The sequence below is a fragment of the Pseudoalteromonas sp. T1lg22 genome (genome assembly GCF_002964645.1).
Classification (GTDB): domain Bacteria; phylum Pseudomonadota; class Gammaproteobacteria; order Enterobacterales; family Alteromonadaceae; genus Pseudoalteromonas.
Genome location: NZ_PQBY01000013.1, coordinates 196,460 through 584,047, shown reverse-complemented (window position 1 = coordinate 584,047; position 387,588 = coordinate 196,460). Strand labels below are relative to the sequence as shown.

At 49.6% G+C, this 387,588-nt stretch carries 332 protein-coding genes, 3 tRNA genes, 9 pseudogenes and 1 riboswitch; of the genes and pseudogenes, 199 read left to right on the top strand and 145 right to left on the bottom strand.

What is annotated here, in order from left to right; all coding sequences use genetic code 11:
• The 6 genes from C2M24_RS09610 to C2M24_RS09585 form a co-directional block, all read left to right on the top strand.
• The coding region (locus C2M24_RS09610) for a beta strand repeat-containing protein (RefSeq protein ID WP_199775704.1) at positions 1–4,393 on the top strand (4,393 nt) is incomplete at its 5' end.
• On the top strand, positions 4,380–5,675 hold the full coding sequence (locus C2M24_RS09605; protein WP_233999530.1) for a TolC family protein: 1,296 nt from the start codon (positions 4,380–4,382) through the stop codon (positions 5,673–5,675). The genes C2M24_RS09610 and C2M24_RS09605, both read left to right, overlap by 14 nt.
• A complete protein-coding gene (locus tag C2M24_RS09600; protein WP_105214538.1) occupies positions 5,672–7,798 on the top strand; it encodes a type I secretion system permease/ATPase in 2,127 nt (708 codons plus the stop codon). Before C2M24_RS09605 ends, C2M24_RS09600 begins: the two co-directional genes overlap by 4 nt.
• Positions 7,788–8,945 (top strand): HlyD family efflux transporter periplasmic adaptor subunit, encoded by a 1,158-nt coding sequence (locus C2M24_RS09595; RefSeq protein WP_105214537.1) that lies wholly within the window; start codon positions 7,788–7,790, stop codon positions 8,943–8,945. Before C2M24_RS09600 ends, C2M24_RS09595 begins: the two co-directional genes overlap by 11 nt.
• 153 nt (positions 8,946–9,098) lie before the next feature.
• Complete coding sequence (locus C2M24_RS09590) at positions 9,099–10,073, top strand: transposase (protein WP_105214536.1); 975 nt, start codon at positions 9,099–9,101, stop codon at positions 10,071–10,073.
• A gap of 578 nt (positions 10,074–10,651) precedes the next feature.
• Entirely contained in the window at positions 10,652–13,192 is a 2,541-nt protein-coding gene (locus C2M24_RS09585) for a TonB-dependent receptor plug domain-containing protein (RefSeq protein WP_105214526.1), read from the top strand.
• 109 nt (positions 13,193–13,301) lie between these two features.
• On the opposite strand, the gene C2M24_RS09580 is transcribed toward C2M24_RS09585, so the two are convergent.
• The 6 genes from C2M24_RS09580 to C2M24_RS09555 form a co-directional block, all read right to left on the bottom strand.
• Positions 13,302–15,173, bottom strand: a complete 1,872-nt coding sequence (locus tag C2M24_RS09580; RefSeq protein ID WP_105214524.1) for a S8 family serine peptidase — start codon at positions 15,171–15,173, stop codon at positions 13,302–13,304.
• Positions 15,174–15,470: 297 nt separating this feature from the next.
• The gene (locus C2M24_RS09575) at positions 15,471–16,166 is read right to left on the bottom strand and encodes a tellurite resistance TerB family protein (RefSeq protein ID WP_105214522.1); all 696 of its coding nucleotides are present in this window, start codon (positions 16,164–16,166) and stop codon (positions 15,471–15,473) included.
• 154 nt (positions 16,167–16,320) lie between these two features.
• The gene (locus C2M24_RS09570) at positions 16,321–17,433 is read right to left on the bottom strand and encodes an ABC transporter permease (protein WP_105189255.1); all 1,113 of its coding nucleotides are present in this window, start codon (positions 17,431–17,433) and stop codon (positions 16,321–16,323) included.
• Positions 17,430–18,356 (bottom strand): ABC transporter ATP-binding protein, encoded by a 927-nt coding sequence (locus C2M24_RS09565; RefSeq protein WP_105214519.1) that lies wholly within the window; start codon positions 18,354–18,356, stop codon positions 17,430–17,432. Before C2M24_RS09565 ends, C2M24_RS09570 begins: the two co-directional genes overlap by 4 nt.
• Complete coding sequence (locus C2M24_RS09560; protein WP_105214517.1) at positions 18,353–19,309, bottom strand: HlyD family secretion protein; 957 nt, start codon at positions 19,307–19,309, stop codon at positions 18,353–18,355. Before C2M24_RS09560 ends, C2M24_RS09565 begins: the two co-directional genes overlap by 4 nt.
• A 280-nt stretch (positions 19,310–19,589) precedes the next feature.
• Positions 19,590–21,455 carry a serine hydrolase gene (locus C2M24_RS09555; protein ID WP_105214515.1) on the bottom strand — a complete coding sequence of 622 codons (1,866 nt, stop codon included), beginning with the start codon at positions 21,453–21,455 and terminating at the stop codon, positions 19,590–19,592.
• 307 nt (positions 21,456–21,762) lie between these two features.
• Between C2M24_RS09555 and C2M24_RS09550 the strand changes: the two genes are divergently transcribed.
• The 7 genes from C2M24_RS09550 to C2M24_RS09520 all read left to right on the top strand — a co-directional run bounded on the left by C2M24_RS09550 (position 21,763) and on the right by C2M24_RS09520 (position 35,712).
• On the top strand, positions 21,763–22,377 hold the full coding sequence (locus C2M24_RS09550) for a response regulator transcription factor (RefSeq protein ID WP_105201654.1): 615 nt from the start codon (positions 21,763–21,765) through the stop codon (positions 22,375–22,377).
• Positions 22,378–22,662: 285 nt separating this feature from the next.
• Positions 22,663–27,222: a carboxypeptidase regulatory-like domain-containing protein gene (locus C2M24_RS09545; protein WP_158683750.1), complete on the top strand. Its 4,560-nt coding sequence runs from the start codon at positions 22,663–22,665 to the stop codon at positions 27,220–27,222.
• Positions 27,223–27,345: 123 nt separating this feature from the next.
• A complete protein-coding gene (locus C2M24_RS09540) occupies positions 27,346–27,948 on the top strand; it encodes a hypothetical protein (RefSeq protein ID WP_105214511.1) in 603 nt (200 codons plus the stop codon).
• A gap of 303 nt (positions 27,949–28,251) precedes the next feature.
• A complete protein-coding gene (locus tag C2M24_RS09535; RefSeq protein ID WP_105214509.1) occupies positions 28,252–32,760 on the top strand; it encodes a carboxypeptidase regulatory-like domain-containing protein in 4,509 nt (1,502 codons plus the stop codon).
• Between the two features lie 56 nt (positions 32,761–32,816).
• Positions 32,817–33,299, top strand: coding sequence for a hypothetical protein (locus C2M24_RS09530; protein ID WP_105214507.1), 483 nt, complete (start codon positions 32,817–32,819; stop codon positions 33,297–33,299).
• Positions 33,300–33,407: 108 nt separating this feature from the next.
• Positions 33,408–34,865 carry a sensor histidine kinase gene (locus C2M24_RS09525; protein ID WP_105214505.1) on the top strand — a complete coding sequence of 486 codons (1,458 nt, stop codon included), beginning with the start codon at positions 33,408–33,410 and terminating at the stop codon, positions 34,863–34,865.
• Positions 34,855–35,712, top strand: a complete 858-nt coding sequence (locus tag C2M24_RS09520; protein ID WP_105214503.1) for a LamG domain-containing protein — start codon at positions 34,855–34,857, stop codon at positions 35,710–35,712. The genes C2M24_RS09525 and C2M24_RS09520 overlap by 11 nt, the downstream gene beginning before the upstream one ends.
• Positions 35,713–35,734: 22 nt before the next feature.
• Here the strand turns inward: C2M24_RS09520 and C2M24_RS09515 are convergent, their stop codons facing one another.
• Entirely contained in the window at positions 35,735–37,609 is a 1,875-nt protein-coding gene (locus C2M24_RS09515; RefSeq protein WP_105214501.1) for a TonB-dependent receptor, read from the bottom strand.
• A gap of 227 nt (positions 37,610–37,836) precedes the next feature.
• Here C2M24_RS09515 and C2M24_RS09510 point away from each other — a divergent pair, with 227 nt between their 5' ends.
• Complete coding sequence (locus tag C2M24_RS09510) at positions 37,837–38,535, top strand: Crp/Fnr family transcriptional regulator (RefSeq protein WP_158677882.1); 699 nt, start codon at positions 37,837–37,839, stop codon at positions 38,533–38,535.
• A gap of 12 nt (positions 38,536–38,547) precedes the next feature.
• Here the strand turns inward: C2M24_RS09510 and C2M24_RS09505 are convergent, their stop codons facing one another.
• The 3 genes from C2M24_RS09505 to C2M24_RS09495 form a co-directional block, all read right to left on the bottom strand.
• The gene (locus C2M24_RS09505; protein ID WP_158683749.1) at positions 38,548–39,630 is read right to left on the bottom strand and encodes a leucine-rich repeat domain-containing protein; all 1,083 of its coding nucleotides are present in this window, start codon (positions 39,628–39,630) and stop codon (positions 38,548–38,550) included.
• A 116-nt stretch (positions 39,631–39,746) separates the two neighbouring features.
• On the bottom strand, positions 39,747–40,043 hold the full coding sequence (locus C2M24_RS09500; RefSeq protein ID WP_105214495.1) for a hypothetical protein: 297 nt from the start codon (positions 40,041–40,043) through the stop codon (positions 39,747–39,749).
• Between the two features lie 21 nt (positions 40,044–40,064).
• On the bottom strand, positions 40,065–42,293 hold the full coding sequence (locus C2M24_RS09495; RefSeq protein ID WP_158683748.1) for a bifunctional diguanylate cyclase/phosphodiesterase: 2,229 nt from the start codon (positions 42,291–42,293) through the stop codon (positions 40,065–40,067).
• Positions 42,294–43,089: 796 nt separating this feature from the next.
• On the opposite strand from C2M24_RS09495, the gene C2M24_RS09490 reads away from it, so the two are divergent.
• Positions 43,090–44,016: a tetratricopeptide repeat protein gene (locus C2M24_RS09490; protein ID WP_105201642.1), complete on the top strand. Its 927-nt coding sequence runs from the start codon at positions 43,090–43,092 to the stop codon at positions 44,014–44,016.
• 76 nt (positions 44,017–44,092) lie between these two features.
• Here the strand turns inward: C2M24_RS09490 and C2M24_RS09485 are convergent, their stop codons facing one another.
• The gene (locus C2M24_RS09485) at positions 44,093–44,596 is read right to left on the bottom strand and encodes a nuclear transport factor 2 family protein (protein WP_158681438.1); all 504 of its coding nucleotides are present in this window, start codon (positions 44,594–44,596) and stop codon (positions 44,093–44,095) included.
• Positions 44,597–44,619: 23 nt separating this feature from the next.
• Entirely contained in the window at positions 44,620–45,360 is a 741-nt protein-coding gene (locus C2M24_RS09480) for a ferredoxin--NADP reductase (RefSeq protein WP_105201640.1), read from the bottom strand.
• Between the two features lie 362 nt (positions 45,361–45,722).
• Here C2M24_RS09480 and C2M24_RS09475 point away from each other — a divergent pair, with 362 nt between their 5' ends.
• From C2M24_RS09475 to cyoE, 6 genes are all read left to right on the top strand, one after another.
• A complete protein-coding gene (locus C2M24_RS09475) occupies positions 45,723–46,019 on the top strand; it encodes a hypothetical protein (protein ID WP_158677878.1) in 297 nt (98 codons plus the stop codon).
• Between the two features lie 308 nt (positions 46,020–46,327).
• Positions 46,328–47,233 (top strand): ubiquinol oxidase subunit II, encoded by a 906-nt coding sequence (gene cyoA, locus C2M24_RS09470; RefSeq protein ID WP_105214489.1) that lies wholly within the window; start codon positions 46,328–46,330, stop codon positions 47,231–47,233.
• Positions 47,234–47,235: 2 nt separating this feature from the next.
• Positions 47,236–49,224: a cytochrome o ubiquinol oxidase subunit I gene (gene cyoB, locus C2M24_RS09465; protein WP_105214487.1), complete on the top strand. Its 1,989-nt coding sequence runs from the start codon at positions 47,236–47,238 to the stop codon at positions 49,222–49,224.
• On the top strand, positions 49,221–49,853 hold the full coding sequence (cyoC, locus tag C2M24_RS09460) for a cytochrome o ubiquinol oxidase subunit III (protein WP_105214485.1): 633 nt from the start codon (positions 49,221–49,223) through the stop codon (positions 49,851–49,853). The genes cyoB and cyoC overlap by 4 nt, the downstream gene beginning before the upstream one ends.
• Positions 49,853–50,209 (top strand): cytochrome o ubiquinol oxidase subunit IV, encoded by a 357-nt coding sequence (gene cyoD, locus C2M24_RS09455; protein WP_105214483.1) that lies wholly within the window; start codon positions 49,853–49,855, stop codon positions 50,207–50,209. Before cyoC ends, cyoD begins: the two co-directional genes overlap by 1 nt.
• Before the next feature lie 16 nt (positions 50,210–50,225).
• Positions 50,226–51,110, top strand: coding sequence for a heme o synthase (gene cyoE / locus C2M24_RS09450; protein WP_105214481.1), 885 nt, complete (start codon positions 50,226–50,228; stop codon positions 51,108–51,110).
• A gap of 73 nt (positions 51,111–51,183) precedes the next feature.
• Here the strand turns inward: cyoE and C2M24_RS09445 are convergent, their stop codons facing one another.
• A complete protein-coding gene (locus C2M24_RS09445; RefSeq protein ID WP_105214479.1) occupies positions 51,184–52,092 on the bottom strand; it encodes a histone deacetylase family protein in 909 nt (302 codons plus the stop codon).
• Between the two features lie 206 nt (positions 52,093–52,298).
• Here C2M24_RS09445 and C2M24_RS09440 point away from each other — a divergent pair, with 206 nt between their 5' ends.
• Positions 52,299–53,327, top strand: a complete 1,029-nt coding sequence (locus C2M24_RS09440; RefSeq protein ID WP_105214477.1) for an NADP-dependent oxidoreductase — start codon at positions 52,299–52,301, stop codon at positions 53,325–53,327.
• Positions 53,328–53,371: 44 nt separating this feature from the next.
• Here C2M24_RS09440 and C2M24_RS09435 read toward each other — a convergent pair whose 3' ends face one another.
• Positions 53,372–55,252: a hypothetical protein gene (locus tag C2M24_RS09435; RefSeq protein WP_105214475.1), complete on the bottom strand. Its 1,881-nt coding sequence runs from the start codon at positions 55,250–55,252 to the stop codon at positions 53,372–53,374.
• Between the two features lie 317 nt (positions 55,253–55,569).
• On the opposite strand from C2M24_RS09435, the gene C2M24_RS09430 reads away from it, so the two are divergent.
• Entirely contained in the window at positions 55,570–57,048 is a 1,479-nt protein-coding gene (locus C2M24_RS09430) for a cytochrome-c peroxidase (protein WP_105214473.1), read from the top strand.
• A 15-nt stretch (positions 57,049–57,063) separates the two neighbouring features.
• Here the strand turns inward: C2M24_RS09430 and C2M24_RS09425 are convergent, their stop codons facing one another.
• Positions 57,064–59,019 carry a GGDEF domain-containing protein gene (locus C2M24_RS09425; protein WP_105214471.1) on the bottom strand — a complete coding sequence of 652 codons (1,956 nt, stop codon included), beginning with the start codon at positions 59,017–59,019 and terminating at the stop codon, positions 57,064–57,066.
• 259 nt (positions 59,020–59,278) lie between these two features.
• Here C2M24_RS09425 and C2M24_RS16005 point away from each other — a divergent pair, with 259 nt between their 5' ends.
• The 7 genes and pseudogenes from C2M24_RS16005 (at position 59,279) to C2M24_RS09400 (ending at position 72,326) form a co-directional block, all read left to right on the top strand.
• Positions 59,279–59,776, top strand: a complete 498-nt coding sequence (locus C2M24_RS16005) for a hypothetical protein (RefSeq protein ID WP_158683747.1) — start codon at positions 59,279–59,281, stop codon at positions 59,774–59,776.
• Between the two features lie 127 nt (positions 59,777–59,903).
• The gene (locus tag C2M24_RS09415) at positions 59,904–61,631 is read left to right on the top strand and encodes a class I SAM-dependent methyltransferase (protein WP_105214467.1); all 1,728 of its coding nucleotides are present in this window, start codon (positions 59,904–59,906) and stop codon (positions 61,629–61,631) included.
• A gap of 343 nt (positions 61,632–61,974) precedes the next feature.
• A pseudogene (locus C2M24_RS09410) lies at positions 61,975–62,369 on the top strand (ISAs1 family transposase); the annotation flags it as partial.
• Positions 62,370–62,783: 414 nt separating this feature from the next.
• On the top strand, positions 62,784–64,001 hold the full coding sequence (locus C2M24_RS16235; RefSeq protein WP_267894374.1) for an STY4851/ECs_5259 family protein: 1,218 nt from the start codon (positions 62,784–62,786) through the stop codon (positions 63,999–64,001).
• Positions 63,998–66,052 (top strand): STY4851/ECs_5259 family protein, encoded by a 2,055-nt coding sequence (locus tag C2M24_RS16230; protein WP_267894373.1) that lies wholly within the window; start codon positions 63,998–64,000, stop codon positions 66,050–66,052. The genes C2M24_RS16235 and C2M24_RS16230 overlap by 4 nt, the downstream gene beginning before the upstream one ends.
• A gap of 6 nt (positions 66,053–66,058) precedes the next feature.
• Positions 66,059–66,400: a hypothetical protein gene (locus tag C2M24_RS16090; RefSeq protein WP_199775703.1), complete on the top strand. Its 342-nt coding sequence runs from the start codon at positions 66,059–66,061 to the stop codon at positions 66,398–66,400.
• Positions 66,401–66,455: 55 nt separating this feature from the next.
• Entirely contained in the window at positions 66,456–72,326 is a 5,871-nt protein-coding gene (locus C2M24_RS09400) for a helicase-related protein (protein WP_199775702.1), read from the top strand.
• 220 nt (positions 72,327–72,546) lie between these two features.
• On the opposite strand, the gene C2M24_RS09395 is transcribed toward C2M24_RS09400, so the two are convergent.
• A complete protein-coding gene (locus tag C2M24_RS09395) occupies positions 72,547–74,919 on the bottom strand; it encodes a nuclease-related domain-containing protein (protein WP_158683746.1) in 2,373 nt (790 codons plus the stop codon).
• Positions 74,920–75,165: 246 nt separating this feature from the next.
• On the opposite strand from C2M24_RS09395, the gene C2M24_RS09390 reads away from it, so the two are divergent.
• The 3 genes from C2M24_RS09390 (at position 75,166) to C2M24_RS09380 (ending at position 80,256) form a co-directional block, all read left to right on the top strand.
• Complete coding sequence (locus C2M24_RS09390) at positions 75,166–76,728, top strand: sensor domain-containing diguanylate cyclase (RefSeq protein WP_105214463.1); 1,563 nt, start codon at positions 75,166–75,168, stop codon at positions 76,726–76,728.
• Between the two features lie 228 nt (positions 76,729–76,956).
• Positions 76,957–79,125 carry a bifunctional diguanylate cyclase/phosphodiesterase gene (locus tag C2M24_RS09385; RefSeq protein ID WP_105214461.1) on the top strand — a complete coding sequence of 723 codons (2,169 nt, stop codon included), beginning with the start codon at positions 76,957–76,959 and terminating at the stop codon, positions 79,123–79,125.
• A 147-nt stretch (positions 79,126–79,272) separates the two neighbouring features.
• Complete coding sequence (locus C2M24_RS09380; protein WP_105214459.1) at positions 79,273–80,256, top strand: ATP-grasp domain-containing protein; 984 nt, start codon at positions 79,273–79,275, stop codon at positions 80,254–80,256.
• Here the strand turns inward: C2M24_RS09380 and glsB are convergent.
• Positions 80,242–81,162, bottom strand: a complete 921-nt coding sequence (gene glsB, locus C2M24_RS09375) for a glutaminase B (RefSeq protein ID WP_105201623.1) — start codon at positions 81,160–81,162, stop codon at positions 80,242–80,244. The genes C2M24_RS09380 and glsB overlap by 15 nt on opposite strands.
• Before the next feature lie 557 nt (positions 81,163–81,719).
• Between glsB and C2M24_RS09370 the strand changes: the two genes are divergently transcribed.
• Positions 81,720–82,922, top strand: a complete 1,203-nt coding sequence (locus tag C2M24_RS09370) for an anhydro-N-acetylmuramic acid kinase (RefSeq protein ID WP_105214457.1) — start codon at positions 81,720–81,722, stop codon at positions 82,920–82,922.
• Between the two features lie 142 nt (positions 82,923–83,064).
• Here the strand turns inward: C2M24_RS09370 and C2M24_RS09365 are convergent, their stop codons facing one another.
• The 4 genes from C2M24_RS09365 to soxR all read right to left on the bottom strand — a co-directional run bounded on the left by C2M24_RS09365 (position 83,065) and on the right by soxR (position 86,263).
• Positions 83,065–83,559: a hypothetical protein gene (locus C2M24_RS09365; protein WP_105214455.1), complete on the bottom strand. Its 495-nt coding sequence runs from the start codon at positions 83,557–83,559 to the stop codon at positions 83,065–83,067.
• Positions 83,560–83,858: 299 nt separating this feature from the next.
• Positions 83,859–84,374, bottom strand: a complete 516-nt coding sequence (locus tag C2M24_RS09360; RefSeq protein ID WP_105214453.1) for a hypothetical protein — start codon at positions 84,372–84,374, stop codon at positions 83,859–83,861.
• A gap of 137 nt (positions 84,375–84,511) precedes the next feature.
• Entirely contained in the window at positions 84,512–85,711 is a 1,200-nt protein-coding gene (locus tag C2M24_RS09355) for an Nramp family divalent metal transporter (RefSeq protein WP_105214451.1), read from the bottom strand.
• A gap of 87 nt (positions 85,712–85,798) precedes the next feature.
• Positions 85,799–86,263, bottom strand: a complete 465-nt coding sequence (soxR, locus tag C2M24_RS09350; RefSeq protein ID WP_105201618.1) for a redox-sensitive transcriptional activator SoxR — start codon at positions 86,261–86,263, stop codon at positions 85,799–85,801.
• Between the two features lie 66 nt (positions 86,264–86,329).
• Between soxR and C2M24_RS09345 the strand changes: the two genes are divergently transcribed.
• Together C2M24_RS09345 and C2M24_RS09340 are read left to right on the top strand one after the other, a co-directional pair.
• Entirely contained in the window at positions 86,330–86,881 is a 552-nt protein-coding gene (locus tag C2M24_RS09345) for a flavodoxin family protein (RefSeq protein WP_105214449.1), read from the top strand.
• Positions 86,882–87,275: 394 nt separating this feature from the next.
• The gene (locus tag C2M24_RS09340) at positions 87,276–90,128 is read left to right on the top strand and encodes a TonB-dependent receptor domain-containing protein (RefSeq protein ID WP_105201616.1); all 2,853 of its coding nucleotides are present in this window, start codon (positions 87,276–87,278) and stop codon (positions 90,126–90,128) included.
• A 368-nt stretch (positions 90,129–90,496) separates the two neighbouring features.
• Here C2M24_RS09340 and C2M24_RS09335 read toward each other — a convergent pair whose 3' ends face one another.
• The 3 genes from C2M24_RS09335 to C2M24_RS09325 form a co-directional block, all read right to left on the bottom strand.
• Complete coding sequence (locus tag C2M24_RS09335; RefSeq protein WP_105201615.1) at positions 90,497–92,560, bottom strand: S9 family peptidase; 2,064 nt, start codon at positions 92,558–92,560, stop codon at positions 90,497–90,499.
• A gap of 360 nt (positions 92,561–92,920) precedes the next feature.
• Positions 92,921–94,315 carry a hypothetical protein gene (locus C2M24_RS09330; protein ID WP_105214447.1) on the bottom strand — a complete coding sequence of 465 codons (1,395 nt, stop codon included), beginning with the start codon at positions 94,313–94,315 and terminating at the stop codon, positions 92,921–92,923.
• Positions 94,316–94,501: 186 nt separating this feature from the next.
• The gene (locus tag C2M24_RS09325; protein WP_105201613.1) at positions 94,502–95,449 is read right to left on the bottom strand and encodes a LysR family transcriptional regulator; all 948 of its coding nucleotides are present in this window, start codon (positions 95,447–95,449) and stop codon (positions 94,502–94,504) included.
• A gap of 214 nt (positions 95,450–95,663) precedes the next feature.
• On the opposite strand from C2M24_RS09325, the gene C2M24_RS09320 reads away from it, so the two are divergent.
• Entirely contained in the window at positions 95,664–96,671 is a 1,008-nt protein-coding gene (locus tag C2M24_RS09320) for a zinc-binding dehydrogenase (protein ID WP_105214445.1), read from the top strand.
• 41 nt (positions 96,672–96,712) lie between these two features.
• Here the strand turns inward: C2M24_RS09320 and C2M24_RS09315 are convergent, their stop codons facing one another.
• On the bottom strand, positions 96,713–97,252 hold the full coding sequence (locus C2M24_RS09315) for an acyloxyacyl hydrolase (RefSeq protein WP_105214443.1): 540 nt from the start codon (positions 97,250–97,252) through the stop codon (positions 96,713–96,715).
• Positions 97,253–97,485: 233 nt separating this feature from the next.
• Here C2M24_RS09315 and C2M24_RS09310 point away from each other — a divergent pair, with 233 nt between their 5' ends.
• The gene (locus tag C2M24_RS09310) at positions 97,486–98,097 is read left to right on the top strand and encodes an MlaC/ttg2D family ABC transporter substrate-binding protein (protein WP_105214441.1); all 612 of its coding nucleotides are present in this window, start codon (positions 97,486–97,488) and stop codon (positions 98,095–98,097) included.
• A 369-nt stretch (positions 98,098–98,466) separates the two neighbouring features.
• Here the strand turns inward: C2M24_RS09310 and C2M24_RS09305 are convergent, their stop codons facing one another.
• From C2M24_RS09305 to C2M24_RS09295, 3 genes are all read right to left on the bottom strand, one after another.
• Complete coding sequence (locus tag C2M24_RS09305; RefSeq protein WP_105201610.1) at positions 98,467–99,693, bottom strand: threonine/serine ThrE exporter family protein; 1,227 nt, start codon at positions 99,691–99,693, stop codon at positions 98,467–98,469.
• Between the two features lie 80 nt (positions 99,694–99,773).
• Positions 99,774–101,003: a glycosyltransferase gene (locus C2M24_RS09300; RefSeq protein ID WP_105214439.1), complete on the bottom strand. Its 1,230-nt coding sequence runs from the start codon at positions 101,001–101,003 to the stop codon at positions 99,774–99,776.
• Entirely contained in the window at positions 101,000–102,040 is a 1,041-nt protein-coding gene (locus tag C2M24_RS09295; RefSeq protein ID WP_105214437.1) for a LacI family DNA-binding transcriptional regulator, read from the bottom strand. The genes C2M24_RS09300 and C2M24_RS09295 overlap by 4 nt, the downstream gene beginning before the upstream one ends.
• Before the next feature lie 171 nt (positions 102,041–102,211).
• Here C2M24_RS09295 and C2M24_RS09290 point away from each other — a divergent pair, with 171 nt between their 5' ends.
• Positions 102,212–104,671, top strand: coding sequence for a S9 family peptidase (locus tag C2M24_RS09290; RefSeq protein ID WP_105214415.1), 2,460 nt, complete (start codon positions 102,212–102,214; stop codon positions 104,669–104,671).
• Positions 104,672–104,757: 86 nt separating this feature from the next.
• Here C2M24_RS09290 and C2M24_RS09285 read toward each other — a convergent pair whose 3' ends face one another.
• Complete coding sequence (locus C2M24_RS09285; protein ID WP_105214413.1) at positions 104,758–105,351, bottom strand: glutathione S-transferase family protein; 594 nt, start codon at positions 105,349–105,351, stop codon at positions 104,758–104,760.
• Positions 105,352–105,564: 213 nt separating this feature from the next.
• On the opposite strand from C2M24_RS09285, the gene C2M24_RS09280 reads away from it, so the two are divergent.
• On the top strand, positions 105,565–106,887 hold the full coding sequence (locus tag C2M24_RS09280; protein ID WP_105214567.1) for an ATP-binding protein: 1,323 nt from the start codon (positions 105,565–105,567) through the stop codon (positions 106,885–106,887).
• 51 nt (positions 106,888–106,938) lie between these two features.
• Here C2M24_RS09280 and C2M24_RS09275 read toward each other — a convergent pair whose 3' ends face one another.
• The 4 genes from C2M24_RS09275 to C2M24_RS09260 form a co-directional block, all read right to left on the bottom strand.
• A complete protein-coding gene (locus C2M24_RS09275) occupies positions 106,939–107,160 on the bottom strand; it encodes a hypothetical protein (protein ID WP_105214411.1) in 222 nt (73 codons plus the stop codon).
• A gap of 268 nt (positions 107,161–107,428) precedes the next feature.
• Positions 107,429–108,640 (bottom strand): M24 family metallopeptidase, encoded by a 1,212-nt coding sequence (locus C2M24_RS09270; protein ID WP_105214409.1) that lies wholly within the window; start codon positions 108,638–108,640, stop codon positions 107,429–107,431.
• 548 nt (positions 108,641–109,188) lie between these two features.
• Positions 109,189–110,733 carry a S8 family serine peptidase gene (locus tag C2M24_RS09265; protein WP_158683745.1) on the bottom strand — a complete coding sequence of 515 codons (1,545 nt, stop codon included), beginning with the start codon at positions 110,731–110,733 and terminating at the stop codon, positions 109,189–109,191.
• A 16-nt stretch (positions 110,734–110,749) separates the two neighbouring features.
• On the bottom strand, positions 110,750–111,319 hold the full coding sequence (locus C2M24_RS09260) for a hypothetical protein (protein WP_158677874.1): 570 nt from the start codon (positions 111,317–111,319) through the stop codon (positions 110,750–110,752).
• 691 nt (positions 111,320–112,010) lie between these two features.
• Here C2M24_RS09260 and C2M24_RS09255 point away from each other — a divergent pair.
• The 3 genes from C2M24_RS09255 (at position 112,011) to C2M24_RS09245 (ending at position 115,178) form a co-directional block, all read left to right on the top strand.
• Positions 112,011–113,096, top strand: coding sequence for a M24 family metallopeptidase (locus C2M24_RS09255; protein WP_105214405.1), 1,086 nt, complete (start codon positions 112,011–112,013; stop codon positions 113,094–113,096).
• A gap of 92 nt (positions 113,097–113,188) precedes the next feature.
• Complete coding sequence (locus C2M24_RS09250) at positions 113,189–113,581, top strand: hypothetical protein (RefSeq protein ID WP_105201601.1); 393 nt, start codon at positions 113,189–113,191, stop codon at positions 113,579–113,581.
• A gap of 190 nt (positions 113,582–113,771) precedes the next feature.
• Positions 113,772–115,178, top strand: a complete 1,407-nt coding sequence (locus C2M24_RS09245) for an InlB B-repeat-containing protein (protein WP_105214403.1) — start codon at positions 113,772–113,774, stop codon at positions 115,176–115,178.
• Positions 115,179–115,230: 52 nt separating this feature from the next.
• Here C2M24_RS09245 and C2M24_RS09240 read toward each other — a convergent pair whose 3' ends face one another.
• Positions 115,231–115,929 (bottom strand): cation transporter, encoded by a 699-nt coding sequence (locus C2M24_RS09240; RefSeq protein WP_105214401.1) that lies wholly within the window; start codon positions 115,927–115,929, stop codon positions 115,231–115,233.
• A 198-nt stretch (positions 115,930–116,127) separates the two neighbouring features.
• Here C2M24_RS09240 and C2M24_RS09235 point away from each other — a divergent pair, with 198 nt between their 5' ends.
• Complete coding sequence (locus C2M24_RS09235; RefSeq protein WP_105214399.1) at positions 116,128–117,006, top strand: LysR family transcriptional regulator; 879 nt, start codon at positions 116,128–116,130, stop codon at positions 117,004–117,006.
• Between the two features lie 5 nt (positions 117,007–117,011).
• Here C2M24_RS09235 and C2M24_RS09230 read toward each other — a convergent pair whose 3' ends face one another.
• Both C2M24_RS09230 and C2M24_RS09225 read right to left on the bottom strand, forming a co-directional pair.
• Positions 117,012–118,205 (bottom strand): iron-containing alcohol dehydrogenase, encoded by a 1,194-nt coding sequence (locus C2M24_RS09230; protein WP_105214397.1) that lies wholly within the window; start codon positions 118,203–118,205, stop codon positions 117,012–117,014.
• Positions 118,206–118,325: 120 nt separating this feature from the next.
• Positions 118,326–118,826 carry a GNAT family N-acetyltransferase gene (locus C2M24_RS09225; RefSeq protein WP_105201596.1) on the bottom strand — a complete coding sequence of 167 codons (501 nt, stop codon included), beginning with the start codon at positions 118,824–118,826 and terminating at the stop codon, positions 118,326–118,328.
• A 156-nt stretch (positions 118,827–118,982) separates the two neighbouring features.
• Between C2M24_RS09225 and C2M24_RS09220 the strand changes: the two genes are divergently transcribed.
• The 5 genes from C2M24_RS09220 to C2M24_RS09200 all read left to right on the top strand — a co-directional run bounded on the left by C2M24_RS09220 (position 118,983) and on the right by C2M24_RS09200 (position 121,915).
• The gene (locus C2M24_RS09220; RefSeq protein WP_105214395.1) at positions 118,983–119,465 is read left to right on the top strand and encodes a glutathione peroxidase; all 483 of its coding nucleotides are present in this window, start codon (positions 118,983–118,985) and stop codon (positions 119,463–119,465) included.
• A 2-nt stretch (positions 119,466–119,467) separates the two neighbouring features.
• The gene (locus C2M24_RS09215) at positions 119,468–119,941 is read left to right on the top strand and encodes a MarR family winged helix-turn-helix transcriptional regulator (protein ID WP_105214393.1); all 474 of its coding nucleotides are present in this window, start codon (positions 119,468–119,470) and stop codon (positions 119,939–119,941) included.
• Positions 119,942–119,992: 51 nt separating this feature from the next.
• Positions 119,993–120,439, top strand: coding sequence for a hypothetical protein (locus C2M24_RS09210; protein ID WP_105214391.1), 447 nt, complete (start codon positions 119,993–119,995; stop codon positions 120,437–120,439).
• 78 nt (positions 120,440–120,517) lie between these two features.
• The gene (locus tag C2M24_RS09205; RefSeq protein ID WP_105214389.1) at positions 120,518–120,913 is read left to right on the top strand and encodes a DUF4019 domain-containing protein; all 396 of its coding nucleotides are present in this window, start codon (positions 120,518–120,520) and stop codon (positions 120,911–120,913) included.
• Between the two features lie 60 nt (positions 120,914–120,973).
• The gene (locus tag C2M24_RS09200) at positions 120,974–121,915 is read left to right on the top strand and encodes a patatin-like phospholipase family protein (RefSeq protein ID WP_105201590.1); all 942 of its coding nucleotides are present in this window, start codon (positions 120,974–120,976) and stop codon (positions 121,913–121,915) included.
• Positions 121,916–121,945: 30 nt separating this feature from the next.
• Here the strand turns inward: C2M24_RS09200 and C2M24_RS09195 are convergent, their stop codons facing one another.
• Positions 121,946–122,836, bottom strand: coding sequence for an EamA family transporter (locus C2M24_RS09195; protein ID WP_105201589.1), 891 nt, complete (start codon positions 122,834–122,836; stop codon positions 121,946–121,948).
• Positions 122,837–123,044: 208 nt separating this feature from the next.
• On the opposite strand from C2M24_RS09195, the gene C2M24_RS09190 reads away from it, so the two are divergent.
• The 4 genes and pseudogenes from C2M24_RS09190 to C2M24_RS09175 all read left to right on the top strand — a co-directional run bounded on the left by C2M24_RS09190 (position 123,045) and on the right by C2M24_RS09175 (position 128,688).
• Positions 123,045–124,778, top strand: coding sequence for a sensor histidine kinase (locus tag C2M24_RS09190; protein WP_158683744.1), 1,734 nt, complete (start codon positions 123,045–123,047; stop codon positions 124,776–124,778).
• Positions 124,775–126,114 (top strand): annotated as a pseudogene (locus C2M24_RS09185) (sigma-54-dependent transcriptional regulator). Before C2M24_RS09190 ends, C2M24_RS09185 begins: the two are co-directional and overlap by 4 nt.
• A 165-nt stretch (positions 126,115–126,279) precedes the next feature.
• A complete protein-coding gene (locus C2M24_RS09180) occupies positions 126,280–127,227 on the top strand; it encodes a porin (RefSeq protein ID WP_105214385.1) in 948 nt (315 codons plus the stop codon).
• Positions 127,228–127,239: 12 nt separating this feature from the next.
• The gene (locus tag C2M24_RS09175) at positions 127,240–128,688 is read left to right on the top strand and encodes an SLC13 family permease (protein WP_105214383.1); all 1,449 of its coding nucleotides are present in this window, start codon (positions 127,240–127,242) and stop codon (positions 128,686–128,688) included.
• Positions 128,689–128,778: 90 nt separating this feature from the next.
• On the opposite strand, the gene C2M24_RS09170 is transcribed toward C2M24_RS09175, so the two are convergent.
• Positions 128,779–129,762, bottom strand: coding sequence for a GlxA family transcriptional regulator (locus C2M24_RS09170; RefSeq protein ID WP_105214381.1), 984 nt, complete (start codon positions 129,760–129,762; stop codon positions 128,779–128,781).
• 35 nt (positions 129,763–129,797) lie between these two features.
• On the opposite strand from C2M24_RS09170, the gene C2M24_RS09165 reads away from it, so the two are divergent.
• Positions 129,798–130,613: an MBL fold metallo-hydrolase gene (locus tag C2M24_RS09165; RefSeq protein ID WP_199775701.1), complete on the top strand. Its 816-nt coding sequence runs from the start codon at positions 129,798–129,800 to the stop codon at positions 130,611–130,613.
• A 39-nt stretch (positions 130,614–130,652) separates the two neighbouring features.
• The gene (locus tag C2M24_RS09160) at positions 130,653–131,333 is read left to right on the top strand and encodes an SGNH/GDSL hydrolase family protein (protein WP_158683743.1); all 681 of its coding nucleotides are present in this window, start codon (positions 130,653–130,655) and stop codon (positions 131,331–131,333) included.
• On the opposite strand, the gene C2M24_RS09155 is transcribed toward C2M24_RS09160, so the two are convergent.
• The 5 genes from C2M24_RS09155 to C2M24_RS09135 form a co-directional block, all read right to left on the bottom strand.
• The gene (locus tag C2M24_RS09155) at positions 131,313–131,879 is read right to left on the bottom strand and encodes a DUF2799 domain-containing protein (RefSeq protein WP_105201583.1); all 567 of its coding nucleotides are present in this window, start codon (positions 131,877–131,879) and stop codon (positions 131,313–131,315) included. The genes C2M24_RS09160 and C2M24_RS09155 overlap by 21 nt on opposite strands.
• A 191-nt stretch (positions 131,880–132,070) precedes the next feature.
• On the bottom strand, positions 132,071–133,579 hold the full coding sequence (locus C2M24_RS09150) for an FG-GAP repeat domain-containing protein (protein ID WP_105214375.1): 1,509 nt from the start codon (positions 133,577–133,579) through the stop codon (positions 132,071–132,073).
• Between the two features lie 152 nt (positions 133,580–133,731).
• A complete protein-coding gene (locus C2M24_RS09145; RefSeq protein ID WP_105214373.1) occupies positions 133,732–134,541 on the bottom strand; it encodes a Rossmann-like fold-containing protein in 810 nt (269 codons plus the stop codon).
• 6 nt (positions 134,542–134,547) lie between these two features.
• Positions 134,548–134,919 (bottom strand): hypothetical protein, encoded by a 372-nt coding sequence (locus tag C2M24_RS09140; protein ID WP_105214371.1) that lies wholly within the window; start codon positions 134,917–134,919, stop codon positions 134,548–134,550.
• 64 nt (positions 134,920–134,983) lie between these two features.
• Positions 134,984–135,397 (bottom strand): DUF3429 domain-containing protein, encoded by a 414-nt coding sequence (locus C2M24_RS09135; protein ID WP_105214566.1) that lies wholly within the window; start codon positions 135,395–135,397, stop codon positions 134,984–134,986.
• Between the two features lie 159 nt (positions 135,398–135,556).
• Between C2M24_RS09135 and C2M24_RS09130 the strand changes: the two genes are divergently transcribed.
• From C2M24_RS09130 to C2M24_RS09095, 8 genes are all read left to right on the top strand, one after another.
• Entirely contained in the window at positions 135,557–135,991 is a 435-nt protein-coding gene (locus C2M24_RS09130) for a GNAT family N-acetyltransferase (protein ID WP_105214369.1), read from the top strand.
• Positions 135,992–136,002: 11 nt separating this feature from the next.
• Positions 136,003–136,512, top strand: a complete 510-nt coding sequence (locus C2M24_RS09125; RefSeq protein WP_105214367.1) for a GNAT family N-acetyltransferase — start codon at positions 136,003–136,005, stop codon at positions 136,510–136,512.
• 12 nt (positions 136,513–136,524) lie between these two features.
• Entirely contained in the window at positions 136,525–136,842 is a 318-nt protein-coding gene (locus tag C2M24_RS09120; RefSeq protein WP_105214365.1) for a hypothetical protein, read from the top strand.
• 149 nt (positions 136,843–136,991) lie between these two features.
• Positions 136,992–137,480 (top strand): DUF523 domain-containing protein, encoded by a 489-nt coding sequence (locus C2M24_RS09115; protein ID WP_105214363.1) that lies wholly within the window; start codon positions 136,992–136,994, stop codon positions 137,478–137,480.
• A gap of 15 nt (positions 137,481–137,495) precedes the next feature.
• Positions 137,496–137,786, top strand: a complete 291-nt coding sequence (locus tag C2M24_RS09110) for a DUF6966 domain-containing protein (protein ID WP_105189144.1) — start codon at positions 137,496–137,498, stop codon at positions 137,784–137,786.
• 109 nt (positions 137,787–137,895) lie between these two features.
• Positions 137,896–138,141: a DUF6868 family protein gene (locus C2M24_RS16290; RefSeq protein ID WP_105214361.1), complete on the top strand. Its 246-nt coding sequence runs from the start codon at positions 137,896–137,898 to the stop codon at positions 138,139–138,141.
• A gap of 68 nt (positions 138,142–138,209) precedes the next feature.
• Complete coding sequence (locus C2M24_RS09100; RefSeq protein ID WP_105214359.1) at positions 138,210–138,665, top strand: macro domain-containing protein; 456 nt, start codon at positions 138,210–138,212, stop codon at positions 138,663–138,665.
• Positions 138,666–138,808: 143 nt separating this feature from the next.
• The gene (locus C2M24_RS09095; RefSeq protein ID WP_105214357.1) at positions 138,809–139,171 is read left to right on the top strand and encodes a hypothetical protein; all 363 of its coding nucleotides are present in this window, start codon (positions 138,809–138,811) and stop codon (positions 139,169–139,171) included.
• Between the two features lie 248 nt (positions 139,172–139,419).
• On the opposite strand, the gene C2M24_RS09090 is transcribed toward C2M24_RS09095, so the two are convergent.
• On the bottom strand, positions 139,420–140,439 hold the full coding sequence (locus C2M24_RS09090; protein WP_158683742.1) for a PliI family lysozyme inhibitor of I-type lysozyme: 1,020 nt from the start codon (positions 140,437–140,439) through the stop codon (positions 139,420–139,422).
• A 316-nt stretch (positions 140,440–140,755) separates the two neighbouring features.
• Between C2M24_RS09090 and ahpC the strand changes: the two genes are divergently transcribed.
• Entirely contained in the window at positions 140,756–141,325 is a 570-nt protein-coding gene (ahpC, locus tag C2M24_RS09085; protein ID WP_105201571.1) for an alkyl hydroperoxide reductase subunit C, read from the top strand.
• Positions 141,326–141,399: 74 nt separating this feature from the next.
• Entirely contained in the window at positions 141,400–142,953 is a 1,554-nt protein-coding gene (gene ahpF / locus C2M24_RS09080) for an alkyl hydroperoxide reductase subunit F (protein WP_105214353.1), read from the top strand.
• Positions 142,954–143,203: 250 nt separating this feature from the next.
• Here ahpF and C2M24_RS09075 read toward each other — a convergent pair whose 3' ends face one another.
• Entirely contained in the window at positions 143,204–144,499 is a 1,296-nt protein-coding gene (locus C2M24_RS09075) for a hypothetical protein (protein WP_158683741.1), read from the bottom strand.
• A 55-nt stretch (positions 144,500–144,554) separates the two neighbouring features.
• Positions 144,555–145,397, bottom strand: coding sequence for a patatin-like phospholipase family protein (locus C2M24_RS09070; protein WP_105214349.1), 843 nt, complete (start codon positions 145,395–145,397; stop codon positions 144,555–144,557).
• 262 nt (positions 145,398–145,659) lie between these two features.
• On the opposite strand from C2M24_RS09070, the gene C2M24_RS09060 reads away from it, so the two are divergent.
• A complete protein-coding gene (locus C2M24_RS09060) occupies positions 145,660–146,583 on the top strand; it encodes a cation diffusion facilitator family transporter (RefSeq protein WP_105214565.1) in 924 nt (307 codons plus the stop codon).
• 79 nt (positions 146,584–146,662) lie between these two features.
• Here C2M24_RS09060 and C2M24_RS09055 read toward each other — a convergent pair whose 3' ends face one another.
• Positions 146,663–151,216 carry an EAL domain-containing protein gene (locus tag C2M24_RS09055; protein WP_158683740.1) on the bottom strand — a complete coding sequence of 1,518 codons (4,554 nt, stop codon included), beginning with the start codon at positions 151,214–151,216 and terminating at the stop codon, positions 146,663–146,665.
• A 203-nt stretch (positions 151,217–151,419) separates the two neighbouring features.
• On the opposite strand from C2M24_RS09055, the gene C2M24_RS09050 reads away from it, so the two are divergent.
• From C2M24_RS09050 to C2M24_RS09040, 3 genes are all read left to right on the top strand, one after another.
• Positions 151,420–151,968, top strand: a complete 549-nt coding sequence (locus C2M24_RS09050; protein ID WP_105214343.1) for an isochorismatase family protein — start codon at positions 151,420–151,422, stop codon at positions 151,966–151,968.
• A gap of 146 nt (positions 151,969–152,114) precedes the next feature.
• On the top strand, positions 152,115–152,309 hold the full coding sequence (locus tag C2M24_RS09045; protein ID WP_105189134.1) for a (2Fe-2S)-binding protein: 195 nt from the start codon (positions 152,115–152,117) through the stop codon (positions 152,307–152,309).
• 175 nt (positions 152,310–152,484) lie between these two features.
• Positions 152,485–153,951 carry a phospholipase D family protein gene (locus C2M24_RS09040; protein ID WP_158684047.1) on the top strand — a complete coding sequence of 489 codons (1,467 nt, stop codon included), beginning with the start codon at positions 152,485–152,487 and terminating at the stop codon, positions 153,949–153,951.
• A gap of 70 nt (positions 153,952–154,021) precedes the next feature.
• Here the strand turns inward: C2M24_RS09040 and bfr (C2M24_RS09035) are convergent, their stop codons facing one another.
• From bfr (C2M24_RS09035) to C2M24_RS09000, 8 genes are all read right to left on the bottom strand, one after another.
• Complete coding sequence (gene bfr / locus C2M24_RS09035) at positions 154,022–154,486, bottom strand: bacterioferritin (RefSeq protein WP_105214341.1); 465 nt, start codon at positions 154,484–154,486, stop codon at positions 154,022–154,024.
• The gene (gene bfr, locus C2M24_RS09030; protein WP_105201562.1) at positions 154,486–154,971 is read right to left on the bottom strand and encodes a bacterioferritin; all 486 of its coding nucleotides are present in this window, start codon (positions 154,969–154,971) and stop codon (positions 154,486–154,488) included. Before bfr (C2M24_RS09030) ends, bfr (C2M24_RS09035) begins: the two co-directional genes overlap by 1 nt.
• A 219-nt stretch (positions 154,972–155,190) precedes the next feature.
• A complete protein-coding gene (locus tag C2M24_RS09025) occupies positions 155,191–157,305 on the bottom strand; it encodes a TonB-dependent receptor (RefSeq protein ID WP_105214339.1) in 2,115 nt (704 codons plus the stop codon).
• Between the two features lie 263 nt (positions 157,306–157,568).
• The gene (locus C2M24_RS09020) at positions 157,569–158,135 is read right to left on the bottom strand and encodes an EAL domain-containing protein (protein ID WP_105214337.1); all 567 of its coding nucleotides are present in this window, start codon (positions 158,133–158,135) and stop codon (positions 157,569–157,571) included.
• The gene (locus C2M24_RS09015) at positions 158,087–159,517 is read right to left on the bottom strand and encodes a GGDEF domain-containing protein (protein ID WP_158683739.1); all 1,431 of its coding nucleotides are present in this window, start codon (positions 159,515–159,517) and stop codon (positions 158,087–158,089) included. Before C2M24_RS09015 ends, C2M24_RS09020 begins: the two co-directional genes overlap by 49 nt.
• 529 nt (positions 159,518–160,046) lie before the next feature.
• Positions 160,047–160,123 (bottom strand) — tRNA-Asn (locus C2M24_RS09010).
• Between the two features lie 19 nt (positions 160,124–160,142).
• A tRNA-Asn gene (locus tag C2M24_RS09005) sits at positions 160,143–160,219 on the bottom strand.
• 22 nt (positions 160,220–160,241) lie between these two features.
• Positions 160,242–160,318: transfer RNA gene (locus C2M24_RS09000), tRNA-Asn, on the bottom strand.
• 719 nt (positions 160,319–161,037) lie between these two features.
• Here C2M24_RS09000 and C2M24_RS08995 point away from each other — a divergent pair.
• Both C2M24_RS08995 and uvrB read left to right on the top strand, forming a co-directional pair.
• Complete coding sequence (locus C2M24_RS08995; protein ID WP_105214333.1) at positions 161,038–162,381, top strand: MATE family efflux transporter; 1,344 nt, start codon at positions 161,038–161,040, stop codon at positions 162,379–162,381.
• 15 nt (positions 162,382–162,396) lie between these two features.
• Entirely contained in the window at positions 162,397–164,412 is a 2,016-nt protein-coding gene (gene uvrB, locus C2M24_RS08990) for an excinuclease ABC subunit UvrB (RefSeq protein WP_105214331.1), read from the top strand.
• Between the two features lie 24 nt (positions 164,413–164,436).
• Here uvrB and C2M24_RS08985 read toward each other — a convergent pair whose 3' ends face one another.
• The 3 genes from C2M24_RS08985 to queC form a co-directional block, all read right to left on the bottom strand.
• A complete protein-coding gene (locus tag C2M24_RS08985) occupies positions 164,437–165,780 on the bottom strand; it encodes a diguanylate cyclase (RefSeq protein ID WP_105214329.1) in 1,344 nt (447 codons plus the stop codon).
• Positions 165,781–165,805: 25 nt separating this feature from the next.
• Positions 165,806–166,045 (bottom strand): hypothetical protein, encoded by a 240-nt coding sequence (locus tag C2M24_RS08980; protein WP_105201557.1) that lies wholly within the window; start codon positions 166,043–166,045, stop codon positions 165,806–165,808.
• 101 nt (positions 166,046–166,146) lie between these two features.
• A complete protein-coding gene (queC, locus tag C2M24_RS08975; protein WP_105189125.1) occupies positions 166,147–166,806 on the bottom strand; it encodes a 7-cyano-7-deazaguanine synthase QueC in 660 nt (219 codons plus the stop codon).
• A 152-nt stretch (positions 166,807–166,958) separates the two neighbouring features.
• Between queC and queE the strand changes: the two genes are divergently transcribed.
• A complete protein-coding gene (gene queE, locus C2M24_RS08970) occupies positions 166,959–167,624 on the top strand; it encodes a 7-carboxy-7-deazaguanine synthase QueE (protein WP_105214327.1) in 666 nt (221 codons plus the stop codon).
• 56 nt (positions 167,625–167,680) lie between these two features.
• Here queE and bcp read toward each other — a convergent pair whose 3' ends face one another.
• Both bcp and C2M24_RS08960 read right to left on the bottom strand, forming a co-directional pair.
• A complete protein-coding gene (bcp, locus tag C2M24_RS08965) occupies positions 167,681–168,154 on the bottom strand; it encodes a thioredoxin-dependent thiol peroxidase (protein WP_105214325.1) in 474 nt (157 codons plus the stop codon).
• A gap of 12 nt (positions 168,155–168,166) precedes the next feature.
• Entirely contained in the window at positions 168,167–168,700 is a 534-nt protein-coding gene (locus tag C2M24_RS08960; protein WP_105214323.1) for a glycine cleavage system protein R, read from the bottom strand.
• A gap of 339 nt (positions 168,701–169,039) precedes the next feature.
• Here C2M24_RS08960 and bamC point away from each other — a divergent pair, with 339 nt between their 5' ends.
• Positions 169,040–170,092, top strand: a complete 1,053-nt coding sequence (bamC, locus tag C2M24_RS08955) for an outer membrane protein assembly factor BamC (protein ID WP_105201552.1) — start codon at positions 169,040–169,042, stop codon at positions 170,090–170,092.
• Positions 170,093–170,227: 135 nt separating this feature from the next.
• A complete protein-coding gene (locus C2M24_RS08950) occupies positions 170,228–171,568 on the top strand; it encodes a YjiH family protein (protein ID WP_442792508.1) in 1,341 nt (446 codons plus the stop codon).
• Between the two features lie 28 nt (positions 171,569–171,596).
• On the opposite strand, the gene C2M24_RS08945 is transcribed toward C2M24_RS08950, so the two are convergent.
• A complete protein-coding gene (locus C2M24_RS08945) occupies positions 171,597–171,788 on the bottom strand; it encodes a DUF2897 family protein (protein WP_105214321.1) in 192 nt (63 codons plus the stop codon).
• Positions 171,789–171,893: 105 nt separating this feature from the next.
• On the opposite strand from C2M24_RS08945, the gene C2M24_RS08940 reads away from it, so the two are divergent.
• Entirely contained in the window at positions 171,894–173,231 is a 1,338-nt protein-coding gene (locus C2M24_RS08940) for an ankyrin repeat domain-containing protein (protein ID WP_105201549.1), read from the top strand.
• Between the two features lie 225 nt (positions 173,232–173,456).
• Here C2M24_RS08940 and C2M24_RS08935 read toward each other — a convergent pair whose 3' ends face one another.
• The 4 genes from C2M24_RS08935 to C2M24_RS08920 all read right to left on the bottom strand — a co-directional run bounded on the left by C2M24_RS08935 (position 173,457) and on the right by C2M24_RS08920 (position 176,447).
• The gene (locus C2M24_RS08935) at positions 173,457–173,909 is read right to left on the bottom strand and encodes a DUF2069 domain-containing protein (RefSeq protein WP_105201548.1); all 453 of its coding nucleotides are present in this window, start codon (positions 173,907–173,909) and stop codon (positions 173,457–173,459) included.
• Complete coding sequence (wrbA, locus tag C2M24_RS08930) at positions 173,902–174,453, bottom strand: NAD(P)H:quinone oxidoreductase (protein ID WP_105214319.1); 552 nt, start codon at positions 174,451–174,453, stop codon at positions 173,902–173,904. The genes C2M24_RS08935 and wrbA overlap by 8 nt, the downstream gene beginning before the upstream one ends.
• A complete protein-coding gene (gene arsC, locus C2M24_RS08925) occupies positions 174,453–174,800 on the bottom strand; it encodes an arsenate reductase (glutaredoxin) (protein WP_105201546.1) in 348 nt (115 codons plus the stop codon). Before arsC ends, wrbA begins: the two co-directional genes overlap by 1 nt.
• A gap of 201 nt (positions 174,801–175,001) precedes the next feature.
• Positions 175,002–176,447 (bottom strand): M48 family metalloprotease, encoded by a 1,446-nt coding sequence (locus tag C2M24_RS08920; protein ID WP_105214317.1) that lies wholly within the window; start codon positions 176,445–176,447, stop codon positions 175,002–175,004.
• Between the two features lie 622 nt (positions 176,448–177,069).
• On the opposite strand from C2M24_RS08920, the gene C2M24_RS08915 reads away from it, so the two are divergent.
• The 7 genes from C2M24_RS08915 (at position 177,070) to C2M24_RS08885 (ending at position 183,877) form a co-directional block, all read left to right on the top strand.
• Positions 177,070–177,303, top strand: a complete 234-nt coding sequence (locus C2M24_RS08915) for a hypothetical protein (protein ID WP_105214315.1) — start codon at positions 177,070–177,072, stop codon at positions 177,301–177,303.
• Positions 177,296–178,375 (top strand): AI-2E family transporter, encoded by a 1,080-nt coding sequence (locus tag C2M24_RS08910; protein ID WP_105214313.1) that lies wholly within the window; start codon positions 177,296–177,298, stop codon positions 178,373–178,375. The genes C2M24_RS08915 and C2M24_RS08910 overlap by 8 nt, the downstream gene beginning before the upstream one ends.
• Before the next feature lie 131 nt (positions 178,376–178,506).
• Positions 178,507–180,750, top strand: coding sequence for an aminotransferase class V-fold PLP-dependent enzyme (locus C2M24_RS08905; RefSeq protein ID WP_105214564.1), 2,244 nt, complete (start codon positions 178,507–178,509; stop codon positions 180,748–180,750).
• A 30-nt stretch (positions 180,751–180,780) separates the two neighbouring features.
• Entirely contained in the window at positions 180,781–181,275 is a 495-nt protein-coding gene (locus tag C2M24_RS08900) for a GNAT family N-acetyltransferase (protein ID WP_105201541.1), read from the top strand.
• 115 nt (positions 181,276–181,390) lie between these two features.
• Positions 181,391–182,740, top strand: a complete 1,350-nt coding sequence (locus C2M24_RS08895; RefSeq protein ID WP_105214311.1) for a DNA-3-methyladenine glycosylase 2 family protein — start codon at positions 181,391–181,393, stop codon at positions 182,738–182,740.
• Positions 182,737–183,210 (top strand): methylated-DNA--[protein]-cysteine S-methyltransferase, encoded by a 474-nt coding sequence (locus C2M24_RS08890; protein ID WP_105214309.1) that lies wholly within the window; start codon positions 182,737–182,739, stop codon positions 183,208–183,210. The genes C2M24_RS08895 and C2M24_RS08890 overlap by 4 nt, the downstream gene beginning before the upstream one ends.
• Before the next feature lie 79 nt (positions 183,211–183,289).
• Positions 183,290–183,877: a thymidine kinase gene (locus tag C2M24_RS08885; RefSeq protein WP_105214307.1), complete on the top strand. Its 588-nt coding sequence runs from the start codon at positions 183,290–183,292 to the stop codon at positions 183,875–183,877.
• A gap of 3 nt (positions 183,878–183,880) precedes the next feature.
• On the opposite strand, the gene rlmF is transcribed toward C2M24_RS08885, so the two are convergent.
• Positions 183,881–184,804, bottom strand: a complete 924-nt coding sequence (rlmF, locus tag C2M24_RS08880; RefSeq protein WP_233999529.1) for a 23S rRNA (adenine(1618)-N(6))-methyltransferase RlmF — start codon at positions 184,802–184,804, stop codon at positions 183,881–183,883.
• A 249-nt stretch (positions 184,805–185,053) separates the two neighbouring features.
• Between rlmF and C2M24_RS08875 the strand changes: the two genes are divergently transcribed.
• Entirely contained in the window at positions 185,054–185,317 is a 264-nt protein-coding gene (locus tag C2M24_RS08875; RefSeq protein WP_105201536.1) for a hypothetical protein, read from the top strand.
• Between the two features lie 203 nt (positions 185,318–185,520).
• On the opposite strand, the gene C2M24_RS16000 is transcribed toward C2M24_RS08875, so the two are convergent.
• Entirely contained in the window at positions 185,521–185,883 is a 363-nt protein-coding gene (locus C2M24_RS16000) for a hypothetical protein (RefSeq protein ID WP_158677910.1), read from the bottom strand.
• A gap of 149 nt (positions 185,884–186,032) precedes the next feature.
• Here C2M24_RS16000 and C2M24_RS08865 point away from each other — a divergent pair, with 149 nt between their 5' ends.
• Both C2M24_RS08865 and C2M24_RS08860 read left to right on the top strand, forming a co-directional pair.
• Positions 186,033–186,944, top strand: a complete 912-nt coding sequence (locus tag C2M24_RS08865) for an alpha/beta fold hydrolase (RefSeq protein ID WP_105214305.1) — start codon at positions 186,033–186,035, stop codon at positions 186,942–186,944.
• A 138-nt stretch (positions 186,945–187,082) separates the two neighbouring features.
• A complete protein-coding gene (locus tag C2M24_RS08860) occupies positions 187,083–187,472 on the top strand; it encodes a hypothetical protein (protein WP_105214303.1) in 390 nt (129 codons plus the stop codon).
• Positions 187,473–187,500: 28 nt separating this feature from the next.
• On the opposite strand, the gene thpR is transcribed toward C2M24_RS08860, so the two are convergent.
• Entirely contained in the window at positions 187,501–188,034 is a 534-nt protein-coding gene (gene thpR, locus C2M24_RS08855) for an RNA 2',3'-cyclic phosphodiesterase (protein WP_105214301.1), read from the bottom strand.
• 71 nt (positions 188,035–188,105) lie between these two features.
• On the opposite strand from thpR, the gene C2M24_RS08850 reads away from it, so the two are divergent.
• The gene (locus C2M24_RS08850; protein ID WP_105214299.1) at positions 188,106–189,476 is read left to right on the top strand and encodes a leucyl aminopeptidase family protein; all 1,371 of its coding nucleotides are present in this window, start codon (positions 188,106–188,108) and stop codon (positions 189,474–189,476) included.
• A 51-nt stretch (positions 189,477–189,527) separates the two neighbouring features.
• On the opposite strand, the gene C2M24_RS08845 is transcribed toward C2M24_RS08850, so the two are convergent.
• Together C2M24_RS08845 and C2M24_RS08840 are read right to left on the bottom strand one after the other, a co-directional pair.
• The gene (locus C2M24_RS08845; protein ID WP_105214297.1) at positions 189,528–189,926 is read right to left on the bottom strand and encodes an STAS/SEC14 domain-containing protein; all 399 of its coding nucleotides are present in this window, start codon (positions 189,924–189,926) and stop codon (positions 189,528–189,530) included.
• 142 nt (positions 189,927–190,068) lie between these two features.
• Positions 190,069–191,135: pseudogene (locus tag C2M24_RS08840) on the bottom strand (ketoacyl-ACP synthase III).
• A gap of 397 nt (positions 191,136–191,532) precedes the next feature.
• Between C2M24_RS08840 and C2M24_RS08835 the strand changes: the two are divergent.
• The 3 genes from C2M24_RS08835 to C2M24_RS08825 all read left to right on the top strand — a co-directional run bounded on the left by C2M24_RS08835 (position 191,533) and on the right by C2M24_RS08825 (position 193,820).
• Positions 191,533–191,937, top strand: coding sequence for a nuclear transport factor 2 family protein (locus C2M24_RS08835; protein WP_233999528.1), 405 nt, complete (start codon positions 191,533–191,535; stop codon positions 191,935–191,937).
• 96 nt (positions 191,938–192,033) lie between these two features.
• Positions 192,034–193,302 carry a sensor histidine kinase gene (locus tag C2M24_RS08830; RefSeq protein WP_105214293.1) on the top strand — a complete coding sequence of 423 codons (1,269 nt, stop codon included), beginning with the start codon at positions 192,034–192,036 and terminating at the stop codon, positions 193,300–193,302.
• Positions 193,299–193,820 carry a response regulator transcription factor gene (locus tag C2M24_RS08825; RefSeq protein ID WP_105214291.1) on the top strand — a complete coding sequence of 174 codons (522 nt, stop codon included), beginning with the start codon at positions 193,299–193,301 and terminating at the stop codon, positions 193,818–193,820. Before C2M24_RS08830 ends, C2M24_RS08825 begins: the two co-directional genes overlap by 4 nt.
• Positions 193,821–193,865: 45 nt before the next feature.
• Here the strand turns inward: C2M24_RS08825 and C2M24_RS08820 are convergent, their stop codons facing one another.
• Positions 193,866–195,893, bottom strand: a complete 2,028-nt coding sequence (locus C2M24_RS08820) for a TonB-dependent receptor domain-containing protein (protein WP_105214289.1) — start codon at positions 195,891–195,893, stop codon at positions 193,866–193,868.
• A 172-nt stretch (positions 195,894–196,065) separates the two neighbouring features.
• Here C2M24_RS08820 and C2M24_RS08815 point away from each other — a divergent pair, with 172 nt between their 5' ends.
• The 4 genes from C2M24_RS08815 (at position 196,066) to C2M24_RS08800 (ending at position 198,406) form a co-directional block, all read left to right on the top strand.
• On the top strand, positions 196,066–196,470 hold the full coding sequence (locus tag C2M24_RS08815; RefSeq protein ID WP_105201690.1) for a DUF1761 domain-containing protein: 405 nt from the start codon (positions 196,066–196,068) through the stop codon (positions 196,468–196,470).
• 133 nt (positions 196,471–196,603) lie between these two features.
• The gene (locus C2M24_RS08810; protein ID WP_105214287.1) at positions 196,604–197,647 is read left to right on the top strand and encodes a DUF2804 domain-containing protein; all 1,044 of its coding nucleotides are present in this window, start codon (positions 196,604–196,606) and stop codon (positions 197,645–197,647) included.
• A gap of 93 nt (positions 197,648–197,740) precedes the next feature.
• Entirely contained in the window at positions 197,741–197,992 is a 252-nt protein-coding gene (locus C2M24_RS08805) for a hypothetical protein (protein ID WP_105214285.1), read from the top strand.
• 144 nt (positions 197,993–198,136) lie between these two features.
• Positions 198,137–198,406: a CBU_0592 family membrane protein gene (locus C2M24_RS08800; RefSeq protein WP_105214283.1), complete on the top strand. Its 270-nt coding sequence runs from the start codon at positions 198,137–198,139 to the stop codon at positions 198,404–198,406.
• 66 nt (positions 198,407–198,472) lie between these two features.
• Here C2M24_RS08800 and C2M24_RS08795 read toward each other — a convergent pair whose 3' ends face one another.
• From C2M24_RS08795 to C2M24_RS08785, 3 genes are all read right to left on the bottom strand, one after another.
• The gene (locus C2M24_RS08795) at positions 198,473–199,093 is read right to left on the bottom strand and encodes a hypothetical protein (RefSeq protein ID WP_105201516.1); all 621 of its coding nucleotides are present in this window, start codon (positions 199,091–199,093) and stop codon (positions 198,473–198,475) included.
• Between the two features lie 182 nt (positions 199,094–199,275).
• Positions 199,276–199,995 (bottom strand): PP2C family protein-serine/threonine phosphatase, encoded by a 720-nt coding sequence (locus C2M24_RS08790; RefSeq protein ID WP_105201515.1) that lies wholly within the window; start codon positions 199,993–199,995, stop codon positions 199,276–199,278.
• Between the two features lie 250 nt (positions 199,996–200,245).
• A complete protein-coding gene (locus C2M24_RS08785) occupies positions 200,246–200,971 on the bottom strand; it encodes a tetratricopeptide repeat protein (RefSeq protein WP_105201514.1) in 726 nt (241 codons plus the stop codon).
• 290 nt (positions 200,972–201,261) lie between these two features.
• Here C2M24_RS08785 and ppc point away from each other — a divergent pair, with 290 nt between their 5' ends.
• Both ppc and cdd read left to right on the top strand, forming a co-directional pair.
• The gene (ppc, locus tag C2M24_RS08780; protein WP_105214281.1) at positions 201,262–203,886 is read left to right on the top strand and encodes a phosphoenolpyruvate carboxylase; all 2,625 of its coding nucleotides are present in this window, start codon (positions 201,262–201,264) and stop codon (positions 203,884–203,886) included.
• A 92-nt stretch (positions 203,887–203,978) separates the two neighbouring features.
• On the top strand, positions 203,979–204,866 hold the full coding sequence (gene cdd, locus C2M24_RS08775) for a cytidine deaminase (RefSeq protein WP_158683737.1): 888 nt from the start codon (positions 203,979–203,981) through the stop codon (positions 204,864–204,866).
• Here cdd and udp read toward each other — a convergent pair.
• Entirely contained in the window at positions 204,827–205,585 is a 759-nt protein-coding gene (udp, locus tag C2M24_RS08770) for a uridine phosphorylase (RefSeq protein ID WP_105214277.1), read from the bottom strand. The two genes, cdd and udp, sit on opposite strands and share 40 nt — an antisense overlap.
• A 164-nt stretch (positions 205,586–205,749) precedes the next feature.
• Here udp and C2M24_RS08765 point away from each other — a divergent pair, with 164 nt between their 5' ends.
• From C2M24_RS08765 to C2M24_RS08750, 4 genes are all read left to right on the top strand, one after another.
• The gene (locus C2M24_RS08765; protein WP_105201510.1) at positions 205,750–206,529 is read left to right on the top strand and encodes a DUF2189 domain-containing protein; all 780 of its coding nucleotides are present in this window, start codon (positions 205,750–205,752) and stop codon (positions 206,527–206,529) included.
• Positions 206,530–206,817: 288 nt separating this feature from the next.
• Complete coding sequence (locus C2M24_RS08760; RefSeq protein ID WP_105214274.1) at positions 206,818–207,927, top strand: arginase family protein; 1,110 nt, start codon at positions 206,818–206,820, stop codon at positions 207,925–207,927.
• A gap of 111 nt (positions 207,928–208,038) precedes the next feature.
• Complete coding sequence (locus tag C2M24_RS08755; RefSeq protein ID WP_105214272.1) at positions 208,039–209,700, top strand: hypothetical protein; 1,662 nt, start codon at positions 208,039–208,041, stop codon at positions 209,698–209,700.
• 88 nt (positions 209,701–209,788) lie between these two features.
• Complete coding sequence (locus tag C2M24_RS08750) at positions 209,789–211,411, top strand: diacylglycerol kinase family protein (RefSeq protein ID WP_105214270.1); 1,623 nt, start codon at positions 209,789–209,791, stop codon at positions 211,409–211,411.
• A 167-nt stretch (positions 211,412–211,578) separates the two neighbouring features.
• Here the strand turns inward: C2M24_RS08750 and maiA are convergent, their stop codons facing one another.
• Both maiA and hmgA read right to left on the bottom strand, forming a co-directional pair.
• Positions 211,579–212,205, bottom strand: coding sequence for a maleylacetoacetate isomerase (maiA, locus tag C2M24_RS08745; protein ID WP_105214268.1), 627 nt, complete (start codon positions 212,203–212,205; stop codon positions 211,579–211,581).
• Positions 212,205–213,506 carry a homogentisate 1,2-dioxygenase gene (hmgA, locus tag C2M24_RS08740; RefSeq protein WP_105214266.1) on the bottom strand — a complete coding sequence of 434 codons (1,302 nt, stop codon included), beginning with the start codon at positions 213,504–213,506 and terminating at the stop codon, positions 212,205–212,207. The genes maiA and hmgA overlap by 1 nt, the downstream gene beginning before the upstream one ends.
• Before the next feature lie 114 nt (positions 213,507–213,620).
• Here hmgA and C2M24_RS08735 point away from each other — a divergent pair, with 114 nt between their 5' ends.
• Complete coding sequence (locus C2M24_RS08735) at positions 213,621–214,067, top strand: MarR family winged helix-turn-helix transcriptional regulator (protein ID WP_105214264.1); 447 nt, start codon at positions 213,621–213,623, stop codon at positions 214,065–214,067.
• Positions 214,068–214,119: 52 nt separating this feature from the next.
• On the opposite strand, the gene C2M24_RS08730 is transcribed toward C2M24_RS08735, so the two are convergent.
• On the bottom strand, positions 214,120–217,263 hold the full coding sequence (locus tag C2M24_RS08730) for a TonB-dependent receptor (protein ID WP_105214262.1): 3,144 nt from the start codon (positions 217,261–217,263) through the stop codon (positions 214,120–214,122).
• A gap of 87 nt (positions 217,264–217,350) precedes the next feature.
• On the bottom strand, positions 217,351–218,139 hold the full coding sequence (locus C2M24_RS08725) for a S1/P1 nuclease (RefSeq protein WP_158683736.1): 789 nt from the start codon (positions 218,137–218,139) through the stop codon (positions 217,351–217,353).
• Positions 218,140–218,401: 262 nt separating this feature from the next.
• On the opposite strand from C2M24_RS08725, the gene C2M24_RS08720 reads away from it, so the two are divergent.
• Both C2M24_RS08720 and C2M24_RS08715 read left to right on the top strand, forming a co-directional pair.
• Positions 218,402–219,292 carry a PhnD/SsuA/transferrin family substrate-binding protein gene (locus C2M24_RS08720; RefSeq protein ID WP_105201502.1) on the top strand — a complete coding sequence of 297 codons (891 nt, stop codon included), beginning with the start codon at positions 218,402–218,404 and terminating at the stop codon, positions 219,290–219,292.
• The gene (locus C2M24_RS08715) at positions 219,289–220,278 is read left to right on the top strand and encodes a hypothetical protein (protein ID WP_105214258.1); all 990 of its coding nucleotides are present in this window, start codon (positions 219,289–219,291) and stop codon (positions 220,276–220,278) included. Before C2M24_RS08720 ends, C2M24_RS08715 begins: the two co-directional genes overlap by 4 nt.
• On the opposite strand, the gene ushA is transcribed toward C2M24_RS08715, so the two are convergent.
• Both ushA and C2M24_RS08705 read right to left on the bottom strand, forming a co-directional pair.
• A complete protein-coding gene (gene ushA, locus C2M24_RS08710) occupies positions 220,265–221,884 on the bottom strand; it encodes a bifunctional UDP-sugar hydrolase/5'-nucleotidase UshA (RefSeq protein ID WP_105214245.1) in 1,620 nt (539 codons plus the stop codon). The two genes, C2M24_RS08715 and ushA, sit on opposite strands and share 14 nt — an antisense overlap.
• 133 nt (positions 221,885–222,017) lie before the next feature.
• Positions 222,018–222,203, bottom strand: coding sequence for a hypothetical protein (locus C2M24_RS08705; protein WP_105214243.1), 186 nt, complete (start codon positions 222,201–222,203; stop codon positions 222,018–222,020).
• A 236-nt stretch (positions 222,204–222,439) separates the two neighbouring features.
• Here C2M24_RS08705 and C2M24_RS08700 point away from each other — a divergent pair, with 236 nt between their 5' ends.
• Positions 222,440–223,207: a peptidylprolyl isomerase gene (locus C2M24_RS08700; RefSeq protein WP_105214562.1), complete on the top strand. Its 768-nt coding sequence runs from the start codon at positions 222,440–222,442 to the stop codon at positions 223,205–223,207.
• An 18-nt stretch (positions 223,208–223,225) separates the two neighbouring features.
• Here C2M24_RS08700 and C2M24_RS08695 read toward each other — a convergent pair whose 3' ends face one another.
• Positions 223,226–223,639, bottom strand: coding sequence for an MAPEG family protein (locus tag C2M24_RS08695; RefSeq protein WP_105214241.1), 414 nt, complete (start codon positions 223,637–223,639; stop codon positions 223,226–223,228).
• Between the two features lie 346 nt (positions 223,640–223,985).
• On the opposite strand from C2M24_RS08695, the gene C2M24_RS08690 reads away from it, so the two are divergent.
• A complete protein-coding gene (locus C2M24_RS08690) occupies positions 223,986–226,862 on the top strand; it encodes an insulinase family protein (protein ID WP_105214239.1) in 2,877 nt (958 codons plus the stop codon).
• A 151-nt stretch (positions 226,863–227,013) separates the two neighbouring features.
• Here C2M24_RS08690 and C2M24_RS08685 read toward each other — a convergent pair whose 3' ends face one another.
• The 4 genes from C2M24_RS08685 to C2M24_RS08670 all read right to left on the bottom strand — a co-directional run bounded on the left by C2M24_RS08685 (position 227,014) and on the right by C2M24_RS08670 (position 231,553).
• Entirely contained in the window at positions 227,014–227,643 is a 630-nt protein-coding gene (locus C2M24_RS08685; protein ID WP_105214237.1) for a PqiC family protein, read from the bottom strand.
• The gene (gene pqiB / locus C2M24_RS08680; RefSeq protein ID WP_105201495.1) at positions 227,643–229,301 is read right to left on the bottom strand and encodes an intermembrane transport protein PqiB; all 1,659 of its coding nucleotides are present in this window, start codon (positions 229,299–229,301) and stop codon (positions 227,643–227,645) included. Before pqiB ends, C2M24_RS08685 begins: the two co-directional genes overlap by 1 nt.
• Positions 229,294–230,520: a paraquat-inducible protein A gene (locus C2M24_RS08675; protein ID WP_105201494.1), complete on the bottom strand. Its 1,227-nt coding sequence runs from the start codon at positions 230,518–230,520 to the stop codon at positions 229,294–229,296. Before C2M24_RS08675 ends, pqiB begins: the two co-directional genes overlap by 8 nt.
• A gap of 241 nt (positions 230,521–230,761) precedes the next feature.
• Positions 230,762–231,553: an acyl-CoA thioesterase gene (locus tag C2M24_RS08670; RefSeq protein WP_105214235.1), complete on the bottom strand. Its 792-nt coding sequence runs from the start codon at positions 231,551–231,553 to the stop codon at positions 230,762–230,764.
• A 186-nt stretch (positions 231,554–231,739) separates the two neighbouring features.
• Here C2M24_RS08670 and dnaK point away from each other — a divergent pair, with 186 nt between their 5' ends.
• Together dnaK and dnaJ are read left to right on the top strand one after the other, a co-directional pair.
• Positions 231,740–233,656: a molecular chaperone DnaK gene (dnaK, locus tag C2M24_RS08665; RefSeq protein ID WP_105201492.1), complete on the top strand. Its 1,917-nt coding sequence runs from the start codon at positions 231,740–231,742 to the stop codon at positions 233,654–233,656.
• Positions 233,657–233,740: 84 nt separating this feature from the next.
• A complete protein-coding gene (gene dnaJ / locus C2M24_RS08660) occupies positions 233,741–234,871 on the top strand; it encodes a molecular chaperone DnaJ (protein WP_105201491.1) in 1,131 nt (376 codons plus the stop codon).
• A gap of 220 nt (positions 234,872–235,091) precedes the next feature.
• Here the strand turns inward: dnaJ and C2M24_RS08655 are convergent, their stop codons facing one another.
• From C2M24_RS08655 to C2M24_RS08610, 10 genes are all read right to left on the bottom strand, one after another.
• Positions 235,092–235,319 carry a hypothetical protein gene (locus C2M24_RS08655; RefSeq protein ID WP_158677907.1) on the bottom strand — a complete coding sequence of 76 codons (228 nt, stop codon included), beginning with the start codon at positions 235,317–235,319 and terminating at the stop codon, positions 235,092–235,094.
• A gap of 184 nt (positions 235,320–235,503) precedes the next feature.
• Positions 235,504–235,791, bottom strand: coding sequence for a hypothetical protein (locus C2M24_RS08650; protein ID WP_105201688.1), 288 nt, complete (start codon positions 235,789–235,791; stop codon positions 235,504–235,506).
• A 182-nt stretch (positions 235,792–235,973) separates the two neighbouring features.
• Positions 235,974–236,390, bottom strand: a complete 417-nt coding sequence (locus C2M24_RS08645; RefSeq protein ID WP_105201489.1) for a hypothetical protein — start codon at positions 236,388–236,390, stop codon at positions 235,974–235,976.
• A gap of 339 nt (positions 236,391–236,729) precedes the next feature.
• Complete coding sequence (locus tag C2M24_RS08640) at positions 236,730–237,164, bottom strand: hypothetical protein (RefSeq protein WP_105214233.1); 435 nt, start codon at positions 237,162–237,164, stop codon at positions 236,730–236,732.
• 117 nt (positions 237,165–237,281) lie between these two features.
• The gene (locus C2M24_RS08635) at positions 237,282–237,647 is read right to left on the bottom strand and encodes a hypothetical protein (protein WP_105214231.1); all 366 of its coding nucleotides are present in this window, start codon (positions 237,645–237,647) and stop codon (positions 237,282–237,284) included.
• 13 nt (positions 237,648–237,660) lie between these two features.
• Positions 237,661–238,635, bottom strand: a complete 975-nt coding sequence (locus tag C2M24_RS08630) for a hypothetical protein (RefSeq protein WP_105214229.1) — start codon at positions 238,633–238,635, stop codon at positions 237,661–237,663.
• Between the two features lie 189 nt (positions 238,636–238,824).
• Positions 238,825–239,841 carry an ABC transporter ATP-binding protein gene (locus C2M24_RS08625; RefSeq protein ID WP_105214227.1) on the bottom strand — a complete coding sequence of 339 codons (1,017 nt, stop codon included), beginning with the start codon at positions 239,839–239,841 and terminating at the stop codon, positions 238,825–238,827.
• Between the two features lie 198 nt (positions 239,842–240,039).
• A complete protein-coding gene (locus tag C2M24_RS08620) occupies positions 240,040–241,530 on the bottom strand; it encodes an ABC transporter permease (protein ID WP_105214225.1) in 1,491 nt (496 codons plus the stop codon).
• On the bottom strand, positions 241,530–242,570 hold the full coding sequence (locus C2M24_RS08615; protein ID WP_105214223.1) for a substrate-binding domain-containing protein: 1,041 nt from the start codon (positions 242,568–242,570) through the stop codon (positions 241,530–241,532). Before C2M24_RS08615 ends, C2M24_RS08620 begins: the two co-directional genes overlap by 1 nt.
• Positions 242,571–243,383: a hypothetical protein gene (locus tag C2M24_RS08610; protein WP_105214221.1), complete on the bottom strand. Its 813-nt coding sequence runs from the start codon at positions 243,381–243,383 to the stop codon at positions 242,571–242,573. It abuts the gene before it with no gap.
• Positions 243,384–243,597: 214 nt separating this feature from the next.
• Here C2M24_RS08610 and ybaK point away from each other — a divergent pair, with 214 nt between their 5' ends.
• From ybaK to C2M24_RS08580, 6 genes are all read left to right on the top strand, one after another.
• Positions 243,598–244,059 (top strand): Cys-tRNA(Pro) deacylase, encoded by a 462-nt coding sequence (gene ybaK / locus C2M24_RS08605; RefSeq protein WP_105201481.1) that lies wholly within the window; start codon positions 243,598–243,600, stop codon positions 244,057–244,059.
• 330 nt (positions 244,060–244,389) lie between these two features.
• Positions 244,390–246,651: an acyl-CoA dehydrogenase gene (locus C2M24_RS08600; protein ID WP_105214561.1), complete on the top strand. Its 2,262-nt coding sequence runs from the start codon at positions 244,390–244,392 to the stop codon at positions 246,649–246,651.
• Positions 246,652–246,762: 111 nt separating this feature from the next.
• Complete coding sequence (locus tag C2M24_RS08595; protein WP_105214219.1) at positions 246,763–247,155, top strand: thiol-disulfide oxidoreductase DCC family protein; 393 nt, start codon at positions 246,763–246,765, stop codon at positions 247,153–247,155.
• Positions 247,148–247,846, top strand: a complete 699-nt coding sequence (locus tag C2M24_RS08590; protein ID WP_105214217.1) for an SDR family NAD(P)-dependent oxidoreductase — start codon at positions 247,148–247,150, stop codon at positions 247,844–247,846. The genes C2M24_RS08595 and C2M24_RS08590 overlap by 8 nt, the downstream gene beginning before the upstream one ends.
• A gap of 20 nt (positions 247,847–247,866) precedes the next feature.
• Entirely contained in the window at positions 247,867–248,502 is a 636-nt protein-coding gene (locus tag C2M24_RS08585) for a flavin reductase family protein (protein ID WP_105214215.1), read from the top strand.
• Between the two features lie 81 nt (positions 248,503–248,583).
• A complete protein-coding gene (locus C2M24_RS08580) occupies positions 248,584–248,985 on the top strand; it encodes a cytochrome b562 (RefSeq protein ID WP_233999526.1) in 402 nt (133 codons plus the stop codon).
• 190 nt (positions 248,986–249,175) lie between these two features.
• Here the strand turns inward: C2M24_RS08580 and C2M24_RS08575 are convergent, their stop codons facing one another.
• The 3 genes from C2M24_RS08575 to C2M24_RS08565 all read right to left on the bottom strand — a co-directional run bounded on the left by C2M24_RS08575 (position 249,176) and on the right by C2M24_RS08565 (position 252,013).
• Positions 249,176–249,847, bottom strand: a complete 672-nt coding sequence (locus C2M24_RS08575; RefSeq protein WP_199775700.1) for a glycine-rich domain-containing protein — start codon at positions 249,845–249,847, stop codon at positions 249,176–249,178.
• Between the two features lie 78 nt (positions 249,848–249,925).
• The gene (locus tag C2M24_RS08570; RefSeq protein WP_105214211.1) at positions 249,926–251,008 is read right to left on the bottom strand and encodes a substrate-binding domain-containing protein; all 1,083 of its coding nucleotides are present in this window, start codon (positions 251,006–251,008) and stop codon (positions 249,926–249,928) included.
• Between the two features lie 351 nt (positions 251,009–251,359).
• Positions 251,360–252,013 (bottom strand): DUF6058 family natural product biosynthesis protein, encoded by a 654-nt coding sequence (locus tag C2M24_RS08565; protein WP_105201475.1) that lies wholly within the window; start codon positions 252,011–252,013, stop codon positions 251,360–251,362.
• 165 nt (positions 252,014–252,178) lie between these two features.
• On the opposite strand from C2M24_RS08565, the gene dapA reads away from it, so the two are divergent.
• The 23 genes from dapA to C2M24_RS08450 all read left to right on the top strand — a co-directional run bounded on the left by dapA (position 252,179) and on the right by C2M24_RS08450 (position 270,689).
• The gene (gene dapA, locus C2M24_RS08560) at positions 252,179–253,096 is read left to right on the top strand and encodes a 4-hydroxy-tetrahydrodipicolinate synthase (RefSeq protein ID WP_105214209.1); all 918 of its coding nucleotides are present in this window, start codon (positions 252,179–252,181) and stop codon (positions 253,094–253,096) included.
• A gap of 116 nt (positions 253,097–253,212) precedes the next feature.
• Positions 253,213–253,923 carry a beta-ketoacyl synthase chain length factor gene (locus C2M24_RS08555; protein WP_105214207.1) on the top strand — a complete coding sequence of 237 codons (711 nt, stop codon included), beginning with the start codon at positions 253,213–253,215 and terminating at the stop codon, positions 253,921–253,923.
• Positions 253,916–254,701: a lysophospholipid acyltransferase family protein gene (locus tag C2M24_RS08550; RefSeq protein ID WP_199774383.1), complete on the top strand. Its 786-nt coding sequence runs from the start codon at positions 253,916–253,918 to the stop codon at positions 254,699–254,701. The genes C2M24_RS08555 and C2M24_RS08550 overlap by 8 nt, the downstream gene beginning before the upstream one ends.
• On the top strand, positions 254,698–254,961 hold the full coding sequence (locus C2M24_RS08545) for a phosphopantetheine-binding protein (RefSeq protein WP_105189045.1): 264 nt from the start codon (positions 254,698–254,700) through the stop codon (positions 254,959–254,961). Before C2M24_RS08550 ends, C2M24_RS08545 begins: the two co-directional genes overlap by 4 nt.
• A 14-nt stretch (positions 254,962–254,975) precedes the next feature.
• Positions 254,976–255,221: an acyl carrier protein gene (locus C2M24_RS08540; protein WP_105201472.1), complete on the top strand. Its 246-nt coding sequence runs from the start codon at positions 254,976–254,978 to the stop codon at positions 255,219–255,221.
• 2 nt (positions 255,222–255,223) lie between these two features.
• A complete protein-coding gene (locus tag C2M24_RS08535; protein ID WP_105201471.1) occupies positions 255,224–255,793 on the top strand; it encodes a hypothetical protein in 570 nt (189 codons plus the stop codon).
• On the top strand, positions 255,786–256,523 hold the full coding sequence (locus C2M24_RS08530) for a hypothetical protein (protein WP_105214205.1): 738 nt from the start codon (positions 255,786–255,788) through the stop codon (positions 256,521–256,523). The genes C2M24_RS08535 and C2M24_RS08530 overlap by 8 nt, the downstream gene beginning before the upstream one ends.
• Positions 256,502–257,128, top strand: a complete 627-nt coding sequence (locus C2M24_RS08525; RefSeq protein WP_158683735.1) for a hypothetical protein — start codon at positions 256,502–256,504, stop codon at positions 257,126–257,128. The genes C2M24_RS08530 and C2M24_RS08525 overlap by 22 nt, the downstream gene beginning before the upstream one ends.
• Positions 257,121–257,474: an ApeI family dehydratase gene (locus C2M24_RS08520; RefSeq protein ID WP_105214201.1), complete on the top strand. Its 354-nt coding sequence runs from the start codon at positions 257,121–257,123 to the stop codon at positions 257,472–257,474. Before C2M24_RS08525 ends, C2M24_RS08520 begins: the two co-directional genes overlap by 8 nt.
• Positions 257,475–257,477: 3 nt before the next feature.
• Positions 257,478–258,218 (top strand): glycosyltransferase family 2 protein, encoded by a 741-nt coding sequence (locus C2M24_RS08515; RefSeq protein WP_105214199.1) that lies wholly within the window; start codon positions 257,478–257,480, stop codon positions 258,216–258,218.
• Between the two features lie 10 nt (positions 258,219–258,228).
• A complete protein-coding gene (locus C2M24_RS08510) occupies positions 258,229–259,176 on the top strand; it encodes an LpxL/LpxP family acyltransferase (RefSeq protein ID WP_105214186.1) in 948 nt (315 codons plus the stop codon).
• Positions 259,177–259,179: 3 nt separating this feature from the next.
• On the top strand, positions 259,180–260,724 hold the full coding sequence (locus C2M24_RS08505; RefSeq protein ID WP_105214184.1) for an HAL/PAL/TAL family ammonia-lyase: 1,545 nt from the start codon (positions 259,180–259,182) through the stop codon (positions 260,722–260,724).
• Positions 260,717–261,142: an acyl-CoA thioesterase gene (locus tag C2M24_RS08500; protein ID WP_105214182.1), complete on the top strand. Its 426-nt coding sequence runs from the start codon at positions 260,717–260,719 to the stop codon at positions 261,140–261,142. Before C2M24_RS08505 ends, C2M24_RS08500 begins: the two co-directional genes overlap by 8 nt.
• Positions 261,142–261,699 carry a LolA family protein gene (locus tag C2M24_RS08495; protein ID WP_105214180.1) on the top strand — a complete coding sequence of 186 codons (558 nt, stop codon included), beginning with the start codon at positions 261,142–261,144 and terminating at the stop codon, positions 261,697–261,699. The genes C2M24_RS08500 and C2M24_RS08495 overlap by 1 nt, the downstream gene beginning before the upstream one ends.
• Before the next feature lie 2 nt (positions 261,700–261,701).
• Entirely contained in the window at positions 261,702–263,963 is a 2,262-nt protein-coding gene (locus tag C2M24_RS08490; RefSeq protein WP_105214178.1) for a hypothetical protein, read from the top strand.
• Positions 263,950–265,200: an NAD(P)/FAD-dependent oxidoreductase gene (locus C2M24_RS08485; RefSeq protein WP_105214176.1), complete on the top strand. Its 1,251-nt coding sequence runs from the start codon at positions 263,950–263,952 to the stop codon at positions 265,198–265,200. The genes C2M24_RS08490 and C2M24_RS08485 overlap by 14 nt, the downstream gene beginning before the upstream one ends.
• On the top strand, positions 265,200–265,769 hold the full coding sequence (locus C2M24_RS08480; protein ID WP_105201461.1) for a DUF3261 domain-containing protein: 570 nt from the start codon (positions 265,200–265,202) through the stop codon (positions 265,767–265,769). Before C2M24_RS08485 ends, C2M24_RS08480 begins: the two co-directional genes overlap by 1 nt.
• Positions 265,766–266,986, top strand: a complete 1,221-nt coding sequence (locus tag C2M24_RS08475; RefSeq protein WP_105214174.1) for a beta-ketoacyl-ACP synthase — start codon at positions 265,766–265,768, stop codon at positions 266,984–266,986. Before C2M24_RS08480 ends, C2M24_RS08475 begins: the two co-directional genes overlap by 4 nt.
• A complete protein-coding gene (locus tag C2M24_RS08470; RefSeq protein WP_105214172.1) occupies positions 266,979–267,434 on the top strand; it encodes an ApeP family dehydratase in 456 nt (151 codons plus the stop codon). The genes C2M24_RS08475 and C2M24_RS08470 overlap by 8 nt, the downstream gene beginning before the upstream one ends.
• Positions 267,431–268,156, top strand: a complete 726-nt coding sequence (gene fabG / locus C2M24_RS08465; RefSeq protein WP_105214170.1) for a 3-oxoacyl-ACP reductase FabG — start codon at positions 267,431–267,433, stop codon at positions 268,154–268,156. The genes C2M24_RS08470 and fabG overlap by 4 nt, the downstream gene beginning before the upstream one ends.
• The gene (locus C2M24_RS08460; RefSeq protein ID WP_105214168.1) at positions 268,156–269,373 is read left to right on the top strand and encodes a beta-ketoacyl-ACP synthase; all 1,218 of its coding nucleotides are present in this window, start codon (positions 268,156–268,158) and stop codon (positions 269,371–269,373) included. Before fabG ends, C2M24_RS08460 begins: the two co-directional genes overlap by 1 nt.
• 3 nt (positions 269,374–269,376) lie before the next feature.
• The gene (locus tag C2M24_RS08455; RefSeq protein ID WP_105214166.1) at positions 269,377–270,258 is read left to right on the top strand and encodes a MipA/OmpV family protein; all 882 of its coding nucleotides are present in this window, start codon (positions 269,377–269,379) and stop codon (positions 270,256–270,258) included.
• Between the two features lie 2 nt (positions 270,259–270,260).
• Positions 270,261–270,689, top strand: a complete 429-nt coding sequence (locus tag C2M24_RS08450; protein ID WP_105201455.1) for an excinuclease ABC subunit A — start codon at positions 270,261–270,263, stop codon at positions 270,687–270,689.
• Between the two features lie 171 nt (positions 270,690–270,860).
• On the opposite strand, the gene C2M24_RS08445 is transcribed toward C2M24_RS08450, so the two are convergent.
• The 4 genes and pseudogenes from C2M24_RS08445 to C2M24_RS08425 all read right to left on the bottom strand — a co-directional run bounded on the left by C2M24_RS08445 (position 270,861) and on the right by C2M24_RS08425 (position 275,295).
• On the bottom strand, positions 270,861–272,240 hold the full coding sequence (locus C2M24_RS08445; RefSeq protein WP_105214164.1) for a DUF2254 domain-containing protein: 1,380 nt from the start codon (positions 272,238–272,240) through the stop codon (positions 270,861–270,863).
• 34 nt (positions 272,241–272,274) lie between these two features.
• A pseudogene (locus C2M24_RS08435) lies at positions 272,275–273,224 on the bottom strand (Solitary outer membrane autotransporter beta-barrel domain).
• Between the two features lie 80 nt (positions 273,225–273,304).
• The gene (locus tag C2M24_RS08430; protein ID WP_105214158.1) at positions 273,305–274,903 is read right to left on the bottom strand and encodes an AbgT family transporter; all 1,599 of its coding nucleotides are present in this window, start codon (positions 274,901–274,903) and stop codon (positions 273,305–273,307) included.
• Positions 274,904–275,037: 134 nt separating this feature from the next.
• Positions 275,038–275,295 carry a DUF3081 domain-containing protein gene (locus tag C2M24_RS08425; RefSeq protein WP_105214156.1) on the bottom strand — a complete coding sequence of 86 codons (258 nt, stop codon included), beginning with the start codon at positions 275,293–275,295 and terminating at the stop codon, positions 275,038–275,040.
• A gap of 77 nt (positions 275,296–275,372) precedes the next feature.
• Between C2M24_RS08425 and C2M24_RS08420 the strand changes: the two genes are divergently transcribed.
• On the top strand, positions 275,373–276,338 hold the full coding sequence (locus C2M24_RS08420; RefSeq protein WP_199775699.1) for a ribonuclease Z: 966 nt from the start codon (positions 275,373–275,375) through the stop codon (positions 276,336–276,338).
• A 545-nt stretch (positions 276,339–276,883) separates the two neighbouring features.
• Positions 276,884–276,970, top strand: a riboswitch (cyclic di-GMP riboswitch).
• Positions 276,971–277,058: 88 nt separating this feature from the next.
• Positions 277,059–280,154, top strand: a complete 3,096-nt coding sequence (locus C2M24_RS08415; RefSeq protein ID WP_233999525.1) for an NEW3 domain-containing protein — start codon at positions 277,059–277,061, stop codon at positions 280,152–280,154.
• A 76-nt stretch (positions 280,155–280,230) separates the two neighbouring features.
• On the opposite strand, the gene C2M24_RS08410 is transcribed toward C2M24_RS08415, so the two are convergent.
• The 7 genes and pseudogenes from C2M24_RS08410 to C2M24_RS08380 form a co-directional block, all read right to left on the bottom strand.
• On the bottom strand, positions 280,231–282,963 hold the full coding sequence (locus tag C2M24_RS08410; protein ID WP_105214150.1) for a hypothetical protein: 2,733 nt from the start codon (positions 282,961–282,963) through the stop codon (positions 280,231–280,233).
• Between the two features lie 618 nt (positions 282,964–283,581).
• Positions 283,582–284,391 carry a DsbA family protein gene (locus C2M24_RS08405; protein WP_105214148.1) on the bottom strand — a complete coding sequence of 270 codons (810 nt, stop codon included), beginning with the start codon at positions 284,389–284,391 and terminating at the stop codon, positions 283,582–283,584.
• A 33-nt stretch (positions 284,392–284,424) separates the two neighbouring features.
• A complete protein-coding gene (locus C2M24_RS08400; protein WP_233999524.1) occupies positions 284,425–285,795 on the bottom strand; it encodes a sigma-54 dependent transcriptional regulator in 1,371 nt (456 codons plus the stop codon).
• 301 nt (positions 285,796–286,096) lie between these two features.
• Positions 286,097–286,900, bottom strand: coding sequence for a DUF1338 domain-containing protein (locus C2M24_RS08395; protein WP_105201444.1), 804 nt, complete (start codon positions 286,898–286,900; stop codon positions 286,097–286,099).
• Between the two features lie 39 nt (positions 286,901–286,939).
• A complete protein-coding gene (astD, locus tag C2M24_RS08390; RefSeq protein WP_105214144.1) occupies positions 286,940–288,400 on the bottom strand; it encodes a succinylglutamate-semialdehyde dehydrogenase in 1,461 nt (486 codons plus the stop codon).
• A 9-nt stretch (positions 288,401–288,409) separates the two neighbouring features.
• Positions 288,410–289,443, bottom strand: a pseudogene (gene astA, locus C2M24_RS08385) (arginine N-succinyltransferase).
• A gap of 24 nt (positions 289,444–289,467) precedes the next feature.
• Entirely contained in the window at positions 289,468–290,676 is a 1,209-nt protein-coding gene (locus tag C2M24_RS08380) for an aspartate aminotransferase family protein (RefSeq protein ID WP_105214142.1), read from the bottom strand.
• A gap of 160 nt (positions 290,677–290,836) precedes the next feature.
• Between C2M24_RS08380 and C2M24_RS08375 the strand changes: the two genes are divergently transcribed.
• Positions 290,837–291,265, top strand: a complete 429-nt coding sequence (locus tag C2M24_RS08375; RefSeq protein ID WP_105201440.1) for an Lrp/AsnC family transcriptional regulator — start codon at positions 290,837–290,839, stop codon at positions 291,263–291,265.
• Here the strand turns inward: C2M24_RS08375 and C2M24_RS08370 are convergent.
• The 3 genes from C2M24_RS08370 to C2M24_RS08360 form a co-directional block, all read right to left on the bottom strand.
• On the bottom strand, positions 291,262–292,134 hold the full coding sequence (locus C2M24_RS08370) for a mechanosensitive ion channel family protein (RefSeq protein ID WP_105201439.1): 873 nt from the start codon (positions 292,132–292,134) through the stop codon (positions 291,262–291,264). The two genes, C2M24_RS08375 and C2M24_RS08370, sit on opposite strands and share 4 nt — an antisense overlap.
• Positions 292,135–292,187: 53 nt before the next feature.
• Positions 292,188–293,096 (bottom strand): hypothetical protein, encoded by a 909-nt coding sequence (locus C2M24_RS08365; RefSeq protein ID WP_105214140.1) that lies wholly within the window; start codon positions 293,094–293,096, stop codon positions 292,188–292,190.
• 144 nt (positions 293,097–293,240) lie between these two features.
• Positions 293,241–295,394: a M3 family metallopeptidase gene (locus C2M24_RS08360; RefSeq protein WP_105214138.1), complete on the bottom strand. Its 2,154-nt coding sequence runs from the start codon at positions 295,392–295,394 to the stop codon at positions 293,241–293,243.
• A 451-nt stretch (positions 295,395–295,845) separates the two neighbouring features.
• On the opposite strand from C2M24_RS08360, the gene C2M24_RS08355 reads away from it, so the two are divergent.
• The 5 genes from C2M24_RS08355 (at position 295,846) to C2M24_RS08335 (ending at position 300,334) form a co-directional block, all read left to right on the top strand.
• On the top strand, positions 295,846–297,021 hold the full coding sequence (locus tag C2M24_RS08355) for a DUF418 domain-containing protein (RefSeq protein ID WP_158683733.1): 1,176 nt from the start codon (positions 295,846–295,848) through the stop codon (positions 297,019–297,021).
• A 50-nt stretch (positions 297,022–297,071) separates the two neighbouring features.
• Positions 297,072–298,226 carry an ABC transporter substrate-binding protein gene (locus C2M24_RS08350; protein WP_158683732.1) on the top strand — a complete coding sequence of 385 codons (1,155 nt, stop codon included), beginning with the start codon at positions 297,072–297,074 and terminating at the stop codon, positions 298,224–298,226.
• Between the two features lie 42 nt (positions 298,227–298,268).
• The gene (rluF, locus tag C2M24_RS08345) at positions 298,269–299,324 is read left to right on the top strand and encodes a 23S rRNA pseudouridine(2604) synthase RluF (protein ID WP_105214132.1); all 1,056 of its coding nucleotides are present in this window, start codon (positions 298,269–298,271) and stop codon (positions 299,322–299,324) included.
• Positions 299,325–299,334: 10 nt separating this feature from the next.
• Positions 299,335–299,922, top strand: coding sequence for a GDSL-type esterase/lipase family protein (locus tag C2M24_RS08340; RefSeq protein WP_105214130.1), 588 nt, complete (start codon positions 299,335–299,337; stop codon positions 299,920–299,922).
• Between the two features lie 76 nt (positions 299,923–299,998).
• Positions 299,999–300,334 (top strand): 5-carboxymethyl-2-hydroxymuconate Delta-isomerase, encoded by a 336-nt coding sequence (locus C2M24_RS08335; protein ID WP_105214128.1) that lies wholly within the window; start codon positions 299,999–300,001, stop codon positions 300,332–300,334.
• Positions 300,335–300,473: 139 nt separating this feature from the next.
• On the opposite strand, the gene C2M24_RS08330 is transcribed toward C2M24_RS08335, so the two are convergent.
• The 3 genes from C2M24_RS08330 to C2M24_RS08320 all read right to left on the bottom strand — a co-directional run bounded on the left by C2M24_RS08330 (position 300,474) and on the right by C2M24_RS08320 (position 305,986).
• Positions 300,474–301,577: a glycosyltransferase gene (locus C2M24_RS08330; RefSeq protein WP_105214126.1), complete on the bottom strand. Its 1,104-nt coding sequence runs from the start codon at positions 301,575–301,577 to the stop codon at positions 300,474–300,476.
• 266 nt (positions 301,578–301,843) lie between these two features.
• Positions 301,844–304,900 carry an efflux RND transporter permease subunit gene (locus C2M24_RS08325; RefSeq protein WP_105214124.1) on the bottom strand — a complete coding sequence of 1,019 codons (3,057 nt, stop codon included), beginning with the start codon at positions 304,898–304,900 and terminating at the stop codon, positions 301,844–301,846.
• A complete protein-coding gene (locus C2M24_RS08320; protein ID WP_105201429.1) occupies positions 304,901–305,986 on the bottom strand; it encodes an efflux RND transporter periplasmic adaptor subunit in 1,086 nt (361 codons plus the stop codon).
• Between the two features lie 122 nt (positions 305,987–306,108).
• On the opposite strand from C2M24_RS08320, the gene C2M24_RS08315 reads away from it, so the two are divergent.
• Positions 306,109–306,993: a LysR family transcriptional regulator gene (locus C2M24_RS08315; RefSeq protein ID WP_105214122.1), complete on the top strand. Its 885-nt coding sequence runs from the start codon at positions 306,109–306,111 to the stop codon at positions 306,991–306,993.
• Positions 306,980–307,288, top strand: a complete 309-nt coding sequence (locus C2M24_RS08310; RefSeq protein ID WP_325034812.1) for an MGMT family protein — start codon at positions 306,980–306,982, stop codon at positions 307,286–307,288. The genes C2M24_RS08315 and C2M24_RS08310 overlap by 14 nt, the downstream gene beginning before the upstream one ends.
• A 3-nt stretch (positions 307,289–307,291) precedes the next feature.
• On the opposite strand, the gene trhA is transcribed toward C2M24_RS08310, so the two are convergent.
• Complete coding sequence (trhA, locus tag C2M24_RS08305) at positions 307,292–307,918, bottom strand: PAQR family membrane homeostasis protein TrhA (protein WP_105201427.1); 627 nt, start codon at positions 307,916–307,918, stop codon at positions 307,292–307,294.
• Positions 307,919–308,223: 305 nt separating this feature from the next.
• Between trhA and C2M24_RS08300 the strand changes: the two genes are divergently transcribed.
• The 16 genes from C2M24_RS08300 (at position 308,224) to C2M24_RS08225 (ending at position 321,264) form a co-directional block, all read left to right on the top strand.
• On the top strand, positions 308,224–308,496 hold the full coding sequence (locus tag C2M24_RS08300; protein WP_105214120.1) for a hypothetical protein: 273 nt from the start codon (positions 308,224–308,226) through the stop codon (positions 308,494–308,496).
• 472 nt (positions 308,497–308,968) lie between these two features.
• Positions 308,969–309,526, top strand: coding sequence for a sigma-70 family RNA polymerase sigma factor (locus C2M24_RS08295; RefSeq protein WP_233998019.1), 558 nt, complete (start codon positions 308,969–308,971; stop codon positions 309,524–309,526).
• Positions 309,519–310,208, top strand: coding sequence for a ChrR family anti-sigma-E factor (locus tag C2M24_RS08290; protein ID WP_105201424.1), 690 nt, complete (start codon positions 309,519–309,521; stop codon positions 310,206–310,208). Before C2M24_RS08295 ends, C2M24_RS08290 begins: the two co-directional genes overlap by 8 nt.
• Positions 310,208–311,158, top strand: a complete 951-nt coding sequence (locus C2M24_RS08285) for a YbgA family protein (RefSeq protein WP_105214118.1) — start codon at positions 310,208–310,210, stop codon at positions 311,156–311,158. The genes C2M24_RS08290 and C2M24_RS08285 overlap by 1 nt, the downstream gene beginning before the upstream one ends.
• Positions 311,158–312,555, top strand: coding sequence for a deoxyribodipyrimidine photo-lyase (phrB, locus tag C2M24_RS08280; protein WP_105214116.1), 1,398 nt, complete (start codon positions 311,158–311,160; stop codon positions 312,553–312,555). Before C2M24_RS08285 ends, phrB begins: the two co-directional genes overlap by 1 nt.
• Positions 312,548–312,976, top strand: a complete 429-nt coding sequence (locus C2M24_RS08275; protein ID WP_105214114.1) for a nuclear transport factor 2 family protein — start codon at positions 312,548–312,550, stop codon at positions 312,974–312,976. Before phrB ends, C2M24_RS08275 begins: the two co-directional genes overlap by 8 nt.
• A complete protein-coding gene (locus C2M24_RS08270) occupies positions 312,973–313,680 on the top strand; it encodes an SDR family NAD(P)-dependent oxidoreductase (RefSeq protein WP_105214112.1) in 708 nt (235 codons plus the stop codon). Before C2M24_RS08275 ends, C2M24_RS08270 begins: the two co-directional genes overlap by 4 nt.
• Entirely contained in the window at positions 313,677–314,933 is a 1,257-nt protein-coding gene (locus tag C2M24_RS08265) for an NAD(P)/FAD-dependent oxidoreductase (protein ID WP_105214110.1), read from the top strand. Before C2M24_RS08270 ends, C2M24_RS08265 begins: the two co-directional genes overlap by 4 nt.
• Before the next feature lie 58 nt (positions 314,934–314,991).
• On the top strand, positions 314,992–315,705 hold the full coding sequence (locus C2M24_RS08260) for a DUF1365 domain-containing protein (RefSeq protein WP_105214558.1): 714 nt from the start codon (positions 314,992–314,994) through the stop codon (positions 315,703–315,705).
• Positions 315,705–316,970 carry an SAM-dependent methyltransferase gene (locus C2M24_RS08255; RefSeq protein ID WP_105214107.1) on the top strand — a complete coding sequence of 422 codons (1,266 nt, stop codon included), beginning with the start codon at positions 315,705–315,707 and terminating at the stop codon, positions 316,968–316,970. The genes C2M24_RS08260 and C2M24_RS08255 overlap by 1 nt, the downstream gene beginning before the upstream one ends.
• Positions 316,942–317,451, top strand: coding sequence for a DUF2878 domain-containing protein (locus C2M24_RS08250; RefSeq protein ID WP_105214105.1), 510 nt, complete (start codon positions 316,942–316,944; stop codon positions 317,449–317,451). Before C2M24_RS08255 ends, C2M24_RS08250 begins: the two co-directional genes overlap by 29 nt.
• Before the next feature lie 14 nt (positions 317,452–317,465).
• Positions 317,466–317,966 (top strand): chalcone isomerase family protein, encoded by a 501-nt coding sequence (locus tag C2M24_RS08245; RefSeq protein WP_105214103.1) that lies wholly within the window; start codon positions 317,466–317,468, stop codon positions 317,964–317,966.
• Positions 317,963–318,481 (top strand): DUF3833 domain-containing protein, encoded by a 519-nt coding sequence (locus C2M24_RS08240; RefSeq protein ID WP_105214101.1) that lies wholly within the window; start codon positions 317,963–317,965, stop codon positions 318,479–318,481. The genes C2M24_RS08245 and C2M24_RS08240 overlap by 4 nt, the downstream gene beginning before the upstream one ends.
• Before the next feature lie 122 nt (positions 318,482–318,603).
• Positions 318,604–318,879 carry an HU family DNA-binding protein gene (locus C2M24_RS08235; protein ID WP_105201414.1) on the top strand — a complete coding sequence of 92 codons (276 nt, stop codon included), beginning with the start codon at positions 318,604–318,606 and terminating at the stop codon, positions 318,877–318,879.
• 255 nt (positions 318,880–319,134) lie between these two features.
• Positions 319,135–320,109 carry a transposase gene (locus C2M24_RS08230; RefSeq protein ID WP_105214098.1) on the top strand — a complete coding sequence of 325 codons (975 nt, stop codon included), beginning with the start codon at positions 319,135–319,137 and terminating at the stop codon, positions 320,107–320,109.
• A gap of 474 nt (positions 320,110–320,583) precedes the next feature.
• A complete protein-coding gene (locus tag C2M24_RS08225; protein WP_158683731.1) occupies positions 320,584–321,264 on the top strand; it encodes a hypothetical protein in 681 nt (226 codons plus the stop codon).
• Between the two features lie 230 nt (positions 321,265–321,494).
• Here the strand turns inward: C2M24_RS08225 and ilvN are convergent.
• The 7 genes and pseudogenes from ilvN to C2M24_RS08190 all read right to left on the bottom strand — a co-directional run bounded on the left by ilvN (position 321,495) and on the right by C2M24_RS08190 (position 328,293).
• Positions 321,495–321,991 (bottom strand): annotated as a pseudogene (gene ilvN / locus C2M24_RS08220) (acetolactate synthase small subunit).
• Positions 321,991–323,715: an acetolactate synthase 3 large subunit gene (locus C2M24_RS08215; RefSeq protein ID WP_105214092.1), complete on the bottom strand. Its 1,725-nt coding sequence runs from the start codon at positions 323,713–323,715 to the stop codon at positions 321,991–321,993. The pseudogene ilvN and the gene C2M24_RS08215 overlap by 1 nt, the downstream one beginning before the upstream one ends.
• A 340-nt stretch (positions 323,716–324,055) precedes the next feature.
• Positions 324,056–325,063, bottom strand: a complete 1,008-nt coding sequence (locus tag C2M24_RS08210; RefSeq protein WP_105214090.1) for an isocitrate dehydrogenase — start codon at positions 325,061–325,063, stop codon at positions 324,056–324,058.
• A gap of 308 nt (positions 325,064–325,371) precedes the next feature.
• On the bottom strand, positions 325,372–325,764 hold the full coding sequence (locus C2M24_RS08205; protein ID WP_105214087.1) for a DUF3192 domain-containing protein: 393 nt from the start codon (positions 325,762–325,764) through the stop codon (positions 325,372–325,374).
• 60 nt (positions 325,765–325,824) lie between these two features.
• A complete protein-coding gene (locus C2M24_RS08200; RefSeq protein ID WP_233999523.1) occupies positions 325,825–326,628 on the bottom strand; it encodes a 5'-3' exonuclease H3TH domain-containing protein in 804 nt (267 codons plus the stop codon).
• A gap of 14 nt (positions 326,629–326,642) precedes the next feature.
• Positions 326,643–327,986, bottom strand: coding sequence for a nucleotide 5'-monophosphate nucleosidase PpnN (gene ppnN, locus C2M24_RS08195; RefSeq protein WP_105201405.1), 1,344 nt, complete (start codon positions 327,984–327,986; stop codon positions 326,643–326,645).
• Positions 327,987–328,011: 25 nt separating this feature from the next.
• Positions 328,012–328,293, bottom strand: coding sequence for a hypothetical protein (locus C2M24_RS08190; protein ID WP_158683730.1), 282 nt, complete (start codon positions 328,291–328,293; stop codon positions 328,012–328,014).
• A 238-nt stretch (positions 328,294–328,531) separates the two neighbouring features.
• Between C2M24_RS08190 and C2M24_RS08185 the strand changes: the two genes are divergently transcribed.
• The 3 genes and pseudogenes from C2M24_RS08185 to C2M24_RS15995 all read left to right on the top strand — a co-directional run bounded on the left by C2M24_RS08185 (position 328,532) and on the right by C2M24_RS15995 (position 330,835).
• Positions 328,532–330,304, top strand: coding sequence for a M61 family metallopeptidase (locus C2M24_RS08185; protein WP_105214081.1), 1,773 nt, complete (start codon positions 328,532–328,534; stop codon positions 330,302–330,304).
• An 86-nt stretch (positions 330,305–330,390) separates the two neighbouring features.
• Positions 330,391–330,615: pseudogene (locus tag C2M24_RS08180) on the top strand (IS1595 family transposase); the annotation flags it as partial.
• A gap of 55 nt (positions 330,616–330,670) precedes the next feature.
• The gene (locus C2M24_RS15995) at positions 330,671–330,835 is read left to right on the top strand and encodes a hypothetical protein (protein WP_158683729.1); all 165 of its coding nucleotides are present in this window, start codon (positions 330,671–330,673) and stop codon (positions 330,833–330,835) included.
• A gap of 210 nt (positions 330,836–331,045) precedes the next feature.
• Here the strand turns inward: C2M24_RS15995 and C2M24_RS08175 are convergent, their stop codons facing one another.
• The gene (locus tag C2M24_RS08175; RefSeq protein ID WP_105201402.1) at positions 331,046–331,882 is read right to left on the bottom strand and encodes a glycosyltransferase family 25 protein; all 837 of its coding nucleotides are present in this window, start codon (positions 331,880–331,882) and stop codon (positions 331,046–331,048) included.
• Positions 331,883–332,055: 173 nt separating this feature from the next.
• Between C2M24_RS08175 and C2M24_RS08170 the strand changes: the two genes are divergently transcribed.
• Complete coding sequence (locus tag C2M24_RS08170) at positions 332,056–332,616, top strand: fasciclin domain-containing protein (protein ID WP_105201401.1); 561 nt, start codon at positions 332,056–332,058, stop codon at positions 332,614–332,616.
• Between the two features lie 111 nt (positions 332,617–332,727).
• Here C2M24_RS08170 and C2M24_RS08165 read toward each other — a convergent pair whose 3' ends face one another.
• Positions 332,728–333,708, bottom strand: a complete 981-nt coding sequence (locus tag C2M24_RS08165) for a TDT family transporter (protein ID WP_105214079.1) — start codon at positions 333,706–333,708, stop codon at positions 332,728–332,730.
• Between the two features lie 128 nt (positions 333,709–333,836).
• Here C2M24_RS08165 and C2M24_RS08160 point away from each other — a divergent pair, with 128 nt between their 5' ends.
• Both C2M24_RS08160 and C2M24_RS08155 read left to right on the top strand, forming a co-directional pair.
• Positions 333,837–334,724 (top strand): LysR substrate-binding domain-containing protein, encoded by an 888-nt coding sequence (locus C2M24_RS08160; protein ID WP_105214077.1) that lies wholly within the window; start codon positions 333,837–333,839, stop codon positions 334,722–334,724.
• A gap of 71 nt (positions 334,725–334,795) precedes the next feature.
• Complete coding sequence (locus tag C2M24_RS08155; protein ID WP_105214075.1) at positions 334,796–335,572, top strand: class I SAM-dependent methyltransferase; 777 nt, start codon at positions 334,796–334,798, stop codon at positions 335,570–335,572.
• A 3-nt stretch (positions 335,573–335,575) separates the two neighbouring features.
• Here C2M24_RS08155 and C2M24_RS08150 read toward each other — a convergent pair whose 3' ends face one another.
• From C2M24_RS08150 to C2M24_RS08100, 11 genes are all read right to left on the bottom strand, one after another.
• Positions 335,576–335,773 carry a hypothetical protein gene (locus C2M24_RS08150; protein WP_105214073.1) on the bottom strand — a complete coding sequence of 66 codons (198 nt, stop codon included), beginning with the start codon at positions 335,771–335,773 and terminating at the stop codon, positions 335,576–335,578.
• Positions 335,774–335,846: 73 nt separating this feature from the next.
• Positions 335,847–336,353 (bottom strand): hypothetical protein, encoded by a 507-nt coding sequence (locus C2M24_RS08145; RefSeq protein ID WP_105188961.1) that lies wholly within the window; start codon positions 336,351–336,353, stop codon positions 335,847–335,849.
• Positions 336,354–336,496: 143 nt separating this feature from the next.
• Positions 336,497–337,105: a bifunctional phosphoribosyl-AMP cyclohydrolase/phosphoribosyl-ATP diphosphatase HisIE gene (hisIE, locus tag C2M24_RS08140; protein WP_105201395.1), complete on the bottom strand. Its 609-nt coding sequence runs from the start codon at positions 337,103–337,105 to the stop codon at positions 336,497–336,499.
• Positions 337,096–337,875, bottom strand: coding sequence for an imidazole glycerol phosphate synthase subunit HisF (gene hisF, locus C2M24_RS08135; protein WP_105214071.1), 780 nt, complete (start codon positions 337,873–337,875; stop codon positions 337,096–337,098). The genes hisIE and hisF overlap by 10 nt, the downstream gene beginning before the upstream one ends.
• The gene (locus C2M24_RS08130; RefSeq protein WP_105214068.1) at positions 337,857–338,591 is read right to left on the bottom strand and encodes a 1-(5-phosphoribosyl)-5-[(5-phosphoribosylamino)methylideneamino] imidazole-4-carboxamide isomerase; all 735 of its coding nucleotides are present in this window, start codon (positions 338,589–338,591) and stop codon (positions 337,857–337,859) included. Before C2M24_RS08130 ends, hisF begins: the two co-directional genes overlap by 19 nt.
• A 9-nt stretch (positions 338,592–338,600) precedes the next feature.
• Positions 338,601–339,191 (bottom strand): imidazole glycerol phosphate synthase subunit HisH, encoded by a 591-nt coding sequence (hisH, locus tag C2M24_RS08125; RefSeq protein ID WP_105214066.1) that lies wholly within the window; start codon positions 339,189–339,191, stop codon positions 338,601–338,603.
• Positions 339,188–340,249 carry a bifunctional histidinol-phosphatase/imidazoleglycerol-phosphate dehydratase HisB gene (gene hisB, locus C2M24_RS08120; protein WP_105188956.1) on the bottom strand — a complete coding sequence of 354 codons (1,062 nt, stop codon included), beginning with the start codon at positions 340,247–340,249 and terminating at the stop codon, positions 339,188–339,190. Before hisB ends, hisH begins: the two co-directional genes overlap by 4 nt.
• A gap of 26 nt (positions 340,250–340,275) precedes the next feature.
• Positions 340,276–341,346 carry a histidinol-phosphate transaminase gene (hisC, locus tag C2M24_RS08115; protein WP_105214557.1) on the bottom strand — a complete coding sequence of 357 codons (1,071 nt, stop codon included), beginning with the start codon at positions 341,344–341,346 and terminating at the stop codon, positions 340,276–340,278.
• A 26-nt stretch (positions 341,347–341,372) separates the two neighbouring features.
• Positions 341,373–342,668, bottom strand: coding sequence for a histidinol dehydrogenase (hisD, locus tag C2M24_RS08110; protein ID WP_442792507.1), 1,296 nt, complete (start codon positions 342,666–342,668; stop codon positions 341,373–341,375).
• Between the two features lie 6 nt (positions 342,669–342,674).
• The gene (hisG, locus tag C2M24_RS08105; protein WP_105201391.1) at positions 342,675–343,574 is read right to left on the bottom strand and encodes an ATP phosphoribosyltransferase; all 900 of its coding nucleotides are present in this window, start codon (positions 343,572–343,574) and stop codon (positions 342,675–342,677) included.
• Positions 343,575–344,061: 487 nt separating this feature from the next.
• Complete coding sequence (locus C2M24_RS08100) at positions 344,062–344,463, bottom strand: hypothetical protein (RefSeq protein WP_105201390.1); 402 nt, start codon at positions 344,461–344,463, stop codon at positions 344,062–344,064.
• A 168-nt stretch (positions 344,464–344,631) separates the two neighbouring features.
• Here C2M24_RS08100 and C2M24_RS08095 point away from each other — a divergent pair, with 168 nt between their 5' ends.
• From C2M24_RS08095 to C2M24_RS08085, 3 genes are all read left to right on the top strand, one after another.
• The gene (locus C2M24_RS08095) at positions 344,632–346,542 is read left to right on the top strand and encodes an ATP-dependent DNA helicase (protein WP_105201389.1); all 1,911 of its coding nucleotides are present in this window, start codon (positions 344,632–344,634) and stop codon (positions 346,540–346,542) included.
• A 2-nt stretch (positions 346,543–346,544) separates the two neighbouring features.
• A complete protein-coding gene (tsaB, locus tag C2M24_RS08090) occupies positions 346,545–347,231 on the top strand; it encodes a tRNA (adenosine(37)-N6)-threonylcarbamoyltransferase complex dimerization subunit type 1 TsaB (RefSeq protein WP_105214062.1) in 687 nt (228 codons plus the stop codon).
• 394 nt (positions 347,232–347,625) lie between these two features.
• Complete coding sequence (locus C2M24_RS08085) at positions 347,626–349,710, top strand: EAL domain-containing protein (RefSeq protein WP_233999522.1); 2,085 nt, start codon at positions 347,626–347,628, stop codon at positions 349,708–349,710.
• 94 nt (positions 349,711–349,804) lie between these two features.
• On the opposite strand, the gene C2M24_RS08080 is transcribed toward C2M24_RS08085, so the two are convergent.
• The gene (locus C2M24_RS08080) at positions 349,805–351,097 is read right to left on the bottom strand and encodes an alkaline phosphatase (protein WP_105214060.1); all 1,293 of its coding nucleotides are present in this window, start codon (positions 351,095–351,097) and stop codon (positions 349,805–349,807) included.
• 81 nt (positions 351,098–351,178) lie between these two features.
• Here C2M24_RS08080 and C2M24_RS08075 point away from each other — a divergent pair, with 81 nt between their 5' ends.
• The 4 genes and pseudogenes from C2M24_RS08075 to C2M24_RS08060 all read left to right on the top strand — a co-directional run bounded on the left by C2M24_RS08075 (position 351,179) and on the right by C2M24_RS08060 (position 355,743).
• Positions 351,179–352,045 (top strand): alpha/beta fold hydrolase, encoded by an 867-nt coding sequence (locus C2M24_RS08075; protein ID WP_158683728.1) that lies wholly within the window; start codon positions 351,179–351,181, stop codon positions 352,043–352,045.
• Positions 352,046–352,258: 213 nt separating this feature from the next.
• Positions 352,259–353,923 carry a long-chain-fatty-acid--CoA ligase FadD gene (gene fadD, locus C2M24_RS08070; RefSeq protein WP_105201383.1) on the top strand — a complete coding sequence of 555 codons (1,665 nt, stop codon included), beginning with the start codon at positions 352,259–352,261 and terminating at the stop codon, positions 353,921–353,923.
• Positions 353,924–353,970: 47 nt separating this feature from the next.
• Positions 353,971–355,112, top strand: a pseudogene (gene rnd / locus C2M24_RS08065) (ribonuclease D).
• 13 nt (positions 355,113–355,125) lie between these two features.
• Entirely contained in the window at positions 355,126–355,743 is a 618-nt protein-coding gene (locus C2M24_RS08060) for a DUF1294 domain-containing protein (protein WP_105214046.1), read from the top strand.
• A 65-nt stretch (positions 355,744–355,808) separates the two neighbouring features.
• On the opposite strand, the gene C2M24_RS08055 is transcribed toward C2M24_RS08060, so the two are convergent.
• Complete coding sequence (locus C2M24_RS08055) at positions 355,809–356,288, bottom strand: acyloxyacyl hydrolase (RefSeq protein WP_105201380.1); 480 nt, start codon at positions 356,286–356,288, stop codon at positions 355,809–355,811.
• 249 nt (positions 356,289–356,537) lie between these two features.
• On the opposite strand from C2M24_RS08055, the gene C2M24_RS08050 reads away from it, so the two are divergent.
• Positions 356,538–357,713, top strand: coding sequence for a tetratricopeptide repeat protein (locus C2M24_RS08050; RefSeq protein ID WP_158683727.1), 1,176 nt, complete (start codon positions 356,538–356,540; stop codon positions 357,711–357,713).
• Between the two features lie 70 nt (positions 357,714–357,783).
• Here C2M24_RS08050 and minE read toward each other — a convergent pair whose 3' ends face one another.
• The 3 genes from minE to minC are packed head-to-tail and all read right to left on the bottom strand — an operon-like array spanning position 357,784 to position 359,571.
• Positions 357,784–358,044, bottom strand: a complete 261-nt coding sequence (minE, locus tag C2M24_RS08045) for a cell division topological specificity factor MinE (protein ID WP_105201378.1) — start codon at positions 358,042–358,044, stop codon at positions 357,784–357,786.
• 1 nt (position 358,045) lies between these two features.
• Positions 358,046–358,855: a septum site-determining protein MinD gene (gene minD, locus C2M24_RS08040; RefSeq protein ID WP_105201377.1), complete on the bottom strand. Its 810-nt coding sequence runs from the start codon at positions 358,853–358,855 to the stop codon at positions 358,046–358,048.
• A gap of 5 nt (positions 358,856–358,860) precedes the next feature.
• On the bottom strand, positions 358,861–359,571 hold the full coding sequence (minC, locus tag C2M24_RS08035; protein ID WP_105214044.1) for a septum site-determining protein MinC: 711 nt from the start codon (positions 359,569–359,571) through the stop codon (positions 358,861–358,863).
• 181 nt (positions 359,572–359,752) lie between these two features.
• Between minC and C2M24_RS08030 the strand changes: the two genes are divergently transcribed.
• From C2M24_RS08030 to C2M24_RS08020, 3 genes are all read left to right on the top strand, one after another.
• Positions 359,753–360,034, top strand: coding sequence for a YcgL domain-containing protein (locus C2M24_RS08030; RefSeq protein WP_105214042.1), 282 nt, complete (start codon positions 359,753–359,755; stop codon positions 360,032–360,034).
• 91 nt (positions 360,035–360,125) lie between these two features.
• Positions 360,126–361,115: a lytic murein transglycosylase gene (locus tag C2M24_RS08025; protein ID WP_233999532.1), complete on the top strand. Its 990-nt coding sequence runs from the start codon at positions 360,126–360,128 to the stop codon at positions 361,113–361,115.
• A 48-nt stretch (positions 361,116–361,163) separates the two neighbouring features.
• The gene (locus tag C2M24_RS08020) at positions 361,164–361,661 is read left to right on the top strand and encodes a YcgN family cysteine cluster protein (RefSeq protein ID WP_105201374.1); all 498 of its coding nucleotides are present in this window, start codon (positions 361,164–361,166) and stop codon (positions 361,659–361,661) included.
• Between the two features lie 75 nt (positions 361,662–361,736).
• Here C2M24_RS08020 and C2M24_RS08015 read toward each other — a convergent pair whose 3' ends face one another.
• The gene (locus C2M24_RS08015) at positions 361,737–362,186 is read right to left on the bottom strand and encodes a hypothetical protein (protein ID WP_105214040.1); all 450 of its coding nucleotides are present in this window, start codon (positions 362,184–362,186) and stop codon (positions 361,737–361,739) included.
• 234 nt (positions 362,187–362,420) lie between these two features.
• Here C2M24_RS08015 and C2M24_RS08010 point away from each other — a divergent pair, with 234 nt between their 5' ends.
• The 21 genes and pseudogenes from C2M24_RS08010 to C2M24_RS07910 all read left to right on the top strand — a co-directional run bounded on the left by C2M24_RS08010 (position 362,421) and on the right by C2M24_RS07910 (position 386,603).
• Positions 362,421–363,692, top strand: a complete 1,272-nt coding sequence (locus C2M24_RS08010) for a sugar MFS transporter (RefSeq protein WP_105214038.1) — start codon at positions 362,421–362,423, stop codon at positions 363,690–363,692.
• Positions 363,693–364,093: 401 nt separating this feature from the next.
• Complete coding sequence (locus C2M24_RS08005) at positions 364,094–364,801, top strand: RHS repeat-associated core domain-containing protein (protein ID WP_105214036.1); 708 nt, start codon at positions 364,094–364,096, stop codon at positions 364,799–364,801.
• On the top strand, positions 364,801–365,325 hold the full coding sequence (locus tag C2M24_RS08000; RefSeq protein ID WP_105214034.1) for an ankyrin repeat domain-containing protein: 525 nt from the start codon (positions 364,801–364,803) through the stop codon (positions 365,323–365,325). The genes C2M24_RS08005 and C2M24_RS08000 overlap by 1 nt, the downstream gene beginning before the upstream one ends.
• A gap of 22 nt (positions 365,326–365,347) precedes the next feature.
• A complete protein-coding gene (locus tag C2M24_RS07995; RefSeq protein WP_442792511.1) occupies positions 365,348–366,919 on the top strand; it encodes an RHS repeat domain-containing protein in 1,572 nt (523 codons plus the stop codon).
• Between the two features lie 9 nt (positions 366,920–366,928).
• Positions 366,929–367,381, top strand: coding sequence for a hypothetical protein (locus C2M24_RS07990; protein ID WP_105214029.1), 453 nt, complete (start codon positions 366,929–366,931; stop codon positions 367,379–367,381).
• 113 nt (positions 367,382–367,494) lie between these two features.
• The gene (locus C2M24_RS07985; RefSeq protein WP_442792506.1) at positions 367,495–368,487 is read left to right on the top strand and encodes an RHS repeat-associated core domain-containing protein; all 993 of its coding nucleotides are present in this window, start codon (positions 367,495–367,497) and stop codon (positions 368,485–368,487) included.
• A gap of 10 nt (positions 368,488–368,497) precedes the next feature.
• Positions 368,498–368,914: a hypothetical protein gene (locus tag C2M24_RS07980; protein WP_105214027.1), complete on the top strand. Its 417-nt coding sequence runs from the start codon at positions 368,498–368,500 to the stop codon at positions 368,912–368,914.
• Positions 368,915–369,648: 734 nt separating this feature from the next.
• On the top strand, positions 369,649–370,086 hold the full coding sequence (locus tag C2M24_RS07970) for a hypothetical protein (RefSeq protein WP_158683724.1): 438 nt from the start codon (positions 369,649–369,651) through the stop codon (positions 370,084–370,086).
• Between the two features lie 403 nt (positions 370,087–370,489).
• A complete protein-coding gene (locus C2M24_RS16285; RefSeq protein ID WP_325034811.1) occupies positions 370,490–370,630 on the top strand; it encodes a hypothetical protein in 141 nt (46 codons plus the stop codon).
• 15 nt (positions 370,631–370,645) lie between these two features.
• Positions 370,646–370,864 (top strand): annotated as a pseudogene (locus C2M24_RS16280) (transposase); the annotation flags it as partial.
• Between the two features lie 345 nt (positions 370,865–371,209).
• Entirely contained in the window at positions 371,210–371,965 is a 756-nt protein-coding gene (locus tag C2M24_RS07960; protein ID WP_105214021.1) for a DUF3450 domain-containing protein, read from the top strand.
• A 12-nt stretch (positions 371,966–371,977) separates the two neighbouring features.
• On the top strand, positions 371,978–373,345 hold the full coding sequence (locus C2M24_RS07955; RefSeq protein ID WP_105214019.1) for a MotA/TolQ/ExbB proton channel family protein: 1,368 nt from the start codon (positions 371,978–371,980) through the stop codon (positions 373,343–373,345).
• A 3-nt stretch (positions 373,346–373,348) separates the two neighbouring features.
• A complete protein-coding gene (locus tag C2M24_RS07950; RefSeq protein ID WP_105188934.1) occupies positions 373,349–373,876 on the top strand; it encodes a MotA/TolQ/ExbB proton channel family protein in 528 nt (175 codons plus the stop codon).
• Positions 373,877–373,924: 48 nt separating this feature from the next.
• Positions 373,925–374,335, top strand: coding sequence for an ExbD/TolR family protein (locus tag C2M24_RS07945; RefSeq protein WP_105214017.1), 411 nt, complete (start codon positions 373,925–373,927; stop codon positions 374,333–374,335).
• A gap of 10 nt (positions 374,336–374,345) precedes the next feature.
• Entirely contained in the window at positions 374,346–374,951 is a 606-nt protein-coding gene (locus C2M24_RS07940; protein ID WP_105188932.1) for an energy transducer TonB, read from the top strand.
• 46 nt (positions 374,952–374,997) lie between these two features.
• Positions 374,998–376,311, top strand: coding sequence for a tetratricopeptide repeat protein (locus tag C2M24_RS07935; RefSeq protein WP_105214015.1), 1,314 nt, complete (start codon positions 374,998–375,000; stop codon positions 376,309–376,311).
• A 253-nt stretch (positions 376,312–376,564) separates the two neighbouring features.
• Positions 376,565–378,166, top strand: a complete 1,602-nt coding sequence (locus C2M24_RS07930; RefSeq protein WP_105214013.1) for a hypothetical protein — start codon at positions 376,565–376,567, stop codon at positions 378,164–378,166.
• Between the two features lie 96 nt (positions 378,167–378,262).
• Entirely contained in the window at positions 378,263–380,962 is a 2,700-nt protein-coding gene (locus tag C2M24_RS07925) for a TonB-dependent receptor plug domain-containing protein (protein WP_105214011.1), read from the top strand.
• Between the two features lie 243 nt (positions 380,963–381,205).
• The gene (gene asd, locus C2M24_RS07920) at positions 381,206–382,315 is read left to right on the top strand and encodes an aspartate-semialdehyde dehydrogenase (protein WP_105214009.1); all 1,110 of its coding nucleotides are present in this window, start codon (positions 381,206–381,208) and stop codon (positions 382,313–382,315) included.
• A gap of 136 nt (positions 382,316–382,451) precedes the next feature.
• Entirely contained in the window at positions 382,452–383,288 is an 837-nt protein-coding gene (locus C2M24_RS07915; RefSeq protein WP_105214007.1) for a substrate-binding periplasmic protein, read from the top strand.
• Between the two features lie 117 nt (positions 383,289–383,405).
• On the top strand, positions 383,406–386,603 hold the full coding sequence (locus C2M24_RS07910; RefSeq protein ID WP_105214005.1) for an HD domain-containing phosphohydrolase: 3,198 nt from the start codon (positions 383,406–383,408) through the stop codon (positions 386,601–386,603).
• Here C2M24_RS07910 and C2M24_RS07905 read toward each other — a convergent pair.
• A complete protein-coding gene (locus tag C2M24_RS07905; RefSeq protein ID WP_105214003.1) occupies positions 386,600–387,121 on the bottom strand; it encodes a proprotein convertase P-domain-containing protein in 522 nt (173 codons plus the stop codon). The two genes, C2M24_RS07910 and C2M24_RS07905, sit on opposite strands and share 4 nt — an antisense overlap.
• The gene (locus C2M24_RS15990; protein WP_158683723.1) at positions 387,031–387,417 is read right to left on the bottom strand and encodes a hypothetical protein; all 387 of its coding nucleotides are present in this window, start codon (positions 387,415–387,417) and stop codon (positions 387,031–387,033) included. Before C2M24_RS15990 ends, C2M24_RS07905 begins: the two co-directional genes overlap by 91 nt.
• Between the last annotated feature and the right edge of the window lie 171 nt (positions 387,418–387,588).

Here is a 387,588-nt window from a genome sequence, read left to right as displayed (position 1 = left end):
CAATGTGACCCTTTCTGGCGTTGTCGAAGCCGGTGCCACCGTCGACAGCATCACCATCAGTGATGGTGTGACCACGATCACGGTACCGAGCTCGGCGATCAGCACGGATAGCAACGGCAACGTGACCGTCGTAGGGCAAGACCTGTCAGGTCTCGCTGACGGCGAATTGACCGTCACCATGACAGTGACCGACGCTGCCGGGAACACAGGCACGGTCACCGATACCACCACCCTAGATACGGGCGCACCTTCGGTGACCATCAACGATAACACCACCAATGACAGCACCCCAGCCTTGACCGGCACCATAGATGATCCAGAGGCGAGCATAGTAGTAACCGTTGAGGGTGTGGATTATGTTGCCACCAACAATGGCGACGGCACCTGGACCTTGGTGGACGACACCTTGCCTGCGCTTATGGACGGTAGCTACCAGGTCACCGTGACCGCCACCGACGCGGCGGGTAACAGCAGCATGGCCACGGGCAACTTAGTCATTGACACCAGCGCACCAACCACGGGCGATGGTGCGAACAGCATTGCGTTCAACGACGGCGGCGATGAGCTGGTTAGCGCAAGTGAGGCGACCAATGTGACCCTTTCTGGCGTTGTCGAAGCCGGTGCCACCGTCGACAGCATCACCATCAGTGATGGTGTGACCACGATCACGGTACCGAGCTCGGCGATCAGCACGGATAGCAACGGCAACGTGACCGTCGTTGGGCAAGACCTTTCAGCTCTCGTCGATGGTGAATTGACCGTCACCATGACAGTGACAGACGTCGCAGGGAATACAGGTACTGTAACAGATACCACCACCCTAGATACGGGCGCACCTTCGGTGACCATCAACGACAACACCACTAATGATACAACCCCAGCCTTGACCGGCACCATAGATGATCCAGAGGCGAGCATAGTGGTAACCGTTGAGGGTGTGGATTATGTTGCCACCAACAATGGCGACGGCACCTGGACCTTGGTGGACGACACCTTACCAGCGCTTATGGACGGTAGCTACCAGGTCACCGTGACCGCCACCGACGCAGCGGGTAACAGCAGCATGGCCACGGGCAACTTAGTCATTGACACCAGCGCGCCAACCACGGGCGATGGTGCGAACAGCATCATGTTCAACGACGGCGGCGATGAGCAGTTAAGCGCGAGCGAAGCCACGAACGTCAGCTTCACCGGCAGCGTTGAAGCCGGTGCCACAGTGAACAGCATCACCATCAGTGATGGCGTGACCACGGTCACGGTGCCGAGCTCGGCGATCAGCACGGATAGCAACGGCAACCTGACAGTCACCGGGCAAGACCTTTCAGGTCTCGCCGACGGTGAATTGACCGTCACCATGACAGTGACTGACGTCGCAGGGAATACAGGTACTGTAACCGATACCACCACCCTAGATACGGGCGCACCTTCGGTGACCATCAACGACAACACCACCAATGACAGCACCCCAGCCTTGACCGGCACCATAGATGATCCAGATGCGAGCATAGTAGTGACTGTCGAAGGGGTGGATTATGTTGCCACTAACAATGGCGACGGCACCTGGACCTTGGTGGACGACACCTTGCCAGCGCTTATGGACGGTAGCTACCAGGTCACAGTGACCGCCACCGACGCGGCGGGTAACAGCAGCATGGCCACGGGCAATTTAGTCATTGATACCAGCGCGCCAACCACGGGCGATGGTGCGAACAGCATCATGTTCAACGACGGCGGCGATGAGCAGTTAAGCGCGAGCGAAGCCACGAACGTCAGCTTCACCGGCAGCGTTGAAGCCGGTGCCACCGTCGACAGCATCACCATCAGTGATGGCGTGACTACCATCACGGTACCGAGCTCGGCGATCAGCACGGATAGCAACGGCAACCTGACAGTCACTGGGCAAGCTCTGTCAAGCCTCGCCGACGGCGAATTGACCGTGACCATGACGGTGACAGACGCCGCAGGGAACACAGGTACGGTAACAGATACCACCACCCTGGATACGGCCACACCTTCGGTGACCATCAACGATGACGTTACCAATGACAGCACCCCGGCCTTGACCGGTACCATAGATGATCCAGAGGCGAGCATAGTAGTGACTGTCGAGGGTGTGGATTACACCGCCACCAACAATGGCGACGGCACCTGGACCTTGGTGGATAACACCTTGCCAGCGCTTATGGACGGAAGCTACCAGGTCACCGTGACCGCCACCGACGCGGCGGGTAACAGCGGCACGGCCACGGGCAACTTAGTCATTGATACCAGCGCGCCAACCACGGGCGATGGTGCGAACAGCATCGCGTTCAATGACGGTGGCGATGAGTTGGTAAACGCGAGCGAAGCGACCAACGTGACCCTTTCTGGCGTTGTCGAAGCCGATGCCACCGTCGACAGCATCACCATCAGCGATGGCGTGACCACGATCACGGTACCGAGCTCGGCGATCACTTTGGATAGCAACGGCAACCTGTCAATCACTGGGCAAGATCTGTCAAGCCTCACCGACGGTGAATTGACCGTAACCATGACGGTGACCGATGCTGCGGGCAATACCGGCACGGTAACCGATACCACTACGCTTGATACCGCTGTTGATGGGAATGGCAATGGTCAAACCGTCACCTTTGACAGTATTTCCAATGATTCTGGTACTGACGGAGACTTCATCACGAGCGATACCTCGTTGATCTTCAACGGCACCATAGATCTTGACGATGCCACTACCTTGACTGTGTCTGTTGCTGGCACCGAGTACACCTTTGGAACTGCGCCAGAGCTCACCATTGATAGCAATGGCAACTGGAGCCTCGACTTATCGGGGACCCCATTAGCTGCTGGCACCTACCCAGTCATTGCGACGGTTACCGATGCAGCAGGTAATTCACTTAGCACCGCCAGCCAAGATGTTGTCATTCAAGCGCTTGACGCCGTAAATGATGTGAGTGCTATCGACCTTGAGCCCGTTGTTACCGTTAACCCGCCACAAACAACTGACGATGTAGAAGTGCTTGGTTTGGCGGACGCAACTGGCGGCGCTAATGCCAGCGCGACCTTCACTGTTGCACCAGACAATATCGGTGACGTGGAAATTGAAGTTAGCCAAACCTCACTTGCAGCGGTTGCTGATGCCTTTATGGTTGAGGTGTACGATGAAAATGGTGTGCTGGTGTATCAAGGGGTCAGTGCAAACTCACAACTTGCCAATGTTGGTGGTTTGGATATTTTCAACATCACCGGGGATGAGACTATCTCTATCTCGATTCCAGACTTAGCAGCGGGTAACTACAGTGTGGTTGTGCGCAACGATGCAAGTCTGCTGGAGAATCAGGTAGGCAGTGTGCTGGACGCTGACGGTGATGGAGAGGTCAGCCTTAGCGAACTCGGCTTCGCAGGCGTGGAGCTTGGTCCAGATAACCGAGACTATGTGCTGCAGTACGTCGAAGATACGATAAATGCCATGCAGAATGGCGGCTCATTGCTGACCGGTGACGGGACTTTGATTCGCGAAACTCTGGAAGAGATGCTTGCTATCACTCCAATCATAGGTGCTGGTGAAATAGAAGACCGACTGACTGATGCGCTCGACGCCAAAGGCGTAAACCGAGACCTCAAAAAGTTCTATCAAGTTATCGCCGATGCTCTGTTTAATGACACCGTAACCCTGTTAGAAAGTACGGACATTACCACCACAGTAACTGAGTACAGCTACTTCGGTGAGGCGCAAGGTAACTTGATTGAGGGAGATACAGGTGGTGCTGGTGCAGATACCATTATCGATGGCGCACAAGTCACTATGGTCACAAACAGTGCTGGTGAAAGCGTCGTTGTGCCAGATACAGGCACGGTGACGATTCAAGGTGCATATGGTGTCTTGGAAATTGCAGCTGACGGCACTTATACCTATACCGCAAATGGTGATCGCAGTTCGTTCGGTCAAGACGAAGTGTTCAACTACACCCTGTCAGACGGTGAAACTTCTGACTCGGCATCACTGACCATCAGCATTACGGGTAGTGACTCCCCGGCTGGGCAAGCACAAACCGACATAGCTACAGACGAAGGTGCACCAGTAACCGAGTTAAGCGCTGACCTGTTGTTCAGTATGGTCGATGACGGTGAACTGATGATGCAATATGACGTTCTTGCCTCGAGTGAACCAAGGTTCAACGACAAGAGTGAAGAGTTGATGCGTCAAGCTGTGCTTGAACACACAGTCGAAGAAGACATCGAATTACTGCTCAACGATGTAGATGCTGAACCAGAGACGCAAGCACTGTCGGTTTCGGGTGATTACGGTACCTTCAGTATCGACGGCGTTATGTTTAATGACGTGAGTCTCCTTCAGCAGTCGCCGTGGGCGGATGAGGATACTAATGTCGTCATTTAATCGACATTTCCGGTATGCGGTTATGCTTGGCTTGAGCTGTTGCTCAAGTCAAGCTTTTGCCACATCTTTTGATCCGGCAGAAAGTCCGTCAATCTCACAAATGGTGCATTATGGCTTAACCTTGAATCCTCGTGTTCGCTCCGCGGTGGCTGAGATCCAGCAAGCTGAAAAAACCATAGACGTTAACGAGGGCCGCTTTTGGCCTTCACTTGACCTTACCGCAGGGCCTGCGGATGGCATCAGCGGCGCCTTTGCTTACAATATCACCCTGAGCTACACCTTATACGATTGGGGGGCATTGGACAGCGAACTGGAAGGCATGAACGCCGAGGCGCGTAAAGCGTTACATAAATTACGCCAAGTACGTGCAGAAGTCGGCATCGAAATCATCGAAGCTTACCTCGATATTATGCTTGCTCAGCAACGACAAGCGATTATTCAAGAACACCAGCGACGTATTGCTCGTGTTGAGCGCATGGCTGAAATTCGCGCTGCAGGAGGTTATAGCGACCGCGCCGAATTAAATCGAGTGCTGCAAGCGCGCTATTATAATGAACAACAAAGGCAAATGACCGACGGTGACCAGCAGCAAGCGCGCTTGCGTTTACGCATGTTGATGCAACGCCCGGTTACGGCCCTGCCACCATTGCCTGCCAATTACGTGCAGCTACAAAACCTGTTGCCGAGTACCCAACAACAAACACAATTGATCCCGCGCTCACCGCAATATATGCAGGCCCAAGAAGAAGTTCATATTGCCCACAGTCAAGCTGAGCGCGTCAAAGCTGCGCAACTGCCTCGTGTGGTCTTAGAAGCCTCATCGCAACGCCGCGATATCGGTGGTGAATTAACTCGCGACTCTGCGGTCGCGGTGCGTTTTAAAGCGAGCTTCAATCAAGGTTTAGCCAGCTTCGATATGGATGACATTGAGCGTCTGCGCGCTGAAGCCGCACAGTGGGATCTGCAATTTACACAACTCGATATTGAACGTAATTTGAATATGCAACGTGAATCACTGCGCAACTTAAGTCAACAACGACAATCACTTGAACAACAAGTAAATGCGGCAACCGCACTGCTGAGCGCCTACCAAGATCAATTCCGCGCAGGCCTCACCACGGTAGAGGAAATTTTAACGACAGAGCGCGAACGCTTTGAATTGCTCAGCCAACATCTGAACGTATCCATTGAGCTATTGCGCATTCCCTACCGGATGAGCTCAGAACTTGGGATCCTAGAATCTGTCCTTGCCGCGCAGAGCAATGAGGCGCATAACCTATGACGCACTTCAATCCAGTGACGCCACCCACAGTTGATCCCTTGCAACTTGCATTAACAACCTATTGTCAGTTGCTGGGTAAACCGACACGCGAAGAGGTCATTTGCGAAGGTCTGCCTTTAAAAAACGGCCGTTTAACTATCGAGTTAATTCCACGCGCCTTGGATAATCAGGGCATTAATGCCGTTGTGGTGGAGAAATCACTCCAGCAATTGCAAGACTACCATTTACCTGCCTTATTGCTTACCCGGCACAACTCTGGATTGGTATTAATCAGTAAAGATGAAGAGCACTGCACTGTTGTCGTGCCGGAAACCGCTGGACAAAAAACCTATACCTATGCCGAACTTGAAGCTTTGATCTCCTCGCACCTGGTTCTTGCTGACATCGCCTACCAAGCGGATGACCGAGCGAAGGACTATGCACAGCCCTACAAAAAGCATTGGCTCAAAGAGCAGTTGATGAAGTGTTGGTCGACCTATATTGACGTCGGTGTCGCTTCGATGTTTGCCAATATACTGGCCGTTGGTACCTCGTTATTTGCCTTACAGGTGTACGACCGGGTCGTTCCTAATGATGCCTTTGATACCTTGTTTATTCTTACCACAGGGGTTGTCATTGCCATTGTTTTTGACTTTATCTTACGGGTTCTACGCGCCTATTTGCTTGATGTGACTGGTAAAAAGTTAGATTTAGAGCTGTCATCGCGACTCTTTTCACAAGTGTTGTTTATGCGGCTTAAAGCGAAACCGCAATCCACCGGCGCGTTTTCCAGTCAATTGAAAGAGTTTGACAGTGTGCGCGAGTTTTTCACCTCGTCTACCGCGGCCACCATCAGTGACTTTCCATTTATCCTCTTATTCTTACTGCTGATCTGGTATCTAGGCGGCCCCGTGGTGTGGGTGCCGATCATCGCTATTTTATTGATGTTATTACCCAGCTTACTGATGCAGGGAAAACTGGCTGCATTGTCTCGTGAAGGGTTACGCGAAGGCGCTGTAAAACAAGGGCTGATGATCGAGGTGATCGAAAACCTCGAAACGGTTAAAGCTAGCCACGCTGAGTCTCGCAATTTGTTTTTATGGGAAACCCTTACCAAGAAGCAAGCAGCCGACAGTGTCACTTTTAAAAGCCTCTCGAACAGATTGAGTCAAGGCGCTGCAATGGTGCAGCAACTCGGATTTATTTTCGTGGTGGTGGTTGGGGTTTACCAAATCAGTGCCAGCGAAATGACGATTGGTGCACTCATCGCCTGTACCATGTTAACTTCACGCACCATAGCACCGGTAAATCAAATCACTGGGGTGCTGGTGCGATGGCAGCATGTTAAGGTTGCCCTTGAAGGACTTGACCAGATTATGCAGGCGCCTACAGAGCGCCCGCCAGGCCGCCAGTTTGCTCATAAACCTAGGCTCGATGGCGATTACAGCCTCGAAAATGTCAAACTTAGTTATGGCAATGAGGGGCCGCCAGCGTTGAGCATTAATAAACTGCAGATTAAAGCAGGAAGTCACACCGTGTTACTTGGCAGCAACGGCGCTGGTAAATCGAGTTTGTTGCGGATCTTAGCGGGCTTAGAAGACGTCGATAGCGGCCAAGTGCTGCTTGATGATATTGCCATGACACAACTCGATCCCGCGGACCGTCAGCGTGATATTGGCTATTTGCCACAAGATTCTTGTTTGTTTTACGGGACGTTACGCGAAAACCTTCAGTTGGCAGGCAATAATCACACGGATGAGGCCATTTTCAACGTCCTTGATAGCATTGGTTTTGGTGTTGCTGTGCGTGCGCATCCGCTGGGCTTAGATATGCCTATTCTTGGCAGCAGAAGCCTCTCCGGTGGTCAACGTCAAGCCGTTGCATTGGCACGGTTAATCTTACAAAACCCGCGAATTGTGTTACTGGACGAGCCAACCTCGGCGTTTGACCAAGTCAACGAAGAGAAAGTCATACAATTTATGCAAACCTGGTTACAAGGTAAAACCTTGGTCATGTCGACCCATAAACGCCGGATGTTGGCACTAGGTACCCGAGGAGTCGTTCTTAAACAAGGACATGTGGCTAACGAAGGTGATTTCGATAGTATTTTAGCCCCTCAAGGGCAGGTGAAACATGAAGCCTAGTAACCCCTGGTCGGATGAAAGCCGTCTATTTTCTGCGCGTCCTGCGCTGTGGTTGTGCATCTTAATCGTGGCCATTTTTATTGGCTGGGCGGCATTTGCTGAGATTGACGAAGTCACCCGCGGTGAAGGTAAAGTTATTCCCTCCAGCCGTTTGCAGACAATCCAAAGCCTTGAAGGGGGGATTGTCGAAGAATTATTGGTCTCAGAGGGGCAACTAGTAGAGCAGGGCGATCCCTTACTTCGGCTCGATAGAACCCGCTTTTTAGCCGCGTTTCGCGAAGGTGAAAGCCAAGCTTCGTCCTTGTTAGCTTCAATCACCCGTTTGGAGGCCGAGGTACGTGATAGCGCTACATTAACCTTTCCAAACGAACTGAAAATCGATGAGAAAGATCGCATCTTTGAGCAAGCGTTATTTGCTTCTCGACGGACCAATAAACAAGAAAAAGTAGTTGGTTTACAACGCCGCATGCACATTGTTGAAGAGCAGCTCGGCATCTTACGCCCCATGGTGGCGTCCGAGTCGGTCAGTCAAATGGAGCTGCTCCGGTTAGAAAAGGAGCTTGAAGATCTAAAAGGACAGATCATCGAAGTCAGCAACAATTACATGCAGGACGCCTACACCGAATTGACTCAAAAGAAAGCAGAGCTCAATGCCCTGAACGAGTCTTTAGTGCAGCGGCAAGATCAGTTGACTCGCACCCAAATCACATCGCCTGTCAAAGGCATGGTGAATGACATTTTGGTTACCACACGCGGTGGTGTGGTGCAGCCGGGGGAGCCTATCATGTATGTCTTACCGATTGATGAGCAATTACTGATAGAAGCGAAAATAGCCCCTGAAGACATCGCATTTTTAGCACCTGGAATGTCAGCGAAAGTGAAAATCACGGCGTATGACTTTTCGATTTACGGCGATCTAGAAGGCGAAGTAATTCAAATCAGTCCGGATACGATTGAAGAGGAAACGGCACAAGGCAAAGCGTATTTTTATCAGATCCTGATTACCACCGAAGGGAATCAGTTAGTTAAAGGTGATAAGAGCTACCCCATCCGCCCCGGCATGATTGCACAAGTGGATGTGTTAGGAGGTAAACGCACAGTTCTCAGTTACCTCTTAAATCCGCTTCTGAAAGCTAAACTCAACTAAGTAACACAAACAAGAAGTACCCCCGCTTGGTGGTACTTCTTGATATCGAATTAGCCAGACACCTATCGAATTAGCCAGACACCCACTCCAAAATTTCACACTTCCGGACTCCTTGACTACACTTTGAGGGTTCTACTCAAGGAGGAGTGAATCATGGCAACACCTCGGAAAAGCCAAATCAGTCTGGCTGACACCCCTTACTATCACTGTATTTCTCGCTGTGTACGGCGCGCCTTTTTATGTGGCAAAGATGCACTGACCGGCCGCTCTTATGAACATCGCCGTGATTGGGTTGAAAGTAAGCTGCTGCAGCTGGCCCGTATTTTCTGCATAGATGTGTGTGCCTACGCGGTAATGAGCAACCATACCCATGTGGTGCTGCATGTGGATAAGTGCAAAGCCCAGCGCTTAACGGACAAAGCCATTGTGCTGCGTTGGCATAAACTATTTAAAGGCACTTTGCTCAGTCAACGTTTTGTGCAAGGGGAGCCGTTAGATGTGGCCGAATTGGCTGCCCTACAAGGTCGAATCTTGATTTATCGGAAGCGCCTTAGTGATATCAGCTGGTTTATGCGAGTGCTCAATGAAGGGATTGCCCGTCAAGCTAATCGCGAAGATGAATGTACCGGCAGATTCTGGGAGGGGCGATTTAAATCTCAAGCGCTTCTTGATGAAGCAGCCCTTGTTGCCTGCTTAGCCTATGTGGATTTAAACCCGATTCGAGCAAAGGCTGCCGACTTACCCGAACAATCCGATTATACGAGCGTGAAAGCCCGAATCGAAGCTGCAAAGAAGGGTAAGCAACCCTCTACCTTAATGCGTTTTGTTGGACACCCTCGTAAGCCTATGCCGAAAGGCCTGCCTTTTGAGCTACGCAGTTACTTAGAGCTGGTTGAGTGGACGGGGCGCTGTATGCGAGAAGATAAACTAGGCCATATTGCATCTGACGCAACCCCCATACTTGAACGACTCGATATTAGCCCAGTAAATTGGCTGTCCCTGACCACCTCGTTCACTAAGGTTTTTCACTGCGCGGTGGGGAAGGAGCAAGCATTAACAACCTACTGCCAACATCAACACCGAAAACGACGTGTGGATTTAAGCAACAGCCAAGCGCTGTTTGCTTAGGCAACGCTTCTTTCCTCTCTATTCTTGACCAAGCTCGCGAGAGGCAGGCTTCGCACGTCCAAAATTCACGAAAATGATAATAACGAAAGGTAAATCGTCGAAAAACGTTCAAACTGGGCGATACTCACTTTAAAATTCATCTCCCCTCATTCCGTTGCAAAAACTCTATCTTTAAGATGGGTGTCTTTGTTATTTATATGGGTGTCTTTATTATTTTTTTTTTAAAGTGGGTGTCTTGTTTACTCCCGGTGTCTTGTTTACTCCCGAGTTTTACCGCTGCGAGCGCTTTTTCATCTCCTAAAATAGCGCCAACTGGTCGTAGCAGTGCATAAAATAGTCTATAACTATTTCAAATAACTGAATAATTGTATTTTCACACTTAAGTCGTAGCTATTTTTTCTTTCAATCTTTGTTTTTGTTGATAGGATGTTTCCTAAAGGTTAAATCGGCTGGCCTGAGTTAGCCGCGATAACCATCATAGAAATTATAATAAGTGCTTTAGCTTACTCTTCTTCCTCTCCACCCTCAGGTGCGTCAATTGAGCAAGAAGAGCAGGCAGGATAATCAACAGGACATATATGACAACACATCGATTAAATATGCTGGCAGTTGCCGTCGGCTTAGCCGTTTCTACGGTCTCAGTGCAGGCTGAAGAGTCACAACAAGTCAAAGCAGATGAAAAAATTGAAGTAATTTCGGTACTGGGCTCGCGCATGGCCAATCGCACGGCCACAGAGTCTACATCGCCGGTTGATTTGATTGACTCGGACGACCTAAATAAGGGCGGCTTTACCGAACTGGGTCAAAGCTTACAGGCTACTGCGCCTTCGTTTAACTTTTCTCGTACCCAGGTGTCGGACGGCTCTGACTTGTTCCGTCCCGCGACTCTTCGTGGTTTACAGCCGGACCAAACCCTGGTGCTGATCAATGGTAAGCGTCGTCATAACCAGTCTATCTTTGGCCTAAATGGTACGGTCGGCGCGGGTGCGGCGGGTACCGACATGAACGCTATTCCATTGATTGCGCTAAAAGGCGTTGAAGTTTTGCGTGATGGTGCCGCTGCGCAATATGGCTCAGATGCCATTGCCGGTGTTATTAACCTTTCTTTAAACAATTCAACTGGTGTTACAACAGGTTACGTTCAAGCTGGCAGCACAGGCGAGGGTGATGGTGATACCATTTCCATCGGCCTAAACCGTGGCTTTGATATCGGCGATGACGGTGGATTTATCAACTTCTCAGTTGAATATCGTGATGCTGATGGCACCAACCGTGCCGAGCGCGACATTGGTGGCTCGGTCGATGTGCCGTATGGCACCTTATCCGACGAAGTGCGTTGGGGACAGGGTAATGCCGATAGCGAATTTACCTCACTGTTTTACAATATGGTCCTGCCTATGGACGACATCGAGCTGTATTCGTTCGGTGGCTACTCAAACCGTACTGCCTTGGGTAATGGCTTTTATCGAAACTTCGATCAGGCCGCCAAAAACGTGGTGCAGGTTTACGGCGATGGTTTCTTACCGCGCATTGATAACGAGGCGGAAGATATTTCCTTCGCTCTTGGTCTTCGCGGCGAGATAAACCCGGATTGGGGCTATGATGTTTCAGCGGTTTATGGTGAAAACACCTATGATTTCCACTCGAAAAACACCATCAACGCCTCATATGCGGCCGAGTATGTGTTTAATAACCCGGATGCATCGGATGCGGATATCATAGCCAATGCAGGCCCTCGCGGTGGTTATTCCGGTGGTTTCCGTTTTGATCAAACCACGGTTAATGCGGATCTAAATGGTACGCTTGATATCGGCCGCGCAGATCCTGTGTATCTGTCTGTTGGTGCCGAATACCGTAAAGAGAATTATGAAATCGTCCCAGGTGAAGAAGCCTCTTATGCTTGTGGTTTGGCCAATATGGATACCTCTTACCCGTCGGTAAACGATCCTGATCAGTTTGCCGAGTGCGGTTTCCAGGCCTATAACGGCTTGCGTCCTGAAGCCTCAAACGATGAAAGTCGACACAGCTATGCCTTGTATGCGGATGCCGAAACCTTGATCACCGACGCTTGGCAGGTGAGTGCGGCGCTGCGTTATGAAGATTTCTCCGATGCCGGCGACGACATCATAGGTAAACTTGCGACTCGCTATGAAGTAAATGATGACTTCGCCATTCGAGGTGCAATTTCGTCGGGCTTTAGAGCGCCGTCACTACAACAAAGTGCTTACACTGCCTACACCACTAACCTGGGTGCCAGTGGTGAATTAGAGCAGTCGTTTACGGCAACGGCTGGCTCGGATTTCCCTTCTGCTCTGGGTGTGGATAGCCTGGAGCTTGAGAGTTCAGAAAACCTGAGTTTTGGCTTTGTTTGGGATTTCAGCAGCGAGTTGTCGCTTACCGTTGATTTCTATCACGTTGAGATTAAAGACCGCATTACTCTAGGTAGCTTGATGTCTGCCGAAGATGTGGCCTTCAGCCCAGAAGCTGTGGCAGCCCTTAACGCCACAGGTGCTGCGCAGGCAAACTACTTCTCTAACTCGGTAGACTCAACCACCAAAGGGGTGGATATCATCGCCGCGTATAACACAGATTTATACGATGGTGCTTTCTCAGCGACCTTCGCCGGTAACTTAAATGAGACCGAAATCGACGATGTAAACGCGCCGCAGGGCATCCCTGATAACATTGCCCTAGATGATCTACAACGTAGCTTCTTAACCGATGGCCAACCGGGCGAGCGTGCAACTTTAACGTTCGAATATGAGCGTGGCGATTACAACAGCATGTTGCGTTTTAACTATTATGGTGAAACCGATGTGAGTTACTTCGGTCAGGATCACATTCCTCTACCGGATGAGTTGTCACCTACGGGTTCATTTAAAGACACCAGTACCGTTGAATCGGCCGTGCTAGTGGACGTAAATGTGGGTTATCACCTGTCTGATGAGGTTATGCTGTCTGTGGGTATCGACAACCTGTTTGACGAAACGCCGGATGAGCTAGGTGAAGATGAAGTGCTTGATTTTATTTCAAATCAGGCATTTAAATACCCGCTTCGCGCAGTGCCTTATGGCTTTGATGGTATGACCTACTACGCCAAAGTAAGTTTTAGCTTCTAAACGCTAACGAATTAAAAAAGCACGCGAAAGCGTGCTTTTTTGTGCCTGTTACTTCTGCGCGTAACGCCTAGCGTTTATCGCCTATTGCGTAGCAACTAGCGTTTATCGCCTAGTTACTGCAGTTTTTCCCGCGGCAGGGCTTATCGCCGCCGCCACCGCTGCCCCCGCCGCTTTCGGTAACATCCACACCTATCCAGTTCGACCAGCTTGATGCGCCGCTGTTATTAAATGCACGTAGACGATAGCGGAAGGTGCCTGTGCCGCTGGCATCCACCAAGGCGGTTTGGTCTGCACTGACAGGGCCGATAGAAGTGGTGGATTGCCACACACCCGCTAGTTTTTTATGGGCCTTTTCTCGTTGCAGCTCATAGCCGCTTTCGTCGCTTACATCATTCCAACTTAAGACTGCTGTGCCATCGCCACCATCAAGAACCGCAAAATTTCCCGGCGTCAGAGGTGGCAGTGGATTGCTGCTGGCATTGAGGGCACCGGCCAGATTCAAGCGTCCATTTAGCGACCAGGCCTGCATATTCTGGCCTCCGGCTCCACTGACATCGGCACCTTGCTCTAGGCGCTCACGCACCGCCTGGTTACAGGGCACACCGGGAGCCGCTTCGCAGCTAGCAGGGTCGGCCAGGCCATCGCTATAAAAGTGCGCCCAAACCACAGCCGCCGCGCCGGCAACAAAGGGGCTGGCCATGGATGTGCCGGAATACCAATCCAGGCAGGCATCGTTATCGGGGTCAAAAATCGTTCCCAGTATTTCCGCGTAGAAAACACAGAGCTCATTGGGAACAGTGGAGATAATATGGTCGCCGGGCGCCATCATGGATATCCAGTTACCGAAATTAGAAAATGAAGCCCTGTCATCATTTCGCTCCGTGGCACCTACGGCTAACACAGGGTCATAGGCCGCCGGATAGGTGAGGGTGTTAACACCATCATTACCCGCTGCAGCGATCAGCACTGCGCCTTTGCTCCAGGCATAGTCGACGGCATCGGACTCTGTTTGTGTCCAGCCGCCTAAGCCGGCAGGCTCACCGTTTTCATCTACGGCATCGCTGGCATAGCTCATATTGATCACATGATAGCCGTTATCGGCGGCGTAGGTGATCGCCGCTGCAGACGAAGACACAGGGCAGATACCGACTATCACATAAATGCCCAATGGCGGCATTAGATCTATGGTGTATTCAAAACAGGTTTTCAGGTTACCCACGGCGCTGTTCCAGCCAACCCCGGCAATGCCTATGTCATTGTTGGTGGCCGCTGCGGCTATGCCCGCCACATGGCTGCCGTGAGCGGCGACATCATCGAGTGTGGTGCTGTAGTCGGTGACAAAACTGACTTCTTCGACGCATTTTCCTGGGGCAATAAATTCAAGGCTGCCACCGGGGCGAGCGGCGGTGCGGCAGTCGACGCCGGTATCGAGAATGGCAATTTTCACCTGGCTGGAGCCGGTGCTGATATCCCAGCCTTCTGGCGCATCTATATCCGCGTCCACCCGACCGATAAATTCTTGCAACCCAGTTTGCGGGTTCATCAGCAATTGCCCGGTATTATTCAGACCCCATTGCTCTTTAAACCATTGGTTGTCGGTGCCGGTGGGCGGTGGATCCTGTCCTTCATCCGGGATCAATAAGACTCGATAGTGATCTGGCTCGGCGTAAAGGACATTGGGGTTATTGCTGAACATCTTGATGCTTTTGCCGACACTGCCAGCGGGCACTTTAATGATATGCACGCTGAGCGGGGATATGACTCTTTGTGGTGAGCCGCCGGCCATGGCCGCCAGCTGGCGAACCTCTTCAGCCTTGGTACCCGGTTTGAATTTCACCAGCACCCGATCCGGGGCGTAAGCGGGAATGTCATAGCGGCCTGGAACCTCGACGGCACCCTCTATGGTGCTAGGAGCTGCATGGGCATGGCTATAACTCAGGACAAACAGTAGCGATAACAAAAGACGATGAAAACTTTGCACTTTTTCTCTCCTTTGAACTTTTTAAATGTTTCCTGTCGGCGTTACCGCAAGGTCATCTCCTGACCTTAGGCCCGTTACTGTGCACTTAGTTACCAAATGGGATGCAAATATTGGCTGCCAATTTTGGATGTTAAGAACAGCCGCACAGACCAGCTTAACTTCCTAAGTCTAGAAGCCTTTTGCGTCATGGCAATGTTCAATGTTGTGATTGGTACTTTAGGGTTAAGGATGAATAGGGACAAAAAAGCCCCGCATGCAGGCGAGGCTCGATTTACTAGTTTCATTTCGCTTGGCGTATTACTTATGTTCCAACTGATTATGAATACTGGCGACCAATTCCCTAGGAATGCAAAGCTGATTTGCCAGCGCCTCCAGGTAATGAGTAGAGGCGGCTTGTTGCAAGTCGATAGCAGTGACGCTGGCGGCATACACCTCGATACCGGTTTGTGCATCCGGCACTGTGTTTACTAGTTCGGACAAGGTCATGGGCTTTCGCAGCTCATCGAAGAGCATGGCTTTTTCCGTGACCGTAAGGGCCATATTTTCCACGCTGGCAAAAATCTTTTGACGCTCCGCTTCGTCGATATGGCCATCGGCATAGGCGGCGGCTATCATCGCCCGCATAAGCAGTAATTGCCCCGACTCATTGTGATCATCGACCACCTCGGTAAAGGCCTGCTCTGGCATGCGTGCCGGGGTGTAATCAAAGGTGCGGCCACTGTTATTAGCCGAGTGCGTGTCCTGAGCCGATTGCGGCGGGTATTCTCTGTGTACCTGGCTCGATTGGCCGGTCTCGCTTTTTTGCGAATATTGCTGGTAGGCCTTCCACGCCAGCCCACCCACGGCGGCCAGTGCTCCGTATTTGAGCGCCTTCTTGCCCATTTTTTTGCCCGTGGCCAGGCTGGTTAATCCGCCGCCGGCTACACCGCCTAAAAAGCCACTGAGCGCCCCTGATTTATTCAGGCTGCCCACTAATTTTTGTAATTCTTTCATCACTGCATCCTTTTCTCTATGCTGGTCACACCTTATGCCAATTATTTTGAAATGAAAACGCTGGTTTTGTTACAAAGCGCTACAGAGTCGGCGCTAAGTCTACATGGTGCCGACTAACAGCACTTTTTAAACCTGGATTTGGGACAAGTGGCTATCAATCCAGCGTTTTAGTGAAACGCCTGGCGGCAAAGAAAACGCCAAAAAGGGTAAAAGCGCCAAGCCACAGCGAGTCTTGCCATAAACTGGAGAGCTCAGCGCTGCGCAGCACTAGCCCCCTGATAATACGCATAAAATGGGTGGCGGGCAGGGCTTCGGCAATCCATTGAGCGGCGACGGGCATGCCTTCGTAGGGAAACATAAACCCCGACAGTAAAATGGAGGGCAGCAACACGAACAGGGTCATCTGCATTGCCTGCAACTGACTGCGTGCCAGGGTCGAAATCAAAAGCCCTAACGCCAGGCTTGCGGAGATAAATAACAGTGAACCGAGCAAGATCTCATGGGGCTTGCCATGGATAGGCACATCAAACATCAGGTAGCCCAAGCCTAAGACTATCACCACCTGAATTAAACCAACGAAAATATAGGGGACAATCTTGGCTATCATTAGCTCCAAGGGGCGCACCGGCGTTGTGATTAAAAGCTCCAGATTGCCTCTTTCGCGTTCACGGACAATGGCAATGCTGGTGAACAACACCATGGTCATACTCAAGATCACCGCAAGTAATCCGGGCACTATGTTCACCGCCGTTCTGCGGCTCGGGTTGTAATAAAGCGCCACTTCGAAGGTATTGTTGGCATCGAGTAATGTCTGCCCGGCATTGGCAGATTTGGGGTCCAGGGTAAACGGCATATTCTGCAAGCCGGAGATGGCGCCGCCAATCACGCTGTCGGTGCCATCCACCAGCCAGTGGGCAAGGGCGCGTTGCTGCGCCAGGCGCTGGTTTATATCATGAGGAATGACGAGCACGGCCCGTACTTCGCCCGTCCCAATAGCGGCCTTTGCCGCTTCCGGGGTGTCAAAGGTCTTGGTGAAATTCACTATTTGGGTCGCCCGCACTGTTTCAAGCAGTAAACGACCGGTTTGATTATGGCTTTGATCAACCAGCGCAACGGGGATATGACGCACATCGGTATTGATGGCGTAACCAAATAGCGTCAGTTGTATTAAGGGGATCATTACTATCATGGCAAAGGTGAGCCTATCCCGTGCCAGTTGCTTTACTTCTTTGAACATCACCGCACGAATACGGGCAAAGGAAATCATTCTCTGCTATCTCCCGTAACGCTCACAAACACATCTTCCAATGTTGGGCGAGCCTGGGTGAGCTCTGCATTGTGTAGCTCTGGGTACTGGGACTTAAGCCAGTCGATTGGGTTGGGTATTTGCTCATAAACGAGGACGCGCAGGCGCACACCCAATTGGGCGGCGGAGCGCACCTGCTCATTGGCGATCAGTTTAGATTTTAATGAGCGTAAACCGGAGGTTTTGACCTCAACAATGTTCACCCCCATATTCTGCATCAATTCATCCGGCGAGCCATCGGCGCGGATTGCCCCAGACTCCATAATCGCCAAGCGGTGGCATCGTTCCGCTTCGTCCATATAATGGGTGGTGACCAAGATGGTGGTGCCTTGCTCGGATAAGTCGAATAGCTTCTCCCAAAAATCCCGTCGATTTTCCGGGTCCACGGCGGAGGTGGGCTCATCGAGAAACAGCAGCTCGGGATTATTGATGGTGGCGCAGGCCAGAGACAAACGTTGTTTTTCTCCGCCACTCATGCCGCCGACCATTTGCTTTTGTAAGGCATGCAGCCCGTAGGTGTTGATTTGCTCTTGGCATCGAGTTTTGAGCTCTGTGCCAGCTAAACCGTAAATCTGCCCCATAAAAAACAGGTTTTCTTCCACCGTTAAATCTTCATACAAGGAGAACTTCTGGGTCATATAGCCGATCCTTAGCCTCAATGCGTCTGCTTGGCGAGGAATGGCCAGCCCCAATACCTCAACTTGGCCCGTGGTTGGCGTAAGTAACCCGGTAAGCACCCGAATGGTGGTCGACTTGCCGCAGCCATTGGGCCCTAAAAAGCCATAGATATTGCCTTTTTCCACCTTCAGCGAAATGTTGTCCACGGCTTTTAAGGTGCCAAACTGTTTGCTGAGATTGTGCGCTTGAATCACCAGTTCGGTCATAATGAGTCCAACTTGATCTGCACTGGAATGCCCGCAGGCAGGACCTGGGTGCTTGCAGGTAGGTCAATTTCGGTCAAATAGACCAGACGCGAGCGATCGCCTTCGCTCATGCTGCGATAGGGCGTAAAGGCGGGCTCCACAGACACCCAACGTATGATGCCCGCGACCTCTTTTTCCACCCCATCAATACGCACCATGACTTCTTTACCGGCGATTATGTTCGCCTTGTAAGGCTCGGGCACATAGACTCGGGCATAGGGGGTGCTGTTAGCCTGTAAAATGGCGACCACACTGTGTTCATCCACCCGCTCACCTACATTGTATGGCAGTGAGTCTAAAATACCGTCGCGGGATGCCCTTACCGTAAGCTCTGCCAAGACGGTTTGTTCATATTCCACATCCGCTTGAGCCGCTGCTAGCGTCGCTCTGGCCAGTTGAATGTCTTCAATGCGCGCCCCGTTAAGGAGTTTTTTGAGGTTTTGCTGGGCCACCTCGACCGCCGCTTTGGCCAAATCCCGGGCGGCAATGGCGTTGTCCAACTCTCTTTGTGAGGCTAGGGATTTGGCTACCAGCTCTTGTGTGCGACTGAGCTGCAACTCGGCTTCATGGGCTGTGGCGTTTGCCGAGGCCAAGTTCGCTTCGCCAGCGAGAATGTCTTCCTCGCGCTCGCCATTGAGTAATTTTGTCAGTTGCATTTGCGCTTGCTGCTCAACTGCCTTGGCCTTGTTTAAGGCCGCTAATTGCTTGGTGTGATTAAATTCAACGAGAATATCGCCCGCCTTGACCTGCGATCCTTCTGCTATCGGTTGGGCGGTAATGACCTCATTAGCGGTGGCCAGCAAGGTCACCCTGTCACGCTCCAGAATACCGAACGCGGTATTTGAGTCGTTGTCGGTGCATGCCATTAAGCTGGTTAGCAAAACGAACCAAAGTGGGATGTATCTCAATTTCATGTAGCTCGCCCAAGGTTAGGAGCAAATTAGTAAATAACGTCCTGTTAGATATAAGTTTAATTTAAATCTGTGAAATGTTTGGTCGTAATGAAGATATTTAGTGGGAAAACATAAATTGATAATTAGTGGCAAAGCCGACCGTTTGGACGGCTTTGCGCGACGTAGACGTTAAGTAGAGCATTGGGTGCCGAACGGCACTAGCGGCCACTCGGACTAACGCTATTTTTAAGTTTTAATCGCGATATGATTAGGGGGCTGCGTTTGCATAAGAATCAACCTACTATTTAGCCAAGTTGGCGATTTGCTTTGCCAGCTCGGTGGGGTCACCCGCATTTCTATTGGCTAGCACGATGACGACCAGCTCATTGCCAAAGTCTAAGCGCCAATAGGTCTTGGCACCGTTTTGTGCGCCTGAATGTCCAAAGACGTTATTTTTCCAGAAGGATTTTCGTGTACTGTCCTTGGTTACTTGACCTGCGAATAGCTTAAGTCCAAGACGTGCCATATCGGTGGCCGAAGACTCCAGGCCTCCACCGGCATACTTCCAGCTGATATTGTCTCTCTTCGCTTCAGACGTCGTACTCTTGTAGATCATTGCCCGCTCTTTCACGGATTTTTTCATATTCTCAGCCCGCAATGTGGGTAAACCAAGCGCCTGTCCGAAGTGTTGCTCAATCAGTTTTGGGAAACTGGATTTAGCCGCCCCTTCAAGCGCCGCTCCGGCAACGGTATAGGCATGGGTGCTGTAGCATTGCTTGCTACCCGGAGAAAACCTCAGGGCGTCATCGATAAACAGTGACATGGCCTGGTTTTGCGTCGAAAATTGGCTAGAACTCTTGTCTTTTCCGGCAAGGTTGTTAGGCACCCAACAACACTTGGGATCTGTGTTTTTACAATCTTTAGGTCTTCTGGAACCCTTATAGTGTCGAATGCCCGAACGGTGTTCCAGTAATTGGCGTACCGTATGCGTGTGGGCGGCGGGCAAATCGGACACGTAATCAAGGGTGGGCTTATCCACAGATAATTTATTTTCATCGATCAAACGCATTGCCAATAACGCCGTTACCGGCTTGCTGACCGAAGCGAGACGGTAAATCGTCCCTGCATGGGCTGCGCTATTTTCCTTCACATTGGCCAATCCAAAGCCGCGTTCATAGACAATTTTGCCTTTCTTACCAATGGCTACACTGACACCCGGGATATTGTTGTCTATACGGTATTTTTCTACGAGTTTATCGATACTTTTACGTGGACCCCAACTGAGGCGCTCGCCATTTTGCCGCCAAACACCCGCATATCGAGTACCCTTGTTAGTGTCATAGGCCTCAAAATCCTCTAGTCGATAACCTTGATCCCGCGCTGTCTTCCAGGCGTTAGCATAGCCTTGGGCTGACATGTCACGGAGGGCTTTCCAACCGCGTTTATTGGTATTTTTCACCCAGATTGCGGCATACTGATGTTTGCCATCGAGACGATATGATTCCAGATCAAGTACCCGATAGCCTTGGTCTCTAAAACTTTTGAACTTTGCGGCATACTCAGATGCGGACATATTTCTAAACTCGGCCCAGGCAGTGTTGCCTGAATTTTTCACCCAGATAGCAGAATAAGCCGTTTTTCCCCCATTTTTATAGGCTTCAATATCAACCATTCGATAACCGTTGGCTTTGTTTTTATTAAAATTTTCTTTGAACTGGGCCTCGTTTAAATTGCGGTACGACAGCCACTTTATGTTTTCCTTGTTTTCCACCCACACACCGGCATAGCGCATGCTATTGCCGACTTTATAGGCCTCTTGATCGATCAAACGATAGTTATCTTTGAGGGAGTTCCAGGTATCAGAAAACTGCTCATGGGTTTGATCTCTGAGGCTTCGCCATTTTCGATTGTCTGTGTTGTGCTGCCAAATTGCAGAATACAGACGTTTGCCGTTAACTTTATCGACCTCGATATCGACTACGCGATAGCCTTGGTTTGATTTCTTTTTAAAATATTCTCCGAACTTTTCACTTGTATAACCACGAATACTGGACCAACCAACCTGATCGGGGTCATCGATTGATTGCGCCGCTGCGGTATTAAAGAGCAGGATACAGATAAGCAACAAAGCCGCCGATATGCTTTGTAAGGTATTAGCTCGATTCATCTTAATCTCCTTTTGGGATTTCCCGGGTGAACGTAGGTGATATTTAAACTCCCGTACCTGGGCATGAAGGAAGCCAAACCGCTTATTATCGAGACCTTGCTAGGTCACCTACCATACAAGAAAGCCTAATTCATGGAGGTTAAAAGTCCAACGACAGCTCCTCGTTCATCCGTATTACCTGCTTTGTCATAGACCCAGAGCAGAAGTATGTGCAGGCTAAAGCCGCCCACAAGGTGGATATTCACGGCAAAATATGCACTAATAAAATAATCACAAAAACTAAATAAATATTCACGGTGTAAGGCTTATGAGTGGTAGCGAAACCCAAAGTGTGTATGTAGTTGATGACGATCCTGTGGTGCTTGATGCCATTGCCGAGCTGCTGCAATCCGTCGAGTTAAACACCCATACCTATGCTTCGGCGCAGCAGTTTTTCGATGCCTACAACGATGACATGAGCGGCTGCCTGCTGCTTGATATTCGTATGCCCGAGATGAACGGCATGGAGTTGCAAAAGCGCTTAAGCGACATTAATGCCAAGCTTCCCATTATTTTTATCAGCGGCCATGCCGATGTTTCGCTGGCGGTGCGGGCGATGCGCGAGGGTGCCTTTGATCTCATTGAAAAGCCATTTAGAGACAATGACTTGCTTGAATGCATTTATGGCGCCTTGAAAAAAGACAAGGAGGCCAGGGCGGGGCAAGCGGGACAGGCCGAGATTAAGGAACGGCTGGCAACCCTAACTAACCGGGAGCGCGAAATTTATGATCTGGTGGTCGCCGGCAAGGCTAACAAGGTGATGGCTATCGAGCTGGGTGTGAGCCAGCGCACGGTGGAAATTCACCGCGCCCGGGTGTTTAAAAAAATGGCCGTGCGTTCGTTGGCCGAGCTGGTACGAATGAACACCCTGCTAGACTCTTAGCGCTCATCTATCCCAGCCCTGAGGTCCCAGCCCTTAGGTCCCTGCCCTTAGGTGCCGACGCTGGCCGGTCAGGGCGTCATTTATCTTTCCATAACACATCTTTTTTACATAAATATAACGCCAACTGACTTTTGTCAGTTGGCGCTCGTGTGTTTTCTGTAAATTGAACTGGCCAAGTATACAAAACCAAACTCAATAAGCGCTCGCGTGTGCATCTGCCGCGTCGGGCAAATGCGTTTCCCCCGCCTTAGGGAAACCGACAAACACATGTTGAGGAGGCTTTTGATGAATTTCAAAAAGTCACAAATTAGCTTATGCATCTCCTTGGGTGCAGCAACGTTGGTTGCTGGCCCGGTCAGTTATGCAAAATCGGCACAGCCGATCGTCAATGAAGCTGTGGTACACACCACAACTCGCCCTTTAATTCAGTTGGCCGCAGCGGTCAATAAAGACGCTAAAGCACGTCTGCAGATCGGTAAAATGGATGCCATCAGCGGTGAAGTGTCGCATAAAACCAGCGAAGTGATTCAAAACTTCGAGCTGCCGTTTGTAACCAGCGAATCGCAAAAACATGCATCCACATTAGACGCATACAGCAATCTATCCATGCTTGAGCCGTTTATGGCGGCGAAAAACGTGCAAACCGACTTTGCCGGCGATACCATGCCGGCGCCGCTGTTAAGCTTTGACGGCGTCGATAACGTCAACCGCGTAGCACCGCCCGACACTGTAGGTGATGTCGGCCCGAATCACTATGTGCAAATGGTGAACGTGTCGTTTGCGGTATGGGATAAGCAAGGCAATATGCTGATTGAGCCAACCCCGACCAATGCCCTGTGGAATGAACTCGGTGGTATCTGTGCAGCGAACAACGATGGCGACCCCATTGTGCTGTACGATCAATTTGCCGAGCGTTGGATGGTGAGTCAGTTTGCCATCAACCCAAGCGATTATCATGAATGTATCGCCATCTCCAAAACCTCGGATCCGACCGGCGAGTGGCACTTATATGACTTCAAAATCAGTGAAGTCAAAATGAACGACTATCCGCACTTCGGGGTTTGGCCCGATGGCTATTATATGTCGGTCAACCAATTCTACCTTGATGGTCGTGAAGATCAGTGGGGTGGTGCCGGTGTCGTTGCCTTTGAGCGTGATAAAATGTTGCGCGGCGAATCGGCGCGAATGATCTATTTCGACGATCCGCACCCAGTACTCGGTGGTATGTTACCGTCCGATCTCGATGGTATGACGCCGCCGCCAGAGGGCGCGCCGAACTACTTCTTGCAACCCATCGATGAGTCGCAAGGTTACGACAGCGACGAAATGCATGTCTGGGCCTTTAAAGCAGACTGGGAAAACCCAGAAAACTCAACCTTTGAGCAGGTGGCCGCGGTGCCGGTGACCGGTATGGATTTCAGCAGCTGCAGCGGCGGCTGTATTCCGCAGCCGGGTGTATCAGCCGAAAACTACCTGGATAAAATCCCTTACCGTCTTATGAACCGCCTGGCGTATCGTAACTTTGGCGAGCATGAATCTTTGGTGGTGAACCACACGGTTTATACACCAACGGAAACCGGTGCCGCTCGTTGGAGCCCGCGCTGGTATGAAATTCGTAATCCGAGCACCGAAGCCGTACTGCATCAGCAGGGCAGTTATGCGCCAGATGGCGACTCGCGCTGGATGGGCAGTGTGGCCATGGATGCCATGGGCAATATGGCCCTAGGTTATACCGTAAGCGGCGAAAACACTTATCCGTCGGTACGTTACACCGGTCGTTTAGCCTCGGACCCTCTTAATATGATGGCTCAGGGTGAGCAGGAAATAGTTGCTGGTGGCAGCTCACAGCTCGGTGCCAATGGCCGTTGGGGTGACTACAGCTCTATGAACATCGACCCGGTTGATGACTGTACCTTCTGGTATACCCAGGAATATTACGGCGACACCAACCCGGGCGGCATTGACTGGCGTACCCGTATCGGCTCGTTCAAATTCCCTAACTGTACCGCAGGCCCAACAGGTACCCTAAAGGGTCACTTGTATGGCAGTACCGGGGAACCTTTAGCGCAAGCGCAGATCAGCGTAGGTGCCATGACTACCTTTACCGATGAGTCTGGTTACTATGAAATTCTGGCCCCGGTAGGCGAATATGATGTCGCCATGGTGGCTTACGGTTATGCGCAGGTCGACTTCAGCGCCATCAATGTGGTCAAAGATGGCACAAAAGTGGTTGATGCCACCTTGTCAGAGCTACCGAAAACCACACTAGTGGGTCGTGTTGTCGATGGTTCAGGTCATGCCTGGCCAATTCCAGCATCTTTAACCCTGATGGGCGATCTAACCAAAGATGTGAACTTCAGCAACGACTCCAGCACCGGCGAATTCAGCATTGAAGTATATCAAGGCTGGCCTTATGCCATTAAGGTTGCTTCACTGGGCGAGGGCTATGTTGCTCAAGAGGTGAAAGTCGATACTTTGCAAACCAATGATCTGGGTGAAATTGCCCTGATGGTTGACAGCAAAGCCTGTGTAGCTCCGGGCTATCAGTCTTTGGGTATTGTTGAAGATTTCGATGGCACGGCCTTCCCGCCGGCCGGTTGGAACGTGGTAAATAATGCCAGCAGCGATGAAATTATCTGGAAAACCAGCACCGACTGGGCACGCCCTAACTATACCGGTGGCAGCGGTCATGCCGCGGCTATCGACAACGACCGTTATGGTTGGGGTCGTTACGACTCGGATCTGATCACGCCTGAGATTGCGGTTAGCGATCTGAACGGTGTAACCAGCTTGCAGTTCAAAATGGACTTCGTTGGTGGCATCTACGGTGGTTCCATGCTGGATATGGACATCAGTCTTGACGGCGGTGCCTGGAATACGGTGCTGAGCTATGGCAATACCATGCGTGAATTCCGCGTCGATTATGACCTGGCCGAACACCTGGTAGGCGCACAGAGTTTCCGTTTACGTTGGCGTTATCACACAATCTGGGACGGCGAACAGTTCGATAACTGGGCCCAAGTCGATGATGTGACCATAGCCCAAAGCTGTGCCAGTGTTGAAGGCGGTCTGGTATCGGGGCACGTGCTAGATGCCAATACCGGCGAGCCGGTGGCCAATGCGATCGTCAGTACGGACAAAGGTCGCAGCACATCAACCAAAGCCGATGGTAGCTATCTTCTGTTCACCGATCTGGGTGACGTAGAATTGGCGGTAAAACAGGCCGGTTATACGCTACAAAGTGAGACGTTGAGCGTGGCGGTCAATGAAGTGCTAGAGCAGGGCTTCACGCTTAATGCCGGTAAATTGGATGTGGATACGCAAACTCTAGAGCTGTCTGTGACCAGTGGCCGTAGCCTGTCAACGGCGTTGAATCTCGCCAATAAGGGTTCGGACGTATTGAACTTCAATATCGAAGAAATCAATGCGGCGCCGCGCCAAGACATGGTAGGTCCTGCGTTTGCTATCGGTGGCCGTAAGTTTGGCCCTAAAGACCTATGGGACTTAAACACTCGTGATATTCGTGTGCCATTTATCTTCCCTGATGCACCGAAAATGAATGCCGAGCTGGTACAAAGCTGGCCGATCGACCTGGTTGCCACCAATGGTGTTGCCTTTGACCAAAGCACCGGCGATCTATGGCTCAATAACCTGGGTGTATTCGGTGGTGACGATAAAATCTATCGCTTTAAAACCGACGGTACGAAAACGGATCAAACCATGGATGTGAGCCCCTTGCTAAGCACCCGTGGTGCCCATGCCGGCATGGCGTTTAATAAGCGTACCGGTAAGCTCTGGCAGATCATCGTTGGCGGCGACCGTTGTATCTATGAATTCGATATCAACAGCCTAAGCGCTACCGGTAACCGTATTTGTCCAGATCTGCCTAGCTCACAACGTGGCCTGGCGTATGATCCCAATGGCGACCAATTCTTCTCTGGTTCGTTTATTGATGGTCTGGTACACCGTTTTGCCAGCGACGGTACTTTGTTAGAGTCGACCGATGTGGGTCTGCCTGTGGCCGGTCTAGCCTTTAACCCGGCAACCAATCACTTGTTTGTCGCCGCTAACAGCTTTGCGCCTATGGATATCGATATCTATGTGCTGGATGTAAGCGACGAATACCGTGTGGTCGGTGGTTATTCAGTGCCTGGCCGTGCCGATGGCGGTGGCTCTGGTATCAGCCTGGATTGCGACGGCAACCTGTGGGTGTTGGATATCGAAAGCCAGCAGATGATCCAGATTAAATCTGGTGAAACCGGGGTCTGCGAATTCAAAGAAGTGGACTGGTTAAGCTCGACGCCAAGCAAGGGTCAACTTGCTCTGGAACAGATGCAGCAAGTACAAATCGATGTTGATGCCAAAGACATGGAGCCTGGCTTCTATCAGGCACAATTGTTGATGGCCAATGATTCGCCTTACCTAGCGCAAAATGTATTGGTTAACCTCAACGTACTTGAGCGCACCCCCGGTGAGTTGGGCTTTACCGTGAGCCAATATCGCGTGAACGAAAACCAAGGTTCGGTGACCTTGACCGTATCTCGTCAAGGCGGCAGCGATAATGCCCTAAGCGTAAGCTATGAAACTTTGGATGCTACGGCGGTTGCCGGTAGCGATTACCAAAGCGCCAGCGGCCAATTACATTGGCAAGACCTAGACGACGGCGACAAGGAAATCACCATTGCCGTGATGAACGACGGCGAGAAAGAACAGAGTGAGTCCTTCTCCGTGCGTTTGCACCAGGTTGACGGCGGCGCAGCGCTTTCAGCCAGGTATTGGCAACGGTTGAGATCGAAGACGCCAAGTCTAAGAGCAGCGGCGGTAGCAGCCACCCATTTGTACTAATGCTACTGGCCACGTTAGCCTTGTTTAGACGCGGCCACGGTCGTGCGCTAAAGACTAACGCGTAAAGTAGTACCCTGTAACTAAGGAGCTCCTAGAGCTCCTTATTTCCCTTAGGAGTTAACCATGAATAAATTACTTCTTATCGGTGTTTTTTGCCTAGCTGCCGGCGCTCTTTCCGCACCGGTTGAGGCGCAAAGTTGGCAAGCGATGAAGCAGGAGAAAAAAAGCAAGATCAATAAGTTACACGCTTTTAATGGCGAGCAGGAGCGCCTGGTTGCGCGCTTTTTAGATTTAAACGCTCAGGTGCAGCAATTAGCGCTGCAGGTGAGTGATGCACAGCAAACATCCCCGGCGCTGGAGCCAAGCGGTCAACATAACCTGGATTTCGACAAAGGCAGTTATTATTTTGTCGACCACTTAAGTACACAGCTAACCCAATTAGCCGATGCCAATAATGCGCTGCTGGCGAACTTCGGCACCGCCGCCGCAGGAGGGAATACTTCCCTACAGGCTCGTTACCTGGCTCTACGTAAGCAGCTGCAGGATCTGACGGTGCAACTGAATGAATTTGAACATCGCAGTGAAAAGCTGCTGGTGTCGGCCTCGCCATTGTTAAAGCGAAAAATCCATGCTTCCCTGTCCAGTGGCTTGTTGTTGGCGGCGCAACTGCCGGCGCAACTTAAGGACAACACCACCTTGACCCTTTCCTTGGAGGCCTATCGTTAATTGATGGCCGAGCGTTAAACATCCTCTTTCCATGTTCTCCGGGCTCTTCAATTGCTGATGTGGCCCGGAATTTTCCCCCGCAAATTCATACCCCTAAGTTAAAAACAACAAGTAAACAAAAATAACATCCTGTTAACTGATAATTGTCAGTTACAGCCCGACGATAGTTTCGTACTTTGGCATGAGTATACAAAAGGCACAAATGTAACGGCTATTTACACGTATCTAGATCGCATAATTTCGAGTTTGGTTACCGGCAGTGCGAATACGTGAGTCATAAAAGTAAATAACAGGAGACTTTTGATGAACTTCAACAAGTCAAAATTGCAAAGCTGTGTGCTTATTGGCTTGCTCGGGCTAATAGGCAGTAATCATGCCTTTGCCGAGATGCCGCAGGCTCCAGTGGTTGGTGAGTCAGTCAAGAATGTAACAAGCCAGAGTACTAGCAATGCAGCCATGGCGTTAAAACCGGTGAGTCCAACCTTGGCCACCGCGGGTAAGGCGCCGCTTTCAAAGTCAGTAACAGGCCAGTTCGAGGATCAGCTCGAATTGTATAACGCACAACAACAAAGCCTGGTTTCAATGGCTTTAGATGGATTTTCCGATCCCCTGGTACAAACTACGCTGGGTGAGCGAGCCATCCCCGAACCCAGTCTTAACCTGGATGGCCAGGGCGCCGATTGGGGCGATGCCGCCGTACCGGATACCAGTTTAGATGTAGGCGCCAACCACGTAGTGCAAGTGGTCAACATGTCCTATGCGGTATGGGATAAGAACGGCCAATTAGTTCAAGGGCGTACGCCAACTACACAGCTTTGGCAGGAGCTTGGTGGCGTGTGTGCCGATCCAGATGCCAAGCCACCGGCTATTGTCGGTTGGACAGCGCAACAAGACCGCGATGGCGCGGTCCTGTATGACGTTTTAGCGGATCGCTGGTTACTAAGCCAAACTGCGTTTGACGGCGCCAAGATGCACCAATGTGTGGCGGTGTCGAAAAGTGGCGATCCTACCGGCGAGTGGCATCTTTACGATTTTATTGCCACCGACTCGAAATGGTATGACAAGGCGCAATTCGGTGTCTGGGGTGATGGCTATTATATGGCCGCGCCACAATATTCTCCTGTCGACAAGTCTAAGCAAGGGATGGCGGTTGTGGCCTTTGAGCGTGAAAAAATGCTCCATGGTCTAGCGGCACAAACCTTGTATTTCGACCAAGCCGATATGCACAACGCCTTACCGGCGGATATGGATGGCATGCGCGCACCACAGGCAGGCTCGCCTAACTACTTTATGCAAATGCTCGATGATCAGGTTCATGGCGTTGCCGCGGACGCTTTGCAGCTGTGGGGCTTAGAGGCCGATTGGCAAAACCCGGAGCAAAGTAACTTTGCCTTGTTAGCGACCTTGGCTACCGAGCCTTTCGATATCGATCAAAGCTGCGGTAAAACCTGTGTTGCTCAGGACTCCTGGGGTGGCGACAGCTATAACGCCCTAGACGCTCATCAGCAAGCGCTGATGTACCGTTTGGCTTACCGCAATTTTGGCGATCATGACAGCCTGGTGGTAAACCACACGGTGGCAACCGGTGATAAGCATTTTGGTGTGCGCTGGTATGAAGTGCGTAACCTAGGTAGTGAAGCCACTATTCATCAGCAAGGCACCTATGCGCCCGATGCGGCCAGCCGTTGGCTAGGCAGTATGGCCATGGATGCGGTGGGCAACATCGCCTTGGGCTATAGCGTTTCCAGTGCCGATATGTTGCCGGCGATGCGTTATAGTGGCCGTTTAGCCAGTGATCCTCTTGGCCAACTTGGCTATGGCGAAGGCAGCGTCACCGAAGGTTTAGCACCTCAGGTTAACTCGTTCGACGGCAGCTGGGGCGAGCGTGCGCAAATGACCATCGACCCAAGCGATGACTGCACCTTCTGGTTTTCCAGTGAGTACGGTGCTGACACCGATTTCGAAACCCTTTGGGGAACACGCATCGCGAAATTCCAGCTCGATCAATGTCAGGCCGAGCCGCAAGGCGTGGTCACAGGTGTGATACGTGACAGCGAGACAAATGCAGCACTGGCAGGTGCCGAAGTACGTTTTGGCGACTACAGCACCATAGCCGATGCACAAGGCGTCTATACACTGTCTTTACCTCTGGGCAGCTATGAATTTAAGGCACGTGCTTATGGTCACCCGATGACCAACTTGGGTTCGGTGCAGGTGGCCAGCGAAGGTGAGTTAACTAAGGACGTGTCTTTGGTTTCCCTACCCAAGGCAACCATTAGCGGTAAGGTGGTTGATGGTTCAGGTCACGGTTGGGGATTACCGGCAAGCTTGCAGCTAAGCGGCGAGTTGGTGCCTTATACGGTGATCAACACCGACCCCATCAGTGGTGAATTTACCCTGGATGGTTACGCCGGATGGCCGGTAAACCTGATGGCATCGTCCGTCAGTTATAATCCGCAAAATGTGGCGACTCAGGCCAATGGCGATACCGAGCTAGGTAACATTGCCCTGCAGGTGAACAAGGATGTGTGTGTTGCTCCCGGTTACAATAAGGCCGATAGCAGCACCTCCTCTGTGGTCGAATTTGAAGATGTGAACTTCCCACCTACGGATTGGACCGTTGTCGATAATGCCGGTACTGGCGTGGTGTGGAAAACCAGTGAGCAATGGAGTCGTCCTAACTTAACCGCTGGCAGCGGTATGTCGGCGGCGGCGGACAGCGACCGCGGCGGTCGTAACCTTTACGATACCGAGTTGATCACTCCTGTTATCTCTGTTGCTTCGTTGCAAGGCTTTGAAACCGTGAGTTATGAGCAGGCCTTTAAGGCGTATGCCCAGTCGGTATTCGATTTTGATATCAGCGTTGACGGTGGTCAATGGCTGAACATTCATAATCTGATCACAGACAGCATCGGCAAGGTCGTTGTTGACTTGGGCACTTACCTAGATGGCGCTGAGAGTTTCAGACTAAGATGGCGTTATTACACCCTGAGTGTTGATAATGCCTATGACTGGTATGTGCAAATCGATAATGTTGAGTTCGGTTTAGGCTGTGGCTTTGCCGAAGGTGGCTTGCTGGCAGGGATGATCACCGATGCCAACACCCAGGCTCCGTTAGCGCAAGCTCAGGTACAAAACCAGCAGGGTAAGGTTACATTAACCGCTCAGGATGGCTTCTATCGTCAGTTTAATGCCGCCGGTGAGCAGAGCATGAGCATCGCCCTTAGCGGCTATGCGCAGGCCGAGCAAAGCGTAAGCATTGCCAACGATCAGGTCAGCGAGCTTAATGTTGCCCTTAATGCCGGTCTGCTAACCAGCTCGGCGCAGGCGCTCGAACTGGATGTGGTTGCCGGACGCAAAGTTGCCAGCGATATCACCTTGGCTAACGAAGGCAGTTATGGGCTTAGCTACAAGGTTACTGAAGTCGCACCACCCAGTGGTGATAACCCGAGTGAGGCAAGCCTGGGCGATAACCAGCAAGCACAGGCTTTGAACATTGCCCGCCCGTATGGCATGGTGGTTGATAAGGTGACCAACAGCGTTTGGGTTAACAGTGCCAAAGCCTTCGGCGGTGACAACAAGCTCTATCGTTTAGACGAACAGGGCCAGAAAACCGGCGATGTAATCGACCTGAATCCGCTAGCGGCAGGCGATGATCTGGTTGCGGATCTTGCGTTTAACACCCGCACCAACACCGCTTGGCAGGCCATTTTCAGTGATGCAAACTGTATCCATGAGCTTGACCTTAACGCCATGCAGTTGACGGGCAAGCGCGTGTGTCCAGACCTGGACGGTAATGGGGTTGGCGGCTTGGCCTATGATCCGCATGCCGATCAGTTACTGGTCAGTAGCTACAATGCACAGAAATTGTATCGCGTGAACTTCGATGGCAGCGTCAGCGCCGAATACGACCTTGGTCTACCTGCCTTTGGTTTGGCCTACAACCCGAATGTTGGTCATCTGTATGTCAGCGCCAATGGCGAGAATGGGGTAGGCAGTGACAAGGCCGATCAGATCTTAGATCTGTACGTTGTTGATTTGCACAACGAACTAAGCCTGGTTGGGGCAACGCGTGTAGATGGTATGAATAGCTTTTCGCAAGCGGGTCTAGACCTCGATTGTGATGGCACCTTGCATGCCATGGACCTGGTAATGTCGCGCACCTTTAGCCTTGCCTCGGGGCAGCAACAGGTGTGTGCACAGCCGCAAGCAAGCTGGTTCACCTACTCCGAAGATGGTGGAGCGTTAAATGTCGGCGAGCAACAGGCCCTGACCTTGGGTGCCGATGCGGCCGCCTTGGCTCCGGGTGTCTACCAGACCACCTTGTTACTGCAAGACGATACCGCCTACGCGGCCCACGAAATTGCCGTAACCCTGAATGTGAACGAACCCGTGTTGGGCGAGTTTGGCTTTGCGGTGAGCGCCTATGACGTTAATGAAGGTGACAATCAAGTCGTGGTGACGGTACAACGTACCGGCGGCAGCGATGGCGCCGTGGCACTGAACTATCAAAGTCTTGATGGCACAGCTAAAGCGCTGGCGGATTATCAACCTGCGTCGGGCATGCTGTACTGGGATGACCAAGATGGGGAGGCGAAGTCCTTCACCGTTAAGCTGGTGGATGACGCCGAGGTAGAAACCATGGAGTCGTTTAATATCCTGCTCAGTGCCGACGATGAGACGTTATTGAACGCCGAGGTGGTTACCACGGTCAAAATAACCGATAACGACAAGCAGAAGGGCAGCAGTGGTTCACTGTTCCACCTACTGTTCATGCTAGCAGCGTTAACTCTGGTTCGCAGAAAAGCGTAAAACTAACCCTAAGGCGCCGAGTTTCGGCGCCTTATTTGCTTTAGGAGACAGTTATTATGAAAACCTTTAAGCCCGGACTATTAATTGGCATGACTGCGTTCATGATTCTGAATGTAAGCGCACCCGTTTTTGCCCATAACGGCGAAGTTGACACCAACCAAAGCAAGCCTCCTAAGGTGACAACTAATGTCAAACCTGAAAAGGAAGCACAGCCTGAACAAGTGGCTTCTAAACCGGAGTGTGAGGGCGAAACCAGGGTGATCCCTTTGCATCAATTGCCCGTGGAGCGCAAACTCAATGAACAGAAAACGTCTATGACTGAGCAACAAAAGCCGAACCAAACACAGCCTGCCAAGGCTAAAGTAGCTGCTAATGCGGCCAAGGGCGAATCAAAATCGCTACGTGATATCAGCGCCGAGGAGCGTCACCAAGAGTGCGCAAACGCCAAGCCCGTTAAGGTGATGCCCATTGGCCGACTGCCGGTAGAAAACGCCATCAGCAAGCAGAAAAAGGACCAAAAGGATAAAGGAAACAATTAATTGTCGCTGTGTTTATAGTGGCTGTTTGCGCCATTTAAGGTATGGTAAAGAGAGTAATACACCGCCTTGGCGCAGGCCAAGGGGGGTAGTCAGTTGAGGACTCATACCATGCGTACCTTTTCTTCTCGGCATAGAACGGTCAGACGGCTGATCCTCTATATCATCCTGTTTAGCTCGGCGATCACTCTAATATCGTCGGCGCTGCAACTGTACTTGGAATACACTCAGGGGGTGGCGGAGATAAATGCAGAGATCCATCAAATCAAAGACAGCCAGCTTGAAAGCATTGCCCTCAATGTGCAAGACCGCAATATACAGTTGCTCCAGCTGCAACTTGATGGACTGGTTAAACTGCCAGGGATCGAGCGTATCAGTATTGTTACCACCGACAGGGTGAAATGGCGTGCCGGTGAGGTGATGTCCAATGAAATTATCGATGAACGTTTTGTCTTGTATCAGCATGGCAGGGAGCAGGAGCCGCCCCTGGGGATTTTGCAAATCGTGGTGGGTCTGGATGAGTTATATAGCCGCCTCACCGACCGAGTGTATTTTATTGTTATCAGTAATGGTATTAAAACCTTTTTGGTGGCCGGTTTTATCCTCTATCTGTTTCAATACCTGGTCACTCGTCATCTCAGTAAAATCAGTGACTTTGCACAAAACCTGACCTTTGATAAGCCTATACCACCCTTAGTTCTGGATAGAGATGCGAAGGAAAGAAACGCTCCGGATGAGCTGCAAACCGTGGTGAGCGCCCTCAACGGCATGCAATTACGTCTTGGCGATGAGCTGCAAAGACGCCAAGAAGCAGAGCAAAAACTATTGGCCAGTCGCGACCAAATCGCCCACCTCGACAGGCTCAACAGCATGGGTGAGATGGTCAGCACCATCACCCATGAAATCAATCAGCCTCTAACCGCCATTGCCAGTTATGCCCAAAGTGCCACCCGCCGTATCGACAGCGCCCGGCCCGAGCAGCAGGCCGAGCTGCAGCAATGGTTAGCGACTACCTTAAAGAAAATTTCCGAGCAGGCGCTGCGCAGTGGCAAGGTGCTGCAACGGATCCGCAACTTTGTGAAATTGCGGGCCATGGATATGCAGCGGCTGGATGTGAATACCATGCTTCGCGAAGTGGGCGATATGGTGGAGACCACGGCCAACAGTAACCAGGTGAGCCTGGTACTCAAATTCAATCCGTCGCCCTTGTATGTAGAGGGCGATCCGGTTCAGTTGCAACAGGTGAGCATTAACCTGATTAAAAACGCCATTGAGGCCAGTCACCCGGGCGCTCAGGTGGTTATTTCTACCTGCCTTAACAGCGAGAATAATGAGGTGGAGTTGTGCATTCACGACGAAGGCGTGGGGGTGAGTGGCGAGGCCGTCGAGCATCTTTTTGAACCCTTTTATACCAGTAAGAAGCAAGGCATGGGTGTGGGACTGTCAATCAGCTTGGCGATTGCCAAGGCGCACAATGGTACCTTGAAGTATCAGGCCAATGCTCAGGGCGGATGCGACTTTACCCTGACCTTACCTGCCGTTGGCGAGGAGGTGGCTTATGACGTTTAAAATGAGCTTTGCGCTGCGAGTGACCCTGCTGCTGTGCGCCATTTTTATCATCATAGCGGCCTTGGCGTTTTCTCAGCTGCAGCGAGTTGAACAAACACAGGTTGAAGACGAATTATCCAAGGTGTTGCAGGTCAATTTACACGGTCACTCCAGCTATTATTCCTTTGAGGGCGAGGGCGACCAAGTACTGGATGACTTTGCCAGCTTTTGGCCAGGGACCTTGCACGGGGCCGTGCGCAGTGCCGGTAAAACCGGCAAGGGTCTAGACTTCTCGGTGCATCAGGACGCTCATATGGGCGTGGATATTTGCTGTAAAATCGGTAAGCCTCTGTCGACTACGCGTTGGCGTGAGGTGACCTTTGAAAATGGTGGCATCAGTATCGCCATGTGGCTCAAGCCCCTGGCCCTGGAAGACAAGCAAATTTATCCCTTGTATGGTGGCTGGTATGGCGATGTACAAAGTAACAAGCTCAGGGTGGTGGATAGGCGTGTAGAACTGTTGATCTACTCAAGCTCCGGATACCAGCCAAAATCAGTGGTTAAAAGCAACACTCGCCTGGTAAACGGCCAGTGGACGCACGTTGCTGTGGTGCATAATGGTAAACAAGCGCGGCTGTTTATTAACGGCGAGCTTGATGCCGCCCAAGACGCCAACATTAGCGTTAGCTCTATCGTCAATGATGTGTTTTTAGGGGGGATCCCCAAGCAACATGCCACCCAAGGCAAGCATGCCTTTGCTGGCGTTATCGACGACTTTTTTATGTCGGAACTAATTTTAACGGATAAAGAAGTCAACGCATTGTTTAATAAAGACAAGCTGGCGGCACAGCAGTTGGGCGAAAACTAGCACCCAACTGCTTCAATAGCGCTCAAAACTGGTAGCTGATGGCAATGCCCACGTTTCGCCCCGGCGCGTAGGGTGCACTGTCATCGGCGCTGACGCGATAGAGGCGATCACCAGCATTGTCGAGCCACAGACGTACCTTGGTTCGTTCATTGAGCTGATAGGTCAGCTTGGTCGAAAGCAAGGTATGGCTGGGCAGGGGTAACTCGGAGGGCCCCACCTCGTCCTTGGCACTGCGTAATGTTGCACCCAGATCCCATTGCCAACGGTCGCCCTGGTAGGTCGAAGTGAGTTTATGTTCGCCGGCACCAATGTCGGCAAGGGGGCGCCCCTGTTCATCCTCGCCGTTAAGCCACTGACCACCGAGGCCGAGGGAGAAGTTGTCGGTTACCTGAAATGCCGCCTTGTATGCCAGTCCTTTAATTTTCCCGGAGCCCACATTGATATAGCGACGTGTATCGGCATCGATATCGATGCGCTCGATATAGTCGTCAATATGCTGGGAAAAGGCGCTAAGGCTCCAGTTAAAATCCGATTTCTGGTAGGAGAGCTTGGCTTCAAAGCCCAGGCTTTGCTCCGGCTCGAGCTCCAGATTGCCCTCCACGCGGCCGCGGGGGGTTTCACCAAAAAAGTAGCTTTCCGTCAGCGCCGGCTGGCGAAAGGCCGTACTGGTGATAAACTTCGCCGCTAATTCGGGCGTGAGTGCCCAGCTAATACCGGCAAAGCCACTGACATTGGTGTCGTTGCGGCTCCCTTGTTGTGCCTTGGTTTTACTGTAATCGAGGCGGGCACCAAGCAATAGGTCGATGTTATCCAGGCTACGGGTCGCATCGTACACCAGGGCGCTCTGGTACTGGCTGGCGTCCAGCACGGTGTCGCTGCTGGTTAGGCCCGAGGCTAAATCAAGTTCATCCTCTTGTGCCTTTACCTTGGTTCTGGCATCAAAGGATAGGCGCCATTTGCCCTGCCAATCGCCAAAATACTGATAGCCATAGAGCGCCGCACCATAATCCAAGGATGAATTACTCAGGGTATTGATGCGCTTGTTGGGGCGTTCAATATAGGTATCGAGATGAGCATTGTGCACATAGACATCGGCATAAATCTGGTCAAAATCAAACTCCGCCTTGGCTAAGAGATGATCATTGCGTGGGTAGAGGGTGCGTTTCTTGCTCAGTGGCTCGGCACTGGCCTTACCCAGGTTGTTGCCTTCGCTATAGAGCACCCAGGCACGCGTGAGGTAGGGAAGCTCAAGGTCGGCACTTAAAAACACATTGTGATTTTCGTAGCCGTTGTAGATGCTGTTGCCGTCGGCGCTTTCTCCTTCACTAGCGGTGCGGGTCGACAGTCCCCAGGAGATGCCTTCCTTGCTCCCTTGCCAGGCCAGATGTTGCGCCTGGTTATTGCTTTGCCATTGGGCATCCAATTGTTGACCCTTGAGGCGGTTCAGTTTGATATCCACGGCGCCGCCCATGGCTCCGGAGCCATAGTAGGTTGAAGCGGCGCCAGGAATTACCTGCACCTGGCCGATTAACGCCGGGTCGATAAACTCTGCGGCGCTGCCGGCGCGGCGATCGCTGTAAATGGGAATGCCCTCTATCAGGGTTTGCACCCGCCAGCGGGAAAAGCCGCGCATACTGTACATCTGCATCATGCCGCCTTGACCGTTGAGGGAAATGGTCGGCTCCTGCGCCAGCAATTCCGACAATTGCAATGGCGAGCCCTGGGCTTGCTGCGGGTCGATGCGCTGGACCTCGATTAATTGCAGACTGGATTGATAAAAGTTCGAGGTGCTGCTGAGCACCTCAATATGCTCCATGCCATCGGCGTGGGCAGCCACAGTGACAAATCCTGGAGCGGATAAAACTAACGGGGTGAGTGCGGTGCGTATTAACTTCATGGGCAAGGCCTCGACCTAAAAAACAACTGATAAGGCACGCTACCATGTTCACTTTTACGTCAATATAAGTAGTTTCCGATCCCCCATAGGTACATCTACGCATAGCGAGCGCCCCATTGAATTGGCTAAATTAGCAGCATGCAAGACACGAACAGCGAATTGAATGTAGCGAGGCACCCATGATTGATCACAACATGCCATTGAACACTGTGAATTTGGAGCTGGCTATGCAAGGAAGTATTTTTAACCTGTTGGCACCTAAGCTGGGCTTAGGCAAGCAGGCCAAGGCCGCTCAGAAGACACCTCAGGTGCGCCTAAGCGAGCTGGTAAAGGGCAGCAAATCCCTTGACGCCGAGCAGCACTTGTTCCGCCAAGAGGATGAATTTAAAGCGCTTTACCTGGTGCAATCCGGTGCATTCAAAAGTTATCGACTAACGGCCTCGGGCAAAGAAGTGCTCACCGGGCTGTATTTTCCCGGCGATGTTATTGGCGTTGGCGGTTTGGCACAGCAGCAACACTTTTATTCGGTGTCGGCGTTGCAGGACTCGCGAGTGTGCGAAATTCCTTTTGCTCGTCTGCTACAGGACTCGGTTGCCAACTCCGATGTATTGCTGACCATGCTAAGTCTGATCAGCCAGGAGTTTTCCGCCGATCAGCACCTGCGTCAACTGCCGACCAAAAGCATTAAGTCGGCCGTCGCTTCCTTATTGCTGAACCTTTCCTCGCGCCTAGGCAGCTCAAGGGTGCCGACCCTGTGTTTTGAGTTACCCATGAGTCGTGCCGATATTGCTAATTTACTGGGTGTGTCCTCTGAGGCGGTCTGCCGCGAGTTCACCCGCTTAAAGCAAGAGGGCGTACTCGAGGTTAAGCGTAAAAAGATCTACATCAGCGATATCGATGAGTTATACGCCCTGGCCAATGAGTAAAGGGCGTATTGGTTAGGCTGGCTCATCAACTATGCATAGACTTCTTCTGAGCTCATCCATATAGTCCCAACTTGGGTGCAGGCGCGTTTTTAACGCGTCGGTGCCCATACTTTTCAGCGCTGCCGGAGCAGTTATCTCGGCCGTTGGATTACCCCAAAACGCATAACTGCCAATCGAGGTAACTGAGTCGGGCAGGATCACCTCGGTGAGCTCGTTACTATCAAAGGCGCTGGTGCCTATATGGATCAGCGAGTCTGGCAGGGTGACGGCCGTTAGGTGTTGGCAATCAAAGACATGAGGCGCAATGCTGGTGACCGAATCGGCCAGGGTAATGGCCTTACGCTCGCCGCCATAGGCAATCAAGGTGCGGTTAGACTCTTCCCCATAAATAAAACCATGTGTGATCTTGCCGTTTACCTTTTCAATTCGGTTATAGCGAAACGCGGAATAGTGAATATGCTCCAGTGTTTTTGGCAGGGTGATGGCCGTGAGGGTATTGTGCTCAAAGGTGCCTTCATCAATTCGTGTCACCGCCGCGGGAATAGCGACCGAAGTGAGCTTGTTGACCCGAAAGGCATCCGCCCCCAAATGACTCAGCGAGTCGGGCAGATTAACCTGGGTCAGCAGGTTGTACTCGAACGCCCCGGCGTCAATCCTGCTCAGCGTGTCCGGTAAATCTACGCTTACTAACTCATTAAATCTAAAGGCATCTTCGCCAATGTGTGTCAGGGCTGCGGGCAGGCGAACGCCGCTGAGTGTGCTATCCCAAAAGGCGCGCTTGCCGATGTGGGTGACCGAATCGGCAATAATGACCTTGGATAGCCGGATACGCTCAAACGCCGACGGCGCGATGCGGGTGATACTCACCCCATCGAGATTACTGGGAATACGTACTGCAACATAATCCGACCAGGGGGTGCGTGGGCCGTATTTGCCCTGGTATTTGACCAGGGTGCCACTGGTGCGATCTAGGATGATATCCTTGATTGTTAGCGTGTAAGGGGTATAGGTGTAGGTGACAAGGCCAGGTAAAACAATGGCCAATAAGGGCACTAACACAAACACCAGGGGTTTACTTAATCGGCGTGATTTCATTTTTTCATCCATGATTTGTGTGGCTTAACTCGGTTCCTTGCGTCATAGCCCTTGGGGCGCGCCGCCGGCCCATTGTAGCGCATCTGGGCCGAGCAAGTTAGCGTTTGCAACGTTTTTTAAATCAGGTGGTTATGTAGCTTGGCGTTGCTCTCTGGGTCAATAAATTCAATCTGGGTAAGGTGAAAGGGGGTGCCCCACTGCTGTATGGTCATTATCTCGCGCTGCTCGTGACCGCGCAGTTTGACCTTGGCGCCTGGTTTGCAGAATGCCTTGGGCAGGTTTAATGGCAGCAGGCGTTTACCGTCGTTGGTGAGCAGGCCAAAAAAGCCACCTTCCAATTCGATGTAGCAGACTTCGGCATCCAGCCAGTTATCGTCTGCGTTGTGCTGCCTTGCTGCTGATAATTCGGTCATGGCATAAGTTCCGTTTGTTTATTAGTCTGTTGTTATCGCCGAACCCAGCTGTGAGCTGTTACCTTGCTCAACCTTGGCATCAGAGGTGATAAACAAGCGTTCAAGCTCAGTTGCAGATATCGGCTTACTGAAATAGTAACCCTGGTAAGAGTCGACCTGGTAGCTTTTCAGTAAATTAAAATGTTCTTGCGTTTCAACACCTTCAGCGACCACGGTGAGATTAAAGTTATTCGCCAAATCGATAATGGATTTCACCACCAGGTGGGCATGTTCATCTGTGACCATGTCTTGCACAAAGGAGCGGTCGATTTTAATTTCATCTATGGGCAGCGAGCGCAAATAACTCAATGATGAGTAGCCGGTGCCAAAGTCATCAAGGGCGATGGAGACACCAAACTTTCTGAGTTTATTGAGCTTGTCTGTGGCATCATTGATATCACGAATAAGCACGGACTCGGTCACTTCAACGATCAGCTTGCTGTGGTCAATCTGGTATTGCTGCACCACCTTAATAAAGTCTTCGACAAAGTGGGCGCGCCAGATCTCTTTAGCGCTAAGATTGACCGCTATATGCAGGTGTTTGCTGTGGTCATGACGCTGCCATTGCTCAAGTTGTTGGCAGGCGCGCTCGAGCACTATGGCGCCCATGGGCACGATCAGATTGCTTTCTTCGGCCATGTGCATAAATACATCAGGAGAGAGCAAACCCAGGGTAGGGTGCTGCCAGCGAATTAGGGCTTCGGCGCCAATCAGGGTGGCTTTCATATCGAACTTGGGCTGCAGATAAATGCAAAAATCACGATTGGCGATGGAGTCATGCATGGCTTTTTGCAATTCACTGATCTGGCGCAGTTCATCCTGCATATTGGTATCGAAGATCATCGCCTTTTGACCACCGCTGGCCTTGGTGCGATACAAGGCCATATCTGCCAGCTGCAGCAATTTCATGGTGCACAGATCATCGGCGGTAAACACCACACCGCCAATGCTGCCGGTGATCGAGTAGTCGATATCTATATTCTGTATGTCGCTGGCCAAGGATATTGATTTGGAAATTTCTTTAAGTACTAGTTCGGCATAATGTTCTGCGATGCGCAATGCTTCACCTTGAACCTTGTTGAGCTGGGGAAGGACAATCACAAATTCATCGCCACCAAAGCGGGAAATGATCCCCTGGCCCTGATTGATATGCTTTAGACGCTCGGCCACTACCTTGAGTAGCTGATCACCGATATGGTGGCCAAAACTGTCGTTTAATAATTTAAAACGATCCAGATCGAGAAACAGTAATGCACTATAACTGTCTGTTTCCTGGTTTGATTTTATTGCTTTTTCTAACTCTGTTTCCAATCGTGTGCGATTGAGTAAGCCGGTGAGCTGATCATAATAGGCGAGGTTGACTATCTTATCCTGATTTCTTTTCTCTTCGGTAATATCAAGTGCCAGGCCTACCAGCCACAGTGGCTCGTTATTGTCGTCGAATTCGGCCACACGTCCTCGATCCCATATCCAGATCACCTCGCCGTTGGGCTTTCTCATGCGAAATTCGATGCTGTAGGACTTGTGGTTGCGCATCAGAGTTTTCAGCACCTTGGCAACCATGGGACGGTCTTCAGGGACGATACATTGCTCAAATTCCTTAAATGAACTGTCGCTATGTTCAATGCCGGTGATCAGTTCCCACTGGCGATTATGCAGCACCTGATTGGTCTGTACGTTCCATTCCCACAGCCCTTCTTCGGAAACGTCCAACACATGCTCTAAGCGCTTTTTGTTGCGATCCGCTTCTTCTTTTAAGCGGGTGATCTCTGTGATGTCTTTGGCGATAACGGCAATATGAAGTCGGTCACGAACGTCGCGAAATGGCACCTTTATGGAGTGAAAGTGCCGGATTTCGCCGGTATTTGCATCTGTGGTCGACTCGTACACTTCTTCTATTTCAAAGCGGCGCATAATGGCCTGGACATTTTCTTTGAAGAAGTCGGCCTGCTCTTTATTGTTTATAAAGTAAAAGTCGTCTTTGCCAAGCATTTGCTCCGGCGAGCTGTTGTACAGCTTGGCCATGGTGTCGTTGCAAAACTGGAAGTTGCCCTGATAGTCCTTGATCAGCACTACATCGTTAATGGAGTTGAGTAGTTGCTTGATAACGCCTGCATGCTTGTTAACCTTCTTGAACACCAGCAGCAACAAGGCGAAGGTAACCAGCAGTTGTGAGCTGAGCAAAAAAAGCACCTTGGCGGTGTTGTTCATATTTTGTGCAAAAAGCTTATAAAACAGTATCATAGATAAGGTTGATAAAGCCGATATGGCCACTGCAAACAAAAAAATCTTACCTTTGTAAATTTTGCTTATATCAAACATTTATAATCCTAAATCAGCATGATCTGGCAAGTCCTTACCCTTATCAATACCCTATAAGCTAGGTGAATTTCGCGTTTATATACACTTCCTGTTGGTAACCGCGTTATTATTATTTGTGTTCTTGTGTACCGTGCTGAAAACGGCCTTATTAGGAAGTAAAGCCCACATTTTCCCAGTTGCAAACCGATTATCCAATAAAGCCACATAATTGTGTCTGGTGTCGATCCTGCCAGATTTGCTCTAATCCAAAAGGTTAAGGAGGCTTTCCCTGTATATCAGAGTCTTGCCTCACCAGGATAAAGTTTACTCACGCTCGGGCTCGTCCCCATGTATTTTTAACTTTTGTCTTGAAAGCCGCTCAATCCGAGGGAGCGGCAATTGTCGCGTTAACCAAATCTTATAAGTTGACGAGAACACTGCTTTAAAGTTACACAAGTGTTACCTATTATGCCTAAAAATACTGACGAATCTAGCAGCAAAAAAAATATAACTAACAATAAGATAAATTAAGTATGGGTTCAGTGTGTGGGGAATACTATGGCCATTCACTCCTGTTAATGTTCCTTGAACCTTTATTGTTGTTAAGCAGGTTAGCCAGCTACATTTGTAGCTGGCTTTTTTTTGCCTAGGCGTTGCCAAGCTGGCATCATAGGGGCTGCAAAAATAAGAGAAAAAGGATCTAAGCATGCTGAAATGGGCGAGTTACCTGCTATTTGGTGTTATTTTGAGTGTTTCAACGGCGCAAAATGCGTGGGCACAGGCCGAGCAGGAGCCGGTTACGCTCCCCGAGCAACAAGCGAAAGGACTTTCTCAAGAGCAACAAGCTCAGGCGCAGCAATCGGTTTCACAGTTGGATGGGCCCATGTACCGCCCCTTGATCGAACGTTATATTCTCGATGAACTGCAGGCGGTTCGCAAAGATCAGCAGGCGTTGCGCGCCGAATATGTGGAAAAAATAGCTCATGCTCAGTTGGACACCGCCGACCGCGCCCTTGGCTACACCACAGATACAATGAATAACCTCTTTATTCTTATTACCGCCACAGTATCCATCCTGGTATTGGTGGGCTGGAATTCATTGCGTGATGTGAAAAACAAGGTAGAAGATATAGTTAACACCCGGGTAAAAGCGATTACGGAAGAGTATGAATCGCGACTGGCCGGGTTAGAAAGTCAGTTGCGTGAACGCTCTGAAGCCATACTCAATAATCAGAAAAAGATCACCATTACCAATGAAATCCACTCCTTGTGGATGCGCGCCAATCTTGAAAGTGATTACGGCACTAAGGTGGAAATCTATGACGAAATCCTTTCCCGTAAGCCCGAAGACGTTGAAGCCATCGCCTACAAGGCGGATGCTTTATTGGAGTTAGGCGATACTCAGCAGGCCATTATGTTGTGTAATCTGGCTTTGGATATCGACTCAGACTATGGTTACGCCTATTGGCAGCGCGCCTGTGCATACTCTTTGCTGCATAAGCACAGCGATGCCCTGGCGGATATACGTATGGCCCTGGAATATTCGCCAAATCTGCGCAATGAGCTGCTTCACGAAAGCGCTTTTGCCAGCCTGCACGATAATGCCAGCTTTAACGACATAGTTAACGGCTAATCGAAATAGATTTAAATATAAAAACGGCGGCCAATGGCCGCCTTTTTTTTCTGTAAGAGTGCTTGCTGAGCGGTAGTTATTTACCTCTAAAAAACAAGACCTTGGTTACCTTGGCATTATTGATTTCATAGCTGGCAACCACTTCGCCACGCTTATCCACCACCTCGGGGTCTTTGGAGCATGACTCGGAAAGCTCCTGATCTATCACGTATTTACCATGAACTATGCGTTTAATGGGTGTGCTTTTTACGCATTGCAGGCTTTTAAACATGGCGCCATAGCGGGCGATTAACTGTTCCTTGCCACTAAACATCAGCTGATCCGGGAACATATAAAAGGAAATGTCTTCGGCAAAATAGCTAATAAAGGTATCGATATCCTTGTCGTTGTAAGCGCTCAGCAGGGCATCGACCACGGCAACGGCCTGTTGTTGTGCCTTGCTTAATTGCTTTGCGGTTTGCTGCTCGAGTTGATTCTCAACCAGCTCGCTTGCTTGGGCGCTCAGCGGTTCTGCGCTGTCATTGGCCAGTGCCGGTTGCCAAAGCAGGGCTGCCAAGATAGCGACAATATGGGTTTTCATAGTGGGTGTTAGTCCTTTGGTTACTACCAGTATTGCTCTACGGTTATTTGCCCCGGGCTTCGGCGGCGGTTGCGATTGTAGCCTAAATCCATTAAACATTGACTGGTTTCTTTAACCATGTCGGGATTACCGCAAATCATAAACTGTGCCACATCCGGGGTGGCTTCAAGCTGAACGTGCGCAAAAAGTTCGCCACTTGTAATCAGTTGCGGAATGCGCTGTTTCAGTGGCGTGGCTTCGCTCTCGCGGGTGACCACGGGCACATAGTGTAATTGCGGGTATTGCTCCTGTAATTCTAGGATCATCTCTTTATAGCTGAGATCCTTGCTGTGACGAACACAGTGTACCAGTACCAGATGTTGAAATTGTTGCCATACCCGTTGCTCTTGCAGCATAGATAAAAACGGGCCGATGGCGGTGCCCGTGCTTAACATCCATAGCTGCTCGGCGCTTGGCACCTCATCCAGGGTGAAAAAGCCATTGCTCTTGGCGGCAATTTGCACGCTGTCACCGGGCTCTAAGCGTGCCAGGGCTGCGGAAAGGGCGCCATCATCCAGCTTGATCAGGTAAAACTCCAGGTTCTTTGAGCTCGGTGGATTAACAAAGGAATAAGCTCTTGCTACGCGCTCATCGCCGATTTGCAGCGCCAGCTTGGTGTATTGTCCGGCCGTAAATGGTTCAATATCCGCTGTGACCACTAAACTAAATAGCTTTTCATTCCACCAGATCAGCCGTTTTACTTTTGCCTCTAACCAATTCGCCATACTGTGCTCCAAAGCCTTTAGCCTCAATAAGTTAAATCTGGCAATGGAATGACTTAAAGTCAATTACTAAGGTTACAAAGCGCGCCCTTGGTTACATTAAATAGCAGTTTATGACTCATCGATAACCAGGAAAACTTTCTCGACTATTGAAACCCAGCTGGCCTTTGATATACTCGCGCTCGAAGTTTCAGTAAGTAGTGAAACTTCGGAATAAACTTACGTTACCCGAACCAATCTGGAAACACCGAGTGCCAAAGCCAAGCCTACACAAGTTAAACTGTCTGCCCCAGTCGCTACTTGCGAATGTGGAGCAAAGTCGTGTGTATGGGCGGGCAGTCACCATGGCGTTGGTGTTTGTGTGCATGAACCTCATACTGTTATTTAGCGGGGTGCTGGGTGATGCAGCTGAACTGGAGGCCGCGCTTGGCAATGGCCTACAGCATGAATCTGTGCTGGTGACCTTGGCGCAATTCCTTGCCCATCCGGTGCTCAGTGCGCAGTTGCTGATTGGTCTGTGTTGGTTGTTATTTCATGTCTTTGTGGCCAAACGCGCGGGTATTTTTCTGCGTAAAGCGGCCTTTGCCTTTGTTGCGCCCACGCGCAGCCAACCGGTGCACGATGCCCACGGTTGTCGCGCGCCACCCCTCATTGCCGGTTGATTGTCAGCACCGTTACACCTTGTTGTGCACAAGTAGGAATATGCGTCTTTCCAAGTAACGGCCTCAGTGCGTCTGCTTAATACCTGTCACTGAACACAGTCAACCCACCGCAGTATTGTTCGCGGTGCGTCGGGCACCTCTGGTTTGCATTCATTTCCGTGTGCTGCCAACCAAAAAATACCTTACTACCGCGAATTAATGCGCTTTGAGCATAGCTATGCCGTGCTTAAACATCTCAGGCCCCGTGCGTCGGATATACACTCGCGCGCCGGTGGCGAGGTTTAACCTTTAGGTTGTAGGGTAGTGTTTTGTTAACTCGCAAACTCTTTTCAATAGCTCTGGCCCTGATGGTGCTGGCGCTCAGCGGCTGTAGCGGCGGAGTGCTGGACCCCAAGGGGCAAATTGGCGTGGATGAGAAAAACCTCATCATTATCGCCACTCTTCTTATGTTACTTGTGGTGATCCCCGTGATTGTCATGACCTTATATTTTGCCTGGAAATACCGTGATGGCCGTGACCACGAAATTTATGCACCCAAGTGGGCCCACTCCACCAAGATAGAAGCGGCGGTATGGACCATTCCGATTGTCATCATCATAGTGCTGGGGGTGATCACCTGGCGTTCGACCCAGTCGCTGGACCCCTATAAGCCGCTTGAAGGCAAGGGCGAGCACCTCAAGGTGCAAGTGGTGTCGTTAAACTGGAAGTGGCTGTTTATCTATCCCGAGCAGGGCATAGCCACGGTGAATGAACTGGTGTTCCCAGCCAATGTACCGGTGGAATATAAGATCACCTCGGAAAGCACCATGAACTCTTTCTTTATCCCGCAATTGGGCAGCCAAATTTATTCCATGGCCGGCATGGAAACCCAATTACACCTGATAGCCGATGAAGCCGGCACCTTTAATGGATTTTCCGCCAACTACAGCGGCGCCGGTTTCACCGGAATGCAGTTTGATGCCATTGCCACGCCAACCCAGGCGGATTTCGATAACTGGGTGGCCGAGGTGAAGGCAAAGGGGCAGACATTGGACAAGGCCACTTACGAGCAACTTGCCAAGCCCAGTGAATACCACCCGGTTACCTACTATGGCGCCGTGGAAAACGGCTTATTCCACAGCATTGTTATGAAGTATATGCAGGGTCATGGCGAGATGAACTATTACGCTAAACCCGATCATTCGGCGCACATCCAGCACGGCGTCGAGGAGTGAATATGAGTTTATTTGGAAAGCTATCAATCGATGCCATCCCCTACCATGAGCCCATTATTATGGTGACCTTGGCGGTGGTGGCCGTGGTCGGCTTGCTACTGGCGGCCGCGCTTACAAAATACAAAAAGTGGGGAGTGCTCTGGTATGAGTGGATCACTTCCATCGACCATAAACGCCTGGGAGTGATGTATATCACCTTGGCGCTGATCATGCTGTTTCGCGGTTTTGCCGACGCCATTATGATGCGTACGCAACTGGCCATGGCCACCAGCGGCGCGGCGGGATATTTGCCGCCGGAGCATTATGACCAAATCTTTACCGCCCATGGGGTGATCATGATCATCTTTATGGCCATGCCCTTTATGATTGGCTTGATGAACATCATAGTGCCTTTGCAAATTGGTGCTCGTGATGTGGCCTTTCCGTTTTTGAACAACCTCAGCTTTTGGTTGACCGCCGGCGGTGCCGTGTTGATCAACCTGTCTCTTGGACTGGGGGAATTTGCTAAAACCGGTTGGGTGGCGTATCCGCCTTTATCCGAGCTCTCCTTTAGCCCGGGCGTGGGGGTCGACTACTATATCTGGGCGCTGCAAATATCCGGGCTTGGCACCTTGCTGACCGCGGTGAACTTCCTGGTCACCGTATTTAAGATGCGTGCGCCGGGTATGAGCCTGATGAAAATGCCCATCTTTACCTGGACCTGTACCTGGGCCAACATCCTGATCGCCGCCTCTTTCCCTATTTTGACGGCAGTATTGGCGATGTTAACGCTTGATCGTTACCTGGACTTCCACTTCTTCACCAATGAAGCCGGTGGTAATGCCATGATGTATATCAACCTGTTTTGGGCCTGGGGTCACCCCGAGGTCTATATCCTGATCTTGCCTGCTTTCGGCATTTTCTCCGAGGTGATCTCCACCTTTACCGGCAAACGCCTGTTCGGTTATAAGTCAATGGTCTATGCCAGCGGCGCCATTTCTATCCTCGGCTTTATCGTCTGGCTGCACCACTTCTTTACCATGGGCTCAAGTGCCAACGTCAACGCCTTCTTTGGGGTCATGACCATGGTGATAGCCGTGCCCACCGGGGTGAAGCTGTTTAACTGGCTGTTCACCATGTATCGCGGGCGCCTGCGCATTACCGTGCCGGTGCTGTGGACCATCGGCTTTATGCTGACCTTTACCGTTGGCGGTATGACCGGCGTGTTACTGGCCATCCCGGGTGCCGACTATGTGCTGCACAACAGCCTGTTCCTGATTGCCCACTTCCATAACACCATTATCGGTGGTGCGGTGTTCGGCTACCTGGCCGGGTTTGCTTACTGGTTCCCTAAAGCCATGGGCTATAAGCTCGATGAGCGTTGGGGCAAGGCGTCTTTCTGGTGCTGGCTGGTGGGCTTCTTCGTGGCCTTTATGCCGCTGTACGTGCTGGGCTTTTTGGGTATGACCCGCCGTCTTAACCACACCAATAACCCGGATTGGAATATCTGGCTGTACATTGCCTTTGTCGGTGCGGTGATCATCATGGTTGGCATTGTCTGCCAGGTGATCCAACTCTATGTGAGCTACAAAAACCGCGAGCAGCTTAAAGACACCAGTGGCGATCCTTGGAATGGTCACACCCTGGAGTGGTCAACGGCATCACCGCCGCAATATTACAACTTTGCCAAAACTCCGGTGGTTTCGGATATCGATGCCTGGACCGAGGTGAAAGAGCAGGGCAAGGCCTATCAGCCAGGATTAAGTTACGCGCCTATCCATATGCCGAAGAACACCTCGGCGGGTGTACTGATGAGTGCCGGGATCACGCTATTTTGCTTCGCCATGATCTGGCATATCTGGTGGTTGGCCATGGTAGGCCTAGCCGGTGCCATCGCCATGTTTATTAAGCGTTGTTACACCAGGGATGTCGATTACTACGTGCCGGTTGATGAAATTGAACGCATCGAAGGCGCCCATATTCAGCAAGCTACAGCGGGAGGGTCGCTATGAGTGCCACAACTTCAGCCTCAATCAATGCCTTAGCGGGCGTGCACGCGCATGAGCACCACCATGAGCATCATGACAGCGGCGGCAACACGGTATTCGGTTTTTGGTTATACCTGATGACCGACTGTTTGTTGTTTGCGTCCTTTTTTGCCACCTATGCGGTGCTCTATATGAATACCGCCGGCGGCGTGTCCGGCAAGGATATCTTTGAACTCGACTTTGTCGCAGTGGAAACGGCGGCGCTGCTGCTCAGCAGTATTACCTTTGGTTTTGCCATGATAGCCGCCAACGGCCAGAAAAAAGCACAGACTCTGGGTTGGCTGGCGGTCACCTTTGCCTTTGGCGCCGTCTTTATCGGCATGGAAGTGTATGAATTCCATCATTTGATTGCCCATGGTAACGGGCCACAGCAGAGTGCGTTTTTAACCTCCTTCTTCTCCTTGGTGGGCCTGCACGGTATGCACGTTACTGCCGGTTTGATTTGGATGACGGTGATGATGATTGAAGTGCTGCGCCGTGGTTTGGGCAAGCAAACGGTGACCCGTTTAAGCTGCCTGAGTTTGTTTTGGCATTTCTTAGACATCGTCTGGATCTGTGTGTTTACCGTAGTGTACTTGATGGGAGCCATGTAATGAGTCATAGCGAAATTCAACAAATTGAAATAGTTGAAGAAATAAGCCATCAGCAGGCGTCTAGTCAGGTTAAAGACTATGTTATCGGCTTTGTGCTCTCGGTGTTGTTAACCGCCATCCCTTTTTGGGCGGTGATGACGGGGGCGCTGTCGCAAGGCAGTACTATGGCCACCGTGGTGGTGGCGGCCATAGTGCAAATCTGGGTGCACTTGAAATACTTCTTACACCTTAACTTTGTCACCGATGAGGGCAAGGCCAACAGTGTGTCGTTTATTTTTAGTGCCCTGATCATCGTTATGGTGGTCGGCCTGTCGGTGTGGATCATCTATGAATCCAACGCCATGATGATGTACTAAGAAAAGGGTCGTGCTTATGTTTCGTCGTTACTTTACGGTAACCAAACCCGGCATCATTATGGGGAATCTTATTTCCGTCGCGGGGGGCTTCTTGCTAGCCGCTCGCGGGGAAGTGGACCTTGTCTTGATGCTGACAACCCTGGTCGGATTGTCTTTGGTGGTGGCCTCGGGCTGTGCCATCAATAATGTCATTGACCGCGATATCGATGCCAAGATGGCGCGCACCAAACGCCGAGTGACGGTAACGGGCGAAATGTCGGCAACGGCGGCATTGTTCCACGCCTTGGTGTTGGCGGTATTAGGTTTTGGCGCATTGTACTGGTACACCAATACCTTGGCGTTGGGCTTTGCAGCCTTTGGTTTTGTTATTTATGTAGGCGTCTATAGCCTCTATATGAAGCGCAATTCGGTGTATGGCACCCTGGTGGGCAGCTTGTCGGGGGCGGTACCGCCGGTGGTGGGCTATTGTGCGGTAAGCGGCCAGTTCGATGCCGGTGCCGCCGTCTTGCTGCTGATGTTCTGCGTCTGGCAAATGCCACACTCCTACGCCATCGCTATCTTTCGCTATCAAGACTATCAAGACGCCAACATTCCTGTGCTCCCCGTGGCACAGGGAGTGGAGCGGGCCAAGCGGCAAATTGTCTTGTACATCGCCTTATATGCCTTAGTGGTGATCTTGCTGCCCCTTGGTGGATACACCGGCTTGGCCTTTACGGCGGTGGCCTGCACCACCAGTTTCTGGTGGTTGCTGATGGCGCTGCGCGGTTATCGTCGCAATATCGATGTTGCCGGTTGGGCAAGGCAGGTGTTTGCCTTTTCCATCGTTAATATCACCATTTTAAGCATTACCATGGCTGTGGATTATCATGTCGCGGGTTCACAGCTCATAGCGCTGACCTAGTTTAGGTGAGCGCGCAATAGCGGCATATTCCCAATAGTAAATGATAAGCAAAGGCTCCTCGGAGCCTTTTTTCTTACAGGCGTGCGGCCTGCTCTACGACGATTGCGTGACGCGCCGCTAAGCGGGCATGATCTCTGTCATAACCGCCGCCAATCACGGTCGCCACCGGCGTATTGTGTTGCTGACAACGGGTGAGTACCAGGTGATCCCGACGTGCTATACCCTGCCAACTGATATCCAACTTGCCCAGGCCATCCTCTTGCCAGATATCGACGCCGGCATCGTAGAGCACTAAATCCGGGTTTAAGCTGTGCAATAAATGGCTGAGGGTGTCATCGACTATGCCCAAATATTCATCATCGCCCATATTATTGGCCAGGCCTATGTCGAGATCGCTGGCACATTTCCGAAACGGGAAGTTCTTCTCACAGTGGATTGAACAGGTGTAGGCATAGGGCTGATGTTGCAAAAGCGCTGCGGTGCCATCGCCCTGATGTACATCCAGGTCAAAGATAAGCACATTGGTCACCTCGCCCGATTGGATCAGGGTTTGGGCGGTGAAGGCCAGGTCGTTGACCATGCAGTAGCCGGAGCCGAAATCATAATGCGCATGATGGGTACCCCCGGCGAGATGACAGGCAAGCCCATTTTTAAGTGCCAGGCGGGCGGTTTTCAGTGTTCCCAGCGGGGCGGTAAAGGTGCGGGCCATTAAGCTGGGTGACCAGGGCAAACCGATGCGCCGCATGGCCTTGGCATCGAGACGATTATGCCACAGGTCGTCGACATAGGTGTCGCAGTGCACCAGGGCGAGATCTTCCGGATAGCCTATTTCCGGCTGATGCAGGTTGTTCCGCACTAAGCCCAACTCCTTCACATGCTTATACAGGCGCGCAAATTTGCTCATTACGAACCTGTGGTTGGGATCAAAGCTGAATGAGTAATTTGGGTGATAAACCAGGGGCAAATGCGGGTTAAAGCTCATGAGATTCGACAACGGGACTTTTGTAAAGAGTCTACCGAATGATGAACGCCTTTGCCCAGGTTTCTTCACTGGCGCGCCTCGACTTGTTAGGGCTAATAACGCTTTATTACCTAGAATTACACTTTGCAACGCTTTGCCGTCTTGAAAGCCGAGTGACGATCCCAATTATACTTGAGTAACCATTCAAAAATGTTTAGGAATTAATAATGAATACAGTTAATCGTCAAATCCTGTTGAACTCACGCCCGGTCGGGGAACCCACAGCCGAAAACTTTCGTTTGCACCAGGGGGAGATCCCAAGCCCAAAACAAGGGGAAATGCTGCTGCGTACCGTTTATCTTTCCCTCGACCCTTATATGCGTGGGCGCATGAGTGACGCCAAGTCTTACGCCGAGCCGGTTGCTCTTGGCGGGGTGATGTTCGGTGGCACGGTGGCGCAAGTAGTGGAGTCTAACCTGGATGGTTATGCCGTCGGTGACTGGGTGCTGTCGATTAACGGCTGGCAGGACTATGCCATCAGCACAGGCGAGATGGCGATTAACCTGGGTAAAAATCCCAGTAAGCCATCCTGGGCCTTGGGTGTCTTGGGTATGCCCGGCTTTACCGCCTATATGGGCTTGCTGGATATCGGCAATGCTCAGCCAGGCGAAACCGTGGTGGTCGCCGCGGCCAGCGGTGCGGTGGGCTCGAACGTGGGTCAGATTGCAAAAATTAAAGGCGCCAAGGTGGTGGGCATTGCCGGTGGCGAAGAAAAATGTCGTTACGTGGTTGAAGAGCTTGGCTTTGATGCCTGTATCGACCATAAGGCGGATGATTTTGCTGAGCAATTAGCCGCCGTCTGTGACAAGGGCATAGATGTCTATTTTGAAAACGTTGGCGGTAAGGTGTTCGATGCGGTATTACCGTTATTAAACCCCTGCGCCCGCATTCCTTTGTGCGGCAATATTTCCCAGTACAATAGTGACGAGCTGCCGGCAGGGCCGGACCGCTCATACCAGTTGATGTCATTTTTGCAGGTAACGCGCGTGACGGTAAAAGGCTTTATCATTTACGATGATTACGGCCACCGTTATGACGAGTTCGCCAAGGATATGCAACAGTGGGTGAGCGAGGGCAAGATCAAGTACAAAGAACATATGATTGAAGGCCTTGAAAATGCACCGGCGGGATTGAACGACGTACTCAATGGGCGCAACTTCGGTAAAATGGTCGTTAAAGTTAACGAACCGCTTTAATCAGAAAAGAAAAGCCGAGCTTCTGCTCGGCTTTTTTATTCTATTTACTCAACTTTATTGAGCAGTCTTAGGCTCTGATATGAGTAGTCACTTGCACCACTTTTTACGGCAAAGCTGTAACTAAAGAGGATCTGACCACCTTCGCTGTGCAGCGGACGTAGCGAACGCATAAAATACACTGCCTCCGGAGTCGCCAGCGTCTCGGTATAACATTCATCATAGTTTGTAGCAGTAGGGCAATAATAGTTTGAGATAAACTGAATTCTGCCTTCTTCATCAAGCTTCCATAGGTCTCGTCCACTGTAGAGCTCATTCAGGTTTGGCTGATAATTAAAGAGCTCGCTATAATTGCCAAAGCCGTCGCTGTGCAACCACATATAATTAGTGGTGTCTTTGCTATCCAAGCTGGTGAATGCATCCTGATGCTGGTATATGCCGATAACATCGCTCAGCGTGTTAGCCGATGCCAGGTTGGTATCCACTTCCATAAAGGGGTAGGCAAGATAACTTTCTGACTCTGCAAAATACCGAGCTGCCCAGGTTCTCTCTCCATTACTAAAGAAGCTGTATTCCGTGGTCGTTGTTCCATCATTTACAGCCAGGATATCCGCGCCCTGAGTCAGTGTGACAGTGCGTTCCTCACTTTGCTTGGTTTTAGGGCTGTAAATTTTCGTTTTAGCCTTGCTCGCCGACTCCAATGTCAGGACCGTACCACCAATCAAATACTCTTCTTCACCAATTGTGGTCGCCTCCGTAATAAAGCGTCCCGAGTAACTAGCACCGGTCGCCAGCGCCGGCGCAGAGATCTTATCTACCTTGCTATAAATGAGCACATCCGCCTGCGGCATGAGCGCGTCTTCTAACTCACTCGGATTAAGCAAGCTGATACCTTGAGATTCTGCCTTTAAATCATTGTAGTGCAGTAACTCAATGGCTAAGCCTTGCTCCGTTTGCGCCAGTACTTTAATGCCGTCTATATGATGGGTAAAAAATAATTCCACATAGTTATAATCGATATCATAGAATGACCTCGAAAAATCCTCTGAAAGAGTAGGAATAACCAGCCGATTACCTTCTATTTGGGTATTGATAGTCGTGCTATTGAAGTCTTTCCCTTTTATTCTTGCAAAGAATACAGGCAGGCTGGCTTTGTTGGTGCTTGGCGCAAGCTGGCCGACCCCATAATAGCTTGATGGCTCGTCGATGAAGAAATAGCTCGGTTGTAACTCAGGGTGAACCGTTTTATTTAAATTCATAACGGTTTCTGTTTCACCCGTGCTCAGCACCACACGAATCTTATCCTGCTCTTGAGCAACAACTTCGAATTCCAGCGAGTCATATTCTGTGCATGATAGACAGGCATATTTTTTGATATCTGTAGTAAAACCTGTGTCACTCACTTCATAGGAAAAATGATGGATATCACCATTGGCATCGGTCATAACCCCGTTGTTGCTTTCGGTGAATGCTAAAGAATTGCCGTTAGCAGGGTTAGTCCATAAACCTTCAAGTACCCCATCTCCAAGCGCAATGTCTTGCCATTTATCTGGGTTATCCCCTACGGTTAATGTCAGTTGATAATCGACACTGGCCTTGCCATCGCTTACTTGTAAAGTAACTGCGTGTTCGCCAATATCAAAAAAGCCTGGAGCTAAGGTTAAGGTGAGCTGCGAATTTGCTACCTCTGTGTTTAACCACGCAGGTTTATCTGCGACCGAAACCGAGATGGTGTCGCCATCGGCATCGGCTAGATTTAATACTGCTTGGTATTCTGCGGCGGCTTTTACATCGTAAGTGAGGGGGCCGCTAAGCGTCGGGGAAGTGTTTTTGTTTATCGGAGTCGGGGTCGAATCGTCATTATTGTCCGAGCCCCCACAACCTACGAGCGTGGCAGAGATCAGGGCAGCTAAGGTGAGCTTTTTCATGGATAATTCCCTTATTGTTGTTATTTATTTGTAATAATCATGTAATTATGTCATTTTTTTAGGGACGAATTCTAGTCATTTATTCCGCTTTTTCCCCTTACATAGTGCATAGCCTAGTTATATTTTAACTAGGTATAGGTATAAACCCTCCCTCAAATGCCAATATAGCGCCTTGTGTAATGTTAAGTAATGTTAATAGAGGTGCACTTGGGATATCATGCCCGCATTCTGAACGCCTGCTATCTAGCTTGCAGCATGCTTGATGTGTAGCCTGGCGTAGCGAAGCAATAATAAATCCAATTAATGAGAATAACGCAATGACAACAAAAACAGCGCTGCCTCTGGCCGTGTGCTTTATGCTGAGTGCCTGTGATTCCAGCGATACTCAAACCCAGGAGCCACCCGCCGTTGAGGTCTCTGCGGTAGAAGTCGAGCTGCAAAGCCTGATCGCCACAGACAAGATTGCCCCCTTAGCACCACCGCAAGAGGCCGTCGCCATTGACAGCCCGATGGCACAACTCGGCAAGCAGCTATTTTTTACCAAGGCGCTCAGTGGCAATTTAGACACCGCCTGTGCCAGCTGCCATCACCCCAATTTAGGCGGTGGCGATGCCTTAAGCTTGCCGGTGGGCGTGGAAGCGCTGCAGCCCGACCTGCTTGGGCCGGGTCGTCTTCATGATGCCAACGGTTATCACCATGATGGCGGGCCCACCGTTCCCCGTAACTCCCCCAGCACCTTTAACCTGGCATTTTATCAACGCACCTTGTTCCATGATGGGCGTATCGAAGTGCTAGATGAACAGGGCGATATGCGCACTCCAGACTCTTTGTTCGGCGAGCGTGATGATAAGGCCGGTGTTTCCCTGGCGCAGGCACAAGCGCGATTCCCGGTGACCTCAAAAGAGGAGATGCGTGGCTTTGACTTTGTTATTGATGGTAATAACGACGATTTACGTGCCGCTCTGCAAGCGCGTTTTCAGGGCAACACCGACGAGCTGGCCATCAACAATTGGCTGGAAGCCTTTCGTCAAGGCCTGGAGCAACCCGAAGGCAGTGCTGTTTCATTGCTGACCTTTGATAACATCACCCTGGCCATTGCCGCGTATGAAAACTCCCAGGTGCTTATAGACAACCCCTGGGCCGCGTATCTAAACGGCGAGCAAAATGCCATCAGCGAGCAAGCCAAGCGTGGGGCACTGCTATTTTACAAAACAAGCGAGCGGGGCGGCTTTGCCTGTGCCAGTTGCCATCAGGGTGGCTTTTTCACCGACGAGTCTTTCCATGTGCTGGCGGTGCCGCAAATAGGTCGTGGTAAAGGTGATGGCGAGTGGGGAGACGATGACTTTGGCCGTTATCGTGAAACCAAGGCGGCGGATGATAAGTATGCGTTTAGAACGCCGACCCTGCTGAACGTCACGCAAACCGGACCCTGGGGACACAGCGGCGCCTTTACCGAGCTCAGCGATATGCTTGTGCATCACCTGCAACCTCATCAAAGCATTGGCGATTATGTGCCCGATGACACTCAGCCGGGAATACAAATAGCGCATTGGCGAGACAACACCGAGCTGGCCTTGGCGCAACTCGACCGACTTCAAAGTGAGGGTAAGTCACAGTTGCAGCCACAGAGTTATGAGCCACAGCAAATCGAAGATTTATTGGCATTCTTGGCAACCTTAACCGATCCCTGCACACAAACACCCAGCTGCATGAACAAATGGGTCCCGAGCGAGAATGAACAAGACGCCGATGGTTTGCGCTTAAAGGCCTATGCTGACGACGGCAACTTGCTGTAATAGGGAGCGGCGGCGTTACAGCGAACTACTAATGACGCAGTTGCGCCGCAAGCGTTTGCCCTGATACAAACACAAGTCCGCCTGTTTAAACAAGGCATTAACCTGAGACTTGGTATACTCGGTGCTGGCTACCCCTAAGGTGGCGGTGATCTCGACCATCTCCTGATTAATGCAAATGCTGGCCTGAGCAATTTTCTCGCGGATTTTTTCCGCCACACTCACCCCTTGCTCCTGTGTGGTATTGGGCAGAATAATGGCAAACTCTTCGCCGCCAATGCGGGCCACGATATCGTATTTACGGATCACCGTATTGAGCAGCTGGGCCACGGTTTGCAGCACCAAATCGCCGCCATGATGACCGAAGTTGTCGTTAATTTGTTTAAACAGGTCAAGATCGAGAATGATCAACGCCAATGGCTGCTCTTCTCGCACCGCCTGGTCGAGGCGCAGTTGCAATTGCGCGAAGAAAAAGCGGCGATTATAAAGCCCGGTTAGGGGATCTGTGGTCGACTCTTTACGCAACCTCAGTTCCAGCAGCTTGCGCTCGGTTATATCTATCACCATGCCGGTCCACATAATGCCGCCGTCGCTTTGGCGCTGCGGAATAGCGTGGGCAAACAGCCACTTGTAGCCAACGCTCAGGGTGACTTTAAATTCACATTCGAAGTCTTCCAGCTTGGCCGCCGAGTGGACGATTTCCTCAAGCATATTCTCTCTGTCGCTGTGGGCCACCTTGCTCAACATGCGTGCCGGGTTTTGCAGCGCCTGCTCGGGTGTCACCTCGAAAATACGTTTTACTCCCTCACTGGCATAAAGAAAGTGCCAGGAGCGCGAGGCCGTCAGCACAAATTGATAGATCATACCCGGGATGATCTGTGCCAGGGCATCCATGCGCGTATGCAGGCTCATGTTCTCGGTTTTATCGAACAGTGAGCCAACCAGGGCATCCTCAGCGCCATTATTGCCTTTTGGCGCTTTAATGCGTTGGCTATGTTCGCACAGCCACACATAATGGCCCTGACTATGGCGAAAGCGGTAATCGCATTTACACACGCCTAGCGCTCCCTGGGCAAGCCAGTGATTATACTCCGCCTGCAGCGCTTCTCTGTCTTCCGGATGTATTTGCGCCAGCCACCAATGACTGTTGCGTTGTATGTCGGCGACCTTATAGCCGGTGATGCGCTCTACTTCGACCGACATATAGGTAAAGTAGCCAAGTCGATTGAGCGGGCTTTTAAACACCGCTGCCGGCAGGCTGTCGATAATGGAGTTAAGCTCGTTACGTACCTGCTGCAGCTCGTTAATGGTGTTGATGCGGTTGCTGATATCTATATGGGTGCCGGTGATCCACTCCGGCTGATTATTGGCTGTACGGGTGGCTACCCGGCCGCAATCCCGAACCCAAACCCAGTGGCCATCCTTGTGTTTTAAGCGCACCTCGCACAGGTAAACCTCGTCGTCACCGCAAAAGTGGCGCTCCAGGGCACTGTTGGAACGCTTGATATCATCTGGGTGGGCAAATTCCAGCCAAGTATCTATGGAGATGGGGGAGAGTTCTTCCAGGGTATAGCCGAGAATTTGCGCCCAGCGCTCGTTTAAGATCACTTCCCCGGTTTGATAGTTCCACTCCCAGGTCCCGGCTCGGGTGCTGTTGATAATGTTTTGCAGACGTTCGGCATTACTCAGTTGGTGGTAGCCGGACAGGCGTCTTTGCAGGGAAACCATAATATACGCCTGCTCACCGCTGCACACATGCAAGTCACCTTGATACTCACCGTTCTCGAATTCGGTCTTCACCCAATAATGCTCATCTAAAAGCAGGGCGCTAAAGTTCAGAGTTTCGACACTGGTACGAAACGCAAACTCGTCTATATGCAGGCCCAGGTAGCGCTGCAAATGACGAGGGAAGACAGCATTGCAAAGCCCGCCACAATCGAAAAGCAAGATGATGGTATTTTCATTGTTGCTCAAATTGGTTCCTACAACTGTTTAGCTAAGAGTTATCGAGCCGGATTCTTTAGTGTTAGTTGTTGGTAGTAGAGCTCGCGGTAGTAAGAAAAAAGTATAGTGTAGGGATTGATATCTGCGTAACTTTGTTCAGTTTTCATTAAGGAATTTTTGGCGTGTGTAAATAAATGTAAAGGACACGTTGGTTTATCTGGGGTTCATGGAATTGCCACTAGAGTAAAGATATTACAAAGAGGTCAACAGACCGAAAAAGGAGGTCCTTATGCGACTCACTACATTTGTTATCGGTGCGGCACTATTTTGTTTGGCACCCCTGGATGCAGCTCTGGCGAAACCCGATCACTTCGTACCGCCGGGCCAAGAGAAAAAACTGGTGAATCACGACGACCGTGATCACAAATATCGCCATGAAGGTGACAGAAAGCGGTATGACCGCCACGAGCGGGACAGAAAACGCCATGATAAACATCATAGTAAGCATAAAAGGGACCGCCACTATGACGGTCACCATGATCGCCGCTACTATGGCTATCATAAAAAGCATAAACGTAATCGTCACTACTACTGCGACCATTACAGCCATCGCCGCCATGACCGCTACTGGCGTGTAGGTCACCATATTGATTACGACCTATACCGTCACGGCAGAATACTGCGCCGCGACCGCCACGGCCATGTGATTGTTGATATGCACGGCGACATTTTCCGGGTACTGGAAAACAGCCTGGAGATAGTCGAAATCCTCAGCCGTCGCCATTAATTCATATATGCACCAGAACGCCCCTTGCGGGGCGTTTTTTTGTGCCAAGAAAAGTTTGCCGGCCTTTGTTATTGCTATTTGGTGTGTTACTTTTCCTTCATAACTATAAGTAGTAGAAAGGATTCTTTTGAGCGCTCAGTTTTATAACCAGCATGCTTCGCAATTGGCCGAGCAATACCTAAGCACCGATTTTGAAAAGGTACATGCGTCCTGGTTGCATCTGCTTAAACCGCTACTAAATAGACCACAATGTCGCATGCTGGATATTGGTGCGGGAGCCGGTCGGGATGCCTTATATCTGGCTCAGCACGGACGAGATGTTGAGGTATATGCGGTTGAGCCGGCGCAAATGCTTGCCGAGCTAGGCGCCAGACATACCAAAGACTATGCGGTTCATTGGCTAGAAGATTCCTTGCCGGAATTAGAAAGTATTACCAGCAAAGAAATCAGTTTTGACCTTATTTTGCTCAGTGCCGTTTGGATGCATATTCCCGAAGGGCAACGTCCGCGAGCGATCCGCAAGCTGGCAAACTTACTGAAACCGGGCGGCCGACTGGTTATCTCCCTGCGCCATGGGCAAGGAGAGGTGGAACGCAAAGAGCGTGGTATGTATCAGGTATGCGCCGATACGTTAAAGCAATTAGCAACGCAAGTTGGCTTACAGTGTATTTTGTGTACCGAGCTCCAAACTGACGAGCTCAATCGCGCAGATGTACATTGGCAAACAGTGGTACTGCGCTTGCCGGATGATGGGAGTGGCTCTTTTAGTTTAATTCGTCATGTAGCCCTCAATGATGGTAAATCTGCGACTCATAAATTGGCACTGATGCGGGTGCTGTTGCGCATTGCCGATGGTCACCCAGGAGCCGTGATACGCAGGGAGGACAATCGCGTCATTTTGCCCGCGGGTTTGGTCGCCTTGTATTGGTGTCATCAGTATAAGGATTTGATCGATCACTACGATCTGTATCAAACGCCCAACGCCAGTCCAAACATGGGGTTTATGAAAGACGATGGCTGGCATCTGTTGACGCACCTGAATGCGACCGACTACCGCGTTGGTAACCTTTTTGTTGGCGATGATGCGCTTGCCTTGCACAAAACCCTTTCTCATGCGGTGCAGAACATTCGCAATATGCCCTGCAAATATATTACCTTTCCCAACACCGAACAGTGCGTATTCGAGCTTGCGAGCCAAGTGGTTCGTGCCAAGGACACCCTGTTTTTAGACTTTGAGAGCCTGTGCCAATGGGGCGAGTTTTCCCTGCCCGAGCATGTTTGGACAGCTCTGAATCGCTACGCTTGCTGGATTGAACCCGTTTTGGTCAGCGAATGGGCGAAAACCATGGCCAGTTATCGCGGTAATGCGATTCACTTGGAGCAGCAGCCATATATCTTCTCCCAGGCATTAAACTGGCTTGACCCTAAACGCACGACCACAGAAGTGCGCCAGCGAGTGACCGATATGGCCGAAGAGGGGGATGCTATTCATTGTGTCTGGACGCAGCGTTCGCTGCAACAAGGCTTTGATGTTGATCACTGCATGCCTTTTTCACGCTGGCCAAACAACGATTTATGGAATTTATTACCGAGCACACCCAAAGCGAACAATGAAAAGCGCGACCGCCTGCCCAGTAATATCCGCTTGCATCATGCAGGAGAGCATATACGCCACTGGTGGCAACAAGCCTGGGAAACCGAGCAAGAGAGCGTACTTTCGCAGCGCTTTTTCGCCGAGGCCAACCTAGCGCTACCTGGCTTAGGAGTGGGCAATCGCTCGATAGACGACTTGTTTGCCGCTTTGCTATTGCAACGCGGGCGTTTACGTGAGTTGCAGCAGTTGCAGGAGTGGTAGTGCATTGAGCTAGTTGCGCCAGTTAGGGCAATAAGGTCACAATATAAACAGGCCATCAGGCTGTTTGTAAAATGCCCATTTATACAAAGGGTTGCTCTTTCTGCCAAAGGGGAGCTGTGATGGAGTGAGCTGATTTTGAGATTACCTGATGGAATTTACCCGCTGAGAGCATCGAATTCCTTTGGCACTTCAAGTGATAGACATTCTGAAAAACTTACACTTATATCAGCTCATGTAGAACACCTATTTCCTGGGGGTTGAAACCCTTGAACTCATAGGGCGGGATCGCACTTTGCGCAGATTTATGATCAAATAGTACTTTTCTAATTACTGGGCATTGCCAATGAGCTTGATCGAGCACCTGACTGTTGTTGAAGAAACGCATTCAGATATAACAAAAAGCATGATTTAGTCGATGTCAATTTCCTCGTGATTAGCGCTATCATGGCGGGTGCTGAGGGCTGGCATGGTATTCAGCTTTATGGTGAGTCAAGGCAAGTTTGATTACGGCAATATCGCCCGTTCAAACACGGTATTCCAAAGCGCCATACCATTGCTCTGATCCTCAAGTCCGTGGTGGCAGGGTCCCTGCTTGAGGCTCTGCTCAATTGGGTCAACAAACAGCGAAAAGCATCGGGTAAACAAATCATTGCGCTTGATGGTAAAGTACCGCGCGGGTCATATCGAGGCGATAGAAAGACAGCGTTACAACTTGTGACCGCATACGATACCGAAAACTGCTGGCTGGAGTCCAACGTTTAGAACCGAACTACTTTTTGGTTGAAATACAGGCAAAGTTAAATCCCGCCCTAGCGTGTAATAAAGTGAGATTGTTTTTATTGTTGGTTTTAATTTTTAAGCTGTTTATTTTTTGTACCTAGCATTAATTGTATGCTTTGTTAAACTAATGAAAATTTAGAGTGTAAATATTGTGTTGAAAGGGATTTTCAACAGCAAATTAGATGGACTTACCCACATAGTTTGCAAGCTTGTAACCTCCCTTTTTTGAACAAACTCTTTAACCTAACATCATTAAATTTGGTCAGTATCAAATACTGCGCAGCTATTTAATATATTTAGCTTTTATTAAGGCGAAATAACCACGATAGCGCGCATAAAAACTCAATTGCTCAGCCTAGAAAAGGATAAATAATGACCGTTTCAGATGAAGCCTTTGCAAGTAAAAATAAAGTAGAAAGTAGTAGTAACTTCATTAGAGAATTTTTAACTCAGCGTAATTATTTGGAAGCTAAGGGTTTACCTTTATTTAGCTATCATGCAACTGAAGTTGAGTACAAGCGTAATAAGGATCTTTTACGATTTAGAGCCCCTACAAGCTTGACTTTAAATGATCGAGATTGGTGTGCATGTTTTTGTTTGTTTAGTGCAGAGTGGTATCGAAGAGAATACCAAACAGGTTTTTCTTGGGCAGGCATTTTTGAGCAATTAGGCTACGAGCTCGATGCGAACCAAAGATCAAAAGTGATAGTGAAAGGATTAACGTTTTGGAAACGCCCTATAAATAAACACAGTGCCTATAGAAACGATTATTTAGGTTCGGTTTTTGCGGAAGGTGGCTTGCCATTTGCTCTTCTTGCAGCAGAAGGGAGTCGTTTTCAAAGTTTATTTAAAAGGTTGCTAAATGAATTTGACAGAGCAAAATCGTTTGGTCAGTCACCACTTCCATTTATTGAGCAACAACTCATCAAGTTGCCTGATGCTTTTCAAGCGCAAAGTACAGTTACACTTTTGCATGACATGGTGAGTAATTTGTATGGGTTAATTGATACCTACGAGTTGGAGAAGCAGTCCAATCCTGCCAAACATCTAGATAATCTTTTGCCCAAGTGGCGTAATAGTTTTCCTATCCCCTTGGATACACAATTGGGAGACGAGTTCCTATCTGTTTTATTAAGTTCTGCGACCCAGCAACGTAAAGTATCAAAGCTTGTAAGTGAGCGTTTGAGATTGACTCAATGGGTTAAAGGCACTGAAAGGCTAGCATTTAATTCAGAAATTACTGTGAGTAAGAAATTATCAGTTGATCTCAATAAACAAGACTTAACTGCACCAATTGTAGAAGTTTTGATATATGAGGGTGACAAGCAGATTGCTGACTTAGGCATGGCTAGAGCAGAACTAGTTAAGGAGCAAATAATACTGCACTTGCGTAAAACTAAAGTGACGTTTACGCGTGATGTTTATGAAGCGCCTTTAAAGTTAGTTGTAATGCAGGCTGGTAGAATACGCTTGAGTGAAGAAATCCCAAGATCTTGGTTGCCTTGTGATGAGATGCCACTATTACTTAATCAACAGGAACAACTGTCTGTCATTGGCTTAGGCAGCCATAGCAAAAAGCGGAATCCTTGACCGCTATAGTTGCAGACTCAGCCAAGGTTTTCGATGGCAATGCTCACATCATTAATGATTTTAGCGTTGAAAATTATCGTCTAATAACCTTTAGCGGTGAATTAAGCGTTAATTACTTTTCAGGTTCAAAAACAGATAGTTATGAGTTATCAACAAAGCTTGATAGCTTTCACAAAGAAGCGGTTCATATTTCTGGTGATATCTTTGAATTTGAAACTCTTACTGGTTACCCAGTGTATAAAGGGGTACCAAAAATCGCATGTGATTACCCCCATACCCAAATCTTAATCGGTGAAAATGATATAGCGCAATTGGGCAGTAGCAGTAATTTTTTCGGTAGACAAGTACTTAGAATAAAAGACGGTCAAAAAACTTTGTATCGTCGAAAACTGGCGATTTTACCAAAAGAATTCGAATTAGGTTTACATGCTGGCAAGAAATCGAATTTAGGATGTCTAACTATCCACAGTGATAAGCCATTTGTATATTCAATTTCTAAGGAGATAAAAAATAAAGCCGTTTTGATAAATGGAGGTAAACGAATTGAACTCGAAGCTGATGGAGCGCCACCGCCTTATTTTGACATGCATATTCAAGCCAATTTATTGTCTGAACCTATTACTCTAAAACTACCTTTTCCAAGTAAAGGCGCTTTGTTATTTGATGGTGCGGGACGTGAGCTCCCATACCTTATTTCTGTCGATAGTTTACTTGGAGCAAGGATTAATTTATTTAAAGAAGCTCATAAACCAAGTTCATTGTTTGAAATTGAGCTAAAAGCACCAACAAGTGCACCAGGTAATACTTCATATATCTTTCAATACAAGGTAGATAAGTTCGTTGAAGAAGTTAATCTTTTTGATTTACGTGAGAAAATAAAATCTCTTTTAGCAACGGCACAATCATCAGAATTAGATGAAGTAGTTCGTATGGTTATTAGTGGTGACGGGGTTCAAACTAAACAATATACAATTGGGAGGTATGCACTTTATGGCTCTAAAGAAAATAACTTATTAAGTTTTGAAGCAGATAAACAAGTCGATTTCTCAGGGCTTAAAGTTGAGCTTCTGAACTTAGCTAATCCTGAGCAGAATTGTGAAGCATTGACACAAAGGTCATCAGGGGAAGTGCATATAGGTAAGTTTGAACTTCCTTTGGTTGTTAAAACTCCTCATCTAGCGATCCCTTCACAAAATTCGACTTATCAATTCAGGCCTGTTTTCATTCCTGCATCACACAGTATTGATGCGCCACTACTGATTAAGTCATTAGGAAAAGCAGCTGAGCTTTATCATCCAGTACATAACAAATCAGCGTTTGATGCAGTGTTAGATCAAATGACTAATGACTTTGAGCATTCTGGTTGGGACTATTTTGATTGTCTTTTAGATAAATATGCCCATCTCCCAGCACCTACTTTTGAAGCATTTAAAGCGCTAGTTAAGCACCCTAAGTGTTTAACACTATTGCCTTTCGTGACTAAGTTAAACACTGAGCAAGTTATGCAGACAATACAAACAGAGTTTAATATTGTTTGGGAATTATTACCAATAGGCCAATGGAAGAGTGCTTTAAATAAATATGAGAACTACTTGGCTGAGTTAGGTATACCACAAATACTGGTTGATAAATACAAAAGTGAAAAGTCAAGTTCTATTTGCAGTTTTTTGGGGTTGCCTGAGTTTTTCACTTTAAAAAGCAGTAGTAAAAATATGTATTCGTTTTTGATTGATATTATGCGCGATGAGCTATTAAGAGATAACTCTGATTTAGGTATTCGTTGGCCTCAGCATTATCAATTACCACTGCAAGAGTTGGTTAATCATAATTATCCGCATTTAGTCCGGTTTAAAGTTCCAAATAAATTCCAGGCTGCTGTTATCTATTTCCCCATTGCAGCTGCAGTGGTTGCTGCAACAGATACAACATGGGAAGAAGTTCTTAGTACTGATTCCGTCAATTACTTCCTTTTAAGACAGTTGATGGAGTTTGACCGTAACTGGTTCGACTCAATTTATCAATGCGCTTTGTGCTTTTTTATTCAGGAGTAAACAAAATTGAATAAATACTTTTCAACACTAAAAAAACGAGCAAATGATCGAGCAAAAGAAGCAACCCTTAGCGTATTGGGAATTAATAACCCTAGTTTAAGAAGTCATCTAAACCAAAAAATGGAAACGGACGAGAAGTTTATTAATGGTCCTGTTTTTGAGCAAATGTTTAGTTGGGAAAGAGATACTAACTATCAGATGCAAGATCTGGTATCTGAAGGTTTATTGTCACAAGCTGTCGTTGATGCTTTGGATTCTGATAAAAATAAACGGTATGCGTTTAAAAAAACATGGCACCCATTTGCGCACCAATATAAAGCTTGGAATGATTTATTAAAAAAAAGATGAAGTTAACTCTCTTATTATAACGAGTGGTACAGGTTCAGGTAAAACTGAGTGTTTTATGGTGCCAGTTTTACAGGACTTGTATAAAGAGCTAAGTGAATATAAACAAAGAATCGAAGGTGTTCGAGCAATATTTTTATACCCTCTTAATGCATTAATTAACTCACAGAGAGAGCGTTTAAATGCTTGGACTCAACATTTCGAAGGGGATATCCGTTTTTGTTTGTTTAACGGTAAAACACCTGAGCATCTAAAAAGTAAAGAACTTCAAATTCAAAAGAAGACGCCTCAAGAAGTGATGTGTAGAGATGCTCTAAGAGAAAGTCCAGCACCAATTTTGGTAACTAACGGTACTATGCTTGAGTATATGTTGGTTAGACAAACTGATGCGCCAATTATAGAAAAGTCTAAAGGAAAGCTACGCTGGATAATACTTGATGAAGCGCATACATATGTTGGTTCGCAAGCGGCAGAGCTAGCACTGCAACTAAGACGAGTAATGCAGGCGTTTGAGGTAAAACCAGAAGATATCCGGTTTGTAGCAACATCTGCAACCATTGCGGGAGCGGAAGCTGAAGAGAGTCTTAAAAAATACTTAGCTAACTTAGCAAATATCTCAACAGAACAAGTAGCCGTTATAGGTGGACAACGCATTGTGCCGCCATTAACCGAAAGGCATTTGGATAATTTGTGTATCGAAGAAATTTCTAAGATAGAACCAGAAGGACAAGCGCCAAAAAATAGAAAAGAGAAGCAAGATCCAGATGTTTCGTTGCTTCGTTATCAGGCGTTAGAATCAAATGAAATTGCAATTTCATTACGTGATTTATTAACACAGCCAAATACACCACCAAAAACAATAAATGAAATTAAGAAAGCTTTATCGCATTTTAATCTCAGTGAAAAAGAAATTTATCAGTGGATTGATTTATGCACAGTGACAAAACCAAGTAGTGACGATGAAGCGTTTTTAAAACTGAGAGCACATTACTTTCAAAGAACATTAAATGGGTTATGGGCTTGTATAGATAAAAATTGTAGTCATAAACAAAGCTCAACGCTTAAAGACGGGTGGGCATTTGGTAACGTGTACTCTCAGCATCGAATGCGTTGTGAGTGTGGGGCGCCTGTTCTTGAATTGTCATTCTGTGAAAAATGTAACGAACCTCACTTGCTTGGTGTATATGACAATCAGTCAATTATTCACCAATGGGTAGATCGCAATATTGATGAGTTTGCGCTATCTGAGGGTGACAGAGAAGATGAAGGTTTTGATGATACAAACCCTCAGAGAAAATCAGACTATAAAACGTCTCAAGCAGTTGTGTTTAGCCAAAATGAAAATGAAGAATATGGATATGATAAAATTGGTATAAGTAGAGAGGGAAAACTTGTTTTTGACGATGGTGAAATTGTTTTAGCGGAAAGAGTACAAGATTTACAAGGGTGCTCAAGTTGTGGGTTCTCAGGCAAAGGTAAATACGGTAAAGCATTTAGGCGTGCAATGCTTGGCGCACCTTTTTATACAACTAATGCTGTCCCAACGATATTGGAGTACTGTCCTGACTTTGAGCCTGATAAAGACAGTGATGCTAAACAATTAGGTCCCAATGAATTACCAGCTAGGGGGCGAAGGTTAATTACATTTACGGACAGTCGCCAAGGCACAGCAAAAATATCGGTTAGTATGCAGCAAGAAGCTGAACGTTCATATTTCAGAGGTGCTTTAATTCGTGAGCTAAAAAATCACATTGAACAAAAAGTAAATGCTGATCCAACGATACTAAAAAAATATAGTAGTTGGGATGATGAGGAAATAAGCGAAGAAATAGAGGATCTTCGAGATAGAAAGCCTGAACTTTCTAAAGCACTAAAACAATATCTAAATGATAAAACAAATGGTACTAACACTAGTGTAATGCCAACTTCATTTTCATGGCGAGAGTTAGTTGATGTACTGAGACGAGATCCTAATATATCTACCTCAATGACATATGAGAATCATTACTTTTCTCCAGAAGTCTTTGAGAAAAATGATGCCACTAAATTGTCTGAAATGATTCTAACCCGTGAAGTTGCACGCAGGCCCAAATACAGGAATAACGTTGAGACGCAAGGTTTAGTCAAATTAGTCTACCCAGGTATTGAAAAAATTAAGAATATACCTGAGTTTTGGCAAGAGTTTGGCTTTACTCTACAAGACTGGAAAGACTACCTAAAAGTCTGTATGGATTTCTTCGTCAGAGAAAATACCTATGTCGAAATTCCTGCTGAAATATCTCAGTGGGCAGGAATGCACTTTTATCCTAAATTTTTGATAAATCCTGAGTCAAAAGACGAGAATGAAAAAAGAGTAAAATGTTGGCCTTTAGTCAAAACTGGTAAAAAGCGTCAACAGCGAATTGTTAATCTATTGGCACAAGCAGCAGGCTTTAAGGCTATCGGAAAAAATGAAGAAGATAGGCTTAATACTTGGCTAAAAACTGCTTGGAATGATTTAGTTAAAAGTAAAGCGCTTACTGAGTATGCAGGAAAACAATATCAACTTAATTTAAAAACAGTTGAGTTTAGCTTACTAACCGAAGCCTATATTTGTCCTGTTACTAATAAGCTAATTGATACCGTCTTTGCAGACATGTCACCTTATATGCCTTGGAACAAAGGTGTAGAGAATTACCTTTGTAAATCAATACAATTACCATCAATTTGGGAATTTGATACAAGTACAGACAATTCAACATTCATTGAAGAAATTCGTGAAAATGTAGCTAAAGACGAGAAAGTTAACTTATTACGCGAACAAAACTTATGGACTGATATTAACGACAGTGCTGTTGAAGGGGGATTTTACTATACAACTGCTGAGCACTCCGCCCAACAATCTTCGGATAATTTAGAACGTTACGAAGAGCGTTTTAAAAATGGTCAAAAAAATGTATTAAATTGCTCAACGACCATGGAAATGGGGGTAGATATTGGAGGGATCTCGGCTGTTGTAATGAATAATGTGCCACCACATCCTGCAAACTACCTGCAGAGGGCGGGTCGTGCAGGTCGTTCTAGTGAGTCACGCGCAATAGGTTTCACAATTTGTAAAAATAATCCACATGATCAATTTGTGTTTAGCGAACCAAGTTGGCCCTTTACAACCGTAATTGCCGCTCCCAGAGTTACTTTTAGCTCTAAAAAAATAGTACAACGCCATGTTAACTCATTTTTATTAGGCTCTTTTTTACGAGAGCAAATAGGCACCACAACTAAAGAAAAGCTATTTCTAAATTTACAGTGGTTTTATTTAAAAAATGAGGGAACTAAAGCAATATATGAGGATTTTATTGATTGGGTGAATGGATTAAGTTCAGAATGGTCAGAAGATATTAATTTATTGGTAAAAGGTACAGTACTAGCCGATTGTTCTGAAAAGACATTGCGTAATGACACTGTATTGAAAATTAAAGAACTTGCTGAACGTTGGTTAAATGAATACCACTATATTGAGACTGAACTATCTAAGACAGAACTTGAGAGTCCCTATGGCTACAAGTTATCGAATGACCTTAATCGATTAGTAAAAGAGTATTTATTAAGGGACTTGGCGACGCGAGGTTTTTTACCTGGCTACGGTTTTCCAACAGATGTCGTAAACCTTTCTGTTAACTCTTTGACCGATTATATTCGCCAGAAAGAAGATAAAGAACGTTATAAAAATAAAGAAGAGCGTGAAGACAATGTGTCACTGAGCCGAGGGATGCCTAGCCGTAATCTCGCTGTTGCAATTCGTGAGTTTGCTCCAGGTACTGAATTGGTACTTGATGGTCGAGTACATAGGTCTGCAGGTATTTCACTAAATTGGCAAAATATACATGTGGAAGGTGGTAAAGACTCTCAAAAGTTTGATGTGGCATGGCGCTGTAGTAGTTGTGGCCAAACAGGATATGAGGAAGAGTTAAGCAAGCAAAGCGAAATTGTATGCTCGAATGCCAAATGCGCGGAATCTATCCCGTTAAAAAACCAACGGAAAGTGATCCAACCGACAGGTTTTGTGGTTGATTTTTATCACGAACCTACCAACAATATTGCAAGTACCCACTATGTCCCAGTAGAGCAACCTTGGGTTATAGGAAAAGGCGAACACAGAGCGTTACCTAACCCTGAGATAGGGTTTATGGTAAGTGATACTACAGGACAAGTGTTCCACCATTGCTCAGGGTTATATGGAACTGGTTATGGCATTTGTTTAAGTTGTGGTAAAGCAGAGTCTATGACGCCTTTATCTGAGTTACCTCAAGTACTTTCCTTAGACAAGCCCCATAGACCGCCAATGCCTAATAAGTTTCAACGTGACGAAAAAGGTAAGGCTGAATGTAATGCCAATGGCAAAATATTAGAAAATATCCACTTGGGTTATCAAACGACAACCGATGTGTTTGAGTTGATATTAAGAAGCCCAATTACAAATGAATTCTTAAATGATACGTCTATTGCAACAACGATTTCAGTAGCTCTTAGAAAAGCACTGGTGAATGAGCTAGGTATCTCTGTAAATGAAGTTGGTTATGGCACCAGAGCTACACTAATTGAAAAAAGTGTACAAGCTCAAGCCATACAGCTATTTGATATGGTAAGCGGTGGCGCAGGTTTTGCTACTTCTGCAAAAGATAATATTCAAAGTTTGATTGAAAAAGTACTAGATATTTTAGACTGCAGTGAAAGTTGTGAACGCTTTTGCCATAAATGTCTACTGGAGTCGGACTCTCGACATGACATAGATAAACTGGATCGTAAACAAGCGCTAGCTTGGTTGACAAGTAATGTTCAAAGTTACATTCAGTTACCGGTCGAATGCAAGCAAATGCTTGGTATTGGGGTGCCTGTTAAATATGTTGCAAATACGCTCAAAGAAAAACTAAATGAACTAATACGAAGTCAGCCTAAAACAGTTAAATTTGTTTTATCTAATAATGTAGATGATTGGGACACATCAATTGGTCACTTCAAATCACTTTTCCATAGTTTATTAGCCGAAAACATTTCTGTTCACGTCATTGTTCCTGATGTTCAGTTTAATGAAGATATTGAAACATTCTTAAGTAGCTTGGAAAAAATAGGCGTGGGAATTTATGCTGCTGAAATCCAACATCCTGTTGTTTTTCAGGTTATCACCAAAGAAGGTTGCATTTCTGTAGCAAACAAATCCGGTAAAGCGACCTTACCAGGTATTGATTGGCTGACAAGTGATGAAATTGCGATTGAAGCTAATGAGTTTAGAGAGCTAAATGGGACGCTACTCACTTTCGAACCTGTCAAAGATGCTGGTACAGTTGAGATACCAATTTTAGATAAACTTAATGGGCCGCTAAATGAGTTTGGCTCCAACTTCCTTAAGCAATTAACTGACTCTAATAAAAATTTAGAGCAGCTAATTCTTTCTGATACATTGAAAACTATAACTTACATTGATCGTTATCTACAAAGCCCATCAAGTATGATGATGGTGTCGGAGTTACTGAAGTCAATAACTAATGGAAAAGACATCTTAACTACTGTAAAAACCTGCTTTAAGACGAGAGGTAATGGTCAGGCTTATGCAATTCAGCATGATTGGGACTATGACGAAGATTATAAATCCATTTTTAGTGCTTGGCTGCAATTTAAGGTTTCTCCCTCTGCAAATCTGATACTGACAGAAAAATACAAGGTACCTCACCGAAGAACCTTCTTACTTGAATTTGAGTCAGGTGAGAAAGTAACAATCACGCTTGACCAAGGTGTAGGTTATTGGAAGTTACGAGTTGGGCAAGGGCTTCATAAAATGGATTTTATGTTGACCGCTGAAGAGCAATTAAAGCATTTGTTAGAAGTAGAGAAAAATGCGTATGTAAAAAATAGTGCGGATTGGGAAACCTGGTTTACCGTTAGCGTGAATTAGATAATTGTCATAGCGGGCCTGAAAAGGCCCTCAAAGTAATATTGATTTTTAAAATAGCTTTAATTGAATTAGGTATGCACGAATTCAACTCTGAAGTGCATCACTCGCCAAATTAGGCAGCCTTGCGCAATTCATGAGGGCGTTCAGAATTCAGTGTTTGATCTGGACTAATACAACTTACTAACACAATAAAATGGCGCCCATAGGGCGCCATTTCTCATTAGGACTTTTCGCTTTCCAGCGGGCCGGCGCCTATATCTATCTTTTCTTCCTGAGGAGTGAAGTCGGGATCGAGCGACAGGTTGGCGAAGGGGTTGGCCTTGGCTTTTTTGTTCTGCTCTTTGTCTTCTTCAACCTCGGTTTCTGGAGCCAGTTCTTGCTCTTGAACAGGCGTTTGTTGTGCCAGGGCCGACTCCAATTCCATCAGGGCGTCGTCCAGTGACTGTGTTTCGGGCTCGTTGAGTTCCAGATTGAGCTCTGGCTCAGGCTCGATTTCGCTCGGCTCGTCAGTAATGGCCTGGGTGTTGAGAGGTTGCACTTCGGCTTGCTCCACTTCGCCTTGCTCGTCTTCAAGCATTGGCGTGGCGAGAGGCTCAACTATCTCAGTCTGAGCTTCAGTAGGTTGGACCGCACTCGGTTGGGCCGCATTCGGTTGGGCCTCAATAGATTGGGCCGCATTCGGTTGCTCTAGAACCTGCTCATTAAAGGCTTCTTCGAGATCTTGCTGTGGTTCGGGCGGTTGCTCGATCTCCTCAGCGTGAGTCGGATTTTCCATGCTGGGTTCGTCCTCAGCAGGAAGCTGTGACTCTTCGCTGTTTGGTTCAACTTGGTGGCTACCTTGGTGACTTTGGGGCTCTTGCTCAGCTGGCGTACTGTCAGTCGTTTGCGTGGTGTTTGAGCCGCTTGCCTGGTTTAAATAGGCCTGAAATTCTTCATCTGACATGCTCGACCAATCTTTACTGGTCGGTTGCGATGTGGCTGCACGCGTATCTTCTTGCGGCTGTGCGTTTGTCTCGGCCTCTGGGGTAGCCGTGGGCTCGGTTGCAGGTGTCGGGCTCGGCTGCTCAGCATTGGCTTGCGCTTTTTTACGCACAAAGGGGTGGATTTCGGCGCAATGTTGGGGCTCGCTATGGCTGGCCGCTTTGCTGGTAGCCGCAGTACGGCGCAGCGGCGCAACATTCTGCGGCTGTGGCTCGTCGTTGCCATCGGCTTGCGGTGCTTGCTCGGTCGAGGACTCGGCTGAAGCTTCAGCTGACGGTGTTCCCAACAGGGCATCCGCTTTTTCGTTCAACAGTGTTCTGGTCAGTTCGGGGCTGAGCGCTGCGTGGGCACCATAGGTCTGCAGATGTTTAATCATGTCTTTATGGATGGAGCTTTGCTTTTCGCCATAGTCAGATGTACTAATGCTCAGCACATGGTCAACAAACTCTTTCTCATGAATAACGAAACTCGGCATTGGAGACTTAAATACCGCCTCGTTGTTAAACACGATAAGACAGTGGATCTCTTCCATTGGCAGAGCCAGTAGCTCAGCCAATGGCTGCGCTTGTTCACGCAAGGCGGTAAGAGGGTTAGCAAACTTGTCGTCTTCGCCATGGTGGCGGTTGGTCCAGTCCTGGGCCTTTTCGCCGCCATAAATATCACCGACTGCATCGATATGGGCGACCATAAAGACACCAAAGGGGCTTAGCAAAAGATGCTCTATGTTAGTGCTTTTTCCTTCCTCACCCGTGGCGATGGGCACATTGGTAAACTTGCTGTAGAGCTGCGGATCTAGGGTGGCTTTTTGATTGCCAAGCAACTTCTTCAGCGCCTTTTTAAATTCTGAAGGCTTACCCATGACTTGCGGTTTGCCTTCGGAAGAGAGTTTCGGTTTGGCGACTTTAATTGAGCTCTGGCGTTTTTTACGCACCATGATGAGTGCGCCGATGCCGACTATGAGCACGAGTAAACCAATTAGCGCTGGGAGCATCACGTCCATCAGGCCAGATGTTTCGGTTTGTGCAACTGGCTGTGGTTTCGGGCTTACCTTGGCCGCTGCAAGCTGAGTTTTGGCGGCTTCAGCGGGAGTGCCCTTAGCTGCCAGCTTAGTTTCGAGCGGCGTGTTATCTGCTGGCGTGGTTAACTCACTGGCCTGCGCCGCAACAGCGCTTTTGGTTTCGGTTACTAGGTCGCCAGTGGCTTGTTGTGGCTCAGTCAGGGGATCGCTGGTTTCGAGCTTGGTGTTTTCGCTAGCGATACCTTCGCTCAGCTCGCTTTGCACCTGTGCCGAGGCCAGCGCTAGGTCGGCACCGCTGGTGCTTTTAACCTGCTCTGTAAAAGGCTCTGGTTTTACCAAGGCCGTGCGCTCGGGCGCGGTTGAGGTAACCTGAGTTCTTGTCTGTTGCTGTGCTTGTGCCTTATCAATTTGCTGGCAGTTGTTGCTGTCGTAATCCCGTCGCGCCTTACGGTAACTGGGGTGCGTACGCGCATGATCGAACTGCGCCATTTGCTGTTTTAATAGAATACACATAGCGCGGTTATATTCTCGCGCCTCGGTCTCGCTAGCTTGCAACAGGGCTAGGGTGAAAAGTAGTAGAAAAGCTAATCTCATTTCCGAAACATAAGTAAAATTTCTGTTATCTATCCCTAGTCTAACAGCTAATCCATAAATTATGCCATACCCTTGTAGAGTCATTTTAAAATTCAATAGGTTAATTGCCTGTTCTGTGAGATATTAGTGCTTTAGAGAGTAAGGTAATGGTGCTTATTTTGTGCGATTACATTGACTAATAACAAATTATTAGCATGACTTTTTGTTACTCTCGCTTAATGAATAAGTATTAGTGGTGAATGGTTAATGCGTCTTCCGCGATTGTTTATACTCGATCTGCGCCAAGTAATTTTAGGTTTTACTCTGCTCTTGGTGCTTATTACCCTGGCTAACCAGTTTGTGATTAGCGACCGGGTTTATACCCAACAGGCCATGACGCAAAGCCTTGAGGCAAACCGTGCCTATGCCGGTAAACTGGCCGATATTACCAGCCAGTTTATTCAATCATTGCAAATGCAACTGTCTTATAGCGCTAAGTCGCTGAGCGGTGATCTGGATAACGCCGCCCGCCGTGCGCAAGAAGTACAGCGTTTACTATCACAAACCCAGTCTTTTAATTCGGTGGTGATTGTCGACCGCCGCGGCGAGGTGATCAGTGCCGCACCTGAGCAATTGGGTGCCGTGGGTATTATTTTGCACGCCTCTGCCACCAAGCAGTCATTAATGGTGCCGCAAGCCATGATGCCTCAGCCCTATGTATCGCCCTTGGGTAACCTGGTGGTCAGCCCCTCGCATCCGATCATGTCAGACACAGAGCCCCAGCGTTATCTGGGCTATATTTCCGGCAATATTTATTTGCATGGCAATAATATCTTGTCGCGCCTGCTGGGCACCCATTTTCATGGTGCGGAAGCGCGTATTATGGTGCTCAGTGAGAATGGCGCCGTGGTTTACGACAGTCAGAGCCGGCAGATTGGTATGACAGTGGGTGAAATGCACCCGTTGTGGGACGCGTTTATGCAAGCGCAAGCCGGGCAAAGCGGTGCCATGGTCAGCACGCAGGGCAGCGCCCAGTTAATAGGTTATGCACCGGTTAAGGACATGCGCTGGGTGGTGTTGGTTTCGAGTGCACAGCAGCATGTGGTCAACAGTGTTGGCAATACCATAGGCAACCTGATGGAAAAAGGTGCACCGGTGACCTTAATCACGCTTTTGGCCATTTGGTTGCTTGCCGGCACCATCAGTGCGCCATTGCAAATCCTGGCCCAACGGGTGCGCGATAACGACAAAACCTTTAACGATATTCCCGCCTGGTATGCCGAGGCGAAAACCCTGAAGCGGGCCATTGCAGCCTATAGCCATGAACAGTTGCAACGTATCAGTGCCCTTAATCTGGCGAGTAATACCGATCCCCTGACCGGCATAGGTAATCGTCGCTACCTGCAAACCTGTCTGGACTCGATGCGAGAGCAGGGACAAACGTTTGCCGTACTGGCCCTGGATATCGACCATTTTAAGTGTATCAATGATCGCTTTGGTCATGATGTTGGTGATCAGGTGATCAAAACCCTGGCCCGATTGCTTAAGCTGGGATGTCGCGAGTATGACTATGTGTGTCGCAGTGGTGGTGAGGAGTTTATGCTGTTGTTGCCTGGGCTTGATATCGACAGGGCACAAGAACTGGCCGATCGCTTGCGCCAGCAGGTTGCCGAGCATAGTTTTAAGCCAGTGACGCAGGTTACAGTGTCTGTGGGTGTGAGTCTGTGGCAGGGCGGTGTAGAACTAAAGGCGGCATTAAAAGCCGCTGACAATGCGCTGTACAAGGCAAAAAACAATGGCCGTAATCGCACCGAAGTTGCAGAGCTTTAGGACAAGCTCCTGCGTTATCTCTAATCACCTAATTAACAGAATTTGGTATGATTGCTCTTTGTATTTATAAGTGGTACAAATAAAAAGCTGACTTTTTGTCACAGTGATAAAGCTGTCATCTTGAAGTCGTTGTTTTATATCGCTTTCATATATCGCAATACACTCAGGTTCAGCGGCGATATTGTGCTAAGCTACAAGAAAATAATACAAAAAGATTAACACTATTTCATGACCCAGTCCTTCAACGCACTGTACCAAACAAGCAGCAGTGAGCAAGCTTATGAGCTGGCCTTGTCAATGATTGACGAAGTGTTTGCCGCTAAATACTGTTTTGTTGGTCGCCTTAGTGACGATGGCTTACAGGTGCGCACCTTGGCCTTTCACTCTCAAGGTCAGGTGCTGGACAACATAGAATATGAGCTTGAATCGACTCCCTGTGCCGATGCTATCTGCAGCGTCGATGTCTGTATTTATCAGGATCAAGTCGCGGCCCTATTTCCTCACGATGCCATGCTCAATGAGCTGGGTATTAAGGCCTACTTAGGCATGACGATGCGCGATGTGTCCCGTCGGCCCATAGGTATTCTGGTGGCCATGTTTGAGCAACCGCAAAACTTCAGCGCGCAAAGCCTGCAGTGGTTTCAAGACCTGGCCTTTATTGTAGCCGCGCAAGCCCGCCACGAGATAGACATAGAAAGAAAAAATGCCATGCTGGCGGAGCTGTCGCTGCGAAATATAGTATTTGAGCAAAGCAAAGAAGCCATTATGATCACCGACGCTGAGAATAAAATCCTGCGCGTGAATCCGGCCTTTGAATTCTACACGGGTTATCATGAAAGCGAATTGTTAGGGCGCTCTCCCGCGCTCTTGGCCTCAGGTCGTCATGATCAGCAGTTTTACGCCAATATGTGGCAGCAGTTGCACACCCATGGGCACTGGCGTGGTGAGGTTTATAATCGCCGCAAAACCGGTGAGGTGTATCCGGAGGAATTATCGATCACCGTCAACCGCGATGAACAGGGCGAGATCTCTCATTATATCGGTCTGTTTCGCGATATCAGCGATTGGAAAGAAAGCGAGCGACAACTGCGTTTTTATGCCTCTCAGGAGCCGCTCACCGGGTTACACAACAGGCGCAGCTTTTTAGAGCGGGTAGAGCAGCATATTAGCCTGCATCATGAGCAAAACACCCCCAGCTCTTTGTTGTTTTTAAATCTCGACCGTTTTAAAGATATTAACGACCTCTATGGCCCGGAGGTTGGAGATAAGGTGTTGGTGGCGGTGGCCCTACGACTGCAGCACTGCGTTGTCAGCTCGGATGTGCTTAGCCGTTATGGTGGCGATGAGTTTACCCTGCTGCTGGCCAACAGCACAAAGCAGCAGGCCTATGCCTGTGCGCAGCGTATTTTAACCCATGTATGTCAGCCCGTTCGCCTGGGCGAGCTGAATATCGAGCTCAGCTGTAGCCTGGGTATCGCCCATATCGACGAGCAGATAGATAGCGCCACTGTGTTTGTACGCAATGCCAATCATGCCATGCTCAGCGCTAAACGAACTCAGTCGCAGAGCATTGCCATCTACAGCGACGAAATTGAAGGTCAGTATCTACGTAAAATTCAATTGCGCGATAAACTCGCTAAGGCCCTCAAAGCCAATGAATTGACCGTCGCCTATCAGCCCATTGTCAATTTTCGCAGTGGTAAAATCATCAAGTTTGAGGCCCTGGCCCGTTGGCATGATGCCGAGCTTGGCGCCATCGATCCCGAAGAATTTATTGTCATTGCTGAGGAGTTTGGGCTGATTTCCCAGCTCGGGCAATTTGTGCTGCAGCGGGCCTTGGCAGACTTATCCACCCTGCACAAACGCGGTTATCCTCATATCTGTCTGTCGGTCAATCGTTCGGTATCAGAATTCAATCAGTTATTGCAGCCGGTCGAAGCCATTTTAGCGGCGTTGCACGAACATCAGATCGCCACCCATCAGCTCACCATAGAGGTGACCGAGTCTGTGGCCATAGGCGTGCAACAGGTGCAGGATCAACTCAATATTTTGCGCGAGCAGGGCGTTAAGGTAGCCCTGGACGATTTCTGTACCGGCTATTCTTCACTTAGTCATCTTATTGATTTACGTGCCGATTACCTGAAAATTGATAAATCTTTTACTCATAAACTGCTGAGTGAACATAAGCATCAGGTGGTGATCGCCAGCCTGATCAACATAGCCTCAGAGCTGGATATGGAAGTGATCGCCGAGGGCGTCGACTGCGCTGATCAGCACCAACAGCTGCATGATTATGGCTGCCATTTCAGCCAGGGCTATTATTATTCCAAGCCGGTCAGCCTACCCCAGGCACTGGCCTTGCTAGAGCAAGCCGACTCTTTTGCCGACACCTTGTAGGTCGGAATTTGCCACCAGGGATGCAAATTAATATGGGGAAAGAGTAAGTTTTCAGTGTGATATTTTATCGCCACGATAAAATATTCTTGTTTTACCCATGTTGACGCTCAAAGCATAATGCCGCCTTTTGCTTGTCGAGAGGGCACTATGCGCGGCTGGATTATCTACACTGATGGCGCCAATCTATTAAAACCAGAGCGGTATGAAATTGAACGGTTAGTGGCCGTTGCCAAAGAAGAGAATATCGAGCTGGAGGTCTATGCTCCGGATCAATTCGACCTGCTGGTGACCCGTGAAGACGAAAAAAGTATCCTGATTGACGGTAAACCCGTGCCCTTACCGGATTTTGTTATGCCGCGCATGGGTGCCGGAACCACCTATTTCGCCCTTGCCATTATCCGCCATTTGGAGCGCCTTGGGGTGTACTGCGTTAATGGTGCCCACGCCATCGAAACGGTCAAAGACAAGCTTTATGCCCAGCAAATCTTAGCCAAGCAAAATCTGCCGACGCCGACAACCATGTTGGTTAAGTTCCCGGTAAATATCGCCCTGGTTGAACAGCAAATTGGTTTTCCCGTGGTGGTGAAAACCCTTTCCGGCTCGCAGGGCAGCGGCGTGTTCCTGAGCAAAACCCGCAATGAATTTGACGATTTGATGCAGCTTATTGAGGCGACCAGCCCTCAGGCCAATATTATTTTGCAGCAGTTTGTTAAAAGCAGCCATGGTCGTGATTTAAGGGTTCTGACCATAGGTGGCAGAGCGGTTGCCTGCATGGAGCGCAACAGTGGTGGCGATAACTTTAAGGCCAATGTCAGCGCCGGCGGCACAGGCTCCTTGTATGCCATTACCCCGGAAATCGAATGGTTGGCAACGCAAACCGCCAATGCCCTGGACTTGGATGTGGCTGGTATCGATCTCTTGTTCGATGAGCAGCACTTTAAAATTTGTGAAGCCAACTCCAGCCCGGGTTTTGAAGGCCTGGAGCAGGCCACTGCCATAGATGTGGCGCGAGAGATCTTCCACTTTATTCGCATTCGTCTGGGTATTTTTGATAAGCCGCAGTCGGCGTCAAAAGCAGAGTCGAAAAAAACGACCGCACAAGCCGCTCAGGAAGCACTAGAAGAGCTGTAGTTTAAGCCTGTCGGCAAACTGCTCCAGCGCATAAATACCGGCGCTGGAGTTGCCGTATTCATTGAGCTTAGGCGACCAGACCGCGACCGTAAACTTCCCCGGCACCACGGCAATAATGGCGCCGCCCACCCCGGATTTACCCGGCATACCAACGCGGTAGGCAAAATCCCCTGCGGCATCATACAAACCACTGGTAAAGAGCAGGGAATTGAGCTGGGAGTTTTGCTTGGCGGCAAGAATACGCCGCTTTGAGGCCACATCAACGCCCCTGTTTGCCAGATAGGAAAAGGTGCGCGCCAATTCGGCACAATTCATTTCAATGGCACAAAAGCCAAAATACACCTTCAACACTTCTTCCACTTCATTTTCAAAGTTATTGAACGACGCCATCAAATAGGCCATAGCCGCATTGCGGTGACGATGCTGATACTCGGAGCGCGATACCCGCTGATTGATATTGATACGCGGGTTGCCGCTGAGCTGACGCACCGTTGCCAGCATATGATGGGTGGGCGCACTGAGACGCGAATAAAGCGCATCGCAGGTGACTATAGCGCCGGCGTTGATAAAGGGATTGCGGGGAATGCCCTGCTCAAATTCGAGCTGGGTCAGGGAGTTAAAGGCCGTGCCCGAGGGCTCCTTGCCTACCCGTTGCCACAGGGTATCGCCATAGCGCTGCAGCGCCAGGGTGAGGGTCAAAACCTTGGAAACTGACTGAATGCTAAAGCACTGTTCGCTGTCGCCGCTGAAATAGCTCTGTCCATCAACTGTATGCACCGCCATGGCAAACTGCTCACCTTTTACCTCGGCGAGCGCCGGAATATAACTGGCTACCTCGCCTGCCATCTCAGGCAAACGGGCCCGAACGTCCGCGCTAATGTCGTCAATTACCTGTTGGATATTCATAGCACCCCATTTACTACCTGGCGAAAACGCAATAATACGCAATACCGTGGGCGCTAAAAAGAGGCGCGCAGAAATTTACCCGCCTCCTGATAACCGGGGCTTGGAGCAGCATATATAATGGCCAAGTTGCAAAAACATGATCTAGAATTTTTGCTTTAAGGCGTTGTAGTGTATTGAATAGGGCAAAAATGCGCACAAATATCCATCTCTACGGGAATAAGATGCGGACGGGATTTGAGTTCTGCCGGTCATTCGCTTAGATTGGCGGTAATTAATTTTTAGGTTTCCCTTAGGGTCTGTTTATCTTTGCGGTTTACTTTATGTTCAATCTAAACGCATTCTGATCACGACGCTCGTTATGCTGCATAGTTATTCTATGTACATAGCGAGCAACACAGAGCAGGAGGCGTTTAGATGAACCCGTAGGGCAGCGCTTGTAGCGCATTTCTACTGTGTTGTTACATGTTCATGTAGAATAACTACACCACACATGTGCCGCCTTGTACAAATCCGCTACAAACCGCTGCAGAAACAAACAACAAAGGCCAACAGACCCTATGCACGCACATATTGAACGCCTATATGGTATCGCCGCCAAGTCTGAGCGACTTATTATCGGATTAATGAGTGGCACGTCCATGGATGGCCTTGATGTGGCTCTGTGCCGTATTCGCGGCGCCGGCTCGAATACTCAGGTGGATGTGCTGCAATTTACCACTTGCCCCTACCCCGAAAGCTATCAGCAGCGGGTGCGCCAGATTTTTGCTAGGCGCGATATAGATCTGCAGCACCTCACCTTGCTCAATCCCTGGATAGGACAGTTGCACGGGCAATTGGTCAATGCGTGTTTGGCAAGTTGGCATATAGACCCACAGAGTGTTGATATCATCGCCAGTCACGGGCAAACCGTTTATCATTGCCCGCAAAGTCAGCATGGGCTTAGCGATTATGGCAATGCCACTTTGCAACTTGGCGATGGCTGTCACCTGGCGCGAGAAACTGGAATTATTACCCTGAGTGATTTTCGCCAAAAACACATAGCCGCAGGAGGTGAAGGGGCGCCCTTGGCCGCCTATGGTGATTACTGGTATTTCGCCAGCGGTGATGAGCATAGGGTGCTGTTGAATATGGGCGGTATTGCCAATCTGACTGTGCTGGCGAAAGATGCGCCGTTAGAGCAGACTTTATGCGCCGATATTGGCCCAGGCAATACCATGCTAGATGCCTATGTGCAGCGCTACTTTGCTCCCCTTGAATATGATAAAGAGAGTGCTTTGGCAAAGCAGGGCAAGGTTGCACCGGCATTGCTGGAAGCGCTCACGGCCCACCCCTTTCTTGCCAAGGCGATGCCCAAGACCACGGGACCGGAAGTGTTTAACCTCACCTATTTGGCACAATGCCAAACGCAGAGTCACACTCAGGAGTTGGGCCATTACGATGTGCTGGCGACCTTGTGCGAGTTTGCGGCGCTGGAAATTGCCAGGCAGCTGAATAGCTTGGCGGAAAAACTCGGTGACATTAAGGTGTATGCCAGTGGTGGTGGTATTCATAACCCCTTACTGATGGCCCGCATTAGGGCGCATTGCAGTGCAGGTATAGAGCTAAATTCATTGCAGCAACTGGGCATCAATCCGGATGCTAAGGAAGCCGTATTGTTTGCCCTGCTGGCCAATGACACCTTGGCGGGCAGCGCAACCAGCGATACCGGCCACCCGGGCATGCCGGGCGTTACCATGGGTAAAGTCAGCTTTCCTGATTAATACCAATTCTGTTAAGTATGTGAGCAGATATAGCGCTGGATAAATGATGTGATAACAAGGCGGAATTTTTCTTATGTAGTTATTCTACATAAGGAAAGTTCCAACGCAGTTAGCACGCTATTTAGCCCGCTAGAATGATTAGCTATTTAAATGAATTGGTATCACCCCAAATACGTTGGCAGTAGTCAACCAAACGGCGTGCTTTGGATTTACTTTGCAGGCCAGGGGTTAGGCTTTGGTACAGGCATTGCGGGTGCAAATGAACGCTGAACTGAGCGCTTTCTTTGATGATCTCATGGCGACCATGAAGGCTCAGCTGTAACAGGCCTTGTCCCTGAACTTGCTGTTGCATCGACTCAGCGCCTGGGCTTAGGGTCAGCACCACCATGGTGCTTAGAAGATCGCGCTCATGGACGCTATGGCGCGCCTGCAACAAGGCATGGCGCTGTTCGGCAAAACTCACGCTGGCATGTAAGCAGTCCCCAGGCTGGGTGTTGCTGGGCAGACGGCAAAGCAGTTGCGGCGGCTGCCCCGGCGCACCTAAAAGCACGGGCTGCTGCGTTAAACTATCAAAGTCTGCTAAAGCATTGTCGTTACGCAGTGAAAATACTGCCAACGCGGAGCGAAACTGGGTCATATCCTGTCTATTATTGCCGATTTGTGGACAATTATGCGCTATAAATATGACGGTTTTATGACTTAGTTTGAAATTTATACTGTAGGTCGGGGTTTACCGCCATGGATGGAGGTAGTAGAACAATGCAGGAGCACATTGTCGAAAACCCCGACAAGAGAGTACATTAGCCAAGCTAAAGCCTCGCCCACAGATAATCGCAGCTATTCTCGTGTAGGTAACAATGCAAGAGCAATTGCCGATCGCCCCGACAACGATGCATACTATTCTCTTTTTGTCGGTGCGAAGCACCGACCTTCAGGCTATTTAAACACCACTTCTTTTTGTGAGCGGCTGTAGTGACGCTTTTGTTCTGGGGTCCATTCACCATTTTTTAGATATTGAGTAGTGACCACAAACTGGCCGTCCACATAAGAGCTGGTGGACTTCACCTGGGTGATCCCCTCACTGCTGCCGGTAACATCTTCATAGGCAACGAAGGAGCCATCCTTAGTGACTTCCAATGTACCCTGAGTATAAAAGTCGGCGGTGGTGAAGTAGTAGAACACTAGGGATTCTTTACTTTTATCCCAAAAAATCAGGGACTCGCCGCCATAGGCACCGTCATTAATACTGTGCACAGTGCGTATACCTTTGCCGTTAAGTGCTCGTTCCCACTTGCCAACGTCGGTGACACTCGGTTGCTCGGGGCCCATGCTAAAGGTGGACTCCCAGGTGCCGAGGTAGGGCTCAAACACTTGCAGCTCGCTGGCAAGTTTGCCGTTGGCATTTGCTAGATGGGTACAAAGGAGCAAGAGGGTGCTGATCAGGTATTTCATCGGTATCTCTAATTGTGAATGTTTTGTTGCACTAAGAGTGAGCGAAATTTGCTGATGGATCAAGAAAGAAGCAATGAATACAGCAAATTAGTATGTACACCCTAGGCCCTTTGCGGACAATAAAGGAGCTTCAGGCATTAGAGCAGTGAAACTAGCTTATAAGCACTTAAACCTACCACGGTAATAATGACAGGCAGGCTCAAGAGGTTCACGAGCCAGCCATTTTTATACTGACCCATAACGGCTTTGTTATTGAGAAGCCACAATAAATAGATACAAACTATGGGCAGCAGCAAGGCATTGCTGGCTTGGGCAAAGATGATCACGGCGACGGGGTCGAGTCCGAGGCTCGCCACCACAGTGCCAAATACCAAGATGGCAATGGCCACCAGTTTAAAGCGGGTGTCTTCTACCTTGTCTTTACCGCCGAGCATGCCACAAACGGCATAGGCACCGGCTAATGGAGCGGTAATGGCACTGGTGAGGCCGGCGGCAAACAAGCCGATGGCAAAGAAGTACTGAGCATAGGTGCCGAGCAGGGGCTCAAGCTGTTTAGCCATGGTGGCGGCATTGAGAGTACCCGTTTGTTGGCCAAAGAAGGCAACACTGGCGGTGGCGACTATGGCCAGGGTGATCAGGCCGCCAAGACCAACCGACAGTCCGGTATCCCAATTATGAACACGAATGGCCTGGTCTACCTCCTGTTGCCGGGTATCTTCCCTGGCAATGACTCCCGAGTGTAAAAACAAGTTATAAGGCACTATGGTGGTGCCTATCAGCGCCAGCACTGTGGTTAATGAGTTAGTTGGCAGGCTGGGCTTAAAACCGGCAAAGAGATCGCTAAGGGATGGTTGGGCAAGCACCATGGTAGCGACAAACACCACACTCATAACGCCAACCAGAAGTATCAAGGTGCGCTCAATCAGCTTGTATTTGCCGCTATAAAGAAGCAGGGCGCTGACCAGGGCTATGACGGGTGTCCAGATGCTTCCGGTGTGCTGGCCGAACAGACCTTGTAAGCCGAGACTGGCGCCGCTGAGGTTACCTGCCTCGTAAGCGGCGCTGCCGATACCTATGGCGCTGATCACTAAAAAGATCGCCAGATACTTTAATAAGGGTTGATTAATATTGGCGCGCAGGGCCGGTGCTAGGCCTTGCCCGCTTACCAGAGCTAGGCGGGCGGCCATAGTTTGCAACAAAATGGTGGCAACGACCGAAAATAACAGCGCCCATAGCAGGGTAAATCCGAAATTGGCACCGGCTACCGATGCGGTGGTAATGGTGCCTGGACCGATAAAAGCGGCGGCAACGAGCAGGCCGGGACCGAACTTCTTCATATTGTTAACCCTGTTATTTTTGCGCCAATTTAGCTGGGCGCTATTTATTATTTTTTTTCGCAGTTAATAAGATATAGAAAAGCGGGTCTAATCTCCACTTCGTTCTAGTTCTGGATGTTCGAGTAACACGGCGCCACTGTCTTGCTCGCCCAGGTAGTCGTCGGAATTGTAAATGGGACAATTTTCCATGGACAGGCAGCCGCAGCCAATGCAGCCGTCGACCCTGTCTCTAAGTCTTTGCATATAGGCAATTTTCTCATCCAATTGCCGCTGCCAATGCTGCGCCAACTGTTGCCAGTCGGCTTTTGTTGGGGTGCGCTTGTCCGGTAGGGTACTGAGTGTTTCTTTTATTTCTTCAAGGGTGATGCCCATTTTCTGCGCAGCTTTGATCACCGCAATGCGCCTGAGCACATCACGTTTATAACGGCGCTGGTTACCCTGGTTGCGCCAGCTGCGAATAAGCCCTTTTTTTTCGTAAAAGTGTAATGCTGAAATGCTCACGCCGGCGCGGTTGGCCACCAGTCCCACGGACAAGTTCGCTTCTAGTGTCATGTTTCTTGACCTAAACTTAAGTTGAGCTTTTAGCCTATTGCTAAACTTCAAATAAGGCAATTAGTTATGACTCAACACATTATTATTTTCAGCAGTGCCAGACGCCACGGTAACACTTATAAAGCGGCACAAACGCTGGCGCGGCGCTTAAATACCTACATCGTGTTTTTAGACGATTTTAGAATAAAACCTTATCGCTATGAAATAAATAAGTATAACAATGATGGCGAGGATGATTTCCAAGCACTAATGGCTAAATTACTAACGTTTGAGCATTGGGTTTTTGCCTCACCAATGTACTGGTATAACACCACACCTCAGCTAAAGAACTTCTTTGATCGCCTCACCGAATATATGACTGAACACGAGTTGCGTCCGCAATTGAGACTATTGCGTAAAAAGCAAATGTCGCTGCTGTCTACCAGCAATGTAGAACTAGGCCTAGACGCATTTGCCGCGCCATTTAAGTTAAGTGCTGAATATTTGGGGATGAGATTTATGTCCCATTACCATGCAGCTGCTAACACACCTGAAGAAATAGCAATTTGTTCACAAGGAAAGCCTTTGAAAGCAAACTTATGGCATCGTTTATTCGTTGGGGTAATGGAAAAAAAGTAGCAGCCAAATAAAACCTTGTTAGGACATTTAGCAAAGGAAATAAATTATAACTATATGAATTTAAACTGCTTTATTTAAATTCACGTTGTTGCTATTTTCAAACCAAACTGTTTTTTATTTTCATTTCTACTCTTTTTTGTCAAGTGAAAAAATGAATTAAAGGGTGTTAAATTGTATTATTTTGTACGGTTTAAGGCGGTATAAGCTTGATTGTTTCTTTAAGGTAAATTAAATACTTCACCCTAATGAGAAAGTGTGTATTTTTTTGTCTATTTTTGTTGTAAAAAGTTAGTAGAGTAGGTAAAACAAAACAGGGCCCAATCTCAACAAAGCTATTCAGCTCAATTTTTAAGGTACTTTGGGCAGTTCATAATAATAATGTTAGGGAATAAAAATGTTTAACAAATCTAAAATCGGCAGAGCGATTCAATACTCTTTGCTATTAGGCCTTAGTGCTACAGTTTCTAACAACGTATATGCGGAAGAAAATGAAGGCGCAGAAGACGTCGAACGCATTGAAGTAACAGGTTCTCGTATTTTACGTGAAGGCGCTATCGCACCATCTCCTGTCACAGTAATTACCGGTGACGCACTACAAAATTCTGGTGCTATCAACATCGGTGAAGCGTTGAACGAGCTTCCGTCTCTTGCACCAACGTTCTCATTGGCAAACTCGGGTCGCTTCATTGGTACCGCTGGTTTGAACATACTCGACCTGCGTAATATGGGTACTGATCGTACGCTTGTACTTGTAAACGGTAAACGACATGTTTCGAGCTCTGCCGGTAGTGCCTCTGTTGATACGAATACTATTCCTAGTGCTTGGGTAGAGCGTGTAGAAATCATCACAGGTGGTGCCTCAGCTGTATACGGTGCTGACGCTGTAACTGGTGTTGTAAACTTTATTCTTAAAGATAAAATCGAAGGGTTTTCGATCAATGGAACCCGTGGTTTTTCTGATTTAAGCGATTATAACAATGAAAAGGTAAGTCTTTCGTATGGTATGAACTTTGACGATGACAGAGGTAATATTGCCTTTGCCGCAGAGTACTCAGCACAAGACTCTCTTAATGCTTTGGACCACCCTTGGACATCTACGTCTTATCGTAGTTTGAGAAACCCAAATCAGACAGAAGCAAACAAAGACGATCCGAATGTTCCTGATTTTATTTACACTCCAAATGCAGGTTACTACGCTATCAACAATGCCGGTGTTTGGGATTTCTATGATTTCTCTCTAAACAACACGTTCAACCCTGATGGCTCTAACCGCGATATCTATATCGGTGATAAGGTAGACGGTATTGGTTGTGCTGACTGTGATTTCTTCAACCTTAATCAATTCAACGAAATTCAGCCTGAATTTGAGCGTTTTAACATAAACTTCAAAACCAGTTACGATTTTACCGATAACATGAATGGTTACTTTGAAGCTAAGTACGTTAAGAGTGAAGGCCAAAACATCGGTCAACCGGCATTCTTCTTCTACAACTTCAATAACGTTATTCAACGTGATAACCCATACCTAAGCAGTGACGTTGCAGGCATGATGGACGACGTTGGTGCTTCTGAGATTTTTGTTAACCGAATGATGACTGACTTAGGTCGTCGTATTGAAGATAATACCCGTGAAACTACTCGCTTCGTTGCTGGACTAGAAGGTGTAATCGCAGATGTTTGGGATTACGACTTTTCACTTGTTCACGGTGTAACTGATCTTGAGCGTGTCAACGGCAATAACATGATCATGGCAAACTACTTTAATGCGTTAGATGCAGTTCGTGATAATAGCGGAAATATCGTTTGTCGTAGTGAAGAAGCCCGTGCGGAAGGTTGTGTACCGGTAAACATTATGGGCTTCGGTGCGCCTACCCAAGAAGCAATTGATTATATTAATACAGTATCTAAAGGTACCAGCGAAATTAAGCAAACCGTTGTTTCTGCTTCAATTGCGAACGGTGCTATTTATGAGCTTCCTGCTGGTATGATTGGTTTTGCTGCTGGTGCTGAATACCGTAAAGAAGAAAGTGAAACCAAAGAGCCAGACAACGCAGTTGGTACTTTCTTTAACGTTCTTGGTGAAGACAAAGGTGACTTTGACGTAACTGAATTTTACACCGAGGTTTCAGTACCGTTAGTTTCTGATGTGACAGGTATCCAAGATCTAGTACTAGATGGTGCAATTCGTTTCTCAGACTACAGTACAATCGGCAACACAACGAGCTGGAAGTTAGGCCTAGACTGGACGGTAAATGATCAGTTACGTTTCCGTGCAACACAGTCAGAAGCTATTCGTGCTCCAAACATCGGTGAAATCTTCGGTGCTGCAAGTCAAACCTTCTATAATGTTGACGATCCGTGCCGCGCAGAAAACTTAAATGATCTTGCAAATAGTGACACGCGTCGCGCAAACTGTAGCGCTCTTGGTGTTCCTGCAGACTTCAATTCAGAGTATGACTCAGCGTCAATTGAAGGTTTAATCAGTGGTAACGAAAATGTCGATGCTGAAGAGTCGACAAGTACAACTGTAGGTCTGGTATATCAACCTGACTTCATTGAAAACTTCGTTGTTACTGTGGACTATTGGGAGATTGATCTTGAAGATGCAATCTCGGCGATTGGTGCTCAAGATATCCTAGATCGCTGTGTTGATAGTGAGTCCGGTATCAACAACCAATACTGTGCTTTGATTTCACGTGACGCTGGCTCGTCAGAAATCACTTTGATTCAAAACTCAGTACTAAACGTTGCTGGTCAAGAAGCTTCAGGTATTGACTTTGAGTTCGGATACGATTTCGATGCACTAGATGGTTCATTCAAAACTAAGTTAATCGGTACATACCTAATTGAGCGTAATGAGTTCCCGTTCCAGGACAACCCTGACGACGTTACAGAGTACGCAGGCACTACCGGTGAAGCAGAATGGCAAGCTAATATGAGCATTGACTATAGCCGAGATGGTTTCTTCACTACGTGGAGCACTCGCTATTTAGACGAAGTCAGCTTATATACTCCTCAGTCACTTGCTGACAATCCAAACCCTAATAGCTTAACCAAGTTCGGTTCTTACTTCATCTCTGATATGACAGTAGGTTATAACTTTGAATCTGGTTTGGGTGTTAAAGTGGGTGTAGACAACATCTTTAACCGTCGCTTACCAATTGGTACAAGTGGTACAGGTTCTGGTTCAGCATCTTATGACAACATCGGTCGATTTGGATATGTAAACGTATCTTACAAGTTCTAAAATATGAACCTGTGAGCTAAGATCTTTATTCAATTGATCCTAAAAAGATAGTTGAAATAAGCCCCACTTATTGGGGCTTTTTTATGCCTATCGTTAGGGAAATTATTGGCAAACAAAGAGGCATCAACTTTTTCAAGAGATGTTTTGTTATGCTGAGACTCAGTTAAAACAAAGTTTATGTTTTGAAAGCCTTAAAAACTAATGCACGGTGTAAAGCCTGCTTTTGAGTTGTTATCTATTAGATAGCATGCAAGCAACACTCTTCGCAGCGTGAGAATTTGAGGCTAATTATTGATCGCTTTTCTGGTCAGGGAAGAGGTAAATAAAAAAGCCACCTTGTGGTAAAGGTGGCTTAATGTAACAAAGCCTTAATCTTCTTTTTGTGCGTCTTTTACCGCTTTTAGTTTGGCGGCATGGTCAATCTCAAATTCAGGCATCTCTTTGTTGCCAGCCATCAAGTAGTTGTCCATCCAGCGCATTAACCGCAGGCTGTAGTCGTATTGCGCTGCAACCTTACGGTTACCATGGCCTTCACCCGGGTAGTACACCAGGCGTACGTCTTTACCTTGCACCTTCATATAGCGATATAGCTCCATGGATTGTGCCGGGTGAACGCGCGGGTCGTCTTTACCATGCATAATAAGCAAAGGTGTTTTTGACTGGCCGGCCCAGTAGATTGGGCTGCGCTCCAGGTACCACTGCCACTTATCCCAAGGGTAAGAGCGGGCGTGTACCAGGTGCATTTCGTTGGAAATATCCGTGGTACCAAACTTGGAAAGCTGGTTGGTTACACCCACAAACATCACGCTGGCGGCAAAGTGCTCGGTCAGTTTAGTTGCACCCCAGGCCGAGGCATAACCACCGTATGAACCACCGGTAATACCCACGCGCTTGCTGTCAACCAAACCCATATCTACTAGGTATTGCTTCATATCGACTAGGTCGTCGAACTCTTTACCTGCATAGTCGTTTTGACCCAGCTTAGAGTACTCAACGCCTTTACCCGTTGAACCACGGTAGTTAGGATAGAAAACTGCATAGCCGCGTGCTGCACCCATTTGGCCTGGATCTGAGTAACTTGTTACCCAGCCGTTTTTATCGTGGCTTTCAGGACCGCCGTGTACCGCCATGATCAGTGGGTAGGTTTTACCTTCTTCATAATCGAGCGGGTAAACCAGCACACCACCGATCTCAACGCCATCGCGGGCCTTGAAGGTCAGGGCTTCTTGTTTGGCGAAGCGCTTGTCGTTTAACCAAGGGTTTGAATCGCTTAAACGGGTCGCCTTAGAGCCGCGCACCATATACACCTCGTTCGGGTGCTTGGCGCTGTTGGCGCTCAGGGCCAGGGTTTTGTCTGAGTCGGAAATGCTCAATGAGCCGGCGATAAACTTACCTTCTTTAACCAGCTTCTTGTATGTGTTTGAGCCAACCTTGATCTGACCGATAAAGCTCTCAGGGCTGACCTGGGCCACAAAGTTCAGGGTGTTGCGCTTGTTTGACCATTCAAAATCGCTGATATGGCCCATAAAGTCAGGCAGCCATTCGTTGATCTCACCGGTTTCGGTGTCCGCAAGGTATAAGCGGCCCGTGGCTGGATCGTGCTTGTCATCGGCACCGAGAATCGCCACGTAGCGACCATCGTGCGACAGCTCGGCGGCGCCTAGCTTGCCTTCGGTTTTAAACGACAGGGTTACTTGCTTGGAGGCCAGATCGAACAGGTGCCATTGAGACTTCATGTACTTGTCGTCAATCAGCGCCGTTGGCTGGGTCTTAACCAATAGCTTTTTGCCATCGGCAGAGTAGTTCATATCGCTGACATAGCCGTCGATGCTGATGGCTTCTGGGTCAAGAGGCTTATCAGAGGCGGCAAGGTCAACCAGGTGCAGCTGTTTGTTATCCAGACCTAGCTCATACACTTCGGCCATAAAGCCAAGCTTTTTAAGCTCTTTTTCAGACTTGTCTTTGGCTGGCATGGCCAGTAGCGCTACCTGTTCACCATTGGGGCTTAGCTGATAGCTGGCAATGGCGCGGCCTTTAAGGGCCATGACTTTTTGTGCCTGACCACCATCGACAGGGATCTGGTACAGGGCAGTGAATTTATCGTCGCCCAGCTTGGCCAGGAAATAAACATGCTTGGCATCGGCAGACCAGCTGATGCTCTTAATATTGACCTTGCCGGTTATAAACGGACGTTCAACGCCTTCGTCATCAATAACATACAATTCGCTGTAGTTAAGACCGTTTTCGTCCTTGTAGAGCTCACGTGGCAGGGAGCGGGTAAAAGCAACCTGCTCGCCATCCGGGCTGATAGCGGTTTGTAAAACGCTTTTTATTTTTGGAATGTCTTCAACCGTGATGGTGTCATTGGCAAATGCTGGAGCGCTTACACCCACGGCCATGGCCAGGGCTAGCGTCGATTTCAATAATTTCATCTCTGTCCTTCGCTTGTTGTTATGCCAATTCTGTTAAGTATGTGATCAGATATAGCGCTGGATAAATGATGTGATAACAAGGCGGAATTTTTCCTATGTAGTATTCTACATATTAAAATTCCAACACCGTTAGCACGATATTTAGCCCGCTAGAATGATTAGCTATTTAAGTGAATTGGTATTCGTGGTCGCTATTCTACAAAAGCGCACTGCGAAAGCCAGTGTTTGCGATTAAGCTCGGAATCGGTGGGTTAAACAACGGGTAGCAGTAAGATGTCGGTGGGAACTGGGGAGCAGCTACCCACCAACAGGGTTGGGATCTGGGTAAGGATCTCAGGCGCTAGGAGCTTATCCTGTCCGTTACTGAGCCAGCTCTTCGCCTTGCGCCGCCACCGTATGCAGGCTAGTAAGCTTGTAACCGGAAGCTGTACTGGCATCGGCCTCTAGGAGCATTATGTAGTTACCATCGGCGGTCACATCTACCGCACCTTGTTGATGCAGCACTATCTCCTGACCATTATCCTCTAAAATGGCGTAAAATCCGTACGTCTTATCGAGTAGGGTTAAAGACTTGGCGCCATAGCTGTTTAGGCTGTCGAGATGATGTTCGGTTTGCGAAATGGGCTGACCATCCAGGGTAAAATAAATGTCCAGTTTATTAACCGGCAAACCGGCGTACTCATCGACCAGATTCACCACAGTCACCTGATGGCTGACGCTGTTAGGCACCAGGTTTTGCGCCACACTCATCAGTCTTGGGCCGTGTTCGGCATCCTTATAAAAAACGCCCAGAGCGCTTTGCTCCTGCTCCAGGGTTAGCAGGTAATTATCTACCAGGGTATTGCCTTGTTCATCAAGCATGGAAATGGAATAGCTGTTCGGTGCCAGTTGCAGTGTCTGCGACAGGGTATCAGCGTCGGTACTCGCCGTACTTAGCTGGAAATCCCCCTTACTGGCTGTGAATTGGGCGCTTGGATACTCGTCCATGCTGTTGTAAAACTGCACCTGAGCCTGGGCATCCTTGTTTTTCAGGCTATAGGGAGTATTGCCATTAGTGATAATGTCCACCGTCAGATAGTCGCTGCTATTGTCATAACTGGGGCGAATGGCCATGACCAGGGCATCATCGACATTGATGCGGGTTTCATCGGATTGCCAAATCGGCGTCGTGCCGCCGGCCTCGGTCAGGTAAAAGGTATAATCATCTATCTTATGCTCTGTGCTTGCGCTCAGGGTTTCAAACATTGCCGAGCCAACCAGCTCTGCTTGCTCGAATACACCATCATCCGCGGCCATATAAAGATCGAAATTACGTTCTGCATTGGTCACATTGAGCATTTTCAGTGAGAACATATCGCTGGTTTCACGATAGGGCAAGTCGACACTTAGCAGCTTCTGCTCTTCGATATTGCCATACATCATGAGTAAGGTCTTAGTGTCGTTACGAATACTTAAGGTGTCGCTGATTATATCGACCAGGTTACCCTGATCGTTACGGTATTGAATGGCAAAATCATAGTCATCCGTGGTGTAGCTGTGCGTTGACGTGACATTGCCAAGCTCCGCCGTGGTGCGCGCTACATCGGCGATGCTCAGGGTCATGGTCGGGCCATTGATGGTGCCGTTGTACAGCTGAATGCTGCCGGAGTCGCTGCTGCCGTCGGAGCTGCCGCCGCAACCGCTGAGGCTGACTATGGCGGTGCCAACGAGTGCCGCCAGGGTTGGCTTAAGACCTTTATTATTGTTGTGTTTCATACTTGATTCCATCGTGAACTAGATGCTCAGTATGACCGATAAAAAACAAAAAAATCCCATGTTTTACATAGTATTACTCCGCTTAACAGATGTTTACACAAGTGTTAAAAAGTGTGCGATTTTACGCCGGATAATTACATATGTAGCGCCGCAGAAACCCGAGCGCTGTGCATCAACATAAGGCGCTTATTTAGGGCGATACAGGGAGTCCAGATCGGGGATATTCAACTCCCAGCGGGGCACGGTCTCGCCGATATAATGTCGCACCGCATCCAACAATAAGCGGGTGCGCACAGGTAGATCGCGATGGGGGTAGAGGGCGTACATGGCGCTGTAGTCCGGCAGGTTTATCTCGCTCAGCAGCGGCTGCAATTGGCCAGAGGTGATCTCATCCTGGATCAGCAGCGCCGGCACCAGGCAATAGGCGGTGCCGGAAAGCACCTTGTCTATCAGCACCTCGCCATCATTGGAGGTATAGACGGCGTTAATCACCTGCTCGCAATGCTCACCTTCGGCATTGATATAGCTTATTGAGTCTAAGCGCTTATGGGAGCTGGTATAGGTGGCCGCGGGCAATGCGCCTAGCTCCTCCATGGTCCTGGGCTCGCCATAGGTGGCGATAAATTCCGGGCTGGCCAACAAGAGCATGCGGTTGCGGGCAATTTTACGGGCAATCAATGACGAATCTCTGGGCTCGCCGATGCGAAACGCCAGATCAAAGCCTTCGGAGATCATATCCACCGGGCGGTCGTCCAGACGCATATCCACATTGACCTGAGGAAAGCGTTTTTGGAAGTCGTTAATCACCGGCTGAATATAGCGTCGCCCCAGGGTGTGAGAGGTGGCGATGCGCAACAGACCGCGCGGCTCCTGATGGTAGTTTTCCGCCAGTTGCACTGTGTCGGCCAGCAGCATGCGTAAGTCTCGGGCCTTTTTGACCATTTCGGCTCCGGCGGCGGTCAATGAAAACGAGCGGGTGGTGCGATTAAGTAAGCGTACGCCGAGCTCGTCTTCCAGTTTACTGATCTGTTTAGATATCACCGACCTGTCTATATTGCGCATGGCCGCAGCCTTGGAAAAAGAACCCTGTTCCACTACCTCAAGTAGCATAATAAGTCGGCTGGTGGTATCCATAGCTGGCGTCTCGGTGGGGCAAGAATTTATTGATGCCATTCTGGCATTAATGTTTTTATAAAACCAGTGTATCTGATGACGCGGCGGTTATTTACCATGGTAAGGTTGAATCTTGGCGCCTATTTGCTCAGTATGAGTATTGCAGCGGCGTCAATCGCGATAATGATATTCGCCATCAGGCGTTGAAACCACTTTTTGATCATAGGAAATAGCTATGTCCGGCCCCAACCCCACCATGCAGGCTCTTGTACTACATGAAGCTTCACCAAGTCTGGCGCTGCAGTTGCAAGAATTGCCGGTGCCGTCCATTGGTGCCAGCGAGGTGCTGGTGGAAGTCGAATATGTGGGTCTGAACCATATAGATGCGCGCCTTGGTGCGGAGGGCTTTTGTCGTTGGCAATATCCTCATGTGCTTGGCATTGATGCGGTAGGCACTGTTGTTGAGGCGCCGGTCGGCGTGTTTCCTAAGCGTGGCACCCGGGTGATCTTTACTACCAGTTTGGCGGATCAAGGGGTACTTAAGCGCTATACCAAGGTGGCCAATTATGCGGTTGCTGAAGTGCCCGAGTCCATCCCCAGTGCTGTGGCCGCCACCTTGCCCAATGCCGGGATGACGGCGCTGGCGGCGCTGGACAAAATTCAGCTGCAGGCCGGCGAGAGTATTTATATTAATTCCGGCTGTGGGGCGGTGGCTCACTTTGCCATTCAATATGCGCGTCAGCGCGGTGCCAAGGTGTTTGTCAGTGCTCCTGAGCGTGAGCACGAGCGCATTAAGGCGTTGGGCGCCGATGTAGTCTTTGCCAGCACTGAAGAGCAACTGGCGCGGGATATTAAGCATGAACTCGGCCCCGATGGTTTTGACACCATACTCAATAGTTGTGGTGGTGACACCTTTGTTACCGATTTGGCGCATCTGCGCTTTGGCGGCCGTATTGCCTGCCTAAATGGTTTTGCCGAAATTCCTCAAGAGCTGTTATTTAGCCGCGCGCCCATTATCGCCGCCGTGTCTTTAGGCGGTGCCTGGCTGGCTAATAGCTTGTGTGCGCAGCAAAAATTAAGCTTTATGGGGCAACAGCTATTGCAGGATGTGGGCTCGGGTAAGATTCAGGCACCCGGCCATCGTATTTTGCCTTTTGATACCGAATTGGTAGGCGAAGCGCTGCGTCAACTCTATCAACAAAGTACCGCCGTGCGCCCCGTGGTAGCGGTTAAGCCACGCTGAGGCTCACCGCATGAATAAAATTAGCCCTTATCTGGGCCACACTAAAATGAACGTGAGTAGGACAAGGAAATAAAGTCCAGCCCCGGGTTAGGGCTTTCAAAACCGGCATTGGAATAATGCAGGTAGCGCAGTCCAAACTCGGCATTATCCAGTTTGTAGACTACGCCTATTCTGTCTTCAAACTGGTAGTGGGTGCTTACGTCCTTGCCTGCGAACTGGGTGTCATCTAAGAGCGACAACCCTATGCCAAATTCAAACAGCACCGGGTGGCCCCGATATTGGGTGATGGGGTATTGAAATACCGGGGTTAGTGCCACAACAAAGTTGCGATCATAGTCATTGTTGTCGCCATAGCGCCAGAAGTTCACACTGCTTTCAAAAAACACCTCAAAATTATTGAAGCGCTCCGGCAGGTATTCGCTGAGATAATACTGATAACCTAATTTGATCCCTTGTACATCCCCTTCACCCTGAATGTAATGCAGGGTGTAGCCATGTCGTGGCGTTTCCTGTGCTTGGCTGGCAGCTAGGGGAGCCAGGCTTAAGGCCCCGGCCAAGGTGGCTAACATTAGTGATTTCATACGCTTAACCTCACAACAAAAAGGGCGCGTACTATTCATTGTGAGGGGCTAGGGATCAATGGAGGAAAATGCACAGTGGTGGTGCGGCCTTGGCACCAATAATCTAACTATATGAATACTAAGAATAAATTTATATGTGCATAAATGGAATCAATAATGTGCGTATTTGTTGCTTATATTTCAAAATACGTTCCGCTACCATGGCTGCCAATTCGATGTGAGGAGAGTAGCCAATGCGCGCACCTAAGCTGTTTTTACTGTTTATTACCACCGCCATGCTGAGCTTGTCGGCCGCCAAGGCTCAGGCAGCCAATGCTGAAGAGCCTTATACTATGCTTAAGCAGGTCGGCGAACAGCTATTTGTAGATATCGGCAATATAGAGGCCGATGAACAACAGAAAAAGGCCGAGCTACGCACCCTGGTTAAGACGCAGTTGATCCCGCATATCGACACCAAATTCGTGTCCTTTAAACTCCTTGGTAAGCATGTACGCGAAATCAATAAGCAGCAGGCAGTCGCCTTTATTGATGCCGTTGAGTCGTATTTGGCTCATACCTATGCCAATGCTTTGATGAGCTACAAGGGCCAGGAAGTACACTTTATTAAGCCTAATGCGGCGCCAAGCAATGGTTATACGGCGGTGAAAACCGAGATAGTTGAGGCGGGCAAACCGACCATAGATATCGTCTTTAAACTGCGCCAAGACAAGGCCGGAAGCTGGCGCGTCTATGACCTGGTCGCCGAGGGTATTTCACTACTCGATGCCAAGCAAAAAGAAATTATTGCCCGTATCTCTGAGGTGGGTATCGACCAGGTGAATCAAGAGTTGTTAGCCAAGGGCTAATGTTGAGTTCTGTCCTGCAGTGTTTTGGGGTGAACTTGTAGCCTTAACCCATGAGGCTCCCTCCCTAGGAGTTCCCCCTTTTTTTTCTGCTGGAATACGGTGAGTACAATTTGCTAGTACGTTGTTGTTATTGTTGTGACAACATTTTCAGGTGAACTTATGGCCTTTTCCCTGTGGCCTCCTATCAATAAGTTCACCTTTTTTTTTTGCTACCAATTCTGTTAAGTATGTGAGCAGATATAGCGCTGGATAGATGATGTGATAACAAGGCGGAATTTTTCTTATGTAGTCTTCTCCATAGAAAAATTCCAACGCCGTGAGCATGATATCTAGCCCGCTAGAATGATTAGCTATTTAAGTGAATTGGTACTAGAGACTTTTCTTTGGTGGCAACACCACGTTCGCAAAAATAAGCCCGGCTACAAGGGACATAAAGATCAAAAAGGTTTGCTGGCCGATATGGTCGGCATAGACAAAATCCTGCCCTTCAATCAGTGAATTAAGCCCTATATAGGTTTTTGACCCAGGCACCAGAACGATCAAGCCCTGCATGGCAACGATGGAGGCCGGGGCATTGGCGATACGGTTAAAGAGGTTACTAAAAATCCCCACCGCCAGGGCGCCAACAAAGGTACCCAAGGTGTAATCCAAGTAAGCTGCAGAGCCGATACTGGCACCATAGGCGATAAAGCCAGAGGCCAGCGACCACAGTGCATGTTTGGCTTTGGTTCTAAAAATAACCACTAGCGCCGAACAAAGCAGGAGGATAGCGAGCCAGGCAGTCCATTTGGGTAAGGGCTCAGGCGTTACAAATTCTGCCTGCCCAAAGAGTGCAAAGCCGATGCCGATGCCGATAAAGGCACCGAAATAAAGCTTAAACAGCAGCATAAAGGAGTCCATTACTCGCGCCGTACCAGACACCAGATGCCGCGCCGCCAGTTCGGCCAGACCCAGCGCCAAGGCGAGGCCGGGGATAAAGACGATAATACTGGAGAGCACCACTAAACGTATATTGATTTGCGCGTCTAAATACACGCTAACGGCACAGGCTAAAATGGCAGAAACCACGGCCACCAAGGGTTCAAGCATGTGTCCTACACGGCGCGAATAGCTTGACCAGAGCACGAATAAATACACCACCAGGGTTAGCAAGCTGGAATAAAAAACATCGGTCCAGCTGGTGCCCATCAGCATGGCAAAGGCGCCACCAGACATGGCAAAGGCACCGGCAGTTACCAAACGGTTGTAGGGGGCGGGCATCACGGCGATTTCATCGAGGCGCTTATCCGCCTCGTTAATGGTCAATTCGCCCTGGATAAGGGAATTTACCACTTCGTCGGTGTTGGCTAGCGAGCCGAGATCATGATCGCCCGGATCAACGCGGGCGACATGGGTGTACTCGTTCTCATGACCCTCGGTCCAGATCACAAAGGTCACCGAGGTGGGTGACATAACAAAGGAAGATTTCAGCTCCAAATAGGTCGCGACCTCCATCAGGTGCGCCTCGAGTCGATAGGCCGGAGTGCCGTATTTATGCAGCATTTTACCGAGCTTAACGATAAATTTACGTTTTTCTTTAAAGAGAGCGTCTTCCACGCGGGGTCCTCGGTTGTTGTTCAAAATGCACAGCGCGTGCGCATTTTATTAATCTAAGGTTACCTGTCTACTGATTTCTATCAAGATTTTATTGAATTTTTTGCCTCAATCCACTGTGCCATGTATTGGGTACTGCGCATGGTGTGGTGTTTGAGCATTTGCCCGGTGAAGTTCTCTCGGCGGTGCAGTGCTAGGTTTTGTTGCATGTCATTGATGCGCGCCAATAAGGCGGACGCCAGGGTGTTGCTGTCGTAAACCTGGTTCAGTATTGCTCGGCCATGCTCCTGAGCGGCAGTAAACTCGGCCTCATTTTCATGCAATTGCACCGCGGCATCGGCAAACGCTTGCGGGTCGTTGTGCAGCGCACCATTCCAAGGTAAATCCAAATGCATGCCCTCGGCGCCAATAGAGGTGGTTACCGACGGCGTTGCGGTGATCATGGCTTCCAGCAGCTTGCCCTTAATACCGGCACCAAAACGCAGCGGTGCCAAACACACCCGCGCCGCGCTCATAACCTTAAGGGCATCATCGGCCCAGCCCTTGATCAAAAAGCCGGTCTTGGGGTTATGCAAGGCGGTGGCTTTTGGCGGCGGGTAGGAGCCGTAAATATGCAGTTCCGCCTTGGGCAGTTGCTTGCGGATAAGCGGCCAGATCTGTTGTAAATAGAGCACCGCATCCCAGTTGGGCGCATGTCTGAAGTTGCCTATGGTCATAAAATGTTGACGTTCGGCAAAACTCGGGGTGTGCGTGGGCAGGGCGCTTAAGTCGACCATAAAGGGCAGGTGATGTAAGAGCTGAGAGTCGACTTTAAATACCTGGTTGAGCAGCTGCATCTCGTAGCTGGAGATGATCAGGCTGAGATCGCTGCGCAAAATAGCGGCGATTTCACGCTTGGCCAAATCCGTGTGCAGGTCGGCGGTATCGAATTCCTTATCCGCTTTATGGGCTTCATGGCGGGCGCCACGTAAACATTGTAGATCCTCGGTATCGAGGATTTTTAATGCGTTAGGCGCATATGTATCGACCCGCCAGCCGAATTGTTCTTCCATCATAAAACGGTCGAACATCACAATATCCGGCTTTAGTTCGCCAAGATAAGCATCGAAACTGCTGCAATTGAGGGCAATATCCGCGCTGCTGATGCCATATTGCGCCAGGTCTTCCATATGCTCGGTGCGCTGTGCCGGTGAGGCAAATTCTACCTGCCATCCTTGTGCGCGAAACAGTTTTAATAGCGACATCATATGGCTGCCGGCCGCCGAGGAATTTGGCTCTGGCCACACATAGCCAATCACTAATACTTGGGTCATAAACAAGACGCTCGTTTGATAAGGGTTACATCGATAAGGGTGCGACGGGGTACGCTTTGGCCATTGAGTAAGGCGGTTAAGGTGCTCAAGCTGTGCTCGGCAAGGTCGGCACTGCGATAGGCCACAGAGCTAAGCGGGCAAGGCAAGATGGCGGAGTCCGGCAGGTCGCCAACGCCCACAAGCTTCACCTTATTGCCAGCACTTAGGCCAAGACTTGGCAGGGAATCGAGCACACCATAAGCGATTGGATCGCCGGCGCATAATATGCCCAGGGGCGATGCCAGCTCCGTAGAGTCCGCCTCATCGAGCACGTCTGCCAGCGCCGAGTTACTTAGGGCTTGCTGGCCAGCTAGGCGGGTATTGTCACAGGCAATCAATTGGCGCGTCAGAGGCTCTTGGTGCAAATGCAGCGCCTGCTCAAATCCTTCCACCAGCTGGCTGTAATCGCTGATTGAAGGAGCGCCCAGTAGGGTCAGGGATTTACAGCCCTCGGCTATTAATGCCTGAGTCGCCAAAAAAGCACCGCGCTGGGTATCGGCAAGTACACAAGGAGCTTCGCTAAAAGGCACTTCACGGAGCACATTAATGATCTGCATGCCGCTTTCGCTAAGCGCATTTTGCCAGGTGACATCCGTGCCTGTGGCCGGACACAAGATCACCGCGGTAACATTAGACTCCCGCAGGCGTTCCATCAGTTGTTGTTGGGTCTCAAGCTCATCATTGCTGCACAGCAACATGGGCACAAAACCCAGCTCAAGTACCCCTTGCTGCAAAGTGATTGCCAGCTCATTGAATCTGGGATCAGTCAAGGTCGGCAGCATAATGGCCACCAAGGTCGAGCGTTTTGAGCGCAGCGCCGCCGCATCCCGGTTATACACATAGCCCAGCTCAGCCATAGCCTGGCGCACCTTTTCCTTGGTTTTATCGCTGACCTTATCCGGTTGGGTGATCACCAAAGATACGGTGGATTTAGACACTCCGGCCTGGTGGGCAACATCAATGATGGTGATTTTAGGATGAGGTGCTGTGCTGGTCATGTTGCTATCGGGGGCTGATTAAGCGTTATATGGTAGCAGATTCTGCGCCAAACTAACCAGTTAATCGCAATGAGTTGTTTAGTTTATATCCCCAGGTAGACTGTACCCAAGAGTCTGTTTATTTAGATAAATAGGCCCAAGAGGATAATAATCACAACAAAAGGGTTTTCTATGAAACAACACCTCATCGCCTCCGTGCTCCTCGGAGCAGTGGGCTTGATTTCGGCGCCCACCGCGCTTGCTCAGCAAGAAGCGTTGGTCGCTGCACAAAATGACGGTGGCTATCAAGTGCCATCGAAAGAGCTGGCGCAGGTCGTCGATGCCAAGTTGGCACCGCGTTCCATGTTATCACCGGACGGCCAATGGCTGGCGTTACTTGAACGCCGCCGCGTTGAGAGCTTACAGGAGCTGGCCAAGCCAGAGCTGAAACTGGCCGGTATCAAGCTCAATCCAGATAATTTTTCTCGCTCGCGAGTGCGCAACAAGTACACGGCGCTGACGTTTAAATCCCTCGAGGGGGATATTACCCTGGACGTAGGCGGTCTGGATGAGGGCATTATGCGCTCGCCGCAGTGGTCGAGCGACAGCCGTTATCTGAGCTTTGTCTATGAAACGCCAGCATCGGCCACCTTGTGGGTGTACGACATAAGTACGCGTACCCTGAAACAGTTGACCGAGCATGCACTTAACTCAGTGGTTACCGCCACCCCGTATCAATGGATGCCCGATGCCAGTGGCTTAATCATTAACCAAGCGGTGAACCTGGGTAAGGCCCAGCCACAAGACGATGCCAGCACGGTTGTCCCGGTGATCCAACAAACCACGGGTGAAAAGGCGCCGGCCCGTACCTATCAGAATCTATTGACCAGTCCCTACGACGAAGCGCTGTTTTCCTTCTATGGTCAGGGTCAGTTGATGCGTGTGAGTTTGGATGGTCAGGCCAAAGCCATAGGTAAGGCCAAGCTATTTAGTAATTTCAGTATCTCACCCGATAGCAACAATATTCTTGTTGCCACCTTGGATCAGCCCTTCTCTTATCAGGTGCCGTATTTCCGTTTTGCCACTACCTGGTCTGTGTGGGGAATGAGTGGCTACGAGCTAACAGAGCTGGTTAAACAGCCGTTGGCCGACAACATTCCTCAGGGTTTTGACAGCGTGCGTACCGGTCCTCGTGACTTTGACTGGCGCAGCGATAAAGGTGCAACGCTTATCTGGGCCGAAGCCCAAGATGGCGGTGACATGAAAAAAGACGTGCCGCATCATGACCATATTTACACTCTAAGTGCGCCGTTTAAGCGCAAGCCTAAGCTGTTTGCTAAAACCGAGCGCCGCTTTTCCGGGGTAACCTGGGGCAATGAGAACCTGGCCATGCTGTCCGAGTGGCGCTTTAGCGACCGTCAGGTGCGCAGCTGGATTATCGCGCCAAACGATGCAAGTGCTTCGCCGGTGCTCTTCTCCGAGCGCAGCTATAACGATGCCTATAAAAACCCGGGCGATCCCATTTACACCCACAATGATTTGGGCGTGCGCGTAATGCAGGTGGTGGGCGACCGCTATATTTACCTGCGCGGCGATGGTGCCTCACAGCAGGGCAATATTCCATTTTTAGACAGGTACGATGTTAAAACCAACAGCACCGAGCGCCTGTGGCGCAGCGAAGCGCCTTACTATGAGCGCGTTATTGACCTGTTAGACGAAGAGGGTGAGCGCTTTATTACCGTGCGCGAGTCTAAAACCGAACAACCCAATCTGTTCGTGCGCGACTTGGATGACGACACGCTAACGCAACTGACTCAGTTCCCTCATCCGTATCCGGCCTTTAAGGGTATTCAAAAAGAGCAGGTACGCTATAAACGTGACGATGGTGTTGAGCTATCCGGCACCCTGTATTTACCGGCTGGTTATGAACCGTCACAAGGCCCAATCCCTGTGCTGATGTGGGCCTACCCACTGGAGTACAAGGATAAATCGGTGGCCTCGCAGGTGCGTGAATCGCCTTATGAATTTACCTACATAGGTTATTGGGGCCCTATGCCTTATTTGGCCAAAGGCATTGCTGTATTCGACGACCCGAAAATGCCCATAGTGGGCGTGGATGGCAAGGAGCCGAACGACACCTTCCGCAAGCAGCTGGTCGCCAGCGCCCAGGCGGCGGTGGATGTCTTGGTTGAAAAAGGCGTGGCGGATAAGGACAAGATAGCGATTGCCGGGCACTCCTATGGTGCGTTTATGGTGGCCAACCTGCTGGCCCACAGCGACCTGTTTAAAGCCGGTATTGCCCGCAGCGGCGCCTATAACCGCACCTTAACGCCATTTGGTTTCCAGGGCGAAGAGCGTAACTTCTGGGAAGGCCAGGCGGTGTACGCCAATATGTCACCGTTTTTCCATGCGGAAAAGATTAACGAGCCCATGCTGATGATCCACGGCAAGGAAGACCCTAACAGCGGCACCTTCCCGATGCAAAGTGAACGCATGTATGCGGCAATGAAAGGTCTGGGTAAAGACGCCCGCCTGGTGATGCTGCCCTACGAAGCTCACGGCTACCGTGCCCGCAAGAGCCTGCTGCATGTTTTGTGGGAGCAAGAGCAGTGGCTGGATAAGTACCTGCTCAGCGACGAAAGAGCCGAGTAATCTGGCTTGAAACGATAAAACCCACGCTTAGGCGTGGGTTTTTTATGGCTCTTAGAGTGGGTGTCTAGCTAAAGGCGCTAGCCTTACTACATGCCGGTGTAGTTTTTATTTTTCTGTATATTGGCAATCCATGCCAAGATCGATGGATACAGATGCAAGTCAAAACCACCCTCGTGAGCAACATGGGTATACCCATAGAGACTGATGTCTGCCGTAGTCAGTGAATCCCCGGTCAAATAGGCAGTAGTGGAAAGCTGTTTTTCCATCACAGCCAGTGCCTTGTGTCCTCCAACTTGCTTGGCTGTGTACTCGGCCTTGCGCTCATCGGGTAATCCCAGATATTTGGCGATAAAGCGCGCCACCGCGATATAGGGTTCATGGCTGTACTGTTCGAAAAACTGCCACTGTTGAACTTTAGCGAGCTCAAATTTGTCCGTCGGCAGCAATTCAGTGCCCGCGGCTAGGTAATTGAGAATTGCGTTGGACTCGGACAGGCAACGACCATCCGCTAACTCAAGAAGCGGAATTTTCCCGCTGGGGGTTTTCTTTAAAAAGTCGGCCTTTGCTGTGTCGCCGGCCATTATGTCGACATGAATCCATTGGTGCTCTATGCCCAATAACGAGCATAGCAATTTGATCTTGTAGCAGTTTCCAGACTGAATATCTCCGTGAATCTTCATCAATCCCCCTGTTCTTATTTAATGTGGAAAGCGTTGAGAGTAACGGCCACTTAGAGTGGGTGTCTAGCTAATTTTTATTTATTTTTTTGCTTATCTTTACACTTTATTGCGCGTGAAAAGAAAAGTTAATACACTAATGTGCGCGTAAAAGTGTTTTTAATTGTGTTTTTATGCGCATATTAGTGATTAGACATAAGTGGAACGACCATCATGATACAAAGAACGCTACTGGACAAACTACTTACTTGGAAGAATAAAGCCCAACGAAAACCATTGTTGATTGACGGTGCTCGTCAAACGGGCAAAACTTATCTGCTCAAAACGCTACTTGGTCGCAGTTTTGACAATCTCCTTCGTGTTGATTTTTTGGAATCACCTGAGATGGCAGAAGCATTTGCAGGTTCACTTTCCCCCGATGTTCTGCTTGCTAATCTGGAGCTGCTGACCGGTATTGCTTTTAACCCAGAGACTGACTTACTTATTTTGGATGAGATAGGTGAGTGTCCGCGCGCTGTCACCTCTTTAAAATATTTCGCAGAGCAGGCTCCAACTATGTTTGTAGCCGCCAGTGGCTCCAATATAGGCTTATTGAACTCTTTTCCGGTTGGTAAAGTGGAACAATATAATCTCCGTCCACTCACGTTTCGAGAGTTTTTAATTGCATCCGGTGAAATGGCTTTAATCAAGGCGTTTGCATCTCAGGCCAACTCAGCTGCTGCTCATTCCAAGCTATTTGATAAACTGACCGATTATTATTTTACTGGTGGTATGCCTGAAGCAGTACAAACTTGGTTTGATTTGAAGCAAGGTAGCATTCTTGAGCGAATACAAGCCGTTAGTGCCATTCATGCCGACTTAATAGTGGGTTATCAGCGAGATTTTGGTAAATATTCAGGTAAAACCGATGCGACTGTTATTGAGTCTGTCTTTACCAATGTGCCTTCTCAGTTAGCCTCTGTAATAGATGAATCGGTTAAACGCTTTAAGTTCAAGGGCGTTCATGAGCGTAAATCCCGCTACAGTGATTTTGAAAGTGCCATTAGCTGGCTGGATAAATGTCACTTGGTACTAAGAAACTACCCTGTTGATGGTACTCCAAGAAGCCCACTTGCTGCTTATCGTAAAGAGAATATGGTGAAACTATTCTTGTTCGATGTCGGGCTACTCAATTATATGCTGGGTACTAGCTATAAAGAAATTAAACAGCAAGGCTACGAATATAAAGGCTTTATTGCAGAAAACTTTGTTCAACAGGAATTTGCTGCACAAGGCCTTGAACCAACCTTTTCATGGGGTGATGCGCGGGCAGAAATTGAATTTATTGCTGCAGATGAGTTGGGCGATATTATTCCGATTGAAGTGAAAAGCGGTAAGCGCACCAAAGCAAAATCGCTTCAATCCTATATCACCAAATGCGCTCCGAAAAAGAGCATTAAATTAACTGGTACTCAAGGCTCTTCACCACTGGAAAAAGAGCACCTTGTTTTACCTCTTTACTACAGCGAGTACGTTGTGAGCCAACATTTGAAGCTCTAAGGTTTAAACCTTGGCCTCAGAATTATTTAAGGTGGGTGTCTAGCTAATTCACTAGGCTCTTGCCATCATGGTGAGTTGATCTGAACTCAAGCGCAGTTCTTGAGAGAGTCGTACTAGGTTAAAGTTTTGCTCCAAGCCTTTTTGTTGCTCACTCTTACTGACAAAGGCTAGAACCACAAACACTAATGCGGCTATAAATAAGGTTAAACACAGTCCGATAATGTATTCAAAGTATTTGAAGCTAAGAAATTTATGATATTGCTTTTCATTCATCGACCAACTCAGCTCGTAACTAATATAAAGCTTAACCCTTGATTCTTAGTATAGGTGAAGTTTTTTTGGCCCTGTGTGTTCTTGTTATGGAGGGGTGAGATTTATGCAGGCGAACTGCTGTGTTCCAGCTAATTCTTCAGACCTTGATAGCGGTGAGAAAGCAAACCAAAGTAGGTCTATAAACTCCCGGATTTATATCTACAAGGTAATGAGTTAGTGGTGAAAATGCAGCACCAGAAAAGTGCTGCATAGGTGTTTGGTTTTATATTTAAAGCCCAAACGGGTTATCGATACTGTGTGCCGGCTCGGTAAACCACACCGGGCCTTTTTCCGTGGTATAAAAGTGATCTTCCAAACGCACGCCAAACTCGCCCGGGAGCACCAGCATGGGTTCATTGGAGAAACACATGCCCGGCGCCAGCACCTGCGGGTTGTTTTTAACCAGATAGGGCCATTCGTGAATATCTAAGCCTATGCCATGGCCGGTACGGTGCGGGCAGCCTGGTAGTTGATAATCCGGGCCAAGGTTTTGCTCGGCAAGGTAGCTGCGTGCGGCCAAATCCACATCACCACAGGTGTTGCCTACCTGCGCTGCGGCAAAGGCTTTAAGCTGGGCATTCTTTTCAATTTCCCAGAACATGCGCTGGCGCTCGGTGGCCTCGCCAAACACATAGGTGCGGGTGATATCGCTTAAATAACCTTTAAGCTGACAGCCTGTGTCAATCAGCACCATGTCACCTTGTTTTAAGGTTTGTGCGTCCTTTACGCCATGGGGAAAGCTGGTGGCCTGGCCAAACAGTACGATACAGAAATAGTTACCGGCAACGGCGCCTACTTTTTTGTGCGCCGTATTAATAAAGGCTTCCACCTCGCGGGTGCTGATCCCTTCATAAAGAATGGAGGCCGCGGCCTTGTGTACTTCCAATGTCATGTCCATGGCACGTTGGATCAGCGCTAGTTCATTGGCTGATTTTTGCATACGGCAATGCTTGGTCACCTCGCCACCATTAATCAGGGTGTAATTGGACGCGGCTTTTTTGATGCCATCGGCAATAAAAAATTGCGCGCTTTCATCTATGGCCAAAGTAGCTGTGTCGCCATAACCCAGTTGCGTCATCACCTCGCGCACCAGTTCATAGGGATTTTCTTCTTCTTGCCAGGCATGAATGGGGGCATCAATCACCTGGTAGTCACGTAGCGAACCAATTTCAAAAAACGGGGCGATAAAAGCAATATCACCTTGGGCAGGAAGAAGGGCACCCACCAAACGCTCACTCGCGTACCATTTTAAGCCGGTGAAATAGGTCATATTGGTGCCGGCATTAAGGTAGACGGCGTCTATGTTGTTGGCTTGCATATAGGCCTGGGCTTTGGCGATGCGGGTGCGGTATTCCGCCTCTTCAATGGGCTTAATATCCGTGGTCATGTCGCTTAGCTGCGCCAGTGCTTGTTCTTGAGTTTGATAGCCAATGCCTTTCATTGCGCCTAGCTCCTTACTTATTGAAACCGCGAGATGCAAAATGCATCGAGATTCATCGCAGTGGGTTGTTCGTTAATACTTGCTGCTATCAGCTTGCTCCTTGTTGCCACTTGAGTCAGTCCTCAGTGCTGCGTGTAACCAAGCCGCTGGCACAGCACTTTACTGTATGCAGCGATACACACAACCGGTTTGCGATAAGTGTGTGTGGTCTGCGCTAAATAACTGGCAAAACCTTTGATAAGGATGTATCGCCTCAACACGTAGGGCCACATACTCTGCGCCCGCCTGAGCTAATGTATCAAAAAGATGACTGCTCAGCGCTTTTGGTGATACGGCATCGCCTACCTGAGTAATAAAAGCGTAAAGTTAATATTGGCGCTCAGCCTAGGCCCAAGGGCCAGCTTTTGCTCATGAAATAAATGCCAATCCAGTGAGGGTATATCCATTGAGATACAAGGAGCAGAACTCAGATTAAATTACCTAAAAACAAAAAAGCGCTCACTAGGAGCGCTTAAAGTAACGATTATAAAGGAATGAAACGAACCCCTTTAGCCTTGACCGCCTTTTAGGTTGCCCTTCGGTACCTGGCAGCCATTGGCCTTGAGATAGTCGACTGCATCCTTGGCCTGTACTAGACCCCAGCCATAAGCATAGTCATAGCCTGACTCACCCAGATCCTGCGCCGAGGCACGAAGCGCCATGCGAATACCATTTGCAGAGCATTCGGGGAAATTACTCCATACCAGGGCAGCGACGCCGGATACATGAGGGGTTGCCATGGATGTGCCGGACATTAGATCGTGATCCGGGAAGTTTGCCGATGAAATTGTGGTCTCTTTACCAAGATTATCCATCAACAACTGACCTTCTTGGTAGGTGACCGCTCCGGCAATCATGTCGGTTGGATTGATCATGGGGATCAATTTACCTGGCATGTTATTGCGCACGATAACACCTACACCACCGTCGGCTTCACATTGGTCCACTTTTTGAAAGAAAGGGATTTGTCCCCGTTCCATTAGGCAAATTTTGCCAGTGACATCGCCACAGCTTTCGGTACCCAGACCACAATCCACCAGTTCGCCGGTGACACTGCCTATACCCGAGTTTTCCATTGAGTAGTGCAGCACGTTTAGGCCATCTTGCACCACATTAAACTTATTAAAGCGAGCACCTCGTCCCTGAGGAACGGTCGAGAAAACATCCACGCCAGGGGCGCTGAGCTCAACCTGACTCGTGCGCTGGGAGAAAGACGCATGACCTTTAGAGCTATCGATAGCGGCTACGGAAACCACACTGTCGTATGAAGCTGGGTAGCTGTGGCTCGGCTGGCCCGAGTTACCTGCGGCGGCAATCATCAGCACATTGTTACGCGCGGTCTTGGCGATGGCACGTTCCTCAAGAGGGCTAGAGAAGGTGCCGCCTAAACTCATAGAAATGATATTGGCGCCCGCTTGCTCACATTCATTGATGGCATGAGCCAGATCCGAGGCATAAGCCCAGGCACCATTGCCTGCAAATACGCGGACGATATGCATATCAAGGGAGTGATCAGAGACCAAGCCCACGGTGCCGATGTCGTTGTTCACGGCCGCTATGGTGCCGGCAACATGGGTACCATGACCAAATGGGTCTTCGTACCATACGCCAGCGCCTCCGTCTTCGGCACCTGTTACAGCCGCGTTAGGCAGATCTGGGTGGCTTAAGCCATAACCACTGTCTATTACGCACACCTTCTGGCCGCCTTGGTAGCTTACTTGATCACCTTGCACCATGGGCAGGCCATAGGGAATAAATTGGGTGCTGCCCTCAGACATCAGCTTTCGCGGCATGTCCGGATAGAATGCTTGAATGCCCTTTAATGCGGAAACATTGCCAAGCTGGCTTTTATCTAGGGTGATCGCCAGACTATCCAAATCTGATAGTTCGCGATTTATTTGAATGCCTTGCGCAACAAGCTGTGATTTAACGCTATCAAAGTCGTTGGTGTTGACCTCTAGAACCATGCGCAGTGGCTCGGCGGCCGTAGCGGGTAGACTCAGTAGGGTGGCGATACTCGCCGCAAGTAGGGTTTTATTTTTTAGTGCTTTCATTTTTGGCTCCTTGCGTTTAGGCGTCGTCATCGCTTGATGGACAATCTTGTACTTGAACGTTACCGCTCATGGTTCCGGCATTGTGATAACCCTCATACGGGCCAGACTCGAGTAACATCACATTTAAGATGCCATTGGCACCAAAGCCCGAGTTGATCCCCTCGCCGATATCCATCATGCAGGCAAAGCCTGTTCCTTCGCCGGGCGCACCTGGGTTGGTAGAGTCATAATTAAACTCAACCTGGAACATGCCCTCGGTACAGATATCTTGTTTGCAATGTTGAGTTTCATCCTCAAGACCATCTGGGTCCACAGGGTCAACACTGCATAAGCCGGCGCCAGAGACACTGGCTCTAAATGCTACGCCGCCGACTTGTTGCCAATCGATGGCGGTTTTATCCTGGTAATTTACGCGGCCGTTAATGTCGCCATCACAGCGTGCCGCATGAGCGGTAAAGACCGCCTTGCCGTCACCGCCTTGCGAGTGCAAGGTGCCGCCGACCGCCACACGGCCATCGAGCTTGGCGCAACCGCTTAACGTGGTCATTGCCCCAAGTATGAGTAATCCTAGATATGTTGATTTCATTGGACCTTCCCCAAAAATTTAAGATTTTTGTTTTTATATGTGATGCCGCTTGTTGTGCAAAAGGCCATTCAGGCGCTTTACCGACAAGCAGCGATTTACTGCCTACAAAAATTAGTAGAGCATTCGCCATCTGATTACAACGCCCGCTCTTTGCGCAAAGTATTGGAAATGGGGCGGGAGAAAGCGCGGTGGAATTAAAAAATCAGTGTTAACAGGGTGTTAAATTGGCATCGAAACACATGTGCTAAATGGTGTTAATTTGTACTGTTCTGTATCAGGCGTTGGCATTTAATACTTTTTACTGTTGTTAGAATATAAACTCTATTATTTTATTAGTATCAGTCACTTAACATTTGAGCCAGGTTGCATATCCGCTGCGATAACGAAGAGGTTGTGTGTCGTTTTAGGAAATGACATCATTTAAGCCTTTGGATATTGTCTGCAACTCAATAGAGGAACACTCCTGTATATCGCAGACGTTATAGAAAACTAAAGGCGTGAGCCATCACCTTTACCTGCCGCAGCGAAATTAAAAAGAAGCTATGATGCTTTGTTTAAATTGGGTTTGCTGAGATATTGATAGCGTAAAGGCGCGCTTGGCGCTGTCAGCGCCTTAATTGAGAAAAGCATTAGCCGTAACAGCCGTTTTACTTCATTTTTAGGGTCTTCTTACAAGGGTTTATATTTAACTATGAGTCAGGTTTTTTTAACGCGTTTGGCACGACTACAACATCTTATGCTCTCGCAGGGCGATGAACTGCTGATCGTACAGGGATTTGAGAATATCGCTTATCTTAGTGGCTTTTCCGGCAATGCCGCGACCCTGTTGGTGATGCCGCAAAAGGTGATGATGATCACCGACTATCGCTATTACCAGCGCGCCCTGAGTGAAACCCGGAATATCGAGGTGGTGCAGCGGGACCGTGATAATGAAAGCTTAGGCGCCTGTATTGCGCGACTAAGCGGCAAAAATCTGCGCATTGGCTTTGAAGCGGCGCACTTTAGCGTGGCGCAGTGGCAGGGTATAGCTAGTGAATTGAACGCCGCCGCGCTCACACCAAGAACCGATATGGTTGAGTCCTTGCGGCGGATAAAAGACGAGGATGAAATTGCTTGCATACGTCAGGCTGCGGGCATCGCCGACAGTGCTTTGGCACATACGTTAACGCAAATTAAAACTGGTATCACAGAGCGTGAGCTGGCCATTGAGCTGGATTATCAGATGCAATTGCGCGGCTCTAACGGCACCTCATTCAACACCATCATGCTGTTTGGTGAGCGCAGCGCCTTGCCTCATGGTAATCCCGGGGAGAAGCAGCTGGCTGAGGGCGACTTTATTCTCATCGACTTTGGCGCCGTGGTGAAGGGCTACCGCTCGGATATGACCCGCAGCTATGTATGGGGGCAGCCTAGCACAGAGCAGCAGGCGATTTTCGATACGGTACAAAACGCCCAGCGCACTGCCCTTGATGCGGTGCGTCCGGGAATAAGCGCCCATGAGCTTAATGCCAAAGCCCATGAGGTGCTGCAAGCCAGTCCGTTTGGCCAATATGCCGGGGAAGGGCTAGGCCATGGCCTGGGTTTATTCTTGCACGAAATTCCATTTTTGAAGCCAGGCGAGCATTACCGCTTGCAAGCCGGTAATGTGATCACCATAGAGCCGGGCATTTATATCCCGGGCCTTGGTGGCGTGCGTCTAGAAGAAGACATAGTAGTGACGGCAAATGGTTATGATTGCCTGACCCAGGCGCCGCAGCAGTTTATTTTAGGGGGCTGAAAAAACGCTGTTGGCGCTAAGCTGAGATAATAGAGTGACGGTTAGGGTAATGAACTTTTTTGTTTTTCTAAACTTACTGACAAGGAGGCTGAATGCCCTCACTCTTTTACCAATCCAAGATAGTTGCATTGGCAGTATATGAACACCTGGAAGTTGCGATGAAATCAATTATATATCTGATCATATTTTTAGTCGGTTATGTCTGTATCAGTTATTTTAGTGGGGAGCTGGTATTCTACCCTGGTGCGCTACCGGCTGTTTTCTTTTTATATGGAAGTGTCGGCGCAATTCTATTTCGGTGGCTATCGGCCAGGAAATTACGCATCAAGGAAGTGATCTTTATTCCCTTAATTTCAATTGGTTTAATGTTGAAGGCCTTCGATAGAGATGAAAACTTAATCGTAGGTTTGGGCTTGAGTTTTATGCTTTGCTTTGTGTTAGGAGTGGCGCTGGCTAATTGGTATTTAGCTCGCCAGCAGAAGTAAGTTGCAAGTTGGATATCATCAGAACAGAACTCTTGAGCAGTGAGTTTATGCAAAGGCTTTAACTTTTAATCAATATTAGTACCTATCCAAAAAAGCTTTCTCTTCTTAGCTTATTTATGCCTTGCTCGTTGATTTGTCGGGTACAATTATTTAAATTGCACCATACAAATGATTAACAATTAACGGCATTATGATTAAAAAAACAAAAACAACGCTTTTCGCACCTGGGATCTTGAGTTTGGCGTTAGTGGGGTGCGGCGGCGGTGGCTCAAGTGATCCTGAACCTCAACCCGTTGTACAGTCTTATACGGTTAGCATTAATATCAATGGCAACGGCTCGGTTACCACGGATGACAGCAGCTATTCTAACGAACAGGTGGCCGTATTTACCGTGACCCCAGATGAAGGTTATTTGCTGGAAAGCTTCACCGGGTGTGGTGTTGAACTTAGCATTGAACAAAAGAACAGCACGGACAGCGTCACAGCCTATTCACAGGCCATGACTTCTAACTGTGAAGTAACAGTCACATTTGCCCAGCGCATTGAACTAAGTACAGCTATAGCCGATGAAACCTTACTGGCTTGCGCGCAAGGCAAGAACGACGACAATCTTGAAGGTAATCACTATGCCGATGAGGTCTATATTCTTAATTGCATGGATCAAGCGGTGAGCTCAACGCAAGGGCTTGAGTATCTAGTAAATTTGGAAACTCTTAATCTAACCCGTTCAGGGGTGAGTAGTTTAGATATCTCGGCAAATGCCAGATTAGGTAATCTGTTAGTTGATCAAAACAAACTCACCGAGTTGGACACGACCAATAATCCATATTTAACCTGGATAGACGCCGATTATAATGAGTTGACTCACCTTGATATCAGCCATAACTCCATACTAGAAAACCTCAGTGTGTATGGGAATAACCTGACGACGATCGATGTCAGCCAAAATACCCAGTTAAGCTACTTAAGTGTTGGCGCCAATGCCATTGCTGCGATTGACGTATCTCAGAACGAATCCCTTACTTCACTGAATGTCGGTGCCATGCTGCTCACAGATCTTATCCTTGCTCATAACCCAAATCTGAAAACGCTGTATGCTGAAGGCAATCAATTGGGCAGCCTAGACTTTTCAAACAATCCGCTGCTTGAAACCGTTTCTTTGAGTGGCAATGTGCAACTGATGCAAATCGATGTATCCGTATTACCTCAGCTAACCAGTCTTTTTATTGATATGAACGAGACGCGCCCCGGTGTTATGTCGGAGTTGGATTTAAGTCAAAACAAAAACTTAGAGCGCCTGTGGTTGGGTTATCAATTGTTTACTCAGATAGACCTGGCTGCAAACCAGAAGCTTTACGATCTTAATATCGAGAACAATAAATTGACTAGTATCGATGTGACCAATAACCCAGCGCTTACCTCGTTGACCCTTAACGATAACCAACTGACCAGCATTGATCTGGCCAATAACACAGAGCTTGATACCCTGTATCTAAACAATAACCCCTTGTCATCGTTGGACTTAACGGCAAATACTAAGCTGACGTCTGTGTATTACGATGGCGATGTTCAATGCGTGGGTGCAGCCTGTAACTAAGCGTTAGTCTTAGCTTCTAGGCTAAAAGTTATACCAACAAGGCGGGGTTATTTTACCCCGCCTTTTGCATGCGTCGGTCAAAAATAGCCTCGTCGTTTTGCTGGTACACAGTGATTAGCTGGCGCAGGGCGCCTTGCATCATCTTCAGTGGCACCAGGGTAAAATAGACCGAGGCGATAATCACCATTACAGGATCGGCAAACACGGCGTATTCTACCAGTCCCGCATAGCTCAGCGCGGAGGCGACAATAAATCCCGCCATCACCGCGGCGCTTATCACCGAGTCCATCAACCATTGTTTCGACTCCGCCTCAATCAGTGCCGACTTAGATTGGTTGCCACGCTTGGCTAGCAGCCAATAGGTGCCTAGGCAGCCAAGAAGGTTTATCACCCCAAATAATAAGGCAAGGCCGGTATCTACCTCGCGCCCTCCCGCTAAAATGGCCAAAACCGCCGAGACAAAAGAGGCGCCGCACATCAGGGTAATGGCAAAGCCCTTAAAGGCGATCACCGCCGGCTCAATCAAGTTGATATTCACATTATGCTGACCTGCCTTGGGGGAGCGGATATACCAGGCGGCAGCCAGGGAAATGAGAGTTAGAAACAGGCTAACCAGCGAGTAGGCGCCATCGAAGAGGATCACCAGTGAGCCCATCCAGACTCCCAGGCCTATGCCCATAAGGGCAAACACTAAGGCCGACGCGGTAGAGAAGGTTAATAATTTTTTCTCTAAAGAAATAATGCACGACATACCCACCTCTATTTTGGCAATTTTTCGTCAGCTATCGCTGGCGTTTTACTTGTTGGCGTAGATTTTATAGTGGGTTTGGCTATTCCCATAATCGCTGAGCGACGATATTATCGGCGCTGGTTGCCATGGCTTTATTTTGCTCTTTTTGCCTTGGCTGCAAACTAGTTAGATTTCAATGGATTTGTGCGGGTGTAATTGATGAAAATAAGCCAGTTGGAAATGTTTCTCGCCATCAGCGAGTCGGGTTCTATTGCCGAGGCCGCGCGGCGGCTGGGGAAAAGCCGCACCACCTTGAGTTCGTCATTAAGTGCGCTGGAGGATGAGCTTGGCGTTGAGCTCTTAGAGCGCAGTGGTAATCAGGTGATGCTTACCAATATCGGCCAGGTGATCAAGAACGATTGTGAGCGTATGGTGATGATAGCCAATGATATTTCCGGGCGCTGTCAGCAACATTTGCAGGGGGTTGAGTCTGTTCTGCGCATCGCTCGGGACGATGCCTTGCCCGAGTCTTATTGGCGCCAGCTTATTCATGATATGAGTGTGCAGTTTCCCGGCACCAGCGTGTCTGTGTATATGGCGCCGCCGCCGGAGCTTAACGATATGGTGGAGCAGAATATGGTTGATATCGCCTATTGCTTATTACCTCATAGCAACCGTTTGCCGAACACTCATCATGTTAAGTTGGGGGAAATTCGCATGATGACGGTGGCCAAAAGCGATCACCCCCTGTGTAAGCTCTCTCAGGTTGTGCGCTCTGACTTGGCTCGCTATACCGAATTTGCCTTGGCGACCATAGACGATGAGGGGTTACGCGCCGTGTCACCAGCCTCAAGCAATTATATTGCCCTGCCGTTTTATGAGCATCTGCGCAATGCGGTGCTCGATGGCACGGGTTTTTCCAATGTGCCCTCGGTGCTGATCAACCCCTATCTGCGCGATGGCAGTGTGAAGGTGCTCAACTATGATCAAGCGATGCAGCGCCAGGCCTATGGCATGATCCAAAATCGCTATAGTCAGCTCGGCGGCTTGACCCAATGGCTGGCCGAACAATTAGAGAACTATTTGAGCGAAGGCTAAACCAGCTAAGCCTTAGGTAGCAAGGAGCGCAGCAGGTTTTCCATCTCCTGCTGCGTCATAAAGCAGGGTACAGGGTAATCCGGGTGCGCTTCCGCCAGTGCTTGCTTGGCAATTAGTGGGATATCCTCGGCTTTTAAATCGGCAATGAAGGGTGGAATACCCAACTCATCCAGCAGCGCATAAATGCTATCGCGCAACTGGGCGGCACTGCTTTGCTCGCCTAGAGTATGCTTTGCTAATTGCTCCAGACTGGCATCGACTCTATCGCCATAAAAATCCAAAATGGGTCTAAGCACCAGAGCATTGGATAGGCCATGACCTAGGCCGTAAAAAGCCCCTAGCTGATGGGCGATGGCATGCACATAGCCCACCGAGGTACGGGTAAAGGCTTGACCGGCAAACATGGCGGCCCAGAGCATGTCGGTGCGGGCGCCCAGGTCGTGAGGCTGGTTGTAAGCCTTGGGCAGCGCGCCGAGAATAAGCGCCACGGCTTTTTCACTTTTACCACGCGTATAGGCGTTGGCATTGATGCCAATATAGGCTTCAAGAGCATGGGTAAGCGCATCTATGCCTGTGCTGGCCGTTAGCCCCGGCGGTAAGCCTGTGGTGAGCTCGGGCAAAAACAACACGCCCTTGGGCACCAGGCAAAGGTCATTGATGGAAAACTTAAGCTTGCGTTCGGTATCGCTGACCACGGCGGCTACCGTCACCTCGGAGCCGGTGCCTGCGGTGGTGGGGACAACATACACAGGGGGCAAGGTGCGCAACACCTTAAACAGCCCGTGCATTTGTCGTAACGACTTTTTGGGGCGAGCAATACGTGCGGCGATCAGCTTGGCGCAATCCATGGCCGAGCCGCCCCCAATGGCCAACAGGGTGTCGCATTGGTTTGCCTGGTAGCAGCGCACGCCTTGCTCTATCTGTTCGATACTGGGGTTGGCGCCAAGGTCGCTAAAAATAGTCACCTCAATGTTATTGGCAATTAGTTGCTCCTGCAAAGAGGCATGTAAATTAAGGGCGATAACACCCGGGTCGCTTATCAGCAGGATGCGTTTACACTTTTGCGCACACAAGTGAGCCAGCCATTGCTCAATGGCCTTATCACCATAAAACACATGGGGCTCGGGAATGGGCAAGAGCATGGCCGCCAGGCGTAAACCCAGGTGATAGGTCCGATAGAAAAGGTGTTTAACAGCCATGTTTCCTCTGTTCTAACTTGTTGAATAAAAGCCTGTTCTTAATAAAAGCAAATTTAGGTACTAAACACCAGAGCAGAAGCCAGGAGGTCACTTAGGGTGGCAGGTTTGCGCCGAAATGAGTTAGAGCCTAACCAGATAGCGTTGCACGCATTTATCGCCGACCTCTATTTCTGAGTCGAGCCGGCCGCCGCAGGCGATGATGGTTTGGCCAGATACCTGATTATCCTTGTAGCAATGGATATGCACCTCATTGACCTGGCGCTGCTGCAAAAACGCAATGGACTTGGCCATCAGCACCTTGCCCAAACCAAGCCCGCGTTGACTGGGGCGAATGCTTAAGCCAATATGGCCACCGCAATGAGCAATGGCTTCATTGAGGGTATGGCGAATATTGGTGACCCCGATGATTTCACCCTTATCGACCAACCACAGGGTTGAGCTGGGCACAAAGCCTTCAGGCAGGTTTATGCCTTTGGCAAATTCATCCAGCCGTGCCAGTAGCGCGGGGAAATCCTGATGCTCAAAATCCAGTGGAAAAGGATAGCGCTCTTCATCGCCCAACTCGGCGATATAGTCGCGGTAGCTTTGTGCAAACTCCAGGCTAGGGGTGACTAACTTCATGAATCAACCTAATTTATTGAGAAACATAAGAAACCGAGCATATATCATACCTATTCAATTAAATAGCTAATCATTCTAGCGGGCTAGCTGAGACTCTTCTTGCGGTAAACTAAATTTTGATCAATTATATTGTGCGCAATCTAAATGGGGTTTCTTATGTCTATCTACGAATTTTCTGCGACCAATAACAAAGGCGAAGAGGTGGCCTTATCCAGCTTTAAGGGTAAGGTGATGTTGATCGCCAATACCGCGAGCAAGTGCGGTTTTACGCCTCAATACCAGGGCTTAAATGATCTATATAAAGACCTGCAAGCCAAGGGGCTGGTGGTGCTAGGTTTCCCTTGCAACCAGTTTGGCGAGCAAGAGCCGGGCAGCGATAGCGAGATCAGCGAGTTTTGCCAGCTGAACTATGGCGTGTCTTTCCCCATTATGAGCAAGATAGACGTTAATGGCGCGGGTGCTCATCCCTTGTTTGACTACTTCAAGGCTCTGGCCCCGGGCCTGTTGGGCACCAAGAAGATCAAATGGAACTTTACCAAGTTTCTGGTCGACCAAAACGGCAAGGTGTTAAAGCGTTATGCACCACTGACCAAGCCCGAAGCGATCCGCGCCGACATCGAAGCCCTGCTAGCGAGCTAAACATGAGCATGGATCAGGATCTCTATTTGCAAAACCAGCTGTGTTTTAAGCTCTATACCGCTTCTCGGCTGGTGATCCGCGGTTACCAGCCGATGCTGAAAGACCTTGGGATCACCTACCCCCAATACCTAGTATTGCTGGTATTGTGGCAGGCTAACGAGCAGGGACAGTTGCCTTTAAGCTTAAAGGCCCTGGGTTCACGTTTGCATCTCGACTCGGGCACTCTAACGCCTTTATTAAAGCGCATGCAGCAGCTTGGCTTGCTCAGCAGAGTGCGCAGTGAACAGGACGAGCGGCAATTGCAGATTGCCTTGACGGAGCAGGGCATAGCCCTGGCACCCAAGGCAAAAAAATGGCGGGAAACACTCAGTGAGGGCCTAGAATGCCAACGGCCAGCGCTGACGCAGCTGGCCCAGCAGCTCGATGAGTTTATTGCCCTGCTGGAAAGGAATGACCTGAATCTGTCATTTAACTAAATGAAAAATATGATATGTTTTTAGCCAATTACATTGAATGAGCACTCGCTTATGAACAGCGTCTGGCTATTAATTGGTTTGGCTGTGGCCCTTATCATCATGATTACCTTCGCACGGCGTGGGCTTTGGGCAAGTCGAAAGGGTTATCCCCTGTTGCTTGCCAGCTTCCCCCTTTATTACTGGCTTTTTGCTCTCTGGGCCATGGACTTTCAGGCGTTGCTCTATGAAGCGGCCACCGCCGTGGTCTTTTTTCTGCTCGCCGGGTGGGCCATTAAAAGTCGAACACCTGTCCGTTGGTGGCTGGTGGGGCTCGGGATGTTTTTGCACGCTGGCTATGACTTCTTTCACGATAGTCTCTTTAGTAATGCCGGCACGCCCACCTGGTGGCCAGAATTTTGTGGCATGGTGGATCTTGTCTTGGCCCTGTACTTATGTGCGCTGGCGACCAGTTCTGGATCGCTCAGACTGCCCGGGCAGCGCCTGACCTACAAAGAATAATGACGGCGCGCCACTACAAGGCGGCAAAATAAGCTAAGGTTAATAAGGAAAATTAACCTTAAAGAAAAAGGACTTATGATGAAAAAACTATTCCTAATTTTAAGCCTGATGGTGACCAGTCTAAGTTGGGCCGGGCAAACGCCGAGCGTCGAAGTGGCTAAATCCTGGTTAGGCGGTATAGATGCAGGTCAATATGGGCAAAGCTGGGATGAGGCTGGTGCGCTTTTTCAGGAGCAGGTTACCAAGGAGCAGTGGCGGGATATTATCAAGGCGGTGCGCGCGCCCTTGGGTAAGGTTATCAGCCGCACCGAATTGGGCCGTCAAAACTTTACCTCTTTGCCAGGCGCCCCTGAAGGCGAATACCTGGTGCTGCAATTTAACACCGAGTTTGCCAATAAAGCCGGTGCCGTGGAAACCCTGACTTTGAGTAAAACTCAGGAGCATTGGCGCCCGGTGGGTTACTTTATCAAGTAGCCACTGCAGTTCAAAAATAAGCCTATTTAGGCCCAGGCGTAAACAAATCAAGGAGGAAGCATGAAGGCGATACTCAGCATTGATGGTGGTGGTATTCGGGGATTGCTTCCCGCCCTAGTGTTGGCGCAAATCGAAACCCGGCTTGGTCGTCCCATTGCCCAGTGCTTTGATCTGATCGCCGGCACGTCGACCGGGGGAATTCTCGCTTTGGGCCTAGGTAAGGATAACGGTGAGGGGATACCGCAATACAGTGCCCAGGCGCTGGCGGATATGTATGAACAGCACGGTAAGGAAATATTTTCACGCTCTTTGTGGCGAGGTGTTTCCTCGGTCGGTGGACTGCTCGATGAAACCTATAGCCATACTGGCCTAGAGCGCCTGCTTAAGCATTACTTTGACGATGAGCCCCTGGGGGCGTCGCTGACCCGATTACTGCTTACCAGCTATGACATTCATAACCGCAAGCCTTTGTTTTTAAAGAGTTGGCGTCAAGAGCATCGTACCGTACTGATGCGCCATGCGGCGCGGGCTACCTCCGCTGCTCCCACTTATTTTGAACCCGCTCATATCCCAGTTGATGGTGCTAAGCGCGCCTTGGTCGATGGCGGCGTGTTTATAAACTCGCCCTCGGTGTCGGCCTATGCCGAGGCGCAGCGCATTTTCCCCGAAGAAAAGGAGTTTCTGCTTGTCTCTATCGGCACTGGCGAGCTTAATCGTCCCATAGAGCTGCGCGATGCCAAGGATTGGGGCAAGGCAGGTTGGGTGGCTCCTTTGCTTAGTTGTATTTTTGATGGGGTGGCGGATGCCGCCGACTATCAAATGGATAAGCTGCTCGGGGAAAACTACTATCGCTTGCAAACCACTTTGGACATTGCTTCTGATGATATGGACGATGTCACCCGGGGTAACATCGCCAATTTAAAATCCGAGGCCGCCAGGCTACTGAAAACAAGTGCGGCCGAGCTTGATGCGCTCTGTCAGCGTTTAGCCAACAAAACTTAGTGCCTTAGGGTTAAGCCCTTGGGCTAAGCCCTAGGTGTGTGATGCTTCTGCTTCCTTATCGCTCTTGCTCTCTGGCTGCATCGAGCTGCCGATGGAGGCGATGATCACCAGGGCGATGGCCAGCCATTGCAGTGGCGTTAGTAATTCGCTGAGGATCATAAAACCGGCCAGCGCGGCAATGGCGGGCTCCATGCTCATCATCACGCTAAAGCCCTGTGCCGGCATATTGCGCAGCGCCACCATTTCCAGCGTATAAGGCAGGGCGCTGGACATAATCGCCACTAAAAAGCCCAGCGGGATAACTTCCCAGCTCAGTAGCGCCATGCCTTGATGGGCGGCACCGTAAGGCACCAACACAAAGGCTGCTACCGTCATGCCCAAGGCCACTGTGCGTCCCCCGGAGCTTTGGTTACCTGTGCGTTTTCCAAATAAAATATAACCAGCCCAACAGGCACCGGCGACAAGCGCTAGGGCAACACCCACAGGGTCTAGGCCGGTCTCGGCGTCGATTTCCGGCAATAACAGAATGATACCGGCAATGGCAAAGGCGACCCACAGCAGGTCCCGTTTACGTTTTGAGCTCAGCAGGGCCACCGCCAGTGGCCCAGTGAATTCCAATGCCACGCCTATGCCCAAAGGAATACGTTCGATGGCGTAATAGAAGGCGATGTTCATGCCGCCTAAACACAGGCCGTAAACGATAATGCTACGCCATTGCTGACCCTGGGGCAGGGCTTTCCAAGGTCGAAAGACAAGACACAAAACCAGGGCCGAAAACCCCAGGCGCAGCGCCGTGGTGCCCTCGGGACCGATCAAGGGAAACAGTTGCTTAGCGATGGAAGCGCCGGACTGTATGGTAACCATGGCCAGTAAAACACAGCCGATGGCGGTCAGTAGCACACGGTGGTGAGCAAAAAACATGTTGAAAACCCGTGTTTAATGAAGTGGCGCTAGTGTAGCTAAGCACCTTGTTTGGGTAAATACTGCAAAGCGCCACTGGTCGTGTTTTTATTGGTTTTGGTCTTACTCTGGGATGATGCTGGGTCGAACAGGGCCTTGGACTACCCTTGCGGCGGCTGCATTGTTACACTGCGGGATTCGTTATTGGTTTTCGCCGCAGGAGAATTGGGTGTCGCATCAGTTAATAAAGTTTGCTGCTTATGGGCTCTTGTTTGTGCTCGGCCTTGGGCTGACCCATACCCTGACGCAGGAGCAGTTACTGGAGCAAAATAAGGAGCGTACCGCCCGTCATGCTTCGGCTTTGAAGGATTATATCCAAAGCGAATTTGGCCGCTATAGCACTATCGTTGCGTTTTTAAGTGAGAGCACCTTAGTGCAACAGGCCCTTAAAAGTGCTCAAGAGGGCAACGTTGCCGACCGCTATCTAAGCGATGTGCAACAGGCCAGCGGCGCCTCCGATATCTACCTACTCAATGCCGAAGGGACAGTGGTAGCCAGCAGTAACTCACATCTGCCGCACAGTTATAAGGGCAATAACTTTGCCTTTCGTCCTTATTTTGACCGGGCCATGGCCGGGGAAACCGTGATTGATTTTGCCCTCGGGCAACGCTCCATGCGCCGCGGTTTTTATTTTTCCAAGGCGGTGGATTTTGTTGGTGGCGGTCGAGGCGTAATTGCGCTTAAGGTCAACGCCAGTAAATTTGAAACCGATAAGGCCCGTTTGGATACGGGGGAAAAAAGCCATTTCGCGCTGCTTGATGCCAATGAGGTGGTGTTGCTCTCCGATAATCCCGACTGGCAATTGCGCGCCAGCAAAGCGCTTAGCGCCAAGAAGCAGCAGCAAGTCGCACAGTCACAGCAGTTTTTAGGGCAAGCCATTAATCCCCTTGATTGGCGCTGGTTGTCGGACCAACCTCAGTTTGACTCCCAGCCCAGTGGCCAGTTGATCACCAAGCAGCGCCGGTATCTGGTCAGTAGCTCGACCCTGGCGGATACCTCCTACCGACTCTTGATGCTCAGTCCCATAGTGCCGTTTAATGAGGTGCATGCGGCGCGCCTTGGACTAGCCATGTTGCTGCTCTTACTCTTGATAGTGTTGATCGAATATCTCTCGGTCAAGGTCGCTGGCTACCGGCAACTCTTGTTTAGCCAACGCTCCCTGGAAGAGCAGGTGCATGAGCGCACCCAGGAGTTGGAGCAGGCGCAGGACGCGCTTATTCGCGCCACCAAGCTGGCGACCATAGGTCAGTTGAGCGCCAGTGTGAATCATGAAATCAATCAGCCGCTTAGTGCCATGAGTGCTTATGTGGCCGCCTGCAAGCGCCTGTTGATGCGCGCCGAGCCGGATAAGGCGATGGAAAACCTGCAATTGATTGAGCAATTGATCCGCCGCGTGCACGCCATTGCAGCCCAACTTAAATCCTTCAGTCAAAAGCGTCCGGTGAAGATGCAACGCATCTCGCTACAACAAAGCGTACAAAACGCCCTCTTGGTGGTCGGCCCCGAGCTTAAAAAACACCATGTCAGCGTGCAGGAGTCCGGACTTGAGGTACCCGTGTGGGTCGACCCTTATCAGTTTGAGCAGGTGTTGGTAAATCTGCTCTCCAATGCCTGTCAGGCCATGGAGCACGCTCAGGATAAATGGCTGCGCCTGGAGGCGAGCAGCAAGGAGGGCAAGGTGTACTTGTCCATTATCGATAATGGCCCTGGCATCGACCAACATGCCTTAAGCACCATTTTCGAACCCTTCTATACCACCAAGTCGGAACATGGTTTAGGCTTGGGGTTGTCAATTTCAAAACAAATTATCGAATCTTTTCAGGGTAATCTCAGCGCTCATAATCACCACGATGGTGGCGCCGAGTTTTTGCTTAGCCTGCACCAACAAGAGCCACAGCTATGAGCCGAGAAAAAACCATTTACGTTATTGATGACGAAGCCAGCATTCGTCATTCGCTGCAACAATTGCTCGAACTCGAAGGCTATCGGGTGCAATGTTTTGACGATGCTAGCAAGGCCTTGCATAGTCTTAATCGCAGTTTCGCCGGGGTGGTGCTTAGCGATATCAGCATGCCGAATATGGATGGCATCAGTTTTTTGCAGCAGGTGCAGCAATTTGACTCTGAGCTGCCGGTGATCTTTCTTACTGGCTATGCCGATGTCAGTATCGCGGTGAAGGCCATGCAATTGGGGGCCTATGATCTCTTTGAAAAGCCCATTACCGAGCAGCTGCTCGATTGCCTGGCGCGCGCCTTGGACAAGCGCACCCTGGTGTTGGAAAACCGCGAATTAAAACGCCAGGTGCAAAAACAATCGGCCCCCGGGGTGAGAATCTTGGGCGAGACCCAGCAAATGCAGCAGATGATGCAACTACTCGATGCGGTAATAGACACCCCGGCAGATGTCCTTATTGAAGGGGAAACCGGCACCGGCAAGGAGCTGGTCGCCCGTTATCTGCATGAGCAAAGTCAGCGTGCCAAACATCACTTTGTCGCCATTAACTGTGGTGCCATTCCCGAGCAATTGATCGAAAGCGAGTTGTTTGGGCCGCCAGTGGTGCTTACACCGGCGCCAATCAGGCCCGCGAGGGTAAGTTTACCTATGCCAACGGCGGCACGGTTTTTTTAGATGAAATCGAGGCCATGTCGCCAAGCTTGCAGGTGAAACTGCTACGGGTGCTGGAAGAGCGCCAGGTGACGCCGGTGGGCAGCAATCAGGGCATTGAGCTGGATATTCGCGTGGTGGCCGCCACCAAGGTGGATTTACAAACCCTGGTCGATGCCGGGCAGTTCCGCGCCGATCTCTATTTTCGCTTGAATCTGGTGAAGGTACCGATCCCGGCGCTGCGCCAGCGTAAGGCGGATATTCCGCTTTTGTATCAGCACTTTTTATCCATTGCTGCGACCCGCTTTCATAAGCCTACCCAGCCGCTCAGTGAGGAGTTGCGTGGTCGGTTAATGCAGTATGACTGGCCGGGCAATGTGCGCGAGCTGCGTAATCATGCCGAGCGCACCTTGCTGCTGGGAGAGCAGTTGGCGCAGCAATCCGTTGGCACACAGGAACAGGAAGTGTTAAGTCTGGCGCAAAAGGTGGCCTATTACGAGCAGTCACTGATCGAGGATGCCCTGGCGCAAAGTCAAGGCAGTATTAAAGAGGCGATGGCCTTGTTGCAGATACCGCGTAAAACCTTGTACGACAAGATGGCCAAGTATGCACTACAGCGCACCATGTACACCTAAACTGTGTGTGGGTTTGGTGATAAATACGTAATTCTGTGTGCGGAAATCCGCACATTTATCTTGGTCTTTTTCGCTGGTTTATTGGTAAGTCATTGTAAAATAGCGTTTTAAAAAGTTGGTTAGGTTTTTGTATGTGTCTTTGTTAACAACAAGTAGGATACAGCAATGATAAAACAACTTACATTTACCAGCGCCGCCATGCTTATGGCTGGAGCCACCACGGCCCACGCGGCCGACTATGATATCTATGGCAAGGCCGAGGTGCAGATTGCCCACACCGATAAAGGGGTGATGCGCTATACCGAGGAAGGCACCCAGATAGATGCACCTTTTTCGCGCATCGGCGTCAAGGGTCAGCATGCCCTCAACGACACCACCCAATTAGTTTTTAAATACGAGGTACAGGTGAAGGGGTTTGATGGCGACTCAACCAATGATCCATTTTCCGCCCGTAACACCTATGTCGGCGTGCAATCTCAATATGGCACAGTGCTGGTGGGACGCAACGACACCCGCTTTAAATACTCCGAGGGCAAGGTTGATCAGTTTAACGAAACGCAGGGCGATATCGCTCAGGTATTGGCCGGGCAATCTCGGGTTGGCGACAGCATCACCTACAGCACGCCGAAGTTTGGGCTTTGGGCGGCAGCGGTAACCTGGGTTCCTAAAGATGACAGCAACAGCGAAGACAATGGTGTTGCGGCGCTATTAAGCTATGGCGACCGTGCGCTTAAGCGCACCCCTTATTTTGTTGCCTTGAGCTACTCCGATGCTTTGGGTGATTTACAGGCCACTCGGGTAACGGCCGCCTATCGCTGGCAGCAGCTGCAACTGGGCGCCATAGTCCAGCGCAGTGAAAACCTGGCCGGCGATAAAGAGGGCGATGGCCTGGTACTGAGCGCGCGCTACTGGCTCAGCGACGCCTGGCAGCCCAAGTTGCAATACAGCCGCGATGACAGTGGCCTGCGCCATGAGGGCGATGCCGAGCAGTTTACGGTGGGCGTCGACTATGTGGTCGACAAGCAAACCACCTTTTATCTCCTTGCCAGCCAATTGGAACTCGATACCAGCGATGACACCAGCACCGCTTTGGGTCTAAAGTATATGTTCTAAGGGGAGCAACAAATGACCGAAAACAAACCAAATAAAATCAATCGCCTGGTCTTCTTATGGCTAGGGCCCCTGGTGATGCTGCTGACCTGTTTAATCGACCCGCCGAGCGGCATGTCGGTGGCGGCCTGGCGCACAGCAGGTTTAACCGTGTGGCTGGCCTCTTGGTGGGTCACCGAGGTGGTGCCCATTCCGGCGACCTCCCTGTTGCCTTTGGTGGTGGTGCCCCTAGCCGATATTGCCTCCATTAAGGCCGTAGCCGCGCCCTATGCGCATCCGCTTATCTATCTGTTTTTAGGTGGCTTCTTGCTTTCCATCGCGATGGAGCGCTGGGGCCTGCATAAGCGTATTGCTCTAACTACTTTGTTGTTGGCGGGCAGCAAACCCAGCACCCAGATTATGGCCATGATGCTGGTTACTGCATTCTTATCCATGTGGATGTCGAATACCGCCACTGCGGTGATGATGTTGCCCATAGCGCTTTCTGTCGTTCATTTACTGCGCGATAACGGCAGCGAGTGCGATAACTTTGGCAAGGCGCTGCTCTTATCTATCGCCTATGGAGCCAGTATCGGCGGTATTGCCACGCTGATCGGCACCCCGCCTAATGCGCTGATGGCCGCTTATTTGGCCGACAGCTATAACATAGAAATTGGTTTTGCCACCTGGATGTTGATTGGTGTGCCGCTGTCTGTGGTGATGCTGGCCTTGACCTGGCTGTGGCTCACCAAGGTGATGTACAAGGTGGATAAAACTGCGGCCCAGGTGGAAACCCGAGGCATGTTTAAGCAACAGCTTGCAGCACTGGGTAGCATGTCACGGGCGGAGAAAGGCGTATTAGCCGTGTTTGCACTTGCCGCCGTCAGCTGGGTATTGCGCCCCTTGCTGGCCAAGGCCACCGGGCTGGCTATTTCCGACACCGGTATTGCCATTGCCGCAGCGCTGTTGCTGTTTATTTTGCCCGCCAAAAAAGACAGTGAGGAGCGTATTCTTGACTGGGACAGCGCCGCCAAGGTGCCTTGGGGGATCTTATTGTTGTTCGGCGGGGGCTTAACCCTGGCGGCCAAGATTAAGTCATCGGGCCTGGCCGACTACATTGCCAATATGCTCAGTGGCGCCGGGGCCATGGAACTGGCATTGGGGATTTTAATCGTTACCGCGCTTATCACCTTCTTAACCGAGATCACCAGTAATACGGCGACCGCCGCCGGTTTCTTGCCATTGCTTGGCCCGGTGGCCGAGTCCATTACCGGCACGCCTTTGGTGTGGGTGATCCCCGCAGCCATCGCTGCCAGTTGTGCCTTTATGATGCCGGTGGCCACGCCACCTAATGCCATCGTCTTTGGCTCAGGCGAGCTCAAGATCAAAGACATGATACGCGCCGGTTTTGCGCTGAACCTAATAGCAATTGGTCTTATCACCCTGGTGACCTTAACCCTGGCCCCCTTAGTGCTGGGCTTCTAAATTCTATGGTTAACAGACTTTAGAGAAAAATCTTTCCTAACCAAGGGCCGCCTAGCGGCCTTTTTTATTGCTTGATTTTAGGACGTTGTTTTAGGCGATCAGTTGGCGATATTGCGCCGGAGTTAGGGTGGTAACTTGCTTAAAGGTGCGCCGGAACGAGGTTTCATCGCCATAGCCCAATCGATTTACTACCTCCTTCACCGACAAACCCTGGTAGGTGATGAGATCGCACGCCTGCTGAATTTTTACCAAACGCATAAATTGCGCCGCCGATGCGTCCGTGCCGTTAGCGATGCGCCGCGCCAGGGTGCGGGTCGACATATTCAGTGCAGCGGCGAAATTGTTCAGGGTTAAATCCTGCGCCGGCGTTTGTTCAACCCAGCGATAGGCACGTGCCACTTCTGGCGATTTTGATTTTATCATCTCGATACGCTGCCAAGGCAAGGCTGCTTTTTGAGGTCGGGCGATCACCATGAGTTTATTGATTTCGGCGAGAATAGCGGCGCCACAATGATTCTGGATCAGCGTATTGGCAATGGCCAGATAGCCCTGGACGCCACTGGCGGTGATTAACTCTTGGTCCTCTACCTGGGTGTCGTTAAATTGCCAATTAACGCCTGTAAAAGCGGTGCTAAGGTATTGGGCTAACCACCAGGTGGCGGTGGCGCGGCGGCCTTCCAGCTGCCTGCTGGCGGCCAGCAGACACACCGCGGAGCAGTAGCCCCAGAGCTGGGTCGTTGACGCCAGCCGACTGAGCGTGTCGATCAGCTCGCGATTTACCGCCAGCGCTTTTGCGCAATCCTGCTCCGAGCTGGCCCAGAAGCCGGGCAATAAAAGGGCATCAAACTGGCCCTCGGCAAGGCTGGTTTGGGGCTCAATAGTGATGCTGGGGCCCTGAGAGGCCAAGGTCAGGGTGACGGGGGTGCCGTCGACGCTGGTAAAGACACATTCGAAGGTGCGTTGCTGCGTTCTCTGATTGCACGCGGTGAGTATTTCGGCAAAGGCCATCAGGCCCGAGGGGATGCAGCCGGGGTAAACAACAAGACCTATACGCATAGTTGGCAATAATTGCATTAATTGTGACTTAGTTGGCCATATTAGGTGCCGCGATGGCGAAATACAATAAGGTCATTGTTACTTTTTCGAGCACGCCAATGAAAATTACCCAAATACGTAATGCCACAGTGATCATTGAATATAAACAAGTGACCCTATTGGTGGACCCCATGCTGGCGCCCCAGGGCAAGGCGCCAGCGCTTAAATACCTGGGAGTAAAGCGGCGCAAAAACCCACTGGTGGAGTTGCCGGATAACAGCGAGGAGTTACTGGTCAAGGTCACTCACTGCTTGATCACCCATTGTCAAAAAGGGCATTTTGATCATCTGGACCGTGCCGCGGTGCGCTGGTTAAGGCAAAAGCAACTTCCGGTGCTGGCCTCTAACGCCGATGAGGCGTTTTTAAAAAAGCGGGGTTTGCATGTGATGCCCTTGTCATCGCGCTCAGCTAATGCCTTTGCCGGCGGGCTTATAGAGTTGGTGCCCTGTGTTCATGGTCATGGCTTAGTGGGGAAGCTGATGGCCCATGGCGTTGGTTATTACATTGAAATGCCGGGGGAGCCCAGCGTCTATATCACCGGCGATACCCTGCTGACAGAGACCATTATCGACTTTGTGCAATCCCGACAGCCCGATGTGATCATTGCTCCGGCAGGTGGTGCCCGTTTTGATTTTGGTGGCGAAATCATTATGGGTGCCGAGGATGTGTTGGAGCTGGCATCCATCGCTCGTGGTCAGGTGATAGCCAACCACCTGGAAGCGCTGGATCACTGCCCGGTAACCCGTTTACAACTGGGTGAGGCGATGCTGGATGCCGATCTGGGCGAGCGCGTGCTGATCCCCGATGACGGTCAGACCTTGGCATTTTAACGGTGCCTAACGGCTGGCTTAATTTTTGGAGGCAATATCGTGACTCATATCATTTGTTTTGGCGATAGTATTACCCGGGGCGAAAACGACGCGGCGGCAGGCGGCTGGGTTGACAGGTTAAAAGCGAGAGAAATTTGTCGCTTTGTGACCGGCTCACGGGCCGAAACCTGTGTGTTCAATATGGGCATAGGCGCAGAGACCAGCGATGGTCTGGTGCAGCGCTTTGCGAATGAGCTCGCGCCGCGTATGGCTGCGCCGCATATGGCTGCGCCGCAGCGCACCTTTGTTACCCTGGCTTATGGCGCTAATGATGTGGCGATTACGGCGCAGCAGCACAGCGTACCCCTAGCGCGTTTTATAAGCAATTTGCGCATCTGTATCGAACATGCCCAGGAGTTGGGCGTACAGCCGATATTGATCAATATTCTGCCCGTTGCCCAATACTTGGATGGTGTTCCCAATAACCTAGGTAAGCGCCGCCTGAATAAGGATATAGCCAGTTATAATCAGGCCTTGGCGCAGTTGGCCGAGGATACCTCGGTGCCGCTTATCGATGTTGCGGCCTTGTTTTCCAATAGTCGGGGCGGGTTTGGGCTCTTGACCGCCGATGGCGTGCACCCTAACAGCGCCGGACACCGGCTGCTGTTCGAGTGCATTTATAGCCATTTGGAGCACATTACGCGGGTGGAGATGGCAGCATCAGTGGATATGCAGCTCTAGCTTATTATCCAGTATGGGTAGCAGGGCGCGCTCGCGACGTAAGTCGTCCTGTTCATGCTCCAGGCGATGGCGGCGGTGTTTAAGTTCGCGGCGCTGCTCGCGGGTGAGCTCCTCAGAGTGCAACTGCCAGTGAATGTGTTTCAGTTCGTCGTCAATCTGGTTGAGGCGCGAGGATATTTCATGGCGATGGCGGTTCACCACGTATCTGTCATGGCCTTGTTGCCAGGCGAGGCGAAATTCTTCGCTGCGACAAATGGGATTATAGTCTCTGCCATTAAGGCCTTGGGTAAAGGCGTTTTCCGGCTCACAGTAATCTTTCAGGCCTTCCTGGTGCCCGCGCTTATAGTCTTCCAGGGTTGGGCGCACACCATATTCGAGGCAGTCGTAAATAATGTTTTTACCATTGGCCAAGGAGCGACCCTGCTGACCATGACTGAAGCCGATATCGAACCAGTCCCCCCGTTCGCACTGCTGCTGCGATATGCTGGAGCAGCCGCTGAGCAGTGCCAGCATTATTATCATTAATCCGGTTCGGACTAAACCCATAGTGAAATCCCGTTGTAGTTATTATTGAAATACCGACTTTAAGTGGTATCCAGTGCCGTCAAAACGGCATAAATTAGGGCTAATTTACCCAAGTTCAGTGAGTTATTAAAGAGTAGCGAGGATGAACAAGCGCTGTTTTTAAATCAACAGCGCTGCCTGAAGCGCCCTGAGTGAGGGCCAAAAAATCTGAGTTAGCGGGCAAACAACAGGCTTAAGCGGCGCTTGAGTTCGGGCTTATCGAGCTGGCCGTAATAGAGCAGCAGGTCACTTTTACCGTCGTCGTTGATATCCGTGCTGCTAATATGGCTGCCGGATTGGGGCAGGGCGAGTTTTTGCTTTTGGCTGCGGGCAAAGGCCTGCTGGCCTTGGTTAAGGCGATAGACCAGGGTGTCGTTATCTTCGGAGAACAGCAGGTCTTTGCGGCCATCGCCATTGATATCGGCGAGCATGACCAAGGGTTGACTGGCGCGGCCCTTGCTGATGCTGAAGTTCATTTCCGTTTCATAGTCCAATGACGGCTTTTTCGGGAACTGGCCCTGGGTGTTTTGCCAATACAGCAGAATATCCTGATCTATGCTGCTGGCGAGCAAGGCTGATATCACTTGCGATACCCCGAGCTCAAAGCTGGCGACCATCACTTCCAGGCGGCCATCGCCGTCGATATCCTGCAGTTGCAGATCGGTTAAGGTGCCCTCGGCGCTGACCGTGGTATCTGCTTTATTGGCGTAGCTTAGTTGGCGTTGTTTATCCAAACTGCCGTAATAAATTTCGTAATCATTGCTTCTATCGAACACCCCGGAGCTCTTGGTGTAGCGCACCACTAAATCAGGAATGGCATCGCCATTGATATCTTCAAAACGCTCTAATTTGCGGTACCTAAGGTCGCTTTGGTCAAGGGGCTGGCCATCATCATCGAGCTGATCCCACCAATCTATGCTGTAGATGCCACCACGGATCGCCAGTTGCTGATGTTCAAAATGGCGGCCGTGGGCGTAGTAAAGGTGCAGCTTGCCCTCGTGCAAATTGGCGATATCAAGGCGACCGTCTTGGTTAAGATCTAAGGTAAATACCTGCGCCGGTGAGGCGTTAAGTTCGACGCCATTGAGTACGCTGTGGCTGCCAATATCCAGGCTCACCTTTTTATGGCCACCTTCGTGTTGTGAAAGCCATACATGCAAGTCGGTGAAATCCGCGAGCATGATGTCGCTGTCGCCATCGTTATTAAAGTCATGGATAAAGTCGATTTGGCGCATAAAGTTACTGCGCTCAATGCGATAAATAGAAGACACATCGGCAAAGGCAAACAGGCGTGGTTCGCCTTGTTGCTGTGGATACTGATAGCGACCGACATGATCATGGGCTAAAAAGTATAGCGTGTGCTCGCTCTTTTCCTGCTCACTGATATCGTAAGCGAAATACTCTTCGCCGATGGCAAAGCGGTCCACCTGTTGTAGCCTGCCATCGATCACAGCCAGCACCGCCACTTGATGGGCCTTGGCTTCATTGCGACCAAAGACCACGATTTCCTTGCCCGGATGAGGCGTGAGATCGGCGCTCAGCGGTGTACGACTGATATTAAAATCAAGATCTATGCTCAGAGCTTGGAATGGTTCCCCCTGAACGGATGCGGCCGCCACGGGCGTTGCCATAAAAGCCAATGGCAGGCTGGCCAACAGTGCTGTGTGTAGAAATCCCTTCATGATCAACTCTAATAGTTCGCATTATTTCTACTACAGTGCCAACAGCGGCACTCGAGTGCAAGGGTCAATATGTAAGCAAGTGTTCAAACTGTGCGAGCAAGCGTTAACACCATGCAAGCAAGCGTTGGCACCATGCTGGCAAGCGTTAACGCTTAGTCGGTGTTTTTATGAAAGTCCGCTAGCCAGCGTTGCCATTGGCTGTCATAGCCTTGCATATGGCGATGTTGTTTGGAGTTAAGATGGCCCTCGCGGTCTCGCTCGCTTTGAAACGGGCCGGCGCGGCACAGCAGGCAGCAGTGGGGGTCATCAAGATGATGGCGGCGATGGCAATGCGCGCTTATTTCGCTGTCGGCATTGAGGGCGTAGGTGTAGGTAATGCCTAGTGTGTCTTTAACATGCTTGTCGCGGTCGACATTACGCACCTTGTAGCCTGGGAAACGGCGTAAATCAAATTGCTGCTCACCTAAGAAGTGCATCGGCGTATGCGATGTTAAGGCATGGTCTAAGCCCCAATGACTGTAAGGTTTAACGTCTTTGGAGGTGATATAGCACAGGCCCGCGCCTTGAGGGGCGAGGGCATAACGAGCGCTGTTGAGCAGATACTGGTGCAACAGGGCGCGATTGAGAATATTCAAGCCGCCGTTTTGTTTTGCCGCCGCAAAGGCCTGCTCTGAGCCGAGCTGGCTTAACAGCGGAAATTGGAAAATAACCAGATCGAAGCGCTTTTCACCCAGGCGCTGCCAGCTTTCGGTGGCGGTGACGTCAAATTCAAAATCAAGGCTGACCTTTGCGGCGCGCAGCGCATCTATGCCGTGGTGCTGGTATTTATCGCGCAGCGTTGTTTCGCTGTCGTACACACTGCCGTGTAATTGCGACGCCGGGTAGAAATCCAATAAAGCCTTGGTGAAGGTGAGATCGCCATCGCCTACGGTTAACACCCGCCAGTTGCGCTGCAAATACATGATTACTTATTCACCTTGTGGCTGCGGCTCGTCGCGGCGCAGAGCCCCGGCTGCATATAAACGCGCCTTGAGTGATTCGATGGCGATTTGGCGAATAATCACATGCAAGGCAATCAGGGCAGCAATGGCAAAATGCACCGGACCATGAGTGAAGCCCAACTCCGGGTTATAAATGGTGGCGCCAAACATGATAAACAGCAAAACCATGGCAATTTCCAGCAGTTGATTGCTGTAGAAAGTGAGTTTGCCTTCACGCTTGTGGTCTTTTTTAATGTTTACCGCGCAGAAAAACGGGATTACTTTCACCTTAAAGGCGGCATTTTTTTCAATGTAAATTTCACCGATCTCATCCAGGGCGCGGCGCAGGGCATCTATCATAATTTTGCTCGTATTCTGTTAGGCCGGCGCAGTGTAATGCATAGGCGCCGGACTGTCTAAGGGTTCAGTCGAGAAGGCTGGCGATCATCAGCAGGTGGGTTACAAACACCACGGAAGTCAGCACAAAGCGCATCTTGCGATAGTCCTTATGGTGCTCTTGCCAGGCGGGCGCCTTGACCTCAAACAGCAACACCAGCCAATAGCTGGCACTGAGCCAGGCCAGGGTGAAAATACTGTTGCCTAACGCCAACAGCGGAATGGGTAAAATTGGCACTATGGCGGCAATGGCGTGGCCGTGGGGCTGATTGCCCGGGCGCCACAGCTGACCGGCTAAAAAGCTGACAATGGCGATACTGTAATAGATAAATAAAGGCGCAACCGACTCGCCCTGACCGGATAATAAGGTCCAGCCCTGCATGGCCAAAAAGGGCAACAAACCCAAATAACCCAGTTGAATATGATTTACATAGCGCTCAATAGCCACAAATAACTCCGCAAATTAGCAACCTACCAATTGTACGTGCCAGCGGGCACTAAGTTCAATAATCTTTCCGCCTGCTTTTATTGGGCAATTGCCAGCGCTGCAAGGTGCTGTTAGCTTAAGGATTAAGCAAATTAATAAGAAGGGGATAGGGATATGCAGGTTCATTTTTTAACCCAAGATCAGGATTACCCAGGAGAGCATTCTGAGGTACTTGAAGTCTTATTGCAGTTGCGTGGCCAATATACACTGGAAACCTTGGCGGCGCAGGTGAAAAAACAACTGGCCCAGGGTTACCAGCTAGTATATGTGCAAGCCGATAGCGGAATTTTGGCGGTGGCCGGCTTTGTGGTCACAGAGAAACTCGCCTGGGGCAAATGCATTTATATCGACGACCTGGTAACCAATAGCGCCTGTCGCAGCCAGGGCGTCGGACATTTCCTGATAAGCTGGTTTAAGAACTACGCTAAGGCCCATCAATGCACGCAAATCCACCTCGACTCGGGTGTCCAGCGCTTCCCCGCCCACCGTTTTTATCTGCGTGAGGGCTTTAATATTGCCAGTCATCATTTTTCTATGCTGGATGTGTGAGGGGTTTACCAATGACCGTGCTCTGTGAAACCGAAAGATTAATCATCAGGCAACTGGATTTGGGTGATGCCGACTTTATCTTGCGCTTACTCAATGACGAGTCCTTTATACGTTATATCGCGGATAAAAATGTTCGTACGCACCAAGATGCGATAAATCATCTAACGAATGGCCCAATAGCCAGTTACAAAAACCATGGTTTTGGCCTGAACCTGGTGCAGTTAAAAGGTGAATCAACAGCCATAGGCATGTGCGGGTTATTAAAAAGAGAAGAGTTGGATTACCCGGATTTGGGCTACGCGTTTTTCCCCGAATTTTGTGGCAAGGGCTACGCCCGGGAGGCGGCCGAAGCCGTGTTAAAACAAGCTGTGGCTGAGCATAGCATGCACACTATTTTAGCCGTTACCGCTCCCAATAACCTAAGATCCATGCACTTATTGGAAAGTATCGGCTTTAGCTTAACAGGCACCAAGGAGCTGTATGGCTTAGAAAATAACCTCTTTGAGTATCACGGCCGATAGATCGCTAGCACAATGACTCAAGTTAACACTCTTACCCTCGCCATCTATGCCGGCATTGTTGCCCTTGTAGTTGGCGCAATTGCCTTTACTCTCAGTTGGAATCTGTGGGAATTCTGGGGCGGCCCCATGCCTGGAATTCAGGCATTGCTGTTTCCCGGAAATGTGACCTTGGTCCATGTGTGGCACCCTTTATTCACAGAAGAAGTGAGTTTTTGGCCTAAGCTCGCGCTTCTTTTTATTGGCCAGTTTGTGGTTGTTACCCTAGTGGTGGCCCTTGTTATCGGCCTGGTTAGAAAGTTTAATTGCCTCTTTGCCCATGCAAACCGCTAGCGCGCGTTTCGTATCAGGGAGATGATAACGTGTTTGCTTACATTGAAGACTTTGATGGGGGTGTTTTGGTTGGGGCGACAAAGCACCAAAATAATTTATAACAAGGCGATCCGCCGCGTTAGCTATTTTTTAAATTTAAGGAGCTACACTTGGAAAAGGTGTTAGTCAGTGCGTGTTTGCTTGGAAACAAGGTTCGCTACAATGCGAGTTGCTTATCTGTACCAGAGTCTGATTTAAATTGGCTGCAATCAGGTGTCGAACTTGTGGTTTTTTGTCCCGAGGTCTCGGCAGGTTTACCCATTCCCAGAGCCCAGGCTGAAATAATCGCAGGTCAAGGAGCTGACGTCCTGCAAGGTGCTGCGAGTGTTGTTGGCAACGATGGTATTGATGTCACTCATCAGTTTATTGCTGGCGCCAAAAATGCGTTGAAGCTATGCCAAGAACAACAAATAAAGTACGCGGTGCTCGCTGAGGGCAGCCCCTCCTGCGGTAGTGCAAAAATCTACGATGGTACATTTAGCGGCACTAAAGTAGATGGTTTGGGAGTAACGGCCGCATTACTAGAACGTGAGGGCATTCGCGTATTCAGTCAATATACCATAGCTAGCCTCAGAGCAGAGCTGGAACAAGATAGCTAACATGGCGTGATATGTATGGGTGAAAAAACGAATCAATTAATTGAAGTGTTAACCGAGCTTCGGCAGTTAACATCAGAAGATGACCAAGAGCATTGGGTTAAATTTTTGCTCCTTGCTGAAACCCGATTAAAAAAGTCTGACTTTTCAGGGATAGAGCATTTGTTGGCTGGCTATGGCGGGCTGGGTTCATTTAATGATGTTTGGATCCAATCAAGCAAAGAAAAAGATGAAAGGTTTTGTTTTTTAAGGTCCAAGGCTTGGGACCTGGCAAATTACATTAAGGAAAATCATGAATTTATCACTTAATAAGGTGCTGAAGTTATGTCGGACTTTGCCCTCAAGGTGATGGGGACGCGCTAAAGTGCAGCCCCTTAGCGGCGCGTTAGGCTGAACCCAAACAACGGAGATATAAATTATGCTCGGTGTAAATGAACTTACTGTTTTTTTCGGTTGGTGTACGGTAATAAATCTGGCTTTTTATTTGCTGTCCGCATTTTTTATTTTGGTATTTAAAGATTTCACTATTAATCTTCACAGTAAAATTGCAGATGTCGCGCCTTCCGAATTACCACGTATATACTTTAATTTCATGGGTAATTATAAACTCGGTATATTGCTTTTAAACCTCACACCCTATATCGCACTCAAGTTAATGGCATAGATAAAGCTCAGCATAATAAGGTGTTAAGGTGGAACTGTGAAACAAGCCTCTGATGCCAGGGAGTAATAATGAAAATCCTAGAAGGTGATTTAATTAAGCTCGCCCTGGCTGGTGAATTTGATGTCATCATTCATGGGTGCAATTGTTTTTGCACCATGGGGGCAGGTATTGCAAAAGCAATAAAAGCTGAATTTCCTGAAGCATTCAAGGCCGACCTGAATACTGAAAAAGGTTCAAAACAAAAACTGGGTACTTATTCTCAAGCCAGTGTTGAAAGAAACGGTAACACCATAACTGTCATCAATGCTTACACCCAGTTTAATTGGCATGGACGCGGTGTAAAAGCAGACTACCAAGCAATCCAAAGTGTCTTTTCGCGGCTTAAAAAAGAGTTCAGTGGCTCTCGCTTTGGCTACCCTCTAATTGGCGCTGGGTTGGCGGGTGGTGACTGGAATGTCATTTCGCAAATTATTGAAACCGAGCTTGCCGGTGAAAACCACACCCTGGTGAAATTCGCACCCTAATGAACTTTGACGTGCAGTTTTTAGCGCGCCACCATGCACCTTAATATAGTCCAGTTAAAGTGAATCGTGTACCGTGGAAGGTATCAAGCTTGCAAGGTAAGCTACCTTGTAAGGAATTACTAATAACCTATTAGGCATCTGAAATGTTGATTCAAAGAGTTCTATTATTTGTGGTTACCATTGGGATTACATTATCCGCAGGTGTAGCTGGTATATACGGTGGTGAAGCTGTTGCAGTTAAGTTATTTGGCCCAGAAATATTGGTTGGCCCATACACAGCTTTATCACCAAAGTTGTGGGTGCTAATTCTGTTTTTTGGATTGGGTGCACTTGTCTCTGGCTTTGGTGTTATTACCTTGTTGGTTATGCCTCTTAAGTTCATGTTCCCTAACCATAGAAAGCCTTTCTCATGGATGAAAAAGCCTTCAAAAAGGGAAATACTCGTTCTAAAGTGGTACGCTGAAGGGCTTAAAAAGTATACGGATGATTTGGAAAGAAATGCCTAGCAAGGTTGTCAAGTTTTCTCCAGCCCTTCGGGTCTGCGCGGTACAGCCAAGCCGTTGGCTTGTATGCCCTTCCAACGGCGTTGATATCAGTTTTTAGCTATACCCATTCACTAAAAAACGCAGACTATCAGGCTCCTCCCGTTTAGATTTGCGCTGCGAAGCCTTGCTTGGGTCGCTCGTCGCCCAACGCCACAAGATCTATCGGCAAACGCCCCGCCCGCAGCCAAAGGCTCTCTAAGTAAAGCCATTTACTGAGGTAAATCCAGCTCCACCACCTTATCGATAACAAAGCGGCGCGTAGCTTCGCCATCGACCAGCTTGTACTGCACCTGACGCATTTTCTTCGTTTGTCCGGCATTGGTGTCGCTTTCGCCATAAACAGGGAAACGCTGCACCAGAGAGGTTTCTACGATGGCGAACTCATCATGGCCCATGTAGCCGGCGCTGATCTTAGGCTGCTCGGTCACGGGTTGAAAATAAATCTGGCTCATGGACTTTTTGTTATTCACCGAATAGCCGATCACCTCACCATAACTGCCACTGCCATCGGATTGGGTAAAGACCAAGAGCTCGGGAGAGCCGTCGGAGTTTAAGTCTTCAATCTCGGCGCCCACCACACGGCCATTAATTCCATGGCTGACCGCCTCATTGCTGATGGATAAGCCAAAGGGCGCTATGGTTAGCCGGTTTTCACCTTCGCCCTTAAAAGACGTGACATTAAAGCCAATGCCTTGTAACACCATAGTTTTATTGAATATGCTTTGGTCCAGCTGGCTGTTATCCAAAGGCTCACTCAGCTTGCTGTAGCCGCCCTTAATCGAGCCACCGCCGGAGCAGAAGAAATTAAGCATGCCTTCGGCTTCTGGCTGTTCTGTGTTGATTTCAATGCCTTGCTCATTGAAGTCAAAGAGTATGGCGGTGCCCTGGGTTTCGGCCTTATAGCGGGTATCGCTTAATCGCTGTGCCGTGTCCGTGTAGGTACAGGTCGGGCGCTTTCTATCGATACGAGAGCGTATTGATACATTGATTTGCTCGGGGCCGCTTTGGCTCACCTGTACCGCCATCCAGTCATAACCTTGGTCGCGTTTGTGGTATTCGCCGCTGACATAATTACCGGCCGGGTTGAATGCACTTGGCACAGGCTTGGTTTTGGCATCCTCCACCGTGTTTGCTTTGGCAGGCATTTGGGCTGATTTAGTGGCCTCAGGTTCATCCTGACAAGCCGCCACACTTATGGCTAAGGCGAGAATAAGGGTGTTCTTGATCATAAGCGGCATCTTGTTGCTTTGTTTCTAAAGAAGAGACTTGTCAATCTAGCATAGAATAATGGCTTTACCCAGCGAGCTAGCCTAGTTTGTGCTGGCTCATGGCCATGATTTGCCCTGAATTTTGTGAGTGGATAACCCTGAAAAATAAAGGGGCAGATCATTTGCACCCAAGATCAATCATAAAATACGATTGAAGTAATCTAAACAATCAATTTTATTTATCAACCCTTCATCGTTATCTTAGTAATCAAGCCAGCGGGGCAAGGTACTTCCCGCACTAATTTACTTAAATCATTGAGATAAATGAGAGGATAAAATGAGCAACTCTTTAATCAACACTAAAATCAAACCATTCACAGCCACTGCCTTCCACAACGGCGATTTCACTCAGGTGAGCGAGCAGGATTTACTGGGTAAATGGTCAATCGTGTTCTTCTACCCGGCGGACTTTACCTTTGTATGTCCTACTGAGCTGGGCGATTTGGCGGACCACTATGCCAAGCTACAGGAAATGGGCGTAGAGGTGTACTCGGTATCAACCGACACCCACTTCACCCACAAGGCATGGCACGACGCATCAGACACCATTAAGAAAATCCAATTCCCTATGATTGGCGACCCAACAGGTCAAATTACCCGTAATTTCGGGGTAATGATTGAAGAAGAAGGTCTGGCACTGCGCGGTACCTTCGTGATTAACCCTGAGGGTGAAATCAAGGTCGTTGAAACGCATGACCTGGGCATTGGCCGCAGCGCGTCAGAGCTACTGCGTAAGGTTCAAGCCGCTCAGTACATCGCCACTCACGATGGTGAAGTATGTCCGGCCTCATGGCAGCCAGGTGAAGAGACGCTTGCGCCTTCACTGGACTTAATCGGCAAAATCTAAGTCGTCCGAGTTAAATAAGCCAGACTGTGGCGGTGGAGACACCGCCTTTTTCTTCTAAATTGTTGAGGCAAACCATGTTAGACACTGCAATTAAAAATCAATTATCAAGCCATTTTAGTACGTTGACGGGTGACATAGAGCTGGTTCTTGCCCTCGACGACACGAACAAAAGTAACGAATTACAGGCGCTGGCCAATGATCTTGCATCGCTAAGCGAGCGCATTCGCGTCAGTACAAATAACGACGAACAAGCCCGCCGTCCATCGATGACGGTTAAGGGCGAGCAGGGTACGGCCATCGCCTTTGCCGGTGTGCCCATGGGCCATGAGTTTACCTCTTTGGTACTGGCCATACTGCACAGTGGTGGCGTTGCCACCAAGGCCGATGCGACTCAGGTTGAGCAAATTAAAGCACTGGATAAGGAACTGAATTTTGAGATTTATATCTCCTTAAGCTGTCAGACCTGTCCGGGCGTGGTGCAGGCCCTTAATACCATGGCGGCACTGAACACACGGATCACCACTACCATGGTCGATGGCGCCTTATTCCAGGAGGAAGTGGAGGCCCGCAATATTATGGCGGTGCCCACGGTATACCTAAACGGTGAAGTTTTCAGCCAGGGCGCCATCAGCCTAAACGATATCCTCACCAAGGTGGACGAAGGCGCCAGTGCCCGTCAGGCCGAGCTGTTAAATGAAAAAGACCCCTATGACGTACTGGTTGTTGGTGGCGGTCCGGCCGGTGCATCCGCGGCCATTTATGCGGCTCGTAAGGGGTTGCGCACCGGCGTGGTGGCGGAGCGCTTTGGCGGCCAGGTTGCCGATACCCTGGCGATTGAGAACTTTATCTCGGTCAAGGCCACCGAAGGCCCTAAGCTGGTGGCCCAGCTTGAGGAGCATGTTAAAGACTATGATGTGGACGTGATTGATAACCAGCGTGCATCGCGACTTTACAGTGACAATGGCAACCACATTGAGCTTGAAAACGGCGCCACCTTAACGGCCAAGGCCGTGATCCTGGCCACCGGTGCCCGTTGGCGTGAAATGAACGTGCCCGGTGAGCGCGAATATCGCGGCCGCGGAGTGGCCTACTGCCCGCACTGTGACGGCCCCTTGTTTAAAGGCAAGCCCGTGGCGGTAATTGGCGGTGGTAACTCGGGTATTGAGGCGGCCATTGATCTGGCCAATATCGTAGAGCAGGTCACCGTACTTGAATTTGCCGATACCCTGCGTGCCGATGAGGTCTTGGTGCGCAAGGCGCAGAGCATGGCCAATATCACCATCATTAAAAGCGCGCAAACCACACAGGTGCTGGGCGATGGCAATAAGGTAACGGCGCTGGCCTATACGGATCGCAACACGGGCGAGCAGCATCAGCTCAGCATTGCCGGGGTATTTGTACAAATCGGTTTGGTGCCTAACACCGAATGGTTGAAAGAAAGCGGCGTGACCTTGTCAAAATTCGGCGAAATCGAAGTGGATAATCGCGGTGCCACCAATGTAGAGGGCGTGTATGCGGCGGGCGATGCTACCAACTCCGCCTTTAAGCAAATTATTATTGCCATGGGCTCAGGCGCCACCGCCAGCCTAGGCGCCTTTGACTACCTGATCCGCCATGGCCAGGAGTAATACCAATTCTTTTAAGTATGTGATCAGAGATAACGCTGGATAAATGATGTGATAACAGGGCGGAATTTTTCTTATGTAGTTATCCTACATAGCAAAATTTCAACACAGTTAGCACGATATTTTGCCCGCTAGAATGATTAGCTATTTAAGTGAATTGGTATACCAGCTACTGCACTTACACCCTGAAATCTCCAGTGGTGCAGTGTCCTAGCCGCTCAATAGAGCGGCTTTTTTTTTAAGTTGAGTTAGCTTAGTGTACGGCCATTTGTTGCTCTTCATGTTGCACATCTAACTCGCCAACATGCCAATAAAAAGCACCTATTTCCTGGGTCAGGCGTTTTTTAACCCAGGCCCGATAGGCACCATCGTCCGTGGGAGTCATCTCAAAGGAGTCTGGACCCGTTGCATTAGTTGCGAGCTCTGCAAACGCCTGTGCGTGAGCGCGACTGGCGTCGTCTTTATCGCGTTTATCCATAAGCGGCAACACCAAGGGCAGGGGGCAATTGATATTCATCAAGGCTTGTAAAACGCCCCATAGCTCGGTGGCGGCGCTGACGTTAATGGCGCACCAGGTGCTTAAGGGCACGCGTCGTCTAGGCGTTTTTTGTGGGTAGCGCGGGTAAATTTCCAAGGTGGTGCTTGGCGGCTGGGTCTGATTGCCCGGGCTAAAATTCGCGTAGGCGTTCAGCTCGGAAAAGTGGCAGCGCCACTGCAGCACCTCATTATGGTAATGCTCGACCATGCCGCTAAGGCGATGAAAAACCAAATAGGGATAAAAGCGCGTGACCCGCACCTTGGTCTTTTTATAGATAAAGGGCAGGGCGGCGGAAAATAGAAAGAGCGCGATATAGGCGGGAGTATTGACCGGCTCTGACAACACCTGGATGAGCATAAAAGGCCAGCCTAAAAATATCATCAAGAAGTTCAGGGCATTTAACCCCCACAGCAACTTGCCAAGTAAGGAGCGTTGCCAGCTATATAAAGTCAGGGATGTATCGCTCCAGTAATAACGGTACTTGGCAATAAAATGGGCTTTATCCAGTCGTTGTGACGGCTTCATGTCTAGCAAAGATAGGATATGCAGCGGCTGCAAATTGATCAGCGTGCTGTAGTCGAGCCTATGCATATTAACGTGCTCCTCGGGAGAGAGCATATCCCCGCCGGCATTCAGGTATTCTCGATACCGCCAACGCAGGTAGAGGTGAGAAAGCAGCCAAGGCACTGCCGCCACGATTGCGACCGCAAACCAATAACCGGCAAATTGCCAGGCATGGCTGTCGGCTATGATGTTTTGCCAAAACAGGCCATGACTAAGAGCCAGGCCGACGCTTACTCCTATGCCAATGAGCAGTACGGGGACCGCAAGCAGGGCAAGTATAAAGAACACCTTGTCCAGGGTGCGATAGGCAGAGGAGGGCCGTGGGAAGTCAAATTCGTCGGCCACAGCTTCTGCCAGGCTGAGTGTGTGTTGCTCTGGCCCCTGCCAGGGAGACGTCCCTCGAGAATAAGTCGATGCGGTGGTGGGTTTAGTTACTGCGTTATTCATATCTGACATCCTGTCGTATTGGCCATTAAGGCTGGAAAATAGGAAGAGAAGGCGCTTAAGGCGCACTGATAAACGCCTGTGCGGCTTTTTGCCCCATGGCATAACCGGCATCGAGTTTAGCTAAATCCCGGGTGGTGCGGGAGATGTCAAACTCAGTCGGTGGAGCAATAATATCTATCTCACAGTCGCCCGGCGGCTGCATAATAAAATCCAGGCTGGCATTGTAGTCAGCCCAGCGGTTAGTCATGCTTTTTGCCAGTGCCGGCGTGTTTTTCAACAGGCGTTGGGTGAGCCAGTTGAATTTCGCCGGTTTTTTTCGATAGCCCAGAGGCTGAGAGAGGATCACTGTGATCTTACGAGCCCCCATGGCGTAGGCCTGGCGCACGGGGATGGAGTCGCCAATGCCACCATCGGTATAGAATTGGCCCTGATATTCGGGGTAATCTCTGTACGCCAATGGCAAGGCACAGGAGGCCTTTAGCACCTGCTCCAGGTTTTCAGCCGTGCCTTGAATATACTCGGCTCGGGCGTTGTGCACATTGGTCGCTACCACATAAAATGGGGCACTTTGGCTGGCAAAGGTCGCCAGGTCTAAGCGAATTTCACTGATGGTTTTATGCCACAACCAGTCCAAATCAAACAGGTGGCCACCGCGGATAAAGCGCCCATAGCTGATAAATTCGGGGCGACAGGAGTAGTCGGTGATCACCTTATAATTACGGCCGTGCTGGGCGCACAAAAAAGCGGCGATGTTAGTGGCGCCCGCCGACACACCAAAGTACATATCAAAGGGTTGATAATTGGCCGCCAGCCAGGCATCGAGTACGCCGGTGGCAAAGATGCCGCGCATTGCGCCGCCTTCTACGACCAGGGCATGCTTAAGAGAAGAAGTTGCCATGTTTAAAAACCAACACTTTGTTTATTGGGGAGTTTATCTTTAAATTCAGCCTACCACCTAACGGTCAGGGGAGCCAGAAAATGGGACCAGTGCCGGCGCTTTACTTTGTCAGGGCTGGGGAGCTGTTGCGCGTCTCTCATGTCACCATGGCTGATTTTACAGCATACGCAGCGGTGAAGTGTGGAAAACGGGTGTAATGTTGTCGCAAAACAATTACAATTGCTACTATATATCATTTCTCCTCTTTAGTGACCTTGCGCCCATGACCGACATCACCACCCATCAGGCTTCACGTAAACGCTTGCTTATCGCTTTGAGCATCACGTGTAGTTTTATGGTTATTCAGCTGGTGGCGGCGTATTTTGCTAATTCCCTGGCGGTGTTTGCCGATGCCGGACACCTGTTCGTGCATAACAGCACCTTGTTTATCGCTATTCTGGCTTCGTCCATCGCCATTCATCTGGCGCGCAACTTTAACGATGGCTTTAACAAGGCAGAGCTGGTTGGCGGGCTTATCAACGGCAGTTTATATCTGGCCATCAGTTTGACCATTTTAACCTTGGGTACGGATCGCTTTGTTGATTTGCACCACGGCCATGAACGCGGTGATGTGAATCCGCAAATTATGGCGCTGGTGTCCATGCTGGGTTTTGTGTTCCATGGCACTGCGGCTTGGGTGCTCTATAAGGGCCGCAAAGAAAGCATTAACGTGTATGCGGTGTTTTTACATACCTTTTTCGATTTGCTTTCCACGGTCACTACCTTGGTGGCGAGCGTGATTATTGTCTTGACCGGCTGGCAGCAGGTGGATGTGCTCTTTAGCATGTTGATAGCGGTATTTGTGCTGGTGACTGGCTTGCGCCTGATATTTCAATGCCTGCAGCGTTTGCGTGGCGCCGCCCCTGCCTTGCCCAAAGCGGCTCGGGTGGAAAAGGCGCTGGCTCAGCTTGACCATGTCGCCAGTGTTCACAATGTTACCGTGTCCATGGTGGATAATGCCCCCGCGGTCGGTGCGCATATTGTGTTGAAACATCACTGTACCTTGGCCGCCCATGATGCCAAATGTCGCGCCGCTGCGGAGCAGATGCTGCAGAGCAAGTTCAGCATAGCCCATAGCGTGTTGCAGATTGAAGCCAGTGCCATCGACGGTAATCATCAGCCCTGTGGGGTCAGCGAGGCGAGTTAGACGCCTGGCGCCGACAATGGGAGAGCAATGCCTTTTGTCGGTATAGAATCCCGACTCAGACATTGCGGCAAATCCCGACCTAAAGGCTGTTCATCTTTTTCAGGGTTTTTTCCAGGTAATACTTGGCTGCCAAGGTGGTCGCATCGCACGGCTTGGCGAAGAAGAAGCCCTGTAAGTGATGACAGCCCAGCTTATTTAAGAAGAAGATCTGCTCCCGCGTTTCCACCCCTTCGGCAATACAATACAGACCCAGGCTGCCGGCGAGATTATGTATGGTACGGATAATGGCTTCGTTGGTGGGGTTGATACCAATTTGGCGCACAAAGCTTTGGTCTATCTTGATCACATCGATGGGGAACTGATTGAGATAGGTCAGCGACGAGTAGCCGGTGCCAAAATCATCTAAGAAGAGCTTTAAGCCGGCGGCGCGTAATTTATTAAGCTGAGCCGCGGCCTTGGCCTTATCGTCCAATAGCGTGCTTTCGGTGATCTCCAGGCGCAATTGCCCCGGGCTGACATCATGCATGGCGAGAATATCCACCAATCGCTCGGTGAGGTTGGATTTCAAAATATGTATGGGTGAGAGGTTCACCGACAGATAGAAATCGTCATAGGTGCTAAACCATTGTTTCAGCTCGCGCAGGGCGCGGTGCAGGGCCTGCTCGGTAATGGCATCGATCAGGCCGATTTCCTCGGCCACAGGAATAAACTCGGTGGGCGATATAAACTGGCCTTCACTTTGCCACCGCAGCAACAACTCCACGCCAACAATACGCTTTTGATGAATATGCACTATGGGCTGATAATGGTTTGTCAGCAGTTCGTCGCGATAGGCATCCTGCAGGGCATTTTCCAACATCAGTTTATGGGTGATGCGATTGTTCATCTGCTCGGTGAAGAACTTATAGCCGTTGCGGCCGGCATTTTTGGCGTAGATCATCGCCATATCGGCGTTACGGATCAGGTCTTCGGCGTTATCGGCATCAAAAGGCGACAGGGCGATACCTATACTGACGGAAATATTGATGGTGATATTGCCGATTTTAATCGGCTTTTCCAAGGTTTTCGCCAGGAGCTCGGATAGCTCACTGAGCACCTGCGGCGATTGCACCTGCTCAATCAGGAGTAGGAATTCGTCGCCGCTTTGGCGCGCCAGCAGTGAATTATCATCGAGTTGCTCACTGATGCGCTCGCAGATGCAACAAAGTACCTGATCGCCCACCGCATGACCGAAGGAATCATTCACCGGCTTAAATTTATCCAGGTCGATAAACAGCAGGGCCAACAGGGATGAGTTTTCTTTGGCGTAGTCTATGGCCTGGGCGATTTTGCCGCGCATCATGGTGCGATTCGGCAAGCCGGTAAGGGGATCGTAATTGGCCAGGTAGCGCAACTCGTCTTCGGCGCGCTTTTGCTCGGTCAAGTCGGTGATCACCACCACATAGTAGCTGATCTCGTCGCTCTCTTCTTGCTTGTCGCGACACACGGCGGTCACGCTTATCTGTACCGGGTGACGAATATCGTGCTTGGTGCGGATCTTCTCTTCGATACGCCAGTTATCGCCTGCCGCCAATTGGCCGATCAGCTCCATATAGCGTTGGAACTTTTGTTTGCCAAGGGCACGAACAAAAGGCTGTATGCTGAGTCCTGGGCTGTCGGGGTCGGAAAATGCCCGTAAAAAACTGTCATTGGCAGAAAACGGTTGCAGGTGCTCGTCTAAAATTAACAGCCAATCGCTGATCTGTCCTATGGCTTCACCGAGCACAGTGGCTTGTTGCGCCGATGCCTTGGCATCTGTGATATTGGTGTAGATCCCCGATACTTCCTTGGGTTGGCCATTGGCATCGTATTCGGTAATGCGTCCCACCTCGTGATACCAGTGCCAGGTGCCTTGTTTATGGCATAAGCGGTAGGTGAAATCCCAGGTGGCCTGCTCGCCCTGGTTTAAAAAGCGCTTCCAGTTCAGGCGATAACGGTCGACATCCTGAGGATGGATCAAGTCCATATATTGCTCAAAAGAGCACTGATTATAAGTACTTCTATAACCTAACTCCGCTGCTAAGCGACGCTGCATAAAGCGTCGTTGCTTAACCCGGTAGTGCCAGATGCCGCTGTTGGAGCTTTGCAGTGCCAAGTCCGTTTGTTGCTGTGAAGCCAGCAACTTGCCATGGGCATGGTGCAGGCGGCGTTGCTGGCGTCTTAGCCAGAGCATCCAACTGCCAAGGAGCAGAACGCTGATAACGATATAGAGGGTGAGCGCCAGCGGTGAGCGCCAGGGGGCATAAGCCACTTCAATGCCCATATGCAGGGTGCGGGACCATTTCCCCGACACAGGGTCGAAGGCGCTAATACTGAGCTGATGCGCGCCGGGATTCAGGGTGGCGAACTGTAAATTGTTACTGGCGTAGTTGGGGTACTTAAATTCGCTGGCGCCGCTGAGACTGATTTTATAGCGCACCTGATCGCGATGAATATAATCGAAGCTGGAAAAAGAAATGGTCAGGCCAAGATCGTCATGTTGTAACTTTAACGGGCTGTTGGCATATTTGCTCGGCGTATAGCCCAGAGGCCGCGAGAGCAGGTTAATGTCGGTAATTTGCGGCGCCGGGGCAATATAATGATTATTGCTGTTAATAAAGTCGGCGGGGTCGACAATAAGCAGGCCTTTAACCGTGCCAAAGGCGAGCTCGCCGCTGGCCAGCTTGGCTGCGGAGTAGCCGTTGAATTCTGCCGCTGAGAGGCCGTCTTTGACGCTAAAGTGGCGCAGGTGACCGCTGTTGATGTTATAGCGATATAAGCCATTATTAGAGCCAAACCACAGGAAACCGAAGTTATCCAGCACCGGGGTAAACACGCTCAGACTTTGCAGGCCTTGCGCCGGACCTATGCGGTCACGCTCTTCCAGGGTTTCCAAGTCCAGGGCGACCACGCCCTCACCGTCTACGCTGAGCCACAAACTGTTATTCTGATCCAAGGTCCAGGAATCGACTAAATTGTTTGACTGAGCGCTTGGGTGTTGTGGCTGGTAAATGGGCTGCAGGCTGTCGTTGTCGACGTCATAACGATATAAACCACCGCCATAACTCAGCAGCGGATCATCTTTATGGGTAGGCAATGGCGCCAGAAAATGCGAGGCGTGCTCGGGCTGCAGCGTTTGTTCGATTGACGGCAGTGCCTCTATGGTATTGCTGCTCGGGTCGAAACGATAGAATCCCGACTCGGCAATAAAATAGGCGGTGCCGTTGGCAAGTTGATACAGTCCCCAGTGAACGTTATTGGCATCGAACTCTAACGGATGAGCGGCATTTACCAGGGGATAACTCAGGCGGTCGGTATCCATATCAAGCAGGGCTATGCCCTGGATGGCCTCGACCCACAGGCTGTTGTCAATATGCGTGGCCGGCAGTAATTGATAGACGGTTTGTTGGCCCTGGGCCATTTTTTTATCATCGACACTTAAAAAGGTACTGCTTGGCCCATCCTTAGGGATTTTATTTAGGCCATTACCGCTGCCAACCCACAAGGTGCCATTGTCCTGCTCGTAAATGGCCCAGGCGGCATGACCGTGCTGGTATTGGCCGGTGGGCAGAGCCTTTTGCTTAAAGCGCATGGCCAAAGGCGACCAGGAAAACACTCCCTGGGCTTGCGAGCCGAGCCAGAGCATGCCGCTTTTATCGCGAAACATAGTCATTATGGTGTTGTCGTTGACCGCATAGCGAGAGTCGCTAAAACGAATTAAATTGAGCGTCTGCCGAGTTTGCCGATCAAATTGCAGCAGACCGTCTCCAGTGGCGACGAAATCCACTGCGCCGTAGCGCTGCATCGACCAAATATTATGATGCTCGATCAGGGTTTCTATAACTGGCTTCTCAGTGTCGAGATTGTGCCGGTACAGGCCTTCTACCGTGCCGACTAAGAGGCCAAATTCGTTATCCCACTGCAAGAATTTGATATTTCGCTGATCGTTGCTTACTTGCTCTTTGGGTAAATGAGTCAATGCCGAGCTGGTACCATTGTGATAACGAAACAGGCCGTCTGAGGTGCCAATATACAAGGCGTTATCATGAGGCAGCAGGGCGCGTATCATATGGGTGCGGTTGTCCAGAGTAAACACCAGCTCCAGGGTCCGCCGATTCAGACTGTATTTGTAGACCTGATGATTAATACCCAACCAGACAATATCCTGGTTACTATTATCCTGGCTGATAGCCCACACAGTGGCGTATTTTGCATCGACTTCGGACAGCGGATTATTGATCAATTGTTGTGAGTTTAGGGTGGCCGGGTTGACTAAAAACAGGCCATTGAGCTGAGCGGAGACGAGGAAGTTGCCGTTTTTCAAGGGCGCAATTGTTAAAATAGCATCGCTGGCCAGGGCGGGATCGCCACTTTTAAAGAGGTTCAGTTGATAGCCGTCGTAGCGGTTCAGGCCGCGGTCGGTGGCAAACCAAAGGTAGCCAAACTCGTCTTGAGCTATGGCATTGACCGTGCCTTGGCTTAACCCTTCTTCGGTTGAGAGACGTTGTAACTGATAGCCATAGTTGACCGGGGTGGCGAAAACGACATTGGCGCTGCAAAGGAAGACTAAAAAGCTAAGTAATGCGTTGAGCAACAAACTGATATAGCGACGCAATTCTTGACTCCAATAAGGCGCTGAAACCCACCTAGTAGGCGGCATCCCCAAAACTGAACTAGGCCATCAACAGGGAATTAACATAATAATTTGTAAATCTAGCATAGAAGTGTCCGTGGTCACCATATCTTTATAATTTCGCTTCTAAAAAACCCGAATCTATGGTTAACATTGAAGCAACTTATTAGCTCAAGGAAGACCACATGCCCCAGCTCTCGCCCAACCCAGAATCTGCACCCGCACTTATTGTTATCGACATGCAGCTTCGCTTAGCCCCAGCGATGGCCGACTATCAGCAGGTGTGCGCCCGTGTCGACTTGCTGAGCCAGGTGGCCACTAAACTTGAATTGGCGCATATAATTACCGAGCAAAACCCACAGGGTTTGGGGGCTACTGATCCTTGTCTGGTTACTCCCAGCGCCAAGGTGGTGGCCAAGGACACCTTTAGTGCGGTGCAAAGTGAAGCCTTTATTGCCGCCCTCGAGCCCTTGGGAGAATCCCACCTGTATTTATGCGGCATGGAAAGTCATGTATGCGTGTACCATAGCGCCAATGAACTGCTCGCCAGAGGCTATCAGGTAACTGTGTTGGCCGATGCTGTGTGTTCGCGCGACCCGGAAAATAAGGCGCTGGCCTTGGCGCAACTGCGCCACAACGGGGCACAAATTTGTTCTTCGGAAACCGCCATCTTCGCCTGGATGAATAGCTGTCGCCACCCGCAGTTTCGCGACATATTGGCCTTGATAAAATAAAACGTCAGCCCGCTCTGGTGGAATGACTTTTTTGATCAAATGTTAAGCAAAACAGCTGGATGACAATCAATCAATATTTTTATTGATAACTATTTTCGTTTAGATTAAAATTGGCGGCATAATCTAACTGAGAGTGGTTTTTATTCGTGTATATCTGTCTTTGTCATGGTGTGTCCGATAAGAAAATTGAACAAGCAATCGATCAAGGTGCTCGTTCTATGCGTGATCTTAGCTCCGAGCTTAAGGTCGGCTCTCAGTGCGGCAAATGTTGTAACTGTGCCAAAAAGATCCTTAATCAAAAGCTTATCGATATCGTCGATGTCACCGACGAAGTGGCCTAATCACCAGCAAATTTAGCTAATTTCTGTTATATCTCCCTGTTTTTGTTATATTGAGTAGCATGATGATGGCGAACGGCCAGGGCTCATGCACGCAAAAACTCATCTCCGAATCCTGCTTATCTCGCTATGCACATGGTATTTGATTGGCTGTAGCTCGGTGTCAGACTTCGAATCTATGCCCGAACGTCCAGCCAGTTATGCATTACCCAGTGAGGATGCTGACTTGCTAAATACGTTTTTTGAACAACAACCCAATGCCGACTTATCTGGCTTTTATCCCTTGATCGATGGCCTGGATGCCTTCGCAGCCCGTATCGCCTTAGCCGAAGTCGCACAAACCTCCATCGATGTTCAATATTATTTGTATCACCGCCAGGAAACCGGCAAGGTGCTCAGTGCCTACCTGTTAAAGGCGGCGGAGCGCGGCGTCAGGGTGCGTATCCTGCTCGACGATATGTCACAGGCCGAATCGGAACGCGACTTGGCCGCCTTGGCACGCCACGACAATATAGAAGTCCGCCTGTTTAATCCCCTTAATCACCGTAAGCTGCGTTTTCTTAGTTTTATTACCGATTATTCACGGGTGTCGCGACGTATGCACAACAAGAGCTTTATCGTCGACAGCCAGGTGTTTATTACCGGTGGTCGCAATATCGGCAATGCTTACTTCTCGGGAGAAGATAATTCCCAGTTTGTTGATTTGGATGTGCTCAGCATTGGCCCGGTGGTCGAAAAGGCTACCCAGGCGTTTGATTTGTATTGGAACCACCCCTTAGCTGAGGATATCGACAAGCTATTCACCGAGGTCGACGACAGCCACTTGGATACCCTCAAGGGCAAGCTGGCTTATTTTGTCAGCCGTGAGTACAGCGACAGCAGCCCCTATGTACAGCGGGTAAAAGAGTCGGATCTGGTGCAGTCGTTGCGCCGCGGTAAGTTGAACCTCGATTGGGCACTGGGCTATTTATATGTCGATGATCCCAACAAACTGCTAACCGACAGTAGCAATACCAGCACCCATATGGCACCTAAAATGATCCGTGCCTTGGGCGTACCCAAACAGCAAGCGATTATTATCTCCCCGTATTTTGTACCGCGAGAGCCGGGCATGGCCCTATTGCGGCGCTGGGCCGAGCAGGGGGTGAAGATCACTATTCTAACCAACTCCCTGTCCGCCACCGATGTGCCCGTGGTGCACGCCGGGTATGCCGGTTATCGCAAGGAGTTATTGGCCATGGGCGTCAACCTCTGGGAGCTGAAACGTAACTTCGAGGTAACCCCGAAGAAAATTAAGATAAAAAGCTTTACCGGCTCTTCCGCCGCCAGCTTACACGCCAAAACCATGGCCTTTGACCACGAGCAGGTTTTTATTGGCTCTTTGAATTTGGATCCCCGTTCTTTCAATCTTAATACCGAGCAGGGGTTGGTGATCACATCGCCTCGGTTTAATCGCTTACTGCGTCGTTGGGTGGAAAACGATATGCCGAAATTTGCCTGGCGATTAAGCCTGGATGAAGAAGGTGAGCTGCAATGGCAGGGGGTAGACAGCGATAAGATTTACCATCATGAGCCAGATACCAGCCGGTGGCAGCGCTTTAGCGTGTGGCTGATGTCCTTATTGCCCATTGAGGGCGTGCTCTAGCAAAGCTTTTGCTGTAGCTAGTAAATATGGACACAAAAAAGCCGCTGTAACAGCGGCTTTTTTAGGTGAATTACATCTGCGATTGCAGGTAGTTCTCTATTCCGGTGACCTTGATCAGGTGCTGCTGAGTTTCCAGCCAATCAATCTGCTCTTCCTGCTCATGCTGTATGGCATCAAGAGCTTCACGGCTGATATAGTCAAGGCGCTCTTCCGCCAGTTTAATTGCTGCTTGCAGGTCTTTTAACGACTCTGTTTCAAAGTGCATATTGGCGGTAATCATCTCCTCGGCATCTTCACCGATACGCAGGCGGCCCAAGTCTTGTAAATTAGGCAGGCCTTCTAAAAATAAAATACGCTCAATCAATCTGTCGGCGTTTTTCATTTTTTGAATTGAAACCTTGTAATCAGCCTTATCTAGCTTGCTAAAGCCGAAGTCTTTAAACATACGGGCGTGGAGAAAATATTGGTTTATGCCAACCAGCTCATTGGCCAATACCTTATTTAGCGCGCGTATTACGTCCATATCACCTTTCATTATGATACCTCGGCATCGCCCATTTGCGATTGTTGATAGTTTTGCAGACCAATTTTATCGATAAGACCCAGTTGTTGTTCAAGCCAGTAAACATGGTCTTCTTCGGTGTCGAACAAGAGTTTTTCCAGTACTTCACGAGACTGATAATCCTGCTCTTCTTCGCAAATTTTGATGGTTTCTTTGACGCATTGCACTACTTCAAGCTCAAGCTTTAGATCATTGGCCATCATGTCTTTAACATTGGTACCTACGAGCAGATCGCGACGCTTGGTCATATCGGGCACGCCTTCTAAGAACAGAATGCGTTTGATTAGCCAGTCGGCGTGTTGGGTTTCTTCTTCACGCTCATGCTCAAGACGTTCATAAAGTTTATTCAAACCCCAGTCTTCATACATGCGTGAATGGATGAAATATTGATCGATTGCGGCGAGCTCATTTGCCAGCAGTTTATTGAAGCTATCGATAACTCTTTGTTTACCTTGCATTTGCCACGGCCTCGTTGTGCATTGATGGAACAAGTGTAGTCTATCTTGCCAATAAATCAAATATTTTCATTATAAATCAGGTGGTTACAATTGTAACTTATTCGCATTCCAATTTATATTTGCCGTTAGGGTTTATGCATAAACGCCGCCATAATTTGGCAATGAAAGCCCACCTTGTTGCTCAGTTTGTTGACCAACAAAGTGGGGGTCTAATCGGGCTTAGAACTGATACTTCACACCGGCGGTTATGCTGGTGCCTAAGCCTTTAATGTTATAGCCACCATAGGTATAGGCCTGGGCGCGGGCAGGGTAGTAGTCGCGATTAAAGAGGTTTTCAACGCCAAAGTACCCATTGAGCTGCTCGGTAAACTGATGCTGACCACTGAGATTGACGACCAGGTAATCGTTCACCGGGCCCTGATCGCCCACATAGTTGCCATCGGCATTGGGTTCAAAACGCTTGCGGTTGCCCACATACAGCAAGGTCAGGCTTAAACCTGTCTCGCGACTTGGTTGCCACTGCAGGTTCGCGGTGGTTTTTGGTGGGCTGATCTGTTTGGCGCCAAGGTAAATATCGTCCTCGGTGTTCTTACCCTCCACATAGGCGTAGGTCAACGTGGTGCGCCAGGCCGGGTTAAAGCGGTAGTCCGCCAGTAGCTCATAGCCCCAAATCTTTTGTGGTGCACGTACCGGCATATAGACACCGGTGGTTTCGTCGAAGCTGTTGGTGGTACCTAACTCCGAAGTACTGCGATACAAGGAGCCTTCTAGGCGCAGCCCATCAAGCACCGAGGTGAAACCAAGCTCATAGTTATCGATCACTGAGGCCTCGGTGCGAATAAGCGCGATATCGTCAACCGTGGCAGTGCGCAGTAAAAGGCCAATATCCGAGATATCGGCGCCTTGTGAATAGCTGATAAAGGGGCTGAAGGTCTCGAAAGCATTGTACTTAACGCCGACATTGTAGGTGGTGGCGGTGTAATTCAGGGTATCTCCTTTGACATCGATGGGCACCGAGCACTGAGTTTCGCTGCGACACAGCTCTAACGTGCGATAATCGTCCACCTCCAGGTCGATATCTTCATGACGCACACCGGCTTTAATCACATAATGGTCATCAATAACCCATTTGCTTTGGATAAAGCCGGCAAGGTTACTCATGTCCATTTCCGGCACCCAAACCCGGCCATCGACCAAGGGCTGTGAGGTAACGTCATGAAGTAAGTCAACTCCATAAATAAAGGTGGCTTCGGTACCTTGCAGGTCGAACTGGCTGTTAAAGGTGGCCCGCAACCCTTCTTTTTCCGAGGCGATAATTGACTGACCGCCATCATATCCGGCGCTTGGATTGGCTAGATTGGGTGAATAGAAGAAGACATTTTCAATGTCTTGGGCGTATAAGTCGACGGTCAGTGCGGTATAAGCAAACACCTCGCTATCCGTATATTTGAGCATTATATTGGTATTGCCGCTTGGTCCTTGCGGGCGACCTTGTTTTTGTTGCTCTGCGGGTACGTGAATGGCGTAGGACTTATCGCCTTGATTGATATTGCCAAAGACATCGCCAAGATCGGTTTTTTGTTGGGATTTGTAATAGTTATAGGTTAATGACAGGGACTTTTCGGCGTCGAGATCATAGCCTAATTTGGTGAAGTAGTTTGCGGTTTCTACATCGCTCAGTCCGTATTGCAGACCAAGAATGTCGCCCTCGGCGTCACGTTTTACGCCATTTTCCTCATAGCTCAGGGTGGCCAGATATGAGAACTTATCCATGCGGCCATTGATTGAGCCTTCCACTCGTGCACCCAGCGTTTCGTCGCTTTTAACGGCACTAAAACGGGTAGAGGCATCAACCGTGGCGGAAAAGTCATTGCTGTTGCTTGGTTTTTTGGTGATGTAGTTAATCACTCCACCGGCGGCGCCATTACCATAGACCGAAGTCGCGCCTTTGATCACCTCAATACGCTCCAGCACGCTTGGGTCCAGGCTGCGAATTCCCAAAGAGCCATTACGCAGTGGTGTTGATTGCGGCACGCCATCAATCATGATTAACGGCGCACGACCGCGCAGGGTCTGTCCGGTATTACTTGAGCTATTGGTGCTTGGCGCCATGCCCGGCACCAGTACTTCGAGCAGGTTTTGTAACTCGGGACTGACCTTGAGCTGGGCCTGTATTTGTTCACGGGTGATCACAGTCACCGACGCGGGCACTTCGTCAATATTCTCCACCACACGGCTGCCAGTGACTATGATATGTTCTAGGTCTTGAGTTGTTTGCTCGGCAAACAGGGGAGCGCTAAGGGCTATGGTCAAAAGAGAAAGTGAAAAACGCACGGAGATTACCTTTATTATTAAATGATTGTGCAAATGATAATGAAAATAAATATCAATAACAATATTCGGGTTCGTTTTGTTGTTAACGGGTGCGTTGTTTCAATAGAAACTATTAGTGCTCAGGAGTCATCCTGATCGGGAGCTGTGTAAGTGCGGCTGCAAGTGCGCACGATGGCAGTGATTATGTTAGGGCGTGGGGTGATATGTGTAGGTAAGCCGATAAAGGAAGTCCCCGGGGGCTGACCCGGGAACTCGTCACTGTGTTATAACAGCTCTTTCGGCTTTTCGATAAAGTAGCCTTGGGCACCATCGAGACAAAGTTGTTCGATAATCTGCTTTTCTTCCAGGCTTTCTACGCCCTCGGCAAAGACGCGCACGCCAATACGGTGCGCCAGGTCGACCATAAGACGCATAAAGTACTGGTTGTTCTTGTCGTCTTCCAGGCCGCGGGTATAGCTGGCGTCCATCTTGATATAGTCGGGTTTGATCTCGCGGAAAAACTTAAACGAGGTCAGGCCAACACCGAATCTCTCTACCGTCAGGCGGGAACCACAACGATGCAGCATGCTGATAAAACGTTTACTGGCGGTGATATCCTGCTGTAAACCTAATTCCGATATTTCAAACACCAGGCGCTGGGCGAAATCGCCTTCTTTAATAAGGCGGCGCTCTAACCAGATCATAAACTTATCGTCATGAGCACTGGCAGCAGAGACGTTAATACCAAAATATTGGGCGGTGAGGTTTTGATTCTTTATTGCATTCAATGCGTGGTCGATAATCATCTGGTCAAGCTCGACCGACTTACCCAGTTGATCGGCCATGGCCATAAAGGAGGAGGTCGGTAGGATATGATCTTCCTCATCGCGAAAACGGCCTGAATTTCAGAGTAGGCCACGCTGCTTTTACCAAGAGGGATAATGGGTTGAATGGCCAGTTTAACAGACTGTTTTTCAAGCAGCTCATTGATCATCTTACGCCAGTTTTGTGTCCCTTGGATAGCACTGTCACTGATATCTTCCAAGCGTAACATGTGCCAGGCGTTGGCGTGATTGCTTTGCGCTATGCTCATAGCGATATCGACATTGGCGAGCAACTCACCCAGTGGCTTATGTTGTTCAAAAGACACTATGCCGGTATAGGCGACCGATGCCAAATTATACACTTTTTGATACTGATTGAATTTGAGCTGTATTTGCGTTGCAAAGCGCTCCGCTTCTTTGGGAGGCGTGTTAGGCAACACCACGGCAAAGTCCGAGCTATTAAGGCGGAACACAGTGGCGGAACCGTAATTTCGAATACCGGTCGTTAAAATGTCGGCAATACTGCGAATATACTCATCCCCTTCCTGGTAGCCCTTGCTCTGATTAATGTGCTGCAATTCGGTACCGCGCACCAAGGCAATACAGCCAAAACAATCACCGCTGACATGTTCAATATGACGCTCGTAATACTCCACAAACATATTGCGGTTACCCAGCTCGGTGATCACATCCTTATAGGCTTCTTTTTTAATTTCCAGCGCCGAGCTGGCAATATTCTCTATTTGCAGGCCTAGATGGGACTGTAAACGATTAAGGGCGGGGGAGATTTGATTCGCAAGTTTGAGCTTTAAGCTATCATCGGCAAAAGCACGGTTGATCGGCTCTGGCATATTATTGCTGGTAATGAACTGGTCGATAATGTCACTGACGATATCGGCGATACGACGGCGATAACCACGATATGCGGTTTTCAGGCTGGCTATGGGAATAAAGCAGAGAAAGGTGATCAGCAGGGCGAAATAGATCAAGCCTTGCTCAAAGGCGTGGGCCATGTCCTTGATATCGGCGACAAACTCTACCCGTAACTCGGCGTTCTGATCTGTGGCAAATTGACTGCGCAGGGTGCCAAACTGGAACTGGGCCATTTGCGCAATAAAGCTCTCTTCGGTGCGCTGAGTTTTGCTGCTGAGCACTTCGCCATTGCTATCGCGTAGCCACAGTTTTTGCACCGGCATCAAGGCGACAAGCTGCTCAGCCATAAGCGGAGCCTGTTCTTTGACCTGCTCGGCATTCATGCTCGGCTGGAGATCTAAAAAGCGTTGTAGTTGTGCCTGCATCGCTTCCTGCTTATGCATGCCATAGGAATGAAAGAGCATTGTGTTGACTATTACAGCGGCGCCTAGAGCCAGCAGCCATAACGTAAACTGCAGTAGTGTGAATCGTTTCACGGTAGTTTATCCTTTCCCTTATTTTTATTTAGTTGAAGCATGTGGTCCAAGTGTCTTTATACCAGTCACTTAAATAGCTAATCATTCTAGCGGGTTAAATATCATGCTCACAGGGTTGTAATTTTTCTAGGTAGAATAACTACATAAGAAAAATTCCGTCTTGTTATCACATCATTTATCCAGCGCTACCTCTGAACACATACTTAACAGAGTTGGTATTACACCAGTGCTACAACAAGGCGATCGCCAACAGCTTGGTGCTGCGAGCGTTTTGTGCACTTACATCCATGTTTATTTACCAGGCACCACAATAAGTTAGCTTTGTATTTTTGCGGCCATATTATTATGCAGCAGCATGAGAATGGCAATGTACAGAGACATGATTGTAGTAGTGCAGGGCGTTTATTTATATTTACTAGTGTATTGAATAATAAAAATAATTATGAATAGAGATTAGTCTATGGGGAAAATCTTGTCTAGAGAAGGGGTTTTTAAAATTGGAACATCAGGGTGGTTTTAGGAGTTATTTTGGCTCCCCCTCCCCGACTCGAACGGGGGACCTGCGGATTAACAGTCCGTCGCTCTAACCAACTGAGCTAAGGGGGAACAAAATAATACTAGGATGTGGCTCCCCCTCCCCGACTCGAACGGGGGACCTGCGGATTAACAGTCCGTCGCTCTAACCAACTGAGCTAAGGGGGAACAACCTAGTGTTGAAAGATATTGGCTCCCCCTCCCCGACTCGAACGGGGGACCTGCGGATTAACAGTCCGTCGCTCTAACCAACTGAGCTAAGGGGGAAGCGCCTGTCTCTCAACGGGGCGAAATATTAATGACCCCACCTGCTAGTGTCAACTAATAAAATCGGCAAAAATAAAAAAAACGACTCGTTCGCCGTTTTTTCACTCAAATTGCCTGCTAAGCAGGCAAAAATGACCCCTGTTTGGGTTTCCCTGCATTGTCCCTCTGGTAATTTCATAGATAATTCGGCTCGTCAAAGGACAATCAAAGGCTTAGTTAAATTCTGCGAGGCCAAAAAATGAATGAAAATGGAACCTGGGTTTATCAGTGTAAGAATGCTTTTTTGCCTATAGCGATCAAACCCTTATATTTAAAGGCTTCGATTAACTTATCCACGAAATCTGTGGATAAGTCTGTTTATTAATGGGGGGAATGCAGCATTGATAGGCGACAAGGAGCACTTGAGAAGAAAGCAATAGGTAAAATGCAAAAAACATTTCTTATATTTATCAATGGGTTATTTATATATACTTAAAAGTTACAAAAAGTGACATTCTTATAATTAGAACTGAGGGGATAACGCCGCTGCTGTGCAAAAATACAGCGTTAATTTGTGCAGATGTTTAAAAGGTGTAAATTAATTGTTTTTTGACGGGTTTCATTTGTATATATCGCTGAACAACGAAAAATGAACATTTTTTATGCGCTAATTAAGCATGGAAGGGGAGGCTTCGATGCTTTAGAATAGAGCGCTTGTATCAGCAGCAATAAGCGTTGTTATGGCTAAAGCCGAACCTGCAATGATCCTCAGTGCGCCCATTGTGCCAACCTTACGCAAAATGACCATTCCGATGATCTTCGGGATGATCTTTTTAATGCTTTTCAATCTTGTTGATACCTTCTTTATCAGTATGTTGGGCACCGAGCCCTTGGCTGCCATTAGTTTTACTTTTCCCGTTACCTTTACTTTGATCAGTCTGGCCATAGGTTTAGGTATAGGCACTTCTGCGGTTATCGCAACCGCCTTGGGGTCTGGGCAGCAATCGCAAGCCCGTTTCGATGGTGCGGTGGCCCTGATGGTTTCGGCCTTCTTAGTCACAATACTGGCCCTAGTGGGTTATTTTTGCAGTGATCCTATCTTTCTATTACTGGGCGCCGAGCCGCAGTTACTGCCATTGATAGATGAATATATGCAGGTGTGGTTTTTAGCCAGTGTGTTGTTGGTAACGCCTATGATAGGTAATGCCGTGCTCCGTGCTAATGGCGATACCAAGACGCCGAGTCTGATTATGGGAGCATCTGGGCTGGTTAATGCGGTGCTCGACCCTATTTTGATCTTTGGTTTTGGTCCCATAGAGGCCATGGGCGTACGCGGGGCGGCCATCGCCAGTGCCATTTCCTGGTTAATCGGTGTTGCCGCGATTTTATATATTCTTATTGTCCATCGTCAGTTAATTGGTATTCGTTGTCGCACCCAGTCATTCGTCGTGGCGACGCGAAAAATCCTTAAAATAGGCTTGCCAGCGGCCGGGGCGAATATGCTTACCCCCTTAGCCATGGCGGTGATGACCGCCATTGTCGCCCACTTTGGTGCCCCCGCGGTGGCCGCCTTCGGCGTCGGCAGTCGGATTGAGTCCATTGCCTCTTTAGTAGTGCTGGCCTTATCTATGACATTGCCTCCCTTTATCAGCCAAAACTTTGGCGCCGGCAATAAGGACAGGGTGGAGCAGGCCTATAAGCAAACCCTGAAGTTTGTGATGTTTTGGCAATTTGCCATTTATTTGCTGCTTATAGTGGTGGCTCCTTGGATTGCCGGTGCCTTTGCCACTGAGGCACAGGTGCGTGAGTTGATTAAATTGTTTATCTATATTCTGCCTCTGACTTACGGTTTGCAGGGAGTGATAATCCTCACCAACTCGTCGTTTAATGCCCTGCACAAGCCCATGCATGCTTTGGTATTGAGTGTTGTGCGTTTGTTTGTGTTTTACGTACCGATTGCCTACCTGGGCAGCCTGATTGGCGATTTAACAGGCTTGTTTATCGGTGCCGCAGTGGGTAATTTATTAACGGCCATCGTTGCTTATTTGTGGTTCAGCCGCGAGCTTGAACGCCAAACCGTTTAACCAAGGGGTGTTATAGTGAAAGATGTTTTTGAGCTACATTCGAGTTATTCGCCCGGTGGCGACCAACCCACCGCCATTGCTCAATTGGTAGAGGGCCTGGAATCGGGCCTGGCGCATCAGACCCTATTAGGTGCCACGGGTACGGGTAAAACCTTTACTATGGCCAATATTATCGCCACCTTGAATCGCCCTACCATTATTATGGCGCACAACAAAACGCTGGCGGCGCAGCTCTATGGGGAAATGAAAGAGTTCTTCCCTAACAATGCGGTGGAATATTTCGTTTCCTATTACGATTATTATCAGCCCGAAGCCTATGTGGTTGCCAGCGACACCTTTATCGAAAAAGACGCATCGATTAACGAGCATATAGAGCAGATGCGCTTGTCGGCCACCAAGGCCCTGTTGGAGCGCCGTGATGTTATTATCGTTGCCTCTGTGTCGGCCATCTATGGTCTGGGCGATCCCGACTCTTATATGAAAATGATGCTCTTGCTTAAGGTTGGCGATACCCTTGACCAAAGGCAGATGTTGCGTCGTTTGGCCGAGCTCCAGTACACCCGCAACGATATGGACTTCAGTCGCGGCACCTATAGAGTGCGCGGTGAGGTGATTGATATCTTCCCTGCCGAATCGGACGATATTGGCGTGCGGGTGGAAATGTTCGATGATGAAATCGAGCGTCTTAGCCTGTTCGACCCCCTGACCGGGCAGGTGCAAAAGAACCTGGTACGTGCCACCATTTATCCAAAAACCCACTATGTGACGCCGCGAGAGAAGATTTTAGGCGCTATCGACAAGATCAAGGTCGAGCTTAAAGAACGTCGCCAGCAGTTGCTCGACGACAATCGTCTGGTCGAAGAGCAAAGGGTGTCACAGCGCACCCAGTACGATATCGAAATGATGCAAGAGCTCGGTTATTGCTCCGGCATTGAAAACTACAGCCGTTATTTGTCTGGGCGCGCCCCCGGCGAGCCGCCGCCAACCCTATTGGATTATCTGCCCGATGACTCCCTGATGATCATCGACGAGTCCCATGTTACCGTGTCGCAGATAGGCGCTATGTACCGCGGCGACCGCTCGCGCAAAGAAAACCTGGTGGAATACGGCTTCCGTTTGCCTTCGGCCATGGATAACCGGCCCCTCAAGTTTGAAGAGTTTGAGGCGATTGTGCCGCAAACCATCTATGTATCGGCGACCCCCGGCGATTATGAGCTGAATAAATCAGCTGGCGAGGTGGCCGAGCAGGTCATTCGTCCCACCGGTTTACTCGACCCTCAGCTAGAGGTGCGCCCGGTCAGTACCCAGGTGGACGATCTGCTCTCGGAAATTTACCAGCGCGTGGAAATAAACGAGCGCGTCTTGGTGACCACCTTAACGAAACGCATGGCAGAGGATTTAACCGACTACTTAAGCGACCACGATGTTAAGGTGCGTTATCTGCACAGTGATATAGACACTGTGGAGCGCATGGAAATTATTCGTGACCTGCGCGCCGGGGTCTTTGATGTGCTTGTGGGTATCAACTTGCTTCGTGAAGGCTTGGATATGCCCGAAGTGTCTCTGGTCGCCATTCTCGATGCCGATAAAGAAGGTTTTTTACGCTCTGCTCGCTCCTTGATTCAAACCATAGGTCGTGCCGCCCGTCATATTAACGGTAAGGCAATTCTGTACGGCGATGTGATCACCAAGTCCATGCGCCAGGCCATGGACGAAACCGACCGTCGTCGTGAAAAACAAATTGCCCACAATGAAGCGCACGGCATTACGCCGCAGGCACTGAATAAGCGCATTACCGATGTGATGGATACAGGAGAGACGCCCAAGCAGCAGCCAAGCGGTGCCCGTAAGGCAGGCAAGGGACGTAAGGGCGGTGATACTGAGGTGGTGATGGATGCGACGCAAATCGCCAAGGAGATCACCCGCTTAGAAGCGCAGATGCATGAATTTGCCCGAGCCCTGGAGTTTGAAAAGGCGGCGCAGGTGCGTGACCAGGTGCATCTGTTGCAACAGCAACTGATCAAGAGTTAACGCTAGAGCCACTCCAGCGTTAACTTAAGCAATTACAGTTTTTTTGCCGCTTAATTTATTGCTCTGCTTGTCTTCGTACATGCGTTTATCGGCCTGTGCCAGCAGGGCGGCGATATCCAGGGTGCACTCGGTGTGGCAACTAAAGCCGCAGCTGATCGATGGATATATGATATGGCCCTTATAGTTTAGCGGTGAGCTCTCAATATGCAGGCGCAGCTTTTCGACTATGGCGGCAATTTGTTCGTCGCTGTTGATACGATGTAAGAGCACTAAAAACTCATCGCCGCCGAGGCGGGCGATAATGTCCGAGTCGCGCAAGGTGCGCTGTAATTCCTTCGCTATATGCACCAGCAGTGCGTCCCCACAATCATGGCCGTAGCTGTCATTTACCGCTTTAAAGTCATTTACATCGATATTGATAATGGCAAAGTACTTGTGTACATCCGAGCCTCGGGTGAGGTCGTCCAGATGCAGCATAATGGCACGGCGGTTGGCGAGCAGGGTGAGGTCGTCTTGCAAGGAGGTGGCCTTAACCAAAAAGTAGGCGCGCACCAAGATGGCGACAGATACAAATAACACCAGGCACAAGAGCGCCCCAAGGGCGCGAATAAGGGTGGCATGACGCTGGGGCTCGGCATTAAACTTTGCCGCCAGTGCCCAGCGACCATTGGGAAGATGTAAGGGCAAGATCACATCGGCATGCGTAAAGGTGTCGGCATCACCATAAAACACCAGGGAGCCCTCGGCGGTGTTTTTTAATGCGTATTGCACCTGCTCCTGAGAGTCCAGCTCCAGCAAATGATAAAGGGTAGTAATGTCCAATACCAGGCTTAGGGTGCCCCAGTAACTGCTCTTATCGGCGGGGGTGGCAAACAGTGGAAACTGAGCCAACAGTGCCTCACCGCCTTGCACCAGAGTGAATGGTCCGGCGAGCACCACGGATTGAGTTTGTTGCGCCTGCTCTATGGCGGCAAATTGTTTTTCATCGGTGCGATAGTCAAACCCCAGGGCTCTTTGATTGCCTTCTAAGGGATAGACATATTGGACTATGTTGTTTGGAGCCAGGGTGATACTGCGCACCAGTTGCGAGCGCGCCACCAATTGGGCGGCGATATGCTGCCAGTGCTGGGCGGTAAATTCGCGATTGATATTGGCAATAACCACCAGACTTTCGGCGGCAAAGATCTCTTGATTCAAGGTGGTTTCAAGTTTGGCACGCAGCAAGGCCGACTGTTTACGCAGGTAGAGTTGCTCTTCCACATACTCTTGTTGTTGATAGAGGTGGGCAAAATACTCGATCACGAAGGCACTGGCCCCCAAATAAAGGGTGCTGAGCAAGATAAGCAGGAGTATGGAGCGTCTTGTCATATTAGGTGCACTGTACGGCTTAAATTCAGAGGTTATTTATCTCTTGTTCGACACTAAATCCTTTCTCCGTGACTATGGCTTCGAGCACCTGTATCCGCTCTTTAAGCTGGCTGATTTGCGCTGACATTGTGTCTGTTTGCTGGCTTGCCGCCTGGTATTGATCTTGTAGCTTGGAGAGTTGCTGGCCTTGTCGGCGCTGCGTGCGCAGGCCGAAGCTAAATGCTAAGGCTGCGATAATCAGCAGTAATATCATGTATATAAGCATGGCTATATCTTGCTAGCGAGAATAATCTCAGTATAACTGCAAAATGCCACAAGGCCACTGATGGGGCAAAATTATCAGTGGCTTAGGTAGAAAGAGGGGGCTTAAGCTTCGTACGGCAGGGGATCGACGGCGTTATTAAGGGCAAATGCTTCTAAACGCTCCTGACAGGCACCGCACTTTCCACAGGCTTGCTCGCGGCCATTGTAGCAGGTCCAGGTCTGACTGTAGTCCAGGCCCATTTTCAGACCGTCGGTGAGAATGTCTATCTTGCTGTTATCAAGATAAGGACAAACGATTTCAACTTCGTCATAGTTGGCGATACGGCACACATCGTCCATTTTCTTCACAAACTCAGGACGGCAATCCGGATAGATGGCGTGATCACCCGAATGCGCACCGTAAAATACCTTGCTGGCCTTCAGTGACACCGCGTAGCCCACCGCCAAAGACAATAAGATCATATTGCGGTTCGGCACTATGGTGCTCTTCATGCTTTCTTCTTCGTAATGCCCTTCCGGCACGTCGATATCGTCGGTCAGTGATGAGCCGCCAATTAACTGATTAATTGCGGAAATATCGACTATCTTATGATTAACGCCGAGTTGCTCGCATACCTGCTTGGCTACTTCCAGCTCTTTGACATGGCGCTGGCCGTAGTTAAAGGAAAGGGCATAGACCTCGTGACCTTGACGAAGTGCCTTATTGAGCACGGTAAAGGAGTCCATGCCACCGGAATATATTACAACGACTTTTTCTGCCATTTGCCTGCGAGCCTTTTAATCATAGAGGTTTACGTTAGGGCGCGGTATACTACAGGGTTTGAGCTTAGATCACAATTATTCGCCGTTGGCATTTGCTTTAGGCCGGGTATTTGTGAAGAGCGATTGTTAAGTTTTAGCAGCAGGTTAGATTTTTGTACCAAATAAACGAGATTTTTGAAACCATCCAAGGGGAAGCCAGTTTTACCGGTACGCCCTCAATTTTTGTGCGTTTGCAAGGCTGTCCTGTGGGCTGCTCCTGGTGTGATACCAAACAAACCTGGGATGCCAAAGACAGTTATGTGGTGTCCTTGGAACAAACGGTGGAAAAAAAGTCCGACTCCGAACATTGGGCCAAGGCTGATGCCGAAGATATTTTGGCGCTGTTCCAAAGCCGTGGCTATCGCGCCAAGCACGTGGTGATCACAGGTGGTGAACCTTGTTTGTTTGACCTCAATCCGCTGTGTGAACTTCTGCATCAGCATGGCTACAGCACCCAAGTCGAAACCAGCGGCACTTTTGAAATCAAAGTGCCGGCGCAAACCTGGGTGACGGTATCGCCGAAAATCAATATGCGCGGTGGTTATGAGGTGCTGGCCAGCGCCATGAAGCGCGCCAATGAAATTAAACATCCGGTGGCGATGCAAAAGCATGTGGACGAGCTAGAAGAGCTGTTTAAAGTGACAGGTGTGCACCCGCGACTGGTTTATCTGCAGCCCATCAGTCAAAAGGCCAAGGCAACAAAACTGGCCATAGATACCTGCATCAAGAAAAACTGGCGATTATCTGTACAGGTGCATAAGTATCTGGGGATTAACTAGGCTTGGCTCATTAAACATAAAAAACGCGGCTTAAGCCGCGTTTTTTGTCTTTTTAATTAAGTATTATCAGCCAAATAGTCGATCACCACCTGGTGATGATCCTTGGTTTTAAACTTATTGAAGACATGTTTAATCTTGCCGTCTTGGCCGACTAAAAAGCTGATGCGGTGAATGCCATCGTACTCTTTACCCATAAACTTCTTCAAACCCCATACGCCGAAATCGTCCGCCACCTTGTGGTCTTCGTCGCTTAACAGCTGGAAGTTAAGTTCTTTCTTGGTTTCAAAGTTCTTCAGTTTCTTCACCGGATCCGGGCTGATACCCACAGCCACTGTATTGAACTTGGCCAACTCGGCCTTATGATCGCGCAGTTGCTCTGCTTGTACTATGCAGCCTGGAGTCATGGCCTTGGGGTAGAAGTACACTAAAACTTCATGGTTCTTTAATAGCGCTTCTAGGCTAACCGCTTCGCCGTTTTGATCCTCAAGGGTGAAAAGTGGCGCTTTATCGCCCGCTTGCAAGGTGTTCATAATGCTGCGTCCTTATCTGATCCGCTTAAAAGTATAATCTATGTTCAGGCGCTGAGATAACGCCTCAAAGGCCACCTTAAAGGCATCAATATCAAGCTCTTGTGGCACATTAAACTCGAGTTCACAGCGCATTTGAATGTCGTCGCCTTGCGCGTAGGTGTCCGATTTTAAAGAGCAGATGCTGATATTGTGTTCGGCAAAATAACCGGTGATCTTACTCAGGGTGCCCGGCGTGTCTATACCCATGTATTCCAAGGTATAACCGCCACTAAAAAGCTCTTCGGTGTGGCTGGAGGTGCGTTTCATCATGGTCAACAGCCCCAGCTCCATGCCTTTATTTGGCAGCAGGTGCTCGACTCGGCTAATGGCAGCCATATCGCCGCACAGCAGCATAATAAAGGTGAGTTCATTGCCTAAAATGGCAATGCGGCTGTCGGTGATATTGCAGTGACAATCGCTGACCAATTGCGTTAAGGCGCTAACCACCCCGGCTTGGTCTTCGCCAATTGCGGTGATCACTAACTGTTGTTTGGCCAATTCGCCCATTGATTTGCCCTTGCTATATGAAAACAATCTTTTGGCGGCGCAGTGTAGCATAAACGGGGTTTTAAAGGGCAACTTTTAGCCGTACCTTGCTTTATTACCTTTTCGATGGCGACATTCTTGTTTTTAACCTCGTGTAAAAGTACCATAGTGAAAATTTTTATAAGCCATTGCTGTGCGCCAGCACAACACTGGTGTGGGTGTCGATACTCGGGTTGAACGCCTTGGTATGATAGGCAAGACAACTAAGCCGTTGTTAAGTTGAATCTGACACTGAACCAATTACCACTCACTGACTCAAAGTCCGTACAATAATAATGGTGAGTAAAGGAGAACAACAACGTGCAGTATTGGATCCCTAAAGTATTGATCTTGAGTGCTTTAGTCACTTTGAGTGGCTGTGGCATTTTTACCAACGAGGCACACCACAAGCGTAACTATCAGGCGAATCAGCCATTAGTGACCCCTCAGGGACTCGATGCACCGCGCCAGGACCCTACCTATAAGGTGGACGTGGCGAGCTACGATAACAGCGAAGACGCCAAGACAGTTAAGCCGCCAATGCAGATTATGCCTATTGCCCAGGGCAGCTGGATTGAAGAAGGCGACAAGGTAGCCAGGGTTTACTTCGATAAAAACGATGGTATTGAAGATCTTGACCAGTTTATTTTGGCGGCCGTAGAAGGCGTGCTGGAAAACTACAACACACCTGTGACCAATAGGTCACAAACCAGCATCGAAAGTGATTGGTTTTCTATCGTAAAAGTTGAAGAAGGTTGGTTATGGGACGATGAAATCGTTGCCGAGCAGCGCTACAAGTTTACCGTTGAAGAAAAAGATCACCAGCGCACTGCGTCTTTGCGTGCCGAGATGATTGATTATCGCTCGCAGCAAGTGCCGCTAACGCCGCTATTACAACAACGCTTGGAAACCCGTGCCCTAAATGGCGCGATTGCCGAATTCGATTATCGCTACCGTCAGTTACAGGTTGAACTGCGCCAGCGCCAAGGCATTATCTCTCTGGCTTTAGGCTTTGATAATCAAGGCAATGCGGCGCTGATCACCGAGCAGGACAAAAACCTGGTGTCAGAGCGCTTCAGTGCCTTCTTAGAGCGTCTACAATTTACTATTATTGAAGTGGATGCCGAAAAAGGCCGTATTATTGCCGACTACACCCAGCCTGAATCTAGTGTATGGGATTCGATTTGGGGTGAAGAGGCAATGCAATTGCCTTTAGAAGACGGCCAATATCAGATTCTATTGGATAACGCCAAAGCTGGCGGTACCAGCATTACCTGGATGGATAAAGACGGTGAGGTGCTTGAGCCCGGCACCATGAATGATTTACAGCAAGCCCTAGTAACGGCCCTGCGCGCTCGCGGGATTCAACTGTAATCATCTGATTTTGCTGTAAAAAAGGAAAGGGGTTGAGTCACCTTTCCTTTTTTATTTGGAGCTAAAAGAGGCAGGGCAGCCCAAAGATAACAAAGAAAATAAGTAACGATTATGACAACAAGCCAGCCACGGTCAATGACCAACACTTTACTGACGTTTTTAATTCCCTCGCTGATCGGCGTCTTTCTCTTTATGGTGCCTATCCCCTGGGATGGTCAGATAAAAATCAGCGTGGCGATTTTGGCGGATATGTTACGTCAAGCCCTAGCGCCCATCGCCAGCACCTTGCTGTTGGTGATTATTTGTATGACCGGCCTGTTATCCTTGTTGATGACCCTGATACAACCGCGCTCCCTGTTTGAAAAGCCCATGATTCGCCATCTCTTCCTGGTAACCCCGACCTGGCTGGTTGTGCGCCTTGTGGGCATGGTGTTTGTGGTTATGACCTATTTCCAGCTTGGCCCCAAGGCTATCTACTCAGACGCTACTGGCGCCTTTGTGTTGACTGAGTTGCTGCCGTTACTGCTTACCGTGTTTATTCTGGCTGGCTTCTTATTGCCACTGCTTTTGAATTTCGGCTTGCTTGAGCTGGTTGGTACCCTGTTTACCAAGATTATGAAACCCTTGTTTGGTGTGCCCGGCCGTAGCGCCGTAAACTGCGCTGCTTCTTGGCTTGGCGATGGCAGTGTCGGTATTTTGATGACCGCCAGACAATATGAAGAAAAGCATTATACGCAAAAAGAAGCGGCCATTATCGGTACCACCTTCTCGGCCGTGTCTATTACCTTCTGTTTTGTGGTTATAGGTCAGGTTCGCCTTGAGCATCTATTTGCGCCCTTCTATTTAACCGTGTGTTTGGCCGGTGTGGTGTGTGCGCTGATTCTGCCGCGTATTCCTCCTCTTAGCCTGAAGAAAAATATTTATGTCGATGGCACCAGCCAATGCGACGACAACGAGGCGGTGCCAGAGAATAAAAGCCTGTGGCGTCAGTCAGTGGATATGGCTCTTGATAAGGCGCGCCATGCCAAAGGAGTCAAAGGCACGGTAGAAGAAGGCCTGCACAATGCACTGGATATGGTGTTTGCTGTGTTGCCTGTGGTAATGGCCGTGGGTACCTTTGCGCTTATCGTTTCTGAATATACACCGGTATTCCAATGGCTGGGTAAACCCTTTATTCCTTATCTTGAACTTTTGGGTATTCCCGAGGCGGTGAAGGCTTCAGAAACCATAGTGGTGGGTTTTGCCGATATGTTTATCCCGTCGATTTTGGCGGCGTCGAATATCGACAGTGAAGTAACGCGCTTTATTATCGCGGCCATGAGTGTGACCCAGTTGATTTATATGTCGGAAGTGGGCGCGCTCTTGCTGGGCAGTAAGATCCCGGTGAATATTTTTGAACTCTTTGTAATTTTTATTTTGCGTACCCTGATCACCTTGCCAGTGATCACCCTGATGGCAAAATGGCTGGTAGCCTAGGGTTTTCCTAGGCACATACACCAAGGCTTTAGGACTCTTTATCGTCGCTCTTTGAGTCCTGTTGCTTGGCCTTTTCGGAAAGGCTGCGTTTGGCCTTTTCGATAGGGTCCTGATTGAACTTTTTAAGGTCCATTTTCGCCGAATATTTTAACAGTGCGATATTGCTCCAGATCACCGCCAATACCAAGACGATGATCAGGATTACATGCCAGGTTTGCATTGCAGTGTCCGCTATATTAAGTGCAGGGTAAGGGAGTGCCCTTTATAACTGACAACCTAGTTGCGATGCAACATCTAGAACGATTTAGTGGAGTCTTCATAGGCTATGGAAAAGGTACTAATTTGGCCGGAACAATATCCGTTATTACTCAAAGGACTTATTGAGCAAAACGGCGCCTTTATACTCGATGCTTTGGAAGCATGGCCAGCTTGTAGTACAAAAATCGAGGAAGAGGTCAGCACCACCACGCTGCCACCTCTGTATTATCTAATTTGGCTGCAGCCGCGTGACCCTTTTGAAGAGTGCACTTTCCAGCATATCAGCGACGTTGACGAGCAGGCTCTGCGTTATATTCAGGCGGCTAAAGAATATTTCCTGAGCAATGACTACACCGCCGAGCAAATCAGCGAAATGCTGCTTGCACGCCTGGCTCAGTACGCCGATATTAATGCGCAAATTCAGGTTGAATCACCGCTTTCGCTTGCCAAGCTGTTGTTTGAGCAGCGCTATTTTTCTTTGTTGGCGGAGCTGTTGGAGCGCGATGTAAAGCTGAGCAGCGCTGATATCTTGCTGCTTTGGCAGGAAGTGGATTTTCGCCCTAAACTGGAGCCTTATCTGCCGGATTGTGCGGCAGACTTGCCTGATTTACTGGAAGCGGCGAAGACCGAACTTATCCAGGGCCATGACTTTTTCACCCTGTTGCAGTGCCTCTCTAATGAGGAGAATCTGCAACAGCTGTTAGAGCAGGCCTTACTGGCTCATTTACACAGTGAGCATGCCAAACAAAGCCTGGCGATGCGCTTTATTGAACAGGGCGCACGGGGCAGTGAACAAAACGAGCAAGGGCAAACGGCACTTATGTTGGCCGCCGAGAAAGGCTTTGTCAGTGTGATTGAAGCCTTGCTTAACCACGCATCGCTCGATGCCAAGGACCATCAGGGTAACAACGCCTTGCACTATGCGGTTGGCGCCGACAACGGCAATTGTTTAACCGTGCTGCTGCGCGCCGGTGCGAATTTCCATGCTAAAAACAATGCCGGACTGAGCTGCTATCGCTATGCGGTGGAGCAAAACCGTAAGGCCTTAGTGCGTCTTATGGAGCGCGAGTTTGGCATCAAGGAATTATCACCTCAGGGTCAGTATATGCGTATTGCCAAGGTGCATGCCCTGCATGCCTTGGTAATGTTGCTCCTGCCGCTGCAACTGTTTTTCTTTTTTGATGACGGTATCGACTATAAAAGCGAGCTGACCATGGTCTTTACCATGCTCTCCGTGGTGGCGATATTCTTTGCTATTAGCCTAAAGCGCTGCGCCTTGTATCCGCAGTTGCGTCATCCATTTGGGCTTGGCTTATTAAGGGTGGGCTCTGTGCTGTCCTTGTTGGCGCAATTGGCATTGCTGAGCGTGGTAGGGCTGGCATTCTTAAGTCAGCTGGGTGGCTAAGTTCTGATACCAATTCACTTAAATAGCTAATCATTCTAGTGGGCTAAATATCGTGCTTACTGCGTTGGAATTTTTCTATGTAGAATAACTACATAAAAAAATTCCGCCTTGTTATCACATCATTTATCCAGCACTATCTCTGATCACATACTTAACAGAATTGGTATGATTGGCTAAATCATAATTCCAAACTAAAAACGCCGAGCGAGTAGCCCGGCGTTTTTGTTATTGCTTATCCTGATTCTGGCGGTGATATTCCTGCGCTGCCTTTTCATTGGCTAAATCGTCTTTTAATTTACCCACTTTTAAGCCTAACTCCTGACCGCGATAACGGGCATAGTAGGTGCAGCCGATAAACATACAGCTGGAAAAGACCAGCTCCAATATCACCCAAAGGCGCTCGTCCGGGCTGACCCATAGCAGGGTAAAGCCATGAATAAAGTAGATCATGACGATAAAGTTGGCCCAGGCATAGGTATAGGGCTTGTCCTGAATAATGCCTTTAAGGGGCAAGAGCAGGGGCACTATATACAGGCCAAAGGTAAAGGCGAAGCTGTAATCGCTGCGCGGCGAAAAGACAAACAGCCACAGGGGCATTAATAGCAACAGGCCGATATAACCGACCAGCGCCAGACGCTGATAACGTTGAGTCAGCGGCTTTTTGGCGATATTAGTCATTGAGTTTTCTCGCTAAATTAGCCAAACGCCGACCAAGGGCTTGGCAAATCTGTTTTTCATCATTGCTGAGCTGGGAATTATTATCCAGACCAGAAACATGGCTGGCACCATAAGGGGCTCCGCCTGTGGTAGTGGCATTAAGAGCGGGCACGTCATAGGGTACACCCACCAACAGCATGCCGTGATGCAATAAGGGGATGCTTAGGTGCAACAAGGTGGTCTCATTACCGCCGTGCATACTGCTTGACGAGGTAAAGACGCAAGCGGGCTTGTCGATCAACTGACCCTTCAGCCAGATATCGCTGCTTTGCTCCCAAAACGATTTAGCCTGGGATGCCATCATACCAAAGCGGGTCGGCGTGCCAAAGGCCAGGGCGGCGCAGTCGATAAGCTCCTGCTTACTCACCTGAGGGTGAGCGCCATCGTCACAGATACAACGTAACCAGACATCGCAGCCTTGTGCTTCTATGCTGTCGGCGATTTCTTCCGCCAGCGCCTGCACACTGCCACTACGAGAGTGGTAAAGCACCAAAATCGGTGCCATTAAATGATCTCCAGGGCATTTTCAGGCGGTCGGCCAAGCACTGCTTTGTCACCGTTAACTACGATAGGTCGCTCGATCAGCTTAGGATGGGCGTGCATGGCATTAAGCAATGCCTGCTCGTCCTGCTCGTTTTGTAATTCCAGCTCTTTGTACAGGTCTTCTTTGGTACGCATTAGTTCGCGCGCCGAGCCAAAACCCAGCTTGGCAACTAACTCGCTTAAAGTTGCAACGCTTGGCGTTTCTTCCAGGTATTTAACGATAGTGACCGGCGTGCCTTGCTCTTCAATTAAAGCCAGGGTTTGGCGCGACTTTGAACAGCGCGGATTATGATAAATAACGACAGACATAATAATTCCTTAAATACAGATAATGGCGATAGTGTAAAAGATACTGGCGGTTAAGGGTAGGGGCGCGCCACCTGAGGGGTGTTTTTTATACCAATTCTGTCCAGTATGTGGGCATGATATTTAGCTTCACTAGAATGACTAGCTATTTAAGAGAAGTGGTATTAGCCAACCTGGCAGAATTTCCAGGTTGGCTGGGTGTACTTATAGCCTTGAAAGCTCTTTTTGCATGGCCCGGTATTGGCTAAGCAGGGCTTTTAAGCGTTTTTGCTTAAGGGCCTCGTTTGGCTCGATATGGTTAAGCGCTTTTTGCACCTCGTCGGCGGCCTTCATATAGGCACCATATTGGGCCAGTAAGTCGGCATTGGCTTCATGGTAGGCGGCTCTGTTTTCCTGATGTTTGTAGGTGTCGGTCAGCAATTGCTTGGCCAGGATATGCTCGGGTTTTTCCAGGGCAAAGCTGCGTAGCAGGTCTTCGGCCAGCTCGTACTGTTTAGCCTCAATGGCGGCGTGGGCGTAGTTCAGGGTGATCACCTGGTTATTCGGGCGCAGTTGATGGAAAGGGCGAAGATGCTCTACGGCCTTTTCCGACTCGCCTTTACCCACATAGTAATCGGTCAGTGAGTCGAGATAGAAAAGGTTGTCCGGGGCTTTTTGCAGGAGTGCATCAAGCAGAGATTTTGCTTCAGCGAACTTCTTTTGGTCGATTAGGGTTAAGGCCAAACCATAACGTAACGCCGAGGTATCGCCAAAACTGTGCTCTTTGAGCAGCTTACGAAACTGGGCTTCGGCATTTTCACTGTCGCCATTAAAGCGGGCAATGACCCGGCTTTTGGCAAGGTGAAATAGCAGGTTATCTGCATAGGGCCTGTCTTGATATTGCTGTGCCCGCAGACGCACGTCACTCACCCGGCTTTGCGGCAGCGGGTGGGTCAGCAAGAAGATAGGCGGTTTTTGCTTATAGCGAATTTGTGCCGATAATTTGGTTAAAAACTCTCCCGAGGCCTTAGGGTCAAAACCGGCTTCGTACAAGGTCCGCATACCTATGCGGTCCGCCTCTTGCTCGGCGCCGCGGCTATGGGTGAGCTGACTTAGCGCACTTTGCGTTTGCGTGCCTGTAATAATGGCCAGACCGGCATCGGGAGAGACCATGGTTGCCAACACACCAGCGATAAGGCCGGCTATGGTCAGGCCTGAGTTGTCCTGCTGTTGTTGCAGTCGGCGCGCCAGGTGGCGCTGAGTCACGTGGGCGATTTCGTGTCCTAGTACAGAGGCTAGCTGACTTTCGTTATCGGCCTGAGCGATAAGCCCGGTATGTACGCCAACATGGCCGCCATAGAAGGCGAATGCATTGATTTCCTTGTTATTGATCCAGAAGAAAGAAAAAGGAAAGCGGATATCGTCGGCGTGGGAGACCAGCTGGTTGCCCAAGCCGCGCAGGTATTCATCAAGCACGGGATCGTTGATCACCGGCGAGCTGCCACGAATTTGCATCATCATTACATCGCCTATGATGCGTTCCTTTTCTATCGGCATAGCCTGTAATGCAGAGGTGCCTAAGTCGGGCAGCTTAAAAGAGTTTTGCGCGCGGGCCCCGGTCACACTGGTAGCCAATACCAAAGCGCATAACAGCAGACGTCTAAATAACATATTATTCCTTGCGGTCTTTGTCTTTATTTTGCAACAGGCGTTTAATACCCATTTAAATAGCTAGGATCTGTTTATCTTTGCGGTTAAATACATCCATGAAGCTTGGTTACATCGCACATCTATGCGCTCACCTCGCTAAGCTGCGAAGCATTGCTTCGGCCTTGCTCGCCTATGTAGAATAACTACATAAGAAAAATTCCGCCTTGTTTTCACATCATTTATCCAGCGCTATATCTGATCACATACTTAACAGAATTGGTATAAGCAATCTGAAGCTTATAAGTGGCGTATAATTAATTGGTCTAGCCATTGTTGTTTAGTGCTTCAGACCCTGCGCATGCGACGAACGTTCACTTTCAAGGGCAATAAAGTCCCGCTAGTATGCACTTTCCTAAGTACATAGAAGATGAATGAGCCGCGCCTATTCGCCTTTGTGTATTTGACCAGACTAATCTTAGGATAAACGAATGTGGCGATGCTTTTAAGTGTTTTTACGGTATTATGCCTTACGCGCCAAAGCCCTAGCTAAGGCTTGCACATAAGCAAACGTCTTATACAAGGCCCGCTAGATGCAAAGAATATTTAAAAAGTATGTGGTTTAATGGGATTACCGCCAGAAGCTATGAAAAATTCGGATCTACGCTGTTATAACTGTCCTGAGCTGTTTGTTCGTTTTAAACTGGCGTTAATGGCGGCGCAGGCCGAGCAGCAGGATATCGCCTTTATGCTCAAGGGCGACGATCTACAAGGTATCAGTGATATTAAGCGTTATTTAACCAAACAAAAGCTAGCATTCACTGTCACATCAACGGCAGAACAATTAATAATAACCGTGGAGAGAGAAACTCGTGTTTGAATTTGTGCGCTCGTGGTACCAAAGAAAATTTTCCGATCCTCACTCGGTGACCCTGCTTTTACTCTTGCTCTGCACTTTTGCCGTGCTCTATTTCTTCGGCGCGCTATTAATGCCTGTGCTGGTTGCCGTGGTGATCGCCTATTTATTGGATTGGCCCGTGGTGCGCTTGCAGCGCTTAGGTCTGTCGCGCACTTTGGCCACCATACTTGTGGTCAGCTTATTCTGCTCCTTGGTGATAGGCACCTTGTTCGGTTTTGGCCCAATTTTATGGCAACAAACCAGTAATTTACTGCAAGAAGCGCCCACCATGTTGGAGCAGGGAAAACATTATCTTATGCATTTACCTGTCGACTATCCTACCTTGATCACCCCGGAGCAGGTGCGCACCCTGGTTGCCAGCGTCGAAAGCAAGGCGGTGGAATTCGGTCAGGTCTTGGTATCTGTGTCTCTTACCTCCCTTAAAGATGTGGTGGCCTGGTTAATTTATCTGGTGTTGGTGCCGCTGCTGGTGTTCTTTATGCTCAAAGATAAAACCCAGCTGCTGCACAGTGTCAGTGCCTTGTTACCGGCGCAGCGCCGTTTGATCCAGCAGGTGTGGCTGGAAATGAATCAGCAGATCATGAACTATATTCGTGGCAAGGTGTTTGAAATCCTGATCGTCGGCGGTGTGTCCTTTGTGGTCTTTACCATCTTCGATTTACGCTATGCCGCCTTATTAGGGGTTTTGGTTGGACTGTCCGTGTTGATCCCTTTTATCGGCGCTGCCCTGGTGACTATACCCGTTGCCGCCGTGGCTTTGTTCCAGTTTGGTGTCAGCAGTGAGTTTTGGTCTGTGCTAGTAGCCTACGGCATTATTCAGGCGCTCGACGGTAACGTCTTGGTGCCGCTGCTGTTTTCTGAGGCGGTGGATTTAAATCCGGTGTTTATCATTATGGCGGTGCTGTTCTTTGGTGGCTTATGGGGCTTTTGGGGCGTATTCTTTGCTATACCCTTGGCTTCTTTAGTGCGCGCCTTGGCGAATGCCTGGTCATCGACCTTGGAAGACGCCAGTGCCAAACAGGCCCAGGAGTAGTGCCCACTTTATTCGGCTGGTTAGATGAAAAGCTGATAAAAGTTAGCGCCATGCAAACAAATTGGTATTAATAGCGCTGGGGCACTTGTGTACAATGGTTATAACTTATAGCTAATTGGAATATGGTGCCCATGACCCAGCGTTTTTTCACCCAGACTAGCCAAGATCTCGTTTATCTCGATGCCAATGCGACCACTCCTGTGTTGCCGCGCATTGCCGATGTTGTCTCTCACACCATGCAGGTGTGTTTTGGTAATCCGTCTAGTTCGCATATCACCGGGGTACAGGCCAAGTATCTGTTGGAACAAACGCGTGCCAAGGCGCGTCAGGTTATAGGCGCCGAGCAGGGCGACATTCTCTTTACCTCGGGCGCCACCGAAGGTATCCAAACCGCCGTAGTTTCTACACTTTTAGCCAATCGACATAAGGCCACTGAGCACAGCGTATTGCTCTACGGTGCCACCGAGCACAAGGCGGTGCCTAACACTTTGAAACACTGGAACCAGGTGCTGGGCTTGGGGGCCAAGGTAATGGCCATTCCTGTGGATGAAGCGGGCTTGCTGGACTTGGACTTTATCGCCCAACATGTGGGTAAGGCGCTGATGATCTGCACCATGGCGGTGAATAATGAAACCGGTGTGTATCAGGACTTGGCCAAACTGGAGCAGGTGATCCGCGCTAATAACGACCATGTTAGCTGGATGGTGGACTGTGTGCAGGCTTTGGGTAAGCAAGACCTGGCGCTCAGCGATACCAGCATAGACTATGCCCCCTTCTCTGGTCACAAGCTCTACGCCCCTAAGGGCATAGGCTTCTTATATATTCGTGAAAATAGTCCATACACTCCTTTTATCGCCGGTGGCGGTCAGGAAAGTGGCATGCGCTCGGGTACGGAAAACCTGCCCGGTATTGCCGGCCTGTATGAGCTGTTCGATATGTTGCTCGATAAATCACAAGACTTATTCAAGCCGGTTGCGACTTTACACTTGTACCGCCAGCAATTGATCCATGCCCTGGAGCAAACTTTTGGCGATATCAGCTTTAATGCTCCCCTTGAAGGCACAGTGCCGACAACTTTGAACTTCTGTGTAAACAGTCTGACCTCAAAAGAAGTCATGGACCTGTTTGATGCTGCCGGTATTCGTGTCAGCGGTGGCTCTGCCTGTAGCTCGGGTGCCTCGCGCAGCTTTGTTTTGGATGCCATGGGGGCCAATGACTGGCAAAGCGAAAATGCCATTCGTATGTCTTTTGGCCCGGCCGCCACAGAGCAGGAAATTGCCCTGGCGTGTGAGCGCATTTGCGCCTTGAAACCCGTGTTGGCGAATAACTGTTTAATCGTCTCAGATGCCACTCAGCCCGAGCATGAAGTATGTGCCCTGGGCCTTACTCAGCTGCGCCACCAAGGCAGTTGTTGTTGGTTGTATGTGGGCATTAATAACGAGGCCGTGATCATCGACCCGGTTGTCGAGCTGGTCCCGCGTATCGCCCGCCTGGTTACTCAGCAGCAGCTGCATGTAAAAGCCGTACTGGAAACCCATAAACATCAGGATAAAGACTCGGCGCGCACTCTGTTGTCAGAGCGTCTTGGTCTGGCGCCGGTGCAAGATCCCCTGGGCTGGCCCGAAGGCGACGCCATCAGCCTTGGCGAGCAGCGCCTGACTCGTGTGTCTACTCCTGGCCACAGCGCCGACAGTCACAGCTATTTGCTCTATCAAGGAGATAAGGTTACTGCCTGCTTCTGCGGCGACCTCTATATTTTTAGCGGCTTGGGCAGCACTCAATTTGCCGATGCCGACACAGAACAAATGCTGGACTCTATCCACACCCTGGCGACTAAGTTGGCTGCGGATACCGTGCTGTGTCCGGCTCATGACTACGAGCAGTGTTTTGCCTTGAGTTGGCAGGCGCAGGTTCAGGCCACGCCTTTGTTACAGCAGGTCTTGCAAGAGCAGATAAACAAGGCGCAATTCGCCGAGCAAAAATGCGCTTTGGATCAGCAGCTGAGTACAGAAAGCGGCGCCCTTTGTGGTTTTAGCCATCAGCCTAAGCATGCCAACGCCCAGCAACTGAGCAGTGCCGAAGTACAGCAGATGCTTGCCAGTGAGGAGTTTGAAACCGTGCTTTGGGATGTTCGCGAACCTTATGAGCATGGTGCCAAAGACATACGCTCGCTATTTAGTGTGCATGACGATCAACTGCTCAATGTGCCGCTAAGTCGCATGGCCAACGCCTTATTTGCCCAGCAGTTGAAGCCGGATACGCGTTATATCCTGGTCTGTCGTACTGGTAACCGCTCGGGGCAGGCGATCAAGAACTTGCAGTCTTTGGGCTATCATCAGGTCTACAACTTGCAAGGTGGCTTAGCATTAGTATGATGGTGGTTTAGTTTGTAAACAGGAACCACCATGAGCCAGGTATATATTCGCGATGCGGTGATCAATGATGTGCCTTTGATCTATCAGTTTATTAAGGCATTGGCAGTGTACGAGCGAGAGCCCGACGCCGTTGCCGCCACCGAGCTAGATATAGAGCGCACCTTGTTTGACGAGGGGGCGACCGCGCACAGCGTTATCTGCTTTGAAAGCGATGCCCCCGACGCCGAAGCCATAGGCTTTGCGGTGTATTTTTATAATTATTCAACCTGGCTTGGCCGCAATGGCTTGTATCTTGAGGACTTGTTTGTCAGCGAAGACAAACGTGGCCGCGGTGCCGGCAAGGCACTGATGAAGTACCTGGCGCAGCGTGCCATCAGCAAAAATTGTGGTCGCTTTGAGTGGGTGGTATTGGACTGGAATCAGCCAGCCATCGATTTCTATCACAGCATAGGTGCCGAGGCGCAAGCACAATGGCAAATCTACCGTCTTAGCGGCGACAAGCTGCTGCAATTTGCTGAGCAATAATCCTTCTAATTGCGAGCGCGGCACGCATTTTTACCATTGAGTGCAAAATCCGGCTAGTGCCGCACCGCCAATGGGGTAAGCTAAGCATATAAATCACCCTTACTGGAACCTTGTTATGTTCACCGCCGATGTCTGCCAAAAAGCCCGCTTAAGCCGTGATAAGCGCTTTGACGGCTTGTTTTATGTGGCGGTGCGCAGCACGGGCATTTATTGTCGGCCTATCTGTCCGGCGCCAGCCGCCAAAGAGCAGAATGTCGAGTATTTCGAGCATGCCCATTTAGCGGCGCAGGCGGGATTTCGCCCCTGTTTACGGTGCCGCCCAGATGCCAGCCCGGGCAGCTATCCCTGGCTGGGGGCACAAACCACGGCGCTCAGGGCAAAACGCTTAATCGATCAGGGTCATTGGTCAAATGGCGGCGCCGAGGCACTGAGTGCTCGCCTTGGCGTGTCATCCAGCTACCTAAATCAATTGTTCAAAAAGCATTATGGCATTGCTCCGGGGCAATATGCGCTCTTTAGCCAATGTCAGTTTGCTAAACAGCTGTTGCAGCAAACCCAGTTGCCGATCACTGAGATTGCGTTTGCCGCCGGCTTTAATAGCGTGCGCCGTTTTAACGATGCCTTTAAGAAGCTGATGCAGCTGACGCCGAGTGCCATTCGCACCAAGGCACAATTCGATGCTGGCTCTATCAGCCTGTTTCTAAGTTTTCGCCCCCCTTATGACTGGCAGGCCATGCAGGCGTTTTTTAATAAACGGCTAGTCGCGCCTATGGAATGGATAACTGCCGAAAGTTATGGCCGCGCTTTCACCTATCAGGGCGCAAAGGGCGAATTTACCGCTCATTATCAGGACAAGAAGCAGGGCTTTAGGGTCGAGATCAGCCTGGATAACTGGCACTGCCTGCAAGGAGTAGTGGCTAATATTCGCAGAGTGCTGGACTTGGATGCCGATACTCAGGTGATCAATGGCCAGCTGCAAAGCGCGGTGGGTGAGCAGTTCGCACTGACTCCAGGGCTGCGCCTGCCGGGTATGTGGGATCCTTTTGAGGCCGGTATTCGTGCTGTGCTGGGGCAACAAGTGAGCGTTGGCGCGGCGCGCACGCTTACCACTACTTTAGTGAAGGAGCTGGGCGAGCAGGGGCGTTATTTTCCCACCGCCAAGCAAATGGCGGCAAGCGAGTTGGCCTTCTTTAAGATGCCGGAGCGGCGTAGAGAAGCGTTGCGTGATTTAAGCGCCTATGTAGCCGAGCATGGCAGTGCCGATTTAGATGCCTGGTTGGCTATTAAGGGCATAGGCCCTTGGACGGTCAATTACGCTAAAATGCGCGGCAGCAGCGACCCGGATATTTATCTCGGCGGCGACTTGGGTGTACAAAAAGCGCTGGCCGGGTTCAGCGGCATTGATATTGAGCGCGCCGCACCGTTTCGCACATACCTGACTTTTCAACTATGGCAACAATTATGACCTTATATCAAGAATGTATCGACACGCCCCTGGGCGAGCTGGTGATCCAAGCCAGTGACAAAGGCCTGTGTTATGTGGGTTTTGACCTTGAACGCAAGGTAGATGCGGCTGCAAGTGCCAATGCCATCACGGCGCAGGCAAAAAGCCAGTTAGCAGAATATTTCCAGGGAGTTCGCTCCCAGTTTGATCTCCCCCTGGATACCAAGGGTACCGAGTTTCAGCGCCAGATCTGGCAAGCCTTAGACAGCATAGCCTATGGTGAAACCGGCAGTTATAGTGATATTGCCCGTTTGGTGGATAATCCCAAGGCGGTGCGCGCCGTGGGTGCGGCCAATGGTCGTAACCCCATCAGCATTATTGTTCCTTGTCACCGGGTAATAGGAGCCAATGGTACTTTGACCGGCTATGCCGGTGGGCTGGAACGCAAGCGCTGGCTACTGGCCTTCGAGCAAGGCCACATTAGCAAGTAATGGCCTGGGATGAGTTTGCCTTGGCCTTGATAGGGGCCTTAGTGTAAGCTTGGCGCGCGAAGTTTTTAGAAGAATTACCATGGCTCAACTGTATTTTTACTATTCGGCAATGAATGCCGGCAAGTCCACCACCTTATTACAATCGGCATTTAACTACCGCGAGCGCGGCATGCGTCCCATGATCATGACCGCGGCCATCGATGACCGTGCCGGGGTTGGCAAGGTGGCCTCGCGCATCGGTTTGCAGGCCGATGCCTTTGTCTTTGATGGCACCAGCAATGTGTATGATCTAATTGCCTCGCAACACCAGGAAGAAGCCCTGCATTGTGTGCTGGTGGATGAGAGCCAGTTTTTGTCCAAGGCGCAGGTATGGCAACTGACCGAGGTGGTCGATCAGCTTAATATTCCCGTCTTGTGCTATGGTTTGCGCAGTGACTTTTTAGGCGAGTTGTTCGTCGGCTCTCAGTATTTACTGGCTTGGGCCGATAAACTAGTGGAGCTAAAAACCGTGTGCCACTGTGGCCGTAAGGCCAATCATGTGTTGCGCTATGATCACCATGGCGATGTGGTCGCCAGCGGCGATCAGGTACAGATAGGCGGTAATGAGCGCTATGTGTCCGTGTGCCGTAAACACTATAAAGAAGCGCTCAACCAAGATGAAGCCTAAGGCTTAGCCTAATAGCCGAGCCAGTTGCGCTCGGCGTTCGTCAGCCTCCATAAAGGTCCAGGCAATAAAGCGGCTGCTTTTTTGCCCTTGTGCCATGGCCACCGATTCAATTTGCACGGCACCCAGTTTGCGTAAGGTGCTTTTCAACGGGCGCTCATTTTCCTTTTTCGATACCAGGCTGGTAAACCAGATCACCTGCTCGGCAAAGTGTTGGCTCTCCAATGCCATATTGCGCACAAAGGCCAGCTCGCCACCTTGGCACCATAATTCATTGGCGCGGCCACCAAAGTTCAGGGTATTACTCTGTTGTCCCTTTAAGTTTCGCCATTTACGCTGGGATCCGGCCTGGGCACTTTGTTCACTGTCATGAAATGGCGGGTTGCACAGGGTTGCCACTATTGTGTCTTGCGCCTTGATGATGTCGGCGAAATACTGAGTCGGTTGCTTTTGCTGCACCACCTTGATTGGCAACGCATTTAACTGTGCCAGCTGTTTTGCTAACTTAACCGAATGCACATCTATATCACTCGCTAAAAACTGCCAATTGAACAGCTTGTTACCTAGGATGGGGTAGATAAGCGAGGCACCTGTGCCGACATCCATCACCCGCACCTTAGGCTGTTTTAGGCTGTGCTCAGTATCCTGGCTTATCAAATCATAAAGATGGTGCAAGTAGTCGGCGCGCCCGGGTACAGGGGGGCATAAAAAGCCCTCGGGCAAATCCCAAATGGCCACATCGTAGTGATGTTTCAGCAAGGCCTGATTGAGCGTTTTCAATGCCTTGGCATCGCTAAAGTCGATACTGGCTTGCCCGTCGGGGCGCTTAATCACATAGGCTTGTAGGCTCGGTAAGCTGCTGCACAGGGCGTCGAAGTCATAGCCGTTTCGATGGCGGTTTTGTGGATGCAAGGGCGGGATCTCTATCACGTGAATAAGGTCATAGTATAAGGGATCGGCCGGCTGGAATGTAGCACCGAGTTAAGACCTAAGCCGGCCAAGCCATTTGGGCCGCGTGCAGACCTTATTTACAGCTTAGAAAATAAGTGTAAATATGTTGGTTATTAATTAGTTAACCTGCCATTGTGGTTGCGGGTAAATATTCTTAAGTTGCACAAAGCATTAAGCCAACAAGCTAAATGCTTGCAGCCATTAACAACACCAGTATTAGGGAAAATTATGACTGATAATAGGGAAGCACAACGCAGTGAAATCAATAAAAAAATGCTTCAGGCACAGCTAATAGGCGCGCCGGGCTCGATTTTATTTGGTTTAGGTTTGTATGGCGTCTTTGCCGTGAACGGCGATGCATTTATCTCGTTTCTAAATGAAATTGAAAATAGCTATGCCCTAATAGGCGTAGGTGGTGCGATTATGGCCTGGCAGTTTATCACCGTGATCAGGCTGACGCTAAAGCGCGCAAAACTCGGTCTACAGGATTGATTTAACAGATTTAGGTGATTATGGCTGCTTGTTTTTAGGGCCATAATGCCGAGAGTTTAGCGCCGAGAGTCTAGCTTTATACTAAGAGCTTAACTCTGGGATGAAGCTAGCCTTCAGTACCGTGTGCAATACTGAAGGCTAAAAGGGAGATTAGTTACACTCGCCTTTGCGACGTTCGTCTCGTCGCACTATTTAAGTCTTTCTTAGTTGTTCTCTTTAGCCTTTTCTTTGGCTTTCTTTTCCTTGGCTTTCATTTTTTCTTTCGCATCTTTTTTGTGCTCGTGGGCTTTGCCCTCGGCCGCTTCGTGCTTTTCTTCAGCTACTTCTTTTTTAGCTTCAACGATTTCTTTTTTGGCTTCGGCTTTTTCTTTGGCCATTTCACGCTTCTCTTGGGCGTGCTCTTGAGCATTTAGGTGCTTAAGTTCAGCGTGCTCATTCATTTCTTTAACTTGTGCTTTTTGCTCTTTTACTTCTTTTTCTTTTTTATCTTGAGCACTGGCTTCAACGCTTACACCTAGAGAAACAGCTAGCATTAAAGCAACACTTAGTGGACGTAATGAGTTCATAATTTTTACTCTTGAGTTGTTAATTTCCTGTAAAGGCTATCACACTAGCCTAAACTGAAACTGAACAAGAAATTCGGATATATTTTAACAGCTTGTTGCCGATTATTATCACTGGTACGATGAGATGAAGTAACTAAACGGGCCGAATTATGACCGATCTTCAGCAGCATTCGCTTTTTGTTGACCTTAATGCCGCGCAGCAATTACATCTTCGTTATATCGCCAAGGCCGATGCCACGGGTCCGGCGGTGTTTTTTATGCATGGCGCCGTTGAAAACGGCAAAATTTTCTATACCCACAGTAATAAGGGGCTGGCGCCTTTTTTAGCGCGTTTAGGTTATCGTTGCTACGTGGCCGATTTGGCTGGAAGAGGTGAGAGTAAACCGGCCATAGCCCGAGGTGCCGCCTACGGTCAAACCGAGGCCATCTGCGCCGAGATCCCCGCTTTTATTGATAAGATTATCGCCCATAGCGGCGAGTTTCCCCGTTTTTGGGTTGCGCATTCCTGGGGTGGGGTGCTCTTTAACAGCGCTTTTGCCCGCTTCCCTGAATATATAGACAAGGTAAGTGCCTGTGCCTATTTTGGCTCAAAGCGCTCGCTCTACAATCGCCATCTGGGGAAATTTATTAAGGGTAATTTAATCTGGTATTGGCTGGCACCTAAGTATGCGCAAAAGCACGGTTATCTGCCGGCGCGTCAGCTTAAGTGGGGCAGCGACAATGAAACCATTAAGTCGCACTATCAGAGTATGCAGTGGGCCAAGGTGTTGCCTTGGGTCGACAGTGACGATGGCTTTGACTATGGTGCAGCGCTGCGCGAGAAGAGTTTACCGCCGATTTTGCATATTGCCGGGGTTAAGGATAAATCCCTGGCTCAGCCCATAGATATTCAGAAGTTTATGCAGGAGTCCGGGGTCGGGCTGCAGGAGCTAAAAATCTATGGCCGCAGCCATGGTCATCACCATGATTATGGTCATATCGATATGCTTACTCATCCACAGGCAGTGCGGGATCAGTTCCTGGATGTGCAGGCCTGGTTTGCACGGCACGGCGAAATTTAATTTGTTTCGCTACGCAATCCATGGCGCCTGTGTTGGCCGATAAAAGCCGTCCTCATCTAGCTGGTGCAGAAGTCGGGCGCTAGTGAAATGCGTCTAAGTATGTGACAATGCGCAATCAGATCCCTAATTCAAGACAGTATGCGAATCTATCGTTCGTTCCATCGCGCTCCATTGCGGGTGCTTATGATTTCGCGGCGCCGACAAAAACTGAAACTCCGCCGCGCCATGGTGACGCTTAAGTGGGCGCTTGCCCAAGAGCGGCAAGAAACAAGGGAAATGCTCGATATATATAAGCGCTACACCAAGGGACAGGCGTCTAAACAAGACTTACAGGTAGCCAATAAACAGTTTATTGATATCCTTAAAGGCCTCGGCCTTGGGGTATTTGCCGTGCTGCCGTTTGCTCCCATTACCATTCCTTTGGTGGTCAAAATTGCTCATATGGTGGGGGTCGATATCCTGCCCAGCTCCTTTAGTAACCCCAAACCACCCAAAACCAAAGTGTTGGATAAGCCAAAAGACGATTAGTTCTGGAATCTAGCGGCCTTTAGTGACGCTAACGACAGGCGAATTCGGCGATGGGGCGATACACTAGCCCCTGCTCGTCCCGAGTCGAGAGATATAGGGTGAAATGATCAATATCCAGCTGTAATGGTGGCATGGGGCGCTCGACCTTAGGGGGCGTTTTAAGGTTACGTGCCAGGGTAACATGAGGGCGATAACGGCTATGTTGATCGTGGATCTGATGTTGCCCGGCCAAGGCTCGTAGCCTTGCGACTAAGGTCAGCAAGTGTGGATCGGGAGTGCTTGGACGCAGATGGAATAAGCCATTGTGCGGCCAATAATCATGCTCATCCAAGGTCAGAGAAAAACGCGGCACTCGCAGATTGTGGGCGCCATCAATTAACTGCTGCGCCTGCTCTTGCTCAACCTGACCGAGAAACATCAGGGTTAAATGCCAGTTACGGCATTGGGTTGGCGCCTTGCTTAAGGTGGCATGGTGGCTTAACCACTGCTTGATATGTTGCTTCTGCTCGGCGCTCAGCCCCAAGGCAAAAAACAGTCGACGTGCTTGCTCGCAAGGTCCCATGGTTTGGCTATATCATTTACTTTTTTAACTTGATATCCTGCCTATTATCAGTAATAAAAAGTGAGTCCGCAATGAATTTACTCATCAATAAACCTCGTCTCGATACCGCCTTAATTCCACTTTTCATTTTTGACCAACAAGGTTGTGAGGCTTGGTGTGCAGAGCAAGATGATTTTACCCGCACCTGGGTAGCCCGCTCACTGCAACAGCAACCCGGCTTATGTGTGCTGCCGAATCCGGAAACTGGCGAGCCGCAAAGCGCTATTTTGGTGACTTCAGATGTCGCTGATATGTGGGCGGCCGGTGATATTATCGGTAAATTGCCCAAGGGTGATTATCAATTACAAAATGTCGCTAATGAGCGCGATATTGCCCTGGGCTTTGTGCTTGGTGGCTATCAGTTCAGCGGCTACAAGCAAATTCAGCTGCCACAGGCGCGTTTGCTTATTGAAGATGCTGCCTTATACCAAGAATTAGTGGCATTAATGGAGTCGACCCAGGTGGTACGTGACCTGGTTAACACACCAGCTGCGGATATGATGCCGCAGCACTTAAGTGAAGTGATGAACGACATGGCTCAGCGCTTTGGCGGTGAGTTTAGCGAGTGGGTGGGTGATGAGCTGCTAGAGCAAAATTACCCCACCATTCATCTTGTTGGCCGTGCCAGTGAAAACAAGCCGCGGTTGTTGGATTTACGCTGGGGCAAATCGGATGCGCCTAAAGTAACCCTGGTTGGTAAGGGTGTGTGTTTTGACTCCGGTGGTCTGGATCTAAAACCAGCCGCCGGTATGCGTTTGATGAAAAAGGATATGGGTGGTGCCGCCCATGTAATTGGCCTGGCGAATCTGATTATGGCCATGGAGTTGAATATTCAACTGCGGGTCCTGGTACCTGCTGTGGAAAATGCGGTATCACGCAATGCGTTTCGCCCGGGCGATGTGGTGAAAACACGCAAGGGTCTGACCGTGGAAATCGATAATACGGATGCTGAAGGCCGTTTAGTCTTGTGTGATGCCTTAGATGAAGCGCAGCAGGAAAACCCGGAGATGATCATCGACTTCGCTACTCTGACCGGCGCCATGCGCATTGCCTTGGGTACCGAGCTGCCGGGCTTTTTCAGTAATGATGACAAGCTGGCCGAGGCCCTGACTCAAGCCGGTGAACATAGCCAAGATCCTGTATGGCGCATGCCATTATTCGCCCAGTACAAGAATATGATGAAAAGCGATGTGGCAGATTTAACCAACTGTGCACCGGGCCCTTTCGCGGGTGCTATTACCGCAGCCCTGTATCTGCAGGAATTTATCGACGCCAAAACCCCTTGGGTCCACTTTGATGTGATGGCCTGGAACCTACGTGCGTTGCCCGGTCGCCCGGTAGGCGGTGAAGCTTTCGGTATTCGCGCCGTATACACCATGCTGGCAGATAAATACGGGCGTTAACGCGTTTTCACCCCATCATATAAATCACGAGCCGCAATTGCGGCTCGTTTTTTATTCTCCGTCGGACTTGGTATCAGGCTCATTGAGCCAGGCCCTGGCGGCATCAGCATCGGCAAAGTACTTGACCTCGCCGCTGGTAAACCAATTGGCAATGCGTGCCGCATAATCCTGCCAGTCGTGGCGGCCGTAAAAGGCGATACGGCGAAATTGATGGCTGTGGGCAATGCCGAGCTTAAAGTCATCCCACAGAGCGCGGGCGCTGAATCCTTCCAGCTCGCTGGCATCGATAAACACATCGACGATGCGCTCATCCAGCCCCTTTAGGGCGTCATCAAACATAGGAGTGATCACTTCATAGTCGTGATGATCTAACTTGCCGACTATCACCATGGAAATGTAAAAACGCGCTTTGGTGCGCTCTATGCCTATATGTAAACCATGACGTTTCATTTGCTGGCCCTTATGGTGTGTTTAGGTGTTTATTTAACATAGCAAAAGGGTGGCGAGAACGCCGATGATGTAGCGCAATAAAACAGCAAAAAGAAACAAGGCCGCATAGGCGGCCTTGAATTGAAAGGAAGTTTACCGTTTTTTATTTCTGACACGCAGCAACGGCGTCGGCGATAAGCTCCAGGCCGGTTTGCGGGCAAGGTGGTAACTCGGCGCTGCTTTCACGCACAGGAGTTACTCTTTGACCCCACTTTATATAACTTGCGGCCCAGGTTAAACCTGCTCCAAAGGCCGCCGACATAATATTGGCACCCGGTTTTATCATGCCGCGCTCTACCGCTTCACACAGGGCGATGGCTATGGTGGCTGCCGAGGTGTTGCCATACTCATCGATATTGACCATCACCTTGTCGTCTTCGACCTTAAGGCGTTGCTGAATGGCCTGGATAATGCGCAGGTTCGCCTGATGGGGTACCAGTACATCGATATCATCCAGGCTTAATTGTGCCTGGTTCAGTACGTCATCACAGGCGCCGCTCATGCCTTTAACCGCACGCTTAAAGATTTCCGGGCCGACAAAATGCAGCTCCGAGCCACCGATGGCTTCGTACTTATTGATGTTGGAACCAAAATTTTCAATGTGCAGGATGCTGCGATCCGAGCTGTCGCAGCCAGATTTGCTGGCCAATAACCCCAGGGCTTGCTCGCTTGCCTCAAGTACCACGGCACCAGCACCATCACCGAACAGCACGGCGCTGTCGCGGCGGGCCCAGTTGATATACCAGCTCATACGTTCTGCAGCGACTACCACGGCGCGCTTAATCATTCCCGCCTGAATTTGTGCAGTGGCCATTTGCAGTGCATATAAAAAGCCAGAGCACGCGGCATTACTGTCACAAGCGGCTGCACCTGTGGCACCGAGGCGTTGTTGTACCTCGGAGGCGGTGTTGGCGACCACAGTGCTGGGTGTACAGGTGGCGACCAATACCAGGTCTAAATCCTTGGCATCCAGGCGGCACAATCTAGGGCGCGCTGCGCCGCAACTGTGGCCAGCTCGGCGGTGCTGACATGGCTAACATGACGGGCTTTAATGCCAGTGCGTGAGCTGATCCACTCGTCGGATGTATCTACGACTGTGGCTATATCCTGATTGCTAATTCGCGCCGGTGGAACACACTTGCCCCAGCCGGTGATCTCTGCGTAATGCATATAAAAATCCTGTGTCATTGCATCGGCGACAGCCTAATTCAACTGGCCCGACGTCTTTAGTATGTTGCTGCTTTATACCAAAATGAACCTGCTTGGTCGAGCCTTACCTATGTCTTGCAAAGAAGTATGCTTTGTTCTCTGTATGCTGCGTATGACAGTTACTGAAAGTGCAAGCCAGTGATAAAGTAAATCAGTCAGTCTTTTTATAGCACCTAATAGCACCTAATAGCACCTAAGGTATTGAATATGGTACATGAAGTTGGCAAATTGGCCGCTTGGCTACTACGCTGATGTAATCGCTTTAGATAAATCGCAGCTGAACGATATCGATCAGTTAATTTCGGCCAGTTAACGCCGGTTCGTTTGATGATGCACGCAGGAAAATTTATACGCCATTATGAACAAGATTAAAGCGCAGTTATTTGAGCAACTTATCGAGCTTGAACGCTCCTTGATGCGTGAAGACGTGCGTGCCGATGCGGCGCGTCTCAATGCCTTGATTGACGATGACTTTATTGAGGTGTCCTCAGACGGAAAACGTTTTAATAAGACCAATGTGCTGGAGCGTCTGCCCAAGGAGCAGTCGAAAAGCCGCAAGCCGCTTTTTCATAATCAGGATTTTATTGGTCGTATGCTCAGCGATACCGTGGTGCAGCTTTATTATCGCAGTGCCTTGCGACGTATTAAGGGCGGTCAGTGGCATTTTTCCTCGCGTATGTCCTTGTGGCGTTTGGATGGTGAGCAACACTGGCGGGTGGTTTATCACCAAAGTACCCCCTGCGAGGCCTTCACCCTGGAATAAATGCCGCTTAAAGTCAGGTGATGCCTGTGCTTTGCTTTCTTCCTGGTGCCAATATACGTACAATAGCGCGCAATATTTCCTCCATAGTTTACGCCTTTGAATCTGCTATTACAGTCCAGTATTAGTCGTGTGTTGCTGCTGCGCAGCCTGGCTATAGTGGTGCAGTTAGTTGCTGTACTTATCTGTCAATTTTTCCTTGAATTAGAGTTGGCGCTGCCGTCGCTGCTCACAGTGATTGCCCTTGAATCTGTTTTTCAATTGCTCAGTGTCTGGCTGCTGCGCCGCCGCATTCGTCGTAACGAGCGGGTGGGCACGCTGACCATAGTCTGGCAGCTGCTGGCGGATATAGTCTTTTTGACCCTTTTACTGGCGCTCAGCGGCGGTGCCACCAATGCCTTTGTATCCTTGCTCTTGCTGCCCATTATGATAGCGGCAGTGACCTTGCCCGGGCGCTACACCATGATGATAACCCTTGTGGCCATCGCCTTGTATAGCACCCTGATGCTGATGTTGCCTGAGCATCAGGGGTCCCACCATACGACGCAAATGCGCAGCCACTTTATCGCTATGTGGGTGAACTTTGTGATCAGTGCCTTGGTGGTGGCGACTCTGGTCAGTGCATTAGCCAGAACCCTGGCACGGCAACAACAGGCCATGGCCGCGAACAGGGAAGAGCAATTGCGCGCCGAGCAGCTCTTGGCCCTGGGTAATGCTGCGGCGCAGGCTACTCATCAGTTAGCCACGCCGCTGGGCAGCATTGCCCTGTTGCATGAAGAGCTTGAAGAGCTCGCGGCCGCAAATAAAGGTTTAGCGTCCGTGGTCTCTGAGCTTGGCGTGCCGATTAAACAGTGCCAGCAGCAATTGAGCTTATTTCGCCAGCGCGCCGGACAATTACGGGCGGCGCAAGAGGTGCAAGGCGAGCAGGCAGCCTGTACCGTGGGTGCGCTGCTTGGTGAGATACAACAGGCCTTTGCCTTACAATTCCCGACTCAGCAATTGGTGTGTTTTGGCTTTGAGGGCCTAAAAGCTCAGCTGCTGCGTACGGACCCTCTACTAAGCGCGGCGTTTTTAAACCTTCTGGCCAATGCGGTGCGGGCCAATGAACTGGCACAGCAAACCAGCATACACCTGAGTATTTGTATCGATAATGGCGAGAGTCATTGGCGCATAGAAGATTTAGGCGGCGGTTTTAACAGCGAACATCTGGCTTCCCTTGGCTCGGCTGTGATGGCCAGCGATCATGGCCTGGGTGTGGCCCTATGGCTCTCCAATGCCACTATAGAAAGAGTGGGCGGGCGTTTGGCACTGAGTAATGCCGGGCAGGGCGCCTGTATCGATGTCTTTATTCCGGAGCTTAATGGGTGAAACTCCTGCTAATCGAAGATGATGCGGTATTTGCGCAAACCCTGTGTCGGCGTTTGACTCCCTATGTGCAAAGTCTTGAACATGCCATAAGTCTGGATACCGCGCTGTTGCAGGCGCGGCGCTTGCGGCCCAGCCATATTATTTTAGATATGCACCTGGAAAACGAGTCCGGGCTGCAATTGCTGCCAGCTTTGCGCGCGATTGTGCCAAAGGCGCGCATTATTTTATTGACCGGGTTTGCCAGTATTGCCACCGCAGTGCAGGCGGTGAAGCTGGGCGCCGACGATTACCTGGCCAAACCGGCCTCGTTGGCGATGATTTTGGCGGCCTTAGAGGATAAGGCCGTGCCTGTTGAGGCCGAAGCTGAGGTGTTGATGTCGCCGGAGCGACTGGAGTGGGAGCATATTCAAACCGTGCTGGCGCGAAATGATGGCAATATCTCGCAAACCGCGCGCCAGTTGAATATGCACAGGCGCACCCTGCAGCGTAAATTGCAAAAAAAACCAGTCTCAAGCTAATACCGGTCTCAAGCTAAGACCGGTTGTAAAATAGCTGCGGCAATATTACAAAGAGAGCGACACCCCCAGATGCAGGGTACGCCCCGGGGCGCTTAAGCGCTCACCCAGACCCACATCGCCCTCCATCACACGGTTAACGCCGTTTAAGTGCGGCGCATAATGCTTATCAAACAGATTATCGATGCGGGCATTGAGTTGCCATTGTGACGAGAGTTCATAATTGAACGCCATATCGATTACGCCATAGCCGCTGCTTGTTTGCTCATCGTTATAGTGCGACACCTTGTTTTGCGCCTTAGCCACTCGCCAATGAGCCTGCAGTTGGTAGTCGTTTTGCCCATAACCCAGGCTAATTTGCCCATTAAGGGGAGCGATACGGTAGAGGTTATCGTCAATTTGATCATTGCGTTTACCGCGCACATAGCTAAGCATGCCCTGCACTTGCCAATGGGCATCGAGTTGATAGGCGGCGGTGATATCCGCACCATAGAGGCGTGCGTCGATATTGCTAAATTGCAAGGCATCTCGTCCCGACATCATATTTGCCACCAGATTGACCTGCATATCCTGGCTCGGCGTGCCCTGAATATAGTTATCCACCTGCTGCACAAACACCTGAGGTTTAATCGATAAGCCTTGGTGTTGATAAGCCAGGCCCAGATTGAACTGATATGCGGTTTCTTCTTTAAGCTTGATATTGCCCACATAGGTGCGGCCATCGGCCAGGCCGCCGGTGCTTTGCATGGGCAGCCAAAGGTAGCGAGCCTGGTATTGAGGCGCCCTTTGTTTAAAGGCCAAGGCATAATCCAGATGTAATCGCTCGCGCACCTGGTAGCGGTTGTTAAGCACCAGATCTAAGGTGATGTCATTGACCGCTTTATCGGCCTGATTAAAGCGCTGTTGCAGTGCGGCGACTGCCGGCATCATCATGGCCATTGACGAGGCGACCGCGCCCGAGTCGGCAGAATTAACCTTGATACGGGCGCCAAGGTTGCTCGATAAGGCGTCACCGTGGTATTGATACTCGGCGAAAATGCTGTGGCGGCTATCGCGCACCTTATTGAAGTTAGTGACAAAAAACTGTGCATTATGGGGGTTGCGAATGTCGGCATCGTGGCGGCTTACATTAGCGTCGTAGCCCCATAGCCAAGGATCAGAACGCAGATGGGCATACAGGCTAAGGCTGTCGCTTTGTGCTTGCGTGTAACGGGCCTTTGCGGGGGTAGCGAGCGGGCGCTGCTGATAGTTATCCATGCCGTGATCGCCATCCTGATAACCCACTCCCCAGCTCAGTTCAATGTTATTGAAATCATGCTCGCCTGCAAGCTCATAGCGCCAGGTATCAACGTAATCTATGTCCATAGGCAGGGCCGCCGTGCCGCTTTGCCTAGTGTCGGTTCTGTGTACATTGGCACGAACCTGGCCGTTTGCCAGCGCCAAGGTGGTGAGTAGGCCATACTGAAGGCGTTTATAGTCGCTGTTGGCGATAAGGCCCTGGCCGCTTTGTTGTTCATCGCTTTGTTGCAGCTCGCCATAACCGAGCCAGGCAAATTCAGCGTTTCCGGCGCCTAAGGCTGCGCTGGCGCTGAGTCCTTGTTCATTATCATTTAGCTGGCCCTTGGCATTTAGGTGCAAGGGCATATCCAGCTCGGCTTGGCGCAGGTTAACCCCGATGGCGCCGCCCAGGGTATCTATGCCCGCATGTACAGGGGCTATGCCGCGATAGATCTGCATATCTTCGATAATAATGGTGGGCGCGTAACTCAGTGGTGTGTCCATGGCGTTGGGGCCGGCTCCGGCCAGGCTCAGGCTGTTATTACTGACATTAACGCGCTCGGCAAACATGCCACGATATTGGGCAATGCCGCTGAGCGGACCATTGCGATTGACTCCGGCGCCAACCACATGGTCAAGCCAGGTGCTGCTATCGGCGCTAAATTGTTGTGCCGGAACCTGGGTTAGCTGGGTATTTATTCTTTGCTGATGACCCTGCACTGTGATCACTTCCAGGGCCGCACTGACAGGGGAGAAAAAGGCGCTAAGCAAGAGCGCTAAAGGAGTTTTATAGGACATGATTATTTCGGTTTTAGTTATTAACTTACGCCTATTTTCAGCGAGTTAAATAAGCAAAACCATGCTTAGGTGCGCTTGTGCGACATTATGTCGCAGCCCCTGCTATGGCGGCAATTTTGCCGCCGGCCAGATAGCAGGCTACGCTTAAGCAAACACTGTCGTGAGCTTGATTATGAATTTTGCAGAGTTTAACTTTTTTGCGGTGCTGTTGGCGGCCTTAGCCACCTTTATCCTTGGCGGGCTATGGTATTCGCCGCTCATGTTTAAATCCGCTTGGCTCGATGGTTGTGGCCTAACCGATGTGGACTTGGCTCAGGCTTCCATGGGCAAGGTGTTCTCCCTGGCTTTTATCCTCTCCTTGGTCGCGGCCTTTGTGTTTGCGTTATTTTTAGGCCCAAAACCCGATCTCGGCTTTGCCGTTGGTGCCGGTTTTGCCGCCGGTTTATGCTGGGTGGCAACCTCTTTTGGCATTAGTTATTTATTCGAGCAAAGACCGCTGAAACTGTTTTTGGTCAACGGCGGTTATCATACTCTGCAATTTACCCTGATTGGCCTGATCCTCGGGTTATGGCACTAGCCTGATCGGGCGCTGCAGATTGTGCCCGAGCATATTGAGGTTTTAACTTGGCTCTCAAGGGGTTAGAGTTAACACTCCAGTGCCGCCCCCACAGGATTCAGCCAAGGCGGTGCAAAAATAAGAAAAATAAAGGATGAAGATGGATATTCTCCCCATAGCCCTAGGCACTGAAACAGGCCTTGATACCTTGGTGAGCGAGTCGGGCAAAGTGCACTTTGGTCACCTCAATGGCCCGATTCAAGCCTTTGGACTCGAGCACTTTAACTACACCAATGCCATGGATAAGCCCGCCGGGCGATTGGCAAAGCATTTTCACTTTAAGCAGTTTCAGTTTGTCTCTGTGATCACTCCCAGATTTTTAATTGGCGTGGCCATTGCCGATATTCGTTATGCCGCCTCTGGCTTTTGCTATCTCTATGATATTGAAGCCAATAAGCTGGTGGAAACAAGCTGGCTTAAGCCCCTGTCATTGGGCTGCACCATGGCTCCTTCGCCTTGGGAGGGATGCTCCAGCTTGGGTGGTGCGGGAGGCAAGATAAGCATGGAGATCAACGCCGGCGTGTGGCAGTTGCGTATTGCTACCAAGCAAATTAGCGCCGATTTTACCCTGATCCCGCCAACGGCGAGCCTGCCCATGGCGCTGTGCAATCCCACCGGCTACAGCGGCTGGACCTACACCCAGAAACACAACGCCTTGGGGGTGCAGGGCTCGCTGGTGATCAATCAAGAAGCTCAAGATTTGGAGCATGCCCTAGCGGGGTATGATTTTTCCGCCGGCTTTATGCGCCGGGAAACCAGCTGGCGCTGGGCCAGTATTAATGGCCGTATTGGTGGGTCATTGTTCGGCCTCAACCTGGCCGCCGGAGTCAATGAGACAGGTTATAACGAAAATGTGTTTTGGCGCGATGGTGAGCGCCATCTGCTTGGCCCGGTGCATTTTGATTTTACTCGCCGTGCCTGTGAGCAGGACTGGCAGATAAGCTCTCAAGATGGCAAGGTCTCGCTGACCTTCAGCCCCTTAAACAAGCGTCAGGAGCGCCTGAATCTGGGGCTGTTAAAAAGTAACTTTCGCCAGTATATCGGTCATTTCAATGGCCAGATTGAAGATGCCAAAGGTCGGCTGCATCGCCTTGATAATGTCCTTGGCTTAACTGAAGATCATTATGCTTTATGGTAAGGGCTTCATTGCTCCCGAGCGTTTGATGGCGCGCCAATGGCTCATCGCGCCGTTAAAATGTTAAGCTAACTGCTCATCAATAATGGGGGAAGCATGGCCAAGCCGAATAAAAAGGGGCCGGTTCGCACCGTGGATATCTTTTGCAGTAAATGTCGCACTCAACTGTATAAGTATCGAAAAGGTGGCAAGGGGGCGTTGGTAAAATGTTTTATTGAGCGTATCAGCGAAGACTACACCGAGGAGGTGGCAACCTGCCCGGGGTGTCAGCAGGTGTTTGCCCGACAAACCCTGATCCGCGGCACGCCGGCATTAAAAATAATCGGCCAAAAGGTGTATATGAAATAATACCAATTCCAACGCGGTTAGCATGGTATTTAGCCCGCTAGAATGATTAGCTATTTAAGTGAGTTGGTATCAGCAGGGCATTTGTCCTTAGGTGTCCAGCCTGGCCTTGGTAGGCTGAAGAGGTTTGTTTTGTGGAGCTAGGTAATGGACCTATTATTTGATGTTATTGGCATGAGCGGCACCTTTTTAGTGGTGGGTGCGTTTTTCTTATTACAGCTAGAGAAGTTACCTGCCTCGGGTCTGGGCTATAACCTGATGAACCTAAGCGGTGCCATCTTGTTGTTAGTAAGCCTCTGTTACAATTTCAACCTTGCCAGTTTTGTTATCGAGATATTCTGGATAGCCGCCTCCCTTATCGGTATTTATAAGCACGTGATGGCCCGTCGCGAGCTAAAATCGCTACCGGCTTCTTAAATAACCTAAATAACACAAAAAAGCGGGCTAATTAGCCCGCTGTGTTTTGGCGCATAAGAGTGAAAATTAGCGTGGCAGGTTTTTGCTCACTTTTTTGTTTTTATTCATAACGCCACTGTAATAGCCGTGCAGAGCATCGCTAAGTTGCTTTTCGCAGCGCTTGAGCTGTTCGCCCTGGGTGATCACCTGCATGCTCAGTTTTACTTTTTCTTCGCGAATGCTGTTGATGTCCTGGCTCTGCCCTTGCAAACGTCGTTGCAGCTCTTCTACCTGTTGTGTTGATGATTTAAGCAGTTCATGCAGCTCCTTGTTGCGCTCCTGAAGATCGCGGCAATGATGCTTCATTACATGCCCGCTGGTATTGGCTTCTTCTAACTTTTGCTCCAGATCGGCCAGCTCTATCTGCACATCGCGTTTGGCCTGGATCTGCACCTGTTGCATCTGTTCGGCCATTTTATCCATATGGGCCAAGGCTTTTTTATTGAGCTCGTCTGCCTGATTGATTTGTGCCAGTAGCGGTGCTTGCGCTTCTTGCAAGTGTCTTATCTGTCGCTCTTTTTCTAGCAACAATTGTTTATACAGGTGCACCTGCTCTTGCACCGAGGGCTCCCCGGAGGATTTGTTAATGTGAGTGACATTGGGCTGCATAGCCGCCTCCATATGAGGATGTAAGTCAGAGTGCGCCATGATCTATCCTTGTTTACGTGATAATTTGGATTGGTTAAATTTTAACAAGGATAATGAGCGCAACTTATTGATCTAAATCAGTATGGCATGGCTATTGATGGCGCAGTTGTACCGAACTTTGATCTAGCGCAAGGGCTGGGGCAAAAATCGCCGTCGCTGGTAAGGAAAAAGGTTGGCAGGTTTTACTCGCCCTGCTTAACGAGTATACAGGTGACGTTGTCGCCGGCGCCGTGAGAGAGCGCCGAGTGCATCAAGGCCTTGCCGGCACTGTGTATATTAGTGGCGTTTAGTGACACTTCTATTTCAAAGTCGGATAGCTTGTCCGTTAAGCCGTCACTGCATAATAAAAAGATATCCTGCTTGTGCCTTTTACCATGCATCACTTCTACCTGAACTTGGCGTTTGACGCCTAGGGCCCGCACTACCTCATGTTGCAGCGGGTGGCTGGCCGCTTGCGCCGAGGTGATCACTCCGGTATCAAGCAACAGGTTGATCCGGCTATGATCCCGGGTCTGTTGCTCCAGTTGATTGTTTCTAAATAGGTAACCTCGGCTGTCGCCGACCCAGATAAAATAGAAATCAGGGCCATCCAGGACCAGGGCGACCGCAGTTGAACCCATGGTTTTTCCCTGCATATACAGCTGTGAGTAGTCGAAAACTTGTCTATTGGCGTCTTCAAAAGCGCTGACCAGGGTGAGGTAGAGTGGAATGTTGTGAGGGCGCTTAAGCAGCTGCTGTTTGACGACTTCAATCACCTGCGCACTGGCGTATTCGCCCCCGCTGTGCGCACCCATGCCATCGGCAACCACCCAGACTCCTTGCTCGGGAAGTGCCAATAAGGCGTCTTCATTTTTGCTGCGAATAACGCCGCGATGGCTTTGTGCAAAGCTGTTCAGTTGCATGCCCTTGTCCACTGAGGTGGTATTGTGAGCATCTTCGCCATATACCGAGCACAGCGGAGAAAAATATAAGAGCGAGCGTCCATTAATCTTGTTTATTCCCTTGGGTTAGTCAATGAAAACACAGTAGGTGGTAACTCACACCTTGCCTCGTATATAAATCCTTGTGGGCTCAATATTAGCTGGATACTCTAGGGAATGCCGCCGCTGGCCGGGCTTTGCTGTTGAAAAACAAAGCCCGTTTAGCTTGTCTTTAAAGGCGTCGGCCTTCACCTACGTAACGTCCGGCGAGGATCCTTTCATACATATCATTGGCGGTTCTTTTCGCGCGCTCAATGGCATCCGGTTGTAGTCTACGCTCATCGAGCTTGCGGCTGGTGCTGGCATCCATATTGCCGTTGAACTCGGCGATACTGTTCCAGATGTATGATTTTTCGATGCTTTTTGGTACGCCTAGGCCTTCGTAATACATCAGCGCCAAGTTAAATTGGGCTAAAGTGTAATTCTGCGCTGCGGCTTGTTGATACCAGTCTACCGCTGTAGGGTAGTCTTTGAGCACGCCTTCGCCATTGGTGTACATAACGCCGAGGTTAAACTGGGCGGCGGCTACACCCTTTTTAGCGGCACCGATAAAAAGTTGTACTGCACGTTGTGAGTCCACTTTCACGCCTCGGCCTTCTTGATACATCACGGCGAGTGAAAACATGGCATCGGCGTATTCTTTGTCTACAGCTTGTTGGTAGAGTTGCGCTGCTTTGTATTGATTTTTGGCGACGCCATAACCATTTTCATACAGCTGGGCAAGTTCATAAATCCCTGGCGCAAAGCCCTTGTCGGCAAGATATTGAAATTCGCTGATGGCGGTTTCAAAATCACCCACATTGGCGGCAGCAATTCCTTCTTCTAAACCAGCTTGGGCAGGAGGGGTGAGCACGAGTGCAGTGCACAGACTCACAGTGTATAAGGTAAATCGCAACATAGTGTGTCTCCGAGAATGGCTGCTATCTATCTGATTCTAGCCTTGTTATCCATTATTATCCAAAGTCTATCGAGAAATAACCAAAGAGAGTTAGAAGTTTTTTAGTTATATCTAAGACCTAGCAGTAGGATACAAAATTGTTACTTTTGATTGCAGGCTATATGTCCGCTTTATGCTCAAGGCGAAGCTTCGGTCTATTCATCCCCTCGGCCTAAGACGCAAGCCTTTAATTTTGACCCAATTCCATGCTACAACAAGTTAAATTCTGCACACCGGATATGGAGAGAGGAATGAGCGACCAATACAGCGCACTGCGCAGCAATGTGAGTTTGTTAGGGCAAATACTGGGACACACCATAGAGCAGGCCTTAGGTGCGCCAGCTTTAGAAAAGGTTGAAGCCATTCGTCAATTGGCCAAGAGTTCACGTACTGGTGACGAGCAAGCCCGGGAGCAGCTGCTGAACGAGTTGCATCGCCTTAGCGACGATGAGCTCCTGCTGGTGGTGCGCGCCTTTAACCAGTTTTTAAATCTGGCCAATGTGGCAGAGCAGTACCACACGGTTTCGCGTCATGCGGATACAGGTTTTTGCCAGCTCGACCCTCTCAAACAGACGCTAAAACGCCTGAAACAGAGTAATATCGGCAGCGAGCAAATAGCGCAGGCGCTGGCCAAACTCGATATTAACCTAGTATTGACGGCGCACCCCACCGAGGTAACTCGACGCACATTAATCAACAAGCATGTGCAATTGAGTGATTGCCTCGATAAGCTTGAACTCGACAAACTCTTGCCGACCGAACGCACCCAGTTGCTTGCGCGTATGCGCCAGCTTATCGCCCAGGCCTGGCATACGGATGAAATACGGCACAGCCGGCCAACGCCGCTGGATGAGGCCAAATGGGGCTTTGCTGTGATAGAAAACAGTCTGTGGCAAGCGGTGCCCGAATATGTGCGTGAGCTCGATACCCTGTTGCAGCAGGAGTTAAATATGAGCCTGGCATCCAGTGCCCGACCTGTGCGTTTTACTTCCTGGATGGGCGGCGATCGGGACGGCAACCCTTATGTTACCGCCGAGGTGACCCAAAGCGTGCTCGAACATGGCCGCTGGATGGCCCTGGACTTGTATATTCGCGATTTGAATCAGCTTATCAATGAGCTTTCCATGCATTCGGCCAGCGAAGAGCTATTGGCGCTCAGTGGCCCAAGCCATGAGCCTTATCGTCAGGTGCTCAAAGCGCTGCGCAGCGACTTACAGCAGACCCATAAATATCTGGAAGCAAAAATTACCGGTCAGCCAAGTCGGGGTGAAAACCGTATTACCGACATCAAGCAAATCATCAATGTGCTGCAAATGTGTTATCGCTCTTTATGCAGCAATAAGATGGCGGTCATAGCCGATGGTCTGCTGCAAGACACTATAGTGCGCTGTCGCTGCTTTGGCCTGCAGCTGAGCCAGCTCGATATTCGCCAAGACAGTGACAAACATGCCCAGGTACTGGCGGAGATCAGCCAATATCTGGAGTTGGGCGATTACTGTGCCTGGGATGAGCAGACCAAGCTGGCCTTTTTAGCCAAGGAGTTGGCCAATCCGCGGCCTTTGTTGCCCCGCCATTGGCAGCCGTCCGAGCAAACCCAGGAAGTGCTCGATACCTTCAGGGTGATTGCCGACAACCACGCCGATAACTTTGGCATCTATATAATTTCCATGGCCCGTCAGGCTTCCGATGTGCTGGCGGTGAAGTTGCTGTTAAAAGAGGCTGGCTGTGCGTTCAATATGCCGGTGGCGCCTCTGTTTGAAACCTTGGACGACCTTAATCGCGCCCCCGAGGTGATGCGCACTCTCTATGATAATGAGGTTTACCGCGCCGTGATGGGTGAGCAGCAATACGTGATGATAGGCTACTCCGACTCGGCCAAGGACGCCGGCATGATGGCTGCAGGCTGGGCCCAGTACAGCGCCATGGAATCCCTGGTTACCCTAAGCGATGACTGTGATATTGAGCTGGTACTCTTTCATGGCCGTGGCGGCACGGTGGGCCGTGGCGGCGCACCGGCGGCTCAAGCCCTGCGCTCGCAACCGCCGGGCAGCTTGAAAAACGGCCTGCGGGTGACCGAGCAGGGGGAAATGATCCGTTTTAAATACGGTCTTGCCAGTGTCGCCAAGCAAAGCCTGCACCTGTATGTGGGCGCCGTGCTTGAGGGCAATCTATTGCCTCCGCCGCAACCCGAGCCGCAGTGGCGCGAGGTCATGGCGGTAATAAGTGAGAAGTCCTGTGAACATTATCGCGCCATAGTGCGTGGCAATAAGGATTTCGTTCCTTATTTCCGCAGCGCCACACCTGAGCAGGAGCTGGGTAAACTGCCCCTAGGTTCACGACCGGCAAAACGTAATCCGGACGGTGGCGTAGAAAGCCTAAGAGCGATCCCTTGGATATTTGCTTGGTCGCAAAACCGGTTAATGCTGCCGGCCTGGTTGGGTGCTTATCAGGGATTGGCGGCAGCCATAGAGGAATTTGGTGAGCAACACCTGGCCTTGATGAGCCAGCAATGGCCCTTCTTCCGCACCCGTTTGGAAATGCTGGAAATGGTGTTTTGTAAAGCTGACAGCTGGCTTAGCGCTTATTATGACCAGCGCCTGGTGGCGTCGCATCTGCAACCCTTGGGTGAGCAACTGCGCAGTGAACTGGCACAGGCCACGGCGCTTATCAAGGAGTTGAGCCCTGAGCATACCTTGCTTGGTCATCAGCCCTGGATCCGCGAGTCCATTGCCCTGCGAAACCCCTATACCGACCCCTTGAATGTGCTTCAAGTTGAGCTATTGAAGCGGGTGCGCGCCGGTGGCTCGGTGGCCTTGGACAATGCTTTGATGATCACCATGGCCGGTATCGCCGCCGGGATGCGTAATACCGGCTAAGTTAGTGTAAAGTAGCGCTAATGCGGGCCAGGTTGCCGCGTTAGCGCCACTAGGTTACTATCGCCATAAACTGCTAAACAAAAGGACAGCTTGTGTGTCCAACCCCCATGCTTGAAAGTATCAAGCAACAGCGCGGCATTATTAGCGCACAGCAATTTGAAAATCTCAGCCAATTGCTGGGAAATAATCACAAAGACACCGCACAGTGGCTGTTAACCCAGATACAGCCCTGGGCAGTTGCGCCCATTTCCCAGTTTCAGGTGGCGGCTTTGGTGCATGCCCGCAATCATCAGGGTGAAGAGTTCTACGCCGCCGGAGTCAATGTTGAGTTGCCCCATTGCGGGCTAGAGAGCGCCGTGCATGCGGAGCAAACCGCGCTGCATAATGCCTGGCTCAATGACGCCTGTGAGCTTCTGCACTTGTACGTCAGTGCCACGCCTTGTGGCTATTGTCGCCAGTTTATCAAGGAGTTTTGTGCCGGCACTGGACTTGCAATCAGTATTGGTGAGGTTGAGGCGACGCTGAGTGAGTTATTACCTCTGGCGTTTGGGCCAAACGATCTAGGAGTAAGTGAGCGTATCTTGGCTGAGCAAAAAGGCAATTGTTGCGGTCTTGGCAAATGTGATGATGTCGAGCCACTGCAGCAGCAATTGCATCGGCATCTGCAGCTCAGTTATGCGCCCTACAGTGGTGGTCAGGCGGCGCTGATGTTAAGCATGGGCGAGCAGCATTTTTATGGCCGTTATATTGAAAATGCCGCCTTTAATCCCAGTTTCCATCCCTTGCTGGCGGCCTTTAGTCAGGTGGCGCTCTTGGGGCAGGGCATTGATTTTAACGCCATAGACAGGGTGTTCCTCTGTGAGCTGGATAGCCTTAAATCACATCGGGACAGCACCGAGGCTATGGTGCGACGCTTAGCGCCGCAGGCCAGGTTTCAATATCACTGTGCCAATAGTAGCGCCGCCGCTGCCAGTACCTGAGTGATGGCGCGCTGCTCTATGGCGGCAATATCCACAGCCGGGATCTCCTGATCGCAACGATTCACCAGCACCCCGGCGATACAACCGGCGCGCAGTCCTAAGGCGCTGCACATGGTCAGCAGGGTGGCCGATTCCATTTCATAGTTCATTACTTTAAGGGCTTGCCACTGTGCCATGCTGCCTTGCAGATGTTGAGGCACATAGCCGCTGTGGGTGTCGTAGCGCTCCTGACCCGGGTAGAAGGTATCGCTGGAGGCGGTAATGCCGATATGGTGTGCTTCCTTGCTTTGCTCGCAGGCGGCGACTAAGGCGGCGGTGGCTCTAAAGTCGGCAACCGCAGGGTAGCTGGGGGGAGCAAAGTGGTGCGAGGCACCGTCGAGGCGTACCGAGGCATGGGTAATAAGCAACTCGCCGACCTTAATATGGGGCTGAATGGCGCCCGTGGTGCCGACGCGTAAAAAGGTATCGACCCCCAGTTGCGCCAGCTCTTCAACGGCAATGGAAGTTGACGGGCCGCCGATACCTGTGGAGCAGACCACCACACTGTGGCCGTTCAATTCGCCAAGATAAACATGGAATTCGCGATGCTGCGCCAGACATTGATGATTATCCAGTTGCTGCGCTATTACTGCGGCTCGCTCAGGAGCGCCGGGAATAATAGCCAGGGTGGCGCCGTTTAATTGATCTTTTGAAATGCCAAGGTGAAACATTGTTTTCATATTAACTCTCTGATCCCTATGCGTGTTAAGCGAGCAAGTATGCCTATGCTGGCGCGCCGGGGCGTTTTTTATAAGGACATATGTCCGAATTTGCTCCTGTGCCCGCTTGCCAGCGCCGTAAATCTCAACTAGATGTTAAATAACATCATCAGAGGAGTTAGCGTATGGCCGTATCGTCAAATGCCACCAGTCATGGCGAGTTCGCTCGTTGTTTTGAATGTAATCGAATTAGCCCCTTGGCGCCACTGCATTGGTTAGCCCTGGCCTTTAACGATATGGCGCGGGCGCCGATTTTAAGCCTGATTTATGGTCTGGTTTTTACCCTGATCCCCGCCACCATTTTATTCTTTATTTATTCCAGTCAAACTCATTTGGTGATCTTGCCGGCAACCGTGGCCTTTGCCTTGGTGGGCCCGGCCTTTGCCGCCGGTCTTTATGATGTTGCCTGGGAGCTGGAAAAGGGTCATACCCCCACCTTATGGCACAGCCTTAAGTCCATGTTTCGTAACCCAGCCGGAGAGTGGGGCTTTGCGGTGCTGCTGATGGTGATCATGATAGTCTGGATGCGTTTAGCGGCGTTGGCGCATGCCCTGTATCCGAATACTGTGAACCCCAGCTTTGAAGAGTTGAGCGCGTTTTTAACCTTGGGCAGTATTATAGGTGGGGTCTTGCTGGTAACCGTGTTTGCCATTTCCGCCTTTACCCCACAGATCATGATGGAGCGCCGGGTGGATTTGATGACCGCTGTGGTCAGTTCCATGCATGCAGTACGCAATAATATTGCCGCCATGGTGGTTTGGTGTATCTGTATTGTCTGTTTGATTTTACTTGGCTTTCTGACCGGCGCCGCCGGCTTTATCGTGATTATGCCCTGGCTGAGTTATGCCAGTTGGCACGGTTACATCGCTACCATTAAAACCAAGCGCCCCCGTAGTTACGAGTAGACGAATTCGCTTATCGGCTGGCTTATGCAGCATTTATGCATAGCCAGTCACCTTCCCCAGTTACGCCTGTTCGCTTGGGTTTGACTTCTGCGCTCGGCTTGTATATTGATCCTGTATTGGTGCCGATTTAACGCCGATGTGAAATAAATAAATAAATAAAAATCAATGTCTTATGTGTTGGTTTTTATTTTCCTGAGCGTGCTAAGGAAAATCCTTGAGGCGCTCTGGAGTCATTTTCATCGACACCGGCGGTAAATCGAAAAACTGCATAAATATTGAGGAGATAGCATGACCGCTAAGTGGCAAGACTTTCGAACTAAGGTAGCACAGTGCTTGTGTCCACCGGGTAATGGTGTATTTACGGTAAACACGGCGCAGGAGCGCAAGGCGGCATTACAACAGAAGCTTTATGGCCAAACCGACAATATTGAAGCTCTGTGGCAAGCGTCTCTCGATGGTCTGCAAACGACCGAGCACAAGGCGGTGATGCTGGGGATCAGCTCCGATTGTGGCGGCGGTATTTTGCGCGGCGCCAACTGGGGTCCGCTATTTTTACGCAACACCCTGATTGAACAACAGCCTCAGGCGAAAGCCTTTGATTTGGGCGATGTGCGTGTCATTCCGCATCTGTTGCACGACAAATATTTGAACGAAGGCACTATCAGCAACTGTCAAAAGGCCCTCTATGCGGATACCGACAGTGAGTACCATGTAAGCCCATTATCCATCACAGAGGACGTGTGCACCGACTTTTATGCCAACTTCCCAGAAAAGGGGATCTTCGGTATCGGTGGCGACCACTCAATCAGCTATCCGTTGACCAAGGCGTACCTAAAAGCCAAGCGCGAGCAGGGCAAGAAGGTAGCCATTATTCACTTTGATGCCCACACAGATCTTTTGGTAGAGCGATTGGGTATCGATTTGTGCTTCGGCTCTTGGTGCACCCATATCCTTGAGTACTTGCCAAGCCCGGCGCATTTGATCCAATTCGGGATCCGTTCAAGTGGCAAGCCTAAATCCCATTGGGAAGGCACCTTTGGTGTGAAGCAACACTGGGCTCACGAAATCAATGAGCGCGGCACAGATGCGGTAGTAGCTGAAGTATTGGCTCAGCTACATGCTGATGGCGTTGATGAGCTTTATGTCAGTTTTGATATTGATGCCCTGGACTCAGAATTTGCCTCGGCCACCGGCACGCCGGAAAAAGACGGTCTTAATCCACAACAGGCATTGGATATTCTTGGCGCACTGGCCGCCGAGTTCCCCATTACCGGCGCCGATATGATGGAGATTGCTCCTTTCACCGACAGCTCGTTAGAGGGTAAGTCGAGCTCGGAAACAACGTTGCGTGAAGGTGCAAAAATCTCGGCATTCTTGCTTGAGCAAATGAATAAATAAGCTTGATTTTCCTGAGAAATCAGCAATAAAAAGAGCGCATTAGCGCTCTTTTTTGTGGCCGCTTTGTGGCAATATAAACAAGTGTCAGCATAAAATTTTGCGAGTGTTTCTATGAGCTATCCCTTCTTTCACCTTTACAGCCTGACTCCCCGAGCCTTGTTACTGAGCGCCAGTGCTTTGATTATGTCCTGTATGCCTTACCAGGCATGGGCGCAAACTCAGGTCTTGGTCGGCGGTGGTCTACAGGTATGCTCATCTATGACGCCCGAGCATTGTCAACAAAGTCGTGAAGGTGGTAAAACTCACACTCGCTATCTAGTGGACGATAAGGCCCTGACTCGTCTGGAGACACACTGGCCATCTCAGTATCAGGCGCAAAAAGAAAACACGGTAGAGGCGCTTAAAGCACTTGTTAGCGAGCAAGCGATGACGCAGGAGCAATTACTAGCGCTTTGGTATCAACAAGACCCTCAGGCTCAGCTTTTGGCTCGTCCCCTTTATTATTATGTACTCGATACCCTGGAGTTGGCTGAGCCTTCTCAGAAAGTGCGCCTCGATACCCACGTAAATAGCCATGAGGCTACTGGGGATATACTTGCCTTTATGCAAAGCTCAATTAGCGTTGCTGCGGGGCAACAGGCGCAGCCACCTCAGGCGCTGATGCTAACTAGCGCCAGTCGCGACCCTTATGCGGCGGCCCATTATTATCAGCAGTTACTCGCTGGCGATGGCATCGACAGCCAGTGGCTACCTCTCACGCCAGCGCTGGCCAAGGCGCTTAGCCAGGGGCGCTGCGATAAGCTCAACGAATTTCGCCAACAAGCACTGATCTTTGACAGAGCGCGGGTGTACCCTGAGCGTATCGCCGAGGAGCAGGCACTGTGCAGCCAAGGAGTCGAGGCCCTGACAGCCCAGATAGAGGCAGCAAGTGCGGTATTTTTTAATGACGGCGATCAAGCGCTTGCCAGCGCGGTGCTGTATGACGAGCAGGGCAAGGAATATCCTTGGACTGAAGCCTTGCGCACCCGCCCGGTTATTCTTGCCAATGGCACTGGCAGTGCAATACAAAGTGGCGGTAGTAACGCCAAGGGTGCCGTGGCCATGATCACCGGCGGCGATGCCTTTGCTGCCCTTGAAAACAAGGTAGAACTTGCGACCAAGCCAACCAGTTTGCCTTCTGGCTATGCAGCCATCAGCTATGAGCCCGAAGGGGGCCTGGGAACCTTTAACTACGGGGTGCTGGATACGCAATTTAGCGATGACAACCGCAGCCTGCGCTTGCACAGCCTGTTATATGGGGCCGGGCAACTGGCCGGTTATGGCATAGATGCCGGCAGCGCCTTGGTGGTTATTACATCCGGTCAGGACAATATAGGAACCGTGCTTGGTGAGGCGGGGGTTGTTAAGATCCAGCCCCTGGATAAACGCAGCTTTCGTTACAGCTATTATCCGAGTGGCGTGCGTTTGACGTTAGAGCGGCAGCAATGGCGCTTAGCCACCGATACAAAGGCCATAGAGGTCAAGGGCCCAGACGCTCAGGCACTGCCACAAATGCGCTTTGGCGATATCCTCTATGATGGCAAGTTGCGCAGCCTGACTCAGGCCATGTGTTTATCAAACAGCAAGATGGCCTTGGCCACGCAATATACTCGCGGTCAGTATTGGGATTTTACCCTGCGCAGCGATCAGCAAACCCGTATGCTGAATACCGATATTAGTGCCAACGCCTGTGCCATCGAAGGGCTTATTATTGAATTTGCGCCACGGAATTAGTGTTTTATCAGCTAATTATTGATGACGGGCTTGCGTCTACTTGGTAGCGTGATACTTTTACAATATAAACGCTTACCAGGAGTGGTTGATGTTTGCAGCAATTGCATACTTGGTGTTGGCCGTGATCTTATGCACCACGGCTTGGATGATAAGGCTTCCCTATATCGCAATCTTTTTTTATTGGAGTGCGTTGTCCTTATTTTTGGTGTCTCTGGCTTATATTGCCAACGCCGGGAAGGTTTTCCGTAAGCGTCAAAACGGCACTATTCCCTGGTATATCCGCTGGGCCTTTATCCCCTTTTTGCTGGGGGCGCAACTTTATAACGCCTGGCAGCGACGCAATGATAAGGTGCCGCCCATTCAGGAAGTCGAGCCCGGTTTATTCCTCGCCTGCCGACTTTTCCCGCCCGATGTTGATACCCTAAAACATGAAAACGTCACCGCCATTTTAGATGCTACCTGTGAATTTGATGGCCTGGACTGGACGGTAATGGGCGAGCATATCAGTTATTTAAATATTCCGGTTTTGGATCATGCCGCGCCAAACAGGGCGCAGTTGCGCCAGGCCATTAACTGGATCCATCATCACCGTAAGCGCAAACGTAACGTCGTAGTACACTGTGCTTTAGGCCGTGGCCGCTCTGTGCTGGTGATGGCCGCCTACTTGCTGGCCAAGGAACCTGATGCGGATGTCGATGAGGTGTTAGAGCGCATTCAGGAAACCCGGGAAACCGCCAATTTAAACCGCTTCCAGCGTAAAGCGCTGAAGAAAATGCACCAGCGCGGCGAGCTGGTGGTGCGCAACCGCGTTTGCCTTATTGCCAATCCGGTATCCGGGCGCAAGCTGTGGACCGATAAAAAGCACGATATCATGTCCAGCCTCAACAGCTATTTTGATATGTCGATAAAAACCACCACGGAAACTAAAAATGGTACGGACTTAGCGCGTGAGGCCATGGCTGAGCATCCGGATATGATCATCGCCTGTGGCGGCGATGGCACCATAGCCGAGGTGGCTTCGGTCACAGTCAATACCGATGTGGCTCTGGGGATTATTCCCTTAGGCACGGCTAATGCCTTAGCCCATGTGCTGATGGGCATTGAAAGCAAGGCCTTTGGCGTGCAAAAGGCGCTGGATGTATTGATCAGCGGCGATGTAAAGGCCATGGACACAGCCACTTGCAATGACGAGCTGGTACTGCTTTTGGTGGGCATAGGTTTTGAGCACAAGATGATAGAGTCGGCGCACCGTGAAGCTAAGAACAACAGTGGTCAGTTTGCCTATTTGCAGGGCTTTTGGCAGGCGCTCAGCGAACATAAGGCCAAAGACTATACGCTTACTCTGGATGATATGCCGGCACAGGAAATTCACACCAATAGCATGATCATTGCCAATGCGGCGCCTGTCTTTACCTTATTGGCGCAAGGGCAGGGTCAGCCGGAGCATGACGACGGCCTGCTCGATGTAAACTGGCTGGAGCCGACTAAAAATTCCAATGTGAATGTGCTCAGTATCGCCGAGCTGGCATTTAACAGTGTGGCGCAGACCCAGCTCGACCGACATGCACACCACACTCACGCCAGGCGGGTAGCGGTGAGTTGTGCTGAGGGCATAGACTATGTTATCGACGGTGAAACCCGTCAGGCAGAGTCATTGGAAATTAGGGTGCAACCGGCATCATTAAAAGTGATGGTACCGAGTAAGCCTTAGGTAAGTTATAGATGAAGCCCTGGCTTAAAGCGGGCATTAGATTTGTGCGCGGATAGATGGGCTCGCGCCCATGCTTTGCTTGATGCGGCAACAGTGCCAAGGTGCTTGCCGAAGCCGGCAAGCACAGTATGAGTATCACTTTGCTATTAAAAGCCGCATTTAGGCCCTTATTGTGCGTCGATTTGCTGCTCAGGGGCTGCGTCTGCGAATGCTTTAAGGGTATTACAATGCTGGTAAACTGCCATGATCTTCGGGTAGTTATCCATGGGTACCTTAAAGCGCAGGGCGTTAAATACCTGAGGCACTAAACATACATCGGCCAGGCTCGGCTGGTCGCCACAGCAAAACTGTGTGTCGCCAAGCAGTTGTTCAACCTTGTCGAAGCCGGTGATGATCCAGTCTTGATACCACTTTGTTTTTTGCTCATCGCTCACACCCAGCTCATTACTTAGGTATTTCAAAACGCGCAGGTTGTTAAGCGGGTGAATGTCCACGGCAATGGCATAGGCCAGGTTGCGAATTTGTGCGCGCTGCCAGGCATCGCCACTGAGCAGAGGGGCCTGCTCTGTGGTTTCATCCAGCCACTCAAGAATGGCCAGAGATTGCGCCAGCACGCCTTGCTCCGTCTCTACCGCAGGCAATAAGCCTTGCGGGTTTTTGCCGAGATACGCTTCGCCTTCTTGCTCAGACTTAAGCAGGTTAACCGGTACTAATTCGTGATCGACGTTTTTCAGATTCAGGGCGATACGCACCCGATAAGCCGCCGAAGAGCGAAAATAGCTATATAATTTCATTACTTAGCTCCGTTAAAGTGCTTTTTGATGCCTTTCCAGCAATCCAGGTAGTCGCCTTGACGCTCCTGACCCTCGAGTGCGTATTTGGTCGGCGCTATGATGTAGCGAGACTCAAACATAAAGGCAAGTGTGTCTTCGTAGCGTACCGGCTCAAGCTCAGCATTGCTAGCCTTTTCAAATACTTCAGCTTCTGGACCATGAGGCGACATACAGTTGTGCAGGCTTGAACCGCCAGGCACAAAGCCCGCTTCTTTGGCATCGTACACACCTTTGATCAGACCCATAAACTCGCTCATGATGTTGCGATGATAGTAAGGTGGGCGGAAAGTGTGCTCGGCAACCATCCAGCGCTCAGGGAAGATCACGAAATCAACGTTGGCCACGCCTGGGGTGCCCGACGGTGAGGTCAATACGGTGAAAATTGATGGATCCGGGTGATCATAGCTCACCGTGTTCATGACATTGAAGCGCGCCAGGTCGTACTTGTACGGGGCACTGTTACCTGTCCAAGCGACAACGTCTAGTGGTGAGTGCTTGATATTGGCGCGATAAAGCTGACCGCTGAATTTAGCCACGATCTCGAAGTCGCCTTCGATGTCTTCAAATGCGGCAACCGGGTATTGGAAGTCACGGTCGTTGGCGTAACCATTGGCGCCCACCGGACCACGTTCAGGCAAAATATATGGGTTGCCGTAGTTTTCACAGATATAACCACGTACCGGGCCATCCGGTAGTTCTACAGAGAACTTCATACCGCGTGGGATCACCGCAATTTCGCCGGCGCCGATCTCTAAAATACCGCACTCGGTTTTCAGACGCAGACGTCCTTGTTGTGGCACAAACAGCATTTCACCGTCGGCATTGTAGAAGTAACGACCTTCCATAGACTGGTTAGCCACATAAATATGAATACCAATACCGGCTTGGCCATTCACACTGCCATTGGCGGCCATAGTCACCAGACCGTCGATAAAGTCGGTTGCCTGCTCAGGGATAGCAACCGGATTCCAACGCAACATGGTTGGCGGCGTTGGCACTTCGGTAATAGGGGCTGAGCGCAGCAGGCCATTGTCCATTAGCTCGTAATCGCCTTGAATTACTGAAGGGCGAATGCGGTATAGCCAGGTACGGCGGTTTTCGCCACGAGGTGCGGTAAAGGCGGTGCTGGAAAATTGCTCCGCGTACAGGCCGTAGTTTACTTTTTGTGGGCTGAACTGGCCAATAGGCAGGGCATTCTCAAGGGCTTCGGTTTCAAATTCGTTACCAAAACCTGTCATATATTCAAGGCTGTTATTTGTCATGGTGTCACTCCTGTTGTATTGTGTTTGAAGATACTCTCATGTGAGACTAATTTCAAATCCCATCTCTAATTCGGGTGTAAGAAATTATTTACGTTAACTTAAGGTAAGCAGACTATGGCTTTTAAGCTGGACACCTTTATTCCCTATTTGATGACCTTAAGCGGCGCCAAGGTGAGCGAGGCCTTTGCTCAGGTTTATGGCGGGCAACTGACTAACCCGCAATGGCGCATCGTTTGCCATCTGGCTCAGACCGAAAAGGGCCTAACATCAAGGCAGTTATGCGATACGGCCATGTTGGATAAATCAACGGCCTCGCGGGCGATTAATGAATTAGAGCAGCTTGATTGGCTAACAGTGAGTGCCTGTGCCAAGGATAAACGGGCCAAACAGGTGCGTTTAAGTGAGCAGGGTAGACAGCAATTTAATGCCTTGATCCCAGAGGCTTTGCTCTGGCAGCAGGAACTGCTGGCGGGATTTTCTGAGCAGGAAAAGGCACTGCTGGTGGATTTATTGCGCCGCCTGGAGCTGCGCGCCGCAGATATAAAAAAGGCCCATCAGTAGGGATGGGCCTTGGCTTAACTTTGCGCCAGGCGCAAATTTGCGTTAAAGGTTATTAGAAGGTGTAACGAACACCGATACGCATTTCCCACAGTGACGCATCGCGTTGAACTGCTGTATTTACGTTGTTGGCGTTGAAGTTATGATAAACGTACTGGCCATTTTCGTTGATGCTGGCACCTACTAGACGGTTACCTACGAATGAACCTTTTTCGTATGTACCCCAGTCGTCGTTAAGCAGGTTAGTCAGGTTATCGATAACGAAGAAGGCTTCGCCCTTATGACCGTCCATAAAGCCAGGAAGCTCTTGGCTTACTTTTAAGTCGAACTTAACAAACCAATCGGCGTTTTCTGAGTTACGGCCTGTGATAGAGCCGCGCTTCAGATTTTCTTCTTCGATAAAGGCATTGAATGCTGCTAGATCGAAGTTCTCGCCGTAAACTACGTTAGGATCGTTCTCAAGTGGAATGTAAAGTAACTGACGGCCGCCATTGGCGTTTTCGTCACCCCACAAGGCATCGCCTTGGGCACCCGTGCCTCTATCGCTACCCGCGAAGGTGTAGCTGTAAGGCAGGCCTTCACTTGCTTGACCGAATAGGCTAAAGCGCGTCGCATAACCATCGATAAACTCATGGGTATAGCCAAGGTTTAAAGTGAAGCGGTGCGGCACATTGTAGTCCGACGTATGTGAACCCGGGTTGCCAGGGTTGGTTGTTGCCAGGTTGCCATAGTTAGAGCCGGCTACCGAGCTGGTCATTGGGTTTACGTCTTCAGAGTCGGTGTAAGAATACGCGAAGCTGAAGTCGATACCATTGTCATACTTCTTGCTGATGGCAGCAGAAAGTACAGTGGCTTCACCATCATCACTGCCTACGTTGGTAAGCATGTATTCGCCATCACGGCCTTCAAGTGATTCATAGATAGGACGACCGTCAAAGGTAGTGTCACCACTGTCTTTTAGTGCCAGGTCCGTAAGAATCGCAGAGTCTTGCTTACGTGAATGTAATAGATCTACGCTTAGCACGTAATCGCTTTCGAACGTGTATGTTGCACCGATTGAGTATTTCCACTCAGAAGGTACTTCGAAGTTAGGGTCGATCACGTTAACTGTGCCATCGCCCTGACCGATAGGCGTATTGGCAACCTGATCATACTGGGCTTGAGGGATATCATAACCCGGTGTGCCGCCATCGAAGTTGGTCATTGCTGTGTTGAACAGGTCAACATTGCTTAAACGGGTATAGATATTGGTTACACCGTCGTTTGAATAGGCATTCGATACCCATACGTTCGGGTTACCACCAGAGAACAGACCTACACCGGCACGCACTTCAAGGGCTTCATCCACAAACCAGTTAAAGCCAACGCGTGGCTGAATCAGGTCAATGCCATCTAGGTTTTGCTGGTTAGAGAAACCGTAACGATTCTCGAAGTTAGCATTGTAGTTCGGGTTATCGTCACTGGTGTACTTGTCGTAACGAACACCAAAGGTCAAGGTTGCATCCAGGTCGCTAAATGCATACTCGTCCTGAATGTAGAAGGTGTGCTGAGCGAATGAGAATTTCGCTGCCGCGTCCGCTGGGTTGTTGGTACCGGCCGAGTTATTGTACTCAATGCGATTAGCTAGACCCGCTTCAAAGTCATCGATTGAGCTGAAACGGAACTCACCCTGAGTATGCTGCATAAACATGTTGAATACGTCGATTTCTTCGTACTCATAACCACCTGTTAGGGTGTGCTGGTCAAGGTAATAAGTACCCGCTAGCTTGAAGGTAGTGGTTTCGTAGTTAAGGTCATTTGAATGACGTGAGTCATCCGGACCAATGTAAACCGTACCACCATCGGCAGTATTGATTTGGAATTCACCAAAACCAGAGGCTGCGTCAAGAGATTCTACGCGCGCGTCCAGCTCAGACTTACCGATACGTACTTCGGTTGAGAAGCTGTCGTTCCAGTCCGAGTATAATGAACCTATGATAGAGGTGAACTCGGCACCTTGCTCATAGTAGTGGCTGTTTAGCGATAAACGCGTGCTGCCAGTATCTGATTGTGACAGGGTAAAACCGTCGTTATAGTTGTATACCAAGCTGGCACGGTGATCATCATTGATGTTCCAATCTAGTTTAACCAAGATTTTTTCATCATCTACCGGCGCACTCGCAGGTGTAGTACCGGCGTCATAGTTGTACACGCGTTGGCTGATTTCCTGGATACGTGCCACGTCAGCAGCGCTTACACTGCCTGTGTCCAGGGCGCCATAGTTAAACTGAGCAACACCTTCAAGCTTCTCGTAAGAAGTGAATAGGAAGAGCTTGTCTTCTAATAGCGGCAGACCTACGTTGAAGCCGTAGCGCTTCTCGTTGTAGTCACCATTGTCGTATTCTTTACCATCGACTTCGTCACCCTTCATTGAATCATTGGTGTAGTCGAAGAATACGCCGCCGTGGATTTCGTTAGTACCAGACTTGGTTACGGCGTTGATGTTACAAGCGGTAAAGCCACCGTATTGAACATCAAAAGGCGCCATCTCAACGGCAACCTGCTCGATTGAATCGAATGAGAAAGGCGGGCGTACCGTTGGGTAACCGTTTGAACTTAAACCGAAGTTGTCGTTCATGCGCACGCCGTCAAGGGTTAAGCTGTTGTAGCGTGGGTTAGCACCACCACAGTGGATAGCATCACGGCTTTCGTCTACGTATACGCGCGGGTCGATACGAACGATATCTTTAATGTCACGGTTGATGGCCGGTGCCGTTTCCAGGTCTTCTTGAGTGAAAGTGGCTGTTGGGCCGGTACCGCCAGAAAATGAACTAATAGGACGACCGGTTACTACGATCTGTTCCATATCGGTTTTTGCTTGTAGCTGCACGGTTACCGGATATTCTTTACCCAGTGACAGCTGTACGTTTTCGATCAACTGATCTTCGAACTTATCAGAGTCGATGATTACGTTGTAAGGACCACCTACACGCAGACCCTTGGCACTGAAGTAGCCAGCGTCGTTAACAACGGCGGTTTTAGATGAACCCGTTGGTAGGTGGATAATGGTCACCACAGTGCCAGCAGCAGGGTTGCCGGCAGGGCCAGTGATCTGACCTTTAATTGATGATGACGTTTCGTTTGCAAAAGCACCAGTGGATACACCCATGGTTGCTGCGATAGCAGCAGAGATGGCCGTTTTCCTAAGTTGCATTTTCATGTTGTTGTTTCCCGTGTTAAGTTTATCTAGTTAAACAATTCATTATCATCGGCCGCAAAGCTTGGGCCGATACTTATTTTTGTGCGGCTAGGCCGCGGTTCCTTGGTATAACTGGTTTAACAGCGCCGCTAGACGTAAGCCACCGCGGCGAAGTTGTTGCTCTACTATTGCCTGGTATTGATAGACATACTCGTACCCTAACTGCTCATTGCCCTGGGCATAGATGCTGGTTGCCAGTTGATGCGACTCCAGTAGCCAGGCTTTGACGTCAACGTTTTTATTTTGCGTGACTTGGCTTTGGGTACAGCATATAAAATCTTTGTATTCAGAATATGACAATTGTTGGTGTGCGATTAATTGTGTGTCCCAAAGGCGATGTAAATTGGTCACTTGCGAGAAAAATTCGACATTAATGCGATTACCGCCACGGTCGGCGCTGCGGCCTACATGCAGGGGCTGATGAATATCGCCAATAAGATGAATTAAAAAACGTAAATAAAATTGTTTGTCGGCGGCACTGGTATCCGCTTTGCTTAGCGCCGATATGGCGGTGAGAATAGCGCTGTAGGCATCTTTTATATCGGCCTTGTCGCTATGGGCTTGATGCTCGGTATTTAAAAATGCTTGCTGCGAGTCGATATTAATAAAGTGCCAGCGTGATGACTGACGTTGCCAAAATTGACCGGGAGCAGAGCGCATTTCATCGGCCCAGGTGCTGGCTCTTGCCAAACTCTGTCCTTCTAAAATAGCCATGACCTCGGCTTTTGCTTCGGCGCTTAAATGTTGCTCGGCGATGGCACCAATAATACGGTGACCATTTGCGCCCCAGGCCCATGCCTGGTTGCTAAAACTTATCCCAAAAGTTGTGCCCATCATCAAAACTGCTATTAGAGCGGCTTTAAATGAGCGGCGAATCAGCTGTAAATCCATTGTTGTTTTCACGTTGCATAGTTGCCCTGTGAGTTAAATTTTCCGAGTTTTTACAGTGAAAGAAAAGGACTTAAGGGGATTCATAATTACTTGTTAATAAATCTATTAAAACAATAGGTTATAATCTATGAATAAAATTACCTGTTGCAATAAGTAATAATAACTGGTGAAATGTCGGCAACGCAATTTCAATAAGCTATAAAGTCCGTTGCAATCGATCAAACGCTGGCGTGACAGCGCGCTGATATTAACAACTATTACCATTGTTGGTTTAATTAGTTATCTTGTCGGTCAGTATCGTCTGAATGCCCACTTGCCTCAGCTCGAATCCGTGCTTTCCACCTCATATAGCTGTAACACCTTGAGTGTCGGGAATAAAACCAGACTGACTCTGTTTGCGCCCAGTCAATCCCTAGCCAGTGAACTGGCACAGCAACTTTGTGTCGATGAGGTGGTATCAAAACAATATGGTGAGGTCTTTGCTTATTGGAGCGGCTCGTCTCAATACGAGGTGCATTTTCTTGGTAAGGGCCTGGCGCACCTGATTTTGGCCAAGGACAATATGATCCACGCCTTTGATGCCCGCAATACCTATGGCTATACGCCGCTGATTGGTTACCCCAGTTACACAGCTTACTTTATTGCCAGTCATGAAAAGCCAAAATTAGAGAAAGCGTATTTTCTCGATAAGCGTATCGGCCTAATTGACTATCCCACCAGTCGCTCGGGGCATATTATCCCCAAACAGGTATTTAAGGATTTGGATCTTAACCTTGATAGCCTGGATATCACCTTTGTGAACTCCCATGATGCGCTGCGTGACAAGCTAGCGCAGGGCGAATTAGATATTATCTCTTCTTACTGGCAGCAATCGGACCATCAGCGTTTTTCTGAGAACTATATCACCGCCATTGGCAGCAATATCAGCGGTAGTCACTGGTATCTTAAACGGGCTGCGGATAATCCTGATCTTGCCTGTGCCATTCAAACCAGGTTGATGACCCTGGCACAAGGGCGTGAGTCCAGTTATTTTAATGGCGCCAAACCCTATTGGCTGTGCCAACAGGGCGGTGGTCAATATTTAGGAGCGGGGCAATGAGTACCAGACGTTTAGTGGTGTCGCTGTTGCGCCGACGTTTTGCCAATCGCAGTTTTAATGCGCAAAAGGCGATCACCTTGTTTGCGCTCGGAACCTTATTTATCAGTATGCTGGCCTATTACCTGGGCGCTTTGGGGAGCTGGCAGCAAGGCCAGGCACAGGCATTGGCGCAGTTGAAAACACGTATCGCTTTAGATAGCAGCCATATTGGCTTGGCGTACCCTTTATTGGAAGTGCCCGCCGATGTTGAGCTTACCCAAGCCTACATAGAGAAACTGAACACGCATTTGCAGGCTCAGGATTATCCGCTGCAATTACAACAAATAGGCACAACGACCATCAACTCTGCGGCGGCGCCAAAGCACTTATTGTTGCAGCGCCCAGGAGCAGGTGAGCTGAGTATAGGATATTCATTGATGCCCATGCCGTTGCATCATGGGCTTAGCGTTTTACCCCTGTTGTTGAGCATCTTGGCGGCCTTATTTATTTGGCCCTGGTTTAAGGCTATGGAGGTTAAGTTGCAGGTGTTGGCCGAGAAGCCAGAAATTAGGGTGGAGAAAAAGAGCCTGTTATTGGACTTGGCCGATAAAAGTATACGTTATGGTGAACATGGGATGCGTGTGACCCTGGCCAATAAGCCGCTGTGCTTTTATCTGGCATTGTTGGAGTTTGCCATAGAGCACCCGACTGTGACCCTGAATCAAAATAAAGATGTGCCGGCTGAGCTATTGGATTTGGCGCACAAGTATTTCTCACGCCTGATTGAATTAGGCCACACCATTCGTAAGCGACCGAACTTCAGCAATAGCCTGGAGAAAACCCTGAGCGAGATCCGCGCTGCGTTAGACGAAGCCTTCACCGAGGACGGGGAGCAAAAAGACCCTTACTTCCCGCCTAAAGCCCATGGTGAAGGGTCACGCTCGCGGGTCCATCACTATGGGCTTAGCATCACAGATCCCTCGGCGTTTGAGGTTATCGGCAAGTAAAGGCTGCGGGCACCTCAATGGTGTCGAGCGGGCTGTGCTGTTGCACATAAGCGCTTAAAACGCTGGCATCGGCATCGCCGCTATCGACAAATCGCGGATCATTATTAAGCCTTGGATAGCCATCTCCACCGGCGGCATTGTAGCTGTTAATGCTCATGCGGTAGCTCTTGTCTGCCTTGATCGGCTCACCGTTAATACGTACCGACTTTAATGTAGCGCCGTCGCAGATGGCAGTAACATTGTTGAAATGAGCATAGGCGCCAGAGTCTGCCGGGTAGGCCGCTATTTTGCGAATATAGGCCAGCGCATCTTGGCCGCTAAAGTCGATATAACCGATGCGATTTTTAAACGGATGAACACGCAGGATGTCCTTATAGTTAATTTCACCGGCGACGATGGAGTCGCGAATTCCGCCGCCACTGATCACCGCAAAATCGGCCTTTACATGCTGCTTTTGTGCTTCTGTGATCACCTGTGCCAGGTTGGTAGGCATAAAGCGCACCTTGTTGCGATCGCCCTCAAGACGCACCTGGGTACTTCCCAGGGTAACGCTTAGCTTGCTCTGACCCTTGGCTTGATAAGGGGCAAGGAAGTTCACCATGTTTTGGTCTGGCTCAATATAGTTGCCAACCCATTGTTCTTGCTTATCTTTTAGATTTACTGGATGAAGTTGATAGTTAAGTAGGGTCACTTGCTCACCTTCGATGGCAAAGCGCGCCTCACCCACATACTTGCCCCACTCATGGGCCTGCATAATCCAGATGCCGTTTTGCTTATCCGGCTGGCAAGCCATGCCCGGGCGATAATCTGCAACTGCAACATTGGTGTCTTGCATACACACGGGCTCTTGCGAGTGGCCGCCGACTATCATGTCTATGGCGCCAGGGGCCAGCTGTCGTGCCAGGGTCACATCGCCCGGGGCATTAATGCCATGACCGGCATTAGTGTAATGGCCCATATGGGTTACGGCGATAATCACATCCGCTTGCTGGCGCTGCAAATCCGCCAAAATGGCATTGGTCGCCTTGGTGGGGTCGATAAAGTCGAAGGCACCGATAAAATCCGGGTTGGCGATTTTTGCCGTATCCGTGGTGGTAAGGCCTAACACGGCAATTTTAAGCCCTTGTTTATTGAGCATTACATAAGGCTGATAGGCATGCTTGCCATCGTCTTTATTTAAAATATTGGCGCTTAACAGCGGGAAATTCGCCCATTTTTGCTGTTTAGCCAACACAGATAATGGATTATCGAACTCATGGTTGCCTATGGCCATAGCGTCATAGCCGAGCATGCTCATGGCTTTAAAATCCGGTTCTGCTTGTTGTAAGTCGGACTCGGGAATGCCGGTGTTGATATCGCCGCCGGAAAGTAAGATCACCGCGTCATTGCGTTCTTTTGCTTGGGCGCGTAATTGTGTCAGCAGCGTGGCACGGGCGGCCATACCATATTCACCCTGAGCATTGGGCCAAAAACGGCCATGATGATCATTGGTATGCAAAACTGTGAGGTATTGGGTTTGGGCAGGCGCGTCTGGCGCGACATCCATGTTACTTGATTGTGTGCAGGCGCCGAGAAAAACGGCTGAAACTAAAAACAAAAGGCGCACGATACGATTCCCTTGAACGAATAAGTACGCCGATCTTAATGTAGTTTTATGAAGATTTCATTAGCATCAAAGGCTAATTAGGTTATTTACTCTAGCTTTTTACTCTGATGGTATGCGGCTATTGTCTTTCTCTTCAGTGATTTATGGCATTAACACTTTTTTGTACCGCCTGCTCGCGGCGCGCTAGTTCGGCCTTAGCGATACCCGCCTGTTGGTGATTTACACCTATCATCCAATTGAGGAAGCAAGCAGGGAGTTGTTTATAAGATTCGCCCTTATGTACACCAAAGTCGCAAATGACATTATTATTCTTGTTCATGGTCACTGTCGAATAGTTGCTGAAATCATGCACACCATAGTAGGCAATTGCAGCTGGTTTGATAAGCTCAATTTGTTTTATAAATTTAAATATTTATAACTTTTTATTATAAAAGTTTAGGCTAAATGTAATCACCGTTTACATTTAGGTATCAATTTGTTTTTGCGCTCAGTTAGTCGTGGAGAAAGGGGGCGGTGGGCGCTAAGGTAGGCGAAAAAGATAATCAAGGAATTTTTATGAAAGCTTCTCGCGCTGCAACACCTCTAGCAACCAGTGTGGCCACCGGCCTGACAATCGCTGCTGCAACCCTGGCCACACAGGCCCATGCCACCATAGTTGAGTTCCAAACCTCACAAGGCAGTTTCCAGGTCAATCTTTTCGACCAAAAAACGCCAACCACGGTAGCTAACTTTCTTGGTTATGTAGAGCGTGGCGACTATCAATCGACTTATGTTCACCGTTCGGTTGAGGACTTTATTATTCAAGGCGGTGCATACAGCTTTGACGGTCAGGCCGAAGCCATTGAAACGCAGGCACCCATTATCAATGAGCCGGTGTTTTCCAATGTGGCTGGCACCATCGCCATGGCTAAGGTTGGCGGCAAGGTAAACAGTGCGACCAGCCAGTGGTTTTTTAATATCGCTGACAACAGTGCCAATTTAGATCTGCAAAACGGCGGTTTCACCGTATTTGGTCAGGTTATCGGCGAGGGCATGAAGGTGGTCAATGCCATTAATGCACTGCAAACCTGTGGCGAGATCCCCATGCTGGATTACAGTGCAGAGCAATGTAGCCAAGGCGAAGATGCGGTGCGTGCCAACCTGGTGATGATCAACGATATTGTTGTTATTGATAACGACCCTAATTCGGCAATTGATCTAACCCCGGTTGAAAATACCCTGATCGATGAGGTTGAGCCCCAGTCGGACTCTGACTCCGGCGCCGTCTGGTGGTTTGCGCCGCTGGCTTTGTTAGTGGCATTACGTCGCCGCACTGTACGCTAAGAACGCGCTAATAAATAGTTAGATAAATCGCCAAACCAGCGTCAGCCACATGGCCAGAACCACCACGCAACCCGCTAAAAAGGTAAAATAGCGGCTGCGCAGGTGGTTTGTGCTTAGGTGGATGACGCTGTGAATGACTCTGGTTAAGACAAACAACCAGGCCAGGGCAACAAACGCATAACCCGAATTGTTGGTGGCAAGGGCACAGAGCACAGCCACATAAAACAGCACAGGGATTTCAAATTGATTGATAAAATTTCGTCCTGCGACCTGCACCGACTCTGGCGCTGAGCCGAGCTCCATGGTGGCAAACTGACGCATCTGTATTTGTTTCTTTTTCGCTGCCCCAAAGCGGCGGCGCCCCATTATTACCATCACTATCAAGGTCAGTAGCACCTGGGCAAACAGGGCAAGTATAAGCTGGCTGGTCACGTTAAGACTCCTTAGGTCTGCAATCAATTACTTAAGTAGCTCATCATTCTAGCGGGCTAATTATCATGCTCACGGCGTTGGAATTTTTATGTGTAGAATAACTACACAAGAAAAATTCCGACTTGTAATCACATCATTTATCCAGCGCTATCTCTGAGCACATACATAACAGTATTGGTATTAAATTCGCAAAAATACCATGTGGTTAGCATAGTTATTACAATTCTATGGCTAATAAGCAAACAAGATTTTCATAATCTGTTACAAACTTAGGTGTTTTTTTATTGCATTTTAAACGGTGATTTTTGATTATGAAGGGCAATATTCATCAATAAGATTCAGCATAATGAAGAAAACAATCGTCCTTAGCGCGCTAGCGCTGGCCGTGTTGGCTGGTTGCAGCGCAACCTCGACACCCACTAACACCGCAGTGCAACTTGTTCCAGACACTTTGGTAGTCAGCCCTAACGATAAGCGTGCTTATGAAACGCTAAAACTCGATAACGAAATCGAGGTGATCCTGGTGTCTGATCCGAGTGCGGAAAAATCGGCGGCGGCCTTAAGTGTGGGTGTGGGCTTGTTAAATGACCCCATGACGCAGCAGGGCATGGCGCACTATTTGGAGCATATGCTGTTTCTTGGCACCGAGCGTTATCCTGATACCCAGGGTTACAGCGACTTTATGACCAAAAACGGCGGCGCCCATAATGCCTATACCTGGCTGGATATCACCAACTATATGTTCAAGGTGAATAACGATGCCTACGGCGAAGCTTTGGACCGTTTTAGCGACTTTTTTAAATCACCTAAGCTGTACCCGCAATATACAGACAAAGAGAAAAACGCGGTAAACGCTGAGTGGTCGATGCGCCGCGAAATGGACTTTTTCGGTCAGTTTAAACTGGCTCGTAAAATGATGGGTGAGCACCCGGCCAACCGCTTCCTTATCGGTAACTTGGAAACTCTGGGCGATAAAGAAGGCAGCTCGCTGCATCAGGAAACCGTAGACTTTTACAATACCTATTATTCGTCAAACATTATGAAGGTGGCGATGATTTCAAATCGTCCCCTAAATGAAATGCGCCAACTGGCGAAACAGTACTTTGCCGATATTAAAAATAAGGGCATCGACAAGCCAGGCGTGACTCATGCACTCAACTACGAAAACGTTGGCGGCAAGCGTGTACACTACAAGCCAAACGAAGACGTAAAACAGCTTAAGCTTGATTTTATTATTGAAAACAACCGTGACGATTTTGCCTACAAGCCTAACCGTTTCGTTTCTTACCTGCTAAGCAATGAAATGCCGGGCAGCCCGGCGCAAATCTTGCGTGATAAAGGTTGGGTATCACAGCTAAGCGTTTCGGATTCATACAACAAGTATGGCAACTATGGCGAATTGAATGTGAATGTCGAGCTGACCGATGCCGGCATGCAAAATCGCGAAGAGATCCTTGCCACCATTATGCGTTATATCGAATTGATTAAGGCCAATGGCGTTGACGCCAAGTACTTCAGCGAAATTCGTACCTCACTTAATAACCAGTTCCAGTTCCTGGAAAAGAGCGACGAATTTGGTTATGTGTCGGCCCTGACGCAAAGCATGCAGGATTACCCGCTTAATAATGCCATTAACGCTCCTTATTATTACGCCGAGTTTAACGAGCGCGCTATTAATGAGGTGTTAGATCAGCTAAATGCCGATACCCTGCGCGTTTGGTATGTGTCTAAGGGCGAGCAAACCGACAGCAAGCTGCACTTCTATGATGGTGAATACCGCATCGAAGACATCAGCGCCGAAGAGCAAGCCAGCTGGCAGCAGCCGAGCCAGTTTGCCTTGGCTCTGCCTAGCGTAAACCGCTTATTGCCAGAGCATTTTGATATCAAAACCGCCGCCGCTAATACAGAGCAAAAGCCTAGCATCAGCTATGATAAAAATGGCGTTAAGGTGTGGTTGCAGCCGAGTCAGTACTTTGCCGAGCAGCCTAAGGGTGTGGTTGAGGTATATGTGAACAGTCCGAAAGCGCAGCAGGATATCAAGGCTGGTGTGCTGCTAAGCCTGTGGGCCGATCTTTACAGCCTGTCGCAAGCGGCATTATCGACCGAGGCGGCGATCGCCGGCATGGCGGTCAATATGGATCCGGGCAATGGCTTTAGCCTAAGCGTCGGTGGCTTTACCGATAAACAGCCTGTGTTACTGAGTGAAGCGCTGGGCAACCTGAAGCTAGATGTTGAGCCGCAAGCCTTTGCTCAGGCAGTAGACCGCTATACCCGTGGTCTGCAAAATGCCAAGAAGCAGTTCCCCTTCTATCAGGCCTTTGGTTTGTACTCGGATCTGGTGCGCTCTGGTAGCCATGACAGCGAGCAGCTGATCGCCACTGCTAACAGTGTTACTGTTGCGGATCTTAATGCCTTGATGGATGACGTACTAAGCCGCAATAATGTGCGCGTATTCGCCTTTGGTAACTATGACGATGCCAGCGTTGCCGCCATCGCCCAAAGCATTGCCAAGGCCCTGCCTGAGCAACAAATAGACAGCGACTATACCCGCTCGAAAACCTGGAAGCCTAAAGCCGGTGAAACCTATGTGGTACAAAAAGATATAGAAGTTGCCGATGTGGCCATTATCGATATGGCGTATCACCCACAATCCGGCTATGCGCAAAAAGCCGCAGCCGCCGTGTTACAGGGTCACTTCCGTACCGTGGCATTCGATAAGCTGCGTACCGAAGAGCAACTGGCCTACGCCGTTGGCGCCACCGCGCGTCCATTGGAAGATTACGCCGGTATTGGCTTGTATATCCAAACCCCGGTGAAGGATGCCAAGGCGATGCAGGCGCGTTTCGATGAGTTCAAGGTGCAATACGCCAAGGTGTTAGCCGAGCTGGACGAAGCCACCTTTGCTCAGTTAAAGAATGCCTCTCTTGTGGCGTTAAAAGAGCAGCCGAAGAACCTGACCGACGAGCTGAGTCGTTTGATGCCGGATTGGTATCGTGAGCGTTTTGAGTTCGACAGTCGTGCCAAGTTACTGGCCGCCGTTGAAGCGCTGACCCTTAAAGATATGCAGGACTTCTATCAGCAGACCATGATGAACCCGGAGGCGGCACGTCTAAACGTGCAGCTGCGCGGCACCAAGTTTGCCGACAAGCCGTTCGCAGATTTGCCCAAGCAAACGAAAATAGAGTCGGTGGCTGATTTCCACCGCGTCGTAAGCTGGCAATAAGCAAATAGAAAAGGCTCCCTCGGGAGCCTTTTTACACTGAGCTGTAGGTCGGTCTTTAGGCCGACAAAATATACAGCATATACACTTTGTCGGGGTGAACCCCGACCTACAACCCTGGCGGCAAACCCCGACCTACAATGCAATTGCTGCATTAGGTATTTGAAATTAACTTATTAATCTCAGCGCTCATTTCGCTCAAGGCTTGTTGCCAGGCTTGGCTTAAGGCCTTAGCCAGGGCTTCGTAGCCATCTTCGGCCAGGGCTTGGCTGTGATAAAAGCGGGCAATTTTCAACACATGCAGCTTGCCCTTGGCATCCACCTTAGACAGTCGCCAGGTGCCTGCTATTTCCGCATTGTTGTCCAAACCACCATTAAACTGCTCTATGCTGACATCGAGCTGAAAAAATGAGGCTTGCAACTGCTCGGCATAGACATCTGCACCCTTGACCACCATCACCTTATCGAGTTCTTGCATCAACTGCGACTGCGCCATGGTGGCCAGTAAATGCGCCGGTGCATCGGCCCAAAAATGATAGTTGGCGCTGTACACCTGATGCTCGGAGCGTTTGATCACCATGGCGCGGTTATTCAGTGTACCGCGCACAGCAATAGGGCTTAGGCGCAGCAGGTGTTCGCTTTGCAGATGATCGCGGCTAAACAGGGAACCCAGCGCCTCGTTTTGATTTGTGCCTTGCAACTGATAATGATGCAAACTCGTGCTGCTGCTTGAGCAGGCGCCGAGCAGGGCGCAGGCCATCAGTAATGTAAGTAATCGCGACATTAATCTTTACTCCTTGGGGTAGGGTCGACGGGCAGCTCCTTGTCGAAAATCAGCATATTCGGTTGCTCGTTCAGGCCTCGGGACAGCGGCTGTAATTCGTCCATCAGGCGCTGTACTTGCTGTAATGTGCTTTGCAGCTCCTGATACATGCCGGAGCCGTTTTGGAAGCTGGCCATGGTCAGCTCAAATTGCTCCATACTTTGCTCGAACTGACGCATGCTTTGGCTGATATCGGCCATGTCCTTGCTGATATCACCGGGCAGGGCGCGTGTCGCAGGTTCATTAATAAAGGTGCGCATATCCGCGGCCAGAGCTTCATAATTGGCCATGGTCTGCTCAAATTGTGACAGGCTTTGCTCGACCTTGAGGTTTTTCACCTTGTTAAGCACATCGTTGAGCTGGTTCGCTAACGCCGAGATACCGCTCGATGTACTTGGGAATACAGTATATTCACCACGTTTGGTCAGCACCGCCGGCTCGGCATCCGGATACATGTCTAAATCCACATACACGGCGCCGGTAAGCAGGTTGCCGGGTTTAAGCGAGGCTCTTAAGCCCTCGGCCAACCAACCTTCAACGCGGGATTGCCAATACTCCCTTGCTTGTTGGGTATCGCGATAGAGACGACCGTATTCGATGCGCACCAACACGGGCACTGCACTGCTGGTATCGCCAAAGTGGGCCGGAGCGCCATCTATGATCACCTCGGCGGGCACTTGCTCTACCGTTCCTATGCGCATGCCACGGTATTCCACCGGTGCGCCTTCGCGCAGGCCACGGATCGACTGTTCAAACTGGACCAGGTAATGGTCGAAATCATAAAAGCGTTGTTCTAGTGCCTTGCTGTAACTTTCACTGAGACTAAAGGTATGGCCTTCTTTAACCACGGGACCCGGTGAATTGTCCTCGGGAATTCCTAGCGAAATGCCGCCTTTAAGCAGTTTAGACAGTGAGCCGGTTTTGATACTGATGCCATCTGCATCCAGGTTCACCTCAAGGCCGGATTGCACCCAAAACACTGTGTTGAGTGTAACCAGATTTTCGTATGGTGCATTGATAAACAGGCCATAGCGCATCACCTGTTGATCCCAGTCGAAGTGGGCGGTTTCGATTTGGCCGATAAGATAACCTTTAAAGTAGACGCCTGTACCAACTTCAAGTACTTCGGCATTACGGCTGGAGAGCTTATAGCGGGCGCCTTTTACATCGTTGCCAATCAGGGCCGGCTCTTCTAGTAATTCAAATCGGTTAACCAGCTCGTCGCTTTCGCCAGGGGCAAATTCGATATACACGCCCGAAAGCAGGGTACTAAAACCGCTAACGCCGGTTTCATCGATGCGTGGTTTTACCACCCACATCTTAGCGTCTTCGCTCAGTAAGGAGTCGTAATGTTTATCGATTTGGGCTCGCACTATGACATGATCACGTGAATTGGCCAGGCGAATGGCATCAACCGTGCCTATTTTTACGCTGCGCACCTTGATCTCCGTTTTACCGGCGACTATGCCCTCGGCCTGAGCCATTTTTATATAGATGGTTTGCCCTTTATCTAATTGATATTCAAGCAACATCCATGCACCGACAAACAGCGCCAGCAAGGGGATCAACCAAATCGGTGAAATTCTTGCCGCGGCTTGTATGTATGCAGGTTTAGTCATTTACCACTCCCTTTACCTGTTCGGGGGGATCCCAAATCAATCTTGGGTCGAATGAATGAGCGGCGAGCATTTGACAGATCACCATAGCTCCGAAACACATGGCGCCGAATCCCGGCTCCACAGACATAAGATTGCCCAGCTGCACTAAGGCCACTAACAGGGCGACCACAAAAACGTCGATCATCGACCACTTGCCGATAAATTCGGTCACCTGATACAGGCGCGTATAGGTGCCTGAACGGCTGCCAACCTGACGATAGACCAGTACGCACAGGGTGGCCAGCACCATGGCCTTAGCGAAAGGCACCACCACACTGGCTAAAAATATAATGGTCGCTATGGGGTAAGAGCCCACTTCCCATAATAAAATAACACCGCCGATCAGCGTCGATGGCTCCCTAGAGCCCAGGCTGGTGGTATACATGATTGGCAATACATTGGCGGGTATATAAAGCAGCACAGAGGTGATCAGCCAGGCCGCCGCTTTTTGCAGCCCTTTCATATTGCGAAAATGGGTGGCGGTGTGACACCTGGGGCATCGTTTTTCTGTGGTTAACTGATGGCAGGTATGACAGGCGCGTAATTGCGCATCTATGGCGCGAATACCACTGCTGACCGGCACATCCTGATAGGGACTGATCTGCTGCCATAAACGCTCATTGTTAACCCGGCTCATGGTGGCGATATAACAGATCACAAAACCGGCATAGGCCCAAAAGCTCTGCCCGAAGGACACATCGGCCAGGCTCATGATCTTAACCATGCTGATCAACACGCCGACCAGGAAAATCTCCGACATCACCCAGAGCTCCAGCGCCAGGGTGAACTTTAGAACGCGCCTTCCCCATTGTTTGGGCAGGCTGCGCAGTAAACCCATGTGCAAGGGCACCAGCAAGATCAGCATCAGCAGCGGCAAGATAATAATGCTGATATCGATAAACACCCCAAGCAAGGTGCTGTCGTAGTTAAATAGCATGCGCCCGGCATCGGGCAGGGTGATGGTCTGGGTCAGGCCGTTGCTGGAAAAAGAAATAAAGGGGTAAAACACCGAGCTGAGCAAAAGTATGATAGCGCTCAGGCTTAGGGCGACAACCTGGGCATCATTATTTTCGGTACGAAGATTAATTTGGCTGCGACAATGAGGACACTTGGCGACTTGCCCGGCTGCTAAGTCTGGAACTTCAACAATGAAATCACAATGTGAGCAGGCTAGACGCATGGCTTCCCAAAAATAATAAATTACCGCGTATCTGGTAAGAATAGCCGTTTTAGCCGCTTAATCCTAGTAACTTATTGTTACATAAATGCAGCTAAGTGGTGACTGAGTAAGATAAAAATGTGGTTAGGGCAGGGGAAATTTAAAAGCGGCTAAGTGCCTGTGACAATCCAGTGGCGGGAACATTGGCAACCTGGACCATGGCCGGTGCCTGGACACCGACCACAATTTAGCTAAAACCTGCCTAGGCAAATAAGGCGACGGTTTGCTTACTTTGGGCTATCACATCGCCGCTCTCGGTATATAAGGTGGCATCTTCATAGGCATAGCCGTTGTGGGCAGCCGTGGTGGTGATATCCACCCCCACCCAGTCGCCAGCGCTAAGCTTTGGCAGATGCAGGCATTCCACATGCCAGCTCATGCTACTGGCCGGCGCCGGGCTTGGGAAAATCTGCAGCTGCGACGGTGGCCAGCTGTCAATCAGGGCGATAAGATGAGTCCAGTCATAATCTTGAGTTTGCTCTTTAAAGCGCATCCAGCCACTTAAGTCAGTGGCTTGGCTGGAGCTGTAGGGCATGCCACCTGCCACTAAATTTAAATCCACATACTGGAAGAAATTGGGCATCACCCCCTGCACAAAGGGCAAGCAGTTATCGGCGTTAGGCGCCTGTTTCCCCTGCAATTGGGCGTAGGGCACTTCAACAATGGACGCGCGGTCTTTGGCAAACAAGCCCTGCACAGTTAAACAGACCTGATTATGTTGGGTAATAGTGGCCGCATATTGGCTTGAATTCTTACCTTCACGCAGCAAGTTAAAAGACAAGGTAAAAGGCTCATCCGGGGCGATGGGGCCGACAAATTGGGCGCTAAAGGAGCGCAGGGTGCGCTCGTCATGGCAATGCAGCAACATGGATTGCAAAGCAAAGGCGCAGGAGAGCCCGCCAAAAGCGGTGCGCCCCTGAGTCCATGTCTCGGGGAACTGCAGGGTTTGGGTGTCTTTTTCACTGACCAAGGCCATAAGCTGATCAAAAGTCATAATCTGATTCCTATTTGTTCTTGTCCGACCAGTTTAACGCGTAAACCTTGTTTGTAGAGTGGTCAATTTGAAAAAAATTTCAAAAAAACGAATTTTTTTTAGCTATCGCGCTTGAATTAGCAAAACTGACCCCTATTTAGTAAAGCATCAAACAGTTAAACAGATTTTTGAAGTTGGAGAAGATTCATGGGTAAGATTATTGGAATCGACTTAGGTACTACTAACTCGTGTGTTGCAGTACTAGATGGCGACAAGCCGCGCGTAATTGAAAACGCCGAGGGCGATCGCACTACCCCTTCTATCATTGCGTTTACCGAAGACGGTGAAACGCTAGTAGGTCAGCCGGCGAAGCGTCAGGCGGTAACTAACCCTACAAACACAGTATTTGCAATCAAGCGTCTTATCGGTCGTCGTTTTGAAGACGAAGAAGTACAGCGCGATATCGGCATCATGCCGTTCAAAATTGTTAAAGCAGACAATGGCGACGCCTGGGTAGAAGTGAAGGGCGAAAAACGCGCTGCACCTCAGATTTCAGCCGAAGTACTGAAAAAGATGAAAAAGACCGCCGAGGATTACCTTGGTGAAGAAGTAACAGGTGCGGTAATCACAGTTCCTGCCTACTTCAATGACTCACAGCGCCAGGCAACTAAAGATGCCGGTCGTATCGCGGGTCTTGATGTTAAACGTATCATCAACGAACCAACTGCTGCAGCACTTGCTTACGGTATGGACCGCAAACAAGGCGACAACGTAGTTGCAGTATATGACTTAGGTGGTGGTACCTTCGATATCTCAATCATCGAGATTGACGAAGTTGAAGGCGAGCACACTTTTGAAGTACTAGCGACTAACGGTGACACGCACTTAGGTGGTGAAGACTTCGATAACCGTGTAATCAACTACCTGGTTGACGAGTTCAAAAAAGAGCAAGGCATCGACCTGCGTAACGACCCGCTAGCCATGCAGCGTGTTAAAGAAGCGGCTGAAAAAGCGAAAATCGAGCTTTCAAGTGCACAGCAAACCGAAGTGAACCTGCCGTACGTTACTGCAGACGCAACTGGTCCTAAGCACATGAACGTGAAGTTGACTCGTGCGAAGCTTGAGTCACTGGTTGAAGACCTGGTAACCAAGTCTATTGAACCACTTAAGAAAGCCCTTGCTGATGCAGATCTGTCTGTAGGCGATATCAACGACATCATCCTAGTTGGTGGTCAAACACGTATGCCTCTGGTACAGAAGACAGTTGCTGAGTTCTTCGGTAAAGAGCCACGTAAAGACGTGAACCCAGATGAAGCGGTAGCCGTAGGTGCTGCGGTTCAAGGTGGTGTACTAGCCGGTGAAGTAAAAGACGTACTATTACTGGACGTTATCCCACTGTCTCTAGGTATCGAGACCATGGGTCAGGTTATGACTACGCTGATCGAGAAAAACACGACGATTCCAACGAAGAAGTCGCAAACCTTCTCGACTGCAGATGACAACCAGAGTGCAGTAACCATTCACGTGTTACAAGGTGAGCGTAAGCGCTCGGCTGACAACAAGTCGCTGGGTCAGTTCAACCTAGAAGGTATTCGTGCGGCACGCCGTGGTGAGCCACAAATCGAAGTAACTTTCGATGTTGACGCCGACGGTATCCTACACGTGTCTGCAAAAGATAAAGACACAGGTAAAGAGCAAAAGATCACCATCCAAGCTTCTTCAGGTCTAAGCGATGAAGAAGTAGAAAAAATGGTACGTGATGCTGAAGCCAATGCCGAAGCGGATAAAAAGTTCGAAGAGCTTGTAACTGCCCGTAACCAAGCCGATGCCATGGTTCACGGTACCCGTAAGCAAATCGAAGAAGCCGGTGATGCATTACCTGCAGAAGATAAAGAAGCTATCGAAGCGGCGGTAGCCGAGCTAGAAACGGCTATCAAGGGTGAAAGCAAAGAAGAAATCGATGCGAAAACTCAAGCGCTTATCGAGAAGTCACAAAAGCTAATGGAAATCGCGCAAGCGAAAGCCCAGCAGCAAGGTGGCGCCGATGCAGGTAGCCAGCAGCAAGCAAAGCAAGACGACGACGTTGTTGATGCTGAGTTTGAAGAAGTGAAAGACGACAAGTAATATACTTGTTGCACACGGGGCGCGCTGGCGGAAATCGCTTGACGCGCCCTTAGTGTATGTAGATTTTTAAAAATAGTGGTAGATATGTCAAAACGCGATTATTACGAGGTACTGGGTGTAGCCAAAGACGCCAGTGACCGCGACATTAAAAAGGCTTATAAGCGCCTGGCGATGAAATATCACCCGGATCGTACTGCCGGCGACAAGGAACTTGAGAGCAAGTTCAAAGAGGTGAAAGAAGCCTACGAAATTCTTAACGACGCGCAGAAACGACAAACCTATGATCAGTTTGGTCATGCTGCATTTGAACAAGGCGGTGGCGGTGGTCACGGCGGCTTTGGTGGCGGCGGTGATTTCGGTGATATTTTTGGTGACGTATTCGGCGATATCTTCGGCGGTGGCCGTCGCCAGTCTCGTCAACAACGCGGCGCCGATTTACGTTACAACATGGAACTGAGCCTGGAAGAGGCGGTTCGTGGTAAAGACGTCGAAATCAAGGTTCCAACCTGGGTGAGTTGTGAGCCCTGTGATGGCTCGGGTGCTAAAGCCGGCTCAACGCCGAAAACCTGTCACACCTGTCACGGTGCAGGTCAGGTACAGATGCGCCAAGGTTTCTTTGCGGTGCAGCAAACCTGTCCAACCTGTCAGGGCACAGGTCAGGTTATCTCGGACCCTTGTAACAGTTGTCATGGCCAGGGCCGTGTAGAAAAGACCAAGACCTTGTCGGTGAAGATCCCGGCGGGTGTTGATACCGGCGACCGTATTCGCCTAGCCGGCGAAGGGGAAGCGGGGGCCCATGGCGCACCAGCGGGTGACTTGTATGTGCAGGTGAGCGTGCGCGAGCACCCTATTTTTGTTCGTGATGGCAACAATCTGTATTGTGAAGTTCCGATTGGCTTCACCACGGCTGCCTTAGGTGGCGAGATTGAAGTGCCGACTTTAGACGGTCGCGCCAAACTGAAAATACCGGCCGAGTCGCAAACGGGTAAAATGTTCCGTATGCGTGGTAAAGGTGTGAAATCGGTTCGTTCAGGCTCAGTGGGTGATCTGATCTGTAAAGTAGTGATCGAAACCCCGGTTAACTTGAACAGCGAACAACGTGAACTGCTGGAGCAGTTGGAAAAGAGCATGGGCAAAGACAGCTCAAAGTACCGTCCTAAGGAGAAAGGTTTCTTCGATGGCGTGAAAAAGTTCTTTGACGACCTGACGAAGTAATACCAATTCACTTAAATAGCTAATCATTCTAGCGGGCTAAATATCGTGCTCACTGTGTTGGAATTTTTCTATGTAGAATAACTACATAAGAAAAATTCCGCCTTGTTATCACATCATTTATCCAGCGCTATCTCTGCTCACATACTTAACAGATTTGGTATAAGCAGAAAATAGTGAAAAAGCGCCGTAAGGCGCTTTTTTTATGGCCTTTTACTCAGGCTCAATTTAGCAAAATGGCCTGTTCGCCGTCCGTACTGCACTGGCACAGTTCGGCGCTGTCGCTGTAACGAATATCATTGATGGCAGCAGCCTTCACCGGGGTTAGTTGTTCGCAGCGCATCACGCATTGGCGCTGTTGTTGCCAGTAACTGTATTCGGCTTGTACCAACCAGGTCAGCAGCAGGCAGACCAGAATCAGGGTGAACACCCTTAGTCGTTTTAAAAGCATAATCGCCTCCGCTCACTAAAGTCCGATACTTTAACTCTAGTGTAAAAACAATGAGCCTACCTAAGCAGATTTTATTTAGTGAGGTGTCGAGTGTTAAAAGAAGCGCGTAGAAGCGTGCAGTGACTACCTGGTTGGCTGGCTCTGTGTCAGTAGGTTCGAGAGGCGGGATTGTTACACTTGGGCGTTATTTATAGATTTTTTCGGTGACCTTTTTTAGCTCGGCATGCGGTAAAAATTGATCTGAGATGGTCAAAATTGCATGCAGGTTATTTTTAAGCTTTTCTAAGTCGAGTTCACCGGGGTTGAGTGACGTTTGCATTAGATGAATTGCCATGTCAGCAAGCAAAACCCGCTGTTTCTCCAGCCATTGCGGTTCTCCTTTAGCCGTTGTAAGGGCTAAATAACTACTTTCAACTAAGTTGTGTATTTCCCAGCTTGTTTTGATTATTTCGCGGCGTTGTTCGTTATTCATATCTAACCCCTTATTGATAAAGTGAACTTTTTTCATTTAGAGCAATAAGTTAGCAGTATACCTAGGGGGCAACAAGCAGATGTGCTTGGTTTTGAACTCGGTTATTAGACAGCCTGGTTATAGAGAAGCTAAAAGCGTTATATGAACATTTTATTGGCGCGGCCTGTTGCTTGTTTGCACCCTTACTCCACCCGGCAATAATACTGTTTAAATTGCCATTTACTGGCACGTATATAGTAGCAATTGCTTTCAAAGGTGAGGATCTGAATGATATCCGCTCTTTGGGGGCGGCTAAAATAGGTGGTTCTAATCGTAGTGTCACCAAGGATTTCCACCTTATGGGGAGTAAACTTGAGCTGCTCGGGCATGCGGTTGGCGGGGTAGGTGGTAAAGGCATGCTCATGCAAGACATGGACAATACCTGAGTTGATATTATCCCTAAGCATAAGTCGCTCTTCTGCGGGGATTTCATCCTGCGAAAGCAGACTGGCAAGGGTTTTGGCCTCATCGAGTTGCCAGGCCCCCACATAAAAGGGGGTCTGCCCTGCCTGATAAACAAGGTAAGTTAAAAGAAATCCCAAACCTAGAGGCACCTTCATAGTTCCCTCTGTTCAACCCGAACGCTTTATTGTTGAGCGTCCTTAAGGTGAATAATCGTTTGGCTGCAAACTTCTTTAACTGCTTTGTTCCTTGCCTATCGGCTTCCCCCAGCAGGTATGTAACACCCCTATCGGAACAACCAATTTGAAACCAAACCCGTTAGATAGATTAGTATAGTGCCTAATTTTAAGCCTGCTATTTAGGTGTGAAAATTGCTATTTAAGCCACTGAACTAGGGCGTATTTTTGTTAATTGGATAGGTAAGGGCGGTATTGTAGATTAGTGGGAGTGTTGAAGGCACAACTTATAACTAAGGCCGTGGTTGTGCCTATATGAGGCTAGTTAACCGTAAGTTCAAAGGTTTTCTCGTTGAGCAACTCCAATTGCCAGACGTCTTCGCAATCATCCGGGCCCAACATAAAATAGGTATAGCCTTTATCCTTTATCAGATAAAAGTGCATGCTTTGAATATAGAGGGAGGCAAGATCCTTTATTTGCGTCGGTGAGAGCGAGCTCTGCTGCTGGGCAAATGTGGATTTTTGTTTTTCTAAATTCGTTTCTACCCAGGCCGAGTCCCTAACTATTTGTACAGCGTAAGAAATTAGCTGCGGGTTTGGCTCTAAGGCGCCCTGTTCGTGCTCCAGGGTGATGGCCTTGTTATTATAGTTGCCCACCCATTTATTACTCTCGCTATCGTATTTTAGCGTGCCTAAAATGGTGTGGTTTAGCTCTTTTGCCATTTTGGGCTTTTTCTTAAAAATCCATGAAAACATAACATTCCCTTCTCGATTAAATCTCTTGGCCCCAAGGCATGGGGCTTGGGTTCGGCGCCATTCTAGCGGTAAATATTACAAGTTAAAAATATTTAAGATAAACAAGGCATAAGCCACTTATGTGTAAGCGGCTTTAACCCCAAAATCGACAGCACTGAGCAACAGCATAGTGGCAAATAGGCAGGCTAAAAATCCGGCGAATATCTTACTGCCTCGTTTAAAACCGAATTTACTGTAGCCATAGGCGGGAATGCCGATAAAACCGATTAGGGCGCAAAACAAGGGAAAATAACCAAGATGGGTTATTGAGTTCTCTGCGCCGTGGTATTTACACCAGACAAAACAGCAAAAGGAAATAAACAGGGTATGAGGCAAAAAGGTAATGCTTTCCTTGTCGTGGGCATAGAGAAAATAGCTGTCTATAAAGGCCGCAAGGATGTAAGAAAATAGCGCCAAGATGATTATTTTATTGGATTTTTTCATCTTCTTTGGGCCGTTAGGCAAGGCTGTATTCGCGATTAGCCTTACACAAGTCGTCGTGCAGCGCCATCACATGAATTGTCTTTGGGTCGGTGATATCGGAGCCGAGTTTCATCATAAATTTGCACGAGGCATAATCATTGGCCTTGCGCTCATAGGCGTTTATCCAGTCCTGCCGCTCTTTAAGGCGCTCCGCCTTAATAGGCCAGACCCCAGGGCGCGGACGAAGCCTTTCTATGCCCACTCGCCAGGGTTTGGGGCTGACCCTGGCCCTAAAACAGCGCTGATTGCGACACATTTGCATATAGACCCTGTCCGAGCCAAGACTTTTTAACAGCGCCGCCGAGCGCTCACTGGTGGGCTCATAGGTTTGCTCCATAAAGAGAATGCGAAAGCCCATGGATGTCTGGTAAATGCGCATATGAAGCGCTGGATTATCGGCAGAGACCTGCTGAAAGCGGGTAATGGCCTCTTGCTCCAAACCCCCCCTGCGGTTAATTAGCTGGTTATTGATAAAACCCGCAATGGGTGAAGAGAGCATCAGCGACGCCAGTAGCGCGGCAAATAAAACCCACCAGGAGCCAGTGACCACGCTTACAACAGCCCCAGCAAGTGCCAGGCCAATAAACACCCAGGTAACGAGTCTCGTCGAAGGTGCACTATCGAGATCTATGTCAGCAAACATCACATCCGGGGTATTTAAGCACAGGGCGCCATAGGAGTTTCTGGAAATAACCACGTCTTGATGCTTAGAGACGACCTCTTCGCGGATGGGAATACCCTCGGCACCGTTATAGGAAATTTTATGATCAATGCGTCGCACATCGCCTTGCTCGCTCAGGGTCTTGAGTGCGTCATCAAGACGCTGATCCGCGTGCTGCTTTGCATCTTCTTCACTGAGATCTGACCAGCCAAAGCGCTTGATTGTGTATTGTCGGTTGTTGGCGCGGGTTTTTGCTTGCGATTCGGACCAATACTTGGGGACTATCATGCCGTCTTCCTTGGATGGCTAAGGCTGTAGAGCGAGAAAATATGATGATTACCTTAGCACCTTTTGAATTCTAAAAACTAGGCTTTATTTAGTAAAGGCAATAAGTTACCTCAATTTAGGCGGTAAAGAATTGGCCAGGTGAGAGTGGGGAGCGGGAGCCCAGCATCACGGGCTCCTAGTAAGGTTTTTTTATTGATGCTGCTGATACACAGCCAAGGGATGGGAGGTACTGAGCGAGATATGCACCTTGTCGCCGGGACGTACCATCACCTCGTGGCTTACTCGGCTGGTGACTAGGGTATTGCAGGTCAACTCAACCGCACACAGGCGACTGCCGCCTTCAAAGCGCACCCAGGTTACAGTGCCGTTACTGTTATCGCCATTTTGCGCCAACAGCACGTCATCCGGGCGCAGTAATACATCCACGGCGCCTGCATCACAATCTATGCCTTGCGCTGGCGCTATGCCTATGGCGGTGCTGGCTTGGCCGTGTTGATAGTCGCCGGCAATAAAGCTGGCTTCGCCTAAAAAGCGCGCTACAAAGCGATTGCTCGGCAGGCTAAAGCAGTGCTCAGGAGAATCGATTTGCTGAATACGTCCGTCTTTGAGCACCCCGACTCGGTCGCCTACCGACAGGGCTTCTTCTTGGTCGTGGGTCACCCAAATCGCCGGGACGCCCGCGTCTTTTAAGGCATTGCGAATATCCCAGCGCAAGGTGTCTTTAAGCGCCGCATCCAGATTCGACAGAGGCTCATCTAAAAGCACAAAGTCTGGCTGGTGAGCGAGCGTTCTCGCTAATGCCACCCGTTGCTTTTGGCCGCCTGACAGTGTGGCGGGCTTTTTATCGACAAAGGCACCAAGACCAAGCAGTTCAATCCAGTGCTCCGCTAAGGAGGTGTCCTTTAAGCGAAAGCAGATATTTTGCTGTACGGTGAGATGGGGGAACAGGGCAAAGTCCTGAAACACCATGCCGACACGGCGTTTTTCCGGGGGCACATGTAACTTTGGGGTGGCGCGCCAGGTGCCAAGGTTGATTTCTCCGGCGCTGATTGGAATAAGCCCGGCGAGGGCCTGTAAAATGGTGCTTTTACCGCAGCCGGTAGGACCAACCAGCATCAGGATCTCGCTCTCACCCAATGAGAGATCTAAGTCGCTTACGACCCGACTGCTACCATAATCGATAGCCAACTTACTAACAGATAACATGTATTTTTGATCCTTTATTAGGGTCTGTTTATCTTTTCGGTTTACTTTATGTTCAATCTAAACGCATTCTGGTCACGACGCTCGTTATGGTGCATAGTCATTCTATGTACATAGCGAGCAACACAGAGCAGGATGTGTTTAGATGAACCCGTAGGGCAGCAACCTGCTGCAGAAACAAACAACAAAGGTCAACAGACCCTAGTGACTGCGTTTTTCACCGGAAAGCATAATAGCTAAACCACAGGCGGAGATCACTACAAGCAAGAGCCCGGGGATGGCGGCGCGGCCAAAGTAGCCCGCTTCATAGACGCGCCATAGGTACGTCGATAATGTCTCGAATCCAGTCGGGCCGAGCAAGAGTGTGGCCTCTAATTCTCGCATTGATTCTAAAAATACCAAGGCAGCACCTGCGACTATACCGCGCGCGGTCAACGGCAAGGTGATGCGGGTAAAGGCCTCTCGTGGGCTGGCTCCTAATACCCGCGCCGATTTAACTAAACTGGCGTCCATATGCTCGGTGCTGGTGCGCACCGAGCCCACCGCCAAGGGTAAAAACCGCAGCACATACGCGATAACCAGCAGAGCCAGAGTTTGATAAAGCATGGGTAGTTGCAGGCCGGCGTAAACCAGTGCGGTGCCCATGACGATACCGGGAATACCAAAGCCAAAATAGGTAATACGTTCCATAACACGACCGGCCTTACCGCTGAGCGCTGCATGGGCCACAGGGATAGCCACGATCACCGCCACCAGTGCCGCTATGCCCGAGGCGTAGGCCGAATGCCAGGCAATGGTAAAGTCGAACTCGGCCAGACCATCGCGGGCCAGCCACAGCGAAAAAATGCCCAAAGGCAGGCCTATCGCCAATAGCAGTACGGGGGCGAAGGTGGCGAACAGGGCCGCTACTTGCCAGGGCTTGGGGAACAAGATCAAGGGACGACCATGGCGCTCGGTGGCGGTTTTTATTTGTGATTCTAAAAACAGCAAAAAGCCGACTATACACATCAACTGCAACGACAGCATGGCGGCGCGGTTTAAACCAAAGGCGTTGTATTCCACATAGATCACCCGGGTAAAGGTATCGAGGCGCATCATCGCCGGGGTGCCGAAATCGGACAGGGTATACAAGGCCACCAACAAGGCGCCGGCGGCAATACCGTTTACCACCCGGGGCAAAATTACCTTAAATACACTCATGGTCATCGACATGCCCAAGGTTCTTGCGGCATTGACCATGCTGGCATCGAGACTCAGCAGCGAAGAGCGGGTGGTCAGCATCACAAAGGGAAAGGTGTACAGGGTCATCACAATGGCGGCGCCACTGAGGCCATACATGGGCGGCGTGGCTATGCCAAACAGCTGGTTGATTTCTCCCCCCGCGCCAAAGGCCGCATACAGGGTAAAAGCGCCGATATAGCTGGGGATGGCTAAGGGCGCGGCAAACACCACTAGCCACATCTTCTTCAGCGGTAGATGCACGTAGGCGCTGATAAAGGCCAGGGGCACGCCGATAATGATCGAGCCCAACACAGTAAGTACCATCAGCGACAGGGTATTGCCGAGTATGGTGAGGTTATGGCTGTCGAATACATTACTGGCGTCACTGGCGAGCGTGAGCAGCACATACACAGGGGTTAAGGCAACTAGCGCTGCAAGCAGCGCCATGGGGTAGGAAGCGGGTAGGCGCATTAGAGCACACCGTTGTTACGCATTAAATCCAGGGTCGGGCGCAAGTCCGCCAATTGCGTTAAGTCTATTTTAGGCGGTGAAATGCTGGCCAGTGAGGGCAATCCTTCGGGCGGTTTAATGCCTTCGATAAGCGGGATTTCATAGGCCTCACGGGCCAGATAACCCTGTACCTCAGCGCTTAATAGGTAACGCATAAAGTTGGTTGCCAGCGGGTCTTTATTCAAGGCCAAAATACCTGAGGCATTAACCAAACAGCCGGCATCATTTTGGGTAAAAGCAAGATCTAACTTGGCTTCGGGTTTACCCGCTTTAAGGCGCAGACTGTAGTAGTGATTGGCAAAACCTATGTCTACTTCACCGCGCTCCACAGCCATCACTACACCCAGTTCACCGGCATAGGATTTGGCTTTCTTTTTCACCTTTTTCAGCCACTTGGCGGTTTTATCATCACCTTCAAGCAAACGCATCGCGGTGATAAAGGACTGGAATGAGGCATAGGCCGGGGCCCAGCCAATACTCAGGTCACTGTCGGCAATGGCCATAATGCTGTCCGGGATCTGCTCCTTGGTCAAACGATCTGTGTTGTAGGGCAGGGTGCGTATGCGGCCGGTCACCGGCGCCCAGCCCTCGTAGCGAAACTGAGGTTGCAGTTGTGCCGATAAGTCAGCAGGCAGTGGCTGCGCCAGCCCGGCATCGGTTACCAAGCCTATGGCACCGGAGTCCACCGCCCAGAATAAATCGGCGCGGCGTACGCCCATTTTCGCTTCCGCGACTATGGTGTTGGCCAGGGCTGCGGTGGGGCCGCGGCGAATACCCAGCTCTAAATTCGGGTTTTTATCTTGAATGGCTTGCAGGACATTTTCATACAGACCGCCTTCGCCACGGCCAAGGTATAAGGTTAGCTTGCCTTCGAGGGCGGGCAGACTGTCCACCGATACCGGGTTGGCAGCGGTGGCCGCGAATGCCCGCGCTAGGGGGAGCGGCAAGGTGCTGGCTACCCCAAAGGCGGCCAGACCCTGAATAAAGGTTCTGCGTTTCACTTAGAACACGTCCTTACGGGCTTTTTCGGCCTTTTCAATTAGTTTTTTGGCACGATCAAGCTTGCTTTGCATGGCAACAACCACGGCACGTACGTCATCGACACTTTGGTTATCGGCAATCGCCTTTGGCAAGGTCACATTGAAGTCTTTTTCCAATTCTTCAACCAGGTTGGCATCTTGCTCAATTAAGGTGCCTTCAACGCCTTCAAACAGGTGCAGGTAGGTGTCATGAACGATCTGCGTGGCTTCATCGCCAAGGCGTTCTGCATATTTGGCAACGACACGGTCGAGCTTATGCTTGATCTCGTCCATGGTGGCGCTTTGTGTCATGGTCTCTGTAGCCGTAGCCTTAACGCTCTGAAGCAGGCCTTTTTGCTGGAATTGCGCCGCCAGTTTAACTGCGCCCAGGCCTTGCCAAAGCGCGGCATTGAGTGCTGCTTGTTGCTTACGTGCTTCGGCCGCTGGCGCTTTATTGTCTATGGCCATCTTGATGCCGTAAAGCCCTTGCCAGATAGAAGCATAAACGGGCACATAGTTAGTTTCGATGGCGCTGTGAAATTTAACCGATTCCCAGTATTCAACGAGGTCATCGCTATTGACCGCCTTGTTGCCTTTAGCCTCGTAATCGCTGACCATGGCATCAACCTTGCCAATCATCCATTGTACTTCTTCGGAATAATCTTTTAGGTTTTCTTGTAGGTGATTAACGTGTTCGCCGATAGGACCGTTGGCAAAGGCCGGCTGAAAGCTAAATGCAGAGGCGAATAACAGGCTCACGCCCAAGGTTTTGACTGATTTATACAATGAATTCATAGCGTGGGGATCCAAGGCTAATTGTAAATGATAGTTATTATCATATCCGCACAACTCGTTTAAATCAATACATTAAAGTGTCGTGTTCCGTTACTTTTTGTGCCAAACAGCACATCAGCAAAAGCTGGATCTCATAGACCCGATGGAGCATAGACAAATGCCCTAAGTAAACAGTATGCTGCTTGATGGTAATTCTTTGAACAAGGGATTGGACATGACCCCAGCGGTAACCTTTTTAACCAAGCATAAGGTGAAGTTTGAGCTCATCAGTTTTGAGCATGACGCCCAGGTTGATAATTATGGTCAGGAAGTCATAGATAAATTGGCACTGGACGGGGCCTGCGTATTCAAAACCTTGGTGCTGGAAACCGCAGAGCAAGGGTTTGTGGTCGCCATTACCCCGGTGAACCAACAGGTGAATACCAAATCTCTGGCCAAACTGGCGGGCTGTAAAAAAGCGGCCATGGCCGCGGGGGCCGATGTGGAGCGGGTAACCGGCTATGTGCTCGGCGGCGTGAGCCCCTTTGCGCAAAAGAAACGACTGCCCGTGTATGTGCATCAAAGCGCCCTGGCGCAGGAAACAATTTATGTCAGTGCCGGCAAGCGCGGTGTTGAGCTGGCCTTGGCACCAAAGGATTTAATTACCCTTCTAAATGCCCGTAGCGGTGAGTTTTAGCCCTAGTGCCTTTATTGCGCTCTCTATCGAGCGCGCTCTGTGTTGTTGGGCGCTTGCTGCGGCGCTCATTTTTCCCCAAACAATCTTCTCCCTGTGTATTTGTTTCATGCTTTTTCACTAGCGGAGCACTCGAACCCCCTCCTTGAGTCACGTACTGAGCAAAATTATTTTTGCGTACACCTGTACGCTCAAAGCGCGGTAATTCAGGCGCTTGGGGCGAATAAGGCAAATAAAGTTTGAAATTTGTGTTAAAAAAACTGGTTGGACCAATTGATCTATTCAGATTTTTATGACGTAATAATGGAAATTAACTGGTCAGATGAGTTGGTTATGAGCTTACGTAAAAAATTAAAAAAAATCCTTCCTAGTATTTCCATCACAGAGCAAGAGGCGCTGGACGCCGGTGATGTATGGTTAGAAGGTTCTATCTACCGTGGTAAACCGGATTTCGCGGCGCTGCGCGATGTGCCAGCGGCAACCTTGAGCCAAGAAGAGCAAGCTTTCCTAGATGGCCCCGTGGCCCAGCTGTTGGAAATGATCGATGAGTCCGAGATTCAATCGGGCACGCATCTGCCTGAGCATATTCTAGAGTTCTTGAAAAAAGAACGTTTCTTCTCGCTGATCATTCCGAAGAAGTTCGGTGGTCTTGAATTTAGCCCCTATGCCAACTCGACCATAGTGGCCACCATTTCAACTAAGTCATCGGCGGTTGCCGTGACCGTGATGGTGCCAAACTCCTTGGGCCCGGGTGAGCTATTGCTGCACTATGGTACCGAAGAGCAACAAAATCATTATCTGCCGCGCCTTGCCAATGGGCGCGATATTCCTTGTTTCGCCCTGACCAGCCCGGAAGCGGGTTCGGATGCCGGTGGTATTCCGGATATCGGCGTGGTTAAAGAAGGTGAATACCAGGGCGAGAAGGTACTTGGCCTGGAAGTAACCTGGGACAAGCGTTATATCACCCTGGCACCTATCGCCACCGTATTGGGTTTAGCCTTTAAGGTGCAGGACCCGGATCACCTGCTGGGTGATAAGGAAGACCTCGGCATTACCTGTGCGCTGATTCCAAATACCCACCCGGGTGTGGAGCTGGGTAATCGCCACGACCCTATGGGCGTGCGTTTTTACAATGGTACGACGCGCGGTGAAAAAGTCTTTATTCCTATGGACTTTATTATCGGCGGACAAAAGAACATCGGTCGCGGTTGGCAGATGCTGGTGAGCTGTTTGGGTGCCGGCCGTGGTATTTCACTGCCAGCTCTAGGCGTGTCGGTATCTCAGGTTTCTTTTAAGGGCGCCGCCGAGTATGCCGCGGTGCGTGAACAGTTTGGTCTGGCCATAGGTCAGTTTGAAGGTATTCAGGAAAAGCTGGCCGATATCGCCGGTAAAACCTACTTACAAGAAGCCATGCGTGTGCTCACCACAGAAGGTCTGGGCATGGGTCTAAAACCTTCGGTAGTAACCGCCATTGCTAAGTACCATATGACCGAAATCGGCCGCGACGTGCTGAACTCGGCCATGGATATTCAAGCCGGTAAAGCCATTCAGCGCGGCCCGCAAAACACCCTGGCCAGCGGCTTTGTTGCCCAGCCCATCGCCATTACGGTAGAAGGGGCGAATATCCTGACGCGTAACCTGATGATCTTTGGTCAAGGCGTGATGCGCTGTCACCCTTACTTGCAGAGCATGGTGGAGTCCATTCACTCGCAAGAAAAAGATGCCGATGCCACCTTTAATCGTATTTTGCGTAAAACTGTGGGTTACAGCACCGCCAATGCGCTGCGTGCTTTCAAACATGGTTTACTGCCTTTTACCGCGCCAAGTGCATCGTCTTTGCCTGAAGTACGCCAGTATGAAAAGGCGGTGCACAAGTTGTCGTCACGCCTAGCCGTGTATGCGGATTTCTCCTTGTTGGTTTTGGGCGGAAAGTTAAAGCAGGCGGAAATGCTGTCGGCGCGCCTGGGCGATGTGATGAGCTATATGTATGCGGCCATGGCTTCGATTAAATACTATGAGCAAAAGGTCAGCAGCGCAGATCGCGAGCAAGCGGCGCCATACTTCCACTATGCGACCCGCTGGGCACTGCAACAGGCAGAGCAGGCACTGCATGCCTTCTTGGATAACTTCCCGGCATCGGGCACTCGTAAGTTTATGCGTTTCCTAACCTGGCAGTATGGTTACAAGATGCCAGCCATTGGCGACAACTTGGTTCGCGAACTGGCCCATCAGGCGCAACTGGATACGGCCATTAAAGCCCAGCTGACGCATCTGGTGAAGCCAACGCCGGGCGATGGTCACGATATCAACGAGCAGGCCTATAAAGCCAAGCTGGCAAACCTTGAGAGCCTGGCCAAGGTACGCAAGGCCATTAAGTCGAAGCAGATTCGCTCTGGTGTGCGTTTTGCCGAGACGCTGGATAATGCCCTGGCAGCCAGTGTGATCGATGCCAACGAGTATGCGTCTTTGGTTGATTATAACCGCAAGCGTGAGCTGGCTATTCGCGTCGATGAATTCGATTTCGATATGAACCTGCTGCGCCCGGACGGCACCCGTGCCGACGGCCAAGACATGAGTCTACGCAGCGCCAGCTAATTATTCCCTGTCACATTTGCATTACCACCAAGCCCTTACCTCTGCGTAAGGGCTTTTTTATTGGGTGATCTTAAGGCGGCCTCTGTTCGTAATGCCAGACGGAGGAAATGTATGCTCACTTTATTTTATGACGGCAATTGTCCGCTGTGTGCTGCCGAGATCAGAAAATTAAAAGGGTACGCTCATAAGGGTGCCCTTGTACTAATCGATATTAATAACGATGAAGACCTTTCATCTTTCCCCATGATTGATTATCACGCCGCTTTAAATACCTTGCATGCCCTTGATGACAAAGGGCAGATTTTACTGGGGTTGGATGCCAATGTCGCCGTGTGGCGGGCGGTTGGTAAGTACCCTTGGTTAAGGGTGTTGCGCTGGCCATTGATCCGTATTGTCGCAGACTGCTGCTATCGAATTTTTGCGAATAATCGCCACCGGATAGCGGGTTGGCTATCGGCAAGCGTATGCAAAGGGCAGTGCGCAGTCGGTGAGCGACATGAGTAGAGCCCTGATAATAGGCGCCTCGAGTGCCATAGCCCAAGCTCTTATCGATGAGTTGGAGTTACACGGGACGCAGGTGCACAGCGTGAGCAGAGTCAGGCTCGAGCGTGAGCGACACAGCTGTTTGACTTACAGTGAGCAGGCGATTGCCAACTGGTGCCTTGATGCCCAGCAACAGGGGTTGGCTTTTGAACACATTTATATTTGCAACGGCATGCTGCACGCAGAGGAGGTGCAGCCAGAAAAATCGCTTACTGCTTTTTCGCAGTCGGCTTTTTTCGAGGTGATGCGGTGTAACACAGTGGTTCCCATGTGGTGGCTGTCGAACCTAAGCAAGCTCCTGGCGCCCAAAGCGCAATGCGTGGTTACCATTTTAAGTGCCCGCGTCGGCAGCATCACAGATAACCGTCTGGGGGGCTGGTATAGCTACCGCGCCTCAAAGGCGGCCTTGAATATGCTTACCAAAACCGCCGCCATTGAAATCCGGCGCACGCACAAGCAAAGCAAATTTTTATTGTTTCATCCCGGTACCACGGACAGTGCGCTGTCTAAGCCTTTTCAAAAAAATGTGCCTGCAGGCAAGTTGTTTACCCCTCATTTTGTCGCCCAGCGTTTACGGGAGCTCAGTACAGATTATGCCTTTCTTCCGCCCTGCGGCTTCTATGACTGGAATAGACAACCCATTGAATTTTAAAGTTTATAGAGAAGATAATAATGCAATTTAGTAAAGACGATCTCGGTGCAATGCCCTCACGCTACAGAGCGCATTTTGTAAACAGCTTGTCGGGGTATAAAAGTGCAAACCTGGTGGGCACCACAGATGGCCAGGGTAACCATAACCTAGCCATTGTCAGCTCTGTGGTGCACCTGGGGGCGCATCCCCCTTTGGTCGCCATGATCATGCGCCCGGATGTGGTGGAGCGCCATACCCTGAGTAATATAAGGGCCACGGGTTGGTATACCATTAACCAGGTGAACACTGGTTTTTGGCAGGCCGCGCATCAGACATCGGCCAAGTACGCTGTGCATGAAAGTGAATTTGATGCGGTGGGCTTAGAACCTCAATTTATCGGTGAGTGTCCCGCTCCTTTCGTCAGCCAAAGCCTGTTGAAATATTCGGTGAAATTGGTTGCCGAGCAGGTCATAGAACAAAATGGCACCCTGATCTTGATTGGCGCAATCGAACAGGGGGAGGTCAGTGACAACGCCTTGTGCAGCGACGGCCATATCGACCTTCACAGTATAGATACGGTGGCGATAACGGGATTAGATGGATACCATGTTGGCAGCCGCCTTGGCCGCCTCAGTTATGCACAACCTCATGTGTGGCCAAGCGCGCTGGATGACTAGTGTAAAGGGGATTGACAGCGCCCTTGTGTCGAGACTGTGCTGAGGTACAATGTCGGCAAGTTGAATTAAGAGGTTTCTCCCATGCGTTTAGTCTTATCCCTGTTTCTTGGTGTTTTTATTGGTCTGGCGTCAATGCAGACAACGGCTCAGCAGAGCGTTGATCTCGAAGCCGTGATGAAGAAAATGGGCCACAGCTTTAAACAAGCGGTTAAAGCCGAAGATCAAGGGCAAATGCTTATGGCCTTGGACGAGCTAGAGACCTTGGTAGAGCAAGCCAAGCAGGCTCGCTTTAACAAAGAGCCGGAAAAGTCTCAGTTGGGGTTGGACAAGGTGTTGGAGCAGATTGCACTGGCTCGTACCTTGGCGCAGAACAACGAATTGGCGCAAGCGAGCGTGGCCCTAAAAAGCATTGACTCACTGCGCAAGGAATACCATGAGCTTCATGAGCCACCGGGCTTGTGGCAATTATTGTTTGGTCAATAATATTTATACCAATTCACTTAAATAGCTAATCACCCTAGCGGGCTAAATGTCGTGCTCACCGCGTTGGAATTTTTCTTATGTAGAATAACTACATAAGAAAAATTCCGCGTTGTTATCACATCATTTATCCAGCGCTATGTCTGATCACATACTTAACAGATTTGGTATTAGTTTCTCACTGGTTGCGGTGTTAATCGCCGCCGCCACAGCCTCCACCGCAGCTTGAGTCACCGCCGACACTATCGCTCGAGCTCGACGTTGAACCGCTGTCACCTGCACATCCCGATGAACAACCTATATGGGCGGCACAATAGCCATCGCCATACAGGGGCGACTTTTTATTCTTGCAATCTAAGGCGTAGACAAAGCCATCTTTAATTTTAAGCTGGCTATCAAGAGCGAACAGTAGGGGCAACTGCGTGGGTGCCGCAGCGGGTAAGTTGCTTTTGGCACAGGCTAAACGCCAGGCGCGCCTGATACCATCCTGGGCGACCACCTTGGTTCTCATGGCCTCGCTTGGGGTATGGTGTAAAAAGCGCCCGAGTGCCTTTTTACAAAACTGCTGGTAGTTGCGGGTAAAGAGGATAAATTCATGCCAGGCCACGTCAACCACCTGCGAGGGCATGGCTACCATTTTATTGCCGGCTTGATGACAGATATAAAAGTAATCCCTTAGCCCTTGCAATACCAGCTCTACGTCCTTGTCTTTGAGATGGGGGTAAGCGTGCTTTACTTTGGCGGCTATCGCCGGGGCAAACTGATATCGCTCTATATACACTCGCTGTGCTTGCTTTTTGCGGCGCTGGTATAAATAGACGCTCAGACCTAAAACGATCAGCGCCGTGATGGATGTCATTAACATTTGCTGTCCCTGCCCATGGGTTATTCTTTTTATTATTCAGCTAACTACGGGTTGCCCTTGGAAGCAAGTTGTTTTTGGCTAACAGCCTTTTTGTATACACAGAGCCAGGTTTTGCAAGGTAAAGGGCCAGGGCTCTTGGTGTAGGCTGCTAAAGCGCTTAAAGTTAATATTGCCCAGGGTACGTTCTTGTATGGCCTTGATCAGTATTTGATATTGCTCGGAATCGGGCTCAAATATGGCGAAGTTACTGCTAGAGATAAAGGTATCGCCCTGATGATGGGCATCGTGCAACATGATCAAGGCCGCAGCCCCCAATAACACATGGCCACCGACGGAAACATCAAGGTGTTCATCGGTGTCCATCTTATCCCAATTGATACCGCCGACGACCGGTAGCTGCGCCGAGTTTACACTCGCAGCAGCTCTAAGAGCGCCCCCTGCAATAGGGTCGTTGGCTGCCCAAATCATATTGATATTCTTGATATGACTAAGCACGCGAATACTTTTGCGATAGCCTTGCTCTGCGGACCAATTTGCCACTTCATGGTACACCAGGTTTACTTCCGGGTGCTGGCGTAAAAACAATTCCAGGCCACGCTGGCGGCTGAGTGCCGAATCGGTAGTGTGATCGCCATACAGTGCCAGCATATTGAGTTTGGCATCTTCACCAAAACGCTCAATGGCGCGCTCAAACAGACCGCGGGCCAGCTTATAACCGGCCTCGAAATGATTGGGAAGAATATAGCCGAGCAGCCAATCTGGTTTAGTGGTGAGAATGTGCTCCTGCGGAGCATTATAAATAAATAACAGTGGCTTATCTAATTCAGCATCGGCCTTGATCAGTTTGGTTATGGCTTTTTTCTCGTCAACCACTATGACATAGTCGGCATTGCTTCTGAGCGCGTCGTTCAGTTGCGACTTCATTAAAATATGATTGCGATTGGCATAGGTGACCGACAATTTAATATCGAGATCCTCGGCCACAGCTTCCATCGCCAGGGCCACGTTACGCCAAAACAGGCCGGTCGAATTATCGAACTGGTGACCGGGGTTCACAAAGCGTACCTTAAGCGGCTGGGCATCGGGATCGGCTTGAGCTCCCGTACTGATAAGCAGCAAGCTGAGGGTGAACGAAACGAGTAAAAAGCGGAAAATCGTCATTATTTCAACATATAACTGATATAGACCCTAGGGTCTGTTTATCTTTGCGGTTTACTTTATGTTCAATCTAAACGCATTCTGATCACGACGCTCGTTATGATGCATAGTCATTCTATGTACATAGCGAGCAACACAGAGCAGGATGCGTTTAGATGAACCCGTAGGGCAGCGCTTGTAGCGCATTTCTCCTGTGTTGTTACATGTTTATGTAGAATAACTACACCACACATGTGCCGCCTTGTATAAATTCACTACAAACTGCTGCAGAAACAAACAACAAAGGTCAACAGACCCTAGTGTATGTGGCGTGCGTGCATCAGTAAAGGAAGGGTCGACAATTTCCGCTTTAGTTTAGCGTTTTAACGATAAATCATACTTGAGCACTAGGGCATCCAGGTATTTGGCGCGCAGCGAATGCTTGTATTCATGGCCAGGCGGTTCAATAATCGCTTTGGAAAATTGTTTCATAATTGGGTGTAATTGCTGCCTTTGCTCGGCACTTAAGGCGGTGACCGTCATCCCTTCGGTAAGGGTGTCTATGCTGTAGCGTAATGCATCCATATGGATAATTTCTTCAATCTGCCCTTGTCGGGTTTGGGTACCGAATTGGCCGCTTAAAAATTGCTGCCACAGGTGGGTGAGTCGCTCGTCAATATCTTCCAGGTAGTCGTCAACCAGGTAGAGTCCCTCGTTTTGCAAAGAGTAAAGCGCCTGCATCGCCCGCTGGGCAAAGAGGTTAAAGGCTACACTGGCCGACTCTATGTTTGCCTTGGCAATTTGCCGTCCCCAGTCCTGCATAGCGATAGGGTAGTACTGCCAAAATACCTGACAGTCATAAATCCCCTGTACCGAGTGGCATTGAATGGTGTTTTCCAGGCTATAGCTGGCCTGAGGAAAAATGCACAGATGCTGCCAGTGCTCAAGTTGCTCACGGTCGACACCCAGGTGTTGGCAAAGCTGATCTTCCCGGTAGAAAAATTGTTCCAAATAATCCAAAAGATGCATAGGTAAATCGATAACTGTATATTTATACAGTTATCTTGATTCAAACCCGATTAAGTTGCAAGCCTTAAAATGGAGAAATTATTACGCAAAGGTGTCGTTCCTCTCGGCATAGGCGTTTGAATATGATTAAATTAGTAAAAATAGTTAGTGAGAGAAGCCAATAGCATGGGAACTATGGAGCAATTAAGACAGGCACGGGTGATTACTGCGATAAAGACCCCGTATAACGACGATGGCGAAATTTGCCTGGAAACCTTTGATGCTTTGGTGGAGCGCCAGATTGCCGCCGGTGTCGATGGTATAGTTGTTGGCGGTACTACCGGCGAAGGGCAACTGATGAATTGGGAAGAGCATTTAATGCTGATTGCTCACAGCGTCGCTACCTTTGCCGAACGTATCTTGATCATAGGTAACACCGGCAGCAACAACACCCGTGAAGCTATTAAAGCCACTAAATACGGTTTTGCTACAGGTATGCATGCCGCCTTGCAGATCAATCCTTACTATGGCCGTACCTCTGTGCTGGGCTTACAAGCTCATTTTAATGCCGTACTCGATATCGGCCCTGCTTTTATCTATAACGTTCCGGGGCGCACAGGTCAGGATCTCACCCCTGACTTTATCGGCTTATTGGCCCAGCACAAAAACTTCATCGGTATGAAAGAGTGCCAGGGCAACGAGCGCATTGCCGCCTATGAAAGCCAAGGCATCGCCTGTTGGTCAGGTAATGATGATGAAGCTCATGATGCGGTGCATCAGCACGGTGCCCATGGTGTGATTTCGGTGGCCACTAACCTGATCCCCGAGCTGTTTTGTGACTTGCTGAAATCACCTCAACCTGAGCTCAATGCCGAGCTTACACCGCTGATGAATTGGCTGTTTTGTGAACCTAACCCCATTGCCATTAACACGGCGTTGGCGATGACAGGCGCGGTAAAACCTGTGCTGCGTTTACCCTATGTGCCATTAACACAAAAACAACAAGAACAGGGTGTTGAACTTATGTCCAAATTGGATGAAAAGTACCTGGTTGGTGAGCAAACAGCGGCTATCATCGCTGAAAATGCGTTTAAATTGTACTAAGTTAGCCAAGCAGTAACATTTTAAGACTTAACAGCCGGTTAATTGTACCGGCTTTTTTGCTATTTTTTTTACAATCCATTACTATTTGCGCCTTATGAATAAACGGACTTTTGGCGATGAAGTGTGCTGTCGAAAAGTTGGCCGTATATGCGGCGCAGCCAGCCTTAACAGAAAATATTGAGCTCAATAAACTCTTAGATGCATTGGCGTCAGAATTTATTGCGCTTGATGTCAGTTGGGTCAAGCCCATTCAACGCCGCCGTTTAAGCGCTTTTGCCAAGATGATCCTCAGTTGTGCCCATAAGGTAAACCCTGATGCTCAGCCGCTGCCGATTATTTTCTCATCCCGCCATGGTGATCTGCATAAAACGTCGGACTTGCTGGCACAACTTCAAGCGCATGAACCCTTATCACCTACTCAGTTTGGCTTGTCGGTACATAACGCCGTAGCCGGACTCTTATCGATTCTGACCAATAACAAGGCGCCCATTGTCGCCTTGGCCAGCGGCAACAACAGCATTAACAGCGCCCTGTGTGAGGCCTATATTCAGCTGCAAGACCCAGAGGTTGAGCGGGTGATGGTGATCCATGCCGATCAAACCTTGCCCGAGCTGTATCAGGAGTTTGCCGATGAGCCGCAAGTGGATCATTGCCTTGCCTTGGTGCTGAGCACAAACTCTGAGGCCATAAATAATGGTGCTGCTGTACGCCTTGAACAAGGCGATGGAACAACCAAGCCTACAGTGGCTGCAGCGCTGAGTTTAGCGCTGGCCCTGCACGAGCAAAAAAGCATTGAGCTTAGTGGATGGCGGTTGCACTATGATTAGCAAGCTCAACTACTGTTGGCGCGTGCTTGGCACGGGTTTTTGTTTTGCTCTCTTTGGTCTCGGTGGTATGATCTTAAGCCTGACCATCCTGCCTTTGCAGCGGTTAATTTACCGGCAAACCGAGGTGCGTCAGCGCAAGGCGCGAAAGCTGGTGCATTACACTTTTCGCTTTTTTGTGGCTGTGATGGATACCTTGGGGGTGATAGGTTTTCATGTTCACAACCGCGATGCCTTTAAAAACTTACGCGGGCAGCTGATCCTTGCCAATCATCCGAGTTTAATTGATGTGGTGGTGCTGATTGCCTCTGTGCCAAGGGCCGATTGCGTGGTTAAGGCGCATTTGTTTAAAAACCCCTTTATGCGCGGCGTTATTCAAAGCACCGGCTATATCAGTAATGATGATCCCGAAGGCTTGCTGGTGGATTGTTGTCGCTCGTTAGCCGCGGGCAATAATTTGATTATTTTCCCCGAGGGAACGCGCTCTGACAAAGGCTCACTGCAAAAATTTAAACGCGGGGCTGCCAATATTGCTTTGCGCTGTGGTTTGCCTTCGGGCTCGGTGATCACCTCGGTGCTGATCACCATGAAGCCCAGCACCCTGACCAAGGGCACGCCCTGGTATAAGGTGGCACCGAAGAAAGCGCATTTTTCGATGCATATTGCCGCCGAGCAACCGCAGCCCTGGCAGGGCCATGAGCATGAACCCATGAGCATGCAATCGCGGGGCTTGACCAAACACTTAGAAACTTATTTTCATAATCAAGTAGCGAATTTATGAGTGATTTAAAACTAGAACTAAAACAACTAATTATTACCAGCTTAGATCTGGAAGACATCGAAGTAGCAGACATAGACGACAGTGAGCCCTTGTTCATTGACGGCCTTGGCCTAGATAGTATCGATGCGCTGGAATTGGGTCTGGCCATTAAAAAGGCATTCGATGTAAAAATCGACGCTAACTCAGAACAAACGAAGGCTCACTTTGCATCTATCAATGCATTGGCTGAGTTTATTGAACAATCGCGCAACAACGCTTAATAGTGGAATAGAAGATGAAAACTGCTGCTGAAATTTACGACGTATTACGTGGCATTTTAGAGAATGACTTTGAAATCGACGCCGACGACATCAGTATGGATGCCAACCTATACGAAGAGCTGGACTTAGACAGTATCGACGCCGTTGATTTGGTTGTGAAACTAAGAGAAATCACCGGTAAGAAAATCGAGCCGGAAGCCTTTAAACAGGTGCGTACCGTAGCGGACGTAGTAAAAGAAGTAGAACAACTCGTTAATTAATCATGCTTAAAGGCATAGTGAATGCACTGATCTCCTTGTGCCTTTTGGCTTATCCTGTCTTGGTTTACCTGGGCTTAAGCCGGGGGTATGAGCAACAGGTAGCCTGGCTGTTGGCGGCCTTATTAACAGGGCGCGTGCTGTTGGCGCTGCGCCACAAGGCTATTGGCAACTGGCTATTACCTATCTCCGCCGTTGGCTTGCTGCTGGTGTTGATGGCGCTAATGCGCGGCTCATCCCTGTGGCTGCAACTCTACCCGATTATGGTGAACCTGATTATGGCCATCACCTTTGCCCTAAGTTTGCTGCAAAAGCAGAGCATGGTGGAGCGTTTTGCCCGCTTGCAGGAGCCACAATTGAGTGAGCAAGGCGTACGCTATACCCGTAAGGTGACCATGATCTGGTGTGCCTTTTTTGTCCTCAATGGTATCGCCGCCACCTACACGGTCTGGCTTGGTGATGTGGCTTTGTGGACCTGGTATAACGGCTTTATCGCCTATGTGCTTATCGGCCTTTTGGCCGCCAGCGAGTGGACTTATAGGCTGTGGTTAAAAAGGCAGGGCAAGCTTGTATAACTTAAAAAACCTCCTCGGTGAGCACATGGCCAGCCGTGACGGCTGTGCTTTTAGCAGCGCACAATTTCTTGCTTTAGTCGAGAGTTTTTATCGCCGTTATGCGTCTCTTGAAGCCGGCTCCTCGGTGTTGCTGTATCACAGCGATAGCATAGAGTTTGCAGCGCGTTTGCTGGCATTGGCGCAATTGCCGCTGGATATTGTTTTACCTCCTAACGCTCAGCCACAAACCTTGTGTGATTTGCAAAAGATCACCAGTTTCTATGCCGGTGAGTTGGAGGCGGATAGCCCGCCTGGCTTTACCTGTGTGGACGCCTTTGCCCCAGATTCTTCATTGGCGTGCGATTTACACTGGCCCGGCAGCGCTCAGGGCTCCGGCAGCCTGGTGTTTTTCACTTCGGGCTCCAGCGGTCCTGCCAAGGCCATTTATAAATCTTGGGATGCCATTAACTGTGAACTAGAAACCCTGGAGCAGACCTTTATCTGCGCCGAGCCTAAGCCCGAACATCTGTCCTTTGTGGCCATGGTGTCGCACCAGCATATTTATGGGCTGTTATTTAAACTGCTGTGGCCGCTGCGTTTTGGGCACTTCTTCGAAGCCAGCAGTTACCAATACCCAGAGCATTTAGCCAAGCGACTTGGCGATCATCGGCGTTGGCTGGTGGTGCCTCGCCAGCTCAGCTATCCCGGCTTGTGGATGACAATGTTCTGGTGCCGAAGCGTGCACAGATAGAGCGCATATTTTCCTCCGGTGGACCCTTGGCGGACTCAGATGCCATTACCTTGGCGGAGCAGTTACATCAAGGCGTAGTGCAGGTTTATGGCAGCACGGAAACCGGCGGCATAGGCTATCGCAGTGTGCTTTCGACGACGGCAACGCCCTGGCAGCCTTTTGCTGGCATCAGTCTAAGCACAGACGAGGGCCGCTTGGCGCTGCAATCCCCCTTGATAGACGAGCCAATCCGGCTGTTGGATGACAAGGGCCAGGTATTGAGTGATGGCCGATTTTTGTTACTCGGGCGCGCCGATAGAACCGTGAAGGTAGCGGAAAAAAGGGTCGACCTGGTTGGTATGGAAGCGCGTTTGCGCCAGCACCCTCTGGTGCGCGCCTGTGCGCTGCTGCAACTCTCTTCGGGGCGTTTAGGTGCCTTGGTGGCACTTAGCAATGCAGGTGAATCGCAGGCTTCCAGCAGGGAAATCACCGTGCAGTTAAAGGCCTGGCTGGGGCAGGAATTTGAAGCCGTGTGTGTACCGCGTAAATGGCGTTATTTTGAGCAGCTCCCCTACAACAGTCAGGGCAAGCTGATTTATTCGCAATTGGAGCAATATTTTGTCTGATCTAGTGATAACCGAGCCGCAGATCCGCGCCATTGAACAAACGGACGACCAGGTTGCGCTGACCTTGTATTTACAACCCGAGCTCGATTATTTTCGTGGCCACTTTCCGGGTGCGCCTATCCTTGCTGGTGTCGTGCAACTTGATTGGGCGGTGCAATACGCTCGTCAATATCTGGGCATGATCGGGGAGATAGCCGATATCGAGGTATTGAAGTTTCAGGTGGTGATGACCCCAGAACTGGAAGTGACGCTGCAATTGGCCAAGAAAAATAACGAAAAGGTGCTCTTTAGTTATCATTCTGAAAAGGGTCAGCATGCCAGTGGCCGCCTGGTCTTTGCGAGCTAAGCCATGAACTTGTGTATCGTCATTCCTAACTACAACCATACCCATGCCATTGATCAGGTGCTGGCGCAATTAAGTGGTGCCGGTTACAAGATAGTCATGGTCGATGATGGCAGTCATGCCGAGGCGCAAAAATACTTCGACGAGCTGGCGCAGCAATACAGGGATTTGACCCTGCTACGCCATCAAATCAATCAGGGCAAGGGCGGAGCGGTGCAAACCGGTCTGCGCTGGGCATATGAAAACGGTTACAGCCATGCCCTGCAGGTGGATGCCGATGGCCAACATTGCCTAGCGGATATGAACCGACTGGTAGAATGTTCCCGGGAAAATCCAGAGGCCATTATCAGTGGTCGTCCCCTGTATGACGACTCGGTCCCCAAACACAGATATTTAAGTCGCTATATCACCCATTTTTGGGTCTGGGTAGAAACCCTGAGCCTGTCCATTAAAGACTCCATGTGCGGCTTTCGCGTATATCCACTGGCACCTTGTATGGCGCTATTTGCACGCTGCGAGCTGGGTAAACGCATGGATTTTGATATTGAGATCATGGTGCGCATGTATTGGCGCGGTACGCCTTCGCGTTTTGTTGACACCCAAGTGATTTACCCAGAAGACGGGGTGTCGCATTTTCAGCCACTGGCCGATAACCTTAAGATCAGCTGGCTGCACACCCGCTTGTTTTTCGGCATGTTGGTACGCCTGCCTAAATTGCTATGGCGTAAGCTCAGTGGTCAAAGGTAAGCGGCACGATATGAGCGAACAACATTGGTCAAAAACCAAAGAGCGTGGCAGCTATCTTGGCATGCAGTTTTTACTTGGCGTGTATAAGCTCTTTGGCCGACGGGTGCTCTGGCTGTTTATGTTTGTGGTGGTGTTTTATTTCTATGTCAGCGGCAGAAAAGCACGCCGTGCGTCCCTTGATTATTGGCGCCGTCTCCACACGTTTGACTCCAGTCAACCTAAGCCTAGTTTTGGCACTGGGTTAAAACATTTTTGTACCTTTGCCGACAGCGCCTTTGATAAGATTGATGCCTGGCTTGGGCGTATTACGCCGGCGCAATTGCGTTATCAGAATCAACATCTGTTTGATGACTTGGTGGCCCGCCGCCAAGGCGCCATTTTTATCGGCTCGCACTTGGGCAACCTGGAAGTATGCCGGGCCTTGGGCATGCGTCATCAAAACTGTGTGATCAATGTACTGGTGTTTACCGAGCACGCGGTGGAATTTAATCGCACCTTGGGGCGCATTAACCCCAATGTCAGCGTCAACCTTATTCAGGTCAGCGATATGGGCCCGGATCTGGCGATTTTACTTAAAAGCAAGGTCGAGCAGGGTGAGTTTGTAGTGATTGTCGGCGATCGCACTAGCACCAGTGCGGTTGGGCGGGTGCACTATGCGTCCTTCCTTGGCGAGCCGGCGCCTTTTGCGCAGGGGCCCTTTATTCTTGCGGCGCTACTGGAGTGCCCAATATACTGGCTATTCTGTACCCGAAGTGGTGATGGCTTTGACGTCCATTTCAGTCATTACAGCGAGGCCTTATCCTTGCCGCGTAAAACCCGGCAGCAGGCCCTGGCTCAGGTAATAGATGATTACGCTCAAGAGTTGCAGCGCGTGACGCTGCAATGCCCTTATCAATGGTTCAATTTTTACGATTTTTGGCAACGCGATGAAGACAGCGTGCGCCACAAGGAGAAGTAGTTCGTGTCTAGTATTCAATCCATCGAGTTTGGCGCTGCGCCGCTGCGTATAGAAGATATCGTTGCTTTTGCCCGCACTGATACTTTAGCACACATTAGTAATGACCAAGCCTTGGCGCGCAAAATAGACTCGGCGGTGGCCTTTTTAGATGAACTGCTCGAAAAAGAAGGGGTGATTTACGGCGTCACTACCGGTTACGGCGACTCTGTGACCGTAGGCATCCCCCTTGAGCTGGTGCAAGAGCTGCCTTTGCATCTCACCCGTTTTCACGGCTGTGGCATGGGCGCTCACTTTACTCATGCCGAGTCGCGCGCCATTTTGGCAACCCGATTAACCTCCCTGACTCAGGGCTATTCCGGGGTGAGTTGGGAACTGCTGCATTTGCTTCGCGATATGCTTAACCATAAAATCCTGCCCTTGATCCCGCAAGAGGGCTCGGTGGGCGCCAGTGGCGACCTCACGCCGCTTTCTTATGTGGCCGGTGCATTAGTAGGCGAGCGCGATGTGTATTTTCAAGGCGAGGTGATGGCCGCCAAAGACGCCTTTGCCAAGGTAGGGCTGAAACCCATCACATTGCGCCCCAAAGAAGGCTTGGCGATTATGAATGGTACGGCGGTGATGACAGCCATTGCCTGTTTGGCCTTTGACCGCGCCAATTACCTACATAAGCTGGCAACCCGTATCACCGCATTAAGCTCCTTGGCGCTCAAGGGCAACAGTCATCATTTCGATGAAATCTTATTCTCGGTGAAACCGCACAGCGGTCAGCAGCAGGTAGCGGCCTGGATCCGCGATGACCTGAATCATCATAGTCATCCTCGCAATGCCGAGCGTTTGCAGGACCGTTATTCGATTCGCTGCGCGCCCCATGTCATTGGCGTGTTGGCGGACTCCTTGCCCTGGTTGCGTCAGTTTATCGAGAACGAGCTGAACTCCGCCAATGACAACCCCATTATCGATGGGCAGGGCGAGCATGTGTTGCATGGTGGTCACTTCTACGGCGGCCATATCGCCATGGCCATGGACAGCATGAAAACTGCGGTGGCGAATCTGGCCGACTTGGCCGACAGACAAATCGCCTCCTTGGTGGACACCAAGTACAACAATGGCCTGCCGAGCAACTTGAGCGATGCCCATGACGAGCGCAAGTACATCAACCACGGCTTTAAAGCGGTGCAGATCGGTGCTTCCTCCTTTACCGCCGAAGCCTTGAAACTGACCATGCCCGCCAGCGTATTTTCGCGCTCCACCGAATGCCATAACCAGGATAAGGTAAGCATGGGTACCATAGCCGCTCGCGATTGTATGCGGGTGCTGCAACTAACCGAGCAGGTGCTGGCCTGTACCCTGTTGGCGGCAGTACAAGGACTGCGTATTCGTATTGCTCGTGGTGAGGTGGATGAGCAGGGTTTAAGCACAAATATTCGTGCCATGTATAGCGATGTTTGTCGCTATTTTGATAACCTGACTGAGGACAGACCACTGGAGCAGACCCTGCGCACCACGGTGGATTACATAGTGCAGCAACGTTGGGACCTGTATGAATAATAAAAATGCCTTGCTGGTTAGCTCAGTTGAAATAGAGATCCCGTTTCACGATTGCGATCCCATGAATATCGTTTGGCATGGTAACTATGCCCGCTACCTGGAGGTGGCGCGTTGTGAGTTGTTACGCCAATTCGATTATGATTATTTGCAAATGCTTGAGTCGGGCTATGCCTGGCCCATTGTTGATATGCGCATAAAATACATAGACTCGGCGCTGTTCACCCAGCGTATACGTGTCGAGGCTTACCTTAAAGAATATGAGCAACGCTTAAAAATCGACTATGTGATCTTCGATGCCGCCAGTAATAAGCGCCTGACCAAGGCCTATACGGTGCAGGTAGCGGTTGCGCAAGACAGCGGTGAAATGCAATATGTGTCACCGCCGATTTTAATGCAGAAACTGGCCAAGGTACTGTAATGAAAAAGCTTTTAGTCAGTCTATGGCTTACGCTTATGTGTGTGGCAAGCGCAGCTGCAAATGAGCCTAAGGTCCAAAGTGAGCAGGGCAATTTTAGCCAGGCGAAAACCTTTGCCGGTTTTAACCAGCCCTTTATCAGCAAGGGTGAATTTACCCTAAGCAGTGAGCAGCTGTTATGGCATACCCTGACGCCCATCGATTCCTTGCTGAAAATCGATGGTGATGGTGTGTTTGAGCGCCAAGCGGATGGTCAATTTCGCCGTCAAGGCCAGAGCGGACCTTACAGCAGTTTGTTGCAAGCCTTATTAGCCCAAGATCAGGCGCAGTTGGCGCAGTTCTTTACCAGCAGCGAGGCCCAGCCACCGGCATCTTTGTTAGAGAGCGCCTATTCATGTCAGCAACTCACGCCCATCACACAAGAGCTCAAAGGTCTGTTTAGCCACTTTATCAGTTGCCTAGATAGCCAAGAGCGGGTACGTTTTATTGGCTTGTATGAGCACAGCGGCACGGCCACTGAAATCAGCCTTAACTTTGAGCCCGGTCTAAGCCAAGAGTAGCTATGAAACATTGGGTTAGCCGTGCCTTGGTCCTGACTTTTATGCCTCTGCTGCTGGTAGCAGGCATCGCCTTGCTGTGGCAGCTCAAACCCATTGCCATTAAAAGCGATATGCTGGCCTTGTTGACACCCGTTTCAAATGAGCAAAGCCCAGGCAAGCAGGCTCAAGACTTTTATCGAGCCCAGCAACAGCTGCTTGGTGAGCAGCAACAGCGTCTGGTTTTTTCGCTGCAAGGTGCAAACAGTGAGCAAGCTTATCTAGAGTTGGCTCAGGGTTTGGCGCACGCTGGCCTTAAGGTGCAAGAGCAGCAGCCGCAGTTAACGCAAATTATCGACTTTTATGCGCCTTATCGCGGCGCTCTGATGAGCCTTGAATATGCTCAGGCCATTGCCGACCCCGCGCAATTTAATCACTACTTTCAGCGCCAGTTGGCGCAAACTGCCTCGCCCTGGTTAAGCCAGAGCCTGAGCCGGGATACGTCCTTGGCCACCTACAGCTTTGTCAGTGCCCTCAGTGGCGAGCAAGCCCTGACTCTGGTGGATGGTAAATTACAAGGTCGGGATGAGCAGGGTGAGCCGGTGTGGATTTTGCTGGCGCAAACGCATGAAAGTGTAAGCAGCATCAGTGCCACAGAGCGTACCGCCGCGGCCATAGATGAGCTTTTAGACCAGTTACAACTAAGCTATCCCCGGGTGCAAGTGCGTCATTCCGGTTTACTGTTTCATAATGCCGAAAATGCCACTCAGGCAAAATGGGAAATGAACCGCTTTGGTATTGCCAGCGTTGTCTTGTTGTCTCTTTTTGTATTCTTGTCCTTGCGCGGTGCCTGGCCCTTGTGGGTGAGTATGCTGACGGTGAGTACCGCCATACTCAGTGGTCTTTTGGCGCTGTTATTACTGCGCCAGGAGATCCATCTACTGACCCTAGTCTTTGCCACCACCTTGATTGGGGTCGCCATAGACTATGCGTTTCATGCCTTAGCGGACAAAGCCGCGCAGCAAGGCCGATATTCCCGTGCCCTTAAACGTGGCCTGCTGTTGGCGCTGTGTTCAACCGCCATCGGCTATTTGTGTTTTCTTAGCGCACCCTTGGTCTTGCTGCAAGATGTAGCCATCTTTGTGGTCGCCGGCTTAGTAGGTGCCTGGGTGTTTACCCGCTTCTGTCTGGCTCCTGTGGCCATGACCTTGAGTTTTCGTGCTTCTGTAGTATCGGGTGCCGATCTTGGCCTTAAGTGGCAAAGCCAGGCTAGATGCCACAGTGGCAAGGTCTACCTGGTCCTGGCGCTGCTGTGCGTGCTACTGAGCTGGTGGCGTATGCCTGCCAGTAATGACTCCATCGCCAGCTTTAATGCCAGCAGCGCCAAGTTGATGGACACCCAAGTTAAGCATCAGATGTATTTACAAGGCTCCGAGCCGATACAGCGCTTAATCCTTAAGGGCGAGGATGTGCAGCAGCTGCTGAGGCGCGAAGAGCAAATTAGCGCCTGGTTGGAAGAGCAAGGTGCTCGGGCACAAGGCCTTAGCCGTGCCTTGCCCAGTCTGACTCGTCAGCAGGAGAATGCAGCGGCCTATAATAAGGCGGTGGCAAGCGGCGTATTTACGCCATTGCAAGCCTTTAGCGGCCAAGCCATTGCACCGACGAGCGCAGCGCTATTGGATTATGATGCCTTTGTCAGCGGCCCCCTGAATGAAGCCTTTAGCGATGTGGTGCACCTTGATGGCGCTGTCTATTCCCTGCTCAATGTCAGCTCCGTCAGTGCAGCACAATTACAGATCCTAGGTACCCATTACGATTATGTGGCGATTGTCGATGTGCCGGGGCAGCTCAGTGCCATGTTGGCGCATTTTCATCGTGGAATTCACCTTGCCTTATTATTGGCGGCAGTGGCCATTATATTGATTTTCGTATTTAGCTTTGGCTGGCGTCATGGCCTTAAAATGGCGGCTTGGTTGGCTTTGGCCACGGCGCTGATCGTCAGTGTGATTGCCCAGTTCAGCGCCATATCCGTGTTTCATACCCTGGGGCTTATTCTGGTGTTGGCACTGGCAGTGGATTACTTTATTTTTTATCGTCAGGGCGGCCACAGTGCCCATACCCTGGTGGCAATTAGCCTGTCGGCACTGTCGTCGCTGGCGGTCTTTGCCATGCTGATTTTTTCCAAAACGCCTGCGATAAGCCAATTTGGTGGTGCCGTATTACTGGGGCTGCTGGTGGTTTACTTTTTGGCACCTTTAAGTATCGAGAATAATAATGACAAACAATGATTGTACAGTGGATGTAGTAGTGATAGGTGCGGGCCCATCAGGCGCCCTGGCCAGTGCCTTGTTACAGCAATTGGGTTGGCAGGTAAAGGTCTTGGAAGGGCAGCATTTTCCGCGATTTTCCATAGGTGAGAGCCTGTTACCTCAGTGTATGCACTTTCTCGCCGAGGCCGGCATGGACAAGGTGGTGGACGAGCATGCCGAAACTCAGGCATTTCAGTTTAAAAATGGCGCCGCCTTTCACTACCGTGGTACAGACACCCAAATCGACTTTACCGATAAATTTAGCCCGGGTCGCGGCACCACTTATCAGGTAAAGCGTGCTAATTTCGACAAGCTGCTTGCCGATGCCGCCGCCGCCAAGGGCGTGGATATCTGTTACGGCCATAGAGTGCAGACGATCACCGAGCAAGAGGATGGCATGCTGTTGACGGTAACTCAAGGCGAGGAGCAATACCAGCTGCATAGCCGCTTTGTCCTTGATGCCAGTGGTTTTGGTCGGGTGTTGCCGCGTTTATTGGATTTGGATAAGCCCTCAAGCTTACCATCGCGCAGCGCCTATTTTTGCCATGTTAAAGACGGCATCAAGGCCAGTCGCTTTGACCGCAATAAGATTTTGATCAGTGTGCATCCCGAGCACAGAGATATCTGGTATTGGTTGATCCCTTTTGCCGATGGCACCGCAAGTTTGGGGGTGGTGGGTGAGCCTCATCATTTTGATACCTCTATTAGCAATGAGGACAATCTCTGGGCCAAGGTGAAGGCTGAGCCAAATCTGGCCGACCTGCTGGCTGATGCGCAAGCCGTTAACCCGGTGCAAACCCTGGGCGGCTATTCCGCCGATGTATCTAGCCTGTATGGCAAACATTATGCGCTACTGGGCAATGCCGGCGAGTTTTTAGACCCGGTATTTTCATCCGGGGTGACCATAGCGCTAAAATCCGCCTCCCTAGTGGCCCCGGTGGTCGATGCGCATTTGCGCGGTGAGCAGGCGGACTTTGAAGGCCAGTTTTCTACCCCGCTTAAACGCGGAGTTGAGTGCTTTAAAACCTTTGTTAATGCCTGGTATGACACCCGCTTTCAGGACGTGATTTTCTATCCCGAGCAAAGCGATGAAGTGCGCCGTATGATCAGTGCCATCCTCGCCGGTTATGCCTGGGATGCGAACAACCCTTATGTAGTGCAAAGCGAGCGCCGATTAGATGTGTTGGCGCAATTGTGCCAAATGGAGCCCTGTTAATGCGCTGCTTATGTCTGCTGCTACTTTTAGTGCTTAGCGGTTGCGCCAGTTACAGCCCCGTAGAGCCGGAGGTAAAGGATAAAGCCGTGATGTTCAGTGCCGAGGTTGGCTTAGCACTGAGCGCGCCGCCTTCTGAGCTGCTTAACAGTCAGTGGCAAAAGCGTATGTTTGTTACCAAGGCACAAACTCAGCAGGCTCTGCTGAGTCAATTGGCCATCAATGGCGAAGGCGAGCTGCGTTTAGCCTTGATGAGCGCTGCCGGTTTACCCGTTTTTACCTTGAGCTACAACGCCGAGCAAGGCGTGGCGGCCCAGCGCTTTATTGCCGCCGAGGATTTGGATCCAAGTTATATCCTGGCCGATATTCAACTGGTACATTGGCCTGTGGCCCAATTAAATAAACATTTAAAAGGGGCGCACTTGATTGAATATCGCCAAGGCGGCGAACTTATCCGCGAGCTGCGCCAAAATGATACCAGCTTGCTGGATATACGTTATGGCGGCGAGGTGATCATATTGAACAATAAAATTCATCACTACGAGATCCGCTTTGAAGAGGTGAAGCCATGAGGGCATGGTTAAATGATTTAGGCATAGTAAGCGCCTTGGGCACGGATAAGGCGCAGCATTTACAGGCGCTATCCAACCAGGAGTTAGCCGGCGGTGCTATCACTCCGCTAACTCAGGGCTGTGGTTTACATTACGGTGACCAAACGGATCAGCAAGACCCTTATGTGGGCCTGGTGCAGGCAATTCCTTTAACTGCCAAGCAGCGCAATAACCGCCTTATAGACCTTGCGTTGCAGCAATTGGCACCGACGCTGGCGCGCATGCGCGAGCGCTATAGTCCGGCGCGCATTGCCGTGGTTGTCGGTACCAGCACCGCCGATATTTACGACGGTGAGCGGGCCCGCAAGCATAAAGCACAGACCGGCAACTGGCCCGAGGATTACCATTATGATCAGCAGGCTCTTGACGCACCCGCCGCCTATATCAAGGAAAAGCTAGGTTTAGAAGGTATTGCCTACAGTATTTCCACGGCCTGCAGCTCCAGCGCCAAGGCTTTAAGCAGTGCCAAGGGTTTATTGGCCGCCGGTTTAGCCGATGCGGTGATCTGCGGAGGCGCCGACAGCTTGTGTCAGCTTACTATTAATGGCTTTAGTGCCCTGGCGTCGACCAGCAGCGGCCTGTGCCAGCCTTTTGGTGGTGAACGTGATGGCATTAATATAGGTGAGGGAGCAGCGCTCTTTGTAATGAGCCGCGAGCGCGATTTGGGCGAGAGTTCTTGTGCCCTACTAGGTAGCGGTGCTAGCTCGGATGCGCACCATATGTCAGCGCCCGAGCCTAGCGGCAGCGGTGCTCTTGCGGCCATGTGTCAGGCTTTGGCACAAGCCAAGCTAAGCCCAGCCGAGATAGATTATGTTAATGCCCATGGCACGGCGACGCCGAAAAATGATGAAATGGAAGCCAAGGCCATCGCCGAGTTGTTTACCGACGCTGTGCCTGTAAGCTCGACCAAGCACTTAACCGGGCACACCTTGGGCGCTGCCGGCGCCATAGAAGCGGGCTTGTGCTGGCTGCTTATCGAACAACAGCGTTTAGGGGCGCAGGCACCGCCATCGGTAACACCTTTGCCTTGGCACAGTGGTTATGCGCTGGACGCCGATTTGGCGCCCATTCAAGTATTACAACAACCAATAATGAAAATTCCAACAATCTGTATGAGTAATTCTTTTGCCTTTGGTGGCAATAATGCCAGTTTAATTATCGGAGCAGTCGATGCGTGAGATAAGCATGACGGAACTTATCGCTCATCGCCCGCCCATGGTGTTGATCGACTCTCTCGTTGCGTTTGACGACGACAGTGCCCATTGTCAGGTGCGCATCCGCGAAAATAGCCCCTTTTATGATGCCCAGATGGGTGCGGTGCCAAGTTATATCGGCAGCGAATATATGGCGCAGGCCATTGCTGCCTATGCCGGCGCCCATGACCTGGATCAGAGTCGGGAAATTAAAATTGGTTTTCTTCTCGGCAGTCGTAAAATTCGCTGTCATAAACCGCGCTTTGACAAGGGCATCTTGCTGGATATTCTGGTCGAAAAGGTGATCCAGGACGAGTCCGGCTTAAGTGTATTTGCTTGTCGTATTGAAGATCAGGGTGATTGTTTGGTCGAAGCCAAAATTAATGTTTTCCAACCCGCCGATCCAATGAAATTTATTAAGGAAAATCAATGAACAGACGTATTTTAGTGACCGGCTCTAGCCGTGGGATCGGTAAGGCCGTGGCGCTGCAATTGGCAGAGCAAGGTTTTGATATTACGCTGCATTGCCGCTCGCAGGTGGCCTTGGCCGAGCAGGTAGCCGAGCAAATTAGCGCCTTAGGTCGAGCGGTTAATATTCTTGTTTTTGATGTCACCGACCGAGCCCTGGCCAAGCAAGAGCTGGAAGCGGATATCGCTGCCAACGGCGCCTATTATGGCGTGGTGTGTAATGCAGGCGTTACCCGAGACACCGCCTTTCCGGCGATGACAGACGAGGAATGGGATACTGTGATAAGCACAGGCCTTGATGGATTTTATAATGTCGTGCGCCCTGTGGTTATGCCCATGGTCAGTGCCCGCAAGGGGGGGCGAATTATTACTTTGGCTTCCGTGTCGGGTATCGCCGGAAACCGTGGCCAAGTAAACTACAGTGCCGCCAAGGCCGGTATTATAGGTGCTACAAAGGCGTTATCGCTGGAGCTGGCCAAGCGTAAAATCACGGTAAACTGTGTGGCGCCAGGTTTGATTGAAACCGAGATGACCGCCGAGCTAGATACCAAGATGCTGCTTGAACATGTGCCGATGCGACGCATGGGCAGTGTCGATGAAGTGGCTGCAACCGTGGCCTTCTTGGCCTCGGATCAGGCGGGTTACATTACCCGTCAGGTTATTTCCGTCAATGGTGGATTAGTATAATGAAACGTGTGGTGATTACGGGCATGTCCTGTATTACGGCCTTGGGTGATGATTGGTCGAGCTTCCGTACAGCCCTTGAGCGTGGCGAAAATGCCGTGCAAACCATGGGGCAGTGGGATGATATCAGCGATCTCAATACCAAGTTGGCGGCGCCTGTCACCCATTTTGAGCGCCCAAGCCATTATAAACGCAAAATGGTGCGTTCCATGGGCCGTGTGGCCCTAATGGCCACAGTGGCCACCGAACGTGCCTTGCAACAGGCCGAGCTGCTGGGGCATCCGGCGTTGACCAATGGTGATACCGGTATTGCCTATGGCTCATCTACCGGCTCAACACCACCGCTCATTGCCTTTGCCGATATGATGAAGTCGGGGCAGATGAGTGGCGTGACTGCCACCAGCTATATTCAGATGATGGCGCACACGGCGCCGGTGAATATCGGTGTATTTTTCGGTCTTAAGGGCCGGGTGATCACCACCAGCTCCGCTTGTACCTCGGGCTCTCAGGGCATAGGCTATGCCTACGAAGCCATCAAGTACGGCCGCCAAAAGCTGATGGTGGCCGGGGGTGCCGAAGAGCTGTGCGTTACCGAGGCGGCGGTGTTCGACACCCTGTACGCCACCAGTTGCAACAACGATAACCCTAAGGTAACGCCGCGTCCTTTCGACAGTAAACGGGACGGTTTGGTTATAGGCGAGGGGGCCGGGACTCTGATCTTAGAAGAATATGAGCACGCCAAGGCGCGCGGTGCCACCATATTGGCGGAAATCGTCGGCTTTGGCTGTAATTCTGACGGTCAGCATGTCACCCAGCCCACCAGTGAGACCATGCAGGTGGCCATTGAAATGGCGCTGCAAGACGCCGAGCTTAGTGCCGATCAGATAGGTTATGTTAACGCTCATGGCACCTCCACGGATCGTGGTGATATCGCCGAATCTCATGCCACCTTTAATGCCCTGGGCGCCAAGCCCATCAGCTCGTTAAAGAGCTACCTCGGCCATACCTTGGGAGCCTGTGGCGCCATTGAAGCCTGGGCCAGTATCGAGATGATGCGTGATGGCTGGTTTGCGCCCACCATCAACCTAGACTCGGTGGACGAGCAATGTGCGCCGCTTGATTACTTAACACAAGGCACAGAACTAGATTGTGATTACGTGATGAGTAATAACTTTGCCTTCGGCGGTATTAATACCTCTTTGATCTTTAAGCGAGTTTAAGCCATGCGCAAGGGATTGATGGTATATGTGCTGCTTTTGCTATGTTCATTGACCCCCGCGTTTGCCGCGGGGGTCAATGAGGACAGTGTTCAAAACGTCGAAGACAAGGCAGGGAAAGACGCAATTAAAAGCAGCCGTGAGCTGGAATTGGGCGTGGGAATTTTTACCACCTCCTTACCTCATTATCTCGGCTCGAGTGAGCATAACAAGTATACCGTGCCCTTGCCCTATGTGCGTTATCGCAGTGAACGCATGAGTGTCGACCGCAACAGCGCTGTGGGCTATTTGTGGCAAAGTGATAACTGGCACCTGGATGTGTCAGCGACCGCCAGTTTGGCGGTGGACAGCAAGGACAATCAAGCCCGCTCGGGTATGGACGACTTGGATTGGGTATTTGAATTAGGTCCAGCCTTGGATTATTATTTTGCCGGACAGCCACGTAGTGATAACTACCTGAAAAGCGGTTTGTTTGTGCGTAAGGCGTTGGCTACTGATTTCACCTCCATTGATGATATCGGCTTTCGTATGGGCCCTTATATGCAATGGCAGCAATTACTTTGGCAAGAGGCTGAGCAAACGGTGAGCATCACCGCCCGCGGTGCAGTTAACTATGCCAGCAGCCAGTATGTTGATTATTTTTACGGCGTAGGTGAGCACCAAAGCACGGTGCAGCGCCAAGCATATAAGCCGCAATCCGGTTACAGCGGCAGCGAGTTGTCCGTGGGTGTCAATTACGACAGCAAGCGCTGGTGGCTCGGTGGTTTTGTAAAGTATTACCGCATTAAGGATGCGGTGTGGCGCGACAGCCCCTTGGTTGAGCGACATCATAATCTTGCCTTTGGCATCGGCCTGGCATGGAAGTTTTATAACGTAGAGGGAAATTAACGATGAAAAAATCAGTATTTTTAGCACTGGGATTGGCACTAACGGCAAATACGGCCATGGCTCGTGACGATATAGGCCAATACAATATCGCCGAATTGCTGGAAACTACTAAGGCTAAAAATGCCCTGCTTGATGTGCCGCTGTATTTCGGTAATCAGGCTTATGGCGAGGTGCAGGAAACCTACGGCGAGGTGACCACTAACCAAAAGACCAATGCTTTTAATAAGTCCGACAAGGAAGCCTGTCAATGGGTGATGCTGAGCGCCTTAAAGGCCTTGCAGGAGCGCGCCAAGCGTGAGGGTATGAATGCGGTGGTGAATATCCAGTCTTATTATAAAAAGCGTGAATTTGTCAGTGAAACCGAGTTCGAATGTGGCGCCGGCTTCTTAATGGCGGGCGTTTCCCTAAAAGGCACACTGGTTAAACGCTAAGTATTGGTTAAAGGCTAAGTAATGAAGGCTGCCAGTTCCTATTCTGAACAAGGCAGCTTTTTCATTTTCCAGTTATCACACGTGCGCTCGCAACTCTTAACTGTCACGCTCGTAACTCTGATCAGCAGCCCATGCGTCTCCCCTGAAACAGCAGTCTGCCTGGGGCCAAGCTTAGTTGTGCAAGGTAACTCTGGGCTCGGCGTCTTTGTCGCTTAGGCTGAAATGAATATCGTCGCCACGCTTGTTGGCGACCTCATTCATACGGGTAAGCATGCGATTAATGCGCTCGCGCTCATAGGGGTTGTCAATACAGTGCTCGGCGTCATAAACCGTGGCCTGCACATAACGATACAGTGCCTGGGTATATTCTCGGTTGTGCTCACAAACAAACAGAATATTCTTTAACGCCTCAATCAGGTTGACCAGTACCGTGGTGTCATTACAGCCATAGTGGCGGATGGGGTCGAAATTCTCTTCCAGCAGGGATGCCAGACTGGGCTCATAAAACCAGAGCAAAGGCGACTGTTGCTGTTCGGTATTGAGTAGGGTGTAGTTATGATCCGCCACATGCAGGCGGGCAATGGTCAGTATGCTAAGCATGTCTATGGCCTTGACCGCTGTGCCTGGGTCGTTAATGCCTGGGCTGAGCGCCTTAATGGCAATTTCGGCAATTTGCCGCAGACCATAACTGTAATGATCCCCTATGTATTCCTCGATATAAAATACGCTGCATTTATGAATTTGCTCGCAGAGCTCTTCATCGGCGCTAATATCTCTGTCCAGCGCCAGATAGGGAAAGCCTTCAACACAGAAAAACCCCGGCTCCACCTCGGTCACCATACGCAGCTCATGTTGTGCTAACAGTTTACACAGTTGCTGGGTATGCACACCCTTAAAGTAGCCGGCGCGAGGGCTTTTGAGTCGATACCAATCACAATAATTCGGCACCGCGGCGGCAATTCTCGGGTCTTGGTAGGCGATCAGGTTTTGCAGTTGCTTATTGGTTTGCGCAAACAGGGTATTCAGTACGCTGTCGACCTGGATGGAGCGTGAAATGGAATGGATAAAGAATACAAAGAGCACCAGATTGTAAATACCTATGGCCAAAGCGAAAAAAGTGCCTAAAGCCGGAGTTTGCAAGGTCTCCCCCTCGGTGTGGATATTCATCAGGGTAAGCAGGGTAAAGACTATGCTGCCGAGATACATGCCGAGCACATACTGGTGCGCCTTGATGGAGATAAGCCCGGGCAACACCCGTGGCGACAAGGTAGCGGCGGCATTGTTTAACACCACCATAACCATGGAAAAGCTAAACACGGTGAGCGAGATCAGGCCGCCGGCGAGGATACCGAGCAGGGTTTTGGCGGTATCAACATCGGTAACAAAGAGCACCGGCCAGGCCTGCTTTATGCGCATTACCCAGCTTTGGTATTCTATATTAGCCAGTACCATGGCGAACAACATAAAGAGGGTAATAATAATCGCCGGGTAGAAGCCAATGCTGCTGACAATGGCGCGGTATTGATCTGCTATTTTCCGGGGCGTGCGCATAAATACCTCATTATTCTATGTTATTGTCAGCGAGCTACTCGTTAAAATACAGCACAATGCTGCCCCCTTCGAGGGCGCTGCCATGATGATAGTTTAGGCCAATGCCGATATTTTCCAACCAGGAAGACCAGGTGCTGGTATCGAGTAATATACCTACCCATATTCATAAAAATGATTCGTAGCAAAGGAGCTGGCGCTGTCGCCCCCTAGGTCGACGCGATGGGCCTTAATATAGATGGCCTGAGTAAACTGGCCTATATGCGCGGTATCGAAACGCGCCTTAATGCCATTTTGATAACGCCAGCCCTCCGGCCTTATTTTACCTAAGGCCGAAGGCTCCACCAGTGTGGTGCCGTAGTAATAACTATAACTGGTTTTGTATTCATAGTAGCCCCAATGGCGAGGTAGGCGGTACATCATCTCTACATGCGGGCTGGCAACAAGGGCGTTGGCACTGATGTTAACTACGCTGCCATCGAGGGCGGGCGCCAATACCCGCCTGCTGAGCTGAGAGTTATAGTCGTAGTCGTTGTAATAACGAAAACCCTGCAGACGAGCGCCAAAACCGAACCACCATTTAGAGCTGATTGGCCGCTCAAATATCCAGTTGGCGCCAAACCCATAGATGCTTTCTTCGAAGCTATCGGCGCTCTCTTGGTTAAAAAGATTTAGGCTGTTTTTTTGGTCTATGTAGCTGCCTTGCAGATGCAACTCACTGTTATATTGACTGAATATTTCTGGGCTGGTGGTTTTGATACCAAACGGCACGTTAAACACATTGAGGTCTTGGCGTAATTCATTGCCGCTTTGCGAGTCGTCATCAAACAGTGCCGCCGGACTACTGAAATGACCATAACCCAGGCTCACTGACTCGCCATTGGTGAGCACCATGGCCGTGGCAAAGTTTTGCTCCAACAGCTTTGCTGCGCCGGCGATGCTGTAACAGGGCAGGCAAACCAGGGTTATAAGGAAGAAAATACGCACAGTTATCTTAATAACTAATTGAATAGTAACACTATAGCAGTTAACAAAAAGCCGGCAACTAAGGCCGGCTGATGATGTTATTAAGGTTGGTAATAGATTGGTGAGCCCGGGCCCACCGGCATACCCAGTACGAATACCCAAAGATAGAATAAGCACACCCAACCAACGAAGAAGATCATGCTGTACGGCAACATGGTCGCGACCAGCGTGCCTATGCCCATGTCCTTCTTGTATTTACAGGCCACTGCGAGTATCAGGCCGAAGTAACTCATCATAGGGGTGATCAGGTTGGTTACCGAGTCACCGATACGGTAGGCCGCCTGAATGGTCTCCGGCGCATAGCCAATAAGCATCAGCATGGGCACAAAAATAGGTGCGGTGACCGCCCACTGTGCCGATGAAGAGCCCAGGCTAAGGTTAACAAGCGCACACATCAGGATAAAGAACACGAACACCTCGGGGCCGGTCAGATTCAGCGCCTGTAACAGGGCTGCGCCGTTTACGGCTAATATGGTGCCAAGGTTGGTCCATTTAAAGAAGGCAACAAACTGGGCGGCGAAGAATACCAGCACAATATACATGCCCATGGAGCTCATGCTCTTGCTCATGGCATCAATGACATCGCGGTCATTCTTCATGGTGCCAACCACGCGGCCATAGACAAAGCCCGGAATGGCGAAGGTGATAAAGATAATCACCACTATGCCTTTTAAGAAGGGTGAGCCCTTAATTTCACCGGTGGCTTGATGGCGTAAGATGCCATCGTCCGGGATCACGGTAAAGGCCAGTAGTACACCCAAGGCCAGGAAGGTTAAGCCCGCCCATTTTAGGCCGCTTTTTTCGCGCTGGCTAAGGTGTTCAATTTTATTCTCGCCCAGGTCTATACTGGCTTCGCTCGGGTCGTATTTGCCCAGGCGTGGCTCGACAATTTTCTCGGTCACCCAGGTACCCAGGATAGCGATTAGGAATACGGACACGAACATAAAGTAGTAGTTGGCTTCGGCGCCGACCTGATATTCCGGGTCGATCATTTGTGCCGCTGGTGTGGTAATACCGGCCAATAATGGGTCAATAGTACCTAGTAACAGGTTAGCGCTGTAACCTCCGGATACACCGGCAAAGGCGGCGGCCAAACCGGCTAAGGGGTGACGGCCAAGGCTATGGAAAATCATCGCCGCCAGCGGAATAAGTACCACGTAGCCAAGCTCAGAAGCAGTATTAGAAAGAATGGCAGCAAACACTACCATAAAGGTAACCAGGCGTTTCGAGGCGCCCATCACCATGCCACGCATGGCCGCAGAAAGCATACCTGAGTGCTCGGCAACGCTCACGCCGAGTAGGGCAACCAGTACGGTACCTAAAGGGGCAAAGCCGGTAAAGTTGGTAACCAGGCCTTCGAAAATACGTCTGAGGCCTTCAGCGCTCATCAGGCTCACTACCTCGATAACACCATCGGGATCGCGGCCTTTGGCGCCTTCGGGGCGAGGGTCAATGGCGCTAAGTCCGGCCCAGTCGGCGATGCCGCTGATCACCACTATGGCAACACAGAAAAGTGCAAATAATGTAATGGGGTGTGGAAGCAGGTTACCGAGAAACTCGACGGTCGCTAGAAAGCGATTAAACCAGCCTTTTTGTTGTTCTTGTTGTTCCGGTACGGCGGAGGATACAGCCTTGGTCATACCTTTATTATCCCTTGGTGTCACAAATTCGGACAAAGATACCATTAATGGCCCTTGGGATCATGGTGTTTCGGCAAACTCGCGCCTATAAGCGGTGAATAGCGGGGAAAATCAGCATGACGAATAACGTTAGCTTAAGGCTCTTTACCTATGCTCAGGAGCTTGTTCATAAAGTCAGATTTGTTCTTCTCACTTTGATAATCAAGGTGATAGGTGTTATGAAAGCCAAAGCGTAAAAGTACGCCGCTGCCTTGCAGGTACAAGGTATAGCCATCAACATCAGAATAGGCGTACAGGCCTTGGTAAAACTTGCCTTGCTCGGTTTGTTCACCATGTTGTTGAATGCGCTCATAGGCACGGAGCAGGGTTTTACTGTCGATTTCATTTTTCATAAGCTAGATCCTTGCGAGAAGGGACAAGTTATAATCTTTGGGTATGTGGCGTACAGCACAAAAATAGGAGTAAACAGGTGCAAGTTCAAGTATTGGGAAGCAGCTCAGGAACACCGACCAAAAGCCGAAATGTGTCCGGTTATGCGGTGTTTCGTGACGATCAAAAGCCCTGGTATCTCATCGATTGTGGCGAGGCAACTCAGCATCAGATATTAAAAACCAAGCTGGCGCTATATCACCTTGAGGCTGTGTTTATCACTCATAAGCATGGCGATCATTGCTATGGCTTACCGGGTTTAATTGCCTCGGCAGGTTTATCGGGACGTACCCAGACACTGCGCGTAGTGGCACCGTCAGAGGTGCTGGAGTTTGTCCGTGCCGCCATGGCAATGAGCGAATGGACCTTGCCCTTTAATCTTGAGCTTGTAGATTTTGAGGAACTGAGTGGGCAAACCTTTAGTTGGGTTAAGGTGCAACACTGCCCGCTGCAACACAGGGTGCCAAGCCAGGGTTTTAAATTTATCGAAACCCAAATTCCGCGAAAACTGGATATTGAACGCCTGAGGGCAGAGCAAATAGCCAGCGGCCCCCATTACAACCTTCTGCAACGTGGTGAGGATGTGAGCTATAACGGCGTCCTATTGCGCGCTGATGACTATACCTATTTCGCCTGGCAACCCAGGGTGCTTGTTATCTGTGGTGACAATGAGACGCCCAGTTGTTTAGACCCAGTAATTGCCGGTGTGCATTTGCTGGTTCATGAAGCTACCTTTCTCGCTGCAGACTTACAAAAGGTGGGTACGCACACAGGGCATAGTGATGTGCAGCGTGTCAGCGCCTATGCACAAGAACACAAACTGCCAGCCTTACTGCTTACCCACTTCAGTGCGCGTTATGCTCCGGGAGAGGGCATGAAGCCACTGATCTTTGAGGCCAAGGCCGAATATTCAGGTCGGCTTTATTTGGCCACCGATGGCATGATAGTCGCCGTGGATAAAAACACTGAGGTGAGAGTGGTGCAAGCAGGGTTCAGTAAGGAATAATAGGCTGTATTCTTAAGGGGTAAGGTGTGGTCAAACTATCTGCATTTTTAATGCATGGAGCAGGTGGTCATTTACGCTTCTACTGATTCAAAAAAGCCTTGCCCCATTAGGCAGTTAGCAGAGTTTTTAGGGGTCTTATAATCGTTATGCTGTAACTGCTTAAAAAGTGTGCGATAAGGGTGGCAAACCAAGCAAATACAGTTGGTTATAGCGCATTGATTTTCACTTTTATGTCGGCTCTGTGGTGTACTTAGATAATGATGGATGGTTATTGCTGTACCTATATTTAGCGCAAAATCTAGCTAAATCCGCTGTTCAGTTGGCATTAATTGATATTTTTATCTAAAAAGAGCTGTTTCTCCGCATTTTTATCCTGAACGCCTTGTTCAGTTACAATTTTGTTCGTTTCTTGTCCATTGATTTATAAAAAGTTTCAAAAATAGCTCAAAAAAAGATCAGTTTTATCATTGAGAATCCTTAAATCACCTTGTTAGAATGCGCCTTCGCTTGGGCCCCAATGGTCCATGAAGTAAGATTCGAAAGCACTCTCGAAACGGCAAACATTAGGAAACTAATGTACGCAAAATCACAGGCCCTAACTGTTTAAGGCAGTGGGCAGCTGGATTACCGAAAGAGGCGCGTTGATAGAGCTCGGTTATTGACTTGGTCATAAAACTGGGAGCTTTCGAAGTGATGTACAAACTTTGAGAGGTTCTAGTAGTGACTATAACGAAAGGCGTCGTAACGCCTAATAAACTTTCTTCTTCTGTTTTAAAAGCCTGTGGCCTCGGACTTTTGGCAACTACTTTGGGCTTTACCTCAATGAACTTGTACGCTGCAAATGGTAACGGCGTGCAAAGTGCGATGCAGCATGACCATCAAGGCCGTGGTCATGGCCAAATGTTCAAACAAAATAAAGCTGACATTCAAGCTAAGAAAAACCAATTAGAACAACAAACCCTTGAGCTTGCCGCTACTATGGGTGAGCTGCGCCGTGCTAACAAGGGCGCCAATAACAGTGGTAAAGATAAATTTTCTCCTGCCTTTGAGCAACAACTAGAAGAATTAGTGATTGCCCGCCAGGCCAGCCAATACGCCTTACTACAACTTGATGCCAATGCCGCTGTGCGCACCGTGATGCCAAACGCCAAGCGTGCCGGCATGCCCGCTCATATCGAAGCCAAACTAGCCCAACAAGCGGAGCTGGTGGGTCAGCTGGAATTGGTATATGAAGATTCTGAAGATCTCAGCAAGAACCGTCTGCGTCATTTCCTAATTACAGATCAAGGCCGGGTAGAAATGCACTTGCCTGCCAATGCGCGTTCGCAGAAGCTGCAAAGCGGTACTAAGGTTAAAGCCAAGGGCTGGCTGTTTAATGGAGAGGATATAGACAAAATCACTGCGATTGCGCTTGATGAACAGCCTGAAACTTTGATGTTGAGTGAAGATATGGGCGCTACTAGCGTAACGTCTTCCTTTTCTACTACCGCAAGCAGGTTACCGAATACTGTTGGCGAGCAGCATACTCTTGTGTTGCTTGTTAACTTTCAGGACAATCCTCAACAGCCCTGGACTCAGGATGAGGTCAGGCAAAAAATATTCGGTACAGTGAATGACTATTATAAAGAAGTGTCCTACGGAAAAACGTCGTTAGCCGGAGATGTGAAGGGCTACTATACGTTACCAATTGCTCAAACCTGCGATTATTTTGATATGGAAACTTATATCAAGGATGCTGCTGCAGCAGACGGTGTCAATACCGCGGATTATGACAGAATCATTTACCTTTACCCTAAGGTGCAGTGCGGCTGGAGCGGTATGGGAACCGTGGGGGGCTTGCCTTCACGTGCATGGATTAACGGCAATCTGACTTTAAATACTATCGGCCATGAGTTTGGACACAATTTAGGTCTGCATCATGCAAAAGCGATCGATTGTGGAGAAAATGTGCTTGGCGAAAGTTGTGTTGTCGATACCTATGGCGATTTCCTAGATATTATGGGTAATAAAACCAATGGCCATTTGAATGCATTTAACAAGGAACGACTCGGTTGGTTAAGCGCGGAATCTGGCGAAATAGTCGTGGCTGGCTCTAATAACAGCTACCAGCTTACTCCTCTAGAGACCCATACATTAGGCACAACGAAAGCCTTGAAAATTAGGCGTGGCACAGACTCCACAACAGGAGCATCCATGTGGTTCTACCTGGAATACCGCCAGCCAATAGGGTTCGATTTTTTTATCGAGGGCAATAAAGGGATCACCGATGGCGCCATTGTCCATACAGCTACGGACGGTGACCCTAGATCTGGCCAACAGTTGGATATGACTCCTGACAGTGTTCCTAATGATCTATATGATGCAGCTCTGCCAATCGGCACCAGCTATACCGATCCTGAATTTGGCATCACGTTTAGTGCTGATTCGATTGATGCGGCGGGTTTGAATATCAATGTCGGCTCTGTAGCAGCCACCTGTGTATCGAGCGCCCCCGGTGTATCTATAGCTAACCAATCTGAGTGGGGAGCACCTGGTTCAACGGTCAGCTATTCTGCTACTGTAACTAATAATGACAATCTAGAGTGTAATACCAGCCAATTTGACGTAGCGGCTCAGGTACCAGCGGGTTGGAGCGCGACCAGCGATAAAGTAAGTTTAGCCCCAGGTGCCAGTGCGACAGTCACTTTGAATGTGACATCAAGCTCAAATGCCGAGGATGGTTTCTACGATATCAATATCAATGCCGCGAATAGCGAGGATAGCCAGTATAGCGCTAGCACAATGGTTAGCTATGTTGTGGAAGCGCCAGTGGCTGCCTGTGTATCGGCAAATCCACAATGGACCTTGCAAAACACCAGCTCAACTCAGGTAGCGGCGGGCACAACGGTGACTTATCAAGGCACAATAACCAATAAGGATACGGATAGCTGCGCGGCTTCGACCTTTGATGTAAAGGCAAGCCTGCCTGCAGGCTGGAAAGCAACTAGCCCAAGTGCAACTCTGGCGCCGGGTCAATCACAAACCCTAAGTGTCAGCGTTACCTCGGCGGCGGATGCCAATGCCGGTGTGTATGACTTTAGCCTGGTTGCACTAAACCGTAATAACGGTGGCTATCAAAGCTCTGCCAGCGCCACTTATGAGGTAGCGGCGCCGGTAGCCAGTTGTAAATTAGCGGCACCGAAACTGAGTGTGGCCGATGCGCTTGGCAGCGAAGTTGATGCCGGCACAGTGCAGCGCTATAGCGTAGAAATCACTAACCAGAATCAGGACTGCGGCGATGCCACCTATAACTTGAGCATCGCCACACCAAGCGGTTGGAGTGCCAGTAATAATACTGTGACCTTGGCCAGCGGCGCGACCACAACGGTCAGTGTCAGTGTAATGTCAGCGACCAGCGCCAATGCGGGCAGCTATAACCTGACGTTAACGGCCAAGGATGTTGCCAATACTGCCTATAGCAGCACCAGTACCTTGGTTTACCGCGTGGCACAGCCGCAAAACAATGCCCCGGTAGCCAACAGTGACTCAGCAACGCTGACGTCAAAAACGGCCATTTACATCAATGTGCTTGGCAATGACAAGGATATCGACGGCGATACCTTGGTTGTTAAGAGCGCGACTCAAGGTGCCAAAGGGAGTGTGCAGGTACTGAGCGATGGCCGTATTATCTATACGCCGGCGAAAAACTTTAAAAGCAGTGACAGTTTTAGCTATACCATCAGTGATGGTCAATTGCAGTCCACTGCGACGGTAAATGTTACTCTCGCCAGCGACGGTGGCAACGGCGGTAATAAGGGTAAAGGCAATAGTAAATAGTGATATCTATTTTGTATTGAAAAATGCCAGCCACTTTACAGTGTCTGGCATTTATTTGGTAAAACTAACTTAGTTATTAGGGGAGGGCTGGTGGAGAAGCTAACTCTACTTTAACGTCTGCATTTGCACTCCTAGTTGTGCCGTCATCATCTATGACCACAACTTCTATACCACCTTTCGCCGAGTTCAGCAGCGCTTCAAAGGCAAAGAAGCCTATGCTGTCGTTAAATTCCAGTCTCACATGACAGTTATAGGTTGCACCCACGGCTATCGTTGTATCGAGTACACAATATGGGAAGTTGGTCTCGTAGGCTGTAACACTCATGCCATCATTAATAAATCTTAATACATCTCCGTCATCAGCGGTAGTGTCAACTGCAGGCATGTCAACGCCATGGACCGAAAGGGCGTTAAGCTCAATACTCTCGAACGGGCTGGTGTTTTTAATGCTGATATACGCCATGGCCGACAATCCAAATGTTGTCTCAAACTTAGGTTCAACATCATCAAAGATCACTTCTGCAGTAGGCTCATTCGATTTGACAGACTGACCATTATCCGCAACAGCCGTTACATAAGCCGTGTTTAGCAGGCTGGGATCAGCTGGTGTTTGCCCGGTAACATCCGCCACAATAGTACAGACGTAGGGGGTGCCGTATTCCACTACTGTGGTGAAGTCACAATAATCGACTCGTTGGCTTGCTGATTCAGTCGCTCTGGGGCTATTGAACAGGACATCATCCACTAGCGCGGTCAGGGTCAGATCCTCTTCTGTGATGTCATTGGCATTAGTGACCGTAAAGCGATACACCACAGTGCCGCCAGGCTCATTTACATTGGCCGTTTGTTTGAATTCGGTGGAATCCAATGCCGGTGTTGGAGTGTTGACATCGCCACTCACTGCAACATCTTTTTCCAAAGTGATCATGGGCGCTGCGTGAGTAACGGATGCCGAGTCATTATTACTAGCTTCGCGCGTCTCGTTATCCATACCGGTTACGTATACCTTATTGGTATAGGTATCTCCTTCATCAAAGTCCCAATCGGGATCCGGTTCCTCTAAGTCGACAAGCGTCACCACATACCGGCAGGTGAATGAATAGTAAACAGTTTCTCCATCTATTACCTCACTTGCTGGTATTGCAGCATCATCCGCAGCACTACAGTGATTATAACCATCAGGAGCAGTTGAATCCGATAATAAGTTTATTTTGTCTGTGTCTAATTCTGGGTCAACTCCCTCAGGGGTGCCGTTGTCATCCCAAAGGCTGGTAATGTCTAGGTCATCAATGAGACTGGTATTGGTAATTTTAAGCTCGTAGGTGATGTTACCTGCATCGTCTACGAAATAAGGACCAGTTCCGGCGGGCACTCGTCTCAAGCCAGGGCCAGCTACAGGCGTTTTGGTGATAGTAACGGTTGGATCCACATTTTCAATTGTTACCTTAACCACAGCAGAGCAGTTATCACCAGCTTCAAGTGGGGCATCAAATGGATTACATGTGTCATCACCTACATCTGTGCCTCGGCCTTCACTGTCGGTGGCGCTAAAGCGGATAAAGTCTTCATATTCCTCGTTCCAAGGATCATTGTCCCGCAAATCTTCATCATCTATTTTAACTTTGAAAGTACAAGAAAGAGTTGGGCTGGTATTTGTCAGAGTTACAGGTAGCTCTAATTTCCAGCAGGCATCGTCGGCGTTGTAACTATTCTCGCCGCCCAATAAGGTCACATTGCCTTGGGTGTGATCGGAAGTGGTACCATCTAAGTCAAAGGTATAAGGCCCTGAGTTTGGAGATGCGGTGGTAGACTTATAAATATCCTCAATATTTGTGATAGCAACATCGGCTCCAGTTGGCATCATGTTCTCATCTTTTGCCTTTTCTATTTTAACCGTGTATACAAAGGTACCACCAGGTTCATCAGCCTCCGTTGGGGTCCTTGTTTTGGTTACTGTTGGGGGATCGGGCTCAATGAACACATCAATATTAAAGTTGTCACATTTACATTTGGACTTGGTATTGGGTACCTGGCCACCCGTAATTGTGGGTGTTTCTGGGCTGGCAAGATCATCATCCACGGTACAATTATTACGCTCTTGGTTGTCCCAGGCAGCACAATAATTGAAATCCAACTGGTTATCATCACCCCCCTCACAGGCTATGGTAAATTCGGCCTCCATAAGGGTGTACTCATCGGCTATAAGCTCTGATTTATTGATATCACCGCAGTTGTCACCATCCAATTGGTGTGCATAATTTACCATAAAATTGCCTTCCTCGTCAGCCGCGTACGGAACTGGAACCAGCTTGGTACAATAGTCGTTACCATCATTACTGATCTCCGAATACACAACATCAGGATTAATTATATTATCGTTCTCATCCCTAGCTTGTAGTGGTACATAAAAGGTGGTGTCCCAGCGCTCTGCTGCGTTTGCTCTGACAGTCACGTTGGCGATCAACTGAACCTCACTGCCTGCAGTACAGGTTAATGTTTCACCATCCTCTAACTGATCTTTATAGATTACCGTGTCTTCATCTAACCTAATTCCAATAGGAACGACGTTTGTGATTTCCACATCATTGGCGGTACAGTTCAATGTTTCACCATTGATGTTTTTCAATCCGGCACCACCTGCATTAAAGTAGGCATCCGCCATACAGTAATCGCCATTGTTGGCCGGCACAGGCCAAATTGGGTGTTCGGACGCATGTGCGGGTGTGGTGCTAATGCCATATAGGCTAGCGGTGCTTATCAGGGCGACACCCAGGGCTCTGACAAGCTGCTTACAGTTAAATCGTTTCATAATCATGACCTCAGTCAATCGTTAATATTGATAAAACGTATGTAAGTGCGGCACTTTTAACTGCGGAATAAGGCTGGATTTCTAAAAAGTGTCCACTTTGCTTTTTACTACTTGTTTCGGCGTTTTTGCCGTGTCTAGCTACTGTCTATGGCGGCCCATATTTAAGTGGTGTCCATAGCGCAGAATCCTATCTAGTAGCGATATAGAGCATGCTTTGTGCCAGTGTGTTATCTAATTGTTTTAAAAGGATTTTTAATTTACTTACGGGGGCTTTTCCGGGGTGGGTGTTGCACAGGTGTAACACTTTGCTTAAAAAATCATCTGACAAAGTCTCTCGAAATTAAATTAATATTATAAATATCAATATGTTATTTTTAATTTGTCGTTGTTCAACAGCGGGTGAACAGATTCGAACACCTTTTTCGCAAAGCGTGAGACTCGATAGCAGTAGGTTGATATCTACAATTAGGCCTGTGTAGCAAGGCCTCGGCATAAAGAAAGAGAATAAAATACAAAGGGCTTACGCAGGCGTGATGTGATTATTTTCAGGTAAGGCAGAGTAAAGCAAAAATAGCGCGACCTTGGCCTGGGTTGGCGGGTCGCACTATCTGGGATGGATTATTCGCCGGACTGCTCGGCAGGGGCGCTAGCCAGTTCGTTCAGTACCGCGGCAAAGGTTTCATAACTTTGGGCACCGACCAGCAAGGTTGGGTTAACTAGATGACCGTCTTCAACCCTGCCTACCAAAAAGCTGGGCGTACCGCGAATACCCAAAGATGAGCCATAACTTATGTCCAGCTCTACCTTGGCCAGTACCGTTTCATCCTCAAGGCATTTCGCAAACTTATCCATATCCAGCTCAAGTTTCTCGGCGCTGCTTTGGTATAACTCGTCGCCCAGTTGACGCATATTGTTAAACAGCTGTTCGCGCATGGGCCAATAGGCTCCTTGTTGCAAGCTGCAGTTGGCGGCTACCGCCGCGCCTTTTGCTTGTTTGTGGAAACCCAGTGGGAAGTCGCGAGCAATATACTTTACCTTGCCGCTGTCAATAAAGTTGGTTTTAAGCTTGCTGAAGGTGGTGTCTACATATCGTTTGCAATAAGGGCATTGGTAGTCAGAAAATTCGACAATGGCGAGGTCGGCACTCGCATCACCGAGTTTTGCTAATGCCTCATCGCCAGCAAAGTTTTCTTGTGTTGTTAGAGTCTTGTGTTTCGGCTGTTGTGAGGCGGTGGCGATATTGTGAATTTCTTTGACCTGAGTGCCTATGGTCGCGAGTTGTTTTTTTAGCTCACTCACATCTTGTTTTAGTGCACTTAGTTCCTGTTCAAGCTTACTCTCTTTGGTGTTTTGTGCCTCAGCATCACAGCCATTGAGTAAGAATAAGGCAATTATTAAAACTATATACTTGGGTATAAATGTTGACATTGTGTGGTCCTCTGGATTGCAACTTAGGTTTAGTTACAGCTTTATTTTGCACTTCTTAATTAAGCGATAAAAAGTCGTTCGCGAAATATTCAGCTCTCTTGCCGCTGCTGAGATGTTGTAGCCATTATTTCTAATGGCCGTAAGTATTAACTCTGTATCTATCTCTGATCTATGTTTTACTAAATCTATTACCTCTGACTTTGAGTCAGATTTTTTTGGCAGCCTTATACCCAGGTCTTGCTCGGTGATAATATCGTTTTCACTCATGATAATGGCACGTTGGATACGGTTTTTAAGCTCCCTAATATTGCCAGGCCAAGAGTAGGCTTCCATTGCCTGTAATGCCTGATCACTAAAGCTGAATTGATGATTCGGGGGCGTCAGTTTTGTGAGGCAGTCGTTGGCAAGAAGGGGGAGATCACTAATGTGTTTTCTAAGACTTGGGATCTCCAACTGAATAATGTTAATTCGATAGTATAAATCTTCTCTAAAAAGGCCTTCTTCGATGGCATTTTCTAAATTTACATGGGTGGCAAAAATAATGCGACAATCTACCTCGGTCGTTTGATTACCACCTATGCGCTCAATATAATTTTCCTCAAGAAAATGCAGTAAATTTATCTGTAATTCCAATGATAAATCGCCTATTTCATCGAGAAATAAGGTGCCTTTATGGGCCCGTTCTATACGTCCTATATATTGCTTATTGGCACCGGTGAACGCGCCTTTTTCATGGCCAAAAAGCTCAGAGTGGATCAGGGTGGGCGGCAGTGCACCACAGTTTACCGTGATAAAGGGGCCATTGCGGCGTGGCGACAAGGAATGTATATATTGGGCGCACAAGCCCTTACCTGTGCCGGTTTCACCGCCGATTAATATGGTTTCATCGGTACAGGCAACCTTATCCAGGGTCTCTTTTAGTTGCTGCATTTCTTTGGATTCGCCAAAGCAGATGCTGTTGGCTTTGCTCGCTGCCGTACCTAGTTTTGAGCGCAATTTAAGTTGCGCCATGCCATAAATATGACCCAAGGTGTGATCCAGCCGTGCCCAGTCTACAGGGAGGTGATGATAATCAAGAAAGTAGTCGGTAAAGCAATAACTGATATTGTCTAGCAGATTGTCGCCGTCGCGAAACAGCGCTAACCATAACAGTGAGTCCTGGCTGGCCGACAGCTGTTTTACGGCTTTGAGCACCGCTTGCTGTTGGCTATGTCCGACCAAGGCTATAGCAACGTAACAGTTATGCTGCTCGAGGATTTTATAGGCACAATCCAAGCTGTTGGCATGGATAAAATGCCAGTTGGGTAAGTTCGTCCGTGAGTTATTTAAGCATGTTTCATCGGTAAAATTTAATACCAATACATCACGCTCCATGTGGATCGTTGTTGTATTGCGCTTACTCACACTAAACCCTTAGCTATGAGACCATGCATTTGTGAGGTGATTAGCTTAAAGTCTAGAAGAGCTGGGACTATTCGCAAGCCAGCTTTGATGGGCGTTAGCGCATTTTTAAGTTTCTATAATAGGTATTAAAGTTAATACTTTCTCCTTAGGCTTTGTTTATACTGACTTACAGAGGATTTATGCCCAGGATGAGGTGAGCACCTTGACACAAGAAGCTGTAATACGGTGTAACAAATATTGATGTAGATCATAAAAAAAGCCCCTAATGGGGCTTTCTGAAGTCTGCATATTACCGTCTGAATTAACGAGCGTTGGTGCTCTCAAAGATTTTGTCCGCAGAAGCGGCAACAAAACCCGTGTAGATTTCACCGTTTGGCTGCAAATAGCGCAAAGCAAACTCGTAGAAGCAGCTTGGCACCGCGAACTCACCATCACTGAACTGCACCTTGGCATCATCGGCAAGGGTGGATGATTGCTCAAGTAGCACTTCCGGAGAGCCTTTGATCTCGCCACCTGAGGTGTTAAGCGCAAAGCCTGCATCTTTTAGTTTCTGGTTCACCTGTTCAATGGTGTCGAACTGAGCCAGGTGGTTAATGCTGACGGTGAAGTGGTTGGCACGATAGCCCCAGGCCGCCATCCAGGCCGCATACTCACTTTCGGCAAGCAGCGCTTTGTATGTTTCATGGCTTACCTGCCAATGAGTGCCCGAGTACAAGAAGTTATCGGCGGTCACGGCGGCTTCATCGATTTGCTCAACCATCTCATGAACGACTTTTTGTAGCTCTTCAGAGCACTGTTCAACTAATAGCTCAGAGATAAACACCTTAGGTTGAGTTGGGTCTTCATGTTCGAAGTGCTTAGCGTACAGCTTTTTCGCTTCGAAGTGATACTCACCACACTCCTTGTAACCCACGGCTAAAAAATGGGCGGCTAGTTTCTCTAAACCTACTTTAGGCAGGTTGAAGGTACGCAGGGCAATATGATCGTTGATCACATCATCTTGCTGCGTTGAACCTAATAGCTCGTGAACCTTTACCGCTGAAGGCGTTACTTCTAAGTAGTTGTCCCACAGCTTTTCAAATAATGTATTTACATCGTTATGCATGTTTTTTCCTTAACGCATGTGCGCGTGAATTATTCTCTATTAAAGCATTAAGCCCGGCGCTAATTTTTCTGGTAGTGTGCTTTTCGGCGCTTCCACAGAAGCCACAGGATAAGCACAGTAATCTGCTGCATAGTAGGCACTCGCACGATGGTTGCCACTGGCACCGATACCACCAAACGGGGCGGCACTTGAGGCCCCAGTGATTGGACGGTTCCAGTTAACAATACCGGCGCGAATGCGCTTTAAGAAATAGTCATAGTCGGTTTGCGAGTCGCCAAGCAGACCCGCAGATAGACCGAATGAGGTGTTGTTGGCCTCATCAATGGCCGCATCGAAATCACTGTAGCGATACACTTTTAACAGTGGGCCAAAGTGTTCTTCATCGGCCAGGGTGATGTTAGAGACATCGACAATACCTGGGCTGACAAAGCCGGTGTTCTCATCTAGATGTTTCATCTCTAGTAGTGATGTTGCACCTTGGGCTACTAGCTGCTCGTAGGCCGAGCGCATGCCCGCCGCCGCTTTTTTGCTGATCATGGCACCCATAAATGGTTGCTCTTCGGCAAAGCTGTCGCCAATTTGGATGTTTTTAGTCACTGCTACCAAGCGCTCAAGAATGGCATCGCCTTGGTCGCCTTGCTCGATAAACAGACGACGAGCACAGGTACAACGCTGGCCAGAAGTAATAAAGGCAGACTGCACAATATCGTGTACCGTGGCGTCAATGTCGCTCACCCCTTTAATGATCAGCGGGTTATTGCCGCCCATCTCCAGTGCCAGAATTTTGCCCGGATGACCGCCAAACTGCTGATGCAGTAAGTGACCGGTTTGCGAGCTGCCGGTAAAGAAGAGGCCGTCGATATCCTGATGTGAGGCCAGGGCCTTACCCGTTTCTATCTCACCTTGAACCAGGTTAATCACACCCGCAGGAAGGCCGGCCTTGAGCCAAAGCTCCAGAGTGTGCTGTGCAACCTTAGGAGTAAGTTCTGAAGGCTTGAACACCACGGTATTGCCCGCAAGAATAGCCGGTACTATATGACCGTTTGGCAGGTGGCCCGGGAAGTTATAAGGGCCGAATACCGCAACCACACCATGAGGCTTGTGGCGGATAAAGGCTTGAGCGCCAGGCATGGGGTTTTCAACCGTACCGGTACGCTCGTTATAAGCCTTGATTGAGATAGCAATCTTGCCTGCCATAGCACCCACTTCGGTGCGTGTTTCCCACAGTGGCTTGCCGGTTTCTTCGGCTATGATGGTCGCTAACTCTTCGCTGTTTGCTTTAAGCTGATCGACAAAACGCTCTAGTAGCGCAATACGCTCACCAAGCTCAGTTTGTGCCCAGTCGAATTGCGCCGCACGGGCGCTTTTTACCGCTGCGTCTACCTGCTCGGCACTGGCGCCTTGGCCTTGCCAAATCTCGGTATTTTTACTTGGGTTGATGGATGAAAACGCCGGGCCTTGACCCGCAACCCATTGGTTATTAATTAATTGCACTTGCATAGTCATTCCTTAACGACTAGAGAGCGCGAAAAAGCGCACTGAATCACCCTGGGACACCCCAAGCGCTTGTGCGGTTTGCGCATTTAAATAAAGTTGATGTTTGATATCGCAATACTGTACGGCATCGCTAAATATAGCCCTGAACTCGCTGACTTTGTCATTACATATCGCCCAAGTGATGCCTTGCGGTCGCAAATCTTCTTTGATCAATACCGGACACACCTTGGATTGGCGCACCGTGGCTATATTGCCTAGCTTGGCTTCTACCGTTGGACCCGCATCGAACAGATCAACATAGCCGCGGTGCTCAAATCCTTCGCGCTGCAATAAGCGCAGGGCAGGGGCTGTGTTTTCATGCACTGCACCGATCACGGCTTGTGCTTCTGGGCTTAACAGGCTGACATAAATCGGATATTTCGGCATCAGCTCACTGATAAAGGTTTTATCCCCTAAGCCCACCAGGTGATCCGCCTGAGGAAACTCAATGGAGAAAAAGTGCTGCTGTAGCCATTGCCAAAACGGCGAATGTCCTTGCTCGTCGCTCACCCCGCGCATCTCGGCGATGATAGTGTCGCTAAAGCGGTCACTGTGCTCGGCCATAAATAAGAAGCGAATTCGCGATAGAAAACGCCCGGTTAAGCCTTTGCGGTGGTCTTCGCGCAAAAACAACGTACAAATTTCCGAGCAGCCGGTGTAATCGTTACACATGGACAGGGTTTCAACCGAGTTGTAAACACCTAGGCTGGGGCTGTGATGCACTGAGGTTGACAGCCGATAGTGGTATAAGGGCACAGACATGCCCACCGCAGCTTCAATCCCGAGGTGCCAACTATCTGGCCGCTGTAGGTATCTTCTAACACGAACAAATAGCCTTCATCCCCAGGGCCATTGACCTGCTTGTTGAAACTGGCCTCGGCACGGGCGATTTTAGCCTGTAACTGCTCATCATCCACTGGCAGGGAGGTAAAGCCGTGCCCTGACTCGGTGGCAATTTGTTTTAAAGCGGCGAAGTCATCGCCGCATATAGGTCGTAAAACTAGCATAAGATTAGTCGTCGCCAGCTACTGTTATTTAGCAGCAACAACCTGAGCAACCGCTTTTTCAAAGCGCGCCAGACCTTCTTTGATATCCGCTTCTGGAATAACAAGAGAAGGAGTAAAGCGTACCACATCCATGCCAGCGACCAGGCTCATTAGGCCGTTGTCCATAGAGGCATTAAGGAAATCACGGGCGCGTCCCTTGTAATCTTCGTTCAGTACTGCACCTAGCAATAGGCCCTGACCGCGTACTTCACTGAAGACCTTGTATTTGTCGTTGATGGCAGCCAAGCCGTCACGGAATAGTTGCTCACGTACCTTAACGCCTTCGAGCACTTCTGGGGTGTTTACTGTGTCGAATGCGGCTTCAGCAACGGCACAGGCCAGCGGGTTACCGCCGTAGGTAGAGCCGTGTGTGCCTGGCTTTAGGTGCTCGGCGATATCGGTGGTGGTCAGCATGGCGCCGATAGGGAAACCACCGCCCAAGGCTTTGGCTGTGCTTAGGATATCAGGCGTTACACCTAGACCTTGGTAAGCGTATAGGTGACCTAAGCGGCCAACACCGGTTTGTACTTCATCGAAAATAAGCAGGGCATTGTGCTTATCGCACAGTTCACGCACGCCTTTAACGAAATCTGCTTCAGGGGCAATGATGCCACCTTCACCCTGCAGTGGTTCCATCATCACCGCACAGGTGTTGTCATCGATAAGTGATTTGAATGTTTCCAGGTCGTTGTAATCACAGTGCACTATATCGCCCGGCTTAGGACCGAAGCCGTCAGAGTAAGCGGCTTGGCCACCTACGGTTACGGTGAAGAAAGTACGACCGTGGAAGCCCTTGTTAAAGGCGATGATCTTAGATTTTTGTGCGCCGAATTTATCCAGTGCCCAACGACGAGCCAGTTTTAGCGCCGCTTCGTTCGCTTCGGCACCTGAGTTGGCGTAATACACTTTTTCGGCAAAGGTGGCATCGGTTAGCTTTTTAGCCAGGCGCAGCGCAGGCTCATTGGTCATAACATTAGCCAGGTGCCAGATTTTCTCGCCTTGCTCTTTTAAGGCGCCAACCAGCGCCGGGTGACAATGACCTAAACAGTTAACGGCGATACCACCGGCAAAGTCGATAAACTCGTTACCTTGCTGATCCCATACGCGAGAGCCTTCGCCCTTAACCGGGATAATCTCAGACGGGTTGTAGTTAGGTACCATTACTTCATTAAATAGTTCGCGGTTTACTTGCATGACACACCTTTAAAATGAGAGAGCGGCTCGAAAATGGATGGCCGCTAATTATAGTCGATTATTATGGCCCTTATATTGACTACTTAAGCATTAAATTTGCAGTGTCATATTGATAAATTTGCGTATAATCTCTATCAAAATGACGAAATCGGCAACCATAATGATAAATAAACAAGATGAAAAGCTCCTGGCCATGCTTAGAACCAACGCCCGTGCCAGCATCTCAGATCTCGCCCGTGCCTTAGATTTGTCGCGTTCTACGGTGCAAAGCCGTATGCAAAAACTTGAGGAAAGCGGGGTAATTAAGGGCTACAGTGTCGAATATGGTGATGCCTATTTATCGTCCATGGTGTCCGCTCATGTGTCTATCAAGGTCAAACAAAAGCTCACCACCAAAACCAATATCGAACTTAAGCATATTGATGCCATTACCGAACTCTATGCCATCAGTGGGGAATACGATCTTATCGCCCTGGTGCAGGCGCAAAGTTTAGAAAAACTGAGTCACCTGCTTGATGATATCGGCAATCTTGATGGTGTAGAGCGCACCACCTCCTCGGTGATTTTGGAGACCAAGTTTAAGCGCTAATGGCGTTTGAGGGTTAGCTCACCGTCGATATGCAGATCCCTTTGTGGGAAGGAGATCACTACATTATGGGCCGCAAAACTGGCGCAAATAGCAAAACGAATATCGCTTTTTACCTTGCGTACACTGGCCTCGGCCTCGGCGTTAACCCAGAACACCGCATCGAATATCAAAGCGCTGTCACCAAAGTCTGCAAAAATTACCGTGGGTTTTGGGGTTTGCAGCACCGCCTCGGTTTCACTTAGTATTTCATTGAGCAACTTGGCGACCAGAACGACATCGCTGCCATAGGCCACACCGACTCGTACATGGGTTCTGGCCATGGTGTCTATCAGCGTCCAGTTGGTCACTGTATTTTCAAGCAGTTGGCTATTGGGGACCAGCATGTGCACGCCGTCGCTGCGACGAATACGGGTAGAGCGGGTATTGATGGTTTCCACCACGCCCTTGGCATCACCCACCTCTAGAAAGTCGCCGATGCGTATGGGGCGCTCCCAAATCAAAATCCAGCCGCTGATAAAGTTGTTAATGATATTCTGGGCGCCAAAACCGACGCCAATGGCCACCGCACCTGAGACAAAAGCGAAAGCGGTAAGCGGAATGTTGAGCACTTCCAAGGTGGTGAAAACGATGATAACAACGCACAGCACCAGGTAGATACGTTTAAACAGCAGTGCGGCATCCGGGCCGATACGCTTATTGCTGATTTTTCTCTGTAGCAGCTTGCCGATATAGCGTACCAAAACCCACACCACTAAAATAATCAGTGGAATTTGGATCAGCTTGGCCAGAGTGAATTCTGAGCCGCCGTAACTAAAGACTACGGTCTCTAGCGCCTGCGTGAGCTTTTCGAAAAAAGGGCTATTTAACAAAGTCGTATCCTTTTATTTTTGTATTATAGGCCAATAAGAGCCAAGCCGATTTATTAGTCTATATCCATGGGTTCAAGTTTTTGCTCATCGAGCTTAAATATATAGATATTACGGCCTATGCCCTTAAACTCTTCGTCGGCTATTACAACCGTGTTGTTGTCGTAAAAGGTGACTGCTTCTTTTTGTGTGACTATGCCGAGGTTTACTTTTTCTACCTCGCCGGAGAAAAAATTATCTCCCTGCCAGTTTCTAAACAACCAAAGATCGGTTGAGTCGAGCAGGGCCAGGGTGGAGCGATCCGGGCTCATGGCCGCCGAGGTGACCCAACAGAGTTTCTCCGCCGTGGTGCAGGTTTTAAAGGAGCCGATAAACTCAGCCTCGTAATTGTCGGCATGATTGCCGATGCGATAGAGATTGGTTTTACCATCGAAAGGCTGGGTACGGTTTTTGGTAAATAAGTAGAGCTTATGCTTGTATTCGACAAATGCCTCTAAATCGAAGTTTTTCCGCTCCGGGGTCAGCGGCTCTTCCCACAGCTCCTTGTAGGTGAATTTAATGATCTCCGCAAAGGCCTTACCGGATTTGATGTCGATAGGGTTTTCAATTTTATAAATGGTCAGCCAACGACGGTTATGTTCGTTATTGCCAAAATCCCCTAAAAAGAAGTGACCAAACTCGTTTTGAGTCATGTCCTCCCAGTCGATGTTTTTGGCATTGGTGACTTCGATGCGTTGTTGCACCTTACCCTGTTCATCGACCTGATATAAAAAAGGGCCGTCGCCGCCGTCATTGATGGCCCACAAGCGCCCACGCTTATCGAATTCGATGCCGGAGACTTCTCTTAATTGCGGATCTAGGGTCACAAATTTGTGCTGATAAAGATAATAAATCAGATACGAGGCAATCATCCCCGTGACCAGTACGGAGATAATGCTGATAAAAACGAACGACTTTTTAAGCATAACAACACCAGAAGAATCAACGCCCTATAGTATAACAACAGGGTGATGGATATGCTTGTGGGTAAATACAAAAAAACGCGGCCGGGTGGCCGCGTTTTGTAAATTTAGCTTGGCTACTTGTCAAGCTAACATCTGAGCTAGGTCTTATTCGGCGTTGCCATCAACCAGGCCACGACGTTTAAGTAGAGCGTCTGTGGTTGGTTGTTGACCACGGAACTCAATGTAGCTTTGCATCAAGTCGCGGCTGTTACCACGTGATAGCACTTCTTTACGGTAGTGATCACCGTTTTTACGGCTTAGGCCACCTTCGTTTTGCATATGGGCGAATGAATCGGCCGCAAATACTTCGGTCCACAGGTAAGCGTAGTAACCAGCGCTGTAGCCACCGGCAAAGATATGGCTGAAGTAACAGCTCTTATAACGTGCCGGGGCCGGGTAATAGTCGATGCCGTGACGGGCCAGTGCATTTTTCTCAAAGGCGGCCACATCATCGATTTTGGTACCTGGGGCGATTGAGTGCCATTCCATATCAAGCAGGGCTGCGGCAAGGTATTCTGTGGTATCGAAACCTTGGTTAAAGGTGTGTGATTCCAATAGCTTATTTAACAGCTCTTGAGGAATTGGCTCGCCTGTTTGGTAGTGCTTGGCATAGTTGGCCAACACGCTCGGCTCGATATTCCAGTCTTCGTTCGCCTGTGATGGGAACTCTACGAAATCGCGCGCGGTCGCTGTACCGGCCAATGACGGGTATTTCACGTCAGAAAATAGGCCGTGAATAGCGTGACCAAATTCATGGAACATGGTGGTTACTTCAGAGAAGGTCATCAGCGTAGGCTGGCCTTCGGCAGGCTTAGGAATATTCTGGGCGTTGTAAATAACTGGCTTGGTGCCTTGCAGGTGGTTTTGACCTACATAAGCACTCATCCAGGCACCGCCACGCTTACCTTCACGCGCATAAGGGTCAAGGTAGAATAGACCGATAGAGCTGCCGTCTTCGTTGAATACTTCCCATACGAACACGTCTTCGTGATAGGTAGGTAAGTCGTTACGCTCTTTCATGGTGATGCCGTATAGCTTGTTCATGGCGAAGAACAAACCATCGTTGATCACTGTATTCATTTCAAAATACGGTTTAACCAGGCTGGAATCGATATCGTACAATTCGGCACGTACCTTGGCGCCGTAGTATGCCCAATCCCAAGGCTGTAGTTCAAAGTCTTTACCGTCTTTCTTAATTGCCGCTTGAATTAGCTCGGCTTCTTGTTTGGCTTTGGCCACAGCTTTTGGTGCCAGGTCATCCAGCATGGTGAACACGGCTTCAGGTGTTTTTGCCATGCGATCGTCAAGCTGATAATGCGCCCAAGATTCAAAGCCAAGTAGCTGAGCCTTTTCTGCGCGTAGCTGCGCTTCTTCGATGGCGATAGGGCCATTGGTTTTTTGTGCACGTTCAGACGAAGTACGCCATACTTTTTCACGTAGCTCACGGTTTTCAAGGCTGGTAAGGATAGGCTGGCGTGTGGTGTTTACCAGGGTGATCATATAGCCTTCTTTGCCGGCTTTTTCCGCTGCTGCTTTAAGACTGGCGATATCATCTTCGCTTAAGCCTGCAAGTTCGGCCTTGTCGCTCACCAAAATGGTGTCTTCTTTAAACGACTTCATGATGTTTTGCGAGAACTGTGTGCTTAGCTTAGATAGCTCACCGTTGATTTCACGCATGCGCTGCTTTTGCTCTTCGTTTAGCTTGGCACCGGCGCGTACAAATTGCTTGTAGTAGTAATCAACCAGACGCTGATCTTCTTTTGAGAGTGCGTCTTTAGCGTCGTATACGGCGGCAACGCGATCAAACAGGGCTTTGTTTAGGAAGATGTTGTCGCGGTGTTCGGCGAAAATAGGCGCCATTTTGGTGTTGATACGCTGATATTCGTCGTCAGAGATAAGGCCAGACAGGTTAGAAAACGCAGCACGGGTGCGCTTTAGGATAGTACCCGATTGCTCCATCGCCACCAGTGTATTTTCAAATGTAGGCGCATCTGGATTGTTAGCAATGGCATCGATTTCAATGCGTTGCTCTTTGATACCGGCATCGAAAGCCGGCTCGTATAACTCGGTGCCAATTTTATCAAATTCTGGTGCCATGTAAGGCAATGGGCTTTTGCTTAGGAATAGGTTTTCTTGAGCTACTTGCTGTGTTACCGGAGCTTTAGCCGCGGCTTGAGTTTGGTTGTTGCTAGGTTGCTCGCTACAGGCGGCCAATAATGTTGTCGCGCTCAGGGCGGCAGCAATAACGGATAAACGCATTGTTTACTCCAAATGTTGTTAAGGTTGTGTTGTTATGGTGCGCTGGTACAGCGGTGCATGGCGGTAGGCGATAAATCGCGATTAAGGCCCGGTTATGCCCGCAATAATGACCGTGTCAGTTGCGTGAGGAAACAGCTAAGAAAGCAAAGTTTCGATGGCGCCGACATCCATGCACTAAAACCACCACATTACTGCGGATAACGCCCAACAACAAGTGACTTGGCCGTATTTACGGGCATTTTGTCGTAAATACCTCGGCTCTATGTCACTTTTTAGCTCTATTAAAGACAATTTTGCGCAAGGTTAGGCATGAGTTGAGGCTAAATAGGTGGTTTTATGCACTGCAAGACGCCACTTAATATCACCACTAAATTTAACTACTGAATAGGCATAAGCCTATGTTAGCCTTAGTTTAATTCTTATATTCAAGATAATGGCATCGGAGTTAGCCGTGTTTGCATCGAGTTTATTTCAATCCTCCGGGCCCTATCATGCTCTGGTAGGCGAGGGGCGCCGCCCCGATTTGGATATCCTCAGGGGCATTGCGATTTTGGGGATCTTCTTTCTTAATGCCCCGTATTTTATCGACTTTGCCAATGGTTATGTACCACCGCTGCCACTGTCCGAGGGCGATGCGATACTGACTCGACTTTCAGATATCGCGCTGGAAGGGCGTTTTCGTGGCCTGTTCTTGGTGTTGTTTGCTTTAGGGTTAGTGATCCAGTGGCAGCGCTGTTATGAACATGAAGCGCCCATACCTAAATTACAGCGCCGCTTATTGGTGTTGCTGGGTTTTGGCTTCGCCCACAGCCTGTTTATTTGGGCCGGCGATATTCTTATCGGTTATGCGATTGCAGGTTTGCTGGCCCTGCCCATGCTGGCTAACCCAAGAAATAAACTCACTCTACAGGGCATTGCATTTCTGGTCTTTGGCAGTGCCATGCTGTTGGTGCTGGCCGCTTTAAGCAATGAGCCCCAGGTGCAGTTTACCGATTCTCACTATCAGGCCTATTTAGCTCAGTTCGATGGCAACTTTTGGCGCACGCGGGGAGCTAACGCCGGCAACAGTGCCTTGATGCTGCTAGCGTTAATGCTGGCGATTCTTTGGCAGCAACTGGGCATGGTGTTGTTAGTCGTCGCCGCCTGGCGCAGCGGGTGGCTGGTAAGACCCTGGCCGCTGGTGCATACCCTGGCATTAATCAGCGCTCTACTTGGCTGCGCCTATTTAAGTTCGCGGCAATGGCATGACGTCAGCGCCTTTAACGATGTGTTGGCTCTGGTTGCCAATTCTTTTAGTGGTTTTTGCACCGCGCTGATTGCGGTGCATCTCTTGTACCTTTGGTCGTTTGCCGATAATGTTTTGACTCGGGCGCTGGCCAGTGTTGGGAAAATGTCCCTGAGCTGTTATTTAAGCCAGTCGTTGTTTATGGTGGTGTTGATCCACTTTTTCGGGAGCGAAATGGCAACCGAATTTCAGTTGCAGGATTATTTGTTGTTGTCCGCCTTTGTGAGCGCGGTCAGTTTGATAATTTGCCCCTTGTATCTGCGTGCCTTTAAACAAGGCCCTGCGGAGTGGCTGTGGCGGCATTGGTATCGAGATAAGAATAAGAAAATAAATACTAATTAGTATGGCAAGGAATGCCAGCCATACGGCGAAAATCGACTAAGGAGGGTGAGATGAACTGGCTAAAATCAGTGTTATGGGTAACGCTATGGCTGACAGCTATGGTGTTTTCCGCGCAGGTATCTGCGCAGTTATTGAAACAATCACCGATGCAACAATCGGCAAAGCCGCAAACCAGGGTCTTGCTGATCAACCCGTCTACAAAAACAGATCCTTTTTGGCATCAGGTGCAAACCTTCGCTCAGTATGCCGCAAGGGATTTAAACATACAGCTGAATGTGATTTACGGCGATGCCCATCGTGAATATCAACAGCAAAACCTGCGCTTTTACCTCAAGCGTGATGCCGCCCCGGATTATGCCATTTTAATTAATTACCCCGGTGGCAACGGCGAAACCATGCGCATTCTAGAAGCCGCCAAGGTGCCTTTTATTACCTTAGAGCAAACGTTATCGGTTAGCGAGCGTGCCGCCTTAGGCGAGCCTGGCAGCTCTTTTAAATATTGGTTGTATGAGATCAGCCATGATAACCGGGATGCCGGTTACCAATTGGCGCAAAGCTTAATTGCCATGGCCCGTAAACGTGGGATAGCCAGACCCGATGTGCTGGCTATAGGCGGTCATTATGGTGCCGAAACCGACCACAGGGTGCAGGGACTAAATGATTATCTTGGCGCGCAACAAATAGCGCTGCAGCAACTGGTGCATGCGCAGTGGCAAAGTGAGCGGGCGGCGCAGCAAACGGCGCAACTACTGCGTCGTTATCCTTATGCCAAGGTGATTTGGAGCGCCTCGGATGGCATGGCCATGGGTGCGGCCCAGGCCGCCGTATTGGCCGGGCGCAGTATTAATCGCAATGTTTTTATCGGTGGTTTCGACTGGTTACCCGAGGCCTTAGAACGCATTGAAACCCAGCAGTTAAGTGCCTCGGTAGGCGGTCACTTTTTAATGGCCGCCTGGGCGTTGGTGGTGATTTACGACCATGAGCGGCTCGCCGAGCCGCAGCTGCTTGAGCGTCATATTCGCTTTAAGCTGGCCATAGCCGATGAAACCAATGTGGCGCAAATTAAACCCCTGGTCGATCCGAGCAATTGGCTGCATGTAGATTTTAAGGATTTCAGCCGCAGCGAGCATAAGGAGTTGGAAAGCTATCCCTTTGCTGTACAAAGCCTGCTTGAGCACTACTTTAATTCGGATTTTTCGCGGTGAGTCGATTACAATAGGGGCAATATCAGCTAGATTGAAGTAAACATGAGCCAAGCTACCCGCCTTAATAAATACATTAGTGAAACCGGTTTTTGCTCGCGCCGTGAGGCCGATGCGCTGATCGCCGCAGGACGCGTAACCGTTAACGGTCGGCAGCCGCAAATGGGCGATAAGGTCAGTGATGCCGATGACATATTGGTGGACGGTAAGGCGCTTAAAGCCAAACCTAAGCGGGTCTATCTTGCCTACCATAAACCGGTGGGAGTGACCTGCACCACAGAGCGTAAGATCAAAAGCAATATCGTTAGCGCCATTAATTATCCCGAGCGCATTTTTCCCATTGGCCGCTTGGACAGACCCTCGGAAGGCTTGATCTTTTTGACTAACGAGGGCGATATAGTCAATAAGATTTTGCGCTCGGGCAACAACCATGAAAAAGAATACGAGGTGGTGGTCGATAAGCCGCTGAATAAGCGTTTTGTCGAGCGTATGGCACAGGGCGTTCCCATTCTTGGTACTGTGACCAAAAAGTGTAAGGTGGAGCAAACCGGCACTCAGAGTTTTCGTATTATCCTCACCCAAGGCCTGAACAGACAAATTCGCCGTATGTGTGAGTACCTGGGTTATGAAGTGACCAAGCTTAAGCGCACCCGCATAATGAACGTGACTTTGAGCGGTCTTAAGCCCGGCCAATGGCGCCACCTAAGCGAGAGCGAAATGGCTACAATCAATGCCCTGATCGCCGACTCGGGTAAAACCGAAGAGCATTCTCTGCATGCTTCAAGTGTTCAACAACAGCCAAAGCAAGAAGTAAGAGCCGAGTCAGGACAAAGGCCTGCGCGACAACGCCAAGAGCAGCGCCGCGAGGGAGAAAAAGCCCCGCGTGCAAAGTCTTCTCACGATACAAAGCCCGGTGGGAAAAACAGATCTCAAGGTAAGCCCTATGGCCAATCGCCCAGTAAGCCTCTTGGTAAGTCATCTGGCAATCCAACAGGCAAGCCAACCGGTAAGCCAGCAAATGGCGCCAAAACCAATCAAGGCGGAGCGGGCTCGGCGCCGAAAAAGCGTCGTGTAGGCGGCACGCTCAGTTTAAAGAAATAAGGATATAGACATGAAACCTTGGCTCGTCCCCTTATTTTTATTGCTGCTTAGCGCTTGCTCCGAGCCGGCGCGACTCGAGCTAAACAGCGATGCCAAGGTGTTGGCCTTTGGCGATAGCCTCACCGTGTCGGTGGGAGCCAGGCACAGCAGTTATCCTGAGCAATTGGCGCAACTTGCCGGTTTAGAAGTGATAGCCAGTGGCGTCTCCGGTGAGCAAACCCATCAGGGTCTGGCTCGCCTTGGTGATACCCTGGCTACACATCAGCCCCGGGTTTTGGTGTTGCTCGAAGGCGGTAATGATTTTCTGCGTAATAAACAGCCGCATTCGGTTAAAAGCAACCTGGCGGCCATGATTGAATTGGCACATCAGCAGGGTATAGAGGTGATCTTGGTGGCGGTGCCACAAAAATCGCTCTTTCTTAGCGATGCGCCCCTGTATCAAGAGCTGGCAGAGCAATATCAGGTCGCCCTAGTTGCCGAGACCCTCAGTGATTTGCTCGGCGACAGCCAATATAAGTCGGACCAAATTCACCTGAACGACAAGGGCTACAAGCTATTGGCCGAGGCCATCGCTGATAAGATTAAGGTAGCAAGATAACTTTATAGCCAGCCAAATTGTTGCCTGTATAGCGGCGCGGGAGCCGAAGCCGCTGCATAGATTAAAGGAGTAAAATTTGCCTCATTGCATTATTGAGCATTCTTCTTCTATCGAGGTAGAAGAGCTGAATCAAAAAGTATTTTTAGGTGCTTTAGAGTCTCGTTTATTCGAGACGGATGGCCGCGATATAAAAGTTAGAAGTATTGCTTATGAGCATTATCAGACCGGAACGGCTAAAGACGCGTTTATCCATGTAACATTACGCATCCTTTCTGGGCGCAGCGACAGTGATAAAGAATTGCTATCTAGCAGTGTGATGTCTAAGTTGGAGTCCATACCATTAGTTAATGCGTCTATAACAATAGAAGTGGTAGATATAGACCGAAATAGCTATCGTAAAAAAGTAGTTTAAATACAACAGCTTTTTTGCAGTTTTGCTTTATCAAGACCTGCTAAAGCCATGGCTGGACCTTAGCCATCAGTGGAGCTTGCTATTCATAGACATCAAGTGCATAGCTATGATGTCTATGAAGGGCACTATTCGAATGTGCTTAATCTTCCAGTAGGCTTCGATAAATCTCCAGTGTCTTATCGACACCTTGCTGCACATTAAACTTTTCAATAACGCGCTTTTTCGCCTCAACACCAAATCTGCTACACAGAGCGCGATCTTTATACAGGGTCAGAATGGCGTCGGCCAAGGCTTGCGGCTCCGACGGCGGTACAACGATCCCGGTAACACCATCTGCTACCAGCTCAGCATTGCCGCCGGTATCCGAAACTATCGCTGGCACGCCATAGGAATTGGCTTCTAACACGGCGCGGCATAGGCCTTCGCGCTTGGTTGTTGGCAATACCACAGCATCACAGGCTGCTGCCACTTCGGGCGCATCCTCACGATAGCCTAGAGCATGGACTCTTTGCGGCTTTCCACTTCGTTTTATCATCTCTTGAATCGCTTGCGATTCGGGGTCGGCACCCACCAACAGGATGTCTAGATTACAGTCATCGGGCAGCAAGTGAACCGCATCCATTAAAACATGCAATCCTTTTCTAGGTCTTAGGTTTGCGACCAGAGAAATCTTAAAACTCTCGTCATGCAATGGCAGGCCACTGAGATCCGCCGGAGTGTTTTGATACCAGGACTGGTCGTGACCCTTATAAACCGTGATCGCCTTGTCTTTATTTCCCCATACATGCTGCTGTAAATCTTCGGTCACCGCATTTGCAACACAGATAATTTTATCCAGCCGAGGGTGAAGCATGGTGAGGTAGACAGTCGGATCCCAACGTGAAACGTTGCCCGTCTGACCGCGATAGGCAATCACCTTGGCCTTAGTGCCAATGGCTGCTGTGGCGCCATTACTACAGGCAATATTGTTAAACAAATGCAATATATCAATATCGTTAGCCTTGATATATTCCCTGATTAACTTGATAGTCTCTAAAGATACTTTTTTATCTAAAGCGTTGGTTATGACCTTGATCCCGTGCTGTTCAAAGTAAGGGATTAATGTTGAGCCTGGGTTGCACAGAACCGTTACATCAACGGCGCCACTGTGGTGCAGGCCTATTATTTGTGACGCTTCAGGGCGAATAGGATTAATGTTTTTTCGATTGTGGTGTGTAACCGCTAACAGTTTTATTTTTTTCATATAAATAAAAGTAATTTATTTAATTTAGGCTTAAATCTTATAACGTCAATTAAACAAATAATCCTTGATGAAATTAATTGGCTTAATGTCTGAATTATATAGCTCTTATACAACAAGAACACCTGTTTAATACAAGAATATTGTGTATTTTTTTGTAAAAATGCTGGCCGGGAAAGGTCATTGCCGCAGGGCTGAGCCAGCTCAAGTAACGCCGGAAAAACGCCAGCGCAATTAAAAAGCCAGCCCGAGGGCTGGCTTTATCGTGTTTAGCGCTTATGGCTATGGATGCCAAAGAACTTGCAATACAACACGGGGATCACTATCAGTGTGAGTATGGTGGCAAAACCAAGGCCGAACATTATGGTCACCGCCATGGACTTGAAGAACACATCAAAGAGCAAAGGTATCATGCCCAATATGGTGGTGATCGCTGCCATGGCTACCGGACGAACCCTGGAGACGCCGGAGTCAAATACCGCCTGGTAAGGGTCTTTGCCCGAGGCCAGCTCTAAATTTATCTGATCGAGCAGCACTATACCGTTTTTAATCAGCATGCCAGACAGGCTTAATAACCCGAGCAAGGACATAAAGCCAAAGGATGCATTCATGCTCAGCAATCCGGCACTGACCCCGACGATGGCAAGCGGCACAGTGGCCCAAATAACCAGGGGCTTACGCACCGAGTTAAATAATAAAACCGTGATCACAAACATGGCCAAATAACCCAGCGGCAAGGAGCCGAAGATGGCGCTGCGAGCATCGCTGGCAGACTCAAACTCGCCGCCCCATTGCAGTTCATAGCCCTTAGGTAGCGCAATGGCTTCGATGTCGCCGCGAATACGGGTAAAGAGTTTGGCCGGAGTTTCATCGCCAAGGAGATCGTGATCCGCCATCACGGTCAGGGTGCGTTTGCGGTCGCGGCGCATGATCAAGGGATCTTCCCAATGCACCACAAAGTCGTCCACCACCTGGGTGATGGGCACAAACACCCTTAGTACCGGGCTGTATATTTGCAGGTCGCGCAGGCTTTCCACATTAAGGCTTTCCTCCGCGGGGCTGCGGGCAATAATAGGCAATAGTTGAGTGCCATCGCGATACAGGCCCACGGTTTTACCGCTGACACTGGTCAGCAGCAACTGATCGAGATCGCTTTTGCTAATGCCCAGGCGGCGCGCCTTTTGCTCGTTCAGAATAGGGCGGATTAACTTGGAGCGCTGACGCCAGTCATCACGAATATGGAAGGCACCGCCATCCGCCGCCAAGATGCTCTTGGCCTGCTCGCCTAGTTGGCGCAGCACTACGGGGTCGGGCCCGGAAAAGCGTGCCTCGATTTTAGCATCGGTGGAGGGGCCGATTTCCATGCGTTTAAGTTTAAGCTTGGCATCGGTAATATGCGCCTGCTCATAGGCACGCACCCTGTCTATCATGGTGAGGACCGCGTCGCGGTCACGCACGCGCACGATTAACTGGGCAAACGCCGGGTATTGTTTTTCCGGCGCATAGGTGAGCATAAAACGCGGCGCACCTTGACCTATGGTGCTGGTAACTTCGCTGACCAGTTCATCGCTGCGCAGGAAATGCTCCAACTTGGCCACCCCTTGGCTTGTGGTGCGAATATCGGCGCCCTGATAGTGCCAATAGTCGATATAAAACATGGGTGTATTCGAGGCCGGGAAGAAGGATTGTTTAACCGATTTAAAGCCCACCAAGGCGGCTATCAGTAAGAGTAACATTAAGACTATGGTGGTTTTACCGTAATGCATGGCGCGGCTAAGAACAAACTTATAGGCGCTAAAGAGCACACCCTGATAAGGGTCATCGGCGCTATTATCGTCACTTTGCTTTTGTCTAAACATCATATCGGCGAAAAACGGCGTTAGGGTAATGGCGGTTACCCAGCTAAGCAGCAAGGAGATAAACAAGACCCAAAACAAACTGCCGGCAAATTCACCGCTGGCATCCGAGCTCAGACCGATAGGCGCAAAGGCGGTAATGGCGATTATGGTGGCGCCAAGCAGGGGCCACTTGGTTTGACCGACTATGTTAACCGCCGCCTGCAATTTGGTCTGTCCGCGTTTAAGGTTAATCAGAATGCCTTCGGTGATCACTATGGCGTTGTCGACCAGCATCCCGAGGGCAATGATCAAGGCGCCAAGGGAAATGCGTTGCAGGTTAATGTCGAACAGGGCCATAAAAATAAAGGTGCCGAGCACGGTAAGCAGCAAGATGCCACCGATCAGCAGGCCACTTTTTACGCCCATAAACACCAGCAGCACCACTATGACTATGACCACAGCTTCAAACAGGCTGAGAATAAAGCTTGAGACCGAGCTTTCAACCTCTGCTGGTTGATTGTAGATGGCATCGATTTCCATGCCGTGTGGACGCTGGTATTCTAGGGTTTGCAGATGTTGTTCAATACGCGCGCCGACATCGACCACATTGACACCACTGGTAAAAGAAAGGCCAATAAGCAGCGCCTGTTTCTCGTTGTAACGAACTATATGGCTGGGCACTTCGGCATATTCGCGGTACACCCGGGCGACATCGCCAAGATAAATAAGCTCACTGGCACCTGGGCTGGAGATAAGCAAATGCTCAAGCTCGGCGACATCATCGAATTCGCCGGTGGGGTGCAGGCGAATAGACTCCCCATCGACCATAACGCGGCCAGCATTGGAAACGGTATTTTGCGCCTGCAAGAGGGAGTAAATATGATTGGGGCTAAGTCCAAGCTGGGCCAGTTTATGGGTCGACATCTCGACTATCACCTGGCTTTGTTGCTCGCCGGCAACCGTTACCTTGCCCACGCCTTCCACCAACACCAGCTCACGTTTTAAGAAGTCGACATAGTCTTTAAGCTCGTCATAGGAATAGCCATCGCCGGTTAAGGCCAGGGTTACGCCATAGACATCGCCAAAGTCATCGATCACCTTGCTGGGATATACACCCGGTGGCATGGATGAGGATAAGTCATTGATCTTTCTGCGTAGCTCATCCCAAATCTGTTTAAGGTCTTCCTTGCGGTAGGTGCTTTTCATCTCCACCGTGATCTGGCTTTTGCCATTGGAGGAAATGGAGGTCACATAATCCACATAGGGCAGCTCTTGAATCGCATTCTCTATGGGGTAGGTTACTTCTTCTTCCACCTGACGAGGGGAAGCGCCGGGGTAGGCGGTGATCACCATGGCTTTTTTCAGGGTGAATTCCGGATCTTCCAATTGCCCCAGAGATAAATAGGAAAAGATGCCGCCAAGCAACAAAAACAGCGCAAACATCCAACTGATAACTTTGCGCTCAATGGCCAGTGCAACCAGATTCATTTACAGCCCTCGCTCTTTTTGCCAAGGGCGTACCTGCATGCCTTCTTGCAGGTAGTGCACGCCTGCGGCGACCACCTGCTCACCGGATGCAATGCCAGAGCGAATTTCTATGCCGTCGCGGTGCATTTGTCCGACTACCACGGCACGCTTATGCACTTGTGCGGTTTCGCTGTTATAGACCCAAACATAACTGTTGTCCTCGGCTTCCTGCTCAGGGTCTGAGAACACCGCCTCGGCGGGCAGTTTATGCCAGGCTTTCACTTCTTTGGTGATCTTGCTGACATCGATATACACGTGCCCCGTCATGCCCGCCAGCAGATTAAAGTCTGTTGGCACCGGCAGTGAAAACACCACCTTGTAGGTGAGGGTGGCAGGATCCGCCTGAGTATCGTATTCCTTAATACTCAGTTGATAGGATTTATCCGGGAAGCCATCGAAAATCACCGTTGGCTGATAGAGAGTGTCTTTATTGACTCGGGCGACCAGCTTTTCCGGCACCTGAATTTCCACATCCATCAGATCCCGCGTTTCTAGGCGTAAAATATTCTGTTTGGCCTGAATGTTTTCAAAGTTTTTGACGAACACCTTGGCCACTGTGCCGGCAAAGGGCGCCCTTAACTCGGAATTCTCTAAATTGGTTTTGGCAATATTAAAAGCAGACTCGGCCACCCGGGCGTTGGCCACGGCCTGATCCAGCTCGGCACGACTGGCAATGTTTTTGTCGAACAAGGCCTGCACCCGCTCTAATTGCGAAGTTGCCAGATCATAACGGGCTTTGCGTTCATCGTATTGCAGTTGGAAGTCTTGAGGGTCGAGTTTGGCCAGCAACTCACCTTTTTGCACCTGTTGACCAGCCAGCACAGGAAACTCTAACAGTTCGCCGTTTACGCGAAAGGCCAGATAAGAGCCCTGGTGTGCCACCACCTCGGCGGGGAAACTGCGCATCATGCTCTCATCACTGTGACCCACCGTAAGTAGTTTAACTGGACGCACAGGCGCGGGTTGCTTGCTTTGCTCGGTCGGTTCGCTACAGCCAACAAGTGCTGCGCTAAGGGCTAGCAGGGTGAAAGAAAGGATACGCCGCATAAATTTTAGACTCCCAGTATGATCTTAATGATTGGAATTGTGGCCATTATTGCTACACAGACTACTGCAGGATAAGATAAAATTAAAATTATAAATATCTTTGAACAAGATTAGATTTACTTATGAAGTTAGCATGGCTCCAGGTTCTTGACGTACTCTCGCGCAGCCGCTCATTAAGCGAGGCGGCGGAACAATTACATAAGACCCAACCAGCCTTGACCATGACGGTCAAAAAAATCGAAGAAGCGGTGGGCTTTGCCGTGGTTGACAGAAGCGGGTATAGGTTTTCTCTGACCGAGCAGGGACAGGCTTATTGTCGCCGCGCCCAGTACCTGCTGCGGGATTTACAGGAGCTCAGCGCATTTGGCAGTGAGCTGGCCAATGGCAATGAGCCCTTGCTTCGTTTGAGCTACGAGCAGGTGTGTGTCGGCAAGGAGCTCAGTGCCATACTTAAAGCCTGTTACCATGAATTCCCCCACACCGATTTTGCCATCGACTGTGGTAAGCGTTTCAGTGCCCTAGAGCAGGTCAACAGCGGTCAGTCGGATTTGGGTATCGGCCCTTGGTTCGATATTTTCCATGCCACCGGCGACTTGGAAAGCATACCCGTGGGAGAAATTCAGGTGGGACTGGTGGCCTCGCCACAGCTTATCAGCGAGCCGCGCCTTAGCTACAAACAATTACAGCAATACCCTTGTGTCGCCATGTATGAAAGCGATATGCCCTTTGAACATGGGCGCATGCCGTTTTTAAACCAGGTCGCCAAGCTTAAGGTTGATGATATTTTTGCGCTGCGCTCGCTCTTGCTTAACGGCGCTGGTTGGGCGCTGATGTGCTTGGATTTATGCCGTCAGGAAATAGATTCAGGGCAACTACAGGTGTTGACGCTCAGTGACAGGGAGCACTCCTTTAGAGCACAAATTCGCGCCTTTCGACGTCACTCGGCGCATCATGGGCCGGTGGCTCGCAGTCTATGGCAACGTTTGGAGGCCATTGCCCATGGATAAAAAAACCATGATCTATCAGGTGGTGGCTGCCATTCCAAAGGGCAAAGTATGCAGCTATGGCGAGGTAGCAAAAAGGGCGGGTTTACCCGGTTATGCCCGCTTTGTGGGTCATACGCTAAAGACATTGCCCTTTGGTTCACGTATTCCCTGGCACCGGGTGCTCAATAGCCAGGGTAAGATTTCCTTTCCAGAAGGCAGCGATGGTTTTATGCGCCAACAACAAGCGCTGTTGGCCGAAGGTGTGCTGGTTACTAATGGCAAGGTGAGTATGAGCAAATTCGCCTGGAAGTTATAACCCCTAAATCACATATAAATAAATGGCGAGAAAGTGGCACAGGCAGGCGGCAAGCACAAAAACATGCCAAATAGCGTGGCTGTATTGGCGATGCTTGGCGCTATAAAATACCGTGCCCAGACTAAAGATCACCCCACCCAGTACCAGCAACCAAAGTGCCGGTCCCGGCAAGGCCAGATACAAGGGGTAGACGAAAGCCAGTGCTATCCAGCCCATGATCAAGTAAGTGGCCAGTGACACCCGAGGGCGCGGCACCTTGGCGCAGAGCTTAAAGATCACCCCGAATAATGCCAGACCCCAAATACACAACATTCCCGCCCAGGCCCAATAGCCACCCAGCGCCAACAGCAAAAAGGGCGTATAGGTTCCGGCAATTAATAGGTAAATGGCGCTGTGATCCAGCTTTTTTAAAATTGCCTTAATGCTGCTGCGACTGATGGCGTGATAGCAGGTGGAACTGACAAACATCAACAATAAGCTGGCGCCGTAAATGGTCGAGGAGATGATTGCCGTGGTGCTTTCACTGATCATCAACATGGCCACTAGGGCGCCCAAGGCTAACAGGGCGCCAAGTCCATGACTAAGCCAGTTAATTTTTTCTTCTGCTGCTGAGTAGCTGCTTATTTGCATAGGGCTCACTTTGCTTTTGTTTGCTGGGTTCGATGGGTACAAGCCAGACTATAACTATTGAGCGTACACTTGTACACCGAAAATTTATTGCAAATCCACTGTGGTTAAAAACACAAAGTCACCTGTTAAAAAAGCTATTTTTTGGTCAATTCAGTTTGGTTGTCAATTCCGCGCATTTAGACAAATAAATTTAAATTATTAAAAAACAACAAGATAAAAAATATTTTTACCTTGGCACAACCTTTGAAATAGATATTGCGACTAACTTAATGACACGTTAACAGGCACACAACAGGACAACCATTATGAACACATTTACTAAAGCAGCAATCCTAGCAGCAAGTTTAACCCTAAGTATGGGCGCTCATGCCAACAGCCTAACCGACGATATTGAACGGGCGGTTAAAGAGGCGGCCAACGAGGCATTTGCAACTCTGATCAGCACGCAAAAGGCGGCGCTGAGTAAAGCAACTCAAGCCATGTTTGAAAGCAATGTGCAAGAGCTGCAAAGTCAAGGCGAAGCTAAATCACAAGCGCAACCTGAAGCGCCAAAAAAAGGTGATGACCATGACGCTTAATTTGGCACTGTTAGGCTTGATGTTATTGCCCGTAGCCAGCTTATTTGGCACTTACCTGGGCTTAAGCTTCTGTCGTCAACTCGGTTGGTGGGCTAAGTAGTACCTACCACCGAGCCCTTTTCGGTAAACCCTTTGTGTCCTCTATAGGCCGGCCCCTTTGCCTCTAGGCCGAGCACAATTATAGTCAAACCAAGCCTTACTCACATCCTTTCTAAATTTCCTACTTATTGATTACTAACAATAAACAATGGATTTTTTGTTCATTGCCTTTGCTCAATATCAGCTTCTTCGCCATACTGGTAAGTATCTAATAAATAAGTGATCCATTGCTCGCCAGTGGACGTATTGGTCGCTATCAATCCTTTAACTGAGATAGCTGATGGCCTTGCAAATAACGTCCAATGTCCCGAATCGGCGGCAATACTCACTGCTTTCCCACAAGGTGGAAGAAAGCCAAGGTGAAGGACAAAACATGATGTCGTCAACCGAGCATCTAAGCGATGCCTTGGTCAAGGTAGCCGTTGAGCGCGATAAAGCCGCGTTTGCCAGCTTGTTTGAATATTTTGCACCCAAGATTAAGCGGTTTGGCTTTAAACAGTTTAATAACGAGGCGGCGGCCATGGAATTGGTGCAGGACACCATGACCGCGGTGTGGCGTAAGGCGCACTTGTATCATCCAGACAAGGGCGCGGCGACCACCTGGGTCTATACCGTCATGCGTAACGCGTCGTTCGACGCTTTGCGTAAGATGCGTAGCAACAAGGAAGATAACCTCAGTGAAGACATTTGGCCGACCTTGCAAAGCATCGAGCCGGCTGAATTTGATGACCACCTCGAAACTCAGTTGTTACTAAAACACCTGGACAAACTACCGCTGGCGCAGCGTGAAGTGGTGCAGGGGATTTATTTTCAAGAGCTCTCTCAAGAGCAAATGGCGCAGCAGCTAGGCGTCCCGTTGGGTACCGTGAAATCACGGTTACGATTGGCTTTAGCTAAGCTTAGAACTTACCTTGGAGCAGAGCATGATTAAGTATCACCCCAACTCAGAATTACTCCTGCAATATGTGCAAGGGGCGTTGCCGGCTTCCATCAGCGTGGCGATTGCGGCGCACCTGGAGCTCTGTGCTCACTGCGCCGAACACACTGACACCCTTGAGCAGCAATGTGCCCACAGTGCATTTGCCGATGAGCAAATTGAGGCGTCGGAGCTCGCGTATGAGCAAAGCCATAATGAGGATGCGTTGGGCGACGAGTACGCCGCCATGCTAGCGGACATCACCGCCGACGATCTGCGTGACGATTTCAGTATTGCCAGCTCCAAAGAGCTACGCTTTGGCGACAAAACCATCACCTTGCCGCGGGCATTAAGCCATATTGGCATGGGTCGCTTTATGCAAGCGGGCAAACTGGCGCGCTCTCGCCTGGAACTGGACGAGGGCAGCATGCGCACCAGCCTGTTGTATATCGCCCCCGGCGGCACTATTCCTGAGCATACCCATACCGGGTTCGAGCTGACCTTGCTGCTCGATGGCAGTTTTAGCGATGAGCAGGGGACTTATGAGCCCGGCGATTTTATGTGGCTTGATCACCGGCATCAGCACACTCCGTACACAGAGCACGGTTGTTTGTGTCTGGCGGTGGTGAACAGTGCGCTGCACTTCAATAAGGGCCTGAGTAAGTTATTGAATCCTATTGGTGAGCTGATCTACTAATGAACCGAGACATAAAAATTGGCATCAGTGCCTGCTTAAGCGGCGAAAAAGTCCGTTTCGATAGCGGCCATAAACGCTCTAACTTTTGTATGGATGAGCTGGCCAGGCATGTGCAATACGTGCCTTTTTGTCCCGAGGTTGCCATCGGTCTGCCCATACCCAGACCGACGATCAGGCAGGTGCGTAAAGGGGACGTAATCACTGTGTGCCGTCCCGATGGCACAGGTGATGTAGGTGATAAACTGACCGAGTACGGTCAGCGTATCGGCGCCAAATATGGCTCTGAGCTCGACGGTTTTATCTTTTGTGCCAAAAGTCCGAGCTGCGGCATGGAGCGCATTAAGGTGTTTAACGAAGAGGGAACAGGCAACACCGCTGAGGGCGTGGGCTTTTTTGCTGCGCAAATAATGGCAGCAAATCCGTTACTGCCCTGTGAGGAAAATGGCCGCCTTAATGATATGCACCTGCGTGAGAATTTCGTTATGCGCGTTTATGTCTATCACAGCTGGCGGCAGTTATGCCGCGAGCCCCTGAGCGTGCACCGGCTCACCCGCTTTCACGGCATGCATAAGTATTTGTTGATGAGTCACAACTATCAGGCCTATCGTGATTTAGGCCGACTGCTTGGGCATCATCAAGGTGAAGGGCTGGAGTCCATCGCCGAGCAATACATCAGTGGTCTGATGGCGGCGTTGAAAAAGCCAGCCAGTCGCAAGGCGCACACCAACACCCTGATGCATTTGCAGGGTTACTTTAAGCGTCATCTCAGTAAGGGCGAAAAAGAAGAGCTACGTGCTGCCATTGAGGATTACCGCCAGGGCTTGGTGCCCTTGTATGTGCCATTGACGTTATTGAAACACCAGCTTAACGTGCATCCCAACCCCTATTTGGCGCAGCAGGTGTACTTTAATCCTCACCCCAACGACTTAAAACTAAGATACGGGATCTAATGACACCTCTTTTTTGGTTTCGGCGCGACTTGCGCCTATTTAGTAATGAAGCGCTGATAGCCGCTCTCGAACAAGGTGCCGAGCATGCGGTTTTTTTTGTCACCGAACAGCAGTGGCAAGTACATGATATGGCACCCATACAGCGTGACTTATTGTTGCGTCGGGTTGATTACCTGGGTCAGCAACTGAGTGACTATGGCGTGCAACTGCATGTATTGGCCGTCCCCGCGTTTGCCGAGGTGCCATCGGCGTTAATGGGTTTATGCAACACACTCGGTTGCACTAGCGTGTATGCCAATCGCGAGTATGAAGTCAATGAGCGCGCAAGAGACATGGCCTGTGTTGATGCCGCAGCGCAGGAGAATGTGGCATTTCACTTGTTTGATGGCGATGTGATTGCCCCGCCGGGCACGGTCACGACGCAAAATAATGAGATGTTTAAGGTGTTCACGCCCTTTAAACGCCAGTGGTTACGGCAGTACGAATGCACTCAGTTCAGCTTACCCGCTTGGCCTCGCGCTAAGACTCAAGGCCAATGGCAGCGACCCGAGTGCTTAACTTGGGATGGCAGCTCGCACAAGTGGCCGGTGGACGATGAGGCGCTTGCCGGAGTCGTCGAGCGTTTTATCGCTGAGAAGTTACCACACTATAGCGAAGACAGGGATTTCCCCGCCATCAAAGGCACCTCCGGACTGAGCCCCTATTTAGCCCTGGGCATAGTGGGCATTAAGCAATTGTTGGTGCAACTGCAATCACGGCACCCGGATATTTTGCAAAGCGCCAAAAGCAATTTATTTAGCTGGGTGAACGAGTTGATTTGGCGTGAGTTTTACCGCCATTTACTGGTCGCCTTCCCACAGCTCTGTAAGCATAAAAATTTCAACACCAAGTATGACGCACTGCAGTGGCAGGATGATGACGCCGGATTTAAGGCCTGGTGTGAGGGCCGAACCGGTTATCCCCTGGTTGATGCGGCGATGCGCCAGTTACTGCGTACCGGCTGGATGCACAATCGCTTGCGCATGGTGGTGGCAAGCTTTTTAACCAAGCATTTGTTAGTCGACTGGCGTCGTGGTGAGGCATTTTTTATGCGTCATCTGATCGATGGCGATCTGGCGTCCAATAACGGCGGCTGGCAGTGGGCGGCAAGTACCGGCTGCGACGCGCAGCCTTACTTTCGTATTTTTAATCCCATAACCCAGAGCAAACGCTTTGATCCAGACGGCGAGTTTATTCGTAACTATCTACCAGAGCTAGAAAAGGTGCCGACTAAAGAGATCCATTTCCCGCACCAATATATGGCAAAAGTGGGAGGGATTGATTACTGGCCGGCAATCGTCGATCACCAAAGTGCACGTGCGCGTGCACTCGCAAGGTTTAAGGTTGAGCATGAGTAAGCGCATTGCCGATTTCATCGCCATGTACCAGCGTCTGGATAAAGATAACCTGGCGTTACTCGATACGATTTATCATCAGGATATTCATTTTATCGATCCGCTCCATGAGCTGCATGGCCGCGACCAATTACATCAATACTTCGCCAATCTGTACGCCAATATCAAGGACTGCAGCTTTACCATCAGCGACAGCTTTGAATGCGAAGAGCAGGCCTTCCTGTACTGGACCATGGCCTTTAGCCATCCCCGTATCAAAGGCGGGCGCGAGGTGTTGGTAAATGGTCATAGCCTGCTGCGATTTGAAGGTGAGCAGGTGATTATGCATCGCGACTACTTTGATGTCGGCCAGTTGCTTTATCGCAACCTGCCGGTGATAGGCGGTTTGATTAAGTTTATTGAAAAGCGAGCGAGCGGCGTATGAAGATATTGATCACCGGCGCGACCTCGGGAATTGGCGAAAGCCTGGCGCTGTTATATGCCAAAGAGCATCAGGTTTATGCCTGTGGTCGCAATGCAGAGGCGCTGCAACGTTTGGGCGAGCATGAATCGATTACGCCGCTGTGCTTCGATGTCACGGACTTGGCGCAAATCACCGCGGTCACGGCAGAGATAGATGACCTGGATTTAGTGGTGCTCAATGCCGGGGTATGCGAATACATAGACGATGCCCGACATTTTGACAGCGCCCTATTTGAGCGGGTGATCCGCGGCAACTTGCTGAGCCTGGGTTATTGTTTGGAGGCGCTGCTGAGCAAGATTAAGTCCGGTGGTCAGCTGGCCATCGTTTCTTCCAGTGTGACCTACTTACCCATTACCCGCTCCGAGGCCTATGGCGCCGCCAAGGCCGGGGCCACCTATTTAGCCCGCACTTTGGCCGTTGATTTACCAGATATTGATGTAAGTGTGGTCCACCCTGGGTTTGTGCATACGCCCTTGACGGCCAAAAACGACTTCGCCATGCCCATGGCCATCAGCTCCGAGGATGCGGCTAAGCGCATTGTTCGCGGCCTGCACAAGCGCCAGGCGGAGATTCATTTTCCCAAACGTTTTACCCTTATTTTGAAAGCGCTGCGGGCCTTGCCCACATCGCTGTGGTTACGAATAGCAAAAGGAATGGTACGGTGAAAAATATCGCCATCATCGGCAGTGGTATTGCCGGTTTAACCAGCGCTCACTTGTTGGCAAAAAAACACCAGGTAAAGGTGTTCGAAAAAAATAACTACATAGGCGGACACACGGCTACGGTGGATGTAACCATTGACGGCCAAACGCTGGCCGTTGATACCGGGTTTATCGTATTTAACGACCGCACCTACCCAAAATTTGAAAAGCTGCTGGAAGAGATAGGCATTGGCCGGCAGCCGACGCAAATGAGCTTTAGCGTGCATCATTGCGACACGGGATTTGAATACAATGGCCATACCCTGAGCACCTTGTTTGCCCAGCGACGCAATCTGTTGCGCCCCAAGTTCTGGCATTTGTTATGGCAAATAGTGCGCTTTAATCGCATTTGTAAGGACATGTATAAGTCGGGCGATTTTCAGCAGGGGGATACTCTAGGGGAGTTTTTGGATCGCCACGGCTTTAATGACTTCTTTCGCCAGCACTATATTTTGCCCATGGGAGCGGCAATTTGGTCCACTTCCCTGAAGCAGATGAATGATTTTGCCATCGACTTTTTCGTGCGCTTTTTCTACCACCATGGTTTGTTGGATATCACCAACCGACCCCAGTGGTACGTGATCCCCGGTGGTTCCCGCGAATATATAGCGCCTTTAACCGAGTCTTTTAAAGAGCAGATAGAACTCGGTGCCCATATAGACAGGGTAGAGCGCAAAGAGCAGGGGGTAGTCATTCACCTTAATGATGGCCGCAGCGAGCACTTTGATGCCGTGGTCTTTGCCTGCCATTCGGATCAGGCACTCGCCCTGCTGGCTGATTCCAGTGAGGCAGAGCAGCAGGTGCTCGGCGCTATACCCTATACCGCTAACTCCGTGGTTCTGCACACCGACAGCTCCTTGTTGCCCAAACGCCCTGCGGCCTGGGCCAGTTGGAATTACCGCTTAGACAATAATGTCGATAGAGCTGCGGTGGTAACCTATAATATGAATATTCTTCAAGGGCTTAGCTCTGAGCAACCTCTGTGTGTCACCTTAAATGGTGATGAGGTTATCGCCGAGGAACATATTTTGCGACACTTTACTTATCATCATCCGGTGTTTAACCAACAGAGTTTGCGTGCTCAGCAACGTCGTGACGAGATCAATGGTAAACAGCACACGTATTTTTGCGGTGCCTATTGGTATAACGGCTTTCATGAAGACGGCGTGCGCAGCGCCGTGGATGTAGCCAAAGCACTAGGAGTCGATTTTGACTAGCGCGCTGGCGTTTGATACGACCGAATTAACGCAGCAGGCTTTGTGGCAAAGCGCCATTATGCTGGGCGATATACGTCATCGGCGCTTTGAGCCCAAGTCTCATCAATTTCTTTATCCACTTTATATGATGTGGGTCGACCTCGCTCACCCGGAGCAACTTGACGGCGTTCATCCTCTACTGGGATCGGGCAGAGCCAAGTTACTGCGCTTTAAGCAAAGTGATTATGTGCCATTGCAGGAAGGGGATGTCAGTACACGGGCAATTAAGCAGCTGCATACGTTAGACAGTAGCATCGAGGTTGAGTCCGTATACCTGCTTGGGCAATTGCGTTGTTTTGGGGTGTATTTTTCGCCCGCCAATTTCTATTTCTTTCAACGGCGCGGCGCCAGTGGGTTTACCCATATGATGGCAGAGGTCAGTAATACGCCCTGGAACGAGCGCCATTATTATTTAGTTGAATTGCATGCCAAAGTGAACTTTAAGAAACGCTTTCACGTATCTCCTTTTATGAATTTGGATATGCATTATCACTGGGTGGTTAAAGTGCTCCCCAAGTCCTTGCTTATCCATATTGAGAACAAGCGTCAGGAAACCCTGTTGTTCGATGCCACCATGCGCCTGCAACGCCGAACGTTGGAAAAACAGGCGGTGAGTGAATTGCTCAAGCGCTTTCCCGCGATGAGCCTGAGCATAGTCAAAGGGATCTACTGGCAAGCAGTTAAACTATTTTTGAAACGAGTGCCTTTTTACGCTCACCCTGGGAAAGAATGATGGATAGAGTTACCGAGGTAAAAATAAATTCAAATTTAAGCTGGAAAACCAAGTTAGCCAAGCGTTTGGTGTTTGCCGCGTTCAATACGCTGGAAAACGGCTGTATTGAGATTCATGAGCGTGGCGAGCCGGTGCATGCTTTTGGAGATAAGTCAGCGCAGCCTAGGGCTGTGGTCAAGGTTGTTGACGCCAAGATGTATCAGGCCTTTGCGTTTTCCGGCAGCATAGGCGCGGCGGAGTCTTACATTGAAGGTCACTGGGAATGTGACAATCTCACCAAACTCATTGAAATATTTGTATTAAACCAGGCACAGCTGGATGCCTTTGAGCGTCGCTTTGCGCTGCTGAGCGGACTTGCGTACCGCCTTAAGCATCTGCGCAACCGTAACTCCAGTGCTGGCTCAAAACGCAATATTGTCGCTCATTACGATTTAGGCAACGAGCTGTACGAGTCCTTTTTAAGTAATGAAATGCTCTATTCCTGTGCCGTGTATCCGCACAAGGAAGCGAGTCTGGAGCAGGCGCAGCAGCATAAGCTTAAGCTTATTTGCGAGCGCGCGCAGCTCAAAGATGGCGACACAGTCATAGAGATTGGTACCGGGTGGGGCGCCTTCGCTATCTATGCCGCCACGCACTATGACGTGCATGTTACCACCACCACCATTTCCGAAGAGCAGCACGATTATGTGGCGAATAAGATTAAAGCCCTGGGCCTTGAAGACAAGATCACCCTGCTGAAACAGGACTACCGTTTACTCGAGGGGCAGTACGACAAGCTGGTATCCATCGAGATGATTGAAGCAGTGGGCCATCAATACCTCGGTGGTTTCTTCGCCAAATGTAATAGCCTGCTTAAGCCCGATGGTGCCATGCTGCTTCAAGCCATCACCATCAACGACCAGCGTTATCATACTTACGTCAAACAGACCGACTTTATCCAGCAATATATTTTCCCCGGTGGTTGCTTGGTCAGTATTGATGAGATGAGTCGTCATTTGCGCCAAGGCACCGAGTTGGTGATGCACGAACTGCACGATATTGGTTTGCATTATGCTCGCACCCTGGCCGATTGGCGTGAGCGTTTCGATAAAGCCTGGCCACAATTACAGGGGGCAAAATTTAATGCCCAATTTTACCGTCTCTGGCACTACTACCTGGGCTATTGTGAAGGCGCATTTCGTCAGCGGGCTATCAGCACTGTGCACCTAGTTGCGCGCAAGCAAGGGTTTAAAACCAATGACGCAGCGCTGGCTTTGCATTACTAACTTTTTATTATTTCAAACCTGCTGGTGGGCAGCTTTTTATGCCCAGCAGCGGGCACTGCCGGTAATGGCGCTGTGTCTGCTCATCATGTTGTGGCTGTCGTCAGAGCGCCGCCGCGACCTCTATTTATGTAGCACCCTGGTGCTGGCCTTTGTCTGTGAGGCACTGGCCCAATGGTTGGGGTTGTTACAATTTGCCGACGCCACAGTTCCGGCCTGGCTTTTATTACTGTGGCTGGCCCTGATCCTCACCATCAATCATTCCTTGGCCTTTATTAAGCGCCTGCCTTGGTGGCAATGCTTGCTGCTGTGCTGGCTCTGTGCCCCGTCCAGTTATATTACCGCCGCGCACTTTGAGATCTTTGCCTTAGGGGTGTCCTGGTGGCAGTTCTATCTTCTTTATGGTGGCCTCTGGGCCGTTACTTTTTCCCTTATGATAGTGATCAATCGGCACCTTAAACACGTAGTGACACATACGAGTTGATAAGGAGCACCGTTATGAGTGCTTGGAAAAGTGTAATCCTGTTATCGGCCTTTGTGCTTGCGCTTCCTGCCACGGCGACCACAGATAAGTGGCAGGACGTTGGCGAAGGCGTGATGCGCTACCTGTTTTGGGATATCTACCACGCCGAGCTGGCGACAGATACCGGCGATTATCGCCAGGGGCAGCACCCCATGCGTTTGTCGCTGACCTATTTGCGAGATATTGAAGGCGACGACATCACCAAAGCCACACTGGACCAATGGCGTAAGCTCGATAGACCCGAGTATGTGCGGGCCTACAAAACGCTACTCAAAGGCTTATGGCCTGATGTTCGCTCGGGCGATACGCTAAGCTTTGTTACCGATGCCAACGGCCAGGGAGCCTTTTACTTCAATGGTGAGTTATTGCAGCGGGTTGACGACCCAGCGTTTAGCGACGCTTTTACCTCAATCTGGCTATCGCCACAGACAACAGAGCCCGGGCTTAGGGCGCAATTATTGGGAGGGCGTCCATGAGACACCTAGTATTACTGCCACTGTTAATACTGCTAGTGGCCTGCAGCGTTAGCATAGAGGATTATGAAGGCACAGGGCCGCAATTCGACTTTAAGCGCTTTTTTAACGGCGAGCTGGTGGCCTATGGCATAGTCCAGGACTACAGCGGTAAGGTCACCCGGCGTTTCAAAGTCGATATGCAGGGCTCATGGGATGGCAATAAGGGCATTCTTGATGAGCAGTTTTATTACCAAGATGGTGAACAGAGCACGCGGGTCTGGTATCTGGAACTGGGCGAAAATGGAAAGGTGTTTGGCCGCGCCGATGATGTGGAGGGGCAGGCCGAGGGGAAAGTGGTCGGTAATGCCTTGCACTGGCAGTATAGTTTGCGTATCCCCTATGGCGATGACACCATCACGGTAGCCCTTGATGACTGGATGTTTCTTGTCACCGAAACAAGGTTGATCAACCGTACCGCAATTGATAAGTTTGGAGTCGAAGTTGGCGAAATCACGCTAGTTATCGAAAAACGTTAACAAATAGCCCATTTTTATGAAGTTTTTTCTCAAAAATGTGTGGTTTGCAGTTGCCAAGTCAATAAAAATACTTAAATATAGGTCTTGCTAAGGCAAAAAAAATAACGAATAGGAATCAAACAATGAACAAAGCTCAATTAGTCGAAAAAATCGCCAACGATGCTGAAATCTCAAAAGCAGCGGCGAGCCGTGCGCTGGATGCATTCACTGGTGCAGTAACTGACTCTTTGAAAGACGGTAACTCTGTTGCGCTAGTTGGTTTCGGTACTTTCACTGTAAAAGAGCGTGCTGCTCGTACAGGCCGCAACCCGCAAACAGGCGCGGAAATCCAAATCGCGGCTGCGAACATTCCTAGCTTCAAGCCAGGTAAAGGTCTTAAAGATTCAGTTAATTCTTAATAGTAAAGAATACTGTTGAAAAAGGGCGTTAACGCCCTTTTTTTATGCCTGTTGTTTGGCAAAACAAGACTGTTATGGGTCAGTATTCATATTTATATTCGGAGGCTGCTGAGAGCGAATAACTGACGGTGGCAGATACAGCAAATTAACTAAGACACCCATCTCAAAAAATTAACCAAGACACCCACTCCAAGATTTCACACTTACGGACTCCTTGACTACACTTTGAGGGTCCTACTCAAGGAGGAGTGAATCATGGCAACGCCTCGGAAAAGCCAAATCAGCCTGGCTGACACCCCTTATTATCACTGTATTTCTCGCTGTGTACGGCGCGCCTTCTTATGTGGCAAAGATGCATTGACTGGCCGCTCTTATGAACATCGCCGCGACTGGGTTGAAAGCAAACTGCTGCAGCTGCCCCGTATTTTCTGCATAGATGTGTGTGCCTACGCGGTAATGAGCAACCATACCCATGTGGTGTTGCATGTGGATAGGCGCAAAGCCCAGCGCTTAACGGATAAAGCCATTGTGCTGCGTTGGCATAAACTATTTAAAGGCACCTTGCTCAGTCAACGTTTTGTGCAAGGGGAGTCGTTAGATGTGGCCGAATTGGCCGCTCTACAAGGTCGAATCTTGATTTATCGGAAGCGCCTTAGTGATATCAGCTGGTTTATGCGGGTGCTCAATGAAGGGATTGCCCGTCAAGCTAATCGTGAAGATGAATGCACCGGCAGATTCTGGGAGGGCCGATTTAAATCTCAAGCGCTTCTTGATGAAGCTGCCCTTATTGCCTGCTTAGCCTATGTGGACTTAAACCCGATTCGCGCCAAGGCCGCCGGCTTACCCGAGCAATCCGATTATACGAGCGTGAAAGCCCGAATCGAATCAGCAAAGAGGGGTAAGCAACCCTCCACCTTAATGCGTTTTGTTGGACACCCTCGTAAGCCTATGCCGAAAGGCCTGCCTTTTGAGCTATGCAGTTACTTAGAGCTGGTTGAATGGACGGGCCGCTGTATGCGAGAAGATAAACTAGGTTATATTGCATCTGACGCAACCCCCATACTTGAACGACTCGATATTAGCCCAGTAAATTGGCTGTCCCTGACCACCTCGTTTACCAAGGTTTTTCACGGCGCGGTGGGGAAGGAGCAAGCATTAACAACCTACTGCCAACATCAACACCGAAAACGACGTGTGGATTTAAGCAACAGCCAAGCGCTGTTTGCTTAGGCAACGCTTCTTTCCTCTCTATTCTTGACCAAGCTCGCGAGAGGTAGGCTTCGCACGTCAAAAATTCACGAAAATGATAATAACGAAAGGAAAATCGTCGAAAAACGTTCGAACTGGGCGATACTCGCTTTAAAATCCTTCTCCCCCCATTACGTTGCAAAAACTTAATCTTTCGAGTGGGTGTCTTGGTTATTTTTTCCGTTGTTCGAGTGGGTGTCTTGGTTATTTTTTCCGTTGCCGAAACTCTATCTTTAAGTTGGGTGTCTTTGTTATTTTACTGTTCGCTTAGGCAATGCTTCTTTCCTTTTTATTCTTGACCAGGCTTGCGAGAAGCAGGCTTCGCACGTCAAAAATTCCCGAAAGTGATAATAACGAAAGGCAAATCGTCGAAAAACGTTCGAACAGGGCGATACTCGCCTTTAAATCCACCTCCCCTCATTCCGTTGCAAAAACTTAATCTTTAAAGTGGGTGTCTTGGTTATTTGGGTTCTTGATATAAAATTGTTAGTGATTTCATTAAAACTAGGTGGTAATGAATTAGATATGACAAATGATTTGATAACGATTTTTGAAAGAAATATTAAAGCTGGTAGATTTTGTATTCACCCCCATTCTTGGCTTAAGCTCGCAATTGTAAAGAGAAGGTTTCGATGGGATAAATCCGATGTACAATTTGGCAATTTAAGAATTGTAGATATTCCTAAGCGAGCACTAAGAAAAACATTAGATGCAGTCCCTAAGCGAACTGCGAGTAATTATTACCTTGTTAATACAGATATTGCGCGTGATTATGAAGCAGAAATAATGACTGCAAAAACAATTAATGAAAGGCTAATCACAAGTACTTTCCAAGCATTAAATCCAGAATTTTCATCTGAAAAAATTTTAAATCCAAACTGTAGGATTGATCTTTATTCGGAAAATGAGTTCATCGAAGTCAAGAAAAAAAGCAATTGGAAACACGCTTTGGGTCAAGTGTTGACATATCGGTATGAGTTAAAAAATCATAAAGCTACTATAATCCTATTTGGGGATAGCCAATGCCCAAGAGACCTCGAATATATAGAAAAAGTTTGCAATGAATATTATGTTGCAGTTTCCTATATCTCTAAGCATTGTTTAAATAATGAATTTTTATTGCGTACCAAGCACTAACAAGTTGCTGAAATTCGCTCGTAAACCCACAGGGACAATTACCAGTCGGCTTGGCGCTTCGCGCGAGTGTAGCTAACTGGTAACTGCCTTTTAGCAAAGCGTTCACACTGTCTGCTTCTGGCACAGAGCCTTCCGTCTAATCCCCCCCACTTGCAGTATAGGGCTATAGATCTTTATACCTCGACATTGGCCATAGAAAGCGGTACAGAACGTACCGCTTCGATTTTTACTTACCCTTTTAGTGCTTTATCGCCGCGGCCTAAGCCGATGGCGCCGGAGCGCACCATTTCGATAATATCGGTTTCATGGCGCAGGGTATCGAGGAAGGACTCCAGCTTTTCCGTGCTTGCCGCCAGTTGCAATGAGTAACTAATACGACCCATGTCCAGGATGGCACCACCAAACACATCGACTACCCGGGTCACCGCGGCACGAGTTTTTTCGTCCTGGGCTATCACCTTGACCAAGAGCAGCTCGCGCTCGATATGGCTTTGCTCGGTTAAATCTATCACCTTAAGCACATCGACCAGCTTATTAACCTGTTTAAGGATCTGTTCAAGAACGCGATCGCCCCCTTGCGTGGTGATGGTGATGCGTGAGAGCGAGGCATCGTCCGTGGTGCCTACCGCCAGGCTGTCGATATTATAGGCGCGCTGTGAAAACAGGCCGACGATACGTGACAAGGAGCCGGGTTCGTTTTCTAGTAAGATGAAAGTATACGACGCATTATGCTTTTACTCCTTTTTTCAACCACATATCATCAACGGCACCGAGTTTAATCTGCATTGGGTAAACATGTTCAAGCTCATCGACGCGGACATCGAGAAACACCAGGCGATCAGTAATGCTCATCATTTTTTCGATGGCGGCATCGAGTTCATCGGGGTGATCGACGCGAATGCCAACATGGCCGTAGCTTTCGGCGAGCTTGACGAAATCCGGTAAGGACTCCATATAAGAAGACGAGTGGCGGCCGCTGTAGAGCATGTCCTGCCACTGCCTGACCATGCCTAAGGAGCGGTTGTTCAAGGAAACAATTTTAACCGCCAGGTTATATTGCAAGCAGGTGGACAGCTCCTGGATGTTCATCTGAATCGAACCATCGCCGGTAATGCAGATTGATTCCTGGTCGCGAAACGCCAGCTTCACGCCCATGGCTGCCGGTAAGCCAAAGCCCATGGTGCCCAAACCGCCGGAGTTGATCCACTGGCGTGGCTTTTTAAAGGGGTAGTACTGGGCGGCAAACATCTGGTGCTGACCCACATCCGAGCTGATATAGGCGTCGCCATTAGTGGCCTGGTAGAGCTTTTCGATCACGGTTTGCGGTTTGATTTTTTCTTCACCCGGGCTGTAGCTCAGACACTTTTGCTCGCGCCAGCGATTGATTTGTCGCCACCAGTCTTCCTGGGCATGGCGGTCAATGCTTTGTCCCGACTTGGCAATGGCGCTCAAGAGCTGCGGCAACACCATGTCCAGGCTGCCGACCACTGGAATATGGGCGCTGATGGTTTTGGAAATCGAGGTGGGGTCGACATCCACATGCACTATGGTGGCGTTAGGGCAAAACTTTTGCACATTATTGGTAACACGATCATCAAAACGGGCGCCCAGGGCCAAAATAACATCGGCATGGGCCATAGCCTTATTGGCCTCTAAGGTGCCGTGCATACCCAGCATGCCAATAAAGTTCGGGTGCTCGCCGCTCAGTGCGCCAAGGCCCATCAGGGTGTTGGTGCAAGGGGCATTAAGGGCTTCTACCAGCTCTGTAAGCTGTTCGCTGGTGTTGGAAAGGATCACCCCGCCGCCGGCGTAGATCACCAGTTTCTGCGCCGCCAATAGGGCATTCACCGCTTTCTTGATTTGTTTAGGGTGGCCCTTCTTACTGGGATTATAGGTGCGGATGGCCACATCCTGGGGCATTTTAAAGTCAAATTTGGCCGCCGGGTTAAGTACATCCTTGGGGAGCTCCACTACGACCGGGCCGGGGCGGCCGCTGCTGGCAATATAAAAGGCCTTGGCAAGCAGGGTGGGGATTTCCTCGGCGCGACGGCAGTTAAAGCTGTGTTTCACTATGGGGCGAGAGCAACCAACAATATCGGTTTCCTGGAAGGCATCATCGCCAATAAGGTGAGTGGGGACCTGGCCTGAGATTACCACCATGGGGATGGAGTCCATATAAGCGGTGGCTATACCGGTAACACAGTTGGTGGCACCTGGACCTGAGGTGGCCAGCACCACGCCCACCTTACCCGTGGCGCGGGCATAGCCATCGGCCATATGGGTGGCTGCCTGTTCATGGCGCACCAGGATATGTTCGATATCATTTTGTTCGAACAGTGCGTCGTAGAGATCCAGCACCGAGCCGCCGGGGTAACCAAAAATATAGTGAACGCCTAGCTCCTTTAGTGCTTCGACAACCAGCTCACCGCCGTTGTATTGTTGCTTACTCATCCTCATTCCTCAAAAAAAAACCCCCGCATAAGGGCGGGGGTTGTTTAGCCTAGACGTTGGCTCACGCCTACCCCGCAGTCTGGTTAAAGACCACCACGAGTAGAACCACGAGAACCAACATAAACGACATAGTATTACCTAGATATAAATTAAAGGTGACCTAGTTATTGTTAGTTTTTTGGGCAACTTATGTCAACCCTGATGAATGGGTTTTTGGATAAAATATTCTTATAGTGAATATTAATCTGCCTTTTAGGGTTATTTCTTGCTTTTTGTGCCGATTTTGGAACGAAAAAAAGCCAGCTGACGCTGGCTTAGATATTTTATGTTGAATGCGGGGTTATAGGCGTTCGATCACAGCCGCAGTGAAGTCTGTGGTGCCGTGTTCGCCACCTAGATCGCGCGTGGTGCGGTCACCTGATTTGATCACATCGGCCACGGCCGCACGAATGCGCTCTGCGGTCTCACCCATATCCAGGTATTCAAGCATTTGAATAGACGCTAGGATCACCGAGGTGGGGTTGGCCAGGTTTTTACCGGCGATATCCGGCGCACTGCCGTGAACTGCTTCGAAAATAGCGGCATTTTCACCGATATTGGCACCTGGTGCCATACCCAAACCACCTACTAGACCGGCACACAGATCAGAGAGGATGTCGCCGAACAGGTTGGTTGTAACTATTACGTCGAACTCTTCCGGGTTCATAACCAGCTTCATACAGGCGGCATCAACGATCATCTCAGCCGACTCGATATCCGGGTAACGCTCTGCTACTTCGCGGGCGACTTTCAAAAACAGGCCGGAAGTCGATTTTAGAATGTTGGCCTTGTGTACCGCGGTCACCTTCTTACGGCCTTCGCGACGGGCAAGTTCATAAGCGAAAGTGACTATCTTCTCTGCACCTTCGCGGGTGATTTTTGACATGGCTTCCGCTTCGTTGCCATCGTCCGATACTACCTGGCCAAGACCCGAGTACATGCCCTGAGTGTTTTCACGCACCGTGATGATGTCGATGTCTTCATAGCGTGCTTTGGTGCCGGCAAATGATTTAACCGGACGCACATTGGCATACAGGTTAAATTGCTTACGCAGGGTGACGTTGATTGAGGTAAAGCCTTCGCCAACCGGAGTCGTCAATGGGCCTTTTAGGGTGATCTTGTTGCGTTCAATGGCTTCAAGCGTCTCTGGCGGTAATAGCTCACCGGTTTTTTCCAGTGCGGCCAGACCGGCATCAACAAATTCGTATTCAAAGTCACAACCGGCGGCGTTTAGAATTTCCAGAGCTGAATCAATAATGCTGGGACCTATGCCATCGCCTTTGATGACAGTAATGGTTTGCTTAGCCATTTAACAATTTCCTTAAAACTGATAGATGAGTCCGACACCAATAGCATAGCCGCACAAAGCTGTTGTGGGTAATTAGAAAGCTGATGAGGGTGGCGGAAATTTACGTGAGAATTCAGGGCGATTTATAGCAGTTAAACCCCTAATTTTCCAGTATATGGCATTTAAATATATGTTATTTCCATTATAAATAAGATGAATTGTACTGGGGGTTACAGCCGCTTTTCAGCTATTAAAAATAAGGGCTGAATCTAGTTATAGGGAAGAATGCAAACAAACAATTTTAGGTGCTCAGCTCGCCTTGGTCCTGCTTAGGATTGTAAGTCGACTTTGTCATAGGCCAGCTCGGCCTGTTGCCCCCAAACGAGCAGCTTTTTGTTTTTAAACAATAACCCGGTGCACTCGTCTTTGGTGGTAATGCCATCGGCTTTTACATGCTGGGTGCGATAAAACACTATCTGGTAGATATCCTCACCGCGGCGCTTTACAAAGGTAAGATCTGGGGTGCCCAAGGTGGCCAGCACTTTTTCGATATGCATAGGCGAGGTGGAGTCGAGCTTGGCAATAAAACGTTTGTTATAGGCCTCTCTGTCTTGCCACACCATGGAGCCGGGATCATCCTTATACAGGCTCATCACCAAGGTGGCTATTGCCGCATATACGCCGATACCGAGAATTATGTATTTTAAGACCTTAGTCCACATCAGTTTTTACCCTTAAAGCCGAACACCTTGGGCCAGTATACCTAGTTCATTTTGGCAATGCTAAATTTGCGATGTATGCAGCGTAATTTGTGGCGCATCCGCGCTTAGGCGTAATTGTTTTAAGGAGATACCCAAATCTATGTCTGTACGCAGTGACACCAGGGCCAAGGCGCGTACATAGTCTGGCAAATGCCGAGCTAAAAGCTGCTGAATCTTACCATCGGGCTCAGTGTTTAGGGCATCGGCGACGCTGGGATATTGGCTTAGCAGTGCCTGTGCCGACTTGGCGCCTATGCCGCTGACTCCGGTAATATCATTTGTTTTATCGCCCACCAGGGCGAAATACTGCCACAGGCGCGCGGCATCTATACCGTATTTTTGTTGCACCTCGGCGACGGTGCGCTCGGCTTGGGTAAAGTAGTCGAACACCATAACCCCCTGCTCAATGAGTGGCAGGTAGCCCTTATCGGTGGAGACTATCACCACCTCGATACCTTGTTTATTGGCCTTGGCGGCCAAGGTGGCGAGGACATCGTCCGCCTCTTCGTTGATGGCGCGCACCACGGCTATTTGCTGGGCGTTAATGGCATTCATAAAGCGCGGCAGCTGTTTGCTCAGTGCCTCGGGCATGGGTTTCCGAGAGGCCTTGTAAGCAGAGAAAAACTCATAGCGCCAACTGCTGTCGCCGTCAAAGGCGGCCAACGCATACTGGGGCTTGTGCTGGGCCTTAAGTTTGGCTAACGCTCGCTCCACACGGATAATGGCCTGCTCTATGGCTTGTTCACTATGGGCACCGTATTGGCTTTCACATACGGCGTATATGCGCCGAATGAGGTTCAGCGCATCGATCAGTAATAATTGCATTGTCAGGTTGGGGCCTAAGTCTGGATGGTGTAACAGGGTATATAGGCACTGCCGGGCAGCTTCATTCGACCCTGAGCCACAAAGGCGCTAAGCAGGGCATCCATTTTACCCATAAGCTCAGGGTCACCGCATAGCTCGAACACCCCATGCTGGCCTATGGCGCGAATGCCTTCGTCCTTAACGTTACCGGCTACTATGCCCGAGAAGGCGCGGCGAAGATTCGCTGCCAACTGCTGTTTGGGTTGGTTGAGGTGCAAGTTCAATGCCGCCATATTGTCATGGTTGGGCACAAAGGGTGCCTGAAACTCGGGGTCGATACGCAGCGTCCAATTGAAATAATAGGCATCGCCATGCTGGCGGCGGTAGTCGCGCACATCCTGCATGCTTTGTTTCACCGTGCGGGCGACAAGCGCAGGGTCGTCGATGATCACCTCGAATTTGTCCAGCGCTTCCGGACCTAAGGTATCGCCGACAAAGGTAACGATTTCATCAAAATAGGCACGGCTTTCTGCGGGCCCGGTGAGGATCACCGGCAATTGTTGTTTGTCGTTCTCCGGATGCAGCAAGATACCGAGCAAATAAAGCAGTTCTTCGGCGGTACCGGCGCCCCCAGGGAAAATAATAATGGCGTGCGCCACGCGTACAAAGGCCTCAAGGCGCTTTTCGATATCAGGTAGGATCACCAGTTCATTGACGATAGGATTGGGCGGCTCGGCGGCGATAATGCTCGGCTCGGTCAACCCCAAGTAACGTGGGTTGGAGATCCTTTGTTTGGCATGGCCTATGGTGGCGCCCTTCATCGGCCCCTTCATGGCACCTGGGCCACAGCCGGTACAAATATTCAGGCCGCGCAGACCAAGCTGATAACCTACTTCCTTGGCGTAATGATATTCGACTTCATTAATGGAATGGCCGCCCCAGCACACTACCATGTTAGGGTCGGTGTTTACTTCCAGGGCGTTGGCATTGCGCAGCATATCAAAGACCATGTGCGTGATGGCTCTGGGATCGGCTTCGTGCATAGTGTGATGTCTTTGACAAATAAACAAAATATCACGGATAACAGAAAAAATATGTTCGTGAATACCGCGAATAATATCACCGTCGACAAACGCCGTCTGCGGTGGATTGGTTAGTTCTATTTTAATGCCGCGCTCGCGCACCACCAAACTGATATTAAAGTCTTTATAGCTGTCATAAATCTCGGCGCTGGAGTCGGTATGACTGCCCACGTTAAGCACCGCCAATGCACAGTTGCGAAACAACCGATAGCGGTCGGTGGTTGATTGCTCCAGTAAATCTACTTCCAATTGCGAAAGTAAGTTGAGTACCCCGGTTGGGTTGAGCTGTATTTTCATAGCCTACTCCTTTACTTAAACTTGGCTATTGCTTGACCACTACAGGATCGTGGCCGAAGGCTTTTCGGGCGGTGAGCTCGGAAATAATGGAGCCGAGTTCCTGAAAACGGTCGTCGGGCTGCAACTGCTCACGAATACTGGCTAATGGATAATCCAGCTCGCGAGCGATTCCTTTGCAGATGAGCGATAACTTCGCGATAAATTGTGCAAGGGTGACGGCTTGTTCCTGCCGCGTCATTTCTATGGTCTGGTGTTCTGAAATAGCTGAATGTGACTTTCTTTTTATAGTCTCAAACTGTAGTGACACGCCCTGCAATCCTTTTTCGTTATTATATTTTCCAGTGTACAACATAATTATTGCAAATACTGATTATGTATCAGGTTTTTGTCGAAAATTTAGGGGTTAATGGCTTGGCTTTGGTTTGTGTAGGGGCAAATTCTTTGGGTGAATAAGCAATAGTTTTCCGGCAGTTGAACGCAAAATTTTGTGGCGCCTCCGGTGCTTTGTTAGGCTGCGCGCAAACTACCAAGACAACAGGTGTGCAGTGAAAAAAATCCTAGTTGCGGCGGCTATGCTGCTGGTTTCCTCGGTGGCAAAGGCCGCCACAAATTATCAAATTTCCATCGACCAGGGTGCTCATCACTTAGGTGATGTCAGAGTCAGCTTTGCCAAAACCGGGCAAAGTTATATAGATGCCAAGTTCCCGGCCTGGCGCACCGGGCGTTATGACATCCTCAATTTGGCTAACGGCGTGCGTTACTTCAACGCCACCGACGCGCAGGGCCAAGCCCTGAAATGGCAAAAAATTGATAAAAGCACCTGGCGTATTTTCTTAAACGAACCCACCGCCGTGACCTTGAGTTATCAGGTCTATGCCAATGAATTGGGTTTACGTGCCCGTCATATTGATGACACCCATGCTTTTATCGATGCCTCCGGCTTTTTTATGTACAGCGAGGCGACGCGCAATGAGCCTGTGAGTGTACAGCTGGAAGTACCTATGGGGTGGCGCTCGGTGTCGGGAATGAACAAGGGCAAGAACCAACATCAATTTGTTGCTCCAAATTACGATGTTTTAGTGGACTCCCCCATAGAAACGGGTATCAATGAGCTGCACTCCTTCTCGGTCGATAACCGCGATTATGAGCTGGTTATTTGGGGCGAAGGCAATTACGACAGCGAACAGATGGTGGCCGACCTGAAAACCCTGGTACAAACCGGTCATGTGGTTTGGGATGACTACCCTTATGAGCGTTATGTATTTATGGTACATGCCACCTCTGGCGCGCGCGGTGCCACCGAGCATCTTAACTCCACCATTATTCAGCGCCACCGTGATAAGTTTGCCAAGCGCGAAGACTATTTGGGCTTTATTGCCACCGCCGCGCATGAGTTTATTCACACCTGGAACGTCAAAGCCTATCGCCCCGAGGGCATGGTGCCCTATGACTATGTTGCGCCGAATTACACGCGTTTATTATGGCTGGCGGAAGGCTCCACCAGTTATTTGGAAGATCATCTTTTGCTACGCTCGGGCTTAATGACCAAGAAGGAATTCTTTAAGGACCTGGGTAAGCGTATTAACACCCACCTTAAGACGCCGGGACGTGAGGTGCAAAGTGCCGCACATACCAGCTTTGACAAATGGATCAATCAAGGCGGTGATCATGGTCGCAACTACAGCACCAATATTTACTCGGAGGGCTCCTTGCTGTCTATGGCATTGGATTTAAAACTCCTGAGTGATTCCAACGGCCAGGTGAGTTATCGCGATGTACACCGCCAGCTCTATAACAGGCATAAATTGCCCAAGGGCTTTAATGAGCAAGACGTGATTGCCATCTTGAACGAGCTGAGCGGTCAGGATTACTCCTTATGGTGGGCCGACAATGTAGAAGCGCCTATGAACTTGGACTTTGACGCCTTACTCACTAGCGTGGGCTTGGAGCGCGTGTATCCTGAAGATGCTAAACAGATTGCCTCGTTGGATGTAAATACCAGCACGGACAAGGGCTTGCTTAAGCTGGATCATGTGCGTCGTGGCGGCGCAAGTTGGCAGGCCGGATTGACAGCAGGCGACCTGATCGTTGCCATTGATGGTCGTCGCATCAGTACCGACCTGGCTACCACCTTAAGTGCGTATAGTGCGGGTGATAAGGTATCGGTGAGCTTCTTCCGTCGCGACCGTTTACAACAAGTGAACCTTATCCTTGGGCAGGATTATGATAAGGATGCCAAAGTACAGCCGGTAAAAGCACCTACACAGCAGCAACAGGCGCTATTCAAAGCCTGGATGGGCGTTGAATTAGGCGACTAATTACGCGGACACCCACCTTAATAATTAGGCGGACACCCACCTTAAATTAAAGTGGGTGTCTTGGTTATTTCATTGTAAGTAAGGGTGAGCGTGTGATCGGTGGTCAGTTCCATATACAGAACGTAAATGGCTATATGAGTCGTTTAAGGGGCTGGATGCGCAGATTTAATGGCGTTGGAACAGAATACTTACCAAATTACCTTGGGTGGATGAGAATGATGGATAGCAAACTTGATAAATATAAGGAAATCAAAATAGACTACTTAGTTAATGAAAATCTAGCTTATCCACATGGGGTTTATGCTGATTGATAATGTGGCTCAGTCGTTTATTATTTAAATAAAAAAACAGGAGTTTAGACTAAACATGGAAACCAATATACAAAACAACCAACCGAAACCTACAACCGTTCCAGATAAAAATAAAGATAAACAAAGTCAAAACGGCTCAGAGATTATTGATCCAGTAAACACTACCGTTGGTATGTTTGACTTAATTAAAGAGTTCTTCAAAGCTATTTTTACTAAGTAAGATTTACGTCGATACGGATATCTACACCTACATAGTTACTTATTCAACAATTAACGATAATAGAGCCAATTATTTACCTAGACACCCACCTTAGTATTTACCTAGACACCTACCTTAGAGGTTGTTTTAGAATGGGTGTCTAGCTTATTTTTCGTTGTTGAGGTGTCGGCGTAAAGCACCGACACCTAGGGTTATTCCTTTAAAATGCACTTAGGCGGTGGTTGCAGAGATAGGGTAAGCTCTACGGCCCTGCTTTCTCAGCAGGGCAACCAAATGGCGTCGTGCCCTGTAAGCAGGCGTCCAATTGTGCAAGGCCAGCCACTGCTTTTGCAGCGGATAGGCCTTGGGCTTATTTCGTCCCTTACTGGCTATATCGCTGTCAAAATAGTTGTCCTGGGCTATGGGGTAGGGATGCAGGGCACCAACATAAACGCCGGTCTCCCAGGTATGCTGAATGTCCGTGTCCACCGGACGATAAATCTTATTTGCATGAGCCAACATCTGCTTTGCGCCGAAGCGACTGATCACATAGGCACAGCAGCCGCTTAACGGCTTATCATGGATCACTAATTTGTGTGTGCTATCCAGCTCGGTGCTGAACTTGTTGGTGCGCTCTCGCCCTTGATAATTACAAAGCTTGATGATGTCTACCGGGAACTTGTGATTTAACACCGACGCCAGGCTGGACTTAAGATCCCCGACCAGGGAAAAGTCATCTTCAAGCACCAAGGCATACTCGCTTTGGCTATCGAGCAGGGTTTGCCAACATTTTTTGTGGCTAAGGTAACAGCCGATTTCGCCATCGCTTAAAGGGCGGTAGAACTTGTTGCGATTGGCTTTGTCATCCACCACTTCACGCTTTTGCGCTGCAGATAGTTGGCGGCCGTTCACCGCATCAATGCGTGCAAAGGTTAACCCTTGTGCGGTTAGCTGTTGCGTCGCCCGTTGCAGTCTATTGTCACTGCCTTTGAGGTTAATCACATAAATGGGGATCATCATGCTCTCCACCGATTGTCTTGGCGCCAGTATGGGATAGGAATAAGTCATAGCTGTGTATTCGAGATGACAGGGTGGTTACGTTAAAGGTCTGAGTGTCCATAGTGTTATGGGGGGGAAGCAGGTCTAAAAGAAAAATGTGATCTGATTGAATAATAGACACGTAGAGATGGCTGTAGTGAATGTGAATCTCCCTTTATCAGACATGTATAAGGACTCAGACCATGAATTCTCTAGCCCGCTCTTTACACACCACCCTTATTGCCGCAGCGCTGAGCGCTACCTTGGCGTCGCCGGCTATGGCCGATACCCCCAAGTGGGCCGATAAGTCGCCAGCCAGCATAGTTGAATTTGCAGTTGGCGCTTCTGGCAGCCCGTTTGACTTTGATGACAATGGTGGTGATTTCGATATCCTGGTTGCAGCGCTGATCGATACCAACACCATAGGAATTTTCGATGGCACCGACTTCACCGTATTTGCGCCAAACGACCAGGCATTTTACAACCTCACCAACACGGACAATGACGAGGATGCTTACAACGCCGTGGTAAATTTGTTGGGTGTTGAAGGGGTGGCCGGGGTGCTTGCCTATCATGTGACCGATGGGGTGCGTAATTCTCGCTCGGTAGTGAGAGCGAAACAGTTAACCATGCTCGATGGCAACACCATTATGTTCGACAGTGGCCTGATCATTGCCAATGGTTCTGAAGCCGGCCTAGTGAACATAGACAATCGCTTGGCAGACGGCATGGTGCACATCATAGACACCGTACTTATTCCTTAGTGGTGGTAATCACTGTCCTCAGTTAAAGCGCTCCTTTTCTTAGGAGCGCTTTTTTTAGTGCTGTTCACCACCCACGTTTATTAGCGCCATGGCGCTTCCCGATGACGGGCATTAAATGGGCGTTGCGCTAGATTTCACCTCGCTTGCCTGGGGGCGATAATGGTGTAAATAGCAGCCACAGACATACACAACAATCGAGGTGGCTACCATTAATTCAATCTGGGCCAAGGATATTACCCAGCCAATTTCTTTTGCTTGCCAGCCTGTGACTGTCATCCAATCCGCGACTTTAAACAGCGCCGTGGCACCTATCACCAGCGGAAAGGTAAAGGCAGCGTAACCTGGGCTAAAGGGCAGGCGAAGGAGCTTAAAGAATGCCAGATACACCACGGATGTCATCAGTACCGCCAGGGTGAGCAACACACCTATCACCAGCGGCGAAGGACCGTGAACCAAGGAAAGATAACCGGCCAGTGACAAACTCGCAGGCGCCGCCAGCACGGCCAGGGTGGGCTTGGCGGCATCGGCAACCTGTTCATTAAAGAGTAAGCGATAGAGCATAAGCGGCAGCATCAGGGCATACATGGCCATACCAAAAATCAGTAAAGCTTCTGCTAAAGGGCGCAGCGTGCCGCCGGGAAAGGTGACGTCAGCAACAATAATGCCGATGGGCGGGATAAACCAGCTTGGCACCATGTGCTGAAGTTGAAAGTCGCTTAAACGGTGGTACGCAAACAGTGCGAAGAACATGCAGTGCAATAGCACGGCCACTAGCCAGAGTGCTTGAGCGAGCGCAGGGGTGAGCGCGCCCAAGGCGTTCGATACCACCATGGTGGCCATAGTAAAGGTGGGCAACACGCTCCCTGTCACCGGATGACGCAAGTCTTCCCGCAAGGTGAGGGGATGAGTGAGAAACTTGGCCAGTACTAGCAGCAATAACGCCGTTGCGATTAAGGCCCCTGAGGCTTGCGCCAGGCCGTTCAAAGCGGCGGCGTTCTCCCAACACCAGCCCAATGAGGCTATCCCCAGGGCTAACCCTGACAAGGGAGTCGGTACCTTGGTTAACCAGGATTGTTGTTCACTTATGGTCATGCTTAGCCCTTTGAGTGTTTATTCCATCGGCGAGTCGCGCGATTTGGGCACTAGTGTAAGGGGAGTTGTTGGTTTAATATATTTTAAAATATTGAGCATATCTTTAAGTAATACTTAACAGGGGGCGCATGAATATTGCGTTACGACAATTGCGGGTGTTTGTGGCCGTGGCTCAGGAACTCAGCATCACCAGCGCCGCCGACAAGCTATGTTTATCTAAGCCGGCGGTCAGCATGGCGCTGAGTGAGCTTGAGAAGCAACTGGGACAGCAGCTTTTTGATCGTCACAATAACCGCTTACTGATCAATGAGCAGGGGCGGCGTTTATTGCCCCTTGCAGATGAATTGCTGGCGCGCAGCCAGGATATTGAGCATTTGTTTAGTCAGCAGGGCGCGATCACCGGCAAGTTAAACATCGGTGCCAGTGATACCCTAGGAAATCAGGTCGCGCCGTTTTTATTGCGAGATTTTCGTGCCACCTCGGGTCATCTCGAGCAGAGCTTGTATATCGCCAATACCGCGCAGATATGCCAGAAGTTGTGTGAGTTTGAGCTCGATATCGGCCTGGTAGAGGGCAGGGTTAATCATGGTGAGCTTCATAGTATTCCCTGGCTGGGCGATGAGATGGTGGTGGCCTGCCATCCGCAGCATCCGCTGGCGCAGTTGTCGGCGCCCACGCTAGCGGATCTGGAGCAGCAGCATTGGCTGTTACGTGAGCCCGGCTCAGGTACCCGGGAATACTTTCTGAATCACCTTGGCGCCCGGTTAAGCCAATGGCAACTGGCGTTTGAGCTCAATAGCACCTCGGCCATTATTAACAGCACCGCCGCCGGGCTCGGCATTACCTGTTTGTCACGCCGCGCCTTGAGCCAGGCTGAACAGTTAAAGCGGGTGAGCATATTGAACTTGCCAATCACACTTACACGGGATTATTGGCTGTTATACCATAAAGAAAAATATCAAAGCCCGTTACTTAAGCAGTTTATGCGCTTTTGTGAGAGTTGGTCCGCACAGTAAAAAACTCTTGAGTCGATAGCGAGCTAATTTGAGGCAAGCAAACGGGTGAAAATATAACAACAGGAAACACCATGGATTATTTGCAAATTAATAAGGCCGCTTGGGATAAAAGAACTCAGGTGCATATAGCGTCTGAATTTTACGGCGTTGAGGCTTTTAAAAATGGCCGCTGTTCCCTTAATCCCATTGAACGTGAACAGGTAGGCGATGTGACCGGTAAGTCTCTGCTTCACCTGCAATGTCACTTTGGTCAGGATACCTTGTCCTGGGCATGCCTAGGGGCAAAGGTGACCGGGGTCGATTTATCCTCGCAAGCCATAGCCCAGGCCAACGCCTTGAAACATACCTTAGGGCTGGACGCTCAGTTTGTCGAAGCGGACATCTATCGCTTTGGTCAGGAAAATACCCAGCAGTACGATCTGGTGTTTACCTCCTACGGCACCATTTGCTGGTTACCGGATTTAACCCTGTGGGCCGAGATCATAGCCGGTGCCTTGAAAGTAGGCGGGGAGTTTCACCTGGTAGAGTTTCATCCCATTAACGATGTGCTTAGCGGCTACGCCTATTTTCCAAGTGAGCAGCCCGATGTGGAGGATGAAGGCACCTACACGGAAAATTGTGATGGCACCACCTCAACGACCGTGTGCTGGTCGCATTCGCTCAGCGAGGTGATGAGCGCCTTGTTAGGTGCAGGCCTGCGTATCGAAGCCTTTAATGAATATCCCTACAGTCCCTACAATTGTTTTGAGGGGTTAGAGCCGGTGCCCGGTCGTGGTTATCAGAAATTACATAACGGCCAGCAAGTGCCTTTGGTGTATGGGGTCAAGGCTCGTAAAATTGCGGAATAACGCTTATGGTCGCGACGCTCGCTGAAGTAGCAGTGTTTTAATGATGCTGCCAATACTAAGCAGAATAAAGGCAATAAGGCCGATATAGATGGGGCGATAGAAATCGATGGGTGTGTGCGTGGCAACTATGGTTTGGTAAATGGCCGTGCCTGCAGCAATGGCTAATGCATGCTTGCCGTTATTGTAGATATCCTTTCTCATCCTGAAACACTTCCTTTGTTATTTTGATAAGCCGAAGACTGACTTCGGCTTTATTATGCATTGTAGTTAAGCGTTATTTCTTTACCTTGCCGATATCGTACGACGTCATCCAAGGGGTTTTGCGCGACAGCGACTTGCCGGTATGGATGGACACAGAGGGAGTCTCATCGTCCTTTACAAAGGTGGTGCGCAGCGAGTTTTCAGACTCTTTTTGTTGCTCATACCAGCCTTCGCCTAAGCATTGGCGAGTAAAATCCGATGCTTTTTGATGGATTGCCAGGGCTCCGTCTTTATCCGCGTAGGTTTGCTGGCAGCTATAGGCATAGGTGCGCTCGTGCAGGGCGCTGATCTGGCAGCTGTCGCCAACCAGGTGATAACGGGCCTGCCAGCTGTCGATAAACTTGGACTGGGTGCGTGCCATTTTCAAACCATCAAACTGATTGTCATAGGCCGACATCAAGGCTTGGATTTTGTCGCAGGAAGAAAGGTTATCGACATAGGTTTGTTGCTGTTTTTGCGCTGGGCTGGCGCAGCCGGCGAGGAGAATAACGGCCGCTAATGCTGGGTAAATTGCTTTCATGGCAAACAGGTCCTTATTTGTAGTAGCCTAAGCATACAAAATCTCTGGGCGGTGTGGCAATGTAAAACACCCAGAGAGTGAATAATTGCCCACCTAAACAGCTATTTACTTACAAGTGCGGCCTTTTTGGGGCGCTGACCCGGCTAATGCCGAGACTGCAACCGCGCTACCACATCTCCTAAGGATAAGCCCTGGCGTTGCAGCAACACAATTAAGTGATACAGGAGATCGGCGGCCTCATCGGTGAGCTCGTTATTGTCGTTTTTCATCGCTGCTAAGGCGACCTCCACCCCTTCTTCGCCAACCTTCTGGCAACTACGGCTGAGCTCCTTGGCAAACAGTGATGCTGTGTAGCTCGTTTGTGGATCCGCATCCTTACGGTCGATGATGATTTGCTCCAGCTCGGCTAAAAAGCCCAAACTAGGCTTGGCATCGCCAAAGCAACTTTGGGTGCCTAGGTGACAGGTGGGGCCTTGTGGGTAGGCCATGACCAGAATCGAGTCCTGATCGCAATCGGTGTAGATGGCTTCAACCTGTAAAAAGTGACCGGAACTTTCGCCCTTGGTCCACAGACGCTGTTTTGAACGGGAGTAAAAGGTGACTTTCTTTTGCTCCAGGGTGTGGGTGAGTGCCGCCTGATCCATAAACCCCTGCATGAGAATTTGCCCGGTAATAAAGTCCTGTACCAGGGCTGGGATCAAAGGGCACTTGGCAAAATTCACATCGCTTACATTGCTAATATCTATTCGCATAATCGAGTCGCTATCTTGTTATCGGCTAGGTGTTGTTTTAATTCGTTAATATTTATCAGGTTCTTATGAAATACGCTGGCGGCCAAGGCACCATCTACCTGGGCCTTTTTAAATACTTCACTGAAGTCGCTGATTTTTCCGGCGCCGCCGGAGGCAATCAAGGGCACATGACAGATATCCCGTACTTTGGCTAATTGTTCAATGTCGTATCCCTTGCGCACACCATCTTGGTTCATACAGTTTAGTACGATTTCACCGGCGCCGAGGGCCTGCACTTGCTCAACCCATTCCAGGGTATTGTAGCGGGTGCGCGATGAGCTGTTGGGATCGCCGGTAAGCTGATAGACCAGATACTCGCCTGTTTGGGCATCGAAAAAGCTGTCGATACCCACCACCACGCATTGTTTGCCAAATTCGTCGTGTAACTCGCGAATAAGCTCGGGACGGGCAATGGCCGGACTGTTGATACTGATTTTATCGGCGCCGCTTTCAAGCACCCGCGCCGCATCGGCGACGGACTTGATGCCACCGGCAACGCAAAAGGGAATATCGATATGTCGGGCTATATGCTCGACCCAATTCACATCAAGCAGGCGTTTTTCCACGCTGGCGCTGATTTCATAAAACACCAGCTCATCGGCGCCCGCATCGCTGTAGGCCTTGGCCAACTCAAGAATATCGCCGACGATTTCATGGCCTTTAAACTGTACGCCCTTAACGACCTGGCCGTCTTTCACATCCAAACAGGGGATTATGCGTTTTGATAACATGCTAGTGCCTCCTCAACCGTAAAGGCGCCATCAAGCAGGGATTTACCCAGGATCACCCCTTGGGTGCCAATTTCTTTTAAGCGACGAATATCCGCTAATGAGCTGACGCCACCGGAGGCCTGAATGCGCAGACTGGGGTTATGCGTCTGCAGTTGCTCGTACAAAGCAAAGGAAGGGCCGCTCATGGTGCCGTCTTTGCTGATGTCGGTGCATAAAAAGTCTTGCACCCCAATTTCGGTGTAAAAATCGATAAGTTCAAACAAGGAGACATCGCCGCTTTCCAACCAGCCGTGGGTGGCGGGCATCCAGCCCTTTTCGGTGTTATTCACATCCAGGGCAATGACAAACTTCGGGGCACCGTATTGGTTTATCCAGCTTGCCACTTGCTCTTGGTTATTGACCGCTTTTGAGCCAATCACCACCCGTGCGGCGCCAGCTGTAAGCCACTGTTCAACGTCATCGCCACTGCGAATGCCGCCGCCGACCTGATAGCCGACGTTGAGCGCCTTGGTGGCTGCCTGAATTTGTCGCCATTGCTTCTTGCTAGGATCTCGCGCTCCTTCTAAATCAACCAGGTGCAGCTTTTGTGCGCCTTGTTGCTGGTATTCCATTAGCCGTTCGGCCAGGTCAAAGGGATAGAACTGAGCGGTGTCGTATTTGCCCTGAAATAAACGCACGATTTGTTGTTGTAATACATCTAATGCTGGAATAATCATAATGCGTCCTCAAAGCCGCCAGTCGATAAAGTTTTGCAGTAAGCGCGCGCCTACTTTGGCGCTTCGTTCCGGGTGAAATTGCATGCCAGCGTAGTTGTCCTCGGCGACCATGGCCGAAAAAGTTTGGCCGTATTCGCTGGTGGCCAGGGTCGCCTGGTTGCAGCCATGGGCGAAGCTGTGTACAAAGTACACCTGATCGTTATCCTGAACACCCTGGGTCAGCGGGTGCGTTTTGGTGATCTTTAGGGTATTCCAGCCCATGTGCGGGGCGCTCAAATTCCCTACCTCAAGCTCGTCGACGGCGCCGGGAATGATGCCTAAACAGGGGGTGTCGCCCTCGGCCGTGTGCTCGCACTGCAACTGCATGCCCAAACAAATGCCCAGCAATGGCTTTTGGTATTCCTTAATGGCTTCTTGCCAGCCGCCGTTAATCAGGCGCGCCATGGCAACCTTGGCATGGCCCACTCCCGGTAATACGGCGCGCTCATACTGGCTGAGTTGCTCGGCGTCGGTGATCACATCAACCTGAGTATGCAAACGCTCAAAGGCAAAGCGCACCGAATTGATATTGGCGCAGCCGGTGTTGATTATGGCTATCATAAAACCCCCTTGGAGCTGGCCATTTGTTGCGAGCTGTCTTTGCTGATGGCCATGCGCAGCGCCCTGGCGAAGGCCTTAAACAGGCCCTCAACCTGGTGGTGACAATTCCCGGGCGTGACACTTAAAATCAGCGACAGGGCGGCGTTATCGCTAAGGCTTTTGAAAAAGTGTTCGACCATTTGTACATCCATATCGCCGACTTTTTCACGGCTAAAATCGGCATTTAACACAAACGAAGCGCGTCCGGATAAGTCGATTTGCGCTTCGGCCTTGCATTCGTCCATCGGCAGGGCAAAGCCGTAGCGGGCAATTTGCGACTTGGTGCCAAGAGCCTGGCGTAGCGCCTGACCCAAGGCTATGCCCACATCTTCGACCAGGTGGTGCTCGTCTATGTGTAGATCGCCACTGGCCTTAATATCCAGGTAAATATTGGCGTGGGTGCGGATCTGATCCAGCATATGGTCGAAAAAGCCCAGCCCAGTGCTGATTTCGCCACTTTTATTGGCATCCAGGTTTAGCGCTACGGCAATTTGCGTTTCCTTGGTGTCGCGGCTGACGGCCCCTTGGCGGTCGGCGGTAGTCAAGCGAGTGACTATTTGCGCCCAGTTATCCTGATACAAGATGCCCTGCATACAGAGGTTTTCGGCCAGTTGAATATCGGTCTGACGGTCGCCAATGACATAAGAATTGGCGATATCGACCTTGCCTGAGCGCATTAAGTCGACCAGCAAACCGGTTTTTGGTTTACGGCATTGGCAGTTGTCGCCATCGAAGTGCGGGCAGATCAGCACGTCTTCAAAGTGAATGCCCTGGGAGGTAAAGAGTTCCATCATTTTGTTGTGCGGCGCGTCGAAGTCCGCCTGCGGGAAACTGTCCGTGCCCAAACCATCTTGGTTGGACACCATCACCAGGCGATAGCCGGCCGCTTGCAGGGCGAGCATCGCTGGGATAACACCGGGTAACAAGGCTAATTTCTCTAGGCTGTCGACTTGCTTATCGCTGATAGGCTCTTCAATCAGGGTGCCGTCGCGGTCAATAAATAAATAGGGGTTGCTCATATTAGTTCCTAAAAAGTGCCTTGTTATTAGTTTGCAGTGGAGTCGGTTAATGAGTCCAGCCAGGCTTTGACCTCACCGAGCTCCTGCTCATTGCCGATGGAAATACGCAGCCAATCGTCCTCGCCATAAAGGGTAAAGGGGCGCATGACCAGGCCCCGCTGATAGGCAATGGCAATGGCGTTTTTGTCTTTTAGCTGCAAGGTGACAAAGTTACCCTCACCTTTGAGCACCCGTGTGACCGTATCGCTTTGTTCCAGCCATTGTTGCAAGCGTGATTTAAGGGCATTTAAAGTGTCCACCTGACGGCGCATTGACGCTATGTTTGCAGTGCTCAGCGCTTGTGCGGCGATGTCGGCCACCACGGTGGAAACCGGGTAGGGCGCTAAGACCTTGCGCAGTGGTGCCAAGACCTGGGTGTTGGCCAGGGTAAAACCTGTGCGCAGACCCGCCAGAGCAAAAGCTTTGGACAGGGTGCGTAGCACCACCACATTGGCGTAGTCAGCCAGTAAAGAAACCGCGCTTTGCTCAGGGCAAAACTCGATATAGGCTTCATCAACCACCACTAGAGCGCTGCTTGTTAGGCGCGTGGCAATGGCGGCGATTTTATCTTGGCCTACCAAGGCGCCGGTGGGGTTATTGGGGTTACAGATAAACACCAGTTTGGCATCGCCAACCTGGGTGCAAATCTCATCCACCTCGCCTTGGAGCAATAAGTCCTGGCTCAGGGTATTGAGCGCGACATTATGGGTGTCGGCGGTGACCTTATACATACCATAGGTGGGCGCAAAAATGGCGATGCTGTCTTTTATGCTCTGGCAGAAGGTGCGTACCAGCAGCTCTATGCCTTCATCGGCGCCTCGGGTCATCACCACCTGCTCTGGCGCTAAGCCCACATAGTCAGCGTAGGCCTGGATCACCTGCTGCGGCTGCGGATCCGGGTAGCGGTTGAGAGCCTGACCACTGAGTTGATATTCGCGGTTATAAGGGCTTTCGTTGGCATTGAGCCAGGTTGAGCCGCTGAGCTTTTCACTCTTTGCCGAGCTGTAGGCACTGAGGTCGGCAATATTTTTCGGTAATAGGCCTTGTGGCAACGTCAGGGTATCGCTTTGTTTTACGTCGGTGCTCACTGTTTCTCTCCTAAACGGATGCGAACGGCATTGGCGTGAGCGTCGAGCCCTTCTGCTGCAGCCATGGGAATAATTGCTTTTGCCAAATCGGCCAAACCGCTTTTGGTGACGGTTTGCACCGTATAGGTGCGATAAAAATCAAGCAGGCTCAGGCTTGAATACACCTTTGAGTAGCCGTATGTAGGCAAGACGTGATTGGTGCCAGAGGCATAATCACCGGCCGATTCAGGGGTGTAATCGCCGACAAAAATCGAGCCGACATTCTTTATCTTAGGCAAGAACTCGGCGCTTTCGCCAAGTTGCAGAATCAGGTGCTCGGGCCCGTATAAATTGGAGACTTCCACGGCCTGGGCAATGCTTTGCACCTTGAACAGTGCTGAGTTTTCAAGGGCTGCCTTGGCAATCTGGGCGCGTGGCAGGGTTTTTAATTGCTCTGCCAGTGCCTTTTCTGTCGCTGCGATCACCTCGGCGCTGTCGCTAAGGAGAATAACCTGAGAGTCTGGGCCGTGCTCTGCCTGAGAAAGCAGATCCGCAGCAATAAATTCGCCATTGGCGCGTGCATCGGCGATGACTAACAATTCCGAAGGTCCGGCGGGCATATCTATGGCTAACCCGGGCACCTGCTGGGCGCACAATTGCTTGGCCATGGTCACATAGGCATTGCCCGGGCCGAAAATCTTATTCACCTGGGGCACGGTCTCCGTGCCGTAGGCCAGGGCGGCAATGGCCGGTGCGCCACCGATTTGCAGCACCTGCTTAATGCCGCACAGGCTTGCGGCGTAGAGGATGGCCGGGGCAATAGCAGCATCGCCCTTGACCGGGGTGGCCAGCACCACAGTCTGCGCGCCGCTAATTTGCGCCAGCACACCCTGCATCAATACCGAGGAAGGCAATGGCGCACTGCCGCCTGGCACGTATATGCCTACTGCGTCGATGGCCTGGTAGCGCAACTCACAGGCCACTCCGGGCTGGGTGCTTAGGCTGATGTTCTTTGGCACCTGGGCCAAGTGAAAACGGCGAATATTATTGTACGCCTGTTTTATCGCATCCTTTAGTTCGGTATCGAGCGCTTGCTCGGCGTCGGCAAAATCAAGGTCGCTGCAAAGCAGCGGTGCATCGGTTGCACGGCCATCAAAGCGGTTGGCATAGTCGCGAAGTGCGCTGTCGCCATCGCTTTGTACGCGCTTGAGTATTTCCTCGCACACGGGGCGTACGTCATCGGCGGCGCTCACCGCCGGGCGCTGTAGCATCACTTTTTGTGCTGCTGGGCTAAGGGTATTCCAGTCAATCACGGGCCGTTACTCCATCATTTTTTCTATGGGCATAACCAGGATGGAATTGGCGCCGAGGGCTTTTAGCGATTCCATGGTTTCCCAAAACAGAGTCTCGCTGCTGACCATGTGCAGGGCCACGTACTCTTCGCTGCCAGCCAAAGCCAGTAGGGTAGGTTGACCCGTGCCGGGTAACAGGGCGCACACCTCATCAAGCCTGGCTTTAGGGGCGTGCATCATGATGTATTTGCTTTCTTTGGCTTGTTTTACACCGCGAAGGCGAGGCATGAGTTTGTCGATTAGCGCCAGCTTGTCTGCATCCGCCAGGTTTTCGTTTTGGATCAAGCAGGCGTTGGACTCTAAAATGGTGTCGCCCTGCATCAGGCCATTGGCCTCCAAGGTGGCGCCGGTCGAGACCAGATCGCAAATGGCATCGGCCAGACCTGCACGTGGGGCGACTTCAACCGAGCCGGTTAACATCACCACGCTGGCATCTATGTTTTCGCGCTCCAGGTATTTGCTTAGGATCTCGGGGTAGGTGGTGGCAATGCGTTTGCCGGCAAACCAGGATTTATCCTGTTTACCAAGCTCCTGTGGCCAGGCCAGCGCCAGACGACAGTAACCAAAATCGAGCTTGGCCAGCTTTTTCACCGAACCTTTGTTGCCACCGCGGGCACGCTCGGCCTGGGCTTCTTCGAGTACGTTTTCGCCGACAATTCCCAAGTCGCAAACGCCATCCATGACTAAACCCGGAATATCGTCATCGCGCACGCGCAGTACATCTATGGGCATATTGGTGGCGTGGGCGATAAGGCGTTGTTCGCGCAGATTTAATTTGATGCCCAATTGTTTAAGCAGTTCTTGGCAGTCTTTAGACAAGCGCCCTGATTTTTGGATTGCGATACGTAAACGGTTGGTGTTGCTCATAATTCATTTCCTAAGTTAAAAAACTAAAAACCCCGAGGGATCCTCGGGGCGAAAATGAATCTGGTTTTTTAGTCGCGCCGGAGGTTCCTTTTAGGAATAACCCCCCAGCGAAATACCTGACAGGCTATTCGATGATGTGGCGATGATGATGAATAGTAGTTGTCAGTGTATAAGTCATGTTTGCGCTCGTGTTGTTGCTAAACTGAAATAAGGTGATTGAGTTCGCTTATAGATAAGCACAGAGTTTGCATTTGTTGCAACTAATTTTTTTATAGCGTTAAAGTCTAATCTATAACCTTTGGCGATATAACCTTTATTATCAAAGTGATAAGGAGTGTAATGCCAGGGTTTATTTGATCTTTTCGAGGTTAAGGATGAGCAGTTTGCTAAGGTTTTTTAATGAGAGAAAGCGACTTGATGTACAAGGGTGGGCGGGAGTAAGGCAAGGATGTTTCTCCTCGCCTTGATGTCTGGGCGTAACTAGCGCCTAGAAGTACAGGTGCTCTTTGATTTCACCGGCTACTTTGATCTCACATTTGTCGCCAGATTTTTGCTGCGAGGCCTGGATCATACCGGCTATCATACCAAACTTGCCGCCGCGCTCTTGTAATACAGAGCCAAAGTAGCAATAGCTGCTGATATCTTCACCTTGATAATCTGTGCTTAGGTTAAGCGTCGGGGTATAAGGAGCGAAGCGACCTTTCATCACCGGCTCGCCGTTAATGCTTAATTCCAGGTTATTTTTATCGACATTGTAGACGCCGCCAAAAGTCATCTCGGCGCCATTGATGGTCACCACTTTTTCTTGCGCGACACGAGGAGGAGTGCTGCCACAACCAGCTAAAGTGATTGCCGCCGCAAGGGCACAGGTGATAGTCATTTTGTTCATAGATAAATCCCTTTAGTTCAGACTGTTAGTTTATAAATTGAACCTGCGCTAGGGTACATAAAAACAGGTACAAAGCCAAGTCTTGAGACGCAAGTTGGAGTAGATTTAATTTTCGGCTATGATCGGCGCCTATTTTGTCTTTGCTGGCGCCTTTAATTTAATCCCACTATGAGCATAGAGCAGCTTTTTTCACCCACAGGCCCCTTGGCGCTGGCCTTTAAGGGCTATCGTCCCCGCCAGGCGCAAATTGATATGGCTAGAGTGTGTGACTCGGCGCTTAAAAATGCTGAGCAGGTGGTGGTTGAGGCGGAAACAGGCACAGGCAAAACCTTTGCTTATTTACTCCCGGCGCTGACCAACAAGGGCAAATACATCATTTCCACCGGCTCCAAGGCGCTGCAAGAGCAGCTTTATCACCGCGATTTACCCACGGTCTACAAGGCCCTTGGCAGTGCCAAGAAAAAAGCCCTGCTTAAGGGGCGCAGCAACTATGTGTGTCATTATCGTTTGAACCAGCATGTCGCTCATGTGCCCAGCGATGACACTGACATTATGCATCAACTGGCCATGGTGGCTAAGTTTGCCGGGGAAACCCGCAGCGGCGATATTGCCGACTGCCCGGGCATAGAAGACGATGCCAAGGTGCTGCCCTATGTTACTTCCACCGCAGATAATTGTCTGGGCAAGGAATGTCCGGACTTCGATGCCTGCTTTATTCGCAAAGCCCGCCTGCGTGCCGCCGAGGCGGATATTGTGGTCATTAACCATCACCTGTTTTTTGCCGATATGGCGGTCAAAGAAAGCGGCTTTGCCGAATTATTGCCCGGCGCCGATGGTTATATCTTCGATGAAGCCCATCAATTGGCGGATATCGCCAGCGATTATTTTGGCGAAAGTGTATCAACGAAAAAGGTGTTTGCCTTTATCACCGACGCCCGCATGCTCTATCGCACCGAATTACGGGATATGCTGCAATTGGGTAAAACCCTGGATAAGCTTGAAGCGGCAACCCTGGACTTGCGCCTGCAATTACCCCATGACGGCGGACGCGGCGACTGGCGGCAGGCTTTGAGCAACAAGTCCTTGTGTGATGCGGTGCACAGAGTCAGTAAAGATCTGCAGTTTTTAAACCAGGTGCTTAAGCTTGGTCTGGAGCGCAGTGAGCTGGTGGAGCCCTTGTTAGAGCGATTGATGAGCCTGATAGCACAATTCGAACGGGTGTTCGATGTTGCCCCCAGCGGTTATAGCTACTGGTATGAGGCCAGCCGCCGCCATGTCAGTATTCATATCACGCCTTTAAATATTGCCGCCAAGTTTAAAGCCATGCTGGCCGAGCGCGAGGCCGGTTTTGTATTTACTTCGGCAACCCTGTCGGTCAACAATAATTTGACCCATTTTAGCGATGCCCTGGGCTTGTCGCCATCGCATCAGTTGATGTTGGCCAGTCCTTTTGATTATCAGCAACAGGCGCTGTTTTGTTTGCCTCGCTATTTACCACCTGCCAATTCCCCGGAAATGCCGCGTGCCTTGGTGGGAATTTGCCAGCAGGTGATTAAGGCGGCCAAGGGCCGTTGCTTCTTGTTGTTTACCTCGTACCGGGTGATGTACATGGTTGCCGAGGTGTTATGCCAGCAAATGGAGTATCCTGTTTTTGTTCAAGGGCAGATGTCGAAGCGTTTGTTGCTGGAACGTTTTACCCGCCATGGTAATGCGGTATTAATGGGCACCGCCTCTTTTTGGGAAGGGGTGGATGTGCGCGGCAGTGCCCTTAGCTGTGTGGTGATCGATAAGCTGCCCTTTATTGCCCCGGATGATCCCCTGTTGCAGGCACGTATGCAGGAATGCGAACGTGGTGGCGGCGATCCCTTTGCGCAAATTCAATTACCACGGGCGGTGATCGCCCTAAAACAAGGGGTTGGCCGTTTGATCCGCGATAGCCAAGATCGTGGTGTTTTAGTATTATGTGACAACCGCGTTGTGACCCGAGACTATGGCCAGGTGTTTTTACAAAGCCTGCCCAATATGCGTCGTTGTCGCGACATGAATCAAGTGACCGCCTTTTTACAAACTATAGAGTAACTATGAGCCAAACCATCCTAGCCCTTGACGCCTCGACCGAAGCCTTATCGCTTGCCTTATTGCATCAGGATAAACTCTATCACTTTTTTGAAGTGTGCCCGCAGCAGCACAGTCAGCGTATTCTCGATGAAATCGACGCGCTGCTCAAACAGGCAAATTGCGATATTCAGGATGTGGATGTGATTGGTTATTGTCAGGGTCCGGGCAGTTTTACCGGGGTTCGTATCAGCGTCTCTGTTGCCCAAGGTTTGGCTTTTGCTACCAAGACTCCGGTGATAGGTGTTTCATCGCTGGCTATGATGGCGCAGCAGGCAATTAGCGAGCGTGGTGCCAGCACAGTATTGGCGGCCATAGATGCGCGCATGGGTGAGGTATATCTTGGTGCCTATGAGGAAAAAGATGGTTTAGCTCAGTTAGTTGGTGAACAACAGGTGCTAGAACCTGCTGCCGTGACCAGCCCATTTAGCGCTGCAGTGGCCGTGGGTACGGGGTGGCAAACCTATACTGATCTGGCCGGAAGTTTGAGCCAGGTTGAAGTGGATAAGGAGATCACCTTGCCCGATAGCCGCTATATGTTGCCTCTGTTGGCGAGTGAATTCGCCAAGGGCAATGTCGCCGATGCGGCGTCGGCGCAGCCAGTGTATGTACGCGACACAGTAACCTGGAAGAAGTTACCGGGTCGAGAATAATTATTGCGCTGGGGCTCTTGATCACTGTTAAAACCTGGTTTTTGTCATAAACCAACACAGATCATTTGCCGTATCAGCCAAGCTTCACCAAGTGCGCATCAGCTTCAACCCCAGGTGCGCGCATTCTTGTGCACCAATAAAGCGGGGCGCGTAACAGCGTCGCCATTGTTCCTTACCCTGAATATGTCTTCTAACAAGGCCGTGCAGAAGTACAAGCCCTGGACCCTCTGTGCATGTAAGTTCAAAACATCAGCTTTTCACCGATGGCAACGGTTATCACTTAAGCATATTTACATTTCGCGAATTGTGATAATACATTGTTAATATGTGGACAATATCACCATAAAGGGTTACTTTAAGAACAAATAAAAAATAATAATAAGTTAGTACTATTGTGCACCAACGCGTATTTGCCGTGTTTACCCGTGGAGCAGCCAAACTAGCCGCCAATACGGTCATTCTATCCTTGCGAGAGGGGTATATTGCCCTGATCCCATTTTTTGTGATGGCAGCTTTGGTAACCCTGGTTACGCACTGGTTGAATTATGAAGACCTGGGCGCTCGCTATGCATTTTTGAGCACGTTTAATGTCTTGGTCTGGACCTTGTTTCCCCTGACCACCTTGCTTTCCTTTAGTTATTACCTGGCCAAAAACCTCAAGCTAAACAGCATAGCCGTGCCTATTTTGGTGCTTACCTGTTTTACCCTGGCCACAGGTTATATTTATGTGCTCGATGATGGCAGCATAGGGATTAACAATCGTGCCGGTGTGTTCTACACCATAGTAATGCCCATTTTTTGTTGCTATACCATGCGTGCCATTTTGCGTGCGCGCTGGTTGCGTATTATGCCCGTTGGCAATATCAGCTTGTTTTTGGTCAAGCACCTGAATTTAATGTTTCCCTATATTCTGGTGGTGCTTGCCACCTTTATGCTGTTCCCCATGGTTGATTCCATGCTTGGCTCGGCACTGAGTCAGCTCAACGAGCTGCAGAGTCAGTGGAGCGGCAATGAAAAGCTCACCATGCAGCTGTTGAGCGCTCATGTGCTATGGTTATTTGGCATTCATGGCGACCATGCCTATCAGATTATGGCAGCGCCGCAGATGAGCGACTATATGTTGAGCTTTGCTATGGACGGGCAAAGTTATCTCAATGCCTTTGTCTTGCTCGGTGGCTCCGGTTGTATCTGGGGTTTGCTGATTGCCTGCCTAATGCAGGGGCGGGGTACTCATGAAGCCAGTATTGCTAGGCTCGGCTCGCCGCTGGCGCTGTTTAACCTTAGCGAGATCCTGGTTTACGCCTTGCCTTTAGTGTTAAACCCCTATTTTGTTGTGCCCTTTATCCTGGTGCCCTTGGTTAATGCCCTGCTGAGTAACCTAATGATCGGCCAGGGCTGGTTGCCTCTGGTTGCCGGGGCGGATATTCCCTGGTTTACACCTGTGTTTATGAGTGGCTATTTGGCTACCGGCAGCATAACTGGGGTACTTTGGCAGGCGCTGCTGATTGCGTTAAGCACGTTAATCTATCTGCCCTTTGTAAAAGCCAATAGAGAGCACAATGTCAGTGGTCGACAACTGGATATGTTGGTTAAAAGGGTAAGTGCCGGGCGTCAACTGGAGCGCCAGGCGGAGACTCATTTTGCTAAACGAGACAGCGAAAAATTTGCCGAGCAAAAGCGCCTGACCGAGGTCATAGAAACCCTGAAAGAGGGTGCCTTATGCCTGTATTATCAGCCCAAAATCTGTAAGCGAAGCAAGCGCGTCCTTGGCTTTGAGGCGCTGCTGCGCCATAAACAAAGCGATGGCACCATTATCAGCCCCTGGTTTATCGAGGTGCTGGATCGTTTTCAAATGATGGATGTGGTCGACAGCTTTGTGATTGACCAATTGGAGCTGGATCTGCAGCAATTTCATCGCTACCAGTTGGCGCCTAAAATCAGCTTTAATATTTCTCCGCGCAACCTGATCTATCGTCGCTACAAGCGGGTGATCCGCGCTTTCAGCAAGTTTCCCGAACAAGTGGAAGTGGAGATATTGGAGTCTTCCTATGTAGATGATTTTAGCCGCACCCAGGAGATAGTGGCGAAATTGCGTAGCGAGGGGATCCGCTGCGCAGTGGATGATTTTGGCACCGGCTACTCCTGTTTGAGTTTGCTCAGTAAACTCAATGTCGACACCATTAAGTTCGATCGTAGCCTGTTACCCACTGATGAGAATGATCCGGCCATTATTCTTTATCAAAGCCTGACGCAATTGTGTCATAAGCTGGGTTTTGAGGTAGTGGCCGAGGGCATAGAGACAGACTTCCATGCCAATTTTATTACCCCTTTACCGGTCAAGCAGTTACAGGGCTATTACTTTGATCGCCCACTGACGTTGGAGCAGGCAATACTTAAGTTTGCCGAGCAGGGTTCAGCGACTCCTGTGCCAATCAAACAGGATTTACCTGCCACCGAAAGTAAAAAAGCCGCTCTATGAGCGGCTTTTGAGTCTTCAGTTTTCAGTAGGGTTGTTAAACTATGTTAACAAGCAAGTTCAACAGTAACCCAATATTACATAGATATCAACATTGTTATTGTTTGTTAATAAATGATATTAACTTTGTGGCGATATCAACATTATTTTGTGAGCCGTTAAATTGCTCGCGACCCACACCATGAGCAAACACCTGCACATCTACGCCGGTATGGTCTGAGGTTGTCCAACCGGTGAAGCTGGCCTCGTTGATCAGTTTTTTCACCGTCAACACCAGTGCCTCTTCATCCACTTGTTTAGCGTGAGTGAGTAACACCTCATGATCTTTGGTGTAGGCCATGCCTGTGTCGGCCTGCCATTGCTCCTGCATATTGTCGCTGGTCATGAGGCGCTCGGCGATCACCTCGGCGGTGGCTTGTACGCCCTTAATCACATCCGCCTGCCATTTACGCTGACCCTTAGCTCCTATGGTTAAACCACCGGTGGAGTGATCGGCAGTAACCACTAATAAGGTATCTGGGTTTTTAGCTATAAAGTCCTTGGCGACCTTGATGGCTTCGGCGAAGTCGTGCATTTCCGCCATGGTACAGGCGATATCATTGGCATGGCCGCACCAGTCGATTTGACTGCCTTCGATCATCATAAAAAATGGCTGCTCGTTTTGCTCTAACAAAGACAGGGCCTTATGAGCCATCTTAGATAAACGTAGCGGGTCACTATCAAGGGCAAAGGGCAGACCTTTGGCGGCATACAGACCCAGGGCCGGTACCTGTTCGATTTGCTCTAGTTGGGCAAAGCTGTCGCTGTACTGATAACCGGCGGCGATAAACTCATTGACTAAGTTTCTGTCTTCACGGATAAAGTACTGGGTGCCGCCGCCGAGCATAAGATCTACCGGTAGTTTGCCGTTGATTTTATTATCGATATAGTCGTTGGCTATGGCGTCATAATTGTATCTGGCTTCATTATGAGCGGTGAAACTGGCGGGCGTCGCGTGGTTTATTTGCGATGTCACCACCAAAGCCGTGGTCATGCCTTTTTCCTTGGCGATTTCGAGCATGGTTTTTAATTTTTGCTTTTGGGCGTCTACGGAAACCGCACCGTTATACGTCTTGGTTGCCGTGGCCAAGGCGGTGGCCGCGGCGGCAGAGTCGGTCACCACAGTGTCATCATCCGGGTAGGTGTGTGCCATACCTGTGAGCATAGAATCAAAGACGGTGGCCTCAACAGCGGCTGTGCTTGGGTCGTCCTGATAGTAGCGGTAAGCTGTGGTGTAGGCAGGTCCCATGCCATCGCCAATCATGTATATTATATTTTTCGGTGTTGGCGCATCGGCGCTGGCAAAAAAGCTGGCGAAGGAAAGGGCAGCCAAAGAAAATGTTGGTTTCATGTCAAAGTCCTATTGTCAGTTGCCGCCATTCTATACCCTAGATTATGAAAATAAACCGCCTTGCGGTGAAATGGAGCTGTTTTGCATACATTTTCAATAAATACCCGCGCTCTGACCCTGTGCGGCCTGAGCAATAGCCAACAGGCCATGGGCTTGCATCAGGACGATGTAGTGATCGCCTGTCATGGCTGGCAGGATAACAGCGGCAGTTTTGTACCCTTGATGCGGGCGTTATCTTTGAACCTGCCATTTTATGCCTTTGACTGGGCCGGGCATGGTTTATCCCAGTGGCGCCACCCTCAGGCACACTATTACTTTATTGATTATGTGGATGATTTACATCAGGTAATAAGTCAGTGTCAGGCACGAAGGGTGCATCTTGTCGGCCATTCTTTAGGTGCCATGGTGGCTTCTTTATATGCGGCCTGCTTTGGAGAGCACATCAGTAGCTTGACCCTGATTGAAGGTATCGGCCTGGTGTATGCCGAGCCCGAAGAGGCCAAGGCTCTGCTAATACGCGCCTTAGCACAACGGGCTCGGGGCGAAAAGATACGTGAATACCCAAGTGCCGCTGACTTAATAGCCCGACGCCTGGCAATAAGCGATTTTGATGAGTCGGTAGGCAATGAGTTGATGGCCCGTAATATGGAGCCAGGCCCCAAAGGGGGAGTGCGGCTGCGCACCGACCCGCGTATTAAGCATTATTCCGCTTTTCGCTACAGTGAGGCTCAGGCCCATGCTCTGCTCGATATTATAGAGGTACCGACTCTGCTTATTAAAGGCACCGCAGGCTATTCTATGGTGCACCAAAATGAGCATAAATTTGCTCATCATTACAGTCAGTTAAGTGCTAAAGTAGTAGCTGGCGGCCACCATTGTCATATGCAGAGCGCCTCTGAGTGCGCGCAGCTTATTGGTGCACACTTGCGTCAAAATGGCGCAAGATAATTGTAACTTTGCCGTAATTATGGGAATATCGCAAAAATTAGAGCTTTTGCTCAATTGTTAAAAATTACAACTTAGATTAAGGTTAGTAGTGCGATAAGTCACTCCATAAGAGGGAGGCTAGACGCACAATCAGTTTGGCGTCGTGCCTGATCACGCCGAGACTCATGACTTCTAAGATAAACCATTATAAGAACAAATTAATAGGAGCCTAGTGTGGAGAAAATCTGGCTTAAGCGTTATCCAAAGGGTTGTCCAGAAACCATAGACCCCGCTCATTACGACTCTTTACTGACACTATTTGAAAAAAGTTTTAATGATTTTGCCCACCTACCCGCATTTAAAAACATGGGTGTGGCGCTGAGCTATCAGCAGCTTGATGAAGCGACCAAGAAGGTTGCCTCATACATTAATAACGACCTAGGTCTTAAACCCGGCTCTAAAGTCGCGGTGATGATGCCCAACCTGCTGCAAACACCTGTGAGTATTCTTGGCGTATTACGCGCCGGCTGTGTAGTGGTCAACGTTAACCCGCTTTATACTGCGCGCGAGCTTGAGCATCAGTTGAATGACTCAGAGGCGGACGCCATTTTCATTCTTGCCAACTTTGCCCATACCCTGGAAAAAGCCATTGCGCATACTCAGGTTAAGCATGTGATCGTCACCGAAGTGGGTGATATGGTCGGCGGTCTGAAAAAGCATCTGATTAACTTTGTGGTCAAATATATCAAGAAGATGGTGCCGGCTTATCAGCTTAAAAACACCATTGCTTTCACCGAGGTGATGAAAAAGGGCAATGCGGCTACTTATCAACGCCCGCATGTGACCTTGGATGATCTGGCTTTTTTGCAATACACGGGTGGTACAACCGGTGTGTCAAAAGGGGCGATGCTGACCCATGGCAACATGGTGGGCAACCTGGAGCAGGTATCCGGCTGTTTGGATAATATTTTAGAGCGCGGTAAAGAAATCGTGGTTACCGCCTTGCCGCTGTATCACATCTTTGCGCTAACGGCGAACTGCCTGACCTTTATGAAGTACGGTGGTATGAACCTGTTGATCACCAACCCGCGTGATATGAAGGGCTTTGTAAAGGAGCTGAAAAGCAACAAGTTTACCGTGGTGACCGGGGTAAATACCCTGTTCAATGGTCTGCTTAACACAGATGGTTTTGCCGATATCGATTTCTCAAGCCTAAAAATGTCCTTAGGTGGCGGCATGGCGGTGCAACGCCCGGTGGCAGAGCGCTGGCAGAAAGTGACAGGCACCCGCCTGGTGGAAGGTTATGGGTTAACCGAATGTTCGCCTTTAGTGACCGTCAGTCCTTACGACCTTGAAGCCTACAATGGCTCAATTGGCCTGCCTGCTCCTAGCACCGACATCAAGTTGATGTTGGATAATGGCGAAGAAGCGCCTAAGGGCGAGCCCGGTGAACTCTGGGTGAAAGGCCCGCAGGTAATGAAGGGCTATTATAATCGTCCCGATGCCACCGCCGAGTGTTTAAAGGATGGTTGGTTTGCCACCGGTGATATCGCTACTTACGATGACGAAGGCTTCTTCTATATCGTTGACCGTAAAAAAGATATGATCCTGGTTTCCGGTTTTAACGTCTTCCCGAATGAAATTGAAGAAGTGATCGCCGATCACGAAGGCGTGCTGGAAGTGGCTGCAGTGGGCGTGCCCCACGAGGTCAGCGGTGAACAAGTTAAAGTATTTGTCGTTAAAAAAGATCCGTCTTTAACGGAAAAAGATATAATAAAGCATTGTCGTGATAACCTGACTAATTATAAGGTACCCAAGTTGGTTGAATTCCGTGATGAATTGCCAAAGACCAACGTCGGGAAAATACTGCGACGCGCATTAAAAGACGAACAAAAATAGCGATGAACAAACCGGCAAATAGCCGGTTTGTTTTTTAAGGAGTACAGGTGGAATATCAGTTAATTACTGAGCAAGGGGCGTTGGACACTTTTGTCGGCGCAATCAGCAAGGCTAAGGTGCTCGCCGTAGACACCGAGTTTATGCGCAGGCGTACACTGTACCCAGAAATAGCACTTTTACAGGTGTTTGACGGTCAGCATCTGGCGTTGATCGACCCACTGGCGGAGCTAGACCTCAGTGCCTTGTGGGCATTATTACAAAAGCCCGAGGTGTTAAAGGTCTTGCACTCGCCTTCGGAAGATATCGAAGTATTCCAAAACTTTGCCGGCTTTGTGCCCACCCCCTTATTCGATACCCAATTTGCCCTGCAGCTTTTAGGCTCAGGCAACTGCATGGGTTTTGCCGCCATGGTCAATGCGCGCCTGGGGATTGAAATTGACAAAAGCGAGTCGCGCACCAACTGGCTGCAAAGGCCGTTGCGCGAAAGCCAACTGACTTATGCCGCCGCCGATGTTGCCCACTTGCTGCCTTGTTTCGAGCAAATAGTTGAAGAGATCAATGCCAAGGGCTGGTTCGATATTGTTATAGCCGAGTCACAATTAATTTCTCAAAAGCGCGCCTTTTCTACCCCTGATGATCTTTTGTACCGCGACGTGAAGGGTGCCTGGCAATTATCGCCAAGGGATTTGGCGGCACTGCGTGAGCTGGCCATGTGGCGACGAGAAAAAGCCCAGCGTAAGAACCTGGCGCTGAATTTTATCGTCAAAGAAGCAAACATGGTGGAAATTGCCAAACGTCGTCCCAGCTCTTTAACAGCATGCGCAATATTCCAGGCGTGGATGCCATGGAAGTGAATCGCTCGGGCCGGGAAATGCTGGCCTGTATTGAGCGCGCCAAGGAACTTAGCGACGAGCAACTGCCGCCGCGGGTGATGCGTTTGATGGACTATCGCGGCTATAAGCCGGCGGCCAAGGAGATTAAGCAAAAGATCACCGCGGTGAGTAAAGCCACTCAGATTCCCGCCGATGTCTTTGCCAGTAAAAAGCAAATCAACCAGCTTATTAGCTGGAATTGGAAGCTGACGGACGATGAGCGTCAAATTTTAATGGCGCCGGATATCTTGCAGCCTTGGCGTAGTGAATACTTAAGTGAAGCATTGGAAAAATGGATACCTGGAGCACAAAAGTAGGGAAACAGAGCAGATGAAGTATCAGGGAAAGATTGAACAATGGAATGACGATAAAGGCTTTGGTTTTGTGCAGCCTAATGGTGGCGGCGAGCGCTTATTTGTACATATCAAGGCCTTTAAAAAACGTAATCGACGACCGCAAAATGGCGATTTAATCGTCTACCAAGGCGCCCGTGATAAGCAAGGACGGGGCCAGGCGGTGGATATCAGTTTTGCTTCGGATCATAAACGTCAGGCAACAAAGCAGCCTGGACAAGCGAGGACAATTGGCACCATTACAGTAACGATAGGCTGTTTGTTTATTGCTGTTGCAATCGTGCTGGGCAGGTTACCCCTGTGGTTTATCCCGCTTTACCTGGTTCTGAGCCTAGTTGCCTTTATCGCTTATGGTCGTGATAAAGCCAAGGCCAAGAACAATCAATGGCGCACACCGGAAAGTACCTTGCATCTATTTGCCTTACTTGGCGGTTGGCCCGGTGCTTTTATGGCACAAAACAAATTCAGGCATAAGTCTAAAAAAGGCTCGTTTTTGTTTGGCTATTGGTTTTGTGTGCTGGTGAATCTTGCCGCCGTGGCTTGGTTATGCGGCAGTGAGGGGCAGATCTGGCTAAGCAAGCTTAACGCTCTGTAGATTTATGTTTTTCATCGGCAATAGGTGCATTTTTTGTCGGGATAAAATCCCGACCTACAAGCTATTTAGAAGTGATATGAGTAGCTCATTACTATGCTTTCTGAGCCCGGGTTAGTCTCACCAAATCCAGCATTGGAAATATGGCCTACTTCTGCGCGAACTCTGTGCTCTTGGGTGATTTTATACTTGGTGAATAAATAACTATAAAACTCCAGGTCATAGCCGAGCGAGTCCAGATTATGGGCGTACCCCACATGGCTGGCAACGCCCCAACTCCAATCATCATTGATTTTAAAGGCCTTAGCGGCGCCTATACCGTAATACTTTTGATCATGCTCGGCCAAGATAACCAGTACTCGGGGCTGCAGATCCCATAAACCCTGCAAGGGCCTGTGTTCATAATCTGCATGTACAGCAAATATGTCGAATTGATCAAAAACTGCCCAACTGGCAACGCCTATGCTCACCGAGGAGGTATCATCATCGGCAAACGCTGGTAAGGTAACTAAAGCGAGTAAAGCAACACTAGGGATAGTTCGTTTCATCAAAGCGGTATACGTAAATTTATTAGGTTTTAGCCAAATGTCCTTTTTCCATGCGTTTACTATCGGCTAATACCGCACTAGCCAGATTGGTCCTTTAATTTAGTGTTGTCGCTATTGGGCAACTTGTCCAGCGTTGAAAGACAAGATGGGCCTCATCGGTTTAAAGCTCTGTGTTGATTAATTACTCGACTAGGTGAATTCTAGTCTGTATGTTTAAACGTCAAAAATAATAAAGAGCAGGGGTATCAGATGATTAGATTATTGTTAGTAAGCATTTTGCTGTTTGTGGCAGCTAAAAGCTGGGCCTTGGATGTCACCACATTGACGCCAATAGAAAAGCTCACTGTCGCCTATGCGGGTTTTAAAGAGCCGATGCAGTTTAATGTTACCTTGCCGGCCAGTTATGCAAGTGAGCCGGATAAGCGCTACCTGGTGTTGTTTGACCCGCATCCTCGTAGCCAGCCTCATCTCAGTGGCATACAGGATTGGCTGAGCCATAATGGGCAGTGGCCCTGGCTGGAAACCATAGTGGTAACTCCTGCGACCTACCACAAGGAATATGCCGCTTTATTTGAAAAAACAGCTGAGGACCCGGATGATCATGAGTTACTGACGTTTTTCGAATCTCACTTATTGGCTCAGGTAGACAAAAACTATCGTACTCATGACTTTAGGATTTTTAGTGGCTTTATGGGCAATGGTGCATTTGGCCTCTATGTGTTGCTTAATCGCCCGCAGTTGTTCGACGCGTATATTATTGCGACACCCTCTTTAGCGGATGACTTTTTGGCGGTAAGCTCAAGCGCGAAAACCCAGCTGCCTAAGCTTAAAGATAAAATGCGCTTTGTGTATTTGGCCATAGGCGAGCATACCTATGAACAGGCGCACATTGATAGTACTAAGGCATTTGCTCAAGCGCTTACTGACTATGCGCCGAGCGAGCTCCAATGGCATGCCAATCTAGACGATAAACGCCATTATATGAGCCGCCCGATTGTGACTCTTGTCGAAGCTATAGAGCTGTTATTTGCCGATTACCATACTCCGCTGGCGCCAGACTCGGTCATTTCACAGCAGGGCGTTGACGCCATTATTGCCCATTATCAAGACTTGTCTAAACGCAAATATGGCTTTGATGTCTCGGCGCAAAGCTCGTTGAAAGCATTGGCCAAATCTAAGCTTGAGAATGACGCGCCCGAAGCGCTGGCCATTTATCATAAGGTGATAGCCTTGTATCCGGATTCTGCCTATGCTTACGCGGACTTGGCTGCAGCCCATGAAAGGCTTGGGCAAATTAACAAGGCCATAGCACTGCAAACAACGGCGGTCGAGAAATCCAAGAACATGGTGCTGTGGCATCAGAATAATTTGCAAAAGCGCCTTGCGGCATATAAGTCGCAATTAGCGGCCGAGGACGCGGAATAAGCCAAAGCCGCCACAGTCGGGCAATAAAAAAGGAAGCACTTTGGCTTCCTTTTTTTGCACCCGAAAACGATTATCTGTCTTCGTCGGGTAGGGTCACGTTTAGCTCTAATACGGCTAAATCGTCTTCATTTTGCTCCAGCTGTACCTGTACGGCATCGGCATCTATGGCCACGTACTTGCGGATCACATCAAGAATATCTTGTTTTAGTAGTGGCAAGTAATCCGGTGTACCGCGCTGCGAACGTTCATGGGCGACTATGATCTGTAGTCGCTCCTTCGCCATCGAGGCGCTGGTTTTCTTTTGCGAACGAAAATAATCGAGTAAAGACACATTATCCTCCAAAAATCCGTTTGAACAGGCCGCGTTTTTCTACATCCAAAAAGCGGAACTCAACTTGTTCGCCAAGCAAGCGGTTAATGGCATCAAGATAAGCTTGGCCGGCATCAGACTCGTTATCCAGTACCACAGGCTGACCCTGGTTTGATGCATTCAGTACCGCCTGTGACTCGGGAATAACACCGAGCAGGTCGATAGCAAGAATGTCGTTAACGTCTTCTACCGACAGCATTTCACCGCGCTGCACACGCTCTGGATTGTAGCGGGTCAGTAGCAGGTGCTCTTTAACCGGCTCCAGGCCTTCTTCGGCGCGGCGTGACTTGCTTTGCAAGATACCAAGGATGCGGTCTGAGTCACGTACCGAAGAAACTTCCGGGTTGGTGGTAACTATGGCTTCATCGGCGAAGTAAAGGGCCATCATGGCACCGGCTTCGATACCCGCTGGCGAATCACACACGATAAAATCGAAATCGTTCTTTAAGTCGTTTAGGACCTTTTCAACGCCTTCTTTGGTTAGTGCATCTTTATCGCGGGTCTGCGACGCCGGTAATATATACAGCTTATCGACACGCTTGTCCTTGATCAGTGCCTGGTTAAGATTGGCTTCGCCATTGATAACGTTGACAAAGTCATAAACCACTCGACGCTCACAGCCCATGATCAGATCCAGGTTACGCAGGCCGATATCGAAATCGATAATCGCGGTTTTAAAGCCCTTAAGGGCTAGGCCAGTACCAATTGCAGCGCTAGAGGTTGTTTTGCCTACGCCGCCTTTACCAGAAGTAACGACAATAATTTTTGCCATGAGTTTTATCCTTTAACCAAAGCTGATATATGAAGTGAGTCTTGGCGTTGGCGAATGCAGGCGGCTTGCCCCCATAGTTCACCTTGCAGTGAATCACTGATCCAATAACTGCCATTGACGGAAACCAGTTCGGCCTCGAGCTTTTGACAGAATATTGTGGCGTTTTTATCACCCTGCGCGCCGGCTATGGCACGACCACGCAAGGTGCCGTAAATATGAATATGACCATCGGCGATGACTTCGGCGCCGTGGCTTACCGCACCAAGGACGATAAGATCCCGGCCCTTGGCATAGACCTGTTGCCCGGAGCGTACCGTGCCTTCAACCACCATGGTGGGCTCCGGCGCTGCTGGCGCTGTAACTGCGGGCGCAACCGAGGCTTTGGCTGGCGCTTTGGCCGCTTGGTTGTCTTTGGCGTAATTAAGTACCGAAAAGCCAACGGCTTTTGCCTGCTGATGTTGCTCATCTGTACCGCTGCACACGCCTACGGGATTAAAGGCTAAACGTAGTAACAGGGCGTGCAGTTGAGAAAAGTCGAGTTCGGCGCCATCAAGCGCTTCAAGATTAACAACAATAGGGGCACCGGCGAAGAATTTTGGTGCTTGGGAAATTTTGGCATCAAGCTGCTCGCTCAATGCAACCAAATCAGCTGTTAACAGACGTAACACCGATAGCGTGAAGAGGTTCCCTTTTAATTCGAATAATTGTTCCGACATAAGCGCTCATACTTGTGTGGCCTGTTATTAATTATCACCAAGAAAAGTCGGTACAAACTTGCTATGAGGCTGACTTTGGTTAGGTCTTGGTGTTGAGCATTGGCCACTAAACTTACCACATGATTTAGCTCTCATGGTATAGTGTCAAGGTGTGTTTCGCAACAACTTAAAGGCCCTAACCATGCTGTGCGCAGTATATAAGAGTAAGAAAAAACCAGATACCTACCTTTATTTGCCAAAACGAGATGATTTTTCTGCTGTTCCACAGCCGCTTATGGACATGTTCGGCAAGCCGCAATTTGTGATTTTGCTGAATCTGGCCACAAAAACACAGCTAGCCTTGGCGGATATTGCTAAGGTTAAGGATGAATTAAGTGAGAAGGGGTTTTATTTACAGCTACCCCCGCCAACCGAAAACATGTTGGACGAACTAAGAAAACAAAATGGAGTAGAGAGTGATTAAAAAAATCAGCAAGTATTTAGCCAGCGCCTTCAAACCCGCAACCTTGTCCGGCTTAAGCCTGGCGGTGGCGGCGACGCTATCCTATCCCACTCTGGCAAACTCGCAGATAAAAAGTGTCCAAGAGCAACAAGCTGCCTTCGATGCTTATGTTTCTAAGTTAAAAGGTGAAGCCCTGGAGAAGGGTTACAGCCAGGAGCTGCTTGATACCGCCTTTGCCACCATCAAGTTTAAGCCCAAGGTGATCAGCGCCGATAAAAACCAGCCCGAGGTGAAGGAAACCTTAGAGACTTACTTACCTAAGCGTGTACCTCAGTGGAAAATCGACCGAGCCCGCGAGCTCTATAAAAAGCACCAGGATACCTTGGAAAAGATAGCCGCAGAATACGGTGTACAAGCGCGCTTTATCGTTGCCTTATGGGGTCTTGAGAGTAACTTCGGTCGCATTCAGGGTGGCCATCCGGTGATTTCCAGCCTGGTTACTCTGGCCTTTGATGGCCGTCGTGAAGCCCTGTATAAGAGCCAGTTATGGGCGGCACTCGATATCCTTAAAGAAGGGCATATCGACCTGGAACACTTTAAGGGCTCCTGGGCCGGTGCCATGGGGCAAACCCAGTTTATGCCAACCTCCTTTAATGCCTACGCGGTGGATTATAACGCAGATGGCCGCAAGGATATCTGGACTACCGAAGAAGATGCCTTTGCCTCTATTGCCAATTACTTGAAGAGCGTTGGCTGGAATGACGAGCTGACCTGGGGTCGCCAAGTAAAGTTGCCAGCGAATTTCGATACCCAAGCCGTGTTGCAGCGTGGTACCCGCACTCATAAACAATGGCTGCAGCACTGGTCCGACTCGGAGCGCTCTTTAAGTCAGTGGCAAGAGTTAGGTCTAAGACGCATGGATGGTAAGGATTTACCACAGCGTGATATCAACGCTGCTCTGGTTATGCCCGACGACATCAAGGGTCGCATGTATCTGGCCTATGACAATTACAAGGCACTGATGAACTGGAACCGTTCATATTATTTCGCCACCAGCGTCGGTTATTTATCGGATCGTATCGGCTATCCGGCCATTAACTAAGGCTGTCGACTTTGTTATACTACGCCCCGATTAATTGGGGCGTTTTTTATGGTAGATGATAAATTTTGGCAGACTAAAACCCTGGCGCAAATGAGCGACAAGGAATGGGAAGCCATTTGTGATGGTTGTGGCAAGTGTTGTCTGAACACCTTTATCGACAGTGAGGATGAAGATGACTTTAGCCCCACGGATCAATTGCGTCCCGGCGAAGAGCTGATCTTCACTAATATCGTTTGCCAGTATCTGGATAATAAAACCTGTAGCTGTACGCAGTACGAGCAGCGTCAAACCTTAGTGCCTTCATGCGTTAAGCTGACCAAGGACAATATTGCCGACATCTTCTTTATGCCTAAAAGCTGTAGCTACCGTCGCCTACAAGAGGGACGGGGGCTTGCCAGTTGGCACCCGCTGTTAAACAAGGGCAAAAAGTCAAAAATGCATGCGGCGGGGATAAGCGTGCGCAATAAAACGGTTAAAGACTCGGATGTGCCTTTGGAAGAATTTGAAGATCATATCGCCGATTGGCCCACCTATGATTGCGATTAAGGCACAGAGTTCAAAGCCTTTTGCTAAAGAAAAGCGGCCTGCTGGAGCAGGCCTTCACTTCCGAGACATGCTAACCTACTTCATAATGACTTCACGCATGCGATATTGACCGGTCAGCGATCTGATTTTGGGGTATTCTTTGGAAATTTTGCGAGAGTTCTCTTGGTTTTCCTCGCCCCATTTCTTCATAAAAGCCTGATACTTTTCCTTGTTTGGTTCAAGGTCGGCGGCATTTTCAAACCACACCACCAACACTAAATTGAAATCGCCACTGATGGGTAAATCACTGGCATAAATTTTCCAATCTTTAATGTATCCAAGCTCTTTTTGCATTTTTACTGCTTTGACCCAGGTGTCACGCAGCCCTTCTAAGTAAAGATCGCCCATATTGGGATCCACTTTGACTGTGGTGACCTCAAGAATCGATGTGCCTAGGTCGTAATCTTTATAGACTTCGAGCTCAGCCTGCACATTGCTGGCGGCAAAGGTAAGCATGGCGCTTAATAATAAGGCATATCTGTTCATCTTATGTCTCCTGTTGCGTTTTTTGCATCGGTGCAAAGAAACGCTTTCAAGTATAGGTGGCATAGCTGTAATTGCGTGTTTTTTAGCCTGTAGCAAATTTGCGCTCGGTTAGGCTTTAGGTTTATACAGGATGCAAGTCCTGTATTTTTAAAATGGAACGTTCCAGTTATTTTTTTGTGACCTTGTTAAATTGCTGTGTAGAATCAAAATCAACAAGTAGACGGAGAATGATTCGTGAGTGAGATAAACAACAATCAGGCTTACGTTGCAACGGCAGAAAAAAACAGTAATTACACCTTGCCGCTTGCAGCCATGACCACCCTGTTTTTCCTATGGGGTTTTATTACGGTTTTAAATGACCTTCTTATTCCGCGCCTAAAAGCTGTGTTCGATCTCAGCTATACGGAAGCCATGCTGATCCAGTTTTGCTTCTTTGGTGCCTATTTTATTATGTCTTTGCCTGCCGGCTATCTGGTAAAGCGTTTTGGCTATAAAAATGGCGTGGTCAGTGGTTTGTTAATAGCCTCAACCGGCTGCTTGCTGTTTTACCCTGCGGTGGCGGTGCATGAGTACTGGTTGTTCTTAGGCGCCTTATTTGTGTTGGCCTCGGGTGTGACCATTTTGCAGGTTTCTGCGAATCCTTATGTTGCCGCCTTAGGTCCGGCGAAAACCGCACCCAGTCGTTTAAACCTGGCACAAGCATTGAACTCGCTTGGTACTACGGTCGGCCCTATCGTTGGTAAGTTTTTACTCTTTGGTGGCAGTGCCGCACTGGCTGCTGAAGCCGCCACCGCCGACAGTGTTAAGGTGCCTTACCTTATGCTGGCCGCTGCATTGTTAACTATTGCTGTGGTCTTTGCGGTGCTTAAGTTACCTAGTATCGAATCACACAGCGAAGAGCATGACTGCAAAGCCAAGGAGCATTCATTGACCGAGGCGCCACACCTGGTATTCGGTGTACTGGCCATTTTTTGTTATGTCGGTGGTGAGGTAGCCATTGGCAGCTTCCTGGTGAACTATTTTGGTGAAGCCCATATTGCCGGATTGGAAGAGCATGATGCGGCGCACCTGTTAGCCTATTACTGGGGCGGTGCCATGGTCGGGCGCTTTATCGGCTCGGCGGTATTGCAAAAAGTGGCCGCCAATAAGGCGCTGCTATTTAACGCCTGCGCCACCATTTTGTTATTGGTGATCAGTATTAACAGCAGCGGCAAATTGGCCATGTGGTCTGTTCTGGCCATTGGTTTGTTTAACTCAATTATGTTCCCGACCATCTTTACCCTGGCTATCGACTCACTGAGCTCCTTGACCAGCCGTGGCTCGGGTTGGTTGTGTCTGGCCATAGTCGGCGGTGCTTTGGTGCCCCTACTGCAAGGTTATATGGCCGATACCATAGGCCTGCAAACCAGCTTCTACGTGCCTTTGGTCTGTTATGTGTTTATCGCCTGGTACGCCATGAGCCTGCCGAAACTACTCGGTCAGTGGCGCAAGAGAATCGACAGTTAACTTTTTAGCTCCTTGCGGCGCACTATAGTGAATGCCGCTGCGATATCAAAGGCCGACAAGATTAGCCGCTTGTCGGCTTTTTTGTGCCTGGTTGTGAATACGTATTCATAGTGTGGTGGCGCAATAATAAATAGGAACGTTCCGATTTTACCTAATCAGATTAGAACAATGCATTGGCGTCTAGCGAAATGGTTAGTTATTGCATTACTGTATGCATATGAACTGCGGGGTATGCGATTACAATCTCAACTGGTTAATGTTGATGGTTCAGTTTGTTCAGTCGGGCAAGACCTTTGTTTAAAAGTATTAAATGAAGTTTGACACCGCACAAACCACAAACCTCAACTAAATTTAAGCAATCAAACGGAAGTACCATAACACACCAACTGGGCTCACCGTTAATGGTGGTCGATACGGCGACAGGGAATATAGCTCAGCAATTGACATACGATGCTTTTGGGCGCGTGCTCAGCGATAGTAATCCAGGCTTCCAACCTTTTGGATTCGCTGGCGGCTTATATGATAAGGAAACTGGTTTAGTTCGCTTTGGAGCAAGAGATTACGATGCTTATGCAGGCAGGTGGATCAGTAAAGATCCTCTGCAGTTTAACGGGAGAGGTAATAACTTGTATGAGTATGTAAACGGAAATCCAGTTGAGTTTGTTGATTACGATGGATTGATGAAAATCAGAGCCCACAGATCAAGAGCTGGTGGCAATGGCGTACACTATAGATATAATTTTAGTTTTTCTCCGATAGCAAACCCAAATACCTATGCTGCAAAAACAGTAGCAGTGGCAAATAGACTAGCTAATTTTGTGAATTTTATTCAACCTAGCGCGGCAGGTCCAAATATATCCAGCATTAGTGGGTATCTACAATGTGGGGCATTGGATCATAAGTTGAAAAATGAATTTGCAAATATGACAGGAGCTGGGACTAATGATTTAGTAACTAAAGAAGAGGCATTAGAATACCTCAACTTAATGCAATTAAAGTACCCAGTTGAATACGACTCATTTTACCCTGCTCCTGAAGCTTTCTTACAAGAGGCCGTAGAAAGAGGTAGTGACAATTGGTTTAACCTAATTAACAGTGGAGATTACTAATGCAGCACAGAGTGAAAGTTTCGCAAGTGGTTGGCAGCTTTTTGGTATTGGTGTTGTTAATTTCAAACCTTTACCTTCATATGACAGTATTTGTTCTGATAGATGATATAAATGAATTGCATCTGCAAATCCAAAACCTAAAAAAAAATAACGAGGAATGGATGTTTGAAGCAATTGTAGATGGGGATAAAGAAAAATTTAACATATTGTTGCCTAAGGTTGATATTAATTATTCCAACGAGCAGGGAGTAACATTTTTACATTCAGCCGTAGCTAATGACAACATTATGATGGTAAAGCGCTTACTTGAGAATGGTGCAAATGTGAATATAGCCAATATTAGTGGGGTTACCACATTTCATTTAGCTGTTTATAATAAAAATGAGGAAATGTTAAAAACTATTACGGCTCCTAAGAATCAGCCGAATATCAATCAGGTAGACAACACGGGCAGAACCCCCTTGGAAGTAGCAAAGGCGAAAGGTTATTTGGAACTTATAGAGATACTCAAAACAGTAAAGTGAATTAAAACTTACCGGCCCATACCTGTCAGATGTTACTTACTCTGGTGAGGTAAATGGCAGTGTAAACGTGGACTACAATACGCACTTTGAGATAAGTCAGTTATGTGTCAATGACACTCACTGCACTAATTACCTGTATGATGGAGATGGATTGCCTACAACCGTTGGTATTCAAACTATGGAGTATCGTGTCGACAATACGCTCCTCGATAACACGACGATTGGTAACCTTAATACAAGCTATCAATATAACAACTACGGTGAGCAAACGTTCGAGTCTGTAGATTTAAATGAAAGTAACCTATTTAACGTGACATATACACGCGATGACCTAGGGCGAATCGAATCTAAAGTTGTAAACACCCCTAGCTATTCACATAAATATGGGTACACATACACTCCGTTTGGCCACCTAGAGACAGAAACGGTCAACGGCATCACCACCACCTACATATATGATGATAATGGAAATCGACTCACACGCTCTGTGGGTAGTGACGTTGAGCAGGGCGTAGTGGATGAGCAAGACAGGTTAATGAGTTACGGTGATTGCACCTATACTTATTCTTTAAATGGCGAACTCGCAACGAAAACGTGTGCGCAAATACAAACCGTTTACTCTTATGATGTCATGGGCAACTTGCTTGAGGTAGAAATAACAGATACGTCAACCCAAGAGTCTAACATCATCAGATATGGTGTAGATGCTCAGGACAGGAGAATCGCTAAATATGTGGACGGAGTGAAAGCTTATGGGTTGCTATATTCAGACCAGTTGTCGCCAATTGCGATGCTAGACGGCGACAATAATGTCACCGCGACATTCATTTACGGAACAAGAGTGAATGTGCCTGATTACATGGTCAAAGACGGCATTTCATACAAGTTCATTACTGACCAACTAGGCTCACCTTTAATGGTGGTCGATACGGCGACAGGGAATATTGCTCAGCAATTGACATACGATGCTTTTGGGCGGGTGCTCAGTGATAGTAATCCAGGCTTCCAGCCTTTTGGGTTCGCTGGCGGTTTATATGATAAGGAAACTGGTTTAGTTCGCTTTGGTGCAAGAGATTATGATGCTTATGCAGGTCGTTGGACGAATAAAGATCCGATTCGGTTTGCTAGTGGTGACTTAAACATATATGGGTACGCGAATAGCGATCCAGTAAACCTGGTTGATATTAATGGAATGGAAGCTTGCAGTTGTAGCAAAGTAATAGGGGCACCTTCGAGACAACATTTGCAGGGGCATTCTTACATGAAAGTGATTCAACCCCCTATGTCCGCAGAACAGGCTCGAATAAGAGTCAAGGCAGATAGAAATACTGCACAGAATGTTACCTATGTTTCTTTAGGGTTAAGTGCTGCCGCCGTTGCAACAAAGAATCAAACTTTGGCCTATGCCTCTTTGGCCACAGGGGGGGGGGCAGCCGCGCTCCTCGGTCTTACTCCTGATCATAAACAAGGAGATTATATGAACAATGAACTTTTTATTGATTGGAGTACAGGTGGGACGCATCACCATACATGGGGTGTACTAGAAGGTGATGAGTTTGATTCTGGCTGGCAAAATAGCTGCTCAGAAAACTAAGTTGGAAACATGAAAATAAAATGTAAAGCCAAAGTGGCCCCACCTAGCCCACTACTACTATTTCTTAGTATTTCGGGTTGGCAGCAAGTATTGGATCACTCAACTTTGTTAATGGTAGGCTTAATTCTTTTAAACACTCTCATACCTTCCCTCGCTTTTTATAATGGTAGGGAGGTAAGGAGAACTTTTTATTCTAAAAAGAGAAAAATAAAATTTTTAAAGATAATACAGCTAACTACAAAAGCAGTTTTTAGTGGGCAAACAATTGCATTTAGGGGAAGGATTTTGTTTTCTTTTTCTTTTTTTGCATTAATTGCTATCGGCGTATATTTGGCTTTGTTTTTTTCAAGTAAATTTGGTTATTACTTTTGTGTGTTATTTGCTCTTTTGTTTCCGGCTTTGTTAGTCAGGTTTATACATTTTTGGAAGGTAATTATTGTTGAGGGGCCAGTTGCTACGTAAGTGCCCGATAATCCAACTGAAACTTAGTAAACTCAATTAAAAAAACCGAAACGGTCAATGGCATCACCACCACCTATACGTATGACGATAATGGAAATCGACTCCCTCGCTCTGTGGGTAGTGGCGTCGAGCAGGGCTTAGTAGATGCTCAAGACAGGAGAATCGCTAAATATGTGGACGGAGTGAAAGCATATGGATTGTTATATTCAGACCAGTTGTCGCCAATTGCGATACTAGACAGCGACAATAACGTCACTGCTACCTTCATTTACGGAACAAGAGTGAATGTGCCTGATTACATGGTCAAAGACGGCATTTCATACAAGTTCATTACTGACCAACTGGGCTCACCTTTAATGGTGGTCGATACGGCGACAGGGAATATTGCTCAGCAATTGACATACGATGCTTTTGGGCGGGTGCTCAGCGATAGTAATCCAGGCTTCCAACCTTTTGGATTCGCTGGTGGGTTATATGATAAGGAAACTGGTTTAGTTCGCTTTGGAGCAAGAGATTATGATGCCTATGTAGGCAGGTGGACGAATAAAGACCCGATTCGTTTTTTTGGTGGGGACACTAATTTATATAGTTATGGAAATCAGAACCCGGTTATGAACATTGATCCATCAGGCCTGATCATTTTTGGTTATAGCATAGGTGGAGGGTTCACATTCAAAAAGAAACATTACGCTCTGAGCGTGTCGATTGCTACAGATCACAATGGGGGTCTGATAGCTGTTTTAACTCCAGAAGTTGGCGTAGGCTCTAAGGGGGGAAGTGGCTTTTTTAGAGCTCTTGGGGGAGGGGGTGACCTGAATGTAAATAGTTTAACAAAATTAGGCTTGTCATCATCATTCTCGATGGGAAGATTCTCTGGCTCGATAACAAGAGCAGCAACATATGGTGACCAATGCTCAGACCTTCCAGGAGTTCTGGATGGAGTTGAAGAGAATTTAATATGGGAAGCAGGGTTGGGCCTTGGTGGCCCTAGAGCTCAAGTATCAGGGACTGCTGGTTATGGAATTGAGTTATTTAAAGTAGAAAGTAACCCTCTGGGTGACTTTGGTAAGTGGCTTGGACGTGGTATTTATGATCTAACTCATTAAGGAGTAGCCTATGTTAGTTTTTTCATTGGTCATTTGCGCAACCTTTATTTGCTTGATTTTATACTTCTTAGGTCATAATAACGAGTATGGTGAATTAATTAAGAAATATAAAACACCTTTAGACTTGTCTTCAAAAGACCTATTTTTATATGAGACAGTTGGTTTGGAATATAAAGGACAAAAGAAAAGTTGGTCTGGAATAAGTATGGTAAATGTTAAAGTTACTGATAATGGACTTTACATTGGGGCACTTAGACCATTTAAAGTGCTAATACCTAGTTTATTAATACCTTGGGATGATTTAACCGCTGATACATCAGGAAGTGATAGAGATAAATTAAAATTGGTAACAGATAATATTATAATATTGATAAATAGAAGGCATAGAACCGAGGTGTGTCATTACATTAATTTACTAAAACATTAACGTTTACAATAAGTAACGATTGTTTATCGTAACCTCTCCTTATCCTACGAGGAAACTTGTCAATACGGAACGGCGTTTTTTCCTAAAAATTTGAACTAACTATGTGGACAGAATAAAATTATATGGACACATCAACCTTTTGAAACTCGTGCAAACTGATAATTCATTTTGGAATCACTTTTAACTAAGTTACCGATTATAGTTGTTGAGAACGGCGACATTACCTTTCATGAATCAATAGTATCAGCTCAAAATGCGCTAGAGCCAGAGGATGTGAAGAATGGAGAGTATATTGTATTCGACGGTAATGGGAGGAAACTAAATTTCAGCATAAAAAAGTTGAAAAAAGCCTTTTTTTGGTAGTAAATTCATATTCGAGTCTATTCGAATTATCGTAGATGAAGATGCATATCCAAGGACTGATGTTCTAAACAAGGCCTTAATAGATCTCTTCAAATTAACATCGAAATATGAAGGAGAAGATGAAAAGCTTTCGACTGATGAATTAATTGAAAAAGCAATTAGATTGTATGGTTATACGGAATAAATTCTATGAACACCTTTTCAAAATTATGATCAAGGGAGACTGAATAAATTTAATTCACAGAGGTGGATTTTGTTGCTCCAAGTGAAGGGAGGACAAATTTAGGTGAGGCTTATTTTCACTATTATACCGCAAATCCAGGAGCTTACTATAAATTTTTTACCGCGAAAGGTAACTGAGGGTGGAGATTATGCGCATTATGCTTGTTGTTTTTTTTATAGCGTCATCACTTTCTCATGCATGCAATAGCTCCAGAGGTATAATGCCAGTCGATTCCTTTGGCTACATATATGATGAAGATATGTCTGAAGAACTAAAGTCATTCGTTCTATTTTTTCCCAAGGAAAATGAAGGTCACAATTTGTATATACTCGACATTGATGTAAAAGGTATTTTCCAAGCGCGCATGACTTTAGATAACTCTTGGCAATATCCAAATCATTATTCCTCAGATATCAGTGTAAGACCCCAAGACATTGATAAAGTAGAATTCCATGCTCATTACCTCAAGGTGTACCCTGATGGTAAGGTGGGCTCTTGTGGCCCCTCTTTCAAATATACTCTAGAAAGGTTATTAACCGCTCCTATACCGGACCCCAAAGAAGGCCCTCCACCTCCACGAGGGTAAGAGCATGAAAATTCACTTGCTATTCAACACCTTTTCTAAATAATTTTCGTTTCTTGCGGCTTGTAACTGTTTAGCGCGTACGCCTTTTTTGAAAGTGTAAACCTCCCCTAGATACGTTCCCGCCGTTCATTGGAATGGGCTGAGAATCATAGACATATTGTGACTAATAACTCACACAGGAGAAAATAATTCAGAGTCAGGTGCGAGAGAGCTAAGCGGAAGAGGGGAGGCCATCGCACCTTAACAAAAATAAGCAAGTATGCCTAATTGATGAAGCTCGCTTCTGTGTCGATAAGGGCCGCGTGAACCTGGTGAGCAAGAATGGATCAAGGGGTCAGAGTTGTTGAAATCGCCGTTTTGCACTAGTTTTTAAAGCTATTGGCTATTTCAGGGAGGAAAGGCCATGGCACGTCGCCCGAGACTAAACCTGCCCCATATTACACAACACGTGGTACAACGTGGCAATAACCGCCAGGTAACATTTTATATTGAGCGGGATTACGCCGTCTATCTGGATAAGCTAAAGGAATATAGTCGTCAATAATACGTAGATGTTCATGCTTTTGTGCTGATGACTAATCATGTCCATTTATTGGTGACACCAAACACGGCAAAAGGGATCAGCCAGTTGATGCAATCGCTGGGACGTTACTATGTTCGCTATGTGAACAACACCCATAGGCGGAGCGGGACTTTATGGGAGGGTCGTTTCAAGTCATCACTGGTCGACAGTGAACGATATTTGCTGTTGGTCAGTCGATTCAACCGTCCCAGTTAGCCGTATGTTGCAAGCAGGGCTATTTTCGCTGAAATTCGTTGGAATACTCGCCAAACTGAATTTGAAATGTGCCAAAGCAAGTTGGAGTGCCTGCTGAAAGTGAGAGGGTTTTGCATTAACCCACCGCACCGCTAAATGCCACCATGGCGCGTATAACTTACCTAATACGGAAATAGCGCGTCCGTCCTGCCATTATAAATTCGTATAAGACATTTGTATGACATTTGTAACTAAAGTGTATTATTTACGCAACACGGCTGTCACTTTCGTTCTCTAGACTTTCGCCCATCTTACATTCGTGCCGGAAATCCGGTACAGCATTAAGCTCAAAATAAGGTGTATGCGATGAAAGGCGTTAAACCCCTGATATTGGCTTCACTGGTGGCTGCTAGCAGCTCACAGGTAATGGCCAATGAACTTCAGACAGTGAAACAAAAAAGTGGTGAAATTAACCAGATAGCCACGCAATCTCAAACAAAAATAGACACGATTGCCGATAACATGCAAACCCGTTTGCAAAAGTTCAAGGCACTCAATAAAGAGATCGATGGCCTGAGCGTGTACAACGCTCAGCTAACTAAGCAAGTGGCCAACCAGGTCGAAGAAATGGCCAATATCAATGCCTCTATGGATCAGGTATCGGTGATTGAGCGTCAAATCACGCCGCTGATGCTGCGCATGATTGAAGGCCTTGAGCAGTTTGTTGCTCTGGACGTGCCTTTTCTTGCACAAGAGCGTAGTGAGCGCATTACCAAGCTGAGCGAAATGATGGACCGCGCCGATGTGGCATCGAGTGAAAAATTCCGTCGTGTTCTTGAAGCCTACCAGGTGGAAGTGGACTATGGCCGTACTATCGAAGCCTACACCAGCTTACTGGATGTCAATGGCACCGAGCGCGAAGTGGACTTTTTGCGTATCGGTCGTCTTGAGCTTATTTACCTTACCCGCGATGGCAAGCAAGCCGGCGCCTGGGACAAAGAGCAAAAGGCTTTTGTTAGCCTGCCAGACTCGGCTATCAGCCAAATCAGCAAAGGCTTACGCATTGCCCGTAAGCAGTTAGCCCCAGACATGTTAACCCTGCCTGTTCAAGCTGCGGAATAAAAGGTATTGACGATGAAATTAGTGAAAAAATTTACCCAAAGCGCCGCATTAGTGGCCACTCTGGCAATGTCGCACGCGGCGATGGCCAATGACGCCATGGACTTGGACGCATTATTGAAGACCCTACAGCAGGGTAAAATTGCTCAGTCACAAGAAAACCAAGAGCGTGAAAAGGCCTTCCAAGCGCGCCAAAGCGAGCAACTACAAATGTTGCGCAGCGCCGAGCAAACACGTAACGCCAAACTACAAGAGTCTGAGCGTTTAGAAACCGCGTTTGAAGACAATGAAGTGAAACTGGCACAGCTAAGCGACACCCTGCAAAACCGCATGGGTACGCTTAAAGAGCTATTTGGTGTGCTGCAACAGGTAGCTGGTGACAGCTCAAACAAGTTTGCTACCTCTGTGGTATCGGCAGAGCTGCAAGGTCGCGACACCTTTATGGATGAACTGGCTCAGCAAATGGGCTCAACCTCAAAATTGGCTTCTATCGAAGACATAGAGCAGGTGTGGTTCGAACTACAGCGCGAGATGACAGAGCAGGGCAAGGTATCACGCTTTAACACCGAAGTGATCGTCGCCGGTGGCGCCAAAGAGAACAAAGAAGTATTGCGTGTCGGTGCTTTCAACCTGGTTGCCGATGGCAAATACCTGGAATACAACAATGTAACCAATACCTTGTCTGAGCTAACGCGTCAGCCGGTTGCCCGTTACACTTCAAGTGCCGCTGAGCTACAGCAGGCAAAAGACGGTTTTGTGCAGTTCGCCCTGGACCCAACAGGTGGCTCTATCCTTGGTCTATTGGTTCAAGCCCCTGATACCGAAGAGCGTGTACATCAAGGTGGCACAGTCGGTTATGTGATCCTTGCGGTAGGTGCCTTGGCACTGATCATCGCCCTTGAGCGCTTTATCTCGCTGATGCTTATCGGTGGCAAAATCCGTCGCCAGCTTAAAGACAAGGTGGCTCGAGACGACAACCCTCTTGGCCGCGTGATGAAGGTTAAAGATCAGTATCCCGATGTTGCCCACGACACATTAGAGCTGAAGTTATCGGAAGCCATTTTGCGTGAAATGCCGAAGATCACCCGTAACCTGACGCTCATTAAGATCATCTCCGTGGTAGCACCGCTACTGGGTCTACTGGGTACGGTAACCGGTATGATCAACACCTTCCAGGCCATCACTTTATTTGGTACCGGTGACCCTAAACTCATGGCCGGCGGTATCTCACAAGCCCTGGTAACTACGGTATTGGGCCTGGTTGTGGCCATCCCAACGGTATTCCTATACACGCTACTGAATACGCGCTCTAAGAACCTGCTGTTGATTCTACAAGAGCAAAGTGCCGGCCTGATTGCTGAGCGCAGCGAAAAAGGAGCGTAAATCATGGTGCTATTGATTGATTGGATCAATGCAATTCGTGATTTTCTCGACACAGGTGGCCAGGTTCTCCTGGTCATCGGCATCCTCATCTTCGCCATGTGGTTGCTAATACTTGAGCGCTTTATGTACTTCTTCGGTGGTTATGTGAAGTACAAGAAATCGGTGCGCTCAGATTGGTACAACCGCCCGGAGCGCAATAGCTGGAATGCCGAGCAAATTCGCCAAGCGATGATCTCAAGAGCAGGGATGAAACTAAACACCAACCTAGCTTTGATCAACGTGATGGTGGCCTTGTGTCCACTGCTTGGTTTATTAGGTACGGTTACCGGCATGATCGAGGTATTCGATGTCATGGCAGTTACCGGCACCGGCAGTGCTCGCTCCATGGCCTCCGGGGTGTCAAAAGCGACCATCCCTACCATGGCCGGCATGGTTGGCGCGCTATCCGGGGTGTTTGCCTCGACCTTTTTGCAGCGCCGCGCCAAACGAGAAGTCGAATTGTTAGAAGACAAGATGGTCTTGGACCACTAAGTTGCGATGATTATCTGCCTGCGCTTTGGCGCAGGCAAGGAGAGTAAAATGAGAGCCCCATTAGGTAAAATTTTTCAAGAAGAAGAAGCCGAAGAAATTAACATGACACCCATGCTCGACGTGGTCTTTATCATGCTTATCTTCTTTATCGTGACCGCCTCCTTCGTTAAAGAAGCGGGTATCGATGTAAACCGCCCTGAAGCAGCCACCGCGGTGAAGAAGGAACGTGCCAGCATCTTGGTGGCCATTTCCGATGAAGGCGAGATTTGGATCAACAAGCGTCAGGTAGACGTACGTGCGGTACAGGCCAATATCGAGCGCCTAAAAGCGGAAAACCCACAGGGTAGTGTAGTGATCCAGGCCGATAAGAAGGCCACCACAGACACCTTGATCAAGGTAATGGACGCCGCTCGCGCCGCCGGTGTGTTTGATGTATCCATCGCCGCGCAAGAAGCCTAAGGAGCGATAGATGCGTTATTTAATCGCTTTAATTATCGCCGCGGTCGTGACCTTTATGCTGTTTTTGGGCATGCAGGCGCTGATCAACGGCGGTGAAGGCGCGATGACCGAACCGGCCAAAGGCAATGTGCTTGACTTCGTGCGCCTGAAGCAAGAAGAAACGGTGGAGAAAAAAGAGCGTAAACCGCAAAAGCCACCTACGCCCAAAGAGCCACCACCGCCGCTTGAGTCACCGCAAACACAAAGCAGTGATGCCAATGCCAGCAATGCCAACTTCGACTTTAGCGCCGATATCAGCGCCGATGTTGACCTAGGTAATGGTTTGGCACTGGAAAGCAGCGACGGTGAATATCTGCCCATCGTTAAGGTGTCGCCCGTGTATCCGCGTCGCGCCTTATCCCGTGGTATCGAAGGCTATGTGATCGTTGAATTTACCGTAACCAAGCAAGGCACGGTGCGCGATCCCAAGGTGCTCAAGGCCGAGCCTGAGTCAATCTTTGACCGTGCCGCCATGGATGCCGCGCTGAAGTTTAAATACAAGCCGCGCATCGTCAATGGCGAAGCGGTGGAAGTTGGCGGTGTACAAAACCGCATCAGCTTCGAGATTAATGGTTAATACACTGTGCCCTGCGGGGCACAGGTTGCGATTTTAGAGGTTTACTATGAACAAGTTGAACTCACTGTTTCTTTTTGCCGGTTTAACATCGGCAACCTTAGTGCTGCCGAGCATGGCCAGCATGATCCCGGGTGTGGCCCTAGCCTCTGCCCATGCCGAGCAAAGCGAGCAAAAGACCAAGCGCGTACCGGCGCTGCGCGATAAGGTGTACAGCCAACTGGCGCGGGCGCAAAAAATGGCCGATGACGGCGATGTGGCCGGCGGTCTGGCGGCACTGGATTCGGTGAAAGAGCGCTCATCAAGCATGAACGCCTATGAAAAAGCCATGATGTATAACTTCTACGGCTTTATCTATTACAACGAAAACCGTTTGCCCGAAGCCATAAAGGCGTTTGAGCAGGTGGTTGCCGAAGACGCCATTCCCGAGTCGTTGCAGTTGAGCACCTTGTTCTCGTTGGCGCAGTTGTCTATGGCCAATGAAGACTACCAGGGCTCGGTGGCCTATTTAAACAGATGGGATAAGGTCAATACCAAGCCCAAGCCGGACAGCTATTATGTGCTTAAGTCACAGGCCTTCTATCAAATGAACAAGTATGACGACGCCCTGGGTGCCATCAACACGGCCATTACCCTGGCCGAAAAAGACGGCAAAACCCCGAAAGAAAACTGGCTGGTCTTGCAACGTGCCCTGTATTACTCGCTGCAGCAGCCGGAAATGGTGGTCAGCGTACTTGAAAAGATGATAGCTCTATATAACAAACCAGAATACTGGGTACAACTCAGCGGTATGTACGGCGAAGTAGGGCGCGAAAAAGACCAGTTGGACACCATAGAGGCAGCCTATCAGCAGGGTTATCTCAAAACCAAGGGCGACCTTCGCAACCTGGCACAAATCTATATGTTTAACGGCTTGCCTTATAAGGCGGCCAAGGTGATGAAACAGGCCCAGGCCAAGGGCGTGGTTGAAGACAATGTGAAAAACAATGCCTTTATCGCCGAGGCCTATGTGCAGGCCAAGGAAGAGCGCAAGGCCATCGGCTTCTTTGAGAAAGCCGCCGCAGCCGAGCAGTCGGGTATTTATGATCAGCGCCTGGCCGAGGTGTATATCAACCTTGAGCAGTTCTCCGAGGCAGCCGATGCCGCCCGTGAAGCGCTGGATAAGGGCGGTCTGGACTTTGAGTCGAACGCCTATGTGGCCCTGGGGATGGCGCAATTTAACCTGCAAAACTTCGATGCCTCTATTTTGGCATTCGAGCAGGCTGAAAAGCACAAGCGCTCTGAGCGCTTAGCCCAACAATGGATCAAATACGTGAAAAACGAGAAGTTACACGCAGAGACATTAAAACAAGCGCTTTTATAATATATAAAGTGGTTTGATTATTTTATTTTTATTTCTTTGTTTTAGAATAAAAATAACGTTTTCTTGAAATATAATCGCAACACCAAAGCCGCCTTAGGGTGGCTTTTTTCGTTTTTACAATGACTTATAAAAATTAATAATGTAACAATTTCTTTAAATTTGTGTCACCCGAGTGTCATAAACCTTCCGTATCTTAACCATCAGCTAAATAACTGCGCTAACAATATAAAATTTTTGAACTACGGAGTTTATGATGAAACTTTCAGACTTTTTCAAAGTCAGCCTTGTGGCTTCTGCTGTAACACTTGCAGCTTGTGGTGGCGATATTGAAATCACCCCTACGGTTAACGATAACAGCACCAATACCGACAACAGTGTTAACAATTCAAATAACACCACTGGTGGTACGGGCGAAGATGAAATTCTTTGTGCTAGCTATGAAACAGCTGCGGGTACGGTAGAAGGTACAGCTAGCGGTAATGACTGTGTATACAACGACTCATTCGCAAGCAAAACAATCTCTATCACCAGCAACATTACGTTTGAAGAGCTGCCTGAAGGCGGTGTTCACCTTTTTGCTGATGCACTACAAATCGGTGCGGATGGCGATACTTCAAATGGCTTTGAAGTTCCAGCAAACGGCCCAACAATGACAGTTAAGCCGGGTGCAACGCTTGCGTTCCAATCTGGCGAAGCCATTATCCGTATCGCTCGTGGCGCGAAAATCCAAGCCATAGGTACAGAAGAAAAGCCAATCACTTTCACTTCAGCTAACGCCTTCGATCGTTTCGACAGCGCGGGTAACGGCGCACGTTACGCGGACTGGGGTGGCATCATCATCAATGGTCAGGGTATCACCGACCACTGTACCGACGCTGAGCGTGATGGCGGTACTTGTAACGTTGCTTCTGAAGGTATCACCAGCTACTACGGTGGTAACAACAATGCCGATTCAAGCGGTAGCATCAAGTGGGCAAAAATCTGGTATGCAGGTTCTGGTCCTCGTGTAGGTGGTGAAGGTGATGACCTTAACTCACTAACGCTTAACGCGGTAGGTTCAGGCTCTGCATTTGACTACATCCACATTCACCAGGGCTTCGACGATGGTGTTGAAATCTTCGGTGGTGCAACAACGCTTAAGCACATCGTAGTAACAGACACGCAAGACGATTCATTCGACTTCGACGCTGGCTGGCAGGGTGCGGCTCAGTACCTTTTCGTTAAGCACGGCACAGTGACTCTAAACGATGGCACAGTGGTAAACATGGGTAACAACGGCTTCGAATCTGATGGTGTGAAAGGTTCATCTTCTGCCCAGGTTGCGCCTTCTAACCCAACGATTGCTAACGTAACCGTAGTAACTACAGATGCTAACTCGGTACGTGATGATGACCCTTCACAGGCGTTTAAGTTCGACGATCAGTTCAACGCGCGCCTATTCAACACGGTTATCGTTAAGCAAAACGCTGTTAACACTAGCTGTATCGAATTCTCAAGCGACGGTGAGTTAGAAGCAGACAAGATCAGCTTCACCAGCTCAGCAATGGCTTGTTCTTCAAACTTTGCTGATTCTGACACCTTTGTTGGTGGCCCTCTAGCGGCACAGAGCAAAGCGACTTGGTTCGAAAACGGCGGTGCTAGCCAAATCCTAACCGATGACGTAGCGCTACTTGCTGAGAACGGTTTTGCGACCAACACAGCATCAACAGACGTAACTGTAACTGCGAACGACCTAAGCGAACTAGGTGCTTTCTTCGATTCAGTTGACTACATCGGCGCAGTATCTGATCAAGATACAGACTCAAGCTGGTACAAGTGGGTAGAAGCGGCTCTTACAGCGGCATCTGCAGACTAATTTAGTCACCCCTTGAACATTTAAGCGAAGGCGCCTTGGGGCTTGCATAACAAGCATCGGGCGCCTGTTTTGTATAAACTGATTAGGATGTAGAACATGGCAAAACAACATAGGCTAGATAAATTAGCTTGGGCTGTTGGCCTTGGCTTATTGGCACAATCTAGCGCCCTACTGGCGGCAGAAGAAGTGCAGAGCGCCGACAACCAAGAACTAGAAGAAGTGGTTGCCGTTGGTACGCGTTTGCAAGGCAGTGCGGCAGCGGTGATCGAAGAGCGTAAAAACCAAGCCTTCGTTGCCGATATTCTGGGTGCCGAGCAATTATCACGCACAGGTGATAGCGATGCGGCTTCAGCCCTGCGCCGAGTAACCGGCTTGACCCTGGTTGATGGTAAATTTATTTACGTACGTGGCCTGGGTGAGCGTTACTCAAGTGCACGTTTAAACGGCGCTTATATTCCCAGCCCGGACTTAACCCGTAACGTTATTCCTTTGGATATCTTCCCGGCCAGCATTATCGAAAGTATGGCGGTACAAAAGGCGTATTCGCCGGATATGCCGGCAGCCTTTGGTGGCGGTAATATCGATATTCGTACCAAGTCGGCCCCGAGCGAGTTTACCGCAGGTATCGAACTGGGTGTTGGTTACAACACGGCCGCGGACGATGGTTACACTTATAACCGCAATGAAAATGGCGTACCACAAGCGTTAAAAGACGCGATTGTGCGCTACCATGGCGACTTCAGCATAGGTAATATTGTTGACCGCGATAACTTGGTTGACGGCGATCTTTCTCGCGCCGAGCAGGCCACGGCAATTAATAATATGTTGCTAAAGTCATTGCCCCGTGATTATGCCCTAAAAGATGAATCCCTTGACCCGGAATACAATGTTAAAGCCCATTGGGGTGATAGCTTTGAAGAGTCATTCTTTGGCGGCAACATCGGCTTTATGCTCTCTGGTGGTTATACCAATGAGTGGGATTTCGAAGAGCGTTTTAGTTCTGTTATCGCCAAGGAAGTAAAAAGCGATTGTAGTACTAAGCTCGAAAGTGCCGACGATGTTAAAAGCTCATGCTTTGAGACCTTTAAAGACTCAAAAGTGACCATAGAGAACGAGCGTTACAATGGTACCTTCAGTCTTGGTTACACCTTGGGCACGCACAGTGTGTCGGCACAGCAGATGTACATCGTCGATAACGAAGACGAGTCTGAAATCGCTATTTCACAAAGCCCGGCGGGTAGTTCGACCTACACCATAGTCGGTGACGGCATCGCTAACCGTAATCATGAGTTTAACTACGAAGAGCGTCAGCTTAACGTGACTCAGTTTATCGGCCAGCATACCTTTATGGATTACTGGGGCATTGGCGCGGATTGGCAATACACAGAGTCAAAAGCGACTACGGACATCCCAACCAATGTCGATTTTGAATTCCGCGACCGTTATGACAGCAATGGCGCCTATACAGGCTCTGAAATTACCGGTGATGATAACCGTGTGATCATGTCCTACACCGACATGGAAGAACGCGTTAAATCATATGGCGGTAACCTCACGCTGCCGCTTACCTTTGAGTCAATGGACGTTGAGCTTAAAGCCGGTTATGACTTCTCTGATCGTGCTCGTGTATTCAACACCTCAAGCTTTGCCATCAACAACAGTGCCGGCGCCGGTATTGAAATCAACGATGGCTCACAAAGTCCGCTTGATAACAGCTCATACTTAAGCGATGGCTTTATCGACGATAACGCTATCCTGGTTGATTTTAACGAGCCAACAGCGCCTGATGCGGATGACTATATTGCCGCGCAGAAAATCGATGCCGGTTATGCCTCATTCGATGTGCTCTATGATCAATGGCTGCGTATCAGCGGTGGTGTACGTTACGAAGAGTTTAAGCAAAGCTCAATCGGTACTTCGAGCCTGATCTTCGATGCCGACGATCTTAATACCTATTACGATCCGGAAAAAATCGAAGCTGGTACCATTATCGAAGATGATTGGTATCCAGCGCTGTCACTTACCTATATCGGCAGCGACAGCTACCAGGTGCGTGCAGGTTACGGTGAAACCGTGGTTCGCCCGGATTTCCGTGAAATCGTACCAGTCACCTACTATGACCCGCTAACGGATATACGTACCTTTGGTCGTACCGGGTTAAAGAGTAGCCCAATCAAGAACTTCGACTTACGTTATGAGTATTACGGCGAAGCCGGTAACTCGGTAAGTGTGGCGGCCTTCTATAAGGATATCGATGCGCCAATCGAAACCATCTTAAAGATTGGTGATGAAGATTATTCAGCTACCTTTGTAAACGGTGAAACCGCGGAAGTCTATGGTATCGAAGCGGAGTGGTTACAGGATCTGACCTTTGTCACCGATGGCCTATTCACCAGTGGTAACATCACCTTGAGTGATTCGGAAGCCTCGATTGATCCGGCCTTTGCGGGTACCTTGACCAATCCGACCAAGCGCATGACGGGTCACTCGGAATACGTGGTCAATATGCAGCTGAACTATGATTCACTCGATGGCATGCACAGTGCCTCCTTGGTGTACAACGTGTTTGGCGAACGTATTCTGGCAGCTGGTGTGAATGGTCGTGATGATGCTTATGAGCAACCGTTCCACTCATTGGATTTGGTTTACACCTTCTACCCAGACTTTAATTCTAAAGTGAAGTTTAAGGTGAAGAACCTGCTAGATGAAGACGTTGAAGTAACGCAATCTGACGTTATCGTTCGTTCTAAAGACGAAGGCGTTGAGTTTAGCTTGAGTTACTCTTACGAGTTCTAACCCTTAGCACCTAAATTAAAAACCCAGCAGTTGCTGGGTTTTTTTATGCCCGGCATTCAGGTAATAACGCGAAACAGCCTTCAATATATGAAATAAATTTAAGTTGTAGTCCTGCCACTAGAGTAAAGCGCCAAGCAGTGTTATTGTCAGCCCATACCTAGGTCTGTACTCATCTCAGAGCTTAGCTCTGGATCTAGGGGACTCACGCAATATGTTGAACTTATTTTTCAAAAGGAAAAAGTAATGAATAAAGTAGGCCTAGTCGGCTGGCGCGGTATGGTTGGCTCCGTACTGCTTGAGCGCATGCAACAAGAGCAGGACTTTGCGCATATTGACGTGACCTTTTTTACCACCTCGCAAACCGGCCAGTTTGGTCCGGACATTGCCGGTACCCCTAAGCCGTTGCAAAGTGCCTATGATCTTGAGGCACTGGCGCAAATGGACATTATCTTGACCTGTCAGGGTGGCGACTACACCCATGAAGTTTACCAAAGCCTGCGTGATAAGGGTTGGCAGGGCTATTGGATCGATGCCGCTTCTGCACTGCGTATGAGCGATGAAAGTATTATTGTGCTCGACCCGGTAAATAAGGACGTGATCGAGCAAGGCCTGGAGCAGGGCGTTAAAACCTTTGTCGGCGGTAACTGCACCGTTTCCTTAATGTTATTAGCCCTGGGCGGATTATTTGAACGCGATTTGATCGAGTGGGTCAGCCCCATGACCTACCAGGCGGCTTCCGGTGCCGGTGCCCGCAATATGAAAGAGCTGCTGGTGCAAATGGGGCAACTCCATGATGTGGTGGCCGACCAGGTGCAAGACCCAAGTGCCGCTATTCTCGATATTGATAAAAAAGTGGCGACTAAAATGCAGGATGGCTCCTTGGCCTGCGACCAATTCGGTGTGCCGCTGGCCGGCAGCCTGATCCCCTGGATAGATGTGCCCATGCCGTCGGGGCAAAGCAAGGAAGAATGGAAAGCCGAGGTTGAAGCCAATAAAATCCTCGGCTCCAGTAAACAGCCTATTCCCGTCGATGGTTTATGTGTGCGTGTCGGCATGATGCGTTGTCATGCTCAGGCGCTAACCATCAAGTTACGCGAAGATATCAGCGTCAGCGAGATTGAAGAGATCCTTGGTGCCCATAACGACTGGGTTGAGGTCATTGCTAACGACCGCGAGACATCGAGCAAGGAGCTTACGCCGGTGAATGTGGCGGGAACCCTGCGTATTCCGGTAGGCCGTATTCGCAAGCTAAGCATGGGGCCAAAGTACATCAGCGCCTTTACCGTGGGCGACCAGCTGTTGTGGGGCGCCGCTGAGCCGCTGCGTCGCATGTTGCGGATCATCTGCGGATAAACCAATGAAGCCTGAAAAGCGGCCAGAGTGCCGCTTTTTTAGTGCCTTATAATGCCCGATGGCGGTGGACAATCGCCCCTTTCTCGCCTAGCATAAACCTAGGTAACAGTCTGATACATAGGGATATACTCTGTTTATGACTGGTAAATTGATGCGCTTTATTGAAGGCAAGAAGGAAAGGGTGACTAAGGTGTTAAGAGCGCTGTTTTTGTCTCTGGTGGTACTTGGCACTCACACCAGTTTTGCCCATGAACTCAAGGGCGCTTATCCGGATCATTTTCCGCCTTTTAGCATTACCGGTGAGCCCATGCAGGGCATTATTCCCGATATGCTTAAGGCACTAAACCGAACCAGCGATCACGCCTATGTGGCCGCTCCCTATGTCCGCCATTCCTTAAAGCTCCTCGCCGAAGGACAATTGGATTTCCTTTTTGACTCGCAAACCTGGTGTAAAGACGGTGATAACTATTACTGGAGTGAGCCTATTGCCGAGGTTAAGGATATTCTGGTGATGCGCGCCGATTCAGAGCAGGCGTTTAAGAGCCTGGATGAGCTCGTGGCATTTTCCCAAGCTCGGGCGCAGGCCCTGCTGGTGGCGGGACGCTATGAATATACCTATCCGAGCCTGGAGCCCTTGTTCGATAAAGCCAAGTTAAGGCGAAAAAACTTTTACAGTGATTTGAATATGATTAAAGCACTGAAAAACGCCGAGCACAGTGGTGTTGAGGCGGTGGTGATGTCGGCGCTGGTATTCGATTATTTGGCCGTCAAGCATCCCGAGCTGACAAAGGGCCTGATAAAGTCGAGCTTTGCGGTTCATATCGCGCCCTATCAGTTTCGTTTTCCCCGTAACGATAACGGTAAAATAAACATGATGTACACCAACAGGCTGCTAGGCCAGTTGCAATCCAGCGGCGCACTTGAGGAGATCATAGGTAAATACAGCACAAGCCAAATAAACCACTCGCACTAATCCTTTTGCCCTGATTTCAGCCCAAATCCCCTTGGGACGCTCTGATCTTAAAGAAAAAATCCAAATTTGTATTAAGCTTGAACTAGCTAATTTTTTATCGTGTGACTGCTCAAACTTATGGATGTTGCTCCCAAACGAACCCGTTTCACCATACGTGTCACCCTGATCACCTCCTTTGTCGTGGCCTGCGCCTTCACCGCCTTGGTGGCCATTGGTCTGCAGTTTGTATTCAGTAACAACCTGGCCAAGAGCAGCGCCCAGGAAAAGTTTCAGGGTATTGCCGCTAATAGCAGCGAGCAGGCACTGCTGCAGGAGCAAAGTGCCCTGGGCCTGGCTCGTAGCCTAAAGCATAGTTTCGGTAACCGGGAGCTCAGTGCCGTACACCTGAGTAAGCAGCAATTGTTAGCTTTTAGTAGCTTGTTGGAGGGCAATCCCAAGGTCTTTTCCTTATTTATCGGTTTTGCCAACGGCGATTATCTTGAGCTGTCGAACTTAGAGTCGGCCCGGAACTTGCGCCAGCTATGGGGCGCGGCGCCCAGTGACCGCTGGGTCTTGCTTAGCATCAGCGAACAAAGGGGCACACGCGGGGGCACACGCGGTGGCACACGCGAACAAACGCTTTCTTACCTCAATAGTGATCTAAGCATTCGCCACAGCGAAGTTCATGGCAGTAAGTATAACGCCAGTACCCGCCCTTGGTTTAAGCTCGCCACCAGGGATAAGGTCTATAAGATGCCGCCTTATCTGTTTAATTTTGTACGTCAGCCGGGCAGCAGCTACAGCATTAAAAGTGAGCGCGGCGATGTCTTTGGTACCAATATATTGCTGTCATCTCTGGCCGAATATATGGCCATCGAGGGGCACGGGCAGGGCGCTCAAGCCTATATGTTCGACGACAATGGCGTGCTTAGGGCACAGCGTTTGGGCAAAGAAGAGCCAATTATAGCGCCAGGCGCCACACTCTCACTGTCAGGCGATGAGCAAAGGTTATTGCAAAGCATAGGCACCCTAAGGGTAGGGGTGATGGATGATTATCCGCCGTTTGAATACAACCTGTCTGGGCAACCTAGGGGATATGGCCTGGAGCACTTGCAGCTGATCGCCGCCATGCTCGGTCTGGAACTTGAATTGATCAATGGCTATAGCTTTCCCGAGCTGATAGAGCAGTTAAAACAGGGGCAACTGGATATGCTGCTGGGGCTGATGAAAACCGAACAACGCTTAGAGTTTGGTGCCTACGCCCAGCCCTATTATCTTCCAGAAGTGGTGTTTGCCACCGCAAACCTTGATCTGGCAACAAGGCCGCAGTTAGCGTCGTTGGCGACAAAGCGCATTGCCGCGCAAAGAGGCTACGCCATCACCCGCTTCCTACGTCAACAGTTGCCGCAGGCGCAGTTTATCGAATACAAGGATACGCTGACGGCCATGCGTGCCCTGGAGCGCGGTGAGGTGGATGCAGTGTTCGACCTAAAAGTGGTGCTGCAATATATCGAAAAGTACTTTTTTATCGATACCCTGCATCGCAGTGCCGAAGTGGAAGAGTTTAAGGGCCGAACCGAGTTTGGTTTACATCATTTTGTGCGCCGGGACTTGGCCGAGCTCATTCCCCTGATAGATAAGGCGCAAGCAGAGCTGGAACCGCAAATTCTAACCGCTTTAGAGCAAAAATGGCTGCGCTTTGACGGCCAAGATCACCAAGGTACCCAGGCCTTAACCCAGGTACCATCGCCAAAAATACTTGCCCTGGCAAAAGACGTTAACAGCCATAATAAGTTGCACAGCATTAGCCTTAACGGCGAACAACACCTGATATATGTTAGCGCCATCACTGGCTTGATGAAGAGCAACAGCCGTGAGTATCTGGCATTTTTGGTGAGCGAGCGTCAGGCCTTTGCTCAGCTCAACACCTATGTGCGTAACGCTATTATCATCACTCTCGCGGTGTTAGCCCTGGTGCTTCTGCTGATCACCCAATTGGCCCGAGCCATGGCCAGCCCGATCCAACGATTGATCGAAGAAAACCAAAAGATCAGTCATCGCAACTATAACGAAGTGCATTATGTCTCCTCACACATAGAAGAAATCCACCAGCTGTCGCAATCTCTGGTCAATATGTCCGAGTCCATTTGTGACTTCGAGGCCGGGCAAAAAGAATTGCTCGACTCCTTTATACAGTTGATAGCCCAGGCCATAGATGAAAAATCTCCTTATACCGGCGGCCACTGTGCCCGGGTGCCGGAGCTGGCTCTGATGCTGGCGCGCCACGCTCATGAGAGTCAAACCCAGGTGTTCGCCGACTTTCGCTTTCGCTCCCAGGAGCAATGGCGCGAATTTGAAGTGGCAGCCTGGCTTCATGATTGCGGCAAGATCACCACGCCCGAGCACATAGTTGATAAGGGGTCAAAGCTTGAGTGTATCTACAACCGCATTCATGAATTACGTATGCGTTTTGAGGTGCTGTTACGTGACGCCGAAATAAGCTATTTACACGCATTACAAGCATCTCCAGAGGACAAAAAGAAACTGGCGTCAAAGTGGCAAGGCCAGCGTCGAGAGATCATGGATGATTTCGAGTTTATCGCCCGCTGCAATATTGGCGGCGAGGCTATGGCCGAGGAAGATATCGCCCGTTTACACAAGATCAGTGAGCGCACCTGGTATCGCACGCTAAGCGATCGAGTGGGATTGTCACCGGCGGAGCAACGTCATATGGAAGACTTTGCCCCCTTTACTCCGGGATTTGAAGCCGTGTTAAGCGATAAACCTGAGCACATTTATAAACGCCAACGCGATATCGCCGCTCGCGACAAGGGTTTTGGCTTTAATATGAAGGTGCCTGAAAACAAGCAAAACCTCGGCGAGCTCACCAATTTGAGTATCACTCGCGGTACCTTAACCGATGAGGACAGATACATTATTAACGAGCATATCACCACCACCATTCGCATGTTGGAAACCTTGCCTTTACCCCAGGAGCTGGCTCGGGTACCGGAATATGCTGGTGGTCATCATGAGAAACTTGATGGCAAGGGGTACCCGCGAGGACTGCGCGCCGAGCAAATGTCGCTGCCTGCAAAGATCATGGCCATTGCCGATATCTTCGAGGCATTAACGGCCAATGACAGGCCTTACAAGCAGGCGAAAACCTTGTCCCAGGCGCTTAAGATCATGAAGAGGATGGTGGCCGATGAGCATATCGATCGGGATCTGTTTAATTTGTTCCTAACCGAAAACGTTTATTTGGCCTATGCGGAGCAGTTTTTACTGCCCGAGCAAATTGATGCCATAGATATTAATGACTACCTGAGCGATTAGCGCAGTAGGCGCTGTCCAGGAGGCAGGCTGCTGAAGCCGTCTAAATGCAGCTTCCAGTTGCGCAGCTCACCAACATTACCTGGGGCCTTGTCGATAATACGCAGGCGCCAGGGGCCGTATGCATTTTCGCCGTTAAAGGTGTCTATTTTATAGATTTGATTTATGTCATCACCTGAGCCGCCATTGCGGTTATGCAGGCTATGCACATTGCCGCTTGGTGACACCAATTGGATGGACAGGTCGCTGCGCCAGGTATGGCGTACCGCCAATTCCACGGCCAATGAAAAGGTGCTCATCTGTTGCGGCACAAAGATCTCGCTTTCTTGAGCAACGGCACCATTGTCGACTATGCTCATCGGCTCGTCGTTGTTAAAACTGTAGGGTTGCACGCCTGGAGGCAGAATCTTTAAGGTCACCGACTGCTGTTTTAACTGGCTATCCTGGTGGGCGGTGAGGGTAAAGACATAATCGCCCCATTGGGTTTTGTTTTTGGTTGGCACTTCCAGGGTAAAGGGCATGCCGGCGTTGATTTCGCGGTGCGATAGTTTGGCCCCACAGGTAGTGAGGAGGCTAAGGAAAGGCGCAATGTACCATTAAAACCATCGATGATACGGCTTTCGCAATTGAACTTGGCGGTATCACCGGCGTTGATGGTGAGCACCGAACTGGCACACTGCAAATTAAATTTAGGGTCCAGCTTATCCTTTTTGGCAGCGGCATTGGCCGTTGGTGTACCACCGGATATGCTCTCACCAACCAAGGTATCTATGCTTTTTGCCGCATAGGGCAGTTGGGTGCGAGAGGCGAGACGCAATGGGTTGTTTGAAAAAAGAGGATTGCTAAGTTGCCATTGTGAGCCGATTGACGAGCCTGTGGTGTGTAGGGCATAGTGTCATTGATATCGATATTGTGTGCCGCATAAACGTCAGCGTCGCTTGCCAGCATACAAGCTAGGGTTGCGGTTGCTATCAGTGGATAGCGGATC

Coding starts and splice junctions, on each gene's coding strand:
- C2M24_RS09225 (WP_105201596.1), bottom strand. CDS start 118,826: ATGAAGTTAGTCACCCCTAGCCTGGAGTTTGCACAAAGCTACCGCGAC.
- C2M24_RS09540 (WP_105214511.1), top strand. CDS start 27,346: ATGAATAAATTACTTCTTATCGGTGTTTTTTGCCTAGCTGCCGGCGCT.
- bfr (WP_105214341.1), bottom strand. CDS start 154,486: ATGAAAGGTGATATGGACGTAATACGCGCGCTAAATAAGGTATTGGCC.
- C2M24_RS08410 (WP_105214150.1), bottom strand. CDS start 282,963: ATGAAACGATTTAACTGTAAGCAGCTTGTCAGAGCCCTGGGTGTCGCC.
- C2M24_RS09560 (WP_105214517.1), bottom strand. CDS start 19,309: ATGAAATTGAGATACATCCCACTTTGGTTCGTTTTGCTAACCAGCTTA.
- pqiB (WP_105201495.1), bottom strand. CDS start 229,301: ATGACTAAACCTGCATACATACAAGCCGCGGCAAGAATTTCACCGATT.
- C2M24_RS08455 (WP_105214166.1), top strand. CDS start 269,377: ATGCGCAAGGGATTGATGGTATATGTGCTGCTTTTGCTATGTTCATTG.
- C2M24_RS07960 (WP_105214021.1), top strand. CDS start 371,210: ATGAAAGGCGTTAAACCCCTGATATTGGCTTCACTGGTGGCTGCTAGC.
- C2M24_RS08260 (WP_105214558.1), top strand. CDS start 314,992: ATGCTGGGCGATATACGTCATCGGCGCTTTGAGCCCAAGTCTCATCAA.
- C2M24_RS09130 (WP_105214369.1), top strand. CDS start 135,557: ATGCAGGTTCATTTTTTAACCCAAGATCAGGATTACCCAGGAGAGCAT.
- C2M24_RS09155 (WP_105201583.1), bottom strand. CDS start 131,879: ATGGGTTTAGTCCGAACCGGATTAATGATAATAATGCTGGCACTGCTC.
- C2M24_RS09165 (WP_199775701.1), top strand. CDS start 129,798: ATGGCGAAATACAATAAGGTCATTGTTACTTTTTCGAGCACGCCAATG.
- C2M24_RS09590 (WP_105214536.1), top strand. CDS start 9,099: ATGGCAACACCTCGGAAAAGCCAAATCAGTCTGGCTGACACCCCTTAC.
- minC (WP_105214044.1), bottom strand. CDS start 359,571: ATGTCGGAACAATTATTCGAATTAAAAGGGAACCTCTTCACGCTATCG.
- C2M24_RS08985 (WP_105214329.1), bottom strand. CDS start 165,780: ATGACAAGACGCTCCATACTCCTGCTTATCTTGCTCAGCACCCTTTAT.
- C2M24_RS09385 (WP_105214461.1), top strand. CDS start 76,957: ATGACCCAGTCCTTCAACGCACTGTACCAAACAAGCAGCAGTGAGCAA.
- C2M24_RS09430 (WP_105214473.1), top strand. CDS start 55,570: ATGACAACAAAAACAGCGCTGCCTCTGGCCGTGTGCTTTATGCTGAGT.
- phrB (WP_105214116.1), top strand. CDS start 311,158: ATGACACCTCTTTTTTGGTTTCGGCGCGACTTGCGCCTATTTAGTAAT.
- C2M24_RS07930 (WP_105214013.1), top strand. CDS start 376,565: ATGAAACTTTCAGACTTTTTCAAAGTCAGCCTTGTGGCTTCTGCTGTA.
- rluF (WP_105214132.1), top strand. CDS start 298,269: ATGAGCCAAGCTACCCGCCTTAATAAATACATTAGTGAAACCGGTTTT.
- C2M24_RS08885 (WP_105214307.1), top strand. CDS start 183,290: ATGGCTCAACTGTATTTTTACTATTCGGCAATGAATGCCGGCAAGTCC.
- C2M24_RS09300 (WP_105214439.1), bottom strand. CDS start 101,003: ATGACCCAAGTATTAGTGATTGGCTATGTGTGGCCAGAGCCAAATTCC.
- C2M24_RS08755 (WP_105214272.1), top strand. CDS start 208,039: ATGAGCTATCCCTTCTTTCACCTTTACAGCCTGACTCCCCGAGCCTTG.
- C2M24_RS08360 (WP_105214138.1), bottom strand. CDS start 295,394: ATGCGTTTATCCGTTATTGCTGCCGCCCTGAGCGCGACAACATTATTG.
- C2M24_RS08445 (WP_105214164.1), bottom strand. CDS start 272,240: ATGCGCACGCCCCGGAAAATAGCAGATCAATACCGCGCCATTGTCAGC.
- C2M24_RS08960 (WP_105214323.1), bottom strand. CDS start 168,700: ATGGGCGAATTGGCCAAACAACAGTTAGTGATCACCGCAATTGGCGAA.
- C2M24_RS08380 (WP_105214142.1), bottom strand. CDS start 290,676: ATGCAAGTAAACCGCGAACTATTTAATGAAGTAATGGTACCTAACTAC.
- C2M24_RS09245 (WP_105214403.1), top strand. CDS start 113,772: ATGATTAAAAAAACAAAAACAACGCTTTTCGCACCTGGGATCTTGAGT.
- C2M24_RS08810 (WP_105214287.1), top strand. CDS start 196,604: ATGAAGATGGATATTCTCCCCATAGCCCTAGGCACTGAAACAGGCCTT.
- asd (WP_105214009.1), top strand. CDS start 381,206: ATGAATAAAGTAGGCCTAGTCGGCTGGCGCGGTATGGTTGGCTCCGTA.
- C2M24_RS08555 (WP_105214207.1), top strand. CDS start 253,213: ATGAAGTGTGCTGTCGAAAAGTTGGCCGTATATGCGGCGCAGCCAGCC.
- C2M24_RS09335 (WP_105201615.1), bottom strand. CDS start 92,560: ATGAAATTATTGAAATCGACGCTAGCCCTGGCCATGGCCGTGGGTGTA.
- C2M24_RS16285 (WP_325034811.1), top strand. CDS start 370,490: ATGGCACGTCGCCCGAGACTAAACCTGCCCCATATTACACAACACGTG.
- C2M24_RS09090 (WP_158683742.1), bottom strand. CDS start 140,439: ATGATCAAGAACACCCTTATTCTCGCCTTAGCCATAAGTGTGGCGGCT.
- C2M24_RS09075 (WP_158683741.1), bottom strand. CDS start 144,499: ATGAATAACGCAGTAACTAAACCCACCACCGCATCGACTTATTCTCGA.
- C2M24_RS08645 (WP_105201489.1), bottom strand. CDS start 236,390: ATGAAGGTGCCTCTAGGTTTGGGATTTCTTTTAACTTACCTTGTTTAT.
- C2M24_RS08935 (WP_105201548.1), bottom strand. CDS start 173,909: ATGACTAATATCGCCAAAAAGCCGCTGACTCAACGTTATCAGCGTCTG.
- C2M24_RS08835 (WP_233999528.1), top strand. CDS start 191,533: ATGAACAAGATTAAAGCGCAGTTATTTGAGCAACTTATCGAGCTTGAA.
- wrbA (WP_105214319.1), bottom strand. CDS start 174,453: ATGGCACCGATTTTGGTGCTTTACCACTCTCGTAGTGGCAGTGTGCAG.
- C2M24_RS09500 (WP_105214495.1), bottom strand. CDS start 40,043: ATGACCGAATTATCAGCAGCAAGGCAGCACAACGCAGACGATAACTGG.
- C2M24_RS08270 (WP_105214112.1), top strand. CDS start 312,973: ATGAAGATATTGATCACCGGCGCGACCTCGGGAATTGGCGAAAGCCTG.
- C2M24_RS07910 (WP_105214005.1), top strand. CDS start 383,406: ATGGATGTTGCTCCCAAACGAACCCGTTTCACCATACGTGTCACCCTG.
- C2M24_RS08535 (WP_105201471.1), top strand. CDS start 255,224: ATGCTTAAAGGCATAGTGAATGCACTGATCTCCTTGTGCCTTTTGGCT.
- C2M24_RS09205 (WP_105214389.1), top strand. CDS start 120,518: ATGAAAAAACTATTCCTAATTTTAAGCCTGATGGTGACCAGTCTAAGT.
- C2M24_RS08980 (WP_105201557.1), bottom strand. CDS start 166,045: ATGCTTATATACATGATATTACTGCTGATTATCGCAGCCTTAGCATTT.
- C2M24_RS08175 (WP_105201402.1), bottom strand. CDS start 331,882: ATGACTTATTCCTATCCCATACTGGCGCCAAGACAATCGGTGGAGAGC.
- C2M24_RS08580 (WP_233999526.1), top strand. CDS start 248,584: ATGCGTTTAGTCTTATCCCTGTTTCTTGGTGTTTTTATTGGTCTGGCG.
- C2M24_RS08765 (WP_105201510.1), top strand. CDS start 205,750: ATGGCCGTATCGTCAAATGCCACCAGTCATGGCGAGTTCGCTCGTTGT.
- C2M24_RS08800 (WP_105214283.1), top strand. CDS start 198,137: ATGGACCTATTATTTGATGTTATTGGCATGAGCGGCACCTTTTTAGTG.
- thpR (WP_105214301.1), bottom strand. CDS start 188,034: ATGGGACCTTGCGAGCAAGCACGTCGACTGTTTTTTGCCTTGGGGCTG.
- C2M24_RS08475 (WP_105214174.1), top strand. CDS start 265,766: ATGAGGGCATGGTTAAATGATTTAGGCATAGTAAGCGCCTTGGGCACG.
- C2M24_RS09290 (WP_105214415.1), top strand. CDS start 102,212: ATGAAACAACACCTCATCGCCTCCGTGCTCCTCGGAGCAGTGGGCTTG.
- fabG (WP_105214170.1), top strand. CDS start 267,431: ATGAACAGACGTATTTTAGTGACCGGCTCTAGCCGTGGGATCGGTAAG.
- C2M24_RS07980 (WP_105214027.1), top strand. CDS start 368,498: ATGTTAGTTTTTTCATTGGTCATTTGCGCAACCTTTATTTGCTTGATT.
- C2M24_RS08325 (WP_105214124.1), bottom strand. CDS start 304,900: ATGAATCTGGTTGCACTGGCCATTGAGCGCAAAGTTATCAGTTGGATG.
- C2M24_RS08850 (WP_105214299.1), top strand. CDS start 188,106: ATGAATTTACTCATCAATAAACCTCGTCTCGATACCGCCTTAATTCCA.
- C2M24_RS08760 (WP_105214274.1), top strand. CDS start 206,818: ATGACCGCTAAGTGGCAAGACTTTCGAACTAAGGTAGCACAGTGCTTG.
- C2M24_RS08940 (WP_105201549.1), top strand. CDS start 171,894: ATGGAAAAGGTACTAATTTGGCCGGAACAATATCCGTTATTACTCAAA.
- C2M24_RS08620 (WP_105214225.1), bottom strand. CDS start 241,530: ATGCGCCTACCCGCTTCCTACCCCATGGCGCTGCTTGCAGCGCTAGTT.
- C2M24_RS08020 (WP_105201374.1), top strand. CDS start 361,164: ATGGTAGATGATAAATTTTGGCAGACTAAAACCCTGGCGCAAATGAGC.
- C2M24_RS08590 (WP_105214217.1), top strand. CDS start 247,148: ATGAGTAGAGCCCTGATAATAGGCGCCTCGAGTGCCATAGCCCAAGCT.
- C2M24_RS09570 (WP_105189255.1), bottom strand. CDS start 17,433: ATGATTTCCTTTGCCCGTATTCGTGCGGTGATGTTCAAAGAAGTAAAG.
- C2M24_RS08540 (WP_105201472.1), top strand. CDS start 254,976: ATGAAAACTGCTGCTGAAATTTACGACGTATTACGTGGCATTTTAGAG.
- C2M24_RS09200 (WP_105201590.1), top strand. CDS start 120,974: ATGAAGGCGATACTCAGCATTGATGGTGGTGGTATTCGGGGATTGCTT.
- C2M24_RS08510 (WP_105214186.1), top strand. CDS start 258,229: ATGAGCGAACAACATTGGTCAAAAACCAAAGAGCGTGGCAGCTATCTT.
- C2M24_RS08165 (WP_105214079.1), bottom strand. CDS start 333,708: ATGACCATAAGTGAACAACAATCCTGGTTAACCAAGGTACCGACTCCC.
- C2M24_RS07935 (WP_105214015.1), top strand. CDS start 374,998: ATGAACAAGTTGAACTCACTGTTTCTTTTTGCCGGTTTAACATCGGCA.
- soxR (WP_105201618.1), bottom strand. CDS start 86,263: ATGACACTAGAAGCGAACTTGTCCGTGGGACTGGTGGCCAACCGCGCC.
- C2M24_RS08250 (WP_105214105.1), top strand. CDS start 316,942: ATGACGCAGCGCTGGCTTTGCATTACTAACTTTTTATTATTTCAAACC.
- C2M24_RS08820 (WP_105214289.1), bottom strand. CDS start 195,893: ATGTCCTATAAAACTCCTTTAGCGCTCTTGCTTAGCGCCTTTTTCTCC.
- C2M24_RS08725 (WP_158683736.1), bottom strand. CDS start 218,139: ATGATGGGCACAACTTTTGGGATAAGTTTTAGCAACCAGGCATGGGCC.
- C2M24_RS08795 (WP_105201516.1), bottom strand. CDS start 199,093: ATGGCGCACTCTGACTTACATCCTCATATGGAGGCGGCTATGCAGCCC.
- C2M24_RS08650 (WP_105201688.1), bottom strand. CDS start 235,791: ATGAATAACGAACAACGCCGCGAAATAATCAAAACAAGCTGGGAAATA.
- C2M24_RS08670 (WP_105214235.1), bottom strand. CDS start 231,553: ATGACTTTTGATCAGCTTATGGCCTTGGTCAGTGAAAAAGACACCCAA.
- C2M24_RS09265 (WP_158683745.1), bottom strand. CDS start 110,733: ATGAAAGCACTAAAAAATAAAACCCTACTTGCGGCGAGTATCGCCACC.
- C2M24_RS08595 (WP_105214219.1), top strand. CDS start 246,763: ATGCTCACTTTATTTTATGACGGCAATTGTCCGCTGTGTGCTGCCGAG.
- C2M24_RS08450 (WP_105201455.1), top strand. CDS start 270,261: ATGAAAAAATCAGTATTTTTAGCACTGGGATTGGCACTAACGGCAAAT.
- C2M24_RS09230 (WP_105214397.1), bottom strand. CDS start 118,205: ATGGCTGTTAAACACCTTTTCTATCGGACCTATCACCTGGGTTTACGC.
- hisIE (WP_105201395.1), bottom strand. CDS start 337,105: ATGCGAATAGATATTAGCAATGTAAGCGATGTGAATTTTGCCAAGTGC.
- C2M24_RS08430 (WP_105214158.1), bottom strand. CDS start 274,903: ATGACCAAGGCTGTATCCTCCGCCGTACCGGAACAACAAGAACAACAA.
- C2M24_RS09605 (WP_233999530.1), top strand. CDS start 4,380: ATGTCGTCATTTAATCGACATTTCCGGTATGCGGTTATGCTTGGCTTG.
- C2M24_RS08610 (WP_105214221.1), bottom strand. CDS start 243,383: ATGAATTCATTGTATAAATCAGTCAAAACCTTGGGCGTGAGCCTGTTA.
- C2M24_RS08375 (WP_105201440.1), top strand. CDS start 290,837: ATGATAAATAAACAAGATGAAAAGCTCCTGGCCATGCTTAGAACCAAC.
- C2M24_RS08950 (WP_442792508.1), top strand. CDS start 170,228: ATGACCAACACTTTACTGACGTTTTTAATTCCCTCGCTGATCGGCGTC.
- C2M24_RS09220 (WP_105214395.1), top strand. CDS start 118,983: ATGTCTATCTACGAATTTTCTGCGACCAATAACAAAGGCGAAGAGGTG.
- C2M24_RS09060 (WP_105214565.1), top strand. CDS start 145,660: ATGACCGACATCACCACCCATCAGGCTTCACGTAAACGCTTGCTTATC.
- C2M24_RS08330 (WP_105214126.1), bottom strand. CDS start 301,577: ATGAAAAAAATAAAACTGTTAGCGGTTACACACCACAATCGAAAAAAC.
- C2M24_RS09315 (WP_105214443.1), bottom strand. CDS start 97,252: ATGAAATCACTAATGTTAGCCACCTTGGCCGGGGCCTTAAGCCTGGCT.
- arsC (WP_105201546.1), bottom strand. CDS start 174,800: ATGTCTGTCGTTATTTATCATAATCCGCGCTGTTCAAAGTCGCGCCAA.
- C2M24_RS07925 (WP_105214011.1), top strand. CDS start 378,263: ATGGCAAAACAACATAGGCTAGATAAATTAGCTTGGGCTGTTGGCCTT.
- C2M24_RS09395 (WP_158683746.1), bottom strand. CDS start 74,919: ATGAGATTAGCTTTTCTACTACTTTTCACCCTAGCCCTGTTGCAAGCT.
- C2M24_RS09235 (WP_105214399.1), top strand. CDS start 116,128: ATGAAAATAAGCCAGTTGGAAATGTTTCTCGCCATCAGCGAGTCGGGT.
- C2M24_RS08570 (WP_105214211.1), bottom strand. CDS start 251,008: ATGACGATTTTCCGCTTTTTACTCGTTTCGTTCACCCTCAGCTTGCTG.
- cyoD (WP_105214483.1), top strand. CDS start 49,853: ATGAGTCATAGCGAAATTCAACAAATTGAAATAGTTGAAGAAATAAGC.
- C2M24_RS09550 (WP_105201654.1), top strand. CDS start 21,763: ATGAGTGGTAGCGAAACCCAAAGTGTGTATGTAGTTGATGACGATCCT.
- C2M24_RS08585 (WP_105214215.1), top strand. CDS start 247,867: ATGCAATTTAGTAAAGACGATCTCGGTGCAATGCCCTCACGCTACAGA.
- C2M24_RS08565 (WP_105201475.1), bottom strand. CDS start 252,013: ATGCATCTTTTGGATTATTTGGAACAATTTTTCTACCGGGAAGATCAG.
- C2M24_RS08600 (WP_105214561.1), top strand. CDS start 244,390: ATGAGCTTACGTAAAAAATTAAAAAAAATCCTTCCTAGTATTTCCATC.
- C2M24_RS09480 (WP_105201640.1), bottom strand. CDS start 45,360: ATGGCGAATTGGTTAGAGGCAAAAGTAAAACGGCTGATCTGGTGGAAT.
- C2M24_RS08715 (WP_105214258.1), top strand. CDS start 219,289: ATGAGTACCAGACGTTTAGTGGTGTCGCTGTTGCGCCGACGTTTTGCC.
- C2M24_RS08015 (WP_105214040.1), bottom strand. CDS start 362,186: ATGAACAGATATGCCTTATTATTAAGCGCCATGCTTACCTTTGCCGCC.
- C2M24_RS08395 (WP_105201444.1), bottom strand. CDS start 286,900: ATGCATAACGATGTAAATACATTATTTGAAAAGCTGTGGGACAACTAC.
- C2M24_RS08230 (WP_105214098.1), top strand. CDS start 319,135: ATGGCAACGCCTCGGAAAAGCCAAATCAGCCTGGCTGACACCCCTTAT.
- C2M24_RS08735 (WP_105214264.1), top strand. CDS start 213,621: ATGGCTTTTAAGCTGGACACCTTTATTCCCTATTTGATGACCTTAAGC.
- C2M24_RS08005 (WP_105214036.1), top strand. CDS start 364,094: ATGGTGGTCGATACGGCGACAGGGAATATAGCTCAGCAATTGACATAC.
- C2M24_RS09600 (WP_105214538.1), top strand. CDS start 5,672: ATGACGCACTTCAATCCAGTGACGCCACCCACAGTTGATCCCTTGCAA.
- C2M24_RS08920 (WP_105214317.1), bottom strand. CDS start 176,447: ATGTTATTTAGACGTCTGCTGTTATGCGCTTTGGTATTGGCTACCAGT.
- C2M24_RS08495 (WP_105214180.1), top strand. CDS start 261,142: ATGAAAAAGCTTTTAGTCAGTCTATGGCTTACGCTTATGTGTGTGGCA.
- C2M24_RS09270 (WP_105214409.1), bottom strand. CDS start 108,640: ATGAAAGGCATTGGCTATCAAACTCAAGAACAAGCACTGGCGCAGCTA.
- C2M24_RS08215 (WP_105214092.1), bottom strand. CDS start 323,715: ATGAGTAAGCAACAATACAACGGCGGTGAGCTGGTTGTCGAAGCACTA.
- C2M24_RS08055 (WP_105201380.1), bottom strand. CDS start 356,288: ATGAAACGAACTATCCCTAGTGTTGCTTTACTCGCTTTAGTTACCTTA.
- C2M24_RS07990 (WP_105214029.1), top strand. CDS start 366,929: ATGAAAATAAAATGTAAAGCCAAAGTGGCCCCACCTAGCCCACTACTA.
- hmgA (WP_105214266.1), bottom strand. CDS start 213,506: ATGACAAATAACAGCCTTGAATATATGACAGGTTTTGGTAACGAATTT.
- C2M24_RS09145 (WP_105214373.1), bottom strand. CDS start 134,541: ATGTATTTGCAGCGCAACTGGCGGGTGTTAACCGTAGGCGATGGCGAT.
- C2M24_RS08290 (WP_105201424.1), top strand. CDS start 309,519: ATGATTAAGTATCACCCCAACTCAGAATTACTCCTGCAATATGTGCAA.
- C2M24_RS09510 (WP_158677882.1), top strand. CDS start 37,837: ATGCAAGGAAGTATTTTTAACCTGTTGGCACCTAAGCTGGGCTTAGGC.
- C2M24_RS09440 (WP_105214477.1), top strand. CDS start 52,299: ATGAATACAGTTAATCGTCAAATCCTGTTGAACTCACGCCCGGTCGGG.
- C2M24_RS08515 (WP_105214199.1), top strand. CDS start 257,478: ATGAACTTGTGTATCGTCATTCCTAACTACAACCATACCCATGCCATT.
- C2M24_RS09095 (WP_105214357.1), top strand. CDS start 138,809: ATGTTGATTCAAAGAGTTCTATTATTTGTGGTTACCATTGGGATTACA.
- C2M24_RS09435 (WP_105214475.1), bottom strand. CDS start 55,252: ATGAAAAAGCTCACCTTAGCTGCCCTGATCTCTGCCACGCTCGTAGGT.
- C2M24_RS08320 (WP_105201429.1), bottom strand. CDS start 305,986: ATGCGGCGTATCCTTTCTTTCACCCTGCTAGCCCTTAGCGCAGCACTT.
- C2M24_RS08245 (WP_105214103.1), top strand. CDS start 317,466: ATGAGTGCTTGGAAAAGTGTAATCCTGTTATCGGCCTTTGTGCTTGCG.
- C2M24_RS09595 (WP_105214537.1), top strand. CDS start 7,788: ATGAAGCCTAGTAACCCCTGGTCGGATGAAAGCCGTCTATTTTCTGCG.
- C2M24_RS08160 (WP_105214077.1), top strand. CDS start 333,837: ATGAATATTGCGTTACGACAATTGCGGGTGTTTGTGGCCGTGGCTCAG.
- C2M24_RS08995 (WP_105214333.1), top strand. CDS start 161,038: ATGGCTAAAGCCGAACCTGCAATGATCCTCAGTGCGCCCATTGTGCCA.
- C2M24_RS08490 (WP_105214178.1), top strand. CDS start 261,702: ATGAAACATTGGGTTAGCCGTGCCTTGGTCCTGACTTTTATGCCTCTG.
- C2M24_RS09295 (WP_105214437.1), bottom strand. CDS start 102,040: ATGACCAGCACAGCACCTCATCCTAAAATCACCATCATTGATGTTGCC.
- C2M24_RS08150 (WP_105214073.1), bottom strand. CDS start 335,773: ATGAGAAAGGATATCTACAATAACGGCAAGCATGCATTAGCCATTGCT.
- C2M24_RS09175 (WP_105214383.1), top strand. CDS start 127,240: ATGACCGAAAACAAACCAAATAAAATCAATCGCCTGGTCTTCTTATGG.
- C2M24_RS09520 (WP_105214503.1), top strand. CDS start 34,855: ATGACGTTTAAAATGAGCTTTGCGCTGCGAGTGACCCTGCTGCTGTGC.
- C2M24_RS09250 (WP_105201601.1), top strand. CDS start 113,189: ATGCCCTCACTCTTTTACCAATCCAAGATAGTTGCATTGGCAGTATAT.
- C2M24_RS08625 (WP_105214227.1), bottom strand. CDS start 239,841: ATGTTATCTGTTAGTAAGTTGGCTATCGATTATGGTAGCAGTCGGGTC.
- dapA (WP_105214209.1), top strand. CDS start 252,179: ATGGGAACTATGGAGCAATTAAGACAGGCACGGGTGATTACTGCGATA.
- C2M24_RS09495 (WP_158683748.1), bottom strand. CDS start 42,293: ATGAACAACACCGCCAAGGTGCTTTTTTTGCTCAGCTCACAACTGCTG.
- trhA (WP_105201427.1), bottom strand. CDS start 307,918: ATGCAAATAAGCAGCTACTCAGCAGCAGAAGAAAAAATTAACTGGCTT.
- C2M24_RS09355 (WP_105214451.1), bottom strand. CDS start 85,711: ATGAAGAAGTTCGGTCCCGGCCTGCTCGTTGCCGCCGCTTTTATCGGT.
- C2M24_RS09535 (WP_105214509.1), top strand. CDS start 28,252: ATGAACTTCAACAAGTCAAAATTGCAAAGCTGTGTGCTTATTGGCTTG.
- C2M24_RS08705 (WP_105214243.1), bottom strand. CDS start 222,203: ATGAACAAGAATAATAATGTCATTTGCGACTTTGGTGTACATAAGGGC.
- C2M24_RS09360 (WP_105214453.1), bottom strand. CDS start 84,374: ATGAAATACCTGATCAGCACCCTCTTGCTCCTTTGTACCCATCTAGCA.
- hisG (WP_105201391.1), bottom strand. CDS start 343,574: ATGAGCAACACCAACCGTTTACGTATCGCAATCCAAAAATCAGGGCGC.
- C2M24_RS08545 (WP_105189045.1), top strand. CDS start 254,698: ATGAGTGATTTAAAACTAGAACTAAAACAACTAATTATTACCAGCTTA.
- C2M24_RS08630 (WP_105214229.1), bottom strand. CDS start 238,635: ATGATAGTCCCCAAGTATTGGTCCGAATCGCAAGCAAAAACCCGCGCC.
- C2M24_RS09040 (WP_158684047.1), top strand. CDS start 152,485: ATGCCCGAACGTCCAGCCAGTTATGCATTACCCAGTGAGGATGCTGAC.
- C2M24_RS09210 (WP_105214391.1), top strand. CDS start 119,993: ATGAACAGCGTCTGGCTATTAATTGGTTTGGCTGTGGCCCTTATCATC.
- C2M24_RS08790 (WP_105201515.1), bottom strand. CDS start 199,995: ATGCAACTGAACAGCTTTGCACAAAGCCATCGCGGCGTTATTCGCAGC.
- C2M24_RS08900 (WP_105201541.1), top strand. CDS start 180,781: ATGAGCCAGGTATATATTCGCGATGCGGTGATCAATGATGTGCCTTTG.
- C2M24_RS08845 (WP_105214297.1), bottom strand. CDS start 189,926: ATGAAACGTCATGGTTTACATATAGGCATAGAGCGCACCAAAGCGCGT.
- C2M24_RS08080 (WP_105214060.1), bottom strand. CDS start 351,097: ATGAAACCAACATTTTCTTTGGCTGCCCTTTCCTTCGCCAGCTTTTTT.
- C2M24_RS08365 (WP_105214140.1), bottom strand. CDS start 293,096: ATGCTTAAAAAGTCGTTCGTTTTTATCAGCATTATCTCCGTACTGGTC.
- bcp (WP_105214325.1), bottom strand. CDS start 168,154: ATGAACACCTTGCAAGCGGGCGATAAAGCGCCACTTTTCACCCTTGAG.
- C2M24_RS08685 (WP_105214237.1), bottom strand. CDS start 227,643: ATGTCGCGATTACTTACATTACTGATGGCCTGCGCCCTGCTCGGCGCC.
- C2M24_RS09240 (WP_105214401.1), bottom strand. CDS start 115,929: ATGTCGTGCATTATTTCTTTAGAGAAAAAATTATTAACCTTCTCTACC.
- C2M24_RS09150 (WP_105214375.1), bottom strand. CDS start 133,579: ATGAAGGGATTTCTACACACAGCACTGTTGGCCAGCCTGCCATTGGCT.
- minD (WP_105201377.1), bottom strand. CDS start 358,855: ATGGCAAAAATTATTGTCGTTACTTCTGGTAAAGGCGGCGTAGGCAAA.
- C2M24_RS09380 (WP_105214459.1), top strand. CDS start 79,273: ATGCGCGGCTGGATTATCTACACTGATGGCGCCAATCTATTAAAACCA.
- C2M24_RS08895 (WP_105214311.1), top strand. CDS start 181,391: ATGTTCACCGCCGATGTCTGCCAAAAAGCCCGCTTAAGCCGTGATAAG.
- C2M24_RS08200 (WP_233999523.1), bottom strand. CDS start 326,628: ATGCAATTATTACTGATCGATGCGCTGAACCTCATTCGGCGCATATAC.
- C2M24_RS08030 (WP_105214042.1), top strand. CDS start 359,753: ATGCTGTGCGCAGTATATAAGAGTAAGAAAAAACCAGATACCTACCTT.
- C2M24_RS08640 (WP_105214233.1), bottom strand. CDS start 237,164: ATGTTTTCATGGATTTTTAAGAAAAAGCCCAAAATGGCAAAAGAGCTA.
- bfr (WP_105201562.1), bottom strand. CDS start 154,971: ATGCAAGGTAAACAAAGAGTTATCGATAGCTTCAATAAACTGCTGGCA.
- C2M24_RS09275 (WP_105214411.1), bottom strand. CDS start 107,160: ATGAATGAAAAGCAATATCATAAATTTCTTAGCTTCAAATACTTTGAA.
- cyoB (WP_105214487.1), top strand. CDS start 47,236: ATGAGTTTATTTGGAAAGCTATCAATCGATGCCATCCCCTACCATGAG.
- C2M24_RS09020 (WP_105214337.1), bottom strand. CDS start 158,135: ATGGCCATGGCCGATCAACTGGGTAAGTCGGTCGAGCTTGACCAGATG.
- C2M24_RS09370 (WP_105214457.1), top strand. CDS start 81,720: ATGCACGCACATATTGAACGCCTATATGGTATCGCCGCCAAGTCTGAG.
- C2M24_RS09195 (WP_105201589.1), bottom strand. CDS start 122,836: ATGTTTTTTGCTCACCACCGTGTGCTACTGACCGCCATCGGCTGTGTT.
- udp (WP_105214277.1), bottom strand. CDS start 205,585: ATGAAAACAATGTTTCACCTTGGCATTTCAAAAGATCAATTAAACGGC.
- C2M24_RS09485 (WP_158681438.1), bottom strand. CDS start 44,596: ATGAAAACCCATATTGTCGCTATCTTGGCAGCCCTGCTTTGGCAACCG.
- C2M24_RS09120 (WP_105214365.1), top strand. CDS start 136,525: ATGACTCAAGTTAACACTCTTACCCTCGCCATCTATGCCGGCATTGTT.
- C2M24_RS07905 (WP_105214003.1), bottom strand. CDS start 387,121: ATGCCCTTTACCCTGGAAGTGCCAACCAAAAACAAAACCCAATGGGGC.
- C2M24_RS08350 (WP_158683732.1), top strand. CDS start 297,072: ATGAACTGGCTAAAATCAGTGTTATGGGTAACGCTATGGCTGACAGCT.
- C2M24_RS08635 (WP_105214231.1), bottom strand. CDS start 237,647: ATGAAAAAATCCAATAAAATAATCATCTTGGCGCTATTTTCTTACATC.
- C2M24_RS09475 (WP_158677878.1), top strand. CDS start 45,723: ATGAACCTCATACTGTTATTTAGCGGGGTGCTGGGTGATGCAGCTGAA.
- C2M24_RS08575 (WP_199775700.1), bottom strand. CDS start 249,847: ATGTTAATGACATCCATCACGGCGCTGATCGTTTTAGGTCTGAGCGTC.
- C2M24_RS08480 (WP_105201461.1), top strand. CDS start 265,200: ATGCGCTGCTTATGTCTGCTGCTACTTTTAGTGCTTAGCGGTTGCGCC.
- C2M24_RS08405 (WP_105214148.1), bottom strand. CDS start 284,391: ATGTCAACATTTATACCCAAGTATATAGTTTTAATAATTGCCTTATTC.
- C2M24_RS08485 (WP_105214176.1), top strand. CDS start 263,950: ATGACAAACAATGATTGTACAGTGGATGTAGTAGTGATAGGTGCGGGC.
- C2M24_RS09325 (WP_105201613.1), bottom strand. CDS start 95,449: ATGGATACCACCAGCCGACTTATTATGCTACTTGAGGTAGTGGAACAG.
- C2M24_RS09445 (WP_105214479.1), bottom strand. CDS start 52,092: ATGAGCTTTAACCCGCATTTGCCCCTGGTTTATCACCCAAATTACTCA.
- C2M24_RS09585 (WP_105214526.1), top strand. CDS start 10,652: ATGACAACACATCGATTAAATATGCTGGCAGTTGCCGTCGGCTTAGCC.
- C2M24_RS08240 (WP_105214101.1), top strand. CDS start 317,963: ATGAGACACCTAGTATTACTGCCACTGTTAATACTGCTAGTGGCCTGC.
- C2M24_RS08690 (WP_105214239.1), top strand. CDS start 223,986: ATGAAGAAAACAATCGTCCTTAGCGCGCTAGCGCTGGCCGTGTTGGCT.
- C2M24_RS09530 (WP_105214507.1), top strand. CDS start 32,817: ATGAAAACCTTTAAGCCCGGACTATTAATTGGCATGACTGCGTTCATG.
- C2M24_RS08915 (WP_105214315.1), top strand. CDS start 177,070: ATGAAAAATTCGGATCTACGCTGTTATAACTGTCCTGAGCTGTTTGTT.
- C2M24_RS09565 (WP_105214519.1), bottom strand. CDS start 18,356: ATGACCGAACTGGTGATTCAAGCGCACAATCTCAGCAAACAGTTTGGC.
- C2M24_RS09215 (WP_105214393.1), top strand. CDS start 119,468: ATGAGCATGGATCAGGATCTCTATTTGCAAAACCAGCTGTGTTTTAAG.
- C2M24_RS09345 (WP_105214449.1), top strand. CDS start 86,330: ATGACTCAACACATTATTATTTTCAGCAGTGCCAGACGCCACGGTAAC.
- astD (WP_105214144.1), bottom strand. CDS start 288,400: ATGCAAGTGCAATTAATTAATAACCAATGGGTTGCGGGTCAAGGCCCG.
- C2M24_RS09330 (WP_105214447.1), bottom strand. CDS start 94,315: ATGAAACACAACAATAATAAAGGTCTTAAGCCAACCCTGGCGGCACTC.
- tsaB (WP_105214062.1), top strand. CDS start 346,545: ATGAGCCAAACCATCCTAGCCCTTGACGCCTCGACCGAAGCCTTATCG.
- C2M24_RS09525 (WP_105214505.1), top strand. CDS start 33,408: ATGCGTACCTTTTCTTCTCGGCATAGAACGGTCAGACGGCTGATCCTC.
- C2M24_RS07915 (WP_105214007.1), top strand. CDS start 382,452: ATGACTGGTAAATTGATGCGCTTTATTGAAGGCAAGAAGGAAAGGGTG.
- C2M24_RS09515 (WP_105214501.1), bottom strand. CDS start 37,609: ATGAAGTTAATACGCACCGCACTCACCCCGTTAGTTTTATCCGCTCCA.
- C2M24_RS08860 (WP_105214303.1), top strand. CDS start 187,083: ATGCGAATCTATCGTTCGTTCCATCGCGCTCCATTGCGGGTGCTTATG.
- C2M24_RS09125 (WP_105214367.1), top strand. CDS start 136,003: ATGACCGTGCTCTGTGAAACCGAAAGATTAATCATCAGGCAACTGGAT.
- C2M24_RS09100 (WP_105214359.1), top strand. CDS start 138,210: ATGAAAATCCTAGAAGGTGATTTAATTAAGCTCGCCCTGGCTGGTGAA.
- C2M24_RS08675 (WP_105201494.1), bottom strand. CDS start 230,520: ATGCGTCTAGCCTGCTCACATTGTGATTTCATTGTTGAAGTTCCAGAC.
- dnaK (WP_105201492.1), top strand. CDS start 231,740: ATGGGTAAGATTATTGGAATCGACTTAGGTACTACTAACTCGTGTGTT.
- C2M24_RS08205 (WP_105214087.1), bottom strand. CDS start 325,764: ATGTGGACTAAGGTCTTAAAATACATAATTCTCGGTATCGGCGTATAT.
- C2M24_RS09320 (WP_105214445.1), top strand. CDS start 95,664: ATGTCCGGCCCCAACCCCACCATGCAGGCTCTTGTACTACATGAAGCT.
- C2M24_RS09365 (WP_105214455.1), bottom strand. CDS start 83,559: ATGACCCAGTTTCGCTCCGCGTTGGCAGTATTTTCACTGCGTAACGAC.
- C2M24_RS08730 (WP_105214262.1), bottom strand. CDS start 217,263: ATGAAAATGCAACTTAGGAAAACGGCCATCTCTGCTGCTATCGCAGCA.
- C2M24_RS09340 (WP_105201616.1), top strand. CDS start 87,276: ATGTTTAACAAATCTAAAATCGGCAGAGCGATTCAATACTCTTTGCTA.
- C2M24_RS07970 (WP_158683724.1), top strand. CDS start 369,649: ATGCGCATTATGCTTGTTGTTTTTTTTATAGCGTCATCACTTTCTCAT.
- C2M24_RS09575 (WP_105214522.1), bottom strand. CDS start 16,166: ATGAAAGAATTACAAAAATTAGTGGGCAGCCTGAATAAATCAGGGGCG.
- C2M24_RS07940 (WP_105188932.1), top strand. CDS start 374,346: ATGCGTTATTTAATCGCTTTAATTATCGCCGCGGTCGTGACCTTTATG.
- C2M24_RS16235 (WP_267894374.1), top strand. CDS start 62,784: ATGACCGTTTCAGATGAAGCCTTTGCAAGTAAAAATAAAGTAGAAAGT.
- dnaJ (WP_105201491.1), top strand. CDS start 233,741: ATGTCAAAACGCGATTATTACGAGGTACTGGGTGTAGCCAAAGACGCC.
- C2M24_RS08285 (WP_105214118.1), top strand. CDS start 310,208: ATGAACCGAGACATAAAAATTGGCATCAGTGCCTGCTTAAGCGGCGAA.
- C2M24_RS08700 (WP_105214562.1), top strand. CDS start 222,440: ATGAAAGCTTCTCGCGCTGCAACACCTCTAGCAACCAGTGTGGCCACC.
- C2M24_RS08170 (WP_105201401.1), top strand. CDS start 332,056: ATGAATTCTCTAGCCCGCTCTTTACACACCACCCTTATTGCCGCAGCG.
- C2M24_RS08050 (WP_158683727.1), top strand. CDS start 356,538: ATGATTAGATTATTGTTAGTAAGCATTTTGCTGTTTGTGGCAGCTAAA.
- hisH (WP_105214066.1), bottom strand. CDS start 339,191: ATGATAGCCATAATCAACACCGGCTGCGCCAATATCAATTCGGTGCGC.
- C2M24_RS07955 (WP_105214019.1), top strand. CDS start 371,978: ATGAAATTAGTGAAAAAATTTACCCAAAGCGCCGCATTAGTGGCCACT.
- C2M24_RS09260 (WP_158677874.1), bottom strand. CDS start 111,319: ATGAAATCAACATATCTAGGATTACTCATACTTGGGGCAATGACCACG.
- C2M24_RS08805 (WP_105214285.1), top strand. CDS start 197,741: ATGGCCAAGCCGAATAAAAAGGGGCCGGTTCGCACCGTGGATATCTTT.
- C2M24_RS09180 (WP_105214385.1), top strand. CDS start 126,280: ATGATAAAACAACTTACATTTACCAGCGCCGCCATGCTTATGGCTGGA.
- C2M24_RS08155 (WP_105214075.1), top strand. CDS start 334,796: ATGGATTATTTGCAAATTAATAAGGCCGCTTGGGATAAAAGAACTCAG.
- C2M24_RS08750 (WP_105214270.1), top strand. CDS start 209,789: ATGTTTGCAGCAATTGCATACTTGGTGTTGGCCGTGATCTTATGCACC.
- C2M24_RS09505 (WP_158683749.1), bottom strand. CDS start 39,630: ATGAAATCACGCCGATTAAGTAAACCCCTGGTGTTTGTGTTAGTGCCC.
- C2M24_RS08815 (WP_105201690.1), top strand. CDS start 196,066: ATGAATTTTGCAGAGTTTAACTTTTTTGCGGTGCTGTTGGCGGCCTTA.
- C2M24_RS09050 (WP_105214343.1), top strand. CDS start 151,420: ATGCCCCAGCTCTCGCCCAACCCAGAATCTGCACCCGCACTTATTGTT.
- glsB (WP_105201623.1), bottom strand. CDS start 81,162: ATGAATATCCAACAGGTAATTGACGACATTAGCGCGGACGTTCGGGCC.
- C2M24_RS07950 (WP_105188934.1), top strand. CDS start 373,349: ATGGTGCTATTGATTGATTGGATCAATGCAATTCGTGATTTTCTCGAC.
- C2M24_RS08470 (WP_105214172.1), top strand. CDS start 266,979: ATGCGTGAGATAAGCATGACGGAACTTATCGCTCATCGCCCGCCCATG.
- ppnN (WP_105201405.1), bottom strand. CDS start 327,986: ATGAAAATACAGCTCAACCCAACCGGGGTACTCAACTTACTTTCGCAA.
- hisB (WP_105188956.1), bottom strand. CDS start 340,249: ATGAGCAACCCCTATTTATTTATTGACCGCGACGGCACCCTGATTGAA.
- C2M24_RS16000 (WP_158677910.1), bottom strand. CDS start 185,883: ATGAACTCATTACGTCCACTAAGTGTTGCTTTAATGCTAGCTGTTTCT.
- C2M24_RS09140 (WP_105214371.1), bottom strand. CDS start 134,919: ATGATAGATGCCCTGCGCCGCGCCCTGGATGAGATCGGTGAAATTTAC.
- C2M24_RS08865 (WP_105214305.1), top strand. CDS start 186,033: ATGACCGATCTTCAGCAGCATTCGCTTTTTGTTGACCTTAATGCCGCG.
- ppc (WP_105214281.1), top strand. CDS start 201,262: ATGAGCGACCAATACAGCGCACTGCGCAGCAATGTGAGTTTGTTAGGG.
- C2M24_RS08785 (WP_105201514.1), bottom strand. CDS start 200,971: ATGTTGCGATTTACCTTATACACTGTGAGTCTGTGCACTGCACTCGTG.
- maiA (WP_105214268.1), bottom strand. CDS start 212,205: ATGAAATTATATAGCTATTTTCGCTCTTCGGCGGCTTATCGGGTGCGT.
- C2M24_RS08275 (WP_105214114.1), top strand. CDS start 312,548: ATGAGTAAGCGCATTGCCGATTTCATCGCCATGTACCAGCGTCTGGAT.
- C2M24_RS08060 (WP_105214046.1), top strand. CDS start 355,126: ATGAAGTATCAGGGAAAGATTGAACAATGGAATGACGATAAAGGCTTT.
- C2M24_RS16290 (WP_105214361.1), top strand. CDS start 137,896: ATGCTCGGTGTAAATGAACTTACTGTTTTTTTCGGTTGGTGTACGGTA.
- cyoE (WP_105214481.1), top strand. CDS start 50,226: ATGTTTCGTCGTTACTTTACGGTAACCAAACCCGGCATCATTATGGGG.
- C2M24_RS09400 (WP_199775702.1), top strand. CDS start 66,456: ATGGTGCCAGTTTTACAGGACTTGTATAAAGAGCTAAGTGAATATAAA.
- C2M24_RS09490 (WP_105201642.1), top strand. CDS start 43,090: ATGCTGAAATGGGCGAGTTACCTGCTATTTGGTGTTATTTTGAGTGTT.
- C2M24_RS16005 (WP_158683747.1), top strand. CDS start 59,279: ATGCGACTCACTACATTTGTTATCGGTGCGGCACTATTTTGTTTGGCA.
- C2M24_RS08875 (WP_105201536.1), top strand. CDS start 185,054: ATGACTGATAATAGGGAAGCACAACGCAGTGAAATCAATAAAAAAATG.
- C2M24_RS09170 (WP_105214381.1), bottom strand. CDS start 129,762: ATGCAATTATTGCCAACTATGCGTATAGGTCTTGTTGTTTACCCCGGC.
- C2M24_RS08655 (WP_158677907.1), bottom strand. CDS start 235,319: ATGCTTTTAAAACGACTAAGGGTGTTCACCCTGATTCTGGTCTGCCTG.
- C2M24_RS08500 (WP_105214182.1), top strand. CDS start 260,717: ATGAATAATAAAAATGCCTTGCTGGTTAGCTCAGTTGAAATAGAGATC.
- C2M24_RS09390 (WP_105214463.1), top strand. CDS start 75,166: ATGCGTCTTCCGCGATTGTTTATACTCGATCTGCGCCAAGTAATTTTA.
- C2M24_RS08255 (WP_105214107.1), top strand. CDS start 315,705: ATGGATAGAGTTACCGAGGTAAAAATAAATTCAAATTTAAGCTGGAAA.
- C2M24_RS08235 (WP_105201414.1), top strand. CDS start 318,604: ATGAACAAAGCTCAATTAGTCGAAAAAATCGCCAACGATGCTGAAATC.
- C2M24_RS08890 (WP_105214309.1), top strand. CDS start 182,737: ATGACCTTATATCAAGAATGTATCGACACGCCCCTGGGCGAGCTGGTG.
- C2M24_RS08095 (WP_105201389.1), top strand. CDS start 344,632: ATGAGCATAGAGCAGCTTTTTTCACCCACAGGCCCCTTGGCGCTGGCC.
- C2M24_RS08425 (WP_105214156.1), bottom strand. CDS start 275,295: ATGAAAAATGAAATCGACAGTAAAACCCTGCTCCGTGCCTATGAGCGC.
- C2M24_RS09310 (WP_105214441.1), top strand. CDS start 97,486: ATGCGCGCACCTAAGCTGTTTTTACTGTTTATTACCACCGCCATGCTG.
- C2M24_RS08000 (WP_105214034.1), top strand. CDS start 364,801: ATGCAGCACAGAGTGAAAGTTTCGCAAGTGGTTGGCAGCTTTTTGGTA.
- C2M24_RS08295 (WP_233998019.1), top strand. CDS start 308,969: ATGATGTCGTCAACCGAGCATCTAAGCGATGCCTTGGTCAAGGTAGCC.
- C2M24_RS08100 (WP_105201390.1), bottom strand. CDS start 344,463: ATGAACAAAATGACTATCACCTGTGCCCTTGCGGCGGCAATCACTTTA.
- C2M24_RS09255 (WP_105214405.1), top strand. CDS start 112,011: ATGAGTCAGGTTTTTTTAACGCGTTTGGCACGACTACAACATCTTATG.
- cyoC (WP_105214485.1), top strand. CDS start 49,221: ATGAGTGCCACAACTTCAGCCTCAATCAATGCCTTAGCGGGCGTGCAC.
- C2M24_RS08145 (WP_105188961.1), bottom strand. CDS start 336,353: ATGAAAGCAATTTACCCAGCATTAGCGGCCGTTATTCTCCTCGCCGGC.
- C2M24_RS07945 (WP_105214017.1), top strand. CDS start 373,925: ATGAGAGCCCCATTAGGTAAAATTTTTCAAGAAGAAGAAGCCGAAGAA.
- C2M24_RS08550 (WP_199774383.1), top strand. CDS start 253,916: ATGATTAGCAAGCTCAACTACTGTTGGCGCGTGCTTGGCACGGGTTTT.
- C2M24_RS08905 (WP_105214564.1), top strand. CDS start 178,507: ATGACCCAGCGTTTTTTCACCCAGACTAGCCAAGATCTCGTTTATCTC.
- C2M24_RS08130 (WP_105214068.1), bottom strand. CDS start 338,591: ATGATTATTCCAGCATTAGATGTATTACAACAACAAATCGTGCGTTTA.
- hisF (WP_105214071.1), bottom strand. CDS start 337,875: ATGTTATCAAAACGCATAATCCCCTGTTTGGATGTGAAAGACGGCCAG.
- queC (WP_105189125.1), bottom strand. CDS start 166,806: ATGGCAGAAAAAGTCGTTGTAATATATTCCGGTGGCATGGACTCCTTT.
- C2M24_RS08340 (WP_105214130.1), top strand. CDS start 299,335: ATGAAACCTTGGCTCGTCCCCTTATTTTTATTGCTGCTTAGCGCTTGC.
- C2M24_RS15995 (WP_158683729.1), top strand. CDS start 330,671: ATGGAAACCAATATACAAAACAACCAACCGAAACCTACAACCGTTCCA.
- C2M24_RS08210 (WP_105214090.1), bottom strand. CDS start 325,063: ATGGCTAAGCAAACCATTACTGTCATCAAAGGCGATGGCATAGGTCCC.
- ybaK (WP_105201481.1), top strand. CDS start 243,598: ATGACCCCAGCGGTAACCTTTTTAACCAAGCATAAGGTGAAGTTTGAG.
- C2M24_RS09110 (WP_105189144.1), top strand. CDS start 137,496: ATGGGTGAAAAAACGAATCAATTAATTGAAGTGTTAACCGAGCTTCGG.
- C2M24_RS09070 (WP_105214349.1), bottom strand. CDS start 145,397: ATGGCAACTTCTTCTCTTAAGCATGCCCTGGTCGTAGAAGGCGGCGCA.
- ahpC (WP_105201571.1), top strand. CDS start 140,756: ATGAGCAACTCTTTAATCAACACTAAAATCAAACCATTCACAGCCACT.
- C2M24_RS09555 (WP_105214515.1), bottom strand. CDS start 21,455: ATGAATCGAGCTAATACCTTACAAAGCATATCGGCGGCTTTGTTGCTT.
- C2M24_RS08315 (WP_105214122.1), top strand. CDS start 306,109: ATGAAGTTAGCATGGCTCCAGGTTCTTGACGTACTCTCGCGCAGCCGC.
- C2M24_RS08945 (WP_105214321.1), bottom strand. CDS start 171,788: ATGCAAACCTGGCATGTAATCCTGATCATCGTCTTGGTATTGGCGGTG.
- C2M24_RS08300 (WP_105214120.1), top strand. CDS start 308,224: ATGAACACATTTACTAAAGCAGCAATCCTAGCAGCAAGTTTAACCCTA.
- C2M24_RS09285 (WP_105214413.1), bottom strand. CDS start 105,351: ATGAAGATTCACGGAGATATTCAGTCTGGAAACTGCTACAAGATCAAA.
- C2M24_RS08460 (WP_105214168.1), top strand. CDS start 268,156: ATGAAACGTGTGGTGATTACGGGCATGTCCTGTATTACGGCCTTGGGT.
- C2M24_RS09545 (WP_158683750.1), top strand. CDS start 22,663: ATGAATTTCAAAAAGTCACAAATTAGCTTATGCATCTCCTTGGGTGCA.
- ahpF (WP_105214353.1), top strand. CDS start 141,400: ATGTTAGACACTGCAATTAAAAATCAATTATCAAGCCATTTTAGTACG.